Annotated in this window: 396 protein-coding genes, 4 tRNA genes and 4 pseudogenes (2 of these 404 cut by a window edge); 195 read left to right on the top strand and 209 right to left on the bottom strand. The window is 51.0% G+C overall.

Annotation, left to right across the window (positions count from 1 at the left end; all coding sequences use genetic code 11):
- The 9 genes from ACHZBS_RS27505 to ACHZBS_RS27545 form a co-directional block, all read left to right on the top strand.
- On the top strand, positions 1–61 hold the 3' end of the coding sequence (locus tag ACHZBS_RS27505; RefSeq protein WP_319409733.1) for an acylneuraminate cytidylyltransferase family protein. It extends 677 nt beyond the left edge of the window; 61 of the gene's 738 nt are visible here — the last part of the coding sequence; its start codon lies off the left edge, out of view; it ends in the stop codon at positions 59–61.
- A complete protein-coding gene (locus ACHZBS_RS27510; protein WP_319409734.1) occupies positions 3–947 on the top strand; it encodes a phosphoglycerate dehydrogenase in 945 nt (314 codons plus the stop codon). The genes ACHZBS_RS27505 and ACHZBS_RS27510 overlap by 59 nt, the downstream gene beginning before the upstream one ends.
- Positions 944–1,693: an SDR family oxidoreductase gene (locus tag ACHZBS_RS27515; RefSeq protein ID WP_319409735.1), complete on the top strand. Its 750-nt coding sequence runs from the start codon at positions 944–946 to the stop codon at positions 1,691–1,693. The genes ACHZBS_RS27510 and ACHZBS_RS27515 overlap by 4 nt, the downstream gene beginning before the upstream one ends.
- 4 nt (positions 1,694–1,697) lie before the next feature.
- On the top strand, positions 1,698–2,432 hold the full coding sequence (locus ACHZBS_RS27520; RefSeq protein ID WP_324292423.1) for a 6-hydroxymethylpterin diphosphokinase MptE-like protein: 735 nt from the start codon (positions 1,698–1,700) through the stop codon (positions 2,430–2,432).
- Positions 2,433–2,465: 33 nt separating this feature from the next.
- Positions 2,466–3,305, top strand: coding sequence for a glycosyltransferase (locus ACHZBS_RS27525; protein WP_319409737.1), 840 nt, complete (start codon positions 2,466–2,468; stop codon positions 3,303–3,305).
- A gap of 16 nt (positions 3,306–3,321) precedes the next feature.
- Positions 3,322–4,386 carry a sialidase family protein gene (locus ACHZBS_RS27530; RefSeq protein WP_319409738.1) on the top strand — a complete coding sequence of 355 codons (1,065 nt, stop codon included), beginning with the start codon at positions 3,322–3,324 and terminating at the stop codon, positions 4,384–4,386.
- Between the two features lie 386 nt (positions 4,387–4,772).
- Positions 4,773–7,118 (top strand): tetratricopeptide repeat protein, encoded by a 2,346-nt coding sequence (locus ACHZBS_RS27535; protein ID WP_319409739.1) that lies wholly within the window; start codon positions 4,773–4,775, stop codon positions 7,116–7,118.
- Positions 7,119–7,127: 9 nt separating this feature from the next.
- A complete protein-coding gene (locus ACHZBS_RS27540; protein ID WP_319409740.1) occupies positions 7,128–11,030 on the top strand; it encodes an FkbM family methyltransferase in 3,903 nt (1,300 codons plus the stop codon).
- A gap of 148 nt (positions 11,031–11,178) precedes the next feature.
- Positions 11,179–15,873: a glycosyltransferase gene (locus ACHZBS_RS27545; protein WP_319409741.1), complete on the top strand. Its 4,695-nt coding sequence runs from the start codon at positions 11,179–11,181 to the stop codon at positions 15,871–15,873.
- A gap of 113 nt (positions 15,874–15,986) precedes the next feature.
- On the opposite strand, the gene flaF is transcribed toward ACHZBS_RS27545, so the two are convergent.
- The 5 genes from flaF to ACHZBS_RS27570 all read right to left on the bottom strand — a co-directional run bounded on the left by flaF (position 15,987) and on the right by ACHZBS_RS27570 (position 20,147).
- Positions 15,987–16,379, bottom strand: a complete 393-nt coding sequence (gene flaF / locus ACHZBS_RS27550; protein WP_319410202.1) for a flagellar biosynthesis regulator FlaF — start codon at positions 16,377–16,379, stop codon at positions 15,987–15,989.
- Positions 16,351–16,737: a flagellar biosynthesis repressor FlbT gene (locus ACHZBS_RS27555; protein WP_319409742.1), complete on the bottom strand. Its 387-nt coding sequence runs from the start codon at positions 16,735–16,737 to the stop codon at positions 16,351–16,353. Before ACHZBS_RS27555 ends, flaF begins: the two co-directional genes overlap by 29 nt.
- A gap of 610 nt (positions 16,738–17,347) precedes the next feature.
- The gene (locus ACHZBS_RS27560; protein WP_319409743.1) at positions 17,348–18,175 is read right to left on the bottom strand and encodes a flagellin; all 828 of its coding nucleotides are present in this window, start codon (positions 18,173–18,175) and stop codon (positions 17,348–17,350) included.
- A gap of 198 nt (positions 18,176–18,373) precedes the next feature.
- Positions 18,374–19,570 (bottom strand): tetratricopeptide repeat protein, encoded by a 1,197-nt coding sequence (locus ACHZBS_RS27565; RefSeq protein WP_319409744.1) that lies wholly within the window; start codon positions 19,568–19,570, stop codon positions 18,374–18,376.
- Positions 19,571–19,949: 379 nt separating this feature from the next.
- Entirely contained in the window at positions 19,950–20,147 is a 198-nt protein-coding gene (locus ACHZBS_RS27570; protein ID WP_319409745.1) for a hypothetical protein, read from the bottom strand.
- 48 nt (positions 20,148–20,195) lie between these two features.
- Between ACHZBS_RS27570 and ACHZBS_RS27575 the strand changes: the two genes are divergently transcribed.
- From ACHZBS_RS27575 to flgL, 36 genes are all read left to right on the top strand, one after another.
- A complete protein-coding gene (locus tag ACHZBS_RS27575) occupies positions 20,196–21,242 on the top strand; it encodes a sigma-54 dependent transcriptional regulator (RefSeq protein WP_319409746.1) in 1,047 nt (348 codons plus the stop codon).
- A 506-nt stretch (positions 21,243–21,748) separates the two neighbouring features.
- The gene (locus ACHZBS_RS27580; RefSeq protein ID WP_319409747.1) at positions 21,749–23,119 is read left to right on the top strand and encodes a sigma-54 dependent transcriptional regulator; all 1,371 of its coding nucleotides are present in this window, start codon (positions 21,749–21,751) and stop codon (positions 23,117–23,119) included.
- Between the two features lie 42 nt (positions 23,120–23,161).
- On the top strand, positions 23,162–23,590 hold the full coding sequence (gene flgB, locus ACHZBS_RS27585) for a flagellar basal body rod protein FlgB (protein ID WP_319409748.1): 429 nt from the start codon (positions 23,162–23,164) through the stop codon (positions 23,588–23,590).
- 1 nt (position 23,591) lies between these two features.
- On the top strand, positions 23,592–24,032 hold the full coding sequence (flgC, locus tag ACHZBS_RS27590; RefSeq protein ID WP_319409749.1) for a flagellar basal body rod protein FlgC: 441 nt from the start codon (positions 23,592–23,594) through the stop codon (positions 24,030–24,032).
- On the top strand, positions 24,029–24,331 hold the full coding sequence (fliE, locus tag ACHZBS_RS27595) for a flagellar hook-basal body complex protein FliE (RefSeq protein ID WP_319409750.1): 303 nt from the start codon (positions 24,029–24,031) through the stop codon (positions 24,329–24,331). Before flgC ends, fliE begins: the two co-directional genes overlap by 4 nt.
- A 101-nt stretch (positions 24,332–24,432) precedes the next feature.
- Entirely contained in the window at positions 24,433–26,034 is a 1,602-nt protein-coding gene (gene fliF, locus ACHZBS_RS27600) for a flagellar basal-body MS-ring/collar protein FliF (RefSeq protein ID WP_319409751.1), read from the top strand.
- Positions 26,035–26,042: 8 nt separating this feature from the next.
- Positions 26,043–27,011, top strand: a complete 969-nt coding sequence (gene fliG / locus ACHZBS_RS27605; RefSeq protein WP_319409752.1) for a flagellar motor switch protein FliG — start codon at positions 26,043–26,045, stop codon at positions 27,009–27,011.
- A gap of 154 nt (positions 27,012–27,165) precedes the next feature.
- Positions 27,166–27,717, top strand: coding sequence for a FliH/SctL family protein (locus ACHZBS_RS27610; protein WP_319409753.1), 552 nt, complete (start codon positions 27,166–27,168; stop codon positions 27,715–27,717).
- A gap of 10 nt (positions 27,718–27,727) precedes the next feature.
- Positions 27,728–29,047, top strand: coding sequence for a flagellar protein export ATPase FliI (gene fliI / locus ACHZBS_RS27615; protein ID WP_319409754.1), 1,320 nt, complete (start codon positions 27,728–27,730; stop codon positions 29,045–29,047).
- Positions 29,048–29,356: 309 nt separating this feature from the next.
- Positions 29,357–29,818 (top strand): flagellar export protein FliJ, encoded by a 462-nt coding sequence (fliJ, locus tag ACHZBS_RS27620; protein WP_319409755.1) that lies wholly within the window; start codon positions 29,357–29,359, stop codon positions 29,816–29,818.
- A 113-nt stretch (positions 29,819–29,931) separates the two neighbouring features.
- Positions 29,932–31,467 (top strand): flagellar hook-length control protein FliK, encoded by a 1,536-nt coding sequence (locus tag ACHZBS_RS27625; protein ID WP_319409756.1) that lies wholly within the window; start codon positions 29,932–29,934, stop codon positions 31,465–31,467.
- A gap of 63 nt (positions 31,468–31,530) precedes the next feature.
- Complete coding sequence (locus tag ACHZBS_RS27630; protein ID WP_319409757.1) at positions 31,531–32,193, top strand: flagellar hook capping FlgD N-terminal domain-containing protein; 663 nt, start codon at positions 31,531–31,533, stop codon at positions 32,191–32,193.
- A gap of 40 nt (positions 32,194–32,233) precedes the next feature.
- Positions 32,234–33,466, top strand: coding sequence for a flagellar hook protein FlgE (locus ACHZBS_RS27635; RefSeq protein WP_319409758.1), 1,233 nt, complete (start codon positions 32,234–32,236; stop codon positions 33,464–33,466).
- Between the two features lie 407 nt (positions 33,467–33,873).
- Positions 33,874–34,332 carry a flagellar basal body-associated FliL family protein gene (gene fliL, locus ACHZBS_RS27640; protein ID WP_319409759.1) on the top strand — a complete coding sequence of 153 codons (459 nt, stop codon included), beginning with the start codon at positions 33,874–33,876 and terminating at the stop codon, positions 34,330–34,332.
- A 9-nt stretch (positions 34,333–34,341) separates the two neighbouring features.
- Complete coding sequence (gene fliM, locus ACHZBS_RS27645) at positions 34,342–35,325, top strand: flagellar motor switch protein FliM (protein ID WP_319409760.1); 984 nt, start codon at positions 34,342–34,344, stop codon at positions 35,323–35,325.
- 3 nt (positions 35,326–35,328) lie between these two features.
- A complete protein-coding gene (gene fliN / locus ACHZBS_RS27650) occupies positions 35,329–35,715 on the top strand; it encodes a flagellar motor switch protein FliN (protein ID WP_319409761.1) in 387 nt (128 codons plus the stop codon).
- The gene (fliO, locus tag ACHZBS_RS27655) at positions 35,712–36,089 is read left to right on the top strand and encodes a flagellar biosynthetic protein FliO (RefSeq protein ID WP_319409762.1); all 378 of its coding nucleotides are present in this window, start codon (positions 35,712–35,714) and stop codon (positions 36,087–36,089) included. The genes fliN and fliO overlap by 4 nt, the downstream gene beginning before the upstream one ends.
- Positions 36,086–36,892 (top strand): flagellar type III secretion system pore protein FliP, encoded by an 807-nt coding sequence (fliP, locus tag ACHZBS_RS27660; protein WP_319409763.1) that lies wholly within the window; start codon positions 36,086–36,088, stop codon positions 36,890–36,892. The genes fliO and fliP overlap by 4 nt, the downstream gene beginning before the upstream one ends.
- Before the next feature lie 14 nt (positions 36,893–36,906).
- A complete protein-coding gene (gene fliQ, locus ACHZBS_RS27665) occupies positions 36,907–37,176 on the top strand; it encodes a flagellar biosynthesis protein FliQ (protein ID WP_319409764.1) in 270 nt (89 codons plus the stop codon).
- A 15-nt stretch (positions 37,177–37,191) separates the two neighbouring features.
- Positions 37,192–37,980 (top strand): flagellar biosynthetic protein FliR, encoded by a 789-nt coding sequence (fliR, locus tag ACHZBS_RS27670; RefSeq protein WP_319409765.1) that lies wholly within the window; start codon positions 37,192–37,194, stop codon positions 37,978–37,980.
- 3 nt (positions 37,981–37,983) lie between these two features.
- On the top strand, positions 37,984–39,051 hold the full coding sequence (gene flhB, locus ACHZBS_RS27675; RefSeq protein ID WP_319409766.1) for a flagellar biosynthesis protein FlhB: 1,068 nt from the start codon (positions 37,984–37,986) through the stop codon (positions 39,049–39,051).
- A 317-nt stretch (positions 39,052–39,368) separates the two neighbouring features.
- Positions 39,369–41,480 carry a flagellar biosynthesis protein FlhA gene (gene flhA / locus ACHZBS_RS27680; RefSeq protein WP_319409767.1) on the top strand — a complete coding sequence of 704 codons (2,112 nt, stop codon included), beginning with the start codon at positions 39,369–39,371 and terminating at the stop codon, positions 41,478–41,480.
- Entirely contained in the window at positions 41,470–42,870 is a 1,401-nt protein-coding gene (locus ACHZBS_RS27685) for an Ada metal-binding domain-containing protein (RefSeq protein ID WP_319409768.1), read from the top strand. The genes flhA and ACHZBS_RS27685 overlap by 11 nt, the downstream gene beginning before the upstream one ends.
- Positions 42,871–42,888: 18 nt before the next feature.
- Positions 42,889–43,776 carry a MinD/ParA family protein gene (locus ACHZBS_RS27690; protein ID WP_319409769.1) on the top strand — a complete coding sequence of 296 codons (888 nt, stop codon included), beginning with the start codon at positions 42,889–42,891 and terminating at the stop codon, positions 43,774–43,776.
- Positions 43,777–43,932: 156 nt separating this feature from the next.
- Entirely contained in the window at positions 43,933–44,691 is a 759-nt protein-coding gene (locus ACHZBS_RS27695) for a FliA/WhiG family RNA polymerase sigma factor (protein ID WP_319409770.1), read from the top strand.
- Positions 44,692–44,753: 62 nt separating this feature from the next.
- Positions 44,754–45,206: a DUF6115 domain-containing protein gene (locus ACHZBS_RS27700; protein WP_319409771.1), complete on the top strand. Its 453-nt coding sequence runs from the start codon at positions 44,754–44,756 to the stop codon at positions 45,204–45,206.
- Positions 45,207–45,425: 219 nt separating this feature from the next.
- On the top strand, positions 45,426–46,172 hold the full coding sequence (flgF, locus tag ACHZBS_RS27705) for a flagellar basal-body rod protein FlgF (RefSeq protein WP_319409772.1): 747 nt from the start codon (positions 45,426–45,428) through the stop codon (positions 46,170–46,172).
- Positions 46,173–46,256: 84 nt separating this feature from the next.
- Positions 46,257–47,045, top strand: a complete 789-nt coding sequence (flgG, locus tag ACHZBS_RS27710) for a flagellar basal-body rod protein FlgG (protein ID WP_319409773.1) — start codon at positions 46,257–46,259, stop codon at positions 47,043–47,045.
- Between the two features lie 38 nt (positions 47,046–47,083).
- Positions 47,084–48,055, top strand: coding sequence for a flagellar basal body P-ring formation chaperone FlgA (gene flgA / locus ACHZBS_RS27715; protein ID WP_319409774.1), 972 nt, complete (start codon positions 47,084–47,086; stop codon positions 48,053–48,055).
- A gap of 118 nt (positions 48,056–48,173) precedes the next feature.
- Positions 48,174–48,935 carry a flagellar basal body L-ring protein FlgH gene (locus ACHZBS_RS27720; protein WP_394708062.1) on the top strand — a complete coding sequence of 254 codons (762 nt, stop codon included), beginning with the start codon at positions 48,174–48,176 and terminating at the stop codon, positions 48,933–48,935.
- Between the two features lie 21 nt (positions 48,936–48,956).
- Positions 48,957–50,063 carry a flagellar basal body P-ring protein FlgI gene (locus tag ACHZBS_RS27725; protein WP_319409776.1) on the top strand — a complete coding sequence of 369 codons (1,107 nt, stop codon included), beginning with the start codon at positions 48,957–48,959 and terminating at the stop codon, positions 50,061–50,063.
- A complete protein-coding gene (locus ACHZBS_RS27730; protein ID WP_319409777.1) occupies positions 50,063–50,401 on the top strand; it encodes a rod-binding protein in 339 nt (112 codons plus the stop codon). The genes ACHZBS_RS27725 and ACHZBS_RS27730 overlap by 1 nt, the downstream gene beginning before the upstream one ends.
- A 137-nt stretch (positions 50,402–50,538) precedes the next feature.
- A complete protein-coding gene (flgM, locus tag ACHZBS_RS27735) occupies positions 50,539–50,874 on the top strand; it encodes a flagellar biosynthesis anti-sigma factor FlgM (protein WP_319409778.1) in 336 nt (111 codons plus the stop codon).
- A 22-nt stretch (positions 50,875–50,896) separates the two neighbouring features.
- On the top strand, positions 50,897–51,409 hold the full coding sequence (locus ACHZBS_RS27740) for a flagellar protein FlgN (RefSeq protein WP_319409779.1): 513 nt from the start codon (positions 50,897–50,899) through the stop codon (positions 51,407–51,409).
- A 31-nt stretch (positions 51,410–51,440) separates the two neighbouring features.
- On the top strand, positions 51,441–52,847 hold the full coding sequence (gene flgK / locus ACHZBS_RS27745; RefSeq protein ID WP_319409780.1) for a flagellar hook-associated protein FlgK: 1,407 nt from the start codon (positions 51,441–51,443) through the stop codon (positions 52,845–52,847).
- Positions 52,848–52,866: 19 nt separating this feature from the next.
- On the top strand, positions 52,867–53,733 hold the full coding sequence (flgL, locus tag ACHZBS_RS27750) for a flagellar hook-associated protein FlgL (RefSeq protein ID WP_319409781.1): 867 nt from the start codon (positions 52,867–52,869) through the stop codon (positions 53,731–53,733).
- Between the two features lie 207 nt (positions 53,734–53,940).
- On the opposite strand, the gene ACHZBS_RS27755 is transcribed toward flgL, so the two are convergent.
- The 3 genes from ACHZBS_RS27755 to ACHZBS_RS27765 are packed head-to-tail and all read right to left on the bottom strand — an operon-like array spanning position 53,941 to position 56,671.
- Complete coding sequence (locus ACHZBS_RS27755) at positions 53,941–54,711, bottom strand: flagellar motor protein MotB (protein WP_319409782.1); 771 nt, start codon at positions 54,709–54,711, stop codon at positions 53,941–53,943.
- Between the two features lie 10 nt (positions 54,712–54,721).
- A complete protein-coding gene (locus ACHZBS_RS27760; RefSeq protein WP_319409783.1) occupies positions 54,722–55,498 on the bottom strand; it encodes a MotA/TolQ/ExbB proton channel family protein in 777 nt (258 codons plus the stop codon).
- Positions 55,499–56,671 carry an HD domain-containing phosphohydrolase gene (locus ACHZBS_RS27765; protein WP_319409784.1) on the bottom strand — a complete coding sequence of 391 codons (1,173 nt, stop codon included), beginning with the start codon at positions 56,669–56,671 and terminating at the stop codon, positions 55,499–55,501.
- Between the two features lie 354 nt (positions 56,672–57,025).
- On the opposite strand from ACHZBS_RS27765, the gene ACHZBS_RS27770 reads away from it, so the two are divergent.
- On the top strand, positions 57,026–57,358 hold the full coding sequence (locus tag ACHZBS_RS27770) for an HIT domain-containing protein (RefSeq protein ID WP_319409785.1): 333 nt from the start codon (positions 57,026–57,028) through the stop codon (positions 57,356–57,358).
- Between the two features lie 132 nt (positions 57,359–57,490).
- Positions 57,491–58,240 (top strand): 3-deoxy-manno-octulosonate cytidylyltransferase, encoded by a 750-nt coding sequence (gene kdsB, locus ACHZBS_RS27775; RefSeq protein WP_319409786.1) that lies wholly within the window; start codon positions 57,491–57,493, stop codon positions 58,238–58,240.
- A 120-nt stretch (positions 58,241–58,360) separates the two neighbouring features.
- Here the strand turns inward: kdsB and ACHZBS_RS27780 are convergent, their stop codons facing one another.
- Both ACHZBS_RS27780 and guaA read right to left on the bottom strand, forming a co-directional pair.
- Complete coding sequence (locus ACHZBS_RS27780) at positions 58,361–59,227, bottom strand: hypothetical protein (protein WP_319409787.1); 867 nt, start codon at positions 59,225–59,227, stop codon at positions 58,361–58,363.
- A gap of 7 nt (positions 59,228–59,234) precedes the next feature.
- Entirely contained in the window at positions 59,235–60,764 is a 1,530-nt protein-coding gene (guaA, locus tag ACHZBS_RS27785; RefSeq protein ID WP_319409788.1) for a glutamine-hydrolyzing GMP synthase, read from the bottom strand.
- A 324-nt stretch (positions 60,765–61,088) separates the two neighbouring features.
- On the opposite strand from guaA, the gene mltF reads away from it, so the two are divergent.
- The 3 genes from mltF (at position 61,089) to efp (ending at position 64,115) form a co-directional block, all read left to right on the top strand.
- Entirely contained in the window at positions 61,089–62,483 is a 1,395-nt protein-coding gene (gene mltF, locus ACHZBS_RS27790; protein WP_319409789.1) for a membrane-bound lytic murein transglycosylase MltF, read from the top strand.
- A 172-nt stretch (positions 62,484–62,655) separates the two neighbouring features.
- The gene (locus ACHZBS_RS27795; protein WP_319409790.1) at positions 62,656–63,474 is read left to right on the top strand and encodes a hypothetical protein; all 819 of its coding nucleotides are present in this window, start codon (positions 62,656–62,658) and stop codon (positions 63,472–63,474) included.
- A gap of 80 nt (positions 63,475–63,554) precedes the next feature.
- Positions 63,555–64,115, top strand: a complete 561-nt coding sequence (efp, locus tag ACHZBS_RS27800; RefSeq protein ID WP_319409791.1) for an elongation factor P — start codon at positions 63,555–63,557, stop codon at positions 64,113–64,115.
- A 157-nt stretch (positions 64,116–64,272) separates the two neighbouring features.
- On the opposite strand, the gene ACHZBS_RS27805 is transcribed toward efp, so the two are convergent.
- Together ACHZBS_RS27805 and ACHZBS_RS27810 are read right to left on the bottom strand one after the other, a co-directional pair.
- A complete protein-coding gene (locus tag ACHZBS_RS27805) occupies positions 64,273–65,142 on the bottom strand; it encodes a potassium channel family protein (protein WP_394708063.1) in 870 nt (289 codons plus the stop codon).
- Positions 65,143–66,381 (bottom strand): hemolysin family protein, encoded by a 1,239-nt coding sequence (locus ACHZBS_RS27810; RefSeq protein WP_319409793.1) that lies wholly within the window; start codon positions 66,379–66,381, stop codon positions 65,143–65,145.
- A 365-nt stretch (positions 66,382–66,746) separates the two neighbouring features.
- On the opposite strand from ACHZBS_RS27810, the gene ACHZBS_RS27815 reads away from it, so the two are divergent.
- Entirely contained in the window at positions 66,747–69,635 is a 2,889-nt protein-coding gene (locus ACHZBS_RS27815; RefSeq protein WP_319409794.1) for a DEAD/DEAH box helicase, read from the top strand.
- Positions 69,636–69,689: 54 nt separating this feature from the next.
- Here ACHZBS_RS27815 and ACHZBS_RS27820 read toward each other — a convergent pair whose 3' ends face one another.
- The 3 genes from ACHZBS_RS27820 to ACHZBS_RS27830 all read right to left on the bottom strand — a co-directional run bounded on the left by ACHZBS_RS27820 (position 69,690) and on the right by ACHZBS_RS27830 (position 71,972).
- Positions 69,690–70,346: a lysoplasmalogenase gene (locus tag ACHZBS_RS27820; protein WP_319409795.1), complete on the bottom strand. Its 657-nt coding sequence runs from the start codon at positions 70,344–70,346 to the stop codon at positions 69,690–69,692.
- A 60-nt stretch (positions 70,347–70,406) separates the two neighbouring features.
- Positions 70,407–71,105: a 7-cyano-7-deazaguanine synthase QueC gene (queC, locus tag ACHZBS_RS27825; RefSeq protein ID WP_319409796.1), complete on the bottom strand. Its 699-nt coding sequence runs from the start codon at positions 71,103–71,105 to the stop codon at positions 70,407–70,409.
- Positions 71,106–71,327: 222 nt separating this feature from the next.
- Positions 71,328–71,972: a radical SAM protein gene (locus tag ACHZBS_RS27830; protein WP_319409797.1), complete on the bottom strand. Its 645-nt coding sequence runs from the start codon at positions 71,970–71,972 to the stop codon at positions 71,328–71,330.
- 92 nt (positions 71,973–72,064) lie between these two features.
- On the opposite strand from ACHZBS_RS27830, the gene manA reads away from it, so the two are divergent.
- Entirely contained in the window at positions 72,065–73,288 is a 1,224-nt protein-coding gene (gene manA / locus ACHZBS_RS27835) for a mannose-6-phosphate isomerase, class I (protein ID WP_319409798.1), read from the top strand.
- A 240-nt stretch (positions 73,289–73,528) separates the two neighbouring features.
- Here manA and ACHZBS_RS27840 read toward each other — a convergent pair whose 3' ends face one another.
- Positions 73,529–73,744: a hypothetical protein gene (locus ACHZBS_RS27840; protein WP_319409799.1), complete on the bottom strand. Its 216-nt coding sequence runs from the start codon at positions 73,742–73,744 to the stop codon at positions 73,529–73,531.
- Positions 73,745–73,746: 2 nt separating this feature from the next.
- Positions 73,747–75,135, bottom strand: coding sequence for a hypothetical protein (locus ACHZBS_RS27845; RefSeq protein ID WP_319409800.1), 1,389 nt, complete (start codon positions 75,133–75,135; stop codon positions 73,747–73,749).
- Between the two features lie 207 nt (positions 75,136–75,342).
- Here ACHZBS_RS27845 and ACHZBS_RS27850 point away from each other — a divergent pair, with 207 nt between their 5' ends.
- A complete protein-coding gene (locus ACHZBS_RS27850) occupies positions 75,343–75,954 on the top strand; it encodes a hypothetical protein (protein WP_319409801.1) in 612 nt (203 codons plus the stop codon).
- A 50-nt stretch (positions 75,955–76,004) separates the two neighbouring features.
- On the opposite strand, the gene acnA is transcribed toward ACHZBS_RS27850, so the two are convergent.
- Positions 76,005–78,758 (bottom strand): aconitate hydratase AcnA, encoded by a 2,754-nt coding sequence (gene acnA, locus ACHZBS_RS27855; RefSeq protein WP_319409802.1) that lies wholly within the window; start codon positions 78,756–78,758, stop codon positions 76,005–76,007.
- A 310-nt stretch (positions 78,759–79,068) separates the two neighbouring features.
- Between acnA and rlmD the strand changes: the two genes are divergently transcribed.
- Positions 79,069–80,457: a 23S rRNA (uracil(1939)-C(5))-methyltransferase RlmD gene (rlmD, locus tag ACHZBS_RS27860; RefSeq protein WP_319409803.1), complete on the top strand. Its 1,389-nt coding sequence runs from the start codon at positions 79,069–79,071 to the stop codon at positions 80,455–80,457.
- Between the two features lie 104 nt (positions 80,458–80,561).
- Here the strand turns inward: rlmD and ACHZBS_RS27865 are convergent, their stop codons facing one another.
- Positions 80,562–81,305, bottom strand: coding sequence for a hypothetical protein (locus ACHZBS_RS27865; RefSeq protein ID WP_319409804.1), 744 nt, complete (start codon positions 81,303–81,305; stop codon positions 80,562–80,564).
- 230 nt (positions 81,306–81,535) lie between these two features.
- On the opposite strand from ACHZBS_RS27865, the gene ACHZBS_RS27870 reads away from it, so the two are divergent.
- The 7 genes from ACHZBS_RS27870 (at position 81,536) to yjgA (ending at position 87,477) form a co-directional block, all read left to right on the top strand.
- Positions 81,536–82,192 carry a TetR/AcrR family transcriptional regulator gene (locus tag ACHZBS_RS27870; protein ID WP_319409805.1) on the top strand — a complete coding sequence of 219 codons (657 nt, stop codon included), beginning with the start codon at positions 81,536–81,538 and terminating at the stop codon, positions 82,190–82,192.
- Between the two features lie 120 nt (positions 82,193–82,312).
- On the top strand, positions 82,313–83,239 hold the full coding sequence (locus ACHZBS_RS27875; protein WP_319409806.1) for a TRAP transporter TatT component family protein: 927 nt from the start codon (positions 82,313–82,315) through the stop codon (positions 83,237–83,239).
- Between the two features lie 52 nt (positions 83,240–83,291).
- Positions 83,292–84,320 (top strand): TRAP transporter substrate-binding protein DctP, encoded by a 1,029-nt coding sequence (gene dctP, locus ACHZBS_RS27880; protein WP_319409807.1) that lies wholly within the window; start codon positions 83,292–83,294, stop codon positions 84,318–84,320.
- Between the two features lie 100 nt (positions 84,321–84,420).
- Positions 84,421–84,909, top strand: coding sequence for a TRAP transporter small permease subunit (locus ACHZBS_RS27885; protein ID WP_319409808.1), 489 nt, complete (start codon positions 84,421–84,423; stop codon positions 84,907–84,909).
- Positions 84,906–86,189, top strand: a complete 1,284-nt coding sequence (locus ACHZBS_RS27890) for a TRAP transporter large permease subunit (protein WP_319409809.1) — start codon at positions 84,906–84,908, stop codon at positions 86,187–86,189. Before ACHZBS_RS27885 ends, ACHZBS_RS27890 begins: the two co-directional genes overlap by 4 nt.
- Before the next feature lie 331 nt (positions 86,190–86,520).
- The gene (locus ACHZBS_RS27895; protein WP_319409810.1) at positions 86,521–86,937 is read left to right on the top strand and encodes a hypothetical protein; all 417 of its coding nucleotides are present in this window, start codon (positions 86,521–86,523) and stop codon (positions 86,935–86,937) included.
- Between the two features lie 42 nt (positions 86,938–86,979).
- Positions 86,980–87,477 (top strand): ribosome biogenesis factor YjgA, encoded by a 498-nt coding sequence (yjgA, locus tag ACHZBS_RS27900; RefSeq protein WP_319409811.1) that lies wholly within the window; start codon positions 86,980–86,982, stop codon positions 87,475–87,477.
- A 46-nt stretch (positions 87,478–87,523) separates the two neighbouring features.
- On the opposite strand, the gene ACHZBS_RS27905 is transcribed toward yjgA, so the two are convergent.
- The gene (locus ACHZBS_RS27905) at positions 87,524–87,958 is read right to left on the bottom strand and encodes a hypothetical protein (protein ID WP_319409812.1); all 435 of its coding nucleotides are present in this window, start codon (positions 87,956–87,958) and stop codon (positions 87,524–87,526) included.
- 105 nt (positions 87,959–88,063) lie between these two features.
- Positions 88,064–88,489: a hypothetical protein gene (locus ACHZBS_RS27910; RefSeq protein ID WP_319409813.1), complete on the bottom strand. Its 426-nt coding sequence runs from the start codon at positions 88,487–88,489 to the stop codon at positions 88,064–88,066.
- A gap of 256 nt (positions 88,490–88,745) precedes the next feature.
- Here ACHZBS_RS27910 and ACHZBS_RS27915 point away from each other — a divergent pair, with 256 nt between their 5' ends.
- Together ACHZBS_RS27915 and ACHZBS_RS27920 are read left to right on the top strand one after the other, a co-directional pair.
- Positions 88,746–90,353, top strand: a complete 1,608-nt coding sequence (locus ACHZBS_RS27915; RefSeq protein WP_319409814.1) for a hypothetical protein — start codon at positions 88,746–88,748, stop codon at positions 90,351–90,353.
- Complete coding sequence (locus ACHZBS_RS27920; protein ID WP_319409815.1) at positions 90,350–90,616, top strand: EscU/YscU/HrcU family type III secretion system export apparatus switch protein; 267 nt, start codon at positions 90,350–90,352, stop codon at positions 90,614–90,616. Before ACHZBS_RS27915 ends, ACHZBS_RS27920 begins: the two co-directional genes overlap by 4 nt.
- A 6-nt stretch (positions 90,617–90,622) precedes the next feature.
- On the opposite strand, the gene ACHZBS_RS27925 is transcribed toward ACHZBS_RS27920, so the two are convergent.
- A complete protein-coding gene (locus tag ACHZBS_RS27925) occupies positions 90,623–91,744 on the bottom strand; it encodes a site-specific DNA-methyltransferase (protein ID WP_319409816.1) in 1,122 nt (373 codons plus the stop codon).
- 556 nt (positions 91,745–92,300) lie between these two features.
- On the opposite strand from ACHZBS_RS27925, the gene serA reads away from it, so the two are divergent.
- The gene (gene serA, locus ACHZBS_RS27930) at positions 92,301–93,881 is read left to right on the top strand and encodes a phosphoglycerate dehydrogenase (protein WP_319410203.1); all 1,581 of its coding nucleotides are present in this window, start codon (positions 92,301–92,303) and stop codon (positions 93,879–93,881) included.
- 113 nt (positions 93,882–93,994) lie between these two features.
- On the opposite strand, the gene ACHZBS_RS27935 is transcribed toward serA, so the two are convergent.
- On the bottom strand, positions 93,995–94,708 hold the full coding sequence (locus tag ACHZBS_RS27935) for a fumarylacetoacetate hydrolase family protein (protein WP_319409817.1): 714 nt from the start codon (positions 94,706–94,708) through the stop codon (positions 93,995–93,997).
- Positions 94,705–101,385, bottom strand: coding sequence for an SDR family NAD(P)-dependent oxidoreductase (locus ACHZBS_RS27940; protein WP_319409818.1), 6,681 nt, complete (start codon positions 101,383–101,385; stop codon positions 94,705–94,707). Before ACHZBS_RS27940 ends, ACHZBS_RS27935 begins: the two co-directional genes overlap by 4 nt.
- A 196-nt stretch (positions 101,386–101,581) precedes the next feature.
- Between ACHZBS_RS27940 and ACHZBS_RS27945 the strand changes: the two genes are divergently transcribed.
- Positions 101,582–102,154, top strand: a complete 573-nt coding sequence (locus tag ACHZBS_RS27945; protein ID WP_319409819.1) for a hypothetical protein — start codon at positions 101,582–101,584, stop codon at positions 102,152–102,154.
- Positions 102,155–102,183: 29 nt separating this feature from the next.
- Here ACHZBS_RS27945 and ACHZBS_RS27950 read toward each other — a convergent pair whose 3' ends face one another.
- The 4 genes from ACHZBS_RS27950 to ACHZBS_RS27965 are packed head-to-tail and all read right to left on the bottom strand — an operon-like array spanning position 102,184 to position 106,772.
- Positions 102,184–103,833 (bottom strand): PfaD family polyunsaturated fatty acid/polyketide biosynthesis protein, encoded by a 1,650-nt coding sequence (locus ACHZBS_RS27950; RefSeq protein WP_319409820.1) that lies wholly within the window; start codon positions 103,831–103,833, stop codon positions 102,184–102,186.
- Positions 103,834–103,881: 48 nt separating this feature from the next.
- Entirely contained in the window at positions 103,882–104,733 is an 852-nt protein-coding gene (locus ACHZBS_RS27955) for an HD domain-containing protein (RefSeq protein ID WP_319409821.1), read from the bottom strand.
- 11 nt (positions 104,734–104,744) lie between these two features.
- On the bottom strand, positions 104,745–105,650 hold the full coding sequence (gene xerD, locus ACHZBS_RS27960; RefSeq protein WP_319409822.1) for a site-specific tyrosine recombinase XerD: 906 nt from the start codon (positions 105,648–105,650) through the stop codon (positions 104,745–104,747).
- Between the two features lie 3 nt (positions 105,651–105,653).
- A complete protein-coding gene (locus ACHZBS_RS27965) occupies positions 105,654–106,772 on the bottom strand; it encodes an aminopeptidase P family protein (protein WP_319409823.1) in 1,119 nt (372 codons plus the stop codon).
- Between the two features lie 172 nt (positions 106,773–106,944).
- On the opposite strand from ACHZBS_RS27965, the gene ACHZBS_RS27970 reads away from it, so the two are divergent.
- The 5 genes from ACHZBS_RS27970 to ACHZBS_RS27990 all read left to right on the top strand — a co-directional run bounded on the left by ACHZBS_RS27970 (position 106,945) and on the right by ACHZBS_RS27990 (position 110,074).
- Positions 106,945–107,328: a hotdog domain-containing protein gene (locus ACHZBS_RS27970; RefSeq protein ID WP_319409824.1), complete on the top strand. Its 384-nt coding sequence runs from the start codon at positions 106,945–106,947 to the stop codon at positions 107,326–107,328.
- Positions 107,329–107,369: 41 nt separating this feature from the next.
- A complete protein-coding gene (elbB, locus tag ACHZBS_RS27975) occupies positions 107,370–108,026 on the top strand; it encodes an isoprenoid biosynthesis glyoxalase ElbB (RefSeq protein ID WP_319409825.1) in 657 nt (218 codons plus the stop codon).
- Between the two features lie 299 nt (positions 108,027–108,325).
- Positions 108,326–108,595: an iron-containing alcohol dehydrogenase gene (locus ACHZBS_RS27980; protein ID WP_319409826.1), complete on the top strand. Its 270-nt coding sequence runs from the start codon at positions 108,326–108,328 to the stop codon at positions 108,593–108,595.
- Positions 108,582–109,085, top strand: coding sequence for a xanthine phosphoribosyltransferase (gene gpt, locus ACHZBS_RS27985; protein WP_319409827.1), 504 nt, complete (start codon positions 108,582–108,584; stop codon positions 109,083–109,085). The genes ACHZBS_RS27980 and gpt overlap by 14 nt, the downstream gene beginning before the upstream one ends.
- A 44-nt stretch (positions 109,086–109,129) precedes the next feature.
- Positions 109,130–110,074: a hypothetical protein gene (locus ACHZBS_RS27990; RefSeq protein ID WP_319409828.1), complete on the top strand. Its 945-nt coding sequence runs from the start codon at positions 109,130–109,132 to the stop codon at positions 110,072–110,074.
- Between the two features lie 82 nt (positions 110,075–110,156).
- On the opposite strand, the gene ACHZBS_RS27995 is transcribed toward ACHZBS_RS27990, so the two are convergent.
- From ACHZBS_RS27995 to ACHZBS_RS28005, 3 genes are all read right to left on the bottom strand, one after another.
- The gene (locus ACHZBS_RS27995; protein ID WP_319409829.1) at positions 110,157–111,458 is read right to left on the bottom strand and encodes a TRAP transporter large permease; all 1,302 of its coding nucleotides are present in this window, start codon (positions 111,456–111,458) and stop codon (positions 110,157–110,159) included.
- Between the two features lie 138 nt (positions 111,459–111,596).
- On the bottom strand, positions 111,597–112,109 hold the full coding sequence (locus tag ACHZBS_RS28000; protein WP_319409830.1) for a TRAP transporter small permease: 513 nt from the start codon (positions 112,107–112,109) through the stop codon (positions 111,597–111,599).
- Between the two features lie 14 nt (positions 112,110–112,123).
- The gene (locus tag ACHZBS_RS28005) at positions 112,124–113,143 is read right to left on the bottom strand and encodes a TRAP transporter substrate-binding protein (protein WP_319409831.1); all 1,020 of its coding nucleotides are present in this window, start codon (positions 113,141–113,143) and stop codon (positions 112,124–112,126) included.
- A 237-nt stretch (positions 113,144–113,380) separates the two neighbouring features.
- Here ACHZBS_RS28005 and ACHZBS_RS28010 point away from each other — a divergent pair, with 237 nt between their 5' ends.
- Positions 113,381–113,869: a YbaK/EbsC family protein gene (locus tag ACHZBS_RS28010; RefSeq protein WP_319409832.1), complete on the top strand. Its 489-nt coding sequence runs from the start codon at positions 113,381–113,383 to the stop codon at positions 113,867–113,869.
- Between the two features lie 195 nt (positions 113,870–114,064).
- Complete coding sequence (locus tag ACHZBS_RS28015; RefSeq protein WP_319409833.1) at positions 114,065–114,490, top strand: hypothetical protein; 426 nt, start codon at positions 114,065–114,067, stop codon at positions 114,488–114,490.
- 23 nt (positions 114,491–114,513) lie between these two features.
- On the opposite strand, the gene ACHZBS_RS28020 is transcribed toward ACHZBS_RS28015, so the two are convergent.
- Positions 114,514–116,091, bottom strand: coding sequence for a sigma 54-interacting transcriptional regulator (locus tag ACHZBS_RS28020; protein ID WP_319409834.1), 1,578 nt, complete (start codon positions 116,089–116,091; stop codon positions 114,514–114,516).
- Positions 116,092–116,278: 187 nt separating this feature from the next.
- On the opposite strand from ACHZBS_RS28020, the gene ACHZBS_RS28025 reads away from it, so the two are divergent.
- The 4 genes from ACHZBS_RS28025 (at position 116,279) to ACHZBS_RS28040 (ending at position 119,650) form a co-directional block, all read left to right on the top strand.
- Positions 116,279–117,427: a transglycosylase SLT domain-containing protein gene (locus tag ACHZBS_RS28025; RefSeq protein ID WP_319409835.1), complete on the top strand. Its 1,149-nt coding sequence runs from the start codon at positions 116,279–116,281 to the stop codon at positions 117,425–117,427.
- Positions 117,424–118,239, top strand: a complete 816-nt coding sequence (locus tag ACHZBS_RS28030) for a YpsA SLOG family protein (RefSeq protein WP_319409836.1) — start codon at positions 117,424–117,426, stop codon at positions 118,237–118,239. The genes ACHZBS_RS28025 and ACHZBS_RS28030 overlap by 4 nt, the downstream gene beginning before the upstream one ends.
- 26 nt (positions 118,240–118,265) lie before the next feature.
- On the top strand, positions 118,266–119,084 hold the full coding sequence (locus tag ACHZBS_RS28035; protein WP_319409837.1) for a CoA pyrophosphatase: 819 nt from the start codon (positions 118,266–118,268) through the stop codon (positions 119,082–119,084).
- A 149-nt stretch (positions 119,085–119,233) separates the two neighbouring features.
- Positions 119,234–119,650: a pancreas/duodenum homeobox protein 1 gene (locus ACHZBS_RS28040; protein WP_319409838.1), complete on the top strand. Its 417-nt coding sequence runs from the start codon at positions 119,234–119,236 to the stop codon at positions 119,648–119,650.
- A gap of 31 nt (positions 119,651–119,681) precedes the next feature.
- Here the strand turns inward: ACHZBS_RS28040 and ACHZBS_RS28045 are convergent, their stop codons facing one another.
- Positions 119,682–122,972, bottom strand: a complete 3,291-nt coding sequence (locus ACHZBS_RS28045; protein WP_319409839.1) for a PAS domain S-box protein — start codon at positions 122,970–122,972, stop codon at positions 119,682–119,684.
- Positions 122,973–123,364: 392 nt separating this feature from the next.
- On the opposite strand from ACHZBS_RS28045, the gene ACHZBS_RS28050 reads away from it, so the two are divergent.
- The 4 genes from ACHZBS_RS28050 (at position 123,365) to ACHZBS_RS28065 (ending at position 127,227) form a co-directional block, all read left to right on the top strand.
- Complete coding sequence (locus tag ACHZBS_RS28050) at positions 123,365–123,817, top strand: hypothetical protein (protein WP_319409840.1); 453 nt, start codon at positions 123,365–123,367, stop codon at positions 123,815–123,817.
- A 12-nt stretch (positions 123,818–123,829) separates the two neighbouring features.
- The gene (locus ACHZBS_RS28055; protein ID WP_319409841.1) at positions 123,830–125,692 is read left to right on the top strand and encodes a RiPP maturation radical SAM C-methyltransferase; all 1,863 of its coding nucleotides are present in this window, start codon (positions 123,830–123,832) and stop codon (positions 125,690–125,692) included.
- 2 nt (positions 125,693–125,694) lie between these two features.
- The gene (locus ACHZBS_RS28060; protein ID WP_319409842.1) at positions 125,695–126,645 is read left to right on the top strand and encodes a tRNA-dihydrouridine synthase family protein; all 951 of its coding nucleotides are present in this window, start codon (positions 125,695–125,697) and stop codon (positions 126,643–126,645) included.
- A gap of 201 nt (positions 126,646–126,846) precedes the next feature.
- The gene (locus tag ACHZBS_RS28065) at positions 126,847–127,227 is read left to right on the top strand and encodes a response regulator (RefSeq protein ID WP_319409843.1); all 381 of its coding nucleotides are present in this window, start codon (positions 126,847–126,849) and stop codon (positions 127,225–127,227) included.
- Positions 127,228–127,276: 49 nt separating this feature from the next.
- Here ACHZBS_RS28065 and ACHZBS_RS28070 read toward each other — a convergent pair whose 3' ends face one another.
- The gene (locus ACHZBS_RS28070; protein ID WP_319409844.1) at positions 127,277–128,392 is read right to left on the bottom strand and encodes a GAF domain-containing protein; all 1,116 of its coding nucleotides are present in this window, start codon (positions 128,390–128,392) and stop codon (positions 127,277–127,279) included.
- Positions 128,393–128,700: 308 nt separating this feature from the next.
- On the opposite strand from ACHZBS_RS28070, the gene ACHZBS_RS28075 reads away from it, so the two are divergent.
- Positions 128,701–129,117, top strand: a complete 417-nt coding sequence (locus tag ACHZBS_RS28075) for a hypothetical protein (RefSeq protein WP_319409845.1) — start codon at positions 128,701–128,703, stop codon at positions 129,115–129,117.
- Between the two features lies 1 nt (position 129,118).
- Entirely contained in the window at positions 129,119–129,862 is a 744-nt protein-coding gene (locus ACHZBS_RS28080; RefSeq protein ID WP_319409846.1) for a uracil-DNA glycosylase family protein, read from the top strand.
- Positions 129,863–129,942: 80 nt separating this feature from the next.
- Here the strand turns inward: ACHZBS_RS28080 and ACHZBS_RS28085 are convergent, their stop codons facing one another.
- Positions 129,943–130,152, bottom strand: coding sequence for a zinc ribbon domain-containing protein (locus tag ACHZBS_RS28085; protein ID WP_319409847.1), 210 nt, complete (start codon positions 130,150–130,152; stop codon positions 129,943–129,945).
- Positions 130,153–130,577: 425 nt separating this feature from the next.
- Between ACHZBS_RS28085 and aroF the strand changes: the two genes are divergently transcribed.
- Together aroF and ACHZBS_RS28095 are read left to right on the top strand one after the other, a co-directional pair.
- Positions 130,578–131,597 (top strand): 3-deoxy-7-phosphoheptulonate synthase, encoded by a 1,020-nt coding sequence (aroF, locus tag ACHZBS_RS28090; protein WP_319409848.1) that lies wholly within the window; start codon positions 130,578–130,580, stop codon positions 131,595–131,597.
- A 117-nt stretch (positions 131,598–131,714) separates the two neighbouring features.
- Positions 131,715–131,939, top strand: coding sequence for a hypothetical protein (locus ACHZBS_RS28095; protein WP_319409849.1), 225 nt, complete (start codon positions 131,715–131,717; stop codon positions 131,937–131,939).
- A gap of 7 nt (positions 131,940–131,946) precedes the next feature.
- On the opposite strand, the gene typA is transcribed toward ACHZBS_RS28095, so the two are convergent.
- Positions 131,947–133,776, bottom strand: coding sequence for a translational GTPase TypA (gene typA, locus ACHZBS_RS28100; protein ID WP_319409850.1), 1,830 nt, complete (start codon positions 133,774–133,776; stop codon positions 131,947–131,949).
- A gap of 458 nt (positions 133,777–134,234) precedes the next feature.
- Here typA and ACHZBS_RS28105 point away from each other — a divergent pair, with 458 nt between their 5' ends.
- Complete coding sequence (locus ACHZBS_RS28105; RefSeq protein WP_319409851.1) at positions 134,235–135,359, top strand: 3-hydroxyacyl-CoA dehydrogenase family protein; 1,125 nt, start codon at positions 134,235–134,237, stop codon at positions 135,357–135,359.
- Between the two features lie 88 nt (positions 135,360–135,447).
- Here the strand turns inward: ACHZBS_RS28105 and ACHZBS_RS28110 are convergent, their stop codons facing one another.
- On the bottom strand, positions 135,448–135,966 hold the full coding sequence (locus ACHZBS_RS28110; RefSeq protein ID WP_319409852.1) for a PilZ domain-containing protein: 519 nt from the start codon (positions 135,964–135,966) through the stop codon (positions 135,448–135,450).
- A gap of 370 nt (positions 135,967–136,336) precedes the next feature.
- Between ACHZBS_RS28110 and ACHZBS_RS28115 the strand changes: the two genes are divergently transcribed.
- Both ACHZBS_RS28115 and hpf read left to right on the top strand, forming a co-directional pair.
- Complete coding sequence (locus ACHZBS_RS28115; RefSeq protein WP_319409853.1) at positions 136,337–137,143, top strand: DnaJ domain-containing protein; 807 nt, start codon at positions 136,337–136,339, stop codon at positions 137,141–137,143.
- Positions 137,144–137,322: 179 nt separating this feature from the next.
- Entirely contained in the window at positions 137,323–137,640 is a 318-nt protein-coding gene (gene hpf / locus ACHZBS_RS28120) for a ribosome hibernation-promoting factor, HPF/YfiA family (RefSeq protein ID WP_319409854.1), read from the top strand.
- Positions 137,641–137,845: 205 nt separating this feature from the next.
- Here the strand turns inward: hpf and ACHZBS_RS28125 are convergent, their stop codons facing one another.
- From ACHZBS_RS28125 to ACHZBS_RS28135, 3 genes are all read right to left on the bottom strand, one after another.
- Positions 137,846–138,250: a helix-turn-helix domain-containing protein gene (locus ACHZBS_RS28125; RefSeq protein WP_319409855.1), complete on the bottom strand. Its 405-nt coding sequence runs from the start codon at positions 138,248–138,250 to the stop codon at positions 137,846–137,848.
- A gap of 152 nt (positions 138,251–138,402) precedes the next feature.
- Positions 138,403–139,470, bottom strand: coding sequence for an HDOD domain-containing protein (locus tag ACHZBS_RS28130; protein ID WP_319409856.1), 1,068 nt, complete (start codon positions 139,468–139,470; stop codon positions 138,403–138,405).
- A 187-nt stretch (positions 139,471–139,657) separates the two neighbouring features.
- Complete coding sequence (locus ACHZBS_RS28135) at positions 139,658–139,912, bottom strand: hypothetical protein (RefSeq protein WP_319409857.1); 255 nt, start codon at positions 139,910–139,912, stop codon at positions 139,658–139,660.
- On the opposite strand from ACHZBS_RS28135, the gene ACHZBS_RS28140 reads away from it, so the two are divergent.
- Entirely contained in the window at positions 139,911–140,414 is a 504-nt protein-coding gene (locus ACHZBS_RS28140; RefSeq protein WP_319409858.1) for a dihydrofolate reductase family protein, read from the top strand. The genes ACHZBS_RS28135 and ACHZBS_RS28140 overlap by 2 nt on opposite strands.
- A gap of 73 nt (positions 140,415–140,487) precedes the next feature.
- Here ACHZBS_RS28140 and ACHZBS_RS28145 read toward each other — a convergent pair whose 3' ends face one another.
- The 10 genes from ACHZBS_RS28145 to ACHZBS_RS28190 form a co-directional block, all read right to left on the bottom strand.
- Positions 140,488–141,381, bottom strand: a complete 894-nt coding sequence (locus ACHZBS_RS28145) for an NAD(P)-dependent oxidoreductase (RefSeq protein ID WP_319409859.1) — start codon at positions 141,379–141,381, stop codon at positions 140,488–140,490.
- Positions 141,382–141,544: 163 nt separating this feature from the next.
- The gene (locus ACHZBS_RS28150) at positions 141,545–141,940 is read right to left on the bottom strand and encodes a prepilin-type N-terminal cleavage/methylation domain-containing protein (RefSeq protein WP_319409860.1); all 396 of its coding nucleotides are present in this window, start codon (positions 141,938–141,940) and stop codon (positions 141,545–141,547) included.
- A 254-nt stretch (positions 141,941–142,194) separates the two neighbouring features.
- On the bottom strand, positions 142,195–143,535 hold the full coding sequence (locus ACHZBS_RS28155; protein WP_319409861.1) for a sigma-54 dependent transcriptional regulator: 1,341 nt from the start codon (positions 143,533–143,535) through the stop codon (positions 142,195–142,197).
- Positions 143,535–144,755, bottom strand: coding sequence for a type II secretion system F family protein (locus tag ACHZBS_RS28160; protein ID WP_319409862.1), 1,221 nt, complete (start codon positions 144,753–144,755; stop codon positions 143,535–143,537). Before ACHZBS_RS28160 ends, ACHZBS_RS28155 begins: the two co-directional genes overlap by 1 nt.
- Positions 144,756–144,782: 27 nt before the next feature.
- Positions 144,783–146,492, bottom strand: coding sequence for an ATPase, T2SS/T4P/T4SS family (locus ACHZBS_RS28165; RefSeq protein WP_319409863.1), 1,710 nt, complete (start codon positions 146,490–146,492; stop codon positions 144,783–144,785).
- Between the two features lie 35 nt (positions 146,493–146,527).
- Positions 146,528–148,261, bottom strand: a complete 1,734-nt coding sequence (locus ACHZBS_RS28170; RefSeq protein ID WP_319409864.1) for an AAA family ATPase — start codon at positions 148,259–148,261, stop codon at positions 146,528–146,530.
- A gap of 61 nt (positions 148,262–148,322) precedes the next feature.
- Positions 148,323–149,882 (bottom strand): type IV pilus secretin PilQ, encoded by a 1,560-nt coding sequence (gene pilQ, locus ACHZBS_RS28175; RefSeq protein WP_319409865.1) that lies wholly within the window; start codon positions 149,880–149,882, stop codon positions 148,323–148,325.
- Between the two features lie 98 nt (positions 149,883–149,980).
- On the bottom strand, positions 149,981–150,505 hold the full coding sequence (locus ACHZBS_RS28180) for a hypothetical protein (RefSeq protein ID WP_319409866.1): 525 nt from the start codon (positions 150,503–150,505) through the stop codon (positions 149,981–149,983).
- Positions 150,506–150,542: 37 nt separating this feature from the next.
- The gene (locus ACHZBS_RS28185) at positions 150,543–151,067 is read right to left on the bottom strand and encodes a hypothetical protein (protein ID WP_319409867.1); all 525 of its coding nucleotides are present in this window, start codon (positions 151,065–151,067) and stop codon (positions 150,543–150,545) included.
- A 43-nt stretch (positions 151,068–151,110) separates the two neighbouring features.
- Positions 151,111–152,502 carry a hypothetical protein gene (locus ACHZBS_RS28190; RefSeq protein ID WP_319409868.1) on the bottom strand — a complete coding sequence of 464 codons (1,392 nt, stop codon included), beginning with the start codon at positions 152,500–152,502 and terminating at the stop codon, positions 151,111–151,113.
- Between the two features lie 950 nt (positions 152,503–153,452).
- On the opposite strand from ACHZBS_RS28190, the gene ACHZBS_RS28195 reads away from it, so the two are divergent.
- The 5 genes from ACHZBS_RS28195 to uvrC all read left to right on the top strand — a co-directional run bounded on the left by ACHZBS_RS28195 (position 153,453) and on the right by uvrC (position 160,314).
- Positions 153,453–154,376 carry an adenylate/guanylate cyclase domain-containing protein gene (locus tag ACHZBS_RS28195; RefSeq protein WP_319409869.1) on the top strand — a complete coding sequence of 308 codons (924 nt, stop codon included), beginning with the start codon at positions 153,453–153,455 and terminating at the stop codon, positions 154,374–154,376.
- Positions 154,377–154,500: 124 nt separating this feature from the next.
- Positions 154,501–154,995 carry a 2-C-methyl-D-erythritol 2,4-cyclodiphosphate synthase gene (gene ispF / locus ACHZBS_RS28200; protein ID WP_319409870.1) on the top strand — a complete coding sequence of 165 codons (495 nt, stop codon included), beginning with the start codon at positions 154,501–154,503 and terminating at the stop codon, positions 154,993–154,995.
- 25 nt (positions 154,996–155,020) lie between these two features.
- Positions 155,021–156,457: a cysteine--tRNA ligase gene (gene cysS / locus ACHZBS_RS28205; RefSeq protein WP_319409871.1), complete on the top strand. Its 1,437-nt coding sequence runs from the start codon at positions 155,021–155,023 to the stop codon at positions 156,455–156,457.
- Between the two features lie 6 nt (positions 156,458–156,463).
- Positions 156,464–158,458 carry an excinuclease ABC subunit UvrB gene (uvrB, locus tag ACHZBS_RS28210; RefSeq protein WP_319409872.1) on the top strand — a complete coding sequence of 665 codons (1,995 nt, stop codon included), beginning with the start codon at positions 156,464–156,466 and terminating at the stop codon, positions 158,456–158,458.
- A 14-nt stretch (positions 158,459–158,472) separates the two neighbouring features.
- Positions 158,473–160,314: an excinuclease ABC subunit UvrC gene (gene uvrC / locus ACHZBS_RS28215; protein ID WP_319409873.1), complete on the top strand. Its 1,842-nt coding sequence runs from the start codon at positions 158,473–158,475 to the stop codon at positions 160,312–160,314.
- On the opposite strand, the gene mdh is transcribed toward uvrC, so the two are convergent.
- Positions 160,306–161,238: a malate dehydrogenase gene (gene mdh, locus ACHZBS_RS28220; protein ID WP_319409874.1), complete on the bottom strand. Its 933-nt coding sequence runs from the start codon at positions 161,236–161,238 to the stop codon at positions 160,306–160,308. The genes uvrC and mdh overlap by 9 nt on opposite strands.
- Before the next feature lie 326 nt (positions 161,239–161,564).
- Between mdh and ACHZBS_RS28225 the strand changes: the two genes are divergently transcribed.
- From ACHZBS_RS28225 to ACHZBS_RS28295, 15 genes and pseudogenes are all read left to right on the top strand, one after another.
- Positions 161,565–162,479 (top strand): hypothetical protein, encoded by a 915-nt coding sequence (locus ACHZBS_RS28225; RefSeq protein ID WP_319409875.1) that lies wholly within the window; start codon positions 161,565–161,567, stop codon positions 162,477–162,479.
- 102 nt (positions 162,480–162,581) lie between these two features.
- The gene (locus tag ACHZBS_RS28230; RefSeq protein ID WP_319409876.1) at positions 162,582–163,196 is read left to right on the top strand and encodes a GTPase domain-containing protein; all 615 of its coding nucleotides are present in this window, start codon (positions 162,582–162,584) and stop codon (positions 163,194–163,196) included.
- A 15-nt stretch (positions 163,197–163,211) separates the two neighbouring features.
- On the top strand, positions 163,212–164,420 hold the full coding sequence (locus tag ACHZBS_RS28235) for a cyclic nucleotide-binding domain-containing protein (protein ID WP_319409877.1): 1,209 nt from the start codon (positions 163,212–163,214) through the stop codon (positions 164,418–164,420).
- 53 nt (positions 164,421–164,473) lie between these two features.
- Complete coding sequence (locus tag ACHZBS_RS28240) at positions 164,474–164,824, top strand: PilZ domain-containing protein (RefSeq protein ID WP_319409878.1); 351 nt, start codon at positions 164,474–164,476, stop codon at positions 164,822–164,824.
- 115 nt (positions 164,825–164,939) lie between these two features.
- On the top strand, positions 164,940–165,836 hold the full coding sequence (locus ACHZBS_RS28245) for a phosphoribosylaminoimidazolesuccinocarboxamide synthase (RefSeq protein ID WP_319409879.1): 897 nt from the start codon (positions 164,940–164,942) through the stop codon (positions 165,834–165,836).
- Positions 165,826–166,014 (top strand): annotated as a pseudogene (locus ACHZBS_RS28250) (ParB N-terminal domain-containing protein); the annotation flags it as partial. The gene ACHZBS_RS28245 and the pseudogene ACHZBS_RS28250, both read left to right, overlap by 11 nt.
- A gap of 225 nt (positions 166,015–166,239) precedes the next feature.
- Positions 166,240–166,773, top strand: a complete 534-nt coding sequence (locus tag ACHZBS_RS28255; protein WP_319409881.1) for a hypothetical protein — start codon at positions 166,240–166,242, stop codon at positions 166,771–166,773.
- Between the two features lie 316 nt (positions 166,774–167,089).
- On the top strand, positions 167,090–167,722 hold the full coding sequence (locus ACHZBS_RS28260; protein WP_319409882.1) for a TetR/AcrR family transcriptional regulator: 633 nt from the start codon (positions 167,090–167,092) through the stop codon (positions 167,720–167,722).
- Positions 167,723–167,933: 211 nt separating this feature from the next.
- A complete protein-coding gene (gene acs, locus ACHZBS_RS28265; protein WP_319409883.1) occupies positions 167,934–169,967 on the top strand; it encodes an acetate--CoA ligase in 2,034 nt (677 codons plus the stop codon).
- Positions 169,968–170,125: 158 nt separating this feature from the next.
- Positions 170,126–171,928 (top strand): sodium:solute symporter family protein, encoded by a 1,803-nt coding sequence (locus tag ACHZBS_RS28270; protein ID WP_319409884.1) that lies wholly within the window; start codon positions 170,126–170,128, stop codon positions 171,926–171,928.
- Positions 171,929–172,197: 269 nt separating this feature from the next.
- A complete protein-coding gene (locus ACHZBS_RS28275) occupies positions 172,198–172,425 on the top strand; it encodes a hypothetical protein (RefSeq protein ID WP_319409885.1) in 228 nt (75 codons plus the stop codon).
- Between the two features lie 199 nt (positions 172,426–172,624).
- Positions 172,625–172,993, top strand: a complete 369-nt coding sequence (locus tag ACHZBS_RS28280; protein ID WP_319409886.1) for a response regulator — start codon at positions 172,625–172,627, stop codon at positions 172,991–172,993.
- Positions 172,990–175,176 carry an exonuclease domain-containing protein gene (locus tag ACHZBS_RS28285; RefSeq protein ID WP_319409887.1) on the top strand — a complete coding sequence of 729 codons (2,187 nt, stop codon included), beginning with the start codon at positions 172,990–172,992 and terminating at the stop codon, positions 175,174–175,176. The genes ACHZBS_RS28280 and ACHZBS_RS28285 overlap by 4 nt, the downstream gene beginning before the upstream one ends.
- 32 nt (positions 175,177–175,208) lie before the next feature.
- Positions 175,209–176,306, top strand: a complete 1,098-nt coding sequence (locus ACHZBS_RS28290; RefSeq protein WP_319409888.1) for a spore photoproduct lyase family protein — start codon at positions 175,209–175,211, stop codon at positions 176,304–176,306.
- Complete coding sequence (locus ACHZBS_RS28295; protein ID WP_319409889.1) at positions 176,303–176,995, top strand: thermonuclease family protein; 693 nt, start codon at positions 176,303–176,305, stop codon at positions 176,993–176,995. Before ACHZBS_RS28290 ends, ACHZBS_RS28295 begins: the two co-directional genes overlap by 4 nt.
- Positions 176,996–177,066: 71 nt before the next feature.
- On the opposite strand, the gene fusA is transcribed toward ACHZBS_RS28295, so the two are convergent.
- The 7 genes from fusA to ACHZBS_RS28330 form a co-directional block, all read right to left on the bottom strand.
- The gene (fusA, locus tag ACHZBS_RS28300; RefSeq protein WP_319409890.1) at positions 177,067–179,133 is read right to left on the bottom strand and encodes an elongation factor G; all 2,067 of its coding nucleotides are present in this window, start codon (positions 179,131–179,133) and stop codon (positions 177,067–177,069) included.
- A gap of 111 nt (positions 179,134–179,244) precedes the next feature.
- A complete protein-coding gene (locus ACHZBS_RS28305) occupies positions 179,245–180,000 on the bottom strand; it encodes a TlyA family RNA methyltransferase (protein WP_319409891.1) in 756 nt (251 codons plus the stop codon).
- Positions 180,001–180,026: 26 nt separating this feature from the next.
- Entirely contained in the window at positions 180,027–181,922 is a 1,896-nt protein-coding gene (dxs, locus tag ACHZBS_RS28310; RefSeq protein WP_319409892.1) for a 1-deoxy-D-xylulose-5-phosphate synthase, read from the bottom strand.
- 18 nt (positions 181,923–181,940) lie between these two features.
- The gene (locus tag ACHZBS_RS28315) at positions 181,941–182,834 is read right to left on the bottom strand and encodes a farnesyl diphosphate synthase (protein ID WP_319409893.1); all 894 of its coding nucleotides are present in this window, start codon (positions 182,832–182,834) and stop codon (positions 181,941–181,943) included.
- A 26-nt stretch (positions 182,835–182,860) separates the two neighbouring features.
- Entirely contained in the window at positions 182,861–183,097 is a 237-nt protein-coding gene (gene xseB, locus ACHZBS_RS28320; protein WP_319409894.1) for an exodeoxyribonuclease VII small subunit, read from the bottom strand.
- Between the two features lie 107 nt (positions 183,098–183,204).
- Positions 183,205–184,572, bottom strand: a complete 1,368-nt coding sequence (gene xseA / locus ACHZBS_RS28325; RefSeq protein ID WP_319409895.1) for an exodeoxyribonuclease VII large subunit — start codon at positions 184,570–184,572, stop codon at positions 183,205–183,207.
- A gap of 80 nt (positions 184,573–184,652) precedes the next feature.
- Positions 184,653–184,958 carry a hypothetical protein gene (locus ACHZBS_RS28330; protein ID WP_319409896.1) on the bottom strand — a complete coding sequence of 102 codons (306 nt, stop codon included), beginning with the start codon at positions 184,956–184,958 and terminating at the stop codon, positions 184,653–184,655.
- Between the two features lie 171 nt (positions 184,959–185,129).
- Here ACHZBS_RS28330 and ACHZBS_RS28335 point away from each other — a divergent pair, with 171 nt between their 5' ends.
- The gene (locus ACHZBS_RS28335; RefSeq protein ID WP_319409897.1) at positions 185,130–185,825 is read left to right on the top strand and encodes a Bax inhibitor-1/YccA family protein; all 696 of its coding nucleotides are present in this window, start codon (positions 185,130–185,132) and stop codon (positions 185,823–185,825) included.
- 103 nt (positions 185,826–185,928) lie between these two features.
- Here ACHZBS_RS28335 and glmM read toward each other — a convergent pair whose 3' ends face one another.
- The 5 genes and pseudogenes from glmM to ACHZBS_RS28360 form a co-directional block, all read right to left on the bottom strand.
- A complete protein-coding gene (gene glmM / locus ACHZBS_RS28340; protein WP_319409898.1) occupies positions 185,929–187,284 on the bottom strand; it encodes a phosphoglucosamine mutase in 1,356 nt (451 codons plus the stop codon).
- A gap of 155 nt (positions 187,285–187,439) precedes the next feature.
- A complete protein-coding gene (locus tag ACHZBS_RS28345) occupies positions 187,440–188,687 on the bottom strand; it encodes a protein GlmU (RefSeq protein WP_319409899.1) in 1,248 nt (415 codons plus the stop codon).
- A 151-nt stretch (positions 188,688–188,838) separates the two neighbouring features.
- Positions 188,839–189,890 (bottom strand): annotated as a pseudogene (locus tag ACHZBS_RS28350) (IS481 family transposase).
- Positions 189,891–190,274: 384 nt separating this feature from the next.
- A complete protein-coding gene (locus tag ACHZBS_RS28355) occupies positions 190,275–190,436 on the bottom strand; it encodes a nucleotidyltransferase domain-containing protein (RefSeq protein ID WP_394708064.1) in 162 nt (53 codons plus the stop codon).
- A gap of 46 nt (positions 190,437–190,482) precedes the next feature.
- A complete protein-coding gene (locus ACHZBS_RS28360) occupies positions 190,483–192,324 on the bottom strand; it encodes a glycosyl transferase (RefSeq protein WP_319409900.1) in 1,842 nt (613 codons plus the stop codon).
- A gap of 229 nt (positions 192,325–192,553) precedes the next feature.
- On the opposite strand from ACHZBS_RS28360, the gene ACHZBS_RS28365 reads away from it, so the two are divergent.
- On the top strand, positions 192,554–193,843 hold the full coding sequence (locus ACHZBS_RS28365; RefSeq protein WP_319409901.1) for an IS4 family transposase: 1,290 nt from the start codon (positions 192,554–192,556) through the stop codon (positions 193,841–193,843).
- Positions 193,844–194,085: 242 nt separating this feature from the next.
- Here ACHZBS_RS28365 and ACHZBS_RS28370 read toward each other — a convergent pair whose 3' ends face one another.
- From ACHZBS_RS28370 to ACHZBS_RS28495, 26 genes are all read right to left on the bottom strand, one after another.
- Positions 194,086–195,060 carry a GDP-mannose 4,6-dehydratase gene (locus tag ACHZBS_RS28370; RefSeq protein WP_319409902.1) on the bottom strand — a complete coding sequence of 325 codons (975 nt, stop codon included), beginning with the start codon at positions 195,058–195,060 and terminating at the stop codon, positions 194,086–194,088.
- Between the two features lie 41 nt (positions 195,061–195,101).
- The gene (locus ACHZBS_RS28375) at positions 195,102–195,806 is read right to left on the bottom strand and encodes a methyltransferase domain-containing protein (protein ID WP_319409903.1); all 705 of its coding nucleotides are present in this window, start codon (positions 195,804–195,806) and stop codon (positions 195,102–195,104) included.
- Positions 195,796–197,340, bottom strand: coding sequence for a flippase (locus ACHZBS_RS28380; RefSeq protein WP_319409904.1), 1,545 nt, complete (start codon positions 197,338–197,340; stop codon positions 195,796–195,798). Before ACHZBS_RS28380 ends, ACHZBS_RS28375 begins: the two co-directional genes overlap by 11 nt.
- A 1-nt stretch (position 197,341) precedes the next feature.
- Complete coding sequence (locus tag ACHZBS_RS28385; protein WP_319409905.1) at positions 197,342–198,544, bottom strand: glycosyltransferase; 1,203 nt, start codon at positions 198,542–198,544, stop codon at positions 197,342–197,344.
- A 143-nt stretch (positions 198,545–198,687) separates the two neighbouring features.
- On the bottom strand, positions 198,688–200,088 hold the full coding sequence (locus tag ACHZBS_RS28390; protein WP_319409906.1) for a hypothetical protein: 1,401 nt from the start codon (positions 200,086–200,088) through the stop codon (positions 198,688–198,690).
- 1 nt (position 200,089) lies between these two features.
- Entirely contained in the window at positions 200,090–201,481 is a 1,392-nt protein-coding gene (locus tag ACHZBS_RS28395) for a hypothetical protein (RefSeq protein ID WP_319409907.1), read from the bottom strand.
- The gene (locus ACHZBS_RS28400; protein WP_319409908.1) at positions 201,468–203,168 is read right to left on the bottom strand and encodes a nucleoside-diphosphate sugar epimerase/dehydratase; all 1,701 of its coding nucleotides are present in this window, start codon (positions 203,166–203,168) and stop codon (positions 201,468–201,470) included. The genes ACHZBS_RS28395 and ACHZBS_RS28400 overlap by 14 nt, the downstream gene beginning before the upstream one ends.
- A gap of 202 nt (positions 203,169–203,370) precedes the next feature.
- Complete coding sequence (locus ACHZBS_RS28405; protein ID WP_319409909.1) at positions 203,371–203,946, bottom strand: sugar transferase; 576 nt, start codon at positions 203,944–203,946, stop codon at positions 203,371–203,373.
- A 14-nt stretch (positions 203,947–203,960) separates the two neighbouring features.
- The gene (locus ACHZBS_RS28410) at positions 203,961–204,920 is read right to left on the bottom strand and encodes an SDR family oxidoreductase (protein ID WP_319409910.1); all 960 of its coding nucleotides are present in this window, start codon (positions 204,918–204,920) and stop codon (positions 203,961–203,963) included.
- The gene (locus tag ACHZBS_RS28415; protein ID WP_319409911.1) at positions 204,910–206,109 is read right to left on the bottom strand and encodes a glycosyltransferase family 4 protein; all 1,200 of its coding nucleotides are present in this window, start codon (positions 206,107–206,109) and stop codon (positions 204,910–204,912) included. The genes ACHZBS_RS28410 and ACHZBS_RS28415 overlap by 11 nt, the downstream gene beginning before the upstream one ends.
- Positions 206,110–206,143: 34 nt before the next feature.
- On the bottom strand, positions 206,144–207,259 hold the full coding sequence (gene wecB / locus ACHZBS_RS28420; RefSeq protein WP_319409912.1) for a non-hydrolyzing UDP-N-acetylglucosamine 2-epimerase: 1,116 nt from the start codon (positions 207,257–207,259) through the stop codon (positions 206,144–206,146).
- Between the two features lie 35 nt (positions 207,260–207,294).
- A complete protein-coding gene (locus tag ACHZBS_RS28425) occupies positions 207,295–208,866 on the bottom strand; it encodes an alginate lyase family protein (protein ID WP_319409913.1) in 1,572 nt (523 codons plus the stop codon).
- The gene (locus tag ACHZBS_RS28430) at positions 208,859–209,947 is read right to left on the bottom strand and encodes a hypothetical protein (RefSeq protein ID WP_319409914.1); all 1,089 of its coding nucleotides are present in this window, start codon (positions 209,945–209,947) and stop codon (positions 208,859–208,861) included. Before ACHZBS_RS28430 ends, ACHZBS_RS28425 begins: the two co-directional genes overlap by 8 nt.
- A 284-nt stretch (positions 209,948–210,231) precedes the next feature.
- Positions 210,232–210,996: a hypothetical protein gene (locus ACHZBS_RS28435; RefSeq protein ID WP_319409915.1), complete on the bottom strand. Its 765-nt coding sequence runs from the start codon at positions 210,994–210,996 to the stop codon at positions 210,232–210,234.
- 50 nt (positions 210,997–211,046) lie between these two features.
- The gene (locus tag ACHZBS_RS28440) at positions 211,047–211,739 is read right to left on the bottom strand and encodes a class I SAM-dependent methyltransferase (protein ID WP_319409916.1); all 693 of its coding nucleotides are present in this window, start codon (positions 211,737–211,739) and stop codon (positions 211,047–211,049) included.
- A gap of 96 nt (positions 211,740–211,835) precedes the next feature.
- Positions 211,836–212,942 carry a hypothetical protein gene (locus tag ACHZBS_RS28445; protein ID WP_394708065.1) on the bottom strand — a complete coding sequence of 369 codons (1,107 nt, stop codon included), beginning with the start codon at positions 212,940–212,942 and terminating at the stop codon, positions 211,836–211,838.
- 102 nt (positions 212,943–213,044) lie between these two features.
- Positions 213,045–214,289, bottom strand: coding sequence for a hypothetical protein (locus ACHZBS_RS28450; protein ID WP_319409918.1), 1,245 nt, complete (start codon positions 214,287–214,289; stop codon positions 213,045–213,047).
- On the bottom strand, positions 214,280–215,143 hold the full coding sequence (locus tag ACHZBS_RS28455; protein ID WP_319409919.1) for a glycosyltransferase family 2 protein: 864 nt from the start codon (positions 215,141–215,143) through the stop codon (positions 214,280–214,282). The genes ACHZBS_RS28450 and ACHZBS_RS28455 overlap by 10 nt, the downstream gene beginning before the upstream one ends.
- Before the next feature lie 28 nt (positions 215,144–215,171).
- On the bottom strand, positions 215,172–215,738 hold the full coding sequence (locus tag ACHZBS_RS28460) for an acyltransferase (protein WP_319409920.1): 567 nt from the start codon (positions 215,736–215,738) through the stop codon (positions 215,172–215,174).
- Positions 215,739–215,753: 15 nt separating this feature from the next.
- On the bottom strand, positions 215,754–216,728 hold the full coding sequence (locus tag ACHZBS_RS28465; protein ID WP_319409921.1) for a hypothetical protein: 975 nt from the start codon (positions 216,726–216,728) through the stop codon (positions 215,754–215,756).
- 24 nt (positions 216,729–216,752) lie between these two features.
- Positions 216,753–217,502 carry a class I SAM-dependent methyltransferase gene (locus tag ACHZBS_RS28470; RefSeq protein WP_319409922.1) on the bottom strand — a complete coding sequence of 250 codons (750 nt, stop codon included), beginning with the start codon at positions 217,500–217,502 and terminating at the stop codon, positions 216,753–216,755.
- 15 nt (positions 217,503–217,517) lie between these two features.
- A complete protein-coding gene (locus tag ACHZBS_RS28475) occupies positions 217,518–218,285 on the bottom strand; it encodes a TylF/MycF/NovP-related O-methyltransferase (protein ID WP_319409923.1) in 768 nt (255 codons plus the stop codon).
- A 25-nt stretch (positions 218,286–218,310) separates the two neighbouring features.
- On the bottom strand, positions 218,311–220,116 hold the full coding sequence (locus ACHZBS_RS28480) for an ABC transporter ATP-binding protein (RefSeq protein WP_319409924.1): 1,806 nt from the start codon (positions 220,114–220,116) through the stop codon (positions 218,311–218,313).
- Between the two features lie 58 nt (positions 220,117–220,174).
- Complete coding sequence (locus ACHZBS_RS28485; protein WP_319409925.1) at positions 220,175–221,269, bottom strand: DegT/DnrJ/EryC1/StrS family aminotransferase; 1,095 nt, start codon at positions 221,267–221,269, stop codon at positions 220,175–220,177.
- 3 nt (positions 221,270–221,272) lie between these two features.
- Complete coding sequence (locus ACHZBS_RS28490) at positions 221,273–221,866, bottom strand: DapH/DapD/GlmU-related protein (protein WP_319409926.1); 594 nt, start codon at positions 221,864–221,866, stop codon at positions 221,273–221,275.
- Positions 221,863–222,921, bottom strand: a complete 1,059-nt coding sequence (locus ACHZBS_RS28495; protein ID WP_319409927.1) for a Gfo/Idh/MocA family oxidoreductase — start codon at positions 222,919–222,921, stop codon at positions 221,863–221,865. The genes ACHZBS_RS28490 and ACHZBS_RS28495 overlap by 4 nt, the downstream gene beginning before the upstream one ends.
- A 104-nt stretch (positions 222,922–223,025) precedes the next feature.
- Here ACHZBS_RS28495 and ACHZBS_RS28500 point away from each other — a divergent pair, with 104 nt between their 5' ends.
- Positions 223,026–223,289 carry a hypothetical protein gene (locus ACHZBS_RS28500; protein ID WP_319409928.1) on the top strand — a complete coding sequence of 88 codons (264 nt, stop codon included), beginning with the start codon at positions 223,026–223,028 and terminating at the stop codon, positions 223,287–223,289.
- 145 nt (positions 223,290–223,434) lie between these two features.
- Here ACHZBS_RS28500 and ACHZBS_RS28505 read toward each other — a convergent pair whose 3' ends face one another.
- Both ACHZBS_RS28505 and ACHZBS_RS28510 read right to left on the bottom strand, forming a co-directional pair.
- The gene (locus tag ACHZBS_RS28505) at positions 223,435–224,475 is read right to left on the bottom strand and encodes a GDP-L-fucose synthase (RefSeq protein ID WP_319409929.1); all 1,041 of its coding nucleotides are present in this window, start codon (positions 224,473–224,475) and stop codon (positions 223,435–223,437) included.
- Positions 224,468–224,659 (bottom strand): GDP-mannose 4,6-dehydratase, encoded by a 192-nt coding sequence (locus tag ACHZBS_RS28510; RefSeq protein ID WP_394708066.1) that lies wholly within the window; start codon positions 224,657–224,659, stop codon positions 224,468–224,470. Before ACHZBS_RS28510 ends, ACHZBS_RS28505 begins: the two co-directional genes overlap by 8 nt.
- 55 nt (positions 224,660–224,714) lie before the next feature.
- Here ACHZBS_RS28510 and ACHZBS_RS28515 point away from each other — a divergent pair.
- A protein-coding gene (locus ACHZBS_RS28515; RefSeq protein ID WP_319405970.1) for an IS3 family transposase occupies positions 224,715–225,850 on the top strand; the annotation gives its coding sequence in 2 pieces (ribosomal slippage) (positions 224,715–224,994 and positions 224,994–225,850; 1,137 coding nt in all).
- 14 nt (positions 225,851–225,864) lie between these two features.
- On the opposite strand, the gene gmd is transcribed toward ACHZBS_RS28515, so the two are convergent.
- The 4 genes from gmd to ACHZBS_RS28535 all read right to left on the bottom strand — a co-directional run bounded on the left by gmd (position 225,865) and on the right by ACHZBS_RS28535 (position 228,360).
- The gene (gene gmd / locus ACHZBS_RS28520) at positions 225,865–226,848 is read right to left on the bottom strand and encodes a GDP-mannose 4,6-dehydratase (RefSeq protein WP_319409931.1); all 984 of its coding nucleotides are present in this window, start codon (positions 226,846–226,848) and stop codon (positions 225,865–225,867) included.
- 26 nt (positions 226,849–226,874) lie between these two features.
- The gene (locus ACHZBS_RS28525) at positions 226,875–227,144 is read right to left on the bottom strand and encodes a nucleotidyltransferase domain-containing protein (RefSeq protein WP_319410204.1); all 270 of its coding nucleotides are present in this window, start codon (positions 227,142–227,144) and stop codon (positions 226,875–226,877) included.
- A gap of 55 nt (positions 227,145–227,199) precedes the next feature.
- The gene (locus ACHZBS_RS28530; protein WP_319409932.1) at positions 227,200–227,778 is read right to left on the bottom strand and encodes a winged helix-turn-helix transcriptional regulator; all 579 of its coding nucleotides are present in this window, start codon (positions 227,776–227,778) and stop codon (positions 227,200–227,202) included.
- A gap of 303 nt (positions 227,779–228,081) precedes the next feature.
- On the bottom strand, positions 228,082–228,360 hold the full coding sequence (locus ACHZBS_RS28535) for a helix-hairpin-helix domain-containing protein (protein WP_319409933.1): 279 nt from the start codon (positions 228,358–228,360) through the stop codon (positions 228,082–228,084).
- A gap of 643 nt (positions 228,361–229,003) precedes the next feature.
- Between ACHZBS_RS28535 and ACHZBS_RS28540 the strand changes: the two genes are divergently transcribed.
- On the top strand, positions 229,004–230,356 hold the full coding sequence (locus ACHZBS_RS28540; protein WP_319409934.1) for a sigma-54 dependent transcriptional regulator: 1,353 nt from the start codon (positions 229,004–229,006) through the stop codon (positions 230,354–230,356).
- Between the two features lie 26 nt (positions 230,357–230,382).
- Complete coding sequence (locus ACHZBS_RS28545) at positions 230,383–230,832, top strand: response regulator (protein ID WP_319409935.1); 450 nt, start codon at positions 230,383–230,385, stop codon at positions 230,830–230,832.
- A gap of 44 nt (positions 230,833–230,876) precedes the next feature.
- On the opposite strand, the gene ACHZBS_RS28550 is transcribed toward ACHZBS_RS28545, so the two are convergent.
- A complete protein-coding gene (locus ACHZBS_RS28550; protein ID WP_319409936.1) occupies positions 230,877–231,338 on the bottom strand; it encodes a hypothetical protein in 462 nt (153 codons plus the stop codon).
- A 647-nt stretch (positions 231,339–231,985) separates the two neighbouring features.
- Here ACHZBS_RS28550 and ACHZBS_RS28555 point away from each other — a divergent pair.
- From ACHZBS_RS28555 to ACHZBS_RS28575, 5 genes are all read left to right on the top strand, one after another.
- The gene (locus ACHZBS_RS28555; RefSeq protein ID WP_319409937.1) at positions 231,986–232,339 is read left to right on the top strand and encodes a flagellar basal body rod C-terminal domain-containing protein; all 354 of its coding nucleotides are present in this window, start codon (positions 231,986–231,988) and stop codon (positions 232,337–232,339) included.
- A 191-nt stretch (positions 232,340–232,530) separates the two neighbouring features.
- Positions 232,531–234,096, top strand: a complete 1,566-nt coding sequence (locus tag ACHZBS_RS28560; RefSeq protein WP_319410205.1) for a putative glycoside hydrolase — start codon at positions 232,531–232,533, stop codon at positions 234,094–234,096.
- Positions 234,097–234,180: 84 nt separating this feature from the next.
- Positions 234,181–234,582 carry a MerR family transcriptional regulator gene (locus ACHZBS_RS28565; RefSeq protein ID WP_319409938.1) on the top strand — a complete coding sequence of 134 codons (402 nt, stop codon included), beginning with the start codon at positions 234,181–234,183 and terminating at the stop codon, positions 234,580–234,582.
- Positions 234,575–235,819, top strand: a complete 1,245-nt coding sequence (locus ACHZBS_RS28570) for an acyl-CoA dehydrogenase family protein (RefSeq protein WP_319409939.1) — start codon at positions 234,575–234,577, stop codon at positions 235,817–235,819. The genes ACHZBS_RS28565 and ACHZBS_RS28570 overlap by 8 nt, the downstream gene beginning before the upstream one ends.
- Positions 235,820–235,853: 34 nt before the next feature.
- Positions 235,854–236,663, top strand: coding sequence for an MBL fold metallo-hydrolase (locus tag ACHZBS_RS28575; RefSeq protein WP_319409940.1), 810 nt, complete (start codon positions 235,854–235,856; stop codon positions 236,661–236,663).
- On the opposite strand, the gene djlA is transcribed toward ACHZBS_RS28575, so the two are convergent.
- Positions 236,656–237,411: a co-chaperone DjlA gene (gene djlA, locus ACHZBS_RS28580; RefSeq protein WP_319409941.1), complete on the bottom strand. Its 756-nt coding sequence runs from the start codon at positions 237,409–237,411 to the stop codon at positions 236,656–236,658. The genes ACHZBS_RS28575 and djlA overlap by 8 nt on opposite strands.
- A 249-nt stretch (positions 237,412–237,660) precedes the next feature.
- Here djlA and ACHZBS_RS28585 point away from each other — a divergent pair, with 249 nt between their 5' ends.
- From ACHZBS_RS28585 to ACHZBS_RS28610, 6 genes are all read left to right on the top strand, one after another.
- Positions 237,661–238,416, top strand: coding sequence for a hypothetical protein (locus tag ACHZBS_RS28585; protein WP_319409942.1), 756 nt, complete (start codon positions 237,661–237,663; stop codon positions 238,414–238,416).
- Positions 238,417–238,472: 56 nt separating this feature from the next.
- A complete protein-coding gene (locus ACHZBS_RS28590; RefSeq protein WP_319409943.1) occupies positions 238,473–239,213 on the top strand; it encodes a hypothetical protein in 741 nt (246 codons plus the stop codon).
- A 178-nt stretch (positions 239,214–239,391) separates the two neighbouring features.
- Positions 239,392–240,534 (top strand): SPFH domain-containing protein, encoded by a 1,143-nt coding sequence (locus ACHZBS_RS28595; protein ID WP_319409944.1) that lies wholly within the window; start codon positions 239,392–239,394, stop codon positions 240,532–240,534.
- The gene (locus ACHZBS_RS28600) at positions 240,467–241,759 is read left to right on the top strand and encodes a hypothetical protein (protein ID WP_319409945.1); all 1,293 of its coding nucleotides are present in this window, start codon (positions 240,467–240,469) and stop codon (positions 241,757–241,759) included. The genes ACHZBS_RS28595 and ACHZBS_RS28600 overlap by 68 nt, the downstream gene beginning before the upstream one ends.
- A gap of 375 nt (positions 241,760–242,134) precedes the next feature.
- A complete protein-coding gene (locus tag ACHZBS_RS28605; protein ID WP_319409946.1) occupies positions 242,135–243,097 on the top strand; it encodes an SPFH domain-containing protein in 963 nt (320 codons plus the stop codon).
- On the top strand, positions 243,078–246,500 hold the full coding sequence (locus tag ACHZBS_RS28610) for an AAA family ATPase (RefSeq protein WP_319409947.1): 3,423 nt from the start codon (positions 243,078–243,080) through the stop codon (positions 246,498–246,500). Before ACHZBS_RS28605 ends, ACHZBS_RS28610 begins: the two co-directional genes overlap by 20 nt.
- A gap of 19 nt (positions 246,501–246,519) precedes the next feature.
- On the opposite strand, the gene ACHZBS_RS28615 is transcribed toward ACHZBS_RS28610, so the two are convergent.
- The 4 genes from ACHZBS_RS28615 to ACHZBS_RS28630 form a co-directional block, all read right to left on the bottom strand.
- On the bottom strand, positions 246,520–247,737 hold the full coding sequence (locus ACHZBS_RS28615) for an amidohydrolase family protein (protein ID WP_394708067.1): 1,218 nt from the start codon (positions 247,735–247,737) through the stop codon (positions 246,520–246,522).
- Positions 247,738–247,845: 108 nt separating this feature from the next.
- Positions 247,846–248,259, bottom strand: a complete 414-nt coding sequence (locus ACHZBS_RS28620; RefSeq protein ID WP_319409949.1) for a (deoxy)nucleoside triphosphate pyrophosphohydrolase — start codon at positions 248,257–248,259, stop codon at positions 247,846–247,848.
- A gap of 5 nt (positions 248,260–248,264) precedes the next feature.
- Complete coding sequence (locus tag ACHZBS_RS28625; RefSeq protein ID WP_319409950.1) at positions 248,265–248,567, bottom strand: hypothetical protein; 303 nt, start codon at positions 248,565–248,567, stop codon at positions 248,265–248,267.
- Positions 248,568–248,582: 15 nt separating this feature from the next.
- Positions 248,583–249,779 (bottom strand): response regulator, encoded by a 1,197-nt coding sequence (locus tag ACHZBS_RS28630; RefSeq protein ID WP_319409951.1) that lies wholly within the window; start codon positions 249,777–249,779, stop codon positions 248,583–248,585.
- Positions 249,780–250,189: 410 nt separating this feature from the next.
- Between ACHZBS_RS28630 and ACHZBS_RS28635 the strand changes: the two genes are divergently transcribed.
- Together ACHZBS_RS28635 and ACHZBS_RS28640 are read left to right on the top strand one after the other, a co-directional pair.
- Complete coding sequence (locus ACHZBS_RS28635) at positions 250,190–250,390, top strand: cold-shock protein (RefSeq protein WP_319409952.1); 201 nt, start codon at positions 250,190–250,192, stop codon at positions 250,388–250,390.
- Between the two features lie 242 nt (positions 250,391–250,632).
- A complete protein-coding gene (locus ACHZBS_RS28640; protein WP_319409953.1) occupies positions 250,633–251,922 on the top strand; it encodes a DEAD/DEAH box helicase in 1,290 nt (429 codons plus the stop codon).
- A 105-nt stretch (positions 251,923–252,027) separates the two neighbouring features.
- On the opposite strand, the gene ACHZBS_RS28645 is transcribed toward ACHZBS_RS28640, so the two are convergent.
- Positions 252,028–252,104, bottom strand: a tRNA-Arg gene (locus ACHZBS_RS28645).
- A gap of 67 nt (positions 252,105–252,171) precedes the next feature.
- Between ACHZBS_RS28645 and tadA the strand changes: the two genes are divergently transcribed.
- The 3 genes from tadA (at position 252,172) to ACHZBS_RS28660 (ending at position 254,164) form a co-directional block, all read left to right on the top strand.
- On the top strand, positions 252,172–252,669 hold the full coding sequence (gene tadA / locus ACHZBS_RS28650) for a tRNA adenosine(34) deaminase TadA (RefSeq protein WP_319409954.1): 498 nt from the start codon (positions 252,172–252,174) through the stop codon (positions 252,667–252,669).
- 58 nt (positions 252,670–252,727) lie between these two features.
- Positions 252,728–254,020 carry an adenylosuccinate synthase gene (locus ACHZBS_RS28655; RefSeq protein WP_319409955.1) on the top strand — a complete coding sequence of 431 codons (1,293 nt, stop codon included), beginning with the start codon at positions 252,728–252,730 and terminating at the stop codon, positions 254,018–254,020.
- Positions 254,021–254,087: 67 nt separating this feature from the next.
- Positions 254,088–254,164, top strand: a tRNA-Pro gene (locus tag ACHZBS_RS28660).
- A 177-nt stretch (positions 254,165–254,341) separates the two neighbouring features.
- Here ACHZBS_RS28660 and ACHZBS_RS28665 read toward each other — a convergent pair.
- Both ACHZBS_RS28665 and ACHZBS_RS28670 read right to left on the bottom strand, forming a co-directional pair.
- A complete protein-coding gene (locus tag ACHZBS_RS28665; RefSeq protein WP_319409956.1) occupies positions 254,342–255,982 on the bottom strand; it encodes a tetratricopeptide repeat protein in 1,641 nt (546 codons plus the stop codon).
- Positions 255,982–256,131: a hypothetical protein gene (locus ACHZBS_RS28670; RefSeq protein ID WP_319409957.1), complete on the bottom strand. Its 150-nt coding sequence runs from the start codon at positions 256,129–256,131 to the stop codon at positions 255,982–255,984. Before ACHZBS_RS28670 ends, ACHZBS_RS28665 begins: the two co-directional genes overlap by 1 nt.
- A gap of 46 nt (positions 256,132–256,177) precedes the next feature.
- Here ACHZBS_RS28670 and ACHZBS_RS28675 point away from each other — a divergent pair, with 46 nt between their 5' ends.
- From ACHZBS_RS28675 to ACHZBS_RS28705, 7 genes are all read left to right on the top strand, one after another.
- On the top strand, positions 256,178–256,666 hold the full coding sequence (locus ACHZBS_RS28675) for a prepilin-type N-terminal cleavage/methylation domain-containing protein (RefSeq protein WP_319409958.1): 489 nt from the start codon (positions 256,178–256,180) through the stop codon (positions 256,664–256,666).
- Positions 256,663–257,067: a type II secretion system protein gene (locus tag ACHZBS_RS28680; protein WP_319409959.1), complete on the top strand. Its 405-nt coding sequence runs from the start codon at positions 256,663–256,665 to the stop codon at positions 257,065–257,067. The genes ACHZBS_RS28675 and ACHZBS_RS28680 overlap by 4 nt, the downstream gene beginning before the upstream one ends.
- 16 nt (positions 257,068–257,083) lie before the next feature.
- Positions 257,084–260,203, top strand: coding sequence for a prepilin-type N-terminal cleavage/methylation domain-containing protein (locus tag ACHZBS_RS28685; RefSeq protein ID WP_319409960.1), 3,120 nt, complete (start codon positions 257,084–257,086; stop codon positions 260,201–260,203).
- 122 nt (positions 260,204–260,325) lie between these two features.
- Complete coding sequence (locus tag ACHZBS_RS28690) at positions 260,326–262,506, top strand: acetate--CoA ligase family protein (protein ID WP_319409961.1); 2,181 nt, start codon at positions 260,326–260,328, stop codon at positions 262,504–262,506.
- 12 nt (positions 262,507–262,518) lie between these two features.
- A complete protein-coding gene (locus tag ACHZBS_RS28695; RefSeq protein ID WP_319409962.1) occupies positions 262,519–262,974 on the top strand; it encodes a hypothetical protein in 456 nt (151 codons plus the stop codon).
- A 45-nt stretch (positions 262,975–263,019) separates the two neighbouring features.
- Positions 263,020–263,955, top strand: a complete 936-nt coding sequence (locus tag ACHZBS_RS28700) for an Hsp33 family molecular chaperone HslO (protein ID WP_319409963.1) — start codon at positions 263,020–263,022, stop codon at positions 263,953–263,955.
- Between the two features lie 102 nt (positions 263,956–264,057).
- Positions 264,058–265,257: an MFS transporter gene (locus ACHZBS_RS28705; protein WP_319409964.1), complete on the top strand. Its 1,200-nt coding sequence runs from the start codon at positions 264,058–264,060 to the stop codon at positions 265,255–265,257.
- 25 nt (positions 265,258–265,282) lie between these two features.
- On the opposite strand, the gene ACHZBS_RS28710 is transcribed toward ACHZBS_RS28705, so the two are convergent.
- The 6 genes from ACHZBS_RS28710 to ACHZBS_RS28735 form a co-directional block, all read right to left on the bottom strand.
- A complete protein-coding gene (locus ACHZBS_RS28710; protein ID WP_319409965.1) occupies positions 265,283–265,813 on the bottom strand; it encodes an NUDIX hydrolase in 531 nt (176 codons plus the stop codon).
- 2 nt (positions 265,814–265,815) lie between these two features.
- Complete coding sequence (locus tag ACHZBS_RS28715; RefSeq protein ID WP_319409966.1) at positions 265,816–266,412, bottom strand: tetratricopeptide repeat protein; 597 nt, start codon at positions 266,410–266,412, stop codon at positions 265,816–265,818.
- A 98-nt stretch (positions 266,413–266,510) separates the two neighbouring features.
- The gene (locus ACHZBS_RS28720; RefSeq protein WP_319409967.1) at positions 266,511–267,488 is read right to left on the bottom strand and encodes a glucosyl-3-phosphoglycerate synthase; all 978 of its coding nucleotides are present in this window, start codon (positions 267,486–267,488) and stop codon (positions 266,511–266,513) included.
- The gene (locus tag ACHZBS_RS28725; protein WP_319409968.1) at positions 267,481–268,638 is read right to left on the bottom strand and encodes a hypothetical protein; all 1,158 of its coding nucleotides are present in this window, start codon (positions 268,636–268,638) and stop codon (positions 267,481–267,483) included. The genes ACHZBS_RS28720 and ACHZBS_RS28725 overlap by 8 nt, the downstream gene beginning before the upstream one ends.
- A gap of 19 nt (positions 268,639–268,657) precedes the next feature.
- Entirely contained in the window at positions 268,658–269,512 is an 855-nt protein-coding gene (locus ACHZBS_RS28730) for an HAD family hydrolase (RefSeq protein WP_319409969.1), read from the bottom strand.
- Positions 269,502–270,908 (bottom strand): hypothetical protein, encoded by a 1,407-nt coding sequence (locus tag ACHZBS_RS28735; protein ID WP_319409970.1) that lies wholly within the window; start codon positions 270,906–270,908, stop codon positions 269,502–269,504. Before ACHZBS_RS28735 ends, ACHZBS_RS28730 begins: the two co-directional genes overlap by 11 nt.
- A 124-nt stretch (positions 270,909–271,032) precedes the next feature.
- Between ACHZBS_RS28735 and ACHZBS_RS28740 the strand changes: the two genes are divergently transcribed.
- On the top strand, positions 271,033–272,274 hold the full coding sequence (locus ACHZBS_RS28740; RefSeq protein ID WP_319409971.1) for a glycosyltransferase family 4 protein: 1,242 nt from the start codon (positions 271,033–271,035) through the stop codon (positions 272,272–272,274).
- Here ACHZBS_RS28740 and ACHZBS_RS28745 read toward each other — a convergent pair.
- Positions 272,264–273,961 carry an alpha-amylase family glycosyl hydrolase gene (locus tag ACHZBS_RS28745; protein WP_319409972.1) on the bottom strand — a complete coding sequence of 566 codons (1,698 nt, stop codon included), beginning with the start codon at positions 273,959–273,961 and terminating at the stop codon, positions 272,264–272,266. The two genes, ACHZBS_RS28740 and ACHZBS_RS28745, sit on opposite strands and share 11 nt — an antisense overlap.
- Before the next feature lie 158 nt (positions 273,962–274,119).
- Between ACHZBS_RS28745 and ACHZBS_RS28750 the strand changes: the two genes are divergently transcribed.
- Together ACHZBS_RS28750 and sixA are read left to right on the top strand one after the other, a co-directional pair.
- A complete protein-coding gene (locus ACHZBS_RS28750) occupies positions 274,120–275,385 on the top strand; it encodes a glycosyltransferase family 4 protein (RefSeq protein ID WP_319409973.1) in 1,266 nt (421 codons plus the stop codon).
- A gap of 122 nt (positions 275,386–275,507) precedes the next feature.
- On the top strand, positions 275,508–275,969 hold the full coding sequence (gene sixA, locus ACHZBS_RS28755; protein ID WP_319409974.1) for a phosphohistidine phosphatase SixA: 462 nt from the start codon (positions 275,508–275,510) through the stop codon (positions 275,967–275,969).
- Between the two features lie 20 nt (positions 275,970–275,989).
- On the opposite strand, the gene ACHZBS_RS28760 is transcribed toward sixA, so the two are convergent.
- Positions 275,990–276,568 (bottom strand): hypothetical protein, encoded by a 579-nt coding sequence (locus ACHZBS_RS28760; RefSeq protein WP_319409975.1) that lies wholly within the window; start codon positions 276,566–276,568, stop codon positions 275,990–275,992.
- A 3-nt stretch (positions 276,569–276,571) separates the two neighbouring features.
- Positions 276,572–279,076: a hypothetical protein gene (locus ACHZBS_RS28765; protein WP_319409976.1), complete on the bottom strand. Its 2,505-nt coding sequence runs from the start codon at positions 279,074–279,076 to the stop codon at positions 276,572–276,574.
- Between the two features lie 373 nt (positions 279,077–279,449).
- On the opposite strand from ACHZBS_RS28765, the gene ACHZBS_RS28770 reads away from it, so the two are divergent.
- The 5 genes from ACHZBS_RS28770 to ACHZBS_RS28790 all read left to right on the top strand — a co-directional run bounded on the left by ACHZBS_RS28770 (position 279,450) and on the right by ACHZBS_RS28790 (position 287,794).
- Positions 279,450–280,460 carry a beta-ketoacyl-ACP synthase III gene (locus ACHZBS_RS28770; protein ID WP_319409977.1) on the top strand — a complete coding sequence of 337 codons (1,011 nt, stop codon included), beginning with the start codon at positions 279,450–279,452 and terminating at the stop codon, positions 280,458–280,460.
- A 525-nt stretch (positions 280,461–280,985) separates the two neighbouring features.
- Positions 280,986–281,678, top strand: a complete 693-nt coding sequence (locus tag ACHZBS_RS28775; protein ID WP_319409978.1) for a DUF2760 domain-containing protein — start codon at positions 280,986–280,988, stop codon at positions 281,676–281,678.
- 119 nt (positions 281,679–281,797) lie between these two features.
- Complete coding sequence (locus tag ACHZBS_RS28780; protein ID WP_319409979.1) at positions 281,798–284,575, top strand: Hsp70 family protein; 2,778 nt, start codon at positions 281,798–281,800, stop codon at positions 284,573–284,575.
- A gap of 253 nt (positions 284,576–284,828) precedes the next feature.
- Entirely contained in the window at positions 284,829–285,053 is a 225-nt protein-coding gene (locus tag ACHZBS_RS28785) for a hypothetical protein (RefSeq protein ID WP_319409980.1), read from the top strand.
- Between the two features lie 11 nt (positions 285,054–285,064).
- Positions 285,065–287,794 carry a sensor histidine kinase gene (locus ACHZBS_RS28790; protein WP_319409981.1) on the top strand — a complete coding sequence of 910 codons (2,730 nt, stop codon included), beginning with the start codon at positions 285,065–285,067 and terminating at the stop codon, positions 287,792–287,794.
- An 11-nt stretch (positions 287,795–287,805) separates the two neighbouring features.
- On the opposite strand, the gene ACHZBS_RS28795 is transcribed toward ACHZBS_RS28790, so the two are convergent.
- Positions 287,806–288,771, bottom strand: a complete 966-nt coding sequence (locus ACHZBS_RS28795; RefSeq protein WP_319409982.1) for a cation diffusion facilitator family transporter — start codon at positions 288,769–288,771, stop codon at positions 287,806–287,808.
- Between the two features lie 222 nt (positions 288,772–288,993).
- Here ACHZBS_RS28795 and ACHZBS_RS28800 point away from each other — a divergent pair, with 222 nt between their 5' ends.
- The 6 genes from ACHZBS_RS28800 to ACHZBS_RS28825 all read left to right on the top strand — a co-directional run bounded on the left by ACHZBS_RS28800 (position 288,994) and on the right by ACHZBS_RS28825 (position 292,509).
- Positions 288,994–289,350 (top strand): cytoplasmic protein, encoded by a 357-nt coding sequence (locus ACHZBS_RS28800; protein ID WP_319409983.1) that lies wholly within the window; start codon positions 288,994–288,996, stop codon positions 289,348–289,350.
- The gene (locus tag ACHZBS_RS28805) at positions 289,351–289,629 is read left to right on the top strand and encodes a hypothetical protein (RefSeq protein ID WP_319409984.1); all 279 of its coding nucleotides are present in this window, start codon (positions 289,351–289,353) and stop codon (positions 289,627–289,629) included.
- A 645-nt stretch (positions 289,630–290,274) separates the two neighbouring features.
- Positions 290,275–290,877, top strand: coding sequence for a peroxiredoxin (locus ACHZBS_RS28810; RefSeq protein WP_319409985.1), 603 nt, complete (start codon positions 290,275–290,277; stop codon positions 290,875–290,877).
- A 99-nt stretch (positions 290,878–290,976) separates the two neighbouring features.
- A complete protein-coding gene (locus ACHZBS_RS28815; RefSeq protein ID WP_319409986.1) occupies positions 290,977–291,537 on the top strand; it encodes a DUF177 domain-containing protein in 561 nt (186 codons plus the stop codon).
- A gap of 6 nt (positions 291,538–291,543) precedes the next feature.
- Positions 291,544–291,723 carry a hypothetical protein gene (locus ACHZBS_RS28820; RefSeq protein ID WP_319409987.1) on the top strand — a complete coding sequence of 60 codons (180 nt, stop codon included), beginning with the start codon at positions 291,544–291,546 and terminating at the stop codon, positions 291,721–291,723.
- 204 nt (positions 291,724–291,927) lie between these two features.
- Positions 291,928–292,509, top strand: coding sequence for a hypothetical protein (locus ACHZBS_RS28825; RefSeq protein ID WP_319409988.1), 582 nt, complete (start codon positions 291,928–291,930; stop codon positions 292,507–292,509).
- A 75-nt stretch (positions 292,510–292,584) separates the two neighbouring features.
- On the opposite strand, the gene ACHZBS_RS28830 is transcribed toward ACHZBS_RS28825, so the two are convergent.
- Positions 292,585–293,583 carry a DnaJ domain-containing protein gene (locus tag ACHZBS_RS28830; protein WP_319409989.1) on the bottom strand — a complete coding sequence of 333 codons (999 nt, stop codon included), beginning with the start codon at positions 293,581–293,583 and terminating at the stop codon, positions 292,585–292,587.
- A gap of 256 nt (positions 293,584–293,839) precedes the next feature.
- Between ACHZBS_RS28830 and ACHZBS_RS28835 the strand changes: the two genes are divergently transcribed.
- Positions 293,840–295,027, top strand: a complete 1,188-nt coding sequence (locus ACHZBS_RS28835) for an MFS transporter (RefSeq protein ID WP_319409990.1) — start codon at positions 293,840–293,842, stop codon at positions 295,025–295,027.
- Between the two features lie 44 nt (positions 295,028–295,071).
- On the opposite strand, the gene ACHZBS_RS28840 is transcribed toward ACHZBS_RS28835, so the two are convergent.
- Positions 295,072–295,977, bottom strand: coding sequence for a universal stress protein (locus ACHZBS_RS28840; protein ID WP_319409991.1), 906 nt, complete (start codon positions 295,975–295,977; stop codon positions 295,072–295,074).
- A gap of 358 nt (positions 295,978–296,335) precedes the next feature.
- Between ACHZBS_RS28840 and ACHZBS_RS28845 the strand changes: the two genes are divergently transcribed.
- The 6 genes from ACHZBS_RS28845 to ACHZBS_RS28870 all read left to right on the top strand — a co-directional run bounded on the left by ACHZBS_RS28845 (position 296,336) and on the right by ACHZBS_RS28870 (position 307,952).
- Positions 296,336–303,403: a beta-ketoacyl synthase N-terminal-like domain-containing protein gene (locus ACHZBS_RS28845; RefSeq protein ID WP_319409992.1), complete on the top strand. Its 7,068-nt coding sequence runs from the start codon at positions 296,336–296,338 to the stop codon at positions 303,401–303,403.
- Positions 303,400–304,311, top strand: coding sequence for an alpha/beta fold hydrolase (locus ACHZBS_RS28850; RefSeq protein WP_319409993.1), 912 nt, complete (start codon positions 303,400–303,402; stop codon positions 304,309–304,311). The genes ACHZBS_RS28845 and ACHZBS_RS28850 overlap by 4 nt, the downstream gene beginning before the upstream one ends.
- A 12-nt stretch (positions 304,312–304,323) precedes the next feature.
- Positions 304,324–306,000, top strand: coding sequence for a fatty acid CoA ligase family protein (locus tag ACHZBS_RS28855; protein WP_319409994.1), 1,677 nt, complete (start codon positions 304,324–304,326; stop codon positions 305,998–306,000).
- A complete protein-coding gene (locus ACHZBS_RS28860) occupies positions 305,997–307,010 on the top strand; it encodes an NAD-dependent epimerase/dehydratase family protein (RefSeq protein WP_319409995.1) in 1,014 nt (337 codons plus the stop codon). The genes ACHZBS_RS28855 and ACHZBS_RS28860 overlap by 4 nt, the downstream gene beginning before the upstream one ends.
- 67 nt (positions 307,011–307,077) lie before the next feature.
- Positions 307,078–307,578, top strand: a complete 501-nt coding sequence (locus ACHZBS_RS28865) for a PocR ligand-binding domain-containing protein (protein WP_319409996.1) — start codon at positions 307,078–307,080, stop codon at positions 307,576–307,578.
- Between the two features lie 62 nt (positions 307,579–307,640).
- Positions 307,641–307,952 (top strand): hypothetical protein, encoded by a 312-nt coding sequence (locus tag ACHZBS_RS28870; RefSeq protein WP_319409997.1) that lies wholly within the window; start codon positions 307,641–307,643, stop codon positions 307,950–307,952.
- A gap of 18 nt (positions 307,953–307,970) precedes the next feature.
- Here ACHZBS_RS28870 and ACHZBS_RS28875 read toward each other — a convergent pair whose 3' ends face one another.
- Together ACHZBS_RS28875 and ACHZBS_RS28880 are read right to left on the bottom strand one after the other, a co-directional pair.
- Positions 307,971–309,023, bottom strand: a complete 1,053-nt coding sequence (locus tag ACHZBS_RS28875; RefSeq protein WP_319409998.1) for a DUF3365 domain-containing protein — start codon at positions 309,021–309,023, stop codon at positions 307,971–307,973.
- An 85-nt stretch (positions 309,024–309,108) separates the two neighbouring features.
- On the bottom strand, positions 309,109–309,312 hold the full coding sequence (locus tag ACHZBS_RS28880; protein WP_319409999.1) for a hypothetical protein: 204 nt from the start codon (positions 309,310–309,312) through the stop codon (positions 309,109–309,111).
- A 221-nt stretch (positions 309,313–309,533) separates the two neighbouring features.
- Between ACHZBS_RS28880 and ACHZBS_RS28885 the strand changes: the two genes are divergently transcribed.
- From ACHZBS_RS28885 to ACHZBS_RS28895, 3 genes are all read left to right on the top strand, one after another.
- Positions 309,534–310,670: an ABC transporter substrate-binding protein gene (locus ACHZBS_RS28885; protein WP_319410000.1), complete on the top strand. Its 1,137-nt coding sequence runs from the start codon at positions 309,534–309,536 to the stop codon at positions 310,668–310,670.
- 4 nt (positions 310,671–310,674) lie between these two features.
- On the top strand, positions 310,675–314,052 hold the full coding sequence (locus tag ACHZBS_RS28890; protein ID WP_319410001.1) for a PAS domain S-box protein: 3,378 nt from the start codon (positions 310,675–310,677) through the stop codon (positions 314,050–314,052).
- A 136-nt stretch (positions 314,053–314,188) separates the two neighbouring features.
- Positions 314,189–314,809: a transglutaminase family protein gene (locus tag ACHZBS_RS28895; protein WP_319410002.1), complete on the top strand. Its 621-nt coding sequence runs from the start codon at positions 314,189–314,191 to the stop codon at positions 314,807–314,809.
- Between the two features lie 390 nt (positions 314,810–315,199).
- Here the strand turns inward: ACHZBS_RS28895 and ACHZBS_RS28900 are convergent, their stop codons facing one another.
- From ACHZBS_RS28900 to ACHZBS_RS28920, 5 genes are all read right to left on the bottom strand, one after another.
- Positions 315,200–315,709 (bottom strand): rubrerythrin, encoded by a 510-nt coding sequence (locus tag ACHZBS_RS28900; RefSeq protein ID WP_319410003.1) that lies wholly within the window; start codon positions 315,707–315,709, stop codon positions 315,200–315,202.
- 123 nt (positions 315,710–315,832) lie between these two features.
- The gene (gene speE, locus ACHZBS_RS28905) at positions 315,833–316,693 is read right to left on the bottom strand and encodes a polyamine aminopropyltransferase (RefSeq protein ID WP_319410004.1); all 861 of its coding nucleotides are present in this window, start codon (positions 316,691–316,693) and stop codon (positions 315,833–315,835) included.
- A 90-nt stretch (positions 316,694–316,783) separates the two neighbouring features.
- Positions 316,784–317,569, bottom strand: coding sequence for an NAD(+) synthase (gene nadE, locus ACHZBS_RS28910; RefSeq protein WP_319410005.1), 786 nt, complete (start codon positions 317,567–317,569; stop codon positions 316,784–316,786).
- 180 nt (positions 317,570–317,749) lie between these two features.
- Positions 317,750–319,057, bottom strand: a complete 1,308-nt coding sequence (locus tag ACHZBS_RS28915; RefSeq protein ID WP_319410006.1) for a CBS domain-containing protein — start codon at positions 319,055–319,057, stop codon at positions 317,750–317,752.
- Between the two features lie 129 nt (positions 319,058–319,186).
- The gene (locus tag ACHZBS_RS28920; RefSeq protein WP_319410206.1) at positions 319,187–319,999 is read right to left on the bottom strand and encodes a hypothetical protein; all 813 of its coding nucleotides are present in this window, start codon (positions 319,997–319,999) and stop codon (positions 319,187–319,189) included.
- Positions 320,000–320,266: 267 nt separating this feature from the next.
- Here ACHZBS_RS28920 and ACHZBS_RS28925 point away from each other — a divergent pair, with 267 nt between their 5' ends.
- Positions 320,267–320,821, top strand: a complete 555-nt coding sequence (locus tag ACHZBS_RS28925; protein ID WP_319410007.1) for an ACT domain-containing protein — start codon at positions 320,267–320,269, stop codon at positions 320,819–320,821.
- Between the two features lie 11 nt (positions 320,822–320,832).
- Positions 320,833–322,206: a PFL family protein gene (locus tag ACHZBS_RS28930; protein WP_319410008.1), complete on the top strand. Its 1,374-nt coding sequence runs from the start codon at positions 320,833–320,835 to the stop codon at positions 322,204–322,206.
- 71 nt (positions 322,207–322,277) lie between these two features.
- On the opposite strand, the gene ACHZBS_RS28935 is transcribed toward ACHZBS_RS28930, so the two are convergent.
- Both ACHZBS_RS28935 and ACHZBS_RS28940 read right to left on the bottom strand, forming a co-directional pair.
- Positions 322,278–323,330: an ABC transporter permease gene (locus ACHZBS_RS28935; protein ID WP_319410009.1), complete on the bottom strand. Its 1,053-nt coding sequence runs from the start codon at positions 323,328–323,330 to the stop codon at positions 322,278–322,280.
- A 12-nt stretch (positions 323,331–323,342) separates the two neighbouring features.
- Complete coding sequence (locus ACHZBS_RS28940; protein ID WP_319410010.1) at positions 323,343–324,245, bottom strand: ABC transporter ATP-binding protein; 903 nt, start codon at positions 324,243–324,245, stop codon at positions 323,343–323,345.
- Positions 324,246–324,433: 188 nt separating this feature from the next.
- Between ACHZBS_RS28940 and ACHZBS_RS28945 the strand changes: the two genes are divergently transcribed.
- The 3 genes from ACHZBS_RS28945 to ACHZBS_RS28955 all read left to right on the top strand — a co-directional run bounded on the left by ACHZBS_RS28945 (position 324,434) and on the right by ACHZBS_RS28955 (position 327,076).
- Positions 324,434–325,432, top strand: a complete 999-nt coding sequence (locus ACHZBS_RS28945) for a potassium channel protein (protein ID WP_319410011.1) — start codon at positions 324,434–324,436, stop codon at positions 325,430–325,432.
- Positions 325,433–325,529: 97 nt separating this feature from the next.
- Positions 325,530–326,468: a radical SAM protein gene (locus ACHZBS_RS28950; protein WP_319410012.1), complete on the top strand. Its 939-nt coding sequence runs from the start codon at positions 325,530–325,532 to the stop codon at positions 326,466–326,468.
- Between the two features lie 29 nt (positions 326,469–326,497).
- A complete protein-coding gene (locus tag ACHZBS_RS28955; protein ID WP_319410013.1) occupies positions 326,498–327,076 on the top strand; it encodes a peptidylprolyl isomerase in 579 nt (192 codons plus the stop codon).
- Positions 327,077–327,571: 495 nt separating this feature from the next.
- Here ACHZBS_RS28955 and ACHZBS_RS28960 read toward each other — a convergent pair whose 3' ends face one another.
- From ACHZBS_RS28960 to ACHZBS_RS29015, 12 genes are all read right to left on the bottom strand, one after another.
- Positions 327,572–328,987, bottom strand: coding sequence for a DEAD/DEAH box helicase (locus tag ACHZBS_RS28960; protein ID WP_319410014.1), 1,416 nt, complete (start codon positions 328,985–328,987; stop codon positions 327,572–327,574).
- A 404-nt stretch (positions 328,988–329,391) separates the two neighbouring features.
- Positions 329,392–329,730, bottom strand: a complete 339-nt coding sequence (locus tag ACHZBS_RS28965; RefSeq protein WP_319410015.1) for a hypothetical protein — start codon at positions 329,728–329,730, stop codon at positions 329,392–329,394.
- A gap of 228 nt (positions 329,731–329,958) precedes the next feature.
- Complete coding sequence (locus tag ACHZBS_RS28970; RefSeq protein ID WP_319410016.1) at positions 329,959–330,405, bottom strand: cereblon family protein; 447 nt, start codon at positions 330,403–330,405, stop codon at positions 329,959–329,961.
- 189 nt (positions 330,406–330,594) lie between these two features.
- Positions 330,595–330,990, bottom strand: a complete 396-nt coding sequence (locus tag ACHZBS_RS28975; RefSeq protein ID WP_319410017.1) for an HU family DNA-binding protein — start codon at positions 330,988–330,990, stop codon at positions 330,595–330,597.
- Entirely contained in the window at positions 330,984–331,265 is a 282-nt protein-coding gene (locus tag ACHZBS_RS28980; protein WP_319410018.1) for a PilZ domain-containing protein, read from the bottom strand. The genes ACHZBS_RS28975 and ACHZBS_RS28980 overlap by 7 nt, the downstream gene beginning before the upstream one ends.
- A gap of 306 nt (positions 331,266–331,571) precedes the next feature.
- Positions 331,572–333,530, bottom strand: a complete 1,959-nt coding sequence (recD, locus tag ACHZBS_RS28985; protein WP_319410019.1) for an exodeoxyribonuclease V subunit alpha — start codon at positions 333,528–333,530, stop codon at positions 331,572–331,574.
- Positions 333,524–337,177 (bottom strand): UvrD-helicase domain-containing protein, encoded by a 3,654-nt coding sequence (locus ACHZBS_RS28990; RefSeq protein WP_319410020.1) that lies wholly within the window; start codon positions 337,175–337,177, stop codon positions 333,524–333,526. Before ACHZBS_RS28990 ends, recD begins: the two co-directional genes overlap by 7 nt.
- Positions 337,174–340,755, bottom strand: a complete 3,582-nt coding sequence (locus tag ACHZBS_RS28995; RefSeq protein WP_319410021.1) for an exodeoxyribonuclease V subunit gamma — start codon at positions 340,753–340,755, stop codon at positions 337,174–337,176. The genes ACHZBS_RS28990 and ACHZBS_RS28995 overlap by 4 nt, the downstream gene beginning before the upstream one ends.
- 499 nt (positions 340,756–341,254) lie before the next feature.
- A complete protein-coding gene (locus ACHZBS_RS29000) occupies positions 341,255–341,674 on the bottom strand; it encodes a hypothetical protein (RefSeq protein WP_319410022.1) in 420 nt (139 codons plus the stop codon).
- Between the two features lie 189 nt (positions 341,675–341,863).
- A complete protein-coding gene (locus tag ACHZBS_RS29005) occupies positions 341,864–342,319 on the bottom strand; it encodes a hypothetical protein (RefSeq protein WP_319410023.1) in 456 nt (151 codons plus the stop codon).
- Positions 342,309–342,815 (bottom strand): zf-HC2 domain-containing protein, encoded by a 507-nt coding sequence (locus ACHZBS_RS29010; RefSeq protein ID WP_319410024.1) that lies wholly within the window; start codon positions 342,813–342,815, stop codon positions 342,309–342,311. Before ACHZBS_RS29010 ends, ACHZBS_RS29005 begins: the two co-directional genes overlap by 11 nt.
- A complete protein-coding gene (locus tag ACHZBS_RS29015; RefSeq protein WP_319410025.1) occupies positions 342,812–343,384 on the bottom strand; it encodes a sigma-70 family RNA polymerase sigma factor in 573 nt (190 codons plus the stop codon). Before ACHZBS_RS29015 ends, ACHZBS_RS29010 begins: the two co-directional genes overlap by 4 nt.
- 484 nt (positions 343,385–343,868) lie before the next feature.
- Between ACHZBS_RS29015 and ACHZBS_RS29020 the strand changes: the two genes are divergently transcribed.
- Entirely contained in the window at positions 343,869–344,774 is a 906-nt protein-coding gene (locus ACHZBS_RS29020) for a PhnD/SsuA/transferrin family substrate-binding protein (protein ID WP_319410026.1), read from the top strand.
- 169 nt (positions 344,775–344,943) lie between these two features.
- Entirely contained in the window at positions 344,944–346,959 is a 2,016-nt protein-coding gene (locus ACHZBS_RS29025; RefSeq protein ID WP_319410027.1) for a HAMP domain-containing methyl-accepting chemotaxis protein, read from the top strand.
- Between the two features lie 116 nt (positions 346,960–347,075).
- Here the strand turns inward: ACHZBS_RS29025 and ACHZBS_RS29030 are convergent, their stop codons facing one another.
- The 6 genes from ACHZBS_RS29030 to ACHZBS_RS29055 form a co-directional block, all read right to left on the bottom strand.
- Positions 347,076–347,732 carry an OmpA family protein gene (locus ACHZBS_RS29030; protein WP_319410028.1) on the bottom strand — a complete coding sequence of 219 codons (657 nt, stop codon included), beginning with the start codon at positions 347,730–347,732 and terminating at the stop codon, positions 347,076–347,078.
- A gap of 182 nt (positions 347,733–347,914) precedes the next feature.
- Entirely contained in the window at positions 347,915–348,106 is a 192-nt protein-coding gene (locus ACHZBS_RS29035) for a hypothetical protein (protein ID WP_319410029.1), read from the bottom strand.
- 475 nt (positions 348,107–348,581) lie between these two features.
- A complete protein-coding gene (locus tag ACHZBS_RS29040) occupies positions 348,582–348,953 on the bottom strand; it encodes a hypothetical protein (protein ID WP_319410030.1) in 372 nt (123 codons plus the stop codon).
- Between the two features lie 45 nt (positions 348,954–348,998).
- Positions 348,999–350,105, bottom strand: coding sequence for a 3-deoxy-7-phosphoheptulonate synthase (locus ACHZBS_RS29045; protein ID WP_319410031.1), 1,107 nt, complete (start codon positions 350,103–350,105; stop codon positions 348,999–349,001).
- A 150-nt stretch (positions 350,106–350,255) separates the two neighbouring features.
- Positions 350,256–350,343, bottom strand: a tRNA-Leu gene (locus tag ACHZBS_RS29050).
- 144 nt (positions 350,344–350,487) lie between these two features.
- Complete coding sequence (locus tag ACHZBS_RS29055) at positions 350,488–351,186, bottom strand: potassium transporter (RefSeq protein ID WP_319410032.1); 699 nt, start codon at positions 351,184–351,186, stop codon at positions 350,488–350,490.
- Between the two features lie 31 nt (positions 351,187–351,217).
- Between ACHZBS_RS29055 and ACHZBS_RS29060 the strand changes: the two genes are divergently transcribed.
- The 4 genes from ACHZBS_RS29060 to ACHZBS_RS29075 are packed head-to-tail and all read left to right on the top strand — an operon-like array spanning position 351,218 to position 354,959.
- Positions 351,218–351,832, top strand: coding sequence for a Maf family protein (locus ACHZBS_RS29060; protein ID WP_319410033.1), 615 nt, complete (start codon positions 351,218–351,220; stop codon positions 351,830–351,832).
- The gene (locus ACHZBS_RS29065; RefSeq protein WP_319410034.1) at positions 351,829–352,512 is read left to right on the top strand and encodes a YggS family pyridoxal phosphate-dependent enzyme; all 684 of its coding nucleotides are present in this window, start codon (positions 351,829–351,831) and stop codon (positions 352,510–352,512) included. Before ACHZBS_RS29060 ends, ACHZBS_RS29065 begins: the two co-directional genes overlap by 4 nt.
- Positions 352,509–353,090, top strand: a complete 582-nt coding sequence (locus tag ACHZBS_RS29070) for an epoxyqueuosine reductase QueH (protein ID WP_319410035.1) — start codon at positions 352,509–352,511, stop codon at positions 353,088–353,090. The genes ACHZBS_RS29065 and ACHZBS_RS29070 overlap by 4 nt, the downstream gene beginning before the upstream one ends.
- Before the next feature lie 27 nt (positions 353,091–353,117).
- Positions 353,118–354,959, top strand: a complete 1,842-nt coding sequence (locus ACHZBS_RS29075; RefSeq protein WP_319410036.1) for a M48 family metalloprotease — start codon at positions 353,118–353,120, stop codon at positions 354,957–354,959.
- A 173-nt stretch (positions 354,960–355,132) separates the two neighbouring features.
- On the opposite strand, the gene ACHZBS_RS29080 is transcribed toward ACHZBS_RS29075, so the two are convergent.
- From ACHZBS_RS29080 to ACHZBS_RS29155, 16 genes are all read right to left on the bottom strand, one after another.
- The gene (locus ACHZBS_RS29080; protein ID WP_319410037.1) at positions 355,133–357,445 is read right to left on the bottom strand and encodes a GspE/PulE family protein; all 2,313 of its coding nucleotides are present in this window, start codon (positions 357,443–357,445) and stop codon (positions 355,133–355,135) included.
- Between the two features lie 77 nt (positions 357,446–357,522).
- Complete coding sequence (locus ACHZBS_RS29085; protein WP_319410038.1) at positions 357,523–357,744, bottom strand: hypothetical protein; 222 nt, start codon at positions 357,742–357,744, stop codon at positions 357,523–357,525.
- Positions 357,745–358,044: 300 nt separating this feature from the next.
- Complete coding sequence (locus tag ACHZBS_RS29090; protein ID WP_394708073.1) at positions 358,045–358,476, bottom strand: ACT domain-containing protein; 432 nt, start codon at positions 358,474–358,476, stop codon at positions 358,045–358,047.
- Positions 358,477–358,545: 69 nt separating this feature from the next.
- On the bottom strand, positions 358,546–359,847 hold the full coding sequence (locus tag ACHZBS_RS29095) for a phenylacetate--CoA ligase (RefSeq protein WP_319410040.1): 1,302 nt from the start codon (positions 359,845–359,847) through the stop codon (positions 358,546–358,548).
- A gap of 287 nt (positions 359,848–360,134) precedes the next feature.
- Positions 360,135–360,926: an enoyl-CoA hydratase-related protein gene (locus ACHZBS_RS29100; RefSeq protein ID WP_319410041.1), complete on the bottom strand. Its 792-nt coding sequence runs from the start codon at positions 360,924–360,926 to the stop codon at positions 360,135–360,137.
- 73 nt (positions 360,927–360,999) lie between these two features.
- Positions 361,000–362,970, bottom strand: a complete 1,971-nt coding sequence (locus tag ACHZBS_RS29105; RefSeq protein WP_319410042.1) for an N-acetylmuramoyl-L-alanine amidase — start codon at positions 362,968–362,970, stop codon at positions 361,000–361,002.
- Positions 362,971–363,032: 62 nt separating this feature from the next.
- The gene (gene mutS / locus ACHZBS_RS29110; RefSeq protein ID WP_319410043.1) at positions 363,033–365,660 is read right to left on the bottom strand and encodes a DNA mismatch repair protein MutS; all 2,628 of its coding nucleotides are present in this window, start codon (positions 365,658–365,660) and stop codon (positions 363,033–363,035) included.
- A 126-nt stretch (positions 365,661–365,786) separates the two neighbouring features.
- Positions 365,787–366,170, bottom strand: coding sequence for a hypothetical protein (locus ACHZBS_RS29115; RefSeq protein WP_319410044.1), 384 nt, complete (start codon positions 366,168–366,170; stop codon positions 365,787–365,789).
- Positions 366,171–366,308: 138 nt separating this feature from the next.
- A complete protein-coding gene (locus ACHZBS_RS29120; protein ID WP_319410045.1) occupies positions 366,309–367,085 on the bottom strand; it encodes a UPF0280 family protein in 777 nt (258 codons plus the stop codon).
- An 18-nt stretch (positions 367,086–367,103) separates the two neighbouring features.
- Complete coding sequence (locus tag ACHZBS_RS29125) at positions 367,104–368,285, bottom strand: HD domain-containing protein (protein ID WP_319410046.1); 1,182 nt, start codon at positions 368,283–368,285, stop codon at positions 367,104–367,106.
- Positions 368,269–369,048 (bottom strand): RimK family alpha-L-glutamate ligase, encoded by a 780-nt coding sequence (locus ACHZBS_RS29130; RefSeq protein WP_319410047.1) that lies wholly within the window; start codon positions 369,046–369,048, stop codon positions 368,269–368,271. The genes ACHZBS_RS29125 and ACHZBS_RS29130 overlap by 17 nt, the downstream gene beginning before the upstream one ends.
- 2 nt (positions 369,049–369,050) lie before the next feature.
- The gene (locus ACHZBS_RS29135) at positions 369,051–369,905 is read right to left on the bottom strand and encodes an Mrp/NBP35 family ATP-binding protein (RefSeq protein ID WP_319410048.1); all 855 of its coding nucleotides are present in this window, start codon (positions 369,903–369,905) and stop codon (positions 369,051–369,053) included.
- Complete coding sequence (locus ACHZBS_RS29140) at positions 369,895–370,374, bottom strand: Mut7-C RNAse domain-containing protein (RefSeq protein WP_319410049.1); 480 nt, start codon at positions 370,372–370,374, stop codon at positions 369,895–369,897. The genes ACHZBS_RS29135 and ACHZBS_RS29140 overlap by 11 nt, the downstream gene beginning before the upstream one ends.
- 8 nt (positions 370,375–370,382) lie before the next feature.
- Complete coding sequence (locus ACHZBS_RS29145) at positions 370,383–371,054, bottom strand: hypothetical protein (RefSeq protein WP_319410050.1); 672 nt, start codon at positions 371,052–371,054, stop codon at positions 370,383–370,385.
- Positions 371,055–371,200: 146 nt separating this feature from the next.
- Complete coding sequence (locus tag ACHZBS_RS29150) at positions 371,201–372,835, bottom strand: tetratricopeptide repeat protein (protein WP_319410051.1); 1,635 nt, start codon at positions 372,833–372,835, stop codon at positions 371,201–371,203.
- A 179-nt stretch (positions 372,836–373,014) separates the two neighbouring features.
- Positions 373,015–373,959 carry an RNA polymerase factor sigma-32 gene (locus ACHZBS_RS29155; RefSeq protein ID WP_319410052.1) on the bottom strand — a complete coding sequence of 315 codons (945 nt, stop codon included), beginning with the start codon at positions 373,957–373,959 and terminating at the stop codon, positions 373,015–373,017.
- Between the two features lie 119 nt (positions 373,960–374,078).
- Here ACHZBS_RS29155 and ACHZBS_RS29160 point away from each other — a divergent pair.
- A tRNA-Arg gene (locus ACHZBS_RS29160) sits at positions 374,079–374,155 on the top strand.
- 483 nt (positions 374,156–374,638) lie between these two features.
- Here ACHZBS_RS29160 and ACHZBS_RS29165 read toward each other — a convergent pair.
- From ACHZBS_RS29165 to ACHZBS_RS29200, 8 genes are all read right to left on the bottom strand, one after another.
- Positions 374,639–375,019, bottom strand: a complete 381-nt coding sequence (locus ACHZBS_RS29165; protein WP_319410053.1) for a response regulator — start codon at positions 375,017–375,019, stop codon at positions 374,639–374,641.
- A gap of 171 nt (positions 375,020–375,190) precedes the next feature.
- Positions 375,191–376,039 carry an HDOD domain-containing protein gene (locus ACHZBS_RS29170; protein WP_319410054.1) on the bottom strand — a complete coding sequence of 283 codons (849 nt, stop codon included), beginning with the start codon at positions 376,037–376,039 and terminating at the stop codon, positions 375,191–375,193.
- Between the two features lie 57 nt (positions 376,040–376,096).
- Positions 376,097–376,516, bottom strand: coding sequence for a PilZ domain-containing protein (locus ACHZBS_RS29175; protein WP_319410055.1), 420 nt, complete (start codon positions 376,514–376,516; stop codon positions 376,097–376,099).
- 507 nt (positions 376,517–377,023) lie between these two features.
- Positions 377,024–378,997 (bottom strand): tetratricopeptide repeat protein, encoded by a 1,974-nt coding sequence (locus ACHZBS_RS29180; protein ID WP_319410056.1) that lies wholly within the window; start codon positions 378,995–378,997, stop codon positions 377,024–377,026.
- Positions 378,998–379,021: 24 nt separating this feature from the next.
- Positions 379,022–380,227, bottom strand: coding sequence for a serine/threonine-protein kinase (locus tag ACHZBS_RS29185; protein ID WP_319410057.1), 1,206 nt, complete (start codon positions 380,225–380,227; stop codon positions 379,022–379,024).
- 2 nt (positions 380,228–380,229) lie between these two features.
- Positions 380,230–380,955, bottom strand: a complete 726-nt coding sequence (locus tag ACHZBS_RS29190) for a Stp1/IreP family PP2C-type Ser/Thr phosphatase (protein WP_319410058.1) — start codon at positions 380,953–380,955, stop codon at positions 380,230–380,232.
- Positions 380,956–381,075: 120 nt separating this feature from the next.
- Complete coding sequence (locus ACHZBS_RS29195; RefSeq protein WP_319410059.1) at positions 381,076–382,713, bottom strand: protein kinase; 1,638 nt, start codon at positions 382,711–382,713, stop codon at positions 381,076–381,078.
- A 44-nt stretch (positions 382,714–382,757) separates the two neighbouring features.
- Entirely contained in the window at positions 382,758–383,636 is an 879-nt protein-coding gene (locus tag ACHZBS_RS29200) for a hypothetical protein (RefSeq protein ID WP_319410060.1), read from the bottom strand.
- A 425-nt stretch (positions 383,637–384,061) separates the two neighbouring features.
- On the opposite strand from ACHZBS_RS29200, the gene ACHZBS_RS29205 reads away from it, so the two are divergent.
- From ACHZBS_RS29205 to ACHZBS_RS29215, 3 genes are all read left to right on the top strand, one after another.
- Positions 384,062–385,084: a polysaccharide deacetylase family protein gene (locus tag ACHZBS_RS29205; protein WP_319410061.1), complete on the top strand. Its 1,023-nt coding sequence runs from the start codon at positions 384,062–384,064 to the stop codon at positions 385,082–385,084.
- 7 nt (positions 385,085–385,091) lie between these two features.
- Positions 385,092–386,735: a LysM peptidoglycan-binding domain-containing protein gene (locus ACHZBS_RS29210; protein WP_319410062.1), complete on the top strand. Its 1,644-nt coding sequence runs from the start codon at positions 385,092–385,094 to the stop codon at positions 386,733–386,735.
- A gap of 120 nt (positions 386,736–386,855) precedes the next feature.
- Entirely contained in the window at positions 386,856–387,794 is a 939-nt protein-coding gene (locus ACHZBS_RS29215; protein WP_319410063.1) for an FHA domain-containing protein, read from the top strand.
- A gap of 16 nt (positions 387,795–387,810) precedes the next feature.
- On the opposite strand, the gene ACHZBS_RS29220 is transcribed toward ACHZBS_RS29215, so the two are convergent.
- The 32 genes and pseudogenes from ACHZBS_RS29220 to ACHZBS_RS29375 all read right to left on the bottom strand — a co-directional run bounded on the left by ACHZBS_RS29220 (position 387,811) and on the right by ACHZBS_RS29375 (position 426,585).
- Positions 387,811–388,848: a transglycosylase SLT domain-containing protein gene (locus ACHZBS_RS29220; protein WP_319410064.1), complete on the bottom strand. Its 1,038-nt coding sequence runs from the start codon at positions 388,846–388,848 to the stop codon at positions 387,811–387,813.
- A gap of 149 nt (positions 388,849–388,997) precedes the next feature.
- A complete protein-coding gene (locus ACHZBS_RS29225) occupies positions 388,998–389,303 on the bottom strand; it encodes an FHA domain-containing protein (RefSeq protein ID WP_319410065.1) in 306 nt (101 codons plus the stop codon).
- A 370-nt stretch (positions 389,304–389,673) separates the two neighbouring features.
- Positions 389,674–390,153: a hypothetical protein gene (locus tag ACHZBS_RS29230; protein WP_319410066.1), complete on the bottom strand. Its 480-nt coding sequence runs from the start codon at positions 390,151–390,153 to the stop codon at positions 389,674–389,676.
- Positions 390,044–390,292 carry a hypothetical protein gene (locus ACHZBS_RS29235; RefSeq protein ID WP_394708068.1) on the bottom strand — a complete coding sequence of 83 codons (249 nt, stop codon included), beginning with the start codon at positions 390,290–390,292 and terminating at the stop codon, positions 390,044–390,046. The genes ACHZBS_RS29230 and ACHZBS_RS29235 overlap by 110 nt, the downstream gene beginning before the upstream one ends.
- A 55-nt stretch (positions 390,293–390,347) precedes the next feature.
- Positions 390,348–391,100: pseudogene (locus ACHZBS_RS29240) on the bottom strand (type VI secretion system Vgr family protein); the annotation flags it as partial.
- A gap of 245 nt (positions 391,101–391,345) precedes the next feature.
- Entirely contained in the window at positions 391,346–391,765 is a 420-nt protein-coding gene (locus tag ACHZBS_RS29245) for a PAAR-like domain-containing protein (protein ID WP_319410068.1), read from the bottom strand.
- 59 nt (positions 391,766–391,824) lie between these two features.
- Entirely contained in the window at positions 391,825–392,718 is an 894-nt protein-coding gene (locus tag ACHZBS_RS29250; protein ID WP_319410069.1) for a DUF3540 domain-containing protein, read from the bottom strand.
- A gap of 63 nt (positions 392,719–392,781) precedes the next feature.
- Positions 392,782–394,593 (bottom strand): pentapeptide repeat-containing protein, encoded by a 1,812-nt coding sequence (locus ACHZBS_RS29255; RefSeq protein WP_319410070.1) that lies wholly within the window; start codon positions 394,591–394,593, stop codon positions 392,782–392,784.
- 11 nt (positions 394,594–394,604) lie between these two features.
- A complete protein-coding gene (locus ACHZBS_RS29260; protein WP_319410071.1) occupies positions 394,605–396,806 on the bottom strand; it encodes a DUF2169 domain-containing protein in 2,202 nt (733 codons plus the stop codon).
- 18 nt (positions 396,807–396,824) lie between these two features.
- Positions 396,825–397,508 (bottom strand): hypothetical protein, encoded by a 684-nt coding sequence (locus ACHZBS_RS29265; protein ID WP_319410072.1) that lies wholly within the window; start codon positions 397,506–397,508, stop codon positions 396,825–396,827.
- A 109-nt stretch (positions 397,509–397,617) separates the two neighbouring features.
- On the bottom strand, positions 397,618–399,906 hold the full coding sequence (locus ACHZBS_RS29270) for a type VI secretion system tip protein TssI/VgrG (protein ID WP_319410073.1): 2,289 nt from the start codon (positions 399,904–399,906) through the stop codon (positions 397,618–397,620).
- 180 nt (positions 399,907–400,086) lie between these two features.
- Positions 400,087–401,685, bottom strand: a complete 1,599-nt coding sequence (locus ACHZBS_RS29275; protein WP_319410074.1) for a type VI secretion system contractile sheath domain-containing protein — start codon at positions 401,683–401,685, stop codon at positions 400,087–400,089.
- Between the two features lie 154 nt (positions 401,686–401,839).
- The gene (locus ACHZBS_RS29280) at positions 401,840–402,406 is read right to left on the bottom strand and encodes a putative adhesin (protein WP_319410075.1); all 567 of its coding nucleotides are present in this window, start codon (positions 402,404–402,406) and stop codon (positions 401,840–401,842) included.
- A gap of 103 nt (positions 402,407–402,509) precedes the next feature.
- The gene (locus ACHZBS_RS29285; RefSeq protein ID WP_319410076.1) at positions 402,510–403,871 is read right to left on the bottom strand and encodes a tetratricopeptide repeat protein; all 1,362 of its coding nucleotides are present in this window, start codon (positions 403,869–403,871) and stop codon (positions 402,510–402,512) included.
- Positions 403,872–403,905: 34 nt separating this feature from the next.
- A complete protein-coding gene (locus ACHZBS_RS29290; RefSeq protein ID WP_319410077.1) occupies positions 403,906–405,264 on the bottom strand; it encodes a tetratricopeptide repeat protein in 1,359 nt (452 codons plus the stop codon).
- Between the two features lie 7 nt (positions 405,265–405,271).
- Positions 405,272–406,081 carry a hypothetical protein gene (locus tag ACHZBS_RS29295; RefSeq protein ID WP_319410078.1) on the bottom strand — a complete coding sequence of 270 codons (810 nt, stop codon included), beginning with the start codon at positions 406,079–406,081 and terminating at the stop codon, positions 405,272–405,274.
- 15 nt (positions 406,082–406,096) lie between these two features.
- Complete coding sequence (gene tssH / locus ACHZBS_RS29300; RefSeq protein ID WP_319410079.1) at positions 406,097–408,742, bottom strand: type VI secretion system ATPase TssH; 2,646 nt, start codon at positions 408,740–408,742, stop codon at positions 406,097–406,099.
- A 101-nt stretch (positions 408,743–408,843) separates the two neighbouring features.
- Complete coding sequence (gene tssG / locus ACHZBS_RS29305) at positions 408,844–409,893, bottom strand: type VI secretion system baseplate subunit TssG (RefSeq protein WP_319410080.1); 1,050 nt, start codon at positions 409,891–409,893, stop codon at positions 408,844–408,846.
- Positions 409,857–411,662: a type VI secretion system baseplate subunit TssF gene (gene tssF, locus ACHZBS_RS29310; protein ID WP_319410081.1), complete on the bottom strand. Its 1,806-nt coding sequence runs from the start codon at positions 411,660–411,662 to the stop codon at positions 409,857–409,859. Before tssF ends, tssG begins: the two co-directional genes overlap by 37 nt.
- A 22-nt stretch (positions 411,663–411,684) precedes the next feature.
- Entirely contained in the window at positions 411,685–412,149 is a 465-nt protein-coding gene (gene tssE / locus ACHZBS_RS29315; RefSeq protein WP_319410082.1) for a type VI secretion system baseplate subunit TssE, read from the bottom strand.
- A gap of 6 nt (positions 412,150–412,155) precedes the next feature.
- Positions 412,156–412,644, bottom strand: coding sequence for a type VI secretion system tube protein Hcp (locus tag ACHZBS_RS29320; RefSeq protein WP_319410083.1), 489 nt, complete (start codon positions 412,642–412,644; stop codon positions 412,156–412,158).
- Between the two features lie 142 nt (positions 412,645–412,786).
- Complete coding sequence (gene tssC, locus ACHZBS_RS29325) at positions 412,787–414,277, bottom strand: type VI secretion system contractile sheath large subunit (RefSeq protein ID WP_319410084.1); 1,491 nt, start codon at positions 414,275–414,277, stop codon at positions 412,787–412,789.
- An 89-nt stretch (positions 414,278–414,366) separates the two neighbouring features.
- Complete coding sequence (gene tssB, locus ACHZBS_RS29330) at positions 414,367–414,876, bottom strand: type VI secretion system contractile sheath small subunit (protein WP_319410085.1); 510 nt, start codon at positions 414,874–414,876, stop codon at positions 414,367–414,369.
- Positions 414,877–414,969: 93 nt separating this feature from the next.
- Positions 414,970–416,253, bottom strand: coding sequence for a type VI secretion system protein TssA (gene tssA, locus ACHZBS_RS29335; RefSeq protein WP_319410086.1), 1,284 nt, complete (start codon positions 416,251–416,253; stop codon positions 414,970–414,972).
- Positions 416,250–417,068 carry a type VI secretion system accessory protein TagJ gene (locus ACHZBS_RS29340; protein WP_319410087.1) on the bottom strand — a complete coding sequence of 273 codons (819 nt, stop codon included), beginning with the start codon at positions 417,066–417,068 and terminating at the stop codon, positions 416,250–416,252. Before ACHZBS_RS29340 ends, tssA begins: the two co-directional genes overlap by 4 nt.
- 87 nt (positions 417,069–417,155) lie before the next feature.
- Positions 417,156–417,911 (bottom strand): type VI secretion system-associated protein TagF, encoded by a 756-nt coding sequence (tagF, locus tag ACHZBS_RS29345; RefSeq protein ID WP_319410088.1) that lies wholly within the window; start codon positions 417,909–417,911, stop codon positions 417,156–417,158.
- Positions 417,896–421,390, bottom strand: coding sequence for a type VI secretion protein IcmF/TssM N-terminal domain-containing protein (locus tag ACHZBS_RS29350; protein ID WP_319410089.1), 3,495 nt, complete (start codon positions 421,388–421,390; stop codon positions 417,896–417,898). Before ACHZBS_RS29350 ends, tagF begins: the two co-directional genes overlap by 16 nt.
- Positions 421,391–422,071 carry a DotU family type IV/VI secretion system protein gene (locus tag ACHZBS_RS29355; RefSeq protein ID WP_319410090.1) on the bottom strand — a complete coding sequence of 227 codons (681 nt, stop codon included), beginning with the start codon at positions 422,069–422,071 and terminating at the stop codon, positions 421,391–421,393.
- 2 nt (positions 422,072–422,073) lie between these two features.
- The gene (gene tssK / locus ACHZBS_RS29360) at positions 422,074–423,459 is read right to left on the bottom strand and encodes a type VI secretion system baseplate subunit TssK (protein WP_319410091.1); all 1,386 of its coding nucleotides are present in this window, start codon (positions 423,457–423,459) and stop codon (positions 422,074–422,076) included.
- 4 nt (positions 423,460–423,463) lie between these two features.
- The gene (gene tssJ, locus ACHZBS_RS29365) at positions 423,464–424,012 is read right to left on the bottom strand and encodes a type VI secretion system lipoprotein TssJ (protein ID WP_319410092.1); all 549 of its coding nucleotides are present in this window, start codon (positions 424,010–424,012) and stop codon (positions 423,464–423,466) included.
- A 10-nt stretch (positions 424,013–424,022) separates the two neighbouring features.
- Positions 424,023–424,751 carry a hypothetical protein gene (locus ACHZBS_RS29370; RefSeq protein WP_319410093.1) on the bottom strand — a complete coding sequence of 243 codons (729 nt, stop codon included), beginning with the start codon at positions 424,749–424,751 and terminating at the stop codon, positions 424,023–424,025.
- Between the two features lie 7 nt (positions 424,752–424,758).
- A complete protein-coding gene (locus ACHZBS_RS29375) occupies positions 424,759–426,585 on the bottom strand; it encodes a hypothetical protein (protein WP_319410094.1) in 1,827 nt (608 codons plus the stop codon).
- Positions 426,586–428,136: 1,551 nt separating this feature from the next.
- On the opposite strand from ACHZBS_RS29375, the gene ACHZBS_RS29380 reads away from it, so the two are divergent.
- From ACHZBS_RS29380 to ACHZBS_RS29470, 19 genes and pseudogenes are all read left to right on the top strand, one after another.
- Positions 428,137–429,507 (top strand): glycosyltransferase family 39 protein, encoded by a 1,371-nt coding sequence (locus tag ACHZBS_RS29380; protein ID WP_319410095.1) that lies wholly within the window; start codon positions 428,137–428,139, stop codon positions 429,505–429,507.
- A gap of 18 nt (positions 429,508–429,525) precedes the next feature.
- Entirely contained in the window at positions 429,526–430,479 is a 954-nt protein-coding gene (locus ACHZBS_RS29385) for a UDP-glucuronic acid decarboxylase family protein (protein ID WP_319410096.1), read from the top strand.
- 88 nt (positions 430,480–430,567) lie between these two features.
- Positions 430,568–431,698, top strand: a complete 1,131-nt coding sequence (locus ACHZBS_RS29390; protein ID WP_319410097.1) for a bifunctional glycosyltransferase family 2/GtrA family protein — start codon at positions 430,568–430,570, stop codon at positions 431,696–431,698.
- A 202-nt stretch (positions 431,699–431,900) separates the two neighbouring features.
- Complete coding sequence (locus ACHZBS_RS29395) at positions 431,901–433,445, top strand: hypothetical protein (RefSeq protein WP_319410098.1); 1,545 nt, start codon at positions 431,901–431,903, stop codon at positions 433,443–433,445.
- Positions 433,446–433,740: 295 nt separating this feature from the next.
- On the top strand, positions 433,741–434,736 hold the full coding sequence (locus ACHZBS_RS29400; protein WP_319410099.1) for a kinase: 996 nt from the start codon (positions 433,741–433,743) through the stop codon (positions 434,734–434,736).
- On the top strand, positions 434,737–435,453 hold the full coding sequence (locus ACHZBS_RS29405) for a nucleotidyltransferase family protein (protein ID WP_319410100.1): 717 nt from the start codon (positions 434,737–434,739) through the stop codon (positions 435,451–435,453).
- A gap of 2 nt (positions 435,454–435,455) precedes the next feature.
- Positions 435,456–436,397, top strand: a complete 942-nt coding sequence (locus ACHZBS_RS29410; protein ID WP_319410101.1) for an NAD(P)-dependent oxidoreductase — start codon at positions 435,456–435,458, stop codon at positions 436,395–436,397.
- Between the two features lie 60 nt (positions 436,398–436,457).
- On the top strand, positions 436,458–437,543 hold the full coding sequence (locus tag ACHZBS_RS29415) for an NAD(P)-dependent oxidoreductase (RefSeq protein WP_319410102.1): 1,086 nt from the start codon (positions 436,458–436,460) through the stop codon (positions 437,541–437,543).
- Positions 437,534–438,928 carry a radical SAM protein gene (locus tag ACHZBS_RS29420; protein ID WP_319410103.1) on the top strand — a complete coding sequence of 465 codons (1,395 nt, stop codon included), beginning with the start codon at positions 437,534–437,536 and terminating at the stop codon, positions 438,926–438,928. The genes ACHZBS_RS29415 and ACHZBS_RS29420 overlap by 10 nt, the downstream gene beginning before the upstream one ends.
- A 2-nt stretch (positions 438,929–438,930) precedes the next feature.
- Entirely contained in the window at positions 438,931–440,352 is a 1,422-nt protein-coding gene (locus ACHZBS_RS29425; RefSeq protein WP_319410104.1) for a B12-binding domain-containing radical SAM protein, read from the top strand.
- Complete coding sequence (locus tag ACHZBS_RS29430; RefSeq protein ID WP_319410105.1) at positions 440,352–441,785, top strand: flippase; 1,434 nt, start codon at positions 440,352–440,354, stop codon at positions 441,783–441,785. Before ACHZBS_RS29425 ends, ACHZBS_RS29430 begins: the two co-directional genes overlap by 1 nt.
- A gap of 8 nt (positions 441,786–441,793) precedes the next feature.
- Complete coding sequence (locus ACHZBS_RS29435) at positions 441,794–442,987, top strand: glycosyltransferase family 4 protein (RefSeq protein ID WP_319410106.1); 1,194 nt, start codon at positions 441,794–441,796, stop codon at positions 442,985–442,987.
- Positions 442,988–443,054: 67 nt separating this feature from the next.
- A complete protein-coding gene (locus ACHZBS_RS29440) occupies positions 443,055–444,341 on the top strand; it encodes a glycosyltransferase (RefSeq protein ID WP_319410107.1) in 1,287 nt (428 codons plus the stop codon).
- Positions 444,342–444,355: 14 nt separating this feature from the next.
- Positions 444,356–444,484 (top strand): annotated as a pseudogene (locus ACHZBS_RS29445) (hypothetical protein); the annotation flags it as partial.
- Positions 444,485–444,538: 54 nt separating this feature from the next.
- A complete protein-coding gene (locus ACHZBS_RS29450) occupies positions 444,539–445,564 on the top strand; it encodes a class I SAM-dependent methyltransferase (protein ID WP_319410109.1) in 1,026 nt (341 codons plus the stop codon).
- The gene (locus ACHZBS_RS29455; RefSeq protein ID WP_319410110.1) at positions 445,561–446,478 is read left to right on the top strand and encodes an NAD-dependent epimerase/dehydratase family protein; all 918 of its coding nucleotides are present in this window, start codon (positions 445,561–445,563) and stop codon (positions 446,476–446,478) included. Before ACHZBS_RS29450 ends, ACHZBS_RS29455 begins: the two co-directional genes overlap by 4 nt.
- The gene (locus tag ACHZBS_RS29460; RefSeq protein ID WP_319410111.1) at positions 446,479–447,660 is read left to right on the top strand and encodes a hypothetical protein; all 1,182 of its coding nucleotides are present in this window, start codon (positions 446,479–446,481) and stop codon (positions 447,658–447,660) included.
- Between the two features lie 4 nt (positions 447,661–447,664).
- Positions 447,665–448,834 (top strand): glycosyltransferase family 4 protein, encoded by a 1,170-nt coding sequence (locus ACHZBS_RS29465; RefSeq protein WP_319410112.1) that lies wholly within the window; start codon positions 447,665–447,667, stop codon positions 448,832–448,834.
- Between the two features lie 32 nt (positions 448,835–448,866).
- The gene (locus ACHZBS_RS29470) at positions 448,867–450,015 is read left to right on the top strand and encodes a glycosyltransferase (RefSeq protein WP_319410113.1); all 1,149 of its coding nucleotides are present in this window, start codon (positions 448,867–448,869) and stop codon (positions 450,013–450,015) included.
- Positions 450,016–450,023: 8 nt separating this feature from the next.
- On the opposite strand, the gene ACHZBS_RS29475 is transcribed toward ACHZBS_RS29470, so the two are convergent.
- The 10 genes from ACHZBS_RS29475 to larC all read right to left on the bottom strand — a co-directional run.
- A complete protein-coding gene (locus tag ACHZBS_RS29475) occupies positions 450,024–450,935 on the bottom strand; it encodes a glycosyltransferase family 2 protein (protein WP_319410114.1) in 912 nt (303 codons plus the stop codon).
- Between the two features lie 231 nt (positions 450,936–451,166).
- The gene (locus ACHZBS_RS29480; protein WP_319410115.1) at positions 451,167–452,876 is read right to left on the bottom strand and encodes a phospholipid carrier-dependent glycosyltransferase; all 1,710 of its coding nucleotides are present in this window, start codon (positions 452,874–452,876) and stop codon (positions 451,167–451,169) included.
- Between the two features lie 28 nt (positions 452,877–452,904).
- A complete protein-coding gene (locus ACHZBS_RS29485) occupies positions 452,905–454,074 on the bottom strand; it encodes a vitamin K epoxide reductase family protein (RefSeq protein ID WP_319410116.1) in 1,170 nt (389 codons plus the stop codon).
- A 25-nt stretch (positions 454,075–454,099) separates the two neighbouring features.
- Positions 454,100–454,336, bottom strand: a complete 237-nt coding sequence (locus tag ACHZBS_RS29490; protein ID WP_319410117.1) for a hypothetical protein — start codon at positions 454,334–454,336, stop codon at positions 454,100–454,102.
- Positions 454,326–456,425: a tetratricopeptide repeat protein gene (locus tag ACHZBS_RS29495; RefSeq protein ID WP_319410118.1), complete on the bottom strand. Its 2,100-nt coding sequence runs from the start codon at positions 456,423–456,425 to the stop codon at positions 454,326–454,328. The genes ACHZBS_RS29490 and ACHZBS_RS29495 overlap by 11 nt, the downstream gene beginning before the upstream one ends.
- Positions 456,426–456,730: 305 nt before the next feature.
- Entirely contained in the window at positions 456,731–457,177 is a 447-nt protein-coding gene (locus tag ACHZBS_RS29500) for a prepilin-type N-terminal cleavage/methylation domain-containing protein (RefSeq protein ID WP_319410119.1), read from the bottom strand.
- A gap of 718 nt (positions 457,178–457,895) precedes the next feature.
- Positions 457,896–459,287, bottom strand: a complete 1,392-nt coding sequence (locus ACHZBS_RS29505; protein WP_319410120.1) for a sigma-54 dependent transcriptional regulator — start codon at positions 459,285–459,287, stop codon at positions 457,896–457,898.
- A gap of 162 nt (positions 459,288–459,449) precedes the next feature.
- On the bottom strand, positions 459,450–460,088 hold the full coding sequence (gene lepB / locus ACHZBS_RS29510; protein WP_319410121.1) for a signal peptidase I: 639 nt from the start codon (positions 460,086–460,088) through the stop codon (positions 459,450–459,452).
- Between the two features lie 23 nt (positions 460,089–460,111).
- Positions 460,112–460,591: a phosphatidylglycerophosphatase A gene (locus ACHZBS_RS29515; protein WP_319410122.1), complete on the bottom strand. Its 480-nt coding sequence runs from the start codon at positions 460,589–460,591 to the stop codon at positions 460,112–460,114.
- Between the two features lie 142 nt (positions 460,592–460,733).
- Positions 460,734–461,373: the 3' portion of a nickel pincer cofactor biosynthesis protein LarC gene (larC, locus tag ACHZBS_RS29520; RefSeq protein ID WP_319410123.1), read on the bottom strand. 560 nt of this gene lie beyond the right edge of the window; 640 of the gene's 1,200 nt are visible here — the last part of the coding sequence; its start codon lies off the right edge, out of view; it ends in the stop codon at positions 460,734–460,736.

Here is a 461,373-nt window from a genome sequence, read left to right on the forward strand (position 1 = left end):
ACATGGCCTGGAAGATTCTGGTAACAGCGCCTTACCTGCAGCCGGCGATCGATCGGTTTAGGCAGATTTTCGATGAAAATGGCATAAAGCTCGTATTGCCGAAAGTTGATGAGCGTCTCGAGGAAGACGAATTGCTAGGATTGGTGGGCGATATCCACGGTGTTATCTGCGGCGACGACAGATTTACCAAAAAGGTCCTCGAGTCAGCTCCTCAGTTGAAGGTCATTTCAAAGTGGGGCACCGGGATTGACTCCATTGATCAGACAGTCTGCCGGCAGTTGGGGGTCACCATTTGCAACACACCGAATGCATTCAGCGAACCGGTGGCCGATTCCATATTGGGATACATTATCTGTTTTGCCCGCAAGCTGCCATGGATGGATTACAATATCAAGCAAGGCGTATGGGATAAAATTCCCGGCAAGGCACTGAGGGAATGCACATTAGGAGTGATAGGCGTCGGCAACGTCGGAAAGGCCGTAGTGCGCCGGGCAACGGCATTCGGCATGAAGATAATCGGCAACGACATCGAATCAATGCCTGCAGCGTTTCTCGAAAAAACCGGTATCGAAATGATATCTAAGGATGAATTGCTGGAGCAAGCCGATTTCGTCAGCCTCAACTGCGACCTCAATCCAACAAGCTACCATCTCATGAGCCAAGAAGAGTTTGCCAGGATGAAGAATTCATCGGTGGTAATCAACACCGCGCGCGGGCCAATCATTGATGAGAGCGCCCTGACAGAAGCATTACAGAAACAGCACATCGCAGGGGCGGCATTGGATGTGTTCGAGACCGAACCGTTGCCGGCAGACAGTCCTCTGAGAAATATGGATAACGTCCTCATGGCTCCCCACAATGCAAACAGCAGCCCGGAAGCATGGGAGAACGTGCACAGTAATACCATCAACAACCTTATCCATCACTTGTCAAAAGGGCAGACATGAAGCCGTCTGTGTTGATAACCGGTTCAGCCGGTGGTATTGGCCGCGCTGCGGCAGAGCTATTTAAAAAGCGAGGCTGGACCGTTTTTGGTGTCGATCGAAAACCAGTCATACATGGTGACCTGGTAGATAAATTTATTAACGAAGATGTCTCTGACCCAGATGCTGTCCTCAAAATAGCGTCTGAAGTTTCAGAACGTACCGACAGGCTGGATGTTTTGGTGAATAATGCTGCAATTCAAATCTGCAAACCCCTGCTAGAAACGGCGCCATCGGAATGGGATGAAGTCATGGCCATTAATGTACGCTCTTGTTTATTAATGGTGCAGGCGGTCTTTCCCCTGATGAAAAATCATGACGCCTCAATAATCAACGTGAGTTCGGTGCATTCTCTGGCTACTTCTAACAATATTGCGGCCTATGCTGCCAGTAAAGGCGCCCTGCTGGCTTTGACACGCGCTATGGCCATAGAGTTGTCGTCCTATCAAATTAGGGTGAATGCGATTCTGCCCGGTGCCGTGGACACGGCAATGCTGCATGAAGGGTTGAATAGAGGGCATTTGGGAAGCGAAAACACAGGCGAGTTGCTTAAAGAGCTTGGTTCACGTTCATTGCTGGGACGGGTCGGCAGCCCTCTGGAGATAGCCCATGCGATTGTGTTTCTATCCGACCCCAAACAGTCCTCCTTTATCACAGGTCAAACTTTAATTGCCGATGGTGGTGTGCTCTGCAGGCTCGGCAGTGAGTGAATAAATGACGAATGTAAAGAGGCCATACCTGCGAAAGTTGGATAAGAGCCGGAATCGCGCCATGATAGCGACATATCATAATAGACATAGAGGTGAACGCTGTTTCATTATCGGAAATGGTCCCAGCCTGAATCAAACAGACCTAACATTGCTGAAGAATGAAATTACATTCGGGATGAACAAAATTTATCTAAACACCATAAAAATGGGATACCTGCCGACGTATATGGTCACGGTCAATCCTCTGGTTATCGCTCAAAGTGTTGAATGCTTGCTGCAAATGGATGTGCCAAAGTTTGTCGGTCACGAAGGGCTTAAATTTTTGCCCATAAGAGATGATATTATCTATTTCATGGCGTATTCTCAGAAACACCACTTCGCGGATACGATTCAAAAAAACATTTGGCAGGGCGGCACAGTTACCTACTGTGCCATGCAAATTGCGTACTTTATGGGATTTGAAGAAGTCGTTTTGGTTGGCGTCGATCACTATTATATGTGCAATGGAAAACCGAACCAGACGGTTATCTCGGAAGGCAAGGATATGAATCACTTCCATCCGGACTATTTCAGCAAGGGAATGCGATGGCAGTTGCCTGATATAGAAGCATCTGAGGAAGCTTATGCATTAGCAAAGGAAGCCTTTGAACGAAGGGGAGGTAGAATCATAGACGCGACCATAGGTGGCAGGCTGACGGTCTTCGATAGAATCAGGTATGCCGACGTATTCAAGCAATGATATCTTAACATTCCTCAATTATTATAAGAGATAATGAGATCAAAGGTTAGCATCGTTATTCCAACGTTCAATCAGGTACGGTATCTTCCCTCCTGTTTCGACCATTGCATTTTTCAAACCTATCCAAACTTGGAGATCATCATTGTTGATGGGGGATCAGCGGACGGTACCAAGATGTTTCTTGGTGGTTTGGAAAAACAAATTAGGGAAAAGCAATTCAATCCTGTTTTAAGAATGGACGAACTCGGTAACATTGTTCGTGAAGACATTCAAATATATCCGCAAAATCGAAAGGTACGAATCGTTTGTTTTGATAAAGACATCGGTGCTACCCAAACATACAACGAAGGACTATCGCGTGCAACTGGGAAATATTGCACTTATATTGTAGGCGATGATTTACCTCACCCCCATATGATCGAAGAAATGGTTGACGTTATAGAAAAAGAAAAGGTTGACTTCATTTATTCGGATATGAACCTAATTGATGACGATAGTCAAATTATTCGCCAGATGCGATTTCCTTATTATGATTTTAAAAAATGTTTTGCCGATTGGTTCCATTTGGGCGTCAGCAAACTCTACCGCACCGACTTGCACCAACGCGTAGGACTAATGGACGAGATTTTCACAGCCGCTAACGATTATGACCAATACCTTCGTTTTGCCATGGCAGGTGCCAAATTTTATCATCTTCCCAAAGTGCTGTATTCTGTTCGCTGGCACGGTCCTGAACGTAAAACTGGCCAGCACACCCCCGCAAGATATAAAACTCTTTTAGATGAATCAAAGCACTGTGCGCGTAGAGCACGCGCTTACCTAAAAAAAACTATCTGGCAAGATGCTGATGGACAGCATCTGAAGAGCAGTTGAACAGCGATTTGCTTTTATGTTTGCAAAAAGACTTCTTTTTAAGCAAAAAGACCATGCATTTTATCATGTTCCTTCCATCGTCATTGCTCCGGACGGCAGTGTCTTGGCTTTCTGCGAGGAGCGTTGGCGATCGCCGTGCGACGATACGGGGGAATGCCACATCGTGATGAAAAAAAGCACGGACCATGGGCAAACATGGGGTGATCTCATTCATCTTAGAAAGAAAGCTGAAGAAAAACATCATATGGGTTCAGCCGTCACTGATCCGGCGACCGGCAATGTCATGTTGATGTGTGGCGGTGGGTGGCTGAAAAGCGGCGACAACGGTGAAACTTGGCAAGAATGGCGGCCAACTGTCAACATCATTGAGGGAACCACCGGCAATAGCACCCATGGCAGCGGGCCAGGCATCGTCCTATTACATGGCAAGAACAAAGGCCGGATTGTCTGGCCAGCGCGAACCATCGTCTCCAAAGATGGTTACAACGACAGTTCCATCCCAGATCGGCAGGAGAAATGTTTCAGCTCGGCGATGTACAGTGACGATTGCGGTGCTACCATCCATTGCTCCAATTATTTTCTACAAGGTACTGGGGAAGCATGCCTGGCTGAACGATTAAACGGGGAACTCTATTTCAATACCAGAGCCTATTTCGACGATGGACGGCGCTACACGGCCATCAGCCATGATGGCGGATCTCATTTTTCGGAAGGCGTCCCGGATGGCCAACTGCGTGAAGTCCAGCAGGGCTGCAATGCGAGCATGGTCCGCTACCCGCAGGACCTGTGTGGCGGGCGTGATATCCTTCTTTTCGCCAACCCGGATAGTTCAGGAAAAATTCGGGAACATGGCGTGGTGCATGTCAGTTTCGATGGGGGAAAAAGCTGGCCATTGAAAAAGGCTGTCACCCGTTGGGGAGAGTGGTTTGATTATTCAGCCATGGCAGTATCCCATGATGGAACGATCCTGCTGATGTACAAAACCACACCCGACATGACGGGGATGCCTATCTCCGCAGATGGATGCTGCTCGATGGCCTTAATCCGTTTCGACCTTGATTGGCTGGAGGTACCGAGTTAAATGCGGTTTTTCGTTGATTCTATGTATTGAATGCTACATGTTGGAATTGCATTGTCGTTGCCAATAAATGATAAACCCCAAAAAGGAGGTCTCAACTTTGCCCGTCAGTGGAGAAGTCTGAATAACTGACTGAAACTAAATATTAAAACATCTTTAGCGTATTTAAGAAGATATTTAAATGGCCACACCTCGGTGTGGCCATTTTTTTTTGGTATGCTTATTGCGAAAACCAGCGGGGAGAATGAATGAATGAGGATTGGGACCCAAAATAGGTTTTTTTGTCAATACTTCAGCGGTCGCACGTCAGAATAGTGACGGGTTCGGTTTGGAGAGTTAGGGAAAAACGCCTGGTAAAAATTCTTTATAGTTGAATGGGTGATGGTTAAATGAATGTTACCGCACAACTCAAAATGGGCACGCAGCTTCATCTGGCCGGGCAGCTGGACGCCGCCGGGGACGTCTATGAGGCGATACTTCATGATTTACCGGATCACCCGGATGCACTTCATCTGTCGGGGCTGGTAATTTTCCAGCAGGGAAACGGCGACCTGGCCATCCAGAGAATCCAACATGCCATCGATCGACAACCGCAAAACATCGTTTTCAGGAAAAACTTGTGCTTGATTCTTTTTGCCGCCGGCAAAGTTCATGACGGCATTCAGTGTTGCAGAAAACTTATCGACGATTTTCCAGACTCAGTCGACATGCTTGTTTTGCTTGGCAACACGTACATGCAACAGCGGGCATTTAAGGAAGCGGTAGGATGCTTTATCAAAGCTGTTGAGATCGAACCGAAATACGTTGAGGTTATTCAAAATTTAGGTGTTGCATACCAGGAAACGGGGCAGCTGGAAAAAGCGATTTCCCAATACCGGCAAGCGCTTCAACTGGATCCGGATATGGCCGAGGCCCACTACAATCTTGGGAATGCGCTGCGCCTGTATAGCGGGGTGAATGAATCCGTAGTCGCTGCCTACCAGGACGCTTTGGCCATTCGACCCGACTACGTGGATGCCAGATTCAACCTGGCCAAAGCATTCGACGAACTGGAGCGGATCGATGAAGCGGTTTTCAACTATGCACATACTCTTAAGATTCAACCGGATCATATCGATGCCTATAACTGTCTGGGCAACGCCTACTTGAAACAGGGCCAGTTTCAGGCGGCCGCGAAGGCCTACGAACAGACAATCCGGATCAACCCCAATCATCACGAAGGATATTTTAACCTGGCCCTTGCCGCAAAACTGCAGGGGCACCTGGGCCAGGCGGCCGCATATGTGAATCAATCCTTGGTATTGAAACCCGACTTCGGTGACGCCTTAAGCCTGACGGTTCAAATTTTCCAACAGGCATGTGCATGGACTGATCTGGAACCGATTGGCATTCATCTGGACCGCATCACGGAAAATGAGCTGGCAGACGGAAGGTGTCCGTCGGAACAGCCTTTTCTCAATTTTACCCGGCATGCCGATCCGGCATTGAACCTGCGGGTTGCCCGAGCATGGAGCGATTGTGCCGAGGTGCGAGTTGCCCGCATGGGTGAGAGGTTTACCCACAACCGCCGCAAGCGTGAAGACGGAAAACTGGTGGTCGGCTACGTGTCGGAACGCTTCCGCAATGCAGCCACAGCCCACCTGATGCGCCAACTTTTTGCACTGCATGACCGGCGTCGATTTGTGGTTTACGCATACTCATTCGGCACGGATGACGGCAGTTTCTACCGTAAACGCATCGTTGAAGATGCCGATCGATTTGTCGATATCCGGCATCTTAGTGATATGGATGCCGCTATGCGAATACAGGCTGATGGTGTCGATATTCTGGTCGATCTTATGGGGTATATGAAGCACAACCGCATCGGTATTTTTGCGTTTCGTCCGGCACCCGTGCAGGTCGAATACTTAGGCTACCCCGGAACGACCGGTGCCGGCTTTATGGATTACCTGATTGCTGATTACGAGGTGGTCCCGGAGGGGGAAGAGCGTTGTTTTTCCGAGTGCTTGGTCCGGATGCCCCACTGCTATCAGGTGAACGACAACACCCAGCCTGTTTCGGAAAGCGTATTTAACCGTGGGGTGTGCGGCCTCCCGGACAACGCTTTCGTGTATTGCTCGTTCAATACGGATTATAAGATCGATCGATCCATGTTCCGGACATGGATGAGAATCCTCAATCAAGTTCCCGATAGCATTCTGTGGCTTTTGGTGAGAAGCCGGGAGACCAAGAGCAATTTAATCGATGCAGCCGTGGGTGACGGTGTCAACCGAAAGCGGCTCGTATTTGCCGAAAGCCTTCCCAAGCCTGAACATCTGGCCCGCATTAAACTGGCCGACCTCGCGCTCGATACCCGTATTGTCAACGGGCATACTACCACCACTGATTGTTTGTGGGCAGGGCTTCCGGTGATTACCCTGAAAGGCACTCACTTTCCTTCCCGCGTATCGGCCAGCTTGCTCAAGGCCGTTGAAATGCCCGAACTGATTTGCAACAGCCTCGATGCCTATGAATCCCTTGCGGTAAACCTGGCCCGGGATCGGGGGCGATTGGCAACGATTCGCCAACAATTGGCCGAGAAAAAAATGACCGCACCGCTATTCGATTCGGCGCTTACAGTTCGCCACCTCGAAAAAGCCTACTTGGACATGTGGGACAACCATATTCAAGGCCGAGGCCCGCAGGGGTTCACCGTCGAGAATCTTCAACCGGCAGACGGAAGATCGAATAAATAAAGGAATGATATGAAACCTGCGTTACCCACAGATATCTTCGATGGCAACATGAAACGGTTGAAAATGCATTTTCCGGAGGTGCATGCGCAATTACTCGGTGTTCATACAACCACGCCTTTCCAGGTTCAGCCGTTTGCAACGCCCCATGGTGAAATCAATATTTCGGCAACGCTTCCTGGCGGGGACACGGTCGATTTTTACGAAGAAACAGACATCACCGGCAATGTCAGGGCTAAGATGGCTGATTGGCAGTTGGAAACTGAAGATTTTCTTTTCTGCGTCGGCTTCGGACTGGGCTATGTCCCCCTGTTGGCCAGCCAGCAGTTTGCCGGCAAGCCCCGAATTGTTGTGATCGAGCCCAATCCCGAAGTCATGCGACTGGCGCTGCAGTTTGTTGACCTGCAGCCTCTTTTGGCGTACGAGCGTCTCGACATGCACCTCGGACCCGATTTGCCCGTAGCCGATATCATCGGCAAGTATGGGGAACGGGTATTTTTTGGGAAGAATCGGCTCATCAGCCATGGTGCTTCCCGATTGCTTTATGGCGAATCTTTTAAACGGTTGGAACACGACATTATCGACAACATCCGGGTGGTCAGAAATATCGGCTATACGGCCAAACATGCCGGCAAAAAGATATTTGCCAACACGATGGACAATCTTCCCGGTCTTTTCTCAGGCCCGGATCTGAGTCATTTGAAAAACCGCTTCAAGGGCTGTCCGGCCATATGCGTAGCGGCGGGTCCGTCACTTGACAAAGAATTGGAAAATCTTAAAGCGGTGGGCAATCGGGCGCTCATCCTGTGCGCCGATTCTGCTGTCCGTTCGCTCGTCAACGCCGGTATCCACCCTCATATGGTGGTTACCACCGATATGAATCCGGTGAATTTTGAAAAGCTGCGTACTTCCATCGACCACCTGAGAGAATCGGTGCTGGTCTTCAGCATCGAAGCCAATCCGGACAACGTAAGGACATTTCTCGGCCCGCGCCGAATTGCAGTAACATCAAAAAATGCCATTCTGAATCGATGGTTGGGACCGAAATGGTCTCTGGACTGGCGATTGCCGGCGATGACGTCGGTAAGCCACACGGCGCTGTTTACTGCCCTCGCCCTGGGTGCGTGCCCGATCATTCTGGTGGGGATGGATTTCGCATACACGGACGGTAAATCACATGCCAGCGGATCCGTGTTCCGTTATCCGGTCAACCGTGCAGCGGCCATTCGTGTTGAGGGGGTAAGGGGATTTCCCGTCAACTCGCTGCCGCAATTGATTACCGACCGAAAACAGATTGAGAATGCCATGGCGGCAAACCCGGTTCGGTTCGTCGATGTCAGTCTGGATGGTGCTTTGATTCATGGGGCCGAGAACAGGTCATTAAATGAAGTGATGGATACCATGCTTCCGACCGACCTCGACGTGTCGACTATTATAAGAAGCATTGACTGGACACCACCGGTTCCCGGAGGGACGGTCATCAAAGAATTCAAAGCCATGGCGGAAACAATAGACCGGTTTATATTCACTTGTCAGGCCAACACCGAAAAATGCCTATTCGATCATACGCTGCCGGAAGCAAACACCGACAGTCAATTTTACGAGCAACGTCTGGCAGAGATCAAGATCGTGCTGACCGCTTTTGAAAACAAGAATGGCAAACTGCTCAGCCTATTGAAACTGATCCGATACGGGGAGGTAAAAGAAATCACCCGGCGATTGGACGCCATCCGCGCCATGGGCCAAAATATGAATGATCCAGATTCAAGAACGGCGGAGGAGCTTGAGATTTATTTCGACCACTATAAATCTCTGGAAAATGCCGCCCGAAGGTTCAAAGAATCACTCTCGGCCGTCAACAACTACTTGATGAAAGAATCGGAAAAGCTACAGCGCGTTGCAGTCGCACCGAACGATTTTGCGCTCATTCTCGATCTGGCGAATTACTATCGACGGCATGATCTTTTCTGGAAAGCCGAACAATTCTATCTCCAGTATTTTGAAAATCGACCGGACGATATTCATGCCTGGATTCAACTGGTGCGCATGTTTGCAAAAAAAAGATTATGGTCGCTTGCCCAAAAATATGTTCGTCAAATGAAAGTGCGTTTTCCTAACGAGCAAAAAGTGACGTCATTGGAAACCGAAATCGATAGTGAAATAAACACGCTTTGCAATGCAGCGGCAGCTTCAATGGAAGTGGGCAACCCGGAAGAGGCCCGCAGAAAAATTTACGAATACCACACTGTGAGTGACGAGGACGAATCCAGTCGGCGTATTTTGGAAAAAATCAATGCCTATGACCGGGAAAATGCGCTTACCATGCTCCAATCCGAATCCATCCACCTGTCTGACGAGCAAAAGCGGACATTGGCTCAACGGATACAAACACTGACGGATAAAGGAGCGACTGAAGATGCAATTGGTATTCTGGAAGGTTTAGTGCAGGAAAGCGATACCGATGCCATTAAAGCGCATGAGAAAATAGGTGATATTCGACTGTCTCAGGATGATCCTACAAGTGCTGTGTGGCATTATCGACAAGCCCTGGATCGATCACCGGAAAACAACGAACTGGACTCAAAGCTTAAAGAGGTGCTTCAGCGCGAATCACAAAACCACAATCAGAGGACAACGATGACAGAATGCAGCGACCATCAAACGGATACACTGTCGGTGTCGGATACTCCAGAGGCGATATATCGTCAAGCCCAGACAAGGGTTGAACAGCAGGACTACCCGGAGGCAATCCAAATGCTGGAAAGACTGCTGGCGCGTTACCCGGATTTTGCGGTGGCGCACAATGACCTGGGTGCCCTATACTTCAACGAAGGCCGAACCGAGAAATCGTTTTTCCATTACTGCGAAGCGACACGAATAGAACCGGAACATACTGTATTTCAAAAAAATCTGGCAGACTTTTATTATGTCGTCAACGCAGAGCTTCAGCCGGCGCTTCAAATCTACGTCGACCTGCTTGCCAAAGATCCTGAAGATACGGAGACGCTCCTGGCGCTGGGACAGATTTGTACCGAGCTGGAGAAATTCGATGAAGCAGCGGTTTTTTTCCAACGGGTACTTGAACTGGATCCGATGAACAGCGATGCCAGCAGAGGACTCGAAGTCCTGTCAGTCAGAAAGACTTCTTCGCAAGAGAAACCATTACAGGAGAACCGCGTCAAATCGACTTCCCAAATAACCGGACAAAAAAAAATGCCAACTGCGGAAGATTCTCCATCGCCGGTTATCCAAACGGAAATCGTCGATAACGATCGGCGCTACGTCGTCAGGATTCCCGAACAGGAAGTGTTCAGAATTAAAAGCATTTTTGAACTCAACGAATACGCGATCCTGGCAAAACGACGCGGAACGGGTGTGTTCACTGTTTTTGACGTTGGCGCCAATGTGGGGATTTTTTCGCTTTCGGTTCACGCCAGGCATCCACACAGCAGGATTTTTTGTTTCGAACCCAGTCCGTTCGCCCAGACGCTTCTTGAAGCCAATGTCGGCGAACTGGCCGAAATGAGCATCTGCAAATATGGACTTTTTAACCGGGATATACAGACAACCATGCACATCCATCGGTTTAACACCGGTCAAAATTCAATCCGTTTTGTCGGACAGCATCATACCGACGCGGTTTCCGTTCAACTGATGGATGCCGGCAGGCAATTTGATGCTTTGGGGCTGTCACACCTGGATATTCTGAAGATCGACACGGAAGGGTGCGAATTGGAAATACTTGAAAGCATGGGCAACCGTCTGGACATGGTGGACTATGTATTGCTGGAATACCACTCTGAAAAGGATCGCAGAGCCATCGATGAGTTGTTGAAATCGTTTTACCTGTTTGGATCAAAGGCCGTCATGCCGGGCATCGGTACGGTAAAATATATTCACCCGGCCCTGGTTTAGCCGAAATTAATCCCTTTAAATAAGACAAGAATAAAACCGACGCCGATCATCACCGGCTATATGATTATAAAACTTGTATTCGTGACATCGAAAACTTTTTTCCGGCAAGTGTTAGAAGCGCGTCAGACTGAACTGGAGAAAACAACCATTGAAAAAAAAGAAGAAACGTATCGCCAGTAATGTCGCCACCCAAAGATCTGTCAGGGGCCAACGGACAGACAGATTGCAATTTGATCCCAATCGGGGAGATGAACTTCGCCCTTTTGGAGACCGGCCTCCATACGTGGATACGGAAAAGGGAGGCCGACTGGCCAATCTAAAGGTTTATAAGGATTCTCCAGAGTTGGACTCTATAGGCTACCAAAACGACGAAATTACAAGCAATGGTGAGCTCTCGGTTCTTCAAGCATTTTTACGATCAGGAGACGTGGTTTTTGATGTGGGAGCCAACCGAGGCGATTGGAGCTCTCTGGCGTTGGCAGTAACTGCGGCCGAAGCACCGGGGTACAGTGTAATGCAGAATCTAACGGCACCGGCGATGGACGCAACCACAACCCGATCAGGCTCGGTAACCGCCGATAAGCGTCAGGACGATTCGATAGTCGCGGTGGTCTTCAGTAAAGACCGGGCCATGCAACTCGAGGCCATGCTCAGATCTTTCCAACGTCATTGCCGAGACAATGAGGTAGCTCGGGTCGCCGTCCTGTATACCACCAGTGACGAGCCCCATGAAAATCAGTATCGGCAATTGCAGGCCATCTTTGAAAACATTGCGTTTGTGCGTGAAACCGACTTTAAAAATGATCTGCTGGCGCTGATGTCCGATCACCGCTTCGTCTTATTCCTGGTGGACGACAACCTGTTTGTAGCCGATTTTGCATTGGCCGATGCGCAGCACCATTTGGATCATCAACCCCAGGCGCTCGCTTTTTCCCTACGTCTGGGGCGTAATATCACCTATCATTACATGTCTGATAGGCCGCAAGCTGTTCCTGTCTTCGCGGCGCTGGGGTCGAATGTCCTCACATTTGACTGGACCTCGGGGTCTCGCTATTTTGGCTATCCTCTTGATCTTTCCAGTTCGGTGTATCGTACCAGTGACCTGCGACCACTTTTACTGGCGCTTGATTATTCCAACCCCAACACCTTGGAAGCGGTTTTGGACTTCAGCAAAGCCCATTTTCGGCCTGAACGCTGTCGCCTGCTGTGCTATTCCCGGTCAGTGGCTTTTTGCAATCCCATCAACATCGTGCAACGCACCTATAAAAATCGAGGTGGTCAAGCAACCCGTTATTCAGTGGTCCACCTGGCCCGGCAGTTTGACTCGGGTGAGCGTATCGACATTACCCCCTTTTCTGGCTTCACGCCCCACTCTGCACACCAGGAGGTGGATTATGTCTTCGAGAAGAGCGACAGTCGGTTGGCACGAACCGCAGCGAAGACACCGGCCGTGATAAAACCGGTGGCTGATTTTAATGTCAGTATCGTTATCGTTACTTACAACCGCTGTAAGTGGCTGGGCGAGGCTATGCAAAGTGCCCTGGCTCAGCGGTGTTCGGCCACCGAAATCTTGGTTATCGACGATGGCTCTACCGACGATACAGAAGCAGTGGTTCACTCTTTTGCTGATCCGCGCATTCGCTACCTGAAAAAGGAAATCAATCGGGGGCGGCCATTGGCCCGAAACACTGGTGTCCGAGAGGCAGCGGGAGATTATATCCTGTGGCTTGACGATGATGATCTGCTTTCCGACGATACCCTGGAAAACTATGCCGCGGCGCTCAGCGAAAACAAGCGCTACAACCTTTTGTATGGTAAGCTGCAATATTTTGATGGCAACAGCGGCGTTGACGGACGCCTTTTTGATCCCCCGGACTGTTCGCACCAAACGATCCGTTTGCTGAACGGATTGTTATGGGGTTGTGTGATTCCCAATCCGGGGACGATGGTGAAAAAATCCCTTTTCACCCAAGCTGGCGATTATGACCCGAAATATTTAAGAGCTCAGGATTACGAGTTTTGGACTCGTGCGGCCCAGTTTGCCATCCCTAAAAAGGTGGATGCCGTTGTATGTCGCTACCGCGTTCACGACCACAATATTTCCTATGGCGGCAGCATCGACACCTCCTATGAATCGGTCATCATGCGGAAACTGCTGCAACACCACAAGCTGCAGGAATTATTTCCGGACCAGATCTGGCGAGAGCCGGTCCCGGCCAGGACTGCGGTGTGCCGTACACTTGCCGCTAAGCTTTTCGAATATAACGACTATTTCAATGCACGCAAATATTTGCATCAAATTTCAGTCACCGATTTAAGTTCCGGAGACGTGTCCCAGCGCATCAAGTGCGATCTCTACATGGGTGATTTTAATCGTGCCCTGAGTGAATTTCATTATCTGGCCGCCAGTTCTCAACTGAAACCGTCGGTGGCCCAGGAAATACGGGAATATATGAGGGCATACATTGGGGATGTTAACGCCGTAAAGTCAGATTTCGACGTAAAACTTCCAGAAGCCTGGAATCGATGTCTCAAAGAACTCATCAAGCGTTATGATACCACATTCGATACAGTGATGTTGATGGGCCGATGGCTCGAAAGCGCGAACCTTCCCGCGCGCGCCTACATATTCTATAAAACAGCGGTTCGTTGCAACCCGGAAGATAAGGAAGCTCTAAGGGCGGCCAGAAGGGTCTCTCGCACGGAAGATGAAAAGCGAGAACTACTGGCGGTAAGAGATAGAATTCTGTTTAAGGAGAGATTTTACGACGATCCAAATTCAAGCGATCTGAATGATGCTGCCTCGCAGTTGGCTGACCCGGTCTTTCAGAACAATCGAATGGAGCAGGATTGCCAGTTTCAGACCGAATCTATTATCAACGAGGGACGACGCTGGTATCAGGCTGAGAAAACCGATCGTGCCGTGGATGTACTCATGAATGGCATCAAAAGCAGCCCTGATCAAGTCCAGTTGTACTATACCTTGGCAGAGATTCTGCGCGACAGCCATCAATATCATGCCTCCCTTGGCGTTTTAGAGCAAATTCCCTCCGGGAACGACGAATTGTTTACTCTGGAACTCACCGCCTTATGCCATGTGGGGTTGGGTCAATACCAGGAAGCGCAACCCATAGTTTCGCGAATGTTATCTTTGCAGCCTTCATCCGCCCCGGCGTTGAACCTGAAAGGCCAATTGGCCTTTCAGATGGGAGAAATAAATTCGGCTGAAGAGTGTTTTAAAAGGGCACTGGTCACCGCCCCGGGTGATGGCCACAGCTATTATTATCTGGGGACTTTGAAATGGGCAACCGCACAACAGGAAGAAGCACTGACATTATTTGAAAAGGCGTTCTTGCTTGACCCGACCACTGACGATATCAGGCATGCCTATTATACCGCCGTCAAGACGCTGGGCGTTACGGAAACCTTTCTAAAGGTATTTGAAAAAGCGACAAAAACCCACCCCCTAAATAAAAAACTGAGATACATGCACATTGAATTTCTGCTGGATTTGGGGCATAGGGAAGAGGCCATGTCGGCTATCGAGGCGGTAATGGCCGCTTTTGGCATCGATGATGGGCTGCTAAAGGCCGCTATCGCCGTTCGCGAAAAAATAGGTCCCCTGCAGATTACCCCTGAAGCTGTCCGGCAGGCAACGGTTTCGCTGTGTATGATCGTGAAGAATGAAGCCGAGCACCTGGCCCGTTGTCTTCAAAGCGTCAAACCCGTAGTCGATGAGATTATTGTGGTGGATACCGGTTCGACGGACCATACTCCTGATATTGCGAAAGCATATGGTGCAAAGGTCTTATCCATTGAGTGGCAAAGTGACTTTTCCGCAGCTCGCAACTACGGTATTGACCAAGCCTCCGGGGCATTTATCCTCATTTTGGATGCCGATGAGATGCTATCGTCTCAGGATTATGAAGGATTCAAGGCCTTGGTTGGCGAAGCCGTATCATCAACAGCCGCTTATTCCATCAAAACCCGCAACTATACCCATTTGATGAATCCCATCGGCTGGGTACCCAATGACGGCAACTATGTCCAAGAGGAGGCGGGTTCTGGCTGGTGGCCCAGTGAAAAGGTCCGGCTTTTTCCCAACGATCCCCGATTTCGTTTCGAATATCCCGTTCATGAGGTGGTGGGGCCGGCCTTGCAGCGTGCTGGTTTTGAGATTAAAACGTGCGCCATCCCGATCCATCATTATGGCAAGCTCAATACTCAAAAAAATAGCTTGAAAAATGAGGCCTATTTCGATATCGGCCTCAAAAAACTGGATGAATTCCAAAATGACACCACTGCCTTGTATGAGCTGGCCATACAGGCAGTTGAGCTGAAGCGCTACCCGGAAGCCCGAGAAATCTGGCAGCGCTATATTGAATTGGTCCCAGATACTCCAGTCGCTTTCATCAGTCTGGGCACGGTCTATGAGCAATTGGGAGACTACCGGCAGGCTTTGGCCGCTGCTTTCCAGGCACTGAAACTGGACCCCAAACTCAAGGAAACCCAACACAATTGTGCTTTGATGGAATTGTTCACGGGTGACGCGCCGGCAGCTATTTCCCGACTGAAAAACCTGCTTAAGCAGGAACCGGCCTATGTCGCAGCTCAATTCAAGCTGGCTGCTGCCTGTTGCTGTGATAAGCGTCAAAAGGAGTGGCGCCATGGTATTGATGCATTGCGCAACTCTCCACAGGGCAACGGTTTAGGTGCGGCCTGCAGGGAAATGGCCGCTGGTTTGCTGGCTGCCGGTCAGAAAGAATATGCACGACGACTTGTTGAGGCCACCCTGACAGATATCGGCGATGACGATGAGTTGCGGTCGCTGCTTGAAGCCTAACGCATTAACGCAGCTGATATACTATAAGCGATCAGAATGTAACTAAACCCCGACAATTTGACGGGGTTTTTAGTTGGTAGGATTAAACTCGAAACGTTTTTGCTCACCCGCAATCATGCTGGTCCACGAAGGCCGGCGGCAATGTTTTGATTGATCTTGATTATGATGTCCAATTTTTCAGGCGATGGGGAAGACATCGTTTCGAAGATGCGGCGATCAATGAAGCCCGCCAGCTTCAAGAGGTCGCGTTTTATCTCGGTGGGAAGCGGATTGTCGTTCTTTATCAGTTCGCTTTGGAAGATGCTCCAGATTTTCTGGTTGTATTTCAATGCGGTGTCCAGTTCTTCAAAAATGCCATCCTGCCAGTTTTTCTGGCATACCTGTAATTTAATCGCAGCCTGGGTAAGCACACGTGCTTCGGTTTCCCGACCCGAAACGGTGGCTTTCTCAACATCCTGATAGTTCTTGAAGGCGTTCTTATACACTTTTGATGACCTCCTGCTCATATTCAATCAATTTGCCGGCAAGTTTAAGCGCCATATAATACCTGTTGCTGACGATGTGATCACTGATTTGCTTGATCATCTCGAGAGCACTTGGGGCTGCCTGTATAAATGAAGACACCAGGTCCCAATAGGCTTTATGGTGGGTCGTCAGATTTTCTTCGTCGATGTACATCAGTTGAATGACAAAGTATATACGGCGGCCGGGTGTGTTGGCTTCCTCTTCCTTAAGGATGTTTTTTTCTCTCAACAGAGGGACTTTATTTTCAATGATCAGATCGCATTTGGAATCCCCATTGGTGATAACCGCGCCGCCAATAATCATTCGCTCTTTTGGTTTTAGTGTTATCTTTAGGCCCATAATAAGATAGAAATCCTCTCCGTGACGTAGGATAGGTGGTGCGCCTTCCGTGGATGCTGATTCAGATGCTTGCTGGTAAATCTATCAGTTTTTCTGTCATCTGTCGAAACTATAATCATTTTATCGGCATCAATGCAAAAAAGTGAAGGGGAAATCGACGGTTTATTCCTATTTTTTGTCCTCAAATCAGCACTGAAATCAACGATGAGCGATGCTTTCAACACATGTGGTTTGTCCAGTGAAAGCGTTTTATATTGGCCTAAACTGAGCGATTGTCGAGCTTGCCACAGATTCAAGGCAGATGTCGTCGCGCTATAGTGGACTATGTACGGCAACATCTAACGCCGAAGATGTGTGAGATCGTCAATCCCAACGGGTTTCTCATTTTTCAGGATAGTATTCGGAAAGATTCAATTAAATTAAAACCATATATCATCCTAAAAAATTTGAAACGCTCAGTTTGGGATCGGGAAACAGGACGGGCTGTGGATAATAGTCGAGGTAGATATGACTGTTCACCTTGTGAGCAGCCAGGCAGTGGAAGGGGAGAAGCTCCCCTTCCACTTTGTTTTGGCTGGTTATGAGAAAGGCTAATCAGGTTTGAACCCTGTTAGAACAATCTCAGAACAGACTGGGCAGCCTGGGAGGCCATGCTCAAGGAGGTGGTACCCAGTTGCTGACGTGTCTGCAGCATCAGCAGGTTGGCGCCTTCCTCGTTCAGGTCGGCGTTGGTCAGATTTGCCGCGCCATCTTCCAGGGTATTGATCATGTTGTCGGTAAAATCCTGGCGAATGGTAATGGTGGAAAGCTTGTTTGACAGTGCGGTAGAATCGATACGCAGTTGATCCCTGGCATCATCTAATTGGGTGATGCTAGCGTTGATTGCGTCTGTGCTGTCCCCCAGGTCGACAGCGCCCCAATCTGTGGCACCATCAACTGCCCCACCGGTCCCGTCGACACCGGTAACGGTCAACGTAGAGTCGCCGCTTTCGTCAAAAGTGATGTTAAGTTCCTGACCATCTACCAGCAGGTTGGTCCCCTTGTAGTTGGAGTCTGCCGCCACAGTGGCGATCTGGGATATCAGGTCGTTGTACTGGGCGGTAAGGTCGGCCCGTTCAGAGGTGCTCTGGTTGGCCAGGGCCGACTGGGCCAGTGATTTGGCCGAAGAGATCAGGTCGAGTACGGCGGTGATACCATTGTCGGCCGCCTTGATGGTCTGGATGGCCTCGCTCATTTCGTCCTTCCGGATGGCCAGGTCGCTGGAGCGTTGGGTGTGGCCCTGGGCTGCAAAGAAAGCGATGGGGTCGTCCAGTGCAGAATTGACCTTCTTGCCAGTAGACAGCCGAGTCTGGGTGAGGTCCATGGACTTGGCAGTTTTCTGAAGGCTGAAAAGATTCTGACGCATGCCTGACGTTAAGGTGATGTTGTCCATTGCCATGATATTTCTCCTTTTCTAGGGTTGGTTGATTTGGCATTTCTTGCCAAACATGTTGGTGATTCTTTAGTTGTATTGCGTTTGGTTCAGTCCGTGTTTTATCTCGCCTCCTTCCAGGACCGTCGTCTGTGACTTTCAGATTCTATATCGGTTTATCGGTGATGAACTTTAGCTTTTTTAGAGTAATTAACAGAAAATTTTTCATGCAACCCCATCGAATCCCCTAAATTGATCTCCGGAGGGATTCATCTTGTGACCAAACGCGTCCTTGCCGGTAAAGGTGAATTCAATGTGCGAAGGGTCGATGGTACCGTTGGCCGCTGCATTTTGGGTCAGGGAAAAGGTGACCACGGCGGTCTGGGCTTTTGCGTCATAGAATACGTGGTCCGGATAATTCGGGGGCATGATTTCAGTGTCAGCCACCGGTAATCCAAAGTTGTACATTTCCCCCGGCCCACTGCCGGTTGATCGGCCGATCCCCCAGTTCAAAATATTTTCCACCGACTCCCGATCCATCTCTTTGTCGAAAACGAACTTCATCGTAAAAGTTTTTGAAGCATTGGGATTAGCAAGGTAGGCATCCATTGACGCCACCGTCGTGTTCATGGGTTTCGATTTGAAAAAATTGGTGGAGTAGGCCAGGGAAAATTTTGGCGGATCGACTTCGTACATATAGCTGCTCAAACTGTCGGCGAGACTGGAAGAATTTTTATCCAAGAAATCGACGATTTCCTTGGCCTGATCCATTTCGCCCAAGTCAGCGTGGGCATAGCCCATTTCGGCATAAGCGTCATAGAAATCGCTCTTTTTACCTATAGCGGTTTTGAAACTCTGAATCGCGTCTTCGTAACGTTGCTCACGACTACGCACCAGGCCGATTCCGAATTCGCCGCTGCCGGATTCCGGTGCCAAGCGTTTGACAACATTGAATTGATTTTCCGCTGAACTGTATTGTTCCAATTCTAAATAAGCTTGGCCAAGCGAATAATTGTTCTTGGCACTGGTGGGGTTGAGCTTGACGGCCGCCTTGTATTCTTTTTCTGCGTCCTTTGGCCGACCTAAGGAAAAATAGAGGTTCCCCAAGGTAAGATGGGTGTCATCCCTGAACGGATTGAGATCCACGCTCTGCTGGTAGGCGTCGATGGCTTTTTCGGTCTTTCCCTGTTTCAGGTAGGCGTTGGCCAGATAATTGGAGGCGTCCGAGGAATATTGCCCTTGGGGTGAAAGCCCGACTGCCCGTTGAAATTCCCGAGCAGCTTCTTTGTAGTGCTTGTCCATATATAGATCAATCCCTTTGGTAAGGGCCCGACTGGACAGCTCGTCCAATTGCGATTGCTGCTGAATCGTAGCTGAAAACATGAGGTCGGCGTTGGCAGCGGAGGTTGAAAGTAAATCCATTGTTATTCGTCCTTGTGGTGCCATTGGAGACTGATCAATCTTAACGTGCTCTAAATCCATTATCGGATAAAGGTGAAGGGCACTTGAGTCTTTTTTGATAGGGATAAGTTATTTTGATCTATTAAGGCGGAAAAGTAATTTCAAAATGCAAAAAAATTGCAGATTGCAAAATTAAATCTGTTCGAACCGGCAATAGCGTCATTCACCTCAGAAATTGACCTCATTTTGATACGGAATAAGAAGATATTCCTTGTAATAAAAGGAGTTACGTACTCGCAAAGTGATGATTCCAGTCCACGTTTATTGGCGACCAGGCGATATTCCATATTTGCAATATGCAAAAGAATAGTAAGTTTTGTCTTTAACAAAACCTGCATGCTCAATTTGCCTTGATGGAAAAAAGAATTTTTTTTAGGAAGGCATCCCCCAATTGATAACAACCCCTGTGCAAGGCAATCTTTCCCTCAACTACATATGGTGGCTGCTGGCCAATAAAAGGAATGCCCTTTGCGGTAAAATAAAAAAGGAAGGGATCAAATATAAATGTCGGCAACAAAATTGCTAGTGCACATAGCATCGTTCAATTCCTTTAAAAAATAAAATTGAAAAAGCAGGAGGCGTCTACGTGCAAAATTCAGCAATGATCAACGACCCATGCATGGATGTGATTGTTGAAGATTCAGCTCCCTTATACGATGAGAGCGACGCATTTAAAGGAATCGTCGGTGAAAGCGCGAAGATGCAGGAAATTTTTCGTCTGGTTGAGCGGGTGGCCGACAGCGACAGTACCATTTTGATCAACGGCGAAACCGGGACGGGAAAAGGGTTGATCGCCCACGCCATTCATAAGCAGTCTTATAGAAAGGACCAGCCCTTCGTGTCGATCAATTGTGGCGCCATTCCCGAAAACCTGTTGGAGAGTGAGCTTTTCGGCCACCTGAAGGGTGCGTTTACCGGTGCCACGGCAAATAAAGTCGGCAAGTTCGAGGCCGCCAACGGCGGGACTATTTTTCTGGATGAAATCGGCGATATGAGCCAGGACCTTCAGGTGAAGATTCTGAAAGTGCTCGAAGAACGCTGTTTTGAACCGGTCGGTGGGTGTAAAACGGTCAAGGTTAATGTCCGAATTGTAGCCGCCACGCACCGAGATCTGGAAGAGGAAGTGCAGAAGGGTAACTTTCGGGAGGACCTGTTCTACCGGCTATTTGTAATCCCGATCAAGCTTCCTTCCCTACGGGAACGGCGATCGGATATTCCCCATTTTGTTGCCCATTTTTTAGATTGTCTCAACCAGACAAAAAAGACCCAAGTCAAATCCATTTCCGATGATGCATTGAATGTGCTTATCCAACATTCATGGCCCGGAAATGTCCGAGAATTGGCCAACCTGATGGAGCGGATGGTGGTAATTAAAGGGGATGGGGAGATCGGAATCGATGATTTGCCTGAAAAAATGAAAAATGATGCGCCCACAAACAGTTTTTGTGCTCCGGAAATAACCGGTGATGGGCTCTGCCTCAATACCGCTGTCAGCGAATTCGAAAAGCGGCTGATCTACCAGTCCCTGGAAAAGACCAAATGGGTAAAAAACAAGGCCGCCCAGTTGCTTCAAGTAAAGCGGACCACGCTGGTGGAGAAAATCAAACGGTATGAACTGCAAAAATGCGCATAGAAGAGGTTCCAAAATCGCGTCTACCAGCCATTGGCCGCGTTTCAAGTTGTTTCAAAAGGTCCGCCTATAATTTGCAGTATGCGGCGCTTTTTCATCTGCCTGCGTCTTGCTCCTGAATGCCATCCCAGCTTTTACAACCATTTCTAATCATAAGTACCCCAATGAAGGCGGTTTGAAAATTCGCCTTCATTTCCCGCGGATGTCAATGCGGTGACACTGATTAACTGGATTGATATCTCCGTTTCCCCGCCTCTTTAACCCTTCCGATTGTCTTAAACTTCTGCTTCAGATTAAAAACGTAAATTAACAGCTACTTATCGGTAGGATGGGATTGGTTCCGATCATCCTGGTATCCCTGGCAGCCAATTTGCAGTTTAACGTGAAACGGCTGTTAGGAGAGACCGCTTTGGGTTAGATTGCTAAGGTAATCGGCCAATCCGGAAGATTCACCAACTGCTGGATTTCTGCCTCCGCCGGAAAGACAAAGTTGATTTTAAAGAGACACGATGGAAAAGATTACCGCCTTACTTGTTGTTAAGGATTCGAATCTTCGAAGACATTTGTGTGGTGTCCTCGAAAAAAACAGTGCGTTGCAGTTCGAATCCTGCTCATATGCACAAAAGGCACTGGAGATCCTCAACTCCCGGCCATATCAGATCCTATACTCGGATCTGAGGCTGGATGATATGTCCGGTGTCGACCTGACTCTACAAGTAAAGCAGCAATTCTCCTCCATCCATATCCTGGTCGGCTCGTCCGTGGGTACTGCGCAAGACGTGATTGCCGCCATGCAGGCGGGTGCCTCCGATTTTATTATCGATCCGTCCGAAACCGAACTGATCGAGAATGCATTTGAGAAAGCCGTCCGGGATATCCTGAAGACCCAAACGCCCAGCCCCGTCAGTCGAAAAACCGACAAAGCATTCATCACCCGGGATAGTGCGCTTCTCGGCGTTCTTGACATCGCCAGAAAGGTCGCTCCGAGTTCGGCCACCATACTGGTTACCGGCGAAAGCGGTACCGGCAAAGAATTGCTGGCTTCCTTCATTCATTCAAACAGCAGCCGGAAGAATGAACCCTATGTAGCCATCAATTGCGCGGCCTTGCCCGAACAACTGGCGGAAAGTGAATTGTTCGGTCACGAGAAAGGGGCGTTTACCGGAGCGATTTCACGAAAGATCGGCAAATTCGAAAGTGCCGGAAAAGGAACACTGGTCTTGGATGAAGTCACTGAAATGGCCATGCCCCTTCAAGCCAAATTGTTACGAGCGCTTCAGGAGAGAGAAATAGTAAGGCTGGGAAATAACCGATCGATTCCAATTGAGGCACGGGTGATTGCCATCAGCAACCAGAATATGAAAGCAGCGGTCAAATCCAATGCATTCCGCGAGGATCTTTTTTATCGGTTAAACGTCATTCCTTTGACGATTCCACCGTTGCGGGAACGAAAAACCGACATTCCCCTGCTCGCCGACTATTTTTTTAACCGCTTCAGCAGCCAGAATTCCGGGACAATGCATACCATTTCCGATCAGGCGATGGATCTGCTGGTGAAACAACCCTGGCCGGGAAATGTTCGCGAGCTTGAAAATACCATCGAACGCGGTGTCCTGATCGGCAGCGGCGAAACACTCCTGCCTGAGCATTTTATATTGGAAGAAACCTTTGCTTCGGCCTCCCGACAGCCTTCGTTAACGGCGGGCCTGACCGTACGGGAAATGGAAAGAGATTTGATTCTCAACACGTTGAATGAAGTTAACGACAATCGGACGCATGCCGCAAAAATGCTGGGAATCAGCATCCGCACCCTTAGAAACAAATTGAATGAGTACCGCGAAGAAAAGGAAGGCAAGACAGTTGAGCAGGATGGTACATAATTTGCTCACCTCTCCATCAGAACCTAACAAGCGAGGCTAATCATGGATAATCAACCAGTCAATTTATTCGGCGGCGCCATTTCAACCTTGTCCAGGTCATTGGATTTGCGGGCACGCAACCATGAAATGATCCTCAACAATATAGCCAACGCGGACACGCCGAATTTTAAGCCATTTTCGATGAACGTTGAGGAAGCGCTTCAAAAAGACCTGCCGACGGCGGTTTCGACGCGGTTAAAACAGACCGATGAACAACACCTGCCGGGCTCAGCAATGTCCGATGATCCATCCGCTATCGCAACACAGTCAGTCGATGACCCGTTGCTGTTACGCGGGGATCGCAACGGGGTCGACATCGACCGTGAAATGACCGCCCTGGCAAAAAACAGCCTGCTTTACAAAGCTTCTGCTCAGATTGTCGCCTCTAAATTCAGTGGGTTGAAGCACGTTATAAAGGGAGGGTCTAACTAAAATGAATTTTCTCGACAGCCTGGCCATCAGCGCGACCGGATTGAGCGCCCAGCGTCTTAGAATGAATCTCATTTCGAGCAACATGGCCAATGTGAACACGACACGGACGGAAACCGGGGAACCCTACAAACGTAAAGACGCCATCTTCGAAGCGGTTCAAACCGGTGGTTTTAAAGACGTGCTGGATGAACGGCTGGGTCAAGCAAGCGGCGGTGTTAATGTGGCTCGTATCATCGAGGACGACAAGCCCTTTGTTGAAAAATATGATCCCGGCCATCCGGATGCCGACGAAAACGGTTATATCCGACTGCCGAATGTCAATATCGTTGAAGAGATGGTCAATATGATTTCCGCCAGCAGAAGCTTCGAGGCCAATGCCACGGCGATACGCGCCACGAAGGACATGACGGCGATCGCACTGGAGATAGGGAAAAACGTATGAACGATCTGACGATTTCGAATTTGCAGACGATCCTGCCGGAAATGGATGCCCCCAAAAAGCAGGCCATTGAGGAGTCGGCATCACCGTTCAGCGATTATGTCAAACGATCGTTGACGGAGGTCAACGGGCAAATGCTGAACGCGGATCAAGCCATCAACGATCTGACCACCGGCAAGAACCAGGATATTCACAACACGATGATCTCAATGCAAAAAGCCGAAATTTCCTTTGAGTTGGTGCTGCAGATCCGCAACAAACTCATGACCGCCTATGACGAGATCCGTAGGATGTCCATTTAAAATCAGTTGCAGGAGCAGCATCTTGCCGCGGTATCGTATAACATTAATCGCGGCTGGAAGCCGCTCCTGCATCAAGCCTGAAAGGTGAGTGAAGAGATACGATGGCCTTTTCATTATCTACACTGCCGCAGCAATTAAAACTGGCCCTCAAGGGCCTTTCTACAGGAAAACTGGTGGCCATGGCCATAATGGTCGGCGGCACCATCGCCGGGCTTGCCTTTTTATTGACCTGGTCGGAAACCGGCGACTTGCAACCCCTTTACAGCAATCTGGCGCCGGAAGATGCTGCCGCCATCGTAAACCATCTTAAAGAAAAAAAGATACCCTACCAGCTTACCATGGATGGTACGGGTGTGCGCATTCCCTATGAAAAAATCTATGAAATGCGGCTTGAAATGGCCTCGCAGGGGTTGCCGCGGGGCACCGATATCGGGTTCGAGGTTTTTGACGACACCCAACTGGGAATGACCGAGTTCGTCCAGAATGTGAATTACCAGCGGGCGCTCCAGGGGGAACTGAGCAGGACCATCAATACCCTGATGGAAGTGGAAACGTCCCGGGTGCATATCGTCATGCCCGCCCGATCCCTGTTTATCGAAGAAGAAGAACCGGCCACGGCATCCGTCATTCTCAAACTGAGGCGCGGCAGGCATCTAAGCAAAGACCAGATCCAGGGCATTGTCCACTTGATCTCCTCAAGTGTATCCCGTTTGAGTCCGGAGGACGTCACCATTATTGACAACAGCGGGAAAATGCTTGCCGGTTTCAAGGAAAAATCAACCGTCAGCCAAATTACTTCCAACCAGCTGGCCTTTCAGGAGAAAAAGGAACGGCTGCTGGAAAGTCGCGTCAAAACTATGCTGGAGAGCGTTCTGGGACAGGATAAGGCCATTGTCCGGGTATCCTGCCTGCTCAATTTCACCCAGCAGGAAAAAACGGAAGAGCTTTTCCTTCCGGAAAGTTCGGTGATCCGGAGCGAGCAGGCATCCAGCTCGGTTTCAAGTGACTCCGTTGGAACCGCATCCGGCGTTCCCGGTCTTCAGTCCAACGTGGTTCCCACCAATACAGGGACGGTTGCGACGGGAGGTGCCGGGAAGAATCAGAAGCAGCAGTTCACTAAAAATTATGAAGTGGGGAAACTGACCAACCGCCAAATCATGCCCATCGGCAGCATCCAACGCCTTTCCGTGGCCGTGGTGGTTGACGGCACTTACCAGCAGCCTGAAGAAGGTGCTGAAGGGGAACAGGCACAGTATGTTCCCCGCCCAACGGAAGAGATGGCCAAGCTCGAGAATATCGTCAAAAGCGCCGTCGATTACGATGCAGCCCGGGGGGATAAAATTGAAGTGGTCAATATTCCTTTCGAAGTGGAGCCGGCTTCCGATTTGACGGCTCTGCCGGAGTCTCCAGGGTGGATGGAGATGGTCAAGACCCATCAGACCTTGATCAAGTATGCAGCGGCGGCCCTGTTTTTCCTCTTGTCTTTCATGATGATCATCAAACCGCTGGCCCGCTGGCTGACATCCACACCGATTGAGGAAATCCAAATGCTCGAGCAGCTTCCGCAAACGATCAAGGAACTGGAACGCCGCTATGCAGAGTCTGACAAAGAAAACAGCTACACCCGGCAAATTGAAAGCGCGATCAATGAAAACCGTGCCGGCTCCACCCGACTCATGAAAGCCTGGCTCAAAGAGACGTGATGTAAACCATGGACCCCAGAAATCTTATCGGATCGATAAAAGCGGCTATTCTTGTTCAGGCACTGGGATGGGATGTCATCTCACCGGTAATGGATCAACTCAGCAAAGCCGAACGGAATTTGATTTTCAAACTCCAGTCCAAGCTGGGGTCGATATCTCCGGCGCTGGTTGAAAGCGTTGCCAGGGAGTTTCTTGAAAAGGCACAACCACCCAAACAAATTGAAAACAAGGAGAAGAACGAGGGAGCCGACTCAGCCGCTGATGGTTTGGATGTGAAGCGGGAGAACAATCTTAAAGCCATCCAATCCATTGCACCGGATTTGTTGATTCAGCTGATTCAGAATGAACATCCGCAGACGATATCCTTGATCATCGCCCACCTGAAACCCCACATTGCCAGCGAGGTGATGGCGCTTCTGCCCGACGAATTGAAATCCGATGTCGCCTATCGCATAGCCAACCTGGATAAGGTGGCCTCCGGGATGTTGGAGGAGATCGACCGCACGTTTGAAGAAATCCTGTCCAACAAGGAAACCTCCTCCACTCAAAAAGCCGGTGGTGTGCCTCGTTTAGCTGAAATATTGAACATGATCGATGGAACGGCTGCGGAGCAGATAATCGAGGAGATCGAGGAGAACGATCCCGAACTGGCTGAAGAAATCCGGCAGAACATGTTCGTCTTCGACGACATCATTCTTGTGGATGACCGGGGGTTGCAGAAAGTACTGCGTTCCGTTGAATCGCAGGAACTGGCCGTTGCGCTCAAGGCCGCAACGAATGAAGTCAAAGAGAAAATTTTCCGGAACATGTCTGAACGGGCGGCTGAGATACTCAAAGAGGAAATGGAAGTGTCCGGTGCGGTCAGAATCAAGGATGTTACCGATGCGCAGCAAAAGATAACCAAAATCGTCCAAGATATGGAAAGAAAAGGCGAATTGGTTATCAGCGGGCGGGGAGGGGAGGAATTTGTTGGCTAATTTTCCTAAAGATAACCCGTTGTTTTCAGCCGAGTCATGTGCGCTCTATTATTTCCCGGAAATCCCCAGCAGCATGGAAAAAGGATGTACAACGGGATCTATCCACGGGCAATTTGTCGGTGGCGCCCATGACCGAAGTGGTGACAGTTCATCCATGAGTGCGCAGCCTCAGGAAAAAGAACAGATTCAGGAACTGATTGAAGAGGCTTTCAACAAAGGCATGGAGCAGGGTCGTGCCGAGACGATTGCTGCACACCAGAAAGAGGTCGAAAAAAGCGTTGCTGCGTTCAAGTCTGCGGTAAAAGAGATGGTCCGTATCCGACAGCTGGATGTTGACCGGATGGAAACGGAAACGGTTCGACTGGCGCTGGCCATCGCCAAGAAAGTTATCGGGCATGAAACCGAGCATGGCCCGGTCATTGGTCACGTGCTTAAATCGGCCATGAAAAAGGTGGTCGACCCCCGTCATCTGACGGTAAGGCTGAACCCCAAAGACATCGATACGGTCAACGGGTTTAAACAGGAATTGCTTCTGTCGGATGACTTTGGCGGAACTTTGCAACTCGAAGCGGATGAAACCATCCAGCCTGGCGGCTGCATTATCGAAACCAAACTCGGGGATGTGGACGCAAGAATCGATCAACAGGTCAGGATCATGGAAGAACTGCTGAACGACCATCTACCCAAGCATTCAACGGAAGGTTGAGTCCACCATCATGTTCCAGCCCCTTTCCATCGACAAATACACTGACATGATCGAGTCCGTAGTCCCCATCCGGGCCAATGGACGCGTCCAAAAGATCGTTGGACTGGTTATCGAAGCCAGCGGCCCGGCATCTCAGATCGGATGTGTATGCGATATCGCCACCGACGGAGGAACCGGCACGGTCAGTGCCGAGGTTTTGGGATTCAGGGAAGACTCGGTATTGCTGATGCCATTGGAAGATATTCGAACCATTGGCCCCGGGTGCAAGGTTGAGGCACGCAAAGAAAAGGCCCATGTGGGGGTGGGCAAGGCACTGCTTGGCAGGGTGATCGACGGGCTGGGCAACCCCATCGATGGGAAAGGGCCGATCAAGATTGACGATGAGTATCCCATATACGCCAATCCGGTTAACCCGCTGCTCAGAAACCGCATTCAGCAGCCCCTGGATCTGGGTATCCGTGCCATTAATGGTTTGCTGACTGTGGGCTGCGGCCAACGGATGGGGATTTTTGCTGGTTCCGGAGTCGGCAAAAGTGTCCTGCTGGGAATGATCGCCCGGCGAACCTCCGCGGATGTGAATGTCATCGCGCTGATCGGTGAGCGGGGCAGGGAACTCAACGAGTTTATCCAGAAGGATCTTGGGGAGGAAGGACTTAAAAAATCCGTTGTGGTTGTTGCCACGTCAGATCATTTGCCGTTGGTACGTCTGAGGGGGGGATTCATTGCCACCACCATCGCGGAGTATTTCCGTGACCAGGGCAATCACGTCAACCTGATGATGGATTCGGTTACCCGGCTGGCCATGGCTCAACGGGAAATCGGCCTGTCTCTGGGTGAACCCCCCACCACCAAAGGCTATACGCCGTCGGTATTTTCATTGCTTCCCAGATTGCTGGAACGGGCAGGCACGTCGTCCCATCGGGGCACCATTACCGGGCTTTATACCGTTCTGGTGGAAGGCGATGACATGAACGAGCCCATCGCCGATGCGGCGCGTTCCATTCTCGATGGCCACATCGTGCTCACCCGGGATCTGGCTAATCAGAACCACTATCCGGCGATCGACATTTTAAAAAGCATCAGCCGGGTAATGGAGGATATTACCGACCTCGATCACAAACACCATGCCGGCCGAATCAAGGAAGTTCTGGCCACTTACCGAAAGGCCGAAGACCTCATCAATATCGGCGCCTATGCAGCGGGCAGCAATCCCAAAATCGACTATGCGATCCAGATGATCGATCCCATCAATCGCTATCTTCGACAGGGCATTAACGAAGAAGTGACTTTTGAAGAGAGCACCGAAGCCTTGAAGTCCATGTTGGGATGATGACTTTTTTCCAGAAACGGAAAACAGGGATTCCAATCCATTTCCTTTAAGGTCGGGCCACAGGTATTTTTCTCATGACTTCAAACGAACGAAGCGACCGTGGATTCCGGGAAAAAAACTCCAGCAGCGGTAATTGTTGCCCACTCATCGTTGAAAGGAGAAAAAAACAAATGGGGAAAAACGGAAAAAGAAACGTAAAAACAGAGACATGAAAACTTATATAAAGCTGGCATAATGGTTGCTGTTAACAAAGTCAGACCGATCTCCCGTCCGACTATCACAGGGGCAAGCGCAGTCAGCAGGGTAACGATGTACACTTTCAAAATGCAAACGGTTCTCGATCATCGGCAGTTTATCGAAGACAACCTGAAAAAAGAACATGCCGAGATCCGTCAACAGGTAATGGCGGCCCAGCAACAAATGGAATCGTTGAAAAGAAAAGAAACCGACACCACCACCGCATTGAAACGGGAACAGGCAAAGGGCATATCCAGCGATCAAGTGGTAGCTTATCACACGTATCTCAAAAGGCTTTCCGATCGCCTTGCCAGGCAGATGACGGTAGTCAACGAGATCAAGGACCAGGAGTTGAAAAAACAGGATGAGTTGCTTGAAGCCATGAAGAAACGGCAGATTCTGGAAAAACTCAAGGATCAGGATCTCGAACGATATCGTCAGATGATGCTGAAAAAGGAAATGAACTTCATCGATGAAATTGCGGTCAATCAGTTTGTCAGAAAAACTATAGAAAAAAGTGGAGAGGGCCAATGATACCATTCGGAGGCTTCATGCAGTCCATCAACGGTTCAGCACCCGGGTTTGGAGACAAAACCACCAATACCGGCAAGGCCGTTCACGGACTGCCAAAAAATGAAGATGCCATTTTGCTTTCCGATGATGACGCCCGTTCTTTTCTGGAATGGGTGCAAAAGGCGACGAACAACACCGGCACAATGGCTACCGAAGGTGAAGGCGGTTTCAATTTTCAGCCTGACGACCTCGAGTCGGATCTGCCCGCCCTCGATCAGTTACAGGCCCTGATAGCCGACGCCATGGGGCAATCTTCGGCAGACCAGACAGTTTCCCACCCACTGGATCCCGAAAGTATCGACAATGGGCATGTTCAGTTTCCACAAGGGATCATTGCTGCCATCATCGCCTATAATGAGAGCAGATATTCTGCCGACAATCCCATACAGGAATCATTGATCGACGTTCCGGAGATGATGGTCGCCAAGGGAAACCCACCGGAAGGTGGACAAGCCAGACCCGGGCTTTCAGGTATTGCTACACAGACCGGTCAGACAGATGTGAGTCAGATCAAAGAAAATACCACGGCAACAGGGCAAACCCAAGCCGTTTCCAAAGACCAACTTTTTCAGACGGCTATCTCAGATTCACGCACCCCGACCGGGACAGCAAATGAGAGTCCGATTAAAGAAAATCCGCTCGATTCGGTGATGAAGGGAGACAAGCCAGAAGCAGGGGCTGAAAAGGGGAAAACACCTTTTTTGCTCAACCCCATTGTTGCTGACGGCGACGAAGGAAAAACCAACCTCAACCGAGTTATTCAGGAGCGTTTGCCATCCGGAATGGGAACCCCTGAAAAATCGATCAAACCCGCAACCGCCCAATCACAGAATATTATCGGCCAGACCAGGGATCCGGAATCCATGGCGGTGGCATTCACGGATCAAAAAACGGCTTCCTCCAATGAGGATATGGCCGATTCCCATGGCAAAGGCAAACACACCCTCAGCCCGCGAGCCGAGTTGGCGGATGTCAATGAAGAGGAATTGCAACAAGGTCAGTCATCGGATTCAGTGAAAAGCACCGTTCCCGAACAGAGCAAATCACACGCATCTTTTCAGGACACCGCTAAAGCACTGTCAGGGGATCAATCGACAAATATGGCGCTCAAGTCAACCACCGGTCAGGCCGCCGCATCGGCGAGGCCGGAAGAACCGGCGTCAAAATCGTTCCAGACCACGGTGATGGATCAAATCGTAGACAAAGCCGCCCTGCGTTCCATCCATGGCCGTTCCGAAATACAGATTCGACTGAAACCTGAATTCCTCGGCAATGTGCAAATGAATATCGCCGCGGACAAGGAACAACTGGTGGTGCGCATCATGACGGATCGGCCAATGGTCAAGGAGATCATTGAAACCCATCTGCACCATTTGAAAACGGAACTACAGAGCCAGGGATTGACCATCGACAAATTCGAGGTCATGGTTAATCCGGATGCGAATCAACAACACAGTCGCGAACAATTCGCCCAGATGTTTAAGCACCATTCATCTCAGAACGGTCAGCGGCAGTCGCCTGGAAAGGATCCGGAAGCGTTGAATCGGGCAGGCGGCAATGTCGTCGATGATGATCCGCCCAACCGTGATGGTGTCAATTATTTCGCCTGATTCACGTGCGGGTGACCATCACGACGACAATATTTTTCACGGAGGTGAAGGACAATGACGGTCATGAGTGTATCCGACGTCTACAGTCAAGCCAGCACTCCCCAAACGCAGGACAACAGCGTGATGGGGAAAAACGATTTTCTGACGTTGCTGGTGGCCCAACTGAAGAACCAGGACCCGTTGAACCCATCGGAGAGTACCGAGTTCACCGCGCAGCTGGCTCAGTTCAGTTCCCTTGAGCAGCTTCAGAACATAGACGCCACCCTGAGTGGATTCGAAGTCTATCAATCCACCTTAAACAACATTCAGTCTTCCGGATTCATCGGTAAAACGGTTACCGCTACCGGCAGCATGTTCGGCGTCAACAACGGAAACCCGGATCCGATCCGGTTCGATCTGGCTAACGACGCGGACAGCGTTTACATCCAGATCTATGACAATTACGGGGGATTCGTATCGGATATCCAGGCGGGATCCCGACAAGCGGGCGAACAGCAGGTGGCGTGGGATGGACGGGATTCAAATGGCGCGGCCGTTGCCGACGGCCCCTACACGTTTACCGTCATGGCCATGGATGCCGATGGCGCTATCGTCAGCTCCAACAGTTACACCACCGGTGTCGTCACCGGCGTCGATTATAAAACCGGCGCCACGAATCTATTGATCAATGAGCATGAAGTTCCGATTTCATCCGTGATCCGCATCGAGGAAACCGGGAACCTATAAAATAGTCAATAAGCAAAACCGTCAGAAAAGGAGAGCAACCATGATCGGTTCATTGTATTCAGGTATTTCAGGATTGAAGGCCAACACCAGCGCCATGGCGGTCATCGGCGACAACATCGCCAATGTCGATACCACTGGGTTCAAGGCATCACGCGTATCCTTTGCCAATATTTTCAGCGCATCCTTGAGCCAGACCAATCTTCAGATCGGGCGCGGCGTGACATTAAATGGGGTCAATCCCCAGTGGCAGGCGGGTTCCCTGGAAAACACCAATAGCGCCACGGATCTTTCCATCAACGGTTCAGGGCTTTTCATGGTTGACGACCCCACCAACGGAATCTCTTATTACACGCGAGCCGGGCAGTTCGAGTGGGATAAGGATGGGAACCTGGTCACCCCGGACGGTTTTATCGTCCAGGGTTACGCTCTCGATCCAACGACCGGGGCCGTCGGCAGTATTGGTGATGTCGTCCTGCCCAACGGTACCAGCGCACCCAATCCCACACAGAACATTTCTTTTGGAATGAACCTGAACAGCGACGCTGCTGTCGGGGATACGTTTACCAGCTCCATCACCACCTTCGACTCCCTTGGGTCGGAAGCGGTTCTGGATGTCGTTTTTGAGCGCACCCTTGCGGGGTGGGACTGGGATGTGAACGTGAGTCACGCCAACCCCCTCGCTGCGAGTGTATCCTCCGGGTCCATTGTATTTGACGCGAGCGGCAACCTGGACCCGGCCGCCAGCACACCTGCTGGTGCGAATCCCACCATCGTGTTGACCGGCATCGATCCGGCAACGTCGCCGATGACCATCACCTGGAACTATCTGGACGCTGCCGGCGCATCCGATGGCAGCGTTACCGGGTACAGCTCCGAATCCAGCAAGACCGCCCAGAGCCAGGACGGATATCCTTCCGGAAGCCTGCAATCGGTGGCTGTCGATGAAGACGGGTATTTTACCGGCATTTATTCCAACGGCTCGATGATCCCCTTTGCCCAACTCGCGCTGGCGGATTTTGCCAGCTATTCGGGCCTGGCCAAACAGGGCAGCAATCTGTATGCGGAGTCTCTGGCCTCCGGCCAGGCCCTGATCGGCCCCCCCAATTCGGCAGGGATGGGTTCCATCGCTCCCAGCACCCTGGAGATGTCCAACGTGGACCTGGGTACGGAATTTGTTGAGATGATCACCACCCAGCGGGCGTTTCAGGCCAATTCCAAAGTCATTACCACCAGTGATGAGATCCTGGCCGAGTTGCTGAATATCAAACGCTAACTTCTTAAAAAATAACCGGCTGTGAACAATAGACCTGGTCAACATTGTTCACAGCCGGAGGCCCTTTTTTTCACCGGAGTTGATTTCCCGCTTTCGGGCCGCCGGCCGCGTTCTGTCAACCCCTTGACTCTTTTCAGCGATTATTGACACTCCCGCGGACTATTACGATTGATTTTTAATCCCCCTCTTTATTTTCACGCCGGGATTTCGCCTCAACGTTAAGGACTTTTGAGTTTTTCCGCCCCATAAAACAGGTGTGAATGGCCCAAAGGACCCGGATTTCATTCCTCCGACCCATTCCTTAAAGTTCTGAAATTAAGTGGCATGCAACATGCTACTTCCCCTCTTTATTAACTTTTCATTCTGTATTTTCGAATTTTTTAAAACCATTCGGCGGAGGGTGACGAATGTCGAAAACAGTGTTGATCATCATTATTTCGGTAGCCGTTCTCTTTATGGGGATGGTAGGCGCAGGTTTTTTCATCCTTTGGAACAAGATTTCTCAGGTACCCCAGGACCCGGCGAAGGTTGCCGAGATGCCGGTTGAAGAAGAGGAGAATGTTATTGGCCCCCTGTATTCTCTGGATACCATGATCGTGAACCTGGCGGACCACGGAGGCAAGCGGTATCTTCGGGTCACCATGGCCCTTGAACTCAGCGATCCGGAGTCGGTGGCCACCATTGAAAGCCGGCTGCCCCAGGTGAGGGATGCCGTTTTGATGATCCTGCCCACCAAGACCTATGATGATGTCAGTACCACCGACGGGAAAATTGCCTTGCGGAACCAAGTGATGGAAAAAATCAACTCCCTGATGACCAAGGGCCGTGTAACCAACATTTACTTTACTGAGTTCGTCGTTCAATAGGAATCGATCATGGCCGACCAGATCCTGTCACAAGAGGAAATTGATGCCCTGCTTTCGGCAATGGACAGCGGAGAGATCGATGTCGTCGAGGAAAAGCAGGAAGTCGCCGTCCAGGTCCGCTCGTATGACCTGACCGCCCAGAATATCATGCAGCGCGGGCAGTTCGATGCGCTGGAAGAGGTTTACGACAAGTTCGTCAACCTGTTCCAGGGATCCCTGTCCAGCCTGTTTCAACGAACCATTACCGTCAAGGCCGTCTCACGGGAGACCGTCAAATTCGGGGAGTTCATCAAGGCTTTCTCCAATCCCACCGGGTTTATCATTTTCGGCATGGAACCGTTGATCGGTTCTGCGCTCCTGGCCTTTGAACCCAACCTGGTTTTCTCCCTGATTGACTGCATGTTCGGTGGCGAGGGAAAACCGATGGAAAAAATCCGTGAATTCACCATGATCGAACGGCGGATGCTCCAGCGGATCGCCATGGCCGTGTTAAAAGATCTGGAAACCGCATGGGAAGCCGCTTATCGCGTTCGTCTGGCCTTGCGGAAAATTGAGACCAAACCGGAGTTCGTTTATCTGGTCAACCCCAGCGATCAACTGGTCATCGTTGTCTTCGGGATCAGTACGGAAGGCTTTTCGGGTAATATCCACCTGTGTCTGCCATATCTGATGCTCGAACCCATCAAGGACCAGCTGAGTTCCAGCTATCTTCGGGAAAAAGACCGGGCCAGTTCCTTTGGCGACGAGATCCGCAAGCTGCTGGGACGCACCGAGGTGAATATCGTCGCGGAATTGGGAAAAACCGTCTATTCGGTGGAGGATATTCTAAATTTTGAAGTTGATGACATTCTTCGATTGAACACCGGCCCTCAGAACAACGTGGTCATTAACATTGAACGTGTTCCCAAATATTTAGGGATGCCCGGTGTCGTCAAAGGAAGCAAGGCCGTTCAAATTACCGAAGTGATCGATCAGGACCGGGGAAAGGGATAAACGATGGCAGAAAGAAAGAATCATCCACCGTCCGGAACAGCCAACGGGGGAAAACAAGCGGAGCAGCCATCAGGAACGGCTGGATCTTTTGAGATTTCCAACATCGGCGCCAGCGGGCATGCCGGCGGCACAGACAATCTGGACCTGTTGCTGGATATTCCCCTGGAAATCACCATCGAACTGGGGCGAACGAAAATGTTGATCAATGATCTACTCAAACTGGGCCAGGGGTCTGTCATCGAACTTCCCAAGGAGGCCGGCGACACGCTTGAAATTCTGGCCAACAACCGGTTGGTTGCCAAGGGTGATGTGGTGGTGGTGAATAAAAAATACGGCATTCGTCTTACCGAAGTGATCAGCCCCGTCGAACGGGTGGAGAAACTGGGATGAACGGGACACCGGACATGATTGCCGCCGGGTTGAAAATGATCGCCTCGCTCGGGGTGGTGCTGGCCATGATCCTTGCCCTTTTGTACGGGGTCAGGAAACTGACCAGCCAACGAACGGGCGCAGCCGGGGGGAAGCGAATACAGGTGCTGGAAAGCCATTACATGGGCGTCAAAAAAACCATTTCCCTGGTACGCGTACCGGGAAAGGTCTTGGTGTTGGGCATTTCCGGTGATCGCATCAATCTGCTGGACACCCTTGAGGAAGACATTGTCCAGCAGGAGATGCCGCCTGGCGAGTCGGGATCTTTCGGGCCGATGCTATCCGATCGATTAAAAAAAATAGGCAGCGGGTTCAAGCGAAAGGAAGACCTGTGAGAAACTTTGGCAATCGACGGCAGGTCTACAATAGCGATCGGAGAAAAAAAATAGCGATCCGGTTTGGCCTGTTGGTCATCCTGCTGATAGGTTTTGTCTCCATGGCAGGCAGCGCCTGGGGCCAGACGCCGGCACCGCTGATCAGCGTCGGTCTGGACCAGGAGGCAGATCAGGGGCAGGTGGCGGTGGTCATGCAGCTGTTCCTTCTCATGACGGTGCTCTCCCTGGCGCCATCGATCCTGATCATGCTTACTTCTTTTACGCGCATTGCGATTGTTTTCTCGCTGCTTCGCCAGGCCATGGGAACCAACCAGCTGCCGCCCAACCAGGTGGTGATCGGTCTGTCGCTTTTTCTGACTTTTTATGTGATGGCCCCGGTCTGGCAACAGGTGAATCAGGATGCCCTTCAACCGCTTATCGCCAAGGAGATCAATCAGACGCAGGCCCTGGAAAAGGCGTTGGGTCCCATCCGCAAATTCATGATTTCCCAGACCCGGGAAAAGGATCTGGCCCTGCTGGTTAACGTGGCCAAGATGCAGCGCCCGGCAAATATCGGCGAGGTACCCACCACCGTATTGATTCCTTCTTTTATTATCAGCGAGTTGAAGACCGCTTTTCAGATCGGATTCATGCTTTACGTCCCCTTTTTGATCATTGATATGGTGGTGGCCAGCGTTCTGCTGTCCATGGGAATGATGATGCTGCCGCCTATTATGGTTTCACTGCCTTTCAAACTGATGATTTTTGTGCTTGCCGATGGATGGCACCTGATCGTCGGATCCCTGGTAAAAAGTTTTGCCTGAAGGAGTGTTTTCCCATGACCCCTGAATTCATCACCGGTTTTTTTATGCAGGCCATCAAAACGGCCATTTTTCTTGCCACCCCCATGCTAGCGGTGGGCCTCATCGCCGGCGTGCTGGTGAGCATGTTCCAGGCGGCCACCCAGATCAATGAAATGACCCTGGTATTTGTACCCAAGATGTTGGGCGTCGCGCTGGCGCTGCTGTTTTTTTTCCCCTGGATGCTGAAGGTCATCATCGGCTATACCCAGAACCTGTTCATCAACCTGCCCATCTACATCCGATGACCACGGACAAAAACCATGGCGACGCTTAATATCCCCCTGGATGCATTTTACGGGGTGATGCTGATTTTTCTCAGGGTTGCCGCCATCGTTTTCAGTGCTCCGGTTCTGGATACCGCTACCATCCCGGTCGTCTTCAAAGCCGGGCTTGCCTTTGCAGTCAGTATACTGCTGCTCCCGGTGGTGGATGCGGTGGTTAGCGTGAGGGATCTGAGCCTGATGGCTTTTGTCATCGGCGTGTTTTCCGAAATCGCCATCGGCGTGACCATCGGGCTTTCGGTGAAGCTGCTGTTCACCGGCATTCAGCTGGCCGGGCAGATCGTCGGTTATCAGATGGGATTTGCCGTGGCCAATGTGATGGACCCCGCTACCAGCGCCCAGATTCCGATTTTGGCGCAGTTCTATAATTTGACGGCAATGCTTGTCTTTCTATCGATCAACGCCCACCATATGTTCTTTTCAGCGCTGGTGGACAGCTATACCATCCTTCCGCCCTTGTCTATCCATATCAGTCCGCAACTGGTAGGGATGATGATGCGGTTGGCCACGAACATGTTTGTCGTAGCCATTAAAGTGGGCGCCCCCCTGATCGCGGTCATGCTGATGGTCAGCGTCGCCCTTGGCCTGGTAGCCAGAACCGTTCCCCAGATTAATATTTTCATCGTGGCCATGCCGATGAAAATTGTCATCGGACTGGTTTTTATGGTGATCGTTACCCCGTATCTGACGGCTTACCTGATCGATCTGTTTTCGTCTTATCAGGTGACGCTGTTCGATCTGATACGGTTGATGGCAGCGGCCAGGTGATTCATGGCCGGTGAACAGAGTCAGGACAAAACCGAACAACCGACCGGCAAGAAGCTTTCGGATGCCCGCGAAAAGGGCAATGTGGCACAAAGCCGGGAGATTCCTTCCGTATTGATTCTCTCCGGAAGTATCGGCGTTCTTTTTTTTGCCGGCTCCTGGATGCTCGGGCGGCTGACCGAGATGATGCGTGTGATGTATCAACGGGCCGGCACCCTGTACATGATGCCCGAAACCATGCATACCCTGTTTTGGGAAGTCTTTCTCAATTGCGTCGTTGTCCTGATTCCCCTGATGCTGGTGGTCATGACCGCCGGTGTTTTTGGCAATGTCGCTCAGTTCGGGTTTCTTTTTACCGGTGAAAAACTGACGCCCAATCTGGCCAAGCTGAATCCCATCAGCGGGCTCAAAAAGCTGGTTTCCCTCCGGTCGCTGGTTGAACTGGCCAAATCCATCATCAAGCTCGTCATTATCAGTGTTGTCGCTTATTTCGTCATCCGTCGTTATCTGGATCAGATTCCCGGTTTGATGCAATTGAGCATTGGCAATATTATCCGCTTTATCGGTCAGGTGTCATTCCAGATCTGTTTTTATGCCTGCATGGTCCTTTTTCTCATGGCTGTTCTTGATTTTGCCTACACTCAATGGCAACACCGGCAGGATTTGAAAATGACCAAACAGGAGGTCAAGGATGAATATAAGCAACGGGAAGGTGATCCGTCCGTAAAGGCCAGGATCCGGTCCGTCCAGCGTGAAATGGCCAGACGGCGGATGATGGAGGCGGTGCCGGAAGCCACCGTAGTTATCACCAACCCCACCCATCTGGCCATCGCATTGAAATATGAAGAGGGGATGCATGCACCCACCGTCGTGGCCAAGGGCGCCGGTTTCATTGCCCAGAAAATTAAAGCCATGGCCATCGAAAATGACATCCCGCTGGTGGAGAATAAACCGCTGGCCAGAACCATGTTCAAATCCACGGAGATCGGTGATTTCATTCCTGCAGAACTGTACCGTGCCGTGGCGGAAATTCTTGCCTATGTCTTTCGCCTTAAAGGCTTGGTTAACGGCTGATCCGCCCTTGATGCCGGTTCACGGCGCCTGCCGGCGTCAAAATATAGACTCCGTTTCATCATCTCTCGACACCGCCGTCTTCCCGGGACAATAAATTGACGCTTCATGGAACCGCATGCCGGTTTTAATCTTCAATTCGAAGGCTGGATCGGTTCCCCAGAAAATTGAGAAGATAAAATTTATAATATAAACAAAATGTTCGATTCGAACGGGTCGTCGTACCAGCAGAAAGCCTCGATAGAAATGGAATAGGCATGGAATGTGCTAATTCCAAGGCATTGATACTTTCCAGTAATCAAGGAGCGCCAAACCGCATCATGGAACTTGCCGAACGCAAACAGTATTTAGACCGGTTCGCCTTTGTTGCCAATAACTCCGATGTCCTAATGGGGTTTGCCGCCATGTCCATTCTCATGGTCATGGTCATTCCCATTCCGGCGATGCTGCTAGACCTGTTTCTCTCCTTTAATATCACGTTGTCGCTGATCATTCTTCTGGTGGGCATGTACATCCTCAAGCCTCTGGATCTGTCTTCCTTCCCTTCGCTGCTGTTGCTGTCCACGCTGTTCCGCCTGTCCCTGAACGTAGCGTCCACGAGAATGATTCTCCTTCATGGAAACGAAGGAACGCAGGCTGCCGGGAAAGTGATCATGGCTTTCGGCAACTTTGTGGTTGGCGGCAACTACATTGTCGGATTTATCGTTTTTGTCATCCTGGTGGTGATCAACTTCATGGTGATCACCAAAGGTGCCGGCAGAATCGCCGAAGTAGCCGCCCGGTTTACCCTGGACGCCATGCCCGGCAAGCAGATGAGCATCGATGCCGACCTGAATGCCGGACTCATCGATGAAACCCAAGCCAGGGAGCGTCGCGGGCAGATCAGCCGTGAGGCGGAGTACTATGGCGCCATGGATGGTGCCAACAAGTTTGTGCGCGGCGATGCCATTGCCGGTATTATCATCACCTTTGTCAATATTTTGGCCGGTCTGGCCATTGGCGTCTTCCAAAAAGACATGAACTTCGTCGATGCCGCTCAGACCTACACCCTGCTGACCGTTGGCGACGGATTGGTAAGCCAGATCCCTGCGCTGATTATTTCCACCGCCGCAGGTATCGTGGTGAGCCGTGCCGGTGCCGAAAAAAATATGGGGCTTGAAATCGGAAGCCAGTTGCTGATTCAGCCCCGGGCTTTCGTTGTCGCTTCAGTTATTCTTTTTGGTTTCGGGCTGGTCCCCGGAATGCCGACCCTTCCGTTTTTAATTTTATCTGCGACGGCAGGAGTGGTGGCCTACCTTGTGTTTCAGACTCAGCGGGCCAAACGGGAAGATGCCCGGGAGCTCGCCCTGCAGCAGACAAAAAAGGACGAAGAGAGACCGCCGGAAGCCTTCAAACCCTTGCCTCCCATTGATGTGCTGGCCCTTGAGGTCGGTTATGGCCTGATCCCGCTGGTGGATGTGGAGCAGGATGGTGAACTGCTCGAACGTATCAAATCGATCCGGCGACAGATTGCCCAGGAGATCGGCATCGTGGTCCCGTCGATTCACATCCAGGACAACATGAAACTCAAACCGGGAGCCTATTCCATTTTATTGAAGGGTATCGAAGTCGCCAAAGGCGACATGATGATCAACCATCTCCTGGCCATGAATTCGGGCAACGCCGATGCGAAGATCAGCGGCATTGCCACACGGGAACCTACCTACGGACTGGAGGCCTTCTGGATCAAACCCGCGGCCCGTGAGGACGCCAATGCAAAAGGGTTTACGGTGGTGGATCTGGCCACGATCATGACGACGCATCTTTCGGATGTGATCCGCCGACATGCCCACGAGCTGGTGGGCCGGCAGGAAGTCCAGAAAATGCTTGACATCATCAAGGGCAGTCACCCCAAGGTGGTTGAGGAACTGGTCCCCAATCTCATGTCCCTGGGAGGGGTAGTCCGGGTGATCCAGAATCTTCTGCAGGAACAGGTGCCTGTGCGGGATCTGCTGACTATCCTGGAGACCCTTGCGGATTGGACCCCTGCCACCAAGAAACTGGAAATCCTGACCGAACATGTCCGTCAGGCACTGGCCCGTACCATTACCCGTTCCTATCAGGCGGACGATGGCAAGCTCCATGTGCTTACCTTGGATCAGCGCATCGAGAAAAAAGTGGCCGAGTCCCTTCAGCAGACCGATCAGGGGGCTTTTCTGGCCATCGACCCCGCTTTTGCAAAATCCATCATGGACGACCTGACCGTTAAGATGGAAGATTATAAATCATTGGGTGTTCAACCCCTGCTCGTCTGCTCAGCCCAGATCCGGAGCCATTTTAAAAAACTGGCTGACCGGTTTATTCCAGGCTTGGCAGTGCTTTCATACGATGAGATCGTCAGCAGTGCCAAGATTCAAATAGTGGGAACCGTGGAGGCCTCAGATGCAGATTAAGCGATTTGAAGCGGCCGATATGACCGAAGCCCTTCGCCTGGTTAAACATGAGTTTGGCGACAATGCCGTGATCCTGTCGGCAAAAGAAATTCGGGCGGGCGGTTTTTTCAGTGCGTTGAGGAAAAAAAGTGTCGAGATTACCGCTGCCACCGATTATCCGGTCGATGATGCCCGGGACAACCATGAATTTTCCGGACTGTTGTCCGAACATCTGAACAGCGAGGGGGAAACGGATCGCGTTTCCCTGTCGTCGTCACCTCAGACAATTATGCCGTTGAGCCTAAAAGATCGGCCCTTTTTGCATCAGCCGCCAGCCCCGAAAAAGAAGCATTCACCGCTGGATGGATGGGATTCCATACCAAAACAGGGATTTATTCCGGACGCGGTAAAATCTGACCTGGAGACCAAGGGCAATCCTATGGCAGATGAGGGTTCACGGTTAAAACGAATGTTGCACTCGGATAACAACCGTCTGATCGCCGAACCCTTTTACCGCGATTTGGCGGCACAGAAAGTCATTGCGCTGGCAGGGCCGTGCGGTGTGGGAAAAACGACCACGGTGGCCAAACTGGCCTGGCATTGCCGAGTGGTTGAAAAGAAACGGATTGGACTCATCAGCCTGGATCGATTCAGAATCGGTGCAAACGGCATGCTGGCACGTGTTGCGCAAATCATGAACCTGCCGCTCATCATCATCCACGACGCCGAGCAATTGCAGTCGGCCTTAACCGATCTTATGGATGTCGATGTGGTGTTGATCGATACCCCGGGAATGAACAGCACGGACCCATCCATGATGGATGACATCTGCGCATTGCTCCGATCCGCCAAACCGGATGAGATCCATCTGGTGGTCAGTGCCACCGTCCGGGACGACGTGTTTGAGGCCACTGTCAACTCCTTTTCACCTTTGGGGGTGAATCGTTTACTGTTGACCCATATGGATGAGCATATCAATGGGGGAGTCGTTTTGGATCTGTTGAAGAAAAGCGGACTACCGTCATCCTTCTTTGGTGATGGGGTGGATCTGTTCGATGGATTGCAGGAATCGACGGCCGATAGGCTGGGCGGGTTTCCCCCGAATCGTAAACCCGTGGGGGGACGGGTGACCGTTTTTTCCGGGAAACGGGAACAGATAAAAACCGGTTCTGTTGGCAGTGATGACAACAGCGATTCAGTCCACTATGTGGCCAACTGCAATTCCGAACTTTTTCACCACCCCACCTGCAAGTCGGTCAAACGGATCAACGCCGAGAATATTACTGCGTTCAACAGCATTGAACAAGCCATGGACGAAGGATTCAAACCGTGCCGGGCATGCTGCGATATCAGCATGATCAGAAAATCGGTGAATGGCTCTTTTGGTTTTCAGCGTGCGAGTGCCTTATAATCGGGGAGACAGACCGTAATGCCAAATTTTGAGAAGACCGGACAGATCATCAGCCTGAACCAGATGAGAAGACAGAGGCATTCGATGATGAAAAAGGGTGAAGCGCAGCCGTCACAGGCCAGGGTTATTGCCATTACCAGCGGGAAAGGCGGCGTTGGAAAAACCAATATCGTCGCCAATTTAGGCTACACCCTGTGCAAGGCGGGCAAAAGGGTGCTCATCTTCGATGCGGACCTGGGCCTCGGAAATCTGGATGTGCTGTTGGGACTGACGCCCCAATACAATCTTTCCCACGTGGTCGAAGGCAGGAAAAAATTGTCGGAAATCATCGTCAGTGGACCGGGGAATTTAAAGATACTGCCCGCTTCGTCTGGAATTCAGGAACTGACCAAGTTGACATCTGCTCAGAAAATAGGGATATTTAATGAACTCAATACCCTGTTGTCCGACTATGACATCGTGCTGATCGATACGGCCGCCGGCATCTCCTCCAACGTACTCTATTTCAATGCGTCGGCCAATGAGATCATGGTGGTCGTCACCCCCGAACCGACGTCCATTACCGATGCCTATGCATTGATGAAAATCCTTTCGGTCAAATACCAGGAGAAGCATTTCCGGCTGATCGTCAATCTGGCAAAAAATGCAAGAGAAGCCGAAGAGGTGAGCCGGCAGCTCTGTCTGGTGGCCAATCGTTTTCTGGATGTCTCGATCGAATATTTCGGGAATGTCCTGGCAGACGACAAGGTGAAAGACGGTGTCCGCAAACAGAAAGTCGTCAGTGAATTGGCCCCCATGACCCAGGCGAGTCGAAACTTCGCCGAATTGGCCCATAAACTGGTCAGATCTCAGCCGATGATTCCCTGCCTGGAGAATCGGCCTCTGATCTGGCGGGATATCGTGTAAACCATGCGGACATCAACAAATCAATGTCTCGATAATAGTGTAACTATCATAATCGAACCTGCCTGAACGGCGTAGCGGAGATCGGCCTTTCCCGGCAATGGAAGGGTGGATGGACAAAAAGCAGAACGGAAGAATTCCTAAACCTGGAGCAAAGACATGGACCTGGCGCAATCGCGAGAAGAAAATTTCGGTAAAGACAGCCATTTGCTGCGAAATCAGATTATCAACGAATACCTTCCTTATGTGAAGCGCATCGTGAACCGGATCGCGGTTCATTTGCCGGCCACCATCGAGGTGGATGATCTGATCAATGTGGGAATCATCGGATTGATTCAGGCCATTGAACGTTACGACCCCTCCCGGGACAATAAATTTATCACCTTCGCCGTATTTCGTATCAAGGGCGCCGTGTTGAGTGAACTGCGGTCACGCGATTTTCTGGGCCGTACCACACGAAGGAAGATCCGCGATCTGGAAAAGGCCTATCTGAAGTTGGAGCAGAAGTTGGGTCGGGAAGTCGCCGACCAGGAGGTGGCCGACGAGATGAACATGGACCTGGAACAGTTTTATAAGGTCAAGCGGATGTCCAGCATTTCCTTCGTCAGCTTCGAAGAGGTCGGGCAAGGATCGCGAAACGATGCTTCGACGATTTCCAGTTCTCTGGCTTATGGCGATGCTGATGACGCGCTGTCCATGACCACCATGAAAGAGATCAAGTCTACCATCGCCAAGAATATCGACATGCTTCCGGAAAAGGAAAAGCTCGTCGTATCCCTTTATTATTCCGATGAATTAACGATGAAGGAGATCGGTAAGGTCATGGATATTACCGAATCCCGTGTTTCGCAGATCCACGCACAGGCCATCATTCATCTGAGAAGCAAACTGCGCCGGGATGGATTGCTTGAGGATTGATCGAAACCGCACGCATCGATCGGCATGCGAGACCGTGTCGACAAGAAGAAAAAGAGGTGAACATGTTACATGCCAGCTATGAAATCTGGGGCGTCGTTGTTATCGTACTGCTGATCGGATTCTGGATCCTGAAACGGGGGCTTGCCCGGAAAAGCCCTGAACAGGGGAACGGATCGAACAGCGCATTGTTTAATTCCTCAAGCCGGGATCACGATATCGAACATCGGGCGCTCATGTTCCTGATGGCCCAGAAAACTGATTCCCTACTGGCTGCACTGGCTCGCACCCTCGAGCAGGAACGACAAAAACTGGGCGGGGTTGTCAGAAAACCGTCGATGACCGATGCCATTGATGCATTGCAGGCCGAAGCGAACCCTGCCTCGACCCATCATCATTCGTCCTACGACCAGATTCTGCCCATGGCCCACGACGGGATTGCCGTCGCGAATATCGCCCGCCAGTTGCAATTGCCCGAAGCGGAAGTCTCCTTGGTCATGCGTCTGAATGCTGCATAACCGCGGAACTGGCGTTGCTTTTGAAAAAAAGGAAAAAAAGACCGGTAAGGCATTTGTTGCCTACCGGTTTTTTATTTTTCAGCCGGTCAACCCTATTCTACAATCGCCTGATCGGCCTGAAATAGAGCCCATTCGGAAAGTTCAGGTTGTGGCACATAGTTTGCGTAATACTGTCTCAGACATGGACAAACCCAATACAACCTATCAGGAGTCAACGCCATGAGTGGTGGAATGTACCTTGCCGCAGCCGGCGCTCTGGTTCAGCAATTGCGACTGGAGGTGCTCGCCAACAATGTGGCCAACATCAGTACCATCGGCTATAAAGGCGATCAATCCATCTTCAGGATCCCGGAAGAGATCGAATCCCAGACATTTCAGACATCTATAGAAGGGATTCAATCGTTATCACCCTATGCACCGCCTTTTTCCACCGTCATCGATTTCAGTCAGGGGGCGATTCGACAGACCGGCAACCCCTTGGATGTGGCCATTAACGGAGATGGCTTTTTCTCCATCCAGACGCCCGACGGTGTCCAATATACGCGTCAGGGAAGCTTTTCGCTGAATGCCGATGGGGTGCTGGTCACATCGGACGGCTATCCGGTGATGGGCGAAGGCGGTGAAATTTCCCTTGAGGAAGGGACCGTTGAAATCGACATGGAGGGGGGCGTGTACGTGGACGGGGACGAAGTCGGACGACTCCAAATAACCGATTTTTCCAATACCGAAACGCTGAAAAAAGCCGGCAACGGTCGATTTGTCGGATCGGATGCTTCAATTTCGGGAAAGCGCCCGGAGAACACCTCTTTGAGCCAGGGTTATCTGGAAACCGGAAACGTCAACCCCGTACGGGCCATGACCGAGATGATTGAAACATCGCGGGCCTTTGAAGCCTATCAAAAGGTGATCCAAAGTGCTGACGAAGCCACATCCAAGAGCATTAATGATGTGGGCAAAGGCATATAAATAATGAACTGACACGGCACCGGTGGACGATCGAGTCTCCACCACAGGGTCCATGCCAATGGTGAAACGCTACAGGAGGAAACCATGATCAGAAGTCTATGGTCCGCAGCCACAGGAATGCAGGCTCAGACATTGAACATCGATGTGATTTCAAACAACCTGGCCAATGTCGGCACCTCCGGATTCAAGAAAAGCCGGGCCGATTTCCAGGATCTGCTTTACCAGACGCTCCGATCGCCGGGGGTGTCATCTTCTGCAGATACCCAGGTACCCACCGGAATCCAGGTGGGCCACGGCGTACGCCCCGCCGCCACCCAGAAGATGTTCACCCAGGGAGAATTCAACCACACCCAGAATCAATTGGACATGGCCATCGAAGGTGGCGGCTTTTTTCAGGTGATCCAGCCCAACGGAGAAATCGGGTATTCCCGGGCGGGCACATTCAAGCTGGACAGCGACGGCCGGTTGGTAACATCGGACGGGTTTCCCATGGAACCGGAAATCACCATTCCGACGGATGCGATTTCCGTTTCCATCGGGACTGACGGTACGGTATCGGTCCTGTTGGCAGGAGAAAATCAACCATCGGAAATCGGCAATATTGAACTGGCCAACTTTGTGAATCCGGCGGGGTTGAGGAGTATCGGCAGGAATCTTTACATCCCGTCCGCTTCCTCGGGAGATGCCACCACAGGGACACCGGGTGAGGACAGCTACGGCACCATTGCGCAAGGGTATTTGGAAATGTCCAACGTGAGCGTGGTAGATGAGATGGTCAACATGATCGTGGCCCAACGAGCCTATGAAACCAACAGCAAGACCATTCAGGCCTCCGATGACATGCTTCAGACCGCAACCAACCTGAGAAGGTAGCTTCGATGATGACACACCGAAGTCAACGATCCGACAATATGAGAAAACTAGGTGTATGCCTTATTTTCATGGTTGCCGTGTGTCTGCTTTCACCGCCAGCTTTTTCATCGGACGGCACCTGCCTCGCCCTCAACGCGGCGGTCCTGGTCGAGCAGGATTCGGTTCGCCTGTCGGACATCGCCACGTTGACCGGCACTTCAAACGGCCGGTTGGAGACGTTGGGGGCAATCGTTGTGGCCAGGGCCCCCCAGCCCGGTCAGACCCGGTTCGTGAGTATCGACTATATTCGCATCCGTCTCAAACAAGCCGGTATAGACACGACATCGATTCTTTTTAAAGGCCCCCAGGATGTGAGGATTACCCGTCAGGCAGCCACGTTGCCCACCCAACGTATCCAGCGTGCGGTCGAAATGGCGATCCGCAGCCGGATGCCGTGGAAAAACGAAGATGTGACCATCAGCGACATCAACTTGGATGAAACCCTTCAGCTGCCTGTGGGGAAACTGACCTACCAGATCCTGCCGTCTCGCAACGAAGATTATCTGGGCCAGACGATTTTGGCGCTGCATCTTTTTGTAGACGGGGAACCGGTGCGTAAGGTCTGGGTGAATGCGACCATTTCCGTCATGGCGGATGTGGTCACGGTGGTCCGGCCCCTGGGAAAGTATGCGGTTATCGAACTGGCTGATCTGTCTCTCGAACGCCGCGACCTGTCGGGTCTGTCCTCGGATACCGTCAGCCGTATCGAAGATGTCCTGGGAAATCGAACCACGCGGATGATCTATCCCCAAACCGTGCTTCAAGCGAACATGGTTGCCTCACCGCCTCTGGTCAGAAGGGGCGACATCGTAAAGATTGTCGCCAATACCGGCCCAATGATCATTACCGCCACCGGAGTGGTCAAACAACAGGGGTGCAAAGGGGAGATGGTAAGGGTGATGAATACGGATTCCAATCGCATCATCACCGCCCGGGTGACCGGACCGGGTGCGGTAGCAGTGGACTTTTAGCGGGCGTTATTCAGAAATGGCATTTTGCGGCCCAGCCCGGCCTGCAGTTACGAAAACGCTGCGGCCGTGGTCTGAACCCCAATCAACCCTTTCCGGGTGGACGCTATCGAGGTACAAAATGAACGGTCGATGCAGAACTTACCTGGCAGGCAGATTTAGGTCATGGGTGATCATTTGTATTTTGGGGATCGGTTTGGCGGGCTGCGCCAACAGTTTTTCCGGAACGGGCCGATCGCTTCAATCCAAGGCACCCAGTTATGAAATCAATCCACCGGCAGCTTCACCGTCCGCGTCGGCGACCCTTCCTGAATCGCACACGGAGGGATCTTTGTGGCAGGATGACGCACCTTTGATCTCCATGTTTGCCGATCAGAAGGCCCGAGCCGTAGGGGACATCGTCACCATTAAAATCGCTGAATCGTCGGCGGCCACCAACAAAGCCAGCACGGCGACGGACCGCTCTTCTTCCTTGAGTGCGAGCGTGGATGCTTTTTTCAATATGGAAAAACGGTTTCCTGCCGATCAACCGTTCTTCAATCCCTTCTCCAAAGTTGCCGGCGGCGTGGAAAGTGATTTTAAAGGCAATGGAACCACCAAACGGAGTGGCGACCTGAATGCCTATATCACCGCCTTGGTGACGCAGGTGCTGCCCAACGGCAACCTGGTCGTCACCGGGTCCCGGGAGGTGTTGATCAACAGCGAAAACCAGATCATCCAACTCTCGGGTGTGGTGCGGCCCCGCGATATCAGTGCAGACAATCAGGTGCTTTCCACCTATGTTGCCGATGCCAGGATTTCATACAGCGGTACCGGTGTGGTCAACGACCGGCAAAAACCCGGCTGGCTGACCAATATCGTCATGAAGGTATGGCCCTTTTAAACCCGAGGAATGAAGGACCCCATGAAAAGGATACGCACAGTCATAATTGGCATGGTCATTGTCATCGGATTGGGGTGGCATAACGCTGCCGATGCGGTCAGGCTCAAGGATATCGCCGAAATCAACGGGGTTCGCATGAACCAGTTGGTGGGCTATGGCCTCGTAGTGGGGTTAGACGGAACCGGGGACGGCAAAAAAGCCACCTTTACGGTTCAATCCATGGCCTCCATGTTGGAGAAAATGGGGGTGACCCTCGACCGGAAGGATATCCAGGTGAAAAATGTCGCTGCGGTCATGGTGACGGCCAACTTCCCACCCTTTGCCAAACGGGGAAACCGCATCGACGTGCTGGTCAGTTCCATCGGTGACGCCGACAACCTTCAGGGCGGCACGCTTATGCTCACGCCCCTCAAAGGTGTTGACGGCAAGGTTTATGCGGTGGCGCAGGGTCCGGTGAATACAGGTGGCTTTGGTGCCGGCGGGGCGGCCTCTACGGTGGTAAAGAATTTTCCCACCGTGGGTCGGGTGTTGTCCGGAGCCATCATCGAACGGGAGGTTCCCAATGATTTCAGGGATCGCGAAAGTTTGCTGTTCAGCCTGCACACTCCCGATTTCAACACGGCAGCGCGGGTGGTTGATACGATCAATGCCCGATTCGCTGAGCCGGTTGCCCGTGCCCAGGATGCCGGCACCATTGAAATAACCATCCCGGAACGCTACCTGGGCAATACGGTCCCCTTGGTGGCTTCGCTGAGCACGCTTGAGGTGGAGCCGGACAATGACGCCAAGGTGGTGATCAACGAACGGACCGGTACGGTGGTCATGGGAGAGCAGGTGCGCATCTCAACCATCGCTATTGCCCATGGAAATTTGAGCATCGTTGTCAAAGAGAACACAGATGTCTCCCAGCCGCTTCCTTTTTCCAACGGACAGACGGCAGCCTTGCCCAATACCCAGGTCAACGTACAGGAAGATGCCAATCAACTGGTGGTGGTCCCAACTGGGGTGAGTATCGGCGAAGTGGTCCATGCCCTCAATGCCTTGGGGGTCACCCCCAGAGACCTGATTGCCATTTTCCAGGCCATCAAGGCGGCGGGCGCCCTTCAGGCGGATCTGGAGGTGATTTGATGACGGATTTTAACCTGATGGACACGAATTCCACCATTTTTCAGCTTCGGTCGTCGAGTGTTGACAAAACCCTTTCTACTGCTGAGTCGGGAACGCGGCGCGACGGTCATTCAGATGCCGATATCGAAAAGGCCAGCGAACAGTTCGAGTCCCTTCTGCTCAATTTCATGATTCGTGAAATGCGGGCAACGGTGCCTGAATCCACATTGTTCCCCCCATCCATGGCTGAAGAGATTTTTACCGGCATGATGGATGAACAAATCGCCGGGGAGATGGCGCAAAACGGCGGCATCGGAATTTCACGAATGATTTTCAACCAGCTCAAAGGAACAAAATAATATCAGCAACGGATGGGTATGAAAATCCGAGGAATCGAAAAGCTAAAGCCATCGCCGTAAGGTGCCGATAATAAGGGAAACCGGACCATGGTCGCTGACCATGGAAAATGAGATCAGTGCTTACCAGGAGATCTTGAATGGAAATTCCCGAAAAAGGCCCCTTGCCCTCCCCGCCCACACCGGATCGGTCCGCTGAGGAACTGCCGCACCCGACAGCGGAAGCGACGACCGGTGTGCAGCGAAAAACAACGGGAAGGGATATCGTCAGCCTGACGGAAAGAGGCCGAGAATTCAAAGCAGCGGCAGAGCTTGTGCACTTATTGCCTGAAATCCGAGAAGATCGGGTAATGCAATTGAAACGTCAACTCGAAGAAGGGACATACCGCGTCAAAGGCCATCGGATTGCAGTGAACATGATCAACGAGACCCTGGAAAATAACTACGTATTGAAACACATCGACACCAAGGCATGACCCCAACCCACAGGACAATACCATGAATGCGAAGATACTCGAACTGCTGACCCTATTGGATGAAGAGACGGCCTGTTACCAGAGCATGCAAAAAGTCATGGTCGATGAGGAAACGTCTATTTCCCTTTCAAGAAAGGAACCTTTCGACCGGGTTCAGTATGAAAAGGAATCTCTGGTTGTTAACCTCCAGCAGCTTGAAGAAAAAAGAAAAACGCTGGTTGGCCAACTATCGGAAGCATACGCGACAGACGGCAAATTAATGACGGTCAGGCAACTGGCCGGGTTCGTCAAACCGCCAGTCAGGGAAAAACTGATGTCCCGTGCCAGTCGCTTGCGATCTATCATCGACGATGTGCGTGACAAGAACAGGCGCAACCAGCTGCTGATCAGCCACAATCTGAAACTGATCAAAGGTTCGTTGAAACTGCTGACCAATCTCATTGAAGACAGCTCGGTTTATCAAAAACCAGGAACCCGTCAATCTGCGGTCGGTTATCCGTCTGCTGGGGGACGGTTCATTTGTGGAACCGTTTGAACACCCATAGTCAATAGCAGAGGCCCAAGCCATGGCAAACATCGTATACGGCATGTTGAACGTCGCCAAGACCGCACTTATCACTCAGCAAAAGGCCTTGGACATCACGGCCAATAACATCGCCAATGTGAACACCGAAGGCTATTCCCGCCAACGGCTCAATATGGAGCAGAATGAACCGGTACGGTACGAGGGGGGCACATTGAGCACCGGCGTTCGGGCCAACCGGACCATTCAGCGGATCTATGACCGGTTTATCAATGCCCAGCTTGCCGATGCCGCCTCCAAGGAAGGCCGCTGGCAGGCACAGGGAGAAACCCTGGAAAAGGCTGAACTGATGTTCGATGAAGTCTCCGGATATGGCCTGAACAATGCCATGAGTCAGTTCTGGGGTGCCTGGCAGCAGCTTTCCAACAACCCGTCCGGGTATACGGAGCGGGTGACCCTGATTGGAGAGAGCCAGAACATGACCGACGTGTTCAATAAATTGACCCGGGATCTCAATCAGGTCCAGAAAGACAGCGACACCAGCATCAATGGTGCAGTGGGCGACATCAACACGTTGACCCGGGAAATTGCCGAACTCAACCTGAAGGTCGCTGAAATCGAAGCCGGAAATGATCACAGTGCCAATGAATTCAGAGATCAGCGGGATCTCAAGCTCAAGGAGCTCTCCAATCTCATTAACGTCAATAGTTTCGAGGATGCCGACGGATATTTAACGGTCGTTACGGCCAACGGTCACACCCTGGTCGATCGTGTCAATTCCTGGGATTTGACCACCGGCTTGAATGCCAACGGGTTTAATGATGTGTTCTGGCAGAGCAGCAGCGGAACCCTTCAAAATATCACCAGTGATATTTCAGACGGAAAATTAAAAGGATGGATCGAGGCGCGGGATACCGTCATACCCGATTATCTGACCCGGTTGGACGATATGGCCCTGACCATGATCACCGCAGTCAACACGCTTCACAGCAGCGGTCTTACCTTGGAGGCACCGCCGGATGACACCGGCATAGACTTTTTTACCGGTACGGATGCGTCGGATATCGCCGTCAATACGGATATCGTCAATAATTCGAACTTACTGGCGGCTGCCCTGAATACCGAAGGGGTACCCGGCGGCAACGGCAATGCCATCGCCATCAGTGAACTCCAGAACAGCCTGTCCATGTCCGGCGGAACGGCGACCTTCGATGATTTTTACGATTCACTGGTCAGCGATGTGGGAAGAAACGTCTCCCAGGCTAAGGTAAATACCGATCATCAATCCATGGTGTCCCTGCAGTTGTCCACCTACCGTGAGGAGGTGTCGGGCGTCTCTATGGATGAAGAGATGGTCAATATGGTCCAGTTCCAGAGTGCTTATACGGCCGCTGCCAAACTCGTCAGTACCGTTGATCAGATGCTCCAAACCCTCATAGATATGATATAACCGACGGCAGGAGGAACCGATGAGAATCAGTGCCAAAATTATGGCAGACAACATAAAGGCCAACCTCGCGAAGCAAAGCACCCAGTTGATGAATACCCAACTGAAGCTGGCATCCGGGAAACGGATCAACCGACCTTCCGATGATCACATTGGCATCGGAAAGGTTCTCGGCTACCGGAGCACCCTCAACACCATCGATCAATATCAGGAAAACATCACCGATTCGCAGACCCGTGTGAAATACACGGAGACCATTTTGGGGCAGATCCATGATTTCCTGCGCGAGGCCAAGGGCATTGCGTCATACCCGGGGACAGAGGATAAAACCGCCCTTGCCGAAGCTGTCAAGGATATCCGCGATCAGACGATTGGCCTGGCCAACAGCAAGTACGGAAAAAATTACCTCTTCTCCGGCAACCTGACCGACACCCCGGCCTTTGATTCGGCTACCTATGCCTACAGTGGCGATGCCGGTTCCCATCGGGTCATGATCGGGGAGGGGATTACGGTTGAACTGGAAGCAGACGGGAGCCAGATGTTCATCGAGGGAGGTGATAACCTGTTTCAGGTGCTCGACGACCTGGAGGCGGCGTTGACCGCCGATGATCCGGTGGCTATTCAGGCTGCTGTTGACCCGTTAGAGCGGATTGGGGACCGCATTCAGATAGCCAGAAGCGGCCTCGCCTCCGATTACAAACGCCTGGAGGCCACCAATGATTATTGGAGCAGTTTTAGCAATGCAGTGGAAACCATGCGGTCAGGTGTGGAAGACGCCGACATCACCCAGACGGCCATTGATATGCAGGTTCAGCAGACTGCCTACGAAGTCCTGCTGGCAACCGCCGCCCAGGTCATTCAACCCACCCTGGTGGATTTTCTCGGATAGACCATTCTGCTGCTAATCCAAACGAAACCGTTAAGTCTATAAGCAGCAACAATCGGTTTCTCTATCCATCCGTCTTTCCGCATGGTCATCAACGGCTGCATATGGACCTGGATGTAAGTTGATACCCAAGAGGGTTTCAGATCCCCATTCCGACCCCAATTTATTCTCAATCAATTCCCGTAGACATCCTTGAGGCAGGAAAACGGATTATTGCGGCAAGGGATTACTCTCGTAATTCGTCATTCCTTCGCGACGGGGAATGGTGCCGACGATGATTTCCACCCGGCGGTTTTTGCGTCGGCCCTGTTCAATGTGGTTATCTGCAATGGGTCGGTATTCCCCGAAGCCCATTGTGGATAAACGCTTGGGGTCGATTGCAGTCTGGTCAAGCAGAAACTGGGCGACACTGGCGGCCCGGGCGATGGACAGTTTGAGATTGGATTGAAAGGGGCCGCCCCTGACTGGCACATCATCGGTATGGCCGGCAATGATGATGTCGCCGGTGGTTTCCCTTGTCAGAATCTGGCCGATTCGCAGGATCAACGGTTTGAGTTCGGGCTTGATTTCTGCCTTTCCCGAGTCGAAAGTGCTTTCTCCCATCATGCGGATGACCACCTGGTCTTTCTTAGCTTCGATTTCGATGTCGTCTTCAATTTTTCCATAGAGCTCGTCAAAGTTCTCTTCCAGTTCTCGACCAATAAATTCTTTTACCCGCGTGGCAATAGCCTGTTGGTCGAAATCCTTGGCGATCATTTTCAAACCATGGCGCGGAGATTCGGAAACATTTTTTTGCCGTTGCATGCCAAACGCTTTTTCCATGGATCCGGCCACTACCTTGTATTTCTGGCGATCAATTTCGGAAAAGGACAGCAGCAGCACGAAAAAACAGAGCAGCAGGCTCATCAGATCGCCGAATGTGCACATCCACATGGGGGCGCCTTTAACACATGGGGGGCATTCCTGGATATCGTTACTCATTGTTTACCTGCTATTCGGCGTTCTTGTTTTCGGTTTCCGACTGCTGCCGCTCTTTGGGAGAGAGGAAGATCTTGAGGGATTCTTCCAGCACCATGGGGGAAACGCCCCTGTTGATGGCAATGGCCGCCTCGACGATGATGCTTTTGTTCAAACGCTCCTGCTCACTTCTCAATGCCAGTTTATCGGCTATGGGGAGGGCGATGAGGTTGGCGATGACCGCACCATACAAGGTCGTCAGCAGCGCGACAGCCATGGATGGCCCGATGCTGGACGGGTCCGACATGGAGGAAAGCATCTGGACGAGGCCGATGAGCGTCCCGACCATACCGAATGCCGGAGCTGAATCGCCCATCCCTTTAAACACATTCTGGCCGGTGGTATGACGCTGCCCCATCAGGCGGATATCCTTGTGGAGCATATCGGCGATCAATCCTTCGTCATAACCGTCAGACAGGTACCTCAGCGCTTTAACGGAAAAGGGATCCGATGGATTCTCCTTCTCCAACGCGATCAGCCCTTCTTTTTTGGCAATGCGGGTAAAGTCCACCATCTCTTTAATGATGTTTTCCGGCGCTTCCATTTTCACCAGAAAGGCTTTCATGGCCACGCTGATGGAGCCGATGACATCGGACATCGTAAACTTTATGAAGGTGGCTGCCAAGGTCCCGCCGACGACGATCAACAGGCCGGGGATATTAATGAAGACCAGGGCGCTGCCGCCAATGACGATGGAGACCAGAATCAGTACGCTTCCACTGACCAGGCCGATGATGGTTGCAAGATCCATTTAGCTCCTCATGGAAGATTTGCGAATCAGCACCTTGTTGGTGATGGCGCCGATATTATGGTAATGTTTGAGTTTGTCGATACTGTGGTCGTCCAATTCGGTATCGGCAGCCATGACAAAGGCTCCGGTTTTCATGCGTACGTTGGCCGCTATCACCATGCCTGGCTGTAAATCATTGAGTTCCCATTCCTCCTCCATTTTTCGTGCCAGGTCATATTGCTGCGCCACATTAATTTCAAGCAACAATTCCACCACTGCCGGCGACAACTGGTAGCCCCTGATCCGCTGCAGATTCTCCGCGATCCTGTCGAGAGTGATTTTGCCCTTGTGGATCATGTTGTCATAAATGGAGGCCGCCGATATGAGCTGCGCCCCGATGGGGATTTCATCACCGCCAATCCCATCGGGGAACCCCTTGCCATTGTACTGTTCATGGTGCATCCGCACCAGAAGGGCTGCCGGCTTCATGATCTCAATTTCACCGATGATGCGTGCACCCGTGGCGGCGTGGGATTGGTACAGCTGCCGTTCGTTATTGACCATTTCCGTGCGTCGTTTGTTCAGGATGGACTTGGGAATGCCCACCATGCCGATGTCGTGGAGCAAAGCGGCCGTCTCGATGATGGGAATTTCCGCGTCACCCACGCCGGGATGCCGACCGGCCATCTGAACGGCCAGGTTGGCTGTTCGGCGGCAGTGCCCACCCAGTTCATCGTCAATGACTTCCATCATCCGGGAGAACATGCGGATGGTCTGGTAGTGGTTGGCGGTGATGATCTCGATTTTGCGGTTGAGCCTGCGCTCCAGGTTGACGATTCGCGCGCCAATTTCAATCCGGGCGTGCAACGCGTCCATGTCAATAGGCTTGGTGATATAGTCGTCAACGCCGCTTTCCAGCCCGCGGACGATATCCGCTTTAGAGTCCTGGGCGCTGATCAGGATCACGTAGATATAGCCGGGTTCATGCCATTCGCGGATACGGCGGCACAATTGAAGGCCGTCCAGTCCAGGCATCATCCAATCGCTGACGACAATCTCGATGGGCGTGCGGCGAATGATTTCCCAGGCCGCGCTACCCTCGGCAGCCTGATGCACCGTATGGCCCCATGCGCCAAGGCGTGATGACAATAGGCTTAAGGTGACCGGGTCGTCGTCTGCAATCAAGATGTTCATGGCTGGGTATGCTTCAATTCACTTTGCATGGGTATGAAGTAATAATATGCCTCATTTCAGATTCGGAAATTCTGCCCGTGGCATTTTTCTGGTCACGGCCGGCAGCTGACGTTGCTGTAAGTTCATATCGGCAGCCCCTTTTAAAACTTAAATAAAGAATTTCAGTGATTTTAATCACATTCGCCGGACGGCTACCCGGGGACGGACAGGTGAATTCCCGGCCGTAAATGTCTGCTTGACAAGCTTGCTGCAGAACCGGTAGGAACAGACATTTTTAAATTCGTTTTCCAGCCACTCCATTTTTTCATTGCTTGTCATGACAGGCGATGTAAGCGCCAACAGGAGACGCCCACCATGGAAAAAGATTGCCTTTTTTGTAAGATTTCAAACGGTCAGATGGGAACCGATTTTTTGTACGAGAACGAGAACCTGGTGATTTTCCGTGACATCAACCCCCACGCCCCCGTCCATCTGTTGATCGTTCCCAAACGGCATATTCGCAGCGTCAACGATCTTACCGAAGCGGACAACGGCATTCTGGCTGAAATGATCATGACCGCCAGACAGATGGCCATAAGGGAGAAAGTCGATGCCTCCGGGTATAAGCTTCTTTTCAATGTGGAGAAAGGCGGCGGACAGGTGATCTTTCATCTCCACCTGCATCTCATCGGAGGATGGGACAAATAAAACCCATTCCCAACGCTCCCTTCCAGCCCATTTTTGAGCTTTGGTAAATTCGGTCATCATTATGGATTAATGCTTTCGACGGTATTTTTAAAAATTGTCGATATTACCGGTGAACTGAAAAAGGATATATAAATGCGGGTTGTGGTGATCATCCCCTCGCGCTACAGTTCCACTCGATTTGATGGTAAACCGCTGGCCAACATCTGCGGCAAGCCGATGATCCAATGGGTCTGTGAACGGGCCATGCAGGCCAAATGCATAAAATCCGTGCACGTGGCAACCGATGACCCCCGGATCCGGGAGGCGGTTACCCGTTTTGGCGGCAACGTCGTCATGACGTCGTCCACATGCCGCTCCGGCACCGATCGGGTGGCCGAAGCCGCTGAACAACTCGGTCTGGATGGGAGGGACGTGGTGGTGAATATCCAGGGCGACCAGCCCCTGGTGGATCCCCGATGCTTTGACGCCGTGGTAAAACCCTTTTACGATGACCCGTCGGTAAAGATGAGCACCCTGGCCTTTGCTATCGTAGACCCGCGCGAGATCACGGATCCGAAAGATGTCAAGGTCACCTTCGACAATAACGGTGATGCGCTCTACTTTTCCAGGGCAACCATTCCCCACGGTAGGGACGGGTCAGACAGTTACAAAACCTACAAACATCTGGGTGTTTATGCCTATACGCAAGAATTTCTGGAGTGCTTTCGGGCGCTTTCACCCGGACGGCTGGAAGAGATCGAAAAGCTTGAACAGCTTCGGGCCATGGAGCACGGCTACCCTATTCGGGTGGTGGTTACGCCCTATGATTCTCCCGAGGTAGACCTGCCGGTGGACATCCAGCGCATTGAGGAAAAGATGGTGGCCATGGGGGTGTGCCGATAAGCGACTTCGCTTTGGCGATAGAAAATACGCAGTGCGGAGGATGCTACGCGAAAGTCAGGGGAGAGAGAAAATTAAATATTTTTCAAAATATAAAACCAGGTAGCCAACGTCCGCTCTATGTCAATTAATCGTCTGTTCCACAATAGAGGGGGGACTGGATTTGGCATCGGACGGGGCCGCAGGCGTCGTCGGGGATGCGATTGCCGACGGTGACGGAGGTGCTTTCTGCACCTGTGCGTTCAGTCGTTGATTCAATGCATCCATCTGCTTGTTCACTTCGGCCAGTTTTTTCTCAATTTCACGAATTCTATCCTTGACCATTTCCTGAAGACCCAACCGCTCAAGGCCCAGGGCCAGATCCAGGGACGCTTTGCCCAACTTTTCAGCGTCTAGTTGCTGGGCTTTCTTTTCGATCTCTGCCAGCCGGCCCTGATCCTTTTTCAGACCCTCTGCCATAAGCAGAATCTGGGCGGCCAGTTCCTCGTCAAACTTGCTGAAGGCCATGTTCAGATCGGCCATCTCTTTTTTCAGGGCGGCGACGGACGATTCTGTTTTGGTGACGACGGTGGTGATTTCCGTCCGGTCCGGCTTGCCGTCAGTGATTCGCTTGAATTCGGAGGTGGTTTTTTTCAGGTTGATCTGCAGGGCGGCGGTGGCGGTTTCCAGGGCTTTGGTGTTCTGGGCAAGCTGCTCCTCGATTTTTGCCTGTTTGAGAGAGAGGTTGGAGAACCTGGATTCCAGATCTTTAGATAGATTCTGGACACCCATGGAGCCGGAATTTTGCGTGTTGATGACCCGGTTTTTAATATCCAAATAGGCGATAGCCAAAACAACCACCAGCAGGCAGGGGATGAGTACGGCCACCAGCGTGACACGGGTGCTCAGCTTCTCGATACGCAAATTCTCCGCATCCGAAATATAGATGGAATCAGGCTCCGCTTCTCCGTCGCGGATGGTGAACCGGGCGGTATCGTCTTTTTCTTTCATCGTTTCGCTATTCCCATTCGATGGTGCTTGGTGGTTTGGAACTGATGTCGTATACGACGCGGTTGACGCCCCGTACTTCATTGATGATCCGGTTGGAAATTTTTCCCAGCAGCCGGTGGGGGAGCTTGGCCCAGTCTGCGGTCATGGCATCCTTGCTGGTGACCGCCCGAATAGCAACGATGTTTTCATAGGTGCGGCCGTCGCCCATGATACCGACGCTCTTTATGGGCAGCAAAACGGCAAAGGACTGCCAGAGTTTACGGTAGTATCCGGCCTGGCGAATCTCTTCCTGGAGTACCGTATCCACTTCCCTCAGGATATCCAGACGTTTCCTGGTGATCTCTCCGATAACCCGGATAGCCAGCCCCGGTCCGGGAAATGGCTGTCGCCAGACCAATTCGTCGTCCAACCCCAACGTCTTTCCCAGCTTGCGCACTTCATCTTTAAACAGATACTTTAAGGGCTCCACCAGTTTGAGCTTCATCTTTTTAGGAAGCCCACCCACATTGTGGTGGGATTTGATCACCGCCGTGGGACCGCCGAAGGCCGATTGAGATTCGATGATATCCGGGTAGAGCGTACCCTGGGCCAGAAAATCCGCATCTGCGATTTTCAAGGCTTCAGCTTCGAACACATCCATGAACTCTTTGCCGATGATTTTACGTTTCCGTTCCGGGTCGGTCACATGGGCGAGGGCCTTGATAAAACGGGAGGCGGCGTTAACGAAGCGGATGTTGATGTCCAGGTGGCTTTTGAGTTTTTCTTTCAACTGGGCCGCCTCGTTTTGCCGCAGCAGGCCGTTGTCCACGAAGATGCAGGTCAAGTTCTTGCCGATCGCCCGGTGAATCAAAAGAGCCGTGACCGACGAGTCCACCCCACCGGAAAGGCCGAGAATCACTTTTTTATCGCCTACCGTTTCCTGGATCTGTCCGATGGTGTCCCGGGCAAATGATTTCATGGTCCACGATGGTTTGCAGCCACAGATGTCAAAAAGAAAGTTGTGAATCATCTTTCGTCCTTTGGCGGTATGCTCCACCTCCGGATGAAACTGAACGCCGAAGAATTTTTTGCGTGTGTTGGCCATTGCGGCCACTTTGGTGTTGGCTGTTGAAGCGATGATGGAGAAGCCTTCAGGCAGGGCGTCGATGGAATCACCGTGGCTCATCCAAGTCACCGTTTCATTGCCGATGCCGGCAAAAAGCCCTTTTTGCTGCCCAGCGGTCAGGGAGGCAAAACCGTATTCCCGTTTATCGGCCTTTTTGACTTTCCCCCCCAGGGTGTCCACCATGAAATGCATGCCGTAGCAGATGCCCAGCACAGGAATGCCAAGGTCGAAAATGCCGGCGTCCACCCGAGGGCTGTTCTTTTCATATATGCTGGCCGGTCCTCCGGAAAGGATGATGCCTTCGGGTGACCAGGATCGAATCTGTTCCGCGGTGACGGTCGGTGGTTCGATCTGGCAGTAGACGCGACATTCACGCACCCGCCGGGCGATGAGCTGGTTAAATTGGGATCCGAAATCGATGATGACAATCATGAGCGGTCTCCAGGCTAAAACATTGCAAATATCCTATAATTCAACAGATTGACAGATTTGGGGGGTCATACCATTATCAATTGAAAAAGGCAACCGGGCCCTTCTGCTTCGCAATTCTCATGGGGGGCGGGGAACAAATCGGTGGCTGTTTGGTCATCTGGAAACGTCTGTCGGTTGGACCGGCAAATACGAAGGTAGGGTCCGGGTTGAAAAATCCGACATCTCCGACTATAAATCACCACGACACCCTCTCGTCGATCAAATACGTGAAACCACCAGACTCACTGGAAGTCAGATGTAAACCATGAAACGGTTTGGCTGAATATGCGTGATGGCAAGCTGCAAAAAATCTGGGGTTGTCTGGTTGGACTGTGCGGGTTTCTAGTGATTTCGGGATGCAATTCTCCTCTGACCCAAAATGATCTTGAAGCACTGCTGTCCCGGGGAGAACTGGTGCTGATTACCCGCAACAATTCCGCATGCTATTATGAAGGCCCCCATGGTCCGGCCGGATTTGAGCACGATCTGGCAAAGGCCTTTGCCGATTATCTGGGAGTTAGCCTCCGCGTAGAGATCATTGAGGAGGAAGTCGAAATGATTGCCGCACTCAGGGCTGGCAAAGGGGATATCATCGCCCCCGGCGTTCCTTTTGGCAGCCAGTCGGCCCGTTTGCTTTCGTTGGGCCCGGGGTATCTGGAGGTAGAACAGCAGGTGGTCGGGCGTCGCGGGGGGCCGGAAATCCAAAACCGGAAAGCACTCGAGGCATACACCCTCTGGACGACCGGCAGCAGCGCCCGCATCGAATATCTGGAGGAATTACGCCGCAACTATCCTGGCGTCAGCTGGCAGATCCTGACCGCATACAGTGACGAAGATCTGCTTCAGATGGTGTGGAACCGTTCCCTGCCGCTTACGGTTGTGGATTCCAACATCCTGTCCATGAACCACCACTATTATCCGGAACTGAAAATTATGCTGACCCTGGGACATCCCCAGAAACTGACGTGGGCCACAGATCAGCGCAACCGCCGATTGAAACAGGCTTTATTCACCTGGTTCGACCGGAAAGAGACCCGGGAAACCATCAAGGGGCTCATTGAGCATTATTATAGCCATTTGGAATCATTCGATTACGTCGATCTGGCCCGGTACCGCCGGCGAATCAAAGTCCGGCTTCCCAAATATCGCCCCTATTTCGAGGCCGCGGCCAAAAAATTCAAACTGGACTGGAAACTGGTTGCTGCCCTGGCCTATCAAGAGTCGCATTGGAACCCTAAGGCAGAAAGCTATACCGGCGTTCGCGGGATTATGATGCTTACCCGCGACACGGCGGCATCCATGGATCTGGATAACCGAATGGATGTCGAGTCGTCGATTTTTGCCGGTACCCGTTATCTGGCCCGTCTGCACCGCCTGGTGGGCAAGGCGGTGCCCGAGCCTGACCGCACCCTCATGGCCTTGGCTGCCTACAATATTGGATTTGGCCACCTGCAGGACGCAAGAATCCTTGCCCGGCGGTTAGGCAAGCCGGAAAACAGCTGGCACGGCGTCCGATCGGTATTCCCGCTGCTGCAGCAGAAAAAATATTACAGCACGCTCGACCATCGCTACGCCCGTGGAAATGAAGCCGTCATGTATGTGGACCGTATCCGGACATATTACAAAATGCTTCGGCCGAATTTGGACCTGATCGCGTCCGATACGGCTACCCATGACTGACCCCCCCGTGTATCAGGGCCCTTAGCGGGTTGGCGGAAAATGGTTGCATGGGACAGCAAGGCATTTCCAACTTTACAAATGCGTTTTCCGTCCAACGGCTGGCGATTGGTGATACGATTTGCACAGAGGCCTTGAATGTGATAGAAACGGCCACCGGCGGTACACGATACTTATGTTTAACTATCCAGAACTGCTCACGATAATGCAAAACACCATCGTTCAGATATATGAAATCCAGACGCCTGATGAAGCCCGGGACATGATCGGTTTGGGAGTGGATCACATCGGCAGCGTGATCACTTCGTGCGATGATCGACACGACCCGGTCGTCCGTGAAACCGTTGCCGTGGTACGGAAGCTGGAGGCTGTCAGCAGCCTGATCCCGTTATTTTCAAACCCCGATGCCGTGTTCGATACGTTGGACTATTACCGGCCGGATATTGTTCATTTCTGCGACCGGCTGGATGGGGACGGAGGCAGTTCGGTTGATGCGGTGCTTCAGTTGCAGGCGGCGGTAAAACGACGGTTTCCAAGCATTCGAATCATGCGCTCCATCCCCATCGGGCAGACGGCGGGAGCAAGCCGTGATGCCGTGCTGGAACTGGCAGCCAGGCTGGAACTGCAGAGCGATTATTTTCTGACCGACACGGAAATCGTGGGCGAGTCGGGTGCCGCCGACGACGATCAACCGGTGGTCGGATTCGTTGGCATTACCGGGCTGATTTGCGACTGGGCAACGGCCGCCCAACTGGTAGCCCGGTGCCGAATTCCGGTGATTCTGGCCGGGGGCATTTCGCCGGAAAATGTTGCCGACGGCATTCGGCGGGTTCGACCCTTTGGGGTGGACAGCTGCACCTGCACCAATGCCGTAGACCAGAACAGGCGTCCCATCCGTTTCAAAAAGGATCTGGCCCGGGTCAAGGCTCTTGTGACGGAAACGCGCCGGGCAGATAACATGGCCGTGGTTGGACATCGAACCAATACGAATTGACCCGGCGGTTAAAAAACTAAGCCGTCATACACCCAATTAACCGAATTATTAATCGAATCCCAAGGGAGGTTGAAAACCATATGTATGAGAGCAGTGATCTACGCAAAGGACTGAAGATAGAGATTGACGGCGATCCTTATGTAATCGTCCAATTCGAGTTTGTGAAGCCCGGAAAGGGGCAGGCCCTTTACAAATGCCGGTTAAAGAACATGATCTCGGGTTCGCAGTTCGACAAGACCTACCGATCCGGTGAGAAATTCAAGGAGGCCAATCTGGAAGCGGTGGAGATGGAGTATCTCTACTTCGATGGAAACACTTACTGCTTCATGAACTCGTCCAACTATGAACAGGAGTTCCTGTCCGAGGACCAAGTGGGCGATGCCAAGGCCTTTCTCAAGGAAAATACCGTGTGCAACGTCCTCATGTTCGATAAAAAAGCCCTTGAGATTTCGCTTCCCAACTTTGTGGAATTGACCATCACCGAGGCGGAACCCTGGGCCAAGGGGGATACCGCCGCCGGGTCCACCAAACCGGCCACGCTGGAAACTGGCCATGTGGTTCAGGTACCGCCCTTTGTCAACGAAGGAGAAAAAATCCGCATCGACACCCGCACCGGGCAATACGTGGAGCGGGTAAAGTAGCTTCCTTCCATGCCGTTTGGGATAGGCTCCCTGCGAGAAGACCGAGGACGGAAAAGGACGACAGGTATCGGTTTACAACCGTCGATGCTTTGTACTCGGACCCCGGACGTCAGCTGTCCGTCTTCGGGCTAAATCCGCTATTCCCCGTATCAACCCACTAATTTCCTTCATATTCCTGATAAATCACATGGCCGCATGATTTGCAGTGGGAGGCGTCATCATCGTGGTAGCGCAATCCGCACTGGGGGCAGATGATATCCCGCTTGCGGGCAAAGCGGATCCACTCCCTGACGATGCGGCTGATTTGCCAGGGGATCAAAATTATACCGGACAGAATCATCAGAATAGTCACCCATTTTCCGCCTTCAGAAAGAGGGGTGATGTCGCCAAAACCAACGGTGGTCAAAGCCACCACCGTGAAGTAGAAGGCATCCGTGAAGGTGGACACGCCGGCGTTGACCGGATGCTCGACTTCGTAAAAGAGGATGGATGAAATAAAAAAAATGATGACGATGGTCAGGAAGAGGCGCAGCACCCGAAGCAATTGGTTGGTGATGCGACCGAAAAAGAAATCCGGGCCGGCCGTGAAGCGAAAGAACCGCAGGATTCGAAAAATCCTCAACGCCCGGAATACGCCGACCGCCCCCAATTCCGCTTCGGCACCCCTTAAGGAAAACAGGAATAGAATCAGTGTCGGCAGGATTGCTGCCAGATCGATGATCGAGTAAATATCGCGCATCTGCTTCAACCGGTCGCGGGAACCATACAGCCGGGCGATGTACTCGATGATAAAAATGGCAACGATGATGATTTCCGCTTGCCACATGAATTTTTCAAGTGAAGGGGAGACCGGATAGGTCTCTACCACCAGAATGGCGCAGACGGCGAGATTCAGGCAGACGATCAGAATGTCGATAAGCTTGCCGGGCAGGGTGGTACAGTCGATCAGGTAGAACTGAAGGGCGGACCTGAAATCGAGGCGACCCACGTGGGGCGGTCCATTAGAAGGAACCGTCGGGGTAGCCATTTATGTTTTATCGGGAGGGGGGAGGGCCTGAACCAGATAGCGTTTGATCCGGTTGCCGTCCATCTCCATGACCACCACGTTATGGCCGTTGACGGTGAACTCTTCGTCCTCCTCGGGAATCCGGCCGATTCTATCGAGGATGAATCCGGAAAAGGTATCGTACTCCCTGGATTCGGGAATGTTCATACCGATCTTTTCGTTGACCTCCTCGATGTCCGATTTGCCGAGCACCATCCACTCCTTGGGCTTTTTGCTGGTGATGTGGGGCTCCTCTTTGTCAGTTTCGTCACGGATCTCGCCCACCAACTCCTCAAGGGCGTCTTCCATGGTAATCAAGCCGGAGACGCCGCCATATTCGTCGACAATGATGGCCATGTGGTTTTTGCGGGCCTTGAACTGGTGAAGCATCCGGTCCAGTTTTTTGTTCTCCGGGACGAAATAGGGCGGGCGCATAATGGCCCGGACATTCACCGGCGTTTCCGATGTTGCCTGGTGCATGAAGATGTCCTTGATATTTAAAATGCCCACCACGTGGTCGATGTCACCCTCGATTACCGGAATACGGGTAAAACCGGATTCGGCAATGGCCTTGAAATCGAGGGGAGCGTCTGCATCCACCACGAACATGTCGGCCCGCGGGGTCATGATCTCGGACGCGCTGGTGTCGTCCAGGTCGAAAACGTTGTGAATCATCTCCCGCTCTTCTTCCTTGATTTCTCCCTGCTCCTCGACCACTTCAACAAAGGTGATCAGTTCCTCTTCGGTGGCGGAGGGCGTCTTGGTCATCTTTCCGGTAATGCGCGGAATAAAATTGAGAAAGATGATGATCGGAAAAAAAAGGATGGACATCCAGTAGATGGGGAAAATCGTCAGCTTGGCGATGAGGATGTTGTTGCGGGTGGCAAAGGATTTGGGAATCACTTCGCCGAACACGAGGATCAGAAACGTCATGACGCCGGTGGACAGGCCGACGGCATAATTGGCGGACATGTTGATGGTCAGGGAGGTGGCGATTGCCGATGCAGCCACATTGACCACATTGTTGCCGATAAGGATGGTGGTCAGCAGTTTATGGGGATCATCTTTCATCCGTTTGATCAGTTGATGAGACCGAATGTTCACTTTGGCCATGTGCCTGGCGCGGGTCTGGCTGATGGAGAAAAGGGCGGTTTCCGCCGACGAAAAGAAAGCGGAGAGCATCAACAGGATAATAAGGAGAAAAAACTGGTTCGCCATCATCCGCAGGCTCCTGAACCAGTGGCGCAGATGGGCAGATGATTACGATTCCGGTGGCTTAAATGACAACGACGAGAAACGGAAAAAAGGCGGAAACTACCCAGGAATCTGGAACCCGGGCCGGGTAAAAATGGGTCGTCCAACGTTATGGCCTTCCTCTTGAAATTGGAGATGATGTCATGCGATAGTAGCCCTTTCCGGTAAAGGTCGGGGCCTTTTTCGGTGAGGTGTTGTCAATCGCTGCCTTAAGATTAACGGATGCAGGCCGCAAATAGCCAATAAATAGTTACTATAGCGTATTTTTTCAGTTTTTCAAGTGAATATGAACTTAAAGATGCGATCCGTGGTCAGATTGTGGTTTTCGAAGCATGACTGACAGCACGCCGATCAATGATTACATCACCGCACTCAAGGCTGCCCGCGCATTTGACGGGCAGGTGGTCTATCACCGTGAGTTTGCGCCAAGTGAATCCACCTTCGGGGAACCCCGAAAGCCTTGGCCGGCGCCGATTGGCCGCCTGCTTGAGGCCATGGGAATCGAACGCCTGTACGACCACCAGGCCCAAACCATCGACCGGGTGCGCGCGGGCATCCATACGGTAGCCGCCACCCAGACCGCCTCCGGCAAGACCCTGGCCTATACGCTGCCGGTCTTCGAGGCCGTTATTGAGGATGCGTCAGCCTGTGCCCTGTTCATCTATCCCCTGAAGGCCCTGGCCCAGGATCAACTCAAAGCCATCACCAGCATGTCCACCTTCCTGCCCGACATCAACCTTCGGGCGGATATATACGACGGCGATACGTCAGCCTACCGGCGCAAGAAAATCCGCGACAACCCGCCGCACATACTGATGACCAACCCGGAAATGATTCATCTTTCCGTGTTGCCCTATCACGACCGGTGGACCGACCTGCTCTCCCGACTCCGGTTCGTGGTGGTGGATGAGGTGCATACGTACCGGGGAATCCTCGGTTCGCACATGGCCCAGGTATTTCGTCGTCTGCGGAGAATCTGCGGCCATTATGGGGCCGCGCCCACTTTCGTTTTCACGTCGGCCACCGTGGCCAATCCTGACGAGCTGGCCAAACAATTGACCGGATTAAGCGTTGAAACCGTCACGCAGAGCACCGCCGGCAGCGGGCGGCGTCACCTGATCCTGATGGATCCGGTGGACGGGCCACTGACGGCAACGTTGATGCTGCTCAAGGCGGCTGTTAATCGGGGGCTGCGCACCATCGTGTACACGCAGTCCCGCAAATTGGCGGAGCTTTTGGCGATCTGGGCCAAAAATAGTTCCGGAGCCTTTGCCGATCGCATCAGTGCCTATCGCGCCGGATTTTTGCCGGAAGAGCGTCGCGAAATCGAGTCCAAACTCGCTTCCGGAGAACTGTTGGCGGTGATCACCACCAGCGCCCTGGAACTGGGCATCGATATCGGCAGTCTGGATCTTTGCATTTTGGTTGGGTACCCGGGATCCATTGTGGCCACCTGGCAGCGCGGGGGCAGGGTGGGGCGCAGCGGACAGGAATCGGCGGTGGTACTGGTAGCCGGTGAAGATGCCCTGGACCATTATTTTATCAGCCATCCGGAGCAGCTGGTGATGCGTCCGCCCGAAGCAGCCGTGATCAATCCCCACAATCCGGATATCATGTCCCGGCATCTGATTTGTGCCGCAGCAGAATTGCCGTTGAAAATCAATGATCCCATGCTGACACCGGAACCGATGAAATCCGGTCTGATGCAGTTGATCGCCTCCGGTGAACTTTATCTGAGCGCCGACGGGTCCACTTGTTTTTCGCCAATGAAAAATCCGCATCGGCATGTGGATCTGCGAGGGTCGGGTTCCAGGTTTGCGATCATCGACGCTGCCGGTAAGACCCCGTTGGGGGAAATCGACGGAATCCGCGTTTACCGGGAGACCCATCCCGGTGCCGTTTACCTGCACCGCGGGAAACCCTTTATTGTGGACTCCCTGGACCCGGAAACCCGTAAAGCCTTTGTCGTTGCGTCCCGGGTCAACTTCCACACCCGGGTGAGATCCCACAAAGATACGCAAGTTCTGAAGGTTTTAGATCAGCAGCCGGTATACGGGACTGTGATGGCTGTCGGCCGCCTTCGGGTCACCGAGCAGGTCACCGGCTATGACCGTATTCAGACCCGAACGGGAAAGGTGATAGAGCGGATACCTCTCGACCTGCCGCCTATGGTTTTTGAAACCCAGGGAATCTGGTTTGCGGTTCCGCAGGCAGTTGCCGCCATGGCGGAAAAGTCGTGGATTCACCTCATGGGCGGGTTGCATGCCATCGAGCATGCGGCCATCGGTGTTTTCCCGCTCCTGGTGCTGGCGGATCGGAACGATCTGGGGGGGATATCCACCCCCTTCCATCCCCAGTTGGAAAGCGCCGGCATCTTTATTTATGATGGACAGCCCGGCGGTTCCGGGCTTTGCGCCCAGGCATATTCAGATGGCAAGGGGCTGCTGGATGCCACCCTTTCGGTCATATCCGGGTGCCCCTGTGAATCCGGCTGCCCCAGTTGTGTCCACTCTCCCAAATGCGGTTCGGGAAACCGTCCCATCGACAAGGCGGGGGCGATCTTTTTATTGAAGGCCCTGATTTCCACCCCGGCGGCGGCCGCCCCCTACTTTTTTCCCGAACCGGCGGTTGTCGAGGAAGAGGAGGCGGCCGATCAAGCCGAGATGGTTCTTAATCCAACGGATAAGCCCATTCGTTACGGTGTATTGGATATTGAAACCCAACTGTCTGCCCTGGAAGTAGGGGGGTGGCACCATGCAGCGCGGATGCGGGTAAGTTGTGTCGTGCTTTACGATTCCCGGTCGGATAAGTACTATGAGTTCGTCGAGGGTCAGGTTCCCATGCTGCTGGACCATCTTCGGGAGCTGGACCTGGTGATCGGGTTCAACATCAAGCGTTTTGATTATCGGGTGCTTTCCGCCTACACCGAGCTCGATTTCCGGCAGATTCCCACCCTGGACATCCTGGAGAAGGTGAAAGACCAACTGGGGTACCGACTCTCTTTGGACCATCTGGCACGGGTAACGCTGGATGCCGGTAAAACGGCCGACGGGCTGGATGCGCTGCGCTGGTGGAAGGAGGGCAAGATGGCCAAGATTCTGGAATACTGCCGGTCGGATGTGACCATTACGCGGGATCTTTTCCGCTTCGGGCGCGACAATCGATATTTGCTGTTCCAAAACAAGGCTAAGCAGATTGTGCGTTTGCCGGTAAGCTGGTGACGCGGGTTCAAGCGATCGTGATATCCCACAATTTCCTACAGTAAGGAGGACTGCTTAGAGAGGAACCCAAGCCGCTGAAAAAGCCAGCAGGAACTGGGCGGAATAATACAGGGGCAACCCCGCAGCCCGATTCAACAGGGCACTGACCACAAAGCGCTGCCGGGCAACAAAAATATCCGAAAGGTAAAACAGGACCGCGCCGATCAGGATCGTGGCGCGCGTGATGCACGGGATTGCCGGATTGGCGGCTAGGCCGGCGGCGGCGCAGACCATGGTGCTGATGATGACGATGTAGGCAAGCACCGGCGTCTGCATATCGCCCAGGTGGGGCTCCAGCCAGCGCCAGACAACGACGCCGGCGGCCATAAACAGGATCATGCCCGCGGCCATGGCCGGTCCCACCTGGCCAAGGGTAAAAAAGGCGGCGGCGTACATCACGTGACCCAGTAGGAAACTGACCAGCCCCAACAGGAAGGTTTTGGGCGATCCCAGGGCCAGCAGGACGTCTCCGCCCAGGCAAAACACCAGGGCGGTAAGAATCATTGCGGCAAAGCCGGGGTTCCGGGCCGGCTGCAGTGTCCAGGCAACGATGAACAGCAGGGATAGCGGTGTCTTGAATGTCAGGATCCGTTTGGGCTGCTCCGTTTTTTCAGCTCCGATCAATCCCACCAGAAGTGCCAGCGCCAGTCCAATAACCGAACCGATAATCATTTTTGGTGTTCCTTTCGATTTATTAAATTGCGATTGAAGATGAGTGCTGCCAGTGCGAAATCAGCGGGGTGCATAGCGGGTCGGGTCGGCAATGCCGGCTTCCGCGAACCCGTTTTTGCGCAGGATGCATGAATCGCAGCTGCCGCAGGCCAGCCCTTCAGGCGTTGGATCATAGCAGCTGTGGGTAATCCCGTAGTCCACACCCAATGCGTTTCCTGCAAGGATGATCTGGGCCTTGGTCATGTCGATCAGCGGCGTGTGGATGCGAAAGCGCCCCTTTCCCTCGACGGCCGTTTGGGTGGCCAGATTGGCCATGGTTTCAAAGGCCTGAATATATTCCGGTCGGCAATCGGGGTATCCACTGTAATCGATGGCGTTTACGCCGATGAAAATATCCCAGGCGCCGAGAACCTCTGCCCAGGCGAGGGCGTAGGAGAGGAAAATCGTGTTTCGTGCCGGCACATAGGTGACGGGGATCGCTTCAGCCATATCGGACTCTCTGCGGTTTTTGGGTACGGCGATGTCATCGGTAAGGGCCGATCCGCCGATCGGCTTCAGATCCACCCGGGATACCAGATGCCGTTTCACGCCCATGGCTGCGGCTACTTTTTGGGCGGCCTGGAGCTCGACATCGTGGCGCTGGCCGTAAGAAAAGCTGAGGTTGTAGAGTTCGTATCCCTGGCTTTTAGCCATGGCCAGCACCGTGGTGGAGTCGAGACCGCCGCTGGACAATACCACTGCTTTTTTTGTATTAATCATGGTTAGTTTCCTTAATTTGCATAAAGTATAGAATAAATATTGATGGATTCGAAAAACGTATCAAGATGGGTCATTCCCGCGCAAGGCGGGAATCCAGGGTTATAAAGAATATATAGATTCCCGCATTGCGCGGGGATGACAATAAAGAGAGTATTTCGACTTTATACGAATACATCAATATTAATCCCGTTGAAAGACCAGCGTTCTTTTTGCGGTTTCCCGCTAAACCCCTCGATCCCGCTCCGGCCAGATCACTTTGTGCAATTGCACCTGCAACCTGGCCTGGATCCGGTCATCCAGCATCCATCGGGCCAGCCGCTCCGGCGATAATCGCCCGGATACCGCCGAAAAGAGGACACGGTCCGGGCCCAGGAATTCCGGCAGAAGGGACGCCATTTGGCTGGCAAAAAGGAAATCATCATGGTCACCGATGACGAATTTCACCTGGTCATGGGCGGTCAGCCGTTTCAGGTTATCCGGATCGTTCTTCGCGTGTTCCCCGCTGGACGGGCATTTGATGTCCATGATCCGGCTGCATCGGCGATTCACCCGATCGATGTCCAGGGAACCGTTGGTTTCCATCAATACCCGATACCGCGCCTGGAGCAAATCTTCCACCAGCACGGATGTGCCTTGCTGAACCAGAGGTTCCCCACCGGTAATTTCAACCAGGCTGCAGTCGAAATATTTTACCTTTTCGAGAATTTGCGGCACGGTCATCGTCGTGCCTTCATCATAGGCATATTCGGTGTCGCAATAGCTGCAGCGCAGATTGCAGCCGGTCAAACGGACAAATACACAGGGCAGACCCGCATGCACGGATTCGCCTTGGATACTGTAAAAGATTTCATTTACCTTGAGGTTCATGGTATTGCATATGTTGTCAATTTTTATTCGCGGAAGATCTATATCAAGGCACCAGCGGTTAGTAAACAGCCCTTTGCCGGGAAGAAATGAGCATGCCCATTTACCGTCTCGAAAACGTTGTCCAGCCCTATGAGTGGGGATCGAGGACCGCCATCGCCGATCTGCTGGGCCAGCCCAGCCCCGCTCCGGGACCCCAGGCGGAAATGTGGATGGGCACCCACCCCAAGGGCCCGTCCAAGGTGGTTGCCGGTGATCAAAAAATCCCGCTTCAGCAGCTGATCGATCGGCAGTCCGTCGGCATTCTCGGCCGGGATGTCTGCATGCGTTACGGCAATGCCCTGCCGTACCTGTTCAAGGTATTAGCCGCCGCCCGGCCGCTCTCCATTCAGGCCCATCCCAGCAAGCGCCAGGCGGTAGAAGGGTTTTCAAGGGAAAATCGCGAAGGAAAGGCCGTAGATGCGCCGGACCGCAATTATCGGGATGACAACCACAAACCGGAAATCATCTGCGCCCTGACCCCATTTTGGGGGTTGAACGGATTCCGGCCGGCAGCAGCGGCCGTTGATCTGTTGACGCCGGTATGCCCAACCGCCCTCAACAATGCATTCCAGGATCTGAAAAGACGGCAGGGCAAAGGGCTCAGAAATTTTTTCGAAGCCATGATGACACTTTCCGCTGAAAAACGGAAGGCCGCGGCCCGGGAGGTCCTGGATAAAGCCGGACCAGTGGCGGACGCATCGCCGCTGTACCAATGGATGGTCAATCTGGCACGTGCCTATCCGGCCGATATGGGGATTTTGTCTCCGGCGCTGTTGAACCTGATCTGTCTTAAACCCGGGCAGGCCATGTTCCTGCCCGCCGGTCAGCTCCATGCCTACCTGGACGGTGTGGGAATCGAACTGATGGCCAATTCGGACAATGTTCTCCGGGGCGGGTTGACCCCCAAGCATGTCGATGCCTCGGAATTGCTCAGCGTTGTCCGGTTTGAGGAGACGTCAATCAAAATTCTCGAGCCCTTTCCGATGGGGTCGGCTGAATCCGTCTACGATTGCCCGGCAGAGGAATTTTCACTCACCGTCATTCGGCCCTCGAACGGACAGCCATACCACTCTCCTTCAATCAGGAATGTGGAGATGCTCTTGTGTACGGCCGGAGAAGGACATATTGAATATAATGATCGGAGGGAGCGCCTGACCGTGAAAAAAGGGGACAGTTTCCTGGTTCCTGCCGGCCTCCATGCGTATGTCATTGGCGGCAGCCTCACCGTTTACAAAGCGGCCGTTCCCCTTTTGCGTCCATCGTCGAAGGCTTCGTAAAATATTCAAGATTGATAGAATCGTAAAAAGTCCCGGATGTGTCATTCCCGCGCAGGCGGGCACACGCAGTGAAGCTTTAGCGCTATCTATAAGTATATGATAACACTGGATTCCCGCCTACGCGGAGATGTCAATCAAGATTAATGGGTGACAATGCAAAGCGAGAAGGCGCGTTTTTTTTCGACACAGTGAGCAGGGATGCCGCGCAGTGTAGAAATCGAGCTGCTGGTGAAGCCGTCGTCAATAATTATCCCCATCCTCGGCAAACTCGTCGAAGCCTTTTTCCCGAAGGAATCTGGAGATCAGGGCGGCCAGTGCATCGGCGGTGTCAACCCGGTACCGGCCCTTTTCATCTGCACCGGCCTTCTTTTTTGAATGGGACACCACTGCCTGGAGGGCGGCTGCGGAAAGTTCAATATTGACGTGAACCCTTACTAACGGGCTGTTTTCCGACATGGTTAAACCTCGCTATGTATCGGCTGATCGGGTCTTTGCTTTTCAATGGTCAGGATGCGGGCGATGGTCAACGTTCCCAGATCAGATCTGGATTGACCATGCTGGGCACCCTGGGGAAGGTCTGAGAGCCGGGTGAAAAAATTGCGGAAAAAACGACCCTGGCGATCAATACCCACCACCACCTGATCGATGAGTTTTTTGGGCAGTTGGGCAACGGCATTTTTTGTGATCCAGATTTCTCCCTTCCCGGCAACGGCGGACAGGCGGGAAGACTGATCAAATGTCCCGCCGGGGACCATGGATTCCATGCAGCCGGTCGGATCCGGTGTGGTCACTTCATCCGTACCGTGACTGATGCCCATATTCATGCGGATCTCATCCGCCCATCCCTCCTGAGCCTTGAGCTTTTCTTCCATGACCCGCATCTGTCTGTTCATCCGGGTCGCGCAGCAGATGGCGCTGAAGATGGGGTTTCTTCCGGCGTTTTTAGTAAACAGGTAGTCGATTTGCGCACCGCTGCAGCCGGCCCGTTTGCCGCCGAAGGATCTGACAACGCTATCGCCTTCATCCCCGATGCGATGCATCAATTTGAAGAAAATCTCGGGGAGCATGGTGTCGGCGATGCGGTGAGAATCGTGGAGCCGTGCTGACAGTACGCAGATTGCTTTTTTTTCGTCCGTGGATTCGATGTCGCCGACTGAAGTATCCGTTTCCAGGTCGGCGGATACGGCGGCATGCCATAGATCCTGCCGGAGCAGAAAGAGGGTTCCTTCCTTGAATTCCATGCCGAAAATGCGCAGGGGTGAATCGGTGGCCTCGTCATTTCGTCCGATGATGCAGCTGTCCACCAGAAACGGATGGATGACTGCGTTTAGGGCGGTCTCGTCGTCGGTGGTGGGGATGTGATCATTGGAGATAAAAACGGTTTCCCTGTCAAACGTATCTTTGGCGGTGGAACGACGCAACAGGATATAGACAAATGAAAAGAACGCCTGCCAGTCGTCAATGGAATCCTTGATGGCCGGCCTGAGCAGCAGGTCGAAGATATTATGTGTGGTTGTGGATTTTAACTCCAGGGCCAGGGCCTGGGAAAAGGAATCTGTGCCGCTGGGTCCCATCCACACGACGGACAATTTTTTATCCACGAAAAACGACGGTGCTTCAATTTGTTCCGGTGAAAGGGATAGCGGACCAAATATCCTTTGAGGGGGTAGGGACGATTCGATTTCAGGTGTGTTGACCTCTGCTGCAGGTTCCAAACGATCATCGGGCGATGCCACGGACCGGAGGGTTTCCAATGGCGGCTGATCCGGCGCGGGTTTGGCAGATGTTTTGAACTGTTCAGCGATTTTATCCATGGGGTGACCGGAGGGTCCGTTATGCTCTGGCATGCTGGCTCGATCCTGTGTGGTAGTGGCCGTGTATTGAGATCCGTTTATCCGGGAAATGGTCAAAATCGTCAAGGGAAAAAGACCGCCGAACGTCGCCCGCTATCGCTGAACAATGGGCATCGCATTGACAATCAACAGGTTATCTCCTAAACACGAAAAGGCAAATATATCGCCGCCTGGATGAACGCCGATAACGAGACCCTGAAAATGAACGAATACCAGCAGGAACAACTCGAAGCACTGAAAATTGTCAGGCTCGGACTATCGCGAATCGGTGGCATGAAACGAATGGAATTAATCAAAACCATTCGGGATTACATGCAATTCAGGCAATCGGTGGATCGTTTTTTAGATCGGTATTTCAGTGATGTGTGCAACCGGACCTGTTACCTGAGCCGCACCAGCGCCTGCTGTTCCAAAGACGGTATCATCACTTTTTTTGCCGACACCGTGGTTAACGCGCTGCACGCCCCACCGGCGCAGTTGGATCGGCTGGAGGCAGTCTTGAACCGGGTGAACGAAGGCCATCGATGCGTCTATCTGGGCAGCCATGGCTGCACGTGGACGGTTCGGCCGGTGGTTTGCGCCATGTTTCTCTGCGACCGGGCTATGGCGGCAGTTTTCGGGGTCGCCCCGGAAGCGAAAAAGGAATGGGAGTCCCTTCGTCGGCAGGAAAAATTATTCAAATGGCCGGACCGGCCGGTTCTTTTTGATCTCCTGGAAAAAATGTTTCTTGATCTGGGCTACCGGTCCACCCTGATGCACCTGAATTTGAGCCCGGGGCTGCTGAGGGTTAAAAAAGAGGCCGGGCTCATCTGACGAGCCTGAATGTGGCCTTCCTGTCAGTCGGCCCGATCCTTAACCGTCGGCTAATCGTTCAGATCCGCCATCATCTTGCGAATGACGCAGGGCAGAATCCCGCCGTTTTCAAAATATTCCACGTCCACTTCGGTATCTAACCGGGAAGTCACGGTAAAATTGATTGCGCTACCATCAGCCCTGACGGCCTTGACGGCCAGCTGCTTTCGGGGAGTCATGTTGTCGAGCCCGGAGATGGTCAGCGTTTCCGAGCCATCCAGCCCCAGGCTTTGGGCGCTTTCCCCATCGGCAAACACCAGGGGAAGCACCCCCATGCCCACCAGGTTGTTGCGGTGGATGCGTTCATAGGATTGGGCGATGACAGCCTTGATGCCCAGCAGGGTTGTGCCCTTGGCGGCCCAGTCCCGCGAGGAGCCGGTGCCGTATTCCTTGCCGCCCAGTACGATCAACGGGGTGCCTTCTTTTTCGTAGGCCATGGCCGCGTCGTAGTTGAACATTTCCTTCTTTTCGGGGAATTTCAAGGTTAAGCTGCCCTGCTTGGGCGCCACCAGCTGGTTTTTGATGCGGATGTTGCCGAAGGTGCCGCGCATCATCACCTCATGGTTGCCCCGGCGGGACCCGTAGGAGTTGAACTGGTCGCGGTCAACACCGTTTTCGATCAGGTACTGTCCGGCCGGATAATCTTGGGGAATGGCGCCGGCCGGCGAGATATGGTCGGTCGTGACCGTGTCTCCCAGCAGCAGAAAGACACGGGCGCCGGTGATATCCCCCGGAGGCTGCGGAGTCAGGGAGAACCCGTCGAAGTAGGGCGGGTTTTTGATATAGGTGGATGCGTCGTTCCAGGCAAAGGTAGTGCTTTCGGCGATGTCGAGGGCCTCCCAGAAGCGGTCGCCGTCGAAGATGCGCGCATATTCCTTTTCGTAAAATTCCTTTTTGACATGGGCTTTGGCCAGTTTGTCGATCTGGTCGTGGGAGGGCCACAGATCCTCCAGGTAAACGGGCTCGCCGTTGGGGTCGATGCCCACCGGTTCCAGGGTCAGGTCGATATCCACCCGTCCGGCCAATGCAAAAATGACTACCAGCATAGGCGATGCCAGGAAATTCGACTTGATATTCTGGTGGATGCGGGCCTCGAAATTGCGGTTGCCGGAAAGCACGGCGGCCACGTTCAAATCGTTTTTCCTGATGACCGCCTCGATGTCGGGATGCAGTGGACCGCTGTTGCCGATACAGGTGGTACAGCCGAAAGCGGCCAGATGAAACCCCAGGGCGTCGAAGTAGGGCACCAGGCTGGCGGCCTCCAGATAATCCATGACCACTTTGGATCCCGGTGCCAGGGAGGTTTTTACATAAGGCGGCACCTTGAGGCCTCTGGCGACGGCGTTTTTAGCGATGAGGCCGGCTCCCATGAGCACGTGGGGATTGGATGTGTTGGTGCATGAAGTAATGGCGGCGATGACGATGTTACCGTCGCCGATTTTCATCGGCCGGCCGTTGAGTTCCATGTCGAACTGGCGTTGGGTCACCGGGCGGCAGCGCCTGGCGCGCACGGTTTTGCATCCGGATTCATCGTGGAATTCCGATATGCGCTTGATCTCGGTATCCCGGTCATATTCACAACCGAGGATGTCGGCAAACGTCTTCTTGAGCGCAGGCAGGGAGATGCGGTCCTGGGGACGGGCGGGGCCGGCCAGGGATGGCACGACCGTCGCCAGATCTAGCTCCACCACCTGGGTGAATTCCGGATCCGTTTCGCCGGTGTAGAACATGCCGGTGGCTTTGCAATAGGCCTCGACCAGTCGGGCGCGGTCACCCCTGCCGGTCAGTTCGAGATAGTCAAGGGTCTTCTCGTCGACCGGGAAAAAACCAAGGGTAGCCCCGTACTCCGGGGTCATGTTGGCAATGGTGGCCCGGTCGGTCACTGACAGGCTTTTCATTCCGGGGCCGAAATATTCCACGAATTTTTCAACGACATTCACCTTTCTCAGCATCTCGGTGATGGTGAGAACCAGGTCCGTGGCGGTGACGCCCGCTTGGAGGGTGCCGGTGAGCTTGACGCCGATCACTTCGGGAATGGACATGTAGTAGGGCTGACCCAGCATGACGGCCTCAGCTTCAATGCCGCCCACGCCCCACCCCATCACCCCGATGCCGTTGATCATGGGCGTGTGCGAATCGGTGCCCACGAGGGTGTCCGGATAGGCGGCCGCATTGCCGTTCTCATCCTGGGTGATGACCACCCGGCCGAGATTTTCAAGGTTCACCTGGTGGCAGATACCCGAGTTGGGGGGCACGACCTTGAAATTGGAAAAGCTTTTCTGGGCCCACTTGAGCAGTTCATACCGTTCGCTGTTGCGGCTGTATTCCAGTGCCACATTTTTTTCCAGGGCGTCGTCGGTGCCAAAATAGTCCACCTGGATGGAATGATCCACGATCAGTTCCGTGGGAACCAGGGGATTGACCCGTGCGGGATCCTTGCCGAGTGCCTTTACCGCATCGCGCATGGCGGCCAGGTCCACCACTGCCGGCACACCGGTAAAGTCCTGCATGAGCACCCGCGCGGGATGATAGGGGATTTCCACCGGCGCCGCATAGGTTTTCTGCCAGCGGACGATATGGGTCAGGTCCGTTTCCGTGACCACCCGCCCGTCGAGCTTTCGCAGCAGGTTCTCCACCAGGATTTTGATGGAAAAGGGCAGTTTTTCAACTGAGGTGCCCATATCCGCGGCAAACTGGTTGAAATCAAAGAAAGTGACTGTTTTTCCATCGACCTGGAGGGGTTTCGCATAGTCCGTGTTTTTCATGGCAAGGTCCTTTTCGGGGTTGAATGGAACTTGAAAATGGTCGAATAAACAAAAAGGGACGAATGGTCCGGAACGGTTTTGTTTTGCTGAACGGGGATCAATTAACAATTTGTCAGGCTTCCCTAAAGTAAAGAAAATCGATTGGCAGGGCAAGCAAAAAAGGAGGATAGACATAACGCAGATATTGGATTTTTACGGGGCCGCCATTATGATCCTTGACAAAAGCCCGGCCATGGACGATGTGGGGTGCCAATCGAAAAGTCCTTGAATTGACTGAAACAGATATGTGTAGACCCAAAAAAGGTTAATCATGACCGTTAAGAAAAAACAGATCGTTGAATGTGAGATTATCGATGTGGCCTTTGGGGGGAAGGGATTGGCCAAAATCGACGGCTTTGCCGTTTTCGTCGATCAGACTGTCACCGGCGACCGGGTAGCCGCCCGGATTATCAGAAAAAAGCGCAACTATGCCGAAGCCGTGGTCCAGGAACTGCTGACGCCGTCGCCCATGCGCGTGAATCCACCGTGTCCCTACAGCGGATTTTGCGGCGGCTGCAAATGGCAGTTCATCGCCTACCCGCACCAGATTGAATTGAAACGTCGCCATGTTGCCGAATCGTTGGAGCATATTGCCCTGATGGGCGGAACGACCGTTCACCCGACACTGGCGTCCGACGATATTTTCGGGTACCGCAACAAAATGGAGTTTTCCTGTTCGGACCGCCGCTGGCTGATGCCGCGGGAAATGGGCACCGACGTGGACGTCGGCTTCGCCCTGGGGCTGCATGTGCCGGGAACTTTCCATAAGGTGCTGGATACGAAAGCGTGCCTGCTGCAGCCGGAAACCGGTAACCGGATCCTGGATGCCGTGCGCACCTGTATGCGCGCGTCGGATCGTCCGGTTTACGGGCTTCGCACCCACGAAGGCTTCTGGCGGTTTCTCATGCTGCGGCACTCGGCGGCCCGTGACGAGTGGCTGGTGAACATCGTGACGGCCTTCGAGGACCGGGACGCGGTCATGCCGATGGCCGATATGATCCTGGCCAGGTTCCCCAAGGTCGTGTCCGTGGTCAATAACATTACCGCCAGGCACGCGGGCGTGGCCATTGGCGAGCGGGAAATCCATCTTGCCGGTGAACCGGTGCTGACGGACCGGATCGCCGGCTTTGAGTTCGAGATCTCGGCCAACTCCTTTTTCCAGACCAATACCCGCGGGGCCCAAAAACTATACGAAACCGTCGGTCGATACGCCGCCCTCAAGGGACATGAGACCGTGCTGGATCTTTATTGCGGTACCGGAACCATCGCCATCTGCCTGGCCAGGCAGGCCGGCGAGGTGATCGGCCTGGAACTGGTGGAAAGCGCCGTGGCCGATGCCCGTAAGAACTGCCGCGCCAACGGAATCGACAATTGTCGGTTCATCCTCGGGGACATCAAAAATACGCTGGAAACCATCAATACGGTTCCGGATCTCCTCGTGATCGATCCCCCTCGTGCGGGCATGCACAAGGAGGTTGTCAAACAGGTGCTCAAGCTGGCGCCGGAGAAAATCGTCTATGTCTCCTGCAACCCGGCCACCATGGCCAGGGATATCCTGGAACTCAAGGACATTTACGGGGTTGAAGAAGTCCAACCGGTGGATATGTTTCCCCACACCTTCCATATCGAATCGGTGGCCCGGTTGATTAAAAAAAAGTGAGTGGAAATGATGGGTTAACGCCTCAATAAGGGCAAATGATCCGACTGGCCGCGGCATGGATTTCCAGTGAAACCGGAAAGATGCTTTCAGTTTTCTGCCATTTATTAAATCTTGTCCAGCAACCGTTGAGCCCATTGGGTAAAGTATGGCTCACCGTTTTCAACCACTTGTTTGAGTAACCCCGTGGCCTCAGCATTATTCTTGTTTCCACCCAGTCCGATCAACAGTTCCGACAGATAAACCCGGGCTTCAGTACTGGATTGGAAATATGCGGTCTGCTGGAATTCACGATAATAGGCCAAGGCCTTTTTTTTGTCATAGAGCGGCCAGGGAAGAATCGCCCAGAACCGGCCAAGCGCAAGAATACTGCCTGCGTCGTCATACATTTTATCCAGTTCATAGACCTTTTCGAAGTTCATCTGGGTTTTGTCTTTCAGCCCTTCCTTCAGTGCGGTAAGGATACCGGTACCGTCGGAATAAATCCCCACGCTCAATCCGAAATAGTAATAGCCGGCTGGATGGCCGGGGTCGATTTCTCTTGCCTTTGCTCCGTATATCATCCCTTTCTTGCCATATTCGGCACAGATTTTTTTCCAGTCATCGACTTGACCTTTTTTTGCAGCCTCTCCATATTCCCGGCAGGCGCGGGCGCATTTCCAGTTGGCTTCGAAAATATCCGGGTTTTCGGCTAAAAAGCGTTCATAAAAACTAATTGCATTTAATAAATTCGTCACTCCGCCTTGGTTGAATAATGCGTCGGCATCGGCAATGGGCTCGGCAAAAACCGGGCTCGGGCTGATTAAGGCTACTACAAGCAGTAAAGCAATTGCCAGAAAGGATTTGTTCACTTAACACCTCCGATGTGCATTGTGGAAAGGGGTCCGGGGATTAGTATTGATGTCTGCCTGTCACCTTCAGAGTGTTCTTTAACAGAACCCGTCAAATTGGAAAAGAGTTGTTAATTCAAGTTAACTGCGTTAATGAGTTTAACTATCCATAGTGATTCGGTTTCCAACATGTTCCTATTTCAGGCGAGGTCTTAGATACTACGACAAATTGAATTCGCAGGAGCCCAACCATGTCGACATTTCAGAAATTAAGGAAAGAAGAACGCGAAACACGAAAAAGCCTGATTATCGATGCCGCAATGGACTTATTTAGTCAAAAAGATTTCCACAATATCGGCATGCGGGACATCGCCAAACGCGCCGGTATATCGGCCGCCGCGATCTACCGCTATTTTCCCAGCCGTGACGATGTGTTCGTGGAGGCCCTGGTGCGCCACATGAAAGTGGTGGAGGACCTGTTTGAGGAGAAGGTCAAAGAGGGCAACACCTCCCTGGAGGAACTGGCCCTGGGCAGCGTGGACTACATGTTGAAAAACGAATCGGTGTTCCAGATGATGGGCCATTTCATGATCACCGGCCAAATTCAGCCCAAGGCCCTGGATCGTTACAATGCCATGCAGCGCCGTTTTCTCGACATCCTGGAGCGGGTCAACAACCAGACCGAGATCGGTATGAACAACCGCCTGGTGACCCATGCCATTTACGCCTCCATTACCGGTGTGGTCATGGCCTTTAAGAATTATCCGGGCCGGTCCCCCGAGGAGATCCGGCGGCATATCTACCGGCTGGTCCAGATCGTCAGCAGCGTCTTCTCGACGGGCAAGATTCCCGAGAACCTGCAGAACCTGCCGGCCCCGGACCTCGCCGCGATGCCTGAACCTAAATGATTTTACCGGTGAACAGTGGCCCGTGAGCGGTGACCGGAACAAGTGATAAACAAACAAGGTGCCTGGATCGCGATTGGAAGGCGCTCCTACGAAAAACCGAATCCCATAAGCCGATTTTCCATGACATTTAAACGAACCTTCCTGACGGCCGTCATCGCGGCGATTATGGTCGCCTGTTCTCCCAGGACGCTGATTGTTCGTCAGATGACCGATATGGTGGACGTCGGCATCACGGCTTTTGAGCGTGACAGTGATCTGGATCTGGTGGAAAGGGCTATTCCGGCCCACATCAAACTGCTGGAGGCCATGCTGGCCAACAGTCCCGATGATCGTCGGTTGATCACGCTGTTATCACGGTTGTATGGCAGCTACGGGTTTGGTTTTGTGGAAACCCGTCTGGAAACGGCCCTCTTTGTGCCCCCCAGCCAGGGCGCGGCCGAACCGGACATCGCTTCCCTGAAGGGCCAGCTCAACCGCACCTACGAAAAGGGCATGGAGTACGCCCTGGACGCTCTGGATAAAAGGGTTCCCGGTGTGCGACCGGCCTTTGCCAAGGTTGCCACCATCGCGCCTTATTTGGAGCAAATGGACAAAGACGATGCCGCTCCTCTGTTCTGGTACGGCTTCAACCTGGGGGCCTGGGTCAACCGCAATCTCGATTCCATCCGGGCCGTCTCCCGGGCGCATGTGGCCCGGAAAGTCATGGAGCGGGTGATCGAACTGGATCCTGCTTATAACCATGGTGGTGCGCATCTGTTCCTGCTGGCTTATTTCGGTTCCCGCCCCCCCATGATGGGCGGTAGCCAGGAAAATGCCCTCGACCACTACCACCGGTTGAAACAGATCGCCGGGAACGACTACCTGCTGGGGGATCTTTTTTACGGCCGTTTCTGCCTGCAGCAACAACAGGATCGGGAGGGGTTTGTCGATCTGATGCAGCGAATTATCGACCACCCTGCAGCCGATAACGATATGGCGCTTTACAATGCCATTGCCGAACGCAGGGCAGGTATTTATTTAGGGGCGGTGGATACATTGTTTGAATGACAGGGATTTGACTGATACTCTGGCATTTTTAACCCAACAACCAAAAAAACCAATGCAACCAATAAAATCGATTCAACGTGCCCTTGGCTATTTGGTCTTCGCCCTCATGGCCTTCATTTTTATCGTCCCGATCATCCAGGCCGCTTCTTTTGAGATCAAAATTGCCGTGGTCATGCCAGAGGGCAGCACGTGGACCCTTACGCTGCATGAATTTGCCGATGCGGTAGGCTCGGAAACCGGCGGTGATGTGGCCATTAAAATCTATGCCGGCGGGGTCAGCGGCGACGAGGTGGATGTACTGAGAAAAATGCGGGTCAACCGCCTGCATGCCGGCGGATTCTCAGGGGTGGGGCTGGGGCTTGTCCTGCCGGAGATACGGGTTCTCGAAGCACCTCTGCTGTTCGACAGCTATGAAGAGATCGATTACGTCAAGGAAAAAATGTTCGATAACTTCGCCGCCCGCTTCGAAGAAAAGGGATATGTCCTGCTGGGGTTTGCCGAAGCCGGGTTCGTTTACCTTTTTTCGAATCAGCCCATCGACAGTGTGGACCGCCTGCAGCAAACCCGGATGTGGGTGTGGAAAGGGGATCGGGTGGCGGAAAATTTCCTGAACGCCTTCGGTGTGCAGGGGTACCCCCTCCAGCTTGCTGACGTCAATACCGGACTGGAGACGGGAATGATCGATTCCTTTTATTCTCCGCCCCTTGCAGCCGTTGCCTTCCAGTGGTACGCGAGGGCGAAGTACATGCTCGATTTTCCCATGGTCAACTCCACCGGCGCTCTGTTGATGAACAAACGCACCTTTTACGAGCTGAGCCCGGATAACCGGGAAATCGTCAGCCGGCTGGTCAGGCAATACTCGGCAAAACTGGTCCAGTTGACCCGCAAGGACAACGCCGAGGCCGTTAAGGTTCTTAGCGAGGCGGGGATTGAGCTGATCCCGCCCACCCCGGTACAGATCGCTTCATTCAAACGAAGTGCCCAAAAGAATTACGAGATGAGCATTCCGTCGCTTTACTCGCAGGAACTGTTCGATCAGATTCGCGGATTGCTCGCCGAATACCGGGCCAAAGGAAATTGAACGAAGGCGTCAACCCATTTTGAATAAAGGCATTGAAATCGATTCATAAATCACCCTTGGACGTTGGACGTCCGACGGTCGACGTTCATCTTTTTGGCTTATGATCCACACCCTCAAACGGCTGGATGATGCCCTGGCGCTTATTGAAAAATGCGTTATCGTCCTCTGCTTTTCACTGCTGGTTTTTTTTATCATTTTCAATATTCTTTCGCGCAACTTCTTTCATCTGCCGTCCCATAAAATCTTTGAGGCAGGCCCCAATCTGGTTCTCTGGCTGGCCCTGCTGGGCGCATCCCTGGCGCTGAAGCAGCAGCGGCACATCCGCCTGGAAGTGGCGCTGCGCTATTGTGGAAACCGCATCCGGCAGTGGGCTGCCGTGGCGGTGAATCTTTTTGGCACTGTGGTGATGGGAATCCTTTTATGCACCTCCCTTGAATTCGTCAAAAATGAAACTGCCATGTTCGGCGCCTTGGGCTGGCTGTCGATCATCTTTCCCTTCTTTTTCAGCGTGGCTGCGTTTCGCTACCTGGTTCGGTTTGCGACCGGACCAACGGGTGCCGCGTCCCAACGGCCCAAGACGGTCCGATGAGTCCGCTGACCCTTGCCATTATTGTCATTCTGATCCTGGCGCTTCTGGAAACGCCGGTATTTACGGTTATCGCCGCGTTGTCCATTGCCTGCCTCTATTTTATGGATCATGACCTGTTGGCCTTCCAGATGATTCTGATCGAGATGAACCGACTGGGAGCCATGCCGGTCCTCGTGGCATTTCCGCTGTTTACCTTTGTGGGTTGCCTGCTTACGGAGACGGGGGCGCCCCACCGGATCATGAATTTCGTGGAAGCACTCATGGGATGGCTGCCCGGTGGACTGGCCATGGCGGCCCTGTGTTCATGCGCCTTTTTCACCGCCCTGACAGGAGCCAGCGGGGTGACCATTGTAGCCATAGGCAGCATTCTCTATCCGGTGATGCGAAACAAAGGATACGGTGAACGCTTCACCCTGGGTCTGCTGACCACCTCCGGAAGCCTGGGGCTGCTTTTCCCGCCGAGTCTGCCCGTCATTTTATACGGCGTCGTTGCCCAGGTGGATATTGGCCGAATCTTCAAGGCCGCACTGGTTCCGGGCATCTTTCTGATCGTTGTGCTGTGCGCTTACGCTTTTTTCAAACAGCTCGCCGCCGGCCGACGGGAAGGCCCGCACGGCATTTCCTTCCAACAGGTGAAATCCACCTTCTTAAGCGGAATCTGGGACTGGCCGGTGATCGTCATTATCCTGGTCGGCGTTTATGGCGGGTTTGTCACCATCGCGGAGGTTTCCGCCGTTGTGCTGTTATACGTCGTCGGGGTGGAGTGTTTCGTCTTGAAAGAGATCTCCTTTTTCAAGGCCCTGCCGGCGATTATTGTTGAAAGTGCGGTACTGTCCGGTTCCATCATCATCATTCTGGGCGTCGCTTTAGGGTTTACCGGATTTCTGGTGGACGAACAGATTCCCAATCGGATCCTTGCTTTTCTGACCGCATTGACCGACAGCAAGCTGCTTTTTCTTGGCGGATTGAACCTGTTCCTGCTGGCCGTGGGCTGCATCATGGATATTTTTTCAGCCATCGTCATCGTGGTGCCCATCATCATACCCATCGCCCTGTCTTACGGGGTGGATCCCATCCACCTGTGCGTCATCTTTCTGGTGAATCTGGAAATTGGGTACTCCACACCCCCGGTGGGAATCAATCTGTTCATCTCCAGCTTGAAATTCGAAAAGCCGGTGACTCTGCTGTACCGGGCGTCATTGCCCTACCTGCTTCTGCTGTTGGGTGTTCTGGTCGTCATTACCTATGTTCCCTGGCTAAGCTTGTTTCTTGTAAAATAGACACGAATGGATCTTTCACGTGATTTCGGCGTTGGATACCAGATTTGAATCCTCAACATAGCCCGCTATGCCTGCGGTTCAAATCTGCTGACCGCCTTGAACTCACACGAAATCTTTCATTCGTGGACGGGCAGTAAATATTTCCCTCAATTTTCCTGAATCCGGGATGGCTTTGAAAAAATGCTGTTTTCATTGGACAACCTGGTTATTCATCCTTGACGGCGGTATGGATTTTTTTTATATGATGAACCATCCAACCTTGATGGGTTCGTCAGCAGCCCGAATTCAGACAACACCGTAAAAAGTTCAATATCGGCGGCAGGAGTCTGCAATGAAAGCGTTCCCTTTGATTCAGCTGTTGATTCAGACGCTCTTTATGATAGGTGCGATCGCATCGGCCATGGCAGGCATGGAAACCATGACCGACCATCAGATGGGACTGGTTCAAGGCCTGAGCGGAACCATCGTTTCAACCCGCCATCTTCAACCCAAATCATTGGAAGCGGTGGATACACCGGGACTCGTCAATACGATCGGCGTTCAGTTGAAGGATAGTGCAAACCAGGTTTTTTCTCCCGGCAGCCTGGCCAAAGACATTCATCCGACCGGCAGCAGTCCGGATGTCCTGTTCGCTATCCATATGAATGTGAGCCGGGTGACCTACCGGGAAAACAATACCCGGATGGTGGAGGCGTGGGACGGCAACCGCGTTGATTTTCAGTCCGTGTTCACGGATATGAATCGCTGAGGCGCGTGCATGCACCACCGATTAATGATGGAAATTTGAACCATGGACATGCAAGACGATCTTGAAAAGAGCCGAACCCGATTGAAAAAAGAGGCTGTGGCGCTCCAGAAAATGGGGGAGCGTCTGGTGTTGCTCTCCGACGACCAACTCGACCGGATGGAATTGCTTCCGGCGCTGGTGGATGCCATCCAGACCGTACGCACGATAAAATCCCATGGGGCCCGACGTCGTCAGATGCAGTATATCGGCACGCTGATGCGCAGCGTGGATGCAGAACCCATTGAGCAGGCACTCTTAGAGATCGAACAGGGCGCCTATCGGCAGGCGAAAGCCTTCCAGCGAATCGAAGCCTGGCGGGACCAGCTGGTGGATGGGGACGATGATGTAATCCATGAAATTTTGGGCACCTTTCCGGATGCGGATCGCCAGCGTCTGGGCCAACTGGTGCGCAGCGCCCGCAAAGAAAAGGAAAAAAACGCACCGCCTAAATCTACCCGCAACCTGTTCCGCTATCTTAAAACGCTGTCTGCCGGGAAGTGATTGCGGAAGCGGGCGGCTGTTCGGAGGTGCCATCGTGAGCCGGGAACTAAAACGCTCCCAACTGGCATTTTGAGATCTTGATTTTCAGGGCCTCGCAGGCCGAGGATACTTCCAGCCTCGTCAGGCTCATTTCTTTGGCCAGCGTCCAGGCGGCTTGGCAGGTGATGCTGTCGCCGTCCATGGCCTTGCGGATAGCGGTCCGGAGGGTTTTTGTCACCATGGCTGCCGGTTTTACCGCTTTTTTCTTTTTCAAACCATAACCGAACAACCCCAGTTGGCACCGGCGGATTCGTTTTTCCAGCAGGTCGATGTTCATGCCCACTACCTGTGGGGAACAGGCCTGTTTTTTAGCAATGGCATGAGCCGCCGCGCAGGTGATGCGTCCCTCTTTTTCCTTGGCGGCGATGGCGTCGGAAATGGCCTTGTCGATATTAGCGCCGGGATGTTTTGCCGCGTAGTGTCCGGCATCCTCGTGTACCATGGAAAGCCTCTCCTCAATTAGATGTTGATCGATCGGTGGCAACGCCCCGGCATCGTCAAATGCGCCGAATTTAAAATGGGCGATGTTTCTTCCTCAATCACCACTTTAGCGCTTGTTTTTAATTCCGGCAAGTACCCACTTGATACTCCATCCGATCACCACCGGTCCCAGACCCACCGTGGCAAATGGAATAACGTCATGCTGCCAGGGCTTGAAGAATAGCGCACAGGCAACCGGCCAGAGGATAGATACAATGAGGGCCAGGCGAAGGGTCCAGGAAAACGTAAGGGCAGGGCGGCGCAGCACCACCTTCGGGGGGGAAGGCCGAGGATTCATCATCCGTGGAACCAGAAATATCCCCGAAATAATGAGCACGATAAGCAGAATTTCCTGTATTCCTGAAAACATGAGGTCCTTTACCGATCCATTCATAGGCGTTGTTTGCAAGGGCATTTTCTGTAGCATAAACTCATGGGTTAGGCAAACAGGGGATAATCTTCTTCGGCGAGAAGTCGATTCCAGCAAAATCATGGTCTGATTCCGGATGGCTGTCCGGTGGTTAGAAAAAGAAATCGCCATGTGCTATAATTTTATTTTAACAATGAACGTCTTGCGAATAATGGAAAATCATGGATATCGACCTATACAACGACAGCCGGTTTCATTCGCGTAGTTATTAACGCACCCTCCGGCAGAGGGGAATTGGCTTTCTTGACGTTTTTCGCAATCGGTTCGATAATCGTGTTGAGGCACCCACCCTTGCTGTATTCCGATGCAGGGAACCCAATTGGGGGACAGCAGAATGGACATCCAATGGTTGTTACCGATGCCGCCGCAGATGACAGAATTGGGCAAAAGCCCGCCTGCACCAATGGCCTTACGGGTCGGGGATCTGTTAACGGCATCGGTGCTGGATGTGGAAAAGGACAACGACGCCCTGCTTTCCATCGGTCAGTTCAAGGCTTATGCCCGTCTGCCCCTGCCGGTTGTCACCGGTCAGGATATCCAGATCCGTGTGGAGGCGGCAGGGGAAAATCTTCGTATGGTCATGGTGCCCAAAAGCGACCCGGCGGCGAACCTCCCGACAGGGGAACGGCTGGAGATTCGCCTCTTCGAACCCATATCCGACAGGCCTTTTCTGTCCGACCCGTCGCGGTCGCTGGTTCCCGGTGAAACTCTCCAGGGACGCATTACCGGATTTGAAAAGAATGGGCTGACGCTGGTGGATTTCGGAAAATTCAAAGCTTTTGCCAGAATTGACATTCCGGTTCGGCAGGGCCAGACCATCCATCTCACCGTGTTGAAAAGTGACAATGGCATCGCCTTGGCCGTGGGGTCAAAGGTCCAAACGGTGGATCCAAACAGTTTGCCCACCACCACGGAAGTTATTGTTACCCCTAAGGGCCAAACCGGAGTGACCCGACAGGCATCGGTTGCACCACCGGCCCTTCATTCTCAGCCGGAAATAATTTCCAACTTGTCTGCTAAATCGGCTGCGGTATCGGTGACCCCGGCTCCTGCGCCCACGGCAGCCGAGGTGACGGTCCTGCGGGAGCGGATTCGACAGATCCTCGATGGGACCCTCCAACCGGTGAAAGACCTTGTGACTCCCCTGTCCACCCCGATAAAAGGCGCCCTGATCAACCTTCAGCAGGCGCTGAATCCTGCATTGCCAACCGGCGATATGACCATGTTGGTGACCCGGGTCAAGGATTTCATCGAAAATTCCGGGCTCTATTTCGAAAAACGGTTGGAGCAGGCAATCCATAGCCTTCAGGCTCGGTCGACGTCAATGACCCCGGCCGAATTGGCCCGGCAACCGGTAATCCGTGATCTCATGGTCAACGACTTGAAACCGAACCTTTTGATTCTGAAAGAATTTCTGGATAAGCAACCCATAGATTCGCAGAGCGGCGACCGGCACCTGCTTGAAACATTGAAAAGCGTGGTTCAACGAACGGTTTCTCACATCGAGCATCAGCAGTTCATGGCCACGGAAAAACCCGTGGACACCGACCTGTTCCAGGCTTTCTCCCACCTGATGTTTCTGACTGACACGCAACGCAATGCCCGGCTCAAGGTCTACTACGCAAAAAAGGGGAGGGCGGATGCCCAGAAAAATCCACGGGTTTCCCTGCTGCTGGACATGGACCGCATGGGAACGGTGCGTACCGATTTGTGGATGGTTGGCAAGGATCTGAACGTCACCTTCTTCGTCAGGGAAGCTGACGTCAAGGCGGCCATCGAAAGCGAGTACCACCGCATCGGGGAGATGCTCCGGGATACCTTCAATACCGTTGCCGTCAGCGTGGTGGTCAACGAGAAAAAAATTGCCGAATTCGACGGTGAAGATCTGACCCTTCCCAATCGTCGGCAGGTGGACCTGAGCATATGAACGACAAACCGGTTAAGAAGGCGGCCGCCCTGAAATATGACCAGGCCAAAAACATGGCACCGCGGGTGGTGGCCAAGGGAAAGGGCCATGTCGCCGAGCAGATCATCCAGGTGGCCAGGGAAAACGACGTCCCTCTCGTTGAAGACCGCAACCTGGCCAATGTGCTGGAAGCCATGGAACTGGAGTCCGAGATCCCCGCCGAATTATACCGGGCCGTTGCCGAAGTGTTGGTGTTTATATACCGGCTCAACGGCAAACTTTAAAGAGTATCAGTCAAACAAGCACAGTTGACCGGGCCCCTTTGGTTGGGACGTGGCCGGGATAGCGGCGGAATCACCGGTGGCGGATGGTTCCGTGATCGTGTAAGACATCCTGAACTGATTTGGCGCCGTTTCAATTACGGCCGTCGGCAGTGGAATCATCAGTTCGACTTCCTGGCGGGTAATCACCGGAAATCCATATACCTGATTGGTGTATTTGATGACCTTGCCGGCAGTTTGGCGGTCGTGGACAAACTCCAGATGATCGTCAAAACGCTCACCGATGCGTCGGCGCCCCTGCTCGATGGCCTGGCCGAACCCCTGGCCAATCATCGGCTGAAAAGCTTTGTCCAACTCGTAGCCCACACTGTTTCGGCCGGTTGCGGCAGCGGCGAACAAGGTAGTCCCGGTGCCCACAAATGGGTCCAGCACCGTATCGCCCATAACGGAAAACATGGAGATCAGGCGGTAGGCCAACTCATAGGGGTAGGCGCCGCTGCGTTGACGCAACTGTTTATCTCCGGTTTTCTGCCGGGTTCCCTTCAAATCCATCCAGACGTCGGAAAACCACTGGTTGCGCTCCTCCCAGAAAAAGGCGCTTTGCCGACGGTTGGTTTTCTCTTCTTGGGTATTGAACAGCCGCTTGCCGCCTTTGCGAAAGATCAAAATGACCTCGTGCTCCAGGGTTACATAAGCGCCGGGCGGCATCATGCCTGATCCCATGAATTTGTTGGGCGCGTTGGTCTGCTTGCGCCACAGGATATTGGGCAGGTTGACCAATCCCAGGCCGATCATGTGGGACAGGATACGGCTATGGTTGGAGTAAAGGGCAAATTCGTTCTTAATGGTCCGGGTGGCGTCACCGATGTTGATGCAGGCGATGCCGCCGGGAACCAGCACCCGGTAAAGTTCATTCCATACCCTGTCCAGCTGCCGGTGCATGAGTTCGAAGGCCTTTACGCCTTTATGGCTATTCAGGGCTTTTTTGATGTTGGCCTGCTGGCAGAACAGCGCGTCCCACATCTCGATCATGGGGTAGGGCGGAGAGGTTACCACCAGGTGAACGCTTTGCGACGCGATATCGGTCATTTTTTTTGAATCGACAAACCGGATGCGATGGTCGGTTTTCATTGGGATGAGAGCTCCGTTATGGCGCGTCATTTACTGTCACCTTGAGCGTTTTTTGACTCGCGCTGCACCCATCGCTTCCCCAAAAATCGCTGGACTTAGGTGTCATAGAAAGCGGCTTTTTTCAATCCTGAGGCCCTATTATTTATAATTTGAGACCTTTTTCATTTAAAAGATAAATTCTGATGAAACCATCAGCCTTTGTTAACGCATGTCTCTAAAAACGAAAAAATAAAATCTTAATATTTGAAAATAATAGATAAAACAGATTGATGGAAAGCGCATGATGTTTCTTGCGCCTTGACTTTCCTCTTTAAATCAATGAAACATACGCTTCGTGCCCGTCCGAAACGGCATGGGACTTCAAACCCAGCCTGATCGACCCACATTCATTATAATTTGCCATCAGTCAAGACGGTTACCCGAACTCAACCGGGTCTACCAACCGGAATGAAAGCGGCCTGTGCCTCATCGGGGACATTGAAATAGACACAGGTGGTTATTGTTTATAGAACCGGATAGCGGCGAAACCTGCAGAAGAAGGAGGAAGGGTGAAATGATCAAGGTGCTTGTGAGCGACGCTCTCGGTGACGCGGGAATTCAGATATTTCGCGAGACCGCGGGAATCGATGTTGACGTAAAGACGGGGCTATCGCCCCAGGCGCTTAAGGCGATTATCGGTGATTACGATGCGCTGGTGATTCGCAGCGCCACACGGGTGACAGAGGAGATACTTGAGGCCGGGAAAAAACTGAAAGTGGTAGGGCGTGCCGGCATCGGTCTGGACAATGTGGATATCCCCGCCGCCACCAAACGGGGTGTGGTCGTCATGAATACACCCACGGGGAACGTGGTAACTACCGCCGAACACGCCATTGCCATGATGATGGCCCTGACCCGGAATATCCCCCAGGGAACCCTCTCATTGAAAGCCGGCCGCTGGGACAAGAAAAAACTGCAGGGCCGGGAGGTGTTCAACAAAACCCTGGGCGTGATCGGTTATGGTAAAATTGGTTCCATCGTCGCTGACCGGGCCAAGGGACTTCGGATGCAGGTTGTGGTTTACGATCCTTTCGTAGCGCCTGAGCAAATCGAGAAAACCGGGTTCGAAAGTGTGACCCTGGAAGAACTCTACCAGCGATCAGACTACATTTCCGTGCATGTACCGAAGATCAAGGAAACCAACGGCCTGTTGAACAAGGCGGCCTTTGAAAAGATGAAAGACGGTGTGATGATCGTGAATTGCGCCAGGGGCGGCATTGTCAACGAAGACGACCTTCAGGAGGCCATGAAATCGGGGAAGGTGGCCGGTGCCGCACTGGATGTTTTTGAAACCGAACCTCCCGGCGAGTGCCGGCTGTTCGAAATGGATCGGATTATCTGTACGCCTCACCTCGGCGCATCCACCCAGGAAGCCCAGACCAATGTGGCCGTGGCCGTGGCCCAGCAGATTGTCGACTACCTGATCAACGGTACCATCGTCAACGCCGTCAATGTTCCGTCCGTGACCGGAGATCTTTTGCAAAAAATCGGCCCCTACATGGCGGTGGGCGACCGTATGGGGTGCTTGCAGGCTCAGTTGGCGGACGGGCCCGTCAAAGCGGTGACTATCGAATATACCGGTGATTTCAAAGGGATGGATATGGATCCGGTATCCACTGCGATTCTCAAGGGATTGCTCACGCCCATGGTCAAGCATGCGGTCAACTTTGTCAACGCTCCGGTGGTGGCCAAAGAGATGGGCATAAAAATCACTGAATCCACCACATCGGAAGCCGAAGATTACACCCATCTGATCACCCTGCGGGTCAGCACGGACGCCGGTGAAAACCTGGTGGCCGGTACCCTCATCGGCCGAAGCGACATCAAGGTCGTAAAAATCAACAACTTCCGTTTGGAACTGGTACCCGAAGGGCATATTCTGCTGATCTTCAATCAGGACCGGCCCGGTGCCATCGGCGGTATCGGAACCACCTTGGGACGGCACAACATCAACATCGGGCGGATGCACGTGGGGCAGGAAAAAGACGGTGACCACAACATCATTTTTCTGCAGACCGATACACCGGTCCCCCCCGATGTTCTCGAGGAACTGCGTTCAGCGAAGATGATCAGTTCCGTGACGACACTGGAGCTGTGATTGTTTAATTCAGCGTTTATTTGATGGGGGGCGGTTTACATCGCAATACAAAAAGGCAGGATTTCCTGCCTTTTTTAACTCCGGTTGAGTTCGTTGCAAACAGGCTTCCAGAATCAGACCGTTTCGTCAATTACCGTGTTTTTTAATACGCCGATGTGTTCGATGTCTACTTCCACCGTGTCGCCATGGCTCAATGGGCCGACGCCGGATGGGGTCCCGGTAAGGATGATGTCGCCGGGCATCAGGGTGAAGTTTCTAGAGACGAAAGCGATGATTTCGGGAATCTTGAATATCATCTGACGGGTATTGCCTTCCTGAACCGTTATACCATTCAGCCGACAACAGATGTTTAAATCCTGGGGGTCGGGCAGGTCACGCGCCAGCACCACCTGCGGACCGATGGGACCGAAGGAGTCGAGGGATTTCCCCCGGTACCATCCGGTTCGGTCTCCGTTCTGGATATTCCGCTGACTGACGTCGTTCATGCAGGTGTAGCCGAAGATGTGATCAATGGCATCCACAGGTGACAGATCTTTACACCGGTTGCCGATAATCAGTGCCAGTTCCGCCTCATAATCGGTTCGCAGCGTCTTAAATCCATATGATTTTAAAAACTTTGGAATGATAATGGCTTTGTCCGGCCCGACCAGCACGTTGGGGGTCTTGGGGAAAAGCAGGGGCTCGGTGGGAACCTCATCGGTGAACCCCTTGACCTTCACTGAAACGCTTTCGGCAATGTGGGCCCGGTAGTTCAACCCCAAGGCAATGAGCTTGGTCGGATTGACGGTGTACGTGTCACGGCTGTTTTTGATAGGCAGTTTTATCATTGTCCATTCTCTGTAATAACAGGATGTAATCTATTATTTTGAAAGGCATGGATGAGTGATTCGTCGATGGTGGCTTCATAGCCGTTCAAGGTAGCAACCACCTGGCGATCGCTGTCCAGAAAGGTGAAATCGGCAACCATTTTTCGGTGACTGGCAGCGGTTACCGACATGACCGCCGTCACGCCGGATGCCGGAAACGCCGGACGATACTGACGGAAAGCGCGGGCGTAACTGGGAAGGCAGACCTTACCGGTCTGCTCGAAGCACCAGACGATGGCCATCTGGAAGGCACCGTCCAAGACCATGGGGTCGGCCATCCAGTGTCCCTTGATGGGATCCTGCATCCACGCTTCGGGTTTCGGTGCACTGGTCAGCCGGGCGGTCATGCCGTGGTCGGAATAGTCGTCGATGGCTTGAATTGCCCGCAAGTGGTCGCCGTGAAACAGGATCGGTCCATACACGGCGTCCAAATTCCGCGGGTAGGCGCGACTACCGTTTTTACCGTTTCTGGTAAAGACCGGGGCGGCGGGAAACCGGTCAACCAGAAGGGCACGAGCCCGCGTGTGGATCACATCCTTGCCGTTTTTCACGCCGTTTCTCAGTTCCACATCAACCTGCCACGCATCGCCGTCTTTTCTGGCTTTGCCGGCCATGAGGCGGACCAGTTTCTTTTCCTGTTCGATGCGAATGCCGCTGAGCAGCCTGAAATCGTCGATGCCGTGCAAGGAAAAGCCCGGGTTTTCCTTCATGGCACCATGGCCGATCCACTCAGAGATCAGGGCGAAAGGCACCACCGGTCTGCCGCCGATGATATGGGAGGTAAGCACCGGATAATGCTGAAGGTCCAATTCGCGACGCTCCAGCAGCGCCATGGTCGTATCCGGGACCTCGACCCATCCGGTAATCTCACGGGGCAGCATGTCGCCGATGAGTACTTCAACGGGGCTGGGATCGGCATTTCTCATTTCAGCCACCATCATGCGGGCACCGGTTTCAATGGGGATCAGTCGGATACCCTTGCCGTCAAAGGCTTTTTTAAGGGCCGGGGTTACCATGCCGCCGTCCCACGGTCCCCAGTTGATAGCGGTAACCCGGCACGCGGGGCGATGCAGGGATTCCGCCCGGGCCATCTTGTTGAGCGCTTCGTTGGCCATGGCATAGTCGCATTGGCCGGTGTTTCCCGTGCGGGCGCTGACCGAAGAAAACAGGACCAGGTGACGGAGGTTGTCCGATCGGGTGACGGAGAGCAGATTTTTCAGCCCGCTTACTTTGGTGGCATAAACCTGCCGGAATTGTTCGACGGTTTTGTCCACGATCAGTCGATCGTGGAGGACCCCGGCGCCGTGAACCAGCCCGGTGATGGGACCCAATTGATTCCTAATGGTGCCGACCACTTCATGCAGGCTCGCCCGGTCGGTTACATCGGCACAGAAATAGTTGGTATTGACTCCCGAGGATTTGATCCCATCGATCGTCCGCCTGATGGAAAGGTTGACCGCATGTTTCCGATAGGCCGCTTCCAGCGTTTGCGGTGTGGGTTTGGAAGCGCTGAACGCATTTTCAAGGATGGCTTTTTTCATCTCCGATTCGCCGTCAATTCCCTGAAGCCAGGACGGAATTTCAAAGGGAGGAGCCGATCGACCGACCAGGGCGATGGAAACCCCGGTAGCCCGCGCCAGGTAAAGGGCGCAAGCGGCCGTTACACCGTGGGCACCGCCGGTGACGACGACGACTTCCTTTTTGTCCAACTGGATTGGACCCTCAGCGGTCAGGGCGGGAACCGGTTTCAATGTCACCCGGCGTTGGGGATGTAAACCGATCTCCACTGGATCGTGGTCACAGACGATCAGCAGCTCCGCAACGGCGTGTTGTGCGGCTTTATCCGGATCGGTATAATCAGGGGAAATGTCAATGGCCCTGCAGATTACCGAATGCCATTCCAAGGCGGCGGTCTTGACCAGGCCTGGCAGTGCGCCCTGTTCGGGATGGTCGAAAGGATTTCCCGAAAAACCAAAGGCGCCATCCATGCAGGTGATTGCGGCAAACAGGGCATCGCCGTGGGTCGACGAACTCAATAGTTCTTGAGCGGAGCGTTTTGCAGCCAGAAAGGCGGCTTCCGGGTCGGTCGACCCACAAAGAATCAAGCCTGCCGCCCCGTCGAAGCTCAGTGCGTTGTCCGCCGCATCGCGGGGAATCAGGCGGGCAGGGATCTTTTTGCGGGTCAATTCGGTGACCATGGATTGTGCCATGGGAGAATTGTCGTTTAAGACACCTATCCAGCGACCCGATTCGATAAGAAGCGTGCGACCGGGCTTTTTCGGGGTTTCGACGATATCGATGATCTGGCGGGATACACTCTCCCATGGCTCCTCATGCGCTGGTGCCGACTGGACCGGCGCACATGCGTCGGACTCGATTGGCGCCTTGTCATCGCCCCCGGAAAGGAAATTGCAGATCTGCCCTAGTGTTTTCAATGTTCCGACCATGTCCGGGGTGACCTGGGGCAGATGGGGCATGCGTGCTTCCATGGCGGAGAGGATTTCGACCCGCTTGATGGAATCGATGCCCAGGTCGGCCTCGATGTCCATGTCCAGCCCCAGCATGTCTTCTGGATAGCCGGTCAGCTCGGAAACCACCGATAATAATGTCTTTTGTACCGTCAGCGACGCTTCGGCTGTTGGACTTCCGGCAGGGGCCGTATCTGGAGTCTCTATTGTTGAAGGTCCTGAATCGGCTGAGAGAAAATCGCAGATCTGGCCCAGGGTCTTCAATGTTCCGACCATGTCCGGGGTGACCTGGGGCAGATGGGGCATGCGTGCTTCCATGGCGGAGAGGATTTCGACCCGCTTGATGGAATCGATGCCCAGGTCGGCCTCGATGTCCATGTCCAGCCCCAGCATGTCTTCTGGATAGCCGGTCAGCTCGGAAACCACCGATAATAATGTCTTTTGTACCGTCAGCGACGCTTCGGCTGTTGGACTTCCGGCAGGGGCCGTATCTGGAGTCTCTATTGTTGAAGGTCCTGAATCGGCTGAGAGAAAATCGCAGATCTGGCCCAGGGTCTTCAATGTTCCGACCATGTCCGGGGTGACCTGGGGCAGATGGGGCATGCGTGCTTCCATGGCGGAGAGGATTTCGACCCGCTTGATGGAATCGATGCCCAGGTCGGCCTCGATGTCCATGTCCAGCCCCAGCATGTCTTCTGGATAGCCGGTCAGCTCGGAAACGATGTCGATCAGCGCCCTGGATATTGCTTCAGCGGCAATAGTTGGTTCGGCATTCAGCGATGCGGTTTCCGGTGTTTGTATGGCCTCTGGCGAATAATCCGGAACAGGAATTTCAGGTTTACTGGCCGGACCAACGTCAGCAGCAATTGCTGCTGCCATTGATGAGAGGTTTTCCATTGCAGGCGGCAGGGAAGCAACCGGTTCCGGTTGAACAGCGGGCGTCTGGATGTCAGCGACATCCGGCATGGAATTACCCAGGGCGGATCCCAGAAAAATCCGGGTGCTTTGCATCATTTCCTGGAGGGTGCGGCTAGCTTGGGACTGGGTTTCCAGAAATTTCTGGTGCGCCTGGGCGGTTTGCTGTTGAAGTGACTGGATCGATTCCAATCCTTTCCGCACAATGGCCAGAGCATCGTTCATGTGGTTATCTGATGTCGGATTCACCTCACTGTGTCGGACGACCGGTTTTTTTATGGGGATTGCCTGAATAGTCTGATTGATGGGTTTATAGGTATTCATGGACGTGGGGGAAACAACCTCTTTTTTTGTTGATATGGCAATAGCTGCTTGTCGGGCTTCCTGGTGCTGTGTAGTGCCCTTTTTGTCAGTCACCGCTGTTGTTTTTTCTTTTCGGGGCGTCCGGTAGTTGGTCCCGGATAAAGGGATGGTCATTTTCTGAGAACGGGTCAACGGAAGCTCATTTTCCCAGCGATTCAGATCAAGTTCGGTGCCAAGTGCCGCCAAATGGCCGATGACTTGGGCCAGATCCATGATCCCGGATTTCCTCCCGGAGGAACGGTCGATGGCAGTGACCGTGACATCCTTGTCCTTGAGCGTGGATCGAACGAGCCCTGAAAGCACCGTTTTGGGTCCCACTTCGACGAACGTGCGCACGCCTGTTTCGTAGAGGTGTTCGACGGTTTCTTTAAACTGGACCGGTGAAGTCAGCTGCCGGCTCAGTAAATCGGTACATGCTGAAGGATCGGCCGGGTAGGGCGCAGCCGTTACATTGGCGTATACCGGGGTTCGGGTGGGGGCGAATGTCGCCTTTCCGACAGCCAGGGAAAAGGGCCTTCTAGCCTCTTCCACCAGCGGGCTGTGAAAAGCGGCAGAAACCGGCAGGGATATGGCCTGGTATCCCTTTTCAGCACATGTTGCTTTTACCGATGCAATGGCTGCGGTTGTACCCGAGAATACGCCCTGGTCGGGGCTGTTGAGGTTTGCCAGCATCACGTCCGGAATTTGATCGGCCAGCGCCTTTAACTGGTCAATCGGTGCTTTTACCGCCAGCATGGTTCCCGCGTCACCGTTCCGGCCGGCGTCGGCCAGCAGCCGACCGCGCGTGACGCTCAAAGACAGCAGGGTCTCCCTATTGATCCTACCGGCTGCATAGAGTGCGGGCAGTTCTCCATAACTGTGTCCGCAGGTGGCATCCGGCCGAACATTGAAGTAGTCCAGAATCGAAAGCATGGCCAGGCTGACCGCTCCGATGGCAGGCTGTGCCACATCGGTCTGCCGAAGGGCTTTTTCCTGCTGCTGCCGCTGGTCGTCGGAAAGGGCGGGGCGTGGAAACAGAAACTCCCAGAGGGGGATGCTCTGATTAAACTGGCGATCGGCGTCTTGAACAGCTTCCATAGCACCGGGAAAACGGCAGACCAGATCTCTTCCCATGTTGGGATACTGACTGCCCTGACCGGGAAACATGAAGGCGATTTTTCCGGCGCGCTGCGGTGCCGCTACGTAGTAGATGCCCTGATCGGACAAGATGGCGTGCCGGCCTCCAGTGACCACTTCGATGGCCTTGTGCAATCGCCCTGTCAGTGCCTTGCCGTTAGAGGTGGTATCCACTACCATGACCAACCGGTGCGGATGGCCGGCTGAAAAATTAGTTCGCAGAGCCCGTGCCGTCCGGGACAGCACCGCAGGGTCGAAGGTATCACCGATGAGTTTTTCGACCTGATAAAGGCTGTTGTTGATTGCCGCTGCATCCGGACCCGAGAATGCCAGAATTTCCACCGACCCATCCCAGGCGATCTCTTTATTGTCACGCGGATACTCTTCGAGCACCACGTGAAAGTTGCTGCCGCCGAATCCGAAAGAACTGACCCCGCTGCGCCGCGGGGTACCCCTTGTGGAAAACCAGGGCCGCGGGGTGGTATTGAGGTAAAAGGGACTGGATTCGATTCCCAGCTTCGGGTCGGGTTTGTCCGCTTTGAGTGTGGGCGGGAGAACCTTGTTGTAAAGAGAGAGGGCCGATTTGATCAGCCCGGCCGAACCGGCTGCCGCTTTGGTGTGGCCGATCATGGACTTTACCGATCCCAGGGCGCAGCGGTTGCCGTTGGGGTTGACTGCGCCGAAGATATTTTTCAGGGCGGCGAATTCCACCTCGTCTCCCACCCGCGTGCCCGTGCCATGAGCCTCTACCATGTCCACCGTTTCTGGGGAAATACCGGCATTTTTATAAGCCTCGACCAGTGCCCGGGCTTGTCCTTCGGGCCGCGGTGCGTAAATACTCTGGGATTTTCCATCGCTGGACGATCCGATACCCCGGATGACTGCATAGATTCGGTCGCCATCCCGCTCGGCATCCTGAAGGCGCTTAAGTACCAGAATGCCAATGCCTTCACCCAGAACCGTGCCGTCGGCATCCGCGGCAAAGGGACGGGCATCGCCGGTGTGAGAGAGAACGCCGGTTTTCGAAAAGCACATGTGCATGAAAATATCGTTTATGGTGTCCACGCCTCCCGTAACCACCATGTTGCTCTTGCCGGCAACCAATTCCATGACTCCCAGATGAACGGCACCCAGACTGCTGGCGCAGGCTGCATCCACGACGCAGTTGGTTCCACCAAGATTCAGGCGGTTGCATATCCGACCTGCCACGACATTGCCCAAAAGGCCGGGGAATGAGCTTTCCTGCCAGGGAACATAGCTGTTGGAGATGTCTGTGATAATGGATGCTTTCTGCTGGTCGCTGAGCCCCTTGTCCTCGAGCGCTTTACGCCATGACGGATGCCCCAGCCGTGATCCCAGGGATACAACCAGTTCCTGAGTTCCCGTAACACCTAATATCACCGAGGTATGCTCACGGTCGAATTCACGGCCATCTCCATATCCGGCATCTGAAAGGGCCATTTTGGCGGCTACCAGACCCAACAGCTGAGAGGTGTCCGTGGCCTCCAAGGCTGCTGGTGGAATGCCGAATTCGGTGGGATCGAAAGGCACCGTCGGAAGAAATCCGCCTCGATTGCAGTAAATATGGTCCGGTTTATTGGGGTCCGCATCTAAATAGTCGTTCAACTGGCGGTGGGTCGCCGGGGGATCGGTGATGCAGTCGATGCCGTTAAGCAGGGTCCGCCAGTACTCCTTGATATTTCTCGATTTGGCGAACATGCCGCCCATGCCAATGATGGCCACCGGTTGCTGAAGAGCTTGTGTATTCGCTGTCATTTTATTTTTTAGGTATCGATTCGGGTTGGTAAATTGGATCGGCCGTGTTTGCAGGACATCTTACGATTTCAATGGCCGCGCATCTTTCTGTAAAAACAGGGACTATATATAATTCATTGAAGCATAAAAAACAAGGGATTGACGACAGACTTCTTACTTGTTAAGTAGACATAACAACTATTCAGGTTAACCACTTATGATTCATTATTATTCCAATCGGGAAATTTCTGAAAAACTTGAGATTAATTTGGCCCGCTGGAAACGCTGGTCCCGATCATTTCTGCCCCCCGACCCCCTGGGGGGAATGCAATCGGGCTATGCCCGGCAGTATTTTTTCAAAGATTTGTTTAAGGTTTATCTGGGCGGTCATCTGCTGTCCCACCTGAAATTGTCCTTACCGGAGAGCCAGCAGGTGCTGACGGACCTGTCGCCGTGGCTGAAAAAAAATGGCTTTTTAGATCTGAATGGCGCCAACGGGACAGCCGCAGAGATGGGTGGGAAATCGAATTATCGAATCTATTTCTGTCCGGTGAGGACAGCGGGCGGTAAAAACGGTAGTGGTTTTTGCTATCTCGTCCGAAAATTCGTCAGTATTCAATCCGTTAAAATGGCCCCCTGTTTACAAGTCACTGAAACCTTTGAAGAGTCCCTTATCCCGGCCGATTCAGGAGAAGGATGTTTTTTTCTTCAGAATCCGGATGTTCACCTGATCAATTTATCACCGCTGTTTGCCAGGTTAGTCGAAAAGCTTAACCACCCGTCCCGTTGACATCTTGCCGCGGAAAAATCAGCAGCGCTTTAGCGGTGGAATAAGGATGATATCTGAGCCTCGGTGAGAGGGGAGACCATTCCCGGCACAACCGAGAGATCGATTCCCTGGATTTTCAGCCCGTTCAATCTCGATATGATGGCCGCCCCATATAGCAGATTCATGCCAATGGTCGCTGTTTTGCGGTTTTCCGGCGGCTCCAGGACAGAGCCTTTGACCCATTCGTTGAAAGCACCCATGGCCGGGCCGCACCAGATCTGATAATCGATGGCCCGATCCGGCACACCGCTTTTCGCCCATAACGACGCCTGTCCCAGATAAGAGCGGAATACCAGTGCCATTTTGTGTTTGGGATCCTTTTCGGCCCGATCGACCTGGGAAGGATCCCGCCGGATGAAAAAGGATCGGGTGTTTTCCCATTCCATTTCGAAAGTGCATTTCAGGAAAGATCCTTCCACCAGTTTTCGCTGATCTGCCGGCACATCTTCGAACCGGTCATAGGTTCGATAGATTTCGTAGAGTTTGGCTCCCCGCATGGAGAACATGGTCCCGCGCTTGAGCACCTGAACCTTGACGCCCATTTCGAACATGTCCGCTGCCGGTGCCATGATGACGTCCGCCTGACGGGCCTCGGCCAGCATCTTTTTGACCAGTGGAGAGGTGTCGGCCTCCACACAGGATTGATTGACGGAACCGGTGAGGATATAAGCTGCTCCCATGGCAAAGCCGGCGGCTGCCGATTCGGGGGTGGCAATCCCTCCGGCCAGACCGACCCGCAAGGGTGTGGCGTAATCGTGCTGCAGGGCCATCTCGTCCCGCAGGGCCTTCATGGTGGGAAACAGGCACAACGCCGGGCGGTTGTCCGTGTGGCCGCCTGAGTCGGCCTCGGCGGTCAGGTCCTGGGCCATGGGTATCATACGGGCCATGTCTGCCTGTGCGTTGGTGATTTTCCCCTGTTCCTTCAGACGTTGAAGGTGTTTTTCCGCCGGTGGTGAAAAGAATTTGCGGGCCACCTCTTCACGCGACACCTTGGCGATAATCCGATTGGGACAGACGATCTCCCCCAAGTCGTTTCTATGGATGCCATGGATACGGTATTGAACCAGGGGCGTGGTCAGATCCAGGTACGCGGATGCCGAAACCAATCGAATCTCCTTGGCCAAGTAGAGGTCCACGGTTTTTTGTTCCAGATCCATATCATTGGGACTGTGAATCAAATTGAAACCGTAGGGTAATTGCCCAAGGTTGTTTTTAAGGGTGTCGATAGCCGATTCAATCTGTTCGATGGAAAGCCCGCCGGCACCGAAAAAACCAATCATCCCGGCCCGGCCGGCAGCTTCCACCAGGGTTGTAGAAGTGATGCCGTTAGCCATAGCTCCGCAGATGTAAGGGAATTTTAATCCATGGTCCGATTTGAATCCCTGGTCACCGAATGACTCCAGGGAAAGGGGAGGCGACCATCCCAACAGCGGGTAGCTGTCAGATGCCGGTTTTTTGAACGATCCGAGGGTGGCGACGCCATTCTGCGCCACGCCGATGTGACCCTTCACGTCCACCACATAAAAAGGTTGTGAAAGATTGCGTAAGGCTTCGGAAAAAGCCTTTTCGCCGGTTCTCGGCAAATGCTGATCCGGTTTCCAAAAGCCGTGGACGGTCGATGTCATATCCGGGTAGGCCAAGCCGTTGCTCCCTCTTGGCGAATCAATGCCAAAATAATGTAATCGTTATCAAATGCCTTTTTCAAAGCATGTTCCCTTATCCAAGCCACCGCTTTCTGTCAACCCAATCGAAATCGGAAAATATGCCGACGCTTCTTTCAGCCTTTCCGAGATGACAGCTATGGCACGGTTCAGGATAGGGTTATCAGGAAGCGAGCGGGCAATAGCGAACAGATCACCTCTTTTCTTGGCCTGCGTGAATGTTTCGGCGAAATTCAGATCAAATATCCAGCTGAGCTGGAGCAGTTTGAAATCATTCAGGCTTTTCATGTCCTGAAATTTTGCCATACGCTTTTCAATGATGGCGTTGACGATCTTTTCCTCCCACACCGGCAGATCCGGCAGGTGCTGGACGATGGCGGGTTCGATGCGTCGATGATGCCGGTAAAAATCGGCAAATATCTTCCAAATGTCCAGTTTGTCTGCATCACGAATCAAACGCATGAAAACCATGGATGCCGGCGGTTTGTTTCCGGGCAGCGCCGGGGCATTGTGAAAGCGGATGGCCTCGATGATCATGGCTTTTTCATCGGCAGGAAGCGAGTCCAACACGGCGGTTTCGTTTAAGACATCAATGCCTAAAGATGCATGGTTGGTCGATTGGCGGTCGTTGAACGTCCGGTAGCGGCGGTACTGCTCAAAACGCCCCAGGTCGTGAAACAGGCCAATAGCCTCGGCGACGCGCATTTGTCCGTCAGTCAAATGAATCGACTTGCCCAACAGGCAGAGGTTTTCACAAACCCTTGCCGTATGGTCGATTTTCAACACAAAGGGGGCGTCAATTGTCGCCTCATTGGTCAGAAAGGAGCGGGTGTACTCAGCGAACCACGTTTTTAGTCGGATCAGTTGATCGTTGTGCATAATAAAATCAATTATCCCCTGGGATGGTATTTCTTGTGGGCTTCCAGCAACTGCCGCTGGGCCACATGGGTGTAAATCTGGGTCGTGGAGATATCTGCGTGACCCAACATCATCTGAACGGCACGAAGGTCGGCACCCCCTTCGAGTAAATGAGTGGCAAAAGAGTGTCTTAAACTGTGAGGGGTTATTTTTTTCTTTAACTTTGCCAGGCGGCCATACCGGCCCACCAGGTTCCAGAAGCTCTGCCGGGTCATGGCGCTTCCCCGTCGGGTGACGAACAGATAGACGCTGGAACGGTTTTTCAATAACAGTGGCCGCGAACGCTCAAAATAATCCCGGATGGCATTCAGGGCCAGTCGGCCGACGGGCACCACCCGTTCTTTGGATCCTTTTCCAAAAACCCTGACGAATCCTGCCTCCAGATTGATGCCGGTCATTGCCAACCGGATCAGTTCCGATACTCGCAAACCAGCTCCGTAAAGCAGTTCCAGCATGGCGGCGTCCCGCAATCCTTCAGGTTTATTCCGATCAGGAGCATCGATCAGGGCTTCTATATCGGCCACGGTCAAGACGTCGGGCAGATGTAAACCGGTTTTGGGCAGGTCTACTTGTTGCGCCGGATTCTTTTCAATGATTTTTTCATTCTTCAGAAACTTGAAAAAGCCCCTCAGACTAACCAGGTGACGGGCCCTGGACCGAGCGCTCAATCCCCGATCTCTCAAGTGGATCAGGTAAGCCAGGATAAGCCCGGTATCGATGTCGGCGGCGCGAGCCGCTTTTTTCTTTTCCAAAAACAGGCCGAATCGCATCAGATCAGTACTGTAGGCCTCGATAGTCTTTTTGCTCAGGCCTTTTTCCATCACCAGAAAGGTCTGGTATTGATCCATGTGCCGAAGGTAGTCCGATGCACGATCCATCGTTTACACCCTTATCCGAGGATCAAAGGGTGTGGGATCGTTGAGCACCTGGGCACCATCCTGGCGGACCACGACCTGGTTTTCCATACGGACCCCCCCCCAGCCTGGGAGATAAATACCCGGCTCCACCGTAACGACCATTCCCGCTTCCAACCGGTCGTCTTTGATCGGACTCAACCGGGGGCCCTCATGAACCGCCAAGCCGGTCCCGTGACCCAGGCTGTGGCCGAATTTGCCCTCATAGCCGTTCTGATTGATATAATTCCGGGCAATCATGTCCACCTGAATGCCGCTGGCGCCGGCCTTGATGGCGTCAATGGCGAGGTCCCGGGCAGTGACAACCGTTTGGTAGACCTTTTTAAAACAGTCATCCGGTTCTCCCATAATCACCGTTCGGGTGGTATCCGAGCAGTATTCGTTCAACCGGGCGCCCCAGTCGAAGAGGATGGGTTCCCCCATGGCCATTTGGCGGTCCGTGGGAACGGCATGGGGCAGCGCGCTGTTAGGGCCCGAAGCCACGATAACGGGAAACGACAGACCCTGGGCACCGTTTTCGCGCATGTTTTTTTCCAGGACCCACGCCGCCTGCCTTTCCGTCATGCCCGGCTCGATGACATCCAGTACCTGTAAAAAGGCCTTTTCGGCCAAGCGCAGGGCGTTAATGGTTCGTTGGATTTCATCTTCTGATTTGAATTGCCGAAGTGCTTCGACCACGTTTTCAGTGGGAATCAGCTCAACCGGAGGATTCTGCTTGCCCAGTACGTCCACGTAGGTTGAGTGATTTTTGTGGGAAAGGCGTACGCTCTCAAAACCGAGCCGGTGAATGCCCAACGATTTGACAATGTCCGGCAGTTCTTTTTCAAGCCCTTTTTTATAGCAGACAATGTCAAATCCGGCGGCCTCGGCCTGTGCCTGGAGTTCATAGCGGCTGTCGGTGGCCAATACCAGGCGACGGTCGGAAATGATCAGCATGCCGGCCGATTCGTCGAATTGGGTGTCTTCACCGGTAAACCCGCTGAGGTAATAGCGGTTCTCCTGGACAGATACCATCAGGGCATCCAGTTCCTTATCAGCCAGTTCCTGCCTGATTTTCGTGATGCGCTTTTGAACAATCGGATTCAAAGCCACTCCTTTCATCCCATTAGGGCCGGATCATTGCTTGCAATGGATTGACACCATTACCCCCTTTTTATTATGATTAAATTCTCTTTTCAAGCCACGCCATCGTCATTCACCGATTTAATTGTCGTTGACCCGGGCAGACCCGTTGCCTGAAACACGTCTGGAGGTCCGGATGAAGATCGACACCCATCGCCATATCGATCAGTCTCTGTGCGGCAAACCCTTATCCGTTGAAGGCGGAAACAGCCAGGTTGAACTTTTGACGACTCCGCAAATGGCAGCCGATGAGCAAGGATTGGTCCACGGTGGATTCATCTTCGGTGCCGCGGATTATGCAGCTATGATTGCGGTAAATCATCCCCATGTGGTCCTTGGGGCATCGGATGTAAAATTCCTCAAACCGGTGCGTGTGGGGGAAACGGTGATAGCGATAGCGCAGGTCCAGGAGGTCAAAGGCAAGAAATACTGGGTTTCCGTGAACGTGACCAAAGACAGTGATGTTATCTTTCAAGGGATGTTCACCTGTTTTGTTCTGGACAAGCATGTACTGGAATGACTATCACCTTAAAATTTTAACAGGCAGTGAAAGGACTTTAAATGGCAAAAAAAATTGGTGTGCTATTGTCCGGTTGCGGCGTATTTGACGGTTCGGAAATCCACGAAGCGGTGTTGACCCTTCTGTTCTTGGATCGCGCGGGGGCATCGGCCGTGTGCATGGCTCCGAATGTGGATCAACTGCATGTAATCGACCATTTGACTCAGCAGGTAGTCGATGAACGGCGAAACGTGCTGGTGGAGTCGGCACGAATCGCCAGGGGTGAAATCCAGGATGTCAGCGCGGTAAGCGCCGATGACATCGATGCCCTGATTATTCCCGGAGGGTTCGGTGCGGCCAAGAATCTCAGCGATTTCGCGGTCAAGGGACCCCAGGCGCAGGTCCATCCCCACGTGCAACGGCTATTGGAAGAAACAGCCGATCGCTCAAAACCCATCGGCGCCGTGTGTATCGCTCCGGCCACCCTTGTGCGTGCCTTGTCTGCACGGTCGCCCCGGGTAACTATTGGCAACGATGTCGGCACGGCGTCGGCCATCGAATCCATGGGTGGAGTTCATACGGTTTGCAAGGTATCGGATATTTGCGTGGATGAAAAGAACCGAATCGTCACGACACCGGCCTATATGCTGGGACCCGGCATCAAGGATGTGGCCACCGGCATTGAAAAACTGGTCACCAAAATTCTATCCCTCTGTTGAGCAACCGCATGCAGCCGGCAATAAATAATGCTTCCAATTTCAATTCCTTCCCTGGATTTCGGCTTTTTGCACCGCTACGTGGGAAAGAAAATCTTCTATTGCCGGGCCGACCACTGGGGCAACGACACCGGGCCGATGACAGTAATTAATCTATAAATTTTAATTATTACAATGAATAGGGCAACTGATCTTACCAGTTGCCCTGATTTTTTAAATGGTATACGGTGTCGAGTCGGATTTGAATTCATAATCGTATTTGGCACTGCTTACAGGCATGTTGCCTTCACGCTAAACGGATATTGCTGCTCCATGCCGTGGAGGCATATACCTGTTTTGCCAAAAAACCGCTCAGTGATGCCCATGCGCTGCTGGCCATTGAATTGATTGGTCAAAATTTGTTGAGTGTGATAAACGAACCGGACAATGCGGATGGGCACCTGGCGCTGGCCGTGGGTGCAACTCTGGCTGGCATGGTCACCCTTTGGTCATGTCCCATACATGGGCGGGAACGCCCCTGGATCGGAACCACGTTAAAAAAGGTGGCCTTCAAATTCAATGACCACTGGTAAAAAAAACGATTATCATCGTACCTATCCCATTTCGTGGGAACAATTGCATCGGGACGCCCGGGCGTTGTCATGGCGCCTGATCGAACGGGGCCCCTGGCAGGGAATTATCGCGATTACGCGTGGAGGCCTCGTGCCCGCCGCTATTATTGCAAGGGAATTGGATATCCGATTGGTTGACACTATCTGTATTGCAAGTTACGCTGGCCGGGATCAGGGGCAGATCCAGGTGCTCAAATCCACCACCGGTTGCGGAGACGGCTGGCTGTTGGTTGACGATTTGGTGGATACAGGCAAGACGGCCCGATTGGTTCGTGAAATGGTTCCCAGGGCTCATTTCGCCACCATCTATGCCAAACCGGCCGGCCGGCCCCTGGTTGATACCTTCATGACTGAGGTAAGCCAGGATACCTGGATCCTGTTTCCATGGGATTCGGAAATACAGTTTGCCCAACCCATTGCGGGACAAAAACAGCAGGATCAAGAACCATGATCCCCGTACTATGGAAGAAGGAGATTGGTGCAATGCGAATCGGGGTGATCGTTTTCATTGCAGCCGTTGTGCTGTCAGCTTGTGTCCATCTGGACATCAATAAAAACATAAATGCATTAAAGCGAATTCAACCCGGTGACTCGCAAGAGGTCGTTTTCGATACCCTTGGCCCGCCGGATCTTCGAAATGACATCAGCGACAAGCATTTTGTGGCCTTTTACCGGACAAAAGCCGGAATTTTATCCGGTCCGCCCGTATCCGCAGCCTTGTGCACGCCGATCTCTTTTGAAAACGGACAGGTGTTTGTTGTTGGAGAGGATCTGACCGAACGCTGGACACAGGAGGAAAAAGAACGACTCCGCCAAGCGGCTGTTACCGAGAGCGAACGACAACAAGCTGAAATGGCCGAAGCTGCGCTGCGGCGTGCAAAGGCAGCGCGTCAGGAGAAAATTAAGGCTCTCGAAAACGAGGTTAAGCCCGTTCCTGCTTCCAATGCGGTCTTGAACCTGAAGCTGTACCGCCAATTGCTGGGACTGGACCCCGACAACTCCCGCTATCAGAAAAAAGTTGCTGTATACGAAGACCGGCTGGCGAAGCAAAAAAAGGCGCGTGAAGAACGCGCCGTCCGTTCTGCTAAAGCCAAACACCGGCAGGCTTGGGAACAGGCCCGTGAGGCGCGCAACAAAAAGCTCAGACAGTATACCGGAAACGGCATCGCAGAGATGGCGGTGCACGATATGGGCAATGGTTCGCTTTACGTTTGGGTAAAAAACGTCAGTAAACAGATTATCACCACCCACCCCGACCATTTTACTCTTATAGACAGTGAAAACAATCCGGTGGCGTGTGAGATCAGCGACAGCTTTGACAGCGTACTGGAGCCAGGCAGCATTTCCCATGGCAAGATTGAATACAGCCGTGAGATCGAACCCAAGGAACTGATCTTTCAGAACCGGGAGTCGGGCCGAATATCAAAATCATTTCAGTAATCAACACGGCACTTCAAATGAAAACCGTACGATCCGGGTATCCGACGTGCGGTTTTTTCTATTCAAATAAGGATCGGTTTGTCTATTTCATCAGTCCAGGCAGGAACAGGGCAATCTGGGGAAAGGGTATCATCAGCGCCACACCGACTACCAGAGCGATGAGCAGGGGAATGACGCCTTTGAAAATCACCTCCAGAGGAACGGTTCGGGCCACTCCGCTGACCACATAGACGTTGACGCCTACCGGTGGGGTGATGACTCCGATCTGGGTGACCAGAACGATGATGACGCCGAACCACATGGGGTCGTAACCCATGGAGACAATCACCGGATAGAAGATGGGCACGGTCAGCATGATAAAGGCCAGGGCATCGATAAAACAGCCGCCGAGCAAATAAACGCCGATAATCATGGACATGATCATATAGGGTGGCAGGTTGAAGCCGGTCACCCACGTGGCGACTTCGAAAGGAATCCGGGTGATGGCTAGAAAATGGCCGAAAATGGTGGCGCCGGCTACGATCACCAGGACCATACAGGAGATGCGGGTGGTTTCAAACAGGGCCTGGATGAAGCCTTTGATGGTGATGTTGCGTCGGACGGCGGCGATGACCAGCGTACCCATGGCGCCGATTGCACCGGCTTCCGTCGGTGTGAATATGCCGAAGAAAAGCCCGCCCATGACCATGGCGAACAGGATCAGTGTTTCCACCAGGCCGGACAGGGATTCCAGCTTTTCTTTAACCGTTGTTCTGGGCCCTCGGGGGGCCAGTTCAGGTCGCATGGTGGCCCAGACAATGACGGTTAAGATAAACAGCGTGGAAAGCAGGATGCCCGGTACGATACCGGCCATGAACAGCTTGCCGATGGATTGCTCGGTCATGATGCCATAGATAATGAAAATGACACTGGGCGGAATCAGTATGCCCAGACTTCCACCGGCTGCCACCACACCGGTGGCCAGACTGTCCTGATAGTGGTATTTTTTCATTTCGGGAAGGGTCACGGCGGCCATGGTGGCAGCCGTGGCATTGGTCGACCCGCAGATGGCTGAAAATCCGGTGCAGGCTCCCAGCGTGGCTACGGCCATGCCCCCGGGCCAATGTCCGATGAAGGTGTAGGCCACTTTGAACAGGCGGCTGCTGATACCTGAATGGAAGGCGATCTGTCCCATCAGGATAAACAGCGGAATGACGGTCAGATTGTAAGAACCGAATACATCGAACAGGTCTCTGGCCATGAGGTTGAGGGCTGCATCCAGGGTCACCAAATAGGCGAAACCGGTAACGCCTAAAAGGGTCATTAAAAAACCCACGGGCATCTTGGTAAAGATCAGGACAAACAGCAAAATAAGGCCGGCAACGCCGGCAATGGTGGGACTCATTGACTATTTTCCCTCAATTCCGTTTCAGATAGAATGGGTAAACGGAGTCCTCGCTCGTCGACGTATGGCCAATGCGACAACCGCTCTCTGTGTTGCCAAAACCGTTATCTGAAGGTTTGAATTTTATCTGCATGATCCTCAACGAATCGGTGTTGTCTTCTTTACAACGGGGTTGAATACTTTTACCCACCAAGATACGGAGCTGGCGTAAAGCACAATACTGAGCATGGCGCATCCCGCAGCAATGCCGAAAACGAATGGGTGAATGGGCATCTGCAACGTCATGGAAACCTCTCCGCTGGCCTTGAGATCCCGGGCATAAATCACACACTGACCGCATACCACCGTAAACAGCAGGGCGCATATACCCGTGTTGATCCCCTCAACGGCATGCTGTAACCGTTTGGGAAAGCGCTGCACCAGAAAATCAACGGCAATATGTCCCTGATCCACGGAGGTGCGAGCCAGGGAGAAGGAAACAAAAACCGCGCCCAGCAGTCCCACAATTTCATACGTTCCTGGGATGGGATAACGCAATAAGCGCAATAGCACATCCAGGCAGGTCAGGACCATCATCCCAACCACGGCGGCCGTGGCAATGCCATTGAAGAACGAGGCCAATCGCCCCACCTGTCGTTCGATCCGATTCAATGCAGCGCTCCTGATTATTGTTGGCCATCAATGGTGCCTGAGAGCATATCGACATACGCTTTGCCATCCAGTCCCTTGGCGGCTGCACCGGAAATATAGGCATCGATGATGGGACGCACTTTCGCTTTCCAGCGAATGGTTTCATCGCTGCCAAGCTGCAGGATTTCGTTTCCCAGACTGGTGGCATACACGCGGCCCTCTTCATCACCCTGATCCCAACGTTGACCGTGGACATCAATCCACCGGTGGCTGGTTGTCTCGAAGACACTTTGAATGGCCGGGCTAAGCGAATGCCATTTGGCCTTGTTCATCACCACAAACATGGCCGTCGTGTAGCCAACGCTGTTGCAGTCGGTGGTGTATTTGACCACTTCGGCCTGCCGCCACCCTTTGAGAACCTCAATGGGGCCGAAGGTTCCCTCTACCACCCCTTTCTGCAAAGATTCATAGGTGTCTCCCTGGGGCATGGCCACGGGTACAGCACCCAGCGCCTCCACCACTTTGGCGCTGAGACCGGTGGAGCGAATTTTCATGTTCTGCAGTTCTGCCAGGGAGCTTACCGGCTTTTGGGTGTGCAGCAGGCCCGGACCGTGGGCGTGCAGGTAGAGCACTTTGACGTCACTGAGTTCGACGGGCGTGAAGGTTTCGTAAAAAGTGTTGGCCGCACGGGTTGCGGCGAGGCCGTTGGGATACCCCAGCGGCAGATCGAGGGCCTCCATGACCGGAAAACGACCCCGGGTGTAGGCAAAGCAGGACATGCCGATATCCGAAATCCCTTTGACCACACCGTCATAGCACTGATTGGCCTTGGTCAGGGTTCCCCCCGGGAAAACGGTGATTTTGACCTTGCCGTCGGTCAGTTGTTCGATCTCCTTGGCCCACTCGATGCCGGCCAGACACTGGCCGTGGGTGGGGGGGAAAAAAATGCTGTAGGTCAGATGGATCGATTTGGCAGCGCCGACAGCAGGGGAAAGGACAATAGTTGCCGCCACGAAGGCAACCAGGCTTAGAACGAACGGGCGAAGCAGTCTCATCGGCTCTCCTTTTGATTCCGGTAGAACTTCATCAATTTACAGTTAACATATTGCAAATAATATCTTTTATAAAGAAATAAAGTCAACGATCGATCCCCCCTGCCTCCGATGCAAAGGTCTATGAAAATTGAACGCAACTTGATATAAATGGCTATCGCTGTCAACCGGTTTTTGGATAAAAGGCCACCGCTTTATATCTTACATCGGTACTTCGATACACTCGACAATGGAGGTCAAATGCCCAGACCCAGATATCCGATCACCCCGGCCATACGCTTCTTGCGGTCCAAACAGGTTGATTTTCATTCTTTGATCTACCCCTATGCCAATCACGGTGGAGCCCGTCAGGCAGCCGTGGAATTGAGTATCCCCGAGCATCGGGTGGTTAAAACCCTGGTGATGGAGACCGAAGACCTGTCGCCATTGTTGGTGCTTATGCATGGCGATCAGGCCGTTTCTACCCGGCAACTGGCCCGTGTCATCGGGGCAAAAAAGGTGCTTCCCGTCCGTCCTGAAAAAGCCTTGTATTGCACCGGATACCAGGTCGGCGGTATCAGTCCTTTCGGCACCCGTCAGAAGATGCCGGTCTTTGTCCAAGCCACCATATTGGAACTGAAAACAATCTATATCAACGGGGGTAAAAGGGGGTTTATCGTTGAGATCGATCCGGCCATACTGTTGAAGACCTTGGCCGCCATTCCTGTCGATGTAGCCGCGTTTTCGTAACAACCCCATTGCGGGAACCGATTCGCTCTTGATAAAAAACAAGGGAATACCAGTTTGGTAGTGCTTGCCAGAGATATGCCTGTTGCTTTATAGTCATTGAGCATCCGAATGTTGACTGGCCTCCCATGACCGCTGCTTTAAAAACAGGGGCAGCGATCGGGGTAGGCAGATATCTGTTTGAAGGGAAAGAAACCCATGCCACGTTCCGATCTCGAAGCCCTGGAAATCATCTGCCAACGCATCAGCCTTAATATTCCTGAAAACTGCCCGTGGCGGTGGGACAAAGAGTTCAATCTGGCACTGGCGGTGATCGACCGTCAGGATGAAATCATGGTCGAGCTTCCGCTGACCCTTGAATTCTCGCACAAATGGGATTTTACCACCATCAATGATGCCGATGCACCCGTTCGAGATTATTTCCAGACCGGGTTCGGTATCGTACCGGGCCAGAAAGTGTTTACCATGGATCCTGTTAATGGGGTGGTGCTCTATGCAGCGTGGTGGCCATGGGGGGACGATGAACGGATTTCCCTTCGGTTGGGCCTGGTTTCCATATCTGACAAAAAGTTGGAAAATGCCGATATTAAAAGGTTAATCTGCCGTTGGCTGAATCTGGAATAAAGGCCGGACAGCGGTTGGATGCCCTACAGGTGGTGTTTTTTTATCTTGTTTCGAAGGGTGGTGTGGGAAATGCCCAGACGGCCGGCGGCCTGACGGATACTCCTGGACGACTTAAGAGCTTTGGCGACGATCTGTCGTTCCAGTGCATTCAGTTGGCGAGCAAGGTCATTGCCTTCTTCCACCGGATCCACAACATTGCAGGCGGTCAATACCGGGGTGGCCAGGTCGAAACTGAACAGGATCGATTCAACCCCGATTATCGTGGTGTCGCATAAGATGGCCGCCCGTTCGATCACGTTTTTCAGTTCCCGAACATTACCCGGCCAGCTGTGGCGGATTAGTTTATCCAGCGCTTCGGGCGAAAGGTGTTGCAGATTGGTGGAGAGTTTGCAGTTGATCTGCAAGAGAAAGTGATCTGCCAGTACGGGAATGTCTTCAGTCCGGGCGTTTAAAGGCGGCAGGTGGATGGGCAGCACGTTGATGCGGTAATACAGATCCTGCCTGAAAGCGCCGGTCTCCACCAACCGTTCCAGGTTCCGGTTGGTGGCGGTGATGATCCGTGCATCGACCTCGATTTCTGACCTTCCTCCGATACGCCTGACCCGTTTTTCCTGGATGGCCCGAAGGATCTTGGCCTGCGGTCCCGGTGGAAGGTCGGCAATTTCGTCAAGAAAAAGAGTACCGCCACTTGCCTGCTCAAACAGGCCGGCACGGCCGCTTTTTTGGGCTCCGGTAAAGGCACCGCTCTCATAGCCGAACAGTTCGCTTTCCAAAAGCGAATCCGGAATGGCGGCGCAGTTGACCGGAATAAATGGGCCGGATCGGAGGCTCTCGGCATGGATCGCCCGGGCAAACAGTTCTTTACCGGTGCCGCTTTCGCCACGGATCGAAATAATGGACGGGGTGGGCGCAATTTTACGGGCAAAGGCAATAGCTTGTTTGACGGACGGGGTGCCTCCCACAAAGGCATCAAAGGAGATTTTTTCCGGTTGGGAAACTTCTTCCACCAATGCCTTGATCTCCTTCATGTCCTTCATGATTTCCACGGCACCGATAATCCTTCCGGTGGAATCGATAATCGGGCGGGCGCTGGTAAAAAATTCGAATTGCCCTTTTTCCGTCGAAACACTGCGGCGAAGCCGTGAATACTGCCGGCCTTCCAGGCACGAAAGCAGGGTGGCGTCCATGGCGGCAGTATCATCGATTCGTCGGCCGATCAGATCACGGTTGTGGCAGTTGAGAATCGTTCGGGCCAATTGGTTGATGGTGGTTATTCTTCCTTTGGCATCGATGGAGACAATGCCGTCACTGATATTATCCAATACTGTGTGAAACGTATTTTGGCGATTTTCGTTGGGCGTGGTCTTGATAAAACGAATGGACTGCAGACCGTTGAGTCCGGACAGGGTTTCCAGAATAGCCTTCCCCGACATCTCCCGATTGACAGGATCCAGCTCCAGATAAACATCGGCAAAGTGCTGTTTGCGCTCGACCTCCATGGAGACGATGTTCATGGCCCGATCGGCAACACGCCTGGAGATATCCGCAACAATGCCGATGCGATCCGGAAATAGAAGGTTTAGTTTGAATGATTGGCTCACGATAGCAACTCCGGGATCGATGATGGGCGGCGGTTCGGGAAACTATAGAAATTCAAGTACCCGTTGGCAAGTGACAAATGGACCAAACTGATTATGATTATGTTTCAATCGTGTTGAGATCGATTCTTTTTTATTGAGCCAACCCATTTATCTGAGTGCGTTCATTACCAAACACGGAAACATTGATATGACAGCAGCGATGCGGCCCAACCTCTTTGTTTGCATGTTAGCGATACTTTTTTCAGCGCTGTCTCCCTGTATAACCGCGGCCGAGGGAATCACCGCCGACTTCCTGCTTTCGGCGCTCAAGTTGGAACAGCCGATTCTGTTATGTGGTGAAACGGTACCCGTGGATGACCCGCAGACGATGGAGCGGTTTGAGAAGGAAATGTTGGTTTCTCTGGGAAACCGCCCCCAGGTTATTCTCTGGCTGAAACGGACCACCCGCTATTTCCCCTACATCGAAAAGATGCTCAGGGATAATGTGCTTCCCGATGACATCAAGTATCTGGCCATCGCAGAAAGTGCCCTTAGGATGCATGCCGGGTCCCGCAAAGGGGCCATGGGAGTCTGGCAGCTGATGCCTCAGACCGCCAGAAAATATGGATTGATCGTGGACGACAATTTTGACGAACGGCGCAACCTGTATTTGAGTACACCGGCGGTGCTGACATACCTCAAGGATCTTTACGAGCGCTTTGGTTCCTGGAGCCTTTCCCTGGCGGCTTATAACATGGGGGAAGAAGGACTCGAAGCGGAAATCCTGGAGCAGGGCACAACCAATTATTACCGACTCTATCTTCCCTTGGAAACCCAGCGCTTTGTCTTCCGTATTCTGGCCATCAAACGTATTGTCGAAGCGCCCCACAATCATGGTGTCACCCTTTCTCCAGAAGATTTTTATGCTCCGGAGACCTTTTCAACGGTTCAGGTCAATGCCTTCGCGGATCTTCCCCTTCGCCTGATTGCCAATGCAGCGAAGACCGATTTTAAGACAATCAAAGACTGCAACCCGGAATTGCGGGGGCACTATCTGGCGGCCGGAACGCGCTTGGTCAACATCCCCGGCGACGGTGAAACGGGGTTTCAAGTCCGTCTGGCAGCCCTGATAGAAGCGGATACCAGAATTCGCAGCCAGCGTATTTATGTCGTCAAGAAAGGAGACAGCCTTTCGGGCATTGCCCAGAAATTCGAGGTGCCCCTTGCTGCATTGCTCATCTGGAACCGAATAGGCATTAATAAAGTGCTCCAGCCCGGACAGAGGCTTGTTATTTTTCCTGCCGCGCCGGGAAGGAAGACCGATCTTAAAGATATTGAGGGGGATTCGGACGGATGATTGAGAAAATAATTTCCGGCGGGAAGCCGGGCGCTGCCGCAGCTGCCGTGGAGGTAGCCATTAAGCTGGGGTTGGCCTATGGTGGGTGGTGCCGTGAAGGTGAACCGATCCCGGATAAATACCAGCTCGAACGGTTACCCCACGCCCCCAATCGATTGGTCACGGAGAAGGCAGTCGAGGATAGTCACGGCTCTCTTTATTTCACAACAGGAGAAACGGCTTCCCTTCGACTGGAAACAACCCAAAAAGCCGCTGAGCGGTTAAATAAACCACTGTTGATTTTAGATCTTTCCATCGAAAGCGGTTTTTCTGCATCCCGGCGGATCGCCGTGTGGCTTACCGAAAATCGAATCCGGGTATTGCATGTTGACGGGGAGGATGAAGGATGCATCGTTTCTTCTGTTGCAGAAAGTGTATCCAAGATCCTTGAGGCGACCTTTTTTCTATCGATGATGGAAACCGGTATCACTGCGCCGCTGCCGTCGGTCGTCGAGCATGAGCGCCTGCATCAACTGGAAAATCCACCGGAAACCATGGAGGCGGCGGTGATTTTTCTGGAACGCTCGTTGTCACTGAAAGACAGGGCCACCATTGCCAACCTGACCGCAGATGAACTGGTTTCCCTTCATTTTACCCTGGGAAGCTATATCAACAGCCATTTCGATCTGTTCACCACCAACACCAGTTTGCTGACGGACTGTCAGCGTCGGTCCGGCCAGTGGGGGCTGGCGCCCAAGGATGTGGCTGCGGTAGTTATCCGGGCGCTCTGGGACCGGTTGCGGGCGACCTGCCGTATCCGGGTCATCAAGTGAGCGCGGCCACACCAATGGAAACAGTCATGCCAACGTTGCCCCGATCGCCCGAAGCGTTTGTCCGCCTCGTGCAGCACCGCCTTTACCGTCAACCACCGGCAACCTTCGCGTTCGATACCCATGGCGATCTGAGTCTGAATTCGGCGGTGCTTTTCCTTCTTGGAAAAGGTTCCAATGGGAAGCCTTTTCTGATTTTGAACAAGCGTTCCCAGCATGTTCGCCAACCCGGCGACCTGTGCTGTCCGGGCGGCGGGATATCGCCGACCATTGACCGTTGGCTGGCCCGATGGCTTAATTTGCCCATAACGCCATTGTCCCGTTGGGCTCACCAGCCGTGGTGGCGGCGTTACCGGAAAAAGGATTTCCCCAAACTGGCCCTGCTGCTGGCCACTGCTTTGCGGGAAGGGTTCGAAGAAATGCGGCTCAATCCACTCGGCGTGAGGTTTTTAGGACCCATGCCGGCTCAGCATCTGGTCATGTTCAAACGGGCCATTTACCCGATGGTGGGATGGGTGAACCACCAGAAACGCTTTTTCCCCAACTGGGAAGTGGATAAAATCGTTTATATCCCTCTATCGACGTTTTTTGACCCCGGCAATTATGCCCGGTATCGAATTTCGTTCAAGGCAGGTAAGCCGGGTGCGCCGGATATGCCTTATCGGGATATGCCCTGTTTCATTCATCGCCAAAATGGTCACGATGAATTGTTATGGGGCGCAACCTACCGGATTACCGAACGCTTTTTGAAAACCATATTTGGTCATGTCCCGCCTCCGATGGCATCCCTGCCAGTCATCCACCGTCGGTTGGGGCCCCATTACCTCCTGGGCACTTCACCCCAGTGAGTGGATTGTGTCGGCACTGCGTTGCTGCCCGGGTGATTGATCTTAAAAGCCCCGTAGTGTAAATGAATCTTCCGGGTTGAGAGCCCGATGTTGAGGTTGGATTAATGGCGGCTGCTCCAGTTAAGAGTCAAACCTGAGGAACCCAAACGATGGGCACACCTTCATACGAGACGATTTTTGCACAGCGTGTACTGGACGAAATTTTCCCCTCGAACCGTGCCGATCTTTTTTTTGCCGCCCTTTTGGGTGATGCGTCGGAAGGCGCCTATGATATCAATCTCGCGTACGCCGGGAAAACGCACGATCGGGTTGACTTCGAATTTCAGCTCAAACAGCGCCCGGGAAAGTGTCTGGCCTGCCACCTGACCTACGGCTTGCCCGAGGTGTTCCTGCGGCACCCGGTTATCGATGTCGCCGGTGTGGTCCGGCAAATCGATTCACGGATGATCGATGGCCAACAATGCGCCGAATGGACATTAGGCCGCATCCGGGAGGTTTCCCGGGCCATGCATGTATTGCCCCTGACCGTGAAGCTGACTCCCGCCAAACCGTTAGCGCCTGGGTGATCGTTTTCGACTACGGGTCGTAAAGGGGGAGTTATGCAGTTTCAGGATCAGCACGGTCATTTAAGACTTTATCCAGCGTAGCTGCCAACTTTTCGATATGATAGGGCTTTTGAATAAAGCCATCTCCTACCGCCTCATTGCCATTTGTCCCCATGCCGTCGAGGCTGTATCCACTGGATAATAAGACCTTGATGCCGGGTCTGATCTTTTTCAGCCGCGCCAAAACCTGCCGGCCGCTTAAATCGGGCATGATCATATCCAGCAGCACTCCGTCAATGTGGTCCATCTCCCTTTCGAACAGGCCAATGGCCTGATGTCCGCTGTTGGCTGGGATGACATGGTATCCCAGATCTTGGAGGATACCTGTCAGGGCAGTCAGGATGTAAGGCTCGTCATCTACCACCAATAGCGTGCCGGAACCGTTATGCGGCAAATCGGGCACTGGAACCGATACTTTTTCCGAAGATCTTGATACGGCCGGTAGATAGATCGTAAATGTTGATCCTTGATTCACCTGGCTTTTCACTTCGATGATGCCGCCGTGGTTCTTGATGATACCAAATGCCGAGGCCAGTCCCAAACCGGTTCCCCGCCCCATTTTTTTTGTGGTGAAAAACGGCTCGAAAATTCTCTTCAGGGTTTCCGGTTCGATACCGTTACCCCGGTCTTGGACACTGATGGATACATAGGGGCCAGGCTTGGCGCCGGAAGAGGCAGTGAAGACCTCATCCAAGATCACATTTTTCGTTGAAAGGGACAGCGTCATGTCCCCGGCCATGGCTTGCCAGGCGTTAACGTAGAGGTTGACCAGCACCTGGTCGATCTGGCCCTGATCGGCTTCCACCGTCCAGATTCCTTTCTGATAACGGGTATGAATCTGAATTTCTTTTTTAGTCCGGCCGAACATTTCGGCGGTCCGCTGGACGGTCTCGTTTAGATTGATGGGAGTGACCTGGTATTTGCCGCCGCGGGCATACCCGAGCAGTTGGCGGGTGAGGGTGGCACCGCTCTCCACGCATTGCTCGATGGCCCCCAGGTATTCGGACAGTTGACTGCCGGTGTCGAGCTTTGAGGCGATCAGGGATATGTTGCCCATGATCCCCATGAGCAGATTGTTGAAGTCGTGGGCGATGCCGCCGGCCAGGGTACCTACCGCCTCCATCCGCTGGGCATGGTTCAATTGTCCTTGAAGCTTCTCTTTTTCTTTCTGGGCAACGATCTTTGCCGTGACGTCGCGGGCCACTCCGCGAAATCCGCTAACAATGCCGGAAGGATTCAGAATTAGGGCTGCGCTCAGGTCCAGCACCTTCTTTTCTCCGTTTTTGGTAATCACCGAGTAGGTGATGACACGCACCGGCTCACCGGACCGGGCCATTTTGCGGAAGGCCTGGATGATCTCCCGGGTTGATGGATGCGCTGAAAAGTGCCTGAAATGCATGCCGGATAGTTCATCCATGGTGTAACCCATGATCCGGCAGGCCGCCTCATTGACAAAGGTGAGGGTGCCGGAATAATCCAGTTCAAAATAGGCCTCCTCAATGGTGTCCAGAATGGTCCGGTATTTCTCTTCGCTGATCCCGAGCTGCTTTTCGGTGGCGCGGCGTCGTTCGATCTGTGCCACCAGACCGTCGTTGGCTTTTTGCAATTCAAGGGTTCGCTCCTTGATTAAGGCCTCCAGCTGACTCTTGTATTGAAGCAGTTCCTGTTCGGCTGTTTTGCGGTCGTTGATGTCCCGCAGGGAGCCGATGATGCGATAGGGCTTGCCGGATCGGGTTCGAAGGATCATGGAATTCAAGGAGCAGTGTTTGATGCGGCCGTCCTTATCCCGAAACACTACTTCCCGGTCATTGAGTCGCCCCTGGTCTATCAGCTGTTGAACGATGCCAACTCTCTGGCCGGGATCCGCATAAATTTTGAGAAGGGTTTTTCCAATCAGTTCCTGCCGCCGGTATTGGGATATTTTTTCAATAGACGGGCTGATTTCGATCAGCGTTCCCTTGAGAGAGGCTTCGTAATAGACATCCTGGATATTGTTAAAGATTCCCTGATATTTTTTGCGGCTTCGTTCTACGGCGGTCTTCATTTCGGCAAACGCACTGGCAGTCTCCTGGATTTCGGAGTAGGCGGAGTGAATTTGCGGCAGCGGCGTCGAATGACCCATTTTGATTTGCCTGGAGGCGTGTTCCAACAGCGCAATCGGGCGGATGACACCACGGGCCAGGAGAAATCCCATAAAGGTGGCAAACAGAGAGATCGCCATGGTGACCAGAATATTGAAGAAGCGGTTGGATTTGATGGCGCCGAGGTAATCATCCTCCGGCAGGTAAACCCCGATGATCCAAGGCCATTGAGGGGTTGAAAAGGGAGTGAACATCGCCAGATAGACCTGGCCTTCTTGCGTAAACCGGGCAAAGCGCGATTCGTCCATGATCAGCATCCCCGAGGCGTCGGTTTGAATCTTTGCCGCTACGAAGGCTTTCCGGCTGTGCGCGTCGTCGAGTTCATCGATTTTTGCCAGGCGTGCGGCACCCCCCTCCGACGTTCCTTTGACTTTCAGCTTCTCCAGATCCCCGAAGGCCACCACGTCGCTGTTGCGGTTAAGCATGAAGGCCTTTCCATGCTTGCCGATTTTCAAGTTGCCGATGAATATCGACAGCTGGTCGATTTCTATATCGACACCGACGACGCCCATGAGTTTTCCGGATGAATCGTAAAAGGGTCCGGCAATGGTGATTCCCGGTTTCTGGGAAGTGTAGAAGATGTAAGGATCCGTCCAGACGATTCGGTTTTCCGTCAACGCTTTCTGGTACCAGGGCCGGTTTCGTGGATCATAGGTGTCTGAGTTGTTGGTTTCCTCTGACATCTGCTTGAAAAGTGGATCTCTATAGATCAGGCGGACCTGCTTTTCCTGGGGAGTGTTCAAGATGACTTTGGTACGAAATCCCCCTTGAGCCTTCGCGTCAAAATGACGCACATCGTAGAAATTTCCCTGGGGGGTACCCACATAAATACCGGCAAAGTGGGGATTGACGGAAAGCTGATCGTGCAGATATCTCTCAAGGAGATTGATCTGGTTCGTTTGGCTGCCCACCACATTGGATGCCAGCAGTCGCCTGGTTAAAGCGGCCGCACCGTGGGCGTGCAGCAGGTGGCGCTGGGACTGCTCCATGGCCAGTTCAGCAATGTTTTTCATGATATCCCGGGCATGTTGACGAAGTACTTCCTGGGAGGTTAGATAGGACGAGGTGGTGGTGATCAGGTGGGTTCCCCAGATCAGGCCTAAAAAACCGGCAATTAATGCCCAGCGAATGGAAATCTTCATAGTTGTCCCACAGGTCGGTAGAGGTCAGGTTGAAAGAAACTGTACATTCAGTTAAAACCGCTGCCCAGCGTAGTTGGCCAAGTCGGACCTCACGCTTAATCGGACTGGGATTGATGTATATGGGGCGGTCCAAGCTTTCAAGTAAAAAATCAATCCTTGCCATCAGGGATCAGGTATGAAAGCGATGGAAAACAAAGGGAAGATCAATCCATGGAAATATCATCGATGGCTTCCTGTGGAGAGGATTCGCAACACAAAAATAAACCTTGTCATAATGCTTTCGGGTTGATGAAAATTCGCTTTAGGGTTATAAGGAGCTTCCTACGACCGCCTGATACCTTCGTTTTTTCGCTTCGCTTGCCGGATGACAGGTTTTGATTGGTGGGGGGATAATGAAAAAATTGGTTCTTTTTTTATTGATGGTGGTGATAGTGGGTCTGCCCGGCTGTTCTGACCAACAGATCGGAAACCCGTCCGGGATTGGTGTTATGTTCGATGGTGAACCGGGAATCTTCGATTCATCGGTGGTTTTCATGGGAACCGTGGTGGGTCGGATTCTTTCACGTGAATGGGGCAATGGCGTAACTCGGGTATCTATCGCCTTGGACAGTCAATATGAAGACTTGAAAAAAAACAGCCTGGCGGTCGTGGTGAAAAACGGTCGGATGCACCTGAATCTGCTTTCCGGATATGGCGACCCGCTGCCTCCGGGAGGATGTATCAGTGGATTCGTAAATACAGCTTCATATCGGTGGTTTAAGTTCAAACACCTCATCAATAATGTCACTATGTCCGCCGACCGTCGAGCCCAACACCTGCTGGCTCGATCCGGGCTGGCGGGATAGCTGCCGGCGATCATGCCGTCAGAACCAACGTCCAATAAGGGACGGGTGTTTCTGGTTTCTGCGCCCTGGCCACTGTTCAACCGTCCATCCTTGCCGTTGGGAGCGTTGAAAGCCTACCTTTCCGCTGAAGTGCCGCACCTACAGACAGATGCCTGCCACCTTTTTCTACAGGTGGCCCATGCATTGGGATTCGAACGTTATCAAGGTGTTTCCCGGCGGGTCTGGCGGGCCGAGGCCGTCTTTTCGGCACTGCTCTATCCCGATCGCGCTCATCTGGCTGAATCGTTATACACCGCCACGCTAAAGCGTGGGGACCATGCACCCGATGATTTTCGGCAGTTGGTCCGCCAGGTGAAAATGGTCATGGACGACTGGCTCCGGCGAATCAACTGGTCTGCATTTGAACTGGTCGGTTTTACCGTTTCGTTTTGCCAGGTGACCGCTTCCCTTTACCTGATTTCGCGAATCAAGGACAGCTGCCCTTCGCTGCCGGTAGTTGTGGGCGGTTCTTCTTTCTCCGGAGAACGCTCTGCCGATCTGTTAAAAGTGTTTCCCTGTATCGATTATCTGGTGGTGGGGGAGGGTGAGCGGCCCCTGGCAGACCTTTTACGCCATCTGACAAACAATGGCCCCCGATCTGTAGAAAGGCTTCCCGATGGGATCCTTGCTTCCGAAGCCAAGCCTGAAGACAAGGTTGGGTTCTCCCAACTCAGTCGCCTGGAAAGCCTGCCTGTGCCCGATTACGATGACTACTTTGACATGCTGGCCGGGTTTTCTCCACAGCGACGCTTCTTTCCCATCCTCCCCATCGAAGCCTCTCGGGGATGCTGGTGGCACCGAAAGGATACCGCCGATCAGTTCAAGGGATGTGCCTTCTGCAACCTGAACCTTCAGTGGCAGGGATATCGCACCAAACGGCCGGATCAAGTAATCCGGGAGGTGGATCACCTTGTCCGACGGCATCAGGTACTTTCCCTGGCCTTTGCCGACAATGTCTTCCCCATAAACCAAGCCGCGTCCATCTTCGACAATATCCGCGAAATGGGTCGGGATTTGTCCATATTTGCGGAGCTGCGGGCGAATACGCCACCAGGGGTGCTTTGTAAAATGCAGCAGGCCGGCATGGATACGGTGCAGGTAGGCATCGAAGCGCTTTCCAGCCGGCTGCTCGCCAAGATGAACAAAGGGTTTCGGGTCATCGACAATCTGAACCTGATGAAACATTGTGAGGCAATGGGCATCATCAATGCATCCAACCTCATGCTCCATTTTCCCGGTAGCGATGATGCCGATGTAGATGAAACGCTTCATACGCTGGAATTTGTCCGCTGGTACCGTCCCCTGAAAACTGTCAGTTTCTGGTTAGGCTTGGAAAGTCCGGTATACCGATTTGCCCGGCGGTTTCATATCCGATCCGTTTTTAATCATCCCAACTTGAAAAAACTGTTCCCGGAAACGGTTGTCACAGGATTTTGTTTCATGATTCAAGGTTATCGCGGCGATCGGAAACGGCAGCAGAAATTATGGCGAGCAGTGGAAAAAGAAACCCGTCAATGGCAAAAAGACTACGCCATTATGCGGCGGAAGACCGCAAGCCCCCCCCCGTTGGCCTTTCGAGATGGCGGCCGGTTCATAATTATTGACCAGCAATTTCCGACTCAACCCACCGCCAAGCATCGACTCACGGGGGTATCTGCCGAACTCTATCGCTATTGCCATATCCCCCGCACCCTTGCACAAGTGGCCGGAAAGTTTACCGCTCACAGCCCGGAAAATATTTGTGCGTTTTTCCAATCCATGGTCAAAAAACGGCTGATGTTCGAAGAGAACGATTGCTACCTGAGCCTCGCCGTTCCCGTTTCATGGCGGCAGTGACGATGAAACACTTGATTCTCGCCCCATTGCGCGGCTTTACCGATGCGGTATTCAGAAATGCTTTCCAGAGCCACTTTCATGGCGTTGAAGAGGCGGTGGCGCCTTTTGTGACATCGATAAAGGGCCAGCGCATTAAACCCTCCCACCTGAAGGATCTGGCGCCGGACGACAATCGAGCCATGCCGGTTGTTCCCCAGATCCTGAGCAACAACCCAGACGAGTTTATCTGCCTGGCCAATGCGCTCGTCGATCTGGGTTACCGGGAAATCAACTGGAACCTGGGGTGTCCTTTCCCCATGGTGGCCAAAAAAATGCGTGGTTCAGGACTGCTGCCCCACCCGGATATAATCGACCGTATGCTCGATAAAACGCTGCATGGAATTTCCGGCAGGCTGTCCATCAAAACCCGATTGGGACGTTTTTCAGTGGATGAAATGGATCGGCTCATTCCTGTTTTCAACCGTTACCCACTTGCCCGAATGATTGTTCATCCTCGAACCGGTGTGCAGATGTATACGGGAAACGTGGATCTGAAGGCTTTCCAGGTTTGTCTGACACGTCTCTCCCATCCTGTGGTTTACAACGGGGATATCAATGATCTTGCCACGTTTCAATTCCTGGAATCCGGATTCCCGACGGTATCCGGCTGGATGCTGGGGCGAGGGCTTCTTGCTAACCCGTTCCTGCCTGAAATGATCCACTCAAAAGGCCGGCTGATCGGCAGTAGGAACATCCGTTTTGAGAGTTTTCACGATGATCTGGTGGCCGGATACAGCTGCCTGTTTTCCGGGCCTGGCCATGTATTGGATCGGATGAAAGGATTTTGGCGTTATTTTGCCGCTGATTTCCCGGATGGTCGGCAAATAATGAAACAAATCCGTAAGGCTGCTTCCTTGGGCCGATACCGACAGATCGTGGCGACGGTGTTTGACGGTCAGGACAGATGGGAGTGACCCATTAGCTGTTCCAGGAAAACGATTTGCCTTGCTCAACCCCGGTTGCCTGCGCCATGCATGTCCCCTCGATTTTTTTTCAACCGATTGTGCATCAATCCAAAATCCACTATACTGAAATCAAATTCGTTTTTTCAGATGAAGAAACATTTCGTATTCAAGACTTGAACGAAATACCATTACCTCTTTGGGAGCAGTCGAATGCATCGAAAAACGGTTCTCATTGTGGATGACGAATTGAGCATTCTGGTGCCATTACAGTTTCTCATGGAAAAGGAAGGGTATGTGCCCAAACTGGCCCAGAGCGGCAAAGAAGCCATCGAAAAGATCGCCGAGGTTCGGCCCGACCTGATTTTGCTGGATATCATGCTTCCTGATCTGGATGGGTATGAGATATACCAGATGATTCGAAAGCGCGCGGAATGGGAATCCATCCGAATCATCTTTCTTACGGCCAAAAACCGGGATGCCGACATGGCCAAAGGAATCGCCATGGGGGCCGATGCCTATATCACTAAACCGTTTTCTAACACCCAACTGGTACAAAAGATTCGTGAACTGATTGGGCCGGGAACCCCCTGATTCACATCGGCGCGGATCTTAAAGCTTCATTGGGATCCTTAGCGAACAGCTAGACCAAGGTCATCAAATAGTCGCGAAGTTGAATCCGCTGATTGGTCAATCCCAATTTTTTTCGCAGGCGGTTGCGGTGGGCCTCGATGGTTTTTGCAGAGGCATTCAAGATCTGTGCGATCTCTTTGGTGGTTTTATCTTTTCGGACCAGGTCAGCAATCTGGATTTCGGTGGGGGTCAGATCAAAAAACTTCATGGGAATCTGGCGCAGGAAGGGGGATACGATATTGGAAATGTTATCCTGGATGATGTCCACATAGGTGGCCTGTTTTTCATCCAGCTGGCTTCGACTGAGTTTCTCCAGAAAAGGCAGCACTAGGTCTTTTACGTTGGCCACGATAACGTCTTCCATGTGAACCTGGTCTTCCTCCCTGTTTTTCAGAAGCACATTCAACGCGGTGTTGACTTCTTTCAAGGCAGCGCTTTTGTCCTTCAACTCCTTTTCATTCTCTTTGAGCTTCTTTTCCGCCCGTTTTCTTTCAACGATCTCGCGATTGGCCTGCTCGAAGAGCTGTGCATTTTCGATGGCGATTGCAGAAGCGTCGGCCAAAGTTTCAAGCAACGTCGCGTGGGATTCATCAAAACGGCCCACCTGCTTGTCCACCACTTGCAGGGCGCCGATGACCACCCCTTTAACGCGCATGGGAACACTGATGAGAGAGCGCAGCTCCACCTGCATCGTGTCTGCGACCTTTCGAAAGTGGCGCCTATCCTCTCGGGTGTCCGGCAAAATGACGCTGTCTCCGTAAGTACTGACCCATCCGGCAATTCCTTCACCGGGTGATAGGCGCCAGCCCTTGACGATATTTCGCTGGAAGCCGGCTGCCTGCCGGCACACCACCTCTCCGGTCTGCTGATCTTTAAGCCAGATGGAACTGCCGACGACACCAAACAGGTTTTTGATCGCTTCTAAAATCGTAGAGAGCACTCGATCCAGTTCGAGACTGGAATTGATTGAGAGAAAGGATTGACTGATCAATCCCAGTTCGCGGTTTCTCTGTTTCAATTCCTCATTTTTTTGAACAAGCTTCCGGTTTTCGATTTCCAATCGTTTGGCATTTAATGTTTTTGTTCCTGAAGCCGGGGCAGTTGACGGTGATTTGACTTTAGTCATAGGCAGTCCTGTTTCAGTAGATGGGATTCCGAAAGCAGTGATCAGAAAAGCCTCATTGAATTGTAGGTGAGAAAGTTGGACCATCATCTACTGGAAAAGTCAATGAAAATCTGATTGTTACCATCCTATCGACCGGAAAATATAACCCGTGAAAAAGTGAGGTAGACCAAACGAAATAGCGGTAGATTGGTTGTATTCTTAAACGCTTTGAGCTACTATTCGCATCTTCGAGTTTTCGCATCCGGTTGTTGTTTTTCGAAAACGATTTAAACCTTCAACCCACATAGTATCGAAAGGAACTGGAGAACATGAAAAAAAGGTTATGGATGGTGATGGTGGTTATTATTTCCGCAGCGATAATTTCATGTGGCAGCAAATACGATAAGGCTGAAAGCACGTTGAACGACTATGCCGATGCCATGGAAGACTATGTTGCTCATATGGATAAAGCGGACAGTGCCGATGCAGTGGTGGCAGCCATGAACCGCTACACCGAGAAAATGCAATCATTGGCCCCCCGGCTTCAGAAGATGAATCAGAATTTCCCTGAATTGGCTTCAGGCAAAGCATTTCCAAAAGAGTTGGAAAAAGTCTCACAGCGAATGGCCGAACTGGGCCAAAAGGTCCAGACGACCATGATGAAAACGATGAAGTATATGATGGACCCCAAGGTTCAACAAGCCATGACCTTACAGGCCCAGGCCATGGCTCAGGTGGCCCAATAAAATGGAGACAGTCGACGGCAGCGTGGCGGCCCGCATCGCTTCAATTACCGACGATCTGGTGGCATCTATCCGACCACTAACGTTTTCGACTCCCGTGACTCACACCTACAATCCACTGATCTATGCCAGGCGTGGGTATGACCGTTATGTGGCCTGTTTTGCCGACACGGTCAAAGAGGTGATTCTGGTGGGGATGAATCCCGGTCCCTTTGGCATGGCCCAGACCGGTGTACCATTTGGTGACGTGGAGATGGTGAACGGGTGGATGGGGATTCACACCTATATCGCGCAGCCGGCAGACGTTCATCCCAAAAGGCCAATATCCGGCTTTTCCTGCACGCGAAGGGAAGTGAGCGGTCAGCGGCTGTGGGGATGGATCAAACATCGGTACGATAATCCGGAGGCATTTTTTAAACAGTTTTTCGTACTCAATTACTGTCCCCTGGTGTTCATGGAAGAGAGCGGCCGCAACTGCACGCCGGACAAACTGCCGGCTGATGAGAAAAAGCGGCTGTTCCAAATTTGCGACCAGGCACTTCAACGATCCATCGACGTTTTTAAACCGCAGTGGGTGTTGGGGATTGGGGGGTTTGCTGAAAAACGGATTAATATTGCCTTGAAGGGGATGGATCTGAAAGTCGGAAGAATCACCCATCCCAGTCCGGCAAACCCCAAAGCCAATCAAGGCTGGATGCTGCGGGTGGAATCGGAACTGGCGGCCATGGGAATCGACCTGCCGGACTGAAAAGAGAGGGCCTGACGTGAAGTCGGGTCCTTTCCTTGTAAAGTGAACTTTCCCGAACCGGAAAAGCGGGCTTAAATGCCTCAGCCACCTGCCGATGGTTTGCAGGCCGGAGGCTGAAAGCCGCCGGAACCGGTGGGAATGCCATGAGGCCGGACGGCGCCGGCTGACATCAGCTTTTCCACGTCACTGCAGTTGCACACCGGGCATACCGGTGATTCGGTGTCCGATGAGAACACCAATTGCTCGAATTGATTACAGCAGGCTTTGCATTGGTACTCAAAAATGGGCATATTTGAACTCCTTGGTTTTTGTGAAAGACAATAATGATAACGTCCTTCAAGTCAAGTCTCTTTTTGGATCTGTTGAAAAAATAATGGGTCAAACCCATTATCGCCAAAGTCCCCTATTTGAAAAAGCGGTTGACAATAACTGCGATGGATGCCATATGCCAAAGCATTCGTTAAGGTAAGGTAACTATTAGAAAAAGCAGAATAACATGGCCATCCCGGTGATAGAAAAGCTTTGGTGGTGGCGCTTACCCACCTGGTGCGCCTGCCGGATTTCCATTGCATGAGATGTAATACGTGTTGATGTTAAGCAAACGGACCAACGGGCGAAAACCCGACGGTCCGTTTCCAATTGATGGGGCCGCGGGGTGAGGACCTATCTGGGCCGGCAGGATGAACGTGGGCCCATTTTACAAAGGAGGTACAACATGTTGATTGTGATGGAAAAAACGGCGACACCTGAACAGATTGACCAAGTAGTTAAAGTCATTGAAGGACTGGGATGCATGGCTAGGCCCATTCCCGGGGGTGATCGCGTCTCTATTGGCGTGCTGAACAATAAAGGACCGGTGGACCCTGCCTTGTTTCTCGGTTTGCCCGGGGTCAAGGAAGCGGTACCCATTACCAAACCCTATAAACTGGTCAGTCGGGAGACAAAAGCCGAAGACACACTGATACGGGTGGGCGAGATCACCATCGGCAGCGGCTACCTGACAATCATTGCCGGACCCTGCGCCATCGAGAGTGACGGCCAGGCCATGACCATCGCCGAACATGTCAAAAAGGCCGGTGCCCATCTTTTCCGAGGCGGCGCCTTCAAACCGCGAACTTCGCCGTATTCTTTCCAGGGGCTCGGGGAGGCAGGACTCAAAATCCTGGCCAAAGTAAGAGAAAACACAGGCCTCCCGGTGGTCACCGAAGTGATGGATTTTCAGACCTTCGATCTGGTGGAACATTACGCTGACGTGGTCCAGATTGGTACCCGGAACATGCAGAACTTCAGCTTGCTCAAGCGGGCCGGGGAGTCCTACCGACCCATTTTACTCAAGCGGGGCATGGCCGCCACCATTGATGAGTGGCTCATGGCTGCTGAATACATCATGGCTCAAGGTAACCACCAGGTGATTCTGTGTGAGCGCGGAGTACGCACCTTTGTCCATCACAGCCGCAATACCCTGGATCTGTCCGCGGTACCGGTGGTCAAAAAGGAGAGTCACTTGCCCATCGTGGTGGACCCCAGCCATGCCGCCGGCCGCCGGGATCAGGTGCTGCCGCTGTCCCGTGCGGCGGTGGCTGCCAATGCACATGGGTTGATGGTCGAGGTTCACCATCAACCGGAAAAAGCCCTGAGCGACGGTGCCCAGAGCCTCTACCCTGAACAATTCGATCTGCTTTGCCAACAGGTCATGGCCATATTCAACGTTTGCGGCAGGGAAGATTCGTTGTAAAAAGAAACTGGGTTGGGATCTTTGAGGGAAAAGACGCATCCGTTAAATAAAAAACACCTTCAGGAATCTCAGAACAAGATTGGCCGTTCCATTCAAAACTGGACCGGAACGGACGGGGTGCTTGAAATTTACGCCGGTGAGCAGCTGGTGCGGCGCTTCATTAAAGTGGATAAACTGTCAACGGCATATGGTACTTCGGACAACAATCGGCGACCTTACCGCTTCGGATATGGGTATCTGGACGACAACTTAAACATGGTCAAGGATGCCGGTGAGCGCAAGGTTTACTTCGAGTTTTCCGATTATTCCACCAGCTACTTTTTTTTCGAAAATCCCCGCTGAGTGGCCCTTACTTTTTAGAACCGCGCTGGGCGTAGCGGGCCTTGACACCCAACGTCACCTTTCGGAGCCGGATAGACTTGGGGGTTATTTCCACCCGTTCGTCATCCCGGATAAAATTGATGGCCTGCTCCAGAGTCATGGGGCGGATGGGGGCCAGAATCACGTTTTCGTCCTTGCCGGACGCCCGCATGTTGGTTAGTTTTTTTTCTTTGGTGGGATTGACGTTGATGTCCGTTTCCCGGTTGTGCTCGCCAATCACCATCCCTTCGTAAACCGGTTCGCCGGGCAGGATAAGCAGCCGGCCCCGCGGTTCCAGATTATACAGGGCATAGGGTATCGCATGTCCCTGGCGGTCCGATACGATAGATCCGGTAAAACGGCTGGGGAAGTCTCCCCGATAGGGCTCGTAACCCAGGAAATAGGAATTCATGATGCCTGTTCCCCGGGTATCGGTGAGAAATTCGTCCCGGTAGCCGATCAGGGCCCGGGATGGAATGGAAAATTCGATGCGCACCCGTCCGGTACCGGTATTGGAGAGATTCATCATTTTCCCTTTGCGGACGGACAGTTTTTCAGTCACCACTCCCATAAAGGTTTCACCACAGTCTATGAACAGCCGCTCGACAGGCTCTTTGACGATCCCATCCTCCTGCTTCAGGATTACTTCCGGACGGCCCACACAAAATTCAAATCCTTCCCGCCGCATGGTCTCGATGAGAATGGCTAGTTGAAACTCTCCACGTCCTTTGACCACCATGGAGTCCCTGTCCCCCGCAGTTTCCACCTGGATAGCTACATTGAGCAGGGTCTCTTTGAGCAGGCGTTCCCGGATTTTTGCCGACTGCACGTAGCGGCCTTCTTTGCCGGCCAATGGACCGTCATTGATGGTGAACAGCATGGAAACCGTGGGCGGGTCGACGGTGATGCGGGGCAGGGCGAACGGTGCATCTTCAGTGCAGATGGTGTCGCCGATGGTCACTTCGTCAATACCGGAAAGGATGGCGATTTCTCCGGCACTTACCGTAGAAACCGGAGTGATATCCATGCCTTCGTAGATTTGCAGGCGGGTAACTTTCAAGGGACGATGGTTGCCGTTGGCATCGATGCGGATGAGCCGGTGCCTGGATTCAGCCTTACCGCCTACCACACGCCCCACGGCCAGGCGGCCCAGATAGTCTGAATAGCCTAGGTCGGAGACCAGCATCTGAAACGGTGATTCAGGGTCGAACCGAGGTGGGGGGATTTCCCTGACGATGGCATCAAAAAGAAGATGGAGGTCCTCGGCTAACTGGTCAGGGGCCATTCCTGCCACGCCGTCGCGGCCGATGGCATATAACAGTGGGAATTCCAACTGGTCTTCGTTGGCATCCAGATCGATAAGCAAGTCGTACACCTGATCCAGTACCGCAGACGACCTGGCATCCTTTCGGTCTACCTTGTTGATCACCACGATGATTTTCAGTTTGGACTTCAACGCCTTTTGCAGCACGAAGCGGGTTTGGGGCAAAGGACCTTCGGAGGCATCCACCAGTAGAATGGCGCCATCCACCATGGACAGGGCTCGCTCAACTTCACCGCCGAAATCGGCGTGGCCCGGTGTATCCACGATGTTGATTTTCACTCCCTGATAAACCACAGAGCAGTTTTTGGCGGCAATGGTGATGCCGCGTTCCCGTTCCAGGTCCATGCTGTCCATGACCCTTTCGTCCATCTGCTGGCCTTGCCGAAAGAGGCCGCTCTGGCGGAACATGGCGTCTACCAGGGTGGTTTTGCCATGGTCGACATGGGCAATAATGGCGATGTTGCGAAGTTTTTCATTTGTTAAAGAAGGAGACATATCTGCTCGTTTCGTGGGGTTGGCGTGTTATGGCCCCGGATATGAGTTTGGATGCAAGGTGCGTCGATGGTTTGATCCTGTTTTATATGGGAACATCGACACAACGCTGTTGTCGGAACAAAAGACAGGCATGAAAGGAAAGGGCACTCTATTTTTTAGCGGCCCTTAAATGCCGATTTTTTGAACAAGAGCCAATATAGCCATCGGGCAGGTCAATACAAGGTGGCAGAACGGCATATTTTTATTTGAAAACCATAAGATAGTTTAAAAGTAGCTTTAATGTAGTTAAAAAATAGCCTTGACCCTGTGCGGCAAGGGTGAGATAAAAATATACGAAACGCCCCGACCATTTATAAAACTTCCAATAACCAATAGATTTAATTTGGTATTTACGATTATTACAACCAGTATTTCGACGCAACGGGAAGACCTGTTTCGTCAACGGAAAAGGAGGAAAAATGGGGAAAATCGAAACCGTGGGAATTGTTGGGTTCGGCGTTATGGGCGCGGCTATTGGACTCAATGCCGCTTCGTCCGGGTACCGCGTCATTTACAAGGAGCTTAATGACGAGTTGGTTCGCTCCATGTACGACCGATGGGTAAAAAGCGCCCTGGAGAAACGGGTGGCCAAAGGTAAGATGACCCGGCAGGAGATGGACCATGTGGCCGGTATGATATCGGGAACCTCAAGCTATCAAGACCTGGCGTCATGTGACCTGGTAATCGAGGCGGCAGTTGAAAAAATGGATCTGAAAATTCAGATCTTCAAGGATTTGGACGCGGTTTGCCGCCCGGACGCCATAATCGTCAGCAATACCTCCACCTTTCTCATCGAACGGCTGATGGCATCGGTTTCCAACCCTTCCCGAACCGCCGGTCTGCATTATTTTTTCCCAGCCAACATCAACCGGCTGGTGGAAGTGATCCGTCAGAAAGCAACCAGCGACGAAACCTTTACGGCCTTGATGGCTTTTGCGGAAAAAAACCGGAAAGTGCCTATTGCGGTGAAAGATTTCCCTGGTTTTGCCATTAATCCGGTGTTCATCTCCAGTTATATGATGCTCGACTCATTTTATGGCGACGAATACAATGTGGCCACCCTGGAGCGCATCTCCCAGCTGGCATTGAACGTACGTTTTGGTATCATGTGGGTGCAGAACGGCTCCGGTTTAGGCACCTGCTACCACGCCGCGGTTTCCATGAACGACTATCTGGCCGATACCGATGTCGGCTACCCGGCCGTGCCGGATCAGCTAAAAAACCAGTTCGAGAGCGGCCAGACCTGGAATCTTGAAGACGGACCCGTGGCTGGCGACCCGGCTTTGCTTAACGTTGTCAAAGACCGGCTGCTGGGATCTATTTTTACCATATCCAACCATCTTATCGAGAAAAAAGTAGTTTCCATGAAAGATCTGGAACTGGGGATTTGTACCTCACTGGCATGGCCCAAAGGGCCCTTTGCCATGATGAACGCCTTGGGGATGAAAGAGTCGGCCCGTTTGGTGGCGCTTACGGTGGCGAGCGGTGAGTTTAAAATGCCCAAAACCTTTGCCGAAAGGATTCCATTACCCTGGGACCTGTAGTCTAAAGAATCTTCACAACCGGAGTTCTACACCCAAATGGAAGGGTTCGGATGCAGTCATCCGAGCCCTTCCGCACTTCTAAGGGAAATCAAAGTCGTTTTAATCGGCAGATCCCTTTGGGGGAGTCGCTGGGAAGGGACCCGACCGTTTTGTCCATAACCGCCTTGCTAACTGCCGGTCGGGGGCTATCTCCCTTTTCCCTGGCAATCTGTTCGCGCTGTTCTGCCATCAGCAGGGGCGGATCGATGGTGCAGTGAAGACGCAGACACGTATAGTCCATTTTTTCTCGCAGGACAACGCCGTTTACCGGGGCGGTCCTGCCGCTGGTAAAAATAATTTCACCCTGAACCGTTTGCCCGATGGCGTATACTCCTGTGCAACCCAAGCTGATACCTGTTTCCGAGACGTCGCGTACCGGGCAGGTGAACGCAGTAGCCGGATGACGGTTATCGGTCCTCTGGATGAAAATGGGATGCGGCGATTCACCAAATTGGATGCGATAATTCTGGCGCTGCCGGTCGGAAGCTTTTCTGTCTGCGTCGTCTGCGGGCATCGATCGTTGACGACGATGGCGGAACCATCGGAAAAGGGTGATCACGCTAACCATGGAACTGATCATCACTATGGCCGTCACATAATAGCGACCATGCATAGAAGCGCCGACAAGGAATGCCTGCCGGATCCATATCCCAACCAACATTATAATGGAACTGATTAGCAGCGTAATGAGGTTAAATTTCACCATTCAGATCCTAACCTGGATTGGATTTAAAGCGTTGCAACAAATAGGATAATCTACTATTCGGCGTTTTTCCAGAATGCTTGAGCATATCCGTCGAGAATTTGAGCCTGCAACGGTTAAGGCGTATATCAGGTCAGCTGATTTTGGGCATCGCCAACTGCCGATTCATGACTATATTATCAAATAAGCGTTCTGGGATGTTAACGACAATTTTGAAATAGGGAAAACAGGGCGAATGGCAAAGCAGGATTATTACCAGATACTGGGCGTGGATCAAAATGCAACGGCGAAAAAAATTAAGGAGGCCTATCGGGAACTGGCATTTAAATATCATCCGGATCGCAACGAGAAAAATCCTGACAGTGGAGAAATGATGAAGGCGATCAACGAGGCCTATGCGGTATTGTCCAATGTGGAAAAACGACGGGCTTACGATTCCATGCGTAACCGTTTCGGCGATAACGCCTACGGTCAGTTTCGAAACGCCTATACCGAACAGGATATCTTCAATGGTTCCGATGTGCATCAGATCTTCGAGGAGATGGCGCGATCATTTGGCCTTCGAGGCGTGGACGCCATCTTCGGCGACTTTTATGGTTCGGGGTACAAGCGTTTCGAGTTCAATCAGCATGGCCTTCATGGGAAGGGATTCATTTACCGCGGTGGATTCGGCAAGCATCGGGGAAAAGCCATAGAAGGAAACTCCCCCACCGGTGTGAGCAGGTTGGCCAAGTATCTGTTCCAGAAGGTTACCGGCTTGAGTCTGCCTCAAATGGGGGAAGATATTCGAGACACCATCTACCTGACTCCGGAATTTGCCAGGTCCGGTGGACCCTACCCCTACAATCACCTTCGGCGTTCAAAAAAGCTGGTGGTCAGCATCCCGGCTGGCACGAAAGACGGTCAGCGAATCCGCCTTTCTCAGATGGGTGCCGCAGGTAAAAACGGAGGGCCATCTGGAGACCTCTACCTTAAAGTGAAATTCAAAAAACCGTTTTTAGAAAAAGCGAAGGATTTTATTGTTTCAGCTTTCAGCCGATGATACACTATAAAATAAGAAACACTCCAGATTCGGATTGTCGCCAATGTCAGTTGAAAGGAGGTTTTATCGTTTACATAACCGTATCACCGATATAGCCACCTCCCCGTCGGTCCTTGAGAATAAGGGGATTGCATAAACAGTGGTTAGTGGGCCGGACAACCGCGAAAGGAGGACGTGATATGCAAATTCTGGTCACCTTTAAAAATGTAGATTCCTCAGATTACCTTAAATCCTACCTTGAAGAAAAGCTCGAGCGTCTCGATAAAATCATGCCCCATTCCGGAACCGCCGATGTGGTTTTCCAGGAAGAAAAACTGAGAAAAATTGTGGATATCAACCTGAGTGGAAAAGGTTTTGATGTTCATGCTAAAGAAGAGAGTAGTGCCTGGAATGAAGCCATTGATCTGGTGGTGGACAAAGCAAAAAAACAGCTGATCAAAAATAAGGAGAAAATTCAGTCACACCGTGCTGAAGTATTCCCGTCCGATTCCCTTTAATTGAGGAATCCATCGCCAGCCAAAATCCGTGGCCCGCGTGGGTCGGATGAGTGGACGCATACTGTGACATGATTTTGCAACTACCATGAGGCCTTCCCTTAGGGTGCCGTGGGGAGGCTTCATGATTGTCGCGATCTACCTCCCTACCACAATGAAAGGGTGCGACAATGTCAATGGAAAACCAGATCGCCGATTGACGATTGCACTACTTCCTGAGAAGGTGTTGGAGTTCGGGTCGGTCAAGATTGGCGGCATCCACCAAAACGTTGCCGTCGGAATCGACGCTGCCTGAAAGACGGCCGGTCTTTAGCCACTGACGAACCCCTTTTTCGGTCAGATAGGTCATCTGAGCAAAGGCTTCAATATCATACCCCTTTCCGGCAACCGCCGGTATGTTGAAGACGGAGCCCATGTTATCCGATAATTCCCCATGCTCTTTTCTGGTTACCATGGCCCTTTTTTGAAGCTCACTTTCGTGAATCGCCCATTTTCCACTGCTTTTTTCACCTTGAATCTTGCCCTGTCGCAGCATTTGGGTGATCGTGGAAACGGCGATGCCCGTAATTTTTGAAAATTCACCGGTGGTCAGCGCCTTGCTGTTTTCGGCCATACAATCAACTCCTTTTTAAGTCTGAATCGATCGATTATCGGTCGATAGAATTTAGGGGCTATCTCAAAAATAGAATCTGGATTCACGGTCCAGGTGAAGCCGAGACCGGCCCGCAACACATTGTCGTGACAGCGTTTTAAAAAGATAGCTGCTTATGTCATGCTCTGGGTAATTTGGCTTACGGCTTCGATCGTCGCTTCATTGTACCTGGTCAAATCTTCTTCATCCAGAGAGAGAAACGCCAGTGCTCCCGGGTCCAGTTCGTACAGGGCCGCATCCAGACTGCTGCCAATCCCGCTTTGCTGGGCAATGTGATTGGCGGTGTGAACGATGTAGGCCAGTTGGTTGCCTTTGGATGCGTCGGGATCATGGTGGAATCGCATAGCGCTCACATGATTATCGGGAAGCTTCCATTTGGTGCACAGGTCAGAGGCCAGCTCCGTGTGGTCGAAACCGAGCACCTGCTTTTCCACCTGTAGAAATGTGATACCGGCGGAAAGCGCCTGGTCCACCAGGGTTTTTCGTTCCAGAAGATAGCGATCCAGGGCCAGTTTGCCGGCGTCATGGATCAATCCGACGGAGAAAGCGTCATTTTCCATTGCCGGCGCCCGGTCTTTGGCGATGAATCGCGAACACAGGGCTACGGCCAGTGAATGCTGCCACAGGGTGCCTGATCCCATACGGTATCCTTTGAGGTGACTTCCCAGCAGGCTGGTGGCTGAAACCATGGTGATGAGCTGCTCCAGCGTTTTGTGGCCGAGTACGACGGTTGCCTGGTGAATGGAGGAAACCATCCCGGACAGCCCATAATAAGCCGAGTTTGACACCTGGAGGACCTTGGCGGCAATGGCTTGATCGGTTTCGATCACCTCGGCAATCTCTTTGAACCCGGATTTGGGGTTGGCCATGACTTCCCGTGCCTTGTAGATAATTTTTGGCATGGGTGGAAGATCTTTAATGCTGTTCAAAATTTTTCGCTTCAGGTCACTGCCGTCAAGTTCTCCGGAAGGTTTTTCGGCAATTGGTGAAAATACCACTTTGCCTGTGGATTCATCGGGGGTCGCAACCGGTTTTTCCGCAATGGGTTCCTGTTTCTCTCTTAGGTCCAGCGTGATTTTTGATTTGCAGCCGGGGCAGGGGAAGGATAGCTTTTTCCCGGTGGGAAGGCGGTCATCGGGAAGATCGAAAGCCTTACTGCAGTTTTCGCACTCAACTCTCATGGAAACACCTTTCTCGGAAGCACCAGGGGTTCTGTTAAATCAGTTGGTCAATTTAATATTATACTGGTTTCCGTTTATTTTGACCAGAATCAAATTGCTTCATTGTCTGAGGGTAACGATGTAAAATCCTTGTTACGTTTCTTCATCGGCTGTGTATACAAAAACTTGATTGAAGAAAGGGAGTGCTTCAGGGTAACCGGATGAAACTTTTTTTCATATTATTGTTTTTTAAATAAAAAAAAGTTCCAGCGATGGACGTTTGAAATTTTGCTAAAAATCTTTTTGCCCAACCTTGCGTATTCTGATTTCCGGGAAAAGCATCTGAAAAAATGTTGCGGCGCGGGGACATCCTTTTTATATTAAGGAACCTTCTTTTATGATATGAGGCTTTCAACCCTTTCGCATCCAAACTAACGTCAAAAATCAGGGAAAATACCGCCATGCATGTCTGCCTGATGGTCGCCATTACCGTCGATGGAAAGATCGCCAGAGCCTCAGATCACTATCCCGACTGGACCGGCAAAGCCGACAAACAACTGTACGTCGAAATTACCAAAAAGGCCGGTGTCATGATCATGGGTTCAACGACCTTCGATATTATCGGGCGGGTCTTGCCCGGCCGCAAAACCATCGTCATGACCCGCAACCCGGATCGCCGATCCGACCGGGACGATCTGGTGTATACCCAGTCACCTCCCGAGCAGATAATTTCCGATCTGGCCGCCCAGGGCTTCGAGGAAGCGGTGGTCGTCGGCGGTGCGAAGATCAACCAGCTTTTTGCCGGAAAAGGGCTAATTGACGAGTTGATCCTGACTCTTTCACCCTATGCCTTTGGTTCCGGGTTGTCCATCTTTTCGGATACCGTTGACCTGAAACTGTCCTTGAAAAAATTCTGGAAGATTGACGAAAATACATTGTGCATCCGGTACCGAGTTCTCCACTAATACCCGTCCACAAATGGCAGCTTTGGCCTATGACACTTTAGGATCCTGACTCATAAGTGTCAGAGTCGTGAATCTAGTGTGTTGATGCTTGGCGATTCATGGTCGCCAGGACCTGAAATAATCCCTGGGTGCCCAGATCTTCCCATCCCATGGCCATAGCCGCTACGTAAAACTGATGAACCAGGGCCAGGCCGGGTAGCGACAAGTGCATTTGCCGAGCTTCTTCGAGGGCGATGCCCATATCTTTGACAAAGTGCTTGATGTAGAAACCGGGGTTGAAATCGCCATCGGCAATTCTGCGACCCAGAGTATTGATGGACCACGAACTGGCCGCCCCTTTTCCAATTACATCAATGACCTGGTGGGCATCCATACCCGCCCGCTGAGCATACAAAAGAGATTCAACCACGCCGATCATAGTGCCGGCAATCAGAATCTGGTTAGTCATTTTGGTGTGCTGGCCGGATCCGGAACCGCCCATTAAGGCAATGGTTTTCCCCATGATCGCGAACAGCGGTTTCACCGTCTCGAACACTGGCGGGTCACCGCCTACCATGATGGCCAACGTGGCTTCCCGGGCTCCCACGTCGCCACCGGAAACTGGTGCATCCAGCGCCTTTACGCCCTTTTTAATGCATTCACGGTGAATGGATCGGGCCAAGTCCGGGCTGGATGTGGTCATGTCAACCACCGTGTTACCAGCTTTGGCTCCCGCCAAGACGCCCTCATCACCCAAAATCACTTCCCGGACATCATCCGGGAAACCTACCATGGTAAAAACAATATCACTGTTTTGTGCCACGGCTTTGGGCGTGTCGACCCAGATCGCCCCTCTTTCGAGAAGGTTTAGGGCTTTTTCGCGGGTTCGGCTGAAAATGGTCAGCCGTTTTCCCGCGTTTAACAGGTGCCCGCACATGGACGCACCCATCACGCCCGTCCCGATCCATCCAATGCGTTGGTTGGTCATTTGTTCCTCCTTGTCAGCCGGTGAGTCAATGGATTTAAAAAAGGAAAAAGGGGCACGATTTAGCAACCGGAACCCCTTTTGTTCTATTTGGTTTGATCAGCAGGATTAGAACAGGCGTAAGGACTATTTCCTTCAATGTGAAGCAAGTTGATCGGGGCAAAAATCAAGGTGACCCGGGACGTGGAATGGTTTTGCTTTGTGTCTTGCCTGCCAATGTTCCGGTTTTTCCCGTTACGGTTAGTGTAAGAGTGGTTGCATTATCTACGGTTTGGAGAGTGAAATCCCCAAGGTTGGTGCCGATCGTAGCATCGCTGTAAGTGATCTCCGCTGTTGTTGATCCTGCGAGGATCTGTTTGCCGAAATGTTGATTTACCCGGCCGACACCTTCACCGAGGGCGGCGTCCAATGCCTTGTTTTGGGCCTCAGTTTGCAGGTCGAAATATCTGGGAATGGCGACTGCGGCCAAGATGCCCAGGATAACCAGGACGGCAATTATTTCTATTAGGGTGAACCCTTTTTGGTTCGCTAAAAGGGTTTCCATTTTACGATTGTCAGCCATATCTCCCCATTTCTGCATAGTGATGGTTGCGTTAATTCAATTATAAGCATTTTATCAGCATGGATGATGCCAACCCCTTATACTTTTCTGTTTACAATTATTTAACTATAAGGGAATATAATAGAAACACACCAAAGAAAAACACCAGACAAAAAAATCTTCGAGGATCCATCGATTAAAAATTTTGCCAATTAAAGCAAGCCCTCCAAATTATGTAGGTTAAAACTACATAAATTGAAGGTCTATATTGTCGTTTATGGTTTGAATTCGGTGATATCGATCTGATGCTTTTTTATCCTGTGCCACAAACTCCTTTCTTTGATACCAAGAAGGGCGGCGGCTTTGACCTGAATGCCACCGGCCTGGCGAAGGGCATCAACAATGATTTCACGTTCAAAATGTTTGATACGCCGATCTAGATCCGCGTTTCCATTTAACGCCAGCTCTGCTTGGTGCACGTGGATGGGTGAACCCTTTGTGCCGTCCTTGCGCATTAATGAAAAGGGCAGATTGGACGGCAAAATTTTCTTTTCTGTGAGAACGGCTGCCGATTCCAATGCATTTTTCAATTCCCTTACATTTCCAGGCCAATCATTGGTCATCAACAATTGAAGGGCTTCCGAAGAGAGGTGTCGTTCCGGGCCCATTTCATTCAGGAATTTTTCGGTAAGCAAGGGAATGTCTTCCCGTCGATGCCTCAAAGGGGGCAGCAGAATCGAAAAGACATTGAGCCGGTAGAATAAGTCTTGGCGAAAGCGGCCGTTTTCAACCATTTTTTCAAGATTGCGATTCGTGGCTGCTATGAAACGGACGTTGACTTTTGTCGGTTTTATCGCGCCTACGCGTTCAATGGTATTCTCTTCAATGGCACGAAGCACCTTGGCTTGGGTTTCCAGAGGCATGTCGCCGATTTCATCCAGAAAAAGTGTACCGCCATCCGCCAGTTCGAATTTCCCGGGTTTTTTGGTATTTGCACCGGTGAACGAACCTTTTTCGTAGCCGAACAATTCACTTTCAAGTAAGGTTTCAGGAATGGCCGCGCAATTAATTGCGACAAAAGGTTTGTCCTGCCGTTTGCTGTGCTGGTGGATGCTTCGTGCAATGAGCTCTTTACCCGTTCCGGTTTCGCCGGTTACCAGAACCGTGGATTCTTTTGGTGCCACTTTGACTATCTGGTTAAACACCCCGCGCATAACCTTGCTCTCACCGATGATGTCCGGAAACAGCTGCCGGGCTTCAACCTTGCTTAACAGTTCCGATACCTGTTCGAACACCATGGTAAACTTGCCCATATCATCGGTGGCGGCAGAGGCATTTGTGGGCTGTTTGACATTTTTAACAATTCCTAAATCTTTTGTTTTTGAAACGAACCGCTTAACCGGATCGATCAGTAATTTTACGATAAGGATGCCGCTGATCAAGGTGAAAGCGATCAGCAGCATGCCCCACCAAACAACCGGCCACTGGGGGTTCAAGGATTTGGCAAGATAATACATGGTCGTATTGTAGGTGACAATGATGGACAAGATTGCGATTCCGGCAAAAATAACCGGAATGATGATATACAGACTGATATTGAAGCGTATGTCTTTCATTATTTAACCATTTTAACCAGGTCCCACATGGGCAGGTAGATGGCCAGCGCAAAAAACAGAACCACGGCCGCCAGGCATACCGTCAATAGCGGACCGATGGAATCGGAGATCCGTTTCATGGCGAACTCGAGTTCAGAATCGTAGTGCTCGGACGCTTCGTGGAGCATTTCATCGAGATTCCCGGACTCCTCTCCAATAGCGACCATGTTGATAATGATCGGCGTGAAATACGGTGAAGTGGCCAGCGGACCGGAGATTCCGCGTCCTTCTTCCAATCGTTCCGTGATATTCTCGAATGCTCTGGACAACGCAGCGTTGTTGATGGTTTCGGAAAGAATGGACATGGTTTCCAGCACGGAAATGCCACTGGCTTGAAGAATAGCGAAAATACTTGCAAACCGCGCCATCGCCGCCTTGCGGACCAACACGCCAAACAAGGGTAGATTGAGAAGAAGTTTATCGCGCCTGAATTGCCCGCTTTCGGTTTTCAGATAGATGTTGATAAGTATGCCCATACCTACAGCCATAAGGATCAACGCTGGCCAGAAGGAGACCAGGAAGGCATACAATTTCATGCAGATCACCGTGGGAAGTGGCAGATGGAGCCCTGATTTTAAAAATATTCCGGCGAATTTGGGAATGACCAGGGTCAGTAAAATAAGAAAAGCCGCCAGCAGGGAGATAATGACAATGGCCGGGTACTGAAGCGCCGAACGGATATCGGATCGAATTTTATGATCATGATCCATGATATAGATCAGGCGGTCCAAAATTTCGGGCAGGGCGCCGCTCGTTTCACCGGCATGCAGCATACTGCAGTACAAAGATGAAAAAACGGAAGGGTATTTCCGGAATCCGTCATATAGGCTTCCGCCTTCCCGGATATCCTGGGAGATGGAGACGATAATGCGCTTCAGCTTGATGTTTTCACTTTGATTTTCAAGCACCTGGAGAAGTTTAAGCATGGGAACTCCGGCGCGGATCAAAGTCCTGAGCTGCTTGGTGAACAGAATCAACTCGGGCAATTTGACGGGCGTGAGCTTTTCCTGCAGTTCTGTCAGGAAAAAACCAATTCCTGATTTTGAGGCATCGGTGATTTTTTGTGGAATATACCCGCGAGATACGAGCGCACTGGTGGCGCCTTCCGCAGAATCCGCATCGATTGCGCCGGAGACGGGACTGCCGTTTTCAGTAATAGCCTGGTAATAATATTTAGCCATAAACTTGCTTCTGTAAAAAATTGAGTGCTACATCATCACTGCGGTTACGGCTTCGTCGAGGGTTGTTTCTCCATTGAGTACTTTTCGTGTGGCATCATCTTTCAAGGTGCGCAGGTGGCCGGATTCCCTGGCGGCCCGCATAATTTCCTGGGAGGACGCCCGGCGCAGGATCATCTCCTGAATCATGTCATCAATGACCAGTACTTCAAATATTCCGGTGCGCCCTTTATACCCCTTGTCCATGCAGTTATAGCAGCCTTTTCCCTGTACGAAATCAGCGCCCTGGACCTTATCCAACCCCCAGTAGGAGAGAGCGGCTGCAGGGGGTTTCCATGGCTTTTTGCAAAATGGGCAGACTTTGCGAACCAGTCGCTGGGCAATGGAAACCAGCATCACCGAGGAGACGAGAAAGGGCTCGATGCCCATATCGATAAACCGGGTGATGGCGCCGGCAGCATCGTTGGTGTGAACCGTGCTGAGCACCCGGTGGCCGGTGAGGGCACTTTGAACGGCAATGCCGGCCGTTTCCGAATCTCGAATCTCTCCTACCATGATGACATCCGGATCCTGGCGCATGATGGAACGCAGGCCGCTGGCAAATGACATTCCTGCCTTGCGGTTGAGCTGGATCTGACGGATTTTGTTCACCCGGTATTCAACTGGATCTTCAATCGTAATGATATTGATATCGGGCTGGTTGATTTTCTTGAGTATGGAATACAGCGTCGTGCTCTTACCGCTTCCTGTGGGCCCCGTGCTCAAAATCATTCCGTATGGCTTGTTGATGATGGGCTCCAGTTTGCAAATATCTGCTTCACTCATGCCCAGGTGCTCCAGGGAATAAACCCCCCCGCTGGTGTCGAGCAGTCGCAGTACCATGTTTTCCCCGTAGATGGTGGGAATGGTCGACGCCCGGATATTGATCTCCTTGTTGTCCATGCGGATGGTAAAGCGGCCGTCCTGGGGAATCCGGGAGAGGGAAATATCCATGTTGGATAAAATTTTTAGCCTGGAAATAATCAAAAGCAGCAATGATTTGGGCGGCGCCGGGACTTCATGAAGCTTGCCATCTACCCGGAAGCGAACCTGGACATAATCCTTTTCCGGAGAGATATGGATGTCGCTGGCACCCTCACGGACGGCTTGGGAGAGAATCGAATTTACCAGGCGGATGACCGGTGCCTCTTCCGCCATATCATGCAGGGAACTGACTTCCACATCCTCTGAAATGGCGGGCGTTTCAGCATCATGGGCGCTCTCGATCTGCATTTCACTCATGCCGTCCAGCACCCCGCCGATAGCGGAATAGGTGCCGTAAAGGCTGGAAATCATATGGTTGAGTTCCTGGTAAGTGCAGATTACCGACTCCACCTCGATATTTGTGAACACTTCAATGGCATCCAGGGCGTTGATATCCATAGGATCGGTCATGGCGATCTTCAGTAAATGACTCGTCCGCTCGATGGGAATTAATTGATATTTCTGGCACATCTCGAGCGGGATGACAGCGGACAGAGCAATGTCAATAGGGTAGGCGTCCGGTCTGTATTTTTCAATGGCAAGCTGCTGCGACACCAGGTTCACGATTTCGGAGCTGCTGACAATCCCCTCCCGCACGAGATATTCACCCAGTTTCATATTGTTGCGCTTGTGATCGGCAACGGCCTGTTTGAGCTGCTCTTCAGTCAACAGGCCGCCATCAATGAGCATTTCGCCAAGTTTTTTCTTTTCTTTCACATTCTCACCAGCATCTTTCCGCGTCTCTGATATCGTCAATATCCTTTCCCCAGAAAAGGATCGGAAAAAAGAACGGTTGGGTCGGTCCAGCCGGAAATAATTTCGGCGGAATCGGAAAATTCGGCTGGCAGTTTTGCCAAGATATTCTCGGCCGCGGACGGGTTGAAAAAATAGCCGGAAACATAGATCCCGTATTCCAATCCGTTTTTTGGGGCCCATTCGGTAATTATTCGCATCCAGGGCACGTCTTTATTTTCAGATGATTTGATCGATCGCCGAAAAGCCTCGTCCAGCGAAGCCGCTTTTCCCACCTTGAGCCACCACAGCGGGTAGGATCGTTGAACAAACGGTGCAGGAATTGCTGGAAAGGCAATGGTATCTCCCACGCGTATGGCATCGGCATCGGAGATGTGGGGGTTGGCATCCAGCACCGCCTTGAGGATGCGGTCACGAAAATCACCGTAGATAATCTTGACCATCGCCCCCAGGGTGTCATTTCTCTTAACCGTCAATACGCCGAGGAGCGCAGGTGGTGCCGGTTTGTCAACATCCGTTTTTTGCCGCTGCCCATCTGATGCGGTCATTTCATGAACCGGATCCGAGGACCCCGGCGTGTCGGAAATGGAAGCCGCTTTAACGGGTGATGGGGTGGGACCATTAGTGTCAACGGCGGCAAGCCTTTCAGCGGCTGGCTGACTGTGGGCAACCAGCGGAACACCTGCGTGGGATCGGTCTAAATGCACCGGCCTGTCGGGTCCTGAAATGGGCGCTGCCATAAGCGGTGGTTCGTGAGCTTTATCCTGTATAGTTGTCGGATGGTTGTCTCTGACCAGAAATGAAAGTGGAAGGCGACTGCCCGGTATAACGATGAAAATCAGTCCGATGGCGGCCAAGAACGCCAGCGCTGAAAAGGCCATCGCTCGGCGATGGCGATGAGCCTGGGAACGCTGGGCCAGAGAACGGTCGATGCAGGACCGGACCAGGCGCCAGGTAACCCGGGTACGGTTTTGAACAATCAACGCCAGCATGCACTGGTGGCACAGGTTGATGATTTTTCGGGGGTAGCCGCCTGTCGCGCGGTAAATGGCCCATAGCGCCGGCCTCGTAAACAGTTCCGGTGGGCGGGGCCGGCTGCTGGCATGTCTGATGCGGAAACCGATCATCTGGCGGGTGTCGGCAAGGCTCATCGGCCCTAGAAAATGGATCAGGTTAACCCGGTCGGCCAGGTTGGCACGACGATTCAGAACTTCCTGAAATTCCTCCTGGGCAAACAGAACGATTTGAAGCAATTTATGATCATTGGTTTCGTAGTTTAAGAATTCCCTGAGGATCTCAAGACAAAAAACGGGAAGTTTCTGCCCCTCGTCGATGATCAGAACGATAGTTTTATTCTCGTGTACACCCTTTTGAAAAAGATGATGCTTGATCTGTTCCTTGAAACCATGCTCGTCACTACCGGAGACGACCGTGTCGACGATCAAGGAACAGATGCTTTCCAAAAAAGCTAACGGTGAGCTGAATGAAGGATCCAGGATCAGGTGGGACTCAATGGCGCGGTCTGAAGCGAATTTTTTCAACAGGGTCCGGCAGAGTGTTGTTTTCCCGGAGCCCACGGCGCCGATGACGATATTGAGTCCCCGTTTTAGGCGAAGGGCCAACTCGAGCTTCTGCATACAGTCCACATGCTGTCTGGACTGAAAAAAAAAGTCCGGATCCGGGGAGTTGGAGAAGGGTTCCCGATCCAGGTTGAGTATGGTGAAATAATCCATAAAATATTTCGTTGGCAGCGCCGGGATCCTGATCAATCCCCGGCCTTCCGTCGTTGGGTCGTTATTGAACCGGAACCGCCTCTTCCTTTGCCTTGGGCGCCATGGTTATCGTTGGCCGCCTCTTCAGGATATGGGGCGTAATGAAAATCAACAATTCCTCCTTTTCACTGCCTTTCGATTCCTCCTTGAAAAGATATCCTAATCCAGGAATATTGCGAAACCAAGGGACACCGGATTCTCTGTCATTGTCAGATTGCTTGTTCAGCCCTCCGATGACGGTGGTCTGGCCGTCATACAGGACCACGGTGGTTTCAGCTTTTTTGGTGTTAATTCTTGGGTTTCCATTAATATCATCGCCCAGATCACTGGGTTCGTCTTTGTTGGTTTTAATTTGCAGCTTTAACGTATCGCCTTCGATAACGTGAGGGGTGACCTCCAGACGAAGCACCGCTTTTTTATATTCAATTTTGGTGCTGCTGTCTTCTACCGTCTGAAAGGGTATTTCCGAACCGCTTTCGATGACGGCTGTCTGGTTGTCAAGGGTGGTAATCGAAGGTTTAGACAGAATATTAACCTTACCTTCCTGTTCAAGGGCGTTCAGCTGTGCCGAGAGCAAAAGACCGCCGGATTGGACAATCGCACCCACGGCAAAACCGGAACCGGATATATCGGCAGGAAAATTTGAGGCCCATCCGGAGGTTGCATTGATCGTGTCGCCGGCGGTTAACCCGATGGCATCACCGGCATTGGGGGTGATCCAATAGTTATTTCCTTCGTATAATCCGCCCCATTGAACCCCCAACTCCCTTGCCGTGGTGCTGCTGGCCTCGATAATGTTTGCTTCAATGAGCACCTGGGCAGTGGGTTGATCCAGTTCGGTAATCAGTGCGATCATCCGTTCCAGGTCGCTTCGGGTGGCCTGGATGATCAACGCATTGTTGTGATCGTCCAACAGCACCGATCCAAGTATTTTCCCGTTATCCGCTTCGGTAAGAAACTTCTCCAGGTTGGTTTTCAGCTTACCGGCATCGGCGTAATCGACGTGGACAATCTTGGTCAGCAGCGGCTCGGAAAGCTCCATTTGTCTTCGTGTGGACAGAATCTTCTGATCCGCTTCCAGCTGGCGGACGATATTGGCTTTATCGTCGAGGGTGATGATGCGAAGCAGGTCGCCCTCCCATGAGTAAGATAGACCGTGGGTCTTCAGGAGGCCCTCGAATACCTGATTCCATGGGATTTTAACAGCATTGAGACTGGTGACCCCCTTGACCGAGTTGTTGATGATGATGCTGATACCCACGGAACGGGCCAAGGCCCGTAACAGTACAGAAATATCCGCCTGGTGAATTTTCAGGGTGACCGGTTTGTCCGGCAGCGGTTTTTCGGGTTTGTCTTCCACGGCATCGATTTTATCTGCCGTTGGCTGGTTTTGCGGCATATCGATGATACGATGCTGCTCGGGCGGAGAAAACCCTCTGGATTCGGCGGCCCTGGCCTGCCACTGGTCGAAAACGGTCTCTTTTTTCTGAGTTTTCTGCTGGGCGCATCCGCTTAAACCGGTCAACAGAAATATGGTTGCCAAAACAAATATTACCCACTGGTTGCGCTGATTGGATGACATGGGGCTCCCTGGAAGTCTATCCTAAATTTTAGCGCCCATCCCTAATTGGCATCCTGCGGCCTTGATCCGGCCCACAATCTACCACTTCTTTACAGGCACTATTTACCACTTATGGCTTCATTCTCTGTCAATTTTAATATGATCACTCCCGGCGTGTTCGGTTTGCCGATTTCAACCTGTCCCGGATGGATACGGCGAACGTAGTATCCCTGTCCATCAATGGCGTCCCCCGAGGTGTATTCCATCCCATTTATTATGGCCAGACGCTGCGCCCCCACTTCTATAAAACCGGTGTATACCCAATCTGATTCGGTGTCCGTGCTGACCGTTGCATTGTCAGGATTTTCATGCTTCGGTGAATCAGACAGCAATGTGTCGTTTTTTAAAAAGGGATCCTTTTCCCATTTGCGTTCGGCGCTGCGGATGGTAAACAGGTCCCTTGTCAGTGAGGTATCCTCCTTGAGCTGTTGGATGACCTTCTGGGCAAAATCGAAAGCCGGTCCGTCAGATTGTTTTTCAACTCCCGGCCGACTGCCGGTGGTCACTGGACCCACATACAGATATCCACCCAGCAACACTGCTGCCGCCATGACAGAGACGATAATTTTTTCCCGTATAGACATCGAAACCGTGAACCCTCATTACCCGCTCAACCGAAAATCAACGGTGCAGCAGCGACACGGTGAGCTTGATCCATTTGTTTTCATCTGCGCAGCGCACATGGATGGTGTGAATCCGATCCACAAAAGACTGCTCGGCGATGGTATTGATCAGGGGCTGAACATTTAAAAATTCCCCGCGAAAAACAACCTCAACCATCAACAGCCCGTTTCCCTTGTCAAAGGTTTGTGCATCGGGGATCACACTTTCCAGCGTCAGTCCGGCGGTATTGGCGATATTCTGGAAAATCTGAGCCATTCGACCGGTGTTCTTCATATCCAGCACCGTTTTTTCAGGCAATTTCAACTTTGTCGACGGCGCGATACGTGCCTTTTCAACCAGTTTTTTGTATATGGGGGCCAGAGCCTGTCGCAAGGCAATTTCTCCGTTGAGTGCCGATATCTGTCGGTCGTATTCCCGCATGCTTCGATAGTTCGGGTATATTACCAATAAAAGAAAGGCCAGCAGACCTAAGGCGCAAAAAATAACTAGAATGGGGCTGCTTTGATTTTTTGAATCGGCCATCGCGTTATTGTATCGATCCTTTAATTTTATCGACAGGGTTTGGTTATGCGAGTTCGAACTGGATTGAAAACCGCAAAATCTGTCGATTTTCCAGAAACTGAAGCCGCTTGTTTTTGACAACGGGTTTTTTAAACAACGGTGAGTCTTCAATAGTGAGCATGAAGCTTGCCAGATCAGTTTCGAAACGGATCGGGTCACCTGTGACGATGCCTTCAATTGCCACCGGCAATTCTGTTTTCTTCTTCGATTTCTGCGAATGTGCATCCATATCGGCACTCAAGGCTATCAATTGAATATTGGCCGGTGTGAGGTGGATAACTTCTGCTATGATCGCAGAGCTGAAATAGCGCTGACTGAGTGTGGTGATGAGACCGCGTTTCTTGTTCATCTTGGCATAGAGTGCCATGACCAGATCCTGAGTCAGCGGAACATGGTAAGCATCCCGTTTTTCGACTAACCGGTCCACCTCAGCCGTTTTGGCGGCAATACGGTTTTCCTGCCATAAAAAACCGCATAGCAGTAAAATCAGGAAGCCGATGCTGGCGGCTGAAATGCCGATTCGGATCTGGCGTGCCCGGTCCCTGCTTTCGCGATGACGATAGGTAAAAAGAAAGTTCGGGGTTAATTCATTTGAGGAAAGTCCTATTCCGATGGCCGGAACGAAACTCTCCCTCTCCGCCGGACGATCTGGTATCGTCACTTTCTGCGTGAAGGCATGCGGCCGTGGAAAAGGGTTGAGGACATCGACGGGTAGGCCCAACTGAAACCCGATGTGTGAGATTACTGCGGGATTGGCTGTTACTCTACCCGAGATGAGAATATTACTGACGCCGGACCGTTTGAAATGCAGGGAAAAGTGTGCGATGGTGCGCTCCACCTGCTTGATCAGGCGATCGATGGCAGGAAGGATGGTCTGGAAGATATCGACCGGGCTGCCATCTTCGGTCATTGAGGCGGTGCCGGTGGTGCTGTTGGCACTCAAAAACCGGTAAAAGTCGTCCTGTGCGACGGCATAATACTCATCTTGTTTATCGGAGGGCGTACCGTTGCGGTCCTCCATGGCAAGCGGCGGCGACACGTCTTTTTGTGACGGGTACCGATATTGTTCGGCGATGGCATCGATCATGCTGTGTATGCCAGCCTTGATCCCCCGCGACAGGATCAGGTCTCCGTTGGCGTAAATAGTGATGCGTGACCAGTCACGGCCAATGAACAGGCAGCAGGTGTTCTGCCCCGCCGCCCGAACGATTTCGGTCTTCAGCAGGTTTTGAATGGCAAAGGGGACGATCGAAATGCCGGAAAGCGGATAGCCAGCCCGGGTAAAAAGCCTCTTCAGAGCTTCGGTTTCGGCAATGGGAATGGTAAATGTCATCACTTGGGTTTTAGTCATGCCATTTTCATTGACATCGCCCAATATCCTGAAATCCAGCAGCATCTCTTTGTCACTGAATGAGACTTCCTTTGAAAAGGTCCAGAAAACCGCATTGGGAATTTGTTTTTTAGGCAGTTTGGGGATGCGGATACATCGGGTTTCCACTTTTGCCGATGCCACACAGCACCATATGTCATAGCGTTTCAGGCCGCCACAGAATCGGAACAAAATGGCTGTCAACGCCTTGGTTATCTGTGGCGTGTCGAAAGTGTCGTTCCGCTCGACGGCGATAGTTTCGTAGTCCAGAAGTTCAAAGGATTTATCCGAAATTCGGTTGATTTTGGCGATCTTGATGAAACGGTTGCCGATTTCAACGCCGATTCCGATGGCTTTCTGGAATGCCAGAACCTTAAACAAAGCTGTTTTTTGAGACGGTGCAGCAGGTTCGGTGGGGCTGGCAGCTGAAGGGGGAGGGGGGGTATCACGGATCATATCCAGCAGTTTTTCGGTGGAAGAAATCTCGTCCTTTCTTACCAATTCAGTACTCCGTATCGATATGGCTGTTGTCAGCAGAAAACGCGCTTCAGCTGCCTATAGATTTCAGGGCTATTGCGGCGATGTCTGTTCAACGACGGTAACACATTCAAACGGTTAGGATTTTGGACTATTTTGCCGGTGTTTGTCAAGGCTTAAAACCGGTGGCGATGAGGCTTATCATTTTTTTATTATTGGATATTTGTCGGATCGCCAAGGGACGTACCCGCTTCGCTCCACCATGTTTGAAACCACTTCAGCCGACGCTGCGATTATGAAATGTACGCAGAATCGCGCATTAGTTCTTGAAAAAATGTGATCAGCCTTCTATTTTCAGCAGGATGGTACACGTTGGAGAATGGCCTTTGCCAGGGTATTGAAAAACTTCATGAATACCGGCAAGACAAATCAGCGCTTAATTTAAACGTGCCCCGGAATAAGATGAGTATGCCAGTAAATTTTTATCTGGAAAGTCCGCTATGAAAATGCCCAATCGTTCTGTCCGCCTGACCGACCATATGATGCTGATTGGATTTACCCTGGCGGTGGTCTACTGGATACTTGACTCGATTATGTCTATTTTTACCAGTTACGGCAACCTGCTGGAACAATTGCTGGGCGTAAACTTGGACGAGATATGGACACGGATTATCGTGCTGTGCCTTTTTGCCATTTTTGGTTCCCATGCTCAATACACCATCAATGAACGAAAAAAAGCGGAAGCCAAGCTCGAACGGGATGCCGCCACCCGCGAACGCTTTCAGCGACTGCTCTCACCGGATTTGGCTGAAAGGGTCGTTTCCGGGGAACTGAAGGTTGAAAAGGGCGGAAAAGACCGGAACGCAACGGTCCTTTTTGTGGACATCCGCGGTTTTACCACTATCAGTGAGAGCCATCAGGCCTCTGAGGTCCTGCGTCTGCTTAATGAATACTACGAAGTGCTGGTAGAAGTGGTGTTTCGGCATGAAGGAACGGTGGATAAATTTATTGGTGATGAGATGATGGTGATCTGGGGGGCACCTGTCGTTCATGAAGACGATCCGTATCGATCCGTGATGGCTGCTCTGGAGATGAAAACCGCACTGGCCGAATTCAATCGAAAAAGCATGATCGTTGGCCGTCCGGAAATCAAGTTCGGCATCGGCATTAACACCGGCAATCTCATGGCAGGATATATCGGCTCTTCGCATACCATGAGCTACTCGGTTATCGGGGATACCGTCAATACAGCCTCTCGGCTATGTTCCTCGGCACAACCCGATCAGATTCTGATCTCCGAGAATACGTGGAACCGGGTCAAAAATCGTTTCGACACCACCCCCCTGGGTAAAATTCATGCCAAGGGTAAATTCAAACCTGTCAACGCTTTCGCCGTTACCGGAGTAAAACCACTTCCCGGATGAGCATCGTTGGCTGACATTTCTATTCTGTCTTCGTATGGTTCTTGCCAAGTGTGGCTTTACGGTGAATACCAAGTATGCTATGAAATCTGATTTTACAATCGCATGAAACGGAAAATTGCATCTTATGACACGTGTCGGATTAGGATATGACATTCATCGCCTAGTGCCCGGCAGGAAGTTGGTGATCGGCGGAGAGACTATCCCATTTAACAAGGGGTTGATAGGGCATTCAGACGCCGATGTTCTGGTGCATGCGGCCTGTGATGCCCTTTTGGGAGCGGCGGGAATGGGGGACATCGGCGACCATTTTCCCGATACCGATCCTCAGTACCTCGATATCTATAGCATCGATCTGTTGACTACCGTTTACCGCCGGGTTAAAGCCCACGGATTTGTGCTGGTCAACATGGATGCCACTGTGTTTGCCCAAGCGCCCCGGATATCACCTTTCAAAGACCGAATGGCGGTACGGATGGCCGGCAGCATGTCTGTGAATCAACGAATGATCAACATCAAGGCCACTACCACCGAAGGCCTCGGGGTTATCGGCCATGGCGACGGGATTGCCGCTATGTGTGTGGTTCTGCTTCAATCCAAAACGCCGGAGACCGGCAACTAAAACCATCGCGCGAGGTTCCCTACAGATGGCTATGCGTATATACAACACGTTGACAAAATCAAAAGAGATATTTGAGCCGATGGTTCCCGGTCAGGTCAAAATTTATGTTTGCGGCCCGACCGTTTATGACTCCTGCCACGTGGGGCATGCCCGCTCGGTGGTAGTATTTGACGTGGTAGTTCGATACCTGCGGGCCATGGATTATCAGGTCACCTACGTTCGCAATTTTACGGATGTGGATGACAAAATCATTAACCGGGCTAACACCGTTGGCATGGATGCGGGCCAACTGGCGGAAAAATATATCAACGAATTCCATCGTGACATGGATGCGCTGAATGTCATGCGGGCCGACCGGGAGCCGAGGGTCACCGAACACATCAAGGATATCATCGACATCGTCAAGACCCTGGTGGACCAAAAATCCGCTTACCTGGCCGACGGCGATGTGTTCTATGCGGTGGAAACCTTCAAGGACTACGGAAAGCTTTCCGGCCGCAAACTGACCGACATGGTTGCCGGCAGCCGGGTCGAGATCAACGAAAACAAGCGCAACCCGTTTGACTTCGTCCTTTGGAAATCCGCCAAACCGGGTGAACCGTCATGGCCAAGCCCCTGGGGCGAGGGGCGACCGGGATGGCATATTGAATGTTCGGCCATGAGCAGCCGGTTTCTTGGCGAAACCTTTGATATTCACGGTGGCGGCAAGGATCTGATATTTCCCCACCATGAAAACGAGATCGCCCAATCCGAGGCGGCCCATGGCAGACCTTTCGCCCGTTATTGGATGCACAACGGATTCGTGAACATCGACAACGAAAAAATGTCCAAATCTTTGAACAATTTTCTGATGGTCAAGGATATACTTGAATCTTACCATCCCGAGAGCGTCCGACTGTTCCTGCTCTCAAGTCATTATCGCAGTCCCATTGATTTTTCGGACCAGAATCTGAAAGAATCGGAAAAGGCGCTGGATAAAATTTATGGTGTGCTTAAACGGCTGGACCAGGAAGCCGGCCTCGCCGACGCAGACGGGGCCACGGCCGCAGGAAATTACTGGCAGGCCTTCTGCGAAGCCATGGACGATGACTTCAACACGGCCAAAGGTGTCGGTATCCTTTTTAACCTGATCAAAGAAGCCAACCGGATACTCGATGAGGACAAAAGGTCCCTGAAGGCCAAGGGTGCGTTGGTGACCCTGATGACCGATCTGATGCAAATGGCCCATATCCTGGGAATCCTCCAACTACCATGGCATTCTTTTTTTGAAAAGCGGGCCGACAGCCAGCTCCGGAATTTGGCCATCTCTGCCGAAGCCATCGATTTACTAGTGGCCGAACGTGCCGCTGCCCGGAAAAACAAGGACTGGAAGCGGGCCGACGAAATCAGGGATCAGTTGGAAGAGACCGGGATCCTCCTCGAGGACAAGGACGACGGAACCCATTGGAAAGCAGCCACCTAATTCCACATGTCATCGTTTAATCTCGTATCGGATTTTACACCCTGCGGGGACCAGTCCCAGGCCATCCATACAATTTCGGAACAGATCCGCAGTGGTACAAGAAACCAGGTTCTGCTAGGAGTTACCGGGTCCGGAAAAACGTTTACGATGGCCAATATCATCGCCACGGTAAACCGGCCGTCGTTGATTCTGGCGCCAAACAAAACGTTGGCCGCCCAGCTGTACAACGAATTCCGCCACCTTTTTCCGGAAAATGCCGTCGAGTATTTTGTCAGCTATTACGACTATTATCAGCCGGAAGCCTATATCCCCACCACCGATACTTATATCCAGAAAGATTCTTCCATCAATGAATTGATCGATAAAATGCGCCATTCAGCCACCCGCAACGTGCTGTCTCGATCGGATGTGGTGGTGGTGGCCAGCGTCTCCTGCATTTTTGGCCTGGGTGCGCCGGAGGATTACCTCTCCATGCGCATCGACATCGCGGCTGGCATGGATATTCCCCGGGAGCGGCTGCTCTACCAGTTGGTAAGCATCCACTACCAGCGCAATGACACGGATTTCCACCGCGGTGTTTTTCGGGTGCGGGGGGATCGGGTGGAAATCTTTCCCGCCTACGAAGAGGATACGGCGGTCCGCATCGATTATTTCGGGGATGAGGTCGAACAGATCTTCGAGTTCGATCCGTTGAAAGGAACCCCCCGCCGGCAGCTGGAGAAGGTTACCCTGTTTCCGGCGAGCCACTACGTTACGCGCAAAGCGACGCTCGAACGGGCCACCAAAACCATTGTTCAGGAATTGAAGGAACGCGTTAATTTTTTCCGAAATGAAAATAAGCTGATTGAAGCCCAGCGCATCGAAGAGCGCACCCGGTTCGATCTGGAAATGATCCAGGAAATTGGCTATTGCAGCGGCATCGAAAACTATTCCCGGCACCTGACCGGCCGTTTGGCCGGTCAGCCGCCGCCGACATTGCTTGATTATTTCCCCAAGGATTTCCTCATTTTTGTGGATGAAAGCCACATCGCCTTACCCCAGATTCGGGCCATGTATAAAGGAGACCGTTCCCGCAAGACAACATTGGTTAACTATGGCTTCCGATTACCCTCGGCTCTGGACAATCGACCGCTCAAGTTCGAGGAGTGGTCCCAACGCGTCCACCAAATCGTCTATGTGTCCGCCACCCCGGCGGAATATGAACTGACTGCCTCGAAAGGTCGCGTCGTAGAGCAGATTGTAAGGCCAACCGGCCTCATCGACCCGGTCGTACATGTGCGGAGCGCAGGCAATCAGGTGGATGACCTGTATGGCGAGATCCGAGATCGGCAGCAGCGCGGGGAGCGAATTCTGGTAACCACGTTGACCAAACGGATGGCTGAAGACCTGACCGAATATTATACGGACATGGGTCTTGCTGTGCGCTACCTCCACTCTGACATCTCAACTATGGAACGCATGGACATCATCCGCGATCTGCGGACGGGCAAGTTTGATGCTCTGATCGGCATCAATTTGCTGCGAGAGGGCCTGGATATACCCGAGGTATCCCTTGCGGCCATTTTGGACGCGGATAAGGAGGGCTTTTTACGATCTGCCCGATCACTGATTCAAACCTTCGGCCGAGCGGCCAGAAACATCAACGGCACCGTGATCCTTTATGCCGACCGGATTACCGCTTCTATGAAACAGGCCATCGAGGAAACCAACCGAAGGCGGACCATCCAGCAGCAATACAATGAAATTCACCACATCACCCCGCGATCCGTTCACAAGACCATTACCGATATATTTGACATGGCCTATAACTCGCCGAAAACCGAAACGATCCAGGTGGCTGAGGCGCCGGTAGCGTTTGGACCGCAGGACAACATCGAATCTGCCATCCGAGATCTGGAAGCCCAAATGCAATCTGCGGCAAAAGACTTGGCTTTTGAAAAGGCAGCTTTGATTCGGGACAGGATTAAGGTACTTAAGAAACGGCTGCTGTTTGAATCATAACGTTGGTGACCGCCATGAAACAACCGCCTGACCGGTCCAATTCATCGAATCATCTTACCGGAATCATTCAATCCATTTCCGACAGTTCCGGCGTCTATCTGATGAAAGAATCCAGCGGGAAAATCATATATGTGGGCAAAGCCATCAATCTGCAAAAACGGGTCGCATCCTACTTCCAGCGCCAGGAGACCCACAGCGCAAAAACGGCCATCATGGTCGCCCGAGTGGCTGACATCGAAACCGTGGTTACCGCTTCTGAAAAAGAAGCGCTGATCCTTGAATCCAACCTGATCAAGCGACACCGGCCCCGATATAATGTGGTACTCAAGGACGATAAACGCTATCCTTCCATTCGAATCGACATCAACGCACCCTATCCCAAAATTGAAATCGTCCGAAAAACACCCAAAGACGGCGCTGTCTATTTCGGCCCCTTTTCATCCGCCCACGCCGTGCGGCAGACGGTCAAACTGATCAACAAAACGTTCCCGTTACGAAAATGCAGCGATCGCACCTTGAACCATCGGACCCGGCCGTGCATTCACCATCAGATGGGTCAATGTTTGGCACCCTGCTGTCTGGCGGTCGACGCGAAGGTATACCGGGGGCTTGTTAAAGAAGTGATGCTTTTTTTAAAGGGGCATACACCGGAATTGATCAGGCGGGTGCGCCGCCTCATGCTAAAAGCTTCTGCTGAACAGGAATTTGAAACCGCGGCGGCACTCAGGGATCGGATGGTTGCCCTGGAAAAAACATTAGAGCGCCAGGTGACCGTAACCACCGACTTTTTGGATCGCGACGTGATCGGCATCAGCGGCAGCAGTGACTTCAGGTTGGTGACCGTAATGACCCTTCGTCGCGGTTTTCTGCAGGGGGTCCGGCATTTTGAAATTATCCATGCCGCGCCCGAAAAAGGTGAACTGGTGGCGCAGTTCCTGGTGCAGTATTACCAGCAGACCCACGAGATTCCAGTCGAGGTGCTGGTACCGGAACTGCCGGAGGATAACACGCTGCTGGAAGAAACCCTGTCGGAATGGAGACTGAGGCGGGTGAGGGTTCGGAAACCCCAAAGGGGTGAAAAACGACGCCTTCTTGAAATGGCTGAAAGCAATTCAGAAAATATACTTCGCGAGCGGCTCCAGAAAGCGACCCTTGAATCAGCCGTACTCGAGGCACTGAAGCGGCGGCTACGCCTGGACCGACTACCGGCACGCATCGAATGCTTTGACAATTCCAATCTGGCTGGCACCAACCCGGTATCTGCCATGGTGGTTTTTGTGAATGGCCGACCCCACAAGGCCGGCTACCGCCATTACACCATCCGCACGGTATCTTCCCCGGACGATTATGCCAGCATGGCCGAAGTGCTTTTCCGGAGGTACGGAAAGCTCGGATCGTCCAACCCTGAACCGGACCTGCTACTGGTGGACGGCGGAAAAGGGCAACTGAATATTGCCGTTGCAGTGATAGACCAGTTGGGTCTGACAGGGCGGTTTGCCATCGCCGGCATTGCCAAAAAGGATGTGGAGAAAGAAGAAACCGAAGATAAGATCTATTTGCCGAATCGAACTAATCCCATCAATCTGGGTGCGGATGGCCGACTATTGTTGCTGCTTCAGCAGATCCGGGATGAGGCTCATCGCTTTGCCGTGACCTTTCAGCGTAAACAGAGGAACCGGAAGATGCTACAATCATCACTGGACGGCGTCCCTGGGGTGGGACCCAAACGAAAGCGCCTGCTGATGAAGCATTTCGGCAGCCTTAAAAAAATCCGGGCAGCCACCGTAGATGAACTTCGTGGACTGCCCGGTATTAATGCCAGGATGGCCGAAGCCATTAAACATGCCTTAACCTAGCTTGGCCAGGTCGTTTTTCAACTCCTGGACGGCCGCTGCGGATTTCATCAGCGCAACCTTTTCGTCCTCGGTCAGTGTGATTTCGATCACTTGTTCCATGCCGTTTTTTCCCAGTTTGACGGGTACGCCGATAAACAGGTCGTTGATTCCGTATTCGCCTTGGAGATAGGCAGCGCACGGCAGCACCTTTTTCTTGTCTTTCAAAATGGCTTCAGCCATTTCCACAGCGGCGGAAGCCGGTGCGTAATAGGCGCTGCCGGTCTTGAGCAGACCGACGATTTCAGCCCCGCCGTTGGCGGTACGCTTCACCAATGCATCGATGCGATCCTTGGCCATTAGTTCGGTGATGGGGATTCCGGCTACGGTGGAGTAGCGGGGCAGGGGAACCATGGTGTCCCCATGACCGCCCAGTACGAAAGCGTGGGTGTTTTCTACGGACACATTCAGTTCCATCGCAATAAACGCCCGGAATCGGGCTGAATCCAGCACCCCGGCCATACCTAGAACCCGATTCTTGGGAAACCCGGAAGCATCAAAGGCCACGTGGCACATGGCGTCCAGAGGATTGCTGACAATGATCAGAATGGCGTCCGGAGAATATTTTGCAATCTGCAGGGTAACACTTTTGATGATTCCGGCATTGGTGCTGATCAAGTCATCCCGGCTCATGCCGGGCTTGCGGGGGATACCGGCGGTGATGATGACGATGTCCGATCCTTCGGTAGCTTCATATCCATTGGTGCCGGTTAGTTTGGCATCGTGTTTTTCGATGGGCGCTGCCTCTGTCAAGTCGAGGGCCTTTCCCTGGGGAACGCCTTCGACGATGTCCACCAGCACCACATCGCAAAGCTCTTTTTCAGCCAGTCGCTGAGCAGCGGTGGCACCCACATTTCCGGCGCCGACAACGGTAACTTTTTTGTCCATAACAAGCTCCTTTTGGGGTTAACGGGTTAATATTTCGATTTTTTGAATTTGTACGAGAAAGAAAAAAACTTGATAACACACAGCCGCTCAATGTCAATATGTTTGTTTTATAAGAAGTTAGTTCTCAAATGTTGACAATAAAAGGGCAAACAGGATAAAACACCCACTGTGACAAAACATTAGGTTAATTGGGAATCATTTCACGCCGATTGCGGTGGGAAAAAGAAAAAGTAAAAACAAGCATTCCGTTTTGCGGCATTTCCCCTCCCGACACGATGGGGACGGCAGAACTACCGTAAGGCCGCCAGCGAAAAACAGGATCGTGAATGGACATCAGCCTGCAAATCAAATCCCTGCTGAATGAAGCCGAATTGTATCGCGCCCAGGGTCTCTTTCCCGAAGCAAAGGATAAGTACCATGCGGCGTCAGCCATGATCCACAAGATCGACAAGCTTAAGAACAAGGATAGCCTTCTGAAAGCTATTTCGGTGAAGATTCAATCCCTTGAAAAAAAGACGGAGAAAGTGGAAACCGGCCCCACCTCTCCTGAATTGTCTGAAAAGGGGCAGAACCTGATTAAAAGCCTGTTCGGTGAAAACGACCTGCAAAAAGCCGTTGCCCTGGCCAAATTCGGTCAATTCGAAAGGGCCATTACCGAATTGGAAGCCTTGCTGAAAGACGACGTGTACCGGGTGGATGCAGGTAAGAATATTATTCGATGCAAGATGGCTATCGCTTCTGTGGACGATGCCATCGACCAGTACCATCAATGGCTTTCCGGAGACCTGTTTACCGGCCATCAACTGGAGTCCATCAGGGCCTATCTTCAACCGATCATCGATCGAAAAGGCATCGATAAATCCCTTCCCGTGCCGGTTAGCGAGAGGGATGAAATCAATGCCGCCGATTCCGGGGGCATTGAATTCAGCATGCCCGAACCCGAAGAGGAAATCCTGGATATCACCTCCATCGGCATTACGTTTACCAGCGGCACCTTTAAGGGGAAAATGGTCGAGTTCGATGTCAATTTCCAGTCCGGCGGCATGTTGAGCCTGATCATTTCGAAGAATGACAAAACCTTGATCGACGAGTTGAAAAATGGAGATAGCCTGGACGACATCCAGTTTTACTCACCCATTGCCATGTTCAAGGGAACGGCTGTGGTTGCCAACAAAACGCAGATCAATTCCGGACCCAAACAGGGCGATTTTTGCCTTGACCTAAAAATTAAAAGCACCTGACGATTTATGAACGCTGCAGTCAATCTATGCATGCGGATACCGTATTGCGGCTAAACAAGGTCTCCAGCGCTTACATCATTACATCAGCTAAGGATAATCTTTATGGCCATTTTCAACCTGAAGAAAAGGGAAATCGAGTGTAAGGTCGTATACTATGGGCCAGGTCGGTGTGGCAAGACAACGAATCTCGAATATGTCTTCAAATCATACAAAAAACAGGTGACCGGTGAGATGGTTTCAATCAACACGGAAGGGGACCGCACCCTGTTTTTCGACTTTCTACCCATCGGATTGGGAAAAATAAAAGGATGCGACATCCGGGTGCAGCTTTACACCGTTCCCGGCCAGGTCAAATACAGCTCGACGCGGAAGCTTGTTTTGCGTGGTGTTGACGGCATCGTTTTCGTGGCGGATTCTTTGGAAGTGCGTCGTGAGAAAAACATGATCTCTTTGAAGGATCTTCAAAGCAATCTAAAGGAATATGGCAAAAGTATATTCAAGGTTCCCCTTATCATGCAGTACAATAAAAGAGACCTTGCGGATGAGGGAATTCCACTCATGTCCATCGAACAGATGGACCGTGACTTGAACCGGCAACTGAAAGTACCTTCTTTCCCAGGCAGTGCCATGAAAGGTACCGGGGTGGGAGTGACACTAAAGGCTTGTTTAATGGAAACACTGAAATCCTTGCAAAGAGAATTCAAGTGGGCAAAGTAGGGGCCGGTCCTACCGATGAATGAAAGTGTGGCACTATCGGGAAGCCTCGGCTTCCTCTCTTTGGGAGACATCATTCAGCTTCTTGGTTCAAGCGGCAGCACGGGTGTGCTCCGTCTGATCAACCGCTATGCACCGGATCCCGGGTTTATCTATTTTATCGAGGGCAATCCGATCAATGCCCAAAATGGAGATATCGACGGCCTCGATGCCCTCTACTCCCTTTTTGGATGGGTTAACGGGTCCTTTGAATTCACTCGAGAGGCCATATTGGCCGACAAGCGAATCACCAAAAGCCGGATGGGAATCATCCTGGAAGGCATGAAACTTCTTGATGACGGTCATATTAAGAAAGTAGGACCGGCCATTTCCACCGACAAAGCCGCCGATATGAAACGGTTGCTTTCCAAGACCGCCATCGTTAAGGGCCCACTCGTCGATTACATGTACGTGGTCGATGAAGAGGATTTTTTCGATGGTGAGCATATCGTGGAAGAGGGAAAGCATGGCAGCTGGATCTGGGTGATATTGGAAGGTGTTGTCGATATCGTCAAAGAGGTGGATTCGGGCACCATTCCCATCATCCGCATCGGCGACGGCTCTTTTATCGGCAGTATGGCATCTTTTCTGCTCCAGGGGCACATCCGTACAGCCACTGCCGTTGCCGTGGGCAATGTCCAACTGGGGGTTCTGGATTCTCAGCGTCTGGCCCAGGAATATGCCGGCATGTCTCTGGAATTCAGGACATTTTTAACCAGTCTGGACAAACGGCTTAAGCAACTGACCGAACGCATCGTGGAATACCATAACGGGAACGTTCAGACCGCCGATATTCTCAAAGATAAAAAGGTGCTCATCAGACAGGCAAAGACTGAAGAGGAGCAGCTTTACGTGGTTAAACAGGGCAGGGCATCCGTGGTCCGAAACACCGAAAATGGCCCGGTTGTGCTGTGCCATCTCTACAAAGGCGACTTTTTTGGAGATGTGCCTTTTCTGCACTTGGGGCAGGAGCCTGAAGGTGCATCCATTTATGGGTCTGAAAATATCAAAATCGCCAAGATCGAAGCCGTATCGCTGCATAAAGAATACAACCGGCTTTCGACAACGTTTAAAAACATTGTGGACAATATGGCCACCTGCATGTCTGTTACCGCAGACATCGTTTGCAGTTCCCCGGCTTCCAAAAATGCGGCAGCTGTGGATGCAAATGGTCGGCAGGGTGTATGAATGGTCGTATCCGGCATCGGTAACCCCTTACCATCGGGAAAAAGGTGAACCCCATGAACGAAAAGAGAAAACACTCCAGAGTGGAATCGATCTATCTGCTCAACTATGTTAATCTGGATGAAAACGATAAGGAAATGATGCAAGGCATGGGGCGCACGATTAACGTTTCTGAATCGGGAATCATGCTGGAAACCCACGTGCCATTCAGCGAGAATGATACGGTGGACGTCGTCGTGGGCCTCAAAGAGGATATGGTGACCATTCGCGGTAAAGTGGTTTTTAACCGGACCACAGAAACCGGCCGGTACCAGTCCGGCATTCAGTTTCTGGCTATTGAAGACGCATCTTTGGAAACCCTGCGGCGCTACATTGATGCATTCAACGCCATTTCCGCCAACGCATAAGGGCTTTGGATGGATTTTATGGTTTCTCAGGACCTGCGTTTCTTCATGGGGTACTGGACATCGGTTGAATCGACCCGAAGCTCAGTTTTTTTTGACGAAACAAGGAATTTTGGACATGAGCCGTGTTATTGAAGAAACTGATTTTCCCACTCTGAAATTGATTCAACGGGGCAAGGTCCGAGACATGTATGATCTGGGAGATGCCTATCTAATGGTAGCGACAGACCGTATGTCTGCATTTGACGTAGTTCTGCCCGATCCCATTCCCGATAAGGGCGTCGTCCTCACCCAGATTTCCCTCTTCTGGTTCGACATCATGGCCCCGTTGGTCAGCAATCACGTTATTACTGCGGATGTCTCTCGCTATCCTGAATCCTGCCGCCCTTATGCTGAGGATCTTCGGGGACGAAGCATTGTCGTCAAAAAGGCCCAGCCCCTCCCCGTGGAGTGTGTGGTCCGAGGCTATATTACCGGCTCGGGTTGGAAATCCTACCAGAAAGACGGTACCGTATGCGGCATCCAACTTCCTGAAAAACTGGTCGAATCCGATCGACTGCCTGTACCGATTTTCACGCCATCCACAAAAGAGGAAGTGGGCCAGCACGATATCAATATCGATTTTGATGAGATGGTTAATCGGATCGGCGCACCGTTGGCAGAACAGGTTAGAGAACTGTCGCTGGCCATCTATGAAAAAGGAGCGCAAATTGCAGGTGAAAAAGGTATTCTAATTGCCGATACCAAATTTGAATTCGGTCTGGTGGATGGAAAGCTCATCCTCATCGATGAAGTGTTGACCCCGGACTCTTCACGTTTCTGGCCCAAGGCCACCTATGCCCCGGGCGGCTCGCAGAAAAGTTTCGACAAACAGTATCTTCGCGATTACCTGCTTTCGCTGGATTGGGACAAAACCCCCCCCGGTCCCAGAATTCCCCAGATGGTAATCGACAACACCCGTGCCAAGTATGTGGAGGCGCTGTCGTTGCTTTCCGGCGATACTCATGGACTTTAAAATCACTTCCGTTTCACTGAATCAAATCGAAACGGGGAACCAAACATTTAAAATAACAACGAATACAGAAATAACCGAATTGGCGCTGTCTATCAGCGCCATCGGTCTTTTGCAGCCACCGGTGCTTAAAAAATCGCTGCGTGACTTCACGGTTGTTTGCGGATTTCGCCGAATTGCCGTTTGTGAGGCCTTGGGCATCACCAAGATTCCGGCACGAACACTCAATCTGGATTTTCCAAAGATAGCTTGTGCCCAGATCGCCATTTCAGACAATTCCTTTCAACGGAAACTGAACGTTGTTGAACAATCCCGTGCCTACGCATTGATCCAAAAATTTGCCGGCCGTTCATCTGACAGGCTCAAAATCCTCGAATCAACGGGATTGGCCTGCAGCCAAACCGCCATGGATCGTATTATACCGGTTGCCGGGATGCCGGTATCCCTGCAAGAGGCGATTATCGAAGGCAGTATTGCCCTTCCCGTTGCCTTGCAGATAAACCGTTTGGAACACGATGATGCCTTGGCCCTTTGCGGCTTTTTTCGACAGGTTACTACCGGGCTGAACATCCAACGAGAGTTGTTGGAATTGATTTCTGAAATCTCCTTCAGGGATGACATTCCCATCGCCGTGTTGATTGAACAGGCAGATATCGGTGAAATTATAGGTAACTCGGATTTTCCCGCGCCGCAAAAAGTCCAACATCTGCGGATGATGCTGAAGGCGAAACGCTACCCCGAATTGAGCATGGTCGAAGCGTCTTACTACCAAAAAGTGAAATCTCTCAAATTGAATCCCCACGTTCAAATCCATCCCCCTCGTTTTTTTGAAGGAAAGTCCTACCGTCTGAGTTTGACCGTTGATTCCCGCCGACAGCTAAAATCTCTGCAGTCTGAACTGGAAAAACTGGTTCACCATCCCAACCTGCTTCCTAAATAATACCTCCGCCGTCTATCCTTTATTCCAATTCGTCCATTTTACCAATAACGGAAAGTCAGCGAATATCTGCCTGATACATTTTGATGATGAAAAAGAGTAAATCGTCATCATTTCTGCCGTCATTTGTTATCCTGAATAAAATACAAATTATAAAAATAACGGTAAGTTGCATAATAATCGGCCTGCTCTTGCTACGCCGTCAACTAAAAATGCGTAAAAAATATGGTTTAAAGTAAAAAATATGAACAAATAGAACTTGACAAATATATGGCAAGATATATAACCTCTTACAAGAAATAAATGGAATTCATTTAATATGGGGATTCGGGAAAGAAAAGAGAGGGAACGCGAACGACGACGGCAACAGATCATGGTTGCTGCCAAGCGGGTCTTTACCAACAAAGGCTTTGCCAAGGCTACCATGGAAGATATCGCCAAAGAAGCGGAATTGAGCCCGGGCACCCTTTACCTTTATTTTAAAAACAAGGATGAACTATATGCCTCTCTTTCTCTTCGCATTCTCCAATACCTGATGATCCGCCTGGAACACGTGAACGCAGAACCGTTTATCGACGCGGCGCAGCGTCTCAACGCCCTTAAAGAAGCCATGTTCGACGTTTACGAATTCGATCCGCTTATCCTGATTAATATGTTTCACATGCAATCCAGTGAAACTCTGAAAAACCTGTCTCCCGACCTGCTTAGCCAAATTGAAACACTAAGCCGGAATTCCCTGAAAGTCATGGCAAATATATTCGAAGAAGGCATTCGAAAGAATGTGTTTGTGGATAAGCACCCAACCGCGGTTGCCGATATCCTTTGGTCTCTTTTTTCAGGCATCGTGCTTTGGGAAACCAGCAAAAAAATTATCAATGGCGAAAAAGATTTTCTAAAAGAAACCTTCGATACCGCCTTTGAAATATTTTCTCGTGGAATCATGCGGCGATAACCGGCGCATCTTCTTTTGCTACTTTGATACAACATTAAACCAAGAGGGATGAAAGGGGGGATTAAATCACGGGGAGGGGGCTTTTTTTCAAGTGCTTGAGAGGCATGAATTTTTAGATGCTTGGCAAAAAACCATAAGAAATACGTTGAAAAGAAGCCAGACACAGATCAGTCCGACTGAACTTATAACTTTAATCGGAGGAGAATGACCCATGGCAGAAAAAGAAGTTGTCGAAACATCAGAAGCACAAATTGCCGTACACTGGCAGGAAGAAGGATACTACTATCCGTCCACGGAGTTCGTCGCCCAGGCCAACATGACAGACAAAGGCATTTATGACCGATTCAGCCTGGATAATTTCCCTAATTGCTATAAAGAATATGCCGATCTGCTCACATGGTATGAATATTGGGATACCATCCTGGATACCAGCGATGCGCCCTGCTACAAATGGTTCAAGGGCGGCAAGATCAACGCCAGCTACAACTGCATTGACCGTCACCTGAAAAACAACAAGAACAAGACCGCCATTCACTTCGTTCCCGAACCGCTGGAAGAGAAGTACGAACACATCACCTACCAGGAACTCTATGTGCGGGTGAATGAATTCGCCGCCCTGCTCAGGGATTTTGCCGGCCTTAAACGAGGGGACCGGGTTACCCTGCATATGCCCATGGTTCCTGAACTGCCTATCACCATGCTGGCCTGCGCCCGTCTGGGCGTGATCCACTCCCAGGTGTTCGGCGGCTTCAGCGGTACCGCCTGCGCCGATCGGATCATCGACTCGGGCAGCAACGTCCTCATTACCATGGATGCCTACTATCGCAGCGGCACCCTCCTCGATCACAAACAGAATGCGGATGTGGCAGTCAAACATGCGGCCAAAGACGGCCAGAAAGTCGATAAGGTGCTGGTCTGGCAGCGCTATGCCGGCAAGTACTCAGCCAAGACCCCCATGGTCGAAGGACGCGATTTTTTCGTCAACGACCTGTTGAAAAAATACTACGGCGCCCGGATCGAACCTGAGCGCATGAATTCCGAAGATCCGCTGTTCCTCATGTACACCAGCGGCACCACCGGCAAGCCCAAAGGCTGCCAGCACGGTACCGGCGGGTATCTCGCCTACGTCACCGGAACGTCCAAGTTCGTTCAGGATATCCATCCCGAAGATGTCTACTGGTGCATGGCCGACATCGGCTGGATCACCGGTCACTCCTACATTGTCTATGGACCGTTAGCCAACTGTGCCTCCACGGTGATGTATGAGGGTGTCCCGACCTATCCGGATGCCGGACGATCCTGGCGCATCGCCCAGGACCTGGACGTAAATATCTTCCACACCGCCCCCACGGCCATCCGTGCCCTGAGGAAGATCGGTCCGGATGAACCGGCCAAATACAACTACCATTTCAAGCACATGACTACCGTGGGCGAACCTATCGAGCCGGCAGTCTGGAAATGGTACCACAAGGAAGTGGGCAAGGGAGAGGCCATCATCGTGGATACCTGGTGGCAGACCGAAACCGGCGGGTTCCTCTGCAGCACCCTGCCGGCCATCACCCCCATGAAACCGGGCAGCGCCGGACCGGGCATGCCTGGAATTCACCCCATCATCTATGACGACGACGGCAATGAGGTCCCCAGAGGGGCGGGAAAGGCCGGCAACATCTGCATCCAGAACCCCTGGCCGGGCATGTTCATGACCATCTGGGGTGATCGGGACCGTTTCGTGGACACCTACTTTGCCCGCTACTGCAAGGATCCTAAAAGCACGGATTGGCGGGATTGGCCTTACCTCACCGGCGACGCCGCCGTGGAGGCCGAAGACGGCTACTACCGCATCCTCGGCCGCATCGACGACGTCATTAACGTCTCCGGGCACCGTCTGGGAACCAAGGAGATCGAATCCGCCGCCCTGGTGGTGCCGGAAGTTGCCGAAGCCGCTGTGGTTCCGGTCAACCACGAGATCAAAGGAAAGGAACCTGATCTTTACATCGCGCTCAAACCCGGGTTTGCTGCCAGTGACGAACTGGCCAAGAAAATATCCGATGCGATCTGCGATCAAATCGGTAAGATTGCCAAACCGCGCAAGGTCTGGATCGTCAAGGATATGCCCAAGACCCGTTCCGGCAAGATCATGCGCCGGGTGCTGGGTGCCCTGTCCAACAACCGCGATGTGGGTGACGTAATGACCCTGGCCAACCCCGAAATCGTTGCCGAGATCAAAGAAATGGTAAAAAAATAAAATTCCAAACAAAACGGGCTGGATCGGGAACGGCTTCCGGTCCTGCCCGAAGGAGCCATGAAAGGAGGTGGTGGAGCACCCTGAGCGATCAGGAGAATCAATAACTTTTTTTGGCGGCCGGTCAACTTCATTGACGAAAAGGCACAGGAGGAAACATTATGGGTGGAACCACGTGGGTTTATATCATGTTGGGTCTTTATATTATCTACTGTTTTTACTGGGGGCTTAAAGGGTACTTTACGGAAAAGACCTCTTCCGGCTACTCCATCGCCGGACGATCCATTCCCTTTTTCGCCTTTCTGCTGGCAGCAACGGCGGCATCGTTTTCCGGATGGACCTTTATCGGCCATCCGGGCCTCATCTGGCGGGATGGCCTAGCCTATGCCTTCGCGTCGTTTTACGTTTTAACCATTCCCATCACCGGTACGTTCTTTTCAAAACGTACCTGGCTGTTGGGCAAACGCTACGGTTTTGTCACCCCGGGCGACATGTACGCCTACTATTTCAACAGTGAGGCGCTGCGCTTTTTGGTGGTAATTACGGCGGTACTTTACTCGGTGTTTTACTCGGCAGTGCAGCTGATGGCTTCGGCCGCCCTGTTCAACATCATTGCCGGTGTCCCGGTGACTTTCGGTGCCATCTTCATGGCGTTCATCGTCTGGTTCTATGTATGCACCGGCGGTCTGAAAGCCAGTACCTGGGTCGGCGTGATCCAGTTCATTCTGCTGGTGGGTGGCATTGTCATTCTCGGCTTGTACGTGGTTACTGCAGAGCAGTTCGGCGGTTGGTCGGGGTTCTCGGCGGCAGTTGCCAATCTGGATCCCAAGTTCCTTGAAGTGCCCCGGGTGATCAATCTCGTGGACTTCTTGGGTGGCGCACCGGGTGAAAATGCATGGACAGCAGTGATGATCCTCACTTACATGTTCGCCCTGATGGGAATTCAATGCTCGCCGGCGTTTACCATGTGGACCTTCGGCATCAAGTCCCCCAAACCCCTGGCATGGCAGCAAGCCTTCATGTCCACTTTCGTGGTCGGCTTTGCCCTGTTCTTTTTCACCGCCTTTCAGGGAATGGGCGCAAAAGTCCTACAGTTAGCCGGACACGCAGCCTTCCAGGATCTCAATAATGCCACGGTTGTTCCCACGCTGATGAATGAATTCCTGCCGCCCTTCATGCTGGGCATCGTGTTCATGGGCGCCATTGCGGCCATCCACTCCACGGCGGCACCGTATATCGGCACTGGCGGCTCCATTCTCCTTCGCGACGTTTACTGGCGCTATATCCGCAACCAGGAAGCTTCGCACGCCGAGCAGATCTGGATGAACCGCGTTTTTGCCACCGTATTGACCATTCTGGCGCTGGTGGTGGGCATGACCTCCAAGGCGGCCCTAGTTATCCTCGGCGCCCTGGCCACCGCCTTCGGTTTCGTGATGTACGTCCTTCTGGTAGGCGTGATCTGGGGGTTCAAATTCCCGCGCATCGGGGCGGTTCTCGGTGTCCTGGTCGGCATGATTGCCGTGTACGTTACTTATGCGATCTGGCCAAACCCGCTTTCCATGCACTGCGCCTTCTGGGGCACCTTCACCGGCCTGGTCGTCGCTTATATTTGCCGCGGGCTCGGTTTTAAGGATGACGAAGAAACCACCAAACGCCAGGCAGAAATCCGGAACTTCCTTGATGACATCGATGCGCCCAGTGCATCGGGCAAACAGTGGCGCAGCGTCATGAAGATCGCCACTCCCGTCTGGTATTTCTTTGCCATCGGCCCTGCCTGTATTCTCGGCAATAAGGCTTTCTCCTTTTCCGGGTTTACACCGCTGTGGTCCTGGCAGATCGCCTGGTGGATTTTGGGTATCGTCATGATGTGGGCACTGTGCTTCAAGGCAGAAATGTCCACCACCAGCGAAATCCAGATCGAACGGGCCGAAAAGGAAACCAACATCGTCATTAAAGAAGCCTAAATGCTTAAACGGTAAAGGAGGCATTACCCATGAAGAAAGAAGATATGTGGATGATTGGATTGGTTGTGTTTTCCATCCTGTGGACCGCATCTTTTGGATGGGGGCTGTTCGGGTAGGTCGAACGGTCTACTGTGAATTGATCCGGGCATCGGACGACGATTTGTTGCCGATGCCCGGAAAACAACATCTGACTGAGTGGGCACAGGGAGATTCCTATCCCTGTGCCTACTGAAAATTACCCTGTGTTCTGTTTAATAAAGGATGTCACCATGTCACTGAAACCTAAAACAGTTACCTGCCAGTGTGGCCACACCTTCACTTCCAATCGTGATCGAAGCTGGTGTGAAAAGTGTGCAAACGCCGTCTATTACCATGAAAAAGATAAAAACAAATACAAACTGAACAACATGTACATTACCGGCGTCATCGTCGCTGTCATCACTTTTTTAACCTACGTTTTTATGGAACTCATCGCTACACCGCTGCTGTCTTTGTAATTTGGAGGTGCTGCATCATCCTGTTGCGGGGTAGTCGACGGCTTTATCTTTTTTGCAATGCCCAATCATACCGCGGCGGCGCTGTGGCCGCTATCTGCATCTGTATCCCTACATCCATTGACTGTATCGTCCGGAACAAAAACCGTCGTCACAACATTTGTATTCTTGAAATCCTGTAAAATCGAGGGTATGGATTATTATGGCCAACAAGATTCTGATAGTCGATGACGAGCCGAGCATCACCGTACCATTGAAGTTTTTGATGGAACAAAATCAGTTTGAGGTGCTGGTCGTTCACAGTGGTGAAGACGCCCTTGCTGCTATTGAACATTTCCTGCCTGACCTGATTTTGCTGGATGTAATGCTGCCTAATGTCGATGGGTTTCAGGTTTGTCAGAACCTGAAATCAGACCCGCAGAACAAAGCAATCAAGGTGGTATTTCTTTCCGCAATGACGCGTGATCTGGATATTGCCAAGGGAAATACACTGGGGGCCGATGCCTACATCACCAAACCTTTTTCCAATGCCGATGTGGTCAGGCAGGTCAAAGACCTTCTTTGCGGATGAAACTGAACAATAAATTCTGGTTGTTCGCTGTCGTCTGTATGGCGTTCACAACGGCAATTGCCGTGACCCTGGCGGTACTTTTCTGGCGGCAGATCAACCCATCCGAACAGCAGATGTTGGTGCGCCTGTTAAAAGATCAGTTCTGGTACTTTTTCAGCACCGGTGTATTCCTTTTTGCGGCTTTCGGATTCACCCTGGATTGGTTTTTCCGTTTTTACATCCTTCCTCTGAATCAACTCATCGAAGAAACCCAGGTAATGAATACCGTCAACCCGGCCCATCGCTTGAAGATTGATGGTGGCCGTGAAATCCAGACGCTGGCGGAGTTGATCAACACCTGTGGGGATCAATATGAATCCGCCAAACACATCATTGACCGGACGGTTGAATCGGCCAAGGCGAAAACGGAAGCGGAAAAGAACATATTAGCCACGATTATGGCCGAGCTGACCCAAGGCGTGTTGATATGTGACACGGTGGGCCGGATTCTGTTGTATAACCGGCAGGCGCAACGGGTACTGAACAAAGTTCAACATCCAGGCATTGCGGCGAAGGACGGGGAAACGCACGAAGAGGTGCCGGATGGCTTCGTCGGTTTGCATCGTTCGATCTATTCCCTGATCGACAGGAACGTGATTCAGTACGCCCTCAAAGACATTCAAGGCAAGCTGGACCAAAAAAAAGAAAACGTATCGTCCCATTTTGCGGTGGTAACCCAAAACCGTCGACAACTCCGCGTGGAAACCCTTCCGATCCTGGACGAGGATAGACGTTTTGCCGGATTCGTTCTTATTTTTTCAGACATCACCCTCCAGTTGGAACATGCCGGCCGATTGAATCAACACTTAAAGACTATGGCAAAAAAACTTCGTTCGTCTATTGCCGCAATCCGGTCCACCGTCGATTTGATGATCCAGTTTCCCGACATGGCTGTCGGACAGAAAAATGATTTCCTTGGAAATATTTCCGCCGAAACACAGTCATTGAGCCGGCTGCTGAGAACCGAGCTAACGGAAACAATCAGTTTTGCCAATTCCCGTTGGCCACTATCCCCGATACTTGCCACCGACTTCATTTCAACCCTTAAAAGCGGGACCGTGGCAATCGCCGACATAGATGTTGACGTCGCCGAATGCGATCCCCGGTGCATGATCCGTGTGGACAACTATGCATTGGTGTCGGCAATCAGCTTTGTCCTGGATTGTCTCAAAAAAGAGTTAAATTCGGACTGCAGCCGGATTCGATTGACTGCACCGGGCAATTTGGTTCAAATTGACCTGATCTGGAAAGGTGAACCGGTAAAAATCGAAGCCCTGCGTCAGTGGAGTGATCTGCCATTGACCGGGATGCAAAAAGGTTATCCGTTGACCTTGAAGGAAGTTTTTGAACACCACCACGCGGAAATATGGCCGCATACCGATAAAAAGAACGGCGACGAAACCTGCCTTCGGATATTCATCCCCATGGTCCAATCAGAAGGTGTATCGGAGAATATCCGCCACGTCACACTGCTGCCAAAAGGCCGGCCGGAATTTTACGATTTTGACCTTTTTAATCAACCCGGCCAAACACCCGAGATGGGCAAACGATTGCTGGGGGAACTCACTTATACGGTATTTGACACGGAAACCACTGGATTGGATCCGCGAGGTGGCGATGAAATTATATCCATTGGCGCCATCCGTTTGGTCAACGGCCGATTGCTTCACACGGAGACCATCAATCAACTGGTGGACCCTTGTCGCCCCGTGCCGGCCGAATCCATCAAGTATCATGGCATTGACGACGGAATGCTTAAAGGGAAGCCGTCCATCGAAAAGGTGCTGCCATTTTTTCATCGGTTTGCCCAGAATACGGTGCTGGTGGCCCACAATGCCGCCTTTGACATGCGAATGCTGCAAATGAAGGAGAAAGCGACCGGGATCCGGTTTGTCAATCCGGTGATAGACACCATGCACCTGTCTGCCATTCTCCACCCGGCTCACAATGACCATACCCTGGACACTATTGCCAAACGGTTGGGGGTTACCCTTGTCAAACGACACGATGCGCTGGGAGATGCCATCGCCACCGGCGAAGTATTCCTCAAAATGATTCCACTGCTCAATGAAAAAGGGATATATACGCTCCAGGATGCTCTGACCGCCTCACAACGAACCTACTATTCCATGCTCAAATATTAAAAAACGTGATTAAAAATCAAAGAAAGAACCCCGTGATCATTAAAAAAATGTTCATCGACGCCAATATCGCGTCTCATCCTGACACCGAACGGATTCGTCGTCAGCTTGACCTGCCGGCCGAAACCGTGGATGACCCGGCCTCGATTTACCAATGGATCAACAATGCTGCCGATCCGGTCAGTCGGGGCAAGCAGGTACTCTACCTGACCCGCAACAAAGGTGACTTTTTAAAACCATGTCCAGGCACTCGGGAATACATGTGCTGTGATTACCAGATTCTGCATGTGGCCTCTTTTTGCACCATGGATTGCTCCTACTGTATTCTGCAAAGTTACTTCCATCCGCCGCTGTTGCAGTTTTTCGTTAATCGCGAAGAGTTGGACGCTGAACTGACCGGACTTTTTCAGAAAGAGACCATCAGTCGAGTGGGAACCGGGGAGTTCACGGACAGCCTTATCTGGGAAAAGTGGACCGATCTGACCGATTATCTGGTTACCCGCTTTTCCATTCAGGACAAAGCCGTACTCGAACTGAAAACAAAAACGGTCAGCATTGAAGGACTCCATGGCCTGGACCACCGGCGAAAAACGATTCTCTCCTGGTCATTAAACACGCCAGCTGTCATGAAGCGTGAGGAACGGCGGACCGCTTCGCTGGATGCACGCCTGACGGCTGCAGCCCGCTGCCAGGAATGGGGATACCCATTGGCATTTCACTTCGATCCCATGATAATCTACAATGGCTGTGAGACCGATTACCGGAAAGTGGTTAAACAGCTGTTTCAGCGCATCCGACCGGAGAATATTGTCTGGATCTCTTTAGGTACTTTTCGCTTCATGCCAGCGCTCAAACCTGTCATTGCCCAGCGCTTTCCAGGCTCCAAAATTGCCTACGGCGAATTTATCACCGGCTTGGACAACAAAATGCGTTACTTCAAACCACTGCGTATCGCCCTTTATCGGCTGATGGTGGATTGGATTCGCGAGGCAGCGCCGGAAGTGACCGTCTATTTCTGCATGGAAGACAAGGAGGTGTGGGAAAAAACCATGGGGTGGGTTCCGTCACCAGACGGAGGTTTGGGCCGAATGCTGGACAAAAGTGCCACCAATATCTGTGATTTGAAGCCGTGAATACTTTTCGTGTTAAGCTAAAATACAGCACCCGATGCTGGCTGGGCCTGATTGTGATGATCCTCGTCGCTACGGTTGGCTCCTGCGAGGCTGGCCCCTGGGTTATGGTCAAATGGGTAGCCGATGGCGATACGATTATTTTACAAGACGACAGGCATGTGCGATATATCGGTATCGACACCCCTGAGATCGATCATAACACCCATCGTGCCGAGCCGATGGCTGTTGAGGCACAATCAATGAATCGCAAATTAGTCGAAGGATGGCAACTCCGCCTGGTTTGCGACCAAGAGAAGAAAGATCGCTACGGAAGAACCCTGGCCTATGTTTATCGCAGCGACGGGCTTTTCGTGAATGCCGAATTGCTTAAACAGGGATGCGCCCACGTCTTGTACCGGTTTCCAAACATCAGTAAAGATAAAATTCTGCTTTCCGCCCAACGCGATGCCATGGAAAGTGGCAGGGGCATCTGGCAGAGCGTGAAAAAAAATGAAAAACGACTCCATGCCTATATAGGGAACCGGCGATCAAGGCGATTTCATACCTACGACTGCCCCATGGGGAAAAGCATCTCAGAAAAAAATCGGATTTATTTTAATAATGAATGGATTGGCTTCTGGTCCGGTTATGCACCGGCCAAAGAATGCATCGAATTTCCAAAGGAAAATAAGGACCACGTTAAAAATTAATTCAATGGCTCATAAAAAAAGGAGGACCGACGCCCTCCTTTTTAAAATTCACCATTTGATAACGGTGCCGGTTACTCTTCTTTCTCGGATTTTATCTGTTCAATCACTTTTGTTGCAATCTGGGCCGGAACTTCGTCGTAGCGCAAAAATTCCATGGTATACATGCCGCGTCCGCCGGTCATCGATCTCAGGTCCGGCGCGTAGGTCTGGAACTCGGCCAAGGGCACTTCGGCGTTGATCACCTGGTTCTTACCCGCCGTATCCATCCCGAGGACGCGACCCCGCCGGCTGTTCATATCGCCCATGATGTCGCCCATATATTCATCCGGAGTGGTCACAGTCACTTTCATGACGGGCTCCAGCAACACCGGTTTCGCCTCTTCGCAGGCCTTTTTATAGGCCAGGGAACCGGCTACCTTGAACGCCATTTCCGAAGAGTCCACAGCGTGATAGCTGCCGAAGTCCACGGTGGCTCGGAAATCCACACAGGGGGCTCCGATCAGGGGACCTTTCTGGCAAGCATCTACAATTCCCTTTTCAACGGCCGGAATGTAATTTTTTGGGATTACCCCACCTACGATGGCATCCACAAATTCGAAGCCTGCCCCCCGAGGAAGGGGTTCCATCACGATCCAGCAATCGCCATACTGGCCATGCCCGCCGGACTGTTTTTTATGTTTGCCCTGGACGCGGACTTTTTTCTTGATGGTTTCCCGGTAGGGAATTTTTGGGGTTTTGAGCAGGACTTCGACATTAAATTTCCGTTTGAGTTTTTCGATGGTGCTCTCGATGTGGACCTGACCCAAGCCGGAAAGCAGAATCTCTTTGGTTTCTGGATTGCGCTCCAATCTTAAGGCCGTGTCTTCTTCGAGGAGTTTAGTCAGAGAAATGTAAATTTTATCCTCATCGCCGGTGGCTTTGGATTCCAGTGCAAATGAGATCAGTGTTGGCATGGGTTTGGCGCAGGCATAACGGATCTTGTTATTTTCATCACACAGCGTGTCACCGGTCTTGGTTTCCTTGAGTTTGGCCACGGCTACGATGGATCCGGGACCGGCTTCCGCAGCCGGCTTCTGTTCTTTGCCTGCAATGGTGAGTAGTTGGTTGAATCGCTCCCGGGTCTCTTTGGTCGAATTGTAGAAGTTGCCGTCCCCGCCTAGCTTTCCGGAAACCACTTTGAAAATAGTCAGTCTACCGGCATAGGGATCCGCCACGGTCTTGAACACAAAAGCGGAAAAGGGGGCCTCCGGGTTATATTCCCGTTCTATAATTTCATCATTGGCGGGATTCACACCTTGCTTGGGTGGGTTCTCCAAAGGAGAGGGGAGACAGGTGTTGATAAAATCCATGAGCAGGTCCACACCGATATTACGGGTTGCGGAACCGCAGAGCACGGGTGCAAAAGTACGGGACAGGATGCCTTTTTTCAGCGTTTCGCGGAGTTCCTGATTGGTAATCGTCTCACCTTCCAGATACCGCTCGATGAGTGCATCGTCTGCCTCTGCTACGTTCTCGATGAGCGTTTCCCGCTCTGTCTCAACTGCGTCCTGCATATCGACAGGAATCTCTATCTCTTTTACGTTGCCGCTCTCGTCGTAGCTGTAGGCTTTTCGGCTGATCAGGTCGACGATCCCATTGAAGTCGGCTTCCGCGCCAATGGGCAGCTGAAGGGTAATGGGTTTAGGTGACAGGCACTGCACCGCATCCTCAAAGGTACGGGAAAAATCGGCACGCTCGCGGTCCAGCTTGTTGATGAAAATAGCGCAGGGCAGCTCGAATTCGGATGCAAATTCAGCCACCTGCTCTGTCTGGACCTTGACCCCATCAACGGCATCCACAAGGATGAGGGCGGTATCGGCTGCTTGCATGCATAGTTTGGCATCAGAGATAAAGTTCTGATCGCCTGGCGTGTCAATCAGGCTGATGGTATGCTTTTTCCATGGTAATTGAATGAAACCACTGGAAAGACTGGCCTGTCGCTTGAGTTCTTCCGGTTCGAAATCCATTACCGTGTTGCCATCTTCCACGCGGCCGACGCGGGTGGTCATCCCGGCTTGGTTAATCATGATTTCAGCAAGGGAGGTCTTCCCAGCCCCCCCATGGGCAATCAGTACCACATTTCTTAAGGTTTCATTCATTTGGCCCACTCAAGCTCCTCTCTCCATTGTATTTTCCGCACTGTTCGCAGATTTTGTTTAAGCAGATATTATTAAATCGACGGCTAAAAAAAATCAAGTTCAAAAAACTGACTATGAATCAATATCAAACGGTCGCAGCAGGATAATGAATTCTCGATTTCCCTTGGGCCCCAGAACAGGAGAGGGGATTACCGGCCCGCAAAAAAGCGACTGCTGAGAAAAGAAAGCCCGAAGATCCTCAATGATTTCATCGTGAAGGGCCGGATCCCTGACTACACCGCCCTTGCCCACCTTGCCTTTACCGGCTTCGAACTGGGGCTTTATCAAGCACAGGAGGGTACCGTCGGGCTTTAAAAATTGAAGGGTGGGGGGGACCACGATTTTGAGGGAAATAAAAGAGGTGTCAATGGTCACAAGGTCCACCGGGCGGGTAATCAAGGCTGGATCCATTCTTCGGATGTTGGTTCGTTCGATGACAACCACCCGATCATCCTGCCTCAATGACCATGCCAGCTGGCCATAGCCAACATCCACCGCAAATACCTGGGTGGCGCCGTGTTGCAGCAAACAGTCGGTAAAACCGCCGGTCGAGGCCCCCACATCCAGGCAGACCATGCCGGTGCAATCGATGCGGTTTGCTTTCAGGGCGGCTTCAAGCTTCAGCCCACCGCGGCTCACATAAGGCAAATCATCACCTTTAACGGCGATCTCCACGCCTTCGGGAAACTGGGTTCCGGGTTTGTCGCAGGGCAAATGGTCCACAACAACCCGGCCGGCCATGATCAGCGCTTTGGCCCGTTCCCGGCTTTGGCAGAATTTTTTTTCAACAAGGAGTGTATCGATTCTCTTTTTGATGGCTATACCCACTCTTTATCAGCTTACCAGCCATCGGCTTAAGGGCTCATCATGGACAGCGCGGCGTTGATAATGGCGGGTGCATCCACTTGATATTTGCTGCGCAGGGTTTCTTGCGGTCCGTGCTCCACAAAATGATCGCTGATGCCCAACCGTTTAACGATGACGTCATTTATCTTATGGCTGCAGAGTAATTCAAGAATGGCGCTGCCGAATCCACCTTGAATGGTATTTTCTTCAACAGTGATGATCCGGCGGATATTTTGGGCCAGGGGAATGATCAATTCATGGTCCAATGGCTTGATGAATCTGGCGTTGACCACCGTTGCTTGAACACCATGGTTTTCTTTTAAAAGGGCAGCGGCGCATGTTGCTTCACACACCGTGCTCCCCACAGCAAGGATCACCAGGTCGTCACCGTGGTTCAGAATTTCACCTTTGCCGATGGGAAGGATCGTAAAGTCTTTGTCCTGATCTACCCCGGTTCCCCGACCCCGAGGGTATCTCAAAGAAATGGGCCCGTCGTGGACCATGGCGGTGGCCAGCATGTGGCGTAGCTCGTTTTCGTCCTTCGGGGCCATGACCACCATGTTAGGAATAGTTCTTAAAAAAGAAATGTCAAAAAGACCGTGGTGGGTAGGTCCGTCCTCTCCGACGATCCCTCCGCGATCCAGGGCAAACACCACCGGAAGCCGTTCGATACAAACGTCGTGAATGATCTGATCGTAAGCACGCTGGAGAAACGTTGAATAGATGGTCACCACCGGACGAAATCCTTCAGTGGCCATACCGGCGGCAAACGTGACACCATGCTGTTCGGCAATCCCCACATCGAAAAACCGGTCCGGGTAAGCCTTGGAGAAGGGGACCAGTCCGGTACCTTCCGGCATAGCGGCGGTAACGGCGATGATTTTATCATTCGTTTTGGCCAGTTCTACCATGGTCTGGCCGAACACCTCCGTGTAGCTGGGAACATTGGTGGTTTTTTTTCGGCAGATGCCCGTGTCCACATCAAAAGAACCGACGCCGTGAAAATAGACCGGATTCTGTTCGGCCTGCCGGTATCCCTTGCCTTTTTTGGTGATCACGTGCAGGAGGACCGGCTCATCCATTGTTTTGATATTTGTAAGGATCTTAATTAAATGATCCAGGTTGTGCCCGTCGATGGGGCCGAAATATTCGAAATTAAAGGCTTCGAACAGCATCCCGGGGGTTACGAAGGTTTTAAAGGATTCCTCGCTGCGTTTGGCAAACTGGTAAACATTTTCCCCGATCCGGGGCAGGGATTTGAGAAATTCCCCAAACTCTTTACGCATCATCTGAAGTTTGGATGCGGAAAAAGTGCGGCTGAGCAAAGAGGAGAGCGCGCCTACATTGTGGGAAATGGACATTTCATTGTCGTTTAGGATAACAATCAGATCCTTGTCGTTGTGCGTGTCTCCCGTCTGGTTCAGCCCTTCATAAGCAAGTCCGGCGGTCAGTGAACCATCTCCGATAACGGCCACCACCTTGGATGAATCTTTTTTCAGACGTTTGGCACAGGCAATGCCCAGACCAGCGGAAATAGAGGTGCTGCTGTGTCCGGTGGTAAAGGTGTCGTATGGGCTTTCGCTGCGTCTGGTAAACCCGGAGAGGCCGCCATGGCGGCGCAGGGTGGGGAATTGGTCGCGGCGGCCGGTAAGCAGTTTGTGGGCGTAGGCCTGATGGCCCACATCCCATAGGATTTTATCCGTCGGTGTGTCGAATACATAGTGCAGAGCGATACTCAGTTCAACGGCGCCGAGGCTGGAAGCCAGGTGGCCACCGGAAGTGGATACCACGTTCACGATCGTTTTACGTATTTCTTTTGCCAGATCAGGTAGTTCAGAACGTTTCAGTTTCTTCAGATCGTGGGGTGAGTTTATTTTATCAAGTAGATGCGAGGATTGGTGCAAGTTTCCAGCTCCCTGAGTTTATCGGTTCCGTTCGACGACATAACGTGCAATGGCACGAAGGGAATCTGCTTTGTTATCAAAAGCGTCAAGCGCCTTCAAGGCATTGTTCACCAGTTGGCCGGCAAACGATTCCGCACCGGATAGACCCAACAGCGACGGGTAGGTGTTTTTACCGCGGATCTGATCGGTACCGGTGGATTTTCCCAATCGTTCCGGGTCTCCTTTCACGTTGAGAATGTCGTCGGCCACTTGAAAGGCCAGTCCGATATTTTCGGCATAGGTATGCAGTACCTGCTGCTGGCGCTTTGACGCACCGGATAAAAGTGCACCGGTACTCACTGAAATTTGGATCATTTTTCCAGTTTTCAGGCGATGGAGGGATTCCAGTTCACCTTTCGAAATGACCTTTCCCTCAAAAGCCATATCTCGCATCTGCCCTTCGATCATGCCTTTGAAACCGGCGGCGGAGGCAATCTGGGCAATGGCCAGCAGCCAACGGCGTTGTTCTTCCAAGCCGCACCGGGTGCCGGCTGCCGCCAGGATTTCGAAGGCCAGGGTCAACAGGGCATCTCCGGCAAGGATGGCCGTCGCTTCATCGAATTGGACATGGCAGGTCGGTTTGCCGCGTCTTTTGTCGTCGTTGTCCATGGCCGGCAGGTCGTCATGGATCAATGAATAGGTATGGATGAATTCCAGGGCACAGGCAAGGGGAAACACCGTTTCCCGGCTACCGCCGACGGTTTCCGCCGCGGCGAAGCACAGCACGGGCCGCAATCGCTTTCCACCGGCCATGACAGAATAGGTCATGGCCTGGGATACCCGTGTGACTGGCGATTCGACGGTCAGATAGTGCTGGAGCCTTTCATCCACCGGGTCCCGCACGGCTTTCAGGTACGATTTAAGATCGAACATGATGCGGCTCACCTATCCGTGTCTGTTTATGCTTCCGCGTCAAATGGTTTTTCGACGGGTTCACCCCTATCGTCAGCCATTAGCAAGGTTACCCGCTTTTCGGCTTCATCCAGCATCTCGGTACAAAATCGAGACAGCTTGATGCCGGCCTCGAACTTTTCCAGCGCTTTTTCCAAGGGCAGGTCACCGGATTCGAGTGCCTTGACGATTTTTTCCAGATCATTGACCGCTTTTTCGAAACTTTGTTTCGCCTTTGTTGCCATGGAGAATGATGATCCTTTTTATCGATTATGAATGCTCAAAACTAATCTTTTGATTCAAAATATGTTGCTCAGTTTAACACAAACTCCAGAAAATAATCCAAAACCCATCATTCCGCCTCATTGGTCTTATCGACGACGGAGACCGCTAATTTACCGCGGCCCAAAAGAATTTCAAGTTGTTGGTTAATAGTCACTTTCTTTGCGTTTCGAACAACGGATCGATCGGGCATGGTGCGGGTAATGCTGTATCCACGCTGCAAGATGGCCATGGGATTCAACGCATCGAGCATCGACACCTGTCTCGAGATGCTGTTTTGACCCTCCCGGATGAAATGGTGCATATGAATGACCAATGCATCCTGAAGGGTGGTGACGTGCTTTTGCATGGATACCACCGTTTTGGTGGGTGATATCTGCATCAGCATATTGTGGCGAAAAGTGGTTCCCTCGCTTCTCCGTCTCAAAGTGTTACTCATCAGATAAAGCAGTCGAATCGAATAATCATCCAGCCGCATTCGCATATCCTGGAGTCGGCGCCGGGGATGAATAATCCGGCTGCAAAGCCCATTTAAATGGTTACTTAATAATTTCAGATAGGAATTAAATGTTTTATAAAGCTTTTGATTAGTGTTGTTAATCTGGTTTTTAAGTTCATGTTTTGATGGGACCGCGATTTCGGCAGCCGCGGACGGGGTGGGTGCCCGAAGATCGGCAACGAAATCGGCGATGGTGAAATCCGTTTCATGGCCAACGGCGGAAATGATGGGTATGCTGGATGCAAAAACAGTTCGGGCGACCTGTTCATCGTTAAACGCACAAAGATCCTCAATGGATCCGCCGCCGCGTGCCAGAACAATAAGATCGGTGGTCCCCATTTTATTTAACATGCGGATGGCATGGATAATTTCACCTGGCGCACGATCTCCCTGGACACTGACCGGAACCACCTCTAATGGAAGGTTAGGGAAACGCCGTTGGGCCACCTTGATGAAATCACGAATAGCTGCACCGGTCGGTGAAGTGACGATACTGATTTTTTTGGGCATAACGGGTATCGACATTTTATGCTGCGCATCAAACAATCCTTCATCGGATAACCGTTGTTTCAGTTTTTCAAAGGCAATCTGGAGACCGCCAACACCTTTTGGCTCAAGGTATTCGAAAATAATCTGGTACGATCCTCTCGGTTCATAGACACTGATGCGGCCAAGGCCAATGATGGATAGTCCATCTTCAGGTTTGAATTTGAGGGATCCGGCCTGAGCGCGGAACATAACCGCACTGATTTGCGAATTCGCATCTTTCAAAGTGAAATAACAATGGCCGGATGAAGGAGTCCTGATGTTGGATATTTCACCTGATACCCAAATGAAAGGAAAGTTTTCTTCAAGTAACCGCTTAATTTTTTTATTCAGTTCCGTGACTTCGTATACATGTTGCCGGGAAGGATTGGAACCTGTGATATTTAGTGCCATGGTGTCAAGGTGAAAATGTTAGGTGTAAACGAATAAATGTTCATTGGTCTATAACGTCCGATAAGATATATTATGTAAAGTTATAGATCATGTTCGTGTCTGTCGGGTTCATGGCTGCTCTTCCGGCCACATTTTTGAATGATATCCCTGACGGCTGGCACCACGAACATCTTTTCGTGAGGCAGATCACAAAGGGACTGTGCCAGAATCGTTGTCTTTTTATGCAAGCTGATATTTTTATCGATAATGCAGTTCATTTTCCCTTTAATTAAGCAAAAGCCGCTTTTCACAGGTATTCCGCTGGCGCGAAAGTTTTGCTCGGAGACCGTTACACCCAATTTTTCCGCTAAATCTTTCAGTTCCTGATAAATCTGTTCAGGTCTCATTCCACAGCACCATGTTCGGATGGAGACATCGTTTTCCTTTGAGGGATGAGGAAAACTAACGCGTTGTTCATATCAGCTTTATGCTTGAAAATAAAGAAGCCTGTATTATAATCAGGTACTGACTGACGGGGATTGAAAACGATTAAAAATATAAATATGCGGAGGTGTTAGATGCAGTCGATTCCAATGGAAAGAACCCAGGTACAAGTTCAGGTAAACGCTTTTGTACGTAGCGTGTATAACTGGATGGCCATCGGTCTTGCGTTGACCGGCGCGGTAGCCTGGTTTGTGGCTCACAACGAACCGGTTATGCGCTTTGTATTCCAGGCCCGGTGGATCTTTTTTATAGGGGAATTGGCCCTGGTTTTCATGCTTGCCAGTCGCGTACACAAAATGCAGGCATCGACCGCCACCGGCATGTTCATGTTCTATGCGGCCCTGAATGGTGCGACCATGGCATTCATTTTTCTCGTGTACACCATGTCATCCATTGCCGCCACGTTTTTCATTTGTGCCGGAACGTTTGCCGTCTGCAGTGTCTTTGGGTGGGTCACCAAACGCGATCTTACCGGACTCGGCAGTTTCATGTTCATGGGATTGATCGGGATTATCATCGCATCGGTGGTCAATATATTCCTGAAAAGTCCGGCCATGCAGATGATTATCAGTTATATCGGCGTGCTGGTTTTTACCGGATTGACCGCTTACGACACCCAGAAGCTCAAAACCATGGCTATTTCCCAACCGGCCGGCCTAGACGCCGCGGTGGTCAGAAAAGGGGCTATTATCGGTGCCTTAACGCTTTACCTTGATTTTATCCTGATGTTTCAATATTTACTGATGATTTTCGGTGGCAGCCGCGACTAACAATAAAAAAGCCCCTGAACCATGAGCAAATCTGATTCCGGGGCTTTTTTTCTGTCCGTCTTCTGTTTTCAGATTTCAGTCAACTGACCTCCGACCTCTGTCTTCACCCCAATACCTTCTCAACTACCGATGCAATCTGCTGGCACAAAGATTTCGTTTCCTGCACCGTTGGCCCTTCGACCATCACCCGGCACTGTGGTTGGGTGCCTGAATAGCGCACAAGCACCCTTCCGTTGTCCCGGAGTTCGTTTTCTACGGCATGAATGGCTCGCATGATTTCATCGATCATATCGATTTCCGGTTTCGATTTGACATCCACATTGATCAGGCATTGCGGGAATACGGTCATGACAGCTGCCAGTTCTGACAGGGGTTTTCCCGATGAACGCATAGCTTGCATGAGTTTCAAGGCGGCCAGCATGCCGTCTCCAGTCGTATGGTGATCTAAGAAAATCATGTGCCCGGAATCTTCGCCACCGAAGACAGCGTCAGCCTTTAACATTTCCTCCATGACATAGCGGTCCCCGACATTGGCTTTGATGTGAGTGATACCCATTTGTTTAAGTGCTGCAGCAAAACCAATGTTGCTCATGACCGTTGTGACTACCACCGGGTTGGCCAACTGCCCTTTTTCCATCATGTCTTTGGCACAGATAGCCATAACCTGATCTCCGGAAAGTACCCTTCCGTTTTCATCCACCGCAATCAATCGATCTGCATCCCCGTCAAAGGCCAAGCCCAGATCGGCATTTTCAGCCATGACCGTCTTGGCCAGCACGCCCGGATGCTGCGATCCGCAGTTGTTGTTGATATTAATTCCATTCGGTCTGCAAAAAATACTTTTAACCGTGGTGTTAAGTTTTTCGAAAAGCATTGGTGCAATCTGACTGGCGGCACCATTGGAACAGTCGATAACAAGCTTCATTCCATCCAGCGAAGGCCCCGTGGAAAGGCAGCTTTGCAAAAAATGGCGATAGTGGTCCAAGGCATTTTCGACGAGATGAATCGTACCCATTTGTTTGATTGTTTTGCTTTTTTTATAAAGCGATCCATCATCTTTTATCAGCTTCTCAATGGATCGCTCAGCCTCATCGGAAAGTTTATATCCGTCACCTTTAAATAGTTTAAACCCATTGTCGTAAAAAGGATTGTGAGATGCGGAAATGACAATGCCGGCGTCAAATCCATCGGTTGCGGTCAGGTAGGCCGCACCCGGTGTGGGGATAACGCCGGCCAGATACACATCTTTCCCCATGGAACAGATGCCTGCGGATAGGGCGCTGACGAGCATGTCCCCGGAAATACGGGTGTCCTGGCCGATTAAAAAACGGTCGGCAGCATCTTTTTCGCCATCGAAATAAGCCGCGATGGCTCTTCCCGCTTTCACAGCCGTCTCGCAATCCAACGGGTAGTGGTTGGCTATGCCTCGGATGCCGTCCGTCCCAAATAGTTCGCCCAAAATATGCTTTCCTTGCTTTTGGTATATTTTGAATGGTGCTTACAGCTGGTAGAGAATTTCGGAGCTTCCCAGGACACGTGGGAGCGGTTTCCAGCCGCGATAAAATAAGATCGAAAAATGATCGAGGCTGGAAGCCGCTTCAACATAAAGTCGGTTTATCGGATCGCTGGAAACAGATCCAATATCTGCCCGGTTATCCGATCAACAATCTGTTGGAGCCAGACCGTTCCCCGCAAGGCCTCCCCAGTATCAAGGTTTTTGATCACATCGATGTAGGTGGCCCCGACGCTATCGATTTTTCTATTAATAATCGATAAAAACACCTTGTTTTCTAATGCTTCTATTCTGTCCAAGCAACGAAGAACCAGATCACCGACCTCTTCTCGGTTATTAACCAGTTGAATTTTTTGAAGGATGAGGTTGGCCGAAGCATTATCGCCCATCTGCTGTTGATACAGTTTTTTGGATACCTCCAACTTTTCACAAAAGGCAATAAAGCGCTTGATGCGTTCGAAAATTGCCAGGCGCAACGTGTCAAGCAACCCCTCGTAGAGTTCTTTAGGAAATCGTTCCCCCACAAATTGGCCACGGACGTGGGTATACCAGGCCATCAACGCCACCAGATTGGCTATGTATATTATATTGTTCGTAGCCTGGCGTTTCACATTTCTATAAATGCCGGTGGAATAGGGCGCGCTTCCTCCCCTGCCCCCGCCTTCGAAAACCAGGCGATCCGGTTTAAGTTGATCCTTCCGATATACCGATCCTGCGGCAATCAAGGTTCCATAGGCGATACGGCAAGGGCCTACCAGTCCACCCTGCCCGCCCAGAAAAATGGGATTTTGATTGAGCATCACCCCGTTGGGGACGTCACCGATCAGTGAGGCCGTGGCCTTGTCCTGATTGGGCGTATAGTTGAAATGAATGTAGGAGCTGCCCACCTCGCTGTGGTTTTTCCGGCTCGTCCCACCAGCCATGAGACAGTCACAGAAATTGATCAGGCTGCCCAAGGTCACAAAAGGAAACAGGATGGTCTGTTTCAATCCCACGGTGTGGGCGATGCTTGACTGTTCTTCGAAGATGCTACCTGCCCGCACATGGGCACCGGAACCGGCTTCGGCACCTTCTAAAAAGACGGCATTTTCAAAGTAGCCCCCCTTCAGTTTTACATTAGGACCGACATAGCAGTTTTTAATCGTGACCGGAGCCTCATAGCCCAGTTCGACATTGTCGCAAACCAGGGTCTTGTCACCGAAGAGCCTGCATCCGGCATGGATGATCACACCCTCAGAGGCAATGCGTTCAACATCAACCGCGTCGTTGATTTCCACACTTTCGGGTGCGGGAACGCCGACTCCTTTTTTTATCAGGACAACAATTTTGTTATGGGGTTTATTAGTCATCGGTAAAGCGCGTGGGGTAGGCAATTATTTTTTCAACGCTGTCAAGCAATACAGGAGTCAGTTCCAGCACGCTTTCAAAGATTGCATAAATTGTCCTGAACGGAACTTGAGTTGACAGTGGTCAGAAACCTTCTGGATGTGTCAACGACAGTTATGCAGCATTTATTTTTTCCAGATTCTTTTCTTTATATCGCTGCTTGCCTTCAATGAATGTTTCCATTGGCGTACGACCTTTGCAGCGTTTTCCCTGATGGGTTCGTTTTGTATTATACTCGTCCATATACTCATCCAGGTCGATCTGTAAAGTCTCAAGATCACGATACAGCTTCTTTCGAAATGCCACACGGTAGAACTCATTCAGCACGGTTTGGTGGAAACGCTCGCAAATACCATTAGTTTGAGGGCTTCTGACCTTAGTTTTGGTATGGTCGATTTCGTTGAGTTGCAGGAACAACTCGTAAGGGTGTTTATCCAGGCTGCCACAAAACTCGGTTCCCCGATCCGTCAATACCCGCACAATACAGGGACATTGTGTTCCTCAAAGAAAGGCAACACACGGTCATTGAGCGTATCGGCAGCGGTGACGGGGATCTTGGCCGTATACAGCTTGGCAAAGGCCACCGACGAATAGGTATCGACCACCGTTTGCTGATAGATCCGGCCGACACCTTTCAGATACCCGACATAAAAGGTATCCTGGCTGATCAGATAACCCGAATGTTGGGTTTCGATTTCATCCGGGTGAGATTCCCGACTGCGCTTGGCTGTTTCCAACGCCGTCAATTGGGCCTCGGTGTAAACAATGCCTTCTTTGGCTGCCCGCTCTTCAAGCGATGCCAGACGTTTTTTGAAAGTTTCCAGATCGTGCCGAATCCAGATGCTTCGAACACCGCCGGATGACACCAGAATGCCCTCTTTACGCAGTTCATTGGCAGCTCGTGCCTGACCATAAGCCGGATATTCAAATGCCATTTTGATCACGGCCGCTTCAATTTCAGGAGCAACCCGATTTTTGATACACGGCTTGCGCCGGCTTTTATCCTTGAGGCCTTCAAGGCCGTGCTCTTCATACGCTTTTTTAATGTCGTAGAAATGTTGGCGGGAAACGCCGTTGATGCGGCAGGCCTGGGAAACATTCTTGAGGTATTCGGCCAGTTCCAGTATGCTGAGTTTAGCTCTTGCGATTTTGTCTTGGGTGGTCATGATGTGCCTCCTGTTTTAGATTGTTTGGCGACAATCCAGAAGGTATCTGACCACCCATTTTTTAGCAAGGTGTCAAGTCAAGTCCGTCCTCATACACATAAATCATATCTGATTTATACTCATGGGCAATCTCATTTTTCAACAATCTGATCTGAATAAAATTGTCTGCGTTTTCAATGACCCTTTTTTTCAGCCCGATTGATTCGGTCCCTGACAGTCCCAATTTCTTCCAATTCAACCACATCAAAATACCGGAACATTTTTTGTAAAATAATATCGCTGAGCCTGGCAAATCTTACTGATCATTGCTATTTTTTCAATGACCCAATCGATTTTCTGATCCTCCATGGTGTCGAACCAAACGGCTTTGATCTTCAGTTTGTCCTAAAACGTCAAACGCGAGGAAAAAACCAGGATGTCAATGTCCCCGCCTTTTTGGCGATCATCGACCCTTGATCCGAAAAGGTATATCCTGGCTTCAGGGTCAAAGCGGATAACGGCATCGACAACAGCAGATTCCCATGCGGGGATAATCTCATGGTTCATTTTTAAGGCGATGCCGGTTTACCAGATCACCGTTATTTTTGGCGCCCTAAATGTTCTTAAAAAGTTCAACCGGATCCAATTGAATGGAAAATTTTCTTAGAAACAATCCATTTTCACGGCAATAGCGGATTGCTTCCCGATATGCCTTTGTATCGGAGTTGTCGCTAAACGATAAGATAACCCCTCGAATTGTATTCTTATTTCTCAGCTCGGATAAATGCTCAAGGTTCCCCAAAATGGGGTACCCTTGGATTTTCTTTCCAATTTTAAGCGGGTCGTCATCCAAAAAGCCCACGGGATTGATATTCAGTGTTTTGTTATTCAAAATCTCTCTCAGCAGCAGTTCACCGCCCTGGCCTGCCCCATATATAACTACAGGATCCCCGGTCAGGGTTTTGCGTTTCATCGTTTCCGTAAACAGGCGAAAAGATCCGCGGGTCCCTAACAAAAAAACGGTCGTCAACAGGTAGTCGATAACAAAGACGCCTTTTGAGAAATCAGTGAACCGGTACAAGATGGTGGCCGCAGTGATCACAACCAGGGTTGCCAGAGCTGAACAGCGGATGTACTGAAAAACATCACGTGTGCTAATGTATTGCCAAAATCCTTTATAGATTCCGGAGAGATAGAATACAATCAGTTTGATAGGAATAATAATCGGCAGTGATTTCAGAAAAACGCGAAAATAACGGGTAAAATCACTTCCGTCAAACCGAAGCCGGTAACTCAGATAATAGGCAAATGCCACCAGACCAACATCCAGAATGACCATCATCATCTGGCGTTTGTAGGTCAGTTCAATCAACACCGGGGTGAATATCCGTCCTCGCAGGAGCGAAAATTCTTTATCGGGGTAAACCCTCAGTTGCGCCAAGTAGATTCCCATAAGCCCAATGGCCAGGACGATAGGAATGATGACGGCCGGCGAGGTCAATGAGTCGCTTTGACTGACGAAAACCGCGGCGACGCCGGATACGGTGCCAATTCCATAGAGAAATAAAACGGCATGGGTCTCGCTGAGTCCCATCAAAACCAGGCGATGCGAGGTGTGGTCCCTGCCGCCCGTTGAGGCTTTACGGCCGCTGAGCAGTCGAATGGTGGTCACCAGGGAGGTATCTAAAAGTGGCACCATTAAAAGCAAAACCGGAACGCAGACAATGGAAAGTCTGTTTTGGGGATCGATTTCGGAATGGTATAAACTCAAGACGGCAATGGCAAACCCAATTACCAAGCTGCCGCAGTCACCCATGAAGATGGAGGCCGGCTTGAAGTTGTAAACAAGAAAAGCGGCGCAGGCACCTGAAATGATTACCGCAACCGCCAATGCCACAGGGTCCATCGAGAAATAGAGTGCCGACATGGACAAAGAAGACACCATAGCCACGCCGGCACAAAGCCCGTCCATGTTGTCCAGCAGATTGAATGCGTTAGTGATTCCAACGATCCAGACCAGTGTAAATATGGTGTCCAATGTCAACGATGTGAACCAGTTGAGTCTGAACCCCAGGAAAGTCACCATGCTGGCGACGATGATTTGCCCGATGAGCTTGGATTGCGGTTTGAGATTGATGAAATCGTCTGCCAACCCGATGAAAAAAAGGATTGTCGCCCCTACCAGAATAACTGCCGCAACGGATGGCAACACGGTTCCATGACCCGCATCAATGAATTTCCTCCAAATCGAATCCACGCCCCCTACCATCCACAGAGGCACACTTATTCCGAGAAAGATGGCAATGCCGCCCATCAAGGCCGTGGTCTTCTTATGCCAGCGATCTTCCCGCGGTCGCGCCACCCAGCCGTTTCTAATGGCAATCAGGCGCACCACGGGAGTCATGGTCAGACTGATCAGAAACGCGGCCGCGCCGAGCAGTAGATTGGTTTCCATTGAAAAGAAGGAGGTCAATTATGAATTGTTAATCAATGTCATTAACTTAAGAAGTAGTAAAACGCTATAACATATCAAATATATTGCAAATTTACTTGTTTTAGGTGAATCGACATGGTATACTCGCTTTCAATAATAACAGCCAGTTATATAATCGAAAGGAGAATACCATGTCGAAAATTAGCGAGAGTTTTGGAAAAGTTGGCACGAAACCTGGATTTCAATGTATGTGCCAAAACAATTGAATTTGTACGAGAAATTGTCTCCTCGCCTGACTTCATCGCCCGTCATCGAAAAATACAAGAACGACTTCACCCGTAAAAGAAAACTACCGTTTCATGTCTTGATCGTTTTTCTCATCAACCTGGTCAAAGGCTCCTATCAGGACGAACTGGATAAATTCTTCAAGACAATACTGCGTTTCGATGTCGCCAAACGGGTCTTATCGAAGGCGGCCTTGGCAAAGGCTCGAATGAAACTGAAGTTCGAAGCCTTTGTCGAGTTGAATCTACAGTTGATCACCTATTTTGAAAAGCACTTTCGTCCCAAGTTGTGGTTCGGCCTCCGGTTGTTGGCCATTGACGGTTCCACAACAAAATTGCCAATGACGGATGATGTCGTCCGGCACTTTGGTGTCTGGAATGTCCGCCAGGGTGCGCCATCTCCTATGGCACGCGTATCTCAGCTTTTCGATGTCCTCAACAAAATAACTGTCGATGCCCTTATCAAACCCAAACGGATCGGTGAACGCGATCTGGCGGCGCAACACCTGCTCAACGTGATGCCCAACGATTTGATCCTGCTCGATAGAGGTTATCCGGCATGGTGGCTTTTCAACCTGATCCTTTCCATGCAGGCCAACTTTTGTGCCCGCGTGTCTTGCACCAAATGGAAAATCGTTCGCAAGTTTTTCCGTTCCGGGCTATCTGAAAAGGTCGTCACCGTGCCTGTGCATTCTACTTCGATTGCCCAATGCAGGCAAATGGGGCTGGACACGACCCCTTTGAAACTCCGCCTGATCCGCATTGAAAACGATGGGAAGGTTGCCGTTTTAATCACCTCGCTGGTTGACACGGAAAAATATCCCATCGAATTGTTTGGCGACCTTTACCACAAAAGATGGCCGGTGGAAGAAGATTATAAGATCATCAAATGCCGGATCGAATTGGATAACTTTTCCGGACAATCGGCGCTATCCGTGTATCAAGACTTTCACGCCAAGGTGTTCGCCAAAAACCTGGTCTGGATGATGGCTTTTCATGTCCAGGACCGGATAGACGATGAGATTGTCCATACAAAACACCGATACCAGATCAATTTCACCCAGGCGCTTTCAAAAAGCAAAGGCGTGATCGCCCTGCTCTTTCTTGATGCCAACAGGTTGATCAAGCGCTTGATAGTCGACCTGCAATATATTTTTCAAAGAACCGTAGAACCGATCAGGCCGGGAAGAAAATATCCACGAAATCATAAAGCGAAACCACGGCGATACTTCCCTCAATACAAGCCAATCGGTTAAGTTAATGACATTGAATTGTTAATTGCAGTAAATTAAACCTCGGGTTATGCCCGAGCGACCCGAAAAGGTTCTGACCGATCCGGCGAGACAAGCAATCAAAAAACAATTTTTCGAACATCGAACGTCCAATAATGCGATCGCTTCGCTCCAACGTTTGATAAAATAAAAACACTATCGTTCTATTTGCTGCATCCAGAGAATTAGGGATTCAGCATTCATAAAAAAGAAAAAATTCCGTTTCTCTACCTGCTTTTGATATAGTCAATGACTTTAGACAGGATAAAATCAAGGCTTTTATCCGGAGCAAAACCCGTCATCTGTTCAAGTTTCTCCGTGCTCGGTACCCGGCGTTGCATATCCTCGAAATCTTTTCCAAAAGCCTCGGCATAGGGAATCAGTTGGATCGACGACGACGATCCGGTCATGTCTATGATTTTCTGGGCCAGATTCAGAATGGAGATCTCTTCAATGCCCCCCACATTGATCACCTCTCCAATCGCTTGATCGGATGCCATCAAGGTCATCAACGAAGCTACGACATCCTTGACGTAGGTAAAAGTGCGCGTTTGGGTGCCGTCGCCGAATACGGTGATGGGTTTATTTTTCAGCGCCTGGGCGACAAAACGGGGGATAACCATCCCATAGGCGCCCGTCTGCCGAGGCCCGACTGTGTTGAAAAGACGGGTAATGACCACCTCGAGTCCATTGGTCCGGTAGTGGGCCAGGGCCGTGAATTCGTCCATCAATTTCGAGGCGGCATAGCTCCAGCGGAACTTACTCGACGGGCCGTAGATGATGTTGTCGGTTTCCACCAGAGGCGCATGCATGTGCTTACCGTAAACCTCCGATGTCGAAGCGATCAACACCCGTTTTTTAAATTTGTTACACATTTCAAGAATTTTTTCAGTCCCTTGAATATTGGTAACGATGGACTCCAGCGGCTTGTCCAGAATGGTCTGCACTCCGACCGCCGCCGCCAGGTGGTAGACCACATCACAGATGCCGGTAAGTTCCAGCATCATGTCATGATTTAAGATCGTGTTGATATGGACAAACATTTTGTTTTTATAGGTAGGATTCTCCTGAAGGAAGCGGATATTTTCTATCGACCCGGTGGAAAGATCATCGATGATGTAGACGTCATCACCTTTTTCAAGGAGGGTTTCCGCCAGATGAGAACCAATGAAACCGGCGCCGCCGGTGATTAGAACGCGCACAATAAGACTCCTTTATTATGTTATTTCTCTATTGAGAGTGATCATGCCGTTTTTATTTTTATGGCCACGATGCGAACTTCCAACAAGGGGATGATCGTGAGGGCAATTTTTTTCATAAGTCGAAAACCGAAGGCTCCCATTCCCAAACGCAACGCCAATACCGATAGGGCTCGGTCATAGCCGTATCTACCCAAGCCTGCCTGTTTGATTTTAAAACCCAGATCCGTTACCAAGTTGCCTAGTGTTTGGACATTCCAGGAATAAAGATGATGATTGGGTTCAATTGGATCATAGATTCGGTATTTTCGTTCCTTTTCATAGGGAACGATCAAGATGAGTTTCCCCTCATTTTTCAAAAGACGGTTGATTTCCATCAGTACCTGAGCCGGATCCGGTGTATGCTCGAGCACATGATGGCAAATGGTCGTATCAATGGATGCATCCGTCAACGCTCTGGTATCGGTAATGAAGTCAATGCTCTTGGCTGAAAGCTGATCCTTCAAAAATAGAGATAAATCATACCCCAGCCGCTGTTTACAGGCAATGTTTTCAAGATTCCAACCAGGGCCAACGCCGTATTCCAAAACAACATCATCCGGGGCGACATGCCCCGCCAGTTTTTCAGAACGATTTTGGGCAATCCATTTGTGGGCGGGGTTTGGCACATCATGTTTTTGATGATAAACTTTTCCTGCTTCCCCCTGATACCTCTTTTTCACTTGAATTGCATCATTGTCAGATCGCATTTAAAAATCTCCTGGATATCCGATCCCGGTCCTGGTCGTTGAAAATGATGAACCATACAAACCAAGCAAAGGAAAGGATAACGGCAAGACAGAAGCAACTTTTATAGAATACATTTTCAAAGTACGCCGTTACGATAAAGCATAGTAATGCCATTGCCAGGATTCGCAGCTGGTTATGGATCTTGCCATCAATCTCAGGAAGAATCTTGCCGGCGAATAAAAAAACAATCAATCCGTCAGCACCCAATCGCATGGTCCAAGCAATGGCCGCTCCCTTTGTTCCGCCTAACGTTATCAGCTGCCATAGCAGAAAACAATATAACGGTAATTCAATCATGTGAAGCTTTGCAAGGATATCCGGTCGACCGGCTCCCTGAAGCAGCGCATATGGTACTTGAGCAATCCCATGCAGAAAAACGCCCACCAGCATCCACCTTAAAACAATGCTGCTCTTCTCGGCAAATTCACGTCCCAACCAGAAATCGAGTCCTTCAAAGGAATAAGTAATCGAAACCAGAATGATCGGAAACAGGATAACGAAAAGGTATTTTAAACTGTTCGAAAACAACTCGGAAGCCAAGCGCAAATCCCTGACCAGACTGGTTGAAAAGGCAGGGAAAAGGACTCCCAGTAAGGCCCATGGCAGCATCCATAACTTCGTTGCCACTTCATTCGGGGTCGCATAGAAAGCAACGGCAGCGGTCGAAATCAAGCTGCCAATAAAAAAACGATCGATGTAGATCATCAACGGACTGATGACATTACATACGGTAATCCAACCGCCATATGACAACAGGGGACGGACTAAATCACGGCGGAAACCAATACCGGATTTCATGAAAGATACTATTTGGGTGCACATCTTCAATTGGATCAGTATGGCAAGCAATCGTCCCGCAATCAATGCCGCCAGAACTGGATGAAGGGCGTTTGAATACCATTTTATTATCGGAATCGGAGCGACAAAGACATAGATTCCCATGGGAACGCGAACCCAGTTGATCAGGTCGAATTTCTGATAAGCACTCAATACACCCCGCAACCCCACACTGAGGATAACTATCGGTACGGAACACGCCAGGAGATAGAAGCTGATTTGCGTTTCTCTTCTTAATTCCGATGAGATGGTAAGAACATGGTCAACTATCCAAGGCAGGAAGACAATCAACGCTGCAGCAACCAAAAGCCCGAACAGCGCCATTACCACCAGAGATGTCCATACCAAATAAGGGATCTGCGACTGCTCACTGGTTCCCAGTTTTTCGGCCACCATCTTTGTCAGTGCCCGGTTCAAACCGAAGTCAAACAAGCTGAAATAGCCAATAACCGCCCAGGCCAACGTCAGAATCCCAAATCGTTCGATACCCATTCCACGAACGATGACGGGGATCGTCAGCAGGGCGACGACCATGGGCGCACAATAACCGAAGATATTCAGGATGCTGTTGCGGGTAATTCTACGGCCGCTGGTCAGATTGTGGTCATGCTCGCCCAATGCCTGTTCACATTTTTCTTCGTTATTATTGTTCTGCAACCTATCCACTGTTCTTTTTGGGTTCCATCAATTTTTCATACAGGGATTCAACATCGCTCAACAATCGTTCCATAGAATAGTGTATCAGAACGTAGTCTCTTGCTCTGTCAAGCCGGCCTTCATCTTTCCAAGCTTCACTCGTCAACATATCGTAAAGTGCGTCAGTAAAACTTTCGGGATCGTCTTTCGGGCACAAAACCCCCCTCTCACAAATTTTGAATCCCTGGTTTTCTATACGGTTAGGTATTTCCTCTCCTAATAAATCTTTGATTCCTCCTACATCGGTACTGATCACTGGCACTGAAGCCGCCATGGCCTCGACAATCGAAACTGGAGTGCCTTCGTTTAGAGAGGTTAAGGCCAAAATGTCGATGTCGGCATAGACCATAGGCATGTCACTTTCCCATCCGCAAAAGATGACATAGTTGGTCAATCCAATATCGTGAGTGTACCTCTCAAGATACTGCCGATCTTCACCATCACCAATCAATACGAAACGCAGATTTCGATCATGGTTATTGCCAATTAATTGTTTACCGGCATCGAGGAACATTTTATGGTTCTTAATTGGAACCAATCTGCCAACAATGCCAATCAGAATCGTTTTCTCATTCAGATCATGTTTTTTCCGGAAAAGGCCTTTTGATTCATCGCATTGTACAAATCGATTCAAATCGAAACCCAATTTGATAACTTCTATTTTTTCAGGGGTTCCAATCTGATAAACCTTATTGAGGTCCTGCCGTTGACTCTCACTGATGGCAATGATCCGATCGGAAAATTTCGCCAAAAACCGTTCAATCATTAAAAAAACGAATGATTTAATGGTGCTGAAATACCCTTCGAGCACATTGCCATGGAATGTGTGGACGATAAGGATTTTTTTTCTACTGAAAAAGTTAAGGGAAATAGCGGCTATGCGGGAGATGGCTCCTGCCTTGGAAGTGTGCGAATGAATGATATCGGGTTTGAATTGCCTGATCAGAAGAAAAATGTTCAGCAAAGCAACCAAATCCTTTTTAACGCTAAGTTCTCTTTGTAGAGATGGGATAACAATTATTTGTTCATCGCTAAAGTTAAGAATATAACTCATATCTCCTTCGTTTGAAGATATGGATCCAGTGACGAGTTTATGAACGTACCTATCTCTATCCAAGCCCTCACTAAGGTTTTTAACGTGGATTGCAGGTCCGCCAATGTTCATCCGTGTAATAATACGTAATATTCTTGTCTTTCGATTATTCAGCTCGAATCCCCTTCTCTGATTGAATGATCTTTCAAAAACCCATTAATTTATTCCATAATCCTGTAAACTCATCCTTGTTATGGCTTGATGACGTCGCCTTATCAGTTTCTTCCCAAGATAGTCGCAGTCGTCAATTTATCAAAACGTTTAAGCCAACCCATTTTTTCAAACCATGTAAACCAGCCTAGTGAACCTAACATTAGTATAAGAAACAGGAAACCATATCTATGGCGGTACAACGATCCTAAGTTTGCCTCGGCAAATGCGTAAATCATAAGAAAAAGACATGCAAAATATAGAACTATAAACACTTTTGGTTTTCGGTTGTACAAGAATAATAGAAAAATCCCAGGAAGAAAAAGATAATAAATGAACATTTCGCCAGATGCGATGCGCCTCTGTATACTGGTCTCTTTAAACCATGAAGATGGGAATGGTGCGAATAATGCCACTTGTAAGGCTCGCGGCAGATATCGAATAAATTCTATGGCGTTATCTGGCTGTATATTTCCATCGATAATCGATCTAGCCCCCACGCTTAATCCATGATGAATTATTTCTGTGCGAATTTTTGCAGCATTTTCGAAATAGTTTTCAACGAATTTAGGAAAGAAAGATCCATTACTCCATTTCCAATGAATCTTATTAATATTCTTATTATGGGTGTATTTAGAATGTCTGACAAGATATCCTTTTTTAACTGCTTCTTTTTGTAGATTTCCAACAGGTATCAATGATGTAACTTTTATTGCCCCCACCAACATAACTATCGCAACAGTAAAATAGAGTACCGCCGGCAATTTTATTTTGAATTCACATTGAGGGAATGATGTAACGAGGATTGCCAACCATACTCCTACAGTCGATAGTAAGAGTAATATCAAGTTCAGTGGGCGGACGCTCCCGATCAAAAGAATACCTAAAAGATGCACTACAGCAAGGAGCAGCCAGGAATGAAATCTATTTTTCGCCCCTATTGCTCTGACCCAGGTCAGTAAAATCAATAGTACACCAGATATCATATAGCTGTCCTTATGGTTCTGAGTATACCAAGTGAGAGCCGAAGGAAATATGACAAACAGACTCGCGGCAATGATCCCGGCATATGTACTGGCAGGTGTTTTATCGCCAAGATCACGGGATAAAAGAAAAATTAGTGTTCCACCTAAGGCATGCAGCGCCGAACTTACCGGTATAACTATTAACGTGTTGTGCCCGAACAGTGCGTAAAGAGCTCCAAGGATTGCAACATTACCCTTTGCGCCGGTCGCCGGGTATATCTGCCATTTTCCCCAGCCGTATTGATGAATCTGGTCGGCCAGATAGGACGCAATCGAATCAAAATAGGCAGCATCTTTCAACATTAGTCCATTTCCGGCATGTAATGATGGGAAAAGGGGAAGTATGAATTTCTGGAAAATTAGGGCAGCCAACATCGCATAGCAAAAAAACAAAATCCACAATTTGATTGACAACTGTTTTTGTATCTCATAAAAATTCATTTCATTTCTCAAAACGTTTAAGCCAACCGATTTTCTCAAACCATGTAAACCACCCTAGTGACCCTACCGTTAGCACCATAAATAGATACCCATATCGATGTCGGTACAACGTTCCTAAGTTTGCCTCGGCAAATGCGTAAATCATAAGAAAGAAACACGCAAAAAAAATGACAAGAAATACTTTGGGTTTTCGGTTGTACAAGAATAATAGAAAAATCCCAGGAAGAAAAAGATAGTAAATGAACATTTCGCCAGATGCGATACGTCTTTGTATACTGGTCTCTTGGAACCATGAAGATGGGAATGGAGCGAGCAATGCCACTTGCAATGCACGTGGCAGGTATTGGATAACTTCTCTTATACTCTGTGGTTGAACATCCTCATCAATCGTTGATTTTGCACCGATCTTTAGACCTCGCTTAATTTTTTTTGCACGAATCTTAGCAATAGATTTAAAATAATTCTCAACTTTTTGAGGAAAAATAGAACTACGTTTCCACCGCCAAGCTGATTTATTGGTGATTTCACTTGTAATAGTATTATTAGAAATAAATGGCTTCTTATGCACTGTTTTTTGGGATGAAACATTAATTCCAGCTAAAGTTATATTTCCAACTGAATCCATTGAAATAAATTTAATTCCGACTACAATTGTGATGAATGCAATGGCAAAAAAAGAAGCTGGCTTTACGATATTTCTTAAATGATGTTGGACCACTGATCCAAGAGAAACTATTGACAATGCACCTATCGTGGCGATGAATAGTAAAATAAGGTTGTATGGACGAACACCGGCAATCAACATTACGCCGATCAAATGATAAAGGGATAAGAGAATCCAGTCCTGAAATCGGCATGAGTTTTCTGAGGCTTTTATCCAAGTCAATAAGACCAACAACGATCCGGCGATCATATAGCTATCTTTGAGGTTCTGGCTAAACCAAGTGAGCGCTGAGGGAAATATGACATAAAGGCTTGCGGCAAGAAATCCTGCACACGTGCTGGCGAGTGTTTTATCCCCAAGCTCTCGTGCAAGGATCAGAATCAGTACCCCGCCCATAGCATGTAAAGCTGAACCGACTGGCATCATTAGTGCGGTGTGATGCCCAAATAAAACGTAAATCGCCCCAAGGAGAGCAACATTAATCCCTGCATAGGGTGCTGGGTATACGTGCCACTCACCCCACCCCTGAAGATGAATCCTTTCTGCAAGGGAATATGCTACCGAATCAAAATAAGAGGCATCGTCCGTGATCAAGCCGTTGCCTGCATTAAACGAAGGGAAAAGCGGGAGTATTGCTTTCCGAAACAGCCAAGCTGCTAACATTGAATAGCAAAAAAACGATAGCCAAACAAAAAAAAAGTGCTTTTTATTGAGGTTAATGGTCTTCATTAAAAGGTCGATAATCTTTAACTATTTTTTTTAGAAGTAATTTTATCCTTTTGTCATCCTGTACTTTGGATGACTGCAACAACGCTTCGATTGTTCCATTCAACTGCTGAAGACCGCACGATTCACCGTGGAGTGCCATTATTTTCTTGTGGCTTGTTGGCACAATGCCCTCTCCTTCCGTGATCAGTTCCTCATAAAGTTTTTCACCGGGTCTCAGGCCAACAAATTCGATTTGAATATCCCTACCCGGCTCAAACCCTGAAAGACGAATGAGATCCTTCGCCATGTCGACAATTTTGATCGGGCTTCCCATGTCCAATACATAGATATTGACTTGGTCTTTTCCCAGTGCACCGGCTTGCAATATTAGTTGGCAGGCTTCGGGTATTGTCATGAAGTAACGGGTCACTTCCGGGTGGGTGACTGTCACTGGCCCGCCTTGTTCGATCTGTTTTCTAAATAGCGGCACGACACTGCCGATACTTCCCAGAACGTTGCCGAAGCGGACGATCGAAAACCGGGTGTGCACGTCGTTCAAATTGGGTTGACATTGAATGAGCCGTTCGGCAACGCGCTTACTGGCCCCCATTACATTGGTCGGTCGCACGGCTTTATCTGTGGAAACGAAAACAAATCGTTCAACATGGTGACGAACAGAAAAGTCAAGTAAATTGGCAGTCCCTTTGATGTTGTTTTCCACCGCCTTCCAGGGTTGGATTTCCAGCATAGGAACGTGTTTATAGGCGGCGGCATGGAAAACTACTTGAGGGCTGAAATGCGTAAAAGTGGCATCGACCTGCTGGATGTCTAAAATATCCCCTAGTATGGGGTTCACTTTAATATCCGCAAAGCTATTTTTCAGCTCCAATTCAATACTATAGAGCGGACTTTCCGCCCGTTCGAAGAGCAGGATGCTCCTGGGGTTGAATCGGCAGATCTGACGGCATAACTCCGAGCCGATGGACCCCCCCGCACCTGTTACCAACACAGTTTTGTCTTTCAAGTAAGATTCGATTCCGGCAGCATCCATCTTTACGATCTCCCTGCCCAGCAGGTCACGGTAAGCCACATCTCGGATGCTCTTTACGGAGATTTTTCCGTTGATCAATTCACCATATCCAGGGACGGTCTTGAAGGGAATGCCCGTATCCTTGCAGGTTGACACGATCCGGCGCATTTGTCTGCCGTCTGCGGATGTGATCGCAATCAATATTTCGTCAGCCTGGGTCTGGGCTGCTGCTGCCGGCAGTTCCGCCACAGTTCCGAGAATTTTGATCCCATGAATGGCCCTGCCGATCTTGTGGACATCATCGTCTAAAAAACCAACAATCTCGTAATTCAGATGCGGGTTGTTGTGAATCTCCCGACATATTTTTTCGCCGGAATTGCCTGCGCCAATTATAATCAGCTTCTTGCTGTTTTCCTTTCTTTTGGAAAACGACTTCATGAGAGTCAGGAATGCAGATGGAGTCAATTCAGCCTTGCTGACTCTTTCGTAGAAGAGCCTGACGCTGAGCCTCAAACCGGATATCAACAGGATGGTCAAGAACCAGTCAATGATAAAAACCGATCGGGAGAAGCCGATGAATCTGGTACTCAAGAGAATGGCGGCGATAACGATCAATGAACTGAGTGAGGCGGCTTTGATAATGTTGAGCAGATCACTGATGCTGGTGTAACGCCACATGCCTTTGTAAAGCCTTAACATGTAAAAAAAGGTCAATTTCAGACCCACCATCCAAGGCAGCACGACAAACAGCGTTTTCTGAAAGTGATTGGGAATGTTCCATTCGAACCTGATCAAATAGGCACCTATCAATGCTGCCGATATCAGGAACGCGTCTGCAAAAATGATGAGAAGCAGGTTTTTTCTTATGATTTTCATTAAATTAATGCACGATACCTTTGCTGCCGGCGACACTGAAAAGAGTCATGAACAATATTCTCAAGTCCAATGCAAAGCAACGATGTTTGAGATAAAAATCATCCAGTTCAACTTTGGCAGGAATTGGCAATTCATCACGACCGTTGATTTGGGCCCACCCGGTTATTCCAGGTACCAACCGATGAACACCCTTTTCAGTTCGCAGATGAATCAGATCATCCTGATTGAAAAGTGCCGGCCTTGGTCCCACGAAGGTCATGTCCCCTTTGAGCACACTAAAAAATTGGGGTAGTTCATCGATGCTGTATTTTCGTAAAACCTTCCCTACAGGTGTCAGATGACGATCCGGTAATGATAACAGGTGGGTGGCAACGATCGGCGTGTCTACCTTCATGGTACGGAATTTGGGCATTCTGAATAGACGGTTGTGCAAACCTATCCGTGATGACCAAAAGATAATAGGACCAAACGATGAAAGTTTAACGGCAATACCAATGATTAACAGGGGGAGTGCCAATAGACCCCATAGAAAAGCACATAGTGTGATATCAAAAAGCCTTTTTTCACGTTCGTAATTCATGGCATTCAGTTGACTCACTGTTCAAAATTGACAAATTGCTTAAACCAATTTACTGTTTTTTCGATCCCTTCATCAACACAATAAGGTGGCGACCAACCCAACAGATCTTTTGCTTTTGAAATGTCTACCTGCAAAGATCCGCACAATCGCTGAACAACATCTTGTCTCCCGATCAATGTCGCACAGGTTTTAAGCTTGCTTGTCGATATTGGGAATAACCACGCTCGTCGGCCCATCGCTTTTGCGATATTCCTTATCAGGTTTGTGGTTGAAAGATCTGAACCATCGGAAACAAAGAAAATTTGGTTTGCTGCAGATGGATGGTTGATACATATCGTTATAAAATCTAATAAGTTGTCAATACCCACCAAACTGCGCTTGTTATCTATAGCGCCCAGTGGCAACGGTGTTCCCCGATATAACCATCCCAACATGGATAAAAAATTTCCTTTAACCCTAGGGCCATAAACAAGTGGAGGCCGAATAATCACCGTTTCCATTGCAGTCGATTCTGAAAGTTGAAGCAGGCCTTTCTCGGCCTCAAATTTTGTAACTCCATAAGGAGTTTGAGGTGAAGGAAGATCACGTTCTTTAAATGGGTGGTTAGGGATTGTGTTTTCTCCATTAACCTTGACCGAACTGAGAAAGATAAACCGTTTCACGCCGGCAGCGGTTGCCTGTCTAGCTATATTTAAGGTTCCGTCTACGTTAGCTATACGATAATCGGTCATTGGATTTACACTTCGTTCATTCTTAACATGAACACGCGCAGCCAAGTGTATGACGACATCAACATTCTCAAGCGTTGAGGACCAATCCGTCTTCGGATTAATGTCTGTTACTATATCCCCCTTTTCACCTTTCCCGCTTCGTAAAACCCGGCGAACAGACAGGCCCTTTTCTGAAGCGACTTTACAAAGGTGGCTGCCTATGAATCCTTTTGCTCCCGTGATAAGGATTTTTTTATTGTTCATGAAAATGTATTCTTTGCTCGACTGTTTTAAGCATATCCGCAATCATTTCTTTGACAATTGCTTTTCGGGAATATTTTTCAATAAAGTCTCTACGCAATGTTTGCCCCAGCTCCAACGACGCTAAAGCGGAACAGGCAGCAGTAGCATCACAGGGTGGAAACACAGCGCTATTCACTACATTTTCTTTTAAAAATTCTGCACAGTGACCATTTGCACCAGCTAGAATCGGTTTTCCGCTGGCTGCATATTCGAATATTTTTGACGGCAGCACCCGTTTAAATGCCTCAAAATCATTAAGATGCAATAACAGCACATCAGCTTGGCGGTATAATTCCATCAGTTTGTTGCGTGGCATGGGATCCAGCAGTGCTATATTGGTGGCTGAAACATTTTGAATTTGTTTTTCTAATTCACGTCGTCGTCCTCCATCACCGACCACAACAAACTTCCAATTCCTTCCGATTCTTTGTGCCATTTGAGGTAAGATGCGATGAAGCCCTTGACCGTCACCGATGTTGCCCGCATACAAAATGGTTTTGGGAGAGTCAGAAGTGATGATTTTGCGGAAATTGTACCTTAAAAACTCCTCGTCGACACCATTGGGAAAAAAGGTGAAGCGTTGATTCAATTTCCGTGCTTTGAAATAAGGTATAAAACCTGTGGAAACCACGTTGACCGTGGCTGCACCCCGCAATGCATATCTCTCGGCCATTCTTACAACCGGAAGTAAGGCATGCAGGGGCGAGCCTTTAAAAACATCATCTAAGGTGTCTGCAAAAATATCTCTAATATCTAAATATAACGGTAAGTTAAATTTGCGCGCAATCGATGCGCCCAGCACACCAGTGGCTAAACGGGAGGATGTCGCAAAAACTGCATCGTAATCGTGCCTCTGAGTGGCTCGCCGTACTTTCCATGCAAAAAAACTAAATGCGAACGATTGGTCAAGGATACCGCTCTGGTGACCGGGAAGCTTGATGCGGCGGACAGTTACCGGACCCATATGTTCAATTGAGGGTGCTTCTGACGCAAATGTGCTGTATCGGTTAGGCATCGTGGTCATCATATCAATTTCCCACGAATCTCCGGCCCGTGAGATTAATTCCTCAATCAATGCTGTGGATCGAAAAGAACCGGCACAAAGATCAGGTTGAAAATAGAAAGAGAGAAATAGCAGTTTTCGTTTCAAATCAGATCATTTTGTACAAAAGAATGGAAAAACACTAAATAGCTTCGATAATTGCTCTAACAATTCTGGGAGCCGTTTTTCCATCCCATAAATCTGGACAAACCGGCTTCTTTGTTTCATGCAATGCGTTATGGAAAGCCACGCTTACATTCTGAATTTCATTTCCAACCAGTATACTTGCACCACCGTTTTCCTTTAACGTAATTGGCCGCTCTGTATTCCAACGCATCGTAAGGCAGGGGGTGCCCAGGAAACAGCATTCTTCCTGCAATCCTCCGCTGTCGGTAAACATGATCCGGGCATCCATCTTAAGACGCAACATTTCATGATATCCCAATGGGTTAAGGAGTATCAACGTGCTGGATCCAAGAATTCTTTCTAATAAATTAAATTCCTTGAGACGCTCCATGGTACGTGGATGAACTGTCCACAGGAGAGGGATTTCGGTAGCCACTTCATTCATCAGAAAATCCACAACTGCACTCAGGACCGATTTGTCATCAACATTGGAAGGACGGTGCAATGTTACAACAGCAAATCCATTGGACAGTTGCTTTATCGTATTAGGCGGCAACGGTGAACCGATGCGATTATCTCGCAGGATGTCTGTTACATTCAGATACGCGGCTTTGTCCTTGTTGGCCACCAACGTATCAATCATGATGTTGCCAACAAATCGAATTTTATCCTCTGAAACGCCTTCTCGGCGCAAATTTTCCGCTGAAAGTCGATCTGGTGTCAGCAGAAGATCTGAAAGCCGATCCGTGACAAGCCGGTTGACTTCTTCGGGCATGGTCATGTCACCGGACCGCAAGCCGGCCTCGATATGCGCCAGACGTACATTTTCCTTTTTAGCTGTAATCGAGCACGCACAGGTGGCGTTCACATCGCCCACCACTACAATCCAATCCGGCTTGTGGTCTCGGACCACCTTTTCGAAGGCCATCATGGTCTGACCTACCTGCTCGGCATGCGTACCTGACCCGATGCCTAAGTTGATATCGGCTTCGGGGATTCCCAGCGCCTGAAAGAACGATCGTGACATCTTGTCGTCGTAGTGCTGTCCCGTGTGCACCAGGAGATGGTCGATGGTCAGCCGGCTATTGCGGTTGTGGACTTCGATGGCCTGTACAAAGGGAGCGATTTTCATGAAATTGGGTCGTGCCCCGACGACGGATAAAATTTTCAACATGCTGTCTTGATGTCTATTTCAGTTAAAAGATGGTCGTCGAATGCAACGCAGACACAATCGCCTGTTGCCAGGCGATTGAAGCCAACTGCGTATTGATAGGATTCGAGCCATACCTTGCGACGCTTTGGGAACCGCATGCAAAGCGCGTCGCAGGTGAGTTGATCCTCTTCCAAGAAGACCTTTCTGTGCGGTGCGAAATGAAATCGGGCAATCCCTGTTCCGCGCGGCAGCAGCCAATCTTCGATGGCGATGTCTTGGGGCCGGGTTGAAAATCGGCGGCGGTGTATGGAGGGAAAACCATTGTGCTGGGCAATTACCTGATCCGCCGTGTCTATCAGTATCACGATCTTGGCCCGCCGGCCAACCCGGAAACTCCCCCAGACCTCACTTTGCTCGGCACCGTCCATCGTGACGGTATTATGCGCGGCAGTACTGCGTTCGTATTGCCGGCGCAGTCCGGTCTCATAGGTGCTGACGCCGGTATCGACAAAATAGGGAGTTCCGTCCACCATGAGGACGAAGCTCAACATGTCGCAGTGTCCGTGAGCCGGCAGATAAGCCGGGCCAATTGGGCCCGCGTCCAATACCAGCTCGTAGCGCTCTGCCTTCAAGATTCGGTAGCCGCTGGCACCCAACGGAACCTGATCGGCTTGAATCTTCAAACGAGTGGCATAGCCCTGCAATGCTTTAATGTCAGCAGCCATGCCGGAACTGCTGTCGTTGAACGACGGGGGCTCTCCGTTGGCAAACGACAACTGATCCAACCAACCCATCATGAGGGCCGCTTTTCTGCGCAGCAGCGGTAGCAATTGCCCTGCCGTATCGCCGGTTTTTTGCAGCAGGTTGACAGCGTCCAACACGCGCTCAAGCATGATGGCATGGTACATTGGGCTCAATTCGAAGTGAGCCCCGTCCGGCAGGACCTGTTCCTCAAGTTCGGATTGCAATATTTCGTCTGCCGTTGCGCACAACCGATCGTCGTTGAAATAGCGCGTGCCCCAGAGTAAGGCAAACCCGTTTTCCAACAGGTGATTGCCCAGCAGGTGGAATTCAAGATTATCCAATAGAATGCGGATTTGGGCGTAAAGCGATGCGTCAATAGCTTCGTCTTGTATTTGGTGGTGCGAGAGGAATTTGATCCAGTTGACCACTCGCAAGCTGATGGGATACGGTTCCATTCCCTCGCGGTTGCAATCGGACTGCTGAATAAAATCGCGAATCAAGCGCAGGCCTTCCGCCTCAGACATATCGACCTGGTGAAGATAATCGAAATAATTGAGATGGTAGGCCCATAACTTGCTGTGTCCCATGAAATTCCAATCGATGGCATGATCGAAATCATACGACAGGTTGAGAAAGGCGAACCGGTTGTCGCCCTCCCAGCAGGGAGCGGTGCGCATAGAAGGCATCAGCCTAAGAGGGCTACCGGCAGCTCGGATCGCCATGGGGTAGTGGAACCGGAAGAGGCGCCTGTATTGCCTGCGAAGCGTATAGAAAAGCCGGTAGCGAAACTGTACCGGCTTGAGATGGCGCAAGGTGCGCAGGTAAAGTCCGGGATCAGGCATGCGATTCTGGCTTGGCCCCGGTGGCCACATCCTCGAACATCCGGTAATGGACTTGGGCCATATATTCTATCGAATACTTTTGTTTGGCAACATCTTGAAGCCGGTGGCCCCATTCCTGGAGCTTCCAGCGATGGTTCTTCATGTAATCGATAAATTTATTGATTTCATACTCATTTTCAAAATTGATGAACGGTTGCGCAGCCTCTTTGGCCGGCCAGAATTCCGGAGCGTGCCGGCTTTGATTATCGATAACGATCCCCTTGCCATGCTGCGCTGCATTTAACACAAGAAGCCCAACGTGACCGGGGCTGGCAACCAAGTCAGCCCAGTCAAAGTGAGGATCGAGGTCTTTTCCGATGGTCCTGCTGATAACCGCAACCCTTCCTGAAGCGGATAGCTCCGCCGGAATCATCAAGGACTCCATTCCCGTCCCGATCAGCCGGACATGGACATCGCTGCAACGCATTGCCAGCGATATTAGTCTATCAAGCTTTTTTCGTGGTTGATTTCGTCCCACAAATAGCAGCCGGAGTCCGGAATGTGTATCGAAAACAGGCTGACGAAAGTCTTCCTGACGAACTTGCGTATTGTTGAAACTGACAGCCTTTACACCGAAAAGATCAAATACTCTTTGAGCAATCGGTTGGCTGTAGGTCAAACATCCGGCACTGTATTTGAGCAGATTTCGCCTTACCCATCGGATCGGCCTGTTGTCGTTGTGCCCAAAAATTTGTCCACGCCATATCCAACGCTTTCGGTATCCCCTGCCCTTTAAATACAAATAGAGACGCGTCAAATGGCGCAAATTTAAATCGACACAAATGGCATCCCAAGATTTTCCAATCAAAAGGCGAACCAATCCCGGTTGCCAATTCGTTCCCTCAAAACGAAGGGTTGGAAGCTCTATGTATTCATAGCCTATACGTCTATCCGGAGGACATAAAAAATCTTGTTCGCATGGCTGAGCTACAACAGTTAAATTTACATATTTGCATAGTTCTTGTAAAAAGCTTTCTCGATAGTCTGGAGCATGGTCTAAAACAAGAAAAACCGATAATTTATTTTTTTTTTTATAACTCATAAAAAGGCTGTCATAAATATTTCAGGCAGAATGTTTTGTGATGGCAAACAAACGATATCCATCAAGGGCGATAGTTTCAGGTGAATACTATCCTTGCACAAGCCGTGCTTCTGAAAAAGGGTTTGAATAACGAAAGACTTAAATTCTCATCAGGAGATTGTTTTTGCAACTTCAGATAATAATATATTTCTCTTATTTGATCATTGATTGCCGTAAAATCAGCTATCTTTGACAGGTCCTCTTGTTCCTATCTTATTTTGGATAAAGGACAGTAAATTTAAATTTTAATAATCATAATTGCTATGTCTTCTGGCCGTAAAAAGGACTGCATAAACTATAAGTACCTCTATTAATCCAAAGAAAATTCTTGCAAAATATGGTTTTTTTATAGCAGGTTTTGAAATTCCTTTGGCAAATCGTTTCATCAAATATATTGCGCCAGGTATAAGTGTGTATTTTATATTGAATCCAGTAGTATTATAACCTCTATAAAAAGCCTTTACTGAAGGAAATATGGTTTTCCAGTTTTCTTTTAAGGCGCCTCTGATTATAGAGTATCCCATAATAAATACGGAAACACTTGGATGGGTTTTGAGTTGTGAGTATTCGCCCGGGTCTACAGCGACAATGATTTTTTCCTCAATATTAATAATAATGTTTGAACGATTGTAATCGTTAAATACTATTACATTACCAAGTGAATCAACAGAACTTTTATGTAAGATTCCTATCCAGTAACCAGCATGAAAGAATAATTTAGAGCATTTTGTTTCACGAAACAGTTCACGGAGATTCTGGCCTTGGATATATTCCATTGAAAATGAATTATTTTGCTGGGAATAGAAGTATACTCGTATTGCCTTATAAACGTATTTATTGAATTGATCTGGAACATAAATTTGGCTTATTTTTTGTAGAAGATAAAAATCTCTTATTGCAATTCCATTACGAAAATACTGTTTATCTAATAACTTCCCACCTTCTTTTATGGAGAATTTTCCTTTGTTTGTTTCCCATACTAAACCATGGTTATCTTTTTCTGAAAACAAAATCAGATCCTGCTTTCGCCCAATTTTTACAAATAAGCTAAATTGTAATGTTAATTACGAGTTTTAAGAAAGTATAGCCATTCGGAAGAGAGTCCTCTGGATACAGGCTTAACTTGAATTATATGATGGGTTTGTTTAATAATTCTTTCCGTTTCCTTTTTACTTTTTTGTAAGGATCTATAAAGATCACTTCCACCAAATAGAATCCGCCTGAAAAACCTTCTCATTCTGTGGTAGTTGTTCTCTAACGCAAAACTGACAATTAAAAAGTCTGAAATATTAGAGAACTCCCTTAATATTATTTCTTGCTTTAAGGTAGTCAGTCTCTGCATTAATCGAAGACATACAATGACATCAAATGTTTCATTTATTCTTTCTGAAGTAAATTCGAGGTCAACCTGGATAAATTTAACTGCTTTGTAGCCTATTATGTTATAAACTTCTTTAGCGATACTAATCATTGAATTTGAAATATCTGCACAAGTAATTTGCGAATTAATTTCGGTTAATTCATAAGCTAACTTTCCTGTTCCACATGGTGCATCAAGAATAGTTTTAGGATGAATATTTTTAAGCATTAAATTTACAATAAGTCGTTCTCTATACGATATGTACTTTGCAATATATATTGAATATAACGTTTCCTTTAACTTTCCCCTATACTTACCTATAGACGTCATATAATATTTCTTAGCTGACGAATCTGATTGATATTGCTCTTTAGTTTTATCGTTCAAATCCATTTTGATTTATTTTCCAGGACTATTACATCATTAAAATTAGACAATCAGTATTTTAATGTTTTGAACAGAGTATTATTAAATGTTTTTTTAAAGCCTTCATCGTAATATTCCTCCAGCCAAATTTATAAGTGTGGATTCAAAACTATTCCATGTATATAATGAGCATATTTCTTTGGCTTTGGATTCATATATTTGATGAGTGAGTACGAATTTACTTATTCCTTTTATTAGGCTTTTAAGATTGCGACCATCGGTTTCAAAAACGATACCAGCGCCTGTTTTATTTATAAAATCTTTTAAAGGAGGATTATTACCAACTAAAACGGGTTTTCCTCTTCCAATTGCCTGATATAGCCTATTTGGAGAACAATATAATGTGTTTGGCTTGTCGGTGCTGTAGAGTATTACGCTACCTAAACAATTGTCTAAATATTGGTAAATATCCTTTTGTTGAATTTGACCGGTATACCAGATTAATTCATTATCAATCTGCTTGTTTGTATCACCAATAATAATCAATGGAATTCCAAAAGCTATACAGGCATTGACTATTTCATCGTGATAGCGATCCTTTCTTCCCCCTCCCTGCGCAAGTAAATAGCTCCTTCCAGAAAGCCAACTTGTGACTCTATCAGGTAAATTTTGTTTAGGTTCAACAACAATTTCATCCCTTAGATAATTTTCAATTATTCGTATATCTTTAATTAAAGGATTTAAAAGTTGATTCAAATAGTCTTTTCTGAATTGATTGGTGGTAATCAGTTCATCAACATGTTTGCAACACAGTCTAAATAAATATTTTCCCAATAGTCTTTTGATATAGATCGGTAACTCATGAAGGTCCCATATTAATCGTTTTATATAACCAGTTTTACGCAATAAAATCAACGGCAATATGACAACAATCATATCAGGATCATGTACCCATACTTTCTTCGGTCTAAAAAGAAGTACATCAAACGTCATCCTTAAAAAAATTTCAATGGCCTTTATTTTTAATCCTTTTCGAATTGAAAACATTCTTCTTGATAAAGGCAAATGCCGCTTGATCGTTGTCTTGCTTTCTATACCTTTAATATTATTATTTTCGTATTTTGATTTTTCAACACATGAAACACCAATTTTAAAATTGTGCCTGGTGAGTGTATTAATTTCTTTTTGAAGACGATCATCGTAAGCTAATCCCCTGGTTTTTATGATCATTAAAATATCTAAATTTTTCATTTCAGTCAATAATAACTATAAAAAAGCTTAACATCTGTTTTTGTGAATCTGCCCATAAATAATATAAGATTTGGGCTATAATCAGATATTAGATATCATTTGATTCAATTCTAAAGTGATATTCGGAATAGAAAAAGATTCAAAATTCTTTTTACCGATATCATACTGTAATTTTTCTATTTTTAGTAATTCTAATAAGGCATTACGAATTGATTCTGAGTTGAAAGAAGCTGTTGGCATATTATTTTTTTTACAAAATTTTTGAAGTTCACCAGGTGGACATATAGCGAAAAAAGGTTTCGATTGTCCGATATAATCAAAAATTTTTGTTCCGTATCCGGTTTCTTTGTCAAAGATTATAAGCCCAGCTGTTGCTCCAGAAATTTTCTCTAAAATAGATTCCGTTTTTAAAAAGTTATGAAATCGGCAAAATTTTTCTATAATTCTTCTAAAATCATTAATTTCCTCAAAATTTAATTTGGTGCCGTAGAAATTGATCATAAATTTCTTTTCTATTAACTCTTCTTCCATTTCTCTCATTGCCAAAAAAAGTTTCTTCAATCCTTCTATTGCATGCCATCGAATCGTTCCTGCATGGATTAAAGTGAAAGTTTTTGATAATTTCAAATTATTAAAAATTTTATAGTCTTCTGGATCATATCCATTTGTAATAATCTTAAACTTTTTCTCAGTTTTTTTATTATTGCTCTTCATACGATTTGATTGATCTTCAGAAATATTTAATACAAGATCAGCATGCTGGATTGCTATCTTCTCAGCTATTACTGATCTTTCCTTGCATTTAAGAGATTTACTAAATCTTTCAATAGAGTAATTTACTTCATCGTTCCACGTATCTCTAAAATCTTGGATAAGCTTCAAATTTGGAAGATCGCTTTTTAAAATAGAGGCCCAATAGTTTAATGAACAAGGATGTCCAGATACAATGAGAGCTTCAATTTTTAATTCTTTGATTAATTTTTTTATTTTAGGAGCAGTGTACATGGCCCAAGCTTCTGCATGGTCAAAAAATCCTTTAATATTTTCAAAAAAAATATGGCTTGTTTTAGCCACTAAGCGTTCATAATATTTTGAATATTGACTTAGAAATAAATTATAATATTTTAATTTGCTACCAATTTTAATTACATTCAAAGAATTGGAACCTGTGGATAAATCTTCAGATTTAAATTTACCTTTTTCAGGTGGTGCAACTATCCAAATTTTATGTCCTAGTAAACTAAGATATCTGGCAAATTTTCGCCATCTGCGGCTGCCAACGCCTGATGATGGTTCATACTTATGCACCCATATAATTATTCGCATTTTGAGCTTTGCTTTGATTTTATTCTAGATGGCAGTGGAAAATATTTTTTTTCATCATAAGGCTTAATTTTTGGAAAAACTTCATCCTCAATATATTTTTTTGCAGCCGATTTAATGGACAATCCAGGATATTCATTTGGTAAAAAAATATTTTTAATGTAATCAGCCAATTCTGGATAATTTTTGAAATCACCTAATTGACGCCAGTCCGTACGAGCTTTTCTAAAAAGTAACGCTTCCGAATCACGAATTGTAACTTCAAACCAATAGGGTTTATTAATACGAATCTTTCGGTACCACTTTATCCAAGGAACGCCCTCCCATCGTCCTAGTCTTCTAAAACAAAGAAATGGATTTTGTGAGTATATTCGTGCTTCTTTTTTTCCAGTATATACAGATGGTATGTATTTTAATTGAGCTATATCATCTTTTTCAATCTCATACATTTTGTCCCATCCCAACGAAAGAGATACTTTTGAGATAAATATCGCAGTTGGCCAAATGGGTTTAAGTCGCAAAATATAGTCTCTCAAATATTGAATTGAATTTTTACCATCGCAGTTTTCATATGCTATATAATCAGCATCACAACGCATTACCCAACAATAGTTAGCATGGTTAAGTCCAACTTGTCTGTTTTGATAAAGATCTTTGGCATGCGGAGCGTCAATATATGTTACCTTTGAATTATATTCTATTGAAAGTTTTTTAGCCAAATTTGAAGTTTCTATTGTTGCCCTATTCGTTACAATTATTAATTCATCACCAAACAATAAAAAACTTTCAACACAATCGCGCAAGGTTTTGTGGTCATCTTGACAAGAAATTATTACCGTAATGCCATTCTTTTTCATAGATTTTAATTTTAGATCAGAATGTTTATCAAGGATTTAAAGGATGACCACCTACTCGTGCAAACATTTTATTATCGTTCAACTGATTATAATGTTGAGTATTTCTATATTTAATAATTTCCCAATGATTTGAACCTATCATGGCAAATTTAGGAACTGATCCATAAACTATGGTTCCCATTCCAATTATAGCGCCTTCTCCAATCTTTGTTCCAGGACAAATTGTAACGTTCATTCCAATCCAAACATTTTTTTCGATTGCTACGGGTCTAAAAATATTATTTCTGTCAAAAGGCAGTAATGTTCCTTCATAATCATGATTTACTGTATACAATAATAAATTTCTTGAAATTATGGTATTATCACCTATAGTAAGACCGCCCTCACCACGAATAAAAGAGCCCGTACCTATGTGGACATTATTTCCAATATTTACTTTAGCCATTCCAGAAAGTACTACATTTCTTCCAAACAATCCGCCGGATCCAATATTTCCACCTGCTGAAATAATTTTTTCTCTAATAAATTTGTTATGATTATTTAACTCCCAAGTTTGAAAAAACCTTTTGCAGAAATAAAATATTTTATATACCATTTTTCGACAACACAATTATTGGGTTAATGGATAACCATATTTCTTCAAATCAAATGGAATCTTCGCTTTTAAATTTAAATTAGAACAAGCAAAAATACCTGATATTTTAGATTTTGATTTTTCACTCAATCTACAATTTACGTCCAAATTAAGGGATGATAAGATAAAAACAAAAAATTTATTGATCCCATTTCTAGAAAGGCCGGTTCTTTTAAAAGGAGAGAAAACAGGAAGCTTGAAAACTTTTTCGATAGTCGTACCAAACCGATAATCATTTAATCTTTTTCCAGAAACATTCTGTTTTTTCCCCATTGTATTATAAACAATAGAATCATCCATCTTAAATAATGCAGCAATTTCTTTAATAAAATATTGTGGATTAGTAGACAAAGCTTCTAAAGGCAATACAGTGACGCAATTACTGTTAAAGCTTGAATTTATTTTAGATACTACTGTATCATAATTTAATGCACTAATGATATTGTTATCACCTCTATTGTAAGACTTTATTAAATCATCAATCCATTGATCAATGTTTCCTTCATATTTTAACCTATTAGATATTTCATAGTTATATTTAGGATAAATAATTGCATTTACCCTAGATCTCATACTGTGATTATAAAAAGATTCTAAAAATGTGATCTGGTTTCTCGTAATAAGCAGAAACTTAATATCAGTATCAATTTTAGTCAAATTAGTAATTAAATTTTCAAGAAATTGAATAGATGAAGAAATTACTTCGTCTGTCAAAACGACCACATTATTTGATTTTAGATATTGATCTTTAAGTATTTTTATTGCTTGGTCAGCATAATTTCCAGGTTTTGAGATTAATCCTCTCCACCACATGTGCTCTAAACCTTTGAGTTTAATATCTTTATTATGTCGACCAATACTTACTGGGGAAGAAGGTTCTTTTAAAAGACTTCGTTGAATAGTCGTACTTGCTGCTTTTCCCATCCCAATATGTAATATTAGTTCAGCCATATAGATTTTATGATAAAGTGTTTTTTAACTGACAAACAACTGAACTTTTTCTCTAATCGATTGGATAAGAAGCTTAAAAGATTGTTTAGTACCAAATTTTTTATTGATTTGTTTTATCCATTTGTCGGGATGTATTAGGTCTAGTTTTCCTAAATCATCTATTTCTTGTATAGATAACAAGTCATCATTTTTATTTCTGGGTTTAACGTAGAATAAAATATTCTGTTTGTACCAATAGGGAATTTCTGTATTTGACCATATAGAGGAGCGTATAAAATCATAAATCTTGAATCCATTTTCCTTAAATTTTCTTGCCCAAAAACTTTGCCATTGTTCGTTACAATGCCCTTTCCCTGCTTGTCCAGGAATAGCAGCCGAAAATAAAATAAAATCAGATTTAGTACAGACCCAATTTAGAATATTTTCTCCAATTCTTAACGGTAAATGTTCGGCATTTTCAAGCCAAATTGTAAAAGAAAAATTTTCATCTAAGTTTGGAGGTCCATTGCGCAAATCACATTTTAAAAATGCGGAAGGATCAATTTCCAAAAGAGTCTCATCGACCCACGGTCCATCTACACCGATAACCTTTTTTGCTCCTAATTTAAGAGCCTGAGCAGCCCAAGTTCCAGTTCCACATCCTAAATCAAGTACGATAGAAGATTTAAAAAAAATCTTCAGCATTCCAAGAACCTGTTCTGCTGAAATTTGTGTCTTTTCATTCCTATATGAATAATAATCTTTATCATAAACATGAGGCATAAAATTACCCATTACAAATTTTTATTGTTAATATACTACTGCTATCCGTCCAAGTTTTCCTCCCATTCTGTGAAGGAAAAGAGATTTTTGGCAATTATTAAAGAATTCATCAACAGCTTTTCTCGATCCTTTCCACGAATCGTAATCATCAATTATTAGAATTCCTCCATTTGGAATACGAGAATAAAGATGTTCTAATTCATGTTTCGTGGATTCATACCAATCTGTATCCAAACGCAATAAAGAAATCTTTTCCGGCGCTTTTTCTGGTATTGTTTCTTCAACCTTGCCAGCTATCAAGTGTATATTATTTCCTGGATATCCAGTATTTTTCATATTTGAAGACACTTCTGTCGTTGATGAATAGCACCAGTTTGAGCTTTTATCATCTATACTGTATTTATCAAATCTTTCTATTGCTTTAGTTCCGGATAGCAGGGATACATCATGCTCAGTTGGCTGGGTCATTCCTGAGAAAGTATCGTATAAGTATAATTGCCTTTCAGTATCGCCTTCATCAATTAAAGTCATCGCTGTTGCCATCATACTTCCACCCTTCCAAACACCACATTCTACAAAAGCACCAGGAATTTTATTATTGACAATATAACGAACAGCTTCGCAAAGTTCCGCGATTTTAAAATACTGAGTCATTGTAAACGGTTTTACCGTATTAATTATATCTATTATTTTTGCGTCATATTTTTTTAGATCCTGATTTTTTTTCCTTATTTCATATCCCGAAATGGCTAAAAATTTTTGGAAAAATATGCCTAATTTATTTGAAAATTGCATAGTCAAGGTTCCAATTCATACTAACTCACATGTTTGATGAGGCTAAGGTACTGAAATATTCATTTTGAAGTAACAGCTGATTGTAAGTTCCTTTTCCTACTATATTTCCATTTTCTATCATGAACAATTGATCGCATTTTTGTACGGTTGTTAAACGGTGAGCAATAATAATAATAGTTTTACGGCTTCCTAAATTATGGACTGCATCCATGACATCTTTCTCAGTTATATTGTCTAATGCACTGGTTGCTTCATCTAAAACAAGTACACCTGGATCATGGTATAAAGCTCGTGCAATACCGATCCTTTGACGCTGTCCTCCTGATAGGCGTACTCCGCGTTCGCCAATTTCGGTATTATAGCCATTCGGCAACTCGGTAGTGATATAATCGTGTAAACCAGCAGTTTTTGCAGCTATCTCAACTGCCAATTTATCTATTTTTTTTTCATCTATTCCAAAAGCAATATTCCCTGAGATCGTATCGTCGATTAAGAAAATATTCTGAGGAACATAACCAATGTTTTGTTGCCAACTTCGGACATTTTTTTCATTAATTATCCTACCATCAACTGATAAACTACCTTCTTGAGGAGATAGTAACCCTAGGATGAGATCAACAGCAGTTGTTTTTCCAGAGCCGGAACTGCCTACAAAGGCTATTGTTTTGTTAGCGGGAATAGTCAAATTAAAATTTTTGAGGGCAAGTTTTTCCGATTGTGGGTAACGGAATTGAACGTTTTTGAGTTCAATATTATTTTTCAACTGAATTGATTCTTTTTTATTAAAATTAATTCTATTTTGGTTGTTTTTTGAATCGTTGAACATGTCATTATGCAAGCTATCAAGAGCAACTTTTCCAAATCTAATTTTAGCCAGTGCTTGATACACTTTTTGCAAAGCTGGGATGAGTCGTGCCCCAGCAAAAGTATAAAGTGCAATTAGCGGAAGAACGGATTCCATTTTTCCTTTCTCTGTCGCAAGCAAAGCCAGTAAGAGAATCAACATCCCCCCGAACACTATAGCTTCAAGCAAAAAACGAGGTAACTCGCCTATTATTAAATTTTTTGTCTGTGCCTTCGAAAAACGCAATGCTGGTTTTCTAAATGCGTTGAGATAACCATTTTCAATTCCCAATATTTTTACATCCTTGATGCCACCTAACGCCTCATGTGCAACTCTAAATCGCTCTTGATTAGAATCGAAGCGTTCTATTCCTATTCGATTAAGTATATTCCGCACATACAGATAAATAAATATATATGATCCTCCAATGAGGATTAATGAAATAGATGCAATTTTAGGATTTACGGCAATTATCAAGAAAATAAGAAAAATACCAACGACACCATTAGCTATAAGCTGTACTCCAGGAATTAGAACACTGTTAACGACCTGTAAGACTTCAGTAATAATCGACTTCCCTAAATCAGCACTGTGACGATCTATAAACCAACTATATTGTCTGTTAAGATATTTACGTAAAAGCCTGCAACTAATGCTATAATTACGCATTTGCGTATAACGCACCATAGCCCAATGTGTTACGGCTTTAAAAGAGATACTCCCAATAACCACTAAGAAAACACAAGAACCGATAAATAATAAAAACGAATCTGTGCTTTCGAAATCCAATAAATGGTATATTCGTGATAGATATTTGTTTGAATGAATTATCTCAGGATTAGAGGCGACAGAAATGAACGGCATGATTGACGCTACGCCCAATACCTCCAACAAGCCCATTATTAAAATCAAGCAGAGAAGTAGCAAAGCGTTACGCCGTTCTCGTGTGTCCAACAAATCTCGTATTTTACGATATGTATCAATCATCTATTGGATTGAATCCAAATTTATTATTATATTTTGATATGTAATAGACAAGATTTTTTTAGGCAAGTATTTCTAAGAGCTCAGCAATTCTTTCAGTATCTTTAGCAGATATATGCTCTCCAATGGGTAGGCTTAACAGCTCTTTAGCTACTTTTCTAGAAAATTCGCAATTTTCAGCAGTTGAGATGTTTCGATATGCGGGAAGATCAGGCAATGCGATCGGATAGTGGATGCCACATTGAATACCACTCTCTTTTAATTTTGATAATAAAACATCACGCTTTGGATGCCGAATGACGAATAGATGGTAAACATGTTTTGCCCACCTTTGCCTTACAGGCAGAGTAATTGTGCCCACCTTTGATAGTTGATCCAAGTATATATCGGCGATGTTAATTCTATGAGCGGTCCATTCGTCAAGATATTTGAGCTTCACGTCGAGTATAGCGGCTTGAAGACCATCCAAACGGGAATTCCTGCCTTCGAACTCATGATTATATTTTTCAATTCTACCATGGTTAGCAATCATTCTGGCCTTGTTTGCTAAAAATTTGTTGTTTGTAACAATTGCGCCTCCATCGCCATATGCTCCAAGGTTTTTCCCTGGATAAAAGCTAAAGCAACCAATATCACCTATCCCACCAACTTTTTTTCCTTTGTATTCCGCCCCATGCGCTTGAGCGCAATCTTCAATAACTTTTAAATTGTTATGACCAGCGAATTGAAGAATCTCTTCCATGTTACATGGGTGGCCATAAAGATGGACAGCCATTATTGCTGATGTTTTTACGCTAGTTTTCCGACGCACATCATCCATACAAATAGTGTAGTCATCTGGCCTGATGTCGCAGAAAACAACAGTATAACCGCTTCTTGATACCGCCTCTGCACTAGCGATGAAGCTGTTTGCAGGAACGATAATTTCACTTTCTTTTGGTAATTCAAGCGCTTCAATGGATATTTCGAGGGCATCTGTACCATTACCGACCCCAATACAATACGAAACTTCTTGATATTCTGAGAAGTTGCTCTCGAACTGATGGAGATATTTCCCACCGATAAAAGCACTATCCTTGATGACCCCCATGATAGCACTGTCAATGTCTTGTTTAATTGACTGGTATTGTTTATAAAGATCTAAAAATTTAATCATTTTTTAATATGGTATTTCGCGTAATAATATAGCTGGATTTCCAGCAACAATTATATTTTCAGGAACATCTTTGGTGACAACGCTTCCCGCTCCCACTAAACAATTAGCTCCTAAACAAACTCCTGGTAAAAGGGTTGAATTTGCACCTACCTTTGCGTTGGTACATATACGAACGCCTCTGAGTTCTTTCTTGATATTGGGGTGTTTAGGGAATCGTGCATTAGTTAAAACCACATTTGGACCTAACCAACAGGCATCTTCCAATATAGAAAACTCCGGAACAAAAACTTGAGAATGTATTCGAACATTATTTGAAACTTCAACATGGTGTTCTATTACTGATAGAGTGCCGATACCGACGTTATCACCTATTATATTCAATTCACGAATATTTGCTTTATTACCAGTCTGGAAATTATTACCTATTTTGTTTCCTGCATAGATGACCGTACCTGACCTAATGAGTGCATTATTTCCAATAACAGTTTTTTCTCCACGATATCCTTGAAAAGGGCTTCCGATTATACAGTAATCCTCAATTATAATATTTTCCCCAAATTCTACATTCGGATGAATAATAGCAGTTTCAGCAATCATCTCTTCCCTAGTTTGCATTTCTTGGGTTGAAATCGCAAAAACACCTCTCGCCCCGTTTCGATAGATTCATATATAGCACTTATCAACTCGATACTTTTTCTCCCCTCCAGTCCGTCAACAAGGTGTTGACTATCACTTTTCAAACAATCAACCACATGTTCATAGTAAGCATGGTGGCCAAAACCATAGACGTTTGGAGGGTTGACGGAATATTTTTCAAGCACTTCAGAATCACCATCTATCGTATGAACAAAGTTCCATGTTTGCATCTGGTTTACCGCAAAGCCTCCAATAACAACCGTACCTTTTTCTCCTAAGATTGAAATAGAGCCTTCAAGATCTTTAGGGCGTATGGCTGTGGTAGCCTCAACAATGCCCAGTGCGCCATTTCTAAATTTAAGAGTAACTACAGCGGTATCTTCAGTTTCGATATCCACCAGTGCTGTTGTTGACTTAGCAAAAACACTCTCCACTTCCCCCATCATCCACTCCAACATATCAATATGATGGCTGGCCTGATTTGTTAAAACACCTCCGTCCATTGCCCATGTTCCACGCCAGGCGTCCTGATCGTAGTAGGATTGGTCACGCGACCAACGAACTCTGACGGTTCCCAAAACAAGCTTACCGAAACGCCCGGCCTCAATCGCTTCACGAAGTTTTATTACCGGCAAATTAAAACGATTCTGCTTGATGACAAAAAGTTTACAACGATTTTTATCACATGCATGGATCATTTTGTCAGCATCATCCAGGGTGAGCGCCATAGGTTTCTCTACCATGATATGTTTTTCGTACTTGGAAAGATTCACCACATTTTCAGCATGGAGGCCGCTGGGTGTAAGAACAACTGCGATATCAACCGGCACCTCCTGCATCATTTTATCCATATCATTGTAAACAGGCACTGAGAATTTTTCTCCTATTTCCTGGGCCTTTTCATAAATCGTATCGCAGACCGCTGTCAATTTGGCACCTGCAATTTGATTGTAACCTAGTAACTCTGAGTGCCGTTTTGCAATTCGTCCGCAACCTACAAGCCCAAATTTCAACATATCTTTTCCTTTTATTTAAACCTGTTAAAGTTTGATTATCCAAAAATAGCCAATGTTTGATAGGGGACACCCTATTCCAGCAATCATTGTTGAACGGTTTTTAAATGAATCCATTTGGGTATGTCCAAATTCTGTTCATCCGTTTCAACCAACAGCAGGCCATTGGCATTGCCGATAAATTGTTTGCCGGCAACCAATCCTTTGAGTTCCTGTCCGAGGTTGTTACTGTTCAGGTGTTGGGTTTCCTAGACGAATTTGGTCGGGCAACCCGACTCAAAAACAGCGCAATCACATTCACAGCCGTTGCGGGCAAAATAGCCGGGATTCTGGCAGGGTGCATTCATGGAAGTCTGCAATTATTCGCCTGATTGTCGCCTTCATTGCTATCATTACCTTATTTTCCGATAATGAAGGAAAATGCATACCGATTATTTGCCTCATGAAATGATAATAAGTGGTTTCCACCTATATTTTTCAGCATGCAAAAGACGTCCAGGACCTAAAAAAACTGCCTCATTTTTTTTGTTTTTTCTTAAGATACCATGCGCAGGCTTTCTCAATCCCGGTTTTCAAGCCAATCGTCGATTGCCAACCCAGGTGGCGCAACTTGGAAACATCAAGCAATTTTCGTGGTGTACCATCCGGTTTGGAGGGGTCAAAAACGATCTTGCCTTCAAAACCTAAGACTTTCTGGATGTGCTGGGCCAATTCCATGATCGTAAAGTCAATGCCGGTACCCACATTGACGAAACAGGGAGCCGGGTAGCTGAAAAACATATCGTTGGTTATTTCTTCTTCAAGATTCATGATGAAAACACAGGCATCGGCCATGTCATCCACATATAGAAATTCCCTTTTGGGTGTCCCGGTCCCCCAAATCACGACTTCTTTTTTCCCTTCCATTTTTGCTTCGTGAAACTTGCGAATTAATGCCGGCAGGACGTGGGCGTTATCAAGATCGAAATTATCATTGGGGCCATACAGGTTCGTAGGCATCACGGCCATAAAGCGGGTACCGTATTGCCGGTTGTAGGCTTCGCACATCTTTATTCCGGCGATTTTGGCAATGGCATAGGGCTCGTTGGTGGGTTCCAGAAGGCCGGTGAGCAGATGTTCTTCCTTCATCGGTTGCGGTGCCAATTTCGGATAAATACAAGAAGAGCCCAGAAAGAGCAGACGATCCACGCCGTTCTGATAGGCTGCATGGATAGTGTTGGATTGTATGGCAAGGTTGTTATGGATAAACTGGGCTGGATATGTGTTGTTCGCATGGATGCCGCCGACTCTCGCCGCTGCGAGAAAAACGTATTCAGGTTTTTTGTCACTGAAGAAAGAATTAACAGCCGCTTGAACAGTCAAATCCACTCTTTCCAGCTTTAATTCTTTGGGCATGTCTGCTGGGCTATCATCTTGCGTGAAAATGGTGCTATCAGGCATGTGAGCATTATAGGTACCTATAATGTTATTATATCCCAAAGAGAGAAGTTTACGGATGATGGCACTACCCACCATACCCGATGCCCCGACAACAAGAATCTTACTGTTTTTATTCATTGTGTTGAATTACCTGGAACCCTGCCCGATGGAGCAGTTCATCCCGTTTGGCCTCCTCCAGATCAACCCGAACCATTTCCTGAACGAGAGCTTCAAAAGTAATTTCTGGTTCCCATCCAAGTTTTTCTTTAGCCTTTGTCGGATCGCCAAGCAGCGTTTCGACTTCAGTGGCGGTGGACCCCAAAAACTGGACAATGTGCTAAGCTATGAGTCAGACCAAAAATGAGGAGGATCTGACGATGGGTAACAAGCGCAAATCACACAGTCCACAGTTCAAAGCCAAGGTCGCTCTGGCTGCCATTCAGAACGAAGAAACCGCAGCACAGTTGGCCAGTCGATTTGGTGTTCACCCCACCATGATTTCCACCTGGAAGCGGCAGATGCTCGACGGTGCAGCCGATATCTTCGATAAAAGCCACCGATCCAGAAAACAGGCCGATGCCCAAACCGCCGAACTGTACCGCCAGATCGGTCAACTCAAGGTGGAAAACGATTTTTTAGCACGCAAGCTCAGCAGCTGAATCGCAAACAGCGTAAATCCATGATCGATCCGTTGGATCGGCAGCTGAGCGTTTCCCGGCAGTGTGAACTAATCGATCTTAGCCGGTCATCCTATTACTACCAACCCATACCCATAAGCCAAGAAGAGCTGGAACTGATGCGCAAGATCGACGAACTGTATCTTACCAATCCATCCTCGGGCAGCCGAACGATCAGCCGCCAGCTGGATCGTCAGGGCATAACAGCCAATCGCAAACGGGTTCAGCGGCTGATGCGATTAATGGGTATCGAGGCGGTGTATCCCAAACCGCGGACCAGCCGCCCCCATCCCCAGCATAAGGTATATCCTTATCTGCTAAGGGGTATGACCATCAGTCGCACCAATCAGGTTTGGGCCAGCGACATCACTTTCATCCCCATGGCCAGTGGGTACATGTATCTGGTGGCGATCATGGACTGGCACAGCCGCAAGGTGCTCGCCTGGCGGATATCCAACACCCTGGACAGCGCCTTTTGTATCGATGCCCTTAAAGAGGCGTTGAGCCGCTATGAGCCACCGGAAATCTTCAATACCGACCAAGGGGCTCAATTTACCAGCAACGCGTTCACCAAGGTTCTCATCGATAACAAGGTCGCCATCAGTATGGATGGTCGGGGTCGTTGCCAGGACAATATATTCGTCGAGCGGCTGTGGTGGACCCTCAAACACCAATACATTTACTTGCACGCATTCGACACCGGTAAGGCGCTGCGGCAGGGTCTGGGCCGGTGGCTCGATTATTACAATCACGAACGGGGCCATTCGGCCCTTGACGACAGAACCCCGGATGAGGTTTATTACGGTCTGCCCCATCCTTTCGCCGAGGCTGCCTGATGCCTTTTTATCTTTTAAAAAGCTCTCGGCTCATAGCTTATTCTACCCCTCAGGCTGTCCAGCCGATGGGGTCCACCTCCAGTGGGTCTGAAATAGGTTGGATCAACAGAGACAATTTTTTTCCCGTTGGCTCGGTTAATCCCTTTTTCGTCGATCCCCTCCCCTTCCCATTCAATGGAAATCCCCAGTTCCTTGCTTGTCAGCTCGATAAATTCTTTCACTGAATGCTGCTCACCGGTGGCGATAACGAAATCATCGGGGATTTCCTGCTGGAGCATGAGCCATTGCATTTTTACATAATCCCGGGCATGTCCCCAGTCGCGAAGGGCATTCAGGTTTCCGATATACAGACAGTCCTGCAACCCCAGATAAATTCGGGAGAGTGCCCGTGTGATTTTCCGGGTTACGAAGGTTTCTCCCCGGATGGGGGACTCGTGGTTAAACAGGATGCCATTGCAGGCATAGATTCCGTAGGCCTCACGATAGTTCACCGTGATCCAATAGGCATAAAGCTTGGCACATGCGTAAGGTGATCGGGGGTAAAATGGCGTTTTTTCGGTCTGGGGGGTTTCCTGGACCTTGCCATATAATTCCGACGTGGATGCCTGGTAGAATCTGGTTTTTTTCTCGAGTCCCAACAGCCGGATTCCTTCGAGCAGACGCATCGCGCCGAGGGCATCCACATCCGCCGTATACTCTGGCGTCTCGAAGGACACTTGAACGTGACTTTGGGCAGCCAAATTGTATACCTCATCCGGTTGGATCTGCTGCAACACACGGATAAGATTCGTGGCATCCGTGAGATCCCCGTAGTGCAGGATCATCTTTCGTCCTAGTTTATGCGGATCTTCGTAGAGATGATCGATTCGGTCCGTGTTGAACAAAGAGGCCCGGCGCTTGATGCCGTGGACCTCATATCCCTTTTCGAGCAGCAGTTCTGCCAGATAGGCACCATCCTGCCCGGTAATTCCTGTAATCAGTGCGGTTTTCTGTTTCATGGGGAATCCTGATTTACGGGCGATCATCAGCCTGTCATTTTCTTTGAATGAAAAACCTTCCCAACCCTTTGAATATGATCGATCAGATTCGGTTGCTTGATATGATGGTAAAGTGACAGATCAAATGTAAATGGGAGCAGCAGATCATCCAGTTCAAGACTGATTTTGTTTAGAAGAGATAGACTCAACCCTTTTCCCTTTAGCGTAAGATCAATATCAGACCCGGGTTTAAAATTGCCTTTTGCCCGGGACCCATACAACATGACCGCTTCAATTTTATCATGTTGCTCAAATATTTCGAGAGTCTATTCGATGGTATCTTTTTTAAACCCGCATTGCATCGTTCAAGTGTTAAAAAAAACGTATCTTATCCGGCGGTACGCCAATTCCTTTAATTTTATTTAGAACCGCTTCATGGTTATCGACGGCTGTGATCAAAAGGGCATCAAAGTCTGTTTTTTTTAAACGGGAAACCGCCTTCACGACGAAATTGGCGTAAATCTCCCCTTCCTTCGCCGGATCGACGATGTCTATCAACCGTATATCGGTCCCGGCCATTGAAATCAGCGCAATGTCAGCAAGTTCACCGACACCATAGAAAACAACCCGATTCGCGCCTTCGTTAACCAACTCTGCGTAGAGGTTTTCCAATCTGTTTTGGGCCGCCTTGAAATAGTGGTATGAACTTGAAATGTATTCATACGTTAGGCGCGTTTTTTCCATTGCACCCGCAGGCGTCAGTATGTATTTAACCCGGTTTTTGGGTATGGTCGTTACCTTGCAGTATCCTTTTTTAACCAGGCGCCTGATAAATGAATTCACCAAACCCAGGGATATCTGCAGGACATCCGACAATTCACGCTGGGAGGTCGGCTTATCCGCAGCGATTGCTTCCAAAAGCTGCAATGTTTTCAGGCTCTTCGATTCCATTATATGCTGATAGCGAATAGCTCCGCCGTGTGGATTACATCTACCTATGTGCCTCTGTGGGGGGAGGATAATACGAAATGCAACAGGCAAGGTCGTTGACGCGTTCATCTATTGAACATAAAAGTCGGCGGGAGTCAATCGTAAAGATACAATTTAAAAAGGGACGGTTGGAAAGAATGCTTTGCCGCAGATTGGCCTGCTTGCCCTGACATTGCGGAAAGGCAAGCAGGCCTGACTGCATCCTATGATTCAACAATCCTAATCCGAGGTTATAAGTCTAACAGAAATATTGCCAGTGATAGCTCAGATAACAATCCGGTCTTTGTTCGCCTCCCATGTTTTTTTGCCGATACCCTTGACGTTCATGATCTCTTCAGGCGCTTTGAAGGGACCGTTGTTTTCACGGTATTCAACAATTCGTTGCGCATAATTGGCACCCACCCGGTCAAGTTGCATCAACTGTTCGACTGAAGCCGTATTGATGTTGACCTTGTCCATTGCGCTCACACAGCAGGTTCCCGTTAAAATAACGGCAATCGTAACCAGAACGGCCACATAAACATTTTTCCTGACACGGTTCATACACCCTCCTAATCCAAAAGGTTCTGACGGGCCCCTCCCACAATGGTATTTACGTTAAATCTCTGCGTATTGCTCAGAATTCTATCCTCGGGGTAACAACTCCATGCCCATGGTAAAATTTTCTGATAGTCTTGATCGTTAACGAAAACCATCGCTATGGGACGGACTTTTGTTGTTTTTGCCATGCCAGTCATGGCAAAAAATCAATTGAAACATCCTCATTCATTCGCCAGCGCTACGGTCCCAAAATCGGGAGCGATGCCTGATTTCACCAAACGATGGGTAGGGATTATCGCTTGCGTGGTTCAACAGGCTGTTGAAGACGAACGATGGGTGGTTGCGTAAGGAAGTCAGTTCAGGTCAGAAATTGGAATTCAGCTCAGGTCGATGCCAATCCAGTTTGCAAACAGTCAAAAACTGGATAAAAGTTTTTGCACGTTCAATACCAGGCAGAAAAAATATTTTTTTACCTATTCTTTTGGCTCCTTGACTTTCTTTCGATGTTCATGACATATATTAAATACTAATTTTATCTTTTAATAATAGAAAGTTGTAGGTAATTATAGTTTGGCGGAATATTTCTCGTCCGCCAAATGAATCTTCCGGGGCTGTCTACAAATTTGAACACTCACTGACAAATTTTATGAAAAATTATAAAATTCTCTTCGTCGACGATGATCAACAGATCCTTTCCATTGTTGAACAATTTTTAAGTCGCTGCGGATTCAATATTACCACTGAGTCAAGCGGGCAAAAGGCAATCGAGATGGTTCGTGAAAATTATTTCAGTGTTGTGTTTACTGACCTGAATATGCCTGAAATCAGTGGAATGGAATTGCTGAAACAGATCAAAACAATTTCTTCTGAAACGGAAGTCATTATTGTTTCCGGCTTTGGCACCATCGAAACAGCTATCGAAGCAATGAAATTGGGTAGCTACGATTTTCTTCAAAAGCCGATTAATTTTAACCGTTTTAAAATCCTGATCGATCGAATAATCGAAAAACAAAAGCTGAAGGAAGAGAATCAACTGATTCGTAACCGACTGAAAGAACGATACAAGTATGATGAACTGGTGGGCATGTCCCCTAAGATGCAAAACATATATGCAATCATCGATAAAATCAGCTTCGGCAGCCCGACGGTGCTGATCGAGGGTGAAAGTGGCACCGGGAAAGAACTGACGGCCAATGTCATCCACAACAACAGTGACCGTACAGAAGGCCCTTTTATTCCCATTAACTGCGGTGCTATCGCGGAAACCCTTCTGGAAAGCGAACTTTTCGGACATGTAAGAGGTGCATTTACCGGCGCATCCAAAGACTCCATCGGCCTATTCAAGGCCGCTGACGGAGGTACCATCTTCCTGGACGAAATTGGGGAGGTCTCGACCGCGGTGCAAGTCAGTCTACTGCGGGTGTTGCAGGAAAAAAAGGTCCGCCCCGTTGGAGACACGCGGGAAACGGAAGTCAATGTTCGCGTGATTGCCGCCACCAACAAGAAGTTGGATGAAGCGATAAAAAATAAAACCTTCAGAGAGGATCTTTATTACCGGCTCAATGTCATTTCCATTACGATGCCGCCCTTACGGGAAATCCGGGAGGATATCCCTTTGCTGATCAGCCACCTGATCAAGAAACACAAACGTCCAGGCGCTGCAACCGGTCCGGAGGTTAGTCCGGCAGCAATGGCTTTGTTGATGGGGTATCGCTGGCCGGGAAATGTCCGGCAACTCGAAAATGTTATTGAAAGGGCTTTTGCTCTGGGTGTTAAGAATGTGCTTGACGTAAATGATCTGCCCAATGAAATCGCTCAGCAATCAAACAAATGGATGCCTGCAGATGTGAATTGCAATCTGAAAGCGATCGAGGAAAAAACCATCCGGCAGGCGCTTCAAAAAGCAAAGGGAAATAAGGCTGAAGCGGCTAAACTGCTCGGCATCAATACAACCACCGTCTACCGAAAGATGGCCAAATATAATATTCAGGATGCATGACTTCTTCTAACGGAGGTAAACTAAAAATGCCGGAAGGATTGGATGTAATCGTAGTTGATGACGACCCGGATGTATGCGAACTGGTTTCAACGATCATCAAGCGTTTTTATACGTGGGGGAAAGTACGGTCATTCACGGACTCTGAAGAGGCCACGAACTATTGCCTCGGCAGGGATATCGGAGTAGCCATTTTTGTGGTGGATGTTTTCCTGGGCGGAGCCAGCGGTTTTTATTTCCTCGACGCCATTAATAAAAAATTCCCCACTGCCCATGCGGACGCCATTATTATTACCGGAAACGCCAGCGACGACATCGTGAACATGTGTGTAGCCTCCGATGTCAATCATCTGCTGGAAAAGCCCGTCAAACCGTATGCGCTGCAACTGGCCGTTCGTGCTATTGCCGAGAAATACTTGAAATTTGCCAAAAGGCTGTTTAAGGACCCGGAGTTCGCAAAAAGTATTGCCGACTTTTGACCGCCTGACTTTAAATGCGCTCGATGGCGCCAAGATGATGCACCTCAATCATTATAATAACCGCTATTGAATTTGGTGATCTCCATCGATGCGAGCGTCAACGATTGGTTGACTATTGTTTTCAAACTTTCCTGCCCCTCCACGGCGCTCGATGTGGCGCCGAGCGATTCACTTTGGAATGTCATCTCCTCAACCAGTGGTTGGATGTCTTTTAAAGTGGCGCCGCTGTCGATCAACTTTTGCTGATAGACCCCCATCGTATCGATCAATTGCTGGACCCGGTCCACGACCACGTTCGTTGACGGCAATGATTCCGTCGCAAATTGGCCCGGACGAATTTGCGACATAAAAGGTGTCGATTCCATTTTGACACCCTTGTCTTCCGTCGAATCAACCGCCTGTTTAAAAATCGCATCAAATTCGCCTTTTTGCAGGTGCGAACGATTTTCGGTTTTTTTTTGCTCAGTGATATTGAGAATCGATTTTTCGGGGTCAATAGTTACCATGTGGCTCTCCTGATCCATACATTTTGGCATTCATCTCGTCAAACCCCCTGGCGGTTCCTCGACGTGCCCATGCACGCCTGGGCCGTTTCTTCTTTTCCGCTCAGGTGCCATTTCGAATGCAGCAGCAATTGGACAACTCACCGCCGGTGAACGGCATCATGGTTTAAAGCAATGATCATGCAAAGTGTGAAAAAAACATGTCGCCGAATCGATTTAGCTTGCATTCAATGCGTACACAAATGTTTACGACCATGTGCGCTTTAATTAAATGCCACGGCGTTTATATTCTAACTGACAGCAATAACTAATTTATTTTTATGAATCCCTCGACAACTCAATCCTGCTTTACCACCGATCTCTGATCGTTGCCAAACTGACAACCAGCCATAAACGATAAGCCCATCATGGGTTGTGGATCGACCATGCCAGCCCTTTCATCTCGCTATCCGGCAACTATTAACACGTTTATCGGCAGTTTTTGCCATCGAATGCCAACACGTGCCCTTCTTTGTCAATGCCTCCGCATTCCATTGCTAAAACATGTGTTACCGATTGTTTTCTTTACGAATAATAAATAGTCTACACGGCACGATATTTGCTAGTTTAGATCGTCAACTTTATTAATGGAATCGCCATAAGGGGCAAACATGATTTCACCACTTGATTCAGGTATGGCGGCAATCTCGGCATTTTCTGTAAAGATGAATGTCACCGCCAACAACATCGCCAATGTGAACTCTGACGGCTTCAAAAAAAGTCGCACCACACTCAAGGAAGGACAATTTGGTGGTGTCGAACCGAAGGTTGATCAGGTCAATACCCCCGGTATCACCAAGCTTGTTTCTGAAAATGGGGAAGATCGCCAAGTTGAAGCATCGAATGTCGATATCGCCGAAGAAGTCACCGACTCGGTTGCGACGGAAGCGGGATACAAGGCCAATCTCAAAACCATTCAGGCATATGACGAAATGATAGGTAGCCTGCTCAATACCATTGGATAGAAGGCGATGCAAAATTTTCGTTCCCCGACTTCATGAAATCATAAACATGCCGATACTCAGATTATGCGAACCCGGCATGACAACAGAATACCGCAACCCGTTTCACCTTCTGGGAACCATAGGGCTGAGAAAGGATAATTGGACATTTGAATCGAAACACCCGCTCACACCGAACATCAATAGTGGCCGCTGTGGTTTTCTTTTTGGTCTCAACTGCATTCAGCGGTTTATCACTAGCGGAGTCAAGCAAAGACTGCTTTAACGCAGTATACATCCCACCGCACAAAATTACTCAACGAACGTTTGATGAAATCGTCCACTACGCCACATTAACCCCGGTCAATGCAGTCGTGTTGCACGTTAAAAGCCCCAAAGGGAGATTGCTCTGGCCTTCTGAGAATACCATCGCCGTTCAATTGGGCGTCGGGGCCAATCATTCAGGATTGGAAAAACATGTGGCCCGACTGAAAAAAGACAACATACGCACCATTGCCAAACTGGATGTTTTTGCCGATCATCAACTGGCTGGGGCAATGCCAGACCTCAGCGTCATAGATAGTTCTTCCGGTACGCCATGGACAGATGCCAACGACCTTCACTGGGCCAATCCCAGTGACAGTCGGGTTTGGGACTACAACATTGCCCTGTCCAAAGAACTGGCCCGCATGGGATTCGATGAGATCCAGTTTGACTACGTCCGCTTTCCCAGTGACGGCGACCTGTCGATCATCAGCTACCCAAACACGCTGCCCGGTTTTTCCAAATCGGACTGCATCGAGTCGTTTCTCAAGAAGGCGCATGATGAATTAAAACCCTTGGGAGTGGCTATCTCTGCAGACGTTTTCGGTTTGACTGCCTGGAAAACCGATGACTTTGGTGTCGGACAGGTCCTGGAAAAAATGGCTCCCCATCTGGACGTCATCTGCCCCATGTTTTACCCGTCTCATTTCCCATCCGGCTTTCTGGGCAAACAATCGCCGGGAGAATTCCCGGAAATGATCATGGAAGCCAGCATGCGCAGTATGATGAACCGCACGGACAAACCGGTACGTCCATGGATCCAGGGTTTCTGGTATCGACCGCAACAAATCGTGGCCCAGATCGATGGCATCGAGAATGCTTCGGGCAACAGCTGGTCGATCTGGAGCCCTACCGGACGCTACGGGTTATCTTACCAGGCCATGGCTGATCGATCCGGCGTATGTTTGTCCAAACCAAAATTCTATCCTGGGGTGACGGATCTGGTATCGGAAAACGATCGATCAATACGCGGGCACAGCGCAGTCGTCAACTACACCAACTTTAAAATGGGTTTTTCCATTCTCTCCCTCGAAGCATCGGAAAACGGAAAGCGTTCGCGCTATTCCTCTCCGGCCGCCATACTGGCGACCCTCGAAGAAGGCATCATGGATAGCATTTTGAAAAAAAGAGCGATCCCTTTTAACCCGGATGCCGAGCCTTACACGAAACGCAAGCTGCTTAGCGATCTGCTCTGCAGCGATTTAGGAAAAGATGCACGCCGGATGCGACCCGGACCCATTTATATTGATTGGAGCCAGGATTGCACGTTTTCAGCCAAGGGGATCCCCCAAGCCCGGCTGGACAAGTATACACAGGAATTGCAGGGGGCCACTGAAAAGGAACCCGCCACTGTTTCATCGCCAGAGGCGATCAACATCGCATCCATCTCCGAAAATATTTTCGGTGTTTCGTCCAATCCGGTCATCAATCCTACGATTTCAATCCTTTCCCGATAACCTTAAATCCGCTTGACCGGCGGGCGTTTCTTATTGTAATAGTTTCCCTTAACGTTAAGGTTAAACTATTCTCAATTCGGGAAAATGAAAAAAACGACCTATTCCATATCGGACCTCTCCGCCGAATTTGGTATTACCAGCCGATCTATCCGTTTCTACGAAGAAAAAAAATTGATTCAACCCGATCGTACGGCCGGCAATCAGCGCAGGTACACCAAACAGGACCGCATACGGTTAAAGCTCATTCTCCGGGGAAAGCGTTTTGGCTACTCTCTCGACGAAATCGCAAAAATGATCGGTCTGGCTGATGTGGACATCAACGAAATTGATCAAATACGACGTGCGTTGCGCTACGGTGATAAAAAGCTGGGTGAAATAAAGCTACGAATGGAAGAACTCAAAGCCATGGAGCAGGACATGACTGCAGTCCGCCAAAAACTGATTGGCCGGCTTGAAACACTTGAAAGGGAGAAAGACGATGTTTGATCATCTTTTGTCCGACAAGGCAAAGGCCTTTCGTGAAGAGGTCAGAGATCTGGTGAAGTGGGTCCCCAGGCAGATGATTCTGGACATGGATCAGGACCGCATTCAATTCCCCAAAGCGTTTTTAAAAGAAGCCGGCAGGCGAAACCTCATGGGATGCCGATATCCCCGGAAGTGGGGCGGCCGGGAAATGGACTGGGTGACCACGGCGATGGCCATGGAAGAAGTAGGCACGCTGGGATATATTTTTGCCTGTATATTCGGTGTCGGCGCTGAATTGGTGTGCGACGCCATTATCCGACATGGCAGCGACGATCTTAAGGAAAAATACGTTAAACCGCTGCTCAAAGGAGAAATTTTTGCCGCTGAATGTCTCACCGAGCCACGGGGCGGGTCCGATTTTTTTGGCACCACCACCACGGCTGTGGAAGATGGGGATCATTTTATCATCAATGGGCAAAAACGCTTTATCGTTGGGGCGGAAGGTGCCGATTTCTTTTTGGTTTACGCCAAAACGGCGCCCGATGCCAAACCCCATGAGGCACTCACCTGTTTTATCGTCGACCGCGGTGCAGGGGTGGAAACCAAGTATTTGTATGGGCTCATGGGCTGCCGCGGGGGCGGCGCGGGCCGGATCGTGTTCAAGGATGTGCGGGTTTCAAGAACCAATGTGGTAGGAGACATCAACGGCGCCTATGCGGTCTTCAACACCATGATGATCCCCGAAAGATTGGGAACGGCCGCCATGACCATCGGCGCAGCCAGGCCTGCTCTGGAAGTCGCTACCAGCTATTCCAGCCGAAGAAAAGCCTTTGGCGCACCCATCAACACCTTTCAAGGCGTCGGTTTTCAAGTGGCCGAAGCCGCCATGCTGTTGGATGCCTCATGCGCAATGGTTTACGCTACCTGTACGGCTGTTGACCATGGCGAATCTCCCGGGACGATCCGGCGGATGGTCTCCCAGACCAAAAAGTTTGTCACGGAATCGTGCCAGCGGGTGGCTCACAACGCCATGCAGGTCATGGGCGGCATTGGTTACACCAATGTTTTTTCCGTGGAACGCATCGTCCGCGATCTGCGGCTGGCTTCCATCTGGACCGGCACCAATGAAGTGATGTCCATGATCATCGCCAATGAATGGTATCGGAGCCATTCCAGGCGAAAGGTGGACGCACAGACCCGAAACTGGGAACTGGATGCGGCCCAAGCGAATGCTGTGGATGAAAAGATTTATGAATAGTAGTGGCGGTTATACCTGTGATCAAGCGACTGAAATGAGAATTGTAAAAAAACACCGGTTCAATGCCCAGGTGACGGCACTGGAATTGGGATACGGCATAATCGGCCGCCCGTTGATGAATGTCTACTGCTATCTAATCGGTGGCACCCTCATCGATTGCGGTCAGGCCAGGATGGCCGAGGAAATGAAATCTTTCGCCTCCGCCCATCGTATAAATCAACTCCTGCTGACCCACCATCATGAAGATCATAGCGGCAACGCGGCCATGATTGCCAAGGTATGCAGCGCCGCAGTTATGGGGCATCCTGTCACTGTTCATAAAATGACCCACATCCGACCCATTTTACCCTATCAACATCTCGTGTGGGGGCAATCCCGGGAGGTCTCCGTCTCCCCGTTGCCCGCGCTTGTGGCCTCCGATGGGTTTTGCTTTTTACCGATCCATACCCCGGGGCACAGCAAGGATCATACGGTATATCTGGAAATGCAAAATGGCTGGCTTTTTTCCGGTGACCTCTATCTGGGAGAACGGATCAAGTTTTTCCGATCCGACGAAAAAATCGATCAGCAGATCCAATCGCTTAAAACCATGCTGCAATACGATTTTGAAGCGCTCTTTTGTGGCCATAACCCCATATTGAAAAACGGTCGAGATCGGCTGCGTCGCAAACTGGCCTATCTGGAAGAGATCGCCGGCCAGGTTCGCTTTTTGTTGGCCCGTGGGTTGCCGGAAAGAGAAATTATCCGGCGATTGGATCGACGGCAGGACCGCTTTGTCAAACTCGTTACCCTGGGCAATGCCAGTTTCGCCAACATGGTTCGATCGGCTATCCAGGCTACTTGATACCCCGGGCGGCTTTGACCTGCTCCCACGCGTCCTGAATTTCACGAAATTTATCCTGGGCAAAGCGGGTGAATTCGTCGGGCAGTCCTTTTGCGGCGATTTTGTCCGGATGATATTCCTGTACCCGCTGGCGATAGCAGCGTTTTACCTGGTCGTCAGGATCGTCCGGGCTGCAACCCAGCACCGCATAGGCTTTATCCGCCGTTCGGACATACTGAGACTTCAATTGCTCGTACCGGCCGGTACTGAAATGAAATGTGTTTACGGCGGAAAAGATCAGTGATTCTTCCCCCTGGGTCAAGTTACCGTCAGAAACGGCTACCCGCAACAGGATATCGATCATGAGTTCCAGCATTTGGGGCTGCTGGTGGAACTGGTTGTAGAACTGGCGGGAAAAATCGGCAAAGGTCCCCGGGGCGTTCAAAGCCGTTCGGAAAATATTTACGGCTGCATTCCGGCTCTCCGCGTTCAGCCTCAGATCCTTCTCCATGAAACTCTCGATGGAATCGATCTCTTCCTGGGTCACCCGCCCGTCCGCCTGGGCCAGCTTGGCCAGCATGGAAAAGGCCGCCACAAAAAATGTCAACTGATGCTGCTCGATCGTTGACAACCGCTGACGATTACCGGCCGTATCAAGCTCGGATCCCGTATCAAAGGCATGTCCGAAGGCCGCCCCGAAGATCGCTCCCAGCGGTCCGCCAAGTGCAAACCCGATGGTTCCGCCAACCAGTTTTCCCATCCATCCCATGGATAGATTCTCCTGTTTCAGTTCAATTTCAAGTGTCCAGTTACCCTCGAATCAAAGGCGTACTCCCCGTAACACAAAATACCAGGGTTGCCAACTGTCGGATGAGTTGCCTCAAAAGCAGTGGGATGGTCAGAAAGGGCTTGAATTATATTCACTTTCTTTGTATTATCAGTACTTCTTGACCCCTATGCATTTTTTCCACTACCATTCCACGAAAGGCTATCACGAATGTTATCATGGTGGACCAACATGGAATCCGTCGCTGCACTGAACGAATGGATGCTTATGGCGACGCTGGTTTTTGCAGTGCTGACGGGCATCATGGTCTTTTTGACTGTCGGAAAATCAAAAAACCTTGTCAGCGGGCTTTCAGAAGAACTCGAAACCTCTCGCAAACGAATCAAATCGCTTGAAAAAACGGCTGAAGAGATCCGCAGGGAGTTGCTTCAAACCCAGCAGCACCAGGATATCAATCAGCTCAAGCTAAAAACCAGCAAGTCGTCTGCCAAGGAGTTGACCCAGGCGCTGTTGGATGCCCGAAAGCGGATGGAAATCGCCGAAGCCGCCATTAAAGCCCATCAGGAGCAGGAGAAAAATAATGGTGGCCAGCTGGAAACCGCTGAATACCTTGATCTGGAACTTGAACCGGAAGGCGGTCTTTCAGAAAGCCAGCGGGAACAGCTGATCGACTTGCTCGATCCGGGACCAAAGGGGAATGTGGATATCTTCTGCGTTATGGATGATGAAACGTCCGAAATGACGGCCAGGCAGTTGGAAGAAATCCTGACTGCAGATGGCTGGAAAACTAACGGTGTGGCCCAAAGCGCTTTTTCCAACCCTCCGAAAGGTCTGGTGTTGGCTGTGAACAGCAAGGAGACGGCGCCTTCTTATGCTTCATTTTTGCAGCGTGTCTTTTCAACTATAGGTATAGAAGTTTCCGCTAAAATGGATAATAAATACAGGGAATGGTCTTTGACCATCATCGTGGGTACCATCGATGGCTGAACCGTCGCGCGCCCTAATCGACATGTTTATCAACTTAAATTTTCGGGAAAGCGCCAATGAATGATGCTATCGCCACCCAGGGAAAAAATTCCGGCCCCAGCACCCTGCTGCATACCTTTGCTCTGATATTTACCGCATTGACGCTGGTCTTTGCGTTGTTTTCATTGATCCTTATAAATCGACTCTCCACCCTTCAGACCCATTTCCTGACGGCGAAAGAAGATTCGATCACGTCGGATGCTGCCACGATCCAAGGCATGGAAGCCAAACTCAAAACGGCCATGGATAAACTTGAAACCGAGCAAAAAAACCTGAAAGAAGAAAAAGCAGCGGCCGAACGGGTCAGTCGACAGCTTGCCGGAGTCTTGAAAGATTTTGAAAAAGCCAAGGCAGATTTATCCACCGCCAACCGGACAATCTCTAAACTCAAATCAACGGTTCCGACTCAACTTCCGCAAACCGCTGCAACCCCCGAACCGGAAACACCACCGATAGTAGCGCCTTCCATGGGAACCGTCTTATCGCAGGACCCTCCGCCTCAATCTGTCCCGGAAAAAAACCAATCTTCCATGGCACTGCCGGTTCCAGTTCAACTACCAGCCACGACAGCACCGGAACCGTCGGCATCGCAGGCTCCGTCACTGCCTGCAAAGACTCCCGAAACACAGGCGGGTACCCCCCCACCGCATCCCACCGCTGCCCCGCTGCCTCCTGAAAGCACCCCACCGGCAGCGCAAGAGACCATCGCGGATTCACCGAAAGCACCTCCGCCCACAACTGCTCCACCCGGCGATTAATTCAAAGGCGCAATTGCTCCACCCCTGAGGCACAGGACGACAGGCGATCATCCATACCAATGGATGATCGCCGATTAAATAACGATCGCATTCGCTATTTACCACTTCCAATACTTACTTTTTTTCAATCGCAACCGATATTGAAACCATGGCAACTTTTTATAAGGAGAATAGACCAATGCAAGGTGACAATCGGGTTTTTCTGGAGAACCTGGAGTGGTTTGACGAAAGCGGCAAGGAACTGGTCCACCGACTGCCTGAAAAAGGATCGGGCGAGATTAAATGGGGGGCGCAGCTCACCGTCCGGGAGAGTCAGGCCGGCGTCTTTTTTTATAAAGGCAAAGCCGTAGAAGCCTTCGGGCCCGGCCGTCATACACTGAAAACCGGGAATATTCCCATTCTCACCAAAATCGCCAGTCTGCCCTGGGGAATGACCAGTCCATTGCGGGCCGAAATGTATTTCGTCAACATGAAAGTCTTCACCAATCTGAAATGGGGGACCCGCGATCCGGTTGCCTTTAAAGATACCGAACTGGGGCTGATCCGACTGAGGGCTTTTGGTGTCTTCAACCTGCGGGTGGTTCAGCCGGTGCTGTTCATCAACACCATGGTAGGCACCCAGGGCATGTTTACGACCGAAGCGATCGAGGAGTACCTGAACCGGGTCATCGTTTCCCGATTTAACGACTATATGGGTGAAACAATAGACTCCATCCTGAATCTGCCGGCTAAATACGATGAACTTTCAGTGGGGCTTTCCAAAAGACTTCATGAGGATTTCAGACACTTCGGACTGGGCCTGACCCATCTTTACATGAATGCCATCACCCCGCCGCCGGAAGTACAAAAGGCCATCGATGACCGCAGTCGCCTGGGAGTATTCGACGACATGAACAAGCTCATGCAGATGAAGTCAGCCATGGCCATGGAAAAGGCATCGGAAGCCGATGGAGATGGCAGTATGGGCATGGGTACCAGTCTGGGGTTGATGATGCCGGCCATGTTTGCGCAGTATTTCAATGCATCCGCCAAGAACCCGCAAACTGATGGACAGCCGCCCTCTGCGACGGAACCAGCCACCTGCCAGGAATGCCAATGCAGCATCCCGGTCACGGCCAAGTTCTGCCCCATGTGCGGTCACCAGCAGTTGGTTTTCATCCAGTGCGGGCATTGCGGGAAAAACCTGGCGCCGAACGCGAAATTCTGTTCCCGATGCGGTCATCCGGCTGAAGAAAAGCCTCAACCTGTCTATTGTGCAAAATGCGGCGCCGAAAATCTGGCCGGATCCAAATTCTGCAACCAGTGCGGAGAAAAATATTAATTTTACCATCGATCATCAATGCCCCCAGTGCGGGGCACCGGCAGAACTCAGCGAAACGGATCGGCTGTTTCAGTGCCCTTTCTGCAAGGTGACCTCCTATCTCGCGGAGCGCAACTATTTTCGTTATATGCTGCCCCACAATGCCCCCGAAAGCCAGGAGTTGGTGTATTTTCCCTACTGGCGGTTCAAAGGCATGCTTTTTTCCTGCTTGTCTTCGGGCATCCAGAACCGGTTTCTGGATGCCAGTCAGCAGGCCGTGCAATCGACACTTTTTCCCCCATCGGTCGGTCTTCGCAGTCAGGCCATGAAGCTGCGCTTTGTCAGCCCGGAGACCCAGGGGTGGTTCATCAAACCCACCCTTCCCTTTCGTCAAGTAATGGAAACGTTTCTCACCCGTTTCAACCTCAAAATGCCAGGACCGATTCTTCATCAAAGCCACATCGGTGAATCCTTGAGCCTCCTTTACGCCCCCTTTTATGTGGGCAAAAGGATAATGGATGCTGTGCTCAATCAGCCGGTATCCGGAGAACTGGACGAAACCTTTGAATTGAGTCGTTTCTCCGGCGGACCGGCGGACTGGCGCATCCGCTTCATCCCCACGCTTTGCCCGAACTGTGGTTGGGACATGCAGGGGCGTCGAGATGCCCTGGTGCTTCACTGCACCAATTGTGAATCCATGTGGCAGGCATCAAAAGAAGGGATGTCCCGGATCAACGTGGCCCATCTGTCGAATCCTGAAGATAAAAATATCATTTACCTGCCCTTCTGGCGTATCAGGGCCGAGGTGTCCGGCATTGATCTCAGCAGCTATGCCGACCTGGTAAAAGTGGCCAATCTGCCCAAGGTAGTCCAACCCGGATGGGACCGGATTCCTTGTCACTTCTGGAACCCGGCTTTCAAGGTCCGACCTCGAAGTTTTATGCGATTGACCCACCACATCACCCTCTCCCAGCCCCGGGATCATCTGGTTGCCAAGGTGCCCAAAGGAAGTATGCATCCGGTCAACCTGCCGGTATCCGAATCCGTCGAAACCCTGAAGCTGAACATTGCCGGCATCCTGCGACCCAAAAAAGCAGTGGAGGACCGTATTGCTGAAATTCAGGTTAAACCGAGTCGCTATCTGCTGGCCTATCTGCCCTTTGAAATCCGCCACCACGACCTGGTCCAGACCACATTCAATATCGCCGTCAATCGGAACCAGCTTGCCTTGGCTGGAAATCTGTAATTCTCATGCTGGCGATGCCACCAGGGATTAATGAACTGTTTTTCCCTTGAAAGCGCTCCTTTTTCATGTTTCAATGATCGTGGTCATCAAACAACCATCGTGCAACTTGTGGCCGGCATTTCTGAACAACCCGACCCATGGATAAGAAAGACCAAACCGATTTTCAGATGACGGGGCATCTTTTCTCCCTCACGGGCAACCTTTTCTAAATTGCTCCGGTCGTCACAAATCCTTTTTTTGCCACTTGTCGGGTCGCCCGCGTGCAAGACGGCTGGCGACGGCGATAACGATATCAAAAAAACGCCTGCCGTTCATGGCTTCATTGCTATCGCAAGGTCACCCGAAGGCGTTTTTTCTGCAACCAAAGGAGCAGATATGGCAACACCTTTACCCAATCAATTGCTGCAGCGATCCTTCGTCAAAACCGTCCTGCGCCGTCTGATTGCCCTGATCACGATTGTCGGGTTGATCTACGGTCTGGTCGCCGTCGTCTATGCCACCAAAACCATTTTTAAAGTCAAAATGAACTATGCGGTGGTATTGGAGCGATTCGGCGGGATCCGTCAGGCGGTTACGGATGTTGGCTGGCACGCCCGGCTGCCCTATTTCACCCGCATCGAACAGGAGGTGCCGCTGATGAATCAGACCCTCCAACTGGGCGGAACCCCGGCACCCATGAGAATCATTTCGAAGGGCAACGTGGCCCTGTGGACCTCCGGGGTGCTCACCTATCGGATCCGTGATCTGCACACGTGGGCCATCGAAAATCTGAGCCCTTTGGATCTGTTGCAAGGGGATTATGACGGCATCGTAAAGGATATATTGCAGGCCCAGGTGGTCGACCGGTTGATCAGCGACCGCGAATCCATTAAAGAAGCGATTTTCACTGCACTCAAATCACGCCCCATTAATATCGGGGGACCCACCATCGAAAAAAAATACGGGGTCGAAGTCGTCAGTTTCGTGCTCAAGGAGACCCGCTTCGGCGATAAACTGGTGGAGGCCTCCGAGGAAAAAAAGCGCCGGGAACTGATCGCCGAAGCCGACAATTATGCAGCGGACCAGGAGGCCAGCCGCATCCGCAAACTTTATGCAGCCTATCTGGGCGGCATCCAAAACCTGCAAAACGCACTGGGACGTGCGGATGGGTCTACCGATACCGCGCTGCTTGAGTTCCTCACCCAGCAAAAATGGGCCACCGCCTATGAGAAGCACCAGCTGGGACAGAACACCGTGGTCATTCAAAATACCCAGGGAAACACCCCGGCAATCGCCCTTCCCGCATTCAACGCCGCCAATCGGTCGGAGGGAGGCAAAGATGGCCAGACGGCTGACTAGAGAGATCACCTACATCCAACTGCCTGAAAGCCGGATTCGGGAGATCAAGGATCTTGTGGGTGCCTGGCCCCAGGAAACCAAAGCCTTCATGCGCGCGCGCCTCAATCAATATCGACCGCCCATGGGTCTGATCAACAACGTCCTGGAGACGATCCTCTCATTTTTTATGGATGCGCCTGAAAAACGTTTCAACGTTCTTAAGGACCCGGACATCCTCACGGACTGGCAAAAACGGTTTGAAATTTCAGGCCACACCAACCCTCAGGACGCCTGGAACAAAATACTGGAAAAGGAAGTGTCCGCCAAAGATTACCGATACCTGCTTTCTCTCCTGGACAAGGAACTGGTGGACGTACATATTCCCGTCGAACTGCACGATCTCTTTGAGAAAGTGTATCGTGCCCACCTGAGAAAAGAGTATATTTCGGACGCCAGCGTTCCCAAAGCGTCACTGCTCCTATTTGTAGGCCCATCCGGAAGCGGCAAGACCTCCACGGTATCCCATGCCATCGAGCGGATTATCTTCGGCAACGACGTGCTGCCGGAAGTGGATCTTCATCGAAAAAAAGAGGAAGTGCTCGCCGGTGAACCCTTTTGGAAAACCATTGAAGAGATCGATCCCACCCTGGCCATCGAAATGTCCCGACGAAAGAAAGTGAAGTTCTACAAAAGGCTTTCCAGGATCCCGTTGGTAAAACGAATCCTTAAAAAAAGGATCGGACAAAGCCTGTCAAAATTGCAGGAACAGGGTATCTGGGTTGACTATGCCATGGTCACTCCCAATGATTTTCAAACCGCCCTGGCCGGTGAACCCGGCAATTATTTCAAAAAAGCCCTGGGCGATCCGCGAAAAACATCCATCCGGCATATCGAAGAGGCCCACAGCGCTTTCGGAAAGGCTACCGGCCGCGACTCCGGCGTGACCCGTCAGCAGCGGACTTTGGTGGACACCTCCAATATTGTCCTGGACGAGATCATCAATGGAAAGCGGGACTGTCTGCTTATCGCAACCACGGATCAGCCCGAACGCTTCGATGCCGCCGTTTATCGTCGGTTTGTGGAAAAGGGCAGCATCATCAACATTTCCGACTACTGGACCAACCCGGAAAACCTGAAGGAAGTGGTTCGCCTGGAACTGCTGCGAAACGACATCCTGGTGTTGTCCGAACAGAACGAAAACGTCTGCAGATCCGTAAAATGCCTGCCCTCGGATGATGTGTCGGAAACCGTGGATCAGCTCTATTCTATTTTCAAAGAACGGACCCTGAAGATAATTCCCTCCTACGTGCGAAAGCTGATCCACTCCATCATCCAGATCAAGGGCGATTTTGTGTCCGCCTACCTGGATGACGCCATGCTGGTGAGAAAAGCCTTCGAGCTGGTAGCCCAGAATTCATATGGCGATCTCTATAAGAAGGTGGTCGGTCGCATGGATCGGAATGTCAAATGGGAAGCCTACGTGGGGAGTATCAAGGATGTGTTTTCGGAGATGACCAATAATTGCCTTTATTACAACGTCAGCGAAGAAAAAGGCGTGGTGCTCAATGGTCCTCCGGGAAGCGGCAAAACCTTCCTGGCGCGCACCTGGCTCAGCGAGAACACCGATGTCCACGATATCGCCACCAGCGCCAGCGCCCTGCAGGACCCGTCCAACCCCGTCGACGGCGCTGTGGACAACCTGGAAAAAGTCTACGACATCGCCAAAATGATCGCACCGGCGGTGGTTTTCTTCGACGAAGGGGATGCCCTGGCGCCCAAACGCAGCGGCACCGGGGGAAATCCGTCGGATAAACTGACCAATAAATTCTTAAATCTTATCGATGGTGAAACGCCGCTGCACAAGGTATTCACCGTGCTTACCACCAACCGGCTGGACATTCTGGACCCGGCGCTGATCCGATCCAAGCGCCTGAAGGTGCTGGAAATCAAAGGGCTGCTGAAAAAAGGAGATATCGTTCAGATTATCGATAATGCACTGGCGGGTATTCCCCTGTCTGCAGATTTTACAACCGACAGCATTGTGGAGGCGGCTAAGGGTGTCTGCAATACACCGGCGGATTATGCCGCCTTTGTCGAAAAGGCCAGATCGCTGAGAAATACGGAATTCGAAGTGATCCTGCGCCTTCGGCAGATCCGCCATGACACGGTCAAAAGCCGGGAAAACTTTATCAAATTCAACTTCAAGACCCTCATGGGCATCCTAGAAGCCTTAGATGATCAGAACCAGGTGAAAACAGCCGTTCGAGGCGCGCCTGATCGGTTTTTGGAACATTATGAAGCGGTTTTAAAAATTTTGGAACCGATTCGGCAACCGGACGATTATCCCATGGTGGAAAGTCACCTCAAGTCGGCCCGCCACGAGATATCGGAGAGCCCCACCAAAAAGGGCAAAGTGGTGCTTGATGAATTTCTGGAGGCGGAACTGAGCCAGGAACCCCAGGTGGGGTTCATCATCGGCGTGGGGGCCAACGATGTCACCGGGGTTCTCCTGCCCATCGCCACCAGCCTCACATACAGCATTTCGCAGGAAAAGGTGATGGTCACCGGGGCGGTGTCATCATCGTCCTCGGCCGGCGCCCAAATGGAAATGGCGGTGCAGATGACACAGCAGAGCGCTCACGAGGCGCTGACCATGGTCAAGAACTATCTTCAGGATATGGATCCCAAGTTCAGTGCCGCGCGTCTGTTAGGAGAATTCCTGGACAAGAATACCATCCACCACCAGCTGCTCTCTGCGTCGTACAGTGTGGGCGGGCCGTCGGCGGGATATGCCCTGGCGATCAATACCCTGTCGGCATTGATGCATATTCCTGTGTACCATGATTTCGGTATTACGGGTGCGCCATGGACCAAAGGAGTCAAGCGCGGGGAGGTGGGAGGTTCCGTTATCATCGGCGGTCAGCGCAAAAAAACGGAAAAGGTGCTCATGTACCTGCGGCGGATGTATATGCCCCTGAAAAACTACCTGGACCTGGAGCAGGATTTTTTAGTCAATTACTGGACCCAGGACAAGGATATTCTGGGGGTGACCCATTTCGGAGACCTGGTCCCGGAAGTGATCTGCCTGGATCCGGAATATGAGCAGGTGCTGCAGGATCTCATTTCCATCCGAATCCGGTACAAGCTGGACAAATACCAGGGGAAGCGGCCTGATGATGCGATTAAAGAGGAAATTCTACGGAAAAAGGAGATTCTTAGAACCCGGGCGGAAAAAGAGATCAAAAACCGGTTGATTGCCCTGCGCCGTTACCTGAGAAGCCCGGCAAAAGACCCTCATCTCTCGCTGGAGGAAATTTTCCGCCGGCGCGAATCCACCCTGACGCTGATGACCGACCCGCTGAAGCGGCTGATTCTGAAAGTTCAATCCCTCAAAAAGAAACCCGGAAATGGCTCACCATTGTAAACGGTTGATCGGATACCTTTCAGGCGGTGCCGTCCAGATCGATTTTTTGCCCCTCGACTACCCGATGAGCAATCTGATGAAGCGCGTTCGGCACATGTTCGGGAGACGCTTTCACGGCAAGAAAATCCGCCCGCATCCCCGGGGCAATTTCACCTCTTTCCGGCAGTCCCATGAGCAGTGCCCCGTTCCGGCTGGCGCATCGAATGGCGCCCTCCACGCTGAACCCTGCGGATATAAAGAGTTGAATCTCCTCTTTTAACGATCGTCCGTGATGAACCCCCGGACTGCCTGCATCGGTCCCCACTGCAAGTATTACCCCCAGTTGCCGTGCGGTGTCGATCTGCTCCAACTGGTGTCCCAGGTTTTTACGGGACACCTCGGCAAAAGACGGATCGCTACGGTGTCCCTGAGCCTTGAGGTAATCGCCGTAAGCTTTCATGGTCACAGCCGTGGGCACCCAGACCACGCCGTGATCGGCCATGCGGCTCATATTTTCCCTGCCCATGAAAAAACCATGCTCGATGCTGTCACATCCGGCCTCAACAGCCAGTTTTACCGGCAGGTAGCCATTAGCGTGAACCATGGTGGGCTGCCCGCATCTCCGGGCCGCAATAATGGCTGCGGCCAGTTCATTTTTATCAAACTGGGGCGAAGATTCCACGCCGAATTGGGTCAGGCTGTTGAGGCCGGAATTGACCAGTTTCAAGTGGTCTCGCTGTGCATCCGTCTCCATGGCACTCTGTTCCAGGGTCATGCCCGCTTCCACGGGAATGCCGATGAGCTTCCCGTATCGTCCCGGAGCGTGGCGGGCCCGGCCGGGAGAAGCGATGGTCACCATCGTCGGAGGGTTGTTGGCCGTGTCCCTTTTATAGCGCAGGGTGTCGCCATTGTGGTCCCCACCGTCACGAACAGCCAGCACACCGAAGAGCAGATGCTGGCGCAGATGTTCCGCAATGGTTTTACGGCGGTCCGCGTAAGTGCTCATTAGTTGTTCCTGGCGAATAGACGGTTCAGTCGTTCCGGACATCACCAGATGGACGTGACTGTCGATCAGGGCTGGAAACACCGTGCAATCGGATAGATCGACGATGGTCATTTCCGGGGGTTGCGGGTCATTGGGGGTCAGGATCTGCTGGATCCGGCCGGCGCTGATCGTGATAATCCGGTTTTCGACAGCCGGATTGCCTGTCCCGTCGATCAGCCATCCCATACGGTAAGCGATAGTCGTTGAAGTCATAGGCAGAGCGGTTCGTTTTCGTCCACAAATGTTTGATTCGGGTTTTATGGTTTTCAATTCGATTCTCCTATAACCGACCCGCTCATGGACTTCAACCCTTGCCTTGGTTCAGGGTACTTGGCTAAGATTAATGTTCCCTCTGGCCAACTGTTGAACAAAGGGAAGATCCGCCGGAGTGAATGGAAATTGGGGCAACTGGTCCGGCGTTACCCATCGAAAATCCTGGTGGGAAAACAACCTGACCGGGCCGCCGCTCCAGAATGCCCGATAGGCCATCAATTCGATAGAGATGTGATCGTAATGGTAATAGCTGGACCCGAGGTAATTGCCGACGACGGCATCCATTTCCAGTTCTTCCCATAGCTCACGCCTCAAACATTGCTCAGGGGTTTCCCCGGCCTCGATCTTCCCGCCGGGAAATTCCCACAACCCGGCCAATCGATCGTTATGTTGACGCTGGGCGATCAGAATGTTCCCATTACTGACGATAATTGCGGCAGTGACTTGAACGATGGATGTCATGGCGCTTACGTGCCAATCGTCAATTGCCACTTGGGGAGCAACAATAAACGGACTGGCAATAGGGACATATGATTGATGTGATAAAATAATGAATTTATAATTAGCGTCGGTTTAGTGCAATAATAATGTCGTCCTACCAGATGTGGTTTAGGTACAACGGTGCCATTGGCATCCATGGTAGTTATTGTCTTTCCGGAAGAACCCAAGGCCCCCTTTGGCCGACCGGCTGTTCCCATGAAAGTTGAGGCAACCGGATCAGACAACGCCAGAATTTTATCAGCAATTTTCATTTTGTCCATCGATTTCATCAAAAATTTCATGTTTCATTCGAATGATTCCAGGGCTAGGTCGATCCAGCCATCCAGGTGATCGGTAAGCCCAAACCGCTCCAGGTATTCCATGGACAATCGATTTCCATGGATATCTCCGCCGAACTGAGGATTCACGTGGGCCATGGCATCGGCCACGTGAACGGCACCCAAAGCATCAAATGCGGCTGTCGGACATTGCCCGGGACAATGGTGAAAGGCAACCGCCTCCATGATGGAATCGGGAAGCCCCCATAATCCAATCAGGTAGGCGCCGATCAGTTCATGCGTGGCGCCGAAGATTTTCATTTCCGTATCCTGAATGGGTAGGTTTTTATCCAGGGTGGCCTGAAGCAATTCGCCATAATGGTCGGGCATGTTGTGGACCATGACTAGTTTGCCCAGATCATGTAGCAAACCGGCCATGAAGGCTTCTTCTACCTGATCCTTGTGCATCTTTTCCTTGATAGCGATGGCTTTGGCCAGGGTACCGGTTTTAAGGCTGTGGCGATAGATATCCTCAACCATCGGTTTGGGAATACCGCTTTCTTCGAAACCGGAAAAGAGGCCGATGGTCAGCACCAATGCCCGGATGGTGTCCAGCCCGAGAAAGACGACCGCTTCCTCCGGGCCGGCTACGCGCCTGGCGATTCCATAATAAGCGGAGTTGACCAGTTGCAGGATTTTAACGGTCATCCCTATATCCTCGGCAATCACTTTCCCCACCGATTGAATGGGTATTTCCGGATCGTGGAGCAATTCTGTAATCCGTGCATAGGTGGCAGGCAATCCCGGGAAGGCTTCCATTCTAATGATCAGCTGTCTAAGCTTTTGGTTTTTCAACAGGGTTTTGAGGGCAAATGCCCTTTCAATCATGGTCTTGAGTATTTCAGCATCGCATGGTTTTGAAATATATTGGTGGGCCAGGCGCACGGTGCGCATAATTGCTTTGTGATCGGAAAAAGCCGACAGGACAATCCGCACCATCTCGGGATATTTTTCACGGACTTGCGTGAGCAGTTCCTTACCGTCCATCCCGGACATGCGCATTTCGGAAACAATTACGTCAACATCCTCTGATTCCAATCGTCTAAGGGCATCTGGCCCGTTGTTGGAATAGTCAATATTCCAATCATTGCACATCGCGCCCAGCATACACCTCAACTCTTGGGAGAGGTGGGATTCATCATCGACAATAAGAATTTTACGCATCAGTAGATTCTCATTCAAAGAGAAAATGGGTTGACGGCAGCTCGATACCGTCAATAATTTGGAAAGAGATCGGGTGTCGCAACAGAATCATTTCAATAGCAACCTTTTCTTAAATACGAGAAACCTGAAGGTGATATCGGTGCTGGGGAAATATTCTTAAACTTTTTCCCCGTTTCTCGGTAAATTTAGCGACTTGACTTGTTAATGATGGTCGAGGCAAGACGTGGGTATTTTTTTATATTTCAATAATTAACTTGCTTTCAGCCTGAATAGGTTTATTATAGCTGCATTCAACAAGGTTCCGCCTTCGTAATACGGGACGATTTTTTTCTGCAGGAAAATTCAGTACGCCTTTGAAGCATCCTCCAGAGTTAAGATTTTGAATAATTTTAAGAAAGGAGGATGTTATCATGCCCAATGGCATCGTAAAATGGTTTAACGACCAAAAAGGTTTTGGCTTCATCGAACAGGAAAATGGACCGGATGTATTTGTTCATCATTCAGCCATCAACGCCACCGGTTTCAAAAGCCTGAGCGAAGGCGACCGAGTGACATTTGACATCGCGCAAGGCCCAAAAGGTCCTTCCGCCGTCAACGTCACCGTAAGCTAACGTTTTGTTTCTCTGAAAAAAGGGGGCATACTAACCGGTATAGGCTGGATGCCCCTGGAAACTCCCACCGCGAAAATCCCCGATTACAAACGAAAACTTTGTAAACCCCGGAATTGTCCGCGGGTTTATCTAATTATTAATGAGCACGGAAGCATTCCCACGCAGGCGCATGGGAACGAGGATTCCGTAGAAATGCAATCCGTGCTCAATGGAATTGATCTTTTTGGTAAGGAACCTATATTTTGAATTTTAAAACGTTTTCACTTCATCCCGCTGTTGCCGAAGGTGCAACGGAAGCGGGTTATGGCACGCCCACACCCATTCAGGAAAAAGCCATTCCCGAGGTCCTGAAGGGCCGCGATGTAATGGGGCTGGCCCAGACCGGTACGGGTAAAACGGCTGCTTTTGTATTGCCCATTCTGAACCGGCTGATCGATGGCCCCCGCAATCGAATCGGTGCGCTGATCATCGCTCCCACTCGTGAATTGGCCGAACAGATTCATGGCGAGATCAAGATCTTGGGGCGCCAAACACGCTTGCGCAGCGCCGTGGTTTATGGCGGCGTGGGGATCAATCCCCAGATCCAGGATCTCAAACGTGCGGATATTGTGGTGGCTTGTCCCGGCCGGCTGCTGGATCATATCGGTCGACGGACAGTCGATCTTTCCCGACTGGATGTGTTGGTTATAGACGAAGCCGATCAGATGTTCGACATGGGTTTTTTCCCGGACATTCGCCGCATTCTGACCCACGTCCCTTCCAAAAAACGCCAGACCCTGCTCTTTTCGGCCACCATGCCCAAAGAGATCAGTCGCCTGGCAAATGACGTTCTGCATAATCCGATTACGGTTCAGATCGGAACCACGGCTCCCGCGGATACCGTCAGCCATGCCCTGTTCCCGGTCGCCCAGCATTTGAAAACGGCCCTGTTGATCAAGCTGCTGGGCAATACGCAAACCGGGTCGGTCCTGGTGTTTACCCGCACCAAACATCGTGCCAAGAGCCTGGGGGAAAAGCTGTCCAAGGCCGGCTACCGCTCCACCTCACTACAGGGCAATCTGTCTCAGGGGCGTCGCCAGGCGGCGTTGAACGGTTTTCGCTCTGGAGAATATCAAATTCTAGTGGCCACGGATATTGCGGCCCGAGGCATTGATGTCTCCAATGTTTCCCATGTCATCAATTACGATATTCCCTCCACCCCCGAAGCTTATATCCACCGTATCGGCCGCACGGGTCGGGCCGAGCGCAGTGGAGATGCATTTACCCTGGTCACTAAGGAGGACACCCAGATGGTGAGGGCCATCAATGGGGCCATCGGCAGTAGCGTGGAGCAGCGTACCTTGGCTGATTTCAACTATGATGCCCCCCGGGTATCCCACGGGAATATAAATCAAGCCTCCGCCAATCGCCCGCGCCCTGTAGTGCAGCGACGCGCACCCAAACCCAGGGCAAATAATCATTCCAGTAAGGGAGCTTTTGCCTTTCTTTCGCCTAAAAAGACTAAACCATCCGACCGGCGCGGAAATCCATAAATAGACGTCTCCGACGTTGACGCACTTTACGATCAACGGTTGAAAAAGGAAGACTTACCAACAGAAAAGGGGCCACCGCAAATACGGTGACCCCTTTGAATTTTCTGGCGCGCCCGGCAGGATTCGAACCTGCGACCTACGGATTCGTAGTCCGGCACTCTATCCAGCTGAGCTACGGGCGCTAAAAAGTTGGAGTGGTTTTTAAGCCAAACCGCTGACCATGTCAATGTATTCTTGAAATATTTATTGATGAAAACAAAAATAACAGGTAACTGCCTTGCCATGGATTCCCGATACGAACACTTCATGAAGATGGCCATCGATCAAGCCATTGTCGCCGGCCAAATGGGTGAGGTGCCGGTGGGCGCGGTTATCGTAGATGCCGACAATCAAGTGATCGCGAAGGACCACAACCGAACCATAAGCAATTGCGATCCGTCGGCCCATGCGGAGATAAATGTCCTTCGTGCAGCCGCCCGGGAGATTCAAAATTATCGTTTGTTAAGCACTACGCTCTATGTTAGCATAGAACCTTGTGCCATGTGCATGGGGGCCATTGTTCATGCCCGGGTAAAAGCCGTCGTGTTCGGGGCGGCCGACCCGAAATGGGGCGCAGCCGGAAGCCTTTACCACCTCGGTCAAGACGCCCGACTCAACCATCAGGTAGAGATCGTAAAGGGAATTTGCGAGGACCGATGCCGGTTTGTGATCCAGGCGTTTTTCCGCAACCGACGCAAGGCAAGTTGAAACAAAAGGTCGGCATGGGTTTACGCGTTTCCGTTGATTATCGATGAAGGAGCATTTCGTGGCAAATATCGTAATTGTTGGGACCCAGTGGGGTGATGAGGGAAAAGGTAAAATCGTGGATCTCCTGGCCGCCAACGCCGACGTGGTGGTGCGGTTCCAGGGAGGCAACAACGCCGGTCACACCATGGTGGTGGATGGCGAACAATTTATCAGCCACTTAATCCCGTCCGGAATCCTTCAGAAGAAAGTCTGCGTCATCGGCAACGGAGTCGTTGTGGACCCTGAGGTCTTGATCGAAGAGATTGATTACCTGGAATCCAAAGGAATTGCCGTAGGCCCTGACATTCTCATGATCAGTGACCGGGCCCACGTAATTTTGCCCTATCACAAGTTGGTCGACCACGGTCGTGAAAAGTTGAAGGGAGATAAAAAAATCGGTACCACCGGTCGGGGGATCGGACCCTGTTACGAGGACAAAGCCACCCGGCGCGGTGTTCGTTTTGTGGATCTGATCGACCCGGAATCCTTCAACGAGCGCCTGCAGGCCATCGTTCCTGAAAAGAATTTTTACCTGGAAAAATTCCTCGGCACCGAAACCGTTGATCTCGAGTCGATTTTAAAAAAGTATACTCAATTCGCCAACCGATTGAAGCCCTATGTCACCAATGTTTCCATGGCCCTGCAAAAGGCCGGTAGAGCCGGAAAACAGATCCTTTTCGAAGGCGCCCAGGGAACCCACCTGGACATTGATCACGGCACCTACCCATTTGTCACCTCTTCCAATACCGCCTCCGGCAATGCCTGCTGTGGGAGCGGCGTCGGCCCAAAGGATATCAACGGCGTGATCGGCATCGTCAAGGCCTACACCACCCGTGTGGGCGCCGGACCGTTCCCGTCTGAGCTGTTTGACGATATCGGCAACAAAATTCAAAAAACCGGGGCTGAATTTGGCGCCACCACCGGCCGACGACGACGTTGCGGCTGGCTGGATACGGTGATCCTGAACAATGCGGTGAGGCTCAACGGGCTCACCGGTCTGGCCATTACCAAACTCGATGTACTCGGCGAACTTGATGAACTTAGAATCTGTACCGCTTATGAACACGATGGCAAACGCATCAACGATGTGCCGGCCAATCTCAATCACCTGGCCGCCTGTAAACCGGTTTATGAAACCATGCCCGGATGGCGCGAAGTTATTCGCCGTATTCGACGCTATGAGGATCTGCCCGAGATCGCCCGGCAATATCTGGCCCGTATCGAGACGTTGACCGGCGTGCCGATTCAGATCGTTTCGGTTGGGCCGGGAAGAGATGAAACCATCGTTCTGGACAACCCTTTTACTCGCTAAAAAGGCATCACAATCAATCTTCAAGCTATTGACTTTTGACATGCCTTGACATACAAGGACCACCCATCGGGACATGGCTCAGTCTGGTAGAGCACAGCGTTCGGGACGCTGGGGTCGCAGGTTCAAATCCTGCTGTCCCGACCATTTTAAGATAGAAGGTTACGACATCGAAATCGTAACCTTTTCTTTTTTTCAGGGTTTGCCTTTAAACGAAACAGCAGACGTGACCACAGAACTCGGTTATCGTCTTCATAGTCTCTTTTATAAACGACTTCCCTGTGCGTTCTTTTTTGGCAGCCAGCAATCGGCCCATGACAGCCTCTACTTTTCCGAACCGCCGATTCTGATGATAAAGTCCCCACTATGCCCCCGCGATTTTTCATATTCCAGCCGGATTTTTCGGTTGTTGGGCGCAATGGCCAGCGCTGTTTCAAAATAACCCAAGGCAGTTTCCGGGTCATTGGCCACCAGAGAATAATAAAGACCGATGTTGTAGTGCACCATTCCTTTTTGAATCAGGTTAAAGTAGCGATCCTGAACCTTTGCGCGGGTATACGATTCCAGCGCTTTTTCAAAAAGCCCCTGTTCCCATAGGCGGCTCCCATAATTGTTATACGGGATGCTCAAACCGGGCGATTTGGCGATGTTATCGGCCCACATCAACCGGTCGTTGCTGAAAATCGAATTATATCCATAAGTCGTGTGACCAATTACAGAAAAAAAGAGCGCCAGTCCACTGAGCAGACCCCGTTGCAGGCGTTGAGCATAGGAAAAATAGCCTATCGCCCGGACAACAAGTATCGCAGGAAGGATAAAGAGCATCATGGAGGGAAGGTAATTTCGATGCTCATAAATCAGTTCAAGATTGAGGAAGGAACCTTCTATCGCATGGTTGATCAGGAAAAAGATGATGCAATACGCTGCCAAAGGCTGCCGGCGTGCGCCCCAAAACAAGGCACCGATAAAGATGAGAACCAAACTGATCATGGCCGGAAGCGTTGTCCAGGGAGACACCAACGACGTCGAAAAATCAATGTCGTGAAGGAGGGTCAGGCGGGATTGCGTAGGATAAAAAAGCAGCGATAGATACTGCCAGATCACTCTCGGCTGGGTCAGCACCCGTTCAAGGGGGGTGTATGGTCTGATTTTTGCGTAGCTGCCTAAAAACGTCTCCGGGTTTAAAGAAAACCATCCTATGAGGGCCAGCGTCGCCAGAGCCGGAAATCCGAACGCCAGTGTCTTTTTCAAACTTAAGCGACCAACGCCCTGAACCAGGATCCATTCATAGAAAAAGAGGGACAGGGGAATCATGGCGCTGTTTTGTTTGGTCGCCAAGGCCAGCAACGCGCTCAATGCAGCAGCAGCCAACCACGCCCATTTTCCAAGGCTCGATTCAGTCGTTCGGCCCCTTGCATAACTATATAGGGTAAAAATGTAAAACAATCCGGCCAAAGACGCCATGCGTTGGACGATATAGGTGACCGCGGTGACATGAATAGGGTGAATGGCCCAGATGAATGCGGCCAGCAAGGCAACCGGATGGGAAACGCTCCCGAACTTCAACCTCAGGAGCGGCAGGTTCAAGGTGTGCTGTATAAACAGATAAAGAAAAATGGAGGCAGACAGATTAATGGCGAAATTGACGATATGGTAGCCGACCACCTGTTTTTTCCCGAAATAATAGTTGATCGCAAAGCTGAAATAGGCCAGCGGTCGGCTCAGATGCCCGCCGTGTTCCGGGTCTCCGAGGTAAAGGCTTTTTCTCAGGGATTTTGCATCGAGCGACTCGATTTGAACATTCTTGTTCTCTAAAATGTTATAATAGTCATCGTAGTGCCATTCTCCGGTAAAACTGGGCCAGTAAATAATCAAGAGTGTAACCAGAAACAACAGGCCCACCAGAACCACCCGATACCATTCCGGTTCCAGATGTAGATGGTAAGTTGCTCTGTCTGTTCTCATCAATCCACCATCTTTTGCATTAAACAGGTCAGCCCGATGGTCGCGATAACCGTCCGCTCAATGACCATTTTCAACCGGGTCGATAAATCAATAGCAACTTCAAAGCGTTGAAGCAACATCGGGATAATGGCGGTTGAACCCACTTTCATGGATTTAACGTTTTAATTATAACTTTAGATCTGGTATTAATCCATCATGGACCATGGTAATGAAAAAAACCGGATCAGCGGCTTTACCCCCCTTGAAGTCCTGGTGGTTCTGGTGATCATCGGCATTATCAGTGTTATTATTGTTGGCCGCAGCGATATCGGCCAGACCGACCTTCTGGCCCAGACCGAGGTCATCAAATCCCACATCCGCTATGCCCAATCCCGGGCCATGAATTCCGATCGAATCTGGGGAATACGCGGTGATGCCTCCGGGCGGTTATACTGGCTTTTCGTCGAAGGGGATCCCGCCAATAAAAAACTACCGGGCGAGGAGTCCGACACCGTGGATCTTGCGACGCATAAATTGAAGTTAACGCCAACAGAGACACTCATTTCCTTTGACAGCCGGGGCCGTCCCTGTTCCGATACCCATGGGACGATTCTACGGGATAGCGATTTAACCCTGACACTGGCGGCAGACAGCGGAGCGACCACAACCCTAAGCGTTACCCGGAACACTGGATTTATCCCATGAAACCCAGGCGATCCGACGAGTCGGGGTTTACCCTGATCGAAATTATCGTCACCCTGACCGTAGCCGCCCTCCTGTCGGTCATGCTGGTGCAGTTCATGGGAACCAGCATATCAAGAAGTGCGGAGCCCCTTTTATCCATGCAGGAAGGCATGGCCCTGCAAGGAATCTTTGAAAACATGAGCGCAGACTACAAACAGTTGCTGCTCACCGACAATAACCCTCTCGATACGTTTAAAACGCGGGTTGAAGGCGGTTTTTACGGCACCTATACGTTAATCGACAGCAAATACATCCTGTTCGACACCACCCGGACAGAAACCGACTGCAACACCAATTGCATGATATTGAAAGTGACGATTTCATCGGGCGACCATTCTTTAACCTCTCTGTTTGCCCGATAATAAGCTGATGCATCAAATGAAACCGGCCATGACTGCAAATTCCAAACAATACCGACGGAGATGTGATGCCGGCTTTACGCTGATCGAAATCATCATTTCATTGGTGGTTGCCGGAATTCTCGCATCAATCGCCGGCATGGGAATGGTGTCCGCCTTCAGCAGCTATGCCGTAGTCCGGGAAAATGTGGGCCTTTCCCAGAAAATCCAGCTCGCGGCAACCCGTATCCAGCGGGAACTGCTGGAGTTGACCGATATCAGCTTTCAGGACAATTCCCGGCCTTATATCGCCTATTACTCGGCGGAAGGTCAGCCACGAGCCATCGCAAAGGTAGATGATACCATCAAGCTGTATAACAATATGGAAGGACCCATTTCAGACGCCGATCTGGAGAACAACGGTGACATTCTGACCGACAGTGTGGAGTCATTCACCCTGAATTATTTTCAGGGCAGCCATGTTTGGAATGGGGCTGACATCCGAGAACTTTCCACCATTCAGTTTTCCTTGAAGCTTTCCCCCAAGGACGTTGCCGGCAGTACCGTGGATGCATCAACCCTGGTTCATCTGAGGAACAACGATAATTATGGCGGCAGCGCCGTAACCCTGCCCGTCGCCCCACCTACCGTCGATCAATACTCCTGCTTTATTTCAACAATGCTGCCTGGCTCAGTTGACTCCAGCTTCACATGCATCCGAACGTTAATGCGATGGATTCTTATTTTGATACCACTATTGTGGGTGGTTCGGTGCATCAAACAAACAAAATGGATTCTTCCGTCAAAAGCGGATACCCTGTCCAGCAATAAAACCGATGGAAGCGTGCTGATCGGAATTATCATCGCCATCCTGGTATTTGCCGCCCTGGGAGCAGCCATCGTACCGATGATCAGTTCCTCCCAGTTGCATCGAACCGCCTTGGGCAGATCTGCCCAGGCCTATTATCTGGCAGAATCCGGTATGCGCTACGCAGCCAGCCAATATCTCAATGCTACCGGGGAAGCCGCCAAATATTCGGCGTTGAACGACCTCCATGGCTTTCCCTACCAGTTGCAGGAGAATCAGGGAACCTTCACCGTGTCCGTCAACCCTTACACCTTTTCGGTTGTGGGTGATCACACGAATACCACCACATTGGTAACGCGCTTTTATGGCGGCCTGGCATCCGGATATGCCTTTCCTGGAGCAGGCAGGCTGAGCATCGAAGACACCATTTATTCTTTTTCATCGGCTCCCTCCGTTGACCTTGCAGGACAGCAGGTTATCTTTGTGACTTCACCGGCGCTGACCGTGGCAGCAGATACGCCGGTTTACCCGGTCGCCCGAGCCCCATCCGGGCAGACCGTTTCAGACGGCGGCGATCTTTCCCTGTCGCCGGGATCCGGCGACATGTTTCCGGACCGAAACGGTTCCTTTGAACTGGGAGGAAACTCTTACACCTACCGTGAAAATAACCGGGATGCAGATATTCTTATCGGCATCAAACGAACCGATAGCCTTGGTTTTTCAGATATCCTGTTGACCGCGGACGAAGACATCCGGCTGAAAAAATTCGTCAAAATCACATCCACCGGTACGGTGGGCAGCGGCGATATGATGGCGTCCCGCGACATCGTGTATCATGTCCAGATTCCCGAGGAGAAAGAGCCCCAGCGCATCGTCTTTGAAGAAAGATTCGATAACCTGGACAAGTGGAACGAATCTGTGCTCGGCACCCATGAGATAATGGATGTCGGGGGTAACAACGTACTCAGGGTCACGGGAATCACCCAGTCTGGCGTCGACACCCCCAGTGCCAGTTTGATCGAGCTTAATGTCGGAGCCGGAAGATTCAATCCCGATCAACTCGATACGCAGGTCAAAGTTGGGTATGAACCGGTATTACCCGACTATTACACGGCGGGAATCAGTTTCCGTTTGACCGACGGTGGTGATAAAACCTATGGATTGTCATTTCAGCGGAGTGCGCCAATCGGCAATACAGTCGCCATTGACAACATTTACAATGGGCTTAAGCCGTTCAGGGGTGATAAGGTTCAAGCCATTATCCTATGGCAGTCCACAGGAAATAATGACTCTGATAAGCAATGGTTGGCATATAAAAAGTTATCAGATGTCAATCTGTTTTTAAGCACACAGGAAATAACGGACACTGCATCGGATTGGCCGGAAATCGTTGAAGGAAAAAGGGTATCAACATCAATCGACCTTTCGCCAGTTCCCGAAATTCCATGTGATTACCAGAAACTAAAGCTGAAATGGTCTACCACCGATTGCCCATCTCTTAATATCTCCATAAACAATGGTGAATTCCTGCCAATTTTAGAAGGAAATGAATATGATATTAGCATTTATGAAAATACTTTAGCGTTTCAAATAAGGTTTGAAGTATCGGAAGCAAACTTCTGCAGCATCAATAATATTGAAATCGTTGCCGATGAATTTGATGTCTCAAATGCCACCCTTTTGGCCCGTTTCAAGGAATCATCGGCAATAGAATTCCAATATGGGGTTGGATCGGACAGCATCATCGATGAAGATCGAATTTATGGGGTCAGCAGTGGAGCCTCGGCAACTGTTTATGGTTCTCCGATTGTATCTTCAGGCAATTGGACAAGCGAGGATAATGCATCCGGAACGATACTTTTAGATAAGGTGAATGGAATATTTGATGTGGGTGGTCAGGAGCAAATCGCCATCAATGGAAAGTCTGTGGTTGTCAAGTGCGCCGGCTATTCTGCCAAGGAACATTTTATCAAAGCCTATTATGGTACTGCATCCGGTTGCGGCACGCCAAACACCAACCCGCTCGATGGTGAAAAACGGCCCTATCCGATCGATCCCCCGGAATTGAACTGGCCGCCGGACGAAGGCGATCCTTTGACAGCTGATAAGGACTATTTCCAATTGATTCAATGGGACGTGATCAATAGTTCCGTCGGGACTGTCGGTCTGGTTGACTCCCTCGACCAACCGAATACCCTTATCCGCAGCTCGGAAGCATCGATTGATGGTTTGGGCTCCACCCTCGGCCTCCACACCTTCGGCAAAGGCTCCCTGAATGTCTATTTCGATGATTTCGGCTATCAGTCATTCATTGAGCAACCCGTGGCCATCAGCCAGCCTATTCAGTATTGAAGGTTCAACTAAACCTTGACCTTGTCCAACGGCCTCAAGTAGATAGTGACCGGTTTTATTGATCGTTAAGGGACGGCTCTGGATACAGGACTCCAAACCGAAAGTGCTCAGGAGATGACAACGTGGACCTGAATGAATTTGTAAAAAATGCCCTCGAATCCGGCATAGGGGCTTTAACCGAAGTTGAGTCGAAAAAAATATTGGGCAGCTATGGCGTGCCGGTGGTTGCGGAAACGATTGTGGCCACGGCTGCAGAGGCTGTAGCGGCAGCCGCCGATATGAAATTTCCCGTGGTCCTCAAGGGAATAGGCGAAGGCCTTCTCCATAAAACCGAGGCCGGTCTGGTTCACCTCAATCTGGCCGATGAAACAACCGTAGGGTCTGCGGCGGAGCAAATCCTTCAGGCTGCGTCCGGGGCGCAAATTCTGGTACAGCCTCAAATTCGCGGAAACCGGGAATTCGTGGCCGGCCTTTTCCGTGATCCCCATTTTGGTCCGGCGATTCTTTTTGGATTAGGCGGCATCCTGACCGAAGCCTTGTCCGACGTCGTCTTTCGGCTGGCGCCGCTGACCCGTCAAGATGCGACGGACATGATCGAATCCATCCGGTCCCGCTCGCTGCTGGGGCCATTTCGCGGAGAAAAGGCAGTGGATCGTGAAGTCCTTCTGGATACACTGATGGGGCTTTCCGCCATCGCTGCCGATTTTCCCGAAATTGCCGAAATCGACATCAATCCACTCATTGCCACGGCAACCGGAGCGCTCACGGCCGTTGATGCCCTGATCACCCTGGCCGAACCTGAACGTGTGACAACGGATGCCCACCCGGTCCCGCCACCGGCCATCCACTCGCTGTTCTATCCCCGTTCGGTGGCCTTCATCGGTGCATCTTCCCAAATGGGCAAGTGGGGACACATGCTGATCTGCAATGCCATCAGCGGCGGTTTCAAAGGCGAGGTCTATGCCGTCAATCCAAAAGGAGGCGTCATCGCCGGAAAACCGGCGTATAAATCAGTGGAGGAGATTCCCGGGGAAGTGGATCTCGCGGTGGTCACCGTGCCTGCCGCCGGCATCGTTAACCTGATCCCCCAGCTCAAGGCCAAAGGGATTAAAAACGTAGTATTAATCACATCGGGTTTCGGTGAAACCGGTATCGAGGGCAAAGCGCTGGAAAAGCTGCTGGTCGACCAGGCCCGCGCCGCCGGCATTCTGATCCTCGGACCCAACACCATGGGGATCTGCAATCCCCATATCCATTTTTTCTGTACGGGAACAGCGGTCCATCCCATGGCCGGTTCAACTGCCGTTGTGGCCCAGTCAGGAAACATGGGAACCCAGCTGCTCGCCTTTGCCGAAGAGCAGGGTATCGGCATTCGTGCGTTTTCCGGATCCGGCAACGAAGCCATGATCACCATCGAGGACTACATGGAAGGCTTTGAAGTGGATAGCCTCACCCGAACCGTGATGATTTATATCGAAAGCGTGAAGCAGGGTCGCCGCTTTTTTGAAAGTGCCCGCCGGGTGAGCCAGAAAAAACCCATCGTGATGCTCAAGGGCGGACAGACCCGTGCGGGAAACCGGGCCGCGGCCAGTCATACCGGGGCCATGGCATCCAACGCCCGCTTGTTCGATGCCGTCTGCCGCCAGGCGGGCATTGTCAAGGTGGATCAGCCCATGGAACTGCTGGACCTGTCCGCCGCTTTTTCTTCCCTGCCCCTGCCCCGGGGAAACCGGATTGCCATCATGACCTTGGGGGGGGGATGGGGGGTCGTCACCGCCGATCTGTGCAGCCAGTTCGACCTGTCGGTGCCGGAACTCTCTCCAGATTTGATTGCCCGCATCGACCGGATTCTACCCCCATATTGGAGCCGATCCAACCCGATCGATCTGGTGGGAGAAAATGACCTATCGATCCCTTTGACCGTCATGGAGGCCCTGCTGCAATGGGAAGGCTGTGACGCAATCATCAATCTGGGTATCCTCGGCCGCCGAATTTTTCTCAAACGCCTGGCCGATTCGGTGGGAAATGCGGACCCGTCATATACGCGGGAATTCCTTGAAGACGCCGTGGATGCATTTTCCGATTTCGAAAACAGCTACATCGAACAGATTGTCCGGCTGATGGAAAAATACGGTAAGCCGGTTTTCGGGGTCAGCCTGCTCACCGATGAAAAAGATGCCACGGTCTATCGGGTAAAAGGGCATACCCTCAAGGGCGTATTCTACGAAACACCGGAACAGGCGGTAAAGGCCGCGGCCCGCATGGTCGAGTATCAACGCTTTCGTACCCGGCACGCCGGTTAAAAAGGATATCCATTGGATTCACCACTGCTGATTGCCGCCGGCGCCAGCTTCATTGCCGGCCTGCTGGGATATATCATCGCCCGACTGTGGATCAAGCCCATCGTTCGCTACAACATCACCAAACGCAAACTTGACCATGAACTCACCCAATTCCTGGCGCTGATGAATGCAACCGTCGAGCCGGAAAAAAAAATGGAAAAACAAAAGCGCGGAGATGCGATGCTGAAAACCGCCCGAAAACATGCCATGGACCTGGTCTCCTGTTACGGAGCGGACATCCCCTACTGGTACCGTCTCTTGCTGGACAGTCGCAAAGAATCACCCATTGAAGCGTCGGGACTGCTCACCAACCTTTCTAAAATAAGGGATAGGGAACAAGTTAGCTGTCGAATTAACCGTGCACGGAAAATAATGGGGCTTGAAATGAACACGGCGACTTTGAAAACGCCGTATGGCCAAGTGAGATAGTGTTTCAACACCCTTGTTAAACCTAAAAAAGGGTTAACCCTACCCATGGAAAAGAAAAAGCCTGGAAGCAGCCATGCGAACCTTCTTCGACCTGAAGAAGATTGCCTGCAGACCTTCCTGATGGCCGATGACACCATTCGCGGAACCGTGCTCAACGGTAGCTGGATGATCAACCAGATGCGCTGGAACCACGAGTTGGGCATCCTGGAGACGCTGGTTCTCGGCCACGCTTATCTGGGGGCCTGCCTGATGGGTGCCGGCCTCAAGGGGAAAGACCGACTATGTCTGCAGGTGGACTGCTCCGGACCCGTCAAAGGCCTGGTTGTCGAAGCCAATGCCATCGGCGAAGTGCGTGGGTTCTTAAAAAATGTGCCCATCCCTGTTGAAAAACCCCTGGAAAACTTCAACCTCTCTCCATTTTTCGGAGCCGGGTTTATCTCGGTGACCCGCACCCTGGCCAATGCCAAACAACCCTTTACCGGCAAGGTGATGATGGCCCACGGCAGTCTGGCCAAGGATCTGGCCCATTACTATCTCACCTCGGAGCAGATCCCCACCTCATTCAGCCTCAGCGTCAATTTCGACAGCAAGGGAAATGTGGCGGCAGCCGGCGGCATGTTCCTGCAGGCCATGCCCGACGCCGACGATGCGGTGGTCCGACAGATCGAAGATCGGGTTGTGGAGCTGCCATCCATCGGTGCCGTTCTGGCTGAAGGAACCGAACTGGAGGGCTTGGTAAGGACCCATTTCGGGGACTATGCCCCCCGTTTCATCGACCAACGGGAAGTTGCCTTCACCTGCCATTGCAACCGGGACCAGATCCGCAACGTGCTGACCCTGCTGCCAATCGACGAATTGAGAGATATTCAGGAAAAAGGCCCCTTCCCCGTAGAGATCCGCTGCCACCACTGCAACACCCGCTACACGTTCGACCGCGAGCACATCGACCGGATCGTGGCGGCCCGCTTTTCTAAAAACTGAAAGTGATAGTAGGTCGGTAGGCTATAGGCTGTGGGCATTTAGGGCGGAACGAATGCCATCGGTTTTCGATGAGCTACCATCTCAATGGAACCCCAAAATCCAATGAACCCAACACACTCGACTAACCGACCATCTATTTTCCTGCCCATTGCAGGAACTACTTTTTTCCGCCTGGTATTCAATACCGCCAGGCGTTTTGCCTACCCTTTTGCGCCGGTGCTGAGCAGGGGGCTTGGCGTGTCCCTGTCGGCCATCACGTCGCTCATCGCCATCAATCAGGTGACGTCCCTGCTGGGTGCACTGATCGGTCCGCTGTCCGATCGACTGGGTTACCGAAAAATGATGATCGCCGGGATAGCCATGCTGGCGACCGGCATGCTGGCTGCAGCAATTTTTCCTATTTATGCAGTCGTCCTGGTGGCCTTGTTTCTGGCCGGACTGGGCAAGAGTATTTTCGATCCGGCCGTGCAGGCCTGGGTCGGCAGCCGGGTGCCCTATCGCCGACGGGCGTTGGTGATCGGTATCATGGAGACCTCATGGTCTGCCAGCACCCTGATCGGCATCCCTCTGGTGGCAATTCTCATGGACAGGTATGGGTGGCAATCGCCATTTCTGGTTATGGGTGGATTGGGATGCATCGGAGCCATTGCCCTTTTTTTTATCATCCCCAAAGAATCTGAACTCCCGCTCCGAAAAGTAACGCCATCGGAATACCTTGGCACCTATTCGCGGCTGATTTCAAACAAAACCGCATGGGGCGTCCTGGGTTATGTGTTTTTTGTCAGTGCGGCCAACGACAATCTATTTGTGGTATACGGGGCGTGGCTGGAGAATAGTTTTGGCCTGGGCATCGTGGCCCTGGGATTGGGAACCAGCCTTATCGGGGTGGCTGAACTGGCTGGGGAAGGCCTTACCGCCGCCATTTCCGACCGATTCGGTTTAAAGCGTGCGCTGGCTGTCGGTTTGAGCCTGTCCGTTCTGAGCTACTTTGCATTGCCTTTTCTGGATACATCCCTGACGGCGGCCATGTCCGGTTTGGCCATTCTTTTTTTCATTTATGAATTCACTCTGGTCACCAGCTTGTCCCTGTGCACCGAAATCCTGCCGGGTTTCCGGGCAACGATGATGTCCGGTTTTTTTGCCACAGCAGGTATCGGGCGAGTGATAGGGGCGTTGATGGGCGGAGCGATATGGCAGGCTGGCGGCATCCTGGCCACGGGCTGTATTTCGGGAGTACTGACTTGTCTGGGGTTGCTGTGTTTGATGCGCGGGCTCAGGGGGTGGGATCAGACCGGCACCTGATCTTTCACTGCCTTCATATTTCGGATCAGGCTGATTGGTGTGCGGCCAGTTGCAGTCCTGCAATGGTTTTGGCGTCCTGTATCTCCCCTTGTAGAATCATTTTCATGGCATGGCTCAAGTCTATCCGATGGACAGAGAGCAGTTCGTCTTCATCCAGGTTCTGTGCCGCCTGAGTGAGACCTGTAGCCAGAAAGAGGTAAATGCGTTCGTCCGAGTAGGCTGGAAGCGGGGTAATTTCGGCCAGCATTTCAAAATGCCGAGCGGCATACCCGGTTTCCTCGATTAATTCGCGTTCGGCGCACTGGCGGGCATCTTCGCCCGGATCCAATGTCCCTGCCGGAACCTCCCAAATAAAACCGCCTAGCGCATGGCGGTACTGTTTGAGGAGTAAAACCGTATGGTCATCCAAAAACGGTACGATAGCGGCCGCACCGGGATGACGGATAATCTCCATATCCAGGGTGACGCCGTTGGGCAGGGTGATATTCTCGGTAAAAATATCGAACACCCTGCCCTTTCTGATTAGTGTGGACTGGTTGCAAATCGATTTGCTCATATTCAATCCTGGTGTTTCTGCTTGAGGTGATCAACCAATTCCCGAACCGTCTGGCCGCCGGGAGACTTCGCCTTCGGGTTGATTGCCAGTAGCGATTCCCAAGCCGTCAGGGCCCCTTTCTCGTCCTTGAGGTCATGAAAAAGGACGATGCCTTTGTTGAATCGCGAAATCTCATGGGTTGAGTCGATATTCATGGCCCGGTCGAAGGCATCCACCGCTTTTTCCGGGTTGCCGCTTCTTCGGTACATGACACCCAGATCCGTCCATACATCGGCATTTTCCGGCTCTATGGCCAGCGCTTTTTCATAGGCGGCGATGGCTTCGTCCGTGAAATTGGCATCGAAGTATTGATGTCCCAGCCCGACCCACGCAGCGATATCCTGGGGATTTTTCTCGGTCTGGGCCTTGAGGACGTCAATAGCCTGTTGCCGCTCGATATCCATCCCCGCCGAAGGTTCCGATTGATGGGGATCGGCTATCGTTCCACTTTTATAAATACCAAAGGCCACACCCGCCACAAATCCGACCAGCAGAGACGCCACCACAAACCCGATCACATTTTCCGATTTGACGTATCCGGCTATCTTTTTGTCGCCCATACCAAATCCTTCCTTGTCCTGAAACACGCCAATCTATGGTGCTGGTGGTCAGTTTTACCGGAGCCGAATTAGCATGCCGGATCGATCATGTCCAAGGTTTATTGGTCATTAGCGTATTTTTCGATATATTCAGGAATCTGAATGATTGGCGGTCGCTCGTGCTGTTCGAGAAAATGTGTTTCTGGTTGAAGCGTGTCCCGGGCCATGGTGTACTGAATCATTTCATCGAAGACTTCCTGGTTGATTTTCACCCGGTTTAACTTCTGGACACGGTTCAGGAAGGTTTTAATGATTACAAATGCCATCCGCCCCAGTGCCTTCGTATCCTGGTTTTTGTGGACCCGCCGATCAAGATCGACTTGGGCCATCACATCCAGACCCCATTTTTCGTTGATGTCGATCAGCATGCCGGTTTCCACCCCATACCCGATATGAAAGGGAATGTTTTCGAAGATGCTGCGATATCCTGCGTATTCACCGGAAAGGGGTTGCAGAAACTGGGTCAGATCAGGCATGAACAGCGAAAACAGCGGCCGTGTCACCAATTCCGTGACCCGTCCCCCGCCGGTAGGGCGCAATTTGTTATCTCCCAGCGAGATGGGGCGGTCGTAAAACGCCTTGGTAAAACGGATGCGATCTGAAAGCAGCAATGGTCCCAGCAGCCCGTATGCAAAACGATGGTGGATGTTTTTGATGTCCGCATCGATGTAAATGATGATATCCCCCCGGGTCACAAACAGTGCCTTCCACAGGTTTTCGCCTTTGCCTTTGTATTTTTCCAAATGCGGCAGGATTTCATCGGACTTGTATACGGTTACATCATACGATCGGGCAATCTGACGGGTCTTGTCCGTCGAGCCTGAATCGATGACCACGATCTCGTCTAAAAGCGGGAAACGCGTCATGAGTTCCGATCTCATGATGACGATTTCTTTGGCAATGGTCTTTTCCTCGTTCAGCGTGGGCAGACATAAAGAAATCGAGATATTCTTCCGCTGTTTGGCTTTAACCAGGCAATCTATATCCTTGAATTCGGAATGGTGAAAGGTGTTCGATTCGATCCACTTTTTATTCATCGCACACCCCATTGTCCATGGCCATGATCAGTGCCGATATTTGAGATATGCCTTTGAACATCGGCTCGATTTCGATCATGGCGCCTTCCTGATGATAATTGTCTCCACGGGTCAATCCTAACGTGATTGCCGGAATTCCCCGCTGCAAAAAGATCGACAAGGCCGTTTCACTGGGTTCGCTCACGGCTTCCACCCCCAGGCGACTCAAAATCCGGGAGGCGCATTTGACCAGCGGGTGATTGTATGGCAAACGGGTGGCATTAAGATTGCTGATGCGGTTGAGCTTCAGTTCGACAGCGAAGGCCTTGTTGATCCCTTCGACGATATCTCGGATATCGCTATAGAGTTCTTTGACCATCTTATCGGAATCGCTTCGAATCTCGAAACCAATCTTGGCGTCATAGGCGATCTTCCCGTGGTTGAAACCGCCGGAGATCTTGCCGATGACGATCTGTGTTCGCGGTTTCTGGGGCAAGCGCAGTCCAAGGATCGCATTGATTACTTCGTTGATGACGATGATCGCATTGGGTTGGTGGTGTCGACCCCATTGCTTTTCGGAGGCGATACTGCAACTGATCTCACCCCGGATCATACCATCGGAATAGTAATTGAGTCGCCCCAGTTCCACACTTTCCAGGCAGATGGCCCCTCTAATCGGTGCGGGCCATGTCTGCAGCAACCGGCGGATACCTCTCAGGTTTCCCTGAGCCAGGCTATGACTGGGGGCAACCAGGACGATGTCCGATTCAAATGCCAGCTCCAGCCGCCTGAACACCTCCGGCAGGGAGGCCAGCACGCCCACGGCGGCCGAGTTGTCCGAGACGCCCATGCCGCTGATGATTTTATCCGTCACCTCGTAATGCTGGTCGGCCTCCACTTCCGAAAAGGTGTCGAGATGGGCTACGACAAAGATGGACTGGCTTTCGGTCGATCTTCCGCGAATCACACCAATGGGGTTGCCAAAATCATCGATACTGCATTCATCCACATGGAAATCGGCCAACCGTTCCACCAGACACTCCGCACGCCTTCGCTCGTAAAAGGTAGGGGCGGAAACCTGTCCGATGAGGACGATGTTGCTGATGATGATTTCACGAATCTTGCGAATCTGGTCCACAAATGTCGGCAGCACATCGAGATATTTTTCCATCACACCCTCACGGGTTAACTTAAGAATCGCCGGTTCCGGCGATCAACTGACGAAGGTCGGTGACAATCAGGTCCGGGGAAAGATCCCTGCAGCAATCATCGGATTCTCTTTGGCGCAACGACCGCCGGTCTCCGGCAAAGAGGGCGGTCTTGAACCCGACAGCCCTGGCCGGCAGAATATCGTTGCGCATGTCGTTGCCAACAACCAGTACAGACCCGGCAGGAATTCCCAGGCCTAAAAGGGCCTCTTTTGCGCGTTTGAACATTACCGTCGATGGTTTGGCATGTCCCTCTCGCCAGGAGAAAAAGAGCAGCCGGTGATCGAACCCTCCCCTCTCAAGCGTCGCCCCGAGAAACCGTTCAAGCACATCAACGGTATAGAACTGAGCGTTGGAAATGATCCCCATCGGGATCTTCCGGTTTTTGAAACCTATCAGCAGTTGCTCAAGGCCGGGCATGGGATAAACCGGATTTACGATCAGTTCGTACTCCAGAGCAAACTTTTTTACCAGCGGCAGGTCATCCATACCCAACACCTGCTGCCATACCTGGACAATGTCCACCTCGGGAAAATCGATTCCCTGTCCGCGGGCGATGGCATGGGTTCGCGCAATGGCCAGATTCAGTGCGTCCGAGAGATGATCCGGCGTAAGGTTAATCCCGCTGCGCAACAGCAGATGGCGCAAGCGGTTCGCCACTTTTGTTGGCTCCCGGTCATAACCGATATCCCCGGCCCTGCTGATCAGCAGGGTGCCGTATACATCGAAAAGCATGGCCGAAAACCGATCCATTTTCGCAAGATACGGGGAAACACCTGTGGCAATAGGTGCCAACGGACGGATATGCCGCTCGTAGATCGTATCCTTACCCGTCATAGGTTCCCCATTGGAGCAGTGAGAATCGGTCGAAATCGAGAAACGCATCACGCAGGGCGCGCTTGTCAATGCGATGGCGAACCGGATGGTTGACGATCCGATCATAAATCTCCAGAAGGTGATCGCGGTATGGATTCACCCCATAATGCTGCAGGGCAGCCGTTCGATTGTTTTCTATGATCGCCGATGCGTCCGCTACCTCTCCGGGATGGGCCAGCCAGGGATTCAGCGAGATCAATTCCGCCTTGACCGATGCGTCCGCGATCAGGCGGGTAAGGACCTGACGTTGAAATTTTTCGCTCAACAACCCGAAATCAATCCGTTCATCGCGGGTCAGGCGGTCAAAGGCCTGGTTTACCGTATCGGCAGCAACCGTGTGGCCATATCGTTCCATAGCGCTGAAGACCGAATCGTGCCAAACGCGGGAAAAGGCGTCTGCATCGAGCCAGACCAGTGGGACATCGAGCCGGTCGTAAAGGAAATCCAGGCGGATCCCCTTCTTCTCGAAATCCCCGCAGATGTCCCCGAGCCGTCGTCCCCACAGCAGTTTGCCGGCCGTCCAGGGTTCGAGAAAAGCGAGCCCGAACCCTTCGGAAACGCTCGTGGTGACCATCGATTCCGAATTCCCTACCAGCAGGGGGAAAGCATTCTTTTTCCCGACCTCGAAATCGACTCGCAATCGGTTTTCCCTCACCCAATCGATCCAATCCCGATAGCTGGCCGCATCTGCCGGACTGTTCGGTGGCTGGGTGACCGCCAGGCGCCGATCATTTTTGAAAAACAAGGACAACAGGATGGCCTCACCCAGATTCTTGCGTCGAATGGCGCGGACCGGATATAGAATCTGCGGCTTCGGGCATCGGTTCCCGCTGACGGCAAGGCTTTCGACGGCGTTGGGGATGGTGTGAAGTCCTGCGACATCCAGTCCCGCCTGCTTAAGAATGGCGGCATCCCGTGCGTTGATAACGCCGTAATGACAATTTGCCGGATAATCTTCCTCGAAATAGAGATCGGGCCGCCCGTCTTCGGCGAAATCGTGGATTTGCAGAAAAAGGTTGACCCCGGCCTGCTGGAGCTTTTTAATGATTTGGAGAAATTGCCGGTTTTTGCCCAAGGTCGGGTTATGAACATGCAGGACGTCGCATCCGCCGGGCCACTTTTCATTCAATACCTTAAGCATTTTTTCGGCGACCCTGTCCGCAGCGGGTAGAAAACCGATCTGCCGGTCGTAACCCAATTCGGGGATCTCCACCACTTGGCAGGGCAAGTCGGCAGCCGCCCGATCCCCGGTCAGGACGAAGGTATCCAAAGGGCCATGGACGGCCTCGATCTGCCGCTTAAGGACCGTAGTGACGCCCCCCGTTTTCAAATGGTAGTGAACAAAGGCGATCTTCATGGTATCTCCGCAACGGAACCATCGACAATCTGCCGCTTGTCGGAATAATCTTGGCGTGTATTTTCATTGTTGAGTAACCGGGGTGGTTTGTCAACCGCCGATGGTCGTGTCTGAAGGAGGCACAATGGGTAAACATATCGGTTTTGTGTCCACCCGCTTCGCAGGAACCGACGGGGTATCCCTGGAAGCGGCTAAATGGTCGGAAATTATAGAGCGAAGCGGACACCGCTGTTTCTGGTTTGCCGGTGACCTTGACCATGACCCGGAGCGGAGCCTTAGAGTTCCTGAGGCTTTTTTCAAACATGAAACGAATAAAGCCATCGACGAGGCAGTTTTCGGCAGGAAACGGCGAAGCCGTGAAACGACTCAGGCCATCCATGATTTACGGACGCTTCTGAAAAAACGGTTATATGAATTTATCGATAAATTCCGGATCGACATGCTGGTGGCGCAAAATCTGCTGACCATCCCCATGCACCTGCCCCTGGGTCTGGCCATGACCGAAGTCATCGCGGAGACCCTGATTCCCACCGTTGCGCACCACCACGATTTCTACTGGGAACGGACCCGCTTTTCGGTCAACGCAGTTGGCGATTACCTGCGTATGGCGTTTCCGCCCAGCCTGCCGACCATCCAGCATGTGGTCATCAACTCGGCGGCCCAGGAGGAGTTGGCCCTGCGAACCGGCCTTTCGTCGGTAATCATTCCCAATGTGCTTGATTTTGAAAACCCGCCGCAGTCCGACGAAAAGGATACCCATGCATTCAGGCGCCGGATCGGCCTCGTCCCGGAGGACTTTCTGATCCTCCAGCCGACGCGAATCGTGCAGCGCAAAGGGATCGAACACGCTATCGACCTGGTCCACCAACTCGGGAATCGGCATTTCAAGCTGCTGATCTCCCACGAAGCCGGAGACGAGGGGGTCGAGTACGCCGATTGGCTCAAGGATCATGCCCGGGAACGGGGGGTGGATCTTCGTTTGATCGCGACCAGCGTTCCGGATGCCCCTGACCGGCCGTCACTCTGGGATCTTTATGCTCACGCCGATTTCATCACCTACCCCAGCCTTTACGAAGGCTTCGGCAACGCTTTCTTAGAAGCGGTTTATTTCAAGAAGCCGCTTCTTATAAACCGCTATGCCATCTTCGTGCGGGATATCGAACCCAAAAACTTCGACCTGATCGTCATGGACGGTTATCTGACCAAGAAAAATGTCCAGAAAGTCCGCGAAGTGCTCGAAAACCCGGACCTGCGGGAACGGATGACGACCCACAACTACACCGTAGCCGCGCGCCATTACTCCTACGCCATGCTTAAACGGCAGTTGGACAACCTGATGGCCAACTGCTTTGGCGTCAATGGATAGTTGAATGTCGCACCAGCCATGCGGTTTGATAGGCAGCCAGAGGAATAGAACCGCTGCCGAACCGCACGCCATTGAAAAGATCGCTCAAGGGGGATGATTCTTTTCCGGCTGGCAGGGTAACGGTCAGGGGGTGGGCGGAAAAATTGGTCATGGCGACCAGGGTCTGCTTTGGGCAAAATCGTTTTACCGCGAAAACCCGGTCGTCCAGGTTGAGGATCCGCATACCGGCGGCAGGATGGAAGGCTGGCTGGCGGATGCGGATGCGTATCATTTTCTGATAGGGATAAAAAATCCGTGACCGAAGGCTCCGTCGATCGGCCAATTCTTTTCCGACGGCTTCGACTGACAACCGCTCACGGTTGATCGTCCGGGCCCGTCCCGTCAATCGAACCCCTTCCGTCCAATTCTGCGAGCCCAATAGGCTATGGATGTACACGCCAGGTACTCCGGCAAGGGCCAGGGCCACCGCCTGGGAAGCCAAGAATCGGGGGATGTGCATCGGGTCTTCGGGTGAGGCGGGATCTTTCAGTGCGTCCAGGTAGGTAATGTTCAATTCATAGGGGCTATTGGATCCGTCCGGGTTGCGCCTTTCGGAAACCAGCCCGCCATTCAGGATGACCCGATTGGCCAGCCAGGCAATCTGCGATGAAGGCAATATCCCTTCAAGGGGACGCATCCCGATGCCGTCATGGGAGGCAGTGAAATTAAAAAAAGTCGTTCGTTCCGTGAGAATTTTCAAATTCCGGGCCCAATCGGAAAAAATACGGGCGCTCCCGGTGGCCAGTGAATATAGCAGCAACGGCGGCAAGGAAAAATTATAGACCATCTGGGCCTCGTCGGCACCGTTGCCGAAATAGCTGATGTTTTCAGCGTGAGGAACGTTGGTTTCGGTCACCAGCGTCACACCGGGTGCCGTCAGGTCCAGGATCCGGCGAAACAGCCTGACCATGTCGTGTGTCTGCGGCAGGTGGATGCAGGGGGTGCCAATCTGTTTCCACAGGTAGGCGATGGCGTCCAGCCTGATGATGCGCGCTTTTTTGGAAGCGTAAAAGAGCAGCGTCCGCACCATGTTTTCCAGCACATCCAGGCTCCGGTAATTAAGATCGATCTGATCGGCGCTGAAGGTCGTCCATAAATGAACCCGCCGACCGGATCGCTTCTCGAAGGCAGTCAACAGGGGCAGCGCCCGGGGCCGGGTCACGCCGGACAGGTCGGCCGCCGGGTCGACCTCAATGGCCAATTGCCCGAAACCCTTCTGATTCGCCAGATAGGACTGAAACCACCGGCTTTGGGCAGAAACATGGTTGGCCACGAGATCGACCATCAGTCTGAAATCATGGCCGACGGCCTGAATATCTTTCCAACTGCCCAGGTCGGATCTGACCGTGTGAAAATCCTCAACGCTGAATCCATCGTCGGACGAATAGGGGAAAAATGGCAGGATGTGAATACCGGAAAACACTTCTTTAAAGTGATCGCCGGCAAACCGATGCAGGGTCTGAAGTGGTTGTTCGCCGTTTCTTAACAGGGAGTCGCCGTAGGTAATCAGGACAGTGTCGGCCTCGCTGAAAAGATCTTTTTCTCCAGACGATGACTCGAAGGCGAAGGCATCCAGCACAGCCGAAAGCCGTGCAAAGGCCCTATCGCCCTTTTCCCGCCCGTAAATCCGGTGTAGAATCGATTTCATTTCGTTTTTCCGAAGGCGCAAAGGATCATCCGCCGGGATGCTGGATTAAGACGTTGACATCTTCGGTTTTTTAATGTCTTTTTAAAGCAACTGCTTTGTGTACCGATGCCGATTGCCTCAGACCGGTCATTTCTTAATTCTACCCTGCAGGTGTGGCGATGTATATTCCCTTCAGCAACATACATAACATCGGATTCATATCCACCCGATTCGCCGGAACCGACGGCGTGTCCCTGGAAACGGAAAAATGGGCCCGGGTGTTTGAAAAAGAGAGATTCCATTGCTTCTATTTCGCCGGAGAACTGGACCGAGATCCGGCACAGTCCTTCCTGGTTCCTAAAGCCCACTTCATGGACCCGGAAATCCGGACGATTTTCAACACCGCATTTGGTTCTACGGCTAACCAGGTGAGGGATCGTAAACTGACCACGACGATTCATGCAATCAAGGAACACCTTAAGGACCGGCTATACGATTTTATTGGAAAATTCAATATCGATCTTCTGGTTCCCGAAAATGCACTGACCATCCCCTTAAACATCCCGTTGGGGCTGGCCATTACCGAAGTCATCGCGGAAACCGGGCTGCCGACCCTTGCGCATCACCACGATTTTTTCTGGGAGCGACAGCAGTTTAAAACCAATGCGGTGTGGGATTATCTCAATATGGCATTCCCTCCCCATCTGCCGCCCATCCGCCATGTGGTCATCAGTTCCTCGGCCGACAACCAACTCTCTCTTAGAACCGGTATCTCCGGAACCATCATTCCCAACGTCATGGATTTCAAGAATCCGCCACTGCCGCCGGATGAATATGCCGATGACGTCCGTCAGGCATTGGGACTCGATCCGGATGAATGCTTGATTCTTCAACCCACCCGGGTCGTTAAACGAAAGGGCATCGAGAACGCTATCGAGTTGGTTGGCCGGCTGGGCATGAAAGCCCGGCTGGTGATCTCCCATGCTTCCGGAGACGAGGGACACGACTACGAACAACGGATCATCGACTACTCGCGGCGCATGCAGGTAAACACCCTGTTCGTATCGGACATCATCAACGACAGGCGTGGCACAACCGCGGACGGTCGCAAGATCTACACGCTTTATGACATCTACCATCACGCCGATTTTATCACTTATCCCTCCACCATCGAGGGTTTCGGCAATGCATTTTTAGAAGCGGTCTATTTTCGCAAACCGATCATGGTTAACTGCTACTCGATCTACACCTTTGACATTAAACCCAAAGGATTCAGGGCCGTTGAAATCGACGGATATGTCACCGATGAAGCGATCGCGTATACCCGCGCATTGCTCCAGGACGAACAGCTTCGCAAGAAAATGGTGGAAAGCAACTATGCGCTCGGTCAAAAATTCTATTCCTATGAAGTGCTTCACGATAAATTGATGAATCTGATGGTGTAAAAGGGTGGGTTGGATCGGTTCAATCCGTTGGTTGGTTTAATGGGTTAGGAAATCGATTTGTGGATAAATCCAATCCATTTTCAGGTTGAGCATAAATTGAATTGAAAATTATAGGCGGCGTCATGGCATTATATGTGGTTCAGCATGGAAAGAGCCTGACAAAAACCGAGGATCCTGAAAAAGGGCTGTCGGTGGATGGAAGACGGGATACCGAACGTATTGCCGGTGTGGCCAGCGGTTACCGGGTGAAGGTCTCCCGGATTGTTCACAGCGGTAAAAAAAGGGCACGGGAAACCGCCGAGATAATGGCCTCGGTGCTGTCGCCCACCAAAGGCCTGGAACCGCGCCAGGGCATGAATCCCCTGGACGATGTCCGCACTTTTGCGGACAACCTCGAACTGGAAAGAAACATTATGCTGGTCGGACATCTTCCCTTTTTGGAGCGACTGATCGGTCTGTTGGTGTGCGGCAATCCTGACCAGACGGTTTTTAAACTGCAAAACAGCGGCATCCTTTGCATAGACCGTGTTCCGGAAGTAAAAAACCCGGTAATCCGCTGGACGTTGATGCCGTCCATCGGTTAACCGGAATCAGAAGATATCGACTATCTGCTTTTCTTGAGGTTTTCCCAGATTTTTTCCGGCGCTTCAATGGTCAGTTTATCGGGCTGGATGACCAAAGTCTGGGCATCGGGAAGGTAGCCATTGAGGATCTTTTCGGCCTGTGAAATGAGTGCGTCGATTTTCATATCGGAAAGGGTGCTGACGATTTTCAGGTCGTCATCTGCCTGCTGATACAGATAACTGAGTCGGTCGCAGGCCACCCGGTAATAGCCGATCTTTTGCGTGTATCGGTGGATGTATGCCTGCATTTCGGCCATCAGCATCAAATCGTACAATAGTCTCGGGTTTTTTAACGCTTCTGCGCCGGTGTTGATTCCTTTTTCCCGCCATTCCCGCGATGCCTCTGTTTTTATTTCCTCCAGTCTTGCGGACAGTGCCTCCCGGATTCCGTCAGCATCCGTCTTTCGCTGGGCCATCTGGTTGTTGAGCAAAGAAATCTCCGCCATGGTCTGACGCAATTGTTCGTCTTTGTTATTTGCCATCACTGTCGAGGGCAATACCAGAAATGTCAGAGCCATGACAAAAAAAAACGATCGATGGGTTATCCTATTAGGTTTCACGGTCTATTTCCTTAGTGCGCTTTGCTTGCGTTTCAGATCTTCGGAAAGAAACAGTCGGGTTTTTGGATTTTCCCAATAAGCCATGTGTTTCACATTGACCAGTTCGATCTGCTCCCCCTGCCATTCGGACAGAATGGCCACCAACCGGGGTGACAGACGGGAAAGGCCGTTCAAGGAAAGCCCTTTGCCCTTCCATCGGGACAGATGGACGGCCGCTTCAGGAGACAGTTCCTTGAGGCCGTTTAAACCGAGCCAGTCACCATCCCAAGCGGCCAGATGACGGGCAGCCTCCGGTGACAGCTCGGTCAACGCATTGAGAAACAAATCTTTGCCTTTCCACGTGGCCAGACAGCGAGCTGCCTCCGGCGACAGCTCGGTCAACTTATTTTTTTGGGTAAAATCACCATCGCAGATATTTTTCCAAATGGCTGCGTTGTCAGTGTCTGTGATGAGGTTATCTCGTTCGAGCTTGATTGTTGTCGTTGGCAGGCGCTTTTCGATATCCTGCCAGATGGATTCAAGCGCCAGCGGTGTTGCCGGAACAGTATCGATGTTCAATCGGGCCAATGCGTTGCCATGGACCTGTCTGATCTCATCTGCCTGTTTAATAAAACCCTCGACGTCGATATCGCTGGTTTTATCGACCATCAGGGCTAAGATGCCGGCCTTGCGGGAAAAAAACAGCAACTCTTCGCTGTCCCAGAAAAGGGCATTTGTCGGGGTTTCCAACTTTTTAATATAGGTATCTCGCCGTTGAATCGCCGAAAGTCCCAGGCTGATGCGCGCGTCTGCCAGCACGGAGTTAAAGGGGACGGGCCCCTTGCCTGTTTGCCGAACCCTTTCAACGATTTCTTGAATTTCCGCGTCGATTCCGGCCTGATAGTAGGTTCGCAGTTCTTCGATCTCCGACCGCTTTTCGATGAGTTCGTTTCGCAATCGGTCCAGGTTTTCGGCAGCCGTTTTGAGACGCGATTGATCGGATGGACTTTGGACAACGACCACCGATTCTTGATCCAGTTTGGCCGGATGGGTTTCGACCACGGCATCTTGACGGCTGCTGTCCGGATCGGGAAAAGTTCTTGCTGAATCGACGATTCGTGGGGAAATCCCGTAAAAATATCCTGTCAGTGCGAGAAAAAGGATAGCGATGACCGCTGCCAAAATGGTTTTCTTCTGCCGGCCTCCAGTCGATTTTGTAGCTTCGCGCAGGGGTTGTGCTTTTTTGAAGGTCTTCAAACTGCCTGGTATCGCGCTTTTGGCAGTCAGCTGATCGGTAGACGGACCTTTTGCCGAAGGCTTTATTTCCAATGTCGAAGGTTGGGGGTGATCGGTGTGCTCAAGGCCGCTATCTTCTTTTTTATGGACAGCGTCTCCATCCTTAACGATGGATTTTTCTGAAGACCCGACGGGGGCCGATTCCGAAACCGGGTCACCGGAACCTGCCTCCGGCAGATGGGACGCTTCTTCGGTTGATGAAATCTCAGTCAGGATATCTTCGATATCATGGGATATATCGTGTGAATCCTCATCAGCATCGTCATTGGTTGGCCAGCCTGGATGTTTCTCTTGATCCTCGGAGGTTTCCTCCGCTTGGGAATCTTTTAACTCAGAGCCTGCGGGTTCCGGTGTTGATGGTTCTGTATTTCCGCCTTCAATTTGGGCCATGATGCTTTCAAAGGCTTGTTGCTGGTCTTTATTGAGAGCATCATCCGATTCTGCACTGTCAGCATCTTGTATGTCATCGTTTTTGGCAGTATCTGCGTCCTGATCCACCTTTTCTGACCCGACCGTAAAATCATCCGCGGTTTCCGATTCCGGCTCGATGCCCGATTCGTTTTTGGAATCGGTGTCTTCATCAGCCGCGCCATCCCCATTAATCTGGGCCATGATGCTCTCGAGCGCCTGCTGCTGTTCAGGGTCCAATCCATCATCGTCGGACGCATCACTTTTCGCTTCGGCAACGGCAGGCTTATCGTCCACAGCGGCTTCTTTCACCACCTTTTCCAGTTCGGCAGTAAAATCATCCGTTATTTCCGATTCCGACGCATCACTCGCTTTTTTTTCCGGATCCCGATTACCTGCGCCACCGCTTTCGATCTGAGCCATGATACTTTCAAAAGCCCTTTGCTGATCCTCGTCCAGGCTTTCATCGCCGCCCTCATCAGAGGGGGTATCCTCTTTAATTGTGGAATCGGGAATATCTTTATCGGTTTGGTTTTCGCTGTTAATGGTTTCGATAACCCCATTAAGTTGGGCCAGCTCATCTTTAGTCAATTCCGGGTCATCTTTTTCTTCAAATCCGCTGCCCTTGTTTGCGTCGTTTAATTTCTCTTCTTCCTGGCCGTCAATTTCGCCCATGATTTTTTTGAACGCAGCCAGTTCGTCTGCGTTCAGGTCTTCTGAACCGCCGCGGCTGGCTTTTCCGGGGTTATCAATTTCTGCCGCACCTTTACCCAAAGGAGTTGATTCGTCTGTCTGGGAGGACGGATCTTTTGTTTTGCCGTTCATGTGTGCAACTCGTTTTAATAGGGTAAATAATCAAACCCAGCAATTGTAAGTCCAAGGGGTTCTTCTGGATTTTCGTCGGTTTTCGTTCTGGTTATTCGATCTCAGTTAAAATATCGTCAAATGCCGACCAAACTTAAGGATTTTATCTGTTTTCAGATATTTCAGGTAATCCTTGCACGCCCACCATGGCTTTCGCCACCATATTTGGACGGTTGCCGATCGGTTGCAAAACGCAAAATAATAAGACCCGCCATCCTAACCGGATAAATTTCTTGATCATTATTTGAACCGAGGTTATATTTCAGCCCATTATTCAAAGAAAAACAGAAGCCGCCCTTAAGCCAGACAGGTTTGCACCAAGGAGAGAACAACCATGAAAAAGACCATCATTAAAGGAACTGGTCGTTTTTTGCCCTCACGCCTCGTCACCAATGACGATCTATCCCGGTGGATGGACACATCCAATGAATGGATCATTCAACGCACAGGCATTGAACAGCGATACTGGGTCCCCGAAGAGGGTGGCGTCGGCACCTCCGATCTGGGATTCGAAGCTTCAAAAATCGCCATGGGCCGTGCCGGGTGGGAACCTGAAGACATCGATCTGATCATTTTTGCCACGTTAAGTCCCGATCTTTTTTTCCCGGGCTCGGGTTGCCTGCTTGCCCATAAACTTGGCCTTTCGTCCACTCCGGCATTGGACATTCGCCAACAGTGCACCGGCTTCCTGTATGGTATGGCTACCGCAGACGCCTACATCCGCAGCAGTCTGGCAAAGCGTGTGCTTCTGGTGGGTGCGGAGGTGCACAGCACCGGGCTGGATATTTCAACCCGAGGCCGGGATGTAGCCGTAATTTTCGGAGATGGCGCCGCGGCCGTCTGCATAGAGCGTATGGAAACCGATATCAAGGCAGGCATTCTGGCTTCCTGTTTACATGCAGACGGATCCCTGGCCGAAAGCTTGATGACTTTCGCGCCGGCATCACGTGAAAATCCACGACTGGATGAAAAAATGTTAATGGAGGGAAAACATTTCCCCACCATGGACGGCAGGAATATTTTCAAGAATGCCGTTCGACGGCTTCCCGAAGTAGCTGGAGAGGCACTTAAAAAAGCGGGCATTCCTTTGGAATCGGTCGATCTGTTCTTCCCTCATCAGGCCAACTTGAGGATTAATCAGGCATTCGCCAAAGCCTTGGATCTTCCAGAATCCAAAGTATACAACAACATCCACCGCTATGGAAACACCACCGCGGCCAGCATTCCACTGGCCTTGGATGAGGCCATCGAAAAGGGCCTCGTTGGCGCCGGCAGCACGGTCATGTTCCTGGGGCTCGGCGCCGGTGTCACCTGGGGAGCCGTGCTTTATCGGTTTCCCGCTTAAAAGCCGGAAGCCGGGCAGTGAAACCGATGCGTTGAGTGCGGGTGAATAGATGAGGCGGGCGGCAAGACGCGGGGGTTTTTCTAATTTTCTTCTCCGGAATCCAGAAAGATAGCACGGGATTCCATGGACGAAGAGGAGCGTGAACAGGAAATGCTGTTGGCAAGCACTGTTCGGATCTTGTCCAGCGAAATACAGCTGTCCATGCAATCTGGAAAAAGATACCGGTCAATGCATTCCCGGCAGGGGCTCTTCACCAGGTAGCCGATGTCAAAGTCAAAACGATGTCTGTAATTGTTTGCCATGGATGTCGATGATACGATTCGGTAATTCATGTGCCGTCAGTGCCCTTTTCGGCCCATTCAGTCTTAAATGCGTCACTTGATCTTTATGTCTTTATGATTAGCATAACCGGTTGACCTGCACAAGGCAAAACCCGGTATATAATTATCCTGACACGGCCGCCGGTATTCATTTGCGTGGCCGAAAAATTCCCCGATAAATATGAACCCTACTGGCGGCCGACAGATGAAACTTACTATTGTGCTGAAGTCTTTTTCTTTGCGCTCTTTTTTTCAATCACTTTTTTTTTCGTCACTGCTGTTTGGCATCGTTGCCTGTTTCTACTGGCGATCCGGTGACGTGGGTGCACCGTTGAACATTGTTGAGTATGCGTCGCTGTTCGTCTTCCTGATCCTTTTCGGCATCCTACAATGGCTGTTTCAGAAAAACGTCCTGACCCAACTGGCAACCCGCCATTCCGGGGCGCCGCAAATCCAAAAGACGGCGTCTGCAATACCCCAGGAAACCGAAACGGATCGGAAGAAACGCAAAAACCATGAGAAAAGACTTTTTGTGCATCTTTTTTCCGTGCTTCAGCGCGAAGGCAGGCTGATGGATTTTTTTCAGGAAGATCTTTCCCTATATGAAGATGCTCAGATCGGAGCTGTGGTGCGCAGCATCCATGAAAACTGCAGAAAAGCCGTGGACCGCTATCTCTCGCCGGAACCGATCATGAAGCAAGCCGAAGGCCAGACTGTCGAGATCCCCGCCGGATTCGATCAGCATGCTGTCAAACTGGTGGGCAACGTGGTTGGCCAGCCCCCCTTTACGGGTATTTTGCGTCATCGAGGATGGCAATTGCGGTCTATTTCACTGCCGAAACTGTCAGAAGCGGAAAACCCGGACCTCATCGCTCCCGCAGAAGTCGAGATCCAGTAATTCTTCTATAACTTATACCGCGAGGCATCGCCTATTCATCTCGTGGCCGCCAACGACGATAATGGCGGTCGGGTCGTTACAACGCCCCTCACCATTGTCCAGCTTGAAGGGAGTCATTCTTGATTTGGGAAAGTCGCTTTGTCATTGGCATCGATCTGGGGACCACCAATAATTCGGTTTCCTATGTAGATCTGGAAGCATCCGGGAAGGACCACCCCGCCATCCAAAAATTTCCGGTCCCTCAGTTGACCGGCCCCGGTGAATTCGCCCCCCATTCCGTTCTCCCCTCATTTTTATACATTCCCGGTAAATATGACATCGCCGAACAGGACATGACTGCCCCGTGGACCATCGATCAGCGCAGTCGGGATGACCGTAATTTTGTGGGGGCATTTGCCCGCGACCATGGTGCCAGGGTGCCGGCACGACTGGTCTCTTCAGCCAAAAGTTGGCTGTGCAACAAAAGCGTGGATACCCAGGCCAGAATATTGCCCTGGGGGGCCGGGGACGAGGTCTTCCAGGTTTCGCCGGTCCACGCTTCGGCTGCCTTTCTCAAACATATTCGCAAGGCGTGGAATGTGGCCATGGAGGATGACGAGGACTGCTATCTGGAGAACCAGATGGTGGTCGTCACGATCCCCGCCTCTTTTGACGAAGTGGCCAGGGATCTGACCCTGGAAGCGGCCCGCATGGCAGGCCTTCCCGACGTCATTCTTCTGGAAGAACCCCTGGCCGCATTTTACAGCTGGCTGATCCGTCACGAAAAGGACTGGCCCGAGCATGTAACCGCCAACCAACTGATCCTGGTGTGCGACGTCGGCGGCGGCACCACGGATTTCACCCTCATATCCCTGCGGATGGTAGACGGCAGCCCCCGATTCGAGCGCATCGCCGTGGGCGATCATCTGATCCTGGGAGGCGACAATATGGATTTTGCCATCGCCCGCAGCGTGGCCCGCCGCCTGGAGAAATCTCCATCCACCTTTGACAGGGATGCCTGGAAAACCCTTTGCCACCAGTGTCGTCAGATCAAAGAAAATATTTTGAACGGCATGACGGATAGCGGCCGGGTTACCTTGATGGGCACAGGTTCCGGTCTGATTGCCGGTACCATGACCGCCCAAATCAGCCGGCAGGAGATTGAATCGATCGTTCTGGAACAATTTTTTCCGCTTTCCGGTTCCTGTGCCCAGACGGATGAACCGGAAGGAAATGCCTCATGGGGGCTTCCTTATGAAACGGATACCGCCATCACCGGTCACCTAAGCCGTTTTTTGAATCGGCATCAGGCGGATGTGACAGCCGCCATCGGAGCCGTCGATCCCTGTCCCGATCTGATCCTCTTCAACGGCGGGTCGCTGAAGGCGCAAGCGCTTCAGGATCGGATCCGGAAGGCTGTTCGCTATCGTTTTTCCCGTGATACGGACCCCGTGTGCCTTGAAAACAATGAAATGGATCTCGCCGTATCCTTGGGTGCGGCCTACTATGGGATGGTCAAGGCAGGCATCGGTGTCCGAGTCGGCAGCGGCAGTCCTCGCAGTTTTTATGTTGGCGTGGCTACGGCCGATTCGAATGACACCGGCGGCACAAAGCAGGCTGTGTGCCTGGTGGAGCGTGGTCTGGAAGAAGGCAGCGTTATCACGTTGCCCGACCGTGTATTCAAGGTTCTGGCCAACCAACCGGTAGCCTTTGATCTGTTCAGTTCCAGTTTCCGGTCCGGTGACCGCGGTGGTGATCGTGTCGACATAGACGCAACGCTTACTGCTCTTCCATCACTAAATACCGTCATCCAGTATGGTGACAGGGGTGTTCAGTCCGAAATCCCCGTTCGACTGGAAGCGAGTTATACCGAGGTGGGCACCCTTGAGATATGGTGCCAATCCTTGAATTCGCCTCACCGGTGGCAGCTGCGTTTTCAACTGCGCGGAGCGGTCACACCCGATGCGGTGGTTGAGGGGGAGATTTTCGAAGCATCTCGGGTCGAACAGGCCCGAAAGATAGTTCAATCAGCATTTGCATCCGGTCGTGACAAATCACGGTTGCCCCGCTTGATGACCGACGTTGGCGATGCCCTTGGCTGTCCCCGGGATAATTGGCCGCTGAGCCTGCTACGTGACCTGGCTGACACCTTGCTCGAAAATTCAGCGGCAAGGAAGGCGTCTGCCGAAGATGAAAGCCGCTGGATGAACCTTCTTGGATATTGCCTGAGGCCAGGCATGGGAGATGGTTTTGATCCCCATCGCGTCAAAAAACTTTGGAAATTTTACAAAAAAGGGCCGATCCACGCCAATGCCCCACAAGTCCGCGCTGAATGGTGGATCATGTGGCGGCGGGTGGCCGCCGGTCTTAATCCCGGACAGCAGCGCCAGTTTTACCAGGACATATCTCCCTTGCTGGCACTGAAAAAAGGATCGCGTATTCCTCGGCAGGAATTCACGGAAATGTGGATGGCCACGGCTAACATGGAGCGCCTGCATGTCAAAGACAAATTGACCCTGGGACGCCAACTGATCAGCCAATTCACCATCAGAAAGCCTCCACCACAGCTGTTGTGGGCACTATCCCGCATCGGTGCCCGTGACCTGCTTTACGGTTCCATCGACCGGGTGACGCCGCCGGTTGAAGTCTCCGGCTGGGTGCAGACGATTTTTTCTCTGACTTGGAAGAACCCCAAACCAGTGGTTGAGATGCTCTCCCAGCTATGTCGAAAAACCGGTGACCCATTGCGCGATATCGCTCCGGAGACCAGCGAAACGATTATCCATTGGATTGAATCGGCGGGCGATTTCCCAGACTGCCTGACACGCATCACCCAACCCTCTTCACGAAAACAGAAAGAACAGAATGCCATTTATGGTGAAACGCTGCCTGCTGGCCTGATTCTGGAAAACGGATAACAACGGAAGAAAGCCAGAAGTCCGACATTAGAAATAAGGAACGTAAAAGCAATGAATTTAACACCTTCCAGCTATTAAAACATCTATTTTCCGACCTCCTCTATCCCTCAAGTTTTCCCACCATCGCTCATTGGCTGGACATTTTACATTCCCGGTGATAGGGTGCGATTACCTGCCCGAACGTGACTAAAAAAGAGGCTCCCAAAATAGTGGCGTAACTTAATTGGCTTTCCCGGTCGAAAGGAGCTTGCTCATGACCCGTGACAAAATCAACGCCAGACGACTGGTGGGGATTTTTTTACTGGGCATGCTGCTGTTCAATTTCCCTTTGCTCTACCTTTTCAACCGACCGCTACTAACCTTGGGCATTCCGCTTTTGTATCTCTACCTCTTTGCCACCTGGTCGCTGATTATTTTCCTGATGCTGATAATCAGCCGGTCCAGATCGGACACGCCGTTTCCGGATCATAGCGAGTAGAGGAAGTCCCCATGCTGGCAACGGAAACCGTCATCTTCGTCTCCCTCTGCTACATCGGCGTCTTGTTCGGCATTGCCTATTATGGCGACAAACGGGCCGATATCGGCAAAAGCATTATCAGCAATCCCTATATTTACGCCCTCTCGCTGGCCGTATACTGCACCGCATGGACGTTCTATGGCAGCGTGGGCCGAGCCGCCTCGGCCGGACCGGCCTTTCTGACCATTTACCTGGGTCCCACATTAATGGCCACGATGGGCTTGCTGGTATTGAAAAAAATTGTGCGGATTTCCAAAATTCACCGGATTACCTCCATCGCCGACTTCATCGGCTCCCGCTATGGAAAAAGCATGACGCTGGGAGGCGTGGTAACCGTCATCGCCGTGCTCGGCATCGTTCCCTACATATCCCTCCAACTCAAGGCCATCTCCTCAAGTTTTCTATTGATTCATCAATACCCGTCGCTTAAACCATTGTCCTCTCCCGGAGGCATCGGAATCTGGAGCGACACCACTTTTTACGTGGCCCTGTTCCTAGCGGTATTCGCCACCCTTTTTGGCACGCGAAGCTTGGAGGCCACCGAACGCCACGAAGGCCTGGTGGCAGCCATTGCCTTTGAATCCATCGTTAAACTGGTGGCGTTTCTGGCGGTGGGAACGTTTGTAACCTTTTTTTTATACAACGGTTTTTCCGATCTCAGCCAAAAAGCCATGGCATCCCCCGATATTCGCCTTTTAATGACCCTGCCCGGGGATGCTGGCACATTTTCCAGTTGGTTCGCCCACATCTTCCTCTCTATGATGGCCATCGTCTTTCTTCCCCGCCAGTTCCAGGTCATGGTGGTTGAAAATGTCAACGAAGCCCACCTGAACAAGGCCATCTGGCTTTTCCCCCTTTACCTTATGGCAATCAACATCTTCGTCCTGCCCGTTGCGTTTGCCGGTATGCTCTCATTTGGCGCCAGCGGCCTTGACGCGGATATGTTCGTACTGATTCTTCCCATGGCCAACAAGCAGGTCTTTTTGACGCTGCTGGTATTTATTGGTGGTATGTCGGCGGCAACCGGGATGGTCATCGTGGAGACCGTAGCCCTTTCCACCATGATCTGCAACGATCTGGTGATGCCGGTGCTGCTTCACATGCCCTCGCTGAAGCTGGCCCAACGCGAGGATTTAAGCAGCATTCTGCTATCCATTCGACGGCTGAGTATTATCCTGGTTTTGCTCATGGGTTACGCTTATTTTCACTATGCCGGAGAATATTACACACTGGTTTCCATTGGCTTGACATCCTTTGCCGCCGTGGCCCAGTTTGCACCGGCCCTGCTGATCGGGATCTTTTGGAAAGGCGGCACCCGAACCGGCGCCCTGATGGGCCTGGTTGCCGGTTTTTCCGTTTGGTTTTATACGCTGTTCCTTCCCTCCCTTGCCGGTGCGGGACTGATACCCCAGGATTTCCTGGAACAGGGTCCTTTTGGCATCGCCCTACTGAAGCCGTTTGAATTATTCGGACTGGATGTGTTCGACCGCATCACCCATGCGGTGTTCTGGAGCATGTTGGCTAACCTGGGGTGCTACGTAGCCGGGTCCCTGTTCAGCAAACCATCAGCCATGCAGCATACCCAGGCAGCCATGTTCGTGGATGTTTACCGGTACGTAGGCAGGGTTCATGATTCTTCCATCTGGCGAGGAACCGCCTACCTGCCGGATCTGGTCTCCATGCTGGAACGGTTTTTGGGGCGAGATCGAACCGAAGCGGCGCTGGCTAATTATGCCATGGAATATGGAATCAATTGGGACCAGTCTCTCACCCGGGACCCGGGGCTGGTCAACCATATTGAAAAACTGTTGGCCGGGGCCATCGGGTCGGCGTCGGCACGGGTAATGGTCGCTTCCGTGGTCAAGGAGGAACCCCTGGGCATAGAAGAAGTAATGGATATCCTCAACGAAACCCGCCAGGCCATTATCTATAGTCGCGAACTGGAAAGGGCTTCTGCGGAACTACGGGCTGCCAACCAGCGCCTTCAGGAGCTGGATCGGTTGAAAGACGAATTCATATCGACTGTCTCCCACGAACTTCGGACCCCGCTGACGGCCATCCGCTCTCTGGCTGAAATTCTTCATGACTACCCGGACACGACCCTTGACCGTCAACGGGAATTCTCCAGCATTATCATCCGTGAAACCCAGCGACTTACCCGACTCATTACCCAGGTTCTCGATTTTCATAAGCTGGAATCAGGACGAATGCGTTGGGCGATCACGTCCGTAGATCTCAAAGATGTGGTACAAGAGGCGGTAAGCGCCACCGGTCAGTTGGTGGCCGATAAACGGATACAGATGCAGGTATACCTTCCCGATTCGTCACGGCTCATTGCAGCGGATCGTGACCAGTTGATCCAGGCCATGGTGAATCTGATCTCCAATGCCGTAAAATTCTGCGATCCGGACCAGGGACGGATTGACATCCGGCTGGAGTACGGCGTCGACCGACTGACGGTATCGGTCTCTGACAATGGTATCGGCATCAGTGAGGCAGACCAGAAACAGATTTTTAACAAGTTCCAGCAGGTAGTTGATCCATCCCGCGGCCGCCCCCCGGGAACCGGCCTGGGGCTCTCAATCACCCGCCAGATCATCCAACATCACAAAGGGGAACTAAAGGTAAAGAGCACCCTGGGAAAGGGTGCCACTTTTTATTTTTCCCTTCCCTATAAATCCATTCCAGCAAACCCGGCATGATAAGGCGGTGATTATCTATCACTGCCGATCTTCACAAAAGGGCCTGAAACGTCGGCAATCTTCTGCCCTGCCGCTGGGCGCTCGGAACAGTTTTTCCAACATGAGGATGCCAGGCCCTCAGATCGAACCGTTCCGCAGGGGTCCATGTGGACCAGAACGCCTGCATTGCCTTCGAAATGATCAATGAGCAGTAGTTCCAAAGCCTTGGCCTGGGCGTGGGCATCATCGAGAAGATAGTCCCGTGGCAACACGAGGTGCAGATCGATGTGGACAAAATTTCCGGATCGCCACGCCCGCAGCTGATGAATATCAATCCATGCTTCCTTGCGGTGATTTTCAAGTAGCCGGGATATCTCTTGGAGGAGGTGGGGGTCGGATGTATCCATCAGTGCAGAAAAACTCTGGCGCACCAATCGGGTGCCGGTCAGTAAAATATTAACACCCACCAAACAGGCAATACCTCCATCCAGCCATAGCCAACCCGTCCATTGAACCAGAAAAAGGCCGGCGATTACTCCCACTGATGTGGCCACATCGGTGAGCACATGCTTGCCATCGGCAATCAGGGTCAGGGATTGAGCTTTTTTTCCGACCCTTACCAATCCAACCCCCAACAGCAGATTGATCACTGTAGCAGCGACCAGAATGCCAAGTCCCGCCTGCAGGTTGACAAGGGGTGTGGGCATCAACAGGTGAGAGATACCGGTCTTGAATATCCCGATGGCGGCAAAGATGATCAGTGCCCCTTCGAATCCGGCTGAGAAATATTCAATCTTCCCATGACCATAAGGATGATCGGAATCAGGAGGTTGGGCGGCCATCCAGATGCTCACCACAGCAAATGCAGCAGCCACGACGTTGATGATGGATTCCAGTGCGTCGGATAGCACTGCCGAGGAACGGGTCAGGTGAAAGGTGTAGAACTTTGCGGCCATCAGCACCACTGATACGGACAGAGATATGCCGATAGCAGTCATACGGAGCTTAAAATGATACCCACGGGGAGCTGATGAGTTTTTTCCAGTTTGCATGATAGCGCAAGTATATGACGGGTTGTCTGAAACTTCAACACCATCAACCGATTCAAATCGGAACATGGCCCCTATTCATAAACTCCGTGACACCCGGAAAAAAATCAGCTACGGTTGCCATGCTTGTTTTTCTCGATGAAAATCAACTATAGCTAATGGAGAACATTTATGTCAGGACAAGAACAAATTGATTTTAAAGTAGATACATCTAACCTTTACCGGGAGGATGCAGTTACCGATCTAAAAGTAGCATCCATTCGACGGATGGTACCGATCACCGCGGACGGCCAAGACGATCCCAGCCGTTCAGCCACCTTTTTCGGCCACACCCAAATCCTTACCCCACAAGGACCGTTGCCCCTGCAAGCCAGATTAATGGCCAACAATCTGGCCGAAGCCATCCAGGCATTTCCCGAGGCCATGGAACAGGAAATGGCCCAGATGGTCGAACAAATCCGGAAGATGCAGGAGCAGGAACAGCAAAAAAAACGCGATGACTCACGGATCATCGTGCCCGGAAGATAAATGGATATCCGGGTTGATTGCTATGCCGGCTACCGGGACGAAGAAACGCCGCGGCGACTGACGATGGGCGCACGCCACATCAGCGTCGTTGAGGTCCAGGATCGGTGGCTGGCCCCGGATCATCGGTATTTCAGGATTATCGGCGATGATGGCGGTCTTTATATCATCCGCCATGATCCCTACCAGAACAGCTGGCAATTAACCTGTTTCAAGGAAAAGCCGATGATGCACCGCCGGCACCATGCCGATTCAACAGCGGCGACACCACCGGTTTGCTGACTTTATCGCTCCCCATTTGGGGGACGGAGGAAATCCACGCAGTCGCTCATCAGCCGGCCCAGAAAAAATCCGTTTCCCCTTTCCATCGGCTGCATCGACCCGCCCCATCCAGAGGACTTCGTAACAATCAAAGAGAAAGACCAGCAGTTTATGTTATCTATTGATTAAGTTCACGTCACTAAAGTGTCCCTGTTCGTAAATGTAGTGACGCACCGAGATTGCCGAGGCGCCCGGATCGCAAGGCGAAAGAAGCGACAACAGCAGCGCTGTTGGCACGCCGAGCAACGCTGCGAATCGGGTGCATCGGCGATCGAATGCCATCGTATTTATGAACCGAGGCAATTAAAATCGATCCCACCGCTTTAACGGCCCACTGCCTTGACACGTCATTATACGGAATGATTATTGGAGATGCTCATGCCGCTTGGTTAACCCGACTTCGGTTATGGGTAACGGTTTAAAACCCGACGTCAAAATAACTTAAGCGGCTGACTTCCGATCAAAATCCTGCTCCCGGACCACGTCCGGAAGGCCGAAAGCGGCTCATTTCCCGCGACGGGCCGCGGAGAGCTTTCAGGATGACGGCGTATCCCCGTTCAACAATCTCCGATGATTCTCATCGGCTTAAATTATAAGGAGATCGACATGAGCGTACTCGTAGGAAAACCCGCACCGGATTTTAACGCACCGGCGGTTTTGCCCAGCGGTGAAATAGTGGAAGATTTCAAGCTTTCCAACCTCAAAGGTAAATATACGGTTCTTTTTTTCTGGCCATTGGATTTTATATTCGTCTGCCCCACTGAAATCCTTGCCCACAACCGGCGCATGGACGCCTTTAAGCAGCGTGGCGTTGAAGTGGTGGGTGTTTCCATCGATTCTCAGTTCACCCATTTTGCCTGGCGAACCACGCCGGTGAAAGCGGGTGGCATCGGACCGGTTCAATTTCCAATGGTGGCTGACGTGAAGCACGACATCACCCGCGCCTTTGGCATCGAGCATCCCGAAGCGGGTGTGGCCCTGAGAGCGTCCTTTCTTATCGACCGGGATGGCACGATTCAGCATCAGGTTGTCAACAACCTTCCTTTAGGCCGGAATGTGGACGAGATGCTGCGTATGGTCGACGCACTCCAATTCACCGAACAGTACGGTGAAGTCTGCCCCGCGGGCTGGAATAAAGGTGATGAAGGCATGACCCCCACTACGAATGGAGTTGCCGATTATCTTGCCGCCAATGCCGAAAAGCTGTAAGGTCAATGGGTGGACAAAAACCCCCTGGCTGTGGCCTGGATCAGGCAACAGCCAGGGACATGGCGCCAACCAATTCAATGAACCTAATCAACTGATTAAATGTTACGGATCCGCATCGACAGTATCACCGATTCAGGATTGAATCTGGACGAAAGGGAGGATGCAGCCCGATTGCCCCTGCTCAATACCGTTGCCGGCGAGGGGGGGCTGCGTTTTATCCATCCGGTGCATGTGCGCATCCACGCGACGCTGTCCGGTGAAACCGTTCTAATCGACGGTATTGCTGAAACCGTGGTTCGCATCCCGTGCAGCCGCTGCCTCGAACCCTTTGATTTGAAGATTAAGACCGATTTCTCAGCCACTGCCGTGCCGGAAATTCAACCCCTGATCGATCCTGAACCCGCGGATGAGATCGAACTTGCGGCCGATGATATGGACGTCATTGCCTACAGTGGGGACAACATCGATCTTCGTGATGAAATTGCCCAGCAGATCATCATGGCCCTGCCCTTCAAGCCCCTGTGCCGAAACGCATGCAAAGGCTTGTGCAGCCGCTGTGGTGCAGATCTCAACCAAACACCCTGCCAGTGCCGTCCCCTTGATGAGAAAAGCCCCTTTTCAGTTCTCAAAGCACGCACTTTCCCCAAGAAACAGGAATAGACCGCTATGTCCTTGCAACTCATAGCCAGGGATCTTTACCGATTTCAACAGGCGGTGGATCGGTTGGAAAAAGAACTGGCCGACGCCCCGCCTGCCGGTCGCGATGCCCTGAAGCTCAAACTGGCCCGGGCCAAGGCCGAACGGGACCAGATAAGACGGATGCTGGACGGTCGTTTGGACCGCTGATTACAGAGATAGTGCAAGAATGAACCGTTTTCAACGGATGTTGTCCGCGATGACAGTTGACAACCAGCAGCCAAATCCGGTATATGCCACCATCCGTTTCAACCCTAAAACTATTATTCTTAAAAAACGTTTTTTTTATTTTTTTGATTGGTTAAGATTCATTTAATCAATCGCCAGTTAACCCTTACCTATTCAGGAGAGCCCATGGATTTTAAGCGTCACATTGAAACCGCCTGGAATCTGACCCTTGGCAATGTCGTCTCGCTGATTCTCATGACCCTGGTTATGGTGGCGGTGAGTTCCCTAACCCTGGGTATTCTGGCCCCGGTCACGATGGCCGGCTACACCCAGAGTCTGCTCCAGTTGATCCGCAATGGCCGGGAACCCAAAGTTCAGGACCTCTTTGCCCACATGAATCTTTTTCTTCCGCTGCTGGGATTCGGCATCGCGGTTTTCGTGGTCACCGCCATCGGATTCATGCTGCTCTTTCTGCCCGGCATCATCATCGTTGTAGGGGTCACCTTCTGCTGCCTCTACATGATGCCGTTGATGACCGACAAAAACATGGGCATCGTTGATGCGATAAAGGAAAGCTACGCCATGGGCAGACGCGGGGAACTGGTCGATCACGCGGTGGTGGTGATCATTTTCATGGCCATCACCATGATCGGCGGGACCGTCTTCATCGGTGTGCTGTTCACCCAACCACTGGCAACCCTTTTTCTGCTCTCCACCTACGAGGAAAAAATCAGTGCCACGCCGCCCCCGGCACCTCAGCAGCCATAACCGATTGCCATCCAACAGAAAACAGGCGGCATCGGCGAACCACCGACACCACCTGTTTTTCCAATATGTTTAAAATCAGTTCCCGGATTTGCGCTTCAACAATTTTTCATATGCCGCACCGAGTTTGACAAAAGTCTCCGGATCACCGCCTTTATCAGGATGATGCCTCAAGGCCAGTTTGCGATACTGCCGGGTCAGGGCGCGGCAATCCATCTTTTTCAACGCATCCGCACTCACACCGAACAAGCGAGAGGATTCAGCCAGGCTGACCCGAACGCTTTCCGGCGGCCGATGGATCCGGTGGCGGTTCATGAAATCCCGCAAATATTCCTGGAACGGATCTCCGGAGGGAAAACAGCTGTCGAAATACATGACCGCGTAACGCACCAGATGTTGGCGCAGGCCGGACTCCTCATCGCTGCCCATCCAGAATGACTCATCCCGGTTAAGTACGCACAGCATATTGACGAAAAAACGGTCCATCCGGTCCCGATCGAGCCCTGCAGGATGGCTGCGCGCAAAATATTCACTGAAAAATTGCTGCAGGTCAAAAATCTGATACGTGTATGAGGAAAGTTCATCAGGCTTGAGAAACCGTTCCGCTGCCCTAAAATCGTACTCAATCTCATCACGGGATTTGTGCTGAAGACATGTATATAACCGTTCCGGCGCGCAACCCACATCCCTGTGGTCTACACAGCCCAGCTTTAAATAATGCAGGCGGAACCGGTCAAACCAATGGATGGCGTCAGCCGGTGTACAAACATCGGAAGGCGAACGGGAGCGCGATTTTCGATCGAAGCCATCAATCACCCGCCGGATGTGCGGGGGCAAAAATGGCATGAAAATAGGCTCCAGGTCATCCTGTGAGACAGAAATTCCCTGCTCGGCGATGGCGTCTTCCACTGACGGATCGATGTAAAATCCATTTCCACCGGGATAGACGATAAAGCGCGACGGATCGTCACCCAGATCGAACAAGTCCCGGCTGCGATAACAGTGGCCATCAGCATAGGATTGCCGAATCAGGTACCGGCAGCGTTTAATTTTATCTGGCAAACGGGCAAGATACATAGGGTTGCGTCCTTATGCAGGCCATGGAGTTATAAAAAACAAGATAACCGTTTTCGGCGTAAAGGCAACTATGACCCGATGGTAAATATCAACTAACCCATTTCAAATTAATAAGTTACAGCAGTATGCAGACATAAATCCGATGCCATTCGAGATGATGCACGGTTGACCGAATCCGGGTAAACGGATATAGGCTCAGCCAGTTTGATAAACTTTTTTTGTGAAGATCGATCTCTCCTGACAACAATAGGCATTCATGCAACCTATCACTGATCAAACGACGATCAAAAAACCTTTCCCGAGCGACCGAGTCAACCTGAAGGGTGTCATCGCCGTTTCCATCGCCCACTTCATCCACGACGTCTATTCCAGTTTTCTGGCACCGTTGCTGCCGCTGCTCATCGAAAAACTCTCCATGACCCTGACCCAGGCAGGACTGCTCTCCACGGTGATGCAGCTACCCGCGTTGATCAACCCATGGATCGGTTCCCTAGCGGACCGTATCAGCGTTCGCTGGTTTCTCATTCTGGCGCCGGCACTGACCGCCGTCCCCATGAGCCTAATCGGCATCGCACCCACCTACGGCGTGCTGCTGACTCTGATGCTGTTTGCCGGCATCAGCGTATCCGTGTTTCATGTGCCGGCTCCGGTAGTAGTGGCTCGCATGTCCGCTAACCGAAAAGGCCTGGGTATGTCTTTTTTCATGGTCGGCGGGGAAGCAGCCCGTGCGGCTGGACCGATGGTGGCAGTGGGCATCGTTGCCCTGATGGGGTTGGATGGCTTCTATCCGGTGATGGTGGTAAGTTTCGTCTGCTCTGCCCTGCTTTTCTTCGCTACCCGTGACCTTCCGGTGACCAGAACCGCCAGGACACCGGTGCCGCTGAAACAAACCTGGCGGGACATGCGCCCTATCCTGATGCCCATTACCGGCATCCTCGTGGCCAGGGGTTTCATGCATGGCTGCATGGCCTCGTTTCTGCCTACCTTTATCGCCATGAACACGGGAAATCTGTGGTTGGCCGGTGCCGGACTGACCATCTTTGAAATTGCCGGCGTGGCGGGAGTCATGGTGGCCGGCTCCCTGAGCGACCGCATTGGCCGCCGACGGATGCTGACCCTGTCGCTGCTGGGTGCACCGGTATCCCTCCTGGCGTTTGTCTGGGTGGATGGCTGGCTGGCATATGCCATGCTTGTCCTTACCGGTTTCACCTTGTTGTCCACCACCCCTGTCATGCTGGCGCTGGTACAGGAAAACGCCGTGGAGAGCCCTTCTGCCGCCAATGGACTGTTCATGATGATTTCATTTCTGGCCCGTTCTGCGGTGGTGGTAATCGTCGGTATGTCGGGAGACCTGATCGGGTTGAAAAGCACCTATATCATTTTTGCTCTGGTTGGATTCATCGGCCTTCCCTTTGCCTTTAAATTGCCCGCCGACAGCAAATGAAAGGCCCCGTTCAAAGAGCCTTTCGCCAATTTTGGGGTATGGTATCAGGGCGGGCACACGGACAAAACCGGGCAGGCCACACCCCGGATCACACGGTCAGTAGTCGAGCCCAAAAGCATCGTCTCAACCAGTGAATGCCCCCGCACACCTAGTACAATGAGGTCGACCTGGTGGGCCTCGGCGTAAGATTTCAGTGCCTGAAAAGGTTTGCCGGCCTCACAGGCGATCTCAACCTTACACCAGTTGTGGGCGTCTGCCGGCACCAGGTTCTCCAAACGCTGTCGACAGCCCGTGGTCACTTCGGTTAGTGCCTCTGTTTTAATGGATTCCGGCAACATGGCGTCTCGGTAGACAAAAGGCTCCACGACGTGCACCAGGTGGATAACGGCTTCGAACTCCTGGGCCATGCTGAACCCGTATTCCACGGCTCTTCCTGAGTCTGCTGAAAAATCGCATCCAACCATGATCTGTTTGAAGCCGAATCCTTTGAACTGTTTTTCAATCCTGCCTGCTTTTTCAGGCGGCGTGACGACCAGTAACGGACACGCGATGGTTCGCAACAGCCTTTCGGTGACCGAACCAAGAAACAATCGTTTAAGCCCGGTACGCCCATGGGTGGATACGATGGCCAAATCCGCTTGTTTCTCAACTGCCAATCGGCACAAGGTACTGGAAACGGGTCCGGTTTCCACGACGACTTCCCACTTCAGCGCGCTGTCCTTGACCAATCCTTTGATCTGATCCATGGCACCGGTCTTCATTTCCTCGATCTGATCCTCCGGGTAAACAAAGGCAGCCCCATGCATGGTAACCAGAGGCAGATCGATCACATGACAGATAAAAAGCGTTGATCCGAACTCCTTGGCCATGCCGATGGCTTGAATGACGGCAGAATTGGAAAAATCAGAAAGGTCTGTGGCGCAGAGAATACGCTGAACATGGATTTTCATTGCTCACCTCCTTGCTTTTCGTTTTACCGAACTTGAAAAATTAAACCAGCCTTTGAATCCAAAGAGAATAGATACAATCGGGCATTTTGAAAATCCTGCCGCGTGAATGGATCGGTTTAACGGAATGTTCAATGTGAGCTTCTGCTTAATATACAATAGCGGCAGCGGGTGCTGCTTGTCAAAACAAATCCCGATCCTGTCAGTATTGTTTTCAAGCAATATTTGCATTGATTCTTGCGTTATAGCCATGAAGTGGGTATGTAATTACGTTTTGACGACTGGCAGAAGAAAAGACTATCAATGTTGATATTTTTTGGGCAACTGCGGGCCCAATGTAAAAATCGTTACCTTCCCTGATATGGATAGACACCCCCTTATCGCCGTCGTCGGGATGGACGGTATCTTTCCCGGCGCTCCGAACCTGGACGTATTCTGGCAAAACATCGTCAATGGGATCGACCAGTCGGCGCCGGTTCCGGAAAGCCGCTGGATCGCCCCTTCGGAGGATCGGCTCAGCACCACCCTGGTGCCGGATCGTCCCTACTCCCGGCACGCTTGCCTGATCCATGATTTCAGTTTCGATCCCGGCGCATTTAAGCTGGATCCGGAATTGACCCGGCACCTGGACCCGTTCCAACAGCTAACGCTCACCGCCGGAAAACGCGCTTTCCATAATTGTGTAACCGATCCGGTTGATTATCACCGCATCGATACTATTCTGGCAGCCATTGCCCTGCCCACCGACAGCGCTTCCGCCTTTTCCCGTCAAACCCTAGGCAGGGCCATTGAACACCGCCTGTTTCCCCATGGGCCGACGGCTCCGGCTGCGGTGACCCGCATCGAAGGCCTGGCCAGTCGGGTGGACGGCCTGCCGGCGGCTCTCCTAGCTGCAGAAATGGGTTTTGGCGGCGACTGTTTCACTCTGGATGCCGCTTGTGCATCTTCCATCTACGCGGTCAACCTGGGATGCAATGCACTGGCTGCAAACCGGGCGGACCTGGTCGTAACCGGAGGGGTCTCGCGACCCGAATGTCTATACACCCAGACCGGTTTCAGCCAGCTCCAGGCCCTGTCCGCATCGGGCCGCTGTTCACCTTTTGACAAGCGGGCAGACGGCCTGGTGGTGGGCGAAGGGGTGGGCATACTGGTGCTGAAACGTCTGGCCGACGCCCTCGAACACGGCGATACCATCCACGGTGTAATCCACGGCGTCGGCCTGTCCAACGATATGCGCGGCAACCTGCTGGCCCCGGAGAGCCGAGGCCAGGTCCGCGCCATGGAAATGGCCTACCGTTCCGCCGGCTGGCAACCAACTGACGTGGATCACATCGAATGCCACGGCACCGGCACCCGAGCCGGCGATACCACGGAGATTCAGAGTCTGGTTCAACTGTGGAAAGGTACCTCTCCAGATGCGGGCGTCTGCGCCATCGGTTCCGTCAAATCCATGATCGGCCATCTGCTGACTGCCGCCGGTGCGGCCGGCATGATCAAAACCCTGCTGGCCATCAAACACCAGACCCTGCCGACCTCGATCAATTATGAGCAGTGCCCTTCTGACAGCCCGCTAAAAAGCAGTCCATTCAGGGTGCAGACCCAGGCAGCGCCCTGGAAAAGCCGCGCTGCCGATATCCCCAGACGGGCAGCGGTCAGTGCCTTCGGCTTCGGCGGCATCAACGCTCATATTCTGCTTGAAGAATGGCTGTCGCATTCGTCTGCGGAACCATCCACCGGTTTCCGACGGTCATCCGTCCATGAAAAACCTGCTGCTGAGTCCCCTGAACCGGTGGCCATCGTGGGTATGGATGTAACTCTGGGAGCGCTGACGCATTTGAAATTATTTGAAAAAGCTGTACTTCAAGGAAACAGCACCATCGCTGACCGGCCCTCTGGTCGCTGGAAAGGGGCCGATGCGACATTCGTCAAGGCCCTCGGCGGCTTCAATCCCAAAGGGGGTTATATCGACAGTGTGGCCGTGGGTATCGGCGAATTCCAGATCCCGCCCAACGAAATCAACGACATCCTGCCCCAGCAGCTGCTGGCCCTCAAAGTGGGGGCCGGCGCCATGACCGATGCGGGCCTGCCTTTGCGTGAACCGCGTAACCGCATGGGAGTCGTCATCGGCCTCGGATTTGATTTCGAAGCGACCAATTTTCATCTGCGTTGGCAGCTTTTCAGGGCAATCAGGCGCTGGAACTTGTCGCATGGTCTGAATATGGACGACAGGACCATGGATCAATGGATGCAAAACCTGCGGGAACAATGCGGCCCGCCCCTCACCCCGCAACGGGTCATGGGGGCTTTAGGGGGTATTGTCGCCAGCCGCATGGCCCGGGAATTTCGCTTCGGCGGGCCCAGTTTCGTGGTCTCAGCCGATGCCGCCTCGGGAGTAAAGGCGCTCCAGGTTGCCGTAGATCTGCTGCAGCAGAACACCGCCGACGCCATGCTGGTGGGTGCGGTGGATCTGGCCGCTGAAGGGCGCAGCGTGGTTCGCATGGATCATTTTTTGCCCCTTTCACGGACCAATACGGTCCGCCCCTTCGATGCCTCGGCCGACGGAACGCTACCCGGCGACGGGGCGGTGGCCCTGGTGCTCAAACCGCTGGCTCAGGCCCGGATCGACGGCAATCGCATCTATGCCGTCATCCGCGGCATCGGCAGTGCCGGCGGTGACAATCCGTCAACGGGCAGTGTAAAGGCATCGACTTACTGCCGCTCACTGTCCCGATGCTTCAACTGGAGCGGCGTCTCTGCCGACGCTGTGTCATATGTGGAAGCGCACGCCGCCGGTATACCGAACCGGGACCGCATGGAGATCGCCGCCCTTGCCGATTTTTTCAGCAATCACGGCCAGGCCGATCCGTCAGCGGCCGTCGCTTTGGGATCCACCAAACCCATCACCGGGTTTACGGGCGCTGCCGACAGCCTGGCATCCCTGGCTAAAACCGCACTGTGCCTGCATCATCGCATTCTGCCACCTTTTGCCGGCTTTACTCGACTGCCCGATTTACCGGAAGGGCTTGCGAAAGAGACGAATCCGTTCCACTTGCCGGATCATGCACAACACTGGTATCGGGATCGGAAATGCGGTCCACGAACCGCCTGCTGCGCATCAATCACCCAGGATGGCAATTGCAGTCATGTGCTGCTTCAGGAGTATGAAGATATTAGCCCAACGATCGAAAGCGCCGGCCCGGCGCCGGTCATCGATACCCGCGCCGGTCTTTTCGTGGTCACCGGACAGACACCCCGGCAACTGATTGAAGGCCTCTCAAGAATGGAGGTTTTTTTATCCCGCACCCACGGTCAGGTTTCGGTTGAATCGACCGCCGGCCGCTGGCTGAAAATCCGCCCGCCGGAGCCCGGCCATCAGCTGGCCGTCGCCCTGATCCTCAAGCCGGGCTATGAGTACAGTCCGGTGTTGAACCAAGCCCGCAGGGCCATCACATCCGGCGAGTCGGATCCGTTTTCTAAACAGGTATTTTTCAACAGCCAACCCATCGGAGCCGAGGCTCGGATGGCCATGGTCTACCCGGGCTCAGGCAACCACTATTTAAGCATGGGACGCGATCTGGCCCTTCTTTTTCCGTCGATTGTCAATGGGATGGACCGTGAAACCGAAAGATTGAAGACTCAATTTCGACCCTGGAACCTGATGCCCTGGCGACGGTCATGGCAATCCGGATGGGAGGGGGATGCCATCTCCCGCCTCAATACCGATCCCCTGAACATGATTTTCGGGCAGGTGGTTTTCGGTGATCTCATGACCCGTGTTCTCGACCGTTTTTCCATCCGTGCAGATGCCGTCATCGGCTACAGCCTTGGTGAATCCGCGGCCCTCTTCGCCCAGGGGGTGTGGTTGGACCGCGGCGACATGCTGGATCGAATGCAGTCAACCGACTTGTTTGCCACCCAGCTTTCCGGGCCCTGTCTGTCCCTGCGCCGGGCCTGGCAGATTTCGGAGAACGAACCCGTGGTCTGGCAGGTGGCGGTGGTCAACCGGCCGAAAAAATATGTGCAGGAAACCCTCGCGAGCATACCCCGCGTACGCCTGCTCATCGTCAATTCGCCCAGTGAATGCGTTATCGGCGGGTTGGAAAAAGCGGTGGCGCAGGCCGTTACCGCCATGGACTGTCAGGCCGTATTCTTAGATGGCGTGGTCACCGTTCACTGTGATGCTGCCGGCCCCGTAGCCGATGCCTACCGACGGCTGCATCTTTTCCCGACCATTTCCAAACCAGGTGTCGATGTGTACAGCTGCAGTTGGGCCGCAACCTATGAGGTTACATCGGACAGAGCAGCCGATTCAATTGTAAAACAGGCAGTTGAAGGCTTCGACTTCACGCAAACGATTAAACGTGCCTACGCCGATGGTGTCCGGGTTTTCATAGAGGCCGGCCCCCGGGCATCGTGCACGCGCATGATCGATCAGATCTTAATTGATCAGCCCCATCTGGCCGTAGCCGCCAACCATGGCAGCGAGAACGAAATCGCCTCGCTATTGCGATGCCTGGCCAGGCTGGCCGCCGAGCGGGTACCGATGGATTTGAACCCACTTTATGCCGGCCTTGAATCCGCCTCCGCGCCGAATCAGAGCAATGAACGAAAGATCGTGCTGGTCCCTGTGGGCGGTCACATGCTCTCCCCCAGGCTTCCCGAACTGCTCACGAAGGGGAAACCGCACAAACCTTTACCGCCCGCATTTGAAAAACTCGACGGGCTGCCAAAGATGTCCGAATCCATTCAACCCGTGAAGAGACCGCGATCGCCATCTGACAATGTCCCTTCTTCCGGTGAACAGTGGACGCAATTGCTGGAGACTTCCCGCCAGAACATGGAAACCACGGCCAGCGCTCACCAGCAGTTTCTCGACCTGTCCCGGGACCTGATCCGCAACTTTGCCGAAACCTTCGACTTGCAGACTCGCCTGTTGGAGATGGGCGCCCGCCTGCAGGATGATCTCCCACAGGAGCCGATTACTCCGGGAATAGCTTCACCGGCACCTCCAAGCCCCCCTGCGTTTGACCGTGAGATGTGCATGGCATTCGCCATCGGCAGCGTGGGCCGGGTATTGGGACCGGCCTTTGATGTGGTGGACACCTACCGGGTAAGGGTGCGCTTACCCGACGAACCCTTGATGCTGGTGGACCGCATCGTATCACTGGAAGGGAAAATGCTCTCCATGGAATCCGGCCGGGTAGTCACCGAACACGACGTTCTGCCCGGCGCATGGTACCTGGACGGTGATCGCGCTCCGGTTTGCATCAGCGTGGAGGCTGGTCAGGCCGACCTGTTTTTGAGTGCCTACCTGGGTATCGACCACCAGGTAAAAGGAGAGAGGGCCTATCGCCTGCTGGACGCGGTGGTGATCTTCCACAGGGAGTTGCCCCGCCCCGGTGAAATCATTCGCTACGAAATCACCATCGACCGCTTCGTGCGCCAGGGAGAGACCTGGATGTTCTTTTTCCGCTTCGAAGGCTATATCGGCGGCGAACATCTGATCAGCATGCGTGACGGCTGCGCCGGTTTCTTTACCAAAGCCGAGGTAGCGAACTCCGGCGGCATCATCCTTACCAAGCAGGAATGCGCACCCGTTCCCGGCAAATGTCCGCCGGACTGGCAGCCACCGGTTCCCATGACCCGGGAGTCCTATTCGGAAAACCAGGTTGACGCCCTGCGCCGCGGCGATTTGGCCGCCTGTTTCGGCCGGCAGTTTTCCGGCATCGGCCTGTCGGACTCTCTGTTTTTACCCGGGGGACGGATGCGCCTGATTCACCGCATCATGGAACTTGACCCCCAAGGCGGTCGCTACGGATTGGGACTGATCCGGGCCGAAGCGGACATCCGCCCTGACGACTGGTTCCTCGTCTGCCATTTCGTAGACGACATGGTCATGCCCGGCACACTCATGTACGAATGCTGCGCCCACACCCTGCGGGTCTTCCTCCAGCGCTTGGGTTGGGTGACGGACAAGCCCGGCGTGTGCTACGAACCGGTGATCGGCAATGCTGCCCGGCTCAAGTGCCGCGGTCCGGTCACACCGGCCACCCGCCATGTGCACTACGAAATCCAGATCAGTGAAATCGGATACGGTCCCGAGCCTTACGTCATTGCCGACGCCCACATGTCCGCCGACGGCCGACCCATCGTCTTTTTCAAGGATATGTCCATGAAAATGACTGGAACCAGCCGTGAGGAGATCGAAACCGTATGGCGCGAACGAAAAATTCGGGCGGCGATGGTCGATGAACCGACGCCACCTGCCGACGCCCTGTACGACCGGGCCTCGATCCTGGCCTTTGCCGTAGGGAAACCTTCCGAGGCCTTCGGGGAGCCCTACCGCATCTTCGACGAAGGCCGTAAAATCGCCCGCCTGCCGGGACCGCCCTACTGTTTCATGGATCGGGTGATCCAGGTGGAACCCGCCCCCTGGACGCTGAAGGCCGACGGATGGATGACCGCCCAATACGACATCCCTGAAAAAGAGTGGTATTTTTCCGCCGACCGCTCCGGTGTCATGCCCTTTTGCGTGCTGCTGGAAATCGCCCTGCAACCCTGCGGGTGGCTGGCGGCCTATGCCGGATCTGCCTTGCGCAGCCAGCGGGACCTGAAGTTCCGCAACCTGGGGGGCAGTGCCGTCCTGCATCGGCAGGTGACGCCCGGCACCGGGACCTTGACCATGCGCTGCCGCATGACCAAGGTGAGCGAGGCGGCGGATATGATCATTGAAAATTTCGATTATGAGGTGCTTGCCGGTGACGACCCGGTTTATACGGGTGACACCTATTTCGGCTTTTTTTCCGCAGAGGCCTTGAACGAACAAAAGGGCATGGGGCAAGCCGATCCCATGGTCCAGTCCATGCTGCCCTATTCCGACAAAACGGACGGTGCCTTCACCCTATCCATGGCACCTCCGCATACACCCGAATCCGCCTCCGGAATGGCGGTATCTGCCGATGAACTGGCACTGCCGGGCAAAGCGTTGATGATGATTGATCGTATTGACGCCTGCTTTCCGAAGAGTGGGGAATCTGGGTTGGGCTATATTCGCGGTGTTAAAAAGGTGGACCCGGACGAATGGTTTTTTAAAGCCCATTTTCACCAGGATCCGGTCTGCCCCGGCTCCCTGGGGATAGAATCGTTTTTACAGCTGATGAAAACGGTGACAATGCAACGGTGGCCCCATCTGGCGGCGACCCACCGATTCCGCATGGTGGAAGGCTGCCGCCACGGCTGGACCTATCGTGGACAGATTGTCCCGAAGAACCGAACCATTGTCGTGGAGGCCCTGATTACCCATGTCACCGATGGCCTGTCCCCGAGCGTCCGGGCCAATGGCCTGCTCAGTGTGGACGGCCTTCCCATCTATAAAATGGAAAATTTTGAACTGGCCCTGGTTTCAGCGGCCGACAATTCGTGCTCATGAAAAAACTCAGTCTGCCGGTCGATCCGAAGGATTTCCAGCATCTCTACCCGTTTCAGTCCCATTTCCTGAATCGCAACGGATTGCGCTATCACTTTGTCGATCAGGGAGAGGGCGATCCGGTGGTCATGGTTCACGGCAACCCCACCTGGTCCTTTTTCTTTCGCCGCCTCATCAGCGCCCTCACTCCCGACTATCGCGCCATCGCGCCGGACCACATGGGGTGCGGCTTGTCCGATAAGCCCGACAAAGGGGACTACGACTTCCGGCTAAAGAGCCGTCTGGATGATTTTTCGGCACTGATGGATCATCTGACGCTGGATCGGGTTACCCTCCTGGTCCACGACTGGGGCGGCATGATTGCCATGGCTTGGGCCGTGGCCAATCCGCATCGGGTGGCACGGTTGGTCATCACCAACACGGCAGGATTTTTTCCGCCAGGGGGCAAGCGGATCCCTCTGCGACTGTGGACGATTCGCAACCTGGGCGCATTGGCAGCACCGGCGGTCCTGTATGGCAACCTGTTTGCCAAAGGAGCGATTTTCATGGCACCCAGAAAGCGGCTGTCCGCTGAGGTCATAAAAGGCTTGCTGGCGCCTTATAATTGTCCGCAAAACCGGATGGCCACCTTGCGCTTCGTCCAAGACATCCCAATGAAACCCGGAGATCCCGGATTCGACATCGTCAACCGGGTGGACCGAGGACTGGCCGCACTGGCCCATATCCCTATGCTGATCCTCTGGGGACGACACGATTTCGTGTTCGACGTGGATTACTACAACGAGTGGTGCCGGCGGTTTCCGAAGTCTGAAAAACACCTGTTCGACGATGCCGGCCACTATCTGCTGGAAGATGTGCCGGAACGAATCATCGTATTGGTAAAAAACTTTCTGGTCCGGCACTCGGAATAGAATCGAATACCTATGGAAACAACACCCACATCGCCTGACCCCGGCAGCATCGTCAACGTGGCCACCTACCTGCGCACCATGGCCCGCATCCAGCCTTACAAGCGGGCGGTGGTCTGCCCTGAAGGCCGGGACAGCCAGGGTCGAGTGGCATACACCCACCTCACTTTTCGCCAGCTGGATATCGAATCGGATTGCCTGGCCAGGGGCCTTGACGATAGAGGAGTCAGCCGCGGTGTGCGTACCATCCTAATGGTCAGGCCCAGCCTGGATTTTTTCTCCCTCGTCTTTGCCCTGTTCAAGGTGGGGGCCGTTCCCGTTGTAGTGGACCCGGGAATGGGCGTCTCCCGGATGTTAAACTGCCTGAAGGAAAGTCAGGCCCAGGCCCTGATTGGCATACCCGCCGCCCATGTGCTGCGCACCCTGGCCCCCGGGAATTTCAAAAGCGTCAAAACCTTCATCACCGTGGGCAGCCGCTGGTTCTGGGGCGGCCTCACCCTTCGCCAGGTGCGCAGCAGGTACTGGGAACCTTACCCTATGGCTGACACCCGGGCTGATGAAATCGCCGCCATCCTCTTTACCACCGGGAGCACCGGTCCGGCCAAAGGCGTGATTTACACCCACGGGGTCTTCGATGCCCAGGTACGAAACATCCGCGCCCAATTCGGCATCACTCCTGACGAAATCGACCTGCCCACATTCCCGCTTTTCGCCCTGTTCGACCCGGCTCTCGGGATGACGGCCATTATCCCGGACATGGACCCCACCAAACCGGCCCATGTCAATCCGGAACGGATCATCGAAGCCATCGTCAACCAGGGCGTCACCACCATGTTCGCCTCCCCGGCCCTGCTTAACCGTGTAGGCCGCTACGGCAAGGAAAAAGGCCTCAAACTTCCCACCTTGAAGCGGGTGATCTCCGCCGGCGCTCCAGCCACACCGGCCAATATCGAACAGTTTGCCGCCATGCTGATCGATGACGCGCAGATACATACCGGGTACGGCGCTACGGAGGCCATGCCGGTCAGTTCATTGGGCAGCGACGAGATCCTCAACGAAACCCGAAAGCTCAGCGAACAGGGCTACGGCATGTGTGTGGGCTCGCCCATAACTGGCATAGACGTTCGCATCATCCGCATCACTGACGGCCCCATTGCCCGGTGGACCGACGACCTGGCAGTGCCGGACGGCGAGATCGGGGAACTCACCGTCCGCGGCGACCAGGTCACCCGCGGTTATTTCGAACGTCCCCGGGACGATGGGCTGTCCAAGATCGCCGATGGCGATACCTTCCTGCACCGCATGGGAGATCTGGGCTGGATAGACAAAAAAGGGCGTATCTGGTTTTGCGGACGAAAAAATCACCGGGTGATCACCGAAAAAAAGACCTTGTTCACGATCCCCTGCGAGGCCATATTCAACAATCACCCCCGCGTGTTCCGCAGTGCGCTGGTGGGCGTAGGCCCCCAGGGGCGCCAGCGGCCGGTGGTCTGTATAGAACTGGAACCCGGCGACAGCGGAAAGGATAAAAAAAGCCTGAAAGAGGAACTTCTGGCGCTGGCCATGACCAGCCCCATCACCGAAGGCATCGAGACCATTCTGTTCCACCGGGCCTTTCCCGTTGATATCCGCCATAACTCCAAAATTTTCCGGGAAAAGCTGGCTGTTTGGGCGGAAAAAAATATTAAATGAGCAGCTCAACCAAAAATATCTTAGTCACCGGCGGCGGGGGGTTTCTGGGAAAAGCAATTGTCCGGAAACTTCTGGCCAAAGGGCATCGGGTGGCCAGTTTTTCGAGGAGTTCATACCCGGAACTAGATGCTATCGGGGTCACCCAGATTGCCGGTGACCTCGCCAATGCCGGCGCCGTCAAGGACGCCGTACGTGGAAGGGATGCCGTTTTCCATGTAGCGGCCAAACCCGGGGTGTGGGGCACATTTGAGGATTTTTTTCAGCCCAATGTGACCGGCACGCGACATGTCATCACGGCCTGCCGATCCTGCCGCGTACCCACTCTGGTATTCACCAGCAGCCCCAGTGTGGTGTTTGATGGCGGGGACATGCAAGGAGTGGATGAGTCGGTTCCCTACCCGGCCCATTACCATGCACCCTACCCGCAAACCAAAGCCATCGCCGAACAGGCCGTGATGGCCGCCGCAGACGAGAACCTGAGAACCATCGCCCTGCGGCCGCATTTGATCTGGGGGCCGGAGGACAACCACCTGGTGCCGCGTATCATCGCCAGGGCCGAAAGCCTGCGACGGGTGGGCAACGGCCAAAACCGCGTGGACACCATATATGTCGATAACGCCGCCCGTGCCCACGTGCTGGCCATGGAAGCGCTGGAAAACAACCCGACGGTTTCCGGCAAGGTCTATTTTATCAGCGACGACGATCCCATCGGCCTGTGGGAGATGATCGACCGGATACTGGAGGCCGGCGGCAAGCCTCCCGTGACCAGAACCCTATCACCCAGGACGGCCTATTGGCTCGGCGCTCTTTTGGAGTGGAGCTACCGCACCTTCGGCATTAACGGAGAACCCCGGATGACCCGCTTTGTTGCCCGTGAACTGGCCACCTCCCACTGGTTTGACATTTCAGCGGCCAAACGGGACCTGGGATACTCGGCGGGAATTTCCATCGATGAGGGGATGAAGCGGTTGAAAACCTGGCTGACGAAATCCGCTTCCCCATCTGCCTAAAAAAATGGTAGTATTTCGGTTGAAGGCTGATTCTTACGACAATCCAAGTAAACCAAGGAGTGTATCCGTGGAACTGACCGATCTTCTTCCCCTGGAAAAATGGACCCAACTGGAAAATGAAATTCATGAACGCTCGGGACTGGAGTCCAATGTCTTTAATACCGACGGCATCCGCATCACCGACAATAAGGTATGGGTCAATCGGCTCTGTCCGGCCATCAAAGCCACCGATAAGGGACAATCGTTCATCTGTGCGGTGGCCCACATGAACCTGGCCAACCAGGCCAAGGATGAGAAGCGGCCCGTGATCGAAGAGTGTGACGCCGGGTTGATGAAGATCGTAGTACCGATTTTTGTAGACGGGGATTACATCGGAGCCGTGGGTGCCTGCGGGCTTCTGCCTGCAGGTGGCGAGGTGGATTCGTTTCTGGTGAATAAAATGACGGATATCGACGAAGAAAGCATCGAGGCATTGTGCGAAGATCTTGCCGTCATCGAAAAGAATTCGGCCGAGGAAGTCGCCCAGTTCATCTGGGAAAAAATCGAAACGGTGGTTTCTCAAGCCTGAGCCAGGCAACCTTCGATTGCTCACCCTATTCCGCAGCGGGATGCGGGAGGCAAGCAGACAGCATGAAATCAATTACACTGAGCATTCTTCTTATTTGTGCCATTCTGGTGGCATCACCATCAGCAGCCGGATCCGATACCGACAATACAGCCGACCACCCGCCAACCTGGAGCCGGTTCTGGCAAGGCATCGCCGATGACTGGAGAAAAATCGGCAAAGACGCCAAAGAATCTGGTACTGAAGCGGGTAGGACCGTCAAAGAAGAATTCCAGAAAATACCCGAAAACTTTAGCAAAGGCATCGAATCGGCCAAGGAGGATTTTAAAAACGGCACCGGCTCGACGATAGAACCCCGCAGAGAAAATGGAAAATAAACCATCCCACCTGGCCGGTCACGATTCCTTCCCTGACGACCGATCGATATCCACGATCTTTCCCATGGGGTAGTCCATTGTCTCGTATCGGGTGATCCCCATCAGTTTGCGGGTGATTTCCCCCATTTTCATGACCTGCACGCTGATTCGGTTCACCTTTTCATATCCGGGGTCTTCCGGCTTCATCTGCATCAGCAACAGCTCGGCATTTCCCGCTGCCGCCTGCAGGGGTTGATTCAGTCCGTGGCAAACGGCCCCGGCCATTTCAAGGGCGCCTTGGACTTTTTCCTGCTCATGCAACCGCGCTTCCACCGCTTGGCAGCGGCTGATCTGTTGCTGCAATTGAAAAAAGGCGAATATGATGCCTGCAAGGCCGACCGACCAAACCAACAGGTGCCAGAACACCATCGTTTTCCGGGACCCGCCTGCATGTCCGAAAAAGGGTGCTAAGGGTACCAATGCACTGATTCCGCCTCGGATATCGCCCTCTGCGTAACCCTGCTCGGCATGGCACTTGAGGCATGATCTCTCGGTAATTAAGGGGCGCATGAAGCGCAAATAAGACTGTCCATCCATTTGCTCTACCGTACTGACTTCATTCGCACCCCGGACAAAGGACGTCAAGGCTTGTGCCTCCCAGGAATCGGGACGATTCTCTGGCCGGATCGGGTTGAGGCTGGTGATATGCCCCGTGATCCCCTGCATTTGACTGGAAAGCTCGTGATTCTGTCTCGTCATAGTGGCCGGATTGACCAGAGTCAGGCGACGTCCTGTTGTGGTTTCAATCTCCCGGTCCTCCATTTTCAGATAGGGGTTGGGTTGGGTGCGCGCTGAACTGGCGACATAAACGCCCCCTTGAATGGCGTTCCACCGCCGAAAAACCACATCTTTTTCAAAAGCGGTACGTGCCTCGATGCGCGCGAATTCCAGGATCTCATGCTGTTGGGCCGAGTGGTTGAGTAGTAAAGATGCGGCAATCAGAAAAGTCCACAAGATGCCGGCAAGAATTCCGTGCAGTCGAAATGAAACCATCTTTTTTATCCGGGCATCATCCGGCGCATATGTTTTCATCGCGACACCACCGACCGTCTTTTTTTCGTAAGGAGCGGTGAAATTCCGTATTCATCGAAATGCATGATTTTTTTTCTCACGTTGATTATGATTTCCACAGCGCATGACCAATCCCAAGAAAAAGGAAAGCGCTTAGCTTCCTATCGGCATCTTCCATTGATTCTTTAACTTCGATTTGAATAGATAAGGAAAAATTGACCTGCAAAGACAAGGGGTTGTCTGCAACAGACACCCCATGTTGGCTATTTTTTTGCTTTTGTGCCGAAGTTACAAGGTGTGCGGCATACAACGTCTTGCTCCTGAGCAGGATATACTTTAAGTTTGTGAAAATTATGGCGATGAATAGGATACGTCTATAGGTTCTTGGAACGACATCGTTTTGCCACTGCAGGGCGCCCACCGGATGCCATCAGGGTTTTACGCGATGCATGGCGACATGAATGCGGGAATTTTGGGTCTACCGCATTGGCGCAAGGTATCGGCGGCAGCAATATGGAAAGGATCGTTCACATGAGAGGGATCAACCGCGAAAAACCTTCCTTCTGGCTACGGGTACTTGCAGGGTTATCAATCGGCATCGCTTTGTTGGGGTGTAACGCCACCGAGCCCATAAAAATCGGCTTTGTGGCGGGCACCTCCGGACGGGTGGCGGATTTAGGAACTTCGGGGCGGGATGCCGCCCAACTGGTCGTTGAACAATGCAATCGTAATGGGGGTATTTCCGGTCGCCAGATACAGCTTCTCTTCAAGGACGACCAACAGAACCCCGATATTGCCCGGCAAGTCGTGCATGAATTGATCAGCGACGGCGTGGTCGCCATTATCGGCCCCATGACCAGCGACATGGCTCTTGCCGTCACTCCCCTGCTTAACGATGCGCGGGTTCCCGCTGTAAGTCCCACCGCCACCACCCAGCAGCTTTCCGGCCATGACGATTTCTTTTTACGGGTCTGTGCAACCACCCGCGAATACGCCACCAAAAGCGCCCGCTATCATATTCATAACGGCGATATGCGGCGTATTGTCGCCGTCTATGATTTGAACAACAGCTCGTTTTGTGAAAACTGGCTGGAGAATTTCCAAACAACCTTTTCGGGAGCCGGCAGGGAGATTATCGCCACGGTTTGTTTCAAAGCCGAAGCGAAACGCACCTTTCTGGATATTGCCCGCGAGCTTTTGGCACCTTCACCCGACGGCGTGGTGATCGTTGCCAACTCCATGGATTCGGCCCTGTTGTGTCAACAGATTCGCAAAATCGATTCCGACATTCCCATCACCCTAGCTGACTGGGGGGCCACCGAACGGCTGCTGGAACTGGGCGGCAAAGCTGTCGAAGGCGTCACCGTAGTCCAAACCATTAATCGCGACAGCCTGGTGCCCCGCTACCAGGCATTCCTAAAAACCTATCTTGAACGGTATCACCGTGAGCCAGGCTTTCCCGGGGTCTATACCCACGATGCCACCCAAGTGCTGCTGGCCGCCCTTCGCGCCCAAAAGAAAGGCCAGCTCCTGAAGGAAACCATCCTTTCGCTGCGATCGTTCGAAGGTTTGCAAGGCAAATTAAACTTTGACGATTTTGGTGATGTGAAACGATCCAATGCCTCCATCAGCATTGTCCGGAACCAGAAATTCGTTGTCGTGGAGTAATGCCATGAAACCGCCGATGTCGCTTCGCCACTATCTATCATTGCAATTTGCAATCGTGGCCGCACTGCCGATTGTCGTGATCGCCATACTCGTGTGGCAGTTTCTGATGCCTCAAATGCGCACCAATATCGGAATTCAACATGAAAGCATGGCCCGCGCCATCGCCGGCCAAATATCCGGTTACTTGATGGGCGGCGATCGTCAGCTGGTTGCCGTGGCCAAATTCGTGGAGTCCCAGGGTTCTCATCCTTCATCACAGCTGGCTTCCCTGCTGGACGCCCAATGCGGCAACGGAGAACTCTTTGAAACCATCTACATTGTTGTAAACCGGGATGACACCATCAGCAGCGTTGGCCTCGCACACCTGCGCCGCTCAAAGCGCGACGATTTGTTGGGGATGGACCTTTCCGGTCGCCGCTTTATCGATATGGCCCGCCAACTGGGAAAGGCAGCCTGGTCGGAAACGTTTCTTTCCACCGCCAGCAGCCGGATGGCCGTGGCCCTGACCGTTCCGATGACGGACAGCGTGATTGTCGGCGAAATCACTTTGGACAAACTGTCCGAGGTCATCAGTCACTTGCCCGCGGAAGCCGGTCTGCTCACCCTCGTTCTGGATCAACAAGGTCGCATCGTCGCTGATTCGCAGCGGTTTCGCTGGGGTCAGCAGCTGAGCCTGTCGGCATTGCCCGCAAGCGTCCCTGACGGCAAGGCCCCGAATACCTCCAGTTCCTTTGAACTTCACGGCAGAACGTTTTTGGGTACGATGGTGGACGTCCATGAGCTTGGCTGGAAGGTGCTTGTGGCCCAGCCGATTGAAAATGCCTTTAAACCCCTGCGTGCCGCTTTTTTGATGATCAGCTTAGGATTGGGAGCTGCTCTAATATTGGCATTGACCGTGGCATGGTTCCAGGCCAATGGCCTCTCCGGGTTGTTTCGATCATATGGGGACAAGGCGCAAGCCATCTCCCGGGGGGATTATGAGCTGCAGTGGCCGACATCCAAAACAGCAGAATTCATGAATCTGGGCCAAAGTCTCAAACACATGGCCCAGATGATCAACCAGCGCGAAATTGCGCTTGTGTCCAGCGAAACCCGCATGCGCATCATCCTGGATTCCATCGGTGATGCCGTCATCGCCACCGATGCGAATGGCGCGGTTACCCGTATCAATCCCATGGCTGAAAAATTGACCGGTTGGTCGTCGGTTGAAGCCAACGGCAGGCACCTGACGGAAGTTTTTCAAATCGTTAACGCCCACACGCGGCAAACGGTAGCCAATCCGGTTGACAAGGTTCTGAGCCGTGGAGAAATCGTCGGTTTGGCCAATCACACTATGTTGATCGCCAGAGATGGCCAGGAATACCAGATCGCGGACAGTGGAGCACCCATACGTCATCCTGACGGTCGCATCGTCGGCGTGGTGCTGGTCTTCAGAGATGTCACTGAAGCCTATTCCCGGGAACAAAGAATCCGTGAAAACGAAAAACTGCTCAAAGACATCACCGCCAATGTCCCCGGGGTGGTATTTCAATTCAAGAGTACGCCTGACCATGCGTATTCCACCACTTATGTAAGCGAGAAAGCGGCGGAAATCTTCGAGCTGCAACCAGGCCCGCAGACCTTTTTAGAAGCATTCCGTACCCATATCCCCGAGGATGAAATCAATCGCTTCACCACTTCTATTCACGAAGCCGTGGATAAAGTCAAACCCTGGCACTATGAAGGCCGCTTCATCAAGCGAACCGGCAAAAAAATCTGGTTCTCCGGCAATGCCATTCCTCATCAGGAAGGCGACACACTCGTCTTTTATGGGATGTTGATGGATATCACCTGGCGCAAGCAATTGGAGGAGTCCCTGCGTCTTACCCAGTTCTGCTTTGACAATGCCTCCATTGGAATTTTTTGGATCGATGGAAAAGGACAAATACTCAATGTAAATGAGCAGGGCTGCCGCAGCCTTGGGTATTCGCGAGAAGAACTCTGCGCCATGACTGTTTTTGACATCGATCCGAATTTCATTCCGGATATCTGGCCCGAGCACATCGAAAATCTGAGAAATTTAAAAACACGCTCCATCGAAACCCTTCATAAACATAAAAACGGAAACGTGTTTCCGGTTCAAATCATGATCAACATCATGGCCTTTGAGGACCATGAGTTTCATGTGGCCTACGTACAGGACATCTCCGATCGCAAACATGCGGAAAAAGAGGCTAAGCGTTTAGGTGCGGCGCTGCTCCAGGCCCAGAAAATGGAAGCTATCGGAACCCTGGCCGGTGGTATCGCCCACGACTTCAACAATATCCTCTCGGCGGTAATCGGCTTTTCAGAGCTGTCCCTTCCGATGGCAGCACCGGATGCCCCCATTCACCAGTATTTACAGCAAATTCTAACGGCCGGGTTGCGTGCCCGGGATCTGGTGCAGCAGATTTTGACATTCAGTCGCAAGGACGAGCGCCAACTGGGTCCCTTGCAGGTTCCGCCCCTGGTTAAGGAAGCACTCAAGATGCTGCGGTCGTCGCTGCCCGCCACCATTGAAATTTGCCCGCACATCAATCCTGAAGTCAACCCCGTGTTGGCCGACCCAACCCAAATCCATCAGATTGTCATGAACTTATGCACCAACGCCGCCCATGCCATGGAAACCGAGGGTGGCCGCTTAGACGTCTTTATTTCACAGGTTCGTCTTTCTGACCGGGATATTCGGCTTCACCCTGGGCTGCTGCCCGGCGCTTACCTGAAACTCAGCATTCAGGATACCGGCCGGGGGATTCCCCCTGAAATCATGCAGAAGATATATGACCCCTATTTCACCACCAAAGAAAAGGGCAAGGGCACAGGATTGGGGCTATCGGTGGTTCACGGGATCGTTCAGAGTTACGGTGGGGCCATCCATGCCTACAGCGAACCGAATTGTGGAACCACATTCAATGTCTATATCCCGACGGTCGAAAATCGAATCGATGCCGAAAAAAAAGAGAATCTTGAACTGCCTATAGGAAACGAGCATCTTTTATTGGTAGACGACGAACCGACGTTAATCGACGTGGGGCGGCAATTGCTGGAAAAATTGGGCTATCGGGTATCGACCGCCGAGGGCAGCACGGCAGCCTTGGAACGATTTCGTAACATAGAACCGCCCATCGACCTGGTTCTGACCGACATGACCATGCCTAAAATGACCGGAGATAAACTGGCCATCGAACTGCTGAAGATCAAGCCGGATCTGCCCATCATTCTGGCCACGGGTTACAGTGTCGCTATAACCCCCGAAAAGGCCCTGAAAATGGGAATAAAGGCCTTTGTTCACAAACCCATCGTAGAGGCGGATTTGGCAAAAATCGTTCGCAACGTTCTGGATGAGGGTAAAAAGACTCCCTAACATCTTTGCTCACCCGAAATCCTTGCGAGGCTGCACGGCATAAAAACGGATGGCGGGCTAAACGGAGTGGTGGACTTTGAACAGCCACCACCGTGTTTTCCGTGCCCCTCCAATCTGCTAAACGGATGTAACAACCATGACCTCAGTTTTATCGGACACGCTTCAATCCACGCAAATCATTGACGGCCACCATGAACATGTAACCGCCTTCGCCAAAACCCATGCGGGAGGGATGGCAAGCGCCAGAGAACAAGCGGTCAGTCTCTATTACGCCGTTCGGGATGGCATCCGTTACGATCCCTACACCATCGACCTGTCCGTTGAAGGAATGCGGGCCAGTACAACCCTGTCGGTCGGTCGCGGCTGGTGCGTGCCCAAGGCGGTACTTCTGGTGGCCTGCTGCCGGGTTCTGGGGATTCCCGCGAAGCTCGGTTTTGCAGATGTGCGCAACCACCTGTCCAGCGAAAGACTGCGAAAACTGATGAATACCGACATCTTTTTTTGGCACGGCTATGCGTCCATCTTAATTCAGGGGAAATGGATCAAGGCAACGCCGGCATTCAATATTGAGTTGTGTAAGCGGTTTCATCTGAAGCCTCTCGATTTTGATGGCATCGCCGATTCTCTTTACCACCCCTTTGACCAATTGGGAAATGCACATATGGAGTACGTCCGCTATCGGGGAGAATTTTCAGACGTCCCCCTCGATCGAATCAGCGACACCCTGCAGCGATGCTATGGCCCGCTGTTGTCTTAGCTCCGGTTGATTTTTATGAAGACGTGAATGCGGAAGAGAGAGCCGGACAATGCGGAGAAAACCCGTTACCCCCCAGGTTGCCCATTAAAAGGATCGTCGAGTCTTGATTCAGGTCTTGGGCATCTGCCGCAATCATTAAAGTCCAGTCGTTTTATTACACCGCCCCGGCCATCTGATGAAACGAGTTGGCGGCCCCTGTGGCGGTTGCTTGAGGCGATTCGGATTGGAGCATGCGGATACCTCATGTTGAATTCAATTAATATCCATACTACCATATATGGTATATAATGGATTTTAATTTCACGTGAGGCGCCCCCCCTCTGATGGCGGCCGGGAGCAATTGATTGCCAAACCATTCGATAGGTATTGGCACGATTATTTAAACGTTTCCTAAACGCTTTCCATATCGAACTCTTCAAATCCATACCAAAAACCGGTATTGCTCAGATGATCCAGTTCAAACTGGACCGCTTCGATGTGATTGTCCTCGATTTCCAAAAATCGCGCAAACATGGCCCGGTGGTCGGACGCCACCTGATCGACCAGTTCTTTGTAAAAACGGCTGGTTTCGATCTCCATCTCCAGCGCCCGGGAAAGCATCTGTTGCTTCAGGCCGCGGGCATCTTCGCCGATTTTCGATTGAAGGGCGGCGGCCTCTTTCCGAATTGCCGCTTTGTCGGGGACCATCGAATCCAATACTTCGATTCTGATTTTCCCCCGCTTCTGCCACTCATCAAGCCGGCTGTTCAGATAATCCACATGACGCTGTTCATCATCGGCCAGGGTTTGAAATATTTTTTTCCCGGCGGGGTCTTCGGTGCGGGTGACCGCGTCGATGTACAGGTCCCTGATCCGATTTTCAAATTCCAATGCCGATTTAATGGCTGCTTCCAGTTTCATGGATTCCTCCTTTAGGTAATAAGGCAACTAGGTATTGGCACGAATACAGCCAATTATAGGGGTGACGGCACTGAAAAACAATGTTTCCCACCAAAACAGCCGACAGCCTATTCTGGCAACTGATCAGCGGGAGGATTTGCCGATGGCCTCGAGGATATACTGCGGAAGCGCAAATGCACAGCGGTGAATGTCGGGGGTGTAGTACCGGGTGGTAATGCCGCTTCGGGAAAAACGCTGCTGAACTGTCTGTAAACGATGTTGCCTCAGTTTCGGGTTGTCACTGGCCCATCCGAAAACCATGATTCCCCCGGCATAGGTGGGAATGGCTGCGGTAAAAAAGTGCCAGTCCCTGAACAGGGCTTTAAAATGAATGGCCGACGACCGGACCTCGTCCAATTGCAAGAAGGCCACCCCGTTCTGGGTAACCAGAACGCCACCGGGCGTCAGGCAGCCCTTACAGGCTGCGTAGTACTGCTCGCTGAAAAGCATCGCAGCCGGCCCCTCGGGGTCCGTACTATCGGTCAGAATGACATCGAAGCGTTTGTCGGTTTGTTTCAGGAAACGCAGGCCGTCATCGATGACGAGGTGGGCCCTGGTGTCATTGAAGGCGCCGTTGGAATGATTCGGCAGATATTTTAGGCACAACTCGATAACCGACTGGTCGATTTCCACCTGGACCACTTGTTCGATTTCACCGTGGCGCAGCACTTCCCTGAGCATGGCACCGTCGCCGCCGCCGATGATCAGCACCCGTCGAACACTGCCATGGGCCAGGATAGGCACGTGCACCATCATCTCGTGGTAGATGAACTCGTCCGCCTCCGTGGTCTGTATGACGCCGTCCAGTGCCAGGATCCGGCCGAATGTCCGGTTTTTAAAAATGAGCAGGTGTTGATAATCCGTGCGAACTTCGTAGAGCCGTTCATCGATCGTCAATAGATGATCGTAACCGTTGCACACCCGCTCCCGGTATTTATCGGTCATCTGTTACGCCCTTTCATCGGACCGTCGTCTCTCAAGGCTGAAAATGCGTGCAACGATAACAGGCATCGGTTGCAGGCTGCCCGGAGGGCGCTATCCCAGATGTATACGGTCAGGAATAGTACAAACCGGAATCGGCAGCATCTTGTGACGGTTGATCCGGTTGAATTTCCTGAAGATGGCAAGCACTTCCCGCTGCCTGGGGCCCAGTGACCCTTCGTCACCCTTGCCTGCTTCGAATGCCATGGCCCATTCCAGTTCATCGTAGGTGGCACCGATCTGGCTCTCGTCGGACCGGTTGTCACTCCACAAACCGTCCGTGGGAAGCGCCTGGATGATTTCATCGATGATTCCCATCGCCTTTCCCAGAGTATATACCTCTGACTTCATCAGGTCGGCAATGGGCGACAGATCCACTCCACCGTCACCATACTTGGTATAGAACCCCACGGCGAAATCCTCAACCTTGTTGCCGGTGCCAACCACCAGCATACGAAAATGGGTGGAGAAACCATAGAGGGTGAGCATGCGCAGGCGGCTTCGGGTATTGGCCATGCTTAAATCGTCCTGTATGGCCTCGGGAAGCGCATGTTGCAAGGATTCAAAAACCGGGGTTAGGTCTACGGTAACACCTTCCACGTTGCTGTATCGCGCGGCAAGCCACCGGATGTGTCGGGCGGCCCGGCTCACCTGATCCGGTGCCTGGCATATCGGCATATTCAGCGCCCTTACCGGATAGCCGGTCTCGGCACAAAGCGTTGACGTCACCGCCGAGTCGATGCCGCCGGAAACGCCCACGATAAAGCCTTTCATACCCGACTGGTCAAGATACCGGGTAAGCCATTTAACGATATGATCAATGACAGCCAGGGTTTGCATAGATCGATCCCTTCGTTGAAAAATTAGGCGGCGACCTTTCAGCTTGATTGTCGCACATTAAAACAGCCGTTTCTTATACAGGCAACCGCAGGGGCGTCAAGCAAAAATTGCCTCGGATGGACGTTACAATGCGATGAAATTATAGGGAATGTAAATTGCCTTTGTCGGGGTTGACTGAAGTTAATCCGGAAGCAGGTCATAAAAATACATCATCGCATCGGAGCGGGTAATGATTCCGATAATTCGGCCATCTTCCACCACAGGGAGCCGACCGATATCGTGGCGCACCATGACCTGAGCCGCCTGAATGGGGCTCTTACCCGGTTCGATACTGATCACCCGGGTGCTCATGAAGGCCTTGACCGGGGACTCAAGCTGATTTTCCTTGCGGATCTTTTTGAAGTCCCGCCTGGATATGATGCCCACCAGGACACCATCGTCCACCACCGGCAAGCCGGTGCAGCCCCGATGGCGGAGAATCTTGGCCACTTCGGCCATGGAGGTATCCGGTGGAACGGAAAAGACGGGAAAGGACATGAGATCGCTGATTTGAACCGACGACTGCTGGTTGCCCTGGATGAGATCGACGATCATCTGTTCGGCGATTTCAGGATTGACGCCTTTCAGCATGGCACTGCCGGCCCCGGGATGGCCGCCGCCGCCCATACTTTTCATCAGGGTACCCACGTCCAGCCCGTCGTTGTCGCTCCGGCCGATGACCATGCATTTTTGTTTACCGTTTTTCTCTTCGCTTACGAACAGGCCGAAAGCGGCATCGACGTTGACGATGTCCCGGTACATGCGCACCACCAGGGCCAGGTTGCCCACGTGACCGTCGATGTGGATCCGGCTGATGCTTATCGAATAGCCGTTTATTTTCAACCGGTTGGTGTTTTGCAGCATCTCGAAAAGCACGTCCTTTTGTTTTTCCCCATAAGCGGGCCGAAGGAATTTGGAAACCAGGGCGAGGTCCGCTTTTCGATCCAGCAGCCAACCGGCGGCATAGGCGTCTTCAGCCGTGCAGGAGGAAAACGTCAGATTGCCGGTATCCTCGTAAAGGCCGGCCAGAAAAAGGGTGGCCTGGATGGGTGTGATCAGCTTTCGCATGGCTTTGAGTTGCCTCACCATCAGGGTAACGGTGGCACCGATGGCTTCCTGGCATTTCCACGCCGCATCGATATCCCCGCCGGAATGGTGATCCCACACCAGCACCTCCAGGTCCGTTCGTTGGTTCAGCTTGGCAATGGGGCCCAGCCGGGCCCAGTCTGCCGTGTCGACCACGATGAGGCGGGTCACCCTGCCGGTTTCGATGCTCCAGCGGTCCACATAGTCGAAGATATCCTTGTGGATGGACATGAAGGCCCGCACATTGGGATTGACGGTCCTGGGAATGGCGGCAACGGCCTCGGGATAGATCAATGTGGCGGCCACCAAGGAAGCAAATGCATCAAAATCGGTATTTTTATGGGTGGTAATAATCTGCGTCATAGACTATCCGATGGATGCATGCTTGGTTTCAAAGAAAAGGATTATTTCCCGATCAGCCGACAACATGCTCCATCGATATTCCTGTTAAACCCTTTTGGCGTAATTGGCCCTTCAGTGCGCATCGGCGGATCAGGGATGTTTTTTTTCGGCAGGATGCCCCGCCAGGGGATTAGGGGTGTCGTTCTTCCCCGAATGGGCATCCAACCGCAGTGGCAAATCGTTTTGGGATTTATATTCCAGCGCCAGCCGGTGCTTTTCGATTTCCGTATGACTCTCGATGCTTTTTTTGGCCAGCAGATATCGGAGATAGACAATCCAGACTCCCATGCCCGCCACCCCCACCCCCAGGGTGATGAACACCCACTTGAAACGGATGACGGCATCGATGCCGGTACGCCCGATATAGGTTATCATATTGGGAATAATCCAGTAGGATATCACCCCGACGAAAATCAAAAAGCCGATGATAAAAATGTTCATCCGGCTGATGCGGACCAGGATTGACTCCAGGCGGGATTCATAGCCCGGTTCGCAGGTGGGTCTGGACTCATCCCCATGCAGTTCACTGCCATGAAAAATAGCAACGTAAGCCTTCACCACAAATCCGAAGAGCAGCATGGCGCCCACCGGGATACCGATGGACGCCACAAACCAGGCCCGAAACGGAAACGGGTTTTCCCGGGTTTTTAGCCGCACCTGATAGTTCTCGAAGGGCCCGAAGGTCTTTTCGAAATAGTACTTGTTGAATTCACTCAGGTTGTTTCCGCTGGTTTCGTGGATAACATTTCCATTGGCATCGATTACCTGCAACCACGATTTTCGACCTGATTTCATGGCAGCCAGGGCGAAGATTTCCAGTTCCAGCAGAAACAGCCCGACGATAATAATGATAAAAAGGGTCTTGTTTTCCTGAATCAAATTAATGATGCGCGTCGTTTTCACAGCAGGCAACCCTGCAATCCTCTCACCGGCACCGCCAGGCGTTCGGATGGCTGAATTCTTGTTTTTCCGATGGTTGCCATAGGAGCCGGAACCAAGGGGACGTGTGTTTAAATTGAGCGCATAATCTACCACAGCGGCGCTTTTATGCACAATCTTTTTTCATTTTTGCCGGATGGAGTTCCTCATTCTCCGTGTATTGACAGTCCCCTCCAATTGTTCCATAAGAATGCTTCATTGCCATTCGCCAACATTTTTGGAGCCTGTTAAATGAAGAAAATGATCATTTCGGTCCTGGGCAAAGACCGGCCCGGCATCATCGCGGCCGTCACCCATATTCTGTTCGAACAAGACTGCAATATCGAAAACGTCAGCCAGACCATCCTGCAAAATGAATTTTCCGGCATTTTTATCGTCAGTGTCCCTAAAGCGCTGTCGGAAGGGGATCTGCACCGGCATCTTGACGCCGGACTCTCTCCCATGGGGTTGCATGTGTATGAAAAGCGACTCTCGGAAATCGATGGATCCCAGGCCGCCGTTGAAAGCGAACCCTTTGTGGTGGTAACCAAGGGACCGGATCGCAAAGGGCTGGTGGCGTCCATTACCGCCATCATGGCCGCCCACCGCGTCAATGTGACCAACCTGCAGGCCGTTTTCAAAGGCGGCGACGATCCCAATGCCAACATCATGATCTACGAAGTCGATATCCCCAGCGATGCCAATCACCAGGCCCTTCGACGAGACCTGCGGGAAAAGGCCATGGCGTTGTCCCTTGACATATCCATCCAGCACAAACTGATTTTCGAAGCGATCAATCGCGTATAAGGACTGATGCCATGTTCAGTGAACGAGAAATCCTCTCCGTCGTGGAGATGCTCAAAAATGAAAATTTGGACGTCCGTACCGTCACTTTGGGATTAAACCTGCTGGATTGCGCCAGCGACGACGTCGGCCGTTTTCGGGACAATATTTATGCCCGCATCACCGGTGCCGCTAAAAATCTGGTGAAGATTTGCGACGAGGTGGGGGACAAGTACGGGATCCCGGTGGTGAATAAGCGGATCTCGGTAAGCCCGATTGCCGTGGCCGGCGCCCCCTTCAATGCCCGGCAGATGGTGAAGGTTGCCGAAACCTTGAACGAAGCGGCCGGCGCCGCCTGCGTTGATTTTATCGGTGGGTTTTCCGCTCTGGTGGAAAAAGGCATCGCCCGGGGCGATCGGGCGTTGATCGAAGCCATGCCCGAAGCATTGACCAGTACCCAACGCGTCTGCGCATCGGTAAATGTAGCCTCAACGCGGGCGGGCATCAATATTGATGCAGTACTGCTCATGGGGAAAACCATTAAAGAGGCGGCCCGCCTGACCGCTGATCGGGACGGCCTGGCTTGCGCCAAACTCTGTGTATTTGCCAACATTCCCCAGGATATCCCGTTTATGGCCGGCGCCTATCTGGGAATCGGTGAAGCCGACGCGGTGATCAACGTGGGCGTCAGCGGCCCCGGTGTGGTGAAAAAGGCCATCGACCGTGCCGTGGCATCCAACCCGGATCTCAATCTCGGCCAAATCAGCGAAATCATCAAACACACCGCCTATAAAGTCACCCGCATCGGGGAACTCATCGGCCGCGAAGTGGCCCAGCGCCTGGGCATCACGTTCGGCGTTGTAGACCTCTCCCTGGCCCCCACCCCCAATGTGGGAGACAGCGTGGGAGAGATTTTCCAGAGCCTGGGCCTGGCCAGCATCGGCGTACCCGGCAGCACGGTGGCGCTGGCCCTGTTAAACGATGCGGTGAAAAAAGGCGGGGCCTTTGCCAGCTCCAAGGTGGGTGGGCTGAGCGGTGCGTTTATTCCGGTAAGCGAAGACCTGAACATCTCCCAGGCAGCCGCCCAGGGCCACCTGTCCATCGAAAAGCTCGAGGCCATGACCTGCGTATGCAGTGTGGGCCTGGACATGGTGGCCATACCCGGCGACACCAGTGAAGAGACCCTGGCGGCCATCATCGCCGATGAAATGGCCATCGGTGTGATCAACAAAAAAACCACGGCCACGCGCCTGATACCCGTGCCCGGTAAAAAAGCCGGTGACCACGCCTTTTTCGGCGGCCTTTTAGGCGAATCCATCATCATGCCCGTAAACAACGCTACCGGTGAAAACAGGTTTTTGCGGCGCGGCGGGCTGATTCCGTCGCCGATTCACAGCCTCGTAAATTAAGGGATTCGAACCTGCGAATGAAGGGGATACCCATTCCAGCATTCCCCAATTCCCAATCCCGCGAATCCTTTTCATTTGTTCCATGAAAAAAGCAAGGCCCCGGTCAAGAGCAACACCAGGGTCATGGCGCACAGGATAGTTATCTCCGGCATCACCGCCAACAGACCGTCCCCCTCGTTCATCACTTGTCTTGCCGCCTTTAACAGGTGGGTCAGCGGGAAGATCTTTGCCGACGCCTGGAGCCACGCCGGTGCCCCTTCGATGGAGAACCACACTTCGGACAGAAACATCATGGGCCAGGAGATAAAATTGAGGACCCCATTGGTAAACTCTTCGCTGGTCCCGCGGGAAGCGATGACCAGGCCCAGGGAAGTCATGCAGGTGCTACCCGCCAGGAACACCAGGAAAAGGTTCAGCAGACTGCCGTAAACCCTGAAGCCAAGGATCAAATCACAACCCACCCAGACGATGACCAGCGTGAACATGAGCAGGAAAATCCGGGACAGCAATTGGGCCGCGAGATACTCAAAAGCAGTCAACGGGGTCGCTTTAAGCCGTTTGAGGACCCCGTTTTTGCGGTAGCGTACGACGACCCAGCCAACCCCATAAAGAGCGCTGAACATCATGTTCATGCCCAGTACTCCGGGAAAAAGCCAGTCGATGTATCGAACCTGTATCCCCTGAATGTCCTTTTTCTCAAACCGGTTGCCGGCTTCCGGCGGCGCCAGGGCGCTTTTCAGGATCCTTTCGGCAATCGCCCCGGAAGGTGACGAATCGCTGACCCAATATCGGATCGGTTGGGTCCCTGCCTTGATCAACAGGTCTATTTTATGGTGTTTCAGTTTGTCCATCCCCTGGACCCGGGTTTCGAATCCCACAAAGGAGATGGCCTTGAATGCGGCAAAAGAATCAGGAAGAAAACCTTTTTCCTGGTTGACGGAAGCTTCATTGGGAATCGGGAAGAGGCCCACCTTGAACTGAGATTGATAGTCCCCTTTGAAGATGACACCAAATCCGAGGATGATCAGAAATGGAAAAAGAAAGTTCCAGCCGAATGCCGCTCGGTCCCTGAAAAATTCACGATTTCTGGCATTGAAAATGGCCCACAGTCGCTTGAAACGCATACAGTCTCCATTTTATTCCCGCAGACTTCGCCCGGTCAGTTTTAGAAAAACATCCTCCAGGGTGGGTGTTTTCACGTTGACACCATGCATATCTACCCCCATTGACAAAAGTTGGGCGACCACCGCATTGACGTTTTCCGTTCGAATCTGAATCCGGTCGCCACGCTCGTTGATGAATCCCTGCAGGTTGTCCGGCTTTTTAGGAAACTGTTCTTTGGGTACCGACAGGGTCGCCCGTTTGCAATGGGTTTGAATCAACTCCTGGGGCTCACCGCGGGCAATGACTTTACCTTTGTCCATGATGGCGATGTCATCGCAGAGCTTTTCAGCCTCTTCCATGTAGTGCGTGGTGAGCACGATGGTGCGCCCCTGGGATTTAACCGTTTTGATGATGTCCCACAAATTCCGTCGGGCCTGGGGATCCAGGCCGGTAGAGGGTTCGTCCAGAAACACCAATTCAGGCCGGTTTAATAGGGCCAGAGCCAACAGCAGGCGCTGTTTCTGTCCACCGGATATTTTATCGTTCAGCTGGTCTTTAACCTCCTCAAGGTGGCATAGTTGAATCAAGTGGCTGACGGTCTCGGTGTTGTCATACAATCTGCTGAAGGTCTGCAGGGTTTCGGCAACAGTTAAAAACGAAAGCAGGGCGGTCTGCTGAAACATGATACCGACCTCCTGCCGGAACTGCGATGCCCTGCTCGCACCTTTATACAATATAGTTCCGCCGGTGGGGTCAATGATGTCTTCGATAATCTCGATAAGGGTTGTCTTTCCGGCACCATTCGGTCCCAGTAGGCCGAAACAGCTACCCCGCCCGATGGAAATGCTGACACCATCCACGGCGCAAAGCCGCTGGTAATGCTTTTGGATGTCGATCACTTCGATGAGCGGATCGACGGTATCCGTCACCTTCATGTTCCGATCCCCGTCCCTGACCAATTTAACAGAATCTTATTTAAAAAAAAGGAGTTACAAGTTTTTGTCAGTTGACACGGCACAAAGCTTTTTTTATAGTCGCAAAGGGAAATCAAATCAAGCCGGATCGACCTATTCAGACAACGGCGTTGGCCCGGCAGAAAAGCTGCACGGAATTCCGAAGGTCTATGGAACGAAGCGTTCATCTGACAATTTCCATCCTATTGACGGTGGTTCTGGTTTTTGCCGGTTCCGCCGGTTATATGATCATCGAAGGATGGGGGTTGAGCGATGCGATGTACATGACGGTAATCACGCTGGCCACCGTCGGCTATGGTGAAGTTCACCAGGTCAGCACCGCCGGACGGTTCTTCACGGTCATCCTCATCTTTCTGGGAGTGGGCTATTTTCTCTATGTAGGTGGCAACATCGTACAGTTTCTGGTGGAAGACCGTATCAGAATCATCCTCGGGAGGCGTAAATTGGACAAGCAGATCGCCAAGCTGAAAGATCATTATATTATCTGCGGGTATGGCAGAATAGGCCGCGTGCTGGCGCGCTATCTCACCGAGCGATACCTGAATGTGGTAATTATCGAAAAAAATGAATCCCGCCAAGCGGCAATGGATGAAGACGGTGTGCTCTACCTGCTGGGCGAAGCCACGGACGAAAGCCTTCTGCTCAGGGCTGGTATCAAAGAGGCCAAAGGACTGATCACGGCCGTGGCCACCGACGCGGACAACGTGTTTCTGACGCTGATCGCCAAACAGCTCAATCCCGGCCTCTTCATCGTGGCCCGGGCGATCCAGAATACTGCCAAACGGACCCTTCAGGCCGCAGGAGCCAACAAGGTCATCTCGCCCTACGACCTTGGCGCCCGGCGAATGGCCCATGCCATCTTGCGTCCCACGGTGATCAAGTTCCTGGAACTGGCTTTTGCCGACGAAAGCACGGACATCCAGGTGGAGGAGATCCGTGTGCGTTCCACCTCCCGTCTGTTGAACGTGGCACTTAAGGATTCGGGTATCCGCCAGCAACTGGACCTGATTATCCTCACGATTAAAAAGGCCGACGATACTATGATTTTCAACCCCAAGGCAGACACCCGCATCGAAACCGATGACACCCTGGTCGTGGTTGGCCGGGCGAAAAGTGTCAGCCAACTGGAACAGATGATGCGAAGTTAGCTTCCATTTGGCATTTGAGCCATGACATGGCGCATGCCGATAAATAGCTTGCATAGCGCAATCGTTTCAAACCTCCTGCCGACGGAAAGAAGCAAAGATGGCGCTTCCTGCACCCGAATATCTGAAAGCGTTGAAAAGCGGAATCCTCGAACGTCGGACGAGACAGGCTATCGCGGCAATGGACAACTGCACCTTATGCCCGCGCCAATGCGGTGTAAACCGAACTGCCGGGGAAACCGGAACCTGCAACACCGGCCGCCGGGCCGTGGTGGCCTCGTATAGCGCCCATTTTGGCGAAGAGGCGCCCCTGGTGGGACGCAATGGATCGGGAACGATCTTTTTCAGCCATTGCAGCCTGCGGTGCAATTTCTGCCAGAATTACGAGATCAGCCACTTGGGAGAAGGCCGCGCAATTGAGGACCGCCAGTTGGCGAAAATCATGCTGGACCTTCAACAAGCCGGATGTCACAATATTAATTTGGTCACGCCCAGTCATGTGGTGCCCCAGATCCTTATGGCCGTTTATCTGGCCGCCCAACGGGGCCTGACCGTGCCGCTGGTGTATAATTGCAGCGGATACGACCGTGTGGGAACCCTGCAGTTGCTGGACGGCATCGTGGACATCTACATGCCGGACTTCAAATTCTGGGATCCCCAAGTGGCCCGGGACACCTGCAATGCCCCCGATTATCCTGAGGTGGCAAAGCACGCACTGCTAGAAATGCACCGCCAGGTCGGAGACTTGTGCATGGACAAAGTCAGCGGCCTGGCCTATAAAGGCGTTTTGGTGCGCCATTTGGTGCTGCCCGGCGGTTTGGCGGGAACGAAAAAGGTCATGGAATTCATAGCCCGTTCAATGTCCCGGAATACCTATGTCAATGTCATGTCACAATATCGGCCCTGTGGCCGGGCCCGCGAGATACCGGCGCTGGCCGCCGCTCTCTCCGCAAAGGAATACGACCAGGCCGTAAAAGAAGCGAAGCTTGCAGGCATCACCCGCCTGGACAAACCCCGGCGGGTGTTTCAATGGTGGTAACAACTTAAAACAGTTCAATAGAGGTCGATATGAAAAGATGCTTAGCGATGATGATTCTGGTCCTATGGATGAGCACGGCTGTGTCCCTTGCTGCCGATCCCCTGCCCCGGGTGAAATTAACCACCAGCCAGGGCGATATCGTGGTGGAACTGGACAGCGCTGCCGCGCCCAAAACGGTGGAAAATTTCCTTGCCTACGTCAAAGACGGCTTTTACGACGGTGTTATTTTTCATCGGGTCATCGCCGGATTCATGATTCAGGGCGGTGGATTTGATGCGGATATGAAGCGCAAGTCCCCACGGCCGCCCATTTCCAACGAAGCCGACAACGGTCTGTCTAATCGGACCGGAACCCTTGCCATGGCCCGGACGGCTGATCCCCATTCAGCCAGTGCCCAGTTCTTCATTAATGTGAAAGACAACGACTTTCTTGACCATCGAGCCAAAACCGCCCAAGGCTGGGGATATTGTGTCTTCGGCCGGGTGGTGGACGGAATGGAGGTGGTGCGGGCCATCGAAAACGTGCCCACCACGTCCCGTTCAGGAATGCGGGACGTACCCACAGTACCCGTTGTCATCGAGCAGGCAACGGTGGTTTCGGCCAAATAAGCCCTGGGATGATGAAGACAGAAAATAATAATTGCGCATCTTGATTGTCACTTGGCCCATCAACCGCGTTGCATCCGCCGGCACCGGCCGGGGAGCACCATTGGATGTGCCCTGCAGGCGAAGCATCATCCGGCGCAAGGCGACACAAATATTTTCCACTACACCGCGCTTGTGCTTGACAAAAGAGGGAGGTCTATCTTAGCGTTTATTTCGACGCATTCTTCCTGATGGTCCGCACCTTGCCGACATCAGCGCGACTGTATCGTTGTTTCAGTCACCCATGCATGCATGGGTATTCACAACGGCAAACAGGCGTGGGATTGCAGAGGGTTTACCGAACGCCAGGCGCCCTTTCCCTGCGCGGGAACTCGTTTTGTCAATGGTTTTAACGGGTGACCGGCAGTGGGAATCTTTCCTCCTTTTCCAGAGTCGGCGGAGGAAACGCGTTGCCATCATTGCTGTGGAATCCGACGATTTCTGCATCCCACGCTTGTTTCATCGTTTCTGGAATATTTCCCCTGCACCCCCGCCATATACCCGTTGTCGGGCTTTGGCAGCCGCAACCAGCGGTGCGACCCGTTCGTCCACATAATCGTAGACACGTGCCCTGAATTTGCCTCGCGCAGGCCTCAAGATCCGCCCGAGGTACTGCATTACACGGCCACTGAATCGAATCGGGGTGGCCATGAACAAGGTGGACAGATCCGGACAGTCAAAGCCTTCACCAATCAGCTGCCCGGTGGCAATCAGCACATTGATCTGGCCCTTGTTGAGACGATCCAGAACATCCTTTCGCGCGTCATCGTTCAGATCTCCGGTGAGCAGGTCGGAATGAACGTTTAACTTGTACCGCAGGATTCCCTGAAGCGTTTCACAGTGTTTTTTGCGATCTGACAGCACCAGGCAGACCCCCTTGCCCGAACGCACTTCTTTTTCCACATCCGATGCGATGAGCCGGTTGCGCGCATCATCGGCGGTCAGTTCGGACAGCATACGGGAGTAATCATTGACCGGGTCGAAATAGGGTTCAAACGAGGTGGGTCGGACTACCACATCGGCTTTTAGAATATGACCGTTTTCCTCCAGTTGGACTTTGTCCACTTCGTGGTGAACATCTCCCAAATGCCAGAAAATGAGCTTGGACAGTTTATCCCGCCGCCACGGGGTGGCGGAAAGACCCAGCATGTAGCGGCAGTCGAAAGCGGTGACCGCCTCGGTGAAGGTTCGGCTGGGAGCCCGGTGGCATTCGTCCACGACGAGGTGGCCCGTATGGGGGACGATTTGATCCGTGCACCGAAACAGGGTTTGAACCAGCGCCACGGTAATCCGCTCACCGATCTTTTTCTTGCCTGCACCGATCAATCCCACCTGATCTGCAGGTATACCCAGAAACTGCTCGATGCGCTGGATCCACTGAAAGGCCAGGTCCTTGGTGTGGACCACCACCACGGTCGGCTGGCGCCGCTGAGCGATTAAATTGAGCCCAACGACGGTTTTGCCGCTTCCCGTCGGCGCACTCAAGGTGCCGAAATCCCTTTTTGCCATTTCCGCCACTGCGGCGGATTGGAAGGGTTTAAGCGCACCGTTGAAGGAAAAGTTCACCTCCGGCATCAACCGGCGTTGATCATCGATGGAAAAGGAAAGATTCTCCCGTTTCAGCAGGAGAATCAACTGGCGGGCATATCCGCGGGGAATGACGATACCGTTTTTACCGGAACGTCGGTAAAAGCGAAGCATTTTTTTTGTGCCCCGGTTCCAGCGCCCCATCCGTTCATTCTCGATCCACTTGGGGTTGATCATCTGAAACCGCTCTGCCAGCATTTCCAGTACCATGGCCGGAGCGTGATTCAGTTTTAGGGAACGGTCGATGGTAATTTTCAGTTCACCATTTTCAGTTTTTAAAGCACACAAAGCAGGCTCGCGCAGGGTTAGTGTCAGTATAGAACCGAGGGATTCCGTTGAAGGTCAAGGCAGGCGATACAACTTTACCGCTGGCGTCCTGAAAGAAAATCCCTTGGGATGCACCTAATTGATATACCGAGGAAAAAAATTTTTGTATATGGCAGCGATCAGGCAAAATAACCGTTTCCGGATGGGAACGAGTTAAGAAAATAAGCGAAGGAAGACGGGAATCATGAATGTGATAATAATCAAAATACCCGGAATCGTCAGGTAGGGAGCATACCATGGTTTCCGGGCGGACTTTGCCTTTTTGACTTCGGAAAGGAACCAGTTGCCAAGAAATAATGCGGCCACGAGAATCGGGATAGCTTTAAGGATGGACATATCCGAAAAAAATACTCCAGTGGGTGAAATTAAGTCGATTCACCAGGCAGTAGCGCCATTCTCAACGTGATATGGCGACCGTCTTTCCACGGCCAGAATTTGGCGATGATCACGCCGTTTTCAAAACTTTTTTCAAAAAGCGTCTGTTCGACGCGAATACTGCCCGTACCCTCGGTGATCGCCAGGTCCCGGGTCGTTGGGGACTTTCCGCTTGGCTTTACCGGTTTTTCAAGAAAAGCGGACAAGATACGCTTCCACTCGACCATATCCTTTTGAAAAAAAACCAGTTCAAAAAGGTCCTCACGGTCGCATCGTTTTTCATGAACATCCAAATGGACACAACAGTCCGAAATGTCGCGGAGTTTCATCGCCTGGGGGCCTCCGTCAAACGAGTAGATTCAGGATCTTTTTCACGTTGGGTATCCGGTGAAAAAAACAATCGTATTATAGACAACCGGTGGACATCTGTCAAAAGCATAAATGAAATTCAAATTTAACCTAAGAATAAGCCAATGAAATTTCAGGAAAACGTTTCACGTGAAAACACACTCAGTGGTGTTGAAATTATAAGATCGGCACAATTTGTGGTCAATCCATCAGGTCTCCTTGACGGTGATTCGACTGGAGATCAATCCGTGGAAGAATTGGCCGCCAGATGTCGAAAAGCGCCATCCAAGGTGAACGTGGCAATTGGCACAAACAGCGATACGCCACACGTAACCGGCAAACCAGGTGAATTCGGGCGAAGGACGTCCGACATAGCTGCATCCCCAGGCCTCCCGGTAACAGAGAATTTCAAAAACAATTCCTTCCGGATTGGCAAACGTATGCCGGTAGAAACCGTTGACAATTTTGCGCTCTGCGTTCGACGTAATCATGTGGAGGCATTGGCGACAGACAATTGAATCCTCGGTTGCCACTGATGCCTTGTCTTGAGGTGCTTCAATGGAATTGACATCCACCTTTTCCCGCTTAAGGTCGAGCCGGAACAGATGCAAAAAATGGTTGGGCGTTTGCCGATGGGGTGGATAGAAACCTGCCATTATGTGCGGTGTCTTCATAACCATTTTAAGTTTTTAAGTCGGACGGGAAAAGTGCAACACCTGGATTTTGGGAATTGATTTCCCAACATTGAACAGGCGTCGAAAGGCAGGCTCGCAAATTTTTTTCAGAGGATGGTTCGTCTTGGCGACCCGGTGGCAAAAAGAAGGGGGGGTGCCGGACGCTGACAATCAATTGCTTACATTATCTACCCGCTCTTTCAGTTCTTTTCCACATCTGAAAAAAGGCAGCCGCTTGGACTTGACGGTTACCGATTCACCTGTCTTTGGATTTCTTCCCTTATAAGAACCATACTGTTTAACAAAGATGCTGCCAAACCCTCTGATCTCAACCCGGTCGCCATTTGCGAGCGCGTTGGTCATTTCCCTGAAAAAAAGATCAATCACCCGCTCAGCTTTTTCGCGGGTAAAGCCGTTTTTTCTTTTCAGCGCTTCGATAAGATCCCCCTTGTTCATATGCACCCCCTTGGTATCATGAATTATATCAGCATCGTAAAAGTTTATCGGCGCCTTGTCAACGGGCGGACCATTCCATTGCCATTTTAATATAACCTCTCCGTCTACCAATCCTTGGGGTTAAATTTCACCCCAACGCCGTCTGAGCCGATCCAGGCAATCACACCGGTTACCTCTACGGGAGGATCGAGATAGTGCAGCGGAAATTTCAGCCGGACCACTTCACCGATGCAAAACCGTACTTGGGTTTCAACAAATGCGCCGGAGCGATTCAAATTTTTTATGAGTGCCGAGTCCACGTTTCCAAAATAGCTGAACTCTGAAGCGATCAGACATTGGTTGCGTGCGACTGAACGGTCATTGACCCTCGCCGATTCCGTTTTCATTCCCAAAAACCTGCCCAAATTCACCAACCATCGTTCGATTCCCATGATCTGCCTTTCGTCTATCGCTTTAGAACATCCTGTAGCACAGCAAATCATGGGCCATCTTTTCTAAAAAAGCTTTAATTAATTATATTTTCAAATTGTTAAAAGATTTCAACGATGGCGTGAATAAAGATAACTGAACTTCATATCACAAAAAGTGGGTAATTATTTTCCCAACCAATTCCCTTTTTCTGTGATCTTTTGTTTCAGAATGGGCGCTTCCGGAAATCAGTCGTTTTCACCCGCCCGCAGAATCCATTGACGTTAAGCCATCAGCCCGGACTGTCGATAAATTTTCCGTTTCAAGGCCGTTTGAAATGCAGTCGTTGTGCCGTAAACAATCAGACGTTGGGAGGCACGTGTGGCAGCCGTATATATAATCTCCCGGGTCAGCAGCCGATGCTTTGGATCTTCAGGCAGAAGCAGTAGGATATCGTCAAATTCCGACCCCTGGCTTTTGTGGACGGTCATGGCAAAAGCCAGATCCCAGCCGGTCAGTCCGGAAGCGGGAAAGGTCACAATCTTGCCGGCACGTTTGAAATAGATCTGATACATCCCGTCGGACTCACGCACCACTATCCCCACATCTCCGTTGAACAGGTCCCGAGTATAATCATTGCGGGTAATCATGATCAATGCGCCATTGAACAGACGATGACCCGGACTGCACCCTGGATCGAGAATTTGCCTCAAACCGGCGACAATGCATTCGTTGATCCACCGCGCACCGGTACGGCCGTGGCGCAGCACGGTCAATATTCGACAGCGGTAGGCGATGCCGAAAAGCCTGTTGAGCCGTTCCGTTCGTTTCTCTTCATCCATGGATCCCGACGATTCCGAAAGCCGATTCAGTTGCTTCACCAGCTCAACGTAACTTTCTGTATTTAAATTATTTTTATTAACATACTGGTGAATGATCCAGCGGGCCAGATGCCGGTCCATCGCGTCCCCTTCACCGGCCGTCACAAAGGCCCATTGCCCGGCTTCCAGGGTCAGGGCCCTGTCAAAACCCGTTGGTTTCAACGGAACCGAAAGCCCGCCGTTGATGGCCTGCGCCAGTTCCAGCAGCTGCCCGGCAGAACGATAGACATTGCGCAGTTCCACAAAGTGCCTGACAAACGGACTGCCCGCAGCCGAACTCATGTCTGCCAGCACCGATCCGGCCTCTACCGAAGGCAGTTGATCCTTGTCCCCCATCAGAATCACCCGTGTCCGACCCGGTTCGATGGCCTGGAAGAGCCGGTCCATCATTACCACATCAACCATGGACACCTCGTCCACGGCAATCACCTCAGCCGGAATGGGACGGCGTTCGCCGTATAAGAAACCACCCGTGCGGCTTCGGTACACCAAAAGCTTGTGCAAGGTTGATCCGGTCAAGCGCTCCAGGCCCAGGTCACTGCTTTCAGGGTTGACGATCGTGTCAATACTGGCCATCATTGCTTCGCTCATCCGCTGGGCCGCTCGCCCCGTGGGTGCGGCCAGCATAATCCGTAAGGGATCGATGCCGGTCCGTACCAGAGCCCGGAGAATATTCACCAGCAATGACGTTTTCCCGGTTCCCGGTCCGCCGGAAACGATCAGAAGGGGGACGGTCAGCGCCGCCCGGATGGCATCCACCTGAAACGGATCCTTGACGATCGGCTTTCCGTTAGCGCCCTTGCGGATCACTGCCCCTTCACGGTAGAGATCCTCGATCACCGCCTGAATGGTTTCGTCGGGCAGTTGGCGATCCTCGTGCAGTTCAGAAAAGGCCTTTAACCGCTTCCTCAGCCGTCGTTCATGATAATGGAATTTCTGGAAATAAAGCAACCGGCGACCGGTAGTGCCGTCCAGCACCAGAGGTTTGAATTCACCGATGCCGGTCCGGTCAATCAACTTATCGTAGCAGCCTTCATCCAGGCGGCGCATAAACCCGCTGAACACCTCCAGCGCGGCAGGATCGGCAGTTCGCAGCACGGTTTTTTGAAGATGCTCTCTATCCAGGTTAAGACACAGGCTGCCTTCGCCAAGGGCCGAAAACATCAATCCCAGCATCCCGGTAAGACAGTCATCGCGAGGTTCAGGACCGTAATGGGCCAGATCCCGAATGGTCATCAGGTCCAGGTCTGTAAGTTCCAAGCTCTCGAACAGGGTCGGCAGGACCTTCGTATCCGTGTGTTCCGTATCAAACCCGTAGCGACGGAGTCTGTCGCGTTGGGTCTCTTTTTGACTGTTTACCATTGAAGACCCGCGATCTGTCTTTGGATCGTTTCCTGAAGGGCTTCCAGGGGAAGCAGTTGGTCCGGAGTCACATGAAAAATTCCATCCTGCCCATTGCCACCCATACCTCTGATAAAAAGATAGAACGCACCGCCGAAATGGTCATGCGGCTCGAAACGGTCGCCCAGCTGACGTTTCAGCCATCTCAAGGTGGCGATGGTGTAAAGCTGGTACTGGAGCTCATAACCGGCCGATGCTATCTCCCGGGCCATGGCGGATGGATCGTATCCTTCTTCCAGCCGATTGGATTTCCAGTCAGCGATATAATAGCGTCCCTGCCACAAAAATACCAAATCGATGAATCCCCGGATAACCATTTCCCCGCAGGGATCACCGGAAAAGGTGCACCCGGGTACCCGTATCGTTGTCGGTAAGGGTTCCACCAGGGGAAAATAAAATTCCATTTCATGCCGCCGCTGACTCGGAGACAGCCGCCCCAGAGTCAGCGACGCGTCATTGGCATGGATGGAGGTTCTTAAGGCGGCGGAGACCATCCGGGCAATCTGGGGGGCCCATCGGGGCTCGATCCGGTAAAGCGCGAGAGCCGATTCAACGACCAAACGTGCGCCATCGTCCGCCAGAATGTCCGCCGGGCCGTCCACCACCGTCTGAAAATCGATGTGCTCGAAAATGTGGTGAAACATGGAACCCATACGGGTACCACCGGGAAGGTTATCAGACGGTTCCAGATCACTGGATTCAATGGGAATGATCCCAGCGGGCTCATCATCTTCACGACGAACCGCATCAACCAGCCGAAAAGCGGCTGGCCGGTCAACGCTGTCGCCTGATTGAACCATCCGGTGGCCGATGCTGGAAAAAGATTCAAGGAAAATTTTTCTATTCCTGAAATCAGTATGCGGCGGCAGCAGGTGTCCGGCGGCCAAACGCACCGATTTCTCCCCACCGTTGTCCCAAGCGGGCGTTGGGTCAACCGTTTCCACTGCATGGCCGGAAACATAATGCCATCCGCAACCGGGCGCCGGTGTTCTCCCCTCATTCAAAAATACGTGGCCAATGCTGTGGGAGACGAACCGACAAATGGGTCCCCGCCAGCTGTAGTTTCTGCTGTCGGGATAATAGGGAACGTAAAGCTTGATGCGTGCGCGGGTAAGCGCCACATAATACAAGCGTTTATCTTCGTCTTCAGCTTCTTTTTCCGCCTGGGTTTTGCCGGTGCTGGCCGTCAGGTCGATCACCTTCCGGCAGCTCCGTTCAGGATGTACCGGATCCGTCATATGATACACGTGCATACCGCCCTCATTGCGGACAGTAAGGCCGCCACCGATGAAAACCACCGGAAACTCCAGTCCCTTGCTCACATGCATGGTCAGGATCTGGACCTTGTCGCCGTCATCTTCGATCTGATGAATGTCGTCATCGGATCCGGCGGCGGTGTCGGATCGTCGCAGACTGTCCAGCAAAGCAACCAGCCCTCCCATATCCAGGTTCCCGATATAGCTCGAAACCTCCAGATAATCGAAGAGTTGCTGAAAATTGGTTTCGGTTCGCTCCCACCCGGGATCCATGCAGTGACGGAAAGTCAGGCCTGAATCCTCCATCAACGACTGAAACAACGGTCCCCAGCGACGTCTCCGGGCGTAGGCGTACCAACGGGCCAGCAGGTGTTGGCTGGTATGATCAGCAGGCAGTTCCCACCGAGATTCTAAAGCGACCGGAGAAATGTCGAAAAAAGGAGTCAACAACGCCAGTTTGGCAGAGGAGGCCTGTTCCGGGTTGCAGACCGCACGAAGCACCATGCTCAGCCAGTGGGCTTCCCGGCAGCGAAACAGGCCGGGTTTGCGGTAGTATGTGTAAGGAATGGACGATCCCTTAAGCAGGGGTTCAAGCAGAGCAAACTCCGACTGGCTTCTCACCAGAATGGCGATATCCCCGAAATGAAGGGCACGATCAGAACCATCGCGGCCGGCAATACTGATTCCCCCCTCCCCCATGAGGTACCGGATCTCCTGGCAGATAAACCCGGCCAACAGCGCTTTGGCGGACGCATGGCTTGTCGCCACGGTCAGGTCCATGACATTGAACGGCGGCCGTTGGGATTGATCGCAGCCGATCGTGGCAGGCAGTCGATCGGCATCCGGTGAACCTGACGGGGGGTAGCCGATGTCAAAGGGTCCATTCTTTTCAAGGGGTCCGAACCAGGTCTCGTGGGAAAAAATCCGGTTGAAGCGATCCACCAGCTGCGGTGTGCTGCGCCAATTTACCGTCAGGTCATACAGATTGGCCAGCCCCCTTCGAGCCAGGGATTTCATCTGTTGCCGGGCACCCAGATAGGTGAACACGTCGGCCCCACGAAAGGCATAAATGGCCTGTTTCGGGTCACCGATCAGAAAAAGCCGGTTGGCGGGAGGGTCATCGCGGCTATCGAGGAAAAGGGTGCTGAAAATCTGCCACTGCACATCGTCGGTGTCCTGAAATTCATCTACGAAGGCCACGCGATATCGGTTGCGGATTTTTCGGATTCCTTCGTCGGCCCCCTCTCCTACCAGGAAATCGGCCACCCGGGTAAGCATATCCTGGTAGCTGAGCCACCCGTTTCGCACCTTCATGGCGCGGGCCTCTTCCCGCAATTGGCGCACCGCGTTCAGCATCAGCGCATGGGAAAGACGTGCAAACAAGCTGAGCAGCTCATCGAGCCGGTGCGCGATCACCTCCAGGTTGGGGCATTCGCGCAGGTTTTCGCCGGCCTTCAGCCATTTCTGAGGGACCAGACGGTCAATATTCCGCTCGCCGGACGAATGGCGCACGCCGAGAGTTGCAACAAGCGCCATGAAATCGGAGAGCGGACAGGCGTCGGCATCCACCCTGTCCAGCCCTCGTTCAAGGGGTTCCACCATATCCCGGATGATGGCGGCTTTGGTCCGCGCGTTGATGTTGAGCCGGCCATATCCGTCCGAAAATCGTGGTGGCCGCCCCACCATGGATTTGAGTGCAAGCAACGTCTGCCTGGCCGCCTGCCACAGGTCGTCAACATCCAGCTCTGCAGGGTCGGGAATCAGCATTTCGCGAGCCGGGTCATGGGAAAGCCGGTGGGTCAGGTTAAGGGTAGTCTGTACGAAGCCATCGGCGCGGGCTGAAAAGTTGGACAGGGCCAGCAGCGTTTCCAGGCGCCGGCCGTATCGGCGGGGCCAGTCCGAACGCATCTGCGCCCGAAGCAGTTTCTCCAGCAACGGGCCGTCGTCGATCACCTCCTGCTGGAACAGGTTTCCGGTTTCAAAGGGAAATTCCTTAAGCAGCGTATGGCAGAATCCATGGATGGTAAAGATGGCGGCATTATCAAAACCATCCAGGGTTTCCCTTAATTTTTTCCGGACGGCATCGTCCAGATGCTCATCTCCGTCCAGTGTCGCTTCGATTTTCTGGCGGATGCGCAGCTTCAGTTCACTGGTAGCCTTTTCGGTAAAGGTCACCAGCAGGATATTCTCCAGATTGAGTTCCAGGTCTTCCTTCAGCAGGCGAACCACCAGGTTTTCGATGGTATACGTCTTTCCCGTGCCGGCGGATGCTTCCACCAGGGCATGACGGGAAAGATCCATCGCGTCGATGTCGCCGATGGGATGAAAAACGGTGGGTGATGAATCGATCATGGTAAAAACACCCGGAAACGCTGCCTGGCCCGGTCAAGGATGTCCGCCGTCACCACCGCCCCGGTCAGTTCTGCCCGTAAATCCGCCGCCGCTTGCATGGTTTCAGACAGTGATTCGTAAAATACATGTCGGTCGGCATCATCCACCCTATCCTGACCGATCAATGTCCGCAGTCCGGCTTGGTCAAAGAGGGTCTCGAAAGGCAGCCATGCCAACGGCGATGGTGTAAAAAAGTCTCTTACCAGTCCGGTAAGATAGTCTGCGGATCGCTTCGGGTCCAACGTATAATCGAGATTCAGCACGTGCTCCCGGTAGATGACATGCACAGCCATGCGGTTGACATCCGACCAGGGACAGGGTTCGCCGCCCGCGGATATGGCCATCAATGTCAGCAGGGGGGCGATGACATATTTATCCGGAAACCGGGACCGTCGGTTGGAACCGGTAACCACCAGGCAGTGCCAGGCATCATCGGTTGTCTGCCAGACCCATGGAATGCCTCCACTAAGTTCAACAGTCCGCGGAAAACCGCGGGAGTCGGAGTCGGCCAGATCGATCGAAACCGGATTGAAACTGAGCTGAACCCCGTCGGTCTCCACGAAATCTTCCGTGGCCGTCCCGACCAACACGGCGGAAAAGAGCCGGCGCGCCGAGTGCATCTGGTCGACGAAGGGATACAGCTTCTCTCCGACCGCCAGCACCTGTTCTTTCAATTTGGATTTATCATGAACGGCAAAAGCGCCGGCCGGGACTCTGCTTTTGCGGGACAGATCCGCATAAATCGATTCGAATTCTGCGTCCAATCGGGCGATTGACGGTTGGTTGAAAGAACCGCTGAGCTGGGCAACCAGCCAGTTTTGCACCGGGGCGGTGCGGATTTCAAAGTCGATCGGGAATTGGGACGCCAGGGGTTCATCCGCCATTTCAGCCAGTTCAGCCGTTGGATCGATCTGTTCATCAATTCCCATGTGATACCGCCCGATCACTTCAACCGGGTCCAACAGAAAGCGTCTTAACAGGCCAAAAGTGAGCGAAGTGACATCGGCGGGTTCGCTGTCCGGTGAAGGTCTCGGCAATGCAAAATCCGGGCAGTACCGGGCAGCCGTTTCCAGATCTGAGGGTGTCGCCTGGTCCACAAATGCTTGCCACCGTCCGCTGCGGCGATAGCAGCTGAGCCGTTGGGCATCACTGGCGTTGACCATCACATCGGACCAGTCGTTGATGGCATCCGGTGATAGGTAAGCCGGATTGTCGGCTTTGATGGGGATCTGGCTGAACCTGAACGGTTGACCACCCATAATCTGCTGCTCCACGTACCGCTGCAGCTGGTGGACCACGGAACCGGGTGCCAGGTCGCGATCCTTTTGAAGATCACGGGACACATAGCTCAGGTATAATTTGCGGCGCACGGATATCAGGATTTCCAGGAAAAGGTATCGATTGCGTTCGGCATGGGTAATGTCACCGATGCGGCGCTTTCTGCAACGCAAATCCAGCAGGCTTTCCTGCACACGTCCGGGAAAGCGACCCTCTTCCAGTCCCAGCACATAGACCACGGCAAACGGAATCGGCCGCATGGGCATCAGGGCGGAAACGGTCACACCGCCGGTAAGATAGTCACCCTGGCCGCCGGTGATCCCTTCCAGGTGGGACCGCACGAATAACCACAGCGCATCGGCCGTCAACGGGCGGCCGGGTTGCAACTGACCCAGCGCATCGTAGCGCACGAAATGGTCAAAGGCCCCCAGCAGCGATTGATAGACGGTTTCTTCTCCCCGCATCTCCGCAGATATCTCGATGAACTGGTCCACCACCCGGAAAAAGGCATCCCGCCACTCCTTTGCCGAGGCAGATTCGATCCTTAGCCTTCCCACTGCCTGATGCAGCGATTCCACAATCTGGCAGAATTTTTCCAGAAGCCGGTCATCTCCCGTGCTAATGTCGGTAAACGGCACGATACCGTTGAAATGGGGTCTGGGAGAACCGGCAGCGGCGGATGGCACCGTCATGATGCGGGAGATCCGCAGCCGCTCCAACCCTTGACGCCAGGAAAAAAGACCGCCCGAAGGGGTCTCGTCGACGTGGGTTGCCTTATTTTCATAACCGTGAAAGATACCCAGCGCGTCGGCCCAGCCGATCCAGATGGACAGCGCTTCCGGTCCGTATCTCCACCGCTGCATGACACATGGGTTTCGCAGGAGAACGAACACCTCTTTTCTGGAAAAAGTGCCGCGGGACAGCTCCATCACAGCCAGAACTGCCTGGGCGAAAACACTTTCCGTCCGAACGTTCGAATCCACCAGATTATAGGCGATCCGTTGCGGCTGACGGCTGAAAACCGAATCCACAACGGGTTTGTACCGTGACATGTCGGATACCATCACGGCGATATCCGTCATACGCAGATCCGGATCGGATTCCAGGTTGTATAGGATGCTGTTGTATACGGTTTCCACTTCCCGTCGAATACCTGGACAGGCCGTGATCTGAAGCGAGGTGTCCTGCCTCAGCAGCAAGGGTTTGTCACCCTGATCCTCGAGGGTCAGCAGCCCATGCCCAATGGCAGCGAGCACAGTGCTTGCTTTCGGGATTTCTGAAAAGCCGGCGTGGAAATCGTAATCGGTCAGTTGGCAAAGCAGGCGGATGCTCTCCCGGCCGGGTTTTCCCCAAGCGGACAAAAGGGCATGGTCGGCTTCCGAAAAAAGGTCGCTGGCTGACCATTCATTCTCACTGAGCTTCAGGCCGCTGACCTTTTTCCGTTGGATCCATCTTTTTTCAAAGGGCGTCTTGATGTCTTCCCAATATTCACGGGACGGATTGAGGCTGTATACATGGATGTGGAAAAAAGATTTGAGCCGGGACAGCAGCTGCAAATGAAAGGGGGATATGTGAGACAGCCCGAAGAAATGGATCCGCGGAAAGATACGGCGGCCATTTGGTTTTCCTGCGGCATCTGGATAGAGGACATTCTGGGCGTATTCGGCCATGGAACGAAGGGGATGGCCGGTCGACCGGCCCAGTTGGTCTTTCAGGGACAGCATTTTCCGGTAAATCCAGCGCTGGCAGCCTTCCATGGCATCGGCAGCCTCGCAGTCCGTCAGCCATCGCTGGATCATATCCGACCGATGGTATTCATATTCCTGGAACAGCCGGGCCAACTCCTCGGATAGCTGCCAGCAGCGGATTTCAATATCCCTGCGCGCATCTCCATCGGCCAAACGAAGATAGGGAATAACGGGAACCAAGTCCGGTATCGACCGGTCCTGTGCCATAAGGATAAAAAACAGCAGGATTTTCAGGTTGTCCTTATCCAGCATGTGGAGACCGGGATCCGGGTTGGGATCGATGGACCGGATCATCCGCCACAGCCCGGCTTCCAGGTACTGAAACTCAACGTTCATAAAAATGGCGGATTTGCGGGCAAGGGTGAGCTTGATCCACTTGGAGAGGTTCATGTTGGGAACGATCACCACCGGCGGTTCCAGAATATTGGCGTCCAAGCCTTCCGGATTCAAGTTGTCATGAAGTTTGTGTGCCAGAGGCAGCAGCTGATTGCTGAAATAAAGGTCAACGCCCATGGGTCGAATGTTCCGAAAATCCAAGTATCATGATTATACATGGTGTTGGAAAAACGATGGCGCTTGGCCATCCGTCGTTAAACTATCAGGGCAGGTTGCTTTTTGCAATTTTCATTTATATGGAAGCATCATCGAAATGCTCCGGCGGGAAAAAACGTCTCGGGCGGGTTTGATTTCGTGGACGGCCGGATCATAGGGGACAGGCCACCATCCTGGGTAAAACCTAATTTTCATTGGGCTACCGGGGGGGGACCGATCACTCAACCGGCATTCTTTATTTTCAATTTATGTTCAGCATGCGTCATCCCCCTATCCACCTTATTTGCATGGACTTGTTTTTAAAGATCACGCGTTCAGTCAGTCATTAAAAGTGCGAATTTTGTAATACCACTTTGTGATATTATCTTCCCAACGCGATCCACGCTGGCCCAAACCAATCCCCCTCAGGATACGCACCCCCCGGGGGATCGGTTTCTGCATCAGGGGTATTCAATCAAAATTAATAGCGACCGTGGTTATCAGCGACCCACACCCGATCTTGGATCCAGTGACCATCTGAGGTTTCCACCTCCATCCAATGTCCCGAAACCCAACGACCGTTTCGATTGTAGTGCCCCGGATTCCATACCCTTTCGTAGATTGGGGGAACCCAGGTTTTCTGCCATTCCCAATGACCGCAACGGTGCTCAGGGCCATGGTTGTCCCCATAGATCCGTTCCGGTTCAACATAGACGACCTCCGGCCGATGTACGGCCATATGTGACTGGTATATGGCATGACCCAGAATCGCCGCTCCTATGCCGATGGCGACCCCCTCCCATCGATGACTCTGTTTGCTTCCCGCCAGCGCGGAAGAGGAAACCAATGCAATTCCGAACAGGGCAATGACCAGACTGATGAGTAGCTTATTCGTTTTCATGGTAAACCTCCTTTTGCATTGTCGTTGCCCCATTAGACACCGCATTTCAAAAAAAGTTCAACGAGATCGGCTTTTTTTTAAGCGGACAAACGGAAACCGATGCAAATTTCAACTATCTGCATTTTTTTGGGTTTTCTATTTTTTAACGGCTGATATGGGAAGGTCGATCCGGATTGAGGATCGCTGCTTTCAATAGGCGCTTGAAATTTTAAAGATGAGATTGCCGTTCTGATAGGTGGGACCGCCGACGAACAGGCTCCCCCGATTGAGCAGCTGGATCTGGGTTTCAAAAACAGTCCGTTTCTGTTTCATCATCCGCAGAGTAATGTCAGCTCGATTGCCTTGGATTTTATGGGGTGTAATCTTCAGTCGGCGTTCACCGGGTAGAGACACCATGCCTGACTGGCCGACGCTCAAGTTGAGGCTTTCGCTGCTGAGCAGCCGGTAAGAGGTGTAGTTGAACATGGATTGCAATTCGCCGATGTGTCGTTTCAGCTGCGGATCGACCACGTTGTCATTGCGCGCGGCAAGGATGGTCTCCACGCTGATCCGGCAGTTTTCTTTAGCCAACGGGGTGTCGGGGGCGCTGTAACAGGATAGTGTCAATACCGCAAACACCAGCAGACAGCGAAATCTAAATCGCATTCTTTTCACTTTCCACGTCCGTGTCTTCGTTGTACCAGAGGATGGTTTGTCGCGTTTTGGGAGTTTCGAAAATCATAACAGATGACATCGATCCTGTAAAAGAATTTATGATTGCGCTGGGCACTGGTGTCGGTGCCGGTTTTCCCACGAAATTGGAATAGACGAAAAAGATCAACAGACTGGCCGTTACGGCGGCAGGGATGGCGTATTTCAAGGAAGCGACAAACCGGGAGATGCCACTGCGGGAACGATGTTGCCGGAGGGCCTTGTTGAGCACCTGTTTTTCAAGGGCGATAAAATCCACCGATTCCGTAACCCGATGAACCCGGTCGCGAAGATCCTGGGAAAAGGCCGCCATGGCATCGACCCGGCGGCGGCATGGCCGGCACCCCGCGAGATGGGCTTCTATCCGTGCTTTTTCTCCGGCGTCCAGATCTCCGTCCAGATATCGGTCTATCAGGATTTCATCGCAGGCGTTTGAATAGGGATGGGTCATATTTCCTCCTCAATCAGCGGCTGCAGGATCTCCTGGAGACGTTTGCGTGCATGGAACAAGCGAGACCGCACGGTTCCCAGCTTGATCCCGGTGGCATCGGCAATCGCTTCATAGGAGAGGCCCTCCAGTTCCCTGAGCACGAAAACGGTTCTGGCCTGATCCGGAAGCATTTTTAGGGCATTGTCGATCTGCTGATGGGTTTGCGCGTTGGCTAACCTGGTTTCCGGCGAGGGGCAGTCACTTTCGGGTTCTACCGCCGGAAGATCATCGGCGCTGTCGGTGGAAAGGTGCAGCCATTTGAATCGCCGGGCCCATCGACGCTTCCAGTTCAGGCAACGGTTTACCGTAATACGGTGCAGCCACGTGGCCAGTGACGCATCCCCCCTGAAATCGCCGATGGTACGATAAACCTGCAGAAAAACCTCCTGCGTGATGTCCTGACTCTCCTCGGCGTCGAGGGTGATACCAAACGCGATGGAGAAAATTTTTTTGCGAAACCGGCGAACCAACAGCTGAAAGGCCCATTCGTCACCCCGTTGCAGCCGCAGGATCAGTTCCTCGTCGTGCACAATTCTGTTTTGTATGGTTTTAGACACCGGTCAGGAAAAAAAGTTCAATATTTTTTAGGTTTTATGGCGGCGGCACAAACCGGCGTCATTCAAAACATCGGGAACGGGTGCACCGCAGACGGTGCGGGTATATCCGGCCGATCTGATCCTTACGTCAGAGAGGGCTGAATAGTAGATTCATTTGGTAACCGGGTCAAATGGATTTTGCAGACTATTTCAGATTTATGGTTTACTGCCATTTCAAAACGAACCGCGAAAACGAGCCACGGCCCGATGCATGCGGCGATGTGAGCTTTCACCCATAAAAAAATGGGGCCTATCTACCAAAAAAATTAAAGCGATCCATATATCTGCCGATAGTGACTGCATGCGAAAGTGTTTTGCTATTTTGCAGGCAGGTTTCATCCTGCAAACAGGATAGATACGGTCGACGCATGATGCGTAACCATTAATCGTTCCGATTCTAATACAATTCGTGGAGGTCATGATGAAACGCAGATGGTTTTCAATTCTTTTCGCTGTTCTGGTTCTTTTGTGCATGGTCAATGTTTCTCTGGCCGGGGACACCGTCAAAATCGGCATCCTGGCTAAAAATGGTCCGGCAAAAGCGCTGAGTCAATGGAAAGCAACCGGCGACTACCTGACGGCTTCGCTTCCGGGAAACCAGTTTGAAATCGTTCCGCTTGATTTCAAGGAAGTCAACCCGGCGATCGAGCAGGGCTCCGTCGCTTTTTTTCTGGTCAACTCATCCATGTTCGTAGAGGCCAAGGTACGCTATGGCGCGGTAGAAGTGGCCACCATGATCAATTCCCGGCAGGGGAACCCATTGAAGGCCTTTGGCGGCGTGATCATCACCACCGCGGACAACGATGGTATCAACGAAGTGAAGGATCTGAAGGGCAAAACCTTCATGGCCGTTTCCAAATCCTCATTCGGTGGATGGCAGATGGCCTACAAGGAGATCCTGGATGCCGGCGTCGATCCGTTCACCGATTTTGGAAAGCTCGAGTTTGGCGGCAAACATGAAAATGTGGTACTGGCCGTCCTGAACGGCGGTGTAGAGGCTGGAACCGTCAGGACAGACACCTTGGAGCGGATGGCGGCCGGCGGCAGCATTTTCATGGATGACTTCAAGGTGGTCAATAAACAGGCGCATCCGGGTTTTCCCTTCGTCTGCAGCACCACCCTCTATCCAGAATGGCCCCTGGCAAGGATTGCGGCTACACCTGTCGATCTGTCCGACAAAGTGGTGAACGCGCTGATGAAACTCAAACCGGAAGATCCAGCGGCCAAAACTGCCAAGGTCATCGGATGGTCGAAAGCCCTGGACTATGGCCCGGTAGAGGATCTTCAGAAGAAATTAAAAATCGGCGCATATGCCGAAAAGTAGATCGGCCGCCCAGATCGTTTGGGTCCCTGGGGACATGTCTTCAACGCCTTTTCCCGTTTTCGGTGTCTTGGGAGCGGGAATAGGTCAGTGACATTCATTCTCATGGCCACTCACTGCAGGAAATTTTAGCGAACCTGTCTTCCGTCAAAACGATGAAAAGGCCTCCATCATGCTTAACCAATTAAAATCACGGACCAGTCAAATTCACCTCGGAGTTCGCGGAAAGCTGCTGTTACCCACTGTAGCGACGTTGATTATTGTCATTACCGGTCTGTCGTTGACGCTGGTAGCGGTGCAGCAGCGGCTCAACCGAACCATGCGACAGGGCATTGAACAGACGCTCGGCACGGCCAACGCAGAGATCAGCAGGGATTTGAAGACGCTTAAAAGCGATATCGACAAATCCCTGACCGACATGTCCCAAGCGTCGAGTTCCGAACTCTCCCGGTCAACTACCCGGGCTTTGGAGAAGCAGAAAGCCAGAATTGAATATGACTGGGAGGCGATGATGATGGAAAGCGGCGAGTCCATCGCCCTCCTCATGGCCAGGGTCGCCCCGAATGCCATTATCGGTAAAGATTTTCAGGCATTGAACAGTTATGTGAATGCGGTACTTCAAAATCCTAATGTCATCTATGCCTTTTATTTCAGACCTGATGGACAGTTGCTCACCCGATTTATCGATCAGAAAAACGAAAAAATCCAGACCTATCTCAAAGGTGAAGGAAAAAATCGTTACAGCAAGATTCTGACCGGTGCGAAGAATGACAACGGTGTCATGATCGTCAATAAGACCATCAAGTTCGAAGATAATGTGTTGGGCTCTATCGAGTTGTGCATCAACAAGGCATCGGTGATGCAAAGAATCAGCGAGATGTCCGAACGCTTCTCCGAGCTGGTGGAGAGCAACAAATCGCTGTCCGCATCGGTCTTGAAGACCGAAGCGCAGAAAGTCCAGGAGGGTGTCGGCACCACCGTTGGCGCAATTATCAAGAAGAATCAAACGACTGCCGAAGCCACCACCGACACGCTGAAGCAAGCCAGTACGGCCATGATCATGAAGACCAAACAGGTTAACGTCTCCGGTGGCATCATCTGCATCGTGCTGGTGGCCACCATCCTGTTTTTTATCATTCAACGGGTGATAATGCCCTTAAAACAGACTCTGATCGTGGTGAAGGACATTGCCGAAGGTGAAGGCGACTTGACCATCCGCCTAAATGTGGACAGCAAAGACGAGGTTGGAGAACTGTCCAAATGGTTCAACATTTTTCTCGATAAACTCCAGGGCATCATCGCGGATATTGCCGGTACTGCCGGCGCCCTGGGAACCTCGTCGGATTCCTTATCCAACCTGTCCGGAAAATTGTCCGAAGGGGCACAGAACATGTCGGGGCTGTCGTCCACGGTGGCGTCTGCCGCGGAGGAGATGAGCGTGAACATGAATACGGTGGCCTCCTCTAGCAGCGAAACAGCCACCAATGTCAACATGGTGGCCTCGGCGGCTGAAGAGATGACCGCCACGATTAATGAAATCGCCATGAACTCGGAAAAAGCCCGAAATATCTCCGAAGCAGCCGTGACTCAGGCCGAAGAGGCCACATCGCGCATGGGCAGATTAGATCAGGCGGCCCAGTCTATCGGTAAAGTGACCCAGACCATCACCGAAATCTCCGACCAAACCAACCTATTGGCTCTGAATGCCACCATCGAAGCGGCGCGTGCCGGCGACGTCGGCAAAGGATTCGCCGTAGTCGCCAATGAAATCAAGGAACTGGCCAAGCAGACGGCGGCCGCCACGCTGGAAATCCGCAACCAGATCGAAGGAATACAGGGGTCCACCTCTGAAACCATCACCCAGATCGACAAGATTTCCCAGGTCATCAACAGCGTTAACGAAATTGTATCCACCATCGCCACGGCAGTGGAAGAGCAGTCGGTTACCACCAAGGAGATCGCCGGAAATGTGGCTCAGGCATCCCAGGGAATTCAGGATGTCAACGAAAACGTCACCCAGAGCAGTTTGGTTTCCGGTGAAATTGCCAAGGAGATCGCCGGAGTCAATGAAGTATCCACTCAACTCTCCGGCAACAGTACGCAGGTGAACCAAAGCGCCGATGAACTTTATCGCCTGGCCAACCAGTTGAATACGCTGGTGGGAAAATTCAAGTACCGGAAAGCATAAACGGACGATTCAGTCGGAATAATTTGGAATAAAGAAAGGGGCTGAAAAAGCCGCCCCTTTCTTTATCTATTTGGCAATGCATGATCTCATTGGTTATGAGTAAAAGCAACGCGTTGTCATCCCTGGGCATTAGGATTGATGCGGATTTCCACCCGGCGGTTCATCTGGCGTCCTTCCGGTGTGGCGTTGGTGGCCACCGGACGGCTCTTTCCGTAACCGATGATATTGATCCGGTATTCCTGAACACCTCGCTGCACCAAGAGATTTTTCACGCTGGTGGCACGACGCTCGGAAAGCTGCTGGTTGTATGTTTCTGAACCGGTGCTGTCCGTGTGACCTTCCACCAGGATCGAGGTCTGAGGATACTTGATCATGATCTGGGCGATTCGGTCCAATTCATTGAACAGGCCGGGCCGGACGACATCGGAATCCAGATCGAAGCTGACGTCCCCTTTCAGGGTAATCGCCAATAGTTCCCCTTCCCGCCTCACGGCCGCCGCATCGGAAGCCGCCAGGGCATTGCGCATCTCCGCTTCCTGCTTGTCCATCATTTTACCGACACCGGCACCGGCAGCAGCACCCACGGCAGCACCGGCAGCAGCGCCGATGAGTGTTCCCTGGGTGTTTCGACCAATGGCCTGGCCCAATACAGCACCGGCCACCGCTCCACCGGCAGCACCATAGGCAGCCCCTTTTCCGGTTTTGGTCTCGGGTGTTGCACAGCCATTCAACGCGAACATCCCTATCATAACAATCAGTATCCATTTTTTCATTGTTGCGATATCCTCCCTCTCCCAAAATGTATGGGCTTTAATCATCATAATAAACGACGCTTATCGATTTCTCCAACGGTTGCCAATATAAATCAGGCAATCAGGGATGTCTAAGTTTATTTTGACGAACGGGCCGGGGCATCCATTCTGCAGATGCTCCGAATGTTCCATTCTAAGCCAATTCACGCCTGCGTTGGATAAATACGCTTGTTATCTCCGTACACCGTGGCCGCGGTTAAGATTTCTTTGGCTATCGCCATGGTTGCCCCGGTCATGGGAGTTCCAGCCACCCATATGCCGATGACTATACGAGCCCCCGTGATGGCAAGGATCTTGATAATGTTGGCCCCGCCAATGATTTTGAGGGCGGCCATCGTGCGGCTTCCTGTATCCCTGGTGCCTTGTGTAATACCGGTGGTTCTCCCGGTAGTTGAAGGAAAGCGCCACCGGTGGTCCGCTGTGATAACCTATTGCATGAGGGTTGATCAAAGCGCTGCCCACAATTGCCGCACCGACACCGATAGCGACCCCTTCCCAGCGATGCTGCTGTTTGGATCCTGCCCAGACCGATGGGGACATCAGACAAAGACTTAAGACCGTCGTAACCGCTATGATCCACTTTTCCGTCATTTTCATTTTCAGCCTCCTTTGTCATGGTTGAAACCATAGACACCGGACACCGGAAAAAAGTTCATTTTTTTCAAAACAGGAGGGCATGATAAACGACAGGAAGTATGAAACTGAAAGGATCTACCGAAGATAAGAAATCGGCTTTTAGAAAGCTTAATTGAATTCTTATTTTGCTCCATCGGCAGGAGCCAGGCGATCCGCAACTGCCCGGCAATGGGTTTAACGATGCTCAGTCGCTACGACACAGCAATTTTTCAGATCAGCGACAAACCGATACTCCTCGATGGAATTCAGTACCAGGCGAATGCCGAGGAGATGCCCTGTTTCCATGCGGGTGATATGGGCGACGGCACCCTGAAGCCGGTGCAAATTGCCATCCATCTCCAAACGGATATCATCAATCCGCTGACCCAGGTGAAAGTCCGTTGGCGTGTCAATCAGGATGCCGAACCCGTTGTCGCTGACATTGACCAAGTCACGCACCTTCCCCTGAATGAACAACCGGATATCCGGTACAGAAAGTGGTTCGATCCGTTGGTCATCTCGTTTTTCAACAGAATTTTCCATCATCTCCTCATTCGGCGTCGGCATCGAGGGTGGCCATACGTTTTTCAGAGAATTCATCCCTTTCCAGATTTATAACTGTCGATGGGCGGCGATGATGATTTCTTCGGTCTCCTCCCATCCGATACACGCATCCGTTATGGAAACAAATGGGTTAAGGTCTTCCTTCCGGGTTTCACCGTAAATAAAGGGTTGCTTTCCCCCTTCTACATTGCTCTCCAGCATCATTCCACAGATAGCCTTGTTGGGCTTGATGTGAATGCCGTTGGTATGGCCGACTCTCTGAATCAACACATGATTGAAGACCTCTCCCTGCTTGCGGAAATCCTTGCCGGAATTTTTATGGGAGCAGTCCACAATAACGGATTGAAGCAGCAAGGGGTACTTGGACAGCATGTTGCAAGCCTCACCGATACTGACCGGATCGTAGTTGGGTCGTTTGCCCCCCCGCAATACAATGTGGCAATATCGATTGCCTTTTGAAAAGACCCTTGATGTGACGCCGTAAGGATCATTTCCAACAAAGACCTGTGGTGTGGAGGCTGCCAACAGAGCATTGATGGCCGAATTCAAATTTCCATCGGTCCCATTTTTAAAACCCACCGGCATTGAGAAGGCGCTGGCCCACTCCCGGTGATTTTGGGATTCGGTGGTTCGGGCGCCGATGCAGGCCCAGGAGATTAATCCGGACAAGCGTTCAGCGGCCGTCTGGCTAAGAATTTCCGTTCCGGCGGCCACGCCCATCTCATTCAGATCCATCAATATTTTTCGGGCTTTTCTCAATCCTTCGTCGATATCAAAGGTTTTCTTGTCGAGATGGGGATCGGAAATGAGGCCTTTGAAGCCCACATTGGTCCTCGGTTTTTCAAAATAGACCCGCATGACCAGTTTGATGGTCTTTTTGACTTTCTCCTGCAGTCCGGCAAGGAGTTCACCGTATTTTAACGCTTGCCGCTGGCTGATAATGGAACAAGGCCCGGTGATGATCAATAGCCGGCTATCTTTGCCATCCAGGATATTTTTTATTTCCTGCCGGCTGTCCAGAACGGTTTGGGTCGCTTTATCAGTCATCGGAAATTCTTCCCGAAGCTGATCCGGCGTGATAATGGAGGTTCGTTTAAGGACATTTAAATCGTAAGTTTTTTTCATTTTTTTCTTCAAGGAATTTGAACTGCTCATTTCAGGTAAAAGGCATTTCAATCAAGAATTTTATTTGAGCGGTTGTGTCACACACCATACCCCGTAATCAATCCTTGTACAATTGTTGTACAAGGCAGATGTAAAAAAGAAAAAAGGGATTTAGCTTTTTTTCTAAACCCCTGGTTTAATTGGTGCCTAGGGCCGGAATCGAACCGGCACGGGGCTAAGCCCCGAGGGATTTTAAGTCCCTTGCGTCTACCAATTCCGCCACCCAGGCAATTGGTGTTAATTCGTGCGAATCGTGCGGCTAAATGGTTCAGCTTTGTGAGGCAGCTAATAACGGGTATCCCTCGAAATGTCAAGAAAATGGCTTGGTGGTCCTTTTCGTAAATAGGGTCTTTCCGAATCGGGTCGTTTAGCTTCAACCGGCTTTACCACCTTTCATTTCCAGACGCATGAAGTCCACCACGCCGTGACACCGGCACGCGGTAGCGATCATCAACGTTTTTTGGCAGTTATTGCGCACGGTGTCCAATGCGGACCTCAGGTCCGTGGGATAAATGCCACCGACTCCGGGCAGCAGTTGATGGCTGCGAATGACAATGGGCATGGCATCGTTAACTTCCAATTTTTCAAGCAAGCGGAACATATCCGGGGGTCTGGGTTTTCCGGTATGGGTGCAGATCTTTTCCGGTTCCGGGCAGTTGTCAGGGCAAAGGAAATCCGCGTGGCTGACAAACGCCTGACCGGTTGTTCCGCGCAATGCATGGGGCATTCGGGACAGCCAGGAATCTGGAATTATTACGGGAGTTATATCATACGAATGCTTCAGGTTAAGCTTCAACCATTCTGCTGCGACATGAACAGGAATGGCCGGTACGATCATATCCACCGGTGAGTCCTGATCAAGCATGGCATTCAGCCATTCGATACCGTCTTCGCGGATCGCGATTCCGTCACCGTCAATCGTGGCCGGATTTTTATCTACCACGATAATCGTCGCATGGGCGATATGCCGGATGATCCGTTCCACGGCAATCTGCCCGAAATGGCCGGCGCCGATGACCCAGAAGCGGGAGGGGTTAATGGGGTGATCCCTTTGATCCTTGTTATTATTCATGGCATTTGGTAAAAAACGATTGAGACTTCAAATGAAAACTGTTCCCCAATTGATACTGGCATCCCAGTCCCCCCGGCGCCGCTACCTGCTCGAACAGGCCGGGTTGACCTTTACCGTAATTCCAAGCAGTTTCGATGAAGATTCGATCCAGTTACCAAACCCCGCAGACTATGTCAAAGCCCTTGCAGCAGCCAAAGCCGATGAGGTTGCCCGGCAATATCCGGACAGTTGGGTAATCGGCGCGGATACGATCGTTACCATCGACAGTGCCATTCTCGGCAAGCCGGTCGATCCGTATGAAGCGCGACAAATGCTGGAACGACTGAGCGGCCAGTCCCATTTTGTATATACCGGATATGCCATCGTCTGCAAAAATAAAGGGGCCGGTATCAGCGATGCGATTAAAACCGATGTGCAGTTCAAGGACCTCACCACCGAAGAAATCGACTGGTATATCCAGACCGGCGAACCCTTTGACAAGGCCGGCGCATACGCCATCCAGGGGATGGGAACCTTCCTCGTCCGGCGTATAAACGGCTCCTATACCAATGTGGTGGGACTGCCCGTGTGTGAAGTGATTGAAACCTTGATCAAAATAGGTGTCGTGAGTATGAATGCAGATAACCCGAAAGGACTCGCGCTGTGAAAGGACGTCTGGACCGGATCAACAAGCGAATCGCCGACGCGGCAACCGGTTGCGGCCGCAATCCCGAAACCATCCGCCTGGTGGCGGTGAGCAAGACGGTAAAAGCAGACAGGGTGGCAAAAGCCATCGATGCCGGTGCCGTTATTTTAGGTGAAAACTATATCCAAGAGGCCCGGGAAAAGTTCAATGCCCTGATTGACCGCCCCGTGCAATGGCACTTCATCGGCCACCTGCAATCCAACAAAGCCAAATACGCCGTGCGCATGTTTGATTTGATCCATTCGGTGGAGTCCATCAAGCTGGCCACTGCGCTGGACAAAGAGGCCCACAAAAACGGCAAGGTACAGGATATTCTCATTCAGGTGAATATCAGCCGGGAAGAGACCAAATCGGGAATAACAGAGACCGGAGCCGTTCAACTGATAACGCAGATCAGCGGTCTCGAACATGTTCGGATAAAAGGTCTGATGACCATGCCGCCCTTTTTTGACGCACCGGAACAAGCCCGCCCCTTTTTTCGCCAGTTGGCCCGGCTGCGGGACCGGATCGCCGCGCACGGCATCCCCGGCGTGATCATGGAGGAGTTGTCAATGGGCATGACCGGTGATTTCGAGGTGGCCATCGAAGAAGGCGCCACTCTGGTGCGCATCGGCACTGCTATTTTCGGAGCCCGCCAATGAAGCTGCTGATGCATATCTGCTGCGGCCCGTGCAGCATCTATCCGGTACAGGTGCTGCGCGACGACCATTACGATGTCATGGGTTTTTTCTATCGCAACAACATCCACCCCTTTACCGAGTGCATACGGCGGGAGGAAACCCTGAAAACCTATGCGGAATCCATCGACCTGAAAATGATTTATCAGTCCGGATATGCGATCGAGGCTTTTTTACGCAATGTGGCCTTCCGGGAATCCGAGCGATGCACCTACTGCTACCACGACCGTCTGGCTACCACGGCCAATTTCGCCAAAAAGGGTAAATTTGACGGATTTACCAGCACCTTGCTCTACAGCCGATTTCAAAATCACGATCAGATTCGATCGATCGGCGAAGCCGTGGGGAAGTCGGTGGGCGTACCATTTTTTTATCAGGATTTTCGGGACGGATGGAAAACCGGTATTGACGAATCCCGTCGGCTGGGCATGTATCGCCAGCCCTACTGCGGTTGTATTTACAGCGAAAAAGAACGCTACTATCGCCAATCCAAAAAAAACGTGCCCTCATCCGGTGGTGAATCAGGTGGCAAATCCGCCTGATGCCATCCCGCCAGGACAGTTAACGCCATGTTCGGAAACTTCATCTATTTCATCGTCGCCCTGTTGATCTACTCCACCTACCAACCTTCAGAGCAGACCAACTTCGCTTTCCTGGACACGCTGATTTTCTTTTTTTCGCTGATCCTGCTCTTTTTCATTTTTTGCAGACGTCAATTCACCCGAATCGCACGCATGTCCGCCACCCACGGCCGCGATGTTCTGGACCAGCAATTTTCATCGGCGCTGACCCGACAGTCCATCCTGGCCATCGCTCTTTTCGCCGTGGATATTTACGTTCTCAATCTCTCTTCTTTTTTAACGGGCATATGGCTGTTCGAAGCACTCCCCACCCTTGAAGCCCTCTTGTTTATGGCCCTTTTCATAGGCTATCTGGCTATTGTCTGGACCAACGCCCATGACGCCTACCGGCAGATTTATCGGGCCGAGATTACACGCCAAGCCTATGTGGCCTCCAACATCGCCTTCAGTGTGCCCGTGCTGCTGCCCTGGCTGCTGCTCTCCGGCGTCGCCGACCTGATTCTGGCCCTGCCCTTCGACCTGCCCCGTCAGGTGTTGACATCTCCTGAAGGCGAAACGGCCTACTTTCTCTTTTTTCTGTTTGCCGTGGCTGCGCTTGGCCCGCTGATCATCCAAAAATTCTGGCGTTGCCGCCCCCTTGAAGCCGGCTATTATCGCGATCGCATCGAAGCCCTCTGCCGGCGGGCCAACCTGAAATATGCGGATATTCTTTACTGGCCTATCTTCGGCGGCCGCATGATCACTGCCGGAGTGATGGGGTTGGTCGGCCGCTTTCGCTATATCCTGATTACCGACGCCCTGCTCCGTATCCTGAGTCCCGAGGAGGTAGATGCCGTCATCGCCCACGAAGTGGGCCACGTGAAAAAACACCATCTGCTGTTCTACCTCTTTTTCTTTATCGGCTACATGGTCATCGCCTATGCCACGTTCGATCTCATCGTCTACCTGATCATCTTTTCCGAGCCCTTGTATCGCTTTGTGTTCATGACCGGAATCAGCCGCACCACGGTCACCACAGGGCTGCTCAGCCTGGCTATCATATTCAATTTCCTCGTCTATTTTCGATTTATCTTCGGCTATTTCATGCGCAACTTCGAGCGCCAGGCCGACGCCTCGGTTTATGGCCTCTTCACCAGTGCCGCTCCGCTGATTTCCACCTTTGAAAAAATTGTGGCCGTTTCCGGCCATTCGCCGGATAAACCCAACTGGCATCACTTCAGCATTGGTCAGCGGGTTGATTTTTTAAGGTGCTGCGAGGCAGACCGCACCTGGATTAAGCGCCACGACCGTAAGGTGCTGGTCAGCATTGCCATCTATGTGGCGACAATGGTGGTGGTGGGTATTGCCGGCTACCAGCTCAACTTCGGTCAGACCGGCAAGCATCTCAACGAGAAGTTTTTTGAAACGGCCATTTTGAACAAGATTTCACGCGATGGGAAAAGCAGTGCCGGCCTTTACGGCATGCTTGGGGATCTGTATTTCGGCCGCAACAGCTTCGAGCAGGCAGCGACTGCCTACCGGACCGCCCTTGACATCGATCCGGAAAGCGCCATCGTGTTGAATAACTTCGCATGGCTTTTGGCCACCTGCGAAAATCCGGCATACCGGAACCCGGAACAGGCATTGGAACTGGCGCGCAAGGCCACCACCATTGAGCAGTCCCCTCACATTTTGGACACCCTGGCCGAAAGCCTTTTCGTCAACGGACGAATCGCCGAAGCCATCGATGCAGCCAGGACCGCCCTTGAACTGGCCAAATCCAACCGCGCTTACTACAGCGGGCAGCTGAAAAAATTCCAGGCTGCCCGTGTGGATCCTACTGAAAAATGATTGGCGGGGGGGGGGGACAAACCCTCGAATAAAGCCGTTTCAGAATTGGTAGATTTTGGTTCAGGCCAAGGCCGCAGCAATATTGAAACCGGGGGCGTAGCCGCACTACGTCGAGAATTTCAATATCGCGAGAACACCGGCCTGGGCAAAAAGATGAGATCTATGGATTGGCACTACTTGATGCAGACCTTCCTCACCTCGATTAAATCGCAATGCCCCTGAAAAATTTTCTCGATGCCGTCCTGCTTCAACGTCGTCATGCCGTCAAAAATGGCCTGTTCACGTATTTTCCCCATCTCAGCCTTGGTCTGGATCAGTTTTTTCATATCGTCTGTGCCCATCAACAGTTCATGGATGCCCATGCGGCCCCGGTAGCCGGTGTTGCTGCATAGATCGCACCCTTCCGGTTTAGCCAGTTGCAGGTCGTCGGTGTAGGGAATGTTCAGATTTTTCTCGAACTCTTCTTCGCCGTATTCACGGACCAGTTCGTCATATTCCTCTTTACTGGGGTGATAATTGCGCTTACAGGTTTTGCACAGGGTTCGCACAAGCCGCTGGGCCAGGATGCACAGGATGGCATCGGCAAAGTTGAATGGGTCCATGCCCATGTCCAGCAGACGGGTGATGCTTTCCGGTGCGCTGTTGGTGTGCAGGGTCGAAAAGACCAGGTGTCCGGTCAGGGATGCCTCGATGCCGATGGAAGTCGTCTCCTTATCACGCATTTCACCGACCATGATCACGTCCGGATCGGCACGCAGAAAGGCCCGCATGGCCGCAGCAAAATCGAACCCGATCTTGGGTTTCACCTGCACCTGGCGAAGTCCGCGCTGGGTAATTTCGACCGGGTCCTCGGCGGTCCAGATCTTGGTTTCGGTCTTGTTGATAAAACTCAAGGCCGAATGCAAGGTGGTGGTTTTACCGGAACCGGTGGGGCCGCAAACAAAGATCAATCCGTAAGGTTGGGTAATCACGCTTATAAAATTTTTATAGTTAGGCTTGGAAAAACCCATCTTGTCCAAGGGGATGGGTTCGCCGGCCGCTAGGAGACGCATGACCACGTCTTCCAGTCCACCCTGGGTGGGGATGGTGGCCACACGAAGTTCGATGTCCTTGCCGCCGTATTTTTTAAACTTGATCTTGCCGTCCTGAGGCAGCCGCCGCTCGGCGATGTCCAGGTCTGACATGATCTTGATTCTGGAGACCACAGCGGCCTTGTATGAAAAGGGGATGGTCTGATAGACGGTGCACGAGCCGTCCACCCGGATGCGCACCTGAGTATTCTGCTTGCCCGGGTAGGGTTCGATATGAATATCTGACGCTCCGCGGCTGTGGGCATCCAGGATGATCTTGTTGACCAGTTGAACCACGGCGCTGTCCTCATCGCCAATGCCGGACTCCGCCTCTTCCACCTCTTCAGACTCCACCTGAAGCTGGGAGAGGATATCGTCGATCTCGGCCAGTTCCTTTTCATCCTGGGTGAACAGCTTGATGAAATCGAGGATGTCCTGTTTGAGACTGACATAAAAGGTGACGGGGCGCCCCGGAAACAAGGCTTTGATTTCGTCGATTTTTTTCAGGTCGTGAGGATTGTCGACGGCGATAACGACTTTCTTGTCTTCACTTTTCAGAGGCACCCAGATATTGTTTCTCATGAAAGGCACTTTCAGGCCCGCCATGAGGTCACCCGGGATCGGATAATTGGCGTTGTATTCCATGAAGCTGGTCTTGTAGTATTTTTCCAGAGCGCTGCCGATCTCTTTTTTTGGAATCTTGAAATCCTTCATCAGTACCGCGGAAACCGGTTCTTTACGCTGAGCGGCAGCGTTAATAGCCTGGGTCAACTCTTTTTGGGTAAGCAGATGGTTTTCCAGCAGGAAATCGTATTTGTTGGTGCGGCTGCCCCGGGCGGCGATGCGTTTCTGGTTGTAAAGCGCCACCCCCATGATCTTGGACAGATCCTGGATGGCCTTTTCCTCCGCTTCTCCGAACTCACCATTGCCTTTGCGGTTGATCAACTCCATGGTGCCCATAAGATACTTCTGATAAACGATGGGATGAGCCAGGACCTCCTTGGTCCGATAGCCGGATCGACGGTCCCAGCTGGAATCGAACTGAAGTTCTGAGGCGATGGCCGTCAATTCCTTCTGGTCATAGGCGTCCTTGATGTTCACCAGGGTCTGCTTCAATGCGGAATACCCGGCGATGCTGGTCTGGGCCACGGGGATCCGGATTTCGGCCACTTCACTGCCCGACTTGAAGCGCGATACCAGTTCCCGTTTGACGCCGTCCACCACATAGACAGTGATCCGATCGGCTCCGAACAGTTCGCAAATTTCGTCTTTCAGATTGATCAGCGCTTCACCCAGGTTATTGGCTTCGTTGAGCCGATTGCCGATCGCCTGAATCCTGGATTTATATTTGGCTTCAGACATGGGTGAACTGTCCGTATCATCGTCGAGGGTCAAGGAAATCTCTGCATTGGCCATAAATCGTTACCTGCGATGGGTTGGGTATATTTGTTGAACGCGCACGGTGCCAAATATACAGTGATGGTGAAACGGCCCTATTTGCGATACTGGCCGTAAAGTTTTTTGCATCCTCCCCCGATAAGGAAGAGTCCCATAAAATAGAAACAGAATCGGATAAGGCCGGAGGCGGATGCAAAAATAGGGATCTGCTCGATGTTTGGCATCACCTGGGGGAGACGGTAAAAAACCCCTAAACCAGCCAGTATCAATGCAACGGCCCAGACGACTTGGGCCTGATTCACCTGTTTGTCGGTCATGGATCAACCTGATAGGATCTGAAACAATCTCAATACAAACTGCAAGATTTCAACTTACCCGTTATCCCGTTTTCTTCTTTTCGGCAGCCTTCACCCAGGTGCCCATGATCACTTCGCGGAATCTTGAAAACGAAAAAAATCGCCGGGACTTCAAAACGACTTTGCGGAAAGCGCCTAAGTGGTCGTGAATAGGTACTTATATACCACATCATCCCCTAAAAAAGCACCACAATTTTCTGTTTCACGCGTGTTGTGGCAACCGCGGCCTTTAGCGAGGCTGTTGAAAACGGTCCGATGTGATCAAAGGGTGTAAAGGCGCTGGCCGTCGATGACGTTGACTCCCTTGGATTCAAGCAGTCGGACCGCCTCCTGCGCCTGCTCGATGCGAAAAATCATTACCGCGTTGTCGCCTGAAGAACGCACGAAGGCGTACATGTATTCAACATTGAGGCTCGCGTCATGAAGCATCGTCAGGATATCGTGAAGTCCACCGGGCCGATCAGTCACCTCCACGGCCACCACATTGGTTTTTCCAACGGTAAACCCATTGTTTTTAAGCGTCTGTCGCGCCTTTTCCGTATCATCCACTATCAAACGCAACACGCCAAAATCCGAAGTGTCGGCAAGGGCCAGGGCACGAATGTTCACTTCTGCTTCAGCCAAAATAGCAGTCACTTCCGAAAGCCGCCCGGATTTATTTTCCAGAAAAACCGAAATCTGTTCAACCTGCATACGTTCCTCCACAATTTCGTCGGTCATAGGATTAGCCTGCTTAAGCGATGGTTTTCTATTTTAAAAATATCAAATCTTGCGATTGTCCACAACCCGCAATGCCTTTCCCTGACTTCTTTCGATGGCTTTGGGCTCAACTAGTTTCACCATGGCGGAGACGCCCAGCAGTTCTTTGATGTTTTTAGTGATGCGCCGCTCCAAGTGCTGCAGGCCTTTGACCTCGTCGGTAAAGCTTCGTTCACCCACTTCAACCTTGACGGTGAGTACATCCAGATTATCTTCACGATCCACAACCAGCTGGTAATGAGGCTGAACATCCTCGGTCTCCATAAGCACGCTTTCGATCTGAGAGGGAAACACGTTGACGCCGCGGATAATCAGCATATCATCACTGCGCCCGGTGACCCGGTGCATACGGACATGGGTTCTGCCGCAGATGCATGGTTCGGGGTTCAAAGAGGTGATGTCCCGCGTGCGATAACGGATCACAGGGAATGCCTCTTTGGTCAGCGAGGTGAATACCAGCTCGCCGGTAGCACCATACGGCAATGGTTCAAGGGTTTGAGGATCGACGATTTCCGGAATAAAATGGTCTTCGAAAATATGCAGCCCTTTCTTAGCTTCATGACATTCGATGGCAACCCCCGGTCCCATCACTTCGCTCAGGCCGTATATGTCAACAGCGATAATGTTCAACTTTCGCTCGATCTCCTCGCGCATTTTCTCGGACCAAGGTTCGGCACCGAAGATGCCGAACTTAAATTTTAGTGAATTGAAGGCAACACCCATCTCCTCGGCCACTTCGGCCAGGTGCAGGGTATAGGAGGGCGTGGCGGTGAGGATGGTGGGGCCGAAATCCTTCATGATCACCACTTGGCGCTTAGTGTTGCCGCCTGAGACCGGAATTACCGATGCACCCAAGCGCTCGGCACCATAGTGTACGCCAAGACCACCGGTAAACAGCCCGTATCCGTATGCATTATGGATGATATCCCCACGACCGGCACCACCGGCTGCCAGGGAGCGGGCCATGAGCATGGACCAAGTGCTCACGTCCCTTGCCGTATACCCCACCACGGTGGGTTGACCGGTGGTACCTGACGATGCATGGATGCGGACCACATTATCCATAGGCACGGCAAACATGTTGAACGGATAGTTGTCACGCAGGTCTTGCTTGGTGGTAAATGGAATCCGTCTCAAATCATCCAGGTTTTTGATGTCTGCCGGGGTAATCCCGGACTCCTGGAATTGTTTCCGGTAAAAGGGAACATTGGCGTAAACCCGCTCCAAGGTAGTCTGAAGCCGCCGAAGCTGTATCGATTCCAAGGCTTCTCGGGGCATGGTTTCGTATTCGATATCGTGAATCATGGTGCGGTTCTCCTTCTCGCCGAGATGGGGTATTGGAACCTCGCGGTTCATTTTTCATATAAGATTAGGACATTGGTTCAACTGGTCCAATAAAAAAAGGCCGGGAGGATCACCCCCGCAGCCTCTTTTTAAAAATTCGGTCTCTATCGGTTTTCCAAACGGTTGAACCGTGCTCAGTACCGCCGACCACCGCTGGATAAATAATATGGTCTGGCGTGTCAAGCAAAAACGAAACCAATATCAAGCGCTCCGTTAATTGATTGGCGCGGGTGAACAATTTCAGCGCGCTATCCCTTGAGCGACCCTTTGAATTGCGGTTTTCGCTTTTCAATAAATGCGTGGGTTCCCTCTTTGCCATCTTCGCTGGCCATACAGATGGCAAAGGCATCGACCTCGATCTGGCAGCCGGTGGCCAGATCCACGTTCAAGCCGTTGTTGACCGCCTGTTTGGCGGCCCTGAGGGAAACTTTCCCCTTGGTGGCTATTGCCCGAGCAGTCACGAGCGTTTCTTCCATCAGTGATTCCCGGGAAAAAATTCGATTGACCATACCAATCTTTTCGGCTTCGGCGGCCGGGATCAGCTTGCCGGTAAAGATCATTTCCTTGGCCCGGTTGCTGCCAATAAGGCGGGGCAGTCGCTGGGTACCGCCGAATCCTGGAATGATGCCCAAGGTAATTTCCGGCAGGCCGAACATGGCGTTATCCGAAGCGTAGATAAAATCGCAGGCCAGGGCCATCTCGCTGCCTCCCCCCAGGGCAAAGCCGTTGACCGCGGCAATCACCGGGATAGCCAATTCCTGGAGCCGGCCGATGATCAGCTGCCCTTTTCTTGAAAACAGTTTACCCTGCAGGGTATTGAAGGTAGCTAGTTCGGTAATGTCCGCCCCGGCCACAAAAGATTTCTCACCGGCACCGGTAAGGACAAGCACTCGGATCTCTTCGTCAGCCTCGATTTCGTCCAAAGCCGCTGAAAGTTCCTCGAGCAGTTGGCCGTTCAAGGCGTTTAGCGCTTTGGGGCGGTTGAAGGTAATGGTGGCGATGCCCGCTGCCACTTCAAGAATAATGTTTTCGTAAGCCATAATTCCTTCCTCCTGCATGTTTCAATTTTAATAATTCAGATGCCGGTAGCGGCATCATCACGGCGGCATCCATCTACCCTTTTTTGTCCTGTTCAGCCGATGAGTGGTTAAAGGCTGTGGGGCTGGTCTCTTTAATATATTTTCTGATCCCGCGGATGATGCCATTGCACAACTCTTCCTGGTATTTGTCACTGGCTAGGCGTTTACACTCCCGGGGGTTTGAAATGAATGATGTCTCCACGAGTAGCGCCGGCATCTGGGCACCCAGTAGGACGTAAAACGGTGCCTGTTTGACGCCCTTGCTGCGAATGTGGCTGAAATTTTTTTTCAAATGCAGACACACCTCCTCCTGAACCATGGCCGCCAGACGGCTGGATTCGCTGATTTTGGCGTTCTGCATAAGATCGTTCAAAATAGACTCCAGGTCACTGATATTTTTGGCAGATGTGGCATTTTCCCGGGCAGCCACCCGGATGGCATCATCGTCAGTCGCCAGGTTCAGAAAAAACGTTTCGATGCCGTATGCCCGCCTGTCTCTGACTGCATTGGTATGGATGGAAATGAACAGATCGGCATTCTGGGTGTTGGCGATGGCGGTGCGCTCCTCCAGCGTCAGGTAACGGTCGGTCGTCCGGGTGAGCACCACATCGCATTTGAGTTCGGTTTCCACTTTGCGGGCCAGTCGCTTGGCTATCTGCAGCACCACGTCTTTTTCATGGATCCCTTTCAGGTACCCGGGCGCGCCATAATCCTTACCGCCGTGCCCCGGATCGATGACGATACGGCTCACCCCCAGCGCCAGTTGGCGGGCGATAGCTCCGGGTGGCAATTTGCCTGTGGAAGGTTGCGCGGTTGAGTCTGAAGGGCTGGCAATCTGCCGGTCGGAATCATCCCCCCATACATCCAATACGATTCGAAAGGGATTTTTAAGCGAGAAAATCTTATAGGTTTTAAAGGACTTGATATCCACTACGATTCTGACCGACTCGCCGGTGTACTGCCCGGCACGTGCGTCGCTGAGCAATTCATCGTTGATAGGGACAAATTTTTGGATATCCCTGCCCAAACGGCTATTGCTCAGGTCGATATAGAGCCGCTGGGGTTTTTGGATGGAAGGATCTTTTTTCAGCAGGCGGTGGGAAAACCGGGTCTCCTGATCGGCATCGATAACAATTCGGGTATAGCTGGGGTTGGACCAGAATCGCAGCCCCTGAACGGTAACCAAACCGGTTCGCTGCAACGCATCATCCGGGAAACCATCCTCGGAATCGTTTTGACTCTGGGTAATGATACCTGCCAACGGATCGACGTCGTCGATCTTTGTGACGGTCCCAGGGATATTCCCGACCAATTCAGCACCGGCTTTATCGGCAAAGGCGCTGCCGGGAAACCCGCTTTTCACGCGTCGGAAATAATCCATTGCCTGATCATGATCCGACTCACGGTGAGACTTGTCAGACAATCCCTTATAAATCAATCCAATCATATACAGGGATTCGGCGGCATCGGGGCCACTGGTGTCAGACCGGTACGCCCGTTGAAAGTGATCGATGCATTTTTCCCATTGATCCCGATATTTCTGGCGACTGGCACTGCCCATCAACTGGCTATACTCGGCATGGGCCTTTTTGAGATGGCTGGCAGCAGCCGTCGGCCGGGGGGGTGCTGCCGGGCTATCCAAATCAGCCAATTTCGATCGGGATTTCGGGGTGTAGCGACTCTGGGGATATCGTTGGATAACCCGCCGGAACGCATCCACGGCTTCCTGCCGATCAGCGTCGAGATAGGAACGCGCATGCAGCTCCAGATATAAAAGGCCCGATTTATAAAGCCCCGCGGCAGCCCAGGGACCAGAAGGATCAAGCCGGTAAACGTTCTGGTACTGCTCAATACAGGCCAGCCATTTGTCCCGGTATTTCTGGTGGCGGATATTTTTCTTAAACGCAGCGTAGGCATTTTCGGCCCGATAATATTGTTCCTTGGGCGTCAGGGCCCAGGCCGGCCAAACCATGGCCGTGTTGATCAGCAAGGCAAAGATGATCATACGTATAATGAATATAAACAAATATTTTTTTGAATATTGCTGCATATTTACTTGAGTATCGGTCAAGTCACAACGGATTGTGCCTTGATTTGCAATTCGTTTAAGGTATTCAGGGCGTCAAGAGGGGTCATCCGGCTCAAGTCCATCATCTGGAGCGATTCCAACAGCTTTCGTTCCACTGGACTGAACAGCCCCAATTGAACATGGCCCTCTCTTTTTTTGGTCCCCGGCTCAACCTCTTTTTTTTGAGGGGCCGTAGGATGCATTCCCGCTTCGATCTGGGCAAGGATTTTTTTGGAACGACGGATCACCGATTCGGGGATTCCGGCCAGCCGCGCGACCTGGATGCCATAGCTTCGATTGGTACCCCCTTCAACCAGTTTTCTCAAGAAAATGATTTCATCGTTCCACTCTTTGACGGCAATGTTGTAGTTTTTGACCCGGTCGAGTTGGTTCTCCAATTCGGTCAGTTCATGGTAGTGGGTGGCAAAAAGGGTACGGGTGCCCGTGTCATTTAAATCGTGAAGGTACTCGGCCACGGCCCAAGCGATGCTCAAGCCATCGTAAGTGGAAGTGCCACGCCCGATCTCATCCAGGATCACCAGACTTTTCGCCGTGGCGTTATTGACAATGTTGGCCGTCTCCTGCATTTCCACCATGAAGGTACTCTGGCCGGCGGACAAGTTGTCCAACGCGCCCACCCGGGTAAAAATGCGGTCGGTAATGGCAATGTTGGCCTTTTCCGCAGGCACGAAGGATCCCATCTGAGCCATGATGGTCATGAGCGCCACCTGCCTCAATACGGTGGACTTCCCTGCCATATTGGGGCCGGTGATGATCAGTACCTGATTTTTTTGATTGTCCATGACAATCGAGTTGGGAACAAACCGCTCGCCGGTGATCAATTTTTCCACCACCGGATGGCGCCCCTCAATGATCTCCAGGATACCTTCGGTGTTGATATCCGGACGACAATAGCCGTTATTTTGGGAAACCTCGGCAAATGTGGTCAGACAATCCACCCGGGCAATGAACCGGGCGATCTCCTGGATATCGGCGTGGTGGACCTTGACCTGATCCCGAACGGAAACAAAAATGTCCAGTTCCAGACCGTTGCGCTGGTCGGCGGCGTTGAGCACCCGGGATTCAAAATGCTTCAGATCGTCGGTAATGTATCGCTCCGCATTGACCAGGGTCTGTTTGCGCACATAGTGATCCGGCACCGATTCGCTGTGGGTGCGGGAAACCTCGATGTAGTAACCGAAAACTTTGTTGAACCGAACTTTCAGGGAGTTTATGCCGGTGGCACTGCGCTCCCTGGCTTCCAGATTCGCCAGCCATCCCTTACCGTCCTGGCTGATGCGGATTAATTCATCCAGTTCGTCATCGTATCCCTCTCGGATCATGCTCCCGTCCGTGATCACCGGCGGCGCATCTTCGCGGATCGCGCGATGGATCAGATCGGCCAGTTCATGGAGAGCGGTAGTCTCCCGGTCAAAAGCATAAGGGGCGGCAGATAGACGGGAAAGGATGGCAAAAATATCGGTCAGTGCTTGAATGGACCGTTTCAGTGCCGTAAGATCCCGTGCGTTGCCATGCCCCATGGAAATTTTACTGCCCAAGCGTTCAAGATCCCGCACGGGCTTAAGGGATTCCCGAAGGTCCCTCCGGGTCTGCATCTGTTCCACAGCATCGGCAACCGCATCGAACCGGGCATGGATGTGATCCGGATCCAGCAGCGGGTAGCGCAACCAGTGGGCCATGAGCCTTCCGCCCATCGCAGTGACGGTCTGGTCCAGAATACCCAGCAACGTTCCCTGACGGCTGCCGGTGCGTATATTCCCCGATAATTCCAGGTTCCGGCAACTCTGGTCGTCCACTATGAGAAACTGCCCTAAAAAATAGGGTTGAACCGTAGAAAGGTGTTCGATCTTCTGACGCTGAGTTTCACTCACATAGTGGATCAGTGCCCCGGCGGCCCCCACGCCGGCTTTCATGGACTCACAGCCGAACCCTTCCAGCGAAAGCGTGTCGAACTGGTCCAGCAGCCGCTGACGGCTGCCGGAAAATTCGAAAAAACGGTCCTCCATCACGGTAACGGCGCTGACCATGTCTTGCCTGAAAACCGAGGTGAAGGCAACATCGGTTCTCAGGGATTTGGACAATAAAATCTCTCTGGGAGCCACCCGCATGATTTCGTCTATAATGGCTCCCAGATCCGCCGTTTCGGTAAGGCGAAACATACCGGTGGAAATGTCAAGGCTGGCCAGACCGGTCATCTGCTGGTGCCGGGACAGGGCTAGAATGAAATTGTTGACCTTTGCATCCAGGAGTTCATCCTCGATAATCATACCGGGGGTCACCACCCGGACCACCTCACGCTTGACCAGCCCCTTGGCCTCCTTGGGATCTTCCACCTGATCACAAATAGCGACTTTGTAACCGTTTTCAATGAGTCGTGAGATATACCCTTGTGCCGCCCGATAAGGCACACCGCACATGGGCACCGGAGAATCATCTTTTTTATTGCGGGACGTCAGGGTAATCTCCAGCACACGGGAAGCCTCTTGGGCGTCTTCGAAAAACATCTCGTAGAAGTCCCCCATGCGGTAAAACAGAAGGGCGTCAGGGTACCGCTCCTTGATGGAGAGGTATTGCTGCATCATCGGTGTAGATTTAACAGAGACCATCAATCATGAAATATTTTCAATGCGTTAAGGATGTGAGGCGGCAGGTGACAAAAACGGCCACCCAAATGGGGAGGCGGATGACGGGACGATTTTCCAAATTCGCCGCGGCCGACGGCACGATCCAAATCATTTCAATTCAGCAGCCATATCCATCTGTTCGTCTTCAGCGGGTTCAGCGGGCGAAGGGTCCGCGGGTAAGGTTCGGGCGGAAAGCTGCTTTTCCAATGAGGATACCGTTTCCACAAGGCTGGTCTCTTTGGCCTTGAAGGTTTTGATGGTTTTGGCGTCTTTAAAATGTTTGAGCAAACTGAAAAAATAGGAAATCAATATACCCATGAGGAAAAAGGCCACAAAGAAAATGGCATTTGCCAGAAACGGCGTTTCATAATAAAAAAAGCCCAGGTCGATCATCAGGCGGCTCTCGGACATAAAAAAATCTTTGTTCTGATAAATGACCAGCCCGATAAAGCCGAAGACGACGAGCCAGAAGGCGATTTTCACCTTTTTCATTGTGTATTTCTCCTCCACCTGACTTCCGTTGGGGGGTTAATGTCGCGCCGGAAATGATGGACGTGGTAATCGATAAACCGCCAACGTCCATGAAACCCTTTGATTATCAAGCATCTTTATCCTTTTCCGCCCCAAAACTCAACCTTTTTTTCCTTGGAGGGGAACCAGTTCAACCTGGCCCCATGCGCCCATTTCCCGGCCGGCCACCACCACGACCCCGAGCACACCGGCGATATGTTTACCAAAGGCGATGGCCGTTTTGATTTCCCCGGGCGAGCGTATCCGGTTGCCAATAGCCGTGGCGGCTGCATCGGCCAAGGCGCAGGAATGGGAAACCACACAGACGGCATCGGCGGAGCCCGTCGACAATGAATGGCCCACCGTTCCCGAAGATGTGCACAGCCCGATGCCGTTACGTGTGTCCGGCACTTTTATTCCTATTTTCATGCTCAGCGGGGAATCGCCGGCAAATAGCCCGGCCACCACGGGACCCTTGGTTTTTATGAAGACGTCCCCTCCGTTTTCCACCACCACCTGGTGACTGTAATCGAGCAGCACGCGACCGACGGCTTCGGCTACCGCACCGGCAACAGCCGCCATGGGTCCCACTCCGGCAGCACGACCGGCAGCGATCATTTCCCGAACGATTTCAGGTGCAAACGCCTGTTCCGGCCAAGGCACCAACGTTAATGCAAACTCCGGATACCGTTGAATATACCCTTCGATCTGTCCCCGGCAAACAAGCACCTGTTCACGCGCTTCATATTCCAGAAGGCGGTCGGCCTGGACCATCAGGTCGGTTTCCTGGCAAATAACCTGAAAGGAGAGCAGGCTCAAACCGCCCACCCGTTGTCGGTAGGTCCGTTCATAGTCGTTGACAGAATCGCAAGGCAGCCTGCCGGGTCGTTTTTTCATCGGGGCAATATCCTATGCTCAGAATAGGGCCACGGGACGAAGGTGTTCAGGAAACTGGTGCAAAAAATAGCGGTCGGTCATGCCGGCAATATAGTCACGAACAATTTCCGGATGACTGTGACCGGCAATGTAAGATTCAGACATGTCTGCCAGAAATCCGGAAAAGATGTCTGATGAACGGTTGTTCGTCATCAGATCCTCCAAGCGCATTTCGAACAGCATGGAAAAAAGCCGATGGATGGCCGCCGAATGAACCTTGCTTTTCGGGTTCTTGTAGATGCGTTCCAGATTAAACGCTTTGAGGGCTTTCAATGCATCGGAAATCGTGGGGCTGAAGGCAACGAAATGGTTATCGTGACTGTTCTGGATCACATCGGTTACCAGCCGGTAGACGATGGTCCCGTTGGTGTTGCCCAGAATACGGACAATGGCTTGGGGGATATCACGGCGATTTAAAAGGTCAAGTCGGATGGCGTCTTCGAGGTCACGGCCGATGTAAGCGATGGTGTCGGCCATCCGCACGACACATCCTTCGGTCGTCATGGGGATGAGCGGGTAATACGGATCGGCTTTCTTGGCGGCGACCTCTTCTTCAAAGGCAGTGAAATCTTTTTCGCGATTGGGGGCCAGCAACCGGTTATGGATCTCGCCGTCGTGGCAGAGGATTCCGTCAAGAGTCTGCAGGCACAGGTTCCATCCCCGGCCTTTACGCTCCACCCGATCCAAAAACTGGATGCTTTGGACATTGTGCAGAAAGTAGCCGATGCCGGCCTTTTGGCACAATTCGGACAGATATCGCTCTCCTTCATGGCCGAAGGGCGTGTGGCCGATATCATGGCCCAGGGCGATCGCCTCGATAAGGTCTTCGTTGAGCCTTAGAAATCGGCCGATGGTACGCGCAATCTTGGAGACCAATTGCACATGCAGAACCCGGTGAGTAATGTGGTCGTTGGGAATGAGGTAAAACACCTGGGTCTTGTCGATATAGCGGGTGTAGGCCCGGCTGTGCAGAATCCGATCGGCATCCAGGGAGAAGGCCTGCCGATAGCCAGCCGCTGAATCGACGATGGGGTGGCGACGCACACCGGAATCGCTGAAAGTGGTTGCAGGTGAAAAGATTTCCCGTTCCTGACGGTTCAATGATGATTTAAGACGGTCCAGTATGGGCGGAGTCGAGAACCCCTCAAATTTGTCCACCATCGATCAGTCGCTCCATCATCTGAAAATAGTCGATCCCTGCAGCCCTAAACCCTTCCCGTCCATATTTCATGTTGGCTTCCAGGATGGTGAATTGCCCGTCGTGTAAGCAAATGTCCATACCCACGTCGTCCCACCCGCAGGTTTGCGCCGCCCGCTGAGCCAGGGCGATGGCCGCTTCGGGTACCGGGTCCAGGCTGATGCGACCCCCCCTGGCCACATTGGTTCGAAACTCCCCTTCTCCGGCAATCCGCCAATAGGCATGGACCACCTTGCTGCCAATCACCACCACCCGAATATCTCTGTCGATGGGAAGGTACTGCTGGACGTAGGCCACGTGCCGGTCATGGGTGTAAGCGTTTAGATCGATGTCGTTGTTGATCATAAATACACCCCGACCCATGGCCGATCCGCGTGGCTCTTTGGCAATGCACGGATAGGAAAAGTATTCCCTTATTTTTGCCTTCTGTCGTTTTCCGTAAAATACCCGGGTTTGGGGATGGGGCAGGCCGGCCAGCTGAAACAGGGCGCTCTGCTTGATTTTGTCTTGAACGCACTTGTAAGTATGGTAACTGGGAAAGGTGGGTTTGCCCACGGCATCGAATAGATCTGCATAAAATGCCGTGGGATAGTATATTTTTTCGGCGTTTCGAATCCACCGCACTTCCTCTTCGCTGTAGTCCGTAAAGTTGGGTCGGACCCCTATGGTGCGGACATTACGACACGTGCGCAAGCGTGCCTCCAACGCCAGAACCTGCCGTTCCATGGCTACAGACTGCTGATAATGGCCTGAACCACGCGGCCCAGGGCATCCACAAAAGGTCCGGCGTGGCTTCCGGCAGCAATGGGAGTGCCTTCATCGCAGGTCTTGACCACTTGAGCATCAAAAGGCAATGTGCCTAAAAAAGTCACCCCCATGGTATCTGCAGTGACCTGACCGCCGCGGCTTTTAAACAGTTCGACGGTTTCACCACAGCAGGGGCAGGAAAAGGGGCCCATGTTTTCCACCAGCCCCACGATCTCTAAATTGACAGTCCGGCAGAAATTGATGGATTTTCGAACATCGGCCAGCGCTACATCCTGTGGGGTCGTGACGATCAGGGCCTTGGCGCCGGTGATGGTCTGGGCGACGCTCAAGGGTTCGTCACCGGTTCCCGGCGGGGAATCGACGATAAGAAAATCCAAGGCTTCCCAAAGCACATCGGCGATGAACTGGCGGATAATTCCGGTCTTGGCTGGTCCCCGCCAGATGACCGCCTGATCGGGGTCCTTCATCAGGGATTGCATGGAAACCACCTTCAAATGGTCTCCTACCCTTTTGGGAACCACCTGCTGGTTTTCATTGACATCCAAAAGCCCATTGAGGCCAAGCATGCCGGCAATACTGGGACCGTGCAGATCAACGTCCAACAGGCCGGTCGCGAACCCTTTCCCGGCCAGGGCCACGGCCAGGTTGGAGGCAAAACTGGATTTTCCCACACCGCCTTTGCCGCTCATGACAATCAGTTTGTTTTTTATTTTTAATAGGGTGTTGCCGATGTTCTGAACCTGTGAATCGGCTGCCACGCCGCTGCTGCAACTGCCGCCACCGCAACCGCTGTTTTTAGACTGTTTAACATTCATGGGTTTTCTCGTCTTTCTGTTGGAAAATGGCTGAAAACCGTTGGACCATTCGGTTGTGATGACTTCCAGCCCAGTAAATCCGACCACATTTGCCGCACGCATGAAAAGTGCGGTGATGTTGCCAGACATAAGCAGGCACCTGTCCCGTCACTGCCACCCGATCCACCTGAAGGAGCTCTTCGTTGCACTCTATACAGCGGCTGAAAGGATTTACGTCGCACCACCCGAGTTTCAACTCTCGCACCACCTGCATCATCTGCCGATAGGGGTCGTTATCCCGGATAAATACCAGGGGACGGTGTTTAAACCGCAATTTCACCAGCGTGTTACGGGTCAGAATAACGCGCTCACTGTCAATCGTCTCAAAAAAATCTCCACGCCTGCTTTGGTGCTGGCACAGCGTATCGAATCCGGTCGATCGCAGATGCCGGCCCAATTTTCCAACCGTCGCATCCGCAGCAAAGCGCATGGGTGGCCTCATGATGACGGCGGTGCCGGAATAAACAGGTTCTCATCGAAACGGGCATTGGCCTCATAACGGTCCAAGGTAACCGAAACCCGCTCTCCGGACGTCCCGGACAAATCGATTCGCTTAGGCAGAACAAATCCGTCGACGGTCTGCGTCCCGGTAATCATTAGGAAATAGACCGGTTTCTGATGGCTGTCGAACCACACCGATGCCACCGGATGCATGGTATCGTCAAGGGTGACGCACTGACGGGTCCGGCCCCATTGATCAACCAGGACCAGCCGGGTTTGTGCTTGATTTTCATCAGACGTCAACCGGGCTGAAAATTTTTCATCCATGGGAATTCGACCCACCAGCAATTCCAGCAGATCACCTACGGTTATGTTTATTTGAATCATACTGCGCAGGTTGCCGCTTCCAAAACGTTTTTTATAATATTCACGGGACGCGTGCATAACAAGGAAGAGATGTTTCCCGTCGCTGGAAACGGTACCGGCCGATCCACCGAAGGGAGCGAACATGTCTATTCTCAGGCGGTCGGCCAGTTGTCCAGCCATGGCCGCGCGAAAGGATTGTGCCGGTCGTTTGAGGCCGGACAGAGTCATTTTCCCCACACATTTGAATCGGGTCAGTTTGGCGTTGGCTTGCCTCAGTCCGGCCACCATCTGTTCAGCCGCCATATCCCGCTGGATTTCCGGAGGGGAAAACCGTGTACAACCGGTTGGCAGCCATACCCCCAGAATCAGAAAAAGCGTCGACCACCCAATTAAATAGGAAGAAAAACGATCGCAAAACGATCGACGGCGAATGTAGGAGAAAACGGCAATCATGGTGTCAGAAGCCGGATTTTCTTTTGTACGGCCGCTTTGTCCGTATGACCGTTTTCAATGGATTGGCGGTAACTTTGAAGGGCTTTTTCAGTCATGCCGAGTTTGCTGTAAACATCACCCAGATGCTCCCTGACGATGGGGTCATCAGGAACCAGACTGGCAGCCTCTTCCAATAAGGGCAGAGCCTTTTCGTATTGTCCGCGCTTATAGTAAACCCAGGCCAGGCTGTCGGTAATATAGCCGTCACCCGGTTTATATTCGAGCGCTTTGCGAATCAGTTGCTCCGCTTCATCCAGATTGATGCCCATGTCAGTATAGGTGTACCCCAGATAATTGAGTGCATTGGCGTTGTCCGGTTCGAAGCGGATGACCTGTTTCATGGCGGCAATGGATTCTTCCTTCTTTCCCCATTTATCGTAAACCACGCCCAGCCGGAAATAGAGGCGGGAATTTTCAGCATCCAGCTCAAGGCCGTCTTTCAAGGCCTTTTCTGCCTTGTCGTATGCCTCCACCTGCTCGTAAAAGGAGCCCAGATAGAGACGGAATTCCGGATTTTTCGGATCCTTTTTGATTGTTTCCAGGAGAAAATCAATAGCTGCCTGGAGTTGCTCCATCTCCTGGTAGAGCAAGGCAGCATGAACCGCGGCATTCTGAAAGAAACGCGAGTCCGGTGCCACCTGCCTTAACTGGTCGATGGCGGCATTCTTTTTTCCCATGCCATCTAAGGCCACACCTGCCAGATAGTTTAGGTCTGAGTTGTCCGGCGCCCCCTTGATCATACCGTGGATAATTATGTTTGAAGCCTCAAAAGCACGGGCATCGAGGTAGTTTCGCACCAGGATACGGACAATCTCCTGATCTTCAAGGCTCATCCGCCCCAGAGATGTGAATATCTTCTGGGCCTCTTTTTTCAAACCCTGTTGATAGTAGGCATGACCCAACGCCATGCTTGCTTGGATATTGTTGGGGTTCTGATTTAAAATTTCCTTATATATCGATGCGGCCTTTTTGTATTTTTTGTCGGTTTCGTATAATGCTCCTAGCTCAAAGCGCGATTCAACCAGCTCAGGCTCGAGGGCCAAGGTTTTTTCAAAGTAAGCCTGAGCGGTTTTTCCATCACCCTTGATAGCGCTGATCCGCCCCAGAAAAAAATAGCCGGCATAAGACCCTGGAAAGTTTTTTACCAGTTGTAGGTATACTTTTTCGGCCTGATCCCATTGCTCCTGATCCATGTACATGCTGCCCAGCTGGAGATAAATATTCTGCTGAGACGGGTCAAGGGCGATTACCCGTGAAAACGCATCCATGGCTGCTTTAGGCTGGTTGATGTTCTGACGAATTCGTCCAGCCAAAATTAACGTGTCGACGTCATCGGGATGGTTAGCCAAAATGTCGTCTAAAAGCGCCATGGCAGCTGCTGTGTTTTTTTTCATCAGCCAGAAGCCGGCAAGTTCCCGTTTCAGATAAACCGACTCCGGATCCAGCGCCAGGGCCTGCTGCATGAGGTCAATGGCACGATCCACATCGCCTTTTTTAAGGCTCAGATGAGCCTCGGAAAAAAGATAATAGGGGTTGACCGGCCTATCCCGAGTATCCGGAACCGGTTTCCAACTGGGCCCGCGCGATCCCAAACCCGCCAGACTGCACCCGGCAATAAAAATAATGCAAAAGATTATAAAAAGATATTTAACACCCTGTATTTTCATTTTATGTACTTTCAACCTACAAACCCGGCCAAAGAACAGACCGGATCATTTTAGCCAATGTTATGCATCTAAAAACAGGTAAACGACAGGTGCAGGCGGGGCGGTCAGGAGACACTCTCGGTGTAAGTCTCAAAATCGGGAATTTCCTTTTTGAAGTAGTCTCTCATCTTTTTGACCACATTTTTTTCGACCTGCCGCACCCGCTCTCGAGATATACCGTATTTATCACCGATCTCCTGGAGTGTAACCGGACTGTCGGAAAAGATCCGCTTGTCAAATATCTCCAATTCCCGGTCGGTCATCTGGGTTCTGAACTCAGCGATTTTTTCGTTGAGCAGGGAGGACATCTCTTTTTTTGCCACCGTATCTTCAGCCGATTCAGACTCCGTGCTCATGAATTCGATCCGCTCGGTATCGGAGTCCTCTTTGAGGGGTGCATCCAAGGAGATGTCCCAGCCGTCCAGTCGCTGGTCCATGTCCACAATTTCACGCTCGGAGACCCCTAATCGTTGGGACAGCAATTTCGGTTTGGGATCAAAACCCTCGTCGATGAGTTTCTGCTTTTCTTTCTTCAGCTTAAAAAAGAGTTTTCGCTGCCCCTGGGTGGTCCCAATCTTCACCAGACGCCAGTTGTCCATGATAAATTTAAGGATATACGCCTTAATCCAGAAGGAGGCATAATAGGAAAACTTGACGTTCTTGTATGGGTCAAATTTCTTCACCGCCTGCATCAGGCCGATATTGCCCTCTTGAATCAGGTCCAGCAGGTTCTGCATCCATACCCGCTGGAATTCCAATGCAATTTTCACAACCAGACGTAAATTCGAAGTGACCAATCGGTAAGCGGCTTCATGGTCACCCTGCTCCTGCACCAATTTACCTAAAGACACCTCCTCCTCCCGGTTCAACAGGTTGTACCTGCTGATCTCCGAAAGATAGCGCTGGAGCGGATCATATTTGACCAGAGATTTGTCACTGGTCCGCCCGATTGGCCGCAAGGTGTTTTTATTCTCTGATGGCTTCGCTTTTTTTATTTTTGCCTTTTTCATTCCCCTACCCGGGTCTCTGCAATGTTGGAAGACCGGCGCTGTTGATTGCCAGCCATTTTCAGACCTGTTTTTCGTGTGGACAATACCAGGCCGTTATGTTACGGGTGGCGTCTGTTTAAGCGCCTGTAGCTCAGCTGGATAGAGCAACGGACTTCTAATCCGTAGGTCGCAGGTTCGAATCCTGCCAGGCGCGCCACCCATGATTTGCCAAAGGAGGCCCATACGCCTCCTTTTATATTTTACGGTGCTGAAAATGATTCACATCCCTTTCCAAAGGTTTTTTAATATAGCATATTCGAACACAATTTGAAAAATGATAATTGGGTCTGCGGGATTCCCATCATTCATTTGCGCCAATTGGGGATCATAAGGAAGAGCATGTGGCCGATACCACCGAGCGCGTCATGTAAGATAAGAAATATCTTGTTTTTCGATGTCGGTCTATGGATGAAGGATTTTCTTGATTCAGCGGCGCCCATTAAAAAAAATGCCGAACAGAAAACTGTCCGGCACAATCATGAACGGATTTTTTGACTGGTTACAAAGTGATGATGTACCGGTGATGACCTTAGGAATTCATAATGCGTCATTTAAACAATTGGGCAGATGCGTGTGGAAGAAAATATGACCCATGCGGTTCAAACGAGAACCGCGGGTGGGCGAAACCGTTAACGCCGGCCTATTCCACAGGCCTGAGCTTCAGGATATTCTTTGCCCGCTCGATCAACTGCTCCCCCTTGAACGGCTTGACAATGTAATCCTTGACCCCCATTTTCACGATTTGCATGACATTCTCCTTGCCTGATTCGGCCGTAAGCATGATCACCGGAATATCCTTCAAATCGTTTTCCGCTTTGAGCTTGCCGAGCATTTCGATCCCCGTCATCACCGGCATGGTAATGTCGAGAATAATAAGATCCGGCATTTCCTTGGCGGCGATAGCCAGACCTTCGACCCCATTTTCGCCTTCATAAAGTTCGCAGTTATAGGGCTTAAAGGCCTTTTTGACGATCATCCGAATGGTTTTACTGTCATCAACCGTAAGGATCTTGTACGCCATCACTTACCTCCGGAACAATTTAAAAATTAAATAGTTGGTTTCAATTGCTTTCGAATTAGTAGTATCGGTTTTACCGTTCGATTCTTTAGGAAATTATTAAAAAAATACGGTTGCTGCTTCCCTGGCGAAAGCGAACCCACCCCCCATGCAATCAATTCGGATCGATGGCGATCAGCCAATCGAAAAAAGTGCATTAACGCCGTCCAGTTTTCTTCCAAAACCATCGATAATCCCCTGGATCTGGGATACCTGCAGCCCTAATGATCGGCCGACCCGATTATCTTCAGTGTAAGAAGGATCATCGACTCCCAGACCAATCTCCATTTTTCGGCAAAGGGCATCAGCCATATGGACAATGGACGCTTCCAAAAAACACCCCTTTGCTTCCAGTGGACGATGGTAGTACCGGAGGATACATTGAAGCGAAACGGGGAAATGCCAGTTCTTGGCCACCATGGCTCCCACCTGGCTGTGGTCGAATCCCAGAACCTGGCGCTCTGCTTCAGTGAAAGCCATGGCCTGGGATTTTACACGACTCATGATGGGTTCGATTGCCGATTTCACATACTGATCCAGGACGACCTTGCCGATGTCCCGCAGCAAGGCACCCGTAAAGAGGAGGCTGGTCTGTTTCAGCCCTTTTATCTCAGCCAGATCATTGGCCAGAATCGCACCAGATACGGCGCTCTTCCAGAGTTCTCCGGTGCTTAAACCGTATCCAGCATGAGATCCATTGTAACTTTCCGAGCAACTGACCAAAATAACCAGGTCAACTACCTGAGTCATGCCCAGGTAGACAACCGCCTGCTTAGCGTCGTAGATTTTACCCGGCAAACCGAAATAGGCCGAGTTGGCCAGTTTCAGTACATTTGTCGTCAATGCCGGGTCGTGGCGGATAATCTCGGATAGATCGGACATACCGCAATCCGGATCGTCCAAAAGCGTCATGACCTTTCCGGCGATGTCCGATACCGGTCTTAGATGATCGATCTCATCAATGATAGACTCAATCGTGGGCATCGTTCAAATCTCCGCTTTCTTCGGCAGTTTTCCAAAGAAAAAACCTATCGCGAAAGACTAACCGACATGGTGAGCCAACATTTCTCGAAGCTGGACTTTTTTTTCCGCATCGAGGCGTTTGAAGCGCAAGGCGTTGGCCCTGAATTCCTGCGTTTTTTTCTTGCGTTTACCGGTTGTCCGGATCGGAACGACCGCATAGGGAATATTGTGCAGATAGATGCCCTGCTCGGTCATTAATAGGTCGAGTTGGACATTTTCGGCATCTGGTATGCCAATAGTGTTACTGTCAAAGGCAATTCCCCCGACACTCAGGTTCGTGACCTGCCCCATGGCTTCCGGTTCGGATTTATACAGGACCATGGCGATCTCTCCGATGCTCATCTGAGTATGATTGCGCAAAGGGTCAAATGAATTTCTTAAAATAGCAAATGTGCCGCGTGGCATGGGATAACGTTTATGTTTTCGACGTTCAACCATAGAGTCTCCCTGCAAAAGATTCGGTTATTGGTTAAGGATGGACAGAAGCTGTTGCCTAATCGTTAAGCAAGAAGTTTGCCACAAGTGCAGGACTGGCCATTGGGCCTTGGATGAGATTAATAATAACCGTCGGCATTCTTGGCGAACCGTACACAGCACGGTTACTTTTTTAAGGATCATATCATTAATCGAAGCCCGTCTGCTGCATATCTAAAATCGCGCAATGCCTACCGGCGGCGGTCGTTGGCACCGCATGACCCCTATCTACAACAGTCCGCTCACCAACCCCGCTGCATATAACCGATTTCGGTGTTCGTTCAAAAAAATGGCGGGACCGACGATTTTTTGATACCTGAACCGACACGCCAGTGCTGACAAGGATGATTGGAGTTGCACACCTGCTGAAAAGAAAGATTTCGGATTTTAATCGTTGAAGCCGATCCGGCTCACCGAAGGCGACGGTAACGTTTTCTGGAAAGCGGCTAATGCGATAGCACCGTCGCCGGCCTACCAGATTCGAGAGCCCTGATTGTTCGGTTCCAAGGCATTTAGATTCTCCCGCAGCTTGTCGTCCGGTTTTACGGGGCGCCGCTGATCCTTGATGTGCCCGTAGCTGAAATCATCATCGCTGCGAACCACTTGAACCTTGGCCACGATCCCGGGTTCAGGAATAAATTGTTTACCTTTGTATGTGATCGACGGCTTTACCTCGACTACATTGAAAATGGTGCCCTCCACAACTCCCTGGATCGACCCCAGGTTAAGCAGCACCTGATTACCGGTCACCTCCACGACAAACGCCTGGAGGGGATATTTTTCCATAATGCGGGTAAGCAGGTGGCGGTTAATCTGGCTCAGGTCCTTTCGCAAGTGAATGCCCGCTGTAAATTGATAATCAATCAGTTCGATGGGTCGGGCATCTTCCGAGGTAAGCATCTTCAGGTTGCATAAAGGGCCGGAAGGCAATTGGTAAACCGACCCCTGGATCATCAATGAAGCCTGCATGGCGCGACTAAGTCGCGAGCGAACCTCATCATCAGCAAGCGAATCACGGTCGAGTCCCAATGCGTCAATCACTCCATCGACAATCAGGCTGTCGATCACCAGAACCCGGCCGGAGGCTCCCATCTGCCGGGCCAGATGGTCTTTGAGCAGTCCGGCAAAACCCGCTCGCTGGGAAAGCCCGCCGGATTCGGAGATGTCGAAAAAGGCCACCCGGGTTGGCCGGGAGGTCCAGGGATCGTCCGCCGGTAAAGGATCAAAATGATTTTTCCGGTAATGCTCAACCACTTTTCTGATCGCCACCGCCAGTTCCTGTTGTTTCATTTCATCCTTTTTTAACATAAGCATGCGCATGGCATTTTCCGCCAAAGCCCGAACGAACGGATCGTTCTTATCGATGGCCTCTGCCTGGCGGTAAGCCTCAAGGGCTTTGTCCCACCGACCTTCCTGCTCGTAGGTCAACCCTTTGTTGGAGGTGGCTTCAATGTAGTAAGGATCAATGATGACCGCCTGATCGTAAAGCTCCCGGGACTTGGCATAGTCTCCCCGCTGGGCGTAAAGGCGACCCAATTGGTTGTAAGCGACCGCCCGCTGAAAAGGAGCCCCCCCGTTTTTTTGCGTACCTTCACGATAGGCGGACTCGGCGCTTTTCTTATTATTCTGAAGATAAAGCTGATCCCCCTTGATGACGTATGCCAATGGCCGGTCGCCGGCCTGGGCAGAGACCTCTTTGGCCAGTTGGAAAGCTTTTTCCGTCTGGCCTTTCTTTTCATAAACCTGGGCAAGCCCCTCTTTTCCCAAGACGGCGCTGCTTCCCTGTTCCTTGCTCAGGGTGTAGAAGGTCTGTTCGGCTTCATCCAGCTTTCCTTCCTGAATGGCTGCATAGCCTTTAACCGTTCGGGCCTGGGCATTTCCCGGATCGTTTTTTTCCACGGTCTCGGTAATGGCCCGGGCCACTTCGGGTTTTTTACGCTGCAAGTTTCGTTCGGCCAGTCTGACCAACATCACCTGAGTGGTTTTTCCACCGCCTTGAAACAGGTCAAGCATCTTGAGCTCCGGGCCGACAATACAGACCGTGGGCAGAACCCGCTGCGCATCGTACATTTCACTGACACCGGCGGTGTCCATCAGGACGGGGAATATCGTTTGGGTGCTGTTATTGAATGCGGCAACCTTCTGTTTCGAAGATCGGGTAATGCCCCAGACGGTGAGATCGGCGTCCCGGTATTGCTTGGCCAGCAGGTCAAGACTTAAAAGCCCTTCGATACTTGGCCGGGAATCGGTGTCAAAGAAATATAAAATCGTCATGGCCTTGTTCTTCATGCCAGACAACGGATAGGTCTTACCATTTATATCTTTCAGGGTGAACACAGGCACCGGATTTCCGGCCTGAAATGCGGTATGACCGATCCCGGGCATCAGGGCCACAGCGATAACGGCCACCGTAAACAGCCCAACACTGATTGGGTTGACCTTCATGGTAGGTCCTCCTGAATAATAGAATTAATTAATGGATATGAGTCGCACGTTCAGGGGCGTTGGATTCTTTTCGTCAATCTGAAGTTGGGCTTCCCATTCATAGTAATCCGGCAGATTCAACCGGACTTCATAACGTCCAGGTACCATTGGAATATCAACAGGAGTGATCCCTTTAAAGATAGAATCCACAAAAACCTGGGCACCTTCTGGCGTGCTGGTGACATTGAGTATGGACGAAGGCACCGGAACTGCTGGTACTGCTGCTGAGTTGATACGGGTGGATTCGCTGGGGTTATGGATCACGGCGTAGCCAACGATACCGGCAACCAGACACAAGCAAAAAATCCCAATGGCCAACCCCATTTTTTTCGACGTGCTGGCTTTTTGTCCAGGGGTGGCCGGTTCCGGGAAAGGGTGATCCGCGGCATCCAGGCAACGTTTCAAGGCAGTGGCCATCGCTTCCCCGGTTTGGAAACGATTGGCAGGATCCTTGGAGAGGCTTTTGAGAATGAGATCCGCCAGCGCCCGGTTGCCAAGGCTACCCCTGTTCATTGGATCTTCCGGCGGTTCATGAGTGATGGAACGAAAAATGGCAGCGATGTTCCCGCCACCGAAGGGGCGCTTTCCCACCACCATTTCATAGGCAATCACCCCCAGTGCATACAGGTCTGTTCTGCCATCGGCCTTCTGTCCCATAACCTGCTCGGGAGCCATGTAAACCGGCGTCCCCAGAATATCACCGGCTTGGGTCTGCTGGGCGGCATCGGGATCTTCGATACGTGCAATCCCGAAGTCGGTCAACTTGATCCGGTTGTCCGGCGTGAGGATGATGTTGGAAGGTTTAATGTCCCGGTGCGTTATCCCCTGGCGGTGGGCGTATCCCAAGGCCTCCGCCACCTGGACGCACATCCCCACCGTTTCATCCACCGGCACGGTCCTACCTTTGATCACTTCGTTCAGCGGCCGGCCTTCCAAATATTCCATGGCAATGTATATCGTTCCATGGTCCTGTCCCACATCGTATACGGTAACGATGTTGGGGTGGGATATTCGACCAATGGCCTTGGCCTCTCTGAGAAACCGGAGAACGAAGTCCTGGCTGACCACCCGGTCCGGTCGAAGAACTTTCAAAGCGACCATCCGCTCAATCTGCGGGTCATGGGCCTTGTAAACCACGCCCATGGTACCGCGTCCCAGCTCCTTAACAATTTCGTAACGTCCGTATTTCATTTTCATCGACCAATGGTGGACAATACGACGGTCACATTGTCTTTTCCGCCGGCCTGTTTAGCCAGTTGAATCAAGGCCTGGGACTTTTCACTCAGGTCTCCTTCAGCGCTTAGCGCTGCGAACACAGCAGACTCCTCGACCATATCGGTAAGCCCGTCGCTGCAAAGCAGGAACAGGTCGCCCGGATTTTGCTTTCCTTTCAGAATATCCAGAGCAACCGTATCGTTAACGCCGACAGCTCTAAGAATTACGTTGCGCATCGCATGCCGTCGGGCTTCCTCCGCACTGATGAGCCCCTGATCCAGCTGCTCTTGAACCAGCGAGTGGTCTTTGGTCAGTTGTTTGAGGGTGCTGTTTTTCAACCGGTAGGTTCTTGAATCGCCCACATGCCCGATGATGAAGCTTTCCTGGGAAAAGGCCAGCAGCTCGGCGGTGCACCCCATCCCGTGATCGTGGGGGTTGCGTCCGACGTGCTTGAGGATTTTATCGTTGGCAAGCTTGAAGGTGGTCTGCACCCGGGCGATGGTGTTCTCTTCGGATGCGCCGTCGTGACCGGTAAAAACCGCTTTGGCTGTTTCGGCAAATATCTGACTGGCCACCTCCCCGGCGGCAGCTCCTCCCATGCCGTCGGCAACCAGGCAGTAATGGCATGCTTCACAGATATAAAATACATCCTCATTGTTGGAGCGCACATTTCCCACGTCCGTGGCACCGTGGTAATTGATCATCGGCAAATCCTGTGACACCTGAGTTCCACCTTTCACATCATATCGGTTTTTAGGAGAATCCATCCGCGAAAATCCTGCTGCCAGCGAGCCTCACGGTTTCCAGGTCAGGCACGGCTGTAATCAGGCAACGGGTTCAGGTTCCGGTTTTTCAAAATTGGACTGCATGAAGAGAGCCAGATCAGAGCCATCGTAGGTAATTCCCAAGTGGTTCTTCAATTTCAGCAGATCGTTGTTTAACTCCTGGGCGGTCTGATATCGTTTGACGGTCGATTTCTCCAGGCACTTCATGACGATATCGTTCAATTCCTGGGGGATGTCCGGCCTTTTGGTAATGATCGGTGGGATGGTCATCTGGGGAATGGTGCGAATGGCTTCAATATCGTTGGCGAATCGATACAGGCGGCTGCCTGAAAGAATTTCATAAAATACCAGGCCGAGGGCATAGATGTCGATCTGATGGTTCACCTCCTGCCCCATGGCCTGTTCAGGGGACAAATAGGAAAGCTTGCCTTTAATCACGCCGGCCTGGGTCAGCGAAGGTTCTGAAGTGGCTTTGGAAATACCGAAGTCGCTGAGTTTAACTTCACCGTTCAGGGAAATCAAGATGTTCTGAGGGCTGATATCCCGGTGGATAATATTCAACGGTTTCCCGCTCTTGTCATCCTTGCGCGCATGGGAATATTGCAGGCCGCTGCTGATCTTTAGGATCAGAAACACCGCCATATCCACCGGCAGGCCCTTTTTCAAAAATTCCATGATCTCGGCGAGGTTCTTTCCATCCACATATTCCATGGCGATAAAATAGGCGTTTTGGATTTTACCAAAATCGGCAATTTGAACCACATTGGGATGCTGCAGGAGTGCCGCCAGTCGGGCTTCCCGGATAAACATATCGATAAAATCGCGGTTGTCTGCCAGATGGGGCAATACCTTTTTAACGGCGACCGTTTTTCGGAAACCGTCTTCCCGAAGATAATCAGCCAGGTAAAGCTCCGCCATCCCCCCTTGAGCAATCTTTCGGGTTAACAGGTATGGCCCAATCCGGGTCATGCCTTCCATGGCTTTTTGCCGCGCCATCTTCCGATGATTAAGGGTTCGTTCCAGCAGAAAAAGCATACCGGCCGTAGCGGCTAGACTGGAGACCAGAAACAACACCATGAAAAGGTTGTAGAATTTCACCGCCGATGCCAGCTTGTTTGCCCTCCAGCCAATGGACACCCTTCCGATTTTCACACCGGAATAGGTAACCTCGTTTTCAAAGATGATGACCGACGCCTGGCCATCGATCATTCCCGATGCAATGTGAACGCCATTGAGGACATCAATTGTGGTATCTGTCGCCACGGGTTCCAGATGCTGGTTGATTTTAGCCGGATTGGAATGGGCAAGGATCTTGTCCTGATGATCCAGAATGGCGGCATATCGGATTTCCGGGTTTTCCATCACCTCACGAATGGCAACGTTCAAAGAAAGGATATCAGTGGATAGAATAGGTGAGCCGCTCTTATCGGCAAGGCCAAGGGCCACGTCGACGCCCTTGTTGAAAAATGTCTTTTCCGCGGTGTCGATTTTCCCTTGGAGGATAAAAAAAACAATGAGATTGAGGACCATCCAGGCAGCCACACCAACAGCGACATGCCGTTTGATCGGGGACCCGGACATGAAAGCCTTGACCGTTCCGGTGAACGAATTAATGGTTGTGGTGGACAACTGCTTCACCCACATCATTGTTGTCAACGCTTTTTCGCTGGTGGGCATGCTCACTCTCCTTGCCGTCCGGTTGATTTTTTTCAAAGGGCGTTTCAATCACCGGATAATTTCTTAATGATGTCGGCACATCGATGGATCATCTGCCGCCGCAACCACCCTAGATCTTCACGGCGCGAGATTTCACGAAGATTAACCCCTTTGGCGAGCAGCAACGGTGCGACCCCATTATCTATCCGCTTCGATCGAACGACCGGGTATCGGTCCAAGTTGGCCTGAAGAAGAAATGATTTCGACAGCGGCTTGTGGCTGCCGCATACCGGACATATCATTTCGCGATCATCCGGCAGGTCGGTATGACCATCCGTCCAGCCTCGGATTCGTTCTCCTATTGCTGCCTTCAACCGGTGCACCCCCTTAAAATCAAGAACCAGCAAGACAAATACAATCAGCAGAAGACTGACCATTGCCGATAGAAAAAAAGCGGTGGTCAGGCCGGTGGGACCGCTGGCGTCCATTTCCATAAAAATCTCACCGATTTTGGTGCCGGCATAAAAAATGTCTGATGAAAAGCATACCGTCCGGGTATGGCCATCCAGGGTGTGGGGCCAGTAGCTGACACCGTCTTTCTGTTGAACCGCTTTTGACGGCATCGACAGCAGTTGATCTGGATCGGTGAAAGCGATAATTTTATTTTTGTGATCAATGATGGAAGCATTGACCACACCCTTCACCCTGGCGATATCCTGCGTCAGACGGGTCAGGGACTGAACGTTGCGTTCAAGCAACGGCAGGCCGGCCTGCTGGGCGTTTGCCAGGACGGTTTTAATTCCTGCAGTCGCAACGCGACCCACGCGGCTTTTTTCCTGGGCAGCGATGAACAGGTAAAAGAAGACGGCTACCACCCACCAGATGAGCAGGCAGGTAAACCAACGGGTTTTGTTAATCCGTTCGGGCCTGTTGTCAGAGTTCACGTCAACTTTCCTCAGGGCTTGGGGTCGATGTTCATAAAAGGCGTTTCAGGGTCTTGAGATGCAGACCCGCCAAAAGCCCTGACGGATAACCAAGCCACCGTTTTTCAATCTTTCCAATGTGCATAAAATATTATGATACCAGTGGATTGTCAAGGTACTTCTCCCTTTCATCAATCCACTAAACGACAACCTGACAAGGAACGTTCATGCCTGCCATCGTCATCCTGCATCACCATCGGGCAGCTATAACCGGCCCTTTGAGGGTTTTTGAACGGTGAATGTGCACGTCCGCCGGCTATTGAATTTTTTAAGCTGCTATGGTAGATAAGGTCAAGATTTTCTTGAAAGATAGACCAAGTGTGAGTCCTTTTCGAGCACTGCACTGATTCTCGCGACTTTTCTCAGTTGTTACCGGAGTTGTCACCATGGCCCTGACTGGCTCACGTTCAACACTTTTGTCTACCGGTCTTCCCCTGTTTCTGATATTTTTGGCCGTTTTCTCGGGCTGTGCCGGTCCAAACGCTATTTCCACGCTTATGCGACCCGATGTATACCGTTCGGATGAGAGGGTTCTGCATCGTCTCAAGCCCGGTGAAACCCCGGAAATGCTGGCGGAAAAATATCTGAAAGATAGGCGGCTGGCGTGGATGGTGGAAGATGCCAATCCCAAAGAGACTTTTTTGCCCGACCGTTTCGTGGTAATTCCTCTGGTAATTCCGAATCGCGCCGGCATCACCGACAAAGGGTACCAGACGGTTCCAATCTTATGTTATCACCGGTTTGCCCCATCCTGCGATTCACCCCTGTGCATGCCTGCGGGAATCTTTGAACAGCAGGTTCGATATCTAAAGGAAAACGGTTATCGGGTAATCGGCCCCGAAGCATTGGCTGATTTTCTGGATTACCGCAAACCGATACCGAAAAATGCAGTCATGATTTCCGTGGACGATGGCTATCGCTCCGTATATGATGTGGCTTTCCCGATTTTGAAAAAATACGGATTTACGGCCACACTATTTATATACATTGACTACGTGGGGGTTTCCAGCCAGGCCATCACCTGGGATCAGTTGCGGGAATTAAAGCGGGAAGGATTTTACATCGGCTCTCATTCCATCGCTCACAGCGATCTTGCCAAACAGAAAAAAGATGAAGATGGCAAGGCCTATTTGGCCCGGCTGAAAAGGGAGATATTTACATCCAAGCAGATCATTGATGAAAAGTTAAGTCAGGATACTATAATTTTTTCATACCCTTTCGGCAGAAGGAACCAGACGGTCGTATCGTTGGCTCGGCAGGCCGGATATAAAATTGCTGTTACCGTTGACCGGGGAAGCAACCCGTTTTTTACCGATCCGTTTCTGATTAAACGGGACCAGATTTTAAAGCGGGATATGGACCGTTTTGCCTCCCGTTTAAAAACCTTTAATTATTATCCGTTAGAGTGAGTATGCCATGAAATGCAAACACATATGTGTCGGGCTGGGGTTGTTGCTGATGGTCCTTTGGGGCTGCCAGGCCTCTCAGGCTCCCCGGGACAGGGACAAGCAGGCCAACGCGTATATCCAACAAGCCCAGGCCTATGAAAGTCAGGGAAATCCAATAGAGGCGTTGGAGCAGTATAAACTGGCCCAAACCATCGACCCCAACGAACCGGTCATCACCGACGGCATCCGCCGCCTCGATCAACAGCTGAATGAGCTGGCCGAAACCCACTATCAGGCCGGCCTTCGCTTGAGGGATAAAGGCAAATGGGATCTGGCGAAAAAAGAGTTCTTAAAAACGCTGAGATATCGTCCGGAGCATGAAAAAGCCGCCGCCATGCTTCAGCAGCGCCAGCCGCAGGGTGAGAGAAAGTTCATCACCCATGAGATCGCCCCCGGGGAAAGCATTTCCAAGCTGGCACTCAAGTACTATGGTGACTACAAAAAATATCATCATATCGCCAATTTCAACAATATGACCGACGCAACCCAAGTCCGGGTCGGTCAGCGAATTATGGTACCGGTTATCGACGGTGTAACCATCGATGATCTGATTCGTATCAGCACCGGTTCGTCCGCGCAGCCGCCCGCTGTGAAAGGTGAATACACCGTTCATCAAATCCAGCCGGGTGAAAGCCTGGCCAAGGTTGCCCAGATTTTTTACGGCGATTACAAATTGTTCCCCATCATTGCCAAATACAACGGCATAACAGATCCCACAAGCATCAAGGCGGGACAGAAAGTGAAAGTACCTCGACTGGGACACCCCCCTGAACCGGCGACCACAACGCCTTACCGCCCTGAAGTCCCTGAATCGGAGCCCTTCGCCGAAGCACCTGGACCACCAGTTGAATCCGTTGAATCACCCCGACCCGAGTTGTCGGAGCCTGTGGATCAGGTAGCGGAGTATCGCGAGACGGGCATTGCCCTGTTCAATGAAAAAAAATACGACGAGGCTATCGTTGAATTACAAAAAGTGCTCAGCGCTTCCCCGGAGGACGCCGATGCCATCGCCTATATTTCCCAGGCATATGTTGAAACGGGCAAGGGGCACCTTGCGGCGAATCGTCTCAATGAAGCCAAGACCGCATTCATCACGGCCCTTGACTATGATGACAACTGCCGGGACTGTCAGGCTCTGTTGGCCCAGTGCCGCACAATCGAAGCCGATGGACTAACCAAAGAAGCTGAAACGTTTTTTCAGAATAATCAATACGACAAAGCCATTTCAACACTCGAACGTGCGACGGCACTGAAGCCGAACGATGCTACAGCGACTGATCTGCTGTTTCAGACCCTTTATCAAAAAGCCCTGATACTTTACAACAAACAGGACTATCTGGCTGCCAAAACCGGCTTTGAAAAAGCAGCCGCCATTAAACCGGACTGCAGTGAATGCAAGCAGTATGTTGAAAACTGCCTGGTAGAATACAAAGAGTTCCACTATAACGAAGGCATTGTCTTTTTCGGTCAGGAATCGCTGAAAAAGGCGATTGAATCCTGGGAAAAAGTCACGGCGGTTGATCCCGACTACAAAGATGTTCAGCAGAACCTGAAAAAAGCAACCTTGCTGAATGAGCGGCTGGAAAGGATCAAGAAAAGCACCGCCGAATAAGGGGGGAGGAAAACCCCTTGACATCAGCCATACTTTTGCGGCTATAGTCGGCTCAATTATATCGCCACTGCGTCACTGCAAAATCGCAACCCAAGAACTGATCCATGCAGGTGGGACAATATGCCCCAGATGCCGAACATCATCGTACAACTGGTTCACATCCAGGGCCCATTGAAAGGGCAGATCCAGGATTTTTCGCAATTTCCCGTTCAAATCGGCCGCCACTCCTCATGCCAGGTTCGTTTTGAAAAAGACCTGACGACCATTTCCAGGCGACATGCCCGTATTGAGCGACAGGGAAACCGATTTCGTATCATCGACGCCAGCACCAACGGTACCTACGTCAACGGGAAACGCATAGCCGACGTTTATTTAAGAGACGGCGATGTGATCACTTTTTCGGAAAATGGCCCCAAAGCCAGTTTTCTGACCAAAATTGAAGCCGGCGAGGCACCCATTCCTCATACCCGGCCTGCCCAACCGGTGCCACCGTCACCCGTTTCAGCGGTGCCGCCGCAGATGTCAGCAGCCTCGCCAGTCCGTGCGCCAGAGATCCCTTCCACGCCCCCTCCGCATATCCCCGAACCCGGTCTGACCGTGGGTCCCGGATTGGAGATCCCCGTGATCAGCACCAATGCACCGCTGGTTATCCAGTTTGGCCCAACCCTTCAGTCTTACAACCTTCTACCCGTTACCATTGGTACCGATCCGGCATGTGATTTCGTGATGGCCAACAACGCACTTGCCGGACGACACCTCCAGATATTCTTCAATGAAAACGAATACTATGCAAAAGATCTAACTGGGCGAAGCACGGTTTCCATCAATGGCCGGCCGGTTGGAACGCAATCGGTTTTGGCCCAGGGCGCCGAGTTATCACTGACCGACCGGGGACCAAAATTCAGATTCCTTGGTGGTGGACGGTTGGCAGAGATACAAGATGTGGTATCAGACCCCCTGGAAAAGACCGATGCCGACGCCAATTTAAGGGGAGCAAATAGCGAACCCTCCGTACCCCAAAAAAAATCAAAATCCCTGTTTAAAAGCTTTTTCAGTTAAAAATACTGGCAATCGGCTATTTGGGGGTCTCCGCCATTAGCAGCGGGTTGTCGAATTCGAAACCGAACAGGTGGGGATTTTCGCCGATCACAGCAGCGGTGAAAATGGAAAAAACGTAATCGTAGGTTTCATCGGGCACCTTTTCCCGGTAATCGCTAATCAACTGCCAGAAATTGCGTTCCCGGGGATTTTCCGGCATGGCTTGGATCAGCTTGACGACCCGCCCCTCGCCCCAATTGTAGGATGCCATCACCGGCAACCCGGACGCCTGGGCATCCGTAGTATAGATGTCCCGGAGGTAGCTCGCGGCCGCCCGGGTTGCTTTGTCAAAATTATGGCGCTCGTCCAGGAGATCCACCACGGCTTCATCTTTCAGGGGACCGATGCGAAGTCCATATTTTTCAGCAGTTGGGGGAATAAACTGCCACATGCCCTTAGCGATCCCAAATTGGGTGGGAGGCCCGACAGCCTGGTAATCGAGGTTGCTTTCCTGTACAGCCAGGTAAAAAAACTGGGCCGGGAGATCTTCATCGCTCAATGCCTCGAGAATTTTGGGAATATAGCCCTGCCGCTTGGCCCGACGAATGACTCGTGAAAGTCGCTCACTAGACTGCCAGTTCGCGATAAACCCGGAGACCTCCTCCACGAATCCGTCGGGCATGTTGATCTCACCCTCGCCAAATCGGTGCGCCACACGCATGATGATCTTTTCCTTTTCACTCAACCCCTTGTGGTAAACGTCAAGGCTTTCCACATACTGGTCGTAACTCTGTTCGAGTTTTTTCTTCTGCCCTTTAACTGCGTCGATGTGTTTCTTGGCCTCCAGTGACTTTCGCTGTTCGGACTCCACCCGGAGTTTAATCAGGTCGATTTCCAGCGCCCGCATGGTGTAAAAAACCTCGGCGGCCAGTTTGCGCTGCTCGACGACCTGGCTGTGCTTGTACCAGGCTACACCACCGGTAGCTATCAACAGCAGCACCACCAGACCAATGATGATGCCGCAGGTCATCCGCTGCTTATTCCGGACCTCGACATAGGCCCGGCGAACCATCATGGTGTGTTCGCCGGCCTTACCGTCCAGGGTCTTGCCGAAATTGTGATCCTTGTAATGGTCGAGGCTGGATGGATCGCCAGAAGATGGTCTCGTCGATACCCTTTCGGTAGGAGATAGATCTGCCGGTGGCTGGTAAACAGGCGGGGACGCTACCGGCGTTTGGATGTTGAAAAACAGGGTCGGTCCACCTGCCCCCAGTTGAATGCGCCCCTCCGCGCAAGGACTGCCGGCTGGATGCGCTGTCCGTTGAGAAAAACACCGTTGGCGCTCTGTAGATCCTGGATCCGCCAACTACCGTTTTCCCAGACCACATCGGCATGCCGCGGGCTGACCACACCGTCCCTAATACAGATACCGCAGGTCGAATGGCGACCAATGGCAAACCCTTGCCTGAAACTGAAAGTCGTCCCATCCGCAAGGGTGATGCGCAACACGTCAGGGGAGAAAGCAATCATATGGTAAACAGTTACGCTTGATGTTGCGGCAGCATGAAATCAAACTTAAAGAATACGGCAGACGGTGGATTGACAATCGTGATTTCAAACACCTCCACACCTTATAGGCATATTACAGGTTTAGGTTCCGATCCTCAAGGTGGAAGACATTTCATATTTGCAGGAATCTAACTATTTATACCATATACGGTATAGGTCATATTTTAGTTTATACCATATGTTGTTTTTGAGCATATTTCGGAACGTGTGGCAGCGGTTTTAAAAAATGGGGGGACATGGGTTGAAGCGGGTGGACGCTATCGGACGTCGAGTAGTTTCTGCTACCTGATGCCCGAAGCCCTGCACCCGGAAAGAATGGAACCGGGGCTGTCTATGGCCAGTTCGATGGCAGCTGCGGTCTGCTGGCGCTGGGAGCCATTTTTAAGTACATTTTGAAGGGTTTCCAGACCGATGGGTTTTCCCAGGAGATACCGGGCTCCGTTTTATAGTTGCTTTTGTTCTGCTCCCACCACGTTTGAATCAATTCGACATCGGACCATAAGAGGTCTTCATCCGGCTCCATGACCACATCCTCATCTTTAGGATCTTCCGTGGGACCGGCCTCGAATCTCTCCGGCCATTCGCCCTCCAGATCCTGGTAGGCGATGTCCACGCCGGTGAGCATGGAAAAGGCTTCACCGGCAGGTCTGGCCAACTCCGGCACCTGCATCTGTCCCATCACCAACGGGATGAATGCCGGGTCACCCAGTGCGCCGAAACCGGTAATGGCCATGTGAATCTTCGCCGGAATCCTGCGCAGGCTTTCGAGCAACCCGGCGGCATCCATAGGCGGCAGTTTCCTGATAACCAAGATGCATGCCCACCATGATCTTCTTGTTTGAGCCGATGCTCTCGCTCTGGTCGACGCCAACCGATTTGGTCTGGTTCTTGTCGTTCTCGATGGCAATGATCCAATCCTTCGGGCCATGCAGGAAGACCTCTTCTGCCATTCATTTCAGAACGGTAGAAGTCCTTGAGATCGAATTTGTACCCGCTGGAAAAATCCCGGCACCGGTTCGCTCCGCTGATGGTCGTAATCTGCGACTCTTCCTCCTGAATGCGGATATTGGTCAGCCGGTCACCCTCATCCAGGGAGGCGAATTCAGCCGGATAATCGTAGATTTCCCGTTCACCGGGTCCCAGCGGCTGGTTGGTGGACACCTCGGATTTCAGGATCGATTTGGGCGCATTGAAGTTGTAATCGTTGACCGTATATTTGGCGACCCGGATTTCCTGCGACATCTGCAGTTGGGTGATGACATCTTCGAGTTCATATCCGGAACTGTAAATCTGGCACCGCGCCACAGGTTGATGGGGGCAGAATTCATTTTCACTGGGGGAATCGGCGACAACCAGGGTGTGAATTTTCTTTTCATGCCTGAAATAATAGAAAATGCCCTCTTGCTCCATCAGCCGGGATATAAAATTGAAATCCGTTTTGCGATACTGAGCACAGTACTCTTCTTTCTCATAGGAACCGCTGAGTTTAACCTCGTAATCCGAAAATTCCTGATCGCTGAAAACCTGCTCGACGATATCCTGGATGGTCTTGTCCTGAAAAATTCTTGAGTCCGCCGTCGGGTCAACAGCCAAAGCCGGGGCACCATGGTTGCCGAATAGACGGAAAACGGTGACAGGAAGAGCACGTTGGTTCCCAAAGGCGTGTCGATGGACATCAATGTCTGGTCCTGCGTATAAGCCATGATATCTATCCGTTAAATCGTTCTTAACGACTGCAGATGAGGCGCAGGCACGCAAATGGGAAGGATGTTCAGGAGGACCCTGAAAACGAACGGCAACTATTCCGATGTCACAAGAAGTAAAGCATTTTTCGATAGGATCGATGCAGTTATTGCTATTTTTCTACCAATAATTCCATAAATTTTCAATTTTATTAAATAAGTCCGGTCGGGCGGCAACCAGTGGCGGTTACGGACCTGGCAGCAAAGGCGACTTCGGCGGTCGAACCACCGGCTACCCGGGTATTTTTCAGGTACGGGACGTCAGGGCGAAACGATCACCTTGGTCTGGCTGGGTGCCACCTGGGCACCTGCCGGCATATTGGCATTCATGCCATTGTGGCCGGACATGCAGGTAAGGTGCACGCAGGGCTGGCCCTGTATTTTGACCTTGGCACTTCCCTTTTTGTAAGTCACTTTACCCATGTTCATCCCTGACATGACCCCCTTGTTCACGCCAGCCTCATCGCCCATGGAACGGGATATTTCCGATTTTGTGGTCACCACCGGTTTGCCCGCAAATTTTACCTTGGTCGCCGTTTTCTTGGCCTGGTTGACCATTCCCGTGTTGGGGTATGGTATGGGTACCGGACTCGGTGACGGTGGCGCCGGAGTCAGACAGGGGTCGGGTACGGCAAAGGTGTTGCCGCCCTGGGTGGTAGAAGCGGGAAATATGGCAGGCATGGCCGATCTCCTGAATTTACGCAGTAAAAACTAATAAAGGATAACTAAGAAATCCTGAATTATCCAAGATGTATCTTTTCGGCTTTTACCTTGAAATCCTGTTCCGATTTCATGATCGTTTTCCGGGCTTTCATATGACTGGTTTTTTCGATCAGCGTCCGTTGACGTCCTGCCTTCAACTGGCTCAATTCGGATACCGTCCGGTAAACATTCTTAGCTTTCGTCATCACGGTATCAGCGACCGATTCAAATTTGCGGGAAATGGATTGAATGTTGCCGATTCTCCCTATCAGCTTCTTGCCTGCGATCTGGGTCTCCTGCAGAAAAAGCTGGGCGCGCTGCGCGGTCAGTTCCATTACCGGTGAAACCAGCTGCATTTTTCTGGCCTTCATGGACATGACCGGCCCGGAGCCGCCATGGGAATCCCGAATGCCCATATGGATATCATTTCTGGCGTTTACAGCCACACAATCACCATCCATGTGGATATCTTTGGCAGAATGAAAGGCAATGCTGCCATTGGTCGTGGTGAAATCCAGGTTGCCCGATGCAACGTTGACTTTTACGGTGCCCGTCCCGCAATGGTAGTCTATCAGCAGTTCATTTTCCTTTGAATAGAGCTTCAAGGATTCATCGGCCAAAGAGCGGTCGATCCGGGCATAGGCCCCATTGGCCAGTCGAAGCTGTCCTGATCGGCTCTTTTTTTCGGTTTTACAGGACAACACACCGACAACATACGCGCGACCGCTGCCGTCGGTCATGGTCAGGACTTCATCACCGGGTTCAAGCTCGGGATGCGGATAAACCGCCAGGCGGGCATCCCTGTCTATCGATCCGCCTGGACGGCATACGCGGATATTGTCATCCGAATCGCAATTTCCCATCACAATGGCGGGCTCGATGGTTGAGGCCATGGCGGGTAGTGGAACGATCGTCGCGGTATGTTGTGGCATTCGGTTTCTCCTTAAAATCTCATATCCCACCAGTGCAGCGGGTTGGCTGGACGGAATTAGTCATTATGTCTGCGGCACCGGCGGTGTCCACAATTCAGCTTCAGCCCGGTCCTTGTCGGTATTTTCAACCAGCTTTCGGTTGGCTCCCCGCCAACGGACACCCTGATCATTGATCATGTGAAGCGTTGCCTGGAGCAAATTGGCGTGGGACAAATCGGCATCCTTCAAAATCGCATATGAAAAATCGCCGTAGGGTGCAGATGCATGCATAAAACTGGCACGAACGAGATTCGACCGGGTGAACTCGACCCGGTCCATTCGTGCAGCATCGAAAACCGCATCGGCGGCAGTTGCATCGGCGAAACAGGCGCATCTTAAGTCGGTCGCCTGAAATGCGGTGCCTAACAAAATGGCTTTCGTGAAATTCGCCGTGTGGCAATTGGCTTGTTTCAGGCTCCCACCGGACAGATCTGCCCCGGTGAAGTTAACCTGTTTACAGTTGGCTTTGTCCAGAATTGAATTTTTCAGGTTGCTTTCCTCAAAGTCACAGTCGGTAAAATCGCATCCGGTAAGATTCATATTTTCAAACAGGCATTTTTTCATCTCGCAAGTATTCATGATCGTGGCAGACAGGATCACTCGGGTAAAGTCCACGGCTTCGAAATCTGCACCTCGCATTTTGGTATCGGTCAAGTTCATTCCTTCTAAATCGCATTTGCTCAAATCACAGCCATCGAGGATAGCGCCACTGAAGTTGACATCTCTCAAACACGCTTCAGAAAAAATGGCATCGGCGATAAGCGCGCGGGACAAATCTGCACCAGTGAGATCCGCACCGGAGAAATCAGCATCATTTAGCTGGCAACCGATGAATTTTGCATTTTGGAGGTCAGCCCCTGAAAAATCGGCGCCAGACAGATCCATTCCGCTGAAATCAATTCCGGAAAGCCGACAATTAGTAATGGAAATATTTTCAAGATTGGATCTTGAAAAAATAGCATCGGTCAAATCCGAGTCAGCAAACACGGCATCGGTCAGGTTGCGATAGGACAGGTCGATGCCGGTTAGATTGCACTCGAAGAACTGGCATCGCTGCATATTGGCAGGAAGCTGTTTAACCTGTCGCAGATCCGTATTCTGAAAGACCACCCCCTGGAAATTGGAACTGCCGAAATCGCACCCTCCCAGTTGGCAAGCGATGATCTGGCTATCCGTCATATGCGATGTCGTAAAGCCGGTGTCGGACAGGTTGGAATGGTCAAAAATGGTTTGATTAAGCCGAGCACGGCTAAAATCAGTGGCAGACAAATCACAGTGGGAAAAGAGGCTGTTGTCGAGATTGGTTTCAACAAACACGGCTTGTTTCAGATCGGTTTTCTCAAATTCACAGCGTTCACCGAAAGCACCTGAAAAATCCGCATGGCTGAAGTTGCTGACCCCTTCCTTAAAGCCCAGAATGCCAAGGTCTTTAAGTTGATCCATCGCAAATCCCGGCAGCTTCAGGTGTTCAAATGAAACCATCACCTGGGATGAGTCCTTCACAGGAACAGTATCTGAAAAAGCCATCATCCCGGTAAGGATGGCCCGTTTAAACTTGACGTGAGGTGCGATGGCGTTGACGGCAACGGCGCCGGAGAGATCGGCCCCGGAGAAGTTTGCTCCATCGAGTACGCACTTGTTGAAAAGAATATCTGGAAGTTGGGCATCGGAAAGATCGATATTCGACAGGTCACAGGCGTTGAATTTGGTACCCAGAAGCTGTGCTTCGGCCAAGTGTAATCCGGCAAGCGTCTCTTCGGAAAAAAGCACCCCGTCGACTGCCTGTCCCGCTTTTAACTGCTCCACCAATGCTTCAAATTCAGGGATACCGTCCATTGTCACCCTGTTCAACGATTAGCGAGTTTGGTCATCTTGAGGTTGGCACCTTCAAACTGCGTACCGTCAACCATCGCATTTAAAAATTCTGATCCATATAGATTGGCTTGTCGACAATCGCAGCGGGATAGGTCCGCTTTTTCAAAACTGCTCTCAAGGCAATTGGCCATGACCAGATCCGCCTCCTTAAGGATTGCCTTATCGAATCGGGCGTATTTCATGTCCACCGCCCGCAGGCGCGCGCCGGTCAGGTTGGCCTTGGCGAAACTTGCGCCTTCCATTTTGGATAACGAGAAGTCGGTACCACTGAGATCGGCGGCTTCCCATATGGATTCCTTTGCCGATACCTGTTTAAATGAACCGCCGGTAAAGATGGACTTTTCAGACGCCCGCAACTCGGTGAGGTCTGCACCATCCATAACCACGCCGGGACATTTAGCACCTTCCAGGGTTGCTTCTGCCAAATTCGACCCCGACAAATCGGCTTTTGTCAGATTGCTGGCCGAGAAGTCTGCACCGGTCAACGTCGACTTGACCAAGGAGGCGCCGGTCAGGTCGGCCTCAATGAAACTGGCTCCACCGGCATCCACCGCCTCGATCCTGGCATCCGTCAACCGTGCATTGTCAAAAACAGCATCTTTCAGTATCGCTTTGCACAGATTGGCATGGAAACAATCAGCATCTGAAAAGTCAGCGTTTGTTAATTCGGCGCTTTTAAAACTGGCTCCGGAAAGATTGGCATTAATAAAGACAGCTCCGGTCAAATTCGCATTATCAAACCGGGCGTCGGATAGGTCGGCGTTCGAAAAGATGGCATCCTGTAGGCTGCCACCGCTGAAATCGACACCGGACAGGTTAAGGCCTTCAAGGTCAAGTCCGGAGATATTGCGGGTTGCTTCAAACTGGGCAACAACTGTTTCCCGGGTCATCTCCGGTGCAGGAGCGGTGGCTTGTTCAAACCCAAGTTCATCGAGAATGCGTTTTTCTTTTTCCTTGTCCTCGTCGCTGGATTCCGGTGGATTATCCGGATCCATGCCTGAATCAATCATCGACTTTCTGAAAGATGCCTCGGCCACCGCAAGCAACTTGTCGGTATCGTCCTCAATCTCGGGGACAGGCGCTTCGGGGGGCTGGTCCTCCTCCCACTTTTCATTTTCTTCTTGCAGTCGTTGTTTCAACCGATTTTCGTAGTACGACGTGGATTCAGGTTCTTGATCCAATGATTCCGAGACAATCAAGGTGTGACGTAACTCTTCAAAGTCTTCGTCCTCCACCTGTGTCCACCCCCGCCATACCAGCACCAGTTTCTCTGCATCCATATCCACCCAAAGTGAATCCAGTTTCATAGGCACTTCGGTAAATGGATGGGCATCGCCGGAAACGGTTTCGTCTTTGTTGACGAAACATCGGATGGTTATGCCGGAAAGTGTGGAGCGATAGTCGGGGTGGTCCGGATGGAGGTTTTCTAAATAAAGCGTCTCGTCCCCTATCAAAAAATCGCTCTGGAGTTCGTCCGGTGACGAATTGAAGTACCCCCAATCCATGTTTTCCGCGAACCAGGGCCATCGGGTTTTAAGATATTTCCCCTTGTAGGATCCCAATTTTGATTTACGCGGATCCCACTCTCGGTGAATTGGACCGAACCCGGCAGGATCCAGCCTGGAGAGGGGCGTGGCCATTTGCTCTCCGGGTCTCATGATGTTGGGCAGACGGCGTTGGGCATTACCGTTAATGTCCTTTTTTTTGTCATATCCCTGTCCCGAGGGATTTTTCTTAAAACCGATTCCTCCGTAACTGAATTCGTAGCGCAGCGGAATTTTGTCAAAGGGTTCTGGATCGGTTGCAACCGGGCCAATCCAATGACGGTCGCCATAAACGATTAAGGAATTGGCGAGACCCCCCACCTGAAAGGTGACTCGGCGAGCGGAAGCCAAGGTGCCTTTAGGCGCATAGCAGTGACCCGCCAGACCGAGGTCGGCCCGAGGCTTGAAATATGAAAAATCGGAGGCATAACGCGGGCCGCCTTTCATCTCTTCATCGTCTTCATAAAATTCATCACCGGTGGTGATCTGCTGTTCCTTGGAAGGAACCACGTGTTCATCCGGCACAAGGTCGAATGTGCCTTTGACAATGAGCGTCAGGGAGTGGCCCGGGAATGGAATCCGCCCGGCTATGCAGCCAAAACTATAAGGGGTATCGTTGATTATATCCAAAGGGGCAATCCTATGTTTCTATTCATCCGCGGCGCCACCGACAACGTTGCCATCCCGCTGCGATATTTCCTGGTGGGACGCCCGGGGCAGCATGGCCTCAAATGTTTCAGCGAAGTTGCACAATTCGGGCAACAAAGATTCCAATGCAGATGTGGGGATGTACGTCTGCCCGCCGTATTTAAACCGGCACTCGATGCCATTGCGCGAAATATCAAACCGCTGAATGGGATCGGCCCACTTTTTGACGAATATATCCACGAACTGAAGCGCACTGGACTTTTCTTTTAAGGCCGACGAAATGGCCGGAGTAGCGAAGCGCGTCAGGAAATACTGGTCAAAAGCGGGGTTTTCGGTATCGAATCGAACCATTCCGGGAAATGGGTCGTTATTGTCAAGATCGATCGATGACAAAAACAGATCAGGTGTGGATTTAAAACGAATTTCTATCGTTGCACTGTCGTCCGGTTTAACGGCCACCTGAAACGTATTGAACACACCGGAGATTTCTCCGATATGGTAATTTAGTTCACCCGGCTTAAAGACAAGATTCATCTTTTTTGCCAGTCGCGGGTAATCTGCTTTGGCTTCTTTCCAGCGACTTTTGGTCAGATCAATGTAAAACAGTTTCCAAAGCCCCACGTAAAGGATTGAGCCGGCAACGATCAGGGCAATTATCGATACGGCAATTACCTTGATATCCATGTTAAGCGCCTTTTTCGATTTTCCACTCGTCACAAAATGCTCGGATTCCTCGGCAAATCTGCTGCTAAGCAGCGAAACCGGATGCGTTTGCTGAAATCGCCAAAATCATTTAGGAACTTTTTATGCTTTTGGTAACGAATTCGCCTTTATTAGCGGTCACCTTGCTTCCCTTAATCTGTATTTCTTGGGGAGTATCGATAACAATTTTGTTGTTGCTCTTTATTGTCAGGACACCGTTGCCGGATGCGTTGTTTATTTCCAAAGTTCCATCAGGTTTGATGCGCACGAAGTTGTTTTTAGAATGCATATAGGCTTGTTTTTTATTCACCAACACTTCCGACGTACCGTCTCCGCCGCTCATCAGCAGGTCTTTTTTGGTCTTGTACTTGATATTCCCATCCGACGCCCTGTCTCGGTCTGCAAAGTTTTTGGTGTATTCCTTGGCTTTGTTGATGGTGATCTTTCCCCCGACCAAAGTCTCGTGTTTGCCACCCACAAAGGTTTCCGTTTGCAGCCCTATCGTTTGAGCACCTTTCACCCCTCCAAAAAATTCATTGGTAGCGCCCAGAACCGTGAATTTCGCTTCTCCGGAAATCAAATGGCGATTATTGCTGTCCGTTTGGAATTGAATGCTTTTGCCTAACTCGATAAATGAATTGTGGCTGGGGGATGCCATGCGCATGAATCCTGCCGCCGCATCCAGTACTACTTCATTGCCGTATTTATCTCGGATCTGAATGCCCTCGGCTTCACGCATGAGGATTTCGTTGCCGCAGGCCTGGGTAATTTCGATATCGGGTCCGGAGGCTTTCATATGAATCTTGTTGCCGCACTCCTGTTTGATCTCTATATCAGGGCTGCTTTCGTGCAGGTAAATTTCATTGCCGTTGGCCTGTTTGATCTGGATGAATTTATCTCCGTCCTTGTCCTCGATCACGATATCATTGTCATTCCAGCTCCGGATGACGCTTTTGGTCTTTTCATCAGGAAGGGCGTCTGCCGGTTGGTTATTTCCATTGTAGACCCGGCCGACAATGATGGGTTTGTCCGGATCGCCCTCTTCAAAATCGACGATTACCTCATGTCCGATATGCGGAATGAACATGGCCCCCCAGCCGGCACCAGCCCATTGCTGGCTGACCCGAATCCAGCAGGAGCTATTTTCGTCATTTTTTCCTTCGCGGTCCCATATAAACTGAACTTTGACTCTGCCAAACTCATCCGTATAGATTTCTTCACCGGAAGGCCCCACGACAATCGCCGGCTGCGTTCCGTCAACGACCGGTTTCGGGGTTGCCCGTACAGGTCGGAATGGCACATTCAACGGTAGGCAGGTAAAGCGGTTGCCGTAAGCTGCCACGGATTCGTTGCCGGCAGCACCCACCGGTTCTGAGGCATTATGGACGACGGATATCAACACATACGATTTATCGTTCATATCGGTTCGGTAATACCCCTTCAGATCGAATGTAAACCCACTTGAAAAATCCCTGCAGCGGCTCTTTCCTGTGATGGTCGTGACCTGGGCCTCTTCCTCCTGAATCCGGAAGTTGGCCAGACGGTCCCCTTCATCCAGTTTGGTATATTTGGCAGGGTAATCGTAGACCTCCCGTTCACCGGGTCCAAGCGGCTGTTGGGTGGAGACCTCGGCTTTTAAATCCGAATTGGGAACCTTGAAATTGTAGTCATTGACCGTATACTTGGCCACTCGGATTTCCTGTACCATCTCAAGTTCAGAAATCTTGTCTTCACTGTCGAAGCTGGTGGTTTCGAGCTGGTATTTCGCTTCTTTTTGATTTGGGCAGGGCTTGTTCTCATCGGCGGAGTCGGCAACAATCAGCGTATGTTTCTTGTCTTCATGGTTGAAGAAATAAAAAATACCCTCCTGTTCCATCAGCCTGGAAACAAAATTGAAGTCTGTCTCATGATATTGGACACAGTATTCCTTGGCATCATAAGAACCGGTAAGCTTGAGCTCATAGTCCGTAAAATTCTGGTCTTTGAATATCTTTTCGATAATATCAGGGATGGATTTATTCTGGAAAATTCTCGAGTCGGCGGTTCTCGTCAGCATCCAGAGCAACGGCACCATGGTCGCCGAATAGCAGGAAAATTTTGGTTTCTCCGATCCCTTTTCGGGCTCGCCGCTTTTTTGGGAAAATCTTGAGATAATGCCATGAAAAAAGCGTTCCTTGTCGTCGTAGAGTTTGATTCTGACGGTAACGCCCTTTCCGATAATCTTTTTAAAATCGATCGCATGATTTTCCGAAAGCATCTCCAATTCGAATTCAAAAAGGCGAGACACCCCCTCGATGCCTGAAAAACGGGCAAGCAGCAGTTCGTCCTTTCCCAATGGTGTATCGATGGCAATCAGTTTATTATCTTGGGTATAGGCCATGGTCTATCTCCTTCAATTGTTTTCCGGAACTGCTGATGTAATGAAGGAACGTCGATGATGCTAAAGCAGTCGTTTCTGATGCCGGCAACGGAATTTCGGTTTCCAATTGCATTCCGCGGCGACTGCCGATTTCTACCAGCGATTCTTTAAATTGTCAATTTTATTATTGTTTTATGTGAGTCAGCATCCACTGCCGGCTGGTAATGACGACCCATACCATCGACCGGAAAGCGGGCTCAACGGGTCGGCAACCGATTGAAAACGGGCCAGTTGAATCCGGTCTTGATCTTTGAAAGAAACCAGCGGCATGAGTCCGTATCCGATGATCTTCTCCAGCGACCGGTCACTCAAAAAGACCTCTGCACAGGGTTTGAGGGTCCGTTCGCCCTGTTCCTCGAACACATGCAGGGGCAACCCGCTCACACCGCTGGCCAGTCCTCGCGACCATTCCCAGCCAAACTGGGTAAATGTGCGGCCAAGGACCAAAATCAACGCAAAAATGGGATTGGCCCACAGATAGTGTTCGTGGTCCGCAGGATCGCCGATCTCTTCAAATGCAAATGCGTCCACCGGGTCAGTTGCTTCTCCATATGGCATCCGGATGAGAAAACGGGGCAGCGCCAGTCCGATCCATCTGGCTTCCGGAAGCGTCCGGACCGCCTGCCAGGCCTTCTTGTCTGACGGTTCAGGTTCAACGGTCCAGTCCGATGGGTCCGGGGTCGTCGGCAATGACGGGCAGCCCATAAAACCGGTATCGCCTCGGCTGACAAAAGGGGCACCAAACATCTGTCCCATAGCGCCCAGCCGGGCAAGGACAACCGCATCCATTTTTTTAGGGGAAAAGGTGTACATCCCTGCCAGCAGGGACCAGGGCGCCTGTCCACGGTGATGCTGGGAAGTCGACGCCAGTATCTTATAAGAAGCGGTATCTCTCAAATCTTCATGCGCTGTCAAATCCGAGGCCAGTTCAACCTTGGAGACATCTATCAGATAGACCATTAAATTTTCATCGGTTTCCAGCCGTCGAAGACAGAACTGGAGCGCGCGCCAAGCCGACTCAATCGCCTGGAAATCCGGGTGATGAATAAGGCGGCGCATGAGATCGGAAATCGTTCGATCAACAGCCTCCACCATGGCATCCTGTTCTTTTTCAATGTCCGGAACCAGGTGCGGTCCCACAATATCACCCAGAAAGCGATCCCAGTCCGTTTGCGGCTTGGCTCTGTCGCCACCGACTGCGGCAGGCAAACTGGCATCGAGCACGTGGTCCAGCAGGTTGCCTGTCGTATCACCGGCAAAGCAAGGTTCCCCTGGCGGTAATTTATCCGATTTTTTGTCGTGGCGGGGATGTGTTGGTGACATTGACTTTCCGGTTAACCGGGACGCCGTTTCGACAAACGTATCCGGGTTGATCAATTGATTTCGAACATCTTTCATTTTTTTGAAAATATCCGTTCGAAAATAGATCTGTTCCGGATGAAAATCATCCAATTCACCGAACGTCATATCAACGGGTGGAGTCCCATTCCCCGCCACGCGAAGGCGGATCGACACAGCCATTTTTTCCATCACCTTTTCATCGCTGTCCCGATCCACTTTGAAAAGCATACGCTGTCCGATATCGGACCCGTCAGTTTCAACACCCCGGTTGGCGCGGCCGCTGAAATCACCCATGATAAGTATCCTGAACGGCGTATCAGGTCGAGGCTTCTCGAAGTTTTCCTGGAAATTGGTAGACAAAGAGACATCCATGCTGTCAAAAGAGATGGGATCGTCCATGAGTCCCCCTTTTATTAAGGAATGCCGTAAAAATGGTATGATAGGCGGGCCCTGGTTTAGGCGGTATTGCAAGACACCATAAGGATTAATATCGATTTGCCGTTCACTCGCCAACCCCGCCGCATGCAATGGAAAATGCGCTCGCTATGACGGTTCAAGCATAGAACCGGTTGCGCTGATTCAACTCCCGCACAATGTCATGTGTCATCGCAAGCTTGTTTAGCCGGTTTTTCTCACCTTCACTTGCCGAGCGGGCATTGGCCACTTTATTTCCTCCTGTGTATCTGCAAAACAGGCAACGGACTCTCTTGTATTGGAATTGGCTATTGTGAAGCATCCTCACTGTGTCGGCCAAGGCAATCTGTTCATCTGGCTTAATAGTAAGGACATGTACAGGCTTGTTCCCGATTGCAGAAAGAATGCTGGCTTCACTCGGGTCATGCTCATAGTATTCCAATCCATAATTTTTGATGGGAGAACCAGCCCCGGCATCGATTGGTTCGACGGTCCCATTAATAGCATCAATAACTTCACCAATTGCCGAAACATGTTCAAAGGTATAAAACTGGATTTCAAAACGCGTACCGGTTGGGCGGAAAGTGCCATCACCGGCTTCCCAGCCACCATGACTTGAAATTATAAGGTCCTTGCCGGCACTCCCGTTCAGCGGATTGCTCTCCGCTGAAAGGATGTAGAACCTCCCACAATTAAACTTGCCCATGCCCCATTCTCCCTGTTTTGTTTATTCCAATTGAGTCCCGCCTCATCTCAATCCAAGCGGTTGTGTCCATAAATACGGTGACGCACCGAGATAGAATGGGCAGTCAGGATGCATGCCTGGTCATAGTTGTCGCCACAACCAGATGCCCTTTAACCGGCTGCCCGCCTTCATTACGCAATATCACAGACTTTTTAATTTGAATGTCAAACCCGCAAACGCCAAGGATATGCTCAACATAGGCACCTGTGTGCGCATAACGGCCATGCGGGTTCAATTGCCAGCCTTCAATTTCCTGTCCCGCATCTTCAAGGGTAAACGCCATTACCCCTCTGTCTTGCAGAGCACCGGCAGCCCTTTTTAAAACCGGTTCGAGATCACCGAAATAGCATAGGGTATCGGCCGATACGATTGCATCGAAGCAGTCTGCCTTGCCGGTCAGGAATTCGGTCAGTTCTGCCTGAATGATTTCATCATAGGCGATCACACCTTTTGCCCGCGTCAACATTCCCGCGGACAGGTCCACGCCCACCAGGTGGCTGGCATAAGGCTTGAGTAAAGGCCCACATAAGCCGGTACCGCAGCCGGCATCCAGAATATTCAGCGAACCAGCCGGTTGCGGCAATGCGTTGGCAAGCGCCTCGATCAACAATGGGGGTGCCCGGTAGTCGAGATTTCCCTGCAAATGCTCGTCAAAGCTGTCGGCAAGGTCATCGAAAGTCTTCTGCACGAAGGCATCGGGTGCACGACTGGGAGCGCCCTTTCCCATGCACGATGCCTGCAGGTAAAGGGCGATAGGATTTTCCGGGTCTTTTTCAAGCCAGGCATCGAATACCTGTTTGGCCTCCCCTTTGCGGTCAGACTTGATCAGCGTCCGGCTGAGCCCCTGCCACGCACCAACGTGCGTGGCATCAAGTTCCACCGCACTATGGTAGGCAGCCACCGCATCATCGATGCGCTCGCACTTTCGCAGAGCATTCCCCAGGTTGTAACGATAATCTGCGGTTTCTGGCGATATATGAATGGCTTGACCATACACATCCAGTGCTTCGTCTACGGCCTTGCGAGCCATGAGCACTACCCCCAGGTTATTGAAGGCCTGGGCATGGCCGGGATTCAGGGCAATGGCCTGGCGGTAGCAAATCTCGGCATCGTGCACCCTGCCCATACCTTCCAGTACATTGCCCAGGTTGTTGTGGGCATCGGCATTCTTGGGATCGATCTCGATGATGCGCCCGATGAGCTGGGCAGCTTCCTGTTTCCGCTGCTGCTGATGGCAGAGCACGCCATAAAAATGCAGGGCATCGAGGTGATTCGGCACGGATTCTATGATACGACCGTAGAGCATCTCGGCCTCGTCCACGTTGCCTCCCTGGTGGAGCTTAAACGCCAGAGAAAAGGCATTTTCAATGGTCAGGGCAATCTTTTTCGATGAAGATCCCCGTTTCTTTTTTTTCTTCAACTTCATGATATTCTCATGTCAGCAGCCAATCAGATGCCGATTATGCCGGAGCAAGCGTCACGACCAATCCATTGACCGGTCGACCCATTTCCTGGCGAAGTACCGCGTATGAAACAGCCCTTGGCTCCAAACCACTCAGTCGGGCAACTTGCCTCAGATAGGTCTCTGAGTGGGCATAGCGCCCCTGAGGTTTTATCAGGTAGCTGCCGGCTATCCCTTCCGCTGCTTCGTCTTTCCGTTCCACGGTGAATATAAAGTTTCCACCGGGCTTCAAGGCACCGGCCACACCCCTTAACACCTTTTGGAGATCGCCGAAATAACACAGGGTGTCTGCACATACGATCACATCGTAAACGTCTTTCCGATCGCTGATGAAGGCAGTCAATTCAGCCTCTTCCAGTCTGTCATAGTTTCCGGTTTTAGCAGCCCGTTTCAACATCCCGGCGGACAGATCCACTCCGTCCAGCCGACGGGCATAGGGTTTCAACAGGGCCCCGCACAGCCCGGTGCCGCAACCGGCATCCAGAATATCCAGATCACCGTCAGGACGGATGCATGCTTTTGCCATGGCACCGACCACGAGTTCCGGCGCCTGGTAAGCCAATTGATTAAGACTCTCTTCAAAACTGTCCGCAAACCTGTCGAACAGGCATTTCACGTATTCGTCCGATGCCCGATCGGGAACTGCTTCACCCGAACAGGCCGCCAGCAAGTGCAACGCCTCCGGGTTGCCCGGATCTTCCTTCAGCCATTGCCGAAAATGAACCACGGCCTCCTCCTGCCGACCCACGGTCATCAAGGCGATGCCGAGCATCACCTTTGAACCTGCCTGTTCCGGGTCCAGCACCAATGCCTGAAAGAATTGGTCCACGGCCTCGGCGGCCCGGCCCTGTTGATACAGCAGGTTGCCCAGGTTGTAGTGCAGGGGGAAAAAATCGGAACTCATCGCTAAGGCGTTGCGAAATACCGGTTCAGCCTCGTCGAGGCGTCCCAACGCCCGAAGCACCGTTCCCAGGTTGTTGCCTGCGCCCAGGTGGCCGGGCGCGAGTTCTACGGTCCGGCGGTAGCAGGCTTCGGCTTCTTCCAGGCGCCCTTGTTCCATGTAAATGTTGCCCAGGTTGTTGTGGGCATCCACATAATCTGGTGAGGCGTCGAGAGCCCGGGTAATGATTTGGATGGCCTTGGCTGTGTGGCCTCGCTGGTAGTGCAGTATACCTAAAAAGTGCAGGGCATCCGGATGCTCCGGAAACACGCTCAGCACCTCCCCGTAAATGCCTTCGGCCTGATCCAGTTTGGATTGTTTCTGGAGTTCCATGGCCAGGCGGATGGCCTGATCGATGGAAATCCGACCGTCGCTTCCGGCTTTGTTTTCATTTCCACTGTTGTTGATATCGCTCATGAGAACATCAGACTTTTGCCGGTGAACCGGCCGCATGCCTCTTTTCCTTCGACAAACGTAACGTTAATGGGTAGGGCCGGACTCGCCGGTTCTGCACGAAAGCGGCCCGTGCGATCCGGTTGTCCTTGCGGACCACCACATACAAACGGCTCGTTTCATGGTTCCGGATCAATCGTTCGGCCTGCTTCAGCCCCTGACACCGATAGGTGTTGCAGATGTCGGCCCGCATCCATCGGGGCAGCGTGCAGCCTTGTTCACTCTGATACACACAGGCATCTTTGACGGAAATTTGCGGCAGATATGCAGTGTAGGCATGAACGATATCCAGCGGGTCTGCAATACCACAGCGGGCTGCGAAACGGCCAATGGCCGCCGCATCCAGGAAGGCGTGCTCTTTGCCCAGATGACAGCAGGTTCCCCGGCAGACACCGCACACGCGTGAAGCGACCACGGCAGGCGGGCCTATCTCAGGTGGATTTATATCAAGGGGATCCTCTCCGCCATCAATGCCTGCCTGGAAGCCTTTCACACACAGGTCATAAAGAAATGCCGCATGAACCTGTTTGCGCAAATCGGGCAACCGCTCGACATCGGCAGGATCGTCGGGAACCACAACCATGGGATAGGATTCGGGCCGCCGCACCCCCAGCACCGCAGCAGCCTTTTTCCGATGAGCAGCCATCTCCTTGTCCAGCACCGTCGATTTGCACCGCCAGTCATCGCAGATCTGCCCCGAAACCTGCTGGTGAAACGAGAGTGATCGTCCGCAGATCCGGCAGCCGGCCGGTTTGCCCATGGGGCCGAAACGATGCGACATCAGTATGCGGTTAGTTTATGTAATTTCGTAGCCAAAACCCTCCCCATCCATTGACACCTTGACCTGCATGATCTGCTCACCCCGGGCCTGCCGGCTCAGCAATTCGCGTGACATGTCGGGCAGCAGAGTATTGGTCATAATGTTGTCCGCATTGCGGGCACCTGAATCCACGTCGGTGCATCGGCCGGCAATGGCATCCACAATCGCCTCATCGTAGATAAAGTCCACATCCCGGTTTTCCTTCATGCGTTTTACAATGCGGTTGAGTTTCAAACGGACTATCCGTTTCATGTTCTCGTCGGTGATGGGATAATAGGGAACGATTTTCATACGCCCCAGAAATGCAGGCTTGAAATGTTTGAGCAGTTCCGGCTTAACCATCTCGGCCATTCCGGCCGGATCGGGCATGGTCTCCTCGTCGGCGCTCAAGTTCATTATAAGATCCGTGCCCAGGTTCGAGGTGAGAATGATCAGGCAGTTTTTAAAATCAATTCGCCTCCCCTCTCCGTCTTCCATCATGCCCTTGTCGAATACCTGGAAGAAGAGCTCCATAACGTCAGGGTGGGCTTTTTCCACCTCATCAAGCAGCACCACGCTGTATGGCTTTCGGCGCACGGCCTCGGTGAGCACACCTCCCTCACCGTAGCCCACATATCCCGGAGGAGACCCCTTGAGGCTGGAAACGGTATGGGCCTCCTGGTACTCGCTCATGTTGATGCTGATCATGCTCTGTTCACCGCCATAGAGCAGTTCGGAAAGCGCCAGAGCAGTCTCGGTCTTGCCCACACCGCTAGGCCCCACCAGCATGAACACGCCGGTGGGTTTGGAGGGGTCTTCAATGCCGGCATGGGCCGTCTGAATCACTTGTTCGATGGCCTCCAGGCCGTGGTCCTGGCCGATGATTCGTTCCTTGAGCCGGTCACTGAGATGAAGCACGGTATCGATCTCGTCGGTGAGCATGCGTCCCGTTGGAATGCCGGTCCATCCGGACACCACCGCAGACACGGTCTCCGAATCCACGGCAATCTGGACCAGTGGTTCTCCGGCCTGCCGTTTCTCCAACTCGGCTTCCAGTTCCTTCAGTTCCGCCTGTCTGGCAGCAAGGTCATCCGCAGCGTCATCGCCTTTTTCCGTGAGGGCTTGGATTTCCTGGTACATATCCCGAACCTGGCCGGCCACTTCCATTTCACTCTGCCATTTTTTCGTAAGGCTGGCCATTTCGACATGGGTCGATTCCCGCTCCGTGGTGAGTTCAGCCAGGCGGGCTTCATGGTCCCTGCCGATGGCCGTTTCCCGCATGAGGCTCTTGATTTCCCGGTCGATATCCCCGATGCGCCGCTGGGCTTGCTCGACGGCCGGGGGGCTGGTGGTAAGTCCGATGGCCACACGGGCGCAGGCCGTGTCGAGCACGCTCACCGCCTTGTCAGGCAGCTGGCGGCCGGAAATGTAGCGGCTGGACAGGTGAACCGTATCTGTTAGCGCCTCGTCGGTAATCATCACATTGTGATGTTTTTCCAGAAATGGCCCAATGGCCCGCATCATCACCATGGCTTTTTCTTCATCCGGTTCCTCTATCTTGACCACTTGAAAGCGCCGGGCCATGGCTGCGTCCTTTTCGAAATATTTCTTATATTCCGCCCACGTGGTCGCCGCGATGGTGCGCAGTTCGCCCCTTGCCAGGGCCGGTTTAAGCAGATTGGCCGCATCTCCGGATCCGGCCTGACCGCCGGCGCCGATGAGTGTATGGGCTTCGTCGATGAACAGGATGATGGGAATCGGCGAGGCTTTGACTTCATTAATCACGCCTTTGAGGCGGTTTTCGAATTCACCTTTGATACCGGCCCCGGCTTGCAGCAGCCCCAGGTCAAGGGTATGAAGGGCCACGTTCTGCAAAATCGGCGGCACATCTCCTTCGGCGATACGCAGGGCAAAGCCTTCCACCACAGCCGTTTTCCCGACACCGGCTTCACCGGTGAGAATAGGGTTGTTCTGACGGCGGCGGATGAGAATGTCCACCATCTGACGTATTTCGAAATCTCGGCCCAGCACCGGGTCTATTTCTCCCTTTTTGGCCCGTTCGGTGAGATTGATGGTATATTGGTCGAGAGCCTTGGCGCCCCCCGGACGGGCAGGTGTGCCGGAGGAAGTGGTGTCCGTACCGGCACCCACTGCGGTTCCGACATCCTCTCCACTTCCCGAAGTGAGGTCTATGAGGTTCTCTTTGAGGGTCTCCACGGAAATTTTCTTTAACGTGTCGGAACTCGAAATCAGCATTCTTGAGAAATCTTCGCTGTCCAGCAGGGACAACAGAACGTGGCCGGAGCGTACCTGCGGCGTCTGATACTCGACGGATGCGAGAAGCCACGCCTCTTTGATCATTCGCGGAATGCGCGGCGACAGCGCCGGTGTCCTGGCATTTCCCGTCTTGAACTTTTCGATGGACCGGGTCAGATCGGCAACCAGGTGCGCTTCGTTGATCTCAAAATGTTTAAGAATTTTCAATATGTCCGTATCGGACATTTCCAGCAGTTTGATTAAAAAATGCTCGATGTCCACTTCGTAATGGGTTTGGGACAGGCAAAGCCCCGCGGCGGATTCCAGTGCACTGCGGCAGGTTTCATTGAGTTTTCCGATGAGAGACTTGAGATTGGATACGGCCATTGTTCACTCCTTTGGTTTAGCGGATGAACTGGTGAGCGTGCGAGTAATACAGCTTTCAACTTTAAGAGTTGTTCGGCTTATCAGTTCAATGGCTTGCAGGCTCAACTGCTTTTAGACTTCACCAGTTTCAGATCATATTCCTGAAATGTAAAAAAGATATCCTTTTCATACCGATAGCCCGGGGAGGAAACCCAGGTCGTCCAGCCAAGCATGGGCGCATCGGTGCCGGTGCTTCCCAATTGGCAAAGGGGGACATCTTCTTTTCTCAGGTAAATGCGGATTTCAAACTCATATTCGATGCCCACCATGTATCTGATAAGGGAAAAAATGGGCACCAGCAGATCCCCGGTGGGCATCACCCGGGCGAACTTTGATTTGCCCACCGGACCGAGGTGGACGCGGAATTTGGTCTGGCATTCCCACACCTGACTGCCGCAAATGGCGTCATCGCCGAGGGTGGCGTTGGCCGCCCCCAACTGTGTCTGGTCGGATGGCTCCAAATCCACAATGCGTTCGATAAACTGTTCCACTCTGACCCGGGTATCGGCAAAATAGGCCACGGCAGACTCGATGGCGACTGCAGAGGCGATTGGCCGGGAAAGCAGTCCACTGTAAAAAGTCAGCGCCTCTTCCGGCAGGCCGATCATTTCGGTCAGACCCGGCGTGCCTAAACCGGACAGGCTCAACAGGTATCGCGAAAGCCGGTCTCGGGCGCCGACCTGGTAGTTCTCCGGAAACCTGTGTTTTTTCCAGGCCAGGTAAAAAAGGGTAATCAGGCGGTGGTGGAACAAGTCCAGAAAGTCGGCCAGAGTTGAGTCTTTTTGCCGTTCGCGGGCAAGAATCAGTTGGGTGTACCACTGGGGCAGAACGCCGGATGGCCCGGTTAGGCCGAGAAAGGCCACTTCCATGGAAGGCGGACCTTTCCGGTCGAGGCCCGTCAAACCTGATATGTCACTAGGAGGAAATGAGAACCCTTTTTTAACAATGAACCGAACCGGCTCTTCGGAAGGCACCAAGGCAGCTCCGAGTTCTTTCCGGTTTTCGGTAAACCGTTCCAGCAGGTAGACGGCCCGATAGAACGAGAATTCGTAAAAGCGGTCAAACAGCTGCTGTTTTAGAGCAGTATCTGATTTCCGCTTCTCGGCGGCCATATCTTTACCGGTTCCTCCCGTTGAAGGGTCTTCATGACGAGTTGGAAAAAAGAGTTGACGGACACATACTGGGACAGGAACCGCTCGAGCACACTGGCAAATAAAAATATACCCGTCCCCACGTATTTATCTTCATCTAAAGTGATCGTCACCTGTACGCCCCGGCAAAACGACCGGTTAATGCGCTTGGTAATATGCCGGCTGCTCACAGAAACGATGCCGTTGATCATCTGCTGGGTGGACAGGGAGTTGTTGAAATCATATAATCTGAGAATTTCCTTGAGAGCATGCTCCCCTCCTTCGACCAGAGACATGTAGTTCAGCGAGAAATGAGAAACTAACCGCCACTGCAGGGCGCTTCCAAGGAACGGACGCCGTGTTGGCGTGGGTTTGAGTACACAGTTTATCGTTGACACCGGTGCAGCCGTTTCCATGTTGAAATCACCGGTCACATCGCCAAAGGCAAGCCGGGAAGGCAGGTCTCGGTTGGTACAGGTGACCCGAACGGTGAGGATATCCTCCGCAGGATCTGAAGGCTTCAGGTTCAAATCGGAAAAGGAAAGAAAAACATCCGTCCCCCGATCTCCCTTCTTCCCGGATGGCCGCCGCTGAATATGCCAGAAAGTCTGAGATGCGGCGGCCCTTTCTTCGCCCAAATGATGCCGCATGGAATAAAAAGGGCGGTATTCTTTCTGCCCGCCGGCAGACCCTGAAAGCGTAGCAGTCACCCGGTCTACGCTGTATACTTCGGTAGCATTCTGGCGGCGGATATCCGGCACCACCGGGTATTCGGTTTTGCGGTGTTCCACACGAATGGGTTCGGCAATGCGTTGAAACAGGTTGGCTACGGGTGTGGCATTCAACTGGAAGGTATCCGCATTGACCACCAGATCCGATTTTCCCATACGGTTGATAAAAAGGCGAAGTGTCAGCCGGTCTCCTGCTGCCTTGTTTTTGAGCTGATCTAACCCGTTGAAATCAAAAAACAGGAACTTTTCCGGAAAACAGAAATATTCGAAAAGAAGCAGATAACCCGGAAAAGAACGTTTGGAATACGGAAGCATGCCTTCTTCTTCAACAAACCCCACAGGGCGGATACTATTTGGATCGAAGACGGTGAGGGCCGTTTCACCGGAAGAATTCTGCACCTCGCATTCGATATGGCAGACATGATTGAAGATCAGTTCATATAGGTGAAACACATGCTGGTGGGGCCCGTTTAAAAAAAACCGCAGCGACTGCCAGTTGATCTTTGACAGGCTGAGTTTGTTGAAGCTTTGCATGTCGATTTCGATGACCTGGACCGCGCCTCTAACAAATTTTTTGGGTTCCCGAATTTGAGCGGCAACCACCGTGATCGGCCAAATCTTCACCGCCTGTGTGGTGGAAAAACGGCAGGGGGTTCCATTTACCGGTTTAGAAAACAAGGCCGTTCCCCTGTCGATCCGATATCCGCTTTCCTGGATATTCTGCTGAACTGGATCGAACCGGACAACGGACATGGAGGGAACCGGATTGATGTAGTGGGGATAAATGATGTTGAGCAGCGACTCGGTAATTTCGGGGAAGTCGTCATCAATTTTCTTGTGAATTCTGCCGCTGATGAGGGCAAATGCCTCAATCAGCCGTTCCGTGTGCGGGTCTTCACACTTGTCGCCTTCGAGCAGAAGGCGACCGGCTATTTTGGGATACTTCCGGGCGAATTCCGCACCCATCTCACGGATGAAGGTCAATTCCCGTTCGTAATAGTCAAGCAGCCTGTCTTCCATAGAGGTATTTTAATCCATGGCTTCAATCAGACACCACATACTCTTTGCGGATCGAGTCAAAGAAGGTATCAAATGTCACGGGTTCGCGTATGGGATCGACGACCAGCATTGCGGATATCCGAAAGCTCAGATTGCGTTCCTTTTTTTCGCCGGTTTCGAGATCCACCTTCACATTTTTCAGCCGGGGTTCGAACCGGGCAATGGTTCGCTCCACATCCTTTCGGATTGTTTGTCTCACCTTCTGGCTGTCTGTATTTTCGCCTGTAAAATCCTTCAGTCCGTAAGTGACCACGCTATTTTCCAGTTCGCGAAACTCTGCCGGCAGTACCGTGATATCCCGGCGGCTGTTCAGCAGGTTTTCCAGGTCCCTGACCACGGAAGCCTTGACCTGCCTCACATTCAGAAGACGATACTGGACAGACTCACGAGAATTTCCGGGATCTTCATCAATGAGCCTGTCCAGCAGGGATGCCTGGGCATTGTCCATTTGAACTTAACCCTTAAACTCATTCGCCCCGATATCATATTTAAAGGGCATCGGACTACCTCCGGTGCCGTCCGGCTTTTGCTCCAAATACGTATATTCAACTTCCCTGAAATTCAGGGAGACGTTTTCGGTTAGCCGATCTTCCCCTCCGGATCCGCCGGTGGAAACCGATGTGACAAGCACGTCCTTCATTTTGATGACGATGTATTCCAGCGGTTTTTTGCCCGCTTTTCTCACAAACAGATCAGCGGTATCTAGTTTTTCGCCGGTCGAACATGCCCGCAGAAGACCATTGGACGCATTGTCCACATATTTCGTCACGCTGATATCCTGAAAGCTGGCTTTCCCGGAACCACCACCGCCGCCCAGATGAAATGTGCCCGAATTGCTCACGCCCCAACTCCACGCTAGCACGTCGATTTCATCCTTGTGCTTGTGGTCTTTGCTTTCCCCTTTGATATTGTTGGATAGTTTGAGGAACATATCAACAGCCATGACCAACCTCCTTTTTTGGGTTGCACTGCACTGCGGTTAATATTGCATTCACTTTAATCGCTAATTTAATCTAAGTACGTTGGTCTGCGTTTTCCGGCCAGCACCTCCTTTCAGAAACTACATTTTCAGCAATCCGGAAGGTTTATCCGCCGGCAGGTGGCGGCAAGTCTGCAACCAGTCTCAGAGAGACACTGAGCTCGTCCAATTGATAATGAGGCTTCAAAAAGGCAACTGCCCGGTAGGCACCCGTTTTTCCAGGTATTTCAGTAACGTCAACGCGTGCTTCGCTCAACGGGTACTTGGCCTTCATCTCCTGTCCCGCGTTGGGATCGCCAAGGGTGTAATTGCTGATCCATCGATTGAGAAAATCCTGGGCATCGCCGCGGGTCATGAAGCTGCCGAGCTTATCCCGCATCATGGACTTGAGATAATGGGCAAACCGCGAGGTGGCCATGATGTATTGGATCTGGGAAGAGAGCCGCGCATTGGCGTTGGCATCATCCGAATCATATACCTTGGGTTTGTTGGCCGACTGGGTGCTGAAAAACGCAGCGAAGTCGGTACCCTTGCAGTGAACCAGCGGGACGAAACCGAGATCGGCAAGTTCTTTCTCGCGTCTATCGGTGATCGCAATCTCCGTGGGGCATTTGAGGGCCACATCGCCTTCGTCGGTTTTAAAGGTGTGCACCGGCAGGCCCTCCACCAGTCCACCGCCTTCCACACCGCGGATGGCGGCACACCAGCCGTATTTGGCAAATGCGTCTGTCAACCGCGTACCTAATGCATAGGCGGCATTGCCCCATAGGTATTTGCTGTGATCGGTACCATCCACTTTTTCTTCGAAGTTAAAGGCTTCAACGGGGATGTTGGCTTGCCCGTAAGGTTGTCGCATCAGAATGTGCGGCACACACAGCGCTACGTACCTGGCGTCTTCGGTGTCCCTGAATGACCGCCATTTGGCATATTCCGCACTCTGGAAAATCTTGGACAGGTCGCGGGGGTTGCCCAATTCGGTGAAGCTGTCAAGGTTGAACAGGCTCGATCCCGCCGCGGAGATAAAGGGGGCGTGGGCAGCCGCAGCCACCTGAGACATTTTCTCCAAAAGGGACAGATCCTGGGGATGGTTGCCGAATTCATAATCGCCGATAAGCGCACCGTAGGATGCCCCGCCAAACATGCCGAACTCCTCTTCGTAAATCTTCTTGAACATGGCGGACTGGTCGAATTCACTGGCTTTCTCCATGTCCTTGAGCAGGTCTTTTTTGTTGACGTTCATCACCCTGATTTTCATTCGCTCACCGGTCTCGCTTTTGCTCACCAGATAGTGCAGCCCTCGCCAGGACCCCTCCAGTTTCTGAAAATCCTCATGGTGCATCACTTCGTTGAGCTGATCGGAAATCAGCTTATCGATCTGGGCGATCCGGGCATTGATCATGGCCTCGGTATCTTTGGAAATGGTCATGGTTCCTTCCATGACCTGCCCTACAAATTCGCTGATCAAATCCTTTGCGTAGGCTTTCTGGTTTTCCTCACGTGCCAACCGCCCCTGGCTTATAATCTGATCCAGCAGGCCTAGTTCCTCCTTTACCTCCTGGGTCGACGCTTGCTGGGTCTGTTGTTCTTTTTCTGTCATGTCATCCTCCTGGGTACCCATTCAAGATTACCGGATATCAAAGGCACGATTGATTCATGCGATGATTACACCGCCGATCGATCAGGACCCTACTCTTTCTTCTCATCAACACCGGCCTCTTTGCCAAGCTTTTCGATGGAATCCGTGCTGGCCAGCACATCCTGGAGCAGCTCGTCCAGTTTGTCGTTGCCGTCCAGTTTCGCCAACAGGTCGGACAGCCGCTTCCTGGCTTCCACCAGTTTGCGAACCGGTGTCACCTGTTCCGCTACCCGTTCCGGATGGAAATCGTCCAGGGATTTGAAACGCAGTTCGACGGCCATTTTCGAATCGTCATCGGTCAGTTTGTTGTCCACCCGGTAAGCCAACCGAGGTTTCATCCCGGACAACACCTGGTTAAAGTTATCCCGGTCGATCTCCACAAATTTTCGATCTTTTACTTTTGGGAGGGGCTCGTCCGGTTTTCCCGAAAGATCCGCCAATACGCCGACGACAAAGGGGATTTCTTTCATTTCAATGGCATCACCGACCTCAACGTCGTAGGTGATCTGGACGCGCGGTGATCGGACCCTGTCCAAGGTGTGCTGCAAACTTTCGGCCATGGTGTTCCTCCTTTTAACAATTGGGGCAATGCTTGGTTTTTATGGATTGCCTGCGTATGGTATGCTTCAAATGGATTTGTGCCACAACCGTCATTATCGACGGTGCTGAAGCGCCTTGGTCAAATCGATGGTACACATTTTTTTAAAAATCTCTTCGGCCCGGTAATAGTCATCGCTCCCCTCCTCTTCATGGATGAGGCACCGGTAAAGGGCGCCCAGAACATCGGCCACCCAGACGGGGGATTCCCAGCGTTCGAGTCCCAGTTCTTCGAGCATGGTGTTCAACTGCTCGGCAATAGGCCGGGCCAGATCGGTCCGGTTGGCCTGGAGGCAGAGTTTGGCCATAAGCAGGCGGTACCGGTTTTTCGACCGAACACTGGAGACACTGCATGACGCAGAAAACAATATTTCCAGCGCTTTTTTAATTCCATCTTTATTCAATGCAGTCAGGGCAGTGTTCCACAGCGCACCTTCGTGGGACTCGGTATCCGATATCATGCCCACGACGATCTGCCCGTGTACCGACGCCGCGGCAGCAGCAATCGCCGATGGTGCCGAAGCGGAACCACCGGTATCATGGGGCGTCCTTTCGCTCGTGGACGTTTCCTCGTCATCTGCCGGTTCAGGATCGGGATCGAGCTCCTTTTTCTGATTCAGTGTCTTGGAGACAAAACGTTGACAATCCTCGAGAGCCTGCTTGAAGTCCGCCGTGCGCGGCGCCTCGCTGCCGAATTTCTCGTCGAGTAGGTTGTCAAAACGGCTAAAAGACACGATACACTGGTCGATCTGGCTGTTGAGATCTTCATAGAAGGCTTTCGAGGAACGATTCACCGCCGATTCAAAATCTTCGAGACCAAGCTTTCCCTCGGCAATAGCTGCCTCATCGGACCCGACCTCGGTGGCCTCCTTCCACTTGACCCATGAATAACCGCCGCCCCCGACTGAAGGGTCGGTAAGGGGCATTTGCTTCACGGGGAGCCACAGTTTGTCGTTCAAAAACTCCAAGGGTCCGATGCGAAAATCCAGATCATCGTCCTCGATCTCCGGATACACGTGTTCCCAGAACGTTTCCATCAATCCGCAAAGTGCTTGGAGCCCTTTATCCAAGCCATTGAAGCCATCTGTTTTGATGAGCGCTTCGATCAGCCAGACGGCAATCTGGATGTCTTTGGTTTTTTCAGTCAACGCCTCAACGGCAAGCCGCTTTACCTCCACCCAGTCCGCCGTTTTGACTTCCCGGTCCCAATCACCGCGATCGAGAGCGTCTTCCTCTCGCCGGGCTTCCTGTATTGAATCGTAAACAGGCGTGTAGCGTAGGTTCTCACCCGCCGGGTTTTCGCCATCGATAGGCCTCAGAATGACGTCAAGATCGATCAATGCTCATCCCCTTTCTCGTCTGGGTCAGCAAGTGTAAAAACCGCCTCTTCAATTTCAAAAATGGAACGGTCCGAACCTCCGACATCGTATACGTGCTGTCCAATGGCTTTGGCATAGGGTCCTCCCAGCGGTTTCCAGTCAGTGAGCCGGCCAAGCCGGATGCGGTCGTCATCACTGGCAGAGGAATGGGGATAAAGCACCGGCAGAAAGCAGCCCATGGTTAACCCCTCCCAGGTGGTAATCCGTCCTTTTGCCCAGATGAGATCGATCAGGGTCTGGGGCGGAGAAACCGCAAACTCGCGGATATTGGCGATGGGCACCCACAGATAGCGTTCGTATTCGATGGCTTCGATGAAGTAGGTCAGGGTCGTGTCGGTCTCTTTGAATCCTTTGAAAGGCTGTCCATTGAGGGTTCCCCGGACGTCGGGCAGCCCGGCATCGATGCGGGCCAACAGATTTGCGCCGTCATCGATCTTTCCCTTCTCCAGCAGGTCCAGAGCTTGGAAAAAGTCCTCACTGTATTCGGGGATATCGGGAAAGAAAGTGGGACGCTGTTGCCTCTTCGACACCGCGATTCTCTCTTTTTCCGCCTGTATCAGGTTCTGATAAACGGGCACGTTCATCTCCGGCGATGCCAGCTGGCTGGCAGCGATATCCAGTTGCCGCTGGGCCTTGTCCCATTCCCCGCATAGAAGCATGACCTGAAACAGCAGGGATCTGGCCTGAATATCGGCAGGGGTTTTCTTCACCTGGTCGACCAGCAAGGTTCTGGCAGGATTGATCTGGCCGTCCAGAATGAGGGCTTTGGCATTCATGTGCTCGGTTTCCTTAATGTTATCGCAGAGTACTGAATTTATCATTTTACAAGCGGTCCGTATAGCCTTTTTAATTATTAAATCGGGTCATAGCGACCATAATTCGACAAAATCGTCGGTCACCAACGGTCGACTGAAAAGCACCAAAAAAGATTTCTCCGGACTGCCGCCCATGAAAACGGTATTCGGTGTGCCTGAATAATGAGACTTTAATGCCTGATGCCAAGCGCCGGCCATCTGAAACGGTTCGCCCGGGTTCCCGGTGTCCAGCGATACGACAAGCTTCTGCTCAGTCTGAAGGATTCGGGCCTTTTCTCGGATTTCAGACATAATAATTTTTTTTATCGGTTCTGCCTCCCGGCCACTCAGATCGCACGAAACCATCCTCAGCGACGATTTCCAGCCGGGTACCGGTGTTTCCATGCGCTGAAGATCCGCCTCCAGGTTGCCGATGTCCTCCATTCGCCTGGCGGCGGTGTATTCCATCTTATTCCATGTCGAGGATAGTACGACAGGCAGAAGATTCCAGTGCGGCTCCCATCGGTCCAGATACCCCTCACCCAGCAACATCATTGGATACGGTCTGCCGACACCGTCGCCACTGCTCTTTCCGAGACCGCACACCATGATATTCTTTTTCAGGCCACGCGACCAGAATCGCCATGAGTAAATCCCGTTTCTTTGAGTCGTTTCCGGAATTCGAGTAAACCCATCTTCCACCCATTGGGCAAAAGCCTGGGCAAGCGGTCGTTGGAGGTTGATTTGAAAATAGTCCCTTGCCGCCGGATGCTTGCCGAATGCCGCCCATGACCAGCGGCCCCACCCCATTAATTTCCCCAACATGTTGTGATTTCCTGGGGAACCCTTCCGGGTGATGCCCGAAGCAGTTGAACGACTTTCTGGTGGCCGCTGAACTGATAGCGCGGAGTGATATAGGTGATGCCCATCCGTTTTAAGGCAGCCTCCGAATCCGGAAAGTCCGAAGGTTTGAAGGTCCGTTGGCCGGTCTGGAAATCCTTTAGAAATTTTGCAAAGCCTTGATAGCCATCGTAAACCCGGGTCAGGATCAGATTTCCGATTTCAATTTTAAAAACTACATCTCCGCAGTTTTGGGGTGACCATCGAAAGGTCTTTTTCACCGGGTAATGGAGATTGAGCAGCCTGTTTTTCTCATCCCCGCATTGCAATTCCAAGGAAGTGGCATGGGGTTTTATGGCCGCATCTGCGTTGGCGTCGGTGGGGTATGCCTTGATGGTCACGCTGTATTCCGACGCCACCGGCTTGGTCACGCTGGCACCACGGGTTAAAAAGGTCAGAAAATCCACATCGATGTCCAGCGCCTTTCCGTCAACTTTTTTGGCGTAGAATCCTTTTCCGCGGCTCCTGGCAATAAACGGTTCTGCCGGGCCCTTTAAGAATTTAACCGCGTAGCCATCCGATCCCATGAGCAGTTGGTTCAGGTTGGCCCCCCGGGGCACATCCTGCACTTCCAGGTAGACCTCTTTTTCCCACAGGCTTTGAAGATGACATTGGGTTTCACGCGCGGCATACTCCTGATAAAATTGGATGGGACCATTGACAAGGTCCCAGAACACCGCTGTATCCTTCTTTTCCCGGCCAAGGGTTGCCTGGAGCTGGTTTTCACCCCGACGGGCCTTGAAAAAAGGAGACTCGCCTTCTGCAGGATCTTCGCTGAATAGGTCGGAAGCCATCTTGAAAGCAATTTTACGCGATTCGGTCATGGGCATCAGCCCGTTCAAGGCCGCCTGATACTGGTTGAAGGCTTTTCCCGCTTCAATGCGGTCCTCGAAGCTGAAGGCATCAGCGGCTTTTACGCCGATTGTGCTTTCGACCCGGCCGATTTTTGATGTGACCGTTTGCGTGGCTTTCTGCAGGATAGTGGCGGCCGCCTGGCCAGCTTTGCCGTCGGCTTTGGCCTGAAGTCGAGCCTGCTTGAAGCGGTATACCATATCTACCCAGGCCGGTCGTGCTTCATTCTGCGCCACGACGTCGAGTTCGGCAGCCATCGTATCCAGCAATGCCAGATAAGGTCCTTTTTCCGACGCCAAGATGGCTCCGACCTGCCGCCACTGGTCCCGAGTTTTCAGGCGCTGGGGCGCAGATGGGAAATAGGCGGCGAAGGCGCTCCAGGCATCGATATAGGCCCGGGCATACCAGTTTTTGAAATCCAGTTTCTGGGAGCCGATGGCCAGCGGTTCGAACAATGCCCGCTCAATTTCACCGATATATCCGTCTATCGCCGATTGGCCCTTTACGGTAAAAGCCGGTGCCACGGCAATGTCATCGGAACTCGGTTCCAAGCCCCCCCAGTAATCCGCCATGGTGACGCCGGCCACTTCGCCATTGATATTCACCCAGTCCACCAGCCAGTTAAGTCTTGCCCCATCGAAAGTAAGAATGTGTTTCAGCCAGGTCTGCAGATCTTTCACCTCGTCATTGAGAGAGGTGTCCGACGCCCTCCAGGTCAGGTAATACAGATAGAGTTCGGAAAGCTTGTCCGAAATTTCATCGATGGTCTGGACTTCCAGCAAAGACGACGGATAGGGGGTCGCGGGCCTCGCCATCAGCGCCTCTAAATCCGCCCCTTCCATCCGCAGGCGCAGCAGGTTGATCCGGCGCGCCAGGTGCATGACATGGTGGCCCATCACATCGGGGGGGGTGGCAGCGCTGAACCGGGTCATGCGCACGGCCATTCGCTTATCGAAATCGTCCAGGAAGCCGGCTTTGAAGATATCGCAGTATCGCTGCTTCAATCCTGCCTCTACCCGGTTGCTTTCCGTAAGTCCCAGACGGGGGATCCACCAGTTGGCGTTTTGAGCCTCTACCTTGCTCACGGCCTGGCGAAAACGATCGAGCGTCAAGACGTCTGTGGTGAGTTCCCCCTGAAGCACCGGCGGTTTCGAAAACTGACCGGATACGTCCCGCAGGGACTTCAGATTCTTCACGAAGGAAAAACTCAGCAGCCCGCAGATGGCAATAATGACAGCCACCCAGGCGGTCAACCCGATGCTCTTGGTTAACCGGCTCCACTCCAGCGTCTTCTGGGTAGGCGCGAACAACCCCCTGTCCGCCGGGAGAATGCGTGAAAAAAAATCATGAAGAAAAAGCCCCCGGTTGGTTCCCGGCAGGACTTCCTTTTCCCCGATCAGCCCCATGGCATTGAGAAAATGGGAGTATGGCGTGCCCTCCTGCCGCCCGCTGGAAAAGTAAATTCCCCGCAGGATAGGTGTCTCTTGATAAGGATTTTCCTGAAACGCTCCCCGCATGAATGCATTGAGGCCGGGTTCTATCTTTTCAAATTCTTCCGGTAACATCAGCAGGGAGGGATCGGCCTTTTTGCCCTTGGCGCCACTCAGGTTCAAAATCAGCAGCCGCAGTTCCTTGAGCCGTTCGGCCATGGATCGGACCGTCTGGCCGGAAAAGGCGTTCATGTCGGCGGACAGGGGATGATTCAGCCGCCCCATGGCCTGCTGCAGGACCGAATCGTCCAGATGGTCGCAGAACTTTACGGCCCCTTGAATCAGGTCACATTTGGTCACCATGATATAAACGGGAAACTTGGCTCCAAGCACCCGCATCAGTTCGTCCACACGCTGGCGTATACTTTTACCTGCGCTCTCCATCTTTCCGGCATCGCTTTCCAGGAGTTGATCCGCGGCCACCGCTACCACGAGGCCGTTGAGGGGTTCCCGCTTTCTGAACTTAGCCAACAGAGAGAGGAATTTTTGCCATTCGTCGCGGTCGCGCCCCTGATCAACGGGAATAGCGTAGCGGCCGGCGGTATCGATGAGGATGGCCTGCTCAAAAAACCACCAGTCACAGTTCTTGGTGCCGGAAATTCCGGATGCACGGGTGATCTCGGCAAAGGGAGAAGAGAGATCTGCACCTTTGATGGCCGTCGTTTTACCGCAGCCGCTTTCACCGATGATCATATACCAGGGCAATACGTACAGCGGATTGCCATATTTTTTCAGATGAGACTTACGCAGGGCGTCGATAGCTTCTTTCCAACTCCCCTGCAACTCCCGGGAACCGGCCTGTTCTCCTGAGGAGAGGCCTTTGATTCGTGATTCATCCTGGGCAATGATTTGTTGAACGAATTTCTGTTCGCTCTTGCGGGCCATCAGTTTTTTAATGAAAAGCAGGCCAAGTAAGATGCCCAACAGGCCGATGACAAAAAAGATACCCACCCACAACGGCCATCCAATCATCAGCACCAATCCGAAAATCAGCAGCAGCACCAGTGCGGTCAGCAGCAGAAACAGAAAGACTTTGAGAGTTTTAATTATCAACGATTTCATTTAGGGCCCCATATTAATAAGGGATTGTCCGATATTGCCAAGAATGAACCGGTATACCAGAAACAGTACCCCATAAAGCAGCACCGGCGCACCGGCACAGATCAGGGTAAAGGCGGAAAAGCGCTTCATTTTTGGGCCGGCAGCCGGGAGCTGAGCGCTGTCCGGCGCATAGGCGTCTGGAAAAAGAGTGGCGCGTTTCAGATCAGGCAACCCCATCGAACTGCCGGTGAGCAACTTCAAGTTCGATATTTTAAGCTGTTCCAGCATAAAATCATCGCCTTCATTGCAGTATTGGCCGGTAAATCCCATGGCCAGACAGAGGTAATAGATTTCACGCACATCCAACTGATGGGGGCCGATGGTGTTCAGCCGTTCGAAAAACAGCTTCCCGGCATCGGCGGTATTATAGTAGCGCCGTTGCAGCTGTTCGCCCAGCCATCGGTTTTTCCCCTCCCAATGAGAAGAGAGAATGGTTTCGTCGATCCAGGCAAAAACGGCAAAGCGCGCCATGTCATAGTCCGCAGATGAAAATCCGCCTTTTTGACAAATGGCTTCACTTTGGGCAATGAGACGTCGGATATCCGCCTCTACCTGTTCAAAAGCGGCCTGCCCGCCGGTACCCGGCCGGATAACCATGGCGGTGTAGGCAATCAGTTCAATAAAACAATCGCTCAGACGCATGATTAGCTTCTCCCCACGGCCATCAGCTCCGCTTTCAGGTCCTCGGGAGCGGCATCCCAGTAGAGGGCCAGGTTGTTTCCCTGCTGCACCTGGGCCCAGGGTTCCCCGTGATGGTCGATCTGGAAATAGAGTGTATTGGCCCGCCGCGGCAGTTCCTGTGGCGGCGTCTGCAGATAGGTCAGCTTTATCCCCGGCAGGGAGCGGGCAATCAGAATCGGCAGATATTCCCGGGAACTGAATTTGGCAATCTGCTCCACGGAGGAGAGAACGGCCTTAGGATCCGATTCCGTCTCCAGGGCCAGATAGAATCGATTGCGTCCTTCAAAAATGGCCGGCGGCAGATCCGTAGCGTAGTAGGTCCCGTCGAACAGCAGGGGCATCATATATTCGGGACCGGCGGTAATCTCGTCCAGCAACTGCGTGATCAGGCTCTGGGCCGAAGAGAAACAGTGCCAGAGGTCCTGATGCCGATACGCGGGTACGAGCTCGGTGCCGTCATCCATCACACCGGTGACGGAAATGCGTTCGGAAAAAGTGGTCATTTCACCGATAAGCTGACGCAATACGCCATAGGTCGTCCAGGGGTGGACCTGGCCGGCTTCGGTCAGATGCACCAGCATGGATACGTAACGGTTCAAGCTGCGAAGCGCCAGCAAAAAAACCATATCCCGGCTGCCGAATTCAGCCGTGTGGATGCCGCGGTCCCGTTTATAGGACTCCAATTGCCGGCCGCGTGCGGAAACCTGATCCCGGACTTCCTTGATCAGGCGCACCAAGGCGGGAACTGCCGCAAGGTTCATACACGGGGGAATATACTGGTCACTCAGGGTGATCGCATCGCCCTGCCGCTCCAGTTTGACCAATGGGATCAGTTCGTAGTCTCCCAACTGGTCCTTTTCGGTTTCCCAGAAAAAATGCAGGACCAGATGCAGATGCCTTACTTGGGCACTGGGGCCGTTTCCGTGAAGGTCCTTGAACTCCCCGGCATCCTCGGTCGTGACAAACCGGGTGGTTACTTCGCCAATGCGTTTCAAATCCTGAACCACCGTGACATTTTCCCCTGAGGGACTGAATTTTTTCAATCCCAGGTAGACCATGAAGGGTTTCCCGCCGTCCTCCCAGGCGCTTTCAAAGGATCGGGACTGAATCACGGCATTGTCCGGGATCACGGCATAGGTCATGTCCTGAAAAAGAAATTCTCCGCTGGTCAGACCGATAGATCGGTTTCCCAGAGCAGCCGACTTCACCGCCATACTCCCAACACCCCAAAAATGGGGCATCAGCTTCTGGTGCAGGGGCTCGATCAATGACCGGGTATAGCAATCCTGTAGCTGGAAGTGCTGGGGCTGCAAAAACAACCCCTGATGCCAGTAAAGGGGTCTTTCCATCGGACTACATTCCTTCCGGCGTTGAAGTGGATATCGTGGTGATCTGCTGGGGTCCGAGGATCAGATCAATCTTCAGGGGTGCCGGCTTGCGGGTCTTGGCTTTCTTGATGAACCCTTTTTTCTCTACATATTCAGGGATATTCACCATTTTTACCATGCGATCCTTTTCCAGTATATAATACCCGGCCACAATGGCCACATAGCGGGCGCCTTCGGCACGATCCAGGGTCATCTCGATATCCTGGCCGGGCTGGAGGATCATCCGTTTGGAGGCTGCGGCACCGTCACCAAACAGGCTGCACTCCAGAAGTTTGTATAACCCGTCTTGATCATTGGACAACTGGTTGAACGTGTTGGGGTCGGACAACTGGTATGCACACAACAACAGGGTATGCGCTTCGCCCTCGTCCAGGTTGAGCTTGCTGTCCGCCTTGATGTGCATACGGATGGCTTCCTTTTCGTAAGTCCACTGGGGCGGCGGCAGCTGTTTGGCGGCACATGCGGTTAACATCAACAGCGACCCGGCGATCAATACTGAAAGAAATCGTTTCAAATCAGCCTCCTTATTTTCCGAATTTGGTCTGACAGTTCTTTTCAAATTCCCGTAAAAAATCTTCCATGAAACGCCCGGAACTGAACCATTTTTGAATCTTTCCGAAGCGTTCTTCGTATATGTCAAACATTTCAGCCTTTTTCATCGGACCGAATTTCAACCCTTTTCCCACTTCCGCGGCCACTTGTTCCGGATCCAGAACACTGAGCACTTGCTTGACTTTGGCGTAGGCTGCTTCTTTAAATGACTGCTGAGAGGTTAAAAACGCATTGCTGATCTGATCCAGGTATGTTTCCAACGAATTTCCCTGCCCTTCCCCTTCCAAACGGAACCCGATCACCTGGCGGATGGTCTGCTCGGGAGACCCTTCTCCGGTAAAAGTCATATTGATGACACTGATCAGCTGATTCAGGGTGTTGAAAATGGTGTTCAAGGATTCGGCCAGTTTCTCCAGCAGTTCACTGGAAGAGAGGTCGTCCATGGAGACCTTGCGTCCCAGCAACAGGGAACAAACCCGTGTCAGCACCTCCTCATCGGTCTCGCCGGTCATCGATGGACGGCAGGTATTCCCCAATCGGTTAACCACTGATTGCAGGGCAGCAATCCTGGAATGACTGTCCAGCCCGGCCATCTGTTCCTTGAGGAAGGCCTCCACCGAATCGGCCGATACATCGCCATCAGCTTCAAATTGGGCGGCAAGGCCGGATGAAATGCGGTTGGTCATTTTCTCATCGGCCATATCCCGCTTACTCCTTTTTCACGTCGGATCGGATGATGATGGTCTGTTCCATGATATCATCATCCTCATCATTTGCAGAGCCTGGGACCACACGCCCGGAACCCTCCCGCGGTCCTGATTGCGGAGTGCCGCGAGAAGGCTGCGGTGAGATCGGCGGCGGGGGTGGTGTAATTGTCGTTTTTAACTGTTCGACACCGTCACGATTGGCCCTGCGCGGCGTTTCAACCATCGTTGCCGCCAATTCGTCATCCGCATGCCCTGGTTGAATTTCCGGTGAAGGATTCAATGGCGCATTCCCGCCGGCAGGATTGATAATCACCGTGGCATCCAGATCTCCCCCACTGGCTGATCGATCAGGAGTAGACTGGCGAGAAATACCGGCCCCTTGAATCATGGTGGCGTCCAGATCCTCATCGGGCAACGGTGCCTCCCTGTCGGGAGTTGGCGGCCTTCCTGTGTTGAGAATCACCGTTTGCTCCAGATCCTCATCCGGACCAACTGCCGATGATGGCGGGGGACCGGGACCACGTTGAACCACTGTCGCCGCCAGATCATCCTCCCGATCAGGCAACAGCCGGTCATTAGGTGATGGTGCCGAAATGACAACCGTCTGGTCCATGTCATCCACGGGAGTTGACGTCTCGGGCGTGGAAGCGTCGGTTCGCATCACGACCGTCTCTTCGATATCATCATTCCACTGCGGTTCTTGCAGGGGAGGGCCAGGGGCACTGTATTGACTTGTCTCGGACGGTGGTGCGGCCTGCACAGAAGAAAGAACCACCGTCTCTTCAATACCCTGTTCCCAGCCATTACCCTCCGGCTGCTGCGGTGGCATGTCAGGGAGGTCGGTTGCATGAAGACCGGCACTCGTTGGCAGCCCGTCGGCGTTTGGCTGATAAGGTTGGTCCACTGACGATGAGAATACGATGGTTTCTTCCACGTCCGGATTTACCGGTGAAACATCAGGGTCCGGCTGGCTGCCGGCGGCATCCGCCTCCGCCTGCCACTTTTCCAGGATGCCGCGAAGCACCACAGCAATTTTGTCCGATTGCGCAGGTTTTTCATGGTCCGTTGCAGCTATCTCCGGCCCTGAAAACATCTCGGACTTGACTTGTTCCCGTAACTCCTCGAGCGCTGCCAGAAATTGACGGTTGTCCCATACCGCGCTTGTTTTCAAGCCCGCATGAACCAGTTGAAGTCCGAGGCGCAATGCATTTTTCCAAAAAACTTGCCATTTTTCAGCAAGTTCCCGTTGATCCGGCGACCAGAAAATCTGGTTGCCGGCAAATGCCCCTGCAGGATCGGACGTCTCTATTTCAAGTTTCCCGGTTCCTTTTTCAATATCCATTTGATCAAGCAGCTGTCCCACTTCAGCGAATACGGAATCTGCTTTCTGACGGGAATTGACCATCAACGTTCGAAACCAGACGGCTCCCAGGAAATGAAGGCGAGGCGCCTCAGGCATGATGGGTGCAAAAGGACTGACCTGAAAGGTGCCAACGGCATCCAGGATACGGATGTTGAAATTCCAATAAGCGGGCAGTCCCGCGCCAGATGGGTACAGATCGACGCCAATGCCTTCAAGGGACAGATCAAACTCTTGAACAGACACCGGGTCATCAGCGGGGATGAGTTGATGGAATATCTGCTCCAAAAAGGTGAGTTTCAAATAGAGAATTTCAAGAAACTGTCGGTCCTGATCCTGAAACAGGAATCGGTTTTGCCCGGATGGAGGACCGGCAATATCCGCGGGCCAGGGTGCAGAAGCCTGGTCTCCTGAAATAAGGGCAAGGAATTCCGCGGCGCGGCATGTGGGTGCCGGAAACATCATCATGTAAAACGGAAAAAAGGAAAACGGGACGATGCGCCGGGATACCAGCGGTTCAGGGCCGTAACACGCATCCCTGTCAGGGCATCCCCGGCAGGGCAGATCCGTTTCGTCCGGGAATTTAGCAAGCAGCTGTTTCCATTGGACTGCCAGGGTGCTTGCATCATGGACAAAATCCGGCATCCCGGCCGCTATTTCACGGCAATAAAAAGATGATGCGTCGGACAGTGTCGCACAGGAGCCGCAATACAAAAAACGCTCCAGGGATTCGGAATAGATTGGCAAGCCTCTTTTTTCAAGAAGCGCATCATCCCGGCAAAGTGTCAGCGCCAATCCGCATTGCGGGCAGACCGGATGAAACCAGTGTTTGGTTTCATGGCAGCAGAACAAGGGCTGAAGCGGCTTGAATTCGCCTTTTAGATTAACCTGGTGTTTGAAAAAGAGCGGGGCTTTTGTGGGTCCGCTGTTTTGGTAAAAGGAAAAGGCATTTTGCCAGGCGGTCTCCACACTGCTGTTGTTGACCGGTAAAAGTGAACGGGGCGTATCGTAATGATCCCTTTGCAGAACCAGAAGGACCTGTCGAATCACGTCACCACCATCGGTTTTGATGCACCCGGAAATGGTTTTGGAAAACGGACCGATACAAAAGGTCGATCCGAAGGTACCGATGTGTTCGCCAGAGGGGGGACCCAGATCAAGGAACAATCCATTAAGATCGGTTTCAAGGCAATTGATCAGAGAGGGATAATTCTCAGTAACGTCCACAGGTGTATCCCATACTTGTTTTTTATCCCCGTCAAGCACCGATAAAGTTCATACGGCAGGGGAAATAAACGCATTTTTATAAGAACGACGCAGGCTAAAAGTCAGCCTGCGTTGGCAATGTGGAAACGATTCACCTTTAGGAGCATAAGCTTTCGATCGGCGCTTAAAATTTTCGATTTGTATGTTTTGCCTTGAAATTTTAAGCTATTACAAACTATTCAATAAATGACGAATTGTCAAGGCGGATTTGGCTCAGCAAATATCTGGCAAATAGTTTGCGTGGTTGTATAAACGTGTTCTGCATAGGCGAGAAGACGCTAAACTCGAAAAGAAATCGCGGTGCAGGGGCAATAGGAAATGACAACAAAACAAATTTTATGTTTGAAAATCGTGGCACACGGCAACCAACCAAGAGCGATACTTTTTTAAAGAGCCCTTATGTTTTCAGAGGCTTGGTATAAATTTGACGCAAAATTCGATGACCAGCGTGGGTGGTTACATTTTCCAGTTGAGCTACTTTCTCGTCAATTCATTGACGCTTCTGGTTTTTTTACTGCGTTCCGACTGCTTTCATCGACAACCAGTAGCAGGTGTCGCATAGGTCTTGCCAAAGTTAAGTGATGTCGCTATAAATTATTGCAATGATTGCATTTTCCCCCTTTTTTTTCTGAGAAGAAGGAATATATAAATACAAGAATAATCAGCTAATTGGAAATATACAGCAAAAATGTGATGGATTTCCTCGCTGTTTTGTGGGAATCTCATCGCTCATAACTGAATGGAAAACAAGATATGGAAATTGGAAAAACACTTGCGGGCGAAACCAATTTATCAAGGCAACTCAATTTTGAACTTTTGTTTCTCACGCTAATTTTGCTTCTTGGCCTCTATCTTCGTTTGTTTACAGTGTCTGCAACTCAAATTGACACGCCCTTTCGTGCAGATGCCAGACAATATACAGCATACGCCTACAACCTTCGTTTGCATGGCGTTTATTCCAGCAATATCGAAACGGTTAAAAATACCACCATCGCCCCCAAGCCGGACGCCTTTCGCTCACCGGGCTATCCGGTTTTTCTCTATCCGTTTACCTTGACAAAACGATTGGACCGATTTGCAATCAATGTTTTTTATGTTCAAGCGATTCTGAGCGCTCTCACCATAGCTATTGTTTATTTTCTCGGTCGTACCCTGATAGGTGCCACTGGTGCCATTATCGTCGCCACACTAACGGCAATCAGCCCGCACCTCATCAATCTCAATGTATACCTATTGACCGAGACCCTATTTACTTTTGTAATCGTGCTGGGTATTGCTTTGATAGTCTCAGCGTTGAAAACAAATAAGGATTTCGAATGGATGCTCGCGGGATTCACTTTAGCTTTTGCAGCATTGATCAAACCCACAGTTCAATATTATGTCATCTTTTTAATATTATTCATTTTCATGTTCTCCGGGATGGACAGGAAAATTAAAACCAGTTTGCTGGTTGTCCTACCGTTTTTCACGGTCTTTTCTATCTGGCTTGTGCGCAACCTGTTGTCCCTGGGCTACCTCTCCGATCCGGCACTGACGATCAACACGCTTCACCATGGTATGTACCCGCAATTCATGTACAATGGTCAGGTCCATTCGTTTGGATTCCCTTACCGGTTTGATCCCAACAGCGCAACAATTTCCAGTTCCCTTCATAATGTGATCACTGAAATAGCTCGCCGATTTCACACACATCCAACGGAACATCTTATTTGGTATCTATCCAAACCGTTATATTTTTTCCGTTGGGAAATGATTCAGGGCAGTGGCACATTTATTTACCCGGTTCTGGACTCCCCTTATGGCTCATCGTCATTGTTTATTTTCATTAACGGTTTAATGCGCATGATTCATCCAATATTGATCGCCTTAAGTTTTTTTGGGGCGGTAATTGCCTGGCTTCCCAAACACCGGCTGTCCATGGACCACAGCCATTCCCTCACGGCACGTCTTCTGTCATTGACATATGGCTATTTTATCCTTGTTCACATTGTCGGCGCGCCATTTCCCCGATATTCAGTCCCCATTCGCCCGATTACGTATATTCTTGCGATTTTGCCCATCTACATCGCTGTAACTGTCATCCGTAAAAAAAGATCGGCAAGCAGGCTTGCATTAGGGGTCTAAATCAAAAAAGGAGTGGTAATGATCGATCAAAAAAGGATTCTGGTGACAGGCGGAGCAGGTTTTATCGGATCTCATTTATGCAGCAAACTGATTCGTGAAGGCAACGATGTTCTATGTGTTGACAATCTGTATACCGGCAGAAAGAAAAATATTTCTGAGCTGTTAAAAAATGTTAACTTTGAATATTTGCGGCATGATATTACATTCCCCCTGTTTATTGAAGTCGACGAAATCTATAACCTTGCCTGCCCTGCTTCTCCGATTCACTACCAGAATGACCCGGTCCAAACGACAAAAGTGAATGTCCATGGCGCTATTAATATGCTTGGGCTGGCCAAACGGATAAAAGCAAAGATATTCCAGGCATCGACTTCCGAAGTTTATGGCGATCCAACAGTACACCCGCAACTGGAAAGCTATGCGGGAAATGTCAACTGTATTGGTCCACGATCATGTTACGATGAGGGAAAACGCTGTGCCGAAACCTTGTTTTTTGATTATCGCCGCCAACACGGGCTCAATATTAAGGTTGCACGCATATTTAACACTTACGGCCCCAATATGCACCCAAACGACGGCAGAGTGGTGTCCAATTTTATCATTCAGGCGCTTAAGGGAATGCCCATTACAATTTACGGTGATGGGTCACAAACGCGTTCTTTTTGCTATATTGACGACCTGATTGAAGCGATAACACTTTTAATGGCAACGCCAAATGATGTTACCGGACCGATGAATATTGGAAACCCTGACGAGTTTCAAATTCTCGAACTGGCGGAAAGAATAACTGAACTGACCGGTTCCCGCTCTGAAGTCGTTTTTCAACCACTGCCCATGGATGACCCCAAACAACGCAGACCGGACATTACCCTTGCGCGACAAACGCTGAACTGGCAGCCCAAGATAAAGCTCAAAGAAGGTCTGGAAAAAACAATTCAATACTTTGACAACCTGCTGTCCCGGCCAGGCTGATTTTTTAAGCATTCGGTCTTCTGCCTAAAGTAAATAAGAAAATGAACTATATTGGAGCACGCTTTTGATTGATAAGAATGAAACCCATATGAAAATTTCAATAGAAACGCCTGCAAAACTCTCCGTTATTGTTCCATGCTATGATGAAGAGGATACGCTCAGCCTCTGTGTGGACCGGGTGCTGGAGATCGTAGACGATTTTTTATCGATAGAAATCATCATCGTTGATGATGCTTCGCGTGACAACAGTCTTACAATCGCCAATGATCTTGAAAAACGCCACAAACAAATCGTCGTCTTGAAACACGATACGAACAAGGGAAAAGGCGCAGCCCTGAGGACAGGGTTTCAAAAGGCAACAGGCGATTTTGTGGCCGTGCAGGACGCCGACCTGGAATACAACCCGATGGAACTGAAAAAATTGCTGATTCCCCTGCGAAGCAATCAGGCAGATGTGGTCATCGGATCACGGTTTCTATCTTCCGGGGCTCATCGTGTTCTGTATTTCTGGCACTCAATCGGCAACCGGTTTCTCACCCTGCTTTCCAACATGTTTACGGACCTGAACCTGACCGACATGGAGTCCTGCTATAAAGTTTTCAGGCGGGATATCATCCAGAAAGTCGATTTAAGGGAAAATCGTTTTGGCTTTGAACCTGAAATCATTGCCAAGGTTTCCCAAATGCGCGTTCGCATCTTCGAAATCGGCATATCTTATTCCGGCAGGACTTACGAGGAAGGTAAAAAAATCGGCGTGAAGGACGGTATCAGGGCATTGTATTGCATATTGAAATACAATGCCCACAAAGCCCCGCTGCCCATGCAATTCTTAATTTATTTGTTTATTGGCAGTGTTGCGGCGCTATTCAATCTTTTTCTATTTTTGGCCATTCTCAATGCGGGCGTCCCGACGTCAATCTCAGCACCGGTTGCCTTTGCATCCGCCGCAATCGTCAACTACCTTCTGTGCGTATTGATTCTTTTCAAGCATCAAGCCAGGTGGAAAGCACCGTTCGAATGGCTCGCTTACACGGTTGTCGTCTGTTGCGTCGCTTACGTAGACCTTGTAGTGACAGAGTTTCTCCTTAACGGTGGTTTATCACCGACAACATCTAAACTGACCGCCACGGGCATGGCCCTCATATTGAATTTTTTGGGCAGGCGCTTTTTGGTTTTTCCGGAAAAACCCAGCGGCCCTTGGATAAGGCAAGGTCAATAGGGTTGGTCTTCAAATGAGATCAATGTAGTTGAAAAGGGTGGGAAATATTTGTATTCACTTTCATTCGACCGGAAACAATATGTCGGGCTTCGCATTTTTATCAAAAAGATCGATGTTCCGCACAACCCTCTATGAATTGTTGTACAATGACGATTGCTGGATCTAACTGATACTATCAATTTAATAAACAATCGCAGCACGCTTGTCATCAGGCAACGGGGAAAATAACGTCATCGACATCCAACCGGCAAACTTCACCAATTCGTCAACTCGCCAGGCCTTCAGTTTCGCCTTTGTACTGATGATCATATGCGGGACCATTGTATTGTCCCTATATCATTTATCGGATGAGTTGTGGCAAGATGAAGTCTATACACTATTGCAGTTTGCGAGCAAGGGCCCCGCCTACCCCTTTTTTGATTACCATTTACCCAACAACCACATATTGTTTAGCGCCCTTTTGGCAAAATGGTGGACCCCTGGCAGTTCAGTCGAATATTTGCGGGCACTTCCACTGCTTCTATTTGCCCTGGCGATGGTTGTGTATACAGCTTCAGTGATCAATCTGGGCGGCAGGATTGCAGGTATCGCCTCCTTAATCATGTTTGCAGGCAGCACCGTCACCGAGAATTTTGCGCTTCAGCTCAGGGGATACGCACCTTCCTGGCTGCCCATCATAGCAGCAATGACAGCGCTACCGCGATATATGCAATCAGGTAATTGGACGTGGGCGATGGTCTATGTTTGTGCATCCGCCGTCAGCGTGGCGATTCTGCCTACCAATCTAATCTTCTGTGGGATATTTGTGGTTTGGGGATGGCTGCTAATCCTTCTGGATAGGAAATCGGATCTTTACCGTCGTGGAGGTCAGTTACTCATCATTTCAATTGGCCCATTGCTTGGTTTTGTTGCCTATTCCAACGTTCTGACCAATCTGATCAACCACTCCCAGCGGAAGATAAGTAATTGGAATCCTTTGTATTTGGCAATCCATTGGTTTTGGGCTGTATCTGCTGACTTTATTTTACTTATCCCTTTTATTGGTCTGGGTATAATCATAGCGGCGCGCAGCACCTTCAAACAGCCGGATTTTTCTGTCGGGCGTCCGGCAAACAATCTGGCTTTGTTGGCAGCCACAATAACAACTTTAGCGCTATGGTTATGCATTCTTCCCAACCCGCCGTTTCCAAGAAACTTGGTTCCGTTTCTTCCTGTATGGTATTATCTCTGTGGATACTTTTTTTCAGTGGGATGGAAACACTTTCTCGCAAATAATACTAAACTGAACCATGTCTTGTTCCTGCCATTTATCGGTTCAGTTTATCTCCTCGCCGTATTGACTCCGAATTGTTTCGGAATCAAGGGAAATAAAGAATTTCCACAGGATCTATGCACACAATATTATCATGAAGCGTTTTATCCAACCCGGACAGTTCAACTGTTGAATGATATAATAGGGGACAGGCAAATACCAGTCATGACTGACTATGATGGCATCTATTGTTTGGGATATGTCATAAAAAATTCATCGGACATTGATATATCTCTGGTTCATTACATAAGTTGGAAAAATAGTAAGCACCTTTCCGCCTCCCCTCCACGGATCATCGTCACGCGCAGCGTTGCGGAGCTGCAAAAAATGCTCAACAAAACGGGTGTTACTGCCGACAGGTATGTTGAAATCGCCAACACAGGTTTTTTTAAGATATATTCGGATTCATTTATGCCAAGTGAATTAGGTTCATAAGTAGATGAACGTTTTATAAGCCAATATATTAGAATCAGGCCTCAGGGTTATAAAGAACCGGGGGTTGCGGACCACACCAACCCTGTGGCATATATGTGTGGTTTAACTAAATCCATGGGCGATCGCTAATGATAGGAAGTGAACAAGTCGTGCAGTGTTCCCGGGGGGTGATTATTTTATGCATATCAAGCCATTTTCACCATAGAGATTCTTGATATTATGTCGTTTGTGAATTTACCAATGTCGCTGTAGCGCTGATTGTGCAGAACCCAATAGTTGAAATGGGGATCTTATCGTGATTATTTCCAAGACACCAGTAAGACTCAGTTTTTTTGGCGGTGGGACCGATTACCGCGAATATTTTGAAAGGAAAGGCGGCGCGGTTTTAGGCGTGACGATCGACAAACATATTTATGTAAGCGTCAACGTCTTGAGTGATTTTTTCGAATACAACATCCGCGTCGGCTATTCCAAATCAGAACTCGTTAAAAAGATAGACGATATCGTCCATCCAAGCGTTCGGGAGACCTTGCGATTCAAAAAAATGTCCGGAAATTTGGATATCCATATTTTTGCCGATCTTCCGGCCAAGACTGGCCTCGGTTCGTCTTCCTCCTTTACGGTCGGTTTGTTGAATGCCCTTTATGCCTTGGAAGGCAAAGCCGTATCCAAGAAAAAATTGGGAGAAGAGGCGATTTTCATTGAGCAGCAAATGATCAAAGAGCATGTCGGCTGCCAGGACCAGATTCATGCGGCGTATGGCGGTCTCAACATTATCGAATTCAACAGATATGAAACCACTGTAAGACCGGTGGTGATATCAAAAGAGAAATATCGTCTCTTGAACGCGTCGTTAATGGTTTTTTATACTGGATTGACGCGTTATGCCAGTAAAATCGCAGAAGAACAAGTCACGAATACAAAAAAACGCAACCTGGATGGTTATCTGAGCCAAATGCACCAAATGGTTTTTAATGCTGAGCGCATTATTTCCGATGAAACGTCGGAATCAATGATTCGGCAACTGGGTGAACTGCTCAACGAAGGTTGGCAATTGAAAAAAAACCTTTCGAAAAAAATAACCAATGCAACCATCGATGCGGCTTATGAAAAGGCGCTTGAAGCTGGTGCTTACGGCGGCAAACTTGGGGGGGCAGGCGGCGGCGGTTTTCTTTTTCTGCTTGTGCCTGAAGGCCAGCAGGCGTCCGTGCGTATGGCATTACATCAGATGATGGAAGTGCATTTCAATTTTGAAACTGAAGGCTCTAAGATAATATATCTAACTCAGTAAATGAAACCAACACTTGATGCCATAATTTTAGCCGGGGGGCTGGGAACGCGTCTAAAAGCGGCCGTCCCGAACCTGCCCAAGCCACTTGCACCGGTGAGAGGAAAGCCATTCCTCGATATATTGCTCAACCAACTGAGAACTCAAGGTATTTTCAAAAACATCATCATCGCAATTGGACACAAAGGGGAATGGATAGAGTACCAATACGGGAACAGGACCGACTGCGGTTTCAACATCTTGTTTTCGAGAGAGGACACGCTTCTTGGAACGGGCGGCGCTATTAAAAAAGCACTCGCTCTGACAACCTCGCAAAAGGTGATAGTTTTAAATGGCGACAGCTATATCGAGGTAAACATTTCAGAGCTTATCCAGTCCCATCAAAGAAACAGGGCTTCATTTTCAATTGTCTTGAAAGAAGTCCAAAATGCAGACCGCTATGGCAGTGTTGCGATGGATGAAACCAACAGAATCCTGTCATTTGCTGAAAAAAGGATAAACGGCGGTGTCGGCAAAGGATTCATCAATGCGGGCATGTACCTTATCAACACATCCATTTTCAACGCCATACCAAAGGAAACCGTATTGTCTCTGGAAACAGATATCTTACCGGAACTGGTAAAAGACCGCGTATACGGCTTTATTTCAACAGGAAAATTCATTGACATCGGTATTCCTGAAACTTATCACATCGCAGACACATATCTGGAGGGGTTATAGAATTGAAAAAAGAATCGATCCTCGTTACCGGCGGAGCCGGCTATATTGGCGCCATTCTGGTGCCGCTCCTTTTGAACAAGGGATATGCTGTCACTGTTATAGACACCCTGATGTTCAACCAGTATTCCCTTTTAGCTTGTTGTGAAAATACCGATTTCGATTTCATAAAAGGAAATATATGCGATGAACGTTTAATGAAATCCTTGCTTCCCAAGTTTGATACGATCATCCCGCTTGCAGCGATTGTCGGTGCGCCGGCGTGCAAACTGAATCCCTCCCTGACAAAAATGGTCAATTACGACGCACCGCTGATGATGCTTGAAATGCTGTCACCTTCGCAGCGGGTCCTCTTTCCGACGACCAACAGCGGATATGGTATCGGGGAAAAGAACGCGTTCTGCACGGAAGAATCGCCGCTGAACCCAATTTCTGAATATGGGAAGACAAAAATTGCCATCGAGACAGCCCTTTTTAGCCGCAACAATTCCATTTCTTTCAGGTTGGCGACCGTTTTCGGGGTCAGCCCCCGGATGCGAATGGATCTGCTGGTAAATGACTTTACTTACCGTGCATTCAAAGACAGATCAATCGTACTTTTCGAAGAGCACTTCCGGAGAAATTACATTCATATTCGTGATGTCGCCGCTGTATTCCTGTTCGGCATGCATCACTACGAACAAATGAAAGGCGAGGCATTCAACGTCGGATTGAGCAGCGCCAATCTTTCCAAACGGCAATTATGCGAAAAAATAAAAAAGCATGTACCGAGGCTATATATCCACGCTGCACCCATTGGGGAAGATCCTGACAAGCGGGATTATCTGGTCAGCAATGAAAAAATTGAATCGCTGGGTTGGTCGCCCCAATACAGCCTGGATGACGGCATCGCAGAACTGCTCAAGGCTTACAGGATACTTCAACCCAATCAATTTGCGAATGTATGATTGTTTTAACAACGTTCCCATGGATATAAGAAACGCTGTCCATATTCGAAAAATGCTGCAATGACCAAAAAGATACTCATAACAGGCGGCACGGGCTATATCGGCACCCAATTGGCAAACACTTTGTTACGAAATGGAGAAGATGTATACGTCTTAACGCGGAATACAGATTCAGCAACCTCTCGTAAACTTTCTCGTTGCGGCATAAAACCCCTAAAAGGATCCATTTCTGATTTATCTTCGTTAAAGGCGATATCCATTTCTTTTGAAACGGTTTATCATCTTGCCGCAGCAATTGATTTTCGCCTGGAAAATCGAGACTCGACATTTTACGTCAATGTCAAAGGGACGGAAAATGTCGCCCACGCTTCTTTAAATTGGAATGCGCAAAACTTAGTTTTTGCCAGCAGTGTTGAGGCTGTCGGACCGTTGCCAGAAAAACATTTCTTCAGGTCCGAAGAGACAGGATGCAAGCCGTTAAACCCATATGGCGAATCCAAACTTCTGGCAGAGAACCGTCTCCAAAATAACTATTTTCACCAATTGAACGTTAAAATACTCAGAATCTCCAATGTATATGTAATCGTTCCACAAATCATACATGCACTTCTCAATAGATCTTTTTTTCTGCGTTACTCAGATTTGTCCCGGGATAAATATATTCAACCGATTCATCTGCAAGATTTAACGAAAGCGATGATTCAATGTACTGATTTTCCGTCATCTTCAATTTATTTTATCGTAGGCGATGACTACGCAAAAATTGGGCAATTCTTCGATCATATTTCGAAAAAAATCAATCTTTCGGATGCGTGGGAAAAAAGAAAGCATGCAATTTCGTCTACATGGGAAAAAAAGAAAATCAAAACACTCGGACTCCTCGATTATTGGATGCAAGTATCTCCGGAACATGATGGATGGGTTTATTCCAATCAAAAAGCAAAAAACGATTTTGACTTCCATCCATCCATAAAAATAGAAAATGGCATCGACTACGAGATATCGCGTTTATCCAATATGGGAGCGATAACACCAGCCGCTTTTCCAAAAAGCCTTTTGACTTATTTCAATGGGCCGTTGTTATTACTTTTGCACCCGTTCATCAAAAACATCAAAAATTTAATAGACAAGACCAAATGTTTCTAATCGTCAATCCTCCAAGTCCCCCCGGGTACATAGCCAACAAAGATGTAATGGGAGGTCTGGGTCAACTCTATGGTCCGGATGCAAAAACCAGAATTCCTCCAATTGACATGGTTTATGTGGCGGCATGTCTAAAAAACAACAAAACACCATTCACTGTAATCGATTGTCTAGGAGATGACTTAAGCCTCAGTGATTTCCTGAAAAAAGTGGGTGGATTCAGGCCCGAAACATTCATTGCCGTAAGGACATCAATGCCTACGTTCGCTTGGGACCTTAAAGTATCGGAACACTTAAAAGAGATCATGCCCGAGGCAAAAATTATTTTTTTCGGCTCAGTTTGCAATATTTTTCCCGATGATTTGATGCAATACGATGTAATCGATATATTGGTTACCGGTGAAGTCGAAGTTATACTTCCCTGCCTTGCGACGCAACCGATCGATCAAGTGGAAGGTATATATTACAGAAAAAAAGGAACCATTTTAAAAAACCCAGATAAAGCGTTTTTTGAAAATCTTGATGCCTTGCCATTTCCGGCCTGGGAATTTTTTCCCTACCAGAATTATTTTATTCCGGATCTCGGCGATGCAAATCCCGCACTAACCATCCAGACGTCAAGAGGGTGCCCTTTCAATTGCGACTATTGCCCGTATCCCCTCGCGCAAGGCAATCGCTGGCGCTCTCGGACGCCAGAGAACATTTTTGCTGAAATCGAATATCTGATCAAGAGGCATGGAATGCGAAGCTTACTTTTCCGTGATCCGGAGTTTACGCTTGATCAAGATAGAATCCACCGATTGTGCGACTTGATAATAAGCAGTCAATTGCAGTTCTGGTGGCGATGTGAGACTCGGCCGGACACCCTATCGGAAAACCTTATCCAAAAAATGGCTCAAGCCGGATGCATAGGCATAAATCTTGGCATTGAGCACGTAAACAAATCAATTTTGGCCCGAGTTAAACGCAAACCCGTTCATCCGGATCATATCGTGAAAATCGTTCAGGCATGCGCGCAAAATAAAATAGCCACCTTTTGTTTTTTTATCATCGGGCTTCCTGGAGAAACCATCTCGACGTTTATTCAAAATGTCGATTTCGCCAAAGAATTAAACGCTGATCGATTACAATTTACATTTGCCACACCCTATCCAGGTACACAATTTCACCAATGGGCAGTAAATAATAAATATATTACGGAAACAAATTGGCAACACACAGATGGTTTGAATGTTGTCATGCGAAATGACAGTTTTTTACCTTTCCAATTGAAATTAATGCATAAATATGCAAATTTGGTTTGTTCAAAACCATTGAAAGGCACATTGTTCAATACGTTTCTAAATAAATTTACCGAACTAATCCTCAAATTTTTTATCAGAATATAGAAATGATCAAACGCATTCTTCTCATAAACCCACCCCACACGCTTAAAAAAAATACAGGGACGATTGATGCCAATCCACCACTGGGATTAGCCTATCTCGCAGCTGTCATAAGGGATCACTACGATGTACGCATATGTGACGCTGTTATTGAAGGAATCGACAACAGAGTTTTCCACGAAAACGAACAGATGACTGTAGGTTTGAGTGACAATGATATTTTGTCACAGATCCGGGACTTCGCCCCCGATGTAATTGGGGTCTCCAGCATGTTTTCGGATCAATACCATAACGCACACCGCATGTGCGAGTTAGCAAAAAAAGTGAGTATGCGTATCGTTACCGTAATGGGGGGTGCACACGCATCCTATAACAAAATTACGGTCATGCAGGATAAGAACGTGGATTATGTGATTGTCGGAGAAGGTGAGGAAAGCTTTGGAAACCTGCTTTCCAATATCGACAACAATACGCCGGTTGATAGCCTTGATGGCCTTTGCTGGCGTCGTTCCAATGGTGATGTCAATTGCAACCCCAAGACATCGTTTATCGAGGATCTGGACCTGATTCCCTTTCCAGCGCACGACTTGTTGCCAATGGACAAGTATAGCCGCTACACTAAGCACCGGGGACTTTCCAAAGGATCGACCTATTGTTCTGTTATCACTTCGCGGGGATGTCCGGCGAAATGTATTTTCTGCTCGATTCATTCCGTATGGGGTAAAAGTTATCGCATGCGTTCTCCCGAAAACGTTATTGCGGAAATCAATCACCTTAGAACCCACTATAGTATAGACGAAATCGCCTTCGAAGACGACAACTTGACCTACGACAAAAACAGGGCGATGGCGATTTTTGATTTATTGATTGAAAATAAACTGGACATATCATGGTCGACACCCAACGGCGTCGCGCTTTGGTCTCTGGATACGCAGGTACTCGACAAAATGAGAGACAGCGGATGTTTCTCTGTCGTTCTTGCTGTCGAATCGGGGGACCAGAAGGTTCTTTCAAAACTGCTCAGAAAACCTTTAAATTTAAAAAAGGTCGAAAACTTGATCCACTATGCCAAGAAAATTGGTCTTGAGACTGGTGGCCTTTTTGTAATCGGTGCTCCGGGAGAAACAATCCAGCAGATGCATCGTACGATAAAGTACATGTTCAAATTGCCTTTCAGTCATAGATACCTGTCGATACTGACGCCCTACCCTGGAACTCAATTGTGGGATATTTGTAAAAAAAACGGATATGTGAGTTCTGATATTGATTTAAGGGAGTTGAAATTATACCAGGCGAATATTTCCACTACCGAGTTTAACGCAGAAGATGTCCAAAAAATTTATAACTTGGCCCAACGTGCAATCAACCGGCGAAGAATTTTTTATGCCATTGTCAAACGCATAAAGAATGCATTTAAGAAAAATTGATGCATCGCGAACGAATTAAAAAAAATGTAAAAAACTTTTTTTTTCTATTAATTTCAAACATTGGTGGGAAACTTCTCTATTTTTATTTTGTAACCTATATTGTCAAAGAACTTGGACCAACAGAGAGCGGTGTCCTTTTTACAGCACAAACTTTCACCTCAATGTTCACCTTTTTATTCTCTCTTGGCCTTGACATGCTGATTATCAGAGAAATTGCCAAAGACAAATCAAAAGCCGGTCTTTACACGGGCAACGCACTACTTCTGAAAATTTTTTCTTCAATTTTTTCAATTCTATTCATCTTAATTTCCGCATCGGTATTATCCTATCAAAAAGATATATTTCAGCTAATCTTAATTTTAACATTCGGAATGACCATTATCAATTTTACAAGTACATTTGAGCAAGTTATCAGAGCCTACGAAAAAACCGATTATCTTGCCGTAATTTCTTTTTTCGGAATGGTTTTTCGCGTAACGACTCTGGTAACTGCCATACATGTGGGTCTCGGCGTAGTCCATTGTGCAATTATAATTGTAATTTATGACATAATTATAGGTTTGGCCAGTGTCGTTTACACCTATCGCAACAACTTGATTAATTCCCTTCAAATCAGAAAAAATGAACTGACTCCGATAATTCAACAGGCACTACCGTTTACCTTGGCAACCATATTTGCTACCGTCTATTATCGTATAGATACGGTGATGATATCTTTAATACAATCGACCGACGAGGTAACACGGTATCACGCTTCTTACCGTATTTTAGAAGGGCTTCTTATTATACCCAATATTCTTGGAAGCGTCCTCTTCCCCGTATTATCATCCTTTTACTATAACAAAAAAATATTAATTGATATTAATCAAAACATACTGAAATTTGTGTTTACTGTTTCATTTCTTCTGTCCAGCGTGCTGATTGTCAATGCGAATTCGATTTACATTCTATTGTTTTCAAACAGATTGAGCGATTCAGTCCTTATCTTTCAAATCTTGTTGAGTTCATTGCCAGTCACCGCATTTTGTTGTGCATCTGCCACCCTTTTTTCAGCAACTGGACGACAGCATATAAACTTGATAATTACAATTGTGGTATTAGTTACAAATTTTTTATTGAATTTAATTATCATCCCCCGTTATGGTGCTTTGGGAGCCGCCGCCACAACACTTACGAGCGAACTCATCGGTATTGTTTTCCATCTTATTTTTAATCGTGACTACATTAATTTGATTTTTTTTATCAAGGAATCTCTACGGCCAATCGCGGCATCTGCGATTATGGTGATTTCTCTGAACTGGATAAATGCGTCATCGTTATTGTTAAATATTTTCGTAGGTGTTCTCATTTTTTTAATCGGTCTTTTTTTTGCGGGTGGGATCAAAAGAAGTGATTTTATTTTGGTTCGTTCCTTGATGGATCAAAAGATTTAGTAATTCCTATGAAAATATTAGCATTTTCATCTCTCTATCCTCCTTTTTACAAGGGTGGGTACGAAATTGCGGCAAAATCTTTTATCGACAACCTTCGTAAAAGGGGCCATCAGGTTACGGTTGTCTCGTCCAAGTATGGTGTCACCCAGGACAATGAAAACGATCCTGATATTCTTCGCAATCTCCACTACCTGAATTTCAACCATCTCAATGAATCCTTTTACATCAAATTCCCATGGATTTGCAGCATCTTAAGCTCTATTCGTCGGTTTATTTTAACGATTTTCAACGTTATTATAGCTGGAAAGATAATCAGAAGATATGATCCGGACATATTGTTTTTATGGGATATGCGAGAAATATCTTATCATACCGTTTTCTCCAAGGTTAAAAAGAAAATACCAATTGTAATAATGGTAGAAGATGAAGTTTTTAACTGGCATACCATCAACAACCGTTTTTTTTCAACCTTTTCTCTCAGCAAAGATTATATCCGGTTTAATCATATTTTCTGTGTCAGCAAGGTTATGAAAGATTATGCTATTTTAGCTGGGTATGATATTAATAGGATTTCCGTTGTCCCTAACGGTATTTCGAATGATTGGTTATTAAAAAAGATAACGATAAAAAAGCCTTCAGGACGATTGTTGTATGTTGGCAGACTTTCGAAAATAAAAGGAATTCACAATATAATAAAAGCCTTTAATTTTCTCCATAAAAATTATGAAAGCGATATTTTTCTTACAATTACTGGCAGTGGCGATCAAGAGTATGTCACCTATCTAAAGGCACTTATAACCAAATTCAACTTAATGAAAATAGTTCGTTTTCAGGAAAAGCTGTCATATCAAAAGCTAAAAGATGTTTATACCCAACACGATCTTCTTATTGTATCTTCAATTTACCGAGAACCATTCGGGTTGATCCTTATAGAAGCAATGTCACGGGGTATACCCGTAATCGCCAGCAATATTGGCGGCCCATCTGAAATTATTAAAGATCAAATTACCGGTCTGCTCTATGCGCCCAATGACCCCAAAGATCTGGCACGTAAAATTCAACATTTATTAACTGATCATGCACTATACAACAGGATTCGAAGCAATGCCATTGCAGAAGTAAAAAACCACTATCTGATTGAAAATGTTTCCAACCAGATAGAACAAACATTGATTGGCCTTTTAAAAGACGGCAGGAAATAGTCAGGTATGCTTCTTTTAATTATTTTTTAAATTGCCAAAATTTCGAATTTTCTGGTAACATTATCGAATGATAGAAACACCTGAAAAAATTTTATTTGTCGTTGATAGCTGCTGTTTTCCAGTTCGCGATGGATCATCTGAAAGATACTTGGAATGGCTTAACTATTTTAATTTATACGGATATAAGCTTTTCTTTTTATCCTTTGACCATTTAAATAACAATTGGTCGCAACCTGCACGCTTTCAACTCAAAAAATTTTCGGAAAATTTCTTAATAATCAAAAACCACTCGTGTAAATCACAGATTCTCTTTTCTGTGGCAGGGAAATATATTAGTCGCATCTTTAAAAATAAAATTTTCTCACATAGTGTTTTTGAAAAGACAATCCATAAACAAAATCATTCTAAAATATATGATTATATTTTTGATAATGATATTTCCATGATCATCGTAAATAAAATCACGAGTGCCCTGCTAATGGGAATCAATCGAATTGATACGCAAAAAATACCTAAAATAATCGACATTCATGATATTCATTCAGATCATTATCATCATATCCAAAATATTGTTAAACGTTGCTCACTGTCGGATTGTATAACGGGCCCCTATTCGGGAGCCTTATCCAAGAAATTGCTGACTATGGTAAAACCTCTTGATTACAACACCATGAAAAATGAGGAACTGGCGATTCTGTCTTTATTCGATAAAATCTTGGTGACTTCGACCTCTGAGAAAGATCATCTGACTCAAATCAAAAGAATCTCACATAAAATCCGATATCTTAATCCTGTTTTTTCAACGGCTCTGCCTACCCGCTCAATGAATACGGATACCTGCAATTTCGACTTTGGATTTATCGGGAGTCGATCGATTTTTAACATTGAAGGTCTGATCTTTTTTAAAAATGAAATACTTCCCAGGTTAAAATCGGCCAATCTGGCATTTAGCTGTCTCATTGCAGGCTCGGTATGCGCAGCCGCAAAGAAAATTTTCTCTTCCGAAAAAAATTTTCAGCACGTCGAATACGTTCATAAGATAGAACACTTTTACAAATCCGTTAATAGCGTATTTATTCCACTTTTATCCGGATCGGGTATCAGTATTAAAATGCTTGAAGCACTGGGACATGGACGATCTGTTATCAGCACCACCGTTGGTGCCCGCGGTCTCGAATTAATACCTGAACAAGATGTTATTATTGAAGATGATCCCCGAGCGTTTGCCAAAGGGATGATAAGGCTTTTGAATAACAGATCGTTAAGATCCAAGTTATCAACCAATGCGTTAAATACAATTGCCACAAAATACGGCCTGGATACGTATCATAAGAATTTACACGCGATATTATAAATGGAGCGCTCACCATGAAATGCCGGATTTGCAATTCCAGTCATCTGAAGCTTGCGATTGACCTCAACGAGCAACCCTGGGCAAATAATTTCCTGAAAAAGGAAGACATAGGAACAGAATCCTTTTACCCACTTCGCGTACTGCATTGTGCCGATTGTAAAACCGTTCAGCTCGATCACACCGTAAAAAAGGAAATCATGTTCAGTGACCATACCTACCTTTCCGGCATTACCAAGTCATTGAGTGATCATTTTCATAAAGTGGCCAAAGAAGTCGATGCCGTATTCTTCAAAAACGAAAATGATAAATCCGCACTGGACATCGGTTCTAACGACGGTACCCAGTTAAAACATTTTCAAAAATTGGGTTACCGGGTATTGGGTGTAGAATCATCCACGACCATCGCCAGGATCGCCAATGATGCCGGTGTCGAAACCATCAACGCATTTTTCAATTTTCCCCTGGCAAAGGAGATAAACCAGACGTTCAAGGTAATCAATGCATCCGGTGTTTTTTTCCATCTCGAGGAACTGCATTCCGTTACCAGGGGCATCAAAGAACTCCTTGACCTGAACGGCGTCTTTGTCGTTCAATTTCTGTATATGAAACGTATCGTCGAAAATCTGGCTTTTGATCAGATTTACCATGAGCATTTGCTGTACTACAATTTGAATACCATCGACGTGCTGCTGAACCGCCATGGTCTTTCCATGTTTGATGCATACGTATCACCGATTCATGGCGGATCGGTAATCGGATTCGTGACGCACGCGGGTCGCCGTCCTCCAACGGAACGGTTGATAAAATTGCGACAGCGGGAAATCGAAGACGAGTCCAATGAATTTTCCACCTATCAGGTATTCTCCAAAAAAATTGCCGAGAAAAAACGCATCACACTCGATTATTTAAATGCCCAAAAAGCGAAAAAAAAAACCATATACGGATTCGGTGCCCCTGTAAAAGGCAACACCATGCTCAATTATTTTGAAACCGGGACCCAATATTTTGATTGTCTTGTGGAAAAAAATGAACTCAGGAGGGGGCTCTATTCACCCGGGAGGCATATCCCCATCGCCATTGAAAAAGAATTGAAGCAATTGCCCGACATTTACTTCGTGCTGGCATGGAATTTCAAAAAGGAAATTCTGAAAAACAACCAACACCTTCTTGATAAGGGGATCGAATTTTATTTTCCCGTCGATCCTGTGGAGACGGACGAATGAAAATATTGGTTACAGGGGCGTCCGGTTTCTTGGGAACCTTTCTCTGCAGCAAATTCGAGGACAGCGGCCATGACATTTTAGGTCTAAAATCAACAACTTGTGACCTGACGGATGAAAGGGCCATTTTCAATCTGGAACACGAAAAATACGACCTTATTTTTCATCTCGCAGCCTGGACCCAAGCTGGCGATTTTTGCCTGCGGCATCCCGGCGAGCAATGGATTATCAACCAAAAAATCAATACCCATTTGCTGACATGGTGGCAGGCCTGCCAACCCCAGGCAAAATTGATTGCCATGGGTACAAGCTGTTCCTATCCGGCCGACAGACCGCTTGAAGAGGAAAATTATCTATCCGGACAACCGATTGAAAGTCTCTTTTCTTATGCCATGACCAAGCGGATGCTCTACGCCGGGCTCATTGCCTTGAATCGGCAATACCAATTGAGATACCTCTACATCATACCATCAACACTTTACGGCCCCGGTTATCACACGGATGGACGCCAAATGCATTTTATTTTCGATCTGATTCGAAAGATCATCCGCGGGAAGCTTTATGGAGAACCGGTGATTCTCTGGGGCGACGGCAAACAAAGGCGCGAGCTCGTCTATATTGAAGATTTCGTCGATATCATGCTCCGATTGAATGACCGCTGCGAGAATGACATTGTCAATATCGGTAGCGGCAAGGAATACTCGATCCGCCACTTCGCACGGCGAATTTGTGAGTTTGTCGAATACGATTTCAACAAAATTGTATTTGACACCGACCGGTATGTCGGTGCGATGTCCAAATGTCTTGCAATTGATAAACTGCTTCATTATATTCCAAATCTGAACATGACCGATCTTGACATCGGAATAGAAAGAACGATTCGATGGTTCAGGCAAAACCAGGCCGCGCTCCTATAAATGCAACCTAACAAGCCGCATAAAGAAATCACCAGCCCCCTTTTTGTCACCCTCGCCCCCAATTTAACCAAAATCGGAGAAGGGCACCATTATATCTACAATGCGACAGTCCAGGAAGCCGTCGAATCAATGGGCTGGGACTATAAAATTGCTGTTCCTCACCTCGCAGCTTCAGCCATGCTTCCTGACGGCTGGCTTTGCTGCCTTCCCGTATCACCTGCTAAAACTTCCAGAAGAGCCATTTTCAGCTTCCTCAAGCTCACATTTGCTTCCATTCTTCCCATCTACGGTTTTTTAACCACCGACGTTGACCATAAAAGAACCATCATCTTCCTCGAATCCATCAACCCATTCTCTCTGGTTGCGTTCACCATCGCCTTCACCCCAATTGCAAAAAACAATCTTGCCGTATGGTTCCTGTGCCGTGGTGAGCACACGTTTTCCAGGTTAAATAAATTCAGGGGGCTTCTGGAAGCGGGCTTACAAAAAATCATTAAACACCTTTTGCCCCCCGGCAGATTCAAACTCCTGTCCGATACAGAGTTGTTTGCCAAATGGTACGCTGCCTATTTCAGGCACCCCATGACGGTCATGCCCATACCGCATACCGAAATTCCTGCCAGTCAATCCGATCCAACTAGGCAGGATACGATCACTTGTTGGATGGCCGGACAGCAACATGCCATCCCCTATAATGTCGCGATCATAAAAAAAATAGCTCATACAATCTCTGAAAACGCCAACAAAGTTTTGTTTGTCGTCAGTGAAAAATGCGGTTTGGAACCAGTCCCGGGCGGGGTGAACCTGAAAAAGACAGGCAGTGTCCTGACGCAGGAACAATACCTTTCCATGTTCAGCAAATGCGATATCGTCCTGTTGCCGTACAACCCTGCCATCCATTCCATGCGAACGTCAGGTGTTTTTGTAGAATGCATCATTGCCGGAAGAATTCCCGTGGTTTCAAAAGGAACCTGGATGGCCTCCGAACTGGCCAAACACCATCTGACCGAACTCGCTGTCGACTGGCATGCGCCCGGTCTTATCGATCTTCTGATTGACCTTCCCCATAACGAACCTGTCAAGAGTAAACTCCGGGAGATGAGAACGGTGTACCGCGTATTTCACAATAAAAGGGTCTACGCAGACAAACTGAAAACCATGCTGGACCAAAGTTTTGGGTGATCCGTTGAATATCTGTCTAATCAACCATGATTTTATACCGGTGCGCGGCTCAGGTCAGACCGTCTATGCGGAAAAGATTGCACGCGGCCTGGCCACCGACAACAATGTAACTGTGGTTACCGCACGTCGCCGGGGATTGCCGGAAATTGAATACATCGACAATATTCGGGTGATCCGGTTGCCCGTCCTACGGCACGACCCTTCCCAATGGATTGCTTTCGGTTATATCGCCGGCAGTTTCATTAAAAGGCATCCTTGTCGTAATAATTTCGATATCATCCATTTTCTGGACGGCCACCTGGGATACACCGCACCCGATGGATTTGTGGCAACGCTTCACCAATCCTTTAATCAACGCCTCAAAGGGAGAAGCGGCATTCCCTATCATTCTTCATTTTGGAACTTGGTTCAACGGTATCCTTACTACCAGGTGTCGAAAATGCTGGAAGCGAAGGCGCTTGGAAAAGCTAGAGCATGCCTCGCCATCAGCCATGCGACCCGAAACGAATTCATTGAGAATTATCGAGTGGACCCGAACCGCATTGACGTAGTCTACTCCGGCATCGATACGGATTTTTTCAAACCCGTAGATGCCGGTCACCAGCGCAAAAAATTGGGTCTAAAAAACGAAAAGGTTCTCTTGTATGTCGGTTTTTCAACCCCCAGAAAAGGCCTCGAAGATTTGGCGGCCGCGCTGCACCGATTGAGAACCGACAACGTCAAACTCGTAATGGCCGGGAAATGGGAAAAAGGCTATCGGCAGTTCTTTTTGCGCCGCCTGGGTGGCAAAGCGGACCAGGTTATCGAGGCCGGATATGTGGACGATGCACAGATGCCTGCGCTCTATTCGCTTGCGGATGTGTTTGTTTTACCCTCGCTTCTTGAAGGCTTTGGATTCCCGTTGGTTGAGGCCATGGCATGCGGCACCCCGATCATCAGTACCAATGCCGGCGCCATTCCCGAAGTTGTCGGAAACTGCGGGATTGTCATCCCGCCTCGGAACCACGAAATACTGGCTGAAAAAATTGATTTGCTGCTGTCAAACGAATCGCTTAGAAATACGTTTCAAAAACGATCCCGGGATTGGGTTCTGCAAAATTTCAGCGAGACGGTCATGATCCGGAAAACGCTATCTTTTTATGAAAAGACCATGCCCGACAGAAGCGCACAGTAGGGTATTCTGTCCTGAAAATGTGGGGAGAAGGATTGATTTTGAAAGTAGTTTATTTTGGCATTTACTCCAAAGCGGCCGAATATCCAAGGAATAACAATTTGATGCGTGCCCTGCGCATCAACGGTGTGGAGGTCATCGAAGCGCATTTCGAACTCGCAGGTTCATTCCTCAAACGAATTAGTGTGGTTAAAAACCCTTTACAGGCGGTCCACTTTTTTTTCAAGCTGTTAAGCAGTTTTGTTTACTTAGCATGGGAATTCATCAGGCTACCTCAGGCGGATGTCACGATTGTGGGGCATCCGGGATATTTTCACGTACATCTGGCATGGCTTCTTCACCGGATTTTCAGGCGGGATTCAACGCTCGTCTACGACGTTTTTATCCCCCTGTGTGAAGCAGTGGTCGCGGACAGGGAATTAATCGCTTCCGGCAGCCTGTTCGGGCGGCTGCTCTATCGTTTTGAACGGTCGTGCTGCAGGCTGGCTGACTTGAACCTGATCGATACGGCTACACACGGTCATTATCTGATTGAGACATTTGGGCTCAACCCCGGAAAAGTGGCCCGAGTCTTTGTTGGTGCAACCGTCGGTCAGCAGCCCGAACCATACCAGGCCGCCGATCGGGAAACGTTCAAGGTACTCTTTGTAGGTACTTATATTCCACTTCACGGCATTGATGTCATTCTCGGGGCCGCCCGCATCCTGGCCGATGCGCAGCATATACGGTTTGTTCTCGTGGGAACAGGCCAATTGCGGCATCAGATGGAGCGTCTGGCCAGCCAATGGAAACTTCAAAACGTTGAATTCATAGATTGGATGCCTACTGAACGACTGGGGGTGTTTATCCATTCTCACGATTTATCTCTGGGGATATTCGGAACAACCGTAAAAACGAAAAGGGTGATCCCCTCTAAGATTTTTGATATCTGTGCAACCGGAGTTCCTTTTATCACATCCGATTCGCCTGCAATCCAGGAAGTCTTTTCCCACGGCAAAAATGCCTACCTCATCCCTCCGGGCAGTCCACAGGCACTTGCAGAAGCCATCCGTAATCTGCAACAAACCCCAAATTTGAGGAAACAGTTAGCATCCGAAGCTAGGCGAACGGGCCTGCGCCTGTTTTCATTGAAACGTATGGGTGCCGACTTAATAAACCATCTGCGTTGTATCCGAGAAGGTTGATTCAGCGCTTACGCCCCCCCTGCCTTATGCCTGGTGACTGGCCGATCGGCAACCCGGCGTTCAAAACGCATCTGACAGATCTGTTCCGACACCATCCCCATCATAAAGATGATTACAGAAGAAATGAATAACAATGCGCTCATGTTGGTAAAACGCCCCTCTGTGGCGAAGGAATAGAGGTAGCGGACAAGGCCCAGCATAAACATGAAAAAACTGACAGGCAAAAAAACCCTCAGGGGCGAGTATAACGTACAAATTCTGATGATGATCATTAAAAATCGCACGCCGTCATTTACAATACGTATTCTACTTTTTCCGGATATCCGCCGTTGTGTTTTTATTGGTAAATATTTGACACTCCTTCCATCCCTCAATACACCTAACGTTATGGTTGTAGGATACGAGTAAGTATTGGGCAACAGATAGATGTAGCTTTTGGCAATATCTGCTTTTATCGCCCTGAACCCGGAAGTCAAATCTTTTACTGAGAATTTGGTTACATAGGTCGCAAGGAGGTTGTACAACCGGTTGCCGATTGCCCGACCGAAGGAAGCCTGCCCGCCCCGGGTTCGCGCCCCCACCACCATGTCATACTGGGGAAACTGGGCAAGCATCTTTTCGATGTCTTCGGGATGATGTTGGCCATCCCCATCCATGAACACAAGGATCTCACCGGTCGCCTTGCGGATTCCTGTCTTCACAGCAGCCCCGTTGCCGATGTTGTAAGCGTGGGAATATACAATGGCTCCAGCTTGATAGGCAACTTCGGCCGTATTGTCGGTGGAACCATCGTCGACCACGATAATCTCAGAGGAAGGGTGCCGTTCCCTTATGAAACGAATCACCGGTCCAAGATTATCGGCTTCATTGAATGCCGGAATGATGACACTGACAGTCGATTGCGTATCGAATTTCATCATAGCGCTCTGTTTTAAATTCGTTGTAGATGTTTTATTTCATAAAGATAGGAGACATTAGTGATGAAAACAATTTTACCCCGGTCTGTTCGGCCATGTGGTTGGTCATCGGTATCTGGGGCATTGATCAACACATCCATTTTTTAGACGCAAACGGTACATGTAAGAAATTACAGATTAGAGCGCAATGATGAAATTATTCACATCGTTTATCCCCTATCCGGCGAAATCGTTTCATTTGGCGGGGACGACTTCAAACAGCCCGTATCCACTTTTTTCGCCTATCCTTTTTGTATACCTTTGAAGAAAAAGCCGCAATCGTGCTTTTTCCTGTTCATCAAAGTTTTTTTCGATCCATGAATCGGTCAGATCGAAACGTACAAGCATATGCGTAATTCTCTTTCCGATGAGACGCTGGCCGATCTGGTCAACGGAATCGGAATGACTCACGACGGTTTTCAAGATACTCTTATCCAACTGAATCTTTCGGTCGAAATAATAGATGCGGTTACCGATAAAAAAACACAGGATGGTTGCATCGGAGGGCAACAACTGGTTGATCTGGCGGATCAGTTCATATTCAGGCCTATACTTGGTTATGTAGGTGTCGCGATCAATTCGACCGGTGATGTAGGGGATCGGATCGATTTTATGGTAGAGCGCATAAAGGTATTGAGCATTCCAGACGAACATAGCCACGACCGAAACAAGCGCCAACCCATTTAAAGCACTCCTCTTCCATCGTTTTCCGGAATGGGTTCCCCCACCCTGGATCTCTGCCAACGCATACATGCAAAGCACGACCAACGGTGGAACAATCGGGCTTATCCAGCGTATGCGCATATCTACTCTGAAAAAAGCGAAGGTCAAGTAAGCAATCGAAAATAGCGATAGGAACCTGTATTCGATTTTCCTGTGGTGGGTTGGATCCGACCCAAACAAGAAAAGCAGCACGGGCAAGATTATCAAAAACGGGTTCAAGCGACCATCGAAACGTTTGGGATCATCGTCAACCCCCTCAAAGAAGACGCGAATCGGAATGAGCGCGATTTCCCATGGTAATTCCCCATAGATCACCTTCCTCACGGCGAAATTTCCCCATCCTGGGTCCTTTTTGCCTGTTTTTCCCCCCCCATTAATTGCATCGTCATCTTCATCAACGGAGGGATGCTCAGATGGATTGGAAAAGATATTATTGTACAAAGGGTAGATGGGATTTCCCGTCAAATTAATATTTCTAATCATCCATGGTGAAAAAACCAATAGAGACAAAGTAAAAAAAAAGACTCCCCAACCGAGTGCCTTGAGTTGGTTCAAGGGGATGGTTTTAAAAATTCTGTCGGATCGTCCTCTCAAGTATAGGAAGGGAACAGCGCAAGTCAGGAGAAAAAGCACGATCAACCCATTGTATTTGGTTCCCAAAGCAAGACCGCAAGACAAGGCTGCGAGGACAAGATGTTTGGAACTGAACCCGCTTTCAGCCCATTCGATCAGCATGAATAGCGTAGCGGTGGTAAAAAAAATCAGCCCCAAATCCACATATGCGGTGGTCGATAGTTTGATGATCACAGGAATGGAAAGAAAAAAAAGTGCACCAAGCAGCGCGTAAAATTGATCCAACCGGGATCTTAAGTGTGAATAAATCAAATAAGCCGTCAATAGGCCAAATGCAAAGTGGATATATTTGGGAACGATTTCATTCCCAAATATCAATGGTATCGAATAAAGCAGATCCAGATTCATGGGGTAATAGGAAAACGGAATGGATGGCAGTTCCTTGAAGAAGCCATCCTCAATCCACAGTTTCGGAACGGCAAGGTGATGGGTCAATGCATCACGACTGACTGGTGGTACGCTTGCCATGATAGCAATGGTGATGACGGTGCCGGCAATCAGCAGGCAGCAAAGAATGGTTAGCCAGTTATTTTTTTTGTCGGAAATCATACGAAAACGATGTCACCATAAATGGGTGTCAGAAATATTTACGCAATAATTCCGCTGGAATCAGTCCGAGATAAACCTGCCCGTTGATCAGATAGCCCGGTGTGCCGGATAATCCGATTTTAATGCCGTCTTCGATGTCTTTTCTTAATTTCATCCACATTTTCGGATTACGGAAAGCGGCCTTGACCGTTTCAAGGGGAATTTCGGTCTGCTGGGCGAAATAGTCCATATTGACCGCTTCCGTTTTTCGTTTGATACCAAAAAGGAGGTCATTCATTTCCCAAAATTTTTGGTTTTCTTCCGCAATGATGGCCAGCATGGCCAATTTGGCTGCTCCGGAATGCAGTGGTTGGTGAACAATAGGATTTATGGTGGGGTCCATTGGGAAATGCCGGTGGACCAGCCTGATTTTGCCGGGTTGCTCCTGAATGATTCGCCGAAGGAAAAAATGCATTTTTTTACATTGGAAGCAACGGTAGTCTGTAAACTCAACGATGACGAGTTCGGGATCTTCAGCACCAATCCAGGGAAAGCCCTCTTCGGTCACACCGGTTGGAATGTCTTTTGACAACACCGGCGGACGCATAAGCCAGTATGCCGGAAAAAACAACATCATCACGGCAACGCCAACACAAAGAGAGCACATGACCGGTAAGAAAGATTTCCGGCGACTGATCAAATAACGGACATCCAGACCAACGCCCTGTAATAGAGGCTCACCTCGAAATCGCTTTCTGATCAGCCATGTGAAATAAATCAGCAACAGGTTAACCGCGTAACTTAAAATGCACATAATGCAGTAACTGTGAATAAAGAAAGTAGAGACCGCTGCTAGAATCATGCTGTAAACGGAAAATGCAAAGGCGATCAGAAACAGCAAGCTCCAAATGCGCCTGGATTTTTCTGGTGCCGAACGGGCATAAAAGAGGAGAAACAGGAAACTTGCGTACCCAACCATTCCCCAGACCGGAACCGGTACACCGAGGAATATGGAATAGGGGCTTTGTGAAACCGTATCACAATTTATCGCTTGGGAAACCGCACAAAAGCTCTGGTATCCTAAATCAGTATAGACCCTGTAATGGGAGATGGACAGATATACTGAATCGCAAAATCCAGACAGGGCAATAATGACAACCGAGTAGAAATAGTATGAATAAGGCAGCGGTTTGATGGGTTGTATTTTATCTGATTCCATAGAGGTTCAATGTCCGGTCGGTTTTTTACCGGTTTCCTAAAACAGCTATTTGACCAAGTCCATTTTCATACTGCAGCATGAGCCTGTCGCATGTCTGCGAATCTGTGGCGCCACCGCTATTCATCATATCGGTCATTTCTGAGATCACACGAACTATTTTAGCCAATTCATGGTACGGCGCGTGAATAATCCCTTTGATATAATCCAGATCAGCGAAACCGGTGGTCGCAATCGATCTCCGCTGGTACAACTTATTCTTCATTGAATAAAGTCTTGGCCATTCTGACGGCCATAGAATCAATAACTGGTTGAATCAAATTGATGTCAACCGGTGCCGAACTAAACTCTTTTGGCAATATTTCAATGGCGCGTGCGATTGATATCAAATCAAAATTTGAAAAAACATATTTGGCATTTTCTTCGATACCAGCAGAATCATTGGCGCGAACGCTGTTTTCAAGGATTGAAAAGGAGATGCGGATATTATTTCTCTCTCTGTTGCGGGCTTTTGCAAGAAACCATTTGGCTTGGTCAAAGTATCCAGAGAGAGACAAAGCACAACCTAAATGATAGTAGGCCGTGGACTTGTCTTTAACGAGATACATGGCTTTCCTGAAAGACAGCAGCGCTTCTTCCGGCTGCTGCATCCACAAAAGTGCTAATCCCTGGACATTGAAAAACAAGCTCCGGGGAGGGGCGTATTCTATCACCCCGTTAATTTGCGTCAATGCACGAGAGAAATCGCCCTTTTTTATATATGCCTGGGCCAGATGGAAATGAGCGTCAGAAAATTGAGGCTTGAGTTCCAAAGACCGCTTATACTGGTCTATCGCCTGGTCATACAGTCCGAAATTGAACAACAGGTTGCCCATGTTCAAGAGTATTGTCGGCTTAAATGTAACGCGTTGCTGGTAACTGGATAAGGCCTTATGGTTTAAAAATAAAGCCTCCTTCAGTTTGTCTACCGATGGTTCTTTTTCCCAACCGGCGTTGATTCCGATTTTTTTCCAACCAGCGTTGATTCCAAGGTTTGACAATGCCCGCGCACTTAGCGGCGCTTTTTCCAGAGCGTCTCGCCAGAGTTCTTCGGGTGACGCATAGGTCATGTTTCGGATATAGGCACCTGTGCCAAGACCTGAAATCAACAAACTGACAAACAAAATTATCGTGATGTAGACAATCCGATTTTTAAAGGCAAAATGTTTCAATAACGCATATAGCCAAGCGGCAAGGGGCAGAAACAGGAAAAGAGAAGGGATATAATTGCGGTGTTCGAAAACCAGCTCCAATGGGAACATGGTTGACTCGACAAGGTGATTGAGAAAGAAAAACAGCACGGCAAAACTGAAAAAAGGCTGTTTTTTGATCAAGCGAATCGCCCAAAAAACCAGCAGCACTATGGCGATAGTTGAAAGCGCAGTGGTCCATGGTGAAAACAGCGACGTTGAAAGTTGGAAATCATGATCGATGGAAAGCCTTGCAGGAATCGGGTAAAAAATCAGGCCAAAATAAAAAAACAACACCCTGCTTTCGGTCAACAATCTCTCATATGGCGAAAACGGTCGGGAACCCACCTGGCTAAAAAAATTGTTAAACAGCCCCTTTTGAAACAGGTAGATCGCCCCTACCAAGAGGATCAACAGGGAAATCACCGACAACACTCGGAAATAGGTTTTTTCAGCGCCGTTGCTCTGCAGCATGAAAAAGATGTACTCAATCAGCAACAGACTGATTGGTAGCATAACGGCATTTTCTTTGCTTCCCAATGCCAAAAAAAAGCAGATAATACACAGCACAAAACACCGGTATTGAATCCGGGATTTCATTTTCAGGCGCCCTGCCAGATAATTGTATATAGATAGTATATAAAACATCCCGGATAGCGATGCCATGCGCTGGACAATATAGGTAACCGCTTGGGTTTGAATAGGGTTGACGGCCCACAAAACAGCCGTGAGCAACGCAATAGAATATACCCCCTCATCTGATTCTGCATGTTTAAGCGACGGTGTTTTATAAAGAAGTATGACCGTGAGATATAAAATGATGGCGGTCAGAGCATGGACGGCGGCATTGACAATATGATAGCCAACGGTGTTGTCTTGGCCGATGAACCAATTCAGTGCAAAAGACAGGCAGGAGACCGGTCGATAAAGGCTGCCTGTGTAGAATGGTCTTGCGAACAAGGTCTGCCACAGCGTGCCTGGCATGAGGTTGTCGATGTGCAAAGGTGTGTTTTCGACGATATTGGGCATATCATCGAAAAACCATGGCGCATTGAAGGTGTTGCAGTAGGCGGCAAGAACAAGAAACGGGATGATGATGAATGGGAAAAGCGGTCGGTTTGACATCAGTGGGTTGTTATAGAGTCGTAAGAAAAGGCATGCTAAGTTTGACGGTTCCGTAAGTGTCCAAAAATTTCAATACGATTCATCCCCCGACAATGCGAAGTATCGTAAATGCGACTCAATCCTTGTGATTCGCAAGCCTTGATCTCGGTTTCTTTACAGAACCTCTCTAAATGGAAATAGTGACCATTCTATCAAGATAAATTATGATGCAAATGGTATTTTTATAAAGAAAAAGGGGGAAATTTACAACAAGTAAATTTCCCCCGGATGGTTCTTTCAAAACATTTCAAAACGTCGATCGATTATTACTCGGAAACCGTCTTTGTGAAGTAACCGCTAGCACCAGAGACTTCGGTCCAGAAACCGGTGGGATTAGTAGTCGCGGTCATAGATCCCATGTAGTCGGTCGGGCAGCGCTCAGAACCATCGGTAACGGTGATGGTGATCGCCACATTCGGATCGCTAGCCGTCAGCGTGAAGCTGTTCGAGCCGGAAACGGTCACTTCTCTCCAGCCACCCGAATGCAAATCGGCGTTTGCGATATCGGTGTGGCTAGGAATCGAAAAATAGTCGGAAATGGCTGCGGCAATGTTGTTGGCGTCGGACTCCGCCTGGGAACAGAAGGCCTTGTTACGATAGGCGATGAAGTTGGGAATGGCGATCGCCGCCAGGATACCGATGATGGCGATGACGATCATCAATTCGATCAGCGTGAAACCTTTGTTGTTGGTCTTTCTCATTTTGCTAAGCATGGTGAACCCTCCTGAAAGTTAAATAATGTTGGTTAAAAAAGTCTGATAAAAATTGTGAAACGTGATTGGCCTCCTTTTGAATCTAAGTTGCAATAAGACTAAGCAGAGAACATGCCATTTTCTAAATCATAACATTTTTAAAAATATCTATTTGTTATTTTAATGTTTTTTCCCATATCTGCTTTTAATGCATCCGATAAAAATTTGAAAAACGCTCATTTGGGATCAAAATTTGTTAAACTCTGCCAAAAATTGTCACCGTGCGTGTCAGCCATTCCACCATCCACTCAGGAGTAACTTATCACTATTATCGTACCATGGGCGGAAACGTTTAGTTTTTTTTACAATTTCCACATTGCGGAACAGAAGGAAGGTGGCGGAAGCGAATAAACGTTATCGAAAGGAAACTGCCGAGTTTAGGTTTAGGGCGATGAATTGGAATCAGGTTGGCCAGGTTGAACCAAAACTCCCGGTCGTCTTTGTCTGGGTGTTCGTGGCTAATTCAAACCACCCTTATCGGTGTCTAACCGCGGATATCCGTGGCCGATTCGAAATTCTTTCCAGCCGGAGGCTGCAAAAAACTTGTCCGTGTCTGTCTGTATAGGTCCGTGGCGGATCGATCCAATCTGTTATTTTCTCCACGGCCGTCGTGTCTCATGCGCAGCGCGAAGTGAACATACCCATTGATGGGGAGCCCCATACCCGTTGAATGGAAACACTAGTTTGGATTGAGTTTGTCAACCCGGTATCGGAAAGAGCGGAGGCTCAGACCGAGCAGGTCGGCCGCCTTGTTTTTGTTTCCGTCGGCACACTCCATGGCCTTTTCAATATAGGCTTTTTCAATTTCTTCGAGGATGGCGTCCAGCGACACGCCGTGGGCCACCTCATCGACGTCGAAACGCCGGTTCCGAATCCCCTCGATCCATCTTTTTTTATGGATCGACATGGCCAGACTGTCCGGCAGCAGGATATTGGTATTGGACAGGGCCACGCTTCTCTCGATCAGGTTTTCCAATTCACGGATGTTGCCGGGAAAATCATATTTCTTCAGCAGATCGATGGCATAGGATGAAAATTTAGTGACCTGTTTGCCCAGTTCCTTGGAATACTTTTCCAGAAAATGCTGGGCCAGGGGCAGCAAGTCGCCTTTTCGTTCCCTTAACGGCGGGAGTTTGATTTCAATCACATTCATTCGATAGAACAAGTCTTCGCGGAAATTGCCGGCAATCACCTCGTCCTCCAATTTTTTATTGGTGGCGGAGATGATCCGGATGTCCACTGAAATATCCTTGGTGCCGCCGACCGGCCTGAAAATGCGCTCCTGAACGGCTCTGAGCAGTTTCACCTGCATGGGAAGGCTTAATTCGGCAAGCTCGTCCAGAAAGAGGGTTCCTTTATGGGCGATCTCCATCAACCCCTGCTTGTCTGAACTGGCTCCGGTAAAGGAACCTTTGCGATGGCCGAAAAATTCACTTTCGAGCAGGGCTTCAGGGATGCCACCGCAGTTGATGGTCACAAAGGGTTCATCGGCCCGGTCGCTCTGTTCGTGAATGGCCTTGGCGATCAGTTCTTTTCCGGTGCCGCTCTCTCCGGTGATTAAAACGCTGGTCCGCGTCCTGGCAACTTGCCGTATCATTTCGTAAATATGCTGCATCCGAGGGCTGTTGCCGACGATCTTACCGAAATGGACACTCTGTTTTAATTCGTCGTCAATGGCGCGTTTATCTTTCTCCAGGGTCTTTCGTTCCAATGCATTGGCAATGGTCTGAAGCAATTCTTTGTTTTCAAACGGCTTGGGGACATAATCAAAAGCGCCCTGGTTCATTGCCTCCACAGCGGTTTCCGTGGATGCAAAAGCGGAAATCATAATCACCGTGACATGGGGATTTTTCTTTTTGGATGCCTTCAATACCTCCAGACCCGTCATGTCGCCTAAACGGATATCACACAACAGAAGGTCGTAATGATCCTTTTCAATCCGGGACAACGCTTCTTTCCCATTGGCCGCACATATAACCCCGTATCCTCTCTTTTCCAACATATATTCAAGGAGCTCACGCATGCTTAGCTCATCATCAACAACGAGGATGCGGTATGGGTTTTCTACCATCAAATACCCCCAGGCATTTATATAAAAGGTGAATCGACTGAAGGTTGAAGCGACCTTGAGGGCTGGATGAATGCCACCCCTATCCCATCAGCGCCAAGCAGCGAGGAGCTCCAAACCCAAAAAACACGGCAACTCCAAAAAATTTAACAAACCGGGTATTGCCTATTCAAGCAGATGGCCTAACCGGCCCCACCGCACACCAAAATCTTCCTTGTCCCACGACCAGTAAATAATAAACGCCTTCCCTTTTACCGCTATAAAGTCGACAAATCCCCAGAAACGGCTGTCGTAGGAAAAATCACGGTTGTCACCCATAACAAAAAGCTTGTGTTCCGGTACGGTAATGGGCCCCAGGTTGTCCCTGGGTTGCGTTCCGGCGGCATATATTTTCGGATCACTGTAGATCCCATGGCTATTTTTGACGGGGACACCGTTAACGAAAAGTTTTTTATTGCGGATTTCGATGACATCCCCAGGAATACCGATGACCCGTTTGATGAAATCTTTGCTGGGGTCTTCGGGGAATTCGAAGACGACAATATCATCGCGCTGCGGGTCATGGGTGGGAATGATCGTTTTATTTATGAACGGCACTTTGACTCCGTAGATAAATTTATTGACCAAAATATGATCGCCAATCAGCAGCGTATCCTTCATCGATCCGGATGGAATCTTAAAGGCCTGGACCACAAAAGTGCGGATAAACAGCGCCAGGATGACAGCGACAACGATAGCTTCGATATTTTCACGCAATGCACCTTTTTTTTTCGGCGCGACGTCGGTTTCTTCACGCTTTTTCAAAATTGTAGAAAACCTTTCTTGTTTTAGTTGAAAAGAAAAAGTCCTGCCCTCATCAATACATTGGCAAATAGCCCCGCTATGAGGTCATCCAAAATGATCCCCCATCCACCCGGCACCTTTTTATCAACCCATCGGATCGGAAAAGGTTTTAATATATCAAACAACCTAAACAATGCAAATGCCCCGATGATGAAAACAGGGGCGAACGGTAATGCAAACAAGGCAATTGCCATGCCGCAGATCTCATCCACAACCACCTGTTTCGGGTCTTTTTGAGCATCGATTTTCTCGGCAGAATGGGCAATCCAGGTGGAAAAAAGGATCAGTGCAGCCACAAAAATCAACGCGGAGCCAGCGTGCAATGTAGAGATCAACAGGCACAATGGCAAGGCCGCAAGCGACCCGAAAGTCCCCGGCGCCACCGGCGAAAAACCGATCAGGCCTCCCGTTGCAATGAATATTATCGTTTTTTGCTTTATCGTTTTCACAGGGCGTTTAATCATTCGAGCCTGTTTCAGAACGTCTGAGTCCGGTCAAGATCAAGGCGGGAGATCACTTCAACCGCAGGCGTAGCCGCGCTGCGTTGAGGATTGAAATGTGAGCCCAACGCCGATATTGGCCGAAATGGAACGTTTTGAAATTGGCTCATTCGTCTGATTTCCCGGCGCATCCCCCATCCTGACCGGCATTGGCCACCGCTTCATAAACTCTTTTCAGAGGCACCTTATTGAAAAGCGCTATTTTCTTGCACGCCTCATATTCCGGGGAATATCGTTTCCTGCCATCCGGATCCGTTGTGCACTTGACCTGAATTTCACCAAAACAAGTGCTCACCTCGGATATGGATCGTTTTAACGTGTGCCTGTGAACCAAATGGTGGCGGACACCAATGGTTGAGGTTTCCGCAAATAGGCACCGCGCAATATCGGCCTGTTTTTCGGGCGGGCACAACACCTCCACTTTTGTTCCCGGCCGATTTTTTTTCATCATTACCGGAGAAAAGCAAACATCCAGGGCATCCTCTTCAAACAACTTTTCCATCAGATATCCGAAAATTTCCGGATTCATATCATCGATGTTGGTTTCCACCACACACACATCGTCATGACCCGGTTCAGTCTTCTTTTCGATTTTTTCCCCGACAAGAACCCGCAGAAGATTGGGTAAATCCTTATGATCCCGGGAACCGCTGCCATAACCCACGCGCTCTATCTCCATATCTGGAATCGGTCCGAATCCTTGTGACAGTGATGCAATGATTCCCGCCCCGGTCGGCGTAACCAGT

It is taken from the genome of uncultured Desulfosarcina sp. (assembly GCF_963664155.2).
In the GTDB taxonomy this organism is placed as follows: Bacteria; Desulfobacterota; Desulfobacteria; order Desulfobacterales; family Desulfosarcinaceae; genus Desulfosarcina.

Excerpts from the sequence above, each read along its gene's own strand:
- djlA (WP_319409941.1), bottom strand. The coding sequence starts at position 237,411 with ATGGGATGGATGGGAAAACTGGTTGGCGGAACCATCGGGTTTGCACTT.
- ACHZBS_RS28945 (WP_319410011.1), top strand. The coding sequence starts at position 324,434 with ATGGAACGAAGCGTTCATCTGACAATTTCCATCCTATTGACGGTGGTT.
- ACHZBS_RS28145 (WP_319409859.1), bottom strand. The coding sequence starts at position 141,381 with ATGACCAACCAACGCATTGGATGGATCGGGACGGGCGTGATGGGTGCG.
- ACHZBS_RS28775 (WP_319409978.1), top strand. The coding sequence starts at position 280,986 with ATGAAACTTACTATTGTGCTGAAGTCTTTTTCTTTGCGCTCTTTTTTT.
- gpt (WP_319409827.1), top strand. The coding sequence starts at position 108,582 with ATGACCACTGGTAAAAAAAACGATTATCATCGTACCTATCCCATTTCG.
- ACHZBS_RS28010 (WP_319409832.1), top strand. The coding sequence starts at position 113,381 with ATGCCCAGACCCAGATATCCGATCACCCCGGCCATACGCTTCTTGCGG.
- ACHZBS_RS28270 (WP_319409884.1), top strand. The coding sequence starts at position 170,126 with ATGGGTGGAACCACGTGGGTTTATATCATGTTGGGTCTTTATATTATC.
- ACHZBS_RS28005 (WP_319409831.1), bottom strand. The coding sequence starts at position 113,143 with ATGAGACTGCTTCGCCCGTTCGTTCTAAGCCTGGTTGCCTTCGTGGCG.
- flgF (WP_319409772.1), top strand. The coding sequence starts at position 45,426 with ATGAGTGGTGGAATGTACCTTGCCGCAGCCGGCGCTCTGGTTCAGCAA.
- ACHZBS_RS28315 (WP_319409893.1), bottom strand. The coding sequence starts at position 182,834 with ATGTTCGATCTTAAATCGTACCTGAAAGCCGTGCGGGACCCGGTGGAT.
- ACHZBS_RS27515 (WP_319409735.1), top strand. The coding sequence starts at position 944 with ATGAAGCCGTCTGTGTTGATAACCGGTTCAGCCGGTGGTATTGGCCGC.
- ACHZBS_RS29320 (WP_319410083.1), bottom strand. The coding sequence starts at position 412,644 with ATGGCTGTTGATATGTTCCTCAAACTATCCAACAATATCAAAGGGGAA.
- ACHZBS_RS28730 (WP_319409969.1), bottom strand. The coding sequence starts at position 269,512 with ATGACGGGTAAGGATACGATCTACGAGCGGCATATCCGTCCGTTGGCA.
- ACHZBS_RS28500 (WP_319409928.1), top strand. The coding sequence starts at position 223,026 with ATGAATCCATTTGGGTATGTCCAAATTCTGTTCATCCGTTTCAACCAA.
- acs (WP_319409883.1), top strand. The coding sequence starts at position 167,934 with ATGGCAGAAAAAGAAGTTGTCGAAACATCAGAAGCACAAATTGCCGTA.
- flgL (WP_319409781.1), top strand. The coding sequence starts at position 52,867 with ATGAGAATCAGTGCCAAAATTATGGCAGACAACATAAAGGCCAACCTC.
- ACHZBS_RS28025 (WP_319409835.1), top strand. The coding sequence starts at position 116,279 with ATGACAGCAGCGATGCGGCCCAACCTCTTTGTTTGCATGTTAGCGATA.
- ACHZBS_RS27810 (WP_319409793.1), bottom strand. The coding sequence starts at position 66,381 with ATGATGGCGAACCAGTTTTTTCTCCTTATTATCCTGTTGATGCTCTCC.
- ACHZBS_RS27875 (WP_319409806.1), top strand. The coding sequence starts at position 82,313 with ATGACATTTAAACGAACCTTCCTGACGGCCGTCATCGCGGCGATTATG.
- ACHZBS_RS28195 (WP_319409869.1), top strand. The coding sequence starts at position 153,453 with ATGAAAATGCCCAATCGTTCTGTCCGCCTGACCGACCATATGATGCTG.
- ACHZBS_RS28455 (WP_319409919.1), bottom strand. The coding sequence starts at position 215,143 with ATGAAAAAGAATGGCATTACGGTAATAATTTCTTGTCAAGATGACCAC.
- ACHZBS_RS27890 (WP_319409809.1), top strand. The coding sequence starts at position 84,906 with ATGAGTCCGCTGACCCTTGCCATTATTGTCATTCTGATCCTGGCGCTT.
- ACHZBS_RS28185 (WP_319409867.1), bottom strand. The coding sequence starts at position 151,067 with ATGGCCGATTCAAAAAATCAAAGCAGCCCCATTCTAGTTATTTTTTGC.
- ACHZBS_RS27555 (WP_319409742.1), bottom strand. The coding sequence starts at position 16,737 with ATGGGCCTAAAGATAACACTAAAACCAAAAGAGCGAATGATTATTGGC.
- ACHZBS_RS28795 (WP_319409982.1), bottom strand. The coding sequence starts at position 288,771 with ATGACTGCTATCGGCATATCTCTGTCCGTATCAGTGGTGCTGATGGCC.
- ACHZBS_RS27755 (WP_319409782.1), bottom strand. The coding sequence starts at position 54,711 with ATGAGTAACGATATCCAGGAATGCCCCCCATGTGTTAAAGGCGCCCCC.
- ACHZBS_RS29215 (WP_319410063.1), top strand. The coding sequence starts at position 386,856 with ATGCCCCAGATGCCGAACATCATCGTACAACTGGTTCACATCCAGGGC.
- ACHZBS_RS28490 (WP_319409926.1), bottom strand. The coding sequence starts at position 221,866 with ATGATTGCTGAAACTGCTATTATTCATCCGAATGTAGAATTTGGGGAA.
- ACHZBS_RS27635 (WP_319409758.1), top strand. The coding sequence starts at position 32,234 with ATGATCGGTTCATTGTATTCAGGTATTTCAGGATTGAAGGCCAACACC.
- ACHZBS_RS29095 (WP_319410040.1), bottom strand. The coding sequence starts at position 359,847 with ATGATTCACGATATCGAATACGAAACCATGCCCCGAGAAGCCTTGGAA.
- ACHZBS_RS29280 (WP_319410075.1), bottom strand. The coding sequence starts at position 402,406 with ATGGGCAAGTTTAATTGTGGGAGGTTCTACATCCTTTCAGCGGAGAGC.
- ACHZBS_RS28030 (WP_319409836.1), top strand. The coding sequence starts at position 117,424 with ATGATTGAGAAAATAATTTCCGGCGGGAAGCCGGGCGCTGCCGCAGCT.
- ACHZBS_RS28820 (WP_319409987.1), top strand. The coding sequence starts at position 291,544 with ATGTCCTTGCAACTCATAGCCAGGGATCTTTACCGATTTCAACAGGCG.
- ACHZBS_RS28570 (WP_319409939.1), top strand. The coding sequence starts at position 234,575 with ATGTTTGATCATCTTTTGTCCGACAAGGCAAAGGCCTTTCGTGAAGAG.
- ACHZBS_RS27910 (WP_319409813.1), bottom strand. The coding sequence starts at position 88,489 with ATGATTTTGCTGGAATCGACTTCTCGCCGAAGAAGATTATCCCCTGTT.
- ACHZBS_RS28785 (WP_319409980.1), top strand. The coding sequence starts at position 284,829 with ATGACCCGTGACAAAATCAACGCCAGACGACTGGTGGGGATTTTTTTA.
- ACHZBS_RS28055 (WP_319409841.1), top strand. The coding sequence starts at position 123,830 with ATGCCGTCAGAACCAACGTCCAATAAGGGACGGGTGTTTCTGGTTTCT.
- ACHZBS_RS28470 (WP_319409922.1), bottom strand. The coding sequence starts at position 217,502 with ATGGGTAATTTTATGCCTCATGTTTATGATAAAGATTATTATTCATAT.
- ACHZBS_RS29025 (WP_319410027.1), top strand. The coding sequence starts at position 344,944 with ATGCTTAACCAATTAAAATCACGGACCAGTCAAATTCACCTCGGAGTT.
- fliG (WP_319409752.1), top strand. The coding sequence starts at position 26,043 with ATGGACCCCAGAAATCTTATCGGATCGATAAAAGCGGCTATTCTTGTT.
- fliI (WP_319409754.1), top strand. The coding sequence starts at position 27,728 with ATGTTCCAGCCCCTTTCCATCGACAAATACACTGACATGATCGAGTCC.
- ACHZBS_RS29505 (WP_319410120.1), bottom strand. The coding sequence starts at position 459,287 with ATGGTAGAAAACCCATACCGCATCCTCGTTGTTGATGATGAGCTAAGC.
- tagF (WP_319410088.1), bottom strand. The coding sequence starts at position 417,911 with ATGTTGGGGAAATTAATGGGGTGGGGCCGCTGGTCATGGGCGGCATTC.
- ACHZBS_RS28840 (WP_319409991.1), bottom strand. The coding sequence starts at position 295,977 with ATGAAAATCCATGTTCAGCGTATTCTCTGCGCCACAGACCTTTCTGAT.
- fliN (WP_319409761.1), top strand. The coding sequence starts at position 35,329 with ATGGCAGAAAGAAAGAATCATCCACCGTCCGGAACAGCCAACGGGGGA.
- ACHZBS_RS28230 (WP_319409876.1), top strand. The coding sequence starts at position 162,582 with ATGGCCATTTTCAACCTGAAGAAAAGGGAAATCGAGTGTAAGGTCGTA.
- ACHZBS_RS28285 (WP_319409887.1), top strand. The coding sequence starts at position 172,990 with ATGAAACTGAACAATAAATTCTGGTTGTTCGCTGTCGTCTGTATGGCG.
- ACHZBS_RS29460 (WP_319410111.1), top strand. The coding sequence starts at position 446,479 with ATGCAACCTAACAAGCCGCATAAAGAAATCACCAGCCCCCTTTTTGTC.
- ACHZBS_RS28105 (WP_319409851.1), top strand. The coding sequence starts at position 134,235 with ATGGGGAAAATCGAAACCGTGGGAATTGTTGGGTTCGGCGTTATGGGC.
- queC (WP_319409796.1), bottom strand. The coding sequence starts at position 71,105 with ATGATTAATACAAAAAAAGCAGTGGTATTGTCCAGCGGCGGTCTCGAC.
- ACHZBS_RS29425 (WP_319410104.1), top strand. The coding sequence starts at position 438,931 with ATGATCAAACGCATTCTTCTCATAAACCCACCCCACACGCTTAAAAAA.
- ACHZBS_RS28810 (WP_319409985.1), top strand. The coding sequence starts at position 290,275 with ATGAGCGTACTCGTAGGAAAACCCGCACCGGATTTTAACGCACCGGCG.
- ACHZBS_RS27525 (WP_319409737.1), top strand. The coding sequence starts at position 2,466 with ATGAGATCAAAGGTTAGCATCGTTATTCCAACGTTCAATCAGGTACGG.
- ACHZBS_RS28115 (WP_319409853.1), top strand. The coding sequence starts at position 136,337 with ATGGCAAAGCAGGATTATTACCAGATACTGGGCGTGGATCAAAATGCA.
- ACHZBS_RS27530 (WP_319409738.1), top strand. The coding sequence starts at position 3,322 with ATGTTTGCAAAAAGACTTCTTTTTAAGCAAAAAGACCATGCATTTTAT.
- ispF (WP_319409870.1), top strand. The coding sequence starts at position 154,501 with ATGACACGTGTCGGATTAGGATATGACATTCATCGCCTAGTGCCCGGC.
- rlmD (WP_319409803.1), top strand. The coding sequence starts at position 79,069 with ATGACCGTTAAGAAAAAACAGATCGTTGAATGTGAGATTATCGATGTG.
- ACHZBS_RS28740 (WP_319409971.1), top strand. The coding sequence starts at position 271,033 with ATGGGTAAACATATCGGTTTTGTGTCCACCCGCTTCGCAGGAACCGAC.
- ACHZBS_RS28395 (WP_319409907.1), bottom strand. The coding sequence starts at position 201,481 with ATGAAGACCATTAACCTCAATAAAAAGCACTTTTTTTTTGTTTGGCTA.
- ACHZBS_RS29235 (WP_394708068.1), bottom strand. The coding sequence starts at position 390,292 with ATGGCAGAAGAGGTCTTCCTGCATGGCCCGAAGGATTGGATCATTGCC.
- ACHZBS_RS28245 (WP_319409879.1), top strand. The coding sequence starts at position 164,940 with ATGAGCCGTGTTATTGAAGAAACTGATTTTCCCACTCTGAAATTGATT.
- ACHZBS_RS28875 (WP_319409998.1), bottom strand. The coding sequence starts at position 309,023 with ATGAAAACATATGCGCCGGATGATGCCCGGATAAAAAAGATGGTTTCA.
- ACHZBS_RS29490 (WP_319410117.1), bottom strand. The coding sequence starts at position 454,336 with ATGAAGAATAAGTTGTACCAGCGGAGATCGATTGCGACCACCGGTTTC.
- ACHZBS_RS28375 (WP_319409903.1), bottom strand. The coding sequence starts at position 195,806 with ATGCGATCTGACAATGATGCAATTCAAGTGAAAAAGAGGTATCAGGGG.
- ACHZBS_RS28405 (WP_319409909.1), bottom strand. The coding sequence starts at position 203,946 with ATGAATTACGAACGTGAAAAAAGGCTTTTTGATATCACACTATGTGCT.
- ACHZBS_RS27850 (WP_319409801.1), top strand. The coding sequence starts at position 75,343 with ATGAACGAATACCAGCAGGAACAACTCGAAGCACTGAAAATTGTCAGG.
- ACHZBS_RS28575 (WP_319409940.1), top strand. The coding sequence starts at position 235,854 with ATGAGAATTGTAAAAAAACACCGGTTCAATGCCCAGGTGACGGCACTG.
- ACHZBS_RS28750 (WP_319409973.1), top strand. The coding sequence starts at position 274,120 with ATGTATATTCCCTTCAGCAACATACATAACATCGGATTCATATCCACC.
- ACHZBS_RS28680 (WP_319409959.1), top strand. The coding sequence starts at position 256,663 with ATGAAACCCAGGCGATCCGACGAGTCGGGGTTTACCCTGATCGAAATT.
- ACHZBS_RS28150 (WP_319409860.1), bottom strand. The coding sequence starts at position 141,940 with ATGGCTGACAATCGTAAAATGGAAACCCTTTTAGCGAACCAAAAAGGG.
- fliF (WP_319409751.1), top strand. The coding sequence starts at position 24,433 with ATGGCCTTTTCATTATCTACACTGCCGCAGCAATTAAAACTGGCCCTC.
- fliJ (WP_319409755.1), top strand. The coding sequence starts at position 29,357 with ATGTACACTTTCAAAATGCAAACGGTTCTCGATCATCGGCAGTTTATC.
- ACHZBS_RS27580 (WP_319409747.1), top strand. The coding sequence starts at position 21,749 with ATGGAAAAGATTACCGCCTTACTTGTTGTTAAGGATTCGAATCTTCGA.
- ACHZBS_RS27685 (WP_319409768.1), top strand. The coding sequence starts at position 41,470 with ATGCAGATTAAGCGATTTGAAGCGGCCGATATGACCGAAGCCCTTCGC.
- ACHZBS_RS28705 (WP_319409964.1), top strand. The coding sequence starts at position 264,058 with ATGAACCCAACACACTCGACTAACCGACCATCTATTTTCCTGCCCATT.
- guaA (WP_319409788.1), bottom strand. The coding sequence starts at position 60,764 with ATGATTGTCATCATCGATTTCGGATCCCAATTTAACCAGCTCATCGCC.
- ACHZBS_RS27840 (WP_319409799.1), bottom strand. The coding sequence starts at position 73,744 with ATGTCGGAAAACAGCCCGTTAGTAAGGGTTCACGTCAATATTGAACTT.
- ACHZBS_RS28790 (WP_319409981.1), top strand. The coding sequence starts at position 285,065 with ATGCTGGCAACGGAAACCGTCATCTTCGTCTCCCTCTGCTACATCGGC.
- tadA (WP_319409954.1), top strand. The coding sequence starts at position 252,172 with ATGAAAACAAAAATAACAGGTAACTGCCTTGCCATGGATTCCCGATAC.
- ACHZBS_RS29080 (WP_319410037.1), bottom strand. The coding sequence starts at position 357,445 with ATGGCCAATGCAGAGATTTCCTTGACCCTCGACGATGATACGGACAGT.
- ACHZBS_RS28475 (WP_319409923.1), bottom strand. The coding sequence starts at position 218,285 with ATGCAATTTTCAAATAAATTAGGCATATTTTTCCAAAAATTTTTAGCC.
- ACHZBS_RS28635 (WP_319409952.1), top strand. The coding sequence starts at position 250,190 with ATGCCCAATGGCATCGTAAAATGGTTTAACGACCAAAAAGGTTTTGGC.
- ACHZBS_RS28550 (WP_319409936.1), bottom strand. The coding sequence starts at position 231,338 with ATGGTAACTATTGACCCCGAAAAATCGATTCTCAATATCACTGAGCAA.
- ACHZBS_RS27885 (WP_319409808.1), top strand. The coding sequence starts at position 84,421 with ATGATCCACACCCTCAAACGGCTGGATGATGCCCTGGCGCTTATTGAA.
- efp (WP_319409791.1), top strand. The coding sequence starts at position 63,555 with ATGTATGAGAGCAGTGATCTACGCAAAGGACTGAAGATAGAGATTGAC.
- ACHZBS_RS28385 (WP_319409905.1), bottom strand. The coding sequence starts at position 198,544 with ATGAACATTGGCGGACCTGCAATCCACGTTAAAAACCTTAGTGAGGGC.
- ACHZBS_RS29405 (WP_319410100.1), top strand. The coding sequence starts at position 434,737 with ATGAAACCAACACTTGATGCCATAATTTTAGCCGGGGGGCTGGGAACG.
- ACHZBS_RS29165 (WP_319410053.1), bottom strand. The coding sequence starts at position 375,019 with ATGGCGTACAAGATCCTTACGGTTGATGACAGTAAAACCATTCGGATG.
- ACHZBS_RS28040 (WP_319409838.1), top strand. The coding sequence starts at position 119,234 with ATGGGCACACCTTCATACGAGACGATTTTTGCACAGCGTGTACTGGAC.
- ACHZBS_RS29255 (WP_319410070.1), bottom strand. The coding sequence starts at position 394,593 with ATGGACGGTATCCCTGAATTTGAAGCATTGGTGGAGCAGTTAAAAGCG.
- uvrB (WP_319409872.1), top strand. The coding sequence starts at position 156,464 with ATGTCATCGTTTAATCTCGTATCGGATTTTACACCCTGCGGGGACCAG.
- flgA (WP_319409774.1), top strand. The coding sequence starts at position 47,084 with ATGAGAAAACTAGGTGTATGCCTTATTTTCATGGTTGCCGTGTGTCTG.
- ACHZBS_RS29340 (WP_319410087.1), bottom strand. The coding sequence starts at position 417,068 with ATGAATGCCAAAGCCCTCATTCTGGACGGCCAGATCAATCCTGCCAGA.
- ACHZBS_RS28715 (WP_319409966.1), bottom strand. The coding sequence starts at position 266,412 with ATGGGCGACAAAAAGATAGCCGGATACGTCAAATCGGAAAATGTGATC.
- tssK (WP_319410091.1), bottom strand. The coding sequence starts at position 423,459 with ATGGAAAGACCCCTTTACTGGCATCAGGGGTTGTTTTTGCAGCCCCAG.
- ACHZBS_RS28345 (WP_319409899.1), bottom strand. The coding sequence starts at position 188,687 with ATGACTAATAAACCCCATAACAAAATTGTTGTCCTGATAAAAAAAGGA.
- ACHZBS_RS28555 (WP_319409937.1), top strand. The coding sequence starts at position 231,986 with ATGATTTCACCACTTGATTCAGGTATGGCGGCAATCTCGGCATTTTCT.
- mutS (WP_319410043.1), bottom strand. The coding sequence starts at position 365,660 with ATGGTCTCTGTTAAATCTACACCGATGATGCAGCAATACCTCTCCATC.
- ACHZBS_RS29060 (WP_319410033.1), top strand. The coding sequence starts at position 351,218 with ATGAAAACTGTTCCCCAATTGATACTGGCATCCCAGTCCCCCCGGCGC.
- ACHZBS_RS29055 (WP_319410032.1), bottom strand. The coding sequence starts at position 351,186 with ATGAATAATAACAAGGATCAAAGGGATCACCCCATTAACCCCTCCCGC.
- ACHZBS_RS28445 (WP_394708065.1), bottom strand. The coding sequence starts at position 212,942 with ATGATCATAAAAACCAGGGGATTAGCTTACGATGATCGTCTTCAAAAA.
- ACHZBS_RS28870 (WP_319409997.1), top strand. The coding sequence starts at position 307,641 with ATGAAATCAATTACACTGAGCATTCTTCTTATTTGTGCCATTCTGGTG.
- hpf (WP_319409854.1), top strand. The coding sequence starts at position 137,323 with ATGCAAATTCTGGTCACCTTTAAAAATGTAGATTCCTCAGATTACCTT.
- ACHZBS_RS29070 (WP_319410035.1), top strand. The coding sequence starts at position 352,509 with ATGAAGCTGCTGATGCATATCTGCTGCGGCCCGTGCAGCATCTATCCG.
- flgC (WP_319409749.1), top strand. The coding sequence starts at position 23,592 with ATGAATTTTCTCGACAGCCTGGCCATCAGCGCGACCGGATTGAGCGCC.
- ACHZBS_RS27895 (WP_319409810.1), top strand. The coding sequence starts at position 86,521 with ATGAAAGCGTTCCCTTTGATTCAGCTGTTGATTCAGACGCTCTTTATG.
- ACHZBS_RS29250 (WP_319410069.1), bottom strand. The coding sequence starts at position 392,718 with ATGCCACAACATACCGCGACGATCGTTCCACTACCCGCCATGGCCTCA.
- fliL (WP_319409759.1), top strand. The coding sequence starts at position 33,874 with ATGTCGAAAACAGTGTTGATCATCATTATTTCGGTAGCCGTTCTCTTT.
- ACHZBS_RS27805 (WP_394708063.1), bottom strand. The coding sequence starts at position 65,142 with ATGGCTACCCCGACGGTTCCTTCTAATGGACCGCCCCACGTGGGTCGC.
- ACHZBS_RS29195 (WP_319410059.1), bottom strand. The coding sequence starts at position 382,713 with ATGCCCACCAGCGAAAAAGCGTTGACAACAATGATGTGGGTGAAGCAG.
- ACHZBS_RS29210 (WP_319410062.1), top strand. The coding sequence starts at position 385,092 with ATGAAATGCAAACACATATGTGTCGGGCTGGGGTTGTTGCTGATGGTC.
- ACHZBS_RS28995 (WP_319410021.1), bottom strand. The coding sequence starts at position 340,755 with ATGGGCGTTGACCTTTATTTCAGCAATCAGCTGCTGCCTCTGGCACAC.
- fliM (WP_319409760.1), top strand. The coding sequence starts at position 34,342 with ATGGCCGACCAGATCCTGTCACAAGAGGAAATTGATGCCCTGCTTTCG.
- ACHZBS_RS28225 (WP_319409875.1), top strand. The coding sequence starts at position 161,565 with ATGGACATCAGCCTGCAAATCAAATCCCTGCTGAATGAAGCCGAATTG.
- flaF (WP_319410202.1), bottom strand. The coding sequence starts at position 16,379 with ATGAGCAGGAGGTCATCAAAAGTGTATAAGAACGCCTTCAAGAACTAT.
- ACHZBS_RS27820 (WP_319409795.1), bottom strand. The coding sequence starts at position 70,346 with ATGATTATCGGTTCGGTTATTGGACTGGCGCTGGCACTTCTGGTGGGA.
- ACHZBS_RS28430 (WP_319409914.1), bottom strand. The coding sequence starts at position 209,947 with ATGAGTTATAAAAAAAAAAATAAATTATCGGTTTTTCTTGTTTTAGAC.
- ACHZBS_RS29295 (WP_319410078.1), bottom strand. The coding sequence starts at position 406,081 with ATGTCGCATCGTTTCGGCCCCATGGGCAAACCGGCCGGCTGCCGGATC.
- ACHZBS_RS27920 (WP_319409815.1), top strand. The coding sequence starts at position 90,350 with ATGAACGACAAACCGGTTAAGAAGGCGGCCGCCCTGAAATATGACCAG.
- ACHZBS_RS29175 (WP_319410055.1), bottom strand. The coding sequence starts at position 376,516 with ATGGTTGAACGTCGAAAACATAAACGTTATCCCATGCCACGCGGCACA.
- ACHZBS_RS28275 (WP_319409885.1), top strand. The coding sequence starts at position 172,198 with ATGTCACTGAAACCTAAAACAGTTACCTGCCAGTGTGGCCACACCTTC.
- ACHZBS_RS29420 (WP_319410103.1), top strand. The coding sequence starts at position 437,534 with ATGTTTCTAATCGTCAATCCTCCAAGTCCCCCCGGGTACATAGCCAAC.
- ACHZBS_RS28125 (WP_319409855.1), bottom strand. The coding sequence starts at position 138,250 with ATGGCCGAAAACAGCAAGGCGCTGACCACCGGTGAATTTTCAAAAATT.
- ACHZBS_RS29440 (WP_319410107.1), top strand. The coding sequence starts at position 443,055 with ATGATAGAAACACCTGAAAAAATTTTATTTGTCGTTGATAGCTGCTGT.
- ACHZBS_RS28620 (WP_319409949.1), bottom strand. The coding sequence starts at position 248,259 with ATGACATCCATCGTTCAAGTCACTGCCGCAATTATCGTCAGTAATGGG.
- ACHZBS_RS28390 (WP_319409906.1), bottom strand. The coding sequence starts at position 200,088 with ATGAATTTTTATGAGATACAAAAACAGTTGTCAATCAAATTGTGGATT.
- ACHZBS_RS29450 (WP_319410109.1), top strand. The coding sequence starts at position 444,539 with ATGTTCAGTGACCATACCTACCTTTCCGGCATTACCAAGTCATTGAGT.
- ACHZBS_RS29350 (WP_319410089.1), bottom strand. The coding sequence starts at position 421,390 with ATGAAATCGTTGATAATTAAAACTCTCAAAGTCTTTCTGTTTCTGCTG.
- flgG (WP_319409773.1), top strand. The coding sequence starts at position 46,257 with ATGATCAGAAGTCTATGGTCCGCAGCCACAGGAATGCAGGCTCAGACA.
- ACHZBS_RS29135 (WP_319410048.1), bottom strand. The coding sequence starts at position 369,905 with ATGAATGTTAAACAGTCTAAAAACAGCGGTTGCGGTGGCGGCAGTTGC.
- ACHZBS_RS27905 (WP_319409812.1), bottom strand. The coding sequence starts at position 87,958 with ATGGTACACGAGGATGCCGGACACTACGCGGCAAAACATCCCGGCGCT.
- ACHZBS_RS28160 (WP_319409862.1), bottom strand. The coding sequence starts at position 144,755 with ATGGCTAAATATTATTACCAGGCTATTACTGAAAACGGCAGTCCCGTC.
- ACHZBS_RS28060 (WP_319409842.1), top strand. The coding sequence starts at position 125,695 with ATGAAACACTTGATTCTCGCCCCATTGCGCGGCTTTACCGATGCGGTA.
- ACHZBS_RS29010 (WP_319410024.1), bottom strand. The coding sequence starts at position 342,815 with ATGACCCATCCCTATTCAAACGCCTGCGATGAAATCCTGATAGACCGA.
- ACHZBS_RS28015 (WP_319409833.1), top strand. The coding sequence starts at position 114,065 with ATGCCACGTTCCGATCTCGAAGCCCTGGAAATCATCTGCCAACGCATC.
- ACHZBS_RS28530 (WP_319409932.1), bottom strand. The coding sequence starts at position 227,778 with ATGGAATCGAAGAGCCTGAAAACATTGCAGCTTTTGGAAGCAATCGCT.
- ACHZBS_RS28980 (WP_319410018.1), bottom strand. The coding sequence starts at position 331,265 with ATGAAAACGGAATCGGCGAGGGTCAATGACCGTTCAGTCGCACGCAAC.
- ACHZBS_RS28630 (WP_319409951.1), bottom strand. The coding sequence starts at position 249,779 with ATGCGTAAAATTCTTATTGTCGATGATGAATCCCACCTCTCCCAAGAG.
- xseB (WP_319409894.1), bottom strand. The coding sequence starts at position 183,097 with ATGGCAACAAAGGCGAAACAAAGTTTCGAAAAAGCGGTCAATGATCTG.
- ACHZBS_RS29385 (WP_319410096.1), top strand. The coding sequence starts at position 429,526 with ATGATCGATCAAAAAAGGATTCTGGTGACAGGCGGAGCAGGTTTTATC.
- ACHZBS_RS28685 (WP_319409960.1), top strand. The coding sequence starts at position 257,084 with ATGAAACCGGCCATGACTGCAAATTCCAAACAATACCGACGGAGATGT.
- ACHZBS_RS27610 (WP_319409753.1), top strand. The coding sequence starts at position 27,166 with ATGAGTGCGCAGCCTCAGGAAAAAGAACAGATTCAGGAACTGATTGAA.
- ACHZBS_RS28610 (WP_319409947.1), top strand. The coding sequence starts at position 243,078 with ATGGCCAGACGGCTGACTAGAGAGATCACCTACATCCAACTGCCTGAA.
- ACHZBS_RS28075 (WP_319409845.1), top strand. The coding sequence starts at position 128,701 with ATGAAAAAAAGGTTATGGATGGTGATGGTGGTTATTATTTCCGCAGCG.
- ACHZBS_RS29180 (WP_319410056.1), bottom strand. The coding sequence starts at position 378,997 with ATGAAGGTCAACCCAATCAGTGTTGGGCTGTTTACGGTGGCCGTTATC.
- kdsB (WP_319409786.1), top strand. The coding sequence starts at position 57,491 with ATGCGGGTTGTGGTGATCATCCCCTCGCGCTACAGTTCCACTCGATTT.
- recD (WP_319410019.1), bottom strand. The coding sequence starts at position 333,530 with ATGGTAAACAGTCAAAAAGAGACCCAACGCGACAGACTCCGTCGCTAC.
- ACHZBS_RS28085 (WP_319409847.1), bottom strand. The coding sequence starts at position 130,152 with ATGCCCATTTTTGAGTACCAATGCAAAGCCTGCTGTAATCAATTCGAG.
- ACHZBS_RS28505 (WP_319409929.1), bottom strand. The coding sequence starts at position 224,475 with ATGAATAAAAACAGTAAGATTCTTGTTGTCGGGGCATCGGGTATGGTG.
- ACHZBS_RS29495 (WP_319410118.1), bottom strand. The coding sequence starts at position 456,425 with ATGTCAAACCGACCGCTTTTCCCATTCATCATCATCCCGTTTCTTGTT.
- ACHZBS_RS28070 (WP_319409844.1), bottom strand. The coding sequence starts at position 128,392 with ATGACTAAAGTCAAATCACCGTCAACTGCCCCGGCTTCAGGAACAAAA.
- ACHZBS_RS29415 (WP_319410102.1), top strand. The coding sequence starts at position 436,458 with ATGACCAAAAAGATACTCATAACAGGCGGCACGGGCTATATCGGCACC.
- ACHZBS_RS29130 (WP_319410047.1), bottom strand. The coding sequence starts at position 369,048 with ATGGAACGGCAGGTTCTGGCGTTGGAGGCACGCTTGCGCACGTGTCGT.
- typA (WP_319409850.1), bottom strand. The coding sequence starts at position 133,776 with ATGTCTCCTTCTTTAACAAATGAAAAACTTCGCAACATCGCCATTATT.
- uvrC (WP_319409873.1), top strand. The coding sequence starts at position 158,473 with ATGAAACAACCGCCTGACCGGTCCAATTCATCGAATCATCTTACCGGA.
- ACHZBS_RS27520 (WP_324292423.1), top strand. The coding sequence starts at position 1,698 with ATGACGAATGTAAAGAGGCCATACCTGCGAAAGTTGGATAAGAGCCGG.
- ACHZBS_RS28485 (WP_319409925.1), bottom strand. The coding sequence starts at position 221,269 with ATGATTAAATTTTTAGATCTTTATAAACAATACCAGTCAATTAAACAA.
- ACHZBS_RS28605 (WP_319409946.1), top strand. The coding sequence starts at position 242,135 with ATGGCAACACCTTTACCCAATCAATTGCTGCAGCGATCCTTCGTCAAA.
- ACHZBS_RS28940 (WP_319410010.1), bottom strand. The coding sequence starts at position 324,245 with ATGAAGGTGACGGATACCGTCGATCCGCTCATCGAAGTGATCGACATC.
- mltF (WP_319409789.1), top strand. The coding sequence starts at position 61,089 with ATGCGTGATGGCAAGCTGCAAAAAATCTGGGGTTGTCTGGTTGGACTG.
- xerD (WP_319409822.1), bottom strand. The coding sequence starts at position 105,650 with ATGGATCGTGCATCGGACTACCTTCGGCACATGGATCAATACCAGACC.
- flgB (WP_319409748.1), top strand. The coding sequence starts at position 23,162 with ATGGATAATCAACCAGTCAATTTATTCGGCGGCGCCATTTCAACCTTG.
- sixA (WP_319409974.1), top strand. The coding sequence starts at position 275,508 with ATGGCATTATATGTGGTTCAGCATGGAAAGAGCCTGACAAAAACCGAG.
- ACHZBS_RS29125 (WP_319410046.1), bottom strand. The coding sequence starts at position 368,285 with ATGGTGGACAAATTTGAGGGGTTCTCGACTCCGCCCATACTGGACCGT.
- ACHZBS_RS28930 (WP_319410008.1), top strand. The coding sequence starts at position 320,833 with ATGTTCAGTGAACGAGAAATCCTCTCCGTCGTGGAGATGCTCAAAAAT.
- ACHZBS_RS27730 (WP_319409777.1), top strand. The coding sequence starts at position 50,063 with ATGACGGATTTTAACCTGATGGACACGAATTCCACCATTTTTCAGCTT.
- ACHZBS_RS28850 (WP_319409993.1), top strand. The coding sequence starts at position 303,400 with ATGAAAAAACTCAGTCTGCCGGTCGATCCGAAGGATTTCCAGCATCTC.
- tssG (WP_319410080.1), bottom strand. The coding sequence starts at position 409,893 with ATGGCCGCCGAGAAGCGGAAATCAGATACTGCTCTAAAACAGCAGCTG.
- ACHZBS_RS28595 (WP_319409944.1), top strand. The coding sequence starts at position 239,392 with ATGCAAGGTGACAATCGGGTTTTTCTGGAGAACCTGGAGTGGTTTGAC.
- ACHZBS_RS28665 (WP_319409956.1), bottom strand. The coding sequence starts at position 255,982 with ATGAGAACAGACAGAGCAACTTACCATCTACATCTGGAACCGGAATGG.
- ACHZBS_RS28815 (WP_319409986.1), top strand. The coding sequence starts at position 290,977 with ATGTTACGGATCCGCATCGACAGTATCACCGATTCAGGATTGAATCTG.
- ACHZBS_RS29185 (WP_319410057.1), bottom strand. The coding sequence starts at position 380,227 with ATGAAATACGGACGTTACGAAATTGTTAAGGAGCTGGGACGCGGTACC.
- flgM (WP_319409778.1), top strand. The coding sequence starts at position 50,539 with ATGGAAATTCCCGAAAAAGGCCCCTTGCCCTCCCCGCCCACACCGGAT.
- ACHZBS_RS28135 (WP_319409857.1), bottom strand. The coding sequence starts at position 139,912 with ATGGCGGTATTTTCCCTGATTTTTGACGTTAGTTTGGATGCGAAAGGG.
- xseA (WP_319409895.1), bottom strand. The coding sequence starts at position 184,572 with ATGGCACTAAATATCACAGGTTCCAATCCTTCCCGGCAACATGTATAC.
- fliO (WP_319409762.1), top strand. The coding sequence starts at position 35,712 with ATGAACGGGACACCGGACATGATTGCCGCCGGGTTGAAAATGATCGCC.
- ACHZBS_RS27725 (WP_319409776.1), top strand. The coding sequence starts at position 48,957 with ATGAAAAGGATACGCACAGTCATAATTGGCATGGTCATTGTCATCGGA.
- ACHZBS_RS29115 (WP_319410044.1), bottom strand. The coding sequence starts at position 366,170 with ATGAAAAAGGTGAAAATCGCCTTCTGGCTCGTCGTCTTCGGCTTTATC.
- ACHZBS_RS29190 (WP_319410058.1), bottom strand. The coding sequence starts at position 380,955 with ATGATCAATTACCACGGTGCCACGGACGTGGGAAATGTGCGCTCCAAC.
- ACHZBS_RS27560 (WP_319409743.1), bottom strand. The coding sequence starts at position 18,175 with ATGGCAATGGACAACATCACCTTAACGTCAGGCATGCGTCAGAATCTT.
- tssH (WP_319410079.1), bottom strand. The coding sequence starts at position 408,742 with ATGGCCGTATCCAATCTCAAGTCTCTCATCGGAAAACTCAATGAAACC.
- ACHZBS_RS29355 (WP_319410090.1), bottom strand. The coding sequence starts at position 422,071 with ATGCGTCTGAGCGATTGTTTTATTGAACTGATTGCCTACACCGCCATG.
- ACHZBS_RS28410 (WP_319409910.1), bottom strand. The coding sequence starts at position 204,920 with ATGAACAATAAAAAAATCCTTATCACGGGAGCAAAAGGATTCATAGGC.
- mdh (WP_319409874.1), bottom strand. The coding sequence starts at position 161,238 with ATGGACAAAAAAGTTACCGTTGTCGGCGCCGGAAATGTGGGTGCCACC.
- fliR (WP_319409765.1), top strand. The coding sequence starts at position 37,192 with ATGGCGACGCTTAATATCCCCCTGGATGCATTTTACGGGGTGATGCTG.
- ACHZBS_RS28255 (WP_319409881.1), top strand. The coding sequence starts at position 166,240 with ATGGATCGTATTATACCGGTTGCCGGGATGCCGGTATCCCTGCAAGAG.
- ACHZBS_RS28190 (WP_319409868.1), bottom strand. The coding sequence starts at position 152,502 with ATGCTGCTGGATTTCAGGATATTGGGCGATGTCAATGAAAATGGCATG.
- tssC (WP_319410084.1), bottom strand. The coding sequence starts at position 414,277 with ATGACAGAAAAAGAACAACAGACCCAGCAAGCGTCGACCCAGGAGGTA.
- ACHZBS_RS28425 (WP_319409913.1), bottom strand. The coding sequence starts at position 208,866 with ATGCCTGATCCCGGACTTTACCTGCGCACCTTGCGCCATCTCAAGCCG.
- ACHZBS_RS28890 (WP_319410001.1), top strand. The coding sequence starts at position 310,675 with ATGAAACCGCCGATGTCGCTTCGCCACTATCTATCATTGCAATTTGCA.
- ACHZBS_RS28585 (WP_319409942.1), top strand. The coding sequence starts at position 237,661 with ATGGAATCCGTCGCTGCACTGAACGAATGGATGCTTATGGCGACGCTG.
- ACHZBS_RS27770 (WP_319409785.1), top strand. The coding sequence starts at position 57,026 with ATGGAAAAAGATTGCCTTTTTTGTAAGATTTCAAACGGTCAGATGGGA.
- ACHZBS_RS28180 (WP_319409866.1), bottom strand. The coding sequence starts at position 150,505 with ATGTCTATACGGGAAAAAATTATCGTCTCTGTCATGGCGGCAGCAGTG.
- ACHZBS_RS28765 (WP_319409976.1), bottom strand. The coding sequence starts at position 279,076 with ATGAACGGCAAAACAAAAGATCCGTCCTCCCAGACAGACGAATCAACT.
- ACHZBS_RS29100 (WP_319410041.1), bottom strand. The coding sequence starts at position 360,926 with ATGGCTTACGAAAACATTATTCTTGAAGTGGCAGCGGGCATCGCCACC.
- ACHZBS_RS29380 (WP_319410095.1), top strand. The coding sequence starts at position 428,137 with ATGGAAATTGGAAAAACACTTGCGGGCGAAACCAATTTATCAAGGCAA.
- ACHZBS_RS28355 (WP_394708064.1), bottom strand. The coding sequence starts at position 190,436 with ATGAACCATGAGATTATCCCCGCATGGGAATCTGCTGTTGTCGATGCC.
- ACHZBS_RS28035 (WP_319409837.1), top strand. The coding sequence starts at position 118,266 with ATGCCAACGTTGCCCCGATCGCCCGAAGCGTTTGTCCGCCTCGTGCAG.
- ACHZBS_RS28825 (WP_319409988.1), top strand. The coding sequence starts at position 291,928 with ATGGATTTTAAGCGTCACATTGAAACCGCCTGGAATCTGACCCTTGGC.
- nadE (WP_319410005.1), bottom strand. The coding sequence starts at position 317,569 with ATGCAAACCCTGGCTGTCATTGATCATATCGTTAAATGGCTTACCCGG.
- ACHZBS_RS27740 (WP_319409779.1), top strand. The coding sequence starts at position 50,897 with ATGAATGCGAAGATACTCGAACTGCTGACCCTATTGGATGAAGAGACG.
- cysS (WP_319409871.1), top strand. The coding sequence starts at position 155,021 with ATGGCTATGCGTATATACAACACGTTGACAAAATCAAAAGAGATATTT.
- ACHZBS_RS27815 (WP_319409794.1), top strand. The coding sequence starts at position 66,747 with ATGACTGACAGCACGCCGATCAATGATTACATCACCGCACTCAAGGCT.
- ACHZBS_RS28885 (WP_319410000.1), top strand. The coding sequence starts at position 309,534 with ATGAGAGGGATCAACCGCGAAAAACCTTCCTTCTGGCTACGGGTACTT.
- ACHZBS_RS28925 (WP_319410007.1), top strand. The coding sequence starts at position 320,267 with ATGAAGAAAATGATCATTTCGGTCCTGGGCAAAGACCGGCCCGGCATC.
- ACHZBS_RS27780 (WP_319409787.1), bottom strand. The coding sequence starts at position 59,227 with ATGAAAGAAAAAGACGATACCGCCCGGTTCACCATCCGCGACGGAGAA.
- fliQ (WP_319409764.1), top strand. The coding sequence starts at position 36,907 with ATGACCCCTGAATTCATCACCGGTTTTTTTATGCAGGCCATCAAAACG.
- ACHZBS_RS28855 (WP_319409994.1), top strand. The coding sequence starts at position 304,324 with ATGGAAACAACACCCACATCGCCTGACCCCGGCAGCATCGTCAACGTG.
- ACHZBS_RS29120 (WP_319410045.1), bottom strand. The coding sequence starts at position 367,085 with ATGAAAAAACGACCCGGCAGGCTGCCTTGCGATTCTGTCAACGACTAT.
- ACHZBS_RS27570 (WP_319409745.1), bottom strand. The coding sequence starts at position 20,147 with ATGCTATGTGCACTAGCAATTTTGTTGCCGACATTTATATTTGATCCC.
- ACHZBS_RS29225 (WP_319410065.1), bottom strand. The coding sequence starts at position 389,303 with ATGATTGCTTTCTCCCCTGACGTGTTGCGCATCACCCTTGCGGATGGG.
- ACHZBS_RS29285 (WP_319410076.1), bottom strand. The coding sequence starts at position 403,871 with ATGAAGTTGAAGAAAAAAAAGAAACGGGGATCTTCATCGAAAAAGATT.
- manA (WP_319409798.1), top strand. The coding sequence starts at position 72,065 with ATGCCCATTTACCGTCTCGAAAACGTTGTCCAGCCCTATGAGTGGGGA.
- ACHZBS_RS28720 (WP_319409967.1), bottom strand. The coding sequence starts at position 267,488 with ATGAATAAAAAGTGGATCGAATCGAACACCTTTCACCATTCCGAATTC.
- ACHZBS_RS28110 (WP_319409852.1), bottom strand. The coding sequence starts at position 135,966 with ATGGTTAGCGTGATCACCCTTTTCCGATGGTTCCGCCATCGTCGTCAA.
- ACHZBS_RS28675 (WP_319409958.1), top strand. The coding sequence starts at position 256,178 with ATGGACCATGGTAATGAAAAAAACCGGATCAGCGGCTTTACCCCCCTT.
- acnA (WP_319409802.1), bottom strand. The coding sequence starts at position 78,758 with ATGAAAAACACGGACTATGCGAAACCCCTCCAGGTCGATGGAAAAACA.
- ACHZBS_RS27995 (WP_319409829.1), bottom strand. The coding sequence starts at position 111,458 with ATGAGTCCCACCATTGCCGGCGTTGCCGGCCTTATTTTGCTGTTTGTC.
- flhB (WP_319409766.1), top strand. The coding sequence starts at position 37,984 with ATGGCCGGTGAACAGAGTCAGGACAAAACCGAACAACCGACCGGCAAG.
- ACHZBS_RS28900 (WP_319410003.1), bottom strand. The coding sequence starts at position 315,709 with ATGAAACTGGAAGCAGCCATTAAATCGGCATTGGAATTTGAAAATCGG.
- fusA (WP_319409890.1), bottom strand. The coding sequence starts at position 179,133 with ATGAATGAAACCTTAAGAAATGTGGTACTGATTGCCCATGGGGGGGCT.
- ACHZBS_RS27695 (WP_319409770.1), top strand. The coding sequence starts at position 43,933 with ATGGACCTGGCGCAATCGCGAGAAGAAAATTTCGGTAAAGACAGCCAT.
- ACHZBS_RS28240 (WP_319409878.1), top strand. The coding sequence starts at position 164,474 with ATGAACGAAAAGAGAAAACACTCCAGAGTGGAATCGATCTATCTGCTC.
- ACHZBS_RS27925 (WP_319409816.1), bottom strand. The coding sequence starts at position 91,744 with ATGAAAACCGACCATCGCATCCGGTTTGTCGATTCAAAAAAAATGACC.
- ACHZBS_RS27720 (WP_394708062.1), top strand. The coding sequence starts at position 48,174 with ATGAACGGTCGATGCAGAACTTACCTGGCAGGCAGATTTAGGTCATGG.
- ACHZBS_RS28860 (WP_319409995.1), top strand. The coding sequence starts at position 305,997 with ATGAGCAGCTCAACCAAAAATATCTTAGTCACCGGCGGCGGGGGGTTT.
- ACHZBS_RS29030 (WP_319410028.1), bottom strand. The coding sequence starts at position 347,732 with ATGAAAAAATGGATACTGATTGTTATGATAGGGATGTTCGCGTTGAAT.
- ACHZBS_RS28495 (WP_319409927.1), bottom strand. The coding sequence starts at position 222,921 with ATGTTGAAATTTGGGCTTGTAGGTTGCGGACGAATTGCAAAACGGCAC.
- tssF (WP_319410081.1), bottom strand. The coding sequence starts at position 411,662 with ATGGAAGACAGGCTGCTTGACTATTACGAACGGGAATTGACCTTCATC.
- ACHZBS_RS29485 (WP_319410116.1), bottom strand. The coding sequence starts at position 454,074 with ATGGAATCAGATAAAATACAACCCATCAAACCGCTGCCTTATTCATAC.
- ACHZBS_RS28700 (WP_319409963.1), top strand. The coding sequence starts at position 263,020 with ATGGAAAAGAAAAAGCCTGGAAGCAGCCATGCGAACCTTCTTCGACCT.
- ACHZBS_RS28080 (WP_319409846.1), top strand. The coding sequence starts at position 129,119 with ATGGAGACAGTCGACGGCAGCGTGGCGGCCCGCATCGCTTCAATTACC.
- speE (WP_319410004.1), bottom strand. The coding sequence starts at position 316,693 with ATGACCGATAAATACCGGGAGCGGGTGTGCAACGGTTACGATCATCTA.
- ACHZBS_RS27945 (WP_319409819.1), top strand. The coding sequence starts at position 101,582 with ATGATTCATTATTATTCCAATCGGGAAATTTCTGAAAAACTTGAGATT.
- ACHZBS_RS28280 (WP_319409886.1), top strand. The coding sequence starts at position 172,625 with ATGGCCAACAAGATTCTGATAGTCGATGACGAGCCGAGCATCACCGTA.
- yjgA (WP_319409811.1), top strand. The coding sequence starts at position 86,980 with ATGGACATGCAAGACGATCTTGAAAAGAGCCGAACCCGATTGAAAAAA.
- ACHZBS_RS29140 (WP_319410049.1), bottom strand. The coding sequence starts at position 370,374 with ATGCGCTTTGCTGCGGATGCGACGGTTGGAAAATTGGGCCGGCATCTG.
- ACHZBS_RS27690 (WP_319409769.1), top strand. The coding sequence starts at position 42,889 with ATGCCAAATTTTGAGAAGACCGGACAGATCATCAGCCTGAACCAGATG.
- ACHZBS_RS29035 (WP_319410029.1), bottom strand. The coding sequence starts at position 348,106 with ATGGCCGCCCTCAAAATCATTGGCGGGGCCAACATTATCAAGATCCTT.
- ACHZBS_RS28935 (WP_319410009.1), bottom strand. The coding sequence starts at position 323,330 with ATGCGTTTCAAGCGACTGTGGGCCATTTTCAATGCCAGAAATCGTGAA.
- ACHZBS_RS28805 (WP_319409984.1), top strand. The coding sequence starts at position 289,351 with ATGGATATCCGGGTTGATTGCTATGCCGGCTACCGGGACGAAGAAACG.
- ACHZBS_RS27760 (WP_319409783.1), bottom strand. The coding sequence starts at position 55,498 with ATGGATCTTGCAACCATCATCGGCCTGGTCAGTGGAAGCGTACTGATT.
- ACHZBS_RS28540 (WP_319409934.1), top strand. The coding sequence starts at position 229,004 with ATGAAAAATTATAAAATTCTCTTCGTCGACGATGATCAACAGATCCTT.
- ACHZBS_RS29220 (WP_319410064.1), bottom strand. The coding sequence starts at position 388,848 with ATGATGGTTCGCCGGGCCTATGTCGAGGTCCGGAATAAGCAGCGGATG.
- ACHZBS_RS28615 (WP_394708067.1), bottom strand. The coding sequence starts at position 247,737 with ATGACTTCAACGACTATCGCTTACCGTATGGGATGGCTGATCGACGGG.
- ACHZBS_RS28170 (WP_319409864.1), bottom strand. The coding sequence starts at position 148,261 with ATGGATTATTTCACCATACTCAACCTGGATCGGGAACCCTTCTCCAAC.
- ACHZBS_RS29170 (WP_319410054.1), bottom strand. The coding sequence starts at position 376,039 with ATGCCCACGATTGAGTCTATCATTGATGAGATCGATCATCTAAGACCG.
- ACHZBS_RS29455 (WP_319410110.1), top strand. The coding sequence starts at position 445,561 with ATGAAAATATTGGTTACAGGGGCGTCCGGTTTCTTGGGAACCTTTCTC.
- ACHZBS_RS27830 (WP_319409797.1), bottom strand. The coding sequence starts at position 71,972 with ATGAACCTCAAGGTAAATGAAATCTTTTACAGTATCCAAGGCGAATCC.
- ACHZBS_RS27870 (WP_319409805.1), top strand. The coding sequence starts at position 81,536 with ATGTCGACATTTCAGAAATTAAGGAAAGAAGAACGCGAAACACGAAAA.
- ACHZBS_RS29390 (WP_319410097.1), top strand. The coding sequence starts at position 430,568 with ATGAAAATTTCAATAGAAACGCCTGCAAAACTCTCCGTTATTGTTCCA.
- ACHZBS_RS28460 (WP_319409920.1), bottom strand. The coding sequence starts at position 215,738 with ATGGTATATAAAATATTTTATTTCTGCAAAAGGTTTTTTCAAACTTGG.
- ACHZBS_RS29145 (WP_319410050.1), bottom strand. The coding sequence starts at position 371,054 with ATGGCGGCTGAACAGATGGTGGCCGGACTGAGGCAAGCCAACGCCAAA.
- ACHZBS_RS27510 (WP_319409734.1), top strand. The coding sequence starts at position 3 with ATGGCCTGGAAGATTCTGGTAACAGCGCCTTACCTGCAGCCGGCGATC.
- ACHZBS_RS27935 (WP_319409817.1), bottom strand. The coding sequence starts at position 94,708 with ATGATAAAACTGCCTATCAAAAACAGCCGTGACACGTACACCGTCAAT.
- ACHZBS_RS29090 (WP_394708073.1), bottom strand. The coding sequence starts at position 358,476 with ATGCAGGTTGAACAGATTTCGGTTTTTCTGGAAAATAAATCCGGGCGG.
- ACHZBS_RS29430 (WP_319410105.1), top strand. The coding sequence starts at position 440,352 with ATGCATCGCGAACGAATTAAAAAAAATGTAAAAAACTTTTTTTTTCTA.
- ACHZBS_RS28050 (WP_319409840.1), top strand. The coding sequence starts at position 123,365 with ATGAAAAAATTGGTTCTTTTTTTATTGATGGTGGTGATAGTGGGTCTG.
- ACHZBS_RS29075 (WP_319410036.1), top strand. The coding sequence starts at position 353,118 with ATGTTCGGAAACTTCATCTATTTCATCGTCGCCCTGTTGATCTACTCC.
- ACHZBS_RS29370 (WP_319410093.1), bottom strand. The coding sequence starts at position 424,751 with ATGGCCGATGAGAAAATGACCAACCGCATTTCATCCGGCCTTGCCGCC.
- ACHZBS_RS27970 (WP_319409824.1), top strand. The coding sequence starts at position 106,945 with ATGAAGATCGACACCCATCGCCATATCGATCAGTCTCTGTGCGGCAAA.
- ACHZBS_RS29500 (WP_319410119.1), bottom strand. The coding sequence starts at position 457,177 with ATGCTTAGCAAAATGAGAAAGACCAACAACAAAGGTTTCACGCTGATC.
- elbB (WP_319409825.1), top strand. The coding sequence starts at position 107,370 with ATGGCAAAAAAAATTGGTGTGCTATTGTCCGGTTGCGGCGTATTTGAC.
- ACHZBS_RS28800 (WP_319409983.1), top strand. The coding sequence starts at position 288,994 with ATGTCAGGACAAGAACAAATTGATTTTAAAGTAGATACATCTAACCTT.
- ACHZBS_RS28625 (WP_319409950.1), bottom strand. The coding sequence starts at position 248,567 with ATGAAATCGATGGACAAAATGAAAATTGCTGATAAAATTCTGGCGTTG.
- ACHZBS_RS28565 (WP_319409938.1), top strand. The coding sequence starts at position 234,181 with ATGAAAAAAACGACCTATTCCATATCGGACCTCTCCGCCGAATTTGGT.
- ACHZBS_RS29270 (WP_319410073.1), bottom strand. The coding sequence starts at position 399,906 with ATGGCCTATACCCAAGATAATAAACTGATTGCCATCGATACACCATTG.
- ACHZBS_RS28745 (WP_319409972.1), bottom strand. The coding sequence starts at position 273,961 with ATGAAATCGATTCTACACCGGATTTACGGGCGGGAAAAGGGCGATAGG.
- ACHZBS_RS27700 (WP_319409771.1), top strand. The coding sequence starts at position 44,754 with ATGTTACATGCCAGCTATGAAATCTGGGGCGTCGTTGTTATCGTACTG.
- ACHZBS_RS28970 (WP_319410016.1), bottom strand. The coding sequence starts at position 330,405 with ATGGCAGGTTTCTATCCACCCCATCGGCAAACGCCCAACCATTTTTTG.
- ACHZBS_RS27630 (WP_319409757.1), top strand. The coding sequence starts at position 31,531 with ATGAGTGTATCCGACGTCTACAGTCAAGCCAGCACTCCCCAAACGCAG.
- ACHZBS_RS28465 (WP_319409921.1), bottom strand. The coding sequence starts at position 216,728 with ATGGCTGAACTAATATTACATATTGGGATGGGAAAAGCAGCAAGTACG.
- ACHZBS_RS27955 (WP_319409821.1), bottom strand. The coding sequence starts at position 104,733 with ATGCACAACGATCAACTGATCCGACTAAAAACGTGGTTCGCTGAGTAC.
- ACHZBS_RS28710 (WP_319409965.1), bottom strand. The coding sequence starts at position 265,813 with ATGAGCAAATCGATTTGCAACCAGTCCACACTAATCAGAAAGGGCAGG.
- ACHZBS_RS29005 (WP_319410023.1), bottom strand. The coding sequence starts at position 342,319 with ATGCGATTTAGATTTCGCTGTCTGCTGGTGTTTGCGGTATTGACACTA.
- ACHZBS_RS28845 (WP_319409992.1), top strand. The coding sequence starts at position 296,336 with ATGGATAGACACCCCCTTATCGCCGTCGTCGGGATGGACGGTATCTTT.
- fliE (WP_319409750.1), top strand. The coding sequence starts at position 24,029 with ATGAACGATCTGACGATTTCGAATTTGCAGACGATCCTGCCGGAAATG.
- aroF (WP_319409848.1), top strand. The coding sequence starts at position 130,578 with ATGTTGATTGTGATGGAAAAAACGGCGACACCTGAACAGATTGACCAA.
- wecB (WP_319409912.1), bottom strand. The coding sequence starts at position 207,259 with ATGAAAATCGCTCCCTTTGTACAGGCCATCGAAGTCCACAACCGCAAT.
- ACHZBS_RS28260 (WP_319409882.1), top strand. The coding sequence starts at position 167,090 with ATGGGGATTCGGGAAAGAAAAGAGAGGGAACGCGAACGACGACGGCAA.
- ACHZBS_RS29515 (WP_319410122.1), bottom strand. The coding sequence starts at position 460,591 with ATGATTAAACGCCCTGTGAAAACGATAAAGCAAAAAACGATAATATTC.
- ACHZBS_RS28725 (WP_319409968.1), bottom strand. The coding sequence starts at position 268,638 with ATGGAAAAATATCTCGATGTGCTGCCGACATTTGTGGACCAGATTCGC.
- ACHZBS_RS28670 (WP_319409957.1), bottom strand. The coding sequence starts at position 256,131 with ATGAAAGTGGGTTCAACCGCCATTATCCCGATGTTGCTTCAACGCTTT.
- ACHZBS_RS29245 (WP_319410068.1), bottom strand. The coding sequence starts at position 391,765 with ATGCCTGCCATATTTCCCGCTTCTACCACCCAGGGCGGCAACACCTTT.
- ACHZBS_RS27565 (WP_319409744.1), bottom strand. The coding sequence starts at position 19,570 with ATGGATTTACTTTCAACCTCCGCTGCCAACGCCGACCTCATGTTTTCA.
- ACHZBS_RS29375 (WP_319410094.1), bottom strand. The coding sequence starts at position 426,585 with ATGATGATGTTTCCGGCACCCACATGCCGCGCCGCGGAATTCCTTGCC.
- flhA (WP_319409767.1), top strand. The coding sequence starts at position 39,369 with ATGGAACTTGCCGAACGCAAACAGTATTTAGACCGGTTCGCCTTTGTT.
- ACHZBS_RS28770 (WP_319409977.1), top strand. The coding sequence starts at position 279,450 with ATGAAAAAGACCATCATTAAAGGAACTGGTCGTTTTTTGCCCTCACGC.
- ACHZBS_RS29435 (WP_319410106.1), top strand. The coding sequence starts at position 441,794 with ATGAAAATATTAGCATTTTCATCTCTCTATCCTCCTTTTTACAAGGGT.
- ACHZBS_RS27540 (WP_319409740.1), top strand. The coding sequence starts at position 7,128 with ATGAAACCTGCGTTACCCACAGATATCTTCGATGGCAACATGAAACGG.
- ACHZBS_RS28335 (WP_319409897.1), top strand. The coding sequence starts at position 185,130 with ATGCAGTCGATTCCAATGGAAAGAACCCAGGTACAAGTTCAGGTAAAC.
- ACHZBS_RS28590 (WP_319409943.1), top strand. The coding sequence starts at position 238,473 with ATGAATGATGCTATCGCCACCCAGGGAAAAAATTCCGGCCCCAGCACC.
- ACHZBS_RS28735 (WP_319409970.1), bottom strand. The coding sequence starts at position 270,908 with ATGAAGATCGCCTTTGTTCACTACCATTTGAAAACGGGGGGCGTCACT.
- ACHZBS_RS28330 (WP_319409896.1), bottom strand. The coding sequence starts at position 184,958 with ATGAGACCTGAACAGATTTATCAGGAACTGAAAGATTTAGCGGAAAAA.
- ACHZBS_RS29275 (WP_319410074.1), bottom strand. The coding sequence starts at position 401,685 with ATGGACGATCCCATCTCTTTTGACAGCATGGATGTCTCTTTGTCTACC.
- ACHZBS_RS28545 (WP_319409935.1), top strand. The coding sequence starts at position 230,383 with ATGCCGGAAGGATTGGATGTAATCGTAGTTGATGACGACCCGGATGTA.
- ACHZBS_RS27765 (WP_319409784.1), bottom strand. The coding sequence starts at position 56,671 with ATGAACATCTTGATTGCAGACGACGACCCGGTCACCTTAAGCCTATTG.
- ACHZBS_RS28360 (WP_319409900.1), bottom strand. The coding sequence starts at position 192,324 with ATGGAAACCAATCTACTGCTCGGCGCGGCCGCGTTTCTGATCAGTCTG.
- ACHZBS_RS28535 (WP_319409933.1), bottom strand. The coding sequence starts at position 228,360 with ATGAACCGTGTCAGGAAAAATGTTTATGTGGCCGTTCTGGTTACGATT.
- ACHZBS_RS28155 (WP_319409861.1), bottom strand. The coding sequence starts at position 143,535 with ATGAAAGACATACGCTTCAATATCAGTCTGTATATCATCATTCCGGTT.
- ACHZBS_RS28955 (WP_319410013.1), top strand. The coding sequence starts at position 326,498 with ATGAAAAGATGCTTAGCGATGATGATTCTGGTCCTATGGATGAGCACG.
- dctP (WP_319409807.1), top strand. The coding sequence starts at position 83,292 with ATGCAACCAATAAAATCGATTCAACGTGCCCTTGGCTATTTGGTCTTC.
- ACHZBS_RS28235 (WP_319409877.1), top strand. The coding sequence starts at position 163,212 with ATGAATGAAAGTGTGGCACTATCGGGAAGCCTCGGCTTCCTCTCTTTG.
- ACHZBS_RS28915 (WP_319410006.1), bottom strand. The coding sequence starts at position 319,057 with ATGACGCAGATTATTACCACCCATAAAAATACCGATTTTGATGCATTT.
- ACHZBS_RS28045 (WP_319409839.1), bottom strand. The coding sequence starts at position 122,972 with ATGAAGATTTCCATTCGCTGGGCATTAATTGCCGGTTTTTTAGGCCTG.
- pilQ (WP_319409865.1), bottom strand. The coding sequence starts at position 149,882 with ATGTCATCCAATCAGCGCAACCAGTGGGTAATATTTGTTTTGGCAACC.
- ACHZBS_RS28830 (WP_319409989.1), bottom strand. The coding sequence starts at position 293,583 with ATGTATCTTGCCCGTTTGCCAGATAAAATTAAACGCTGCCGGTACCTG.
- ACHZBS_RS27535 (WP_319409739.1), top strand. The coding sequence starts at position 4,773 with ATGAATGTTACCGCACAACTCAAAATGGGCACGCAGCTTCATCTGGCC.
- tssB (WP_319410085.1), bottom strand. The coding sequence starts at position 414,876 with ATGGCCGAAAGTTTGCAGCACACCTTGGACAGGGTCCGATCACCGCGC.
- ACHZBS_RS28895 (WP_319410002.1), top strand. The coding sequence starts at position 314,189 with ATGACCTCAGTTTTATCGGACACGCTTCAATCCACGCAAATCATTGAC.
- ACHZBS_RS29085 (WP_319410038.1), bottom strand. The coding sequence starts at position 357,744 with ATGACCGACAAACAGGTGAATCAGGCCCAAGTCGTCTGGGCCGTTGCA.
- ACHZBS_RS29040 (WP_319410030.1), bottom strand. The coding sequence starts at position 348,953 with ATGCCGACGCCGAATGAGGAGATGATGGAAAATTCTGTTGAAAAACGA.
- ACHZBS_RS27845 (WP_319409800.1), bottom strand. The coding sequence starts at position 75,135 with ATGCCAGAGCATAACGGACCCTCCGGTCACCCCATGGATAAAATCGCT.
- ACHZBS_RS28990 (WP_319410020.1), bottom strand. The coding sequence starts at position 337,177 with ATGATCGATTCATCACCCACCGTTTTTCATCCCATCGGCGACATCGAC.
- gmd (WP_319409931.1), bottom strand. The coding sequence starts at position 226,848 with ATGAAACAGAAAACCGCACTGATTACAGGAATTACCGGGCAGGATGGT.
- ACHZBS_RS29020 (WP_319410026.1), top strand. The coding sequence starts at position 343,869 with ATGATGAAACGCAGATGGTTTTCAATTCTTTTCGCTGTTCTGGTTCTT.
- ACHZBS_RS29290 (WP_319410077.1), bottom strand. The coding sequence starts at position 405,264 with ATGAGCGATATCAACAACAGTGGAAATGAAAACAAAGCCGGAAGCGAC.
- ACHZBS_RS28440 (WP_319409916.1), bottom strand. The coding sequence starts at position 211,739 with ATGGATTTGAACGATAAAACTAAAGAGCAATATCAATCAGATTCGTCA.
- ACHZBS_RS27795 (WP_319409790.1), top strand. The coding sequence starts at position 62,656 with ATGTTTAACTATCCAGAACTGCTCACGATAATGCAAAACACCATCGTT.
- ACHZBS_RS27940 (WP_319409818.1), bottom strand. The coding sequence starts at position 101,385 with ATGACAGCGAATACACAAGCTCTTCAGCAACCGGTGGCCATCATTGGC.
- ACHZBS_RS29045 (WP_319410031.1), bottom strand. The coding sequence starts at position 350,105 with ATGAGCAGTTCAAATTCCTTGAAGAAAAAAATGAAAAAAACTTACGAT.
- ACHZBS_RS28140 (WP_319409858.1), top strand. The coding sequence starts at position 139,911 with ATGCATGTCTGCCTGATGGTCGCCATTACCGTCGATGGAAAGATCGCC.
- ACHZBS_RS29105 (WP_319410042.1), bottom strand. The coding sequence starts at position 362,970 with ATGATCATCTTTGCCTTGCTGATCAACACGGCCATGGTTTGGCCGGCC.
- ACHZBS_RS29475 (WP_319410114.1), bottom strand. The coding sequence starts at position 450,935 with ATGATGAAATTCGATACGCAATCGACTGTCAGTGTCATCATTCCGGCA.
- ACHZBS_RS28065 (WP_319409843.1), top strand. The coding sequence starts at position 126,847 with ATGCATCGAAAAACGGTTCTCATTGTGGATGACGAATTGAGCATTCTG.
- ACHZBS_RS28480 (WP_319409924.1), bottom strand. The coding sequence starts at position 220,116 with ATGATTGATACATATCGTAAAATACGAGATTTGTTGGACACACGAGAA.
- ACHZBS_RS29480 (WP_319410115.1), bottom strand. The coding sequence starts at position 452,876 with ATGATTTCCGACAAAAAAAATAACTGGCTAACCATTCTTTGCTGCCTG.
- ACHZBS_RS28965 (WP_319410015.1), bottom strand. The coding sequence starts at position 329,730 with ATGAAACTCCGCGACATTTCGGACTGTTGTGTCCATTTGGATGTTCAT.
- ACHZBS_RS29265 (WP_319410072.1), bottom strand. The coding sequence starts at position 397,508 with ATGGATATCAAGGTAATTGCCGTATCGATAATTGCCCTGATCGTTGCC.
- ACHZBS_RS28835 (WP_319409990.1), top strand. The coding sequence starts at position 293,840 with ATGCAACCTATCACTGATCAAACGACGATCAAAAAACCTTTCCCGAGC.
- ACHZBS_RS28130 (WP_319409856.1), bottom strand. The coding sequence starts at position 139,470 with ATGAGAGTTGAGTGCGAAAACTGCAGTAAGGCTTTCGATCTTCCCGAT.
- ACHZBS_RS29000 (WP_319410022.1), bottom strand. The coding sequence starts at position 341,674 with ATGAAAACGAATAAGCTACTCATCAGTCTGGTCATTGCCCTGTTCGGA.
- tssE (WP_319410082.1), bottom strand. The coding sequence starts at position 412,149 with ATGGACAATGCCCAGGCATCCCTGCTGGACAGGCTCATTGATGAAGAT.
- ACHZBS_RS28450 (WP_319409918.1), bottom strand. The coding sequence starts at position 214,289 with ATGCGAATAATTATATGGGTGCATAAGTATGAACCATCATCAGGCGTT.
- ACHZBS_RS29155 (WP_319410052.1), bottom strand. The coding sequence starts at position 373,959 with ATGAAAAAGGCAAAAATAAAAAAAGCGAAGCCATCAGAGAATAAAAAC.
- ACHZBS_RS28950 (WP_319410012.1), top strand. The coding sequence starts at position 325,530 with ATGGCGCTTCCTGCACCCGAATATCTGAAAGCGTTGAAAAGCGGAATC.
- ACHZBS_RS28400 (WP_319409908.1), bottom strand. The coding sequence starts at position 203,168 with ATGTGGCGTTACACCAGCATCAGTGATCTGCTCAACATTATCAAAGCC.
- ACHZBS_RS29205 (WP_319410061.1), top strand. The coding sequence starts at position 384,062 with ATGGCCCTGACTGGCTCACGTTCAACACTTTTGTCTACCGGTCTTCCC.
- flgK (WP_319409780.1), top strand. The coding sequence starts at position 51,441 with ATGGCAAACATCGTATACGGCATGTTGAACGTCGCCAAGACCGCACTT.